Source organism: Treponema denticola ATCC 35405, assembly GCF_000008185.1.
In the GTDB taxonomy this organism is placed as follows: Bacteria; Spirochaetota; Spirochaetia; order Treponematales; family Treponemataceae; genus Treponema_B; species Treponema_B denticola.
The window spans coordinates 2,130,625-2,591,997 of record NC_002967.9 but is presented as its reverse complement, the minus strand read 5'-3'; the positions used below and the strand labels follow the sequence as shown (position 1 = coordinate 2,591,997).

Here is a 461,373-nt window from a genome sequence, read left to right as displayed (position 1 = left end):
CAGGTAACCGGTGGAAGCAATGTTACAGAATCGTGGGATTATATGTTTTCCATTGAAAACAATAGTGGGAAATGGATAAAGGTTAAGTCGGGAGATTTTATCAACGTAGGAACCGATAAATCCGCAAATGCCGCTTGGTTGACAACCGAGTTTTCTTCGTTTTCTGACTTAAAGATATCTTTCTCCAATTACCTGATTAAAGCAAATCGACACGATTATTGGTGGGCGGAATGGACGACATGGGGAGGTGGGAATGTATATCCTCTTCAAGCCATCGACGACAACAGTATTTTTCCTTTGGTATACAATGAAACTACGGGAATGTGGACGGTAGATAAGGCCAATGTTAATATAAAACGCTCAGACGATATTCCGTTGCCAGCCGAATTTGCAGGTACAAAGCCGAATCCCAACCGAAGAATTTCCTATAAAAGAGTAACCATCACCTACGATGAGAACTTTACCCTTGCCGACGGTGAAGAAAAAGATTTCGTTATTACATATGAGGTGGACAACCACGATGAGACACGCTCAAAGGGAAAAATAAAAGTAATTTATACAATCAGTTGGAAATAAATTTTAAAAGCCGAAGTCTCCCCGTGAGCCTCCGGCTTTTTTCAAGTTTAGGAATCTTATGAAAAAATTAAGTTTAAAGCTTTTAGGTTTGTTTTTGTTTCTCTTTTGTTTTGTGAATTTTCTAATAGCCGGGGACTTAGAGGACCATAGTATAAAAGCTAATCCCGAAAATCCCGACTGCATTTACGAAAAAGCAAGGCTGGGTGATTGCCTTATTCACATGGCAAAAATTACTTCGCCCTCAAAGGGATCGGCACCGGCAGTTGAAATCCTTTTTACCTCCGATTTTAAATGGGAGCCGTGTGCTCCTCATGAAGGCTGGGGGAAAGAAGGAAAAACTTATCAATACAGAGAAACCGAGGTGCCGGGGTCTTCCGTGTTTTTAGGCATAACAAATAAGATAAACGATGTGGTTTATTTCAAGGTAGAAGGAGTTCACCCCTTTGATTTGCCTATTTATGATGAGCCTTCAGAAGCTAAAATCCTTGAACGTTTTATTTTCTTTAAATTTACCGCTTATGCGGCTAAAGGCGGTATTTTTGAAAATGCTCTCAATAATTTAATGTGTGCACTTGATACCCATACTAAGCTTCTTTACACCTATGGAATGCCGAGCGAATACAAAAAAATAATTGGAAACAATTATATTCCACAAAAATGGCTTCCTTATGAAATACACTCGAATACGGCGGAAGCAAAATTAAAGTTTTATGAATATGATCCAATCGGCTTTGTTTCCCTTGAAAAAACTTACGATTTTTTGGGAGTAAAGACCAATGTTCACTTATATGATTGGTGGAATGAATCTGTAGGAGCTGGATCTTCGATGAAGACCGTAAAAGAAAAACGCTTTATGCCGCGCCTTTCCGGAGAAGCCCTTGAGGACTGGACTATCCGAGATGCCTCTAGACCCGTGCGTTCCCCGTATAGAAAATTTTAAATAAGGTTGGTAAGCTGTTTTTATGGATCTATTCTTTTAGCACATAATCGATTTCTTGTTCAATCTGTAAAAGTATATGCTTGGATACTTTTCCAACTTTTTCTTCAAGTCGGGATTTATCTACCACTATAATTTGATGAACAAGTGCAACAGAATTTTTTGGAAGTTGTGATTCATTTTTGGGAATGAAAACATTACCTTTTAATTCGGCATTGACAGTATTAGATGTAAGAGGAACAACTATTTTTGTATTTAAACTATTCAAATTCTTTTTATCGGACTGTATTATTATTACCGGTCGCCTCATCCCTGGTTCACTCCCGGCCGGAATGCCGAAATCAAGCATATAAACATCACCACGAGTCATTCTTTATACTCTCCCAAACGGTTTCCAGACTTGATTCTCTAATTTTTTTTAAGGCTTCTCCTTCTGCCAAGATAGAAGTTTGTTTATTAACATTATTTGCAATAAAGGTAAGAAGACGAATCTGTTCTGCTAAAGAAAAAGAAAGAACTTGATTTTCAACTTGTGTAAGTGCATCAGACATAATCTACCTCCATAACTATAAATTATATACTAAATTACCTTTTTCCGCAACTTGTTGCTTGCCTGTTATTTATTTTCTACTTTTATTATGCAGATAGTTTATTATGTTTTAAAAAGGAATTTATCCCTATTGTCAATATTAAGACGATGACCGACACGAGGGCTGTAAAGCCGCCGGGAGCGACATTTAGGTGATAGGATAAGACCAAGCCGAGCATTATGTCTGCTACGCTTATAAAAATAGAAAAAATTAATGTCTTTTTAAAGCTTATTTTTAATTGAAGGGCTGTTGCGACCGGTAGAGCTATCATCGAGCTTAAAACCAACATTCCCACTATTTTTAATGAAACGGCTATCGTTGCCGCTGTTAGGCCTGAAAACAAGTAATTGATAAGCCTAACCTTAACTCCTATTATTTTTGCAATATCTTCATCGAGGGCTATGTAGACCATCTTGTGATACATGAGGCCGAGAGTAACCAATGACAAGATGCTTAAAGCAATCACGGTAATTAAATCCGAAGAAGAAACGGTTAAGACGCTTCCGAATAAATAGGTTTCGGCATTTGCTCTAACGGTTCCTGAGCTTATGAGGGTAATGGCGATTCCGACACTCAAGGACAAAACTATCGAAAGGATTAAATCTTGGTATTCTTTAAAAGCATTCCGCAGGGCTTCTATCAGGGCTCCTGCTGCTGTCGTAAAAATAAAGGCTCCAAGGATGGGGTTTATTCCTGAAGCGAGGGCGAGGGTAACGCCTGCAAGGGAGCTGTGGGAAAGGGTGTCCCCTATGAGGGAGTATCTTCTGAGTACTAAAAATAAGCCGATTGAAGGACAAAGGATTCCTATAAAAAAAGAAACGATAAAGGCATTTTGCATAAAACCGTATTGAAGCATTTTATTTTTCCCCCTTTGGTTTAAATTGAACAAAGTTCGGATTAAAAAATTCCGAAGTATATTGTTGAGGATTACACAAATGACCTTCTCCGTTTTTTATGTGAAATATTTTTGTAGAATTAAAAATAGCGGCATCTAAATTATGGTCAACCGAAATTACGGTCAGTCCCTTTTTAACGTTTAAATCTTTTACAAAAGAATAGATTTCTTTTTGCCCCTGAACATCTATTCCGGTAGAAAGTTCATCTAAGATTAAAAGGTCGGGATCCCCGATAAGGGCACGGGCTATGTAGAGTTTTTGAAGCTGGCCTCCGGAAAGTTCTCCAACAAGGCTGTTTTTGTATTCGGTTAAATTCACTCTTTCCAGGGCTTTTAGAGCACAATCGCTTTCCCTTATCTTTAATATTTTTCTATAGGAATTTAAAAGTTCAAAAAGCGTAATCGGGAAATCGTTTAGGTTTTCTTTTTTTTGCGGAAGATAGCCGATTTTTTTTGCATTGATAATAATTTCACCTTTTTGTATTTTCAGCAATTTTAAAATCAGCTTTAGGAGGGTGCTTTTTCCGCAGCCGTTTTCTCCCACAATCGAAATATAATCGCCTTGGTTTACTTCCAAATTTATATTTTTTAAAACTTCTTTTTTTGAATTCGGATATTTAAACTTGAGAGAATTTATTTTTACCATAGGAAATGCATTTTACTTCTTTTTTTTAAAGATTGCAAGACGGACTTGTATTTATTAAAGATTGTTTATTTCGTCTTGTTTTAAGCCTGTGGCTTGCATAATGACTTCGTGTGCCACGCCTAGATCAAGTAAGTTCTTTGCTGTTTCGAGTTTTGTTTGATATACGCCTTCTGTATAGCCCTCGTGTTTTTCTGATGCCATATCGTGTTGATATTTCATGCGGGATTCGTAGAGCCATTTGTCTCGAGGACTCATTTCCATTACTTCAATAGCTGCATTTGCTTTTTTCATTGTTTTGGAATTTTGTGCCAACATCTTTCTTACCTCCCTATCATCTGTTTCAATAAATTTCAGCCAGCTTAATAAGCGTTTTGTTTTAATGTCCGTATAATTTGATTCTTCTAAAAGCTTTGCTGTTTCAAGATTTATAATATGAATCTCAAGTTTTGAAAATAAAGGCTCTTTTGTATCCTTTTCCATAACGAAATATTTATTGTGCAAACGCTTATTTTTATTAAAGCCTTTTCCTATCAAATTTATTGTAATACATTTCGGAAGATTTGTATAGTCTTGACCTTGTTTTATACTTTCGTTATACATTTTTGACCAATAATATACGCTTCTTTCAGGAAAATCTCCTCTCCACCTATTCTGTATTTCAATATTTATAATTGTTTTGTCTTTTAGTCTTAACTTTATATCCAAGATACCTAGCTTTTCGGTCAAAATTTCTTTATGAAATTCTTTATCCAAAAGTTCTAATCCTGCGATATTTTCAGGTAGAATGTCGAGTATACATTCCAGCAAATCTTGTAGGATGTCTGTATTTTCCTCAGTTCCAAAAATACGCTTAAAAGCATAATCATTTCGTAGGGTTATTTTGAAATTTGTATCATTTTTCATTTGTTCCTCTCATACCTCCTATTATATTTATATGAAAAAATAAGATTTATGAGTAAAATTTAAAAAATATTTTGTAATTTCTAATTATAACAGCTTAAAAGTTAGCCTATTGCTATTTTTATTTGTTTCCTATAAAATACAAGTTAGAGGTTAGTTATGATTCATAAACGCCTGACAGGGTCGGTGCCGAAAAGTAAAAAATGGATATTGCTTTCGGCTCTTTCTTCATGGATTTCTCTATTGTGCAATACGGCTATTACCTTTGTAACTGTGCGCTTTATTTTCGGCCTATATAATTCTTCGCTTGATAAAAAAATGGTTTTTGTGTTGTTATTCGCAGCTTCGGCTGCCTTGATAATAAGAGTTATTGCCGTCCGTAAACGCTCTTACTTTTCGTATAGGGCAGGAACCGAGGTTAAAAGAACATTGCGCTCGATGCTCTACGATAAATTTATTTCGTTAAAGCTTAATTATTCTCAATATATAAGCATGGCCGAGGTTACTCAAATAGGTACTGACGGAATCGAGCAGCTTGATTCTTATTTTGGGGCTTATCTGCCTCAGTTTTTTTTCAGTATGGCAGCTCCGGTAACTCTTTTTATAATTCTTGCACCGATAAACTTTTTTGCCGCCCTTGTGCTTTTTGTCTGCGTGCCCTTAATTCCCCTTTCGATTGCAGCCATTCAAACGGTTGCAAAGCGTATTTTAAAAAGATACCTTGATGTTTATACGGGGCTCGGAGATTCCTTTTTGGATAACCTCCGCGGCCTTATCCCCTTGAAAGCCTATTCCGACGATGAGGCTCAGCATAGGGAACTAAATGCCGAGGCGGAAAATTTTAGGCGGATAACGATGAGGGTTTTAACCATGCAGCTTAATTCTATCTTTGTGATGGATACCGTTGCATACGGCGGGACTGCCCTCGGAACAATCGTCAGCCTTTATCAGTTAAGAGTCGGAAATCTTTCGATAGAAGGAGATCTTCTTTTTATTTTGCTTTGTGCCGAATTCTTTTTACCTCTGCGTGCACTGGGCTCGTTCTTTCATATAGCGATGAACGGCATAACCGCAGCGAACCGCCTCTTTGAATTGATGGATGTAAAAAGCGATTCGGCTTCAATTTTAAGCGAAGCCGAACTTGAAGAAACTGCAAAAAAAATTAAAAGAGCTCAGTTCGGCAGTCAGCCGGATTCTCTACAGGGCAATTTGCCTTCGCTCGAAGTAAAAAATTTAAACTTTAATTATAACGAATCAAAGCAGGCTCTAAAAAATATCTCTCTTGAATTTTTAAAACCGGGCTTTTACGGCATCGCAGGAGAAAGCGGTTCGGGCAAATCCACTGCGGCCGCCTTACTTATGGGCTTACAAAAAAACTATTCCGGCGAAATCCTCTTATCGGGCATAGAAGCAAAAAAACTTCCCGACGAATTTAGAGCTAGGTATATGAATCTTGTCTCTACCGAAAGCTTTTTGTTCGGAGCTTCGGTGAGGGAAAACCTTTTAATAGCGAAGCCTTCTGCAAGCGATGAAGAATTGATGAGCGTATTAAAAGAAGTTCTCTTAGACGAGTTTATTTTAAACAGAAACTCTTCGGGAGACGGTAATTCGGGTTTGGATTTTTATATTGAATCGGGCGGAAAGAATTTATCGGGCGGACAGGTTCAGCGTTTTGCTCTTGCGCGGGCTCTCCTCCATGATGCGGACATTTATATTTTTGATGAGGCTGTAAGCAATATCGATGTCGAAAGCGAAGAGCTTATTTTAAGCACTCTTTATGAATTAAGCAAAACCAAAATAATTATCTTTATTTCACACAGGCTTGCGAATATTGAAAATGCAGATCACATCTATGTATTTGAAAAGGGTGAAATAAAAGAAGAAGGAACTCATTCAAGCCTCATTGAAAAAAACGGTATCTATGCAAGGATGTATTTGCAGCAAAAAGATCTTGAAAAAATACGGATGGATGTAAAATGAAAAAAAGCGAACTTATAAAAAAATTGATAGTATTTGTAAAACCTCTTAGCGGAGTTATGACTATAACTGTCATCTTAAGGGTTTTGGGCTTTATCATTGCAGCGGCCATCCCTGTTTTGGGCGGAGTCGGCATTGTTTCTCTTGTAGACTTAAAGATTTTTAATGTTTCTGTTTCCTTGGATTTTGTAATCATAGGCCTTATCATCTGTGCCGTAAGCCGAGGTATCTTTAGATACGGCGAACAGCTTTCGGGGCATTACATAGCCTTCACCCTCTTGGCCTTGATACGGGATAAAATTTTTACGGCTATGAGAAGACTGGCCTTTGTTAAATTACAAAAAAAGGATTCAGGCAGCCTTCTGTCTATTATAACTGCCGACATAGAATTACTTGAAGTTTTTTATGCCCACACTATAGCCCCGGCAGCTTCTGCCGTACTCTACTTTATTTTTGCCTTAATTATCTTTGCTAAAATACACATTGTCTTGAGCCTTACGGTTGCCCTCATCTATATAGTCATCGGCTTCTTCCTTCCTCTCCTCTTCGCTAAGATGGATGACGGGGCCGGTGTAGAATACCGAAAAAAAATGAGCTCCCTTAATTCTTTCTTTTTGGATTCCCTCCTCGGAATAAAAGAGATTATCTTTTTTGACAAGATAAAAGAAAGAAAAGATAATATTGAAAAGAGAGGCGAGGCCATAAGCGGAACCTTTAAGCTCTTAAAAAACTTTGAGGGGAAGACCTTTGCAATTACGGAAGCGGCTCTTACTCTTTGCAATTTTTTAATGCTGGGCATTTCTACCTTCCTCTTGGTAAGCGGAAAAATTGACTTTGCCGCTTTTTTAATTTCCAACCTGATGCTTCTTTCAGGCTACGGCCCGATAATAGCGGTTTCAGGTTTGGCAGTAAACTTGCAGCAAACCTTTGCTTCAGCAGAGAGGGTTTTTTCCCTGCTTGAAGAGAAGCCCGAACTCGATGAAGTTACAGACGGCGAAAACCTAAGCTTTGAAAAAGTCGATGCCGATAACATCAACTTTAGATATGACGATATGGAAGTTTTACAGGATGTAAGTATCTCCGTTAAAAAAGACGAGATAGTCGGCCTTTGCGGCAAAAGCGGAAGCGGTAAGAGTACCTTGCTCCGCCTAATCATGCGCTTTTTCGATCCCCTGTCGGGTGAGGTAAAGATGAGCGGTATCGATATTAAAAAGATAAACACGGCAAGTTTACGGGAGGCCGTTTCTTACATTACCCAGCAGACCTATATTTTCAAAAAATCTATTTATGAAAATATTCTCCTTGCAAACAGGAATGCTTCAAAAGAGGATGTTATCGAAGCCGCCAAAAAAGCCGCAATCCACGATTTTATTATGAGCTTACCTGAAGGCTATGATACGAAGATGACAGAGCTTGGAGGAAATCTTTCGAGCGGCGAAAAGCAGCGTCTCGGTCTTGCCCGAGCCTTTTTGCACAAGGCCCCGCTTTTGTTACTCGACGAGCCGACCGGAAACTTGGACAGCTTAAACGAAGCCCTCATTTTAAATTCGATATACCAAGAAAAAAAAGACAAAGGCGTTTTAATTGTAAGCCACCGCAAATCCACCGTGAACGCTGCCGATAAAATTGTTTACATTGAAAAGGGAAGGGTGAGGTAGAAAAAAATAAAAATCCCCATCGGAGGGGCGAAGTCTTCCGATGGGGTAAGGCTTGTTTTAATTTTGATTAAGGTTACTATAGTTATTCAGCGTTCGCTATTTGGTCAGCAGTATAATCTGAAGATTTTGTTCCCACTAAATAAAAATCATCACCGTCTTTACCAATAGTCAGCGTATTTCCTTCTATTTTGAAGGTTGTAGTTTCATCTTCATTATCGTCAAATGTTATCTTGTTGCCTGATATTGTGTATTTCGCTTTCTACAACTTATATAATTCACCTTCTACCGCTAAAAGAAGGATAGCTAAAAATATTTTATTTTTCATTAAAATCTCCTTAAGGTTACTTGGATATTTTGTTTAAAGCTTTTAAGAAAAAATCCGCCATTCTTAAAAACTTTGCAAGTGCCTATGGAGCTATACTATGCTGTCAAGCCCTTGATAACTTTCTGAATCTTACTCTCTTTTCGCAATCATGGTTGTAATAGTTTTTATAAAATATTTTTATAAATTTTACAATAAAACACAAATAAATAATACAATAATTATGATAAGGAGAAAAATTTATTATGAAAGAAGAATTTTTAAATCCCAAGATGGATTGGGTATTCAAGTTGATGTTTTCTAAAGGAAAAAAGGGTAACAAGGCTCTTATAAGCTTTTTAAATGCTTTTTTGGAAGATTCTTACGGTAAAATCAAAAAAGCGGATATTTTAAATACAGAGCTTATCCGTGAGACTCCTAATGGAGAGACTTATCATCTTGATTTTTTAATTAAAACGGACACAGGCCTTATTATAGACCTTGAGATGCAGCAGTTTTGGAAAGAAAACTATCCTAGACGCAGTCAAATGTATCTTTTGCGTTTGGCCTCCCGTTTTTTGAAATTGGAATCAAAAAAAGATGATCCTTTTTATGCCGTAAGTATTTCGGTTTTCGGTTGTAATGTTCCTAAAAATGCAAAGCTTGTAAAAATGTCTGAAAATTCCGTTATTCAATATATTTACATTGAATTAAATGAGTTAATAGGTTATACTATAAAAAAGAGCCTAGAAGATTACACCTTAAAAGATTTTTGGATAAGGTTTTTGACTACTTATGAACAAGACAAAAAGAGCGGTGTCTTGAAAAAATTATGTGAATTAGAGGAGGGTATCAGGATGGCAGAAGAAACAATTCTTAGGGTAACTGAAGAAGAAAGACGTATAGCTAGAGAATTATCTAGGGAGAAATATCAGATGCTCTTAGAAGCTGAAAGAGGTGATGCCAGAAGGGAAGGTCGTGCAGAGGGATTTGCTGATGGTGAGTATCAGGCAAAACTGGATATGGCAAAATTGATGAAGACTATGAATTACTCCATAGATGATATTCATAAAATTACAGGTCTTGCTATTCAGGAAATCAAAGAGTTTTAAGAGTTGTATCAATTTAAACTTTCTGAATCTTACTCCCTTTCTACCATCATATAAAGCAGGGCGTTTATAATGGAGGCGGCGACATTGCTTCCGCCCTTGGTGCCTACGGTAGAGATTTGGGGAAAGGGTTTTGAACGCAGGGCTTCTTTTGATTCGGCGGCTCCTACAAAGCCGACGGGAACGCCGATTATAAATTCGGGGGAAACTTTTTTTTCTTCGCAGAGCTCCAAGAGCCTAAAAAGAGCCGTCGGGGCATTCCCGATTACAAAGGCTTTGGCTCCTTCTTGGACTGCAAGGTCTACGGCTGCCGAAGAGCGCGTGATTCCGTCTTCCTTGGACATCTTAAAAACCCTCTCATCATCGATGAGGCATAAAAGTTTATTTTCGGTTTTTGAGAGGGCGGGCTTGTTGATGCCTGTCAGCACCATCTTGGTATCGGTAAAAATGGTTATGCCTTTTTGAAGAGCCCTTTTAGCCGATTCTATAAAGTTATTTTGAAATACGATTATCTTTCTATACTCGACATCGCCCGTAGTGTGAATCATCCTCTTGGCTATAATTTTTTCTTCTTCCGTAAAAGCAACATCCTTCATGCTTTCTTCAATTATATCCATGCTTTTATTTTCTATTTCCATAGGTTTTTTAATGTACATTGATTTTTTCCTTTAAGATACTTTTGGGATATTTATAGATTGAACCGCAGTTATGGCAATAAAGCTCTATTTGCTCAGGGCCGTTTTCGTACATGTCTGCAATTTCTTTTTCAGGTAGGGTAAAAAGTTTATTGCGGAAATTTTCCTCCGAGCAGGGACAATAAAAGTCTATCTTTCTTTCGATTAAAACTTGGGGATTACAGTCACGGAAAAGGCCGAAGATGACATCTTCCCTGTCTCCGCCTTCCGCAAACCATTGGCCTATCGAGGGGCAGGCTGCAAAGGCTCTTTCCGCCTTTTCTATCAAGCCTTCTTCGGCTCCCGGCATTAGTTGAATATACATTCCGCCCGCCCCGATGATTCTTCCTTCCTTGTCGAATTGGATGCCTGTATTAAAACCCGTTACCGTCTGCTCTGATTGTAAAAAATATTCGGATAGATCAAGGGCTATGTTTTTGTGTTTTATTTCGACGATTCCGGTTAGGGGTTCCCTGGCACCTTCAGGGAAGCGGATAACCGAGATTTTTCCTTCTCCGAAAAGAGGTTTTAGGTCCCATGTTTCTAAGGGCCTGTCCGGCCTTATGGGGTCTTCCAAAAGATAACCCCTTACAAAGCCTTCGCTAAAGGCTTCGACACTAAAGCCTACAAGGGGGCCTTGAGTGTCGCATCTAAATATGATTCGGTCCCTTCCTTTCATTGTCGGAATTAAGAGAGCCCCGCAAAGGGAGGCGTGGCCTAGGGCCAGGCTTTCTAAAATACCTAAATTGTGCTGCACCCTCATCTTATTTACAAAGCGGGTTCCGTGAAAAAAAGCTCCGCGGATTTGGCCTTCGCCGAGCATAAAGACCGTCATTCCGTCTTCGTGCATGGTTTTAAATTTTTCGATTAAGACGGGATCGGTTATCGGTTTATCTATCATAGGCGGATTATACCAGAGTTTGGGCTTTTGTACAAGGATTGACACCTTCTCTTTTTTTGTATAAAATATCCTGCTTTTGTCTATATTTAAATGTTTTTAAGGAAGAAATTATGTCAAACGAAAAGAAATTATTACATTGGGCAGATCAGACTGCCGAAAAAATCATAAGAGAGAGGGGAGACCTCGATGTTTACACCTGCGCGTCCGGTATTACGCCTTCGGGAACCGTTCACGTAGGAAATTTCCGCGAAATTATTTCCGTCGATTTGGTTGTGAGGGCCTTGCGCTCCCGCGGAAAAAATGTGCGCTTTATTTATTCTTGGGATGATTATGACGTATTCCGCAAGGTTCCTGCAAATATGCCCAAGCCTGAAGTTTTAGAAAAATATCTCCGCTATCCGATTACGATGGTTCCCGATACATTTGAGAGAGATGAAAACTATGCCCGTCACCACGAGCATGATGTAGAAGCCGTATTACCCCGCGTCGGCATTCACCCCGAATATCTTTATCAGGCCGAACGCTATCAAAAGGGAATGTATGCTGAAGGAATGAAAAAAGCCTTGGATAACAGAGAAGAGCTTAAAGACATTTTAAATACTTACCGAGATGAGTCTCATAAAATTACCGAAGAGTACTGGCCGGTTTCAGTTTTTTGTACAGCCTGTAATAAGGACACTACAAAGATAGAATCATGGGACGGAGACTGGACGCTTAAATACTCTTGCGAATGCGGACATTGCGAAGCTTTGGATCTGCGTAAGGCAAAGTCTGTAAAGCTGGGCTGGAGGGTTGACTGGCCCATGCGCTGGGCTTTTGAAAAAACCGTTTTTGAGCCGGCCGGAAAGGATCATCACTCACAAGGAGGCTCCTTCGATACGGCAAGCTTGGTTTCCGACCGCATTTATAACTGGCCTGCTCCCGTAAGTTTCCGATATGATTTTATCGGTTTAAAGGGAGTGCCCGGAAAGATGGCCTCTTCTAAGGGAAAGGTTGTAAGCCTTGCAGAAGTACTTGAAGTTTATCAGCCCGAAGTTGCCCGCTATCTTTTTGCGGGTACAAGGCCCAACACCGAATTCGTTATCAGCTTTGATCTTGATGTAATTAAGATTTACGAGGACTATGACAAAACAGAGCGCATTGCATGGAAGGCCGAAAAGGCTAAAAACGATGAGACCTTCGAAAAAGAATATAGAATCTATGAGCTTTCTCAAATAGACGGAATGCCTGAGTGTATTTCCTATCAAATTCCTTTTAGGCATTTATGCAATCTTTTACAGATAAATTCGGGCGATATTGAAGCCGTAATAAAGGGGCTTCCCGATGTAAAGCCTGCCCAAGTTGATAGGCTGAGAACCCGTGCCGAATGTGCTTGGAACTGGATCACGGACGGGGGTGCTCCCGAAGAGTTTAAGTTTGCTTTAAGAGCTGACGGCTCAAAGGCTGAGCTCTCCGAGCCGGAAACAAAGGCGATTAAAACGATAAGGGATTCCCTTTTACCAAAAATGGACGAGATGGATGAAAAAACTTTTTCGACAGCCCTTTACGATGCGGCAAAAGAATGCGGCTTGGAACCCAAGCAAATGTTTGTTGCCGTTTATCAAGCCCTTGTTTCGAAAGATCAGGGCCCTCGTCTGGCCGGCTTTATGAAAACCATCGGCAAAGAAAGACTTGAAAAAATATTTAAAGATTATTAAAAGGATAACATTATGTTCAAATTTTTAAAGACAGGGTATATGGTTTTATACCTTGCCTTGCAGCCCCTTTCCACTGCGTTGGAAGTAGGAGTTTCGTATGTAATGATGCTGGCAATAGACTATGCAACAAACGGAACTATCGAAAAGCTGCACTTGTACCTCATCGGTACCATAGCCTATCTTGTCATCTCCTTTTTGGTAGATATTGTGACTAAGAGGGTGCGCGAAAAAGCAAGTGCACAGGCTCTTTTTTCGTTGAGGGAAGCCTTGATAAAAAAAATACTGGCCATGAGTACTAGCGAATATGCCTCGCGCAATTCGGGAAGCTATGTTGCCTATCTTACAAAGAATGTTGAAAAACTGGAAGAGTCTTATTTTTGGACAATCTTCCGAATTTATCCTTCAGTTTTACAGCTGATAGTTTCGGTTATTTGGCTTTCGATTATGGATTGGAGACTTTCTCTCTTTGTTCTTTTTACCGGTCTTATCCAGCTCATTGTTCCCAAATTTACGGTGAAGCCTGTAGCCAAGGCCGAGAAGGACTATATTGAAAAAAGCGAAAATTACACTATCAGCCTAAAAGAAATATTTTCCGCCTTTGATCTGATTAAGTCCTATAACCTTCAGGAAAAAATCGAGATTCTTCACCGCAATGCGAACACCGGTTATAAAAAAGCTTCTTTTAAGGACAGGTATATGAGCGGCTTTATGGGGAGTCTCGGTGATTTCTTTTCGAGCATAACCTACATAGGCGTTTTCTTTTTAGGTGCAGTTTTGGTTCTTTTAGGCTTTTTTAAAATCTCGGTAATAATAGCTGCAAGCCAGCTTGTAATCTTCATCGTTTATCCTTTGAGTAACCTGACTCAATATATAACATCTATTTTGGCTGCAAAGGCGGTAATAAAAGATTTGGATGAAATTTTAAACTTGCAAGAAAAGGACAGTTCCTTAAAAGACTTGGAAGCAAAAACTTCTTTTGAAGATTCGATAAGTTTTGAAAATATGAGTTTTAGCTATCCCCAAGATGGCGAAGATGAAGATAATGAAGAAGAAAATCAGGGTGCTTTTCCTGCCTTAAAAAATGTAAATCTTAGCGTAAAAAAAGGCGAAAAGGTTTTAATTGTAGGGGAAAGCGGTTCGGGAAAATCCACCCTTTTAAGCCTTTTATACAAAAAATTTACGGGCTATGAGGGACTTATAAAAATAGACGGAACGGATATCCGCAAGATTCCCGATGATTCTTATTTTAAGCTTGTGTCAGTAGTGCATCAGTCTCCATTTATCTTTGACGACACAATCAAAAATAATATTGCCCTTTATAATGAAGATATAAGCGATGAAAGAATAAAGGAAGCTTGTAAAAAAGCCGGCTTACAAAAGTTTATCGAAGGTCTTCCTCTCGGCCTTGAAACAAGGATAGGCGAAGGGGCCTCGAAAATTTCAGGCGGAGAAAAACAGCGCATAGCTATTGCGAGGGCCTTGGTAAAGGATTCCCCCATTCTTTTGATGGATGAAGCAACCTCTGCCTTAGATAAGGAAACGAGTGCCGAAATAGAAAATACCGTGTTATCCCAAAGAGAACTAACCTGTATAATAATTTCGCACCATGTAAGCGAAGCCTTGCGGGCTCGGGCAGATAAAATTGTTACCGTAAAAGACGGATTGGCCGATATTTAGAAGCGGAAAAGCCGGTCTTTGCAAAACTTAAAAATTTCCTAAAAAAAAGGCTTTTATTTTTTTGCAAATTGTGCTAACATTCTTTCTATGGCTAATGATAACTTGTACACACGCAAGATAGAACCTGCTCCCGATAAGCCTGTACAAAACGGAAAATCGAATTTCGGCACTTTTTCAGGCTGCTTTAAAAAATTCGATATAAGAGGGCTTTATCGGGTATTCGGTAATATTCCGCTTCCTAGAATAATTACCAACGGAAGGATTTCGGGGACGATGAGGTTTCTATTCTGCGATGATGAGATAATAGGCGAAATAGCATTTTTTTCGTGCTATATTTTTTCCTTTATGGAAACAACTTTTTGGGTTCGTAAAACTCAGCAAAAATATGCCTATCGGCAATACCTGCCGGGCGGCTTTATTCATATTCCTAAACATATAAGATACAGCGTTACTGCCTGCCGCAAGTCATATAGATATGCCCGTATTTTTTCCCGCCTGTCGCATGGAAAACTTCATGCCGATTTTGACTTTTCGGCCCGTGATTCCCGTCCCTCATGCGAAGGCCGTTTGGATCTGGATATTCGGGATAAAGAAGCCTTGGATTTTTCATGCGTAATTCCGAACTATGTGAGCCGGCGATGTATGGCCATGTACATGCAGACAGGGACGGTAAAGGGCTGGGTAAGCTTGGGTTACAACGAAGATATTCAGCTAAAAAAAGAAACGGCCGTGGGCGTCTTTGATGTGCGGAAGTCCTATACCGGTTTTAGGTCAAAGCGTACCCTTGTAAACGGACTAGGCAAACTGGGAGATAAGTCTTTAGTTTTTTATCTTGCAAATTCGATAGCAGCCGACAGCAATAGGTATAATGATAATATGATACTCTATGACGGGAAGCGCACCCCCCTTCCTCCGGTAAAAATAACCCGTCCCTTCGGTATCATGGGAAAATGGATAATACAGGACACCGAAAGCATGGTAGACCTTGTGTTTCTTCCTGTTTCAAAAAATTACAAAAGAGTAAATGCCGCAGTTTTTAGGACGGAGTACAGTACCGTTTACGGTCATTTTGAAGGTACTCTGCTGACAGCCGACGGAGAAGAATTAAAGCTAAAATCTTTTCCCGGCATAGCTAAAAAATATAATATCAGAATATGATTATTAAAATAGAAGGGGTCGAAATCGAATGGGCCGAATCAAAGGGGCGGAAACTCAGGCTTACCATATCGCCTAAGACGGCTATTCCCTGTATCCATGTTCCGAAAAATTATTCTCAAAGCAAGGCCTTGGACTTTGTAAAAGAAAATATTGCGTGGATAAAAAAACATCAGGCACGAATAGAAGAAAAGATTTTTAAGAAGAATATAAAAGCCTCATTAAAGGACGGCTCCACGGTAAGTTTATGGGGAGCCGATTATAAAATTAAAATACTGCGTGCCAAAAAAAATGCAAGCGTCGCAGTCGATGATGATTTTATCTATTTAAAAGAGCCTTTTGGAGCGGATCCAAAAAAACGGCCTTCAATTTTGAACCGTCTTTATAAAAAGGAATTGGAACTTTATGTAGAAGAAATCTTGCCCTTTTGGGAAGATAAAATAAAAGAATCCGCCTCCGAGATAAAATACAGGGATATGAAAAGCAAGTGGGGTTCATGTAATTCTTATACCGGCATAATTACCTTAAACACAAAGCTTGCAGCTCTTCCTTGTGAATGTGCCGAAATGGTGCTGGTACATGAGTTCGTTCATTTTAAGGAAAGGCTCCACAACGACCGCTTTAAGCGATATATGACTAAATATCTTCCCGACTGGAAAGAAAGAGTTAAGCTCTTGAATTCTGAAGATTATTAGGGGAATCGATAAGGGGCAATGTGTAATGAGTAATTAAGTTATCAGCTATCGATTACCGATTATTCATTACACATTATTAATTAATTTAAACTTTAAATTTTCCGACTTCTTTAGAAAGATTTTCAATGCTCTCTTTATTTTTTTGACTTATTGTGTGTACTTCCTGTACGGCATTGCTAATCTGTACGGCACCGGAGGCCATCTCGTTCATACTGTCAGTGATGACGCGGGTAAGTTCGTCGAGTTTTTGCATCTCTTGAGCAACATTCTCACCGCCGCGAAGCATTTCGGCTGAGCCGTCATTTACTTGGTTGGTTACCATGTTTATGTCGCGGATAGCAGTGAGTACTTCCTTGCTGCCGTTTTCTTGTTCGTGCATAGCGTTCATTAGATTTTGGCTCATCGTTTTGACATGCTCTGAAAGGGCGAAAATGGCATTAAATTTTTCTTCTGCCGTTTTTGCAGAGTATGAAAGAGTTTCAATTTCTCCTGAAAGCACTTTAAGCGTTTCGGTAATGGTTTTACCTTGACTGGAAGACTCTTCAGCGAGCTTACGAATTTCGTCGGCAACGACGGCAAAGCCCTTACCCGATTCACCTGCATGGGCAGCTTCGATTGCGGCATTCATCGCCAAAAGGTTGGTCTGGCTTGCAATGTGTTGGATAACGCTTGAGGCTTCCAATAGACCGCCTGACTCTTCGGCAATACGCTGGGTAACAGTGTTTGCTCCTGTAACTGTTTCCTTTCCGTCGGCCGTGGCGGAAGCAAGAGTTTTTATAACGTCATCGGTTTTACCTAGGGTCTGTGTGATAGAGGCTATGTTTCCTACCATTTGTTCGATAGCGGAAGAAGACTCTGCAACACTCGCCGCCTGATTTTCAATACTGTTGTTAAGCTGTCTAATAGTGCGGATAATTTCTTCGACGGTAGCTGCCGTTTCGGTAACGCTTGCGGCTTGGGTAAGAGCTTGTTGCTTTACGCCGTCGATATTCGCACTTATTTGGTGTACAGCACTTGCCGTTTCGGTCATATTGCTTGCAAGTTCGTTACCGATATTTGTCATGTCTATAGTATTTTTGCCGACGGTTTTAATCGACGAGCCGATTTTTTCTATTGTTTCATTGAAGTATTCCGATAAATCGGTAACTTCATCGTTGCCGTGTACGGGCAGGCGGACGGTTAAATCCCCTTCACCTTGGGCTATATCTTTAAGAGCTCCAACGACAACCTTTATAGGTTTTATCATGCGGTAGGCAACAAAAAAGACAACAATTAGGGCAGCTGCTAAAGTTATTGCTCCAATAATCAGCATTTCAAGCCGAAGTTCATTGACGGTTCCCATGAATTCGTTTACGGGGGCATTTATAATAATAGTCCAGTCAGTTGTTTTCATCGTGGCATACGAGGCAATAAAATTTTCTCCTTTATATTCATAATATCCTACAGAAGGCTCGTCAATCTCTACTGCCATTTTTTCGAAAGCGGCACACGACTCAAGCGATGAATCGGTTTTAGCTTCTTCACGGGCATTTGAACGCGTCTTAACTAGGTTGAAATCTTTATCTGCGATGGCGGTTCCTGACTTATCCAGAATATAGCATTCGCCTGTCTTGCCGACTACAATATCGTCAATTAGTTCCGAGATCTTTTTTGCATCTATAGCCGCGGCTAAAACACCTATGATGTTGCGGTTATTGTCGTATAGCGGAACGGAAATGGTCAAAATGAATTTACCGTTTATAACGGAAATAAAAGGCTCCGATAAAAATTCTTTGCCATTGATGGAGGTCTTAAACCATGCATGGTCTTTAACCGAGATAACCTGCCCATTTGAAGAATACATATTCCCCTGTGCATCGGTGATAGCCGAATCAAAAAGGACTTCATTAAAGGCAATCTCTTTTTCCAGAAGGACTGCTTTTTCTGCATAAGAAAGTTCAGTATTGCGGAAGGCAGGCATACGAGCAAGGCCTTCAAAAAATTGCCATAAAGCAGTTACGCGTCCATCAAGAATCTCCGCCGTATCGGTTGCCTTGTCGATTAAGTGTGTTTCGACCTTTTCGCCTACGGCTTTTCGGGCAGTACGTAATGCTATAAGGGTAAGAATAGTCCCAACTACAAAAATCAATGCACCGAATACAATCATCAATTTGTTCCGTAATGAAAAACGATGTTTCTCTTTCATTTTAATCTCCTCTTTTAGGGTTATTATGTTTTTTGGATTGAATTGTCTCAATCCTTAAGACATCCGCTGAAAAATGTACATCCTTGTACATTTTTCAGCTTAGAGTTTTAGACTTGCGTCTAAAACTCTTGGAAGTTTGGAACCACCGGCATCCGTGCCGGTTAATGAAATACAAACTTGTTATTGTTTAAAACCTCCGGCTTCCTGTCGGGAATTATTTTTGAGAATAGTTTTTCTGTTTGCTCTTTTAAATACGCTTTTTTGGAAATAGGTAAGCGGCACCGCAGATATCCGGTTGATTGCAAAAAATTCGGGGGGGGGGGTAGTATACACATTTTTTTTATTTTGTCTAGTCGTCTTCGAGAAAAAGTTTAATTTTTTTTCTAACAGAATATCGTGTTGCAGCATGGACGGTATTATAGGCTAAAGGAATGGAACTGTCAACTATGTGTATTGTTGTCTGTGTTTTTGTGCTGTTGATTTTTTTAAGAAAATGGTGTAGTATAACTCCCTGTTTGTAAATTCGTATCTGCTCTGTATAAAAAATTCTATGATATTTGGAGAATGTATATTATGAATAAAATATTACCCGCCAAACATATTTCTACAAAGTTTGTTATAGGTGTATTGTTGGATATTTTTTGGGTTACGGTTGGAAGTGTACTTGCAGCAGTTGCATTGCAATTTTTTCTTATTCCGGGAACAATTGCACCGGGCGGTGTCAGCGGTTTGTCGGTTGCAATCGAAAAGCTGACGGGTATAAGAGTTTACATATTGAATTTAATTATAAATGTCCCTTTATTTATTTTTGGAGCAAAACTTTTGGGTAAAAAATCCGCTGTTTTTACTCTTCTTTCTATTTTGGTGCTTTCGGGAGTTTTGGCTGTTTTACCCCAAGATTTTGTATTTACCAATGATCTTTTTTTACAGGCAACCTTCGGCGGAATTCTATTAGGAGTAGGTTTGGGAATTGTGTTTAAACGAGGCGCTACTACAGGAGGAACCGACCTTGCCGGGGCCATTGTAAACAAGCATTTTCCCGGATTGAGTATAGCAAAGGGAATGGCTATAGCCGATTTTGTAATAGTAGCCTTTGCAGGTGTTGTAGATAATAATCCTAACACCTCGCTTTATTCTTTAATAGCTCTTTTCTTTTGTACAAAGATAGCGGACATGATTCTTGACGGTTTAAGTTACTTTAAGGGCTTTTTCATTGTCAGCTCTAAGCCGGCCGAAATAGGAGATGCTCTTATGAGCAAGCTGGAAAGAGGCGTTACCCTCCTTAAGGGAGAGGGCATGTATTCAAAGCAGGATCGTCCTGTGCTGCTCTGTGTTGTAAGCCGGGCTCAATTTGTCAGGGCAAAGGAAATTATTACCGAAATAGACGAAAAGGCTTTTATCATGGTCTGCGATATGCAGGAAGTTTACGGTCTCGGCTTTAAGCAAAAAATAAAGTAAACTCCTCCTTGCGGGTTTGATAAGTCATTGACGGCAGATAGTTAAGTATGGTATAGTTAAGTATGGATTCAGGAATTTTTATTACGGATAACCGATTGAAGTTTTCACAAGACCTTGCGAATAAGCTTAGGGATAAGGGCTTAAAGGTTTGTTTGAGTTCGGAGTACAAGGAAGATAATAAAGAAAGCGGTGTCACTACCGAAATAGAATGGAACCGTTCATCTCTTTTTTCTCTTCAAGCTATTCCGCTTAAATTAAAAAACATAAATATTGCAGCAGATACGTCGATTTTGATTTTTGATGCTCCTGCTTATTCCAAAATATATCCGGGGACGGATGCCCTATCTATAGACAAGACTATAAGCGATCTTGTTTCTGCGAATGCCGCTCTTTCCCTTGTTTTAAAAAACTACTATATTAAAAAGGGGCAAGGCCGTCTAATCTTTGTTCACCGTGATGCGGATATTCCTTGCGGTAATCCTAATATTTCGGCTGCCTCTGCCGCCTTTGCCCGTATTGCAGAAGAAACGGTTGATACCGTAAGAAAGACGGAGCTTCCCGGCGTACAAACTCTTTTGGTAAAATTGGAAGGCTTTGAAGATGAGGTCTTTGCCGATTGGTTATGCAATCAGATAGCTTCACCGGTTTTGTCCCGAAGTCCCGGACGATGGGTAAAAGCAGGGCAACGCAGCTTTTTCGGTAAGTAAGTAATAAAATTGGAATACACCTGCAAATGTCTTGCCCTGTAGAAAATATGCAGATTACTGTGTCGCATTGCTAAAAATGTGAGAGAGGGGCATGTATTAAAAATTTTAGAACACTGAAAAACAAAAAACAAACTTGCGTCTGACAAGTGCATCTCTTTTCCCCTACAAAAACGCCGGGAATAAACAGCCGGAAACAAACTTATTGATTTTATCGGTACTTTGTCTTATACTGTAAGTATAGTTGTTGAACCTTGCGGCTTAAAACGGCGCCGCTCGCTTTCAACTGTATGTACCGGCACGGAAAGCCGGCAGTTATACCTTTTACGGTACGAGGAGGAAACTTATGAAAAAAAATGTTATTTTACTGTTTGCGGCAGCACTGCTTACCGCTGCGCTTATACTGCAAACTTCCTGTAATCTTACCGCCCCTGAATACGGCATAGTAACACTCGACTTCGAAAATGGTGCGGCGCGGTCTATCGGGGCGAACGGGCTTCCTAACCTGTCGGACAGCACAATGCAAATCGATATTACAGGCAATTCTATCGTGCCCATTACAAAACAGCTTGAAAAAGACGAACCGAAAGTTTTTTCGCAATTTCTACCGGTAGGCGAAACGATACACATAAAGGTCTCTATTATAACCCCGTCGGCAACGTGGGCGGGCTTTACCGACCTAACCGTAGAAAGCGGCGATAACGAGGCTGCCGTTAAACTGAACAAGGTAATAGCGTCCATGTGGCCGGTACTTTTTTCGGTGGAGGGCAGCGGTTCTACCGGTTATATATTTAAACTTAATATGAGCGGGATTCCGCTTGCGATAACACAGTCCGGCTCTGGCCGCGACTACCTTTTTTTTACGCGGGACGGTAAGGGTCGGCTGTATGCAGCATATTCTGATCCCCCGGTCGTAATACGGCGGTATACCAGCGAAGGCGATTATGAAAAAAAACTATCTTTGCCCGTCGGCGTAACCGCGGTAGACAGTTTTACAACCGACTTAAAAACGGGAAAGGTATATATGTCGAGCGGCTCAACTCTTTATGAAATAGACGATAACGGCAACCTTATGCACGTTATTGGCTCTGCGGGTACGATTAAAGCCAGTGCCGCCTATAACGGGTATTTATTTGTGTATAGCAGTTTGCCGGCAGGAGGGCAACTACAAATGTATCGGCTGACCGGTACACCACCCGCTCTGGTAGGTACGCTGCCTCAAGATCCTTTAAAAGATATTATACCCATAACGGGTGATCCCTCAATGGGTGATCCAGCCATTACCCATAAAAGCGGTGAATGCCAAGATATGTTTGCGTACGGGAATAAAGTGTATATAGTTTTTACAATCGACGCGCCGTATGACGGCAGCAAAGCTTTTTACGGCGGGGTTCTTGAGTACACCTACACCGAAAACGGCCATATGACCGAGTCGGGCAGGTACGGCTTTGGCCGCATGAAAAGCTATAGAAAATTTGGCCCATCCCCTCAGACTGCTGTGTATAAGTTCGAGGGTGAGCCTAAAGACCGCTTTTACGGTGCACGGCGCATTATCGGCTTTGAAGACGGCGTCTTGTATATCGCCGACGACGGTGCAATATTCAGCTCGATAGAGGGGGCCCAGGGTTATACTGTATACCCAAACATAAACCGCATTGCAAAACTCGACACACGTTCGGGAACTTTAACATTCGAAAACACCGATGCCAAATGGTATAGGGAGTGGCGATAACCTGATCTATGCCGGACGTAGGCTATAACCTACGCCGGCCAAAGTACATAACCTGCGGCAGACGTAGAGCATAATTCGACAGTGCGTCAAAACAGTATTCGAGACTATCTCGAAGCTCGATTAAAAAATATACCTCCTTGTATATTTTTTAATCACGAGTTTTAGGCCTTTTACCCGCCATGGACGGTTGTGATATAAGTGGTAGAGTTTTACTTACAGAACCACCACACTTCCTGTGAAGAATGGGTAGTTGCTAAGTTTAGATGCCGAACAACTTACAGTTATATAAATGGGGCTTTTAACCAGGTTAGTTCGTGTTTGTTTGCCGTAAGATGGACAATCTTCGAGTTTGGAATTGCTGCAAACTTTTTAACGGTTTCGTTATCGGGTTCTCCCTGCATCTTTATTGTGCAAATAAATTTTTCGCAAAGGTCCGAGTCAATCCATTTTATAATCCAATCATAAAGCCTCGGAGGATAACAGATTACATCGGAGCAAAGCCAATCTATTTTTCCTATGTCTTCCGGCTTTAAAGTAAAAGCATCATGTTTTATAAATTCTATATTTTTCTTTGCCATTAAATCGGGCCTCAAGGGGCTTCTATCGATTGCGATAATTTTGCAGCCTAAGCTGTCCAGCACCCAGCTCCAGCCTCCGGGGCAGGCTCCGGCATCGAGGCAGACGGAATCGGCTGCGGGCAGGGAATTCTTTTTTCCGAAAGAAGCTGTGGTCATGGCTTCAGTTTTTTCAGCAAGGCTGTTTTTCTCTTGATATTTTTTTAAGTAGAAATTTAAAAGGGTTAAGGCTTCCCACATTTTTAAGTAGGCTCGGCTCGGCGGATTTATCTTATCTTCTTTAAAGAAAATTTCTCCACGTGGGAAGGGACTTGAAGTTTTTGCCGAAGCGAAAATTTGATTTTCGTTTAAAAGAGTCCAGATTCCCATTTCGGCTGACGGAACATCGTAGGGAAAGTTTCGTTCTTTTTTGCTGATAAAGGGAAGCTTTTTTTCGATGAGCTCTGCTCGTCTAAAGCAGTTAAACGGAACAAATGCCCAGTTTCTTTGAATTGAGCGCAAGATATCGGCAGCCTCGCTTATGCTCAAAAACTCTGCCATAAACGGTTCTTCCATACAAAGGCGGCTCCAAAAAACATCTTTTGGAAAATTTTCTCTGTATATTATGTTACCGTAGACAGAGGCATCCTTGGGGAGATTTTTAATTTCCATAGGAGCTACTCCATGTGGAATTCCTAATTCATCGAGAAGATGATTTTCAAACTGAGGAATGGTAAGCCAAGCTCTGCCTTTTAATAATTTTATACGGGAGTCATCTTTATTCGGCATAATATTAGTATTCTCTTAAAGGCATATTTTCTTTTTTTTGCTTTAGCTTGTCAATCGGGTTCGTTTGTGCTATTATTAAATTACATGATATCGTTTTTTACGGAGGAGTTTTTAAAATGTTTCAATTAAAAAAGAAAGGCATAAATCTTATTTTTATACCGTTATTGTTTGTTTGTGTTATATCATTTTTTTCTTGCAATGCAAAAGATAAAGCTGCGCCTAATGAATCGGCAGTCGATGATGTTGCGGAAAATGTGAACATGGAAATGGAAGAATCATTGCTTGCAGAAAAGTGTCTTGAAAAGGTAAGGTATGACGGCAGTTTGCAGTTAGAATTTGCAAAAAAACAGAGTGCACCTTCTGCCCACCAAAAGTATTTAAAAGATAAGCTTGTTTTTAAAAATTTCCCCTTTAATAAGGTGCAAGAAGGAGCGACAGCTGTCGTCGGAAGCGATCTTTGTTTATTTTATCCTAATGCAGAATTAAAATCTCAAGAAGACCTAAAAAACCTGCCTAAGGGAATTCCCGTTCCGTTCGGTACTGTTTTGAATATTGAAAAAGAGCCGGTAAGGCTTCCGTTTGATGCCGATGATGAGTTCGATTTCGGTGTTTTTAAGTTTCAAGAAAATCAAAATTATTTTTACCGTACAACATGGAACGGAGAAAAAGGACTTGTCTTTGGAGCCGATCTTACAGGTATGAATAATGATTTGAAAATAAATCAAGTTATTTCTATGCGTTATTTGACCAACGGTGCTCCTAAAGAATTTTATACGGTATTCGGTTATGAATTTTTAAGCAAGGCTCATCAAGCTGTTTTGGAAAGAGATAGGTTAATTTTTGAAAAAGTTAAACCCGATGAATATGATCTGCATATGATGTCCGCTGATGATATGATTGCCTTGTACAGAAATCATTATGGTTATCATTACGAATCATATGAAGATAGTTATGATTCAAGCTTTCTTGGAAATGACGGCACTACACTTTTTATTACCACCGATTTGATGGCCCATGCAAAGCATCTTTTTTTTGATAGGACATTGCAAAATATTGAAGAGAATTTTTTTACGCCTAGACTTCTTGAGCTTGTAACAGCCTTTGACGATAGTTTAAATAATGTAAACAAAAAAGGCTTTCCTACGGCAAGACCTGAAACCTTAGAAAAGGCTAAACTATATTTTCAAGTTGCCCGTGTTCTCTTGGAACTTGCTCCTAAATCTGTAATTCAAAAAGATGAGTACGGCTCTGATGAAACTGTTTATAAAGAGCCCAATAAAGATGAAGTTCTTGCAAAATATCCGAAAACGGTAAGTGAAGAAATAGATCTTATAGATAAGGCTCAAGGCCCTGCGCCTTCTCCTCTTTTTACATTTGAAGACGGAACCTATACAAAAGAAGATTATTCCCAATATAAACCGAGAGGACACTACACAAAAAACGGTATTTTGTCTTCCTATTTTAGAGCAATGATGTGGTTCGGACATGCTCATTTTTTAATTGCAGATAAGGGGCCTGAAGTTTTGGAACAGGATGGTAAAGCTGCTTCCGATGCTTATGCTCTAACTTTGAACATGGAGCCCATAGCTCTTTTGATTACTGAGCTTGTAAAAAATGATGAAGAGCTTTATAAAAAGTGGTCAGCTCTTTTTGATCCTATAACCGATTTAATAGGCCTATCCGATGACCTATCTTTTAAAGAGGTCTTGCCTCTCTGGAAAAGCTATGATGTAAAGGATTTTGAAAAATGGGCAAGCGATAAAAACAATTTGTTCGCATTTATGAAATCGGCTCACGAAAAGTTAAGACCTCCGGCCATAGCCGGGGCTTCCGTTTTTTATACTGCTTCCGAAGGTACCGATGAAGAAAGAAAGCCTCCCATGGGCTGGAGACTTTTCGGTCAGAGGTTTACTCTCGATTCTTATATTCACAGCTTGGTAAGCTCTCCCAGACTGTATGGCCGTGCACATGTTAAGGGGCTGGATATTATGAAGGCTCTTGGTTCAAAGTCTGCCGATTTATTGCTTCAAAAAGATTACTCCGATTTTCCTAAGTTAAAAGCTACCCTTGATAAAATCGAAAAAGAAGTAGTAGCTTCTCCCGACAAAATATTGGGAAAAACTTATTACGGTAAAACCTTAAACGAGATAGGCCTGCAAGCCCGTTTTGAGCAAGGTTCCGGTTTTTATTTTACCGAAAGCCCTGCATGGAGTGTAAAGTCCTTATTGTCGGCTCACGGAACATGGGCAGAGTTAAGGCATGATACTATTTTATATACAAAACAGGCTTTTGCAGAGCTTGGAGGCGGTCCCGGTCCCGAGCTTACCTATAGGGTAAAGAAGATTCCCAATCCGGTTCACTATATAGAGCCTAACTTAGCATTTTGGAAAAACACTGCTTCTTCTGTGGATGTTCTTATAAATGCATTAAAGCCTTATAAGCTCATAGATGAAAATAATTTACAAAAGCTTGAAATGTTAAAAGACGCTGCCTTACATGCTGCCGATATCGTTAAGCTTGAAATTGCGGATAAGCCCGTTTCTGAAAAAGACCTAAAATGGATATCCTTGATGCCCGGCTTCCTGGCCCGTATTCTCATGCCTTCCATAAATGCGGTTGTTGAGCCTGAACAATTGCGCATGGCCTTGGTTGCCGATGTGTTTACAAATGGAGAAGAAGGCTTTGTTCTTGAAACGGCTGTCGGTATTCCCTATAGAATCTATGTTCCCTTAAACGATGCTCAAGGCGGAAAAAGAATAGCTGTCGGTTATTGTTTTAATTACTATGAATTTGAACAAGACATATCCAACCGTCTGACAAATGAAGAATGGAAAGAAAGGGTTTATTCTAATGAGGACATGGAGGACTTAAAGCCTTTCTGGGCTCAGAATATTTCTTTTTAAAAAAAGCATTTTTGACGGACTCGAATTTTAGATAATATGAAAGTTATAAAATTTATAATCACCGTTTTTTTTATTTGTTTTTGTTTGACGGCTTGTACCGGCAAAAAAGACGAGACGGAAGAGACTGAAAAAATTTTCAGAACATGGAGCTCTGATGGGGAAAAGCCTCCTAAGACGAGGTTTATCCCCAAGGAAGCTTCTTTGCCGGACGGAGCAAAGCCTTGGGGCGGAACGGTGAGCCATCATCTTCTAACCGATGCCTTAATAGATGATTGGTTTACCGATCTTGCCGAGGCTAGAACGATAAAAACTTTTTATATTTTAAGCCCTTCTCATTGGGGTCTTTCTCTGTACGATTTTTCTTTAACAAAGGGATCATGGCAAACTAAGGACGGCCTTGTCAATTCTGCAAAGGATAAGGTTGAAAACTTATCGCGTCTTTTTGATGTGCCCTTTGATGATAAAGTATTTGTATACGAGCACGGTGTTTCAACCTTGATTCCATACATAAAAAAATACTTTCCCGATGCAAAGGTTGTTGCCATCGCTTATTACGGAGAGCCTCCCGTAAATATGAGTCTTGCAACTAAACTTTATGAGACGGTAACAAAAGTTTTTTCTATCAAAGATAAGGAGGCTTTCCTTTTAATTTCTTCCGATTTTTCACATAAATCCGATATGGAAAAAACTGCCGAAAAGGATGCAAAGTCCCGCTATTTTTTGACAAGTCTAAAACCTTCTGCATGGACGCTCGGTATCTGCGATAACAGGCCTGCAATGTATTTGCTTTCAAAATTATTTACAGAAAAAACTCAATGTACAATTCAAAGAAATACTAATGCCTATAAGCTAAGCGATGAAACTGACCCTGAAGACATAACAAGTTATTTCTTTACATACTTTTGGGAAAAAGAAGATTAATCTTTTAAATTGTTTTTTATAGTTTCTAAATCTATTTTAAAAAGAAGCCTATCAGCTTTGTGTCTTTTGCAAAATTGAAGGTGTAGCATAGAGTTTTATTTTCGTATCCTACCTTAACGATAACAACTCCTATAACTTCTCCTGAGTTTTTATCTTTTGTTTCTAAAAAATAAGCTTCTTTTGTATATAGGTATTTTCCTGCCGGCTCAAAAAATATTTTAGTATTTACATTTATAAATTCTTCATCCAAGTTTTTTTTAAACTCTTCGGTGCTTAAGTTTCTTATGCCTTCCCAGTCCTTATCGTTTATCATAAAAATAATTTCTTCCGCCTTTTCTTTTAAAAAAGGAATGTGAAAGGTTTCCGAGGTCTCCTTAGGCTTACAGCTCCATAAAAGAACAAATGAGACAAAAAGAAAAAATATTTTTAAGGGTTTCAAAAGCTCTTATTCCTTCGGGTTTAAAATATCGGCTGCGACTGCATTAAAAAAGTCTTCGGCTTTTTTATTATTTTGACGCCTTATTATATCTTGAACTTCGGCGATTTCTTCAAGCTGCTTTTGAAGAAACTTCGTCTTATCGTTGTCTATAACTATTGTTTTTCCGTCAAGCAATACCATCTTAACTTCGGTAAAGGTGCCGAAGCGGGCCGGCCTTTTGAAGGTTTCAATTTCGATGCTGTGTATTGCCGAAAAGTTTATAATTTTTGTTTTTGGAAAAAAGAATATCCCTGCTTTTTGAATAGCCTGTTCTTTTGTGATATTAAAGTACCACGAATTTTCGAAAAGGCCCGCAACTAAAAATAGGGTTCCAAAAATAAGGGCAATTATGGAATACTCTCCTTCTTTCATGGAAGATATATTCAAATAAAAAATTGCACCTCCGATTACAATGGCCGATATACGGAGCCATAATTTCAAGGTAAAAAATTTTACTATCCTGTCTTTTTCTTGTTTCATAAGTTTAACCTATTATTTCAATTTCGGCTGCTTTTCCGTTTCTGTCAGCCGAGTCTTCGCCCTTGGGATTTGGCATCTTAAACACCCTGAACTTTACCGGTGTTCCCTCTTTTATAAGTTTGTCCCTGCATTTTTTATCGATGTTTGTGAACGAAAAGAAAAAGTCTCCGTTTTCGTTTTCGATAATTCCGTATCGGTTCATAAGCCGTTTTATTTTTCCCTTTATTTTTGGCGTTTCATTTTTGCGGCCTATTGCCTTTATCCAATAGTTGGGCGGTATCCTGTCGTCCGACCTTAGTTCAAAATCATCCGATAGGGCATCGATTATTTCTCTCAATGTGTTGTGGCTGTAAGAGCGTGGATCGAATTCCGGCATAAAGTTACGTATGGAATTTCCTAGGTCGGAAAGACTTACCCAGCCTTCTTCTGTCATGCGGGAATTTCTATAAGCATGGCAGATAAGGTCTTCGAGGGATTTAAACTTTTTGCCGCTTTTTGCGTCTTCTTCGTATTCTTCAGTTTCATCAAAGTTTTCAAGATATTTAAATTCGTTGCAGGCGTTTACCCAAAGAGGTTTTGCATTGGATTTTCCGATTCCCAAAACATAGAGCCCATACTCCCGCAATTTTAGGGCAAGGCTGTAATAATCGGAATCGGTAGAAACTATGCAGACAGCATTTATTCCTTGATTTGTGTTTGCAAGTTCTATAGCATCCATTATGATTGTGTTATCGGTTGCATTGGGACCGTTTCTAAATTGCTGGACGGGCCGGATAGGTACTTTTTCAAGCCAAGGTTTCCAGCCGTTCATATTGGGAGTAGTCCAGTCCCCGTAAAGTCTTTTTATCAGAACCTCTCCTTCTTTTGAAACTTCGGAAATTATCGAGTCGAGATAGGAAGGAGCTATGTTGTCTCCGTCAATTAAAATAGCATACTTTTTTTCCATTTTGTTATTACCTTATTCTATTATTTCTACCTTTAGAAGGTTTGTAGATCCTGCTTTGCCTATAGGAATCCCGGCCGTAAGGATTGCTATGTCTCCTTTTTTTACATGGCCTGTATCCTTTGCAATTTGCGAACACACATCGAACATGTTATCGGTCGATTTTATAGGATCGGCTAAAACCGGATATACGTCCCAGTCGAGGGCCATCTTTCTCATAACCTGAGGCGATTCCGTTATTGCAATAATCGGTACCCTTGGTTTAAATTTTGAAAGAGCTCTGGGCGTTATTCCCGAAGCGGATGCCGTTATGATTGCATTTGCATCGAGGGCTAGGGCAGTGGAGCAGGTGGCTCTTGCAATTGCATTTGTGATTGTGGTCTCATGAAGAGAAGCATTTTCAGCAAATAGTTTTTCATAATCTAATGTTTCTTCTATAGAGTTCGCAATTGAGGTCATCATGGCCACGGTTTCGACAGGGTATTCGCCTGCTGCGGTTTCTCCAGAAAGCATTACAGCTGATGTTCCGTCGAGAATAGCGTTTGCAACGTCGGTAACTTCGGCTCTGGTGGGACGCAGGTTGTGGGTCATAGATTCGAGCATCTGAGTTGCGGTGATAACCGGCTTTCCTGCAAGGTTTGCTTTTTTTATCAGCTGCTTTTGAAGATGAGGGATTTTTTCGGGCTCTATTTCTACACCCATATCTCCCCGGGCTACCATTATTCCGTCGGCTTCCGCTAAAATTTCATCTATGTTGTCCAAGCCTTCTTGATTTTCTATTTTTGCTATAACGGCGATTGTACTTTTGTGTTTTTCCAAAAGTTTTCTTATTTGGATAATATCGTCGGCTCTTTGTGTAAAGGAGGCGGCAATAAAATCCACATCATTTTCAATTCCGAATTCGATATCGGAGATATCCTTTTCACTCATGTAAGGAAGGTTTACCCTCAAGCCCGGAATGTTTACACCTTTTCGGCTGCTTAGGGTTCCGGAATTTACTGCGACACATTCTATGTCCGTATCGTTTAAAATATCGATAACCTGTAACTCCAATAATCCGTCATTTATAAGGATTCTGCTTTTAGGTTTAATTTCGGCGGCAATATTCTTATATGAGATGCTGCATATTTGATTTGTTCCGATTACATCTCTGGTTGTAATTATAAATTCCTGACCTTGTACAATTTCTACAGGCTTTTCAAAAAGGCCCAAACGGATTTCGGGTCCCTTAGTATCCAGTAAAAGTGCAATAGGCATTTTTAACTCTTCTCTTATTTTTTTTATTCGATCTATTTTAACCTTGTGTTCTTCATGGCTTCCATGCGAAAAATTAAGGCGGCAGACATTTAAACCGGCTTTAAACATTTCTGCCAAGACCCTTTCCGAGTCGGAAGCGGGCCCTATTGTGCATACTATTTTTGTTTTTTTCATGGGATTCCTCCAAAACTTCTGATATTATGATACTATAAATCGCAAAAAAATTCAAATACCTAAGATAAAACAAATTGTTTTAAGCGGAGGAGTTAAGCTGAATGAAACTCGGCATTTATAAATTCTTCATACAGATATCGGATAAAAAACAGGTTTCACATTCCGGTTTCCTGGCCTTGCAGATATAGCGCCCATGCAGGAGAATCCAGTGGTGGGCATTTAGTAAATATTTTTTTGGAGTAACTTTAAGTAAATCTTCTTCAACTTGAATCGGAGTCTTGCCCAATGAAAGACCGATACGCGGGGCGGTGCGCAGGATATGGGTATCAACTGCGATTGCAGGTTTTCCGAAGCCCATGTTTAAAACCACGTTTGCGGTTTTGCGGCCGACCCCGGGAAGTTTTATAAGTTCTTCCATGCTGTCGGGAACCATTCCTGAATACTCGTTTTGGATTATTCGGCTTAATTCAAAAATACGTTTAGCCTTTGTCGGATATAAATTTATTGTTTTAATGTATTCGCGGATTCCTTCTTCACCCAGTTCTATCATTTTTTGAGGCGTATCGGCTGCCTTAAAAAAAGGCCCCGTTGCTTTATTTACACCGACATCAGTCGCTTGTGCAGACAGTACCACCGCTACCAAAAGGGTAAAAATATTTGCAGAATGTAATTCTCCTTTCGGGTTAGGGTTATTTTTTTTAAAGCGGCGGTATACTTCTTCGATTTTATCTTTATCCAATAAATTCATTTTTTTCCCTTAACGGTTTTAGTTTAGGTGAGCCCGACAGCTTGCATCCCATGATAAAAAGAATCGGAACCAAAATTAAAAAAACCGGTACTACCGTGATAAATGCAATAAACAAATCGTATTTATCGCCGACTATTCCCATAATAAAACTTGCAGTGCTGTAACCGGGAACTCCGAAGCAGGATAAAAAAATCATAAGGGCTGTTGCGTCTACAGGAAGGATGACTGCGGCAAAGGATTGGATTGTCGGCCAAAGGCAGGCAAGGCAAAGACCCATACAAAATAAAAACACCGCCAAACCGAAAAGCGAGTTTACAAAAACAAATAATAGGCTGACTATAAATGAAGCAATCGAAGAAACTATTATCGCTTTTTGAATGGAAACTTTTTTTAAAACCTTGCTGTTTAAGGATCTTCCGATAAACATTCCGAGGGCAAAGCTCGCCGTTACAATTCCTGCATAAAAGGCAGAGGCTTTTAAATAAAGCTGAATTAATGTAGCCGACCAAAAGGCAAAAGCTCCTTCGGCTCCTCCTGCAAAAAAAAGGGATAGGCCGAAAAGCCAAAAGGAGGGTAGGGAAAATATCTCTTTAAAGGCAGCCTTGCTTCCGTCCGAAGGAGGAAGTTTTATTTTTTTTGATGAAGGATAGGAAAAACAAATCAATAGAGCAAAAATAGATAGGCCTATGTAAATGTATCTCCAGTTTATTCCTATCGAAAGAAGATAGCCGAAGCCTATCAGACCGGAACAAGTTCCCAAGGGCCAAAAGGCATGCATCATATTCATCTTTGCTCCGGTATCGTTCGGATATAAATCGTTTACTATGGGAGTCAGCAGGGCTTCCATATTTGCAACACCCAAGCCCATACAAAGAGCACTTAAAAGAGCCGTAAAAAAGTTTATGCTTTTTGAAAAGAAAAAAAGCCCTGCGGTTAATATCAAGAGAGCTGTGCGCAAAACTTTTATCTTGCCGAATTTGGCAGCAAAGATGGGGCTTATAAAAAGAATTATCATCTGCTCGATAGCACAAAGCATTCCGAATAATCCCGCTTCCGTAAGCGAAAAGTTTAAGTCTCTTTTAATATTTACGAGGCATATTGAGATTGCAATAGAAGAAAGAGAATAAACCAAGAAACTAAGGCCTGAAACATTAAAGGTTCTTTTTCGTAGATCTTTCATAAGGAATTATCGATATGATATTGTTTTTTATAAGAATAGTCAAGGCGGAGTGTTTTGTTTAAAATTCATCACAGGATGTTTTGTAGCTATATTTCCTGTTGAAATGGGTTTATAAGGGATATCCCTTGATATGTTTGCCCTGAATTTAAATCTTCGGATATAATCAATTTACAATTAGCTTTTTCAGCAGCAGCAATAATTAGTGAATCCCAAAAGGATATCTGTGACTCTATACTTATGTTTATAGCATTTTCTGTCAATTGTAAATCACTTGTTATAATTTCCATATTTTTAAAATTGTGAACTATGGTTTTTATAAGAGTTTTGTCTATGTTTAATTTTTTAGTGGCGGCAACATAGAATTCATTTATTACTTGTGTGGATATTACCGGCTTGTTTTCATAAATTACCTTTCTTAATATATTGCGTGCTTTATTCATTTTATCATTGTCTCGATTGTCAAGTGCATAAACAAGTATATTTGTATCAATAAATATTTTATTCACGATATAACTCATCCCTTGTCCATTGTTTTTTTTCCGAAGAAATATAAACCTTATCCATTAAGGAAAATGTATCATCAAGCCATTCGTTTTTTTGAGGGTGAATTGTTTGTTCAAGTAATTTGCGAATCAGGCTGTTGAAAGAAATATTTTGATGTTTAGCATATTCTTGTCCGGCTGTTATTATATCTTCATCAAGGCTTAATGTTATTTTTTTCATTGTAACCCTCCTGTAATTATTATATATAATTTCCTCAAAAAAAACAATATTTTATTGACAAAAAAATTCCAATTGAGATTGCTGTTTATCTTCAAAGCTGTTTAAATATGCAAATATCTTATCGGGATTATGCTCGATGCCGTTTTCTTTGCAGAGTTTAAAAAACATATTCATAAGGCTTGCATTATGCGGGCTCATTACCGAGTAGCTTTCTCCATATAGTCTTATGTATTTTTGCTTTAGTCCCGGAAAATGTTGGTCAAGCTTTTTATAAAAGAATTCCCTGTTTCCCTTTCTGAGAGTAAGTCCCATCCCGAATGAAATTATACCGAACACTTTAGCTTCGATACAATATCGCAAGAGGCCCTCTATATTTTCCGGAGTGTCGTTTATAAAGGGAAGAATGGGAGTAAGCCAAACCACAGTAGGTATTCCTTCTTCATTTAGTTTTTTTAAGACTTTAAATCTTTCGCTTGTTACGGCAACATTGGGTTCCAGTATTTTGCACAAGGCATCATCATAGGTTGTCAGCGTCATTTGAACAACGCATTTTGTTTTTTTATTTACTGCCTTTAAAAGATCCAAGTCTCTAAGTATAAGGGAAGATTTTGTTATCAGGGTAAATCCGAAACCGTATCGATAAATTGTTTCGATAATCTTTCTTGTAAGGCCTAGTTCTTTTTCAATAGGAAGATAGGGGTCTGTCATTGAACCCATCCCGATCATGCACTTTTTTCTTTTTTTAATTAAGGCTTCTTCCAAAAGTTCTACTGCGTTTTCTTTGACTTCGATATCTTCAAAGCTGTGAACCATTTGATAACATTCACTTCTTGAATCGCAATAAATGCAGCCATGAGAACAGCCCCGATAAATATTCATTCCGTTTTTCGGCGATAAAATTCCTTTTGCTTTTACAAAATGCATGAGATATTATAACATAAAATCTTGACAAGGTCTTGCTGGCAGTAGACTTAAAAATAAAAAATATTTATAATCTATCGAAAGAATTTCGATTCTTCTTTTAAGAACGGAATTTTATTAGGAGGGTTGTTATGAACTCTAAATTTTTTGCGGTTTTAGGATGGGTTGCAACTGCAACCGCTATGGCCATGTATGTTTCGTACATTCCGCAAATAAGTAATAATTTAAGCGGAATGAAAGGAAATTGGCTTCAGCCCTTGGTAGCCGCAATAAACTGTGTTCTTTGGGTAACATACGGGCTTATGAAAAAACCTAAACGGGACTGGCCGATTGCCTTTGCAAATTCGCCCGGCATATTTTTCGGCTTGGTTGCTTTTATTACAGCACTTTAAGACTGCTTATCCGCATTCTTGTGATTTTTGTTTTAAAATGATAGAATAAGCCTTAGAGGTAACCTATGGAAAATAAACGGATATTAAATAAAATACACATCAAACCTAAAGATTTGGATTTGATTAAAAATGCTGTTGCAGAGGCGGAAAAAACTACAAATGGTGAAATTGCTTTGGCGGTTATTCCTCAAAGTGATTCTTATTCGTTTGTAGAATTGTTTGCGGCCGTCTGCCTAGCTTTTATTTCTTTTTTTGTTATGCTTTATTTCGGAAACGGTATTTGGAAATTACTCGAAACAAAACTTTGGTATCCTTCACCTAAGACTCTTACGGCCGTAATCGGAGCAGGTGTTTTCGTTGTAATGCTCCTTTTCTTTTTGCTGATAAATATTCCTGCTCTCGATAGATTAATAATTCCAAAAAAAATAAAGGAAGCAAGGGTATATGCAAGAGCTTTAAAACATTTTGTAGAATGCGGAATTTATAAGACTGCCGAAAGAACAGGTATTTTGATCTTTGTTTCTATTCTTGAAAGAAAGGTCTTTATTATTGCGGATTCCGGTATTGCCGAAAAAGTTGAGCAAGGTACATGGAACGGAATTTGCGGCATAATAACTTCCGGCTTAAAGTCGAAGAATACCGCAAATAGTTTTTGCAAGGCTGTGGAAGAATGCGGAAAAATCCTTGCAGAACATTTTCCTAAAACAAAGGGAAACCCGAACGAATACCCCGATGGGCTTGTTATTTTGGATAGGTAAATGACAAAAAAAATCAAACTTTTTTCTATCTTGCTTTTTACTGCGGCTGTTAATATTTTTTCGCTTGATGTTCCTAAGCTTAGAGGGCCTGTAAACGACTTGGCCGGTATTCTATCGGATGATAAAAAGACTGAAATAGAGAATTTTCTTTTTGAAATTGAAAAAAAATCGGATGTGCAAATAGCCGTCTTAACTATCCCTTCTCTCGAGGGAGAGAATTGCGAAGAATATTCATTGCGTGTTGCAGAAACATGGCAGCTTGGCTCTAAAGAAAAAGATTCGGGTGTTTTGCTCCTTGTTGCCGTAAACGATAAAAAAATGCGTATTGAAGTAGGGTACGGGCTTGAGGCAAATCTTACCGATGCCGTTGCAGGCCGTATTATACGGAATGTAATAGCTCCCGAATTTAAAACAGGGAATTTCGGTAACGGGATATTTCTAGGGATAAAAGCTATTGCAGGATATGCCTTACAGGATGAAAGTATGCTGTCAAAAATCAATTCCTCTGATGATGATAGTGACGGCCTTGCTATTATCGTCGGACTTACGGCTTTATTTATACTATGGTTTATTTTTTGCAGACTTATTCCGTGCTTTTTCTGGATTTTGTACCGCCTGATAACTTTGAAGGGATTTACCGGTGAGGAATTGGTAAGTAATTTATTTACTTCAAGAAGTGTGTTTAAATTTTCAGGTTCTTCGGGAGGCGGAGGGGGGTATTCCGGAGGAGGGGGCAGCTTTGGAGGCGGCGGAGCTTCGGGAAGCTGGTAACGTCATCTGAAGGGAAAATTCCGCTTTAGATTGCTTTTTAGACTAAAAATTTCCAAAAAATATGTTTTTTTGACTAATTTGGTATTGACATTTATTCATACCTATGATATTATAGCCCCCGTTGCAAATGCAAAATGGGCTATTAGCTCAGTAGGTAGAGCAACGCCCTTTTAAGGCGTGGGTCTCAGGTTCGAATCCTGAATAGCTCAAAACGGAATCGGTTTATATCGGTTCCGTTTTTTTTTTGCCCAATACCGATGTATTGACAAAGAGGCTGTATAAGTGGTACTATTCTGCTTTAAGTCTAAATTTACATTTTTAGAGGTTTATATGGCTAGTTCAAAAAAGATTGCTGCTTCCATAGGGGGCATTATAGTTTTTGTTTTGGGAGTAATTGCCTTCGTTGCGGCTCCTATGATTACGGATCGGGCTTCTCAAGGTTTTAAAGTCGTCGGTAAATGGGGTAACGTAAGAATAGATAATAGTTCATCATCTCCTTTTATTGACCAATATCAATTTTTGGCTAATTATGTTGAACGCCAAAAAATGGAGCCTGAAGATTCCCAAATGAGAGAATATTTTTGGCAGCAAATTTCTTATTTGGCTTTTAGGGCTGCTGTTGTGCAGGTAGCTATGGAGGATGAGGTTGTAAACGCAGGATATAGAGTTCCTCAGTTCCGAGTTAATAAGGATTTAATAAACTATTATTTGGATGAAAACGGCGTTTATTCCGAAAGCAAATATCAGAATACTCCCGAAACCACACGGGTTACATATAGAAAAGAAATCGAAAAATACATTAAGGACAACCGTTATATAGAAGATTTGTTCGGAAACGGAAGTGGGTATGGGCTTAAAACCTCTTCCAAGGAAACGGATTTTATTGTCGATATGGCAAAAAAAGAAAGAAGCTTTAAATATGTTGTTTTTAATTTGAGCCTTTATCCTTCTTCCGAAATCGTAAAATACGGAAAAGAGCACAGCGATCTTTTTACAAGTTATGATTTATCCTTATTAAGCTATCCTACCGAAGAAGAAGCAAAGAAGATGCTGGCCTCACTTAAAAGCGGAGAGGTAAGTTTTGAGGATGCGGTTATTTTAAATGCAACAAAGACCCTGACGGATGATAGCGGAAAAATTACTTCAAATTATCGAACGGATATAAATAGATATTTTCCCGATAACGAACACCTTAAAGCTGTTTTGGCTTTAAAGCCTTCCGAATTGAGTCCGGTTGTTTCAATGCAAAACGGAATGTTCGGAATTGTAAGATGCAACGCAGAACCTTCTCTTCCCGATTTTGAAAGCGAGGCCCTTATTTCAAATATTCGAAATTATATGAACCGAAATGAAAAGGGTATGCTTGAAGATTATGTTCTTCAAACTGCAAATAAATTTGCAGAAGCTGCAAGAACTGCAGGATTTGAAAAGGCTGCTGAAGATTTTAAAGAAACAACCTTAACAGTTGAGACTTCAAACTTTTTCGGCATAAACTATGGAAATGCAAGTTCTCTTCCATCTCTTCCGTCTCAGGGTATTTTTGCAGCACTTGAGAAAAATGAATCTTTCTTTAAAAAAGCCTTTGCTCTAAAGAGCGGAGAAATTTCCGAGCCCATCCTTGCCGGTTCCGAAGTTGCAGTATTAACTCTTGAAGAAGAAAAAGAAGTTGATGAGTACACTCTTGACCGCACTAAAAAAGATTATCAAAATCAAGCAGGTGCTTGGTTCCCCTATTACCATATAGCGGCTATTATGCGTATGCAGGGTATGAATTATCCTCTTCCGATTGCTCATAAGACATTTATGGATTATATTTTTACAAATTCCAAATTCCAAGATAATTTTGGGAACCTGTTTAAATAAGAATGACTGCAAATAATGAAAAACCTGAGCTCATTCCGATTGACTCAGGTTTTTCGGTTTTATACAAAGACAAGTACTTATATTCAAAACGTTCACCGCAAAAAAATATTCTACAATTAATTTCTTCTATTGTAATTCAAAATGAAACATTGGTTCTTTGTGTATCTCCGGTTTTGGGATACGGATTAAAAGAGCTTTTAGAAAAACTCCCGCCGGATTCTTTTGCCATCGGTTTGGAAGCTGATGAAGATCTGTTGAAGCTTTCAAAAAACAAAATCGATAAAAATATTTTAGAGAACTCTAAATTTTTATATACGGGCACGGATTCGGTAAATATCTTATTAAACCGGCTTGATGATTTTATTAAAGGAAAAAAAATTAGACGCGTTATAAGAATAGATTTTTCGGGAGGAGCGGCTTTAAATCAATCCTTTTATTCTCAAGCCTTTGATTTTATCTCTCAATATATTTCGCAAATATGGATTAACCGATTAACTTTAATTCAATTCGGCAGAAATTATGCCCGTAATTTTTTTAAAAACTATTATTCGATCTTACGCTCTATTGTAAAGAGTCCCGATAAAACTTCGGCTTTAAATATAAATTCTTGTTTCGGTTCTTTAATTGAAAAATCGGTTAATAAACCTATTATTGTAATAGGAGCCGGGCCATCTCTTGATTCTTCTGTCGAGTTTATAAAAGAAAACAGGGATAGGCTTTTTGTTCTTGCTGTCGATGCTGCTTTTTCCGGCCTTTATCCCGAAATAAGACCTGACGCTGTTGTTTTGCTTGAGTCGCAATATTGGATTCAAAAAGCCTTTATCGGTATTACGGATTTAGATATTCCCATTATCGCCGATTTGACATCGAATCCTTCTTTGCTCGTAAAGCTAAATGGAAATAAGGCTTTTTTCTTTACCGATTATTCCGCCCAAGATTCCGCGGCAGGTTCTTTTTTTTTCGTTTTAAAAGAAAAAAATATTTTACCTTTAAGGCTTGAAGCTATGGGCTCGGTGGGGCTTGCTGCCTTAGCCCTTGCTGAAAGATTGGCTTTTGACGGCCTTCCTATTTTTCATACAGGCTTGGATTTTTCGTGGGGTAGGGGATTCAGTCATTCAAAACTAAGCTATCAAGTTAAAAATTTATTTTCGGATATTTCCAAAATAAAAAGTCTTTACACGGGAGAATCTTTGTTTCCGAATAAGCTTAGTTTTGAAAAGGGCAAAGACGGCAGTCTTGTTTTTACTTCTCCTAATTTAAAAAATTACGGAGAGCTTTATAAAAAACTTTTTGCTTCTAAAGAAAACTTTTTTGATATAGGACAATCAGGTTTGGAACTAAATTCAAAAAAAATACATTTTGATACGGCAAAAAAAATCATAGACGATTTTTATTCGTGCGGAGGGGTTATTGATTTAAATTATGAAGCATCTTGTTCTATAAATAAAAATAATGATAAAAAAAATTTTATATGCTATGATTATGCAGATAAAGAAAAAGTTATAAAAGATTTTTTAATTTCCGAAAAGGAAAAACTTCTTAGGCTCAAAAGTATTTTTACCGGAAAAATAGTTTCTTCTGATGGAGAAATTACAACTCTTCTTTTGTCTATGCCTTATCTATATCTTCATTTCCCGGATTATAATTCCTTATCCGAAACTATCTTGGATAAACATTTTTTATCCCGTGTAAGAATTGAGATAGAATATTTTTTAAAAATACATCTGGCAAATGAAAATTTTATCAATTAAGAAAATGCCAAAGCTTTAGTAAAATTCATGAGGATATGTAAATAGTCAACTGGAAATTTAAGAACTTTTGTCCTCTTGATAGTATTTTGCTTGTGCATTCCAAAGTTCATAGTACTTGCCGTTTATATCGGAAACGAGCTCGTTATGATTCCCGTATTGAACAAGACTGCCTTCATCCATAACGGCAATTTTATCGCAGAATTTACAAGATGAAAGCCGGTGCGAAATATAGATTGCAGTATTTTTTGAAGTTATATTATCAAAATGAGAATAAATCTCTGCTTCCGAAATAGGGTCGAGGGCTGCCGTAGGTTCATCCAAAATAAAGATTTTGCCTCCGTGATAAATTGCTCGTGCCATTGCAATTTTTTGAGCTTCTCCGCCGGAGGCTTCAATTCCGCCTATGTCAAAGTTTTGATATAGATAGGCTTCGGCTCCATGCTTTTTATAAAAAGCTTCCATGCCCGTTTTTGAAAGAGCATCGGCAACCTTTTTTTCGTCATAAGAACTTGAGGCGGAAACATTCTCGCCTAATTTAAGAGACAGTAATTTAAAGTCTTGAAAGACAACCGAGAACACATCTATGTACTCATCATAATCATATTCTTTTATGTTTACTCCGTTTAAAAGTATTTCTCCTTCAGTCGGCTCGTAAAGTCTTACAAGTAATTTGATAAGAGTGGTTTTTCCCGATCCGTTTTTACCAACCATTGCAAGTTTTTGACTTGAATCTATTTTTAGGTTTATATTTTTAAGAGCATATTTATCTCGGTCGGGATATTTAAAACTTATATTTTTTAATTCAAATACGATTGGCTCGTCTTTGTTTATGGAAAGTTTTCCTGAGTATTTTTTTTCGTCTATGTCGAGGAAGTTTAATAATTTTTTACGGGATTTATCTGAAGCAACAAGAGTAGTTAATCCGTCCATAGCTTCAGATACTTGAGCCGAAAAAACATTTATAGCTCCTATGAAAAAAAAGACTTCACTCAAGGCAATGGAACCGTAAACGGCTTTTAAACCTACAAATAAAAAAACTAAAAGCAAAAGAGAGCCTTCGAGGAGTTTAGCTGACCCTATCGTACGGGAAAAAAACTTTGCCATAAAATCATGAGTACTTTTCTGCATTGCAAGATAGGTGCCTGTGTATTTTTCGGCTAAGGCCTTATCATATAATCTAATATCCTTTCCCGTCCTATAATCATAAATTAAATTCATATAAGATTTTATATAACGGGCACTTTTTTTGACTTCTCCCGAAATATGGTCTCCGAATTTTTTATAAATATATTTTGCCAAATAAAAAGAAATTATATTAAAGGCTATCAAAAGAATTAAAAAGGCTGAATTTATAAATGCTCTGAAAGCCCCATAAATCCTTGGGAATTAAAAAGACCTATAAAAAAATATAGGGCGATACCTGCTCCTATAAATCCCCCTACAGAGGTTCCGGTTTTTCTCATAAAATCGCCGTGAGAAAAAACTATAAAACGTTCAAATTGTTTGATTGAATTTAAATCGTTTTGAAATTCGTTTTGTTCGGTAAGTTCAAAATTTAATCTTAATATTTTAAGAGCTTTTTCCATAGTATGCTTTTTAGAAAAACATTTTAAATGGTACATAAAGCGTTTTTCCAATATTCCTGAAATTATCGATAAAAGCATAAATGCCGTTAAAAGAATAAGGGTCGATCTTAAAACTTCACTCAACAAACTTTGCGATGTTACCGCTTCAATGATGATCTTGGATAAATAGAGGAGGCATAAAGGCCGTATGGCCTCTATTATATTAAAAAAGATGCTGCTCCACATTGAGCCCTTCTCTATTTTTTCAAAATAAAAAAACATTCTAAAAAATCTTTTAAGCCTCTTCATTTTCATCTCCTTTATTTTCTTTATAATACTTACTTTGAACATCATACATGTTTCTGTATGTTTTATTTTGACTCATAAGTTCATTATGAGTGCCTTCTTCTATTATTTTTCCGTGTTCCAGTAAAATAATCCTGTCACAAAATTTTGTAGATGCGAGTCTGTGCGAAATAAAAATAGAAGTTTTTTCTTTACTCATTGCATCATACTCTTCATATATTTTACTTTCCGCAATCGGGTCAAGGGCTGCCGTCGGTTCATCCAGAATATTTATTTTTGCATTTTTATAAAGAGCTCTGGCAAGCAGCATCCTTTGATTTTGTCCTCCCGATAAATCGATTGCTTCATCATTGCTTTCTTTTACTAAAATAGTTTGGCTGCCATTCGGGAGATTTGAAACCATTTCATTTAAACCGCTCGAATTAATTGCATCTTTTAATTTTTCTTCATTTATATTTTCCGTTCCGGCAATATTGGCTGCAAAAGTTTCCGGAAAAATATTTATATCTTGAAATACCGGAGAAAACAAATTATAGTATTCCGTCTTTTTAAAGTCCGTACTGTTTTTTCCGTCAATTAAAACGGAGCCCTCGGTGGGGTCTAAAAGTCCCATTAAAAGGTGCATAAGAGTCGTTTTTCCCGCTCCGTTGATACCTACAAGAGCTAACTTTTCTCCTGCATCAATTTTTAAATTAAAGTCTTTAAAAATCCATGCTGCGTTTTCCGAATATCTAAAGGAAAGATTTTTAAATTCGATTGAAGGTTTTTCGCCCGTATCATTTACGGTAAGCCCTCCGCCTGTTTTTTCATCGGGAGTGTTCAAAAAGATTCTTATTTGACTTAATTCACTGTTAAATATAATGAGGTTACTTATCTGAAGAACAATAGCGTCCATCCATTTTGAGAATTCCATGACTAAGCCGATAAGAAAAACAAATTGAGAAACGGCGATGGTTCCGGCGTTTAATTGATAAATTAAGTAAATGTAAGCAAAAACATCTCTTATAAAAATCATTAAGGCATTTAGAATTTTTCCTCCTGCCTGTACATTCGATTCTGCTCTCAAAAATTTTTTTACTCGTCCGTGATAGTGTTCAAAGTTTTCGATCAGCCAATCTTTCATCTTATAAAGGCGGATGTCCTTTGCAAAGCGTCTGTCTTCCGCAGTTGTAAGAATGTAGCTCTCTTTTTTTTCGTCATCGCCGCGGGCTTCCATGTTTCTTTGTGTGTATTTTCCCGTATAGATTCCGTACAGTAAATTTACGGTTCCTGAAGCCAAGACAATAAATAGAAGAATTAAGTCGATGCTTATAATACCTGAACTGAAGAAAAAAGCTCCTGCAATTGCGGTTAAAAGAAAGGATAAATTGAGTCCGAAAAAATGAAAGTGGCCGCCCGAGCTTCCCGTCATGACTATGTTTTTTACCTTGGTTATTTTTGTTTGCACTTCGGGAGAAATAAGGGTTTGATAATTAAGCTCAAACATTTTTTTATTTACAGGTACCGAGTAAATATGGAATAGAGGACGGGAGCCTAGAGCCATCAGCTTTGTTTCAAGTACCTGTATGATAATTTTACAGGCTGTTATCAAAAGCCCTGCCGTCAATATGGAAAGTAAAATCGGCTTAGCCTCCGTTCCGGTTTCAATACCCAATATAATGGTTTTCGGGATAAGAATTGTTTGATAAATCATAAAAATACGGATAGGCACCGAAATAAGCATAAAGAAAATACCTGCCGGGAAGGTTTTTAACCAAACTCCTAAATAATAGAAGATATTGTTAAAAAGGTTTAATTTTGTATCGCTTTTTTCCATAATTTCCTCTCTAAAGTTAAGGTTTATTTTAGACAATGCAAGCGGCATTGTCTAAAAACACTGCGAGTTTGCCTTGCGGGCAAACTTCGCTTTATTGTATGCCGTTTCTCACTTTGTTGCGAAACGGCGGAAAATAAGCAATGCTCAGAAACTGATGTTTCTTCCGCTTGCTTATTTTAATAGGAAGATTTAAATATGTAAGACTATTCTAACATATGATTAAAAATCGGTCAAGGGTAAAATTTGAAATTTGAAAAAAATCTGATTTTTTTTGTATGAATTACTGTAGTAGTATTGATAAGTGCGGCTATTTCGGTTAAAATAAAAATAGCTTTTATGGGAGTTTAAAATGAAACAAAATCAATGTAAATTAATTAAGATGTTAAGTGCTTTCTTAATATTTTTTTGTTTTTTCGGCGGCATATTTGCACAGAATGAAGCTGAATGTGAAAAAGCCGTCCAAGCGCTTGCAGAAGCTTGTAACGAAAAATCCGTAACAAATGTGCTGCCTTATTTGGCAGAAGATTTTTCAATTGCAGGACAGAGCGGTAATAGGGCAAAAGCAATTTTGCAGCAATTATTGGCTGGAGTGGGGACGGTAATTTCCTATGAAAAAACAGAAAGCCTTATGGAAGACGGAAAACTTATTTTAAAATACTCAATTGAATATTCTCAAGTAGGAAAAAAAGAGTCCGTATTTATTTTCAATAAGGATAATTTAATTGTCGAAGCTGAACTTATGAAAATAAAAGTAAAAACCTTGTCTTCGGAAGAACGAACTATAGAGTACAATACAAATAAAATCACTTCCATTCCTTTTATATTTGCAGGAAATCTGCCGTTGGTAGACGTATTGCTTGAAGGTAAAAGCAGATTGTTTTTATTAGACAGCGGTGCTCCTTTTTCCATTTTAAATTCAAAGTACATTGAAGGATTAAACACGGACACAAAAAAACTTGGTAGTTTTCAGGATGTCAGCGGTAATGTTTCAAGTCCGAATATGGATATAACAAACGTAAAAGAATTGGAATTCGCCGGTAGTAAAATAAAAAATCAAAAAATAGTAGTTCTTGATATGACTCGTCTTGAACAGAGTTTAAAAACGGACGGCATATACGGATTAATAGGCTATGATATGTTAAAAGAATATGATGTCTTTTTAGATTATCAAAAAAAGCGGTTGACACTTATAAGACCGGATTCGTATGATAGTTTTATAAAAGCTAATACATTAAAAGTAGATTCAAAAATTCCGTGTAAAATGGCAGGTCATATTCCGGCTATTGAAGTATCGATTGGAAACAAAATCTATAAATTGGGGCTCGATACCGGAGCTGAATTCAATTTACTCGACAGCTTTTATTTTAATGAATTAGAACCGTCCTTAACAAACAAAGAAAAAACCGAACTGAGCGGGGCAGGCGGAATTAAACAGGAAATATATCAAGCGGAATTAAAAACAATGAAGATAGGCGGTAAAACATATAAAAATGTAAAAACAGTATTTTCCGATATTTCTCATTTACGAAAAAAGCCCGATAGTTATGACGGACTTTTAGGCTATCCGTTTTTCTCCGCCCAACCGACTCTTATAAGCTATAGACGGGGAGAAATTATTTTGTTTAAATAAACAAAACTTTGTTTAGACAAAACTTTGTTTAGATTGCCAATTTCTTTTTTTTCTGCTATACTATTCTTATGAGTACAATTAGAAAAATGCCCATAGGCGTTCAAAGTTTTGAAGATTTACGTTCAAAAGGTTTTATCTATATTGATAAAACGGAATTCATATGGCAATTGGTTGACAGCAGTAAGGTTCACTTTTTAAGCCGTCCGCGCCGCTTTGGGAAAAGCCTTTTGCTTTCCACTCTAAAAGCCTACTTCCTTGGGCAGAAAGAACTCTTCAAAGGTTTAGCGATTGAGAAATTTGAAGAAGCCGAAAAAGGAAAACGTGAAATCTGGCAAGAGTATCCGGTCTTCTATTTGGATTTTAATGCCGAAAGTTATATGGATATAAAGAGCCTTGAAACCGTTTTAAATACTCATCTTTCTTTATGGGAAAAAGAATATGGAAAGGAAGCTGCAGAGACCACTTTTGCAAGCCGTTTTGCAGGCCTTATCCGCCGCTCTTATGAAAAAACCGGCAGGCAGGCTGTTGTTCTTATCGATGAATATGATAAACCTCTTCTTCAAACAATGTGGAAGGATGAAGTTTTAAACGAAACCTACCGTACAATCCTTAAAGGCTTTTTCGGGGTTATAAAAAGTGCAGACCAATACCTCCGCTTTGCATTTTTAACCGGAGTTACAAAATTCAGTAAGGTGAGCATATTCAGCGATTTAAACAACCTTAGGGATTTAAGTCTATTGTCCGATTACTCAGGAATCTGCGGTATTTCGCAAGAAGAGCTTGAAGCCGATTTTAAGCCTGAGATTGCAGCCCTTGCCGAAAAAAATAGCTTGACTTATGATGAAGCTCTTGCAAAGTTAAAACAAAAATATGACGGCTACCTTTTTGCAAGAAAGGGAAGGGCAATGTATAATCCTTTTAGCCTTTTAAATGTTTTTGCATCAAAAGAGTTTTCAAGCTATTGGTTTGCAACAGGTACGCCTACATTTTTGGTAGAATACTTAAAAAAGGCTTATTATAATATTCCCGACCTTGACGGAAATATTCAGCTTGATGAGCAAGGTCTTAATGAGTACAGGGCTGATCCGATTCTCCCTCTGCCAATATTGTTTCAATCCGGATATTTGACGATTAAAGACTATAATGACTTTGCGGGACTTTACCGTTTGGGATTCCCTAACGATGAGGTGCGCTACGGTTTTTTACATAACCTCATGCCTGCCTACACTTCGATAAGATCCGACAAAACGGGACTTTCAATTTGGGAATTTTACGAGCAAATTGAGGCAGGAGATGTAGACGGTTTTATGCAAAAGATGAAGGGAATAATTTCTGGAATACCCTACGACACCTTAACTGAAAAAGATTTATCCTTACGGGAACAAAATTATCAGACAGCGGTTTATCTTGTGTTTGCATTGATGAACCAGTTTGTGCATACTGAAGTTCATTGTGCAACAGGCAGGGCTGATTGTGTTGTTGAATTTAAAGATAAGGTTTATATTTTTGAGTTTAAGCTTACCTCAAACGAAACGGCGGAGAATGCCGTAAAACAAATCAAAGAGAAAAATTATGCAGACAGTTACTCAGGCAGCGGTAAAAAAATTATAGCAATCGGTTCTAGTTTTGACGAAGAAAAAAGGACTATCAAAGATTGGATGACCTCGGCTATAGTTTAAATGAGGTAATGCCTTAATACTCAATTTTTATCTCAATCTTTTACGCCTACTTGAAGTCTTTTTAAATTGAATGTATAGTAATTATTAATATATTGAGTATGTTTTCCAATAAATTTTTATTTTGAGAGAGAGTATGAGTCAAACTTGTAATCATGAATGTGAAGGTTGTAATTTAACCTGTAATGAAAGAACTGCTGCGCCGAACAGTTTTATTGAGAGCCCGAATAAACTCAGCAGCATTAAAAAAGTTATCGCAATTATAAGCGGTAAGGGCGGAGTAGGGAAATCTCTTATTACTTCCTTATCTGCGGTACAATCCCAAAAAAAAGGTTATCAATGTGCTATCCTTGATGCCGATATTACAGGGCCGTCTATTCCTAAAGCTTTCGGAATATCCGGGACTGTTGTCGGAAACGATTCGGGGATTTTTCCTGCAAAGACTAAAACCGGGATTGATATTATGTCGGTTAATCTGCTTCTTGAAAATGAAACCGATCCTGTTATATGGAGGGGACCTGTAATTGCCGGCACTGTAAAACAATTTTGGACGGATGTTATTTGGAAAGATATTGATTTTATGTTTATCGATATGCCTCCCGGAACCGGCGATGTTCCTCTCACCGTTTTCCAATCCATACCGGTAGACGGTATTATTGTGGCGACTTCTCCTCAGGAACTTGTTTCAATGATAGTTGCCAAGGCTGTCAATATGGCAAAAAAGATGAACATACCCATAATCGGTTTGGTTGAAAATTTTTCGTACTTTACTTGTCCTGATAACGGAAAAGATTATCATATTTTCGGAGAAAGCGGCATTGATGAAATAGCCTTAGAGTACGGTATTCCGGTTCTTGCAAAACTTCCTATTGATCCTGAAATTGCAAAGGCTTGCGATAAAGGCAAAATAGAAAACATTGATGCACCATGGTTCAATCCTATTGTTGAATGTATTGCAAAACTTTAATTAAATAGGAATGTTTATTTTAAGGAACGCATATGGCAAAAAAGAAAACTGGAGACCTTGCACACCGCTGCAACAAATGCGGTTACACTCAAGCCAGATGGCTCGGCCGATGTCCCGAATGCGGCGAATGGAATACCTTTGAAGAAGTTACAATCAATCAAGATTATTCCGCAGCCGAAAGGAGCATTGCAGAAAAATTTGTAAAAGAAGCTCATTCCGTTCCTCTTGATGCTATTGAAGCAAATGATGCCGTCCGCCTGTCTACGGGGATTGCGGAATTTGACAGGGTGCTGGGCGGAGGTGCCGTAAAGCGTTCGGCAATTTTGATCGGAGGAGAGCCGGGTATAGGAAAATCGACACTGCTCTTACAAGCCGCTTCGGCCTCTTCTTCCGGTTCCGTAAAAAAGGTTCTGTATGTTTCGGGAGAAGAATCGGGCGGGCAAATCCGTTCCCGTGCCGACAGGCTGAATCTTCCTTTAAAAAATATTGAGCTTTTATGCACTTGCAGGTTGGAAGATGTAGAGAGGGTTTTAAACAAGGTAAATCCCGTTTTTGTTATAATCGATTCAATTCAGACTATGTATTCCGCAGATGCCGGAACCATTCCGGGAACTATAAATCAGTTAAAGCTATGTGCTCACGAGCTTGTATCTTGGGTTAAAGAGAGGGACAGCGTTTTGTTTTTAACTGCCCATGTAACAAAGGACGGAAACATAGCGGGCCCCAAGGTTCTCGAACATCTTGTGGACACGGTCATTTCCTTTGAGAGGACAGAGGACGATGTGCGTTTTTTGCGTGCCCTAAAAAACCGTTTCGGCTCGGTTGACGAGCTTGGAATTTTCTCGATGGATGAAAGCGGGTTAAAAGCCATAGATGATTCGTCTTCATTATTTATTACCAATCGGACAGGGCCTCTGCCTGCGGGCTCCGCTGCCGTTCCCGTCTGTGAGGGGAGCCGTGTTTTTATGGTAGAAATACAGGCCCTTACGGTTCCTGCCAAGGGTGTGGTTACAAGAGTCTTTTCGGACAAGATAGATTCTGCCCGCGTCAGCCGCATCGCCGCCGTTTTGGAAAAAAGAATAGGCTTACAATTTTCGGATCAGGATATTTATGTAAACGTTGCAGGAGGCATAAGGCTTAAAGAACCCGCCGCCGATCTTGCCATAGCACTTGCTCTTTATTCCGCCCGTGCAAATATTCCTGCCCAAAAAGAAGGAGCCTACATTGGCGAATTGAGCCTCGCAGGAGAAATCCGAAGCGTCAAAAAATTAAAGCAAAGAATCAAAACCGCCCAAAGCATGGGCTTTACAAAAGTCGTGTCGCCTCCTCCTTCCGATTCCGAAGCCGGAGACATAAACACCTCACAGCTTTTTAAGGCAGAAGATTTAAGCTCGGCAATAAAGAAGGTGTTTGGCGGCTGAGCCGTAAAACGGTTGATATTTGTGTGGAAACATGCTAATACTATACCGTAATGAAAGACAAATACCCCGACAGCAGTTACAATCATTCTCACAGTACACCACGCGCACAAGAGCGAATCCCGTCCTTCGTGCGCTTTTTTACATTACCCCGTTTAATAAAACCGCAACGCTCGCAGAGCGTTGAGCTCCGCTCAACTTCGCAGAGGATTATTAAGGATGTCCTTACAAAGATTCCATTAAAACCGCCACGGATGGCGGTGGTTAAGACCGCTCGGCAGTTAAATTAAAAATTAACTTTGACAGGAGGAACCTATGATAAAGTTTAAAACAAACAAAAACAAGAAGGCAAAAGCCTTCACAATTAAGGGAGCCGCGGCACTCATCATAGCCGCAATATTGGCAGCCGCGCTGCTTTTTACCGGCTGTAACCAACCGTCAGGCAGCAGCTCAGGAGGAGGAAACTCAGGTGGAGGAGGAGGCGGAACACCGCCAACGCCGCCCGCACCCCCTGAAATCGTATACGAGTTTGTAGAAATTTCCGAGGTAACCATTACAGGCAATGAAGTAGACCCCTCAACCTTACCAGAAGATGAAGATTGGTTGAAAGGCGTATTTATTAAAGACCGGAAGGTAAAATTAAGCCCCTACAAGCTAGGCAAAACAGAGGTAACATACGAGTTATGGCACGAGGTACGGACATGGGCAGAAAGTAAAGGCTACACCTTTGCAAACAAAGGGCTTGAAGGTTGGGACGGCACAGGCGGCGGAGGTAGTTTTCCTAATTATGCAAACATAGGCAAGCTTCCTACAGCAAACAAAAATCATCCTGTAACGACTATAAGCTGGCGGGACTGCATAGTATGGTGTAATGCGTATACGGAAATGAAGATGGGTAAAGATGAATGTGTATACCGCAAAAGCAAAACCGATTCTACCGTATTAAAAGATGCAACGGATGGAGCTGTTTGTGATGCAGCCTATGCCGATATGAGTAAAAAAGGCTTTAGACTTCCTACCGAAGCTGAATGGGAATATGCTGCCCGCCGGCAGGGAAACGATACAACAAATGCGGCACAATACGGCGATGTATGGCTTACCAAACTGAACAGTGCAAGCGGAGCGAAAGATAAATGGGATACGGCTGAAACAGGAGAGGTTGCGTGGTATTCCGGTAATTCAGGCTACAAAACTCATCCGGTAGGAAAAAAGAGAGAAAATGCACTTGGCTTACACGATATGAGCGGGAATGTCTGGGAATGGTGTTTTGATAGGCATAATAATGACCCTGCATCAAACGATGGTTCTTATGTGCAAGGCGGTATTGTTACCGATCCTCAGGGTGCCGCGTCAGGCTCTAACCGTGTTTTACGCGGCGGCAGCTGGGACAACTACGCGGAGGGCTGCACTGTGGGCACCCGGGGTAACGGCAACCCTGGCAACAGGGGCAACCTTCTTGGCTTCCGCTTGGCTTGCCGGCCTTGAGTTCACATATTTTGCCGGAGAGGTACTCAAAATCGGACATCTGTGTCCGATTTTGAGTTTCGAGTTTTGCCTCACGGCAAAACATCGCAAGAATGGAACCACCGCCGTCCATGGCGGTAAAACGGTGAAACCGAACAGGCAAAATGTGTGGTGTGGTGCAGTAAATTTTTGAAAATAAGATTGACCTGCACTGTGTTAGCCGCTTTAGCGGCTCGAAAATTTTTTGACTAAAAAACGGTATGGATCTTATAAGGTGCCGCGTCAGCTGGATAGCATCCTAAACCGTCCTTTCCTTCCCATATACCATTTCCCCAAAATAATGTATAATTGGTCTAGCCTAAAAATCTAATTCGATTTTTAGGCTAGACCGTCGAGTTTTTCATAAGTCTTAAAGACTTATGAAAAACATCGCAAACAGATTTAGGAGGGTTTAATACTTATGAAGTTATTGATTATTTCGGACGGGCATGGGGATCTTGAAAAACTAAAAAAAATAAAACCTGTTGCCGATGGGGTTGATGCCCTTATTTTTGGAGGGGACTTTGCTGCTTTTAAAAAGATTGAAACGGGGGCTCCTTTTTTAAACGAGCTTTTAAAGATTCATAAAAATATTTTTGCCGTGTTGGGGAATTGCGATGAACCTGAGTTTGAAAAAAAATTAAAAGATGCCAGTGTTTCAATTACGGGCGAGGTAAAAAATTTTGAAGGGCTTATCTTTGCGGGTTCCGGGGGCGGAAGTAAATTTACAGGCACTACACCTTACGAAAGAACCGATGAAGAGCTTGTAAAAGATTTAACCGATGCCTTTGAAAAAGCAAATATTACCGCAGCCGGTAACTTGGTTTTGGTTTGTCATAATCCTCCGCATGGGGCCAAGGTCGATAAGGTGGCTCCCATGGTGCATGTGGGCTCAAAGGGTATCACTGCCTTTATCGAAAAGCATAAGCCTCTTTTGGTTGTGTCGGGGCATATTCACGAGTCCTTTGCAGTCGATAAAATCGGAGAAACCGTTTTGGTAAATCCCGGTGCCCTGATGGAAGGCCGCTATGCTCTTGCCGAGATTACAAAAAACGAAAAGGGCTTTAAGGTTTCGGTAGAATTAAAAACCTTGGATTAAGGCTTTTCGATTATAAGAAGGTGTCTTTCTTTTTTTAAAAAAGGAACATCAAGTTTTTCTGTTTTATAGTTTAAACCTTCTTTTTTGATAAGCTCCGTCTCTTCGTTTATTTTTTCTTTTGCTGCCTTGTATAAAAATAATTTACCCTTAGGCTTTGCAAGATTTAAAAGAGTTTGTAGAATGTGCTTATCCAAGGTGTGGAAGGCTCTGCAAGTTACAATGTCAAATTTATTTTGAGGGGCTTTTTCGGCTTCGCTTTCGATAATCTCGGTGTTATTTAATTGGAGAACAGCCTTGATGTTTTCTAAAAATGTGCATCGCTTTTGCATTCTTTCGATTAAAGAAAGTTTTACATCTAAATTGCCTAAAGAAATAAAAAGAGCTGCAAGGGGAACTCCGGGAAAGCCCGCTCCGGTTCCGGCATCGGCAATATAAAAAGGCTCACTTGTAAGAAGAGCTTCATTAGTATTTTTGGTTTCGGCATTGTTGAGTGAGGTTTTGCTTTCGGTATTTTTGGTTTCGTTATAAAAAAAACGCCAAGCCGAAAGGGAATCTAAAATATGGGCGACGATTAATTCTTCATCGTCCTTGACCTTTACCAAATTAAATGAGGCGTTAAACATTTTAAGTTCCCGCATATAAATGTTTAAAAGTTTAGAGAGCTTATTATGAGCCTTTTCGTTTATGCCTAATTCTTTTAAGCCCTTTAGTAGAATACCATTTGATAAAAGGTCCTTTGATAAAAGTTTATCGGTGTCCATTTCTTAAAGTCCATTTCCTACATCATCTTGTTTATTATGTTTAATTTTTTTTCTGAATAAGGATGATAGCGGAGTTTAATGTCGATGAGGTTTGATTTTTTTAGGATGCTTTTTGCATTACTGAAAACTTTAAAGCTTTCGTCTCCGTGGTATTTTCCTATGCCGCTAAAGCCGACTCCTCCGAAGGGAAGGTAATCGCTTGCCAAGTGGACTATCGTATCGTTGATACAGCCGCCCCCGAAAGAAACTTCATTTAAGAATTTCTTTTCTATATTTGAGTCGGTTGTAAAAAGATAAGAGGCTAGGGGCTTTTCGCGGGATTTAATCAGTTTAATTGCTTCCTCTATTGTCTTAAAACTTATTACGGGAAGAATTGGCCCGAAAATTTCCTCCTGCATTATTTTGGAATCAAAGGTAATATTATCCAGAACTGTGGGCTCAATAAATTTTCTGCCTTTTTCTCCTTTGCCGCCCGTGATTATTTTTTCTCCTTCAATTAAACCCATGAGGCGGTCAAAATGTTTTTCGTTTACGATGTGGGGAAGGTGCATGTCCAAATAGGTTTCCGTGGGGAAAAATTCTTTTAAAGCTTCTTTTAATTCTTCGATAAATTTTTCTTTTACCTCATCTTGAATTAAAATATAATCGGGAGCTACGCAGGTTTGTCCGGCGTTAAGGTATTTTCCGAAAGCTATTCGGCGGGCTGCAACTTTTAAGTTTGCAGATTTTTCAACTACGCAGGGAGATTTTCCGCCGAGCTCCAAGGTTACGGGGGTTACATATTTAGCCGCCGCTTCCATTACGAGCTTGCCGACAGTTGTTCCGCCCGTAAAAAAGATGTAGTCAAAGCGCTGCTCCAAAAGTTTCGAGTTTTCTTCCCGGCCTCCGGTAATTACCGATATATATTCCGGCGGAAAGTTTTCGGAGATTATTTTTTTTATAACCTCCGATGTTGCAGGCGAATAATTTGAGGGCTTTACAACGGCACAATTTCCTGCAGCAATGGCGCCTACCAAGGGAGCAAGGGTTAAATTTAAAGGATAATTCCATGGCGACATGATGAGCACGGTGCCGAAGGGCTCATACATTATTTTGCTTGAGCTTTTAAAATGAGCAATCGAGGTCGGAACCCTTTTAGGTTTAATCCATTTTTTTAAGTGCTTGATTGCAAATTTAAGTTCTCCGCGTACGATAGCAAATTCCGAAAAGAAGCCTTCCATTTCGGTTTTGTGTAAGTCGGAATAAAGGGCATTTAAAAGTTCTTTTTTGTTTTGGTTTAAAACTTCCTGTAATTTTAATAATTGAGAAATCCTAAACTCATAGCTTTTTGTTTTATTTGTTTCAAAAAAAATCCTGCAATTTTTTACGATTGTTTCTATATCCTGATTCATTATGTGCTCCGGCAATGTTTTGTCGAAGCATTATACACATAAACCGAATAAAATTCAAGGCTGAAATTTTAAACTATTTTTCCGTTTTCGATTTTTACAACCCTGTCTGCCTCTTTTATTGTAGAAGGACGATGTGCAATCGTTATTATGGTTTTATTTTTGCGGATATTATTTAGGGCTTGCCGGAAGAGTGCTTCGCTTTCACTATCCAAATTGGAAACGGCTTCGTCCATCAGCAATATGGGAGAATTTTTTAAGACGGCGCGCGCTATAGCAATTCTTTGTTTTTCTCCGCCTGAGAGCTGAACACCCCGCTCACCGACATTGGTATCGTAGCCTTGTTCCAACCTTTTAATAAAGCCATCAGCCATCGCAACCTTAGCAGCTTGTTTAATTTCTTCATCGCTTGCATCGGGACAGGCAAGGGAAATGTTTTCTTTTATGGTTTTGTTAAAGAGATAAACATCCTGCGGTACATAGGCGATTATATCCCTCAGGGAATTTTGGTGTATATCTTTTATGTTTTTTCCGTCAATATAAATTGCTCCGCTGTCAGGTTCGTAAAAGCGCATAAGTAAATTTGCTATTGTAGATTTTCCCGCTCCCGATTCACCCGTAAGGGCAATGCTTTCACCGGCCTTAACCGTAAAATTAACTCCGTGTAAAACTTCGGTACCTTTTTCGTAAGAAAATTTTACGTCCTTAAATTCTATGTTTCCCTTAACTGAAGATTTGTTTTGCGGAATATATGGAACCCTGTCTTTAACGGCCGGTTCTTCTTCTAATATATCCAAAATTCTTTTTGCCGCTCCATTTGAAATATTCATAGCTCCTGCCGTAACCGAAACGCTCATTATAGGCACAAAGGCAAAAAGAGAAAATATTATAACAACCGAAACCATTTCAGGTTTTAACGAGCCTGCAATTACTTCCGAATGAGCGAGTAATATTGTTGAAATTAAAACTGCGGAGGTAATTAAGTTTATTACTAAACTGTGTAAGCCCTTAAATCTCCCATCCCGTATTTCTTTTTTATTTAAGCGTAAGGTATCGGCAGTAACTTTTTCAATGTATTTTTTTTCTTTGCCGAAAATTAAAATCTCACGTAAACCTTGAACCGTATCTACAGCTTCGGCATTTACCTCAGCCAAACCGTCGCGTATCTCTTCTCCGATTTTTTTTGTAATAGGATTAAAAAAATACGGAACGGCTGCGACAAGAATACAGGCGGCAAAAACGGCTGCACTTATTTTAAATGAAAGAAAACTTAATGCAGTAAGATAAAGAACAGTGCAGACAACTGCAATTATGTAAGATCCTGCGGTATGAGCATAAAAAACTTCAGTGGCTTCAACATCTTCGACAAACACGGAGGTAATACTTCCGCTTCTTTTTTTGCCTGTGGATTGCGGTGCTGTTTTGGAAATCGAATCATATAAAAGGTTTCTTATTTTTTCGATTACACCGTATGAAACCAAATGACATTCGTACATTTCCAAAAAAGCAAAAAGTCCTTTGCCGATAATAAAAATAATCAGCGGTATAAAAAGATAAAGTATTTTTCCTGTGCTCATTTTAAACAGAGCCGCTGAAGCTATATATGCACCCGTTAAAACGGTGAGCAAAGCAAAAACACTGTTAAATATTCCGTAAATAATCGAAATGATAAATTCTTTTTTATAAAAGCTTATGTATTTAGACATTTTAATAAGCGGTTTATATTTTTCTTTAAACATATTAGTTTTCTCCTTGTTGCGCTTCTACAAGCTTTTTGTAGTATCCGTCTTTTAAAATAAGTTCTTTGTGAGAGCCTTCTTCTACGATTTCTCCTCTGAGCAAAACCAGAATCCTATCACTGTTTTCTATTGTGTTTAAACGGTGCGCAATCGTAATACTTGTTCTGTTTCTTAACAAGTGATTAAGACTTTGTTTAATTTCATTTTCATTTTCGGTATCCACGCTGGAAGTAGCTTCATCAAGAACTACAATCGGTGAGTTTTTTAAAACGGCTCTCGCAATTGCAATTCTTTGTCTTTGCCCTCCCGAAAAGTTAAGTCCTCTTTCTCCGACTTTTGTATTGTAGCCGTCCGGTAAACTTTGAATAAAGGAATGAATGTTTGCTGCTTTACACGCATCTATAAGCTTCTCCTCATCTGCATCTTCATTTGCATGTAAAAGATTTTCTTTTATTGTTCCGTTAAACAAATAGGTTTCTTGCGAAACTACCGTAATTAAACTGCGCAAAGATTTTAATGTCAAGTCTTTTATATCGGTACCGTTGATATAAATGCTCCCGCTTGTAGGCTCATAAAACCTTAACAATAAATTTACAATGGTAGTTTTTCCGCTTCCCGATTCTCCTGCAACTGCAAGTTTTTCATTTTTTGCAACAGTGAAATTTAAATTCTTAAAAACCGTATTCTTTTTTCGGTTGTAAGCGAATTCAATATTTTTATATTTTATTTCAAAACCATCGGCCGATTTTATGTCAATGGTTTTAGTCCCCTCATCTTTTATTTTTTCTTCTTCATCAAGTAAGGCAAAAATTCCGCCCATAGAGGTTATGCCCATAAAACCTTGATGAAAGTATGCCGCCAATTCGTTTGCAGGTCTAAAAACTTCGTTGGTCATAAAAAGCAAAATAAGTAATGAGGATGCGGGAATTATATGCACAGAAGTTAATAGTGCTGCTACGGCAAGGGTAAAACTTGTACCGATACCGGAAGCAAAATTGGAAATACCTATTTCGGCTAGGTTTACTTTTAAGTTGCGCATAGTTTCAGAAAAAAGTGTTCTCATTTTTTCTTTTAATAATTTTCCGAGCCTTTCTTGTGCATTATACGTCTTTGCCGTTGTAATTCCTTGAATGCCGTCTAAAATTTCTGCAGTTAAATTTCTATAAGCCGTCCAATGTGCATTGGAAGATTCCGATAGTATCTTCCCGAAAGCAACGGGAGAAATCAATACGGCGATTAAGGCTGCAGTCGATATTATGCCTAAAACATAATGCAGCGAAAAAACATAAATGAGCATTGCACCGCATGCAATTACACACACAAGTATTTGCGGAATGTATAGCGTTAAATACCCTTCTAAATAGTCTACTCCGCTTACCATTGTTGAACCTAATTTACCTGTTCTTTCATCATCTAAAAATGCAGGTCCCAGTTTTAACAGTTTATCGTAAATGCGGCGCCTTAAAATGTTTTTTACCTTGCCGATAATTTTTTTGCCGTAAACTGAATTGTAATATATTAAAATAAGGCGGGATGCTATGATTGCCGATATGTATAAGATACTTTGTATTACCACGGATAATTCTTCTTTGGAATAAAGTTGTCCCACTATTTTCCCCAACAAGACAGCTTGAGCTACATAAGTTCCCGATACGGCAACACCCAATAGGGCTTTAAACAAAATGCTGCATTTAATACCTTTTGTCAATTCGATAACTCTTCTGTTAAGCATCATAATTGTTTATCTCCACTTTCGTTTTATAAAGTTAGTATTAGCTAACTATACTGAATTATGATAAATTTTTCTACTCTATTTTAATTGAAAATAATCCAAAATGATATTTTTATTTAGTTATTGTAGGTTTTTCTCCATTTCTGTATTGGATTGGGCTGATGCCGTAAACGGATTTAAATGCATCAGAAAATTTACTTGCATTTAAGTATCCGCAATTTATAGCTATATCGGTAATTTTTCTATCGGTAGAGGAAATATAAAATGCTGCAATTTCTAATCGATATTTTTTTAAATATGAGTAAGGGCTTTCTCCGTAAATTTGCTTAAATAATTTTTGAAAAATAGTGTAGCTTAAATCTTCATTTTTAACCATCTTTTTAAAAGATATATTTTTATCTATATTATTAACGGCATATTCATGAATTTTTTTTACCTTATTGATGTGATAACCCGAATAAAATTCTTCTTTTTGGTATTCTTCCGTATTGATTACACTTAAAAGATATAGAATTTCGAATAATTTAATTTGAAAGTACTCTATATGTTTCAAGCTTTGTTTTTCATACAGTGTATTCATTATATAAGAGATCTCGGAATTAATTTTTATTTTATACCATCCGTCCTGCAAATCTAAATTTTTGCATATTTTTTCAATATCTATATTAAATAATTGTGCAGTATTTTTGAAATTCGAATTTATTTTATCAAGAAAGAATAGTATACTTATACCCTTATAAAACTTCAACGGAAAAAAGCTTTTTGATAATGCAACTTTTTCATAATTTATAGCTGTTTCTTTTTCTCCTAAATACGAAAAAGTTTGATTTTCAAATTTACCTTCCAGAAGCCCTTGAAAGCAGTAATCGATTCTAAAAACATTCCTAGGTTCTCCTTTTAAACTATATGATTTCTCGGTATAAGTGTCGTATATTTCCAGATGTATCCCCTCATATAACTTTATTATAATGGTATCGTCTTTTGTTTTTTCTTTCATATAAAATGAGTTTAATATTTTCTATGCAGCTTGTCTAGTCTTTTTTGTAAGTTTAGCTTAACTGCAAATTTACAAAAAAACCTGCTAATGCTGTGTAAACATTAACAGGTTTTATCTAAAGTAGATTTTAATAGTATAAATTTTGATTAGAATTTAACCGATAGGGCAAATTTTATATTGTGGACAACGAGTTTGTTTACAGTATTCCAAAAATTGATACCATCACCCTCAGTTAGGTTTGTACTAAAGGTCTTAAGCAAATTATTGACGATATTCCAGTTTGCATCAAAGATTACATTCTCGGTTATAAGCCAAGTAAATCCCGAATCTGCACTGAACTTTCCGTCATTAGTATTGAATGTAAGCGTGTTTCCTTTAGCGGTGTTTGTAACATTACCTGATGCATCGCGCGTTTCTGTCTTTTCAAAGGCCCAGTTAACTGATGGAACATTAAATCCTAAGCCGAAGTTAAGCTTAAACTTCGATACGGGGGCATAGACAAAAGCCGCCTTTAATTCAGGCTGTAGGCTTAATGTTGTTTTATATGTTCTGGCTGCATTATATGCTTTCGTATCGCCTCCGCTTGAGACAACTGTGCGAGTATAATTATAATCGTTCTCAAAGTCAAATCCTATTCCTAAACCGGCCTCGGCTTTAAAGGCAAATTTACCTTCCGGTTCATAGGCAATCCGGTACTTAGGGGTAAGTCGAAGTATATCCTTTAGTTCACCATATTTATAGTCTGTGGTTGTTACGCCTCCTACTACATTTACCTCTCTTTTTGTAGGCCATATACCCCATTTGGTGTCCAAATCGGCCAGAACTGTCTGGGTTATGCCGTCTTTTGATGAAAAATCATGGGAAAATCCGGCATTTATAACAAGGTTGTATTTACTTTTATCTTCGAATTTTGTAAGCTTACTATCCACCTTGGTCGTCTTCTTACCGACATCAGATTCAAGTCCCAACTTTGCAGAAATCTTAAAGAGCTTATTATTTGAGTTTAAATTTATACCTGCAATTAAATTAAAATCCAGGTTAAAGAGATTATCGGTTTGCTTTGTCTTTGTGGCCTCTGTCCATTCAGTCTTCTTGTTTTGGTCAGGCTTATAAGACACATCCGTCATAATACCGATGTTCCCGAATCCGAAAAGCAGTTTGCCGTTAGATTTAGAGGCTGTGCCTGCAGGTATATAAGTCGTAATATTGCCGTTCGCTTCTTTCTTTTTTTCCCAGCCGTTTAATTGACCCTCAAAGTAGGTACCTAAATAGAATGGTTTAAACTGGTGGGCAAGACCTAGGTTTATTGAGCCTTTACCGGTCTTTCCGTAGCCTAAAAATCCGAAGATATTTTTAGGCTGTACATTTTGCCATTCATTTACATTCATAAAATCGTCAACATCAGTACCGAAAAGGTTTTGAGTACTATATGATGTCATCGATATTTGGGCAAAAACCAATGATGCAGTCATTAAAAGAACTGCAAAAATAAATAATTTCTTTTGTATTTTCATGATATCTCCTTTTTAAAATCTACTATAGCCGATTATCCTGTAAAACTCCGAATTTGTCAATATGAGTCCGCCGCTTTTTAGGTAAATTTACGATAATTTAAGAAATTTGCTTCCAATGCCACAAAGGTTTTGAAAGTTCCGATGAAAAGGTTTGTACCCGGTTAAAATCGGGGAGCCAGTCATCGGAGGCGACAAGCTCTTGGTAAAAGCCCTCATCTATTTTTAAGCTTGAAAGGAGGTCTTTTAAAGTTTCGTCTTCTTTTAGGTTTAGCATCCGGTTTTCAAAAAGAGAATAGTTTTTTATGCCGGACGTTCTTTTAACCGGTGTGTACTGGGTCATCACCGAAATAAGAGCCCTGCCTCTTAAGTTTTTTGCAAACCATCTTAGAACAGCCTTCGAGTCCGCAATGCGGGAGGGGAGGGCAAGGTGGCGGACTATGACGCCTGAGTAAAGTTTTCCTAAAGGATATTTTTTTTTATTCTCCATACAGATTTTTAAGGGAGAAAGGCCGGCCATTTTTAGGATTGCCCTTGTTGCCGTTTCGGGATAATCGGGTGCGTAAAAAACTTGAGAAGAAATTTGCGGATTTAAGGTTTTTAAGTCGGGAAGCCAGCCGTCAACACAGTCCGAAAGGAGGCTTATAGCTTCTTCGGTTTCATAGGCAGAAGAATTCCAGACAACAGGAATTTTTAAGCCTCGGTCTTTTGCTTCTTTTAGGCTGAGGGCTATTGCTGGGATTGCATGGCTGCCTGTAACGATGTTTATGTTTTCGGCCCCTTCTTTTTCGAGAACAAAACACAAGTTTACGAATTCTTCAAGGTTTACAGCCCTTCCCATGCCTTCTTGGGATATCTGATAGTTTTGGCAAAAGGAACAGCGAAGGTTGCAGCCCGTAACAAAGATTGTGCCCGAGCCTCCGGCTCCCGTGATTGGAGGCTCTTCCCCGAAGTGGAGGCCTGCCCATGCAAGGCGTAAATCTCTTGTTTCTCGGCAAAAGCCTTTTTCGCCCTTGTTGCGGTTTACCTTGCAATTTTTCGGGCATAGAGTGCATGAGTCGTATTCTTTAAAACTAAAATCTTCAAAAGAAAGCATTTATTAGCCGTCCATTGGGCTGTTTTTTTACGGATTTTCTTATATTTTTTTGCGCTCGACAATTACCGTCATTATCGAATTTAAAAGGTCCATGTCCAAACTTTCAGCCTCGGAAGAAATAATTAGATTTATCTGCTCCCAGTCTTCTTGCGGAAAGTCCATGTCTTTTTCAAAATTGCCTGCAATAAGAGAAAATATTTGATAGAACCATTCAACTGCATCTTCTTTTTTTTGTCTGCCTTCCGAATAGGCCGAAAGCCAATAGTCGGCAAAATCGTTTGCCAAAACTTGGGCCTGCTTATCGTAAAGCGAAACCGCTTTGCAAAAGATTTCCGTCAGGCGGGCGTCAAAAGCTGCTGTGTCTCCGTCCTTATTTAGCTTTTCTGCAAGTTGGTTCGCATGCGACTTTTCTACAAGCCGGCTTGCATCCGAATAAAATTTTTCCATCGTATCCATAATATTTTCCTTACTATTAACTTTGCGATGTTTTTCATAAGTATTGAAATACTTATGAAAAACTCGTCGGTAATTGATAAAAATCTAATAGGATTTTTATCAATTACCTATTGCCTGCCTTTTTTGCTGAAGCCTTCAACTCGGGCGGAGGCTTCGACGGTAAAGGGCGTTCTGTCTCCGCGTTTTAGGTAATGATAACCGAGGCCTGCAATCATCGCCGCATTATCCGTACAGAATTTAAGCGAGGGAAATATGCACTTTAATTCCTTGTGCTCGGCAAGTTTTTCCCTCAACAGAGAATTGGCCGCAACTCCTCCGCCTGCTACTATCGTTTTTAAGCCCGTATCTATCGAAGCATCCAAAAGAGGCCTGAGCAAAATTTTTACCGCCCTTGTTTGGAATGCGGCTGCAATGTTCTCGGGTGTTTTTTCAAAGTCCTTATTCCAAAATTGGTCTATCTGATTTATGACGGCGGTTTTTAATCCCGAATAGGAAACATCGTACTTATGCCCTTCCTTGTGGATTATAGGCATGGGGAAGTTAGCCGCCTTGGGATTTCCGCTTTTGGCGAGTTTGTCGATTACGGCTCCTCCCGGGTATCCCAGATTATAAAACTTGGCAACCTTGTCAAAGGCTTCCCCCGGAGCATCATCTATTGTGGTGCCGAGGACTTCGATGTCGTCAAAATTATTTACCTTGCAGATAATCGAGTGCCCGCCTGAAACTAAAAGCCCCAGATATGGGTAGGGGATATCATTTTCCAGATGGCTTGCATATAGATGTCCCAGCATGTGATTTACGGCAATAAAGGGTTTATTTGAAGACCATGCAAGAGTTTTTGCAAAGGTAAGCCCCACTAAAAGGGAACCCATGAGTCCCGGCCTTCCGGTGGCAGCGATGCCGTCTATTTCTTTAAGGCTCAGACCGGCTTCAGCCAAGGCTTGTTTAACAACGGGCAAAATCCATTCGGTATGTTTTCGGCTTGCTATTTCGGGAACGACGCCGTTATACATTTTGTGGAACGGAATTTGTGTTGCAACAATATTGCTTAAAATTTTATTTCCGTCCTCGACGACTGCCGCCGCAGTTTCATCGCAAGAACTTTCTATTCCTAATATCTTCATTTTATTTCCCTTTTGATTTTGAAATTGTAGAAAATGTATATCCTTCTTGTGTTAAATCGGAGTACATTTCTTTTAAAAGGATTGCAAGATCTACGGTAAACACATGGCCTATCATAATCGCTTCACCTCTTTGTGAGGCAATTTCCAAGCCTTCTATAATTTGTTTTTTCATATAGGCCTTATCTTTTTTATTATCAAGAAAGACAGCTCTTTCCCAAATATTCATATTCAGTTTTTTTGCAACTTGAGGAACAACGCTTTTTGAGCTGGTGCGGGAATCCAAAAAGTATATGTTTTTTTCCCTGCACAATTCAAGCACTGCCTCCATAGCTTTTTCATCCGATGTAATAAGAGAGCCCTCGTGGTTATTCATTCCGGCTATGGGCCCAATTTCTTCCACATTTGAAGCTACGATTTTTTTTATCTCTTCACGGTCCATGCCGGGTTTAACGGCTCCATCTCCCGGATTAATATTGGGGTTTAATGCCTGCATAGGCTGATGAAGGATGAGTTCCTTTCCGGCAGCCCTTATTCTTCTTGCCGTTTCTCTTGAGTTAGGCAGCTTAGGCAAAACGGCTATGGTACAGGGAAAGGGTAAATCCAAAAAATACTGTAACTGTTCAAGGTTGTGTCCTGCATCGTCAAACACAAAAATAAGTTTTCCCTTTGAGGGAAGCTCAGGCAGGTCCTGAATAGGGTAGGCCGAAACGTCAGGCTCTTGTTCTTGAGGTTTAGGCTTACCCGTGATTATGGGATTTTCAGGCTTTTTTGCCTTGTTTTCTCTGCCCGCCTTTTCGCTTTCTTTAGGCTTATCATGTAAAGTCTTTTTTGCAGCTTCTTTAGGCAGATTTTTTGAGGCCTGCGTTTCAGCTTCCTTAGTTTTTTCGGTACGCTTATCTTTAGCCTTGCTTTCTATAGGCGGCTTTTCGGTAGTTTTAGGCTTTTCTTCTTCTATTTTTTCTTGTTCCTTGGCAATTTGCGTTTTATTCGTTGTTTCATCTTTATTTTTTACCGAAGGAATTATAAACAAAAATACTGCGAGCATTATTATACAGACTGCCAAAAAACCGGCTATAGCTCCGGTATAGTTAATTTTTGACTTTTTTCTTCTTTTTTTTCCGGTTTTTTTTACCGGTTTAGTTGTTTTTCCTGTTTTGGTGCTCTTTTTTGCCATAGATGTAAAAGATAAGCATTAAGGGGGCTTTTGTCAATCGGGGAGAATTTGACTTAGCTCTCTTACTTTTTATAATGTTTTTTTACCATTTCAAAAAGCTGTTTTTTGTTAAAGGGCTTTTTTATTATATCGTTTAATCCCATAGATTTACATAGGTTTCTTTCATTGTCTTGAGATCCTGCAGTACATGCGATGATGGGTCTTGAATATCCCTTTCCCCTCAAAATTTGTGTAGCCTCATATCCGTTTATACCGGGCATCTGTATGTCCATAAATATAATATCAAAGTGTTCGCTTGATGCCGTATCGATAGCTTCTTCTCCGTCATTTGCCGTGCTTACAATACAGTGAGCTTTTTCCAAGATAATTTTTAATAATTTTTGGTTTACGGGATGATCGTCTACAACTAAAACCTTACAGCCGAAAAAGTTATCTTCATTGAAATTATGTACATTTCCATTTTGTTGACCTTGGCCTCCTGCTTCAACCGGCTCCAATTCCGGAATGTCATCTTTTTCTAAGGCTATTGCTAATTTACGATAGAGTTCGTTTAGCAGATGAAAGACTATTCTTGATTTTAAGGGCTTATAAAGATAGCCGTCGAACCACTCTAAAAGTTTCATCTTGGCATCCCTTCCGAGGCTGCCTTCAGGAATCATCAAAAATAGTTTTGAGGCTGAAAGACTATCGTCATTGTGAATTTCGGCTCCGAGGCGCCATCCGTCCATCTTAGGCATAACCATATCTATGAATACCACATTGAAGGGGTTTTTATGTTCGGCGGCTGTTTTCATAACTCCTATTGCCTGCTCTCCGGAGCTGACCAAGGCTATATCTTCAAAGCCGAATTTTAAAAGCATTCTCTTTAAAATAGTTCTGGTTTGCATATTATCATCGACGATTAAAAATCTGGTACTCTTATCCAATAAGATACTTTCATGAGGAGCTTTTTTCTTTGAAGGGACTAAAGGAATCTTAAACCAAAAAACCGATCCTCTGGGAATATTGTCTTTTATTCCTATTTGACCCTTCATCATAGTTATAATATTTTTAGAAATTGCAAGCCCTAGGCCTGTTCCCCCGTATTTTCTGTTTATTGCAGCATTCCCCTGATAAAAGGAATTGAATATTTTTGATTTTTGTTCGTTGTTGACTCCTATTCCCGTATCTGCAACTTCAAAAAGAATAAAGAAATGTTTAGCCGCATAGGGATCATCAGAGTTATTTTCAAAAACCAGTTTGACCGAAACCGAGACATAGCCTGTTTCGGTAAACTTAACTGCATTTTTTACAAAGTTTAAAAGAACCTGCTGCAGCCTTGCCGGATCTCCGTATATAAAGTCGGGAATTTTGTCGCTTATATCTACAACAATTTCCAATCCTTTTTTATGAGCTTCCATCGAAATTAAATCTACGGTTTGTTCAACTGAATCGGTCAAGTTAAAAACCGTCCTTTCCATTGTCATATTCCCGCTTTCAAGTTTTGAAAAATCCAAAACGTCGTTTACAAGTGTGAGTAAAACTTCAGCACTAAAATTTACCTGACGGGTATATTCGCTCTGCTCTTCATCAAGGTTTGTTTCGTTTATGAGCTCCATCATGCCTATTATTGTTTGGATAGGCGTTCTTATTTCATGGCTTACATTTGCCAAAAAAAGGCTTCGCATACTGTTTGCCTTTTCGGCATCTTGTCTTGCGATTATCAAAAACCGTTCTTTTAATTTTTGTTTGGTAATGTCATCAATGGTTACAAAAAAATTATTATCATCTTGTTGAGTAAAGCTGAACTTTAAAGCTGTCTTATCCGAAAGGCTTGAGGGTTTGTCAAATTTAGCTTCAAAAGCCGCTGTTTTTGGATTGCTTTTTATAAATGCGGACAGCCTAATATAGTCCTCTTCCAACAGCACTGTTTTTAAATAATCCTGTAATCGTATTTTTGTGTTTTTAATCAGGTAGTCGGGTAAAAGTCTTTCCGCTTCAGGACTCCAAAAAAGCGGGACATAATCCGGAGAAAAAATTATATACGCTATGTTTGACTCGGTTAAATACTTTCCAAGTTTAAAATTTAAAATACTTTTATTAAAGAGATGCACCCAAAACTTCCTCCATTTTGCGCAAAACCGTTTCTTTTTTTATTGGTTTTAATATGTATCTTTTAGCACCCTTTTCCAGAGCTTTGATAACGGAATCCCTTTGAGTGACGGAAGATAGAATAACAAATGGAGTTGTGATTCCCTTCTTTTTTGCTCCGTTTAAAACATCTATGCCGCTCATACCCGGCATAATCATATCAAGGAACACAACATCATAAACATCATTTTCTACTTTGTTTAAAAAATCTTCTCCGTTTTCAAATAGAGTTACTTCGGCATTTAATCCCGAAAAAATAGCAGTCATCATTTTGCGGACCACCAAATCATCATCTATTACAGCTATAGATAGTTTTTCGGCCGTGTCCAGTTTAAACCGGGTTTCAAGGTTGCTTGCGTTTTCATTTTGCTCATTGTCGGGATTCAGCATTGTTTGAGTTACTGCTATCTTATCTTCAGTTGTTTGTAAAAGAGCCGAAAGGGCTTGCCCAAGGCTTCCTACAACTTCAATCATCTTATAGTCGGGGTTTTGCGAAAAGAAGTCTGTTACAAATTGATTGAGGGTAAGGAGTTTTACATTTTTAGGAGACACTACTTTTACGGCTAGGATATTATCTATCAAATATTCCAGGTTAGCCGTATCGGCATAGGTTAAATTTAAATCGGTCAATATAATTAAAATTTTAGCTTCGGCGAGTTTGTAGGATTCAATTAATTCTATTATTCTAAATTGAAGAAGCTCAAGTTTATCTCTGTTTAAACCTTGCGCCAATTCTATAAATATGACATCTTCATTTACCCGCGTTTCTAAGATGCAGGGTGTGGGATCCATGGGAAATGTTGTTCCTAAAATTATTCCTATTGAGAATAAAAGTTCGTCAACTTTTACGGGTTTTGAAATTACCTTTTTTACTCCGTATGAGGCTAATAAAGCTATGTCAACTTTGGCTATTTTTCTTCCCAATACTATCGACGGTATTCCTGCAAGAGTAGGCGTTTTTTGTTTTTCGGCAAAAAAATTAAATAGGGCGTCTCTGCTAAAACTATAATCTATTATTATGAGCATGACAGGCTGCTGCTTCATAATATTCATGGCTTCTATAACTGTTTCGGCATAAATAACATAAATGCCGACTTCTTGTAATTTTTTTGTAATATAATATCGTAAAGTGGGGGCTATCCCTATCAATAAAACTTGTTTCATGTTATGATTATATCATATTAGAATAATCTTATCTAGTTGTTCACAACTTGGTTGTCTTGTAAAATTGGAGGAATTAATGAAAAAAGCTTTTTTATTTTTAGCAAACGGATTTGAAGATGTTGAAGCCCTTACGCCCATAGATTATTTGAGAAGGGCCGGAATAGATTTAATTACTGTCGGCGTCGGTGGGAAGACTATAGTTTCTTCTCACAAGGTTCCTATAACCTGTGATATTGTGTTGGAAGAAGCCTTGCAAAAGGATGGCGATTTAATTGCCGTCATCCTTCCCGGCGGCCTTCCTAACAGCAGCACTCTTGCCGGCTCAGAGGCTGTCAGAGAATTTGCAAAAAAGACCCTTGCAGGCGGGGGAATCGTCGCTGCAATCTGCGCGGCTCCGGCTCTTGCCCTGGGTTCTTGGGGTCTTTTAGAAGGAAAAAACTATACCTGCTACCCCGGTATGGGACAGGATTTGAGTACAAAACCCAAGGCCGGAGAGCGTGTCATCAGGGACGGAAATATAATAACGGCCTGCGCAGCAGGAGCTGCGGAAGAATTTGCCTTTGCAATTGTAGAAGCTATTTGCGGAAAAACCGCACTAAATAAACTTAAAACTGAGGTGGTGGCACGATAATGGAAAAACTTGCAGATTGGTTTGAAAACGAAACTTTTTGGGCTGAATATGCCCCGATTATGTTTGATACGCAGAGGTGGGCTGAGGCTCCTACCGTTGCGGAATCTATTTTGAGGATAATAGGCGTTCCTGTGGATAATGCAGGGATTTCAATCTTGGATGCGGGCTGCGGACCGGGAAGGATTGCCATCGAGCTTGCAATAAGAAAGGCTAAGGTTACGGGCATCGACTTAATCCGACCATTTTTAAATGCTGCTATGGATTCGGCTCAAGACGAGGGCGTCGACATAGAGCTTATTCAGGGAGACTTGCGTAAATTTGTACGCCCTGAAGGTTTTGATGCGGCTATCAGCATGTATACGAGTTTCGGGTATTGCAGCACAATCGAAGAAGACATGCAAATCTTAAAGAACATAGCCCAATCCATAAAGCCTAATGGCTGGTTCATTCTCGAAATGACGGGAAGAGAGATAGCCGTGCGCGATTTTACCGAGGGCGAATGGTTTGAGAGAGCCGGGTTCACGGTCTTAACCGAATACTCCGTCGAAGGTGCTTGGGAAGGTTTACGCTCCCGCTGGATTCTTTATGATGAGCAGGGAAGGAAGGCCGACCACACCTATGTTCAACGTCTTTATTCCGCAGTGGAGTTAAAAAGGCTTATGTTGGCAGCCGGCTTTTCTTCGGTAGAAATATACGGCGATTTTGATTTTTCGCCCTATAACGAAAAGGCGAGAACGATGGTTCTCATAGCAAGAAAGTAGCTTTATTCGTGCGGAGGGTTTAATACCCCGACGCTTGCGTCGTAACAAAGGGTATTAAAGCCGACTGCAACCACCTTATGAGAACAACATACCCCTATGCTTGCGTCGGGGTTGTTGATTTTTCTATAAAATACTGTTATTTCTTTTTATAAAATACTTGTAAATTACCTCAATTGTTGATATATTGTATTTTGTAAATTTTGGTTGACTCATAGTAAGGAGTTTTGATATGGAAAATAACGGTATTGACGGTGTTGTTTTATATGAAGATGCAGATCATAAATTTATATGGCTGGGTTCGGAAAGTAAACAGAGAAAGGGTGCTGTACAGACAATGCAGTATCTTATTGTAGACAGGGGCCGGGGAGTTCTTCTTGATCCGGGCGGAGTTCATCTTTTTTCCAGAGTTGTTACGGCTATAAGCCGATTTATTTCCGTGGATAAAATCGATACTATTTTTTTCTCACATCAAGACCCCGATGTTTCTTCAGGTATAGCTTTGTGGCTGGGTATTACAAAGGCTAAAATATATATTTCTTCGCTTTGGGTTCGATTTATGCCTCACTTCGGCATAGTAGATATTTCGAGAATGGTTCCGATACCGGATAAAGGGATGAGTATATCGCTTCCTTCAGGCTCAAATATGAAGTGTATCCCTTCACATTTTATGCATTCTCCCGGGCAGTTCGGTTTATACGATGAGCGCTCCCGTATTCTTTTTAGTGGGGATATAGGGGCCGCAGTTTTTGATGATGACAATGAAACTACTTTTGTAGAAGATTTTGAAAAGCACCTTCCTTTGATTGAGGGCTTCCATGTCAGGTATATGGCTTCCAATAAGATTGTCAGTAAATGGGTAGAATATGTACGCCGTTTAAATCCCCTGATGATTGCACCTCAGCATGGCGCAATATATAAGGATGAGCAGGTAAATAATTTTTTAAATTGGCTTTCCGGTTTAAAATGCGGTACTGATTATATCGAAAACCTGTTTTAATTTAGGAGGTGTGATAAACAGTTCGGCAGAAATTCAGCCTCACTGTTTATCTGCCGAGTTTGCCTTTCGGCAAACGTCGCATTATTGTATGCAGTTTGTAAACAAACTGCGTGAAAAAACTTTTTTCGCAAATTGATATTTGCTGCAAAAAGTTTTTATGGGAGATTCTATGGCTGACGAACAGAACATTGTCGATAATTTTGGTGATCTAATCGATAAGATCGTTGTACAATATAATAAAGGCGTTATTCTTGATTTTGTAACCTCTCATTCGTTTAAAATTATTGAAGAGTCCATGGATAATTTGCAGGAGAAGTTTGAAACTATCCTTTCCGTCTTTGAAGAAATACAAAAGGAAAGCAGTTCTTCTGCATCTAATGCCAATTATGTCGATGAAATGCTTTCTAATGTTTTAAAAAGAAGAACCGTAATTCAAGAAGAAATTCACGAGCGGGTTGACGAAATTGAAGCCACTGCGGAAAATGCGGAAAATGCGGCTTCAGCTTTTGAGGTGCTAAAGGATAGGACTGCGGAAGTTGAAGATATGCTGTCGGGTATTAAGGATGTTTCCGTAAAGACCGGTATTCTTGCAATCAATGCTTCGATTGAAGCCGCCCGTGCCGGAAGTGTCGGAAACGGTTTTAGAATTATCGCCAATGAGGTTCGCTCTCTTGCAACCCAGACCGGAGATTTTGCAAAAAAAATCGAATCAAAACTGGAAGAATTAAATAAATCGGTTGATGAAATAAACAATAGTATGACCGGTTTTATAGAACTTTTTTCAAAATTCAGAAAATCATTTAACGGTGTATTGGCTAATTTGGATGAAAACTCGGCAACCCTTAAAGATGCAGGTTTTTCACTGGCCGAAATAACCGCTTCCATAAAAGAACAGGATATTACCATAAGGGAAGGCTTTTTGTCGTTAAAAAAGATCGATAACTTTTTACATGATACCTCGACAATTCTTGATGCAGTCCAAACAAGCCATGAACATCTAGGAACCTTGCTGCAGCAAAGCTAGAATAGCTTTGTTGTTAAATAAAAAATTTAAAAAGAAATTCTCCAAAAAGTTGTTATTTACTGTGAAAAGTCTTATAATGTATTGTAATCAAATATCCTCTAAAGATGGAGGTCAATATGACAAAATCTGATTTATATAGCAAAACAAGAGCCGCGGTGCTAATCGCAGCCGCAGTTTTGGCGTTGCTGTTTACCGCCTGCCCTAACAATGCGGGCGGAGGTGGCGATTCTACCGTAAATATTACCGTAAAGAAAGTACAGGGAGAAGGGAAAGTTGGTACTATTCCATCAGATCCTGTAAGCGTTCCGCTCGGAAGTTCGTGGAGCTCCGTAAAGGAAATTCTTCGATCGAAGATCGTCTTTACGCCCGGTTTTACGCTCAATTCGGGGCATCCTGGAGACGATGCAAACACACAGGAGTTTGCCGACGGGTATATTTTTTACGAGGATGCAACCGTATTCATCAAATCTCGAAAAGATTTACCGGATATTTCTACTATACAGGGTCCTGGTACACAGATAAAAATCACCTTGGCAGTCGATCCCGAAAGAGGACAAATATTAGGCCCCGAGGTAATCAGCGTAAACAGCGGCACGACGTGGGCGCAGCTCGAAGCCTATGCCAAAGCCGCGCTCAAGGCGAACTACGGTTTTAAAGAAGAAGGTGCGGAATGGAAAAATGGCAGCACCGTGCTGGGCAGTACTGACAGCTTCGGTACCGATGCAACGCTCACTGCATACCCGGAAGACATACGTATCCGCATAAAGGTAACGGGCGATAACAATAAAGTTACGATCGACAAACCCGACGAACCGATTATCGCCATTCCCGGTACAAAATGGAAAGAAATCAAAGCAAAGGCGGACGACAAAGTAAGAGTCAAAGATAAAACCCGCTACGCCGTAACCGCATGGCACAAGGGATCAAATGCAAGCGATCCCACGCTGACTGATAGTTCCACGTTCCAAGAAGTCGACAGACCGAATTGTACTGTCTTTGCCGAAACGGGTGACCGGCAGATAACGCTTACCGTGAAGTACGGTACGGGTTCAGGCACTCCGTTGAGTGGTGGCACTATCACTATATACGACGGCGATACGTGGGGCAGTGTAAAAGTACAGGCTGAGGGAAAAATTTCTCTCGGCTTTTCCATACGAGAATGGCGCTTGAACGGTAAAAGCGGGCAGGTTATAAACGACAGTTATACGTTTAAGGCGAGCGGCGGGAATGCGCAAACCGTGTATGCCAAACTGGAAGACTTGCGCATAATAATTACCGTCAAATACGGCAATATCAGCACGGTCGGCTCGGAGGCTTTGACGGCGGGAACCATAACCGTGCATGATGGTGACGTGTGGACAAAGAAAAAAATCGGCAACAAGGGTAAAAAAGTAGAGATAATACCTAAAGTAAAAAAGACGGCTGAAGATCTGATACCCGCTTCCGCTCTCGCTCATGCGGTCATCTCGGAATGGCGTTGGGATGATGCAAACGGGGAGCCTATAAGCAACGGCTATACATTCAAATTAAGTGATGGGAGGGAACGTACCGTCTTTGCGATTATCAGACCGGAAATAACGATGTCGGTTACTCAGAATGTGCAAACTCAGGTAAAGTATTACGCTTGGATAGACGGCAGCGTAACAGAGGGTACTTACGTGTTGGCGAATATTCCGGCGGCATCCGGGACAATCGGGAAAACCGGTAAATCTGACAACGCTGAACGTTCCGTAAGCTTGAATGCCTATTCGATGGGTGCAACTGAAGTGCCTCAGGCTCTCTACCGATTGGTAATGGGATATAACTTAAGTCAGTTCAGCTGGGATCCTTCCTCAGGCGAAATACAAGAGCTGCGTCCGGTAGAAAACGTAAGCTGGTATTATGCGGCAGCCTTTTGCAATGAGCTGACACGCTGTACAAAAGGTTTGGGAATGTCCGAATGTGTATATACCGTTGATGATAACCCCTATACCATACAGGATGCAAAGAACGAAAAGATACCTCAAATGAATATGAGCAAAAAAGGTTTCCGTCTGCCGACCGAAGCCGAATGGGAATGGGCGGCGCAAGGCGGCTCTGCACGGCAAGTGTATGCGGGTACGGGTGATTCTAGCAATCTTAAAGATTATGCATGGTATAAAGCCAACAGCTATAATAAAACCCATACCGCATCCGAGAAAGCAAACCCCTTGAAACTCTTTGATATGAGCGGCAACGTAGCCGAATGGTGCTGGGATTGGTACAGCGGCAGTACGCCTACAGGCGGTAATAATCCGACGGGTGCATCTTCCGGTACCGATCGTGCGGTTCGCGGCGGCAGCTATAAGTCTGAAGCAACCGAATCCAAGCACGAGTGCGAGTGTGCGCATAGAGATAAATCGGGTCCCCCCTACGTTAAGGAATATATCGGCTTCCGCATTGTGTGCAGGCCGTAATTAAATATAAACATCTTCTAAAAATGGAGGTCAATATGACAAAATCTGATTTATATAGCAAAACAAGAGTTGCGGCGCTCATCACGGCCGCAGTTTTGGCGTTGCTGTTTACCGCCTGTCCTAACAATGCGGGCGGAGGCGGCGGGAACTTCCCTACCGTCAACATCACGTAAAAGGGGCTGGGACACAAGTCAATCTGCCTTCGGAGCCGATCAGCGTATGGGCGGGCGCCAAGTGGCGGAATGTTAAGACTCAGGTTGAAGGTAAGGTTTCCTTTAAGCCGAATTTTATACTCAACTCGTGGCATTTGGGCGAGGACGCAAGTGCACCGGAGCTCACCGACGAAGACGCTTTTTACACAGACACCACCGTGTATGTTAAATCGCGGTCTGATTTACCGCCGCTCGGACCTATACAAAACGGAACGAATAAGGTCAAAATCACTTTTGCGGTACACCCTGCCGAAGCGGGGAAGATACTGGGGCCTAACCCTATCAGCGTAAATAGAAATACGACGTGGAATCAGCTTGAAGCCTACGCCAAAGCCGCACTCAAGGCGAACTACGGCTTTAGCGAAGAACATGTCGAATGGAAAAAGGACGACAGCGTGTTGGGTAATACCGACAACTTCAACACCGATGTAACGCTCACCGCATATCCGGAAGACCTGCGCATTTTCGTAACGCTTACCGGTGACAGCCGCATTACGATTGCAGAGCCTGCAACCATTACCGTTATCGACGGGGCAAAGTGGAAGGACATCAAAACCAAGGCGGCCGCCAAGGTAACGGTGAAAAACGCCAACTACGCCATAACCGCATGGAAACTTGATGGTGAAAGCGGCACAGTGTTGACTGACGATTATGAGTTCAAAAAAAACCAAGGGACATCCCGCACAGTCTATGCCAAAACGGGCGACAGGCGCATAACGCTTACCGTCAAGTACGGCAGGGGTTTTGACGCTACGAAGAACGGCGGCACCATCACCGTATACGACGGTGATACGTGGCGCAGTGTAAAAGCGGAGGCGGCAAAAAAGCTAAACATACCGAAAGGCATTATCTTACAGGAATGGCGGCGTAACGACGCAAGCGGTGAAATTATAAAGGACGGTTATATCTTTAGAGCAAGCGACGGTAATACACACACTTTCTTTGCACGTATCAGAGCGGACATAAAACTTAAAGATAATAAACTGACTTATTACGCCATGGTAAACGGCGATGTTACCGAATACGACTACTGGCTGTGCGGTATTCCGGAGGCAAAAGGCGGTTTGATTGGCAGAGATGATAACCTCAGCAACAAGGAGCGTCCGATCTATTTGTCGGCCTATCGGATGGGCAAAACCGAAGTACCTCAGGTTCTGTACGAACTGGTAATGGGAAAAAATCCGAGCTACCATCAGGGCGGCTCACATCTGCCGGCTGAAGGCGAAAGGCAAGAGCTGCGTCCGGTAGAAAAGGTAAGCTGGCTTGACTGTATTGCTTTTTGCAATGAATTGACGCGCTGTACGGAAGGTTTGGGAGAAGGACAATGCGTGTATACCTACAACAATAAACCCTACACCGTACAGGATGCAGAGGACAAACGTACACCCTATATATCACCTTGGGCGCGCAAAGGATTTTGCCTGCCCACCGACGAGGAATGGGAGTGGGCAGCTCAAGGGGATAGTCGGAGGCAGAAGTATTCGGGTACGAATGATGTAAATGGCCTTAACAGTTATGCGTGGTACAGAGAAAACAGCGAACACAAAACCCACGAAGTACAAACGAAAACCTCGAACGACGACGGCTTACACGACATGAGCGGCAACGTCGCCGAATGGTGCTGGAATCGGTATGAATATTCTGAATCCAAGCGTATCATTCGAGGCGGTTGTTTTGCAGACTCCGAGTCTTTATGTACTTGTGACGCACGAGACCACATGCGTGACTACGACACAAGAGATATCTTTTACGGTCTTCGCATAGTGTTTCATCCTTGATTGTGCATGTTTGAAAATCGGAAACGGATGTACATTCCCCAGCTGCCATGGACGGCGGTGGTTATGTCAAATGCGTACGTCCTTGTACGCATTTGACACCTAGTTTTTCAAAGACAAGCTTTGAAAAATATCGCAATAGTTGACAGTAATCGACCTCCTGTCGATGTTTGAGCCTTACTTCCGCGATGTTTTGCCGTCAGGCAAAACTCGAAGTTCAATTCTGTCACAGGCAGAATTGATACAAACTCTAAGATGAAAAATGTACTCTGAATGTACATTTTTCATCGGCTACTTGAAAACTTGAGTTTTTCGTGTTATTATTCTTATATCATGAAAAAAAGAACTTCATTTTTAATTTGGCTTTTTATTTTGATTGCCTTGGGAGGTACCGCCTTTTTTTTCGGGTGGATGCAGTTTTCAGTTCCTGCCGGATCTTACGGCGTAATGCTTTCAAAGTCGGGAGGCTATCATGACAGGCTCATTATTCCGGGCGAATTTATGTGGCGATGGGAGAGGCTTGTTCCGACCAATTCAAAAATTCTTACCTTTAATTTAAAAGCCCAAGACATTGAGTATAAAAATGAAGGTGCCCTTCCTTCCGCTGATAAATTCGGTTTGGTGATGGAACAAAAAAACGATTTCCGCTGGAAGTTTGCTCTAAAGATTTCGGCTTCCGTAAAGCCTGAAAGTTTAATAAGCCTTGTTAAAAACGCTTCGATAAAAACCCAAAGTGATTTGGACGATTTTATTCGAACAAGAGTTGAAGAAGCCGCTCAAAAATCCGCAAACGAATTTATCGAGTATTTTTTATCCAATCCTGAAGAATATGAAAAGCTGAAATTTCAATATGCAGCCTTTAACGATAAAATCACATCGGATTTAAAAAACAAGGAGAATACCGAAATTGAAATTGTTTCGGTTGAGCTTTCTTCCGATTTTGTAATTCCCGATTTAAAACTGTATACAACAATAAGGGATGTTTATTCGGAGTATGAAAAAGCAAGGAGCAAGGTCTTTACCGACCTTATGATTGAAGAAGGAAAATCCGCTGCCGGTTCAAAATTCCGAATGAATGATCTAAAAGAATGGGGCGAGCTTTTAAAGCAGTATCCCCAGCTTATCGACTTTTTGGCCGTAGCTAGAAGCGATGCGAGCGAAACACTTAAGGCTTTGCGTGAGCTTAAAGCTAAGATGAGCGGCGCTCAGGTCAGCGGTACTCAAGGCGGCGGGCAATAGTTTTTACCGATGAAAGCCGAAGAAAAAAAAACATTATACACATTTTTCCGCACAGCCTCGGAATATCTATCGGGTTTTAAAACCGATGAAGAATATCCCGATTTTGCCGATACCGTTCTATCCGAGACGGCTATTCCCGATACCGCTCTACCGGAAACGGACGAAGCGGCCGGCTTAACAATTCCTTTAAGCGATACGGATTCGGAAAGCGGCTTTGAAAGTCTTGAAAAGGTCTATGCTCAAATTGCTTCCTGTAAGGCCTGCCGTCTATGCGAGAGGCGGCATAATACGGTTGCAGGCGAGGGGCCTTGCGAGTTTTCTAATTTTGATAATAAGATAGAAGTAATGGTCATAGGAGAGGGGCCGGGAGCCGATGAGGATGCCCAAGGCCGCCCCTTTGTCGGTAAGGCCGGACAGCTTTTGGATAAGATGCTTGCCGCTATCGAATTATACCGCACCCATAATTGTTATATCACAAATGTTGTAAAGTGCAGACCGCCCAATAACCGCGACCCTCTGCCCGATGAAACGGCTGCGTGCAGAAATTATTTAAATGCCCAAATTGCCTTGATAAGGCCTAAGGCGATTCTTGTGGTTGGCAGGGTAGCTCTTCAAAACCTCTTGGAAACTCAAGAAGGAATAGGCAAGATGCACGGCAAGTTTTTTGAATACCAAAACATTCCCCTGATGGCGACCTATCACCCAAGTGCCCTTTTGAGGGATGTTAATCTAAAACGGCCTGCATGGGAAGACTTAAAACTCTTCCGTTCCCGCCTCAATGAATTGTCTCAACAAATTGATTGAGAATAACTAGGCGGCACCTATGGCAAAATGGCTTACTCTTGCCTTTAATCTTCCACTCTACCAAAGCTTTACCTATAAAAACATAGAAGAAGACGGCGGGAGCCTTGTGGGGAAAAGGGCTTCGGTTCAACTCGGCTCAAGAAATTTGATAGGCTTTATAATAGAAGAATCCGATGTGTTTCCTAAAGACAGCCCTGTGGGAGAAGATAAAATAAAGCCGATTAAACGAGTGGTCGACAAGGAAACAATTTTCGGGCAGGCACAGATAGAACTTGCCTCTTGGATTTCGCACTTTTATATTTGCAGCTTCGGCGAAGCCCTCTCCGCAATTCTTCCTTCGGGAAAAAGAGAAGTTTCTTTTGAAAACTTAAAATGGGGAGCCGAATTTGAAGATAAGAATTTTTCTCTTTCCGATGAACAAAAAGATGCCGTCGAAAAAATCGTAAACTCAAACAAAAAAGAATTCTTTTATTTATACGGCTTAACCGGTTCAGGGAAGACGGAAGTTTTTTTAAAGGCCGCCGAAAAGATAATCGCAGAAGGCAAGGCCGTCATCTACCTTGTTCCCGAAATAGGGCTTACCCATCAGGTTATAAGTGCGGCCGTAAAACGCTTCGGCTCTCAGGCTGCCGTTTTGCACTCGGGCCTTACGGGCAGCGAAAGGCTCAACCAATGGATGAGGATAAGACGGGGAGAAGCCCTTATGATTGTCGGGGCGAGGAGTGCCGTCTTTGCTCCTGCTAAAAACATAGGCCTTATCATAATAGATGAAGAGCATGATGCTTCCTATAAGTCGGGTTCCGTGCCCCGCTACCATGCCCGCCAGACTGCGATGTACTTGGCCGTAAAGCATAATTGCCCCGTGGTAATGGGCTCTGCAACTCCATCGCTTGAAGCGTGGAATATGATTCAAAACAAAAAAATCAAACTCCTTTCCCTTTCAAAAAGACTTGCAGGCGGAAGCCTTCCTCAAATCGAAATAGAAAATATTTCCGGCTTAAAGGGAGCTTTGAGCGACAGGCTTATAAGCGAAATACGCAAAACCAAAAATGAAGGAAAACAAACAATCCTCTTTTTGAACAGGCGGGGCTTTTCCCATATTTTTAGATGCCGTTCCTGCGGCTATGAGATGCTTTGCAAAAACTGTTCCGTGCCGATGACCTTTCATAAAAGTGAAAATGTAATGAAATGCCACTATTGCGGAATGCAGGCAAGGCCGCCTTCTCTTTGCCCTGAATGTAATTCCCTCGATATAGGCTATGCCGGCGTCGGTACGGAATTTATCGAAGAAGAAGTTTCCCGCTCCTTCCCCGACTGCACGGTTGCGAGGATTGACACCGACACCGTTTCCAAAAAGAACAGTCTTGAAAACCGCTTAAAAGATTTTAAGGATGGGAAAATAGATATCCTCCTCGGAACGCAGATGATAGCAAAGGGCTTGAATTTTCCGAAAGTAAGGCTTGTCGGAATTATCCTTGCGGACACGGGCCTTCAAATGCCCGACTTTAGAGCCGCCGAAAGGAGTTTCGCACTTATCACTCAGGCAGCAGGAAGGGCAGGGCGGTTCAGCGAGGATGGGCTTGTCATTATTCAAACACTAAAGCCTAATCATCCTTCGATTGTTTGTGCAAAAAATCACGAGTACGAAAAGTTTTATGAGTATGAACTCGGGCAAAGAAAGCTCTTGGATTTTCCGCCCTTTAAGCGTCTGATTCGTTTGGTCTTTAGAAGCAAGGACTTAAAAAAAGCCGAGCTGGCCGCAGAAGGTGCTGCGAACATTCTAAAATATATTCTATCTTCACAAAACAAAGACGAAGCCGAAATAATGGGACCCTCGGAATGTGTTCTATCGATGATAGCCGGAAATCACCGCCAACAGATTTTACTCCGCTCTTCAAATTTCCCCCTAATCCAAACCGCCGCATCCCGTTTTGTAAAAGAATATAAACCGATGACAGGCATCTACATCGAGGTCGACACCGATCCGGTCAATCTTATGTGAAGCAAAGGAATTTCGGATATGCACTGTATGAGTGATGACTACCTTGTAGAAGAACTCTTGAGCGAAAAATAGCTTTGTTTTTTGGCTGCCGGTGGTTTCACGCTAGCGACGTTTTGCCGTGAGGCAAAACTTGAAGCTTAAAAAATGTACCTCTCTGTACATTTTTTAAGCGGTATACATTTTTCTTAAAAACTGTTATACTCTCCCCTCAATACAAGGAATTTTTATGAAAGAACGATTGGATAATTTAAGAAAGAGGCTTGTCGAAGTCGAAAAAGAAGTTGAAAACCCTAACCTTATCAAAGATGTTGCAAAATATAAAGAAACCATGAGGGAACACTCCTATCTTTCAAAATTGATGGAAGAATACGATAACTATCTTTCTATCGAAAAACAGATAGAAGATTCCAAGCTTCTCATTCAAGAAGAAAGCGATGCCGAACTTAAAGAGATGGCGAGGGAAGAGCTGCATTCTCTTGAAGCCGCCTTTGAAAAAAGCGAGGCAGATCTCAAGATGCTTTTAATTCCGCCCGATCCTCTGGAAGAAAAAAATATTATTATGGAAATACGCGGCGGTACAGGAGGCGATGAAGCCGCCCTCTTTGCGGCCGACCTTTTTAGAATGTATACCCACTACGCCGAAATGAAAAACTGGAAGTACGAGGTTTTGTCCCTAAACGAAACCGAGCTCGGCGGTTACAAGGAAATTACTTTTTCCATCTCGGGAAAGTATGTTTACGGAAGTCTCCGCTATGAGTCGGGCGTTCACCGCGTTCAACGTGTTCCTGAAACGGAGGGCTCAGGCCGCATTCACACAAGTGCCGTAACCGTTGCGGTTTTGCCCGAAGCCGAAGAAACCGAAATCGAAATCAATCAAGAAGATTTGCGTATTGATGTTATGCGTGCAGGCGGCCCGGGCGGTCAGTGTGTTAATACCACGGACTCGGCAGTCCGCATTACCCACATACCCACCGGCCTTGTCGTTATTTGTCAGGACGAAAAAAGCCAGATTAAAAATAAGGCAAAGGCTATGCGTGTTTTGCGAAGCCGCCTTTATGATTTGGAAGAAAGTAAAAAGCAGGCAGAACGGGCTCAAAACAGAAAAAGTCAGGTCGGCTCCGGCGACCGCTCCGAACGTATCCGCACCTATAACTTTCCGCAAAACCGCGTAACCGATCACCGCATTAACTTAACCCTTTATAAATTGGATGCGGTCATGCAGGGTTCTCTCGACGAATTAATCGATGCCCTCTGTATCGCCGCCCGCGAAGAAATGATGAAGGCCGCAGATCATCACTTGGAGCATAAATAAAGCTCAATGCTTTTTTTTACCGTAAAGGATGCCCGTCTTTTTGCTGCTCATTCCTTTCTTTCTTCGCTCCTTTTAACAAGGAACGGATACGGAAGGAATGAGGCTCTCTTTGATGCCGATATTTTGATAGCCCATATCTTAAAAAAAGAGCGCTCATGGTTATTGTCTCATTCCGATTTTGATTTTTTACCATACAAGAATGAGTTTGAAGCTTTTGTTCAAAAAAGAAGTTCAGGTATCCCCATTGCCTATTTAACCGGAACAAAGGATTTTTTCGGAAGAACCTTTTATGTAAATGAAAATGTGCTTATCCCCAAGCCCGACACCGAAACCTTGGTAGAGCTTGCATTGAATTTTGCAATGGAGAAGTTAAAAAAAAATGAGCCTCTCTTTGTTTTGGATATTTGCACAGGGTCGGGCTGTATAGGTCTATCCCTTGCGGCGGAGCTTTATGAGAACTTAAGCCAAACATCTAACGCGTTTGATAAACCGCAGAGGGCGCAAAGAACGCAAAGTTATTTTGATAGAAGTTTTTTTTTGATTCTTGCGGATATTTCGGAGGAAGCTTTAAAAGTTTGTAAAAAGAATATGGATTCCCTTTTGCCTTCCGCTCTTTATAAGAGGGCCCTTGCAGTAAAAGCCGATCTGCATCTACCTTTTCCCTGCGTGCCGGAGCCGAAACGAAGCTACGATTTGATAACTGCAAATCCGCCATACGTTCCGTCAAGGCTTACGGAAAGCCTTTTAGAAGATGGCCGCTCTGAACCCTGCCTTGCTCTTGACGGCGGTATTGAAGGGTTAGACTTAATTCCTCCCTTGGCAGAAAACTCTTATTTAAGCTTAAACCTCGGCGGAAAACTTTTTGTTGAAGTAGGCGAATACCATGCAGCCCAAGCCGCCGAGATTTTTAGAAGTGCAGGTTTTTCTCAAGTTCAAATTCATAAAGACCTTGCAGGAAACGACCGAGTCATAGAGTGCACAAAGTTTAGCCCTTAAAGCAATTGTTTTTCTGGCATGAGCAGATTTCTTAAACTGTTTTTACATATCTCATTTCGGGAGCCTTTAAAGCTTCATGGACTTGTGTTTTGCCATCCGGCTTAAAGCCGTGATGCTCATAAAAACTTCTTGCGATCCGGTTTTCTTGAAAGACCCAAATGCATAATTCATGTATGCCGGCTTCTTTTGCTTCTTTCTGAAAATAAGTAATTAATTTTGAACCTACTCCCGACCTTTCAAAAGCTTTTTCTACATAAATAGCCATAAGTTCAAAGCTATCCGGTTTGTCGCTGTCCCGGCACATTCCCGTACGCATCATACCCTTTATTATTCCGTCTTTGTCATCTTCATAAACATATAATTTTGATGTACTGTTTTGAGTATTAACTTTTTCCTTTAAACGCTCGATAGATTTTTCAACCGACAACTCACAAAACAAAAAATTATCATCAACGATACCCCTATAAGTATTTCTCCAACCGTAAACATTTATTTCTGCAACTCTTGATAAGTCCTTTAATTCTGCAAGTCTGACCATTGTTTTTCTCCTTGGTTAATTAAGATTTTGTTTTAAGTATTTATCGATTATTTCATCGATAAATTCTAGATAGTTGTTGTTTACCGATGAAATATCTCCAATATCCGTTTTTCTATATTTTTCGAATTCATAAAAAGAACTTTGAATTTGCTCATCGTTCTCCTCTTTTAAAATTACCGGTATTATTTTTTCATTTCGGCAATGATACAAAGCGTAGTCCGATAAGATTTTTGATAATTCTATATCGGTTTTGTTTTTAATTTCTGTGTAAAAGGAATAATATTTATTTAAATTTTTAGAAACAAAATGATCCGTAAATATATGAAAGTCTACACCCTTTAAAAATGAGGGAGGTGCATAACTATGTTTTTTAATAAAGTTTTTAAGTAACTTTGAGTTATATCCGCTTCCTTTTTGAATAAAATGACTTTTATAGTATTCTTCTTTTTTGCTTAAGTCATATAGATCGGGATATATTGCACCATAATAAAAATATTCTTTCCCCTTAATGTCGTTTATTTTTTCGAGATATTTTTTTGAAATAAGTATGTGCGAAATTTTATCCGGCATTGTTTTAGACCTCTTTTATAACCTAATATTAACCGATTTGGCGCATAAAAACAAGGCAGGAGAATACTATAACCCATGTTGTCAATAATATTATTCAAGTATTGATATTTTGATTTTTTTGTTATATCATAATTATGTAAGTTTAAATTTAAAGGAGTAAATTATGGGTCTTATATCAGCAGCAGTTGGAGCAGTGGGCGGCGGTTTGGCCGATCAATGGCTCGAAGTTATTGAGGCAGGAGATATGGGTGAGGGCATTGTCCTTGCAAAAGGAGTCGCCGTCCGCACAGATAAACGTAACACAAACAAAAAAGGTTCAAGCGATGTCGTTTCAAACGGCTCTATCATTCATGTAAATCAGAACCAGTTTATGATGTTGGTGGACGGGGGAAAGATAGTCGATTATACGGCGGAGCCGGGATATTTTAAGGTTGAAAATTCGGCATCGCCCTCCCTATTCGGCGGTCAATTCGGAGATGCCCTAAAAGAAACCTTTAGCCGTTTTAAATTCGGCGGTACCACCCCGATGAAGCAGGAAGTATTTTATGTTAATTTACAGGAGATTAAAGGCATTAAGTTCGGTACTCCCAATCCATTGCAATACTTTGACAACTTCTATAATGCGGAATTGTTTTTGCGCACCTTCGGAAATTATTCGATTAAAATAACCGATCCGATAAAGTTTTTTAAAGAAGCTTGTCCTCGTGATGCCGAAAATGTTCACATTGATGAAATAAACGAACAATATTTGAGCGAATTCTTAGAAGCCTTACAGGCTGCTATCAGCCAAATGTCCATGGAAGGCGAGCGTATTTCCTTTATTCCTTCAAAGGGAACAGTGTTGAGCAAACACATGTCCGAGATTCTGGATGATTCATGGAAGGAATTACGCGGAATGGAGGTGCTTTCAGTCGGTATTGCAAGTATTTCCTACGATGATGAATCTAAAGAACTTATCAATATGCGCAATAAGGGAGCTATGCTCGGCGATCCCGGTGTACGGGAAGGCTATGTGCAAGGCTCGATTGCCCGCGGTATGGAAGCGGCAGGTTCAAATCAGGCAGGAGCCGGAATGGCCTTTATGGGCATGGGTATGGGCATGAATGCGGCAGGCGGTTTTATGGGACAGGCAAGTCAAACCAATATGCAGCAGATGCAAATGAATCAAGCCGCTCAGAGAGCTGCTCAAGGAGCAGGGCAACAACAAGGTGCCGGAGCTAAGGCTGCCGGAGAATGGTTTTGCACCGAGTGCGGCCACAAGAATACCGGAAAGTTTTGTGCCGAATGCGGAACTCCGAAACCTCAAGGAAGCGGCTGTCCTTCATGCGGTGCAGAATTAAAGGCTGGAGCAAAATTTTGTCCTGAGTGCGGAACAAAATTATAACCAACATGTTGGAGAAAGATAAACAGTTTGGCAGAAATTCAGCCTCACTGTTCATCTGACGAGTTTTGTACCAATAGGTACAAAACGTCGCATTATTATATGTGTGTGCTTTCGGCACACACTTGAAAAAACTTTTTTTGCAAATTAATATTTGCTGCAAAAAGTTTTTATTGGGGAAAGATATGAGTGTTGAAAATTATAAATGTCCGGGCTGCGGTGCACCTATAAGTTTTAAACCGGCGACCGGAGGTTTTAAGTGCGATTATTGTTTTTCAAGTTATACGGAAGAAGAAATTACCCGCTACATGGAAGGTCTAAAAGCAAAAAAGGGTGGGTCTGAAGGTTCCTCTTCTTCCGAAAATAAAAGCGGAAATAACGGATCCGTAAAACAATATCACTGCAACAACTGCGGAGCGGAAGTCGTGGCAGGAGAAACTTCAAGTGCGGCATTCTGTTATTATTGTCATAGCCCCGTAGTCTTATCCGAAAGACTCAGAGGGGAATTTAAGCCCGATAAGATTATTCCCTTTAAGCTTGATAAAAAAGATGCCTTAAAATGTTTTGCTTCTTGGGTGAAGGGGAAAAAATATGTACCCGCAGATTTTAAAAATACGAGTACGCAAGAAAAAATGACCGGAGTTTATCTTCCACACTGGCAGGCTGATGTTGTTGCAGATCTTGATTATCACGCAGTAGGTTTAAAGGTTTCATCGTGGAAAAACGGGAACACTGAATATACAAAAACGGATAAGTATAAGATTGAGCGCACGGGGAAAATTGAGTTGGATAAATTTCAAGAGTTGGCTTTTACGAAGATAGATAAAAATCTTATAAACGGAATAAGCCCATATGATTTAGAGAACCAAAAAGATTTTTCTCAAGGCTATCTTGCAGGCTTTTTTTCGGAGCAATACGATATTAAAAAAGAAGATGTGGAGCCTATAATAAAAGGCAGAGCAGAAGATTATGCTAAAGACCTTATTAAAGACTCTGCCGATTACAGCGGAGGTATTGAAGATGAAGATGATAATACTTCCTACACCGTAAAAAATTATAATTACGTTTTGCTTCCATCATGGATACTCACTTATCTTTATAAGGGAAAAACCTATGTCTTTGCCGTAAATGGGCAAACCGGAAAATCTTCAGGAGAGCTTCCGTTAAACAAGTCTAAACTTGCCCTTGTTTCAGGTTTGATATCGGGAATTCTTGCAGCTCTCTTACTTTTGGGCGGGAGGTTTATATGGTAGTAAAAAAAGTTATTTGCTCATTGATAATTTTTTTCTGTATAGGTTTAAGTTCGTATGCAGAAATTGAAAAAAAACTTTTGATAGATGAAGCCGGGGTTTTAAGTCAAGAGAGTTTTTCAAAGATAGAGAAAAGCTTATATAAGATTTCGCAAAAGAGTAAGTCTGAAACCGTAATTGTAATTGTTCCATCCACGGGAGAAAAAAGTCCGCAAGATTATGCCGATGATTATTTTGACTATAACGGTTACGGTCAAGGAACCGAAAGTGAAGGAAGCCTTTTACTCATTGTAACCGGGGATGGTACTCAAGGCAGTCGATATGCACATATTTCAACTCATGGAAAAAAAACGATAAGCACTCTTACCGACAATAGCATTGAAAAACTTTTAGACTCTTTAATATACGGAGGATTAAAAGAAAATAATTATGCCAAGGGAATCGAATCTTATCTTAAAGCTCTCGCTCGGAAGTTTTACAACAGTCTTTCGCTTATGGAAATTTTAATCAGTTTAGGTATTGCAGTTATCAGCTTTGCTTTTAAATTTTTAGGCACACAAAGAAAATATAAAAACAAGGAAGCCTTTGCCTTTGCTCCCTTCTATGATATTAAAAAGAACAGTCTTGTTTCTTTTGAAACCGTTGATGATGTGTTTCTTTCTACCAATACGGTATCCCACGTCATTAAATCAAATAGCGGAGGAGACTCGGGTGGTAGTTCTACACATACATCCTCAAGCGGAAGAACTCACGGCGGCGGAGGAAGAAGTTTTTAAGTTTTACTTAGAATTATAAAAAAAATGCTCTTTTAATAAACGCTTTCAGCTGCAATCTCCGCCGTCCATGGCGGTAAGCTGAAACGCTTATTTATTTTGATAAAAATTAGTTTTGATATATTTTAACTTAAGGTTAAACCTTTTTAGTCTATATATAAACTTTTTTGGGTTTTTCTTTGCTGCATTTAAAAATAATTCTGCTCGTTTCTCGATTAAAATCTGTTCAGGAGTTTTATCCTTATACAAATTTTCATCCACACCGGACCTCTGGTTAAATTGAAATTTATTATACATGCTTGACCTACAATCTTTTGTATTATGTACACTAATAAGCTTGGAGATTTTGCATCATTTTTTGGTTAGAAAGGCTTTGCGGTACACATTTAAATACGCTCACTGTTAATGATGAATATCGGCATAACTAAAAATTTTTTTAGTTTTTTACGGAATTATTTAAGTTTTCGGATAAAATTCTCTCCCCTTGCCTTTTTACCGATAATTTATTATCCTTATAATATATTGATTTAATATTACATTTTTAAATACCCCTTTGCGCTCTTTGCGCCTTTGCGGTTTATTTTGGAGGTTGATATGGCACAGTACAAGTTTGAAACTGAAGTGAACCAGCTTTTGTCGCTCATTATTCATTCGCTTTATTCAAACAAGGAAATCTTTTTAAGGGAACTTGTTTCCAATGCTTCGGATGCATTAGATAAGTTAAAGTATTTAACCCTTTCCGATGAGGCTTATAAGCAGATTAAATTCGAGCCCAGAATCGATATCTGTTTTGACGATACGGCCAATACGCTTACCGTGCGGGATACCGGCTTGGGTATGAACGAGGAAGATCTAAAAAATAATTTGGGAACGATAGCAAGGTCCGGAACAAAGGCTTTTTTAGATCAGCTTGCAGCCGCCGATAAAAAAGATTCAAACCTTATCGGTCAGTTCGGTGTAGGTTTTTATTCGGCCTTTATGGCAGCCTCTACCATCGATGTTATTTCCAAAAAAGCCGGAGAGAACGATGTTTGGAAGTGGACTTCGGACGGAAAGGGTGCCTACGACTTGGAAAAGGTTGACGATACGGCCTTCCCCATAATAGATGGTGTACCCGAAGGAGCAAACGGAACCTGTGTTATTCTTCACTTAAATAATGAGGACTCGGAGTATGCTACCCGTTGGCGTATTGAAGAAATAATTAAAACCTATTCCGACCACATCGCCTTCCCAATCTATCTTCATTTTACCGAAAAGCAATATGACGATAAGGGAAAAGTAAAATCGGAAGCCTCTAAAACGGAACAGATAAACGATGCAGGAGCTATTTGGCAAAAGCCCAAATCGGAATTAAAAGAAGAAGATTATTTTAACTTTTATAAATCCCTTTCGCACGATTCTCAAGAGCCTTTACTATATGTGCACACAAAGGCGGAAGGAACTCAAGAATACACAACCCTCTTTTATGTTCCGTCGAAAGCTCCCTTCGACATGTTCCATGCGGATTATAGGCCGGGAGTTAAGCTCTTTGTAAAGAGGGTCTTTATTACCGATGATGAAAAAGAGCTTCTGCCCACATACCTCCGCTTTGTGCGCGGTGTTATAGACAGCGAAGATTTGCCCCTAAATGTAAGCCGCGAAATCTTGCAGCAAAATAGAATTCTTTCAAACATTAAAAACGCTTCGGTTAAAAAACTTTTAGGAGAGTTTAAAAAGCTCGCCGAAAACGACAAAGAAAAATACAATAAATTCATCGCCGAATTTAACCGCCCATTAAAAGAAGGCTTGTACAGCGATTATGAACACAGGGAAGAGCTCGCCGATTTGGTACGCTTTAAGACAACTTCACCCGAAGTAAAAGAAGATGAGTGGACCAGCTTTGCCGATTATGTTTCAAGAATGAAAAGCGATCAAAAGGCTATCTACTACATTACGGGTGAAGATGAAAAAACCTTGCGTCAATCTCCTCATCTTGAAGTATACAAACAAAAAGGCTTTGAAGTTTTAATTATGCCCGATGAAATTGACGACATAATTATTCCTTCATTGGGAAAATACAAGGACTGGGAATTAAAGGCTGCAAACAGAGCCGGCTCCGATAAAGAACTTAATACCGAAGAAGAAACTAAGGAAGCCGAAAAAAAAGAAAAGGACTTTAAGCCCGTACTCGAAAAGATTAAAGAGGTTCTCGGCGATAAGGTAAAAGAGGTACGCTTTTCAAAACGCCTTTCCGATTCTCCTTCATGTATAGTTGTGGACGAAACCGATCCCAGCTTACAGATGGAAAGAATGATGAGGGCTATGGGGCAGTTTAATACAAGTGCCGTAAAACCGATTTTGGAAGTAAATGCCGATCATCCCTTGGTTCAAAAATTAAAGGATTCGAAGGATAAAGAATTTGTAGAAGATATGTCCAACCTCCTTTTGGAACAAGCCCTCTTGGTTGAAAGCGGAGAGCTAAAGGCTCCGGTCGATTTTGTAAAAAGGCTTAACAGGCTGATGACAAACTTAAAATAGATTTTATTGACAGAGTAGTAGACGGCTCGGCATGGATTCTGCCGAGCTGTTTATCTTCATGTTATAGGAGGAGATATGTATTTAGATAAAGCGGCGGCGATGGAACTTGTAGACGGGGACATGGAAATCTATATGAGTTTACTTGAAACATTTATCGAAGCCTATGAAAAAGATGAGGCTGAAATAGATCGGTTGAATGTTCTCTTAGGTGCAAGTGCCGAAGCTATTTTAAGTGATGATGTTTTGCGTGAAAATGTACGGAAAACGGCTCACAAGATAAAGGGCAGTTCCTATACGGTCGGTGCAAATATCTTGGGCGACTCTGCAAAAAATATCGAAAAGTTTTTGGTTGAACCTTCAAATATTAAAAGCCCTGCAAACATTGAATTGCTTGACGGCTTTCTTGCAAAGTTTAAAGAAAATTATGGTAATACTTTAAAAGAAATGAAAACGGTTATTGCGTAAAGATTTTTTAAGTAATTCTTCAATTATTATTATTGGTCGTCTTCACCGCATCCAAAACTTCTTCTGCTTGTTTTAAAGAAATCTTTGCGGTTTCGGAAAGAGCTTGGGCTGTTAGCGTTTTTAGGTTTTCCGTGCTGCCGAAGGCTTTTAACAAAACATGGGCTCTCTTTTTTCCGATGTGGGGAAGGTTTTCAAATTCGGTTTTAAGTTTGTTTGCCCTGCGGAGTTTATTGTTCCTTGTGTTTGAAAAGCGGTGTGCCTCATCTCGGATTCTTTGAAGAAGGCGGAGGGCATCGCTTCTTCGCGGCAAGATGACAGGTTTCGAATTGTGCGGAAAATAAACCTCTTCATTTTTTTCGGCAAGGCCGATAACCGGAATGCCGAGATCGAGGGCGTCTACGATTTTGCTTGCAGCATTTACCTGCCCAATGCCTCCGTCTATAAGAATTAGATCGGGGAGGTCTGCACCCTCGTTGAGAAGGCGGGTATAGCGGCGGGCTATTACTTCTCTCATCGAAGCATAGTCATCGATTACGCCGTCAGTATTTTTTAACCTGAATATTCTGTAATTCTTTTTGTCCGGATTTCCTTCTTTAAAAGAAATCAGGGCAGCGACCGTAAATGTGCCGCCGAGGTGAGCAATGTCGAAGCCTTCGATACGCTGCGGAAGGCAGGGCAGGTTAAGCCTTTTTTGCAAGTCTTCAACAGCGGCGAAATCTCCCTGTTCTCTTAGGCGGCGCATAGCATCTTCTTTTGCATTAAAACGAGCCATCTTCAATGCCGCCTTGTGGTGTTTAATTTCAGCCGGAGAAAGATTCAGCTTTTCTTCTTGGGCACTCAAAGGTGCCGGCTCTTTAACGGCGTAGCCGATTGTTTTGGAAGCCGCTTCTTCGATTTCTGTAAGACTGTCTGCTGCTGATCTTTCTTCTGCTGCAAGACTTTCTTTTTCTAATGGAATAATGCTTATTCTTGTCTTTGCGTGAAGCTCCTCGTTAAGCCATTTTTCGATGAGGGCGTTTCCTTCGGCAGCTTGCGGAATAAATATTTTAGGCGGAACTTCGTTTGCCGAAGTGTAATAAGCCGATATAAATTCGGATAGAATTTCTCCTTCTTCTTTTAAGCTGTGCGAACGGTAAAGGTCGCGGCCGACAAGCCGTCCGTTTCTCATCTTTAAAACGGCTATGCTGACCATGGCTCCTTCAAATGCCCATGCAATATAATCGCGGCTTTCGGGGTCCATGTCTTGAACTATGTTTTGTCCGCGAAGAGCATAGACTGCCTGTATTCCGTCGCGGAGACGGGCAGCCTTTTCAAACTCTTTTTTTTCTGCCGCCTCTTTCATCTTTTCTTTTAAGGTGCCGGAAACATCTTCCATTTCGCCTTCTAAAAGTAGGGTAATTTCTTCTATATCCTTACCGTATTCTTCTGCACTTATCTTGCCGCAGCATGGAGCCTTACATCTTCCGATGTGGAAATAAAGGCAGGGAGTCTCCCGCTTTTTTAATTGCTTACATTGACGCAGGGTATAATTATGTTTTATAAGAGTTAAAAACATATCGACGGCCGAAACATTGGGAAACGGCCCGAAATATTTTGAGCCGTCATTTTTAATATTCCGAGTGCGGTAAACTTTCGGAAATTCTTCATTGGTTAATTTTAAGACGGGATAGGTTTTCCCGTCTTTTAGATTTATATTGTATCTCGGCTTATGTTTTTTGATTAGAGTATTTTCCAAGAGGAGGGCTTCATACTCGTTTTCGGTTTGAATGTACTCGATTGACTCGGCACGGGAAACCAGGATTCGGGTTTTAATATCCCTGTTCGATGTAAAATAAGAGCTGAGCCGGTTCTTTAAAGATTTAGCCTTCCCGACATAGATAACCGTTCCGGCCTTATCCTTCCAAAGATAAACCCCGCTCGTTTTCGGAGCCGAGAGAGCAACCTCATGCAGTTTTTCACGCGTAGTAATTTCCGCCATCTTTTACAAACACTTGTTTAAAGCCTCGATTACATATTCATCATATTTTTCTTCGATACTTGCAGGATGAATATAAAAAGAGTCTTCTTCGATAAAGCCTATTATCGGAATCGGCATTTCGCGTAAATTCGTTTTTAGTTTTTCGCAAGGCTTTTTTGTATTTAGTTTTACGGCCCAAGAGCTGAAGCCCGTGTCCGGGGTGCTGCCTCCTCCCAGGGAAAAGTTTTTTTGCACCAATTCTCCGGCTCCGCTTTTTAGACTTGCAATTATTTTTTCGGCACGCTTTTTTATTTTCTTTTGATCTAAAAGGAGCGCCCTTTGAGCTGCCGATTCTCCTCCGTTTAAATAGAGGATGAGGCATTCTTGCATAAGGCTTGCTACTGCCCTGCCTACCCGGTAGGTTCGCATGAGCTGATTTTTAGCTACGGTTTGAACGAGATTTTTTTTACCTACAATCCAGCCTGCCTGCGGTCCTCCCAAAATCTTATCTCCCGAAAAGCAAACCAAATCCGCTCCTTCCTTTATAATTGAAGAAACCGTGGGCTCTTCGGGAACGTTTAAGGATAGGTTTCCCGAGCCCTGATCCACTGCGAGGATTATGTTTTGCGGAAGGATAGCCTTGATTTCTGAAATTGAAGGCTGCTCCGTAAAGCCCCGTATCTTATAGTTTGAGGTATGAACCCAAAGCACCATGGCCGTGTTTTCGTTTATTGCTTTTTGAATGTCCTTAAGGCTTGTGATATTTGTTGTGCCGACCTCGATGAGTTTACAGCCTGCCATCTCCAAAATTTCGGGGATACGGAAACCTCCGCCTATTTGAACCTGCTGGCCGCGGGAAACTATGACTTCCTTTCCGCCTGCGAGGGCCTTTAACATTAAAAAAACAGCCGCCGCATTGTTGTTCAATATGAGGGCATCCTCGGCTCCGGTCAAAAGACTCATACAGTCATTTAAAAACTCAAACCTCTTTCCGCGGTTTCCGTCCCGCAAATCCATTTCGATAGAAGAATAGCCCGAAGCCGTTTCCTTTGCCCTGTCCCAAATATTTTCAGGCAGGGGAGAGCGGCCGAGGTTTGTATGGAGGATTATCCCCGTTGCATTTATTACGGGCGTAATTTTTGTGCGGATTATGGGTCTGCATAGTTTGCATATCTCTTCGGCACAGGCCTTAAGTAAAGGAACATCTCCTCCGGCCCTTGCCTTTTTGCGTATGTCTTCCAAATACTCCGAGGCCTTTTTTACGACAAAGGGCCTTCCGATAAGAGCCGCCGTATTTTTTAATATACCTTCATTTAAAAGTTTTTCAACTTGCGGAATCCTTGCAAGCGGATTTGTATTTTCTTTTGCCATGGGTGAAGTATAGAATAGAAAGCCTCTCTTGTCAAGGAAGTTTTCACCATGCTTGAAACAATTAAAAAAATTCTATATAATCGGCGGATTAAGGAGATAATTCTATTTAAGGAGAGAATTCTATGCCGAAAAAGATTGTTATTGCCTTAGGCGGCAATGCGTTGGGAAATAATTTGGAAGAACAAAGAAAGGCCGTTAAAATTACGGCAAAGGCCATTGCCGATTTAGCCGAAGAAGGTCATCAGGTAATCGTTTCTCACGGAAACGGGCCTCAGGTTGGAATGATTCATTTGGCAATGTCCGAATATCATAAAATCGATCCTAAAACTTCGGAACCCGAACTTGCCATTTCCGTTGCTATGAGTCAAGGCTATATAGGGAACGATTTGGAAGCAGCTTTAAGGGAAGAGCTTTTAAACCGCGGTATCAATAAGCCCGTTGCTACCTTGATAACTCAGGTGCTCGTAGATCCTTCGGATCCTGCCTTTTCAAAACCTACAAAGCCCATAGGCAGTTTTATGACCAAGGAAGAAGCCGATATTTTAACCGCTAAGGGTGAAAATGTTGTAGAAGATGCAGGCCGAGGTTACAGGCGGGTCGTGGCTTCTCCCAAACCCATAGATATTGCAGAAATCGAAAGTATCAGGGCTCTTTGCGATGCGGGGCAAATAGTTATAACCTGCGGAGGCGGCGGTATTCCTGTCGTAAAAAAAGGAAACGCTCTTTGCGGCGTTCCGGCCGTTATCGATAAGGACTTTGCAAGTGCAAAGCTGGCTCAGCTTTTAAATGCAGACTGTCTTATCATCTTGACCGCTGTAGAAAAAGTCGCTATCAACTTTAACAAGCCCGACCAAAAATGGCTTTCAGAAATTTCGGTTGCAGAAGCAAAAAAATATATTGAAGAAGGACACTTTGCTCCCGGTTCTATGCTTCCGAAAGTGCAGGCTGCCATCCAGTTTGCCGAATCCAACAAAAAAGGCTATGCCCTTATTACTCTTTTGGAAAAGGCAAAGGATGCCATCGACGGTAAATCGGGAACAATAATCAGATAGTGGTTACAAATTTAAAACATAAATATTTTGGGCCTTTTTCTTTTTATAAAAATGCCGTAAAATTAGCTGTACCTGTAATGGTACAGCTTTTTATTCAATCTCTTGTTTCTCTTATAGACAACTTTATGGTTGCCGACCTAGGCGACCTAAAAATGAGCGGGGTAAATGTTGCCAACCAAATTATCTTTGTATACATAACCGGCCTCAATATTCTTTGCAGTGCGGGCGGAATGTTTATGTCGCAGTATAACGGCACAAAAGATGAAGAAGGGATGCAGCAGGCCTACCGCTTTAAGCAGATATCCGGCATAATCTTCGCCCTTGCTCTTCTTGGTATCTGTCTTACAATCCCCGACCTTGTTTTAGGCCTCTTGGTGAATGGTAATACTGCAAAAAAAGAAATAGTAGAGCAGGCCGTAATTTACAGTAATGTTATTCTATTATCGTTTATTCCCACAGCCTTTTCGATAGGAATAGCTTCCTCTTTCCGTGAAACGGGAAATGTAAAGGTTCCCATGTATATATCCCTTGTTTCAACCCTTATAAATACTATCGGAAACTACATGCTCATATACGGAAATCTGGGAGCCCCAAGGCTTGAGGTAGCAGGAGCTGCCTATGCTACGGTAATTGCCCGCTGTGCCGAGCTTATAATTTTTGTTCTTTATGCAAAAAAAGTTAAGCCTCTTTTCTATGTAAAAATAAAAGAAATGCTTAAAATAAAGCTTCACCTTTTTTATGAGATTTTAAAAAAGTCTGCCCTCATCTTTGTTGCCGATATGTCTTGGGTTCTGAGCGAGATAGTGGCAACGGCTGTTTATAACAGCAGGGGAGGCACTGAAGTTGTAGCCGGTATGTCTGCGGGCTGGACAATTGCCAACCTATTCTTTTTGGTTTTTCCGGCAATAGGTACTTCGGTTGGCGTTATAATAGGCGGTACCCTCGGAAGAAATAAGCTTGAGGAGGCAAGAGAGCAGGCCCGTTGGATTAAAAGAGGTGCTTTTGTACTCGGTCTCGGAACATCCCTTTTAGAGCTTTTTTCGATTATGCTGGTTCCGATTGTGTTCCGTAGTTTAAGTCCTGCTTCTCATGAGGTTACAAGGCTTCTTATAATCTTTATCGCTCTTTATATGCCTGTATGGACCTTTCAAAACACCCAATATGCGATAGCCCGATCCGGAGGGGATGCGGTCATGGGAGTCTGGGTAGATACTACGGTAAATATGTTCTTATTTATGCCCTGCATGCTTTTGTTATATTATTTTACGGATTGGTCTTCACCCATTATGTATGCAATTGCTAAACTTACCAGCATAATGAAAGCTGTCCTTGCCGAAGTCCAGCTAAAAAAAGAACGCTGGGTCAAAAACTTGACTAGGATTGAAAAATAAAATCTCTATTTATAGAAGGAGGATAGTAGTTATATGGAAATATTGATTAGGCCGACCGAAAAAAAGGACCTTCCATTGGTTAAAGCCTTATGGGCTGATGGTGATGTTATGAAATTTGTAGGATTTCCGGACGGTTTGGTTCAAACCGATGAAGAAATGGCCCGTTGGTATGATTGGGTGCTAAAGAACAGTCCTCTATCTATGCATTATTCGATTTTTGAGGGGGAAGTTTATTGCGGAGAAACTTGGTATTCCATCGATACGGTTCATGATAATCTTACAAGTCTTGATATTAAGCTGTTTGCCAAGGCTCGGGGGAGAGGGATTGCCTCTAAGGCCTTGAGTTTTGCTATAGAACAGGCAAGACTTAAAGGTGCTAAAAAGGTTTGGGTTAATCCTGTTCCTCAAAATGAAAAAGCAATCAAACTTTATAAAAGATTAGGTTTTTCCGCCTCTAAGGTACCTGAGCATATTTTAAAAAAAGAGGGAGAGGACGGTTATATTTATATGGAAAAAGAGCTTAGATAAAAAAAGAGCTTGGGTTCAAGTTTGAAACCGCAAGCTCTTTTCCATTAATAGCTCTTTGAATCGCGTGAGCGTCTTGTTTTTTTCATAAGTTTTCGGCGGAGGGCCTTATTCTTTCTGTTTAAAACAGTGGAAGGTTTTTCGTAGAATTCCTTCTTTTTCCATTCGCGGATAATACCTTCTTTTTCGACTTGACGCTTAAATCTTTTTAGAGCTTTTTCAAGATGCTCTGAATCGTCAATTGTTACATATGCCATTTCTTTTTTCACCCCCTCCGGCTTTAGGATTAAGAGTCGATTATATAGAAAATATAAGAATATGTCAATAGGACGATTTTTTGTTTGTCAATACACCATAGAAATGTCCCCTGTTTTAGCACCATAGAAATGTCCCCTTTTGTTATGCCGGTTATGATAATTTTACCTCCTTAAGATACTCTTTAGTTATTTCTAAGAAATCAAGCTCTTTGTTGTTCCATATTAGTTTTATGGTTCCATCCAAGAGTTCTCTTAACAATATGTTTGTTTTAGGTCTCGGTATATTACGGTTCGATTTTGTTATTTGAAAAAGTCTGTTTTCATACCTGATAACAAAATCATTACTTACAACCCTTTGTTCTTCATAGCAGAAAATATTAGCAAGCTGTTCTTTACTTGGACAAGGAGCATGCCCATCTTGTGAGTCTAAAGGTGCAATGGCGAACTTTTTATTTATTTTCGGTAAATACTCTTTTTGTAAAAAAGCATTAGCCTTTTCAATAGTATTTATTTTTGCAAGGCGTAATTCTTTTACAAATCTGTCTTGATAAACACTATGATTCCTTTCTACACGGCCTTTAGATTGAGCCGAATGAGCCACTATTATTTGTATTCCAAGTTTTTCACAAGCTTTTTGAAACGGGGTTTTAGGCCTTACATTTTTTATTATTTCTGACATAGTTGGCTCCCGTGTAATAACATAAGCATTTTTTTTATCACAACATACCGCTTGAGGTATCCCATGACAGTCTATCCAGCCCCATAAAAGCCTCATAGCAGCTTCCGTTGTCTCTTGTTCCGTCAAAAACGACTGTGTCATTCCTGTTGCATCATCGACTATATTCATTAAACAGCATTTAGGTCCTCTTTGCTCAAACCATTTATGATGACTTCCGTCAAATTGAAGCATCTGTCCAAAACATTCTCTTCTTTCTCTTCTACTTCGATGAATGTTCCTTCGCCGTTTTCTACTCCAAAGACCTGCTTTGATTAGTAATCGCCTAAGCGTTTCATGATTTATTTTTATCCCATCAAGTTCTTCAAGTTTTTCTGCTGCCAGAGTAGGACCAAAATCATGATATTTTTCAGCGTACAGTTCCAAGCATTTTTTCTTTATATTTTCATCGACTCTTTTTGAGGAAGGTTTTCCTAGACTTTTATGCAAAAGACCTTTATCTCCTTGTTCCAAATACCTTTTGTAAATACGCTTTGCTTGTCTGTAACATACCTGCATTTTTATGGCTGCTTGTTTTAAGGTTATTTGACGCTCTACTACCATTGCCAGTATTTTTCCCCTTGTTCTTTCCTTTTTTCCCATATTTAATTTTTCTTCCATCACCGTCATCTCCACAATTTATTATGGGGACATTTTAACGGTGCTTACAAGGGGACTTTATCACTGTGTTTCAACATAGGACGATTTTTTGTTTGTATAAATTCCGGCTTGTCTTTTTTTTCGTTTTTCTGTATAATGCGGACTTATCATATAATACACCTTTTCAAAAAGGAAAGCTCGTTCCCGGACTTTTTGAGGCATTTTGCATTTGCCGTTTTACTGACGATGCAAAGGAATTTATTTTGACTAATACCAAGATTAATGTTTTATCGCGTTTAGCCCTTTTGATTGTTGCAATAGTATGGGGTAGTTCTCTTGTTGTTGTAAGCGAAACTACGGATTTTTTTAAACCTAATTTTTTATTGGGCTTAAGATTTTCTATTGCCTGTTTTTTGCTTTGTCTTGTGTTTTATAAAAAATTAAAACTCATAGACAAAGATTATCTTATAAACGGAGGAATTGTAGGCTTTTTTCTGTTTATTGCTTATTCCAGTCAAACCTTCGGCGTTACGACTGCCGGCGGGCTCCCCGGACGAAGCGCCTTTTTATCTGCTTCTTATTGCGTAATCGTACCCTTTTTGGGTTGGCTTGTAAACAGGATTCGTCCCGATAGGTACAACGCCTCTGCTGCCGTTTTGTGTATTTTGGGAATAGGTCTTGTATCTTTTAAAGACTTGGTTCTTTCATCCTCTGTAGGAATAACGCTGGGAGATTTTTATGCTCTTTTAAGCGGTCTTCTTTTTGCAAGCCACATTGTAAGTATTACACGATTAAGCAAAAGAAAGGATCCCATTCTTATGACTATTATCCAATTCGGAGCGGCTGCAATTCTTTCATGGCTTGTAACTCTTATTTTTGAAGATAATAGTGCAATAGTTTGGTCTTACTCATCTGTCGGCTCCGTGCTCTATCTTGCTGCAATTTGTACAGGGCTGGCTCTTCTTTTACAAAATATAGGCCAAAAGCATACAGATGCTTCAAGTGCCGCCATTATCTTAGGTCTTGAATCGATTTTCGGAATTATCTTTTCGGTTATATTTAAGGGTGAAAGTCTTGATGTTTATTCGGTTTTCGGTTTTATCTTAATCTTTATAGCGATAATAATTTCGGAAACAAAGCTTTCTTTTTTAAAAAAAGAAAAAGCCTAGAAAAGAAAGTTCAGTATTTTCTTTATAGCTTGAAAAAGCTTTAAACTTTATAGTATAATATTCTTCTAAAATATTGTTAAAATGATGAGGTTAATATGAAAAACGATATAAATTATTTTACGTCAGAGTCGGTAAGTGAAGGGCATCCCGATAAGCTCTGCGATCAAATTTCGGATGCAGTTTTAGATGCATGTTTAAGGGACGACCCTGAAAGCCATGTAGCCTGTGAAACCTTTGCCTCTACCGCCTTGGTTCTTGTCGGCGGAGAGATAACAACTAACACCTATGTAGATATTCAGGAGATTGCACGGTCTATCGCTGAAGAAATCGGCTATACAAATACCGATTTCGGTTTGGACTGCCATTCTATGGCTGTTATGAATATGATTCACTCACAGTCCCCAGATATTTCGCAAGGGGTAGACGGTACGGGACTTGATGAATATAAGGGCCAGCAGGGGGCAGGAGATCAGGGTATGATGTTCGGTTTTGCCTGCAAGGAAACTCCTGAACTGATGCCTGCTCCCATTATGTTTTCTCATTCTGTATTGAGGTATGCAGCAAAACTCAGAAAGGAAAAGGTTATTCCTTGGCTCAGGCCAGATTCAAAAACCCAGATTACCGTAAAATATGAGGGCTTTAAGCCTATCAAGATAGACACGGTTGTTCTTTCTCATCAGCACTATCCCGATGTTCAATATGATGAGTTAAAAGATACTCTAATCAATCGGGTTATTAAGCCTGTTTTGGGACCGACCGGACTTTTGGCCGATGATACCAAGTATTTTATCAATCCTACAGGCCGCTTTGTTATAGGAGGCCCTTTTGGAGACACAGGTCTTACCGGAAGAAAAATAATAGTAGACACCTACGGCGGAATGGGAAGACATGGAGGAGGAGCTTTTTCGGGTAAGGACCCGTCAAAGGTTGACCGCTCTGCTGCCTACATGGCCCGATACATTGCAAAAAACGTAGTAGCTGCAGATCTTGCACGCCGCTGCGAAGTTCAGTTAGCCTATGCAATCGGAGTTCCATTCCCTGTCGCCGTAAGAGTTGATACCTTCGGAACGGGTGAAGTTCCTGAAGAAAAAATAGAAAAGGCAATAAAAGAGGTTTTTGATATGTCTCCTGCAGGCATTATAAAGACTCTGGATTTAAAACGCCCCATCTATAAAGAAACGGCAGCCTATGGCCACTTCGGACGCCCCGAATTCTCATGGGAAAAAACCGACAAGACGGAAGCTCTAAAGAAAGCGATTAAATAAGCTGGTCTGCTTTTTGCTTCTACACTTAAGTTTTAAGGGAATTATTTAAATGAAAGAGATCGACGATTTTTTTAAGAGAAATAATTTTGATTATAAAATTGATATCGAATATGCAGCTTCAATCCTTTTGGAAGATATGAAAAAAGGATTGGAAAGCGAAGCTGAGTCTGTTTCTTCTATGGATATGATTCCCTTATGGAAAAATCTTCCCACCGATATCCCTAAGGATAAAAAGGTAATAATCATCGATGCCGGAGGTACTAATTTTAGGGCAGGCATTGTCTATTTTGACAAAAAAGGAGTGCCTGAAATTCTTTCTTTTTTTAAGCATCCGATGCCTGCTCTTGACAGGGAAATGACTAATGAAGAGTTCTTTGACAGCATTGCCGAATACTTAGAACCTTTAAAAGATGAGTCTGATATGATTTCTTTTTGCTTTTCCTATGCCATAAAGATTTTTCCTGACGGCGGCGGGCAGGCTATTAAGCTTTCAAAAGAAATAAAACTGCCCTATATCGGCGATTGCAAAATAAATGAGGGACTTTTTCAAGCCTTATCTCGTAAGGGTTGGAAAAAAATAAAAAAAATTATAATGGTGAACGATACCGCTGCAGTTCTCCAGTCAGGAATTTTTTCTGAAACCGACGATCAGGGCTTTGACTCTCACATAGGCTTTGTTCTAGGAACGGGCCTAAATTCTGCATATATCGAATACGGAAAAATTGAAAAACTCAAAACTACCGAATTTTACGATAAACCTCAGATAATCGTATGCGAGTCTGGAAAGAGCAATAAGATTCCTCAAAGTAAATTCGATAAAATCTTATCCGAAAATTCCAATTTAAAAAACGAGTATTTTTTAGAAAGAATGTGTTCAGGACGCTATCTTGGAGAGCTTTGTTCAATCGCTTTAAGGGCGGGTTCTGCCGAAGGAATTTTTTCACCGAGGGTCAACAAGATGCTTTTAAATTCCTGTGATTTTTCAACTGAAGAGATTTCTTTATTTTTAAAGGAACAAAATCACGATAAAAATATTTTTTCCGGTATAATCGAAGCTCATTCGGTTTCGGAAGACTATGTTAAAATCTATTCCATATGTAAATGTTTTTTTGAGAGAGCCGGAAGGCTTTCAGCTGCCGTAATTGCTGCCGCTTGTATAAAAACCGGTAAGGGTAAATCGCCGGATAAGCCCATCTGTATAAGTGCCGACGGCTCGATGTTTTTAAAAGGTTTTTTGATTAAAGAAAGAATCTTTAAGAGTTTACACACCTGTTTAACCGAAAAAAGAGGAATTTACTTTGTCCTTAAAACAAATGATGAAGCTGTAACCTTGGGTACGGCTCTTGCAGCCTTTTTAAATTAAATAATAAATCTTAATTTTTTTTAATATGTTGACATTTTATTTTCTTTTTGCTAAAATTATACCCGATAAATCGTTATGGTTTATACTTTAGTTATGGGAGATCGAAATGCGTAAATGAGTTTATATCTTCGAGGTAATTTTACTTCCGGCTTATAATACGGAAACAAAAACGAAGGACCTTTTGCGAATTTTGCTTTTTCCGCCGCCTTCTTTTTGATTCCTTCAAAATTGTCTTTATAGCCTTTTTGTAAATTTATTTTGAAAAACTCGTTATCTCCCAATCTTTTTTAAATGGAGGAGAGTTTATGAAAAAACATCTCATGGTTATTGTTACAGGTGCCGTGATCGGTATTGCGGCCCTCGTATTGGTTAGGTTCGGAAATCCGGGAAACATGGGTTTTTGTATTGCATGTTTTTTGCGGGACATTGCCGGCGCCTTAAAACTGCATAATGCAGGAGTTGTTCAGTATATGAGACCTGAGGTAATCGGTCTTATAATCGGGGCCTTTGTACTGGCTTTTGTAAAAAAAGAATTTAAGCCGAGAGGCGGTTCTGCTGCCTTTACACGATTTACTCTAGGTTTCTTTGTTATGATAGGAGCCTTGGTTTTCTTAGGTTGTCCTTTGAGAATGTTTTTACGCTTGGGAGCAGGAGATTTAAATGCTGTTTTCGGTTTGGTAGGCTTTATTGCCGGAATTGTAATCGGTATCTTCTTCTTAAATAAAAACTTTTCTCTTAGCAGGGCTCATAATCAGTCAAAGCAAGAAGGTGTAATTCCTATAATCTTTATGATTATTTTCTTTGTACTCTTGGTTGCTTTCCCCTCAGCTCTTGCTTTTAGCGAAAAGGGCCCCGGCTCTATGAAGGCTCCGATTTTCTTGGCCTTGGCTATAGGTCTTGTTGTAGGCGGTCTTGCTCAAAGAAGCAGAATGTGTACTGTAGGAGGAATTCGAGATGCAATCATGCTTAAAGATTTTCACCTATTGTGGGGAAGCCTTACTATTTTGGTAACTGTTGTAGTAGGTTCGTTAATTTTAGGTAAGTTCAATTTAGGTTTTGCCGGCCAGCCCGTAGCCCACACAGACGGCTTATGGAATGCCCTTGGAATGGTTTTAGTCGGCTGGGCAAGCGTTCTTTTGGGCGGCTGTCCTTTAAGACAGCTCATATTGACGGGTGAAGGAAACAGCGATTCAGCAATTACTGTTGTAGGACTTATCGCCGGTGCTGCCTTTGCCCATAACTTCGGCCTGGCTTCTTCCGGTAAGGGTCCGACAAGTGCCGGAATGATAGCTGTTGTTGTAGGTTTGATTCTTACAGCTTTTGTAAGTATCTATTATTCTTTGAAAAATAAATAAGTTTTTATTAGGAGAAGATTATGTCTGATATTATTGTAGATGCTCGAGGACTTGCTTGCCCTGAGCCAGTGGTTTTAACCAAAAAAGCTCTTGCTGTAAATTCTGCCTTCGTTGTGTTGGTAGATAACGAAACATCAAAAGAAAATATAAAACGCTTTTGCGATAATGCAAAGGCTAAAACAAAGATTGAACCTAGCGATGACGGCTGGAAAATTGCCGTATCAAAATAATGAAAGAGTATTTAATTACCTTTCATACACATTATGATTCTCTTGTCTGCATGAGAGCCGTGAACAAAACGGATAATGCTAAGACAGGAGAGTTGACTGCAAAATTGGTTCCGGTGCCGCGCTCTGTAAGTTCAAGCTGCGGCACTGCATTAAAATTGATTTTTAAAGAAGGCCTTGCTTTTGATAAAGATTATTTTAGTCAATTTGATTACGATGCTTTTTATTATTTAAGTGAAGACGGCAAGTACGTTGAAGTGTGATCGGTCATCTCTAAAAACCTTGTTGGATTTTAGAGATGACCAACGAGTTTTTCATAAGTCTTTATATATCAATGACTTATGAAAAACATCGTAAATTAAATTTAAGGAAAGCCTATAAAAACTGATGTTTTTATAGGCTTCCGATAGTGCGATTAAAGGCGGCAGTGTTATGGAAGTTCCGATTTGGGTGGCTTCCACCAATACTGCCGCCGCTTTTTATTAGTTGATTATTTTGTTTTTAACGCATCCAGTTTTTGTTTTAATTCTGCAAGAGCCTTTTCTATTTCTTCATAAGTTTCTAAAGTTTCAAGATGGGTTCTTCCTTCTTTAACGATTTTTTCCAACTTTTTTTGTTCTCCCTTTTTATAATTGTCGGGATTTTTATAGTTTACAAGCTCCTTAAGTGAAGCATCAAGCACCAAAGCCTGTAAAACCGCATTTTTTACCGCAAGGGAAGCTGCTGTGGCTCCTCCTACGGCATCAACTCCCGGAGCTCCGGGGAAACCGACATTCATTTTTTTGACATCTTCTATGGTAAGGTTTTTATACTTTTCAAAACCTTTTCCTGACAAATATTTTTTCCAGTAAGCTTTGTTGCTTGCTGCAGCTCCTATAACATCTGCTGCGATAGATGCCTCCGTGTTTTTCTCGTCATCACTTACTTTGATGATTTTACCTTGGTCATCAACGGTTACATCGATACATACTGAATATCCATATTCATAATTAGTACCGGCAGGGGTCGAGCCAGCTACCTTTGCAGTCCCGTAAAGCATCTCCGGTTCGCAAGCAAAAGCAAATACTAAAATAGCTGTTACAAAGAATCCTATAGCTTTTATCTTTTTACTCATTTTTATCATATTCCTCCGTAAACAAGATTTTGTTAGCAATAGTATACTCTTATATAATTAAATGTTCAATAGCTCTTTTTTTTATCTTGACCATAAGTTAAAATTATGAGATACTATGGCCATCTTTAAAAATCTTGTCGGATTTTTAAAGATGGCCGACGAGTTTAAAATTAAGTCCTTATATTTTGATGACTTAATTTTAAACATCGCAAATAAGGTTAAGGAGACCCTCTAAAAACCGATGTTTTTAGAGGCTTCTTAATTATTCAGGAGGCTGATATGAGCTGTTCACTTATTAATGAAGATTTCGATTTATTAAAAGCTGCAAAAAATCCGGGCTGAGGTGCAAAGCTGAGTGCGGGTGCACTCGATAAACTTTTAAAAAATTTTTCCGTAAGGAATGACGATAATTTACTCGTAGGTTTTAATACTTCAGATGATGCTGCCGTCTATAAGATAAACGATAAAACGGCTCTTATATCTACTATAGATTTTTTTCCGCCGGTTTCAGGCGATCCCTACATATTCGGGCAAGTTGCCGCCGCAAATTCTTTAAGCGATATTTATGCGATGGGCGGGGAGCCTAAGCTCGCCCTAAATCTTTTTTGTATTACCAAGGATATGCCTGAAGATATGATAAAAGAAATTTTACGCGGCGGTTTCGATAAGGTTTATGAGGCCGGTGCCATTGTCTGCGGAGGACATACCATTTATGATGACTCGCCCAAGTACGGTTTGGCTGTAAACGGCTTTGTTCATCCTAAAAAGATTTTAGAAAATTCGACAGCAAAGGAAGGCGATGTTTTAATTTTGACTAAGCCTATCGGCACGGGTATTTTACTTACGGCTTCAAAGGCCGACATGTCGCCGCCGGAAGAACTTGACCGCTGTTATAAGATTATGGCTTTTTTAAATGCGAAGGCCCGCAATATCATGGTAAAATACAAGATAAATGCCTGTACCGACATTACAGGTTTCGGTCTTCTCGGTCATCTTTATGAGATGGGGAAGGGAAGCGGTATGAGCATTGAAGTCGATTATAAATCCGTTCCTATTTATAAATCCGTAATTGAAAGTGCCGAAATGGGTATGATGCCGGCAGGAGTTTACTCCAATAGAAATTTTGTCGGAGATAATATTGTCTTTGAAAATGTTCCCCTTGCATATCAAGACCTGATGTTCGATCCTCAAACTTCGGGAGGGCTTTTGATTTCGGTAGACAAGGAAGATGCTGCTGCTCTTTACGAGGAACTGTCTCAAGCTTTGGAAAATACTCCCTGCGGCAAACCTGCCATTATAGGCCTTGTTACCAAGAGGGACGAAAAAATTCTTAGGGTGAGTTAAGCCCTTGGGCAAAGCTCCTTTATTGCCCTTATTGCCGTTTCAATTTCTTCTTCTATTGTAAAGGGGCCTGTCGAAAATCTTACCGTGCCTTGCGGAAAGGTGCCGATGGACTTATGAGCCGAAGGCGAACAATGGAGGCCGCAGCGGGTAAGGATGCCGTATTTTTCTTCGAGAGAGGCACCGGCTTCAGCATTGTCCATAAATTCGGAAAAGTCTATCGAAACAATTCCGACCCTGTTTTCGGCTGATTCTCCTCCCGCTATTTTTATCGGAAGGCCTTTTATTCCGTCCAAAAATAGTTTAAGCAATTTTTGTTCTCGCTTATGAATGTTTTGAATTCCGAAAGCATCCAGCCATTTCAGGCTGTGGTGAAGACCTGCAATTCCGATTATGTTTTGAGTTCCGGCTTCGAATTTATCGGGCATAAAGGAGGGAGTTTCTTCCGAATCGGATGCGCTTCCTGTTCCGCCTGTGATGAGGGGCTCAACCTCTTTTGCAAAATCCTTATCGAATAAGATGCCGCCCGTTCCTTGGGGGCCGAGTAGCCCCTTATGTCCCGTAAAGCAAAAGGCTGCCGGGTTTAATTGTGTAAGGTCGACGGGAATGTGGCCTGCACTTTGGGCACCGTCTATTACTAAAGGAATATTGTGCTTTTTTAAGATTGAGGCAATTTCTTCTATCGGTTGAATAAAGCCCGTTACATTTGAAGCATGTGAAAAAACGGCAAGGCGGGTTTCAGGCCTTATCATAGATTCGATTAAGGATGTATCTACAAAGGTTCCTCCGTTTTTTAAGATTGCAGGAACGCGGTCAATCTTTACGCCTATTTTTTCCATTTGAACCAGAGGGCGCATTACGGCATTATGTTCAAAGGAGCTTGTTAAAACTCTGTCGCCCGATTTGAGAAATCCCTTGATAATATAGTTTAGACTTGCCGTAACTCCCGATGTAAAAATAACATGGGTTGCCGGCTGAAAATTAAAGAGCTTACATAAAAGTTCTCTTGTTTCGATGACGGCAAGCCCTGCTTCCTCGGTTTCGGTGTAGGTACTGCGGTTAATATTTCCCGTTCCCATATTTAATGCCATCGCAAGAGCTTGATCGAGACCGGGTGTCTTAGGAAAGGCTCCGGCCGCATTGTCTAAAAAGATACGCTTTTTCATAGTAAATTATTTTACTCCAAATAGTTTTTTAAGTCAATTGAAAATGGGGATGGATAGTGGTATAATCAAAGACAATTAGGCCTTTTACGGAGTTACTTATGAATATTTTAGATGAACATAAAATAGGTCTTACAAAGTTGACTGACCTTTTTGAACTGAATAAAAGGCAGTACAATACATCTGCTTATGATGAAGCAAATACCCGTACCGATTTTATTCGTGCGGAGGGTTTAATACCCCGACGCCTACGTCGTAACGAAGGGTATTGAACCCGACTGCAACTACCTGAACATATTTTTCTTCGGTGGTGGAATTCTTTGTACCTTCCGAACTTGAAAAGGATAAACAATACGCCATCCGTATTTTCAAAAAATATAAAAAAAATTGTCAATAGGGTTGACAAAAAATGGGGGGTATAATGAAAAAAGGATAAAAATTAATAACTAAGTATGGAGGGTTATTATGTACAAAAAACCAATAGAAATCTTTATGATGCTATTTGGAATGTTGGTTGTATTGGCTTCATGTAATGAAGATGGCAATACAAATACAAGTAAGCAGGTTAAAAATGCAAAACCATGGCCATCGGATTACTTTCAGTATGAATTAACTGGAGATGGTACCGGGGTGGTTATAACAGGATTTAGACAAGAAGCATACGAAAAAAAGGCAAATAGCCAAGACAAAATGTTCTATATGCCGAAATCCAATGTTTTATATTTTCCTGCAGAAATTGAAAATCTACCGGTCAAAGGAATTTGTTTCACTCAGGAGAGAATGTCAAGACTGGCTAATGAAAATGGTGATGGTGATGAGATTCCATGGGATTTAGTCATAATACCTGATACAGTAGAATTTGTTACAAGCACTTATAACGTCAACAAAGTAAAAATTTGTGCAAAAAAAATAGTACCGGGGAAAAAAGCTGTTTACGGATATGGTAATGAAAAAGGGCTCTCTTCTAAGAAGCCTTATCCAAATAATCCTGACTATGAATTTTTCTTTCTTGAAGAATTTATAGTACCTGATACCGTGAAACAAAAACTCGGAGCATATTATGCATTTAATGGAACTACAGTTATTATTCCTGACAGGATTGAAGAGTTAAAAGACTTTAGCTCAGATACTTTAAAGAGTATAACCTTTCCAAAAAATTTAAAAAAGATAAAAGGACATTATGGTGAAGGTTTCTCCTACTGCCGGAATTTAACTGAAATTATAATTCCTGACGAAATTAAACAAATTGAATTTGATTGGTGTAGTTTCAAAGGTACTCATTTAACCTTAAAAACACAAGCTAAATTAAAAGAATTGGGATATACAGGAAGTTTTTAATTACAAGAGCAATCTTGTGAAATTATCAGTTTTGCGGATTGCTCTTATAATAAATTCTGTTTTTAACTTGAAAAATCAGTCTAAATATAGTATCACACAATCCGGAAAGAGGAGGAGGATAATTATGGATGTATATTTGATTATTGGTGAATATGCCACCGGTAAATCGTCATTAATGCGCTGCTTAACTGGAAGTAAGCAGATGGAAGTAAAGGAGCTTAAGATGCTTAAGCAAAATGTCATTAATGCCTATGTGTTTGTACGATCTGCACAGGAAAAAGGTATGCAGCCGCAAGATGTTATTAATGAGGTTATACAGAATCCTCAAAAGCCGAATGCGGTAGTAGCAACTTTGCGCAGGAAGGCTGTAAATAAGTGTCCTGATGCAATTAGCTATATTACCGCATTTCAAAATGCCGGTTGGAATGTGCAAAAGACCGTGCTGTTAGATTTTCAGGCAAATAGTCCGGCATATATAAATCCTTATATGTTATCTAATGTAAATCAACAGCCAATAAACGTTCCTGCGCAACAAATACGTACGCATTTTGCATTTGTGTAGTAAAGGACTATGTTCAAATTCATTATACTCAGATATAAGTCTTGAAAGAGGATGAACTTGAGCTTGATACTCTTGGAGATAGAAAAACGGCACTCTTTGTTATTATCTCGGATACCGATGAAGCTCATTGCAACGATCTGTTCCAGAGAAATTTCAACAAGTATCATACTTCAGGCACAATCTCAGCTAAAGGCAATCTACAAGGATAATGCCGATACAATTGTTGGTAACTGTGATAGTACCCTATTTTTAGGTGGAAAGGAGAAAACTACACTAAAAGAGCTTTCCGAAACACTTGGTAAAGAAACTATTGACCTTTACAACACATCGGAAACAAGGAGTAATCAAAAGAGTTTCGGCTTAAATTATCAAAAGACAGGTAAAGAACTTATGAGTCAAGATGAGATAACAGTTATGGATGGTGGTAAATGTATCTTTCAGCTTAGAGGCGTAAGACCTTTTCTATCAGACAAATTCGATATTACAAAACATAAGAATTATAAGCTCCTTGAAGACTATGATAAGAGGAATGTATTTGATATTGAGGAATATATTAAACGAAAAGGTAAAGCTAAGATGAATGGCAATACAGTGATTACAAGATTGTAATATTTTCTGTTATAGCTATACAGGAGAGGGTCTATTTGGTATAATAAAGTTTGATAAATCAGGATTTGTAGGAGAAACGCAAGATATGCAACTGTGATATAATGTTCGGTGTGCAAAAGTGTGAATTTTATTAAAAAAAGGAGAGTATTCATGGGATTTACAATAGTACTTTTGAGTTTTGGATTTCTTGCATTACTGCTTTTTTTATTGACAATCTATATCTATTTGAGAATTGTGATAGCTATAGGAACAGACACAGATTTGCCAAGATGGATTTATTTGATTGGATCAAGCCTTAAAGGAAGATTCAGTAGCCGTCAATTTGATTATGTTACTGATTCGACAGCATTGAAAGAGGCTACCTTATTCATTTTGAATTTTGTTTTGGCAAATATTGTTGTTTTCGGCGCAATATATTACAGAACACATCACTTTTCAAAAGCGCTTTATATGTGTTTGAAGGCTGAGTTTTCTATTGTTATTGTAGTACTAATACTAAGTCATGTTATAAAACTGATTATTGTATTGTCTCATCGCTCGAATAAACCGATGTATTTTTATGCTTCATCAAATGCTATAGTTGCGAGTATGTTTTTTGCATGTTTTGCCTTCATGTTATTCTTCTCTTTGACCGGTTTTCCGTCAGATCCAATCGAAGTTCAAGTAGATAAAACGAATGTCATTGTTGGGGAAACAAAGGCATCTGAGCTTTTGTCCGAAGGGTTCACATTTTATGAAAAAACTGCTGATAGCGAGATTGTCAATGAACGAAATGATCATTTTTATTACGGCAAGCTTTTAGAAATTTTTCGTGATGGTAAGTCTTATGGCTTTGTGAGTGTTACGCCTACAGGGAAGGATTCAGATAGCTTAAAGAATTGCGTTATCACATACTATGAGATTGACGCTGATAGTAAGCAATTATCCGAGGTTACCTTTAATCATACTGACTTATCTCAACTTACAATCCAAGATTTTAAAACAAGGGATATAAAGGATATTTTTTCGTTAAATCCCGTAGATTCTGAAGAAATAAAAAATGATACTCTTTTCATTCTTAAGATGCAAACTACGGATTATGTGCTATGGAAAAGATATAGAATCGAGGCTAATTTTAATGAGGATGGAACTGCATATCGTTACGGTGCAAGAGCACAACATGTACAATGGGAGTAAATTTTTATAACACAAAAGGGGAGTAAACTTTTCAAGTATACTCCCCTAATTTATCTTTTGTTATTTCAAATTGTCATTTGCTTGTTTTTGAACGATAGCCTCTATAAGAGGATGTTCATTTATGATGTATAGCAGAAATATGATTTCGCACTTGAAATGTATTTCATTCTATTCTTTCCATCATCACATTGTAATAGTGTAATGATGGAGGATTTGAAATATCTCAATTTATTGGTGAGACTTTCTTTTATCACACACTTTGTTTCACTTGTGTATCCATTAAATTTTCTCAGTTATCTTTTCAATCAACTCTGTAATATTCTTTGAAACATATACAATTTCATCAGGATCATGGATGTAACAGATTACTTGTCCTTTCTTTCCCTCTGTATCCGGATCAAAATCAAGCATTAGGTAACAGCTGTCGCAGTATTGTGCAAACGGAATCCATCTCTTGTTGAACAGGTATGGTTTGATTCTGTTATCTTGCATATTATCGATATCTTGAGATGAAAAATACTTCGGAAAATTTGATAACAAGGCTTTTTTGTTTTGAAAATATGTCTTGCATTTTTTAATTTCCGTTAAGCTCATCAAACAAAAGCACATATCAGAAGTTCCTATCATGGATGGAAGAATGCACATAAATCTACTTCCGTCTTTGTATTGATAAAGTGTCTTAAAATCTTCCGGTAAACAAATGGAAAACTCCTCTTCAAATTTGAGCAAATCATGTTGTGAAGCACCGGCTATTGATTCATATTCCTGAAAATATTCTTCTTCAATCGGATCATCCAATCCCCATTCTTCAAAATTTTCGCATACATATGTTTCAATTTTCTTGATGTTATCAATCAGTTCCATTTTATTACAACTCCTTATTATACTGTTGTCTATGTTTTTTGCAGTATCATGCACTGTTACAGACAGTTTAATGTTGTTTCAAATGCTATTGATACAATTAGCCGTTATTTGTTTGAACGACCTTATATCATCATTGCGAATTATTATCATAAAATTGGACATCCGTAAGTTCTAATGTTTCAGTATTTTCATAACTGCATTTTTCTTTGATAAGATGATTGGAAACTTCAAAAAGTTTTTTATCCGAAACCATTTCGGTATTTATGCCGAATAATTCAGTATCTGATATTTTATCTGCTTGAGTTTCTTTAATGCTTTCTTCATCTGTTTTTTTACTCAGCGTTTTATTTTTTAGAAATAAATATTCAATATAATGTTGTACTTCCTGCTGCAATTCTTTTGAAAGCAAATTATATTGATGTAACATTACCTCATTACGCCTGTAATAGGCGGCCTCGTGAAATATCGGAGCAAAATATAAGGAAATTCATTAACTTGTCCGCTAAAAATGGACTTTAGAAATGTTTTTTAAAGTTCCTTTATGTAAATTCATCCCTCACCCTACAAAATCAGCATTGCATCTCCGTAAGAAAAGAATTTATATTTTTCTTCGACGGCATGGCGGTAGGCTTTAAAAATATTTTCTTTTCCTGCAAGGGCGGAGACCAGCATTACGAGGCTCGACTCGGGGGTGTGAAAATTGGTAAAGAGCTTATCTATCAGTTTAAATTTATATGAGGGGTAAATAAAAATATCCGTAGACTGATTGCCCCATTTTAATTCTTTTCTTTTTTCGTCCCATGCGGATTCGAGGGTGCGCACGGTGGTCGTTCCTACGGCTATAATAGGCCTTCCTTCCTTCTTGGCTTTTTCAACGGCCTGAGCCGTTTTTTCCGAAATAAAAAAATGTTCGGTGTGCATCTTATGGTCTTCTATTTTTTCAGCCCGTACGGGAAGAAAGGTACCGAGTCCCACATGGAGGGTTACATATTCAATATCGATTCCCTTATCCCTTATTTTTGAAAGCACCTCTTGGGTAAAGTGGAGGCCTGCAGTGGGAGCCGCAATCGAGCCGTAGATTTCTGCATAGACGGTCTGATAGCGGTCTGCATCTTCTTGGGTATCTTTTCGGTGAATGTAGGGAGGCAGGGGCATGTGCCCGTATTTATCGAGCCACTCATCATCGATAACCCTATTGAATTTCATACAGCGGAATTCGCTTTCGAGAGGTATCTCGGACTCGATTATTTCAGCCTCAGTTCCGTCTTCAAATAAAAAGGTCTTCCCGGGTTTTTGGCGTTTTGCTTTTTTTGCCATAACCTGCCAAAGGGAACCGTCCGAGTCCCTCATAGGATTAATCATTAAAAATTCGCACACTGCATTTGTTTTGCTCTTTGCATAAATGCGGGCATGACGCACCTTCGAGTTATTAAAAACCATCAGGGCATTTTTGGGAAGGATTTCAGGCAGCTCCGTAAAAAGCCGGTCTTCAAGTTTTCCGCTTTGTTTGTCTAAAATTAAAAGTCTGTCGCCTCCTCTTTTTTCGGAGGGAGATTGAGCTATCAGCTCTTCCGGTAAGTCAAAGTTAAATTCTTTTGTAAGCATAGTTTTCCATCAAAATAAGTGTTGTTAATTTGTTTGTTCACCAAACAAGGATAAAATTTTTTTATCCCCGAAGAGTTTTGCATAGCCAAGGGCAGACATACCTAAGCCGTCCTTGATATTATAATCGGCCCCGTGCTTTACAAGCATTTCCACAATATCGGCTTCACGGCGGCCTACCGAAAGGATCAAGGCTGTTTGTCCGTCCTTGCTTTGAATATTGGTATCGGCTTTTTTTTCGAGGAGGGCTTGTACCGCTTCAATGTATCCGACCTGAGCCGCATCCATCAAGGCCGAGTAGTTTCTGTCTTCTGCACAAAGGTTTATTGTCGCCCCTCTTTCAAGCAGGAGTTCAAGTGTTTCCAAACATTTGTTTCTTACTGCAAGGGATAAAACCGGTGTTCCGAGGGAATCTTTTTGTGAAGGGTCAAAGCCTGCATCTATAAAAAGTTCTACGATTTCTTTTTCATTATTTTTAACCGCACGCACATAATTCGGAATAAAAAGAGAATAGCCGTTTTCTAAAAGTTTTGCACGGGCCAGCTCTTTAAGCTGATTTTCCGTAAAGCGTTTTTTTTCTACCTCAAAATAGGACTCAAAGGACTTAATTGTCAGCATAACAAAAGAACGCAAAAAGTTCTTCGGCAGTTCGAGCTTTTCGCTTTCTTCAAGTACAAGAACCGGAAGATTTAAACCTGTGGCATAGCCCAAAAAAAACATAAAGCCCAAATAGGCAGCAGGATTTTTACTGTAAATAAAGAGAACATGAGTAATGTTTTTCATAATATGGCGCGGCGTGTGTAAATTTTCATCTTTCCATATCTCATCTTCATTGTATAAAGTTACATCACATTCGTGGGATATGATTATATTTTTAATAGCCATCGCTGCGTCTTTTTTCTTTTCATCATAGAAAATAGCGACATTCATAAAGCTTATTATATCTTCTTATAAAAAAAAAGTAAATAGAAGAGATTTTATGCTGGTATAATTTTAAAAACTATATTATAATAATTCTATGAGAAAAAAAGAGCTTTGTTCAAAAGATACTAATCTAAGGGCTGCATATATCACCCCTCATCCTCCGATTATAATTCCCGAGATAGGCAGGGGAGAGGAGAAAAAAATAGCTTCAACTTCTAAGGCTCTTAAAACCATATCGAAAGAAGTAAAGCAAATAGAACCTGAAACTATTATAATCATAACTCCACATGCAAAAATGCACCGAGGGGCAGTTACAATAAATACGGCTCCGGTTATCGAAGGAACTATGGCTCAATTCGGTTGTCCCGATTTGCGTTTTTCAGCAAAAAACGATGAGCGGATTGTAAAAGAAATAATCAAAAAATGCAAAAAGACAGGCTTCCCTTATGCGGCTGTAGATATGAATCTAGATCACGGCTCCTTTGTTCCGCTTTATTTTATAAGCTCAGAGTTTTCAAATTTTTCTCTTGTGCATATAAATTACGGAATTATGTTGAGTGCAATGCTTGAAGAATTCGGGTCAATTCTTTCCGATATTATTGAAGAAAAAAAATGCAAATCTGTTTTTATTGCGAGCGGAGATCTTTCACATCGGCTTCTTTCTACAGGCCCTTACGGTTTTGCTCCTGAAGGACCCAAATTCGATAAGGAATTTGTAAGAATTATAGAAAAGGGAAGCCTTTCCGAATTTGCCGATATTCCTCCTTTGCTTACCGAAAGGGCGGGGGAGTGCGGTCTTAATTCTTTTTTAATTTTGTCGGGGCTTTTATCCTGTTATAAACATTCTCAAGAGCTGCTTTCCTACGAGGGTCCCTTTGGAGTCGGATACGGTGTTGCTCGATTTAAGGTTAAATCTATAAGACAGCCGGAAGATGAGGACTTAGAGATTGTTTTTAAAGAAAAAAAGAAGAAATTTATATTGCCCGATTCGCAAACAAATGACCCTTATATAAATCTTGCACGCAGGAGTATTATCTACTATTTAAAGCATAATAAGTTTTTAAAACCTAAGAATACCGATGGTATTCAATCGGGAAAGGCCGGCGTTTTTGTATGCTTAAAGAAAAAAGGGGAGCTTAGAGGATGTATAGGTACAATACTTCCTACCAAAAGCCGCATAAGTGAAGAGATAATTAAAAATGCAGTATCGGCAGCCTTGAATGACCCACGGTTTCCGCCCGTCGATTTATCCGAAATGGACGAAATTGTCTGTTCTGTCGATATTCTTGCAGAACCGGAAGAAATAAAATCGATTTCGGATTTGGATGTAAAGCGTTTCGGTGTGATAGTCTCATCGGGTTCGAGGACCGGACTTCTTTTACCCAACCTTGAAGGTATCGATTCCGTCGGTATGCAGGTCGCCATAGCTCTTCAAAAAGGCGGAATAAGCCCCGAAGAACCTTACCGCATGTACCGCTTTGAAGTTATAAGGCATGAGTAAAAAAACGAGGTTAGAAAAATTAAAAACCGAAGATTTAAATTATTGACATCTTTTTTTTGTACTCCGCTTTTTGTTGTCTTGTTGTTTTTTTCTTGTAAGAGCCGCCGAATCGCCGAACCCTTGGAGCCTCCTAAGCCTGAGGTTTTAATCGAAAAAGAACCGGAAGATCCTTTTTTGGGCCTTTATGTTATGGACCTTCCTGCATCCCGAAGCGGAATTACAAGCTACTCGGTAGAATTTAACTCCGATCAAACTGCAAGGGTTTTAGTTTTTAAAGAAGGAAGAACGGAACCTGAAATCTCGCATGGTAATTGGCTTATAGCGAAGGATGGAATTATTATTTTGTATTTTAGACAAAACATTCCTAGCGAATTTTTTATAAAAAATGATGACGGTTCTCTTTCTTTTTTAAACGCTCAAAGAAAACCTTATTCGGGCGAATTGGCTGAGCTTCTAATTTTGCGCAAAATCGAAAAGAAATAAATTGTGATGACTGGTTATCGTGATAACTGGTTATAAGGAAATATTTTGATGATTATATTTTTAATCGGAATGAGCCGAGCCGGAAAAACCGAAACGGGCAGGGCTCTTTCAAAAAAACTTAAAGCTCCTTTTGTAGATACGGATTCCTATATGGAGGAAGTTTACGGGAAAACGATAAGAGAACTTTATAAGGCGCATGGAGAAAAAAAATTCCGTCTAAAAGAATTTGAATGCCTTAACAAAATAATCGAAAAAATAATCGAAAAATTTTCGTCTTGTTCCAATGACAAAAACGCCATTTATTGTGAGTGCGAAAATGCTGTTCACTGTGATGATGTAAACGCCATTGTCAGCACCGGAGGAGGCTATGCGGAAAACGAAGCCATTATCAAAAAGCTAAAAGATTTTCCCCGAATAATTTTAATCGATACCGCTCCGGCCGAGATTTTTTATAGAATAAAAACGTCTGCATATAAAAAAGGCTTTTACCCTGCCTTTTTAGGAGAAAATATTAAAAATGAAAAAGATGCGGAAGACCGTTTTTTTTCGATATACGAAAGGCGTATAAAAATCTACAAGGCTTTGGCTTCCTTTTCCATAAACCCGAAAGGCCTCTCCCCCGACGAAACGGCAGATAAAATTATTTCATCTTTGTAAATAAAATTTAAGGCTTGATAAAATCTTGTTCTTATGTTATCATTATCTTATGAAAAGCATAGATAAGGAGTTGAACTCCATTACTGAATTATTCCCGTCCGATTTTACGGATGATGAAAAGGCTCTCGCGAAAACGCATTTTTTAAAAAAACTGTCCGTTTTAACACACAGTTTTTACGGCGGAAAGCTCCAGACTGTCCCCAAATGCGGTTTGTACGGTTTTAATTGGTTTAATGTTTGGTATACGCCCGGCGTTTCGGCTATTTCTACCACAATTCGCGATGATAATGAAACATCCTTTGCTCTTTCCAACAAAGGGAACTTGGTTGCTGTTGTAAGCGACTCTACACGAGTCTTGGGCGACGGCGACTGCACCCCTCCCGGAGGATTGGGAGTTATGGAAGGCAAATGTATGCTTATGAAGTATTTAGGCGGAGTTGACTCATATCCTCTGTGTATCGATTCTATTGTAAGGGTTGACGAAGAAGGAAAACGGGGCGTAAAAGCCGGAAAGCATGACCCCGACAAGATTATCGATTTTGTCAGAATGCTTGAGCCTTCAGTAGGAGCCGTAAACCTCGAAGATATTCAACAGCCCGACTGCTTTAAGGTTTTGGATACCTTGAGAGAGGTCTGCGAAATTCCCGTTTGGCATGATGACGCTCAAGGCACCGCCTGTATAACCCTTGCAGGTCTTTTAAACGCTATAAAACTTGCCGGTAAAAAGATGGAAGACTGTAAGATTGTTCTTTTGGGAGCAGGTGCTTCAAACACGACAATAGCTCGTCTTATCTTGGCTGACGGCGGAAAACCTGAAAATATGATTATCTGCGACTCAAGAGGAGCATTACATTCAGGCCGAAAAGACATAGAAGAAGATAAGCGCTATTACCGAAAGTGGGAGCTCTGTTTACAGACCAACCCCAAAAAGATTGAAACCTTTGATGAAGCAATGAAGGGTGCTGATGTTTTAATCGCTCTTTCTACTCCCGGGCCCAATACTGTAACAAAGGAACAGGTTGCCTCGATGAATAAAAAAGCTATAGTCTTTACCTGTGCAAACCCCATCCCCGAAATCTGGCCCCACGAAGCTAAGGCCGCAGGTGCCTTTATCGTCGGAACAGGACGAGGAGACTTCCCGAACCAGATTAACAACTCCGTTTGTTTCCCCGGTATCCTAAAGGGTGCTCTTTTGGTAAGAGCCAAAAAGATTTCCGACGGAATGGCTATCCGCTGTTCTCACTCGATTGCAGACTATTCCGAGAAGAAAGGCATCAATCCGGACAATATCGTAGTTACAATGCAGGATGAAGATGTCTTTGCAGTTGAAGCTGCCGATGTTGCAATGCAGGCCATTAAGGAAGGCTTGGCCCGCGTAACCATGACATGGGACGAAGCCTACAAAAAAGCAAAAAAAGATATTGAAGAAAGCCGCTCCTTGACCAAAATGTTAATGGAAAAGAATTTTATCAAAGAACCCCCGCAGGAGTTCTATGAAAAAGCCTTAGAATACGCCATCGAGCAAATTAAAAAGAACAGAAAGTAAATCTTTCTAAAAACCACTTGGATTTTTAGAAGTTTCTGTACAAGACCGGCCGGCTCTTAAAAAGAATCGGCCGGTTTTTTATATTAAAGCCATGTAAATCGTATAGTTGATTATATAATTTGCATGATTTTTGTTTCTATAATTTTTTCAAGGTTTCGGAAAGAAGTTTGTCAAATTCGTTTATAAGTTCATTGTGCAATTCTAGTTTAAGTGAAGGAGATAATTTATCTTTTTTATGATTCTTAAATAATTCGGTAGCTTCTATTTGCAAGGCAGAAGCTATTTTTTCTATAAAATTTATAGATGGAAATCTTTTATGAGTTTCTATCTGTCCTATGTAAGCCGTATCCGTATTGCATAGCTCTGCGAGTTTTTCCTGTGTAATGTGCTTTTCTTTTCTAATTCTTCTCAAATTGCTAATAAAAATCTCTTGCAATGTCATAAATATATGTTATTAGCTATCATTTTATTTTGCAATGAGCTTGAAGTTTATAAAATATTATGTTATTATAAGCTAATGGCTTATATAAATTGATATTATTCATATCAAGGAGGATTATTATGGGTAACAAAATTACTGACATTATGGATCAAGTATATGGGAGTATGCTTGTAGATATCTACAAATGTGTTTGTAAAGCTTTAGGAGTTGATCCTGCAATCGGTTCAGAAGAAAGTTGGAGAATGACAAAAGAACTTGTGAATAAGGTTATGAGGGTTTTTGGCGGGGAGTATGAAAGAATTCCACGGACATGGATAGAAAATCACTTAAATGATCCTAATTACTCATCTGAAAAGGATTGTATTGTAGTAAAAATCTTAAATAAGGCTGTAAAAGACGGCTGGAAAGATAGGATTCCATTACTTTGGATCCTGTTTATTACATTTTTATATTTGGTTATAAATGAAAATATTTTAAATGACTGTGATTTTCAAGCGGCTAAAAAAGATATTAATATCAACTACATAAAAAATATTAAAATAGCTGATAATGAAGATGATATGTTTTTTGGGTTAATTAAGATAAATAATTAAGATTTTACTATGACATGGTAAAATCTAGTTGCACAAGTATATTGTAGTAATAAATATTTGTAAAAATATTTATTACTACAAATTAGCGTTTATAGCAGCATTAAGGAGGAGTTGTATATGAGTTAATATTACATGCTAATTTATGGCAAAGAAGTTAATATTTAACTATTTGCGTTGTAGATGGAAATAACAAATATCGAATTTGGTTTTTGTTATAATTATGATAATTGCTGATTTATATTTTTATAAATTAACAATATTTTTATGGGAGATAAGAAAATGAAAAAAATGTTATCTTTTCTTTTTATGTTTGCATTATTTGGTGTACTTGTAAAAGGTCAAAGAATGACACCTTCAGGGCAATACCAGTATCACAGTGATTATTTCAAAGTGAATGCATCTTCAGCAAAAGAAGCAGAAGCAATCGCTGAAGGTAAATACAATGCAAAATTTAGAGGATATTTTAAGATTATTTCATCTAAAGCTACAGAATTGAAATATTAAAATAAATACCTTTAATTAAGGGGGAGGTAACTCCCCCATCTATTAAAATTGTAGTTGGGAGGTGTATAATGTACAAAATTAATTTTTTGGTTATTTTTTTATATATTTTTATGTTCGTGATGAAGCTATATCCTAATAATACTGATACCAATATAGATTCTTTTGAGTATGTTTTTAATGTGCAAAAAAATTATATTGTTATTTCAAGATATATCGGTAAGGAAATGAAAGTAACTATTCCTGAAAAAATAGATGGGTGCCCGGTAGGTGAAATTGGTGAGTACTGCTTCTTTGGAAATTCCTATATCAAATCTGTAATATTACCTGATTCTATTGTTATAATTAATAATAATGCTTTTAGAAATTCATCTCTTACTAAAATAGTATTATCAAATTCTTTAAGATATATTGGTGATAGTGTTTTTTGTGATACTCCATTAAAAAGTATTATTTTACCTGACGGGTTAGAATATATCGGTGAATATGCTTTTTATAATACAGCTATTACAAGGCTAATTATTCCTGATTCTGTAAAAAAAATTGATTGGTGGGCTTTTGGTAATTGCGAAAAATTGGAATATATTAAATTATCTAAATCTTTGGATCAGATTCCATCTAGATTTTGTGAAAATTGTATAAATTTAAAGGACATAGAAAATATAGGTTTCTGTCCAGTCCAGTCTACAGCCTTTGTAGGATGTCGGAAACTTCCTATTACAGTTAGAAAAAAATTGATTGATGCAGGTTATGGCAATAACTTTTAATATATGCGGCGGTATTCAAACCACAAATAGGAATTTTAAATGTGATGGAATAAAGATGAGCGGAAATAAGGCCGGAGATGGAGGTGATGATTTTTTTCGGTTTGAGAGTGAATAGACTAAGTTTGTAATTAAACTTTTGTTTTTAAAATACTCAATGTACTAAAATACATTGGGTATCTTTTATAATTTTTATTATTAAAAATCTTTGCGTAGCTCAAGCCTTGGCTTGAGCTCTTTGCGCTCCTTGCGGTTAAAAAAACTTGTCCGGATTAAAATTCTAAAGTGTTGACAAAAGATCGGGGGTATACTATAGTCAAAGTTAAGAGGAGAATCTTTAAATGCAAAGTTTAAAAAAAATAATTTCTATGTATAAGTTAAAAAAGCATATATTTATTCTTGTGCTCTTATATCGTTTATTTTTTCACTTGTGTCGCTGATCTCTCTTATTTATCCGAAACTCTACGGTACCTTTGTTTCTAATCTTGAAAATAATATTAACCCTTCAAGGGTGCTTGTTATATACATAGGTGTAATTTGTTTTTCACTTATTTTTGAATATCTTGTCGGCTGGGTTTTCGGTAAGGTGCATATGCGTTTTGATTCTGCATTGCGTTACGGCCTTTATTCTTCGCTTTCACAGCATTCCGAAAAAACGATTAAAACTCATGGGCAAGGTTACTACGAAAATATTATGGATGCTTCGGTCGGCTCAATTCTTTCTCTCTTTGTGCCTTCCGTAATGAATAAGCTGATGGGCATTGTGCGCTACATTTTTATTCTTGTAATCCTTTTTACATATTCTTATATCTTCGGCCTTTTAGGCCTTGCGGCTCTGGTGCTTTATACATGTGCCTATTTTATTAACCGTAAATTTTATTCGCCTATGTTTTTAAAAACAATGAAGGCTTATGCAGGTCTTCATTCCAAAATGATAGAAGCGCTTTCAATGACAACTCTTTTTCGGGGCTTTCCCTTATTTAAACTTGAAAAAAATGAAAGAATAAAAAACACAATAAAAGATGTAAATAACAGTGTACGCAAAACCGATTTGTTTTCGGATACCGTCTACCGCCTTGTTCCTGTTTATGTATTGCCGTTATTGTCTGTAGCCCTTATGGCTGTTTCGGCAAAGATGTATTTTGACGGTACTTTACCTTTAAGCGTTTTAATAACCATAATTGCATATTTTTCACAGTTAACCTCGGTTTTAGGAGACCTTGATTCGGTAAGTCAGGCTTATTTTGGAGCTTGCGAAAGTGCCGATGAAATTTTAAGCCTAATGGAAGAAGAGGATATAAAAGAAAAACTTAATATAGAAGATGAGTCTCAGAACTTTTTCTTTGATATTTCCGGTTTAAGTTTACAGATAGATAAGGAGCGGAGTCTTTTTATAGAGCGCTTAAATTTCGGCTTAAACAAAAAATATGCCTTACTCGGTGTTTCAGGTTCCGGTAAGTCGAGCCTTTTAAATATTCTTTTGGGACGGGACAAGCTGACCGGAAATGTTTTTGTGTTTAACAAAAATACAAATCCATATGATTATGAATTGTCCGATAAAATTCTTTATATCTCACAAGATTCCTATATCCTAAATGCGGATTTAATTCAAAACATCGAGCTGGGCTGCCATAACGCAAACCTTGCCGAAAAAATAATTGAAACCTTACAGCTTGGCTCTTTAAGAGGAAGAGATTTAGGTATAGACGGAAAACATATTTCAGGCGGAGAAAAAAGACTTATAAATATTGCCCGTATATTTTTCCATGCAGAAAGATATGATTACCTAATCTTTGACGAAATTTTTACCTCGATAGATGTGCTCACCAAAAGAAGAATATTTCCGCTTTTAAAAGATTTAATCAAAAACAAAAGCTGCATAATAGTTTCACATGATATAGAAGAAATAGAATTCTTTTGTGATCATGTAGTTTCAATTGAAGCCGACGGCAAAATATTTTCGGGCACCTATGAGGAAGCAAAGATAAATAAAAGCTTTTTAAGCAAGATATTAGCTGAAAATTAAAAGACTGCCCGCCTCTTCTTGACATTCCGTCCCATCTATAATATCCTGTAAGCCTCAATTAAAATCAACTTAAAAGGAGCTTTATCATGGAAAAAAATAAACTTGCCGAGCTTAAAACTTCAATTTCGAATGCAGCCGAAAAGGTAATGGACGAAATTATCACTATCTGCAATATACCCAGTCCCACGGGCTACACTTGCGAGGCCGCCGATTATGTTCTAAAAAGGCTTTCAGGTTTAGGCTTTAAGCCTTGGCTTACGAACAAGGGTGCTGTTGTATGTGAGCTTGATAAAAATGCCGAACCTAATACCGGTAAAAAAGGAGATAAGGCTCTTTTGCTTTCAGCCCATATCGATACCCTCGGCCTCTTTGTTAGGCACATTAAATCTTCAGGCCGGCTGCGTACATCCCTTGACGGGGGCTTTCCGTACAATTATGTAGAGCAGTCCAACGTAACGGTTATCACAAGAGAGGGAAAAAAATATGAGGGCACTATGAGGCTCACGGAACCCGCCGTTCACGCCTCGCGCGAAATAAACGAGCTAAAAAGAGATGATTCAAACATGGAGCTAGTGCTCGATGAGATTGTAAAATCCCGTGAAGATGTCGAAAAGCTCGGCATCATGGCGGGCGATGTTGTTGCCATTGAATCCCTTGCCCGAAAGGCCGGGAACGGCTTTTTAAAGAGCCGGCACTTGGACGACAAGGCTAGCTGCGGAATGTTCATCTACCTTGCAGAACAGGTTGCAAAGGGAGAATTAAAATTAAAACGCAAGACCTACATTATGTTTACCAATTATGAAGAAATAGGCCACGGAGCTTCTGCAGGGCACCCGGAAGGCATAAGCGATATGCTTGCAGTCGATATGGGTGTTGTTGGAAGCGACCTTGATACCGATGAATATGCGGTTTCAATTTGTGCAAAGGATTCTTCCGGGCCCTATAACTATGAGTTTACAAGCGAGCTTATCAAAATAGCCAAGGAGATGGAACTGAACTTTGCAGTCGATGTTTATCCATTTTACGGCTCGGATGCTTCCGCTGCCCTGAAAGCCGGTTATGACTACCGCCATGCCCTTGTTGGAACCGGAGTTGCCGCCTCCCACGGCTATGAGAGAATTCATAAACAGGGGCTTGAAAACACTCTTCTTTTATTGACAGCTTATATTTCGGAATAGCTCGATATTAAAATGAAAGAAAAAAAAAGATACAAAAAAACGGATATAGAATTCTCTCAGCCTAAAAAAACTCCATTGATTGTCAGGTTTGTGCTTTGGATAAAGCATATTCCTGCAAGCGATATTTTTAGAATACTGGCAGGTTTTGCATTTATTTTTCTTGTATTGGTTGTAATTATCTTTGTTTCGGAAGCAAACAGTAATTCAAGGATTAACAATTTTTTCGATGCCTTTTGGTATTCTCTTGTAACTATCACAACCGTCGGTTACGGAGACATTACTCCCTCAACCATCTTGGGCCGCTTGGCCGGTATCATTCTTCTTCTTTTTGGAGTTGTAGCTTTTGCAGGAGTGAGCGGAAAAGTTGCATCGTTCTTTTTTGATAGACAGGTAAAAAAAGATAGGGGGCTTATTAGATTGGAAAAGATAAAAAATCATTTTTTGATATGCGGCTGGAAGCCTAATTTTGACAGGATTCTTTTAGGGATTATTTCTTCAAACCCCGATATTCCCATAGACCATATTGTGCTTATAAATAATGCAAGCCCCGAAAATATGGATATAATCAAAACCGACAGACGCTTTAAGGGGCTTATCTATCTATTCGGGGATTATACCGATGAGGCGACCTTGCTCCGTGCAAATGTAAGATATGCAGAGCGGGCTCTCATTCTTTCAGACTATTCGCAAAATGCTTCCCCCATGGAAATAGATTCGCGCACGGTACTTGCGGTTCTCACAATAGGAAGCCTTAACTCCCATATATATACGGCCGCCGAGCTCATCGACTCAAAATTCCGGCAGCACCTTTCCCTTGCTCACTGTGATGAAATTATTTTAAGTACCGATTATGAAAGGAGTATTTTAGTTTCGGCTTCAAGCGGTACGGGGCTTAGCCATGTTTTAAGAGAGCTGATCACGGAAAAATCAGGCGAGGGGCTTATCATAAACGATATTCCTTTTGAGTTTATAGGCAAGACCTACCGCGAATACCGCCGCAGTCTTTCTGGCGGCCGCGTTTTAATAGGCCTTTTGGAAAATACGGGGAACTTTTACAGCCGCCGAAAAGAAGCCCTGCACGAGGCTCAAAAAAATCCCAATATTCAGCAGATAGTAAATAACCTAAAAAAGATAAAACGGCTTAAAAGCAACGAACCTATTTTGACTCCGCCCGATGAGTATATAATAAAGCCTAATTCCAGAGGTATCTTTGTTTCAGGAAGAAAACGTACCGACTTTACCCTTGACGGAACGGCTCTTGACGACTCCCAAATTTTAAATGAAGGAGGATCTGATGACAGATAAAGAAATCATGGAAAAAAAAGATGAAATCTTAGCTCTTATATCGAGATTGGAAATATTTTCAGACCTTGCAGGATTAGACTCAGCTAAAGGTTCGGATATTGCAGATAATCAAAATAAGATATTTTTAGAAAAGATTTTTTCTTTTTTAAGTGTAAAAAATTTTACTGGCGGCGAAATTATACTCGATAAAAACGACACGGGAAAAAGCCTTTTTATCTTAGTTAAGGGCGAGGTACAAATGCTCCGCACAACCCTTGAAGGTTCTCCCTTCGCCTTAAGCAATCTAAAGGCTGAAGAAAATGTCTGCTTTGGAAAGGCCGCCTTACTCGGCGAAGATTTTCACGGTTCTTCTGTAAAAGCCTTAAACGAGTGCACTGTCTTGGAGCTAAGGTCTCAAGATTTTTTAAGCCTATGCAATGAAATGCCGTCCCAAGGGGCCAAGGTTATTTACCGTATTGCCCGCCGCCTTGCAAAGGCCCTCCAAGAAGCGACCAAGGATTCCCTCACTCTCTATCAAGCCTTGCTCGATGAGGTAGGAATGCCGTAAATTACAGAGCCTCGATTTCCGTTTCGGGAAGGCCTGTTATTTCTTTAATCAAAGCTATATCAAAGTTTTTTTGCTTCATAAGTTTGGCCGTTTCTTTCTTAGTTTTATAAGCTCCTCTATCCATGGCATCCATTTCAAAAGTAGACATTAATCTATATTCTTGTCTTGCCTGTTCATTTTGTTTTACTGTTTGTATCATTTCTTCTATCCTCCTTGTAAATTCACTTTTTGCTTTACCTGTTTTAAGGTATTTTAAAAATTCCTTTAATTCTTTGTCTTCAGTGTCTTTAAAGGCCTCTGCGTTTATTATAATCTTTTTCGTACCGTCTTGTAAAGATATATTTTTAGCTTCAAGACAGATATTTTCAAAAGTATAAATAGGCCTATTTTTACCTATGGCATCAAAAGTACAGATAAAAATTATAAAACTGTCATTTAAATTATTATAGGAATTTCCCTTATCTAAGAATGAAATATCTATGGCAGCTTGGTAAAATCTCATTCTTTTAGGTATATTCTTCTCGTTGCTTACCTGCATTTCAACATCGTAGAATTTACCGTTTTCTGTTTGTACCAGAACATCAAATCTTACAGATTTAGCCTGTTCATAGTTTTTAAGATTATGCTGTACTGAGATATAAGTAATTTTACCTATTGTATCTGATAGTATCATTTCAATAAGCATTTTACATAAGCCTTCATTTTGCATGACCTTACAAAACATAAAGTCATCTTGTAGTGTTAAATCTTCAAACTTCTTAATCATTTGTGTTCTCCTAATTTTTTCACATTTCCCCTCCCATTATATTTATAGGGATTATTTGAAAAAAAGCGTAAATTTAGAAAAAATTCTTTGCGGCCTTTGCGCCCCCTGCGGTTAAATTCATCCCCTAAAAAAAATCCTCCCTTTTCAAAGCCTTAAAAAAGGTGTATAATTAAAGATATGGCTAATGATATGCAAAATAAGGAACGGGAGCTTTTTGCTGCCGTCGATTACATTTTAAACAGGGCCGGGGAGAGGGAAATAGAAGTTATTGCAGCTGCCTTGGAGCGGAAAAAAAATGAGGCTTCGGCGGCAAGTCCCCTCGCAGCTATAAATCCTGAAAATATGGCAAAACAGATGTCGGAATCCATCAACAAGTCGATTCAGGCAAGTCTCGAAGGTGTGCGCCATACTTTCCGCGATTTTGCAGCCGATATGCTTTTAAAAGAAGCTCCCGAGCTTTCCGAAGATCAGATGAAGGCCCTTATCGACTCTTGGATTCCCGAACAAGGCTCCTATGACGGTAAAATAAAAAGCCTTGCAAAAAACGGAAAGGTTGACGGTGTTCCTGCCGATGTATTATATGGAATGATTTTGCAATTTGTTTCTTACAGCATAGGCGAAATGAGTGCAAAAGAAAACGATGAGCTAAAAACGGCAATGGGAAACTGGACGGAAAAATATTGGAGCCGTTTCCCGATGAGAGTCAAGGAGGAGATAAAAAGTTTTATCAACGGGGAAATCACATCGGGCGAATTCAGGAAGAATATAACTGCTTTGATTTCTTAAAAGGAGTGCTTAAAATGAATAAAACAATGGCCTGTGAAGACTGCGAAGCAATAGATGAAGTTTTCGGTAAAATGGGCGAAATGCAAAAAAAAATCGCAATAAAAAAAATAACCGAGATGGAAGAATCTTTGGAAAAACTTGAAGATGAATTGACCGATATTATTAACACCCATTCAAATATATTGACTGAAAATTGATGGAGCTTTTTATGAAAAAAAAATTAAAATTTGCCTTACCGGTTTGCTTTATTTTTTTTATTTTGCTGAACCTCCATTCCGAGCTCTCTTTTGAATCTGCCGATATAAATACTGAAGGCGATATTTTATTCGATATCAAGGCAGATGCTTATGAGGGTTATGCATATAAAACCCTTTTTAAATATTCGAATGAAAACAATAAAATAGAGCAGCTTACATTTTTCCCCGAAAAATTACAGCTTTTAGGAAACAATAAATTTTTACAGGTTTCAAACCGTTTCGGTATCATAAGGCTCGACCTCAAGTCAGGAGCTGTCGATTCCCATTCCGATTTTGAACCTCTTTCGGCATCCAATTCTTCAAAGATAGGCGCTCTTAACAATATAAAAGCAAGCCCTGACGGAAGATGGCTTACATTGGTCGAGCCCTCCACCCTTGTTTTCGGCCGGCTCGTACTGATGGACACCGATACCGGCAGAAGATATATATTGAGTAACAAAAATGTTCGAAATGATCTTCCCGTATCTTGGTCGCCTGATTCAAAGATTATTTTATATGAAGATGATGGAGTAATTTATTTTGCCAGGCCTGAGTGGTTTTCGGAATCTGCCTTTACTGATAAGAATTTTAGAAAACTTTCTCAAGGTAAAATAAAGAATTTAAAATGGATTTCATCTTCTGAATTTATTTTTTTATCGGGGAACGCTCTTTACAGGGTTTCTTCCACAGAGCTTTTTACAAAGGCTTTTTATGCGCCCTTATTTCCTGCCGGAAAGCTTGCTGCAAAAATTCCTTCGGATTTTTCTCCGGCCTTTGATTCTATTTTTATAGCACCTGACGGCAAGACGGCCGTTTTTGTTAAAGGTAAAAGAAATGTTTACCGCATTAAACTGGATGGAGACGATTATGTCAATGTTTACTCCTCGGATTCTATTCCCTATTTATTGCTTCCGGGAAATACCGCTGAAGTTTCCGTTCATTGGAAAGATAATTCCCCAATTGTTTTTGCCGAAGGTCTTGCAGGCGGCTCAAAAATTTTAAGGGCATGGCAAATTCTTCCTTCTTCTTCAAGTTTTGAAAAAATTCCCGTCACCGAAAAAAGCTCGTTTCTCGCAGCTTCGCCTAATTTTGAAGTTGCCGCTTTTAAGGAAGACGAGGGAGTTGTTTTTTATGATACTTCGCTCACGGAAGGAAACGGTGCGGCTTCATGGAAAAAGCTCAATGTTTTTTCGGATGAAAAAATTTTCTCGGCTGTTTGGAAAAATAATTTTACCTTTTTTTTAGGCGGTGAAAATTATATTTACGAATATAATCTTAACGATAGTTCTTCCGATGCAGGCAAGAAAAAGATTTCCGTTTCGTCAATGCAGGATTATAGCTGGGCGGACTCAGGCAAGGAAATTTTAATAAGTTTGAAGAGCGTCCGGAATAATGAGCCGGAAGGCGATTCTTCGGACTCCGATGATGTAGAAGTCTTGCAATATGTTTCAAATTTAAAATGGACTCATTCTTCAAAAAAAATCATGCAAAAGAAAAACGCTAATCTTTCGGATAGAATTTACATAGATTCAAATTCGGGCTATTTTGCTAATATGATTTATATTCGCCGTCTTAAAGATTTTATAACCCGTCCGCTTTTGGAAGACGGAAACTTTTTAAAGGAAAAAACTCAAAAAAAGATTTCTTATGAAAGTGCCAATTCTTCTTCCGTTTTTTCGCATGGAAGCCGAAGCGGGAAAAAACGGGTTGCCTTAGTCTTTGATGCCATGGATGATATGGACGGAATTGCGAGCATTCTTTATACCTTAAAAAAGAATAATATAAGTTCAACTTTTTTTATAAACGGTGAAGCGATGAGGCAAAACCCCAATGCCGTAAAAGAGATTGTAAAAAGCGGACACCAATGCGGCTCCCTTTTCTTCACTACATGGAATTTGAATGATACGGCTTATCGGATAGACGATAATTTTATAAAGCAGGGGCTGGCCCGTAATGAGGATAATTTTTATTCTCTTACAGGTTCCGAGCTTTCCCTTATCTGGCATACTCCTCATTATATTTCTTCCTCCCTTATTGTAAATGCAGGAAAAAATGCCGGCTATGTTTTTATTTCGCCTGATGTGAGGGTGGCCGATTGGCTTAGCCCGGATGAAAAATTTGCCGTTCCTTCTCTTTATAAGACTTCTGCAGAATTAATTGAAGATATAGCCGATGCGGTTCAGCCGGGCTCTATAATTCCCATACGCATTGGCAGAAGCCTTTCAACTAGGAGCGATTATCTTTATTATAATTTACAGCTTTTGATCGATGTTTTAACCGAAATGGGGTATGAGATTACCGATGTTAAAACCTTGATGGGGCTTAAGTAAAAGCCCTTATAAAAAAGCCTCCAAAGTTTAAAAGATTTTGGAGGCTTTTTTAATAGTCTAATCCCTATTTAAAGTGTTTATAGCTTATTGAAGGATCGTAGAGACCTGATCTTTTTTCACCTTTAATGGACGGAATCGTTAAAATAATATCCGGTTCCACCCAGTTGGGATTTGTCGGATCAGGGAGTTTATCCTTATTGGCTTCATACAGCTTACGCCACATAAATGGATTTCCATATACTTCTTTTTTGGCTGCAATATTCCACAAACAGTCCCTTTCCCCTCTCCACGTCCTGATTCTATATTGAGAAGGAAGTTCTGCAAGGCCTGTGTCATCCTTTCCCTTAACTACCGAAAGAGCATCCATTACTCTTTGGGCGCATACGACTGCTACATCATAGTTTTCGTTATCGAAGGCTATGCTTCCTGCGTTTAAGGCTTCTTCCGCAGTTTTATAAGCATCTGGATATTTTTCTTCGGCTCCGTTTGCCTTTGCCCAAGTGAATCTGGTACGGGCCTTGTTCATTTCTTGTTCAGCTTCGGTTTTAGCCAGCATTCTTTGAATGAACTCGGAGGATTGCTGTGCATAGCTTTCTGCAAGTTTGGAGTATTCTATGGCAGCGTCGTAATCTCCTTCATCATAGGCCTTTGTTGCAAGTTCCATATAAGCCCTGCTTTTTCTTTGATATTCATTGTCATCATAGGAGAGGGCAAAAAGAGGTATTAAAACCAGTAAAAATATTAAAATTGTGATAAGTTTTTTCATTATTTGCCTCCTTCTGTTGTTGTTTGATTATTTTCGGTATTTGCAGGTGCATCGCCCTTGGTGTTGATGTTTTCAACAGGCGCTCCGGTCTGAGGTGTTGACAGGTTTTGTAAATCAAGGTCTCCTTCGGTAAAGCCTTCTCCGCCTTCGGTCAAAGGAGCTTCTTTGTCGGCCTCTAAGGCCAGATCCGAGCTTTCCTGCTGCCGTTTTGCAGCCTCAGCCATAGCTCTCTCGGCCTCTGCCCGTTTTAAAGAAACCTCTACGTATAGTTTTGCAAAAAGTTTTGCAGCTTCATCATACGACATGTAGGCTTCCTTATAATCAGCCTTATCGGCAGCCGATTTTCCGCGGTTATATGTTTTGACGGCATTGTTGTATTCTTCCTTTCTGCTTCTTGCAACCTTGATCGAATCACAGTAATATTTACTCTCTTTTGCAGAATCTTTTGCTGTTTTGGCAAATTCAAAGTATCCCTTATTTACAACTTTTTTATAAAGCTTCAAAGCGTCTTCCGAAGATTCTTTTGCCATCTTATGATCTAAGGGGTAATGATCTACGGTATTGATTGAAAACCTTTCGGCATCTGCATAGTCTGACGGGGAATATGCTGCAAAACCGTTAGCTTCTATTTCGGTTCTTAAAGCTGCTGAACTCATCAAATTTGAAAGGGTTTCATATTTGATGACGGCTTCGTCGTATTTTGCTATAGCTTCTTTTAAATTCCCTGTTTCGGCAGCTGTGTCGGCCGTTTGTTTAACGTCATCCGCAGCATTAAAAAAATCGGGATATGCTTCGTCTGCACCCAGCTCTACAGCTTTTTTTCTCGCCTTGTTAACCTTTCCGTTTTCACCTTGAAAAAGTTTGAGATTGGCAAGAAGAGGGTCAGTCTTGGGTACTTCCGGCTTAACGTCTTCCTGTTTAGGATCTTCTTTTTCTACGTCCGGAGCCTTTACTTCTTCTACTTTCGGCTCAGGCGGAATATCTTGTGTTTTTTGCTTTGATGCACATGATGCAAACAAAAGCGGCACAAGGATAGACATCAAAATCAGTAATTTATAATTTTTCTTCATTAAATACCTCCCATTTGATATTAACTAATAATACTCTTTTTTTACTCTTTTTTCAAGCTGTAATTTTTTTTTCTCACATATTTAAAAAATTACTATTAATTACAAAAAAAAACTATAAGAATTATAGAGAGGTATATATGAAAAATATAATTTTACAAAAAACCCGTGAAGATTGCGGAGCTGCATGTATTGCAAATATATGCAGGCATTATGGGAAGCCGATCGATATAGATAAGATAAGAAGGCTGTTTCAAGGCGGTAAAAGGGGAGCTTCAGGTTTGGGCATAATTCATGCTGCCGAGACCTTAGGGTTTTCATGCCGAGGGGCTCTTTCTGAATCAAAAGAAATCCCAAAAAATATTCCTATGCCCTTTATTGCTCATGCTGTAAGGGGGAGCGATAACCATTATCTTGTCGTTTATAAATCGGATTCAAACTATGTTTATTTGGCGGATCCCTCCGAAGGATATAAAAAAATAAACACAGAGGTTTTTCAAAAAAATTGGACAGGCGCTTTTTTTATACTTTTGCCCCAGCCGGATTTTTCCGAAAAAAGTGCTTCATCAAAGGGCTTAACCAGATTTTTGCCTATTTTAAGGTCTCACAAAAAAATATGTGCGGAAATTTTAATAGCGAGCATTATCCTGTCTTTTTTGGGCATTATTAGTGCGTTTTATTTTAGGTTTTTGATTGATGAGGTACTAAGCTCCAATTTAAGAGAGACTCTTACCGGTTTTTCGGTAGGCTTTTTGGGCGTAATTATTTTTAGAAGCCTTTTGGGTTTGGCCAGAAATCAGCTTTTGATGAGTATGAGTTATAAGATTGATACGGTTTTGGTCTATCGATATTTTGAGCATGTTCTTCACTTACCGATGCGTTTTTTTACGGGAAAAAAGACCGGAGAGCTTGTTGCAAGGATGAACGATACTGTTACGATAAGGCAGGTTATTTCCGCTACGGCCCTGACCGTTGTTTTAGATTCATTGATGCTTATTTTCGGAGCAATATTTTTAATCTCCCTCGGTTCAAATCTGCTTGTTGCAGCCCTTGTGCCTGTGGTGGTAAGTTCGGTTTTGGTATGGCTGTATGCAAGGCCTTATCAAAAAATGATAAGGGCCAGGGCCTCCGCCGAGGCCGAAAAACACTCCTGTATTGTTGAAAGTCTTAACGGAATAGCTACGATTAAGGCCTTGGGTGCCGAATCTAAGGCCCTTGAAAGAGCCGAGTTTAAAATCGTAAGTGCCATCAGAAAGGGTATCAAACTTGCATCTTTTTCCAATTATCAAAACAGCCTCCAAAATTTTATCGGAAGATGCGGAACCTTGGCTATTTATTGGCTCGGAAGTTTAAATATCTTAAACGGTTCAATGTCTTTAGGCCAATTAATTTCCTTTGTCATCCTTTCAGGTTATTTTTTGGATCCTCTTGCAAGGCTTTTAACTCTTCAGCCACAGCTTCAAGAGGCCTATGTTGCAGCGGAAAGGCTTGCTGAAATCTTTGATGAAGAAACCGAAGAAAATTTGGATAAGGGAAAAATCGAATCGAATGGCCTTGCAGGCAAAATCGATATAAAAAATTTATCCTTCGGCTACGATTCCCATTCAAAAAATTTGAAGAACATAAATTTAAGTATAAATCCCGGGGAAAGGGTCGCCTTTGTCGGTGCTTCAGGTTCCGGCAAGACCACCCTTGCAAAGCTTTTGATGAAATTTTATTCTGCACAGGAAGGGGATATTTTTGTAGACGATATAAACCTAAAAGACTTAAAAAACGATTCTTACCGTAAGCAAATAGGCTATGTTCCTCAGGACATTCTCTTGTTTTCGGGAACGATAGCGGAAAACATAAATTGGAGTTCAGGAAACGGTGATTACAGGCGGATGATGGCAGCTGCCGAAGTTTCAGGCGCTGCTTCTTTTATCGAATCCATGCCCGATAGGTACAATACCCTTGTCGGGGAGCAAGGCACCACCCTTTCCGGAGGAGAAAGGCAGCGTATAGCTATTGCACGTATCCTTTTACACAATCCATCCATGCTGATTTTGGATGAGGCTACTTCAGCTCTGGATGGAATTTCGGAAGCGGAAGTTTTGAATACTCTCAAAGAAATCGGTGCAGGCCGGACTTCGATAATCATAGCTCACAGGTTAAGCTCAATCAAGGACTGCGATAAAATCTTCGTGTTCGATAAGGGCGAAATAGCCGAGGCGGGAACACACGCAGATTTGCTCGAAAAATACGGGGTTTATTCAAGATTATGGGAAACACAAAATATGGAGGAGGTTGTAGCATGAAATCCATCTTATATGTTGAAGATTTAACTTATACCGGCGAAGTGCTTCAAGAGCAAAAAACCGGGATTTTCAGTTCCGTAATTTCAATTATCTGCCTTCTGGCTCTTTGCACAACGGCTTGGCTTATTTTAGGAAAAAAAGAAGAAGTTGTAAGGGCTTCAGGAATGGTGCGTCCCATAGAAAATGTTTCCTTTGTAAAAAGTTTTACGGCAGGGAAGATACAAAATATTCACTTTACCTCTGGCCAATATGTCGAAAAAGGGGCTATTCTTTTAAGCATTGACGATACGGTTGCTCAAAAGGAAAGACAAAACCTTGAGGATCTGATGCTTAAAATCGAAGAAAAAATTAAGGATACAGAAGCCTGCATTAAAAGTGCTGAAAAAGACTTAATGCTCGTTCCCTTTGAAAGAAAAATAGCTTACAAACGGATGGAAAATTATTTTTCGGTAAAAACAAATCTGGAAAAAGCTTTAGAGCTAAACTCCAGAATTTTTGAAGAGGAAAAAGCTCTTCCAGATTTTAGTTTGGCAAACCAAAAAATTGAGCTTCTCAATTTAAATGTTGAAAAAAGCAAAAGAGACTTGGAGCAGTATAAAAATTCTTTTTTCCATTCCCTTCTCAGCGAAAAAGAAGCCTTAGAGTTTCAAAAAGAAAATTTAAGCAATTCCATTTTTAAAATGGAAGAAAGTTTAAAACTTTTTACAGTCTATGCTCCTATTTCGGGAGAAGTGCAGGAAATTTCATCTCTTAACTGCGGGGATAATGTTTTTAGCGGCCAAGAAATATTAAAGATTGTGCCTTCCTCAAGTGAAAACATTAGGGTTGTGCTAAGGCTTCCTTCTTCGAAGGCGGGGCTTGTAAGAGAAGACATGAAGGTTCGTTTAAAATTTCCTGCCTTTCCTCATCATGAATTCGGCAGCCTTGACGGGCAAGTGGAAACCATCCTCCCCGATGTTTTCTTGGGAGCAAAAAGTTCCGAGTATGCCGTCTTTGTAAAATTGGATGGGAATACCTTGCCGGATAAAAAGGGTATGGCTCATTTTTTAAAAGTCGGATTGGATGCCGAGGCATCGATAATCACCGAAACTGGTTCTATCCTGTCATTTATACTAAAAAGATTGGAGGTAAAATGAAAAAATTTGTATTAAATATAATTTTTGGTCTTATTTTATTTTCAGCCAATGCTGAAATAAAAATGGAAGTCGGTATAAAAGAATTTTTTGATAAGATAAATCCTCTGATTGAAAAAAATCAACAATATAAAAAAATGGAATTGAGTTTTAAGCTGAATGAGATGAGTCTGCTTTCGGAATTTGCAGGGTGGATGCCTTTTCCGTATCTTGATGTAAATACTTCTGTTTCAGGTACAGAACTGGATAAGCACTATAAGGCTTTTGATATTGCTGCATCCTTAGGGATCAGTCAAAGGCTTCCTCTGGGCATGAGCCTTAATCTTACAGGTAAGCAATCATGCGGAATTTTTTTTGACAATAAACCGGACTATTCCTATAAATTTAGCTCTTCTGCCGGGCTGAATGTCCCGCTTTGGTTTATGGCTCCTTCTGCCTTGCCTGATTTTGTAAAACAGGAATTCGGCCTATATCAAAATAAAAGGCGGCTTTCCATGCTTGAAAGGGATAAAAATAAAAAGGCCCTGATTATTAAAATGATTTCGGCCATAGGCTCGGAAAAAATCTTAAAGAAAAAGCTGGAGCTTTTAAAAAATGTACAAAACTGGAATATCGAAGAAAAACAAAAAAACGAAATTTTATTTTTGCAAGGAAAGCTTTCTGTTCTTGATTTTTCCGAAAAGAACAAAAAGATTCGGCAGGAGGAAATTTTACTGTTTCAAGCGGAACAAAGCTATGAAGCTCTTATAGGTGAAATAGAATCTATGGGGTTAACTTTTAGAGATTTAAATGAAGATATTGATTCTTGGCTTGATTTTTTTGAAAATTTTGCTTTTTATCTTCAAAAAGAAGCTTCAGTTGAGGATGAGCTAAGCCTTTTACGGCATGAAATTTCTTGGATGCAGTCGGTTAAAAATTTTAATAATAGTATTCCAAGGCTTTTTTTCTCTTTCGGTGCCGATGTGCTTCCGTCGAAAGACCGTTATCCGTCTTTTCCGGCAGCCTTTATGGGCTATTGGAAGGATAATCCAAGGCTTAAATGGTCGGTATCTATGAATTTAAGGATAAATCTTTCTCCATTACATGATGATTTTAGGCTGAATAAAAATTTTAAAATTTTAAAAGAAATTAACTCTTTGAACGAGACCTTTTTAAGACGCAGCCTTGAAGAAGAAAAAAAGAAAGGATTAAAAAATATCGAAAAAGCCCTGTTTACATCCGAAATGTCAAAATCCTCCCTTGAAATTCAAAAAAAGTACTTTACCCTTGCCGAAGAGCTCTATAAGCAGGGCAAGAGCAGTATTCACGAATTATATGCTGCTCAAAACCTTTTAGAAGAAGTTAAAATTAATTATTATGCTGAAAGATTTTCTTATATTTTGAGTGTTTTGCAGACTTATAACTTTTAAAAGTACCGGATTTTTTAAGTTTATTCGTGCGGAGGGTTTAATACCCTGTTGCTACGCAACGTACGCTCTGCGTTGGGGTTGTTGATTCTTTAAAATCAGGCATCCTTTCTTTATTTAGGAATGTCTGATTTTATTTCTAATTTCGCTAAAATTCCATGTCAAGCTATTGACAAAAAATACTCGATTTGATAAAATGCTTGAACCTATTTTGTTGGCATTTTGCTCCTGTAGCTCAGTCGGCAGAGCACAACCATGGTAAGGTTGGGGTCAGCAGTTCAATTCTGCTCGGGAGCTTTTCGGAAACGATGACCTAGAATTTTGCGGAGGGTAAAGTAATGGCTAAAAAAACGGCTGTAGAGCTCATAGCTCTTCAATGCAGCGAATGTAAAAGAAGAAATTATACTACATCTAAGAACAGAAAAAACATTCAGGGTAAGCTTGAATTGATGAAGTATTGCTCTTTTGATCGCAAGCATACATTGCATAAGGAAACAAAGATAAAGTAGTCGAATAAGTCCGTGCCGTAAGGCATCGGGCTTAGATTCAATTAGGTCAGTAGCTCCAATGGTAGAGCGTCGGTCTCCAAAACCGAATGTTGAGGGTTCGAGTCCTTCCTGGCCTGTAATTTTAAAAAACGAGGTTTTTATGGCTAAAATTGGAACTTTTTGGAAAGAATGTATAGGCGAGCTTAGAAAAGTTGTCTGGCCTACAGCTTCTGAAGTTGGGTCTTCAGTAAAAGTAGTGTTGATTTCTACCCTTATTGTAGCTGTTTTTCTCGGCGGTCTTGATGCTTTCTTTATAGCTTGTGTGGGTTGGATATTTTAAGTAATGGCTAAGGCTTGGTACATTCTTCATACCTATTCGGGTTATGAGAATAAAATTGAAAGAACAATACGTACTCTGATAGAAAAAGGGATTATCTCCGCTGATTTTGTTACAGATATAAAAATACCTGAAGAACTTGTAATTGAAAATAAGGGCGGAAAAAAACGCAATGTTAAGCGCAAGTTTCTTCCCGGTTATATGCTGGTCGAAATGAACCTTCCCGATCTTGGCTGGAAAAGTGTTTGCTCCGAAATCCGCAAAATTCAGGGTGTTACAGGTTTCTTGGGAACGGCAGGCAATGAAAAACCTCAGCCTATTTCTCCCGATGAAGCAAAGGAAATCCTGCAAAAAACAGGCGAAATTAAGGGCGACAAGAATATCCGAGTTATTCAAAATTTCAGTGAAGGACAGCATGTTAAAATCATCGAAGGTGCTTTTGCCTCGTTTACCGGCGTCATCGATGAAGTTATGGCAGATAAAAATAAGTTAAGAGTTATGGTTGCGATCTTCGGCCGTACTACACCGGTTGAAGTCGAAATGTCTCAAGCCGAAATCATTTAAATTTTAAACAAGGTGCGGTGCTCGGCATCAGCACTTTAGTTGTATATTACGGGAGGAGGGAATACCTCCGTTTGTACCGGAAGGAGAGAAAATGGCAAAGAAAAAGGTTGTGACACAGATTAAACTTCAGTGTCCCGCAGGAAAAGCAACTCCTGCGCCGCCTATAGGCCCGGCTCTAGGTCCGCACGGTGTAAGTGCGCCCCAGTTTGTACAGCAGTTCAATGACCGTACAAAGTCCATGGAGCCCGGTTTGGTTATCCCCGTTGTTATTACGGTATATGCCGATAAGAGTTTTACTTTTATCCTCAAAACACCGCCCGCATCGGTTTTAATCAAAAAAGCCTGTAAGATTGAAAAAGGTTCTGCCACATCGGTTACTGCAAAAGTCGGAAAACTTTCAAAGGCCGCATTGGAAGAAATCGCAAAAACAAAGATGCCCGATATCAATGCAAACGACATTGAAGCTGCAAAGAAAATCATTGCAGGAACTGCACGAAGTATGGGTGTAGAGGTGGAGCGCTAGTATGAAACACGGAAAAAATTACAAAAATGCACTTGCAAAGTATGATTCTGCAGCATCCTACGAGCTTCCCAAGGCTGTTGATATTGTCAAAGAGCTTAAATACGCCAAATTCGATGAAACAGTTGAAGTTCATGTAAGTTTGACCCTTGGTAAGGGACAGAGCGTTAGAGATACCCTTGTTCTCCCCCATCAGTTTAGGGGTGAAAAAAAGGTTTTGGTTTTTTGTACGGACGACAGAGTAAAAGAAGCTCTTGACGCAGGAGCTGCCTATGCCGGTTCCACGGAGTATATCGAAAAGGTAAAGGGCGGCTGGCTCGATTTTGATATCGCAGTTGCTACCCCCGATATGATGAAGGATGTAGGACGCTTGGGTATGGTACTCGGCCGCAGAGGCTTAATGCCTAACCCCAAGACGGGAACGGTTACCACGGATATTGCAAGCGCTATAAACGAGCTTAAAAAAGGCCGTGTAGAATTCCGCGCCGATAAGGGCGGAGTTGTTCATCTCCCTGTTGGCAAGGTTTCTATGGATTCTTCCAAGATTGTGGAAAACGTACAGGCTCTTATCAACGAAACGATGAGAAAAAAGCCTGCCGATGCAAAGGGCGACTATATCAGATCCGTATCGATTAGTTCGACAATGGGCCCCGGTGTTTGGGTTGATTATAAGGTAGGAGAGTAAAAATGGCATTAAGAACAAAAAATCCGAATCGCCAAAAAACCGAAGCGATTGAAAGCATCAAAAACGATGTAAAAGCCTCCTCCGCTTTTATTTTTACCGAGTACAGAGGCTTAAAGGTTGAGCAAATCACTGAGCTCCGCAAAAAGCTCAGAGAAAATGCTTGCACATACAAGGTTGTACGCAATAATTTTGCACGCATTGCTTTTGAAGATGCCGATATTAAGGATGTAGATTCTTGGTTAACCGGACCTACAGCCTTGGCTATGATTGCAGAAGATGCAAACCTTGCCGCTAAGACCTTGTTTGAATATGCAAAAGATGCTCCGGCTCTTGTAATTAAGGGCGCGGTAGTTGACGGTGAAATTTATGATGCCAAGCAAATCGAGGCATTTTCGAAACTTCCCGGCAAAAAAGATCTTATTGCAATGTTTATGTCTACAGTCAATGCTACAACTTCCAAGTTTGTACGCACCTTACAGGCGATTGTGGATAAGGGCGGCGCCCAAGGTGCAGCTCCCGCAGAAGCAAAAGCTGAAGCTCCTGCTTCAGAGGAAAAAGCAGCTGATACGCCGGCCGAACAGCCTGCAGAGTCTGCTCCCGAAGCAGCTCCCGAGGCTTAAAACAAACTTTCGGATATTTCCGAAAGAAGTTAAGCAGTCAGGCTTCAAAAGCTGACCCCCTGTCTGCTTAAGGTGCTTAAAAAGCACAAAAATCTAATTTTTAAGGAGAAGATAATATGGCAGCATTAACAAATGAACAAATTATTGAAGCAATCGGCGAAAAAACGATTCTCGAACTTTCCGAGCTTATCAAGGCTATGGAAGAAAAATTCGGTGTAACAGCCGCTGCTCCCGTTGCAGTAGTTGCAGGCGGAGCTGCAGGAGGCGGAGCCGCTGAAGAAGAGAAGACAGAATTCACTGTTACTCTTAAAGGTCTTTCCGATCCCGGTAAAAAGATCGGTGTTATTAAAGAAGTTCGAAACGTTATTCCCGGCCTCGGCTTGAAGGAAGCTAAAGAGCTTGTTGAAGGAGCTCCGAAAGTCCTTAAAGAAGATGTTTCTAAAGAAGAAGCAGCCAAGATTAAGGAAGCTATTACAGCCGCCGGCGGTGAAGTTGAAATTGCTTAATAAGCAAAATACCGGCTTTATGCCGGACCTTGTTGTGCTTCTTCCAAAAAGAAGCACAACAGCATAGACAATGAATTTTCTCTAAGACTTCCTGTATGAATTCTCAGGAAGTCTTTTTGTGATTAAATATAGACTTGGGGGGTAATGGATGTTTGCAAGAGGTCAAAAAATAGATCGAAGGTATTACGGTAAGGATGTTCCGAATTTTATGGAGCTTCCTAATCTCATCGATATTCAGATTCAATCTTACAATAAATTTTTAAACAAAGAAAAAAAGACAGATGAGACCGAGATTGAGGGCTTAGAATCGGTATTCCATACAACTTTTCCTATCGAAAGTACAAATGAAGACATGGCTTTGCAATATCTATCCTATTCTCTCGATTATGATAGTATTAAATTTTCTGAAATTGAATGCAAACAAAAGGGACTTACTTATTCCGTCCCTTTAAAAGCCGAAATAGACTTATTTTTTAAAGAAACTAAGGAAATTCGCCGCAAAAACATCTACATGGGCGATATTCCTCTGATGACGGAAAGAGGAACCTTTATTATAAACGGAGCGGAAAGGGTTGTAGTTTCTCAGATTCACCGTTCGCCTGGTGTTATCTTTTCGCATGAAAAGGGTGTTTACTCAAGCCGCATTATTCCATACCGAGGAACATGGCTTGAATTCGAAATAGATCAGAAAAAAGAGCTTATCTACGCAAAGCTTGACAGTAAAAAGCGAATTTTAGGTACGATATTTTTACGTGCTCTCGGATATGACACAAGAGAAAAAATTATCGACCTTTTCTATAAAACAAAGACAGCCAAAATATCTCCGGATAGGACAGAGTATGAAGAATTAATAGGTCAGGTACTGGCCAGAGATGTCTATGTAAAGGGTGAAGACGGCGAAAAACGTAAAATGCATCAAGCCGGTGAAAAAATTCATCCCCACAACATCGACGATTTAATTCAAAATGACGTTAAAAAGATAACGATAATCGACTTTAAGGGAAAAGACTCTTTGGATTCTCAGATTATCATCAATTGTTTTGAAAGAGAAGAAATCAAGTACACTCCCGATCCGGCCGTAAACGATGAGCCCACTGTTGAAGATGCCCTAAACGCAGTCTACAGCGTTATCCGTCCGGGAGATCCTATTACCTACGAAAATGCAAAAGAAGACCTGCACAATATGTTTTTCACTGCAAGAAGGTACGATATAGGTAAGGTCGGCCGATACAAATTAAACAAAAAATTCGACTATTCCGATGACGTGAAAGGTACAACCTTAATTGAAGAAGATATATTTAAGACAATGAAATTTTTGATCAAGGTTTACATAGGTGAAGAAAGCATTGACGATATCGACCACTTAGGAAACAGGCGAATTAGGTCAGTCGGCGAAATTATGACCGATGTTCTAAAAAAAGCCTTTTCCAGAATGGAACGTATTGCCCGTGACAGGATGAGTTCTAAGGAAATGGATACCATCAAGCCTAAGGACTTAATTTCCATTAAGCCCATCGTTGCGGCTATTAAGGAATTCTTCGGAGCAAGCCAGTTGTCCCAGTTCATGGATCAGGTAAACCCCTTGGCCGAGCTTACTCATAAGCGCCGTCTTAATGCATTAGGTCCAGGCGGTCTTTCGCGCGACAGGGCAGGCTTCGAGGTACGAGAAGTTCACTATACCCATTATGGAAGAATGTGTCCTATCGAGACCCCTGAAGGTCCGAACATCGGTCTTATAGTTTCTATGGCAAACTATGCCCGTGTAAACGAATACGGCTTTTTGGAAGCTCCCTATGTAAAGGTTGTAAACGGGGTTGCTACCCGCGAAATCGAGTACCTGTCTGCAATGGATGAAGACAAATATTTTATCGGACAGGTTTCTTCCGCTATCGGAAAGGACGGAAAGATCAATACGGATCAAGTTTCGTGCCGAAAACTTGGAGACTATACTTCAATAAGCCCGAAAGATATCCAGTACATGGATGTTTCGCCTAAACAGATTATATCCGTTTCGGCTTCTCTAATTCCCTTCCTTGAGCATGACGACGCTAACCGTGCCCTCATGGGCTCTAACATGCAGCGTCAGGCTGTTCCTTTAGTTTTCCCCGAACCTCCGCGAGTCGGAACCGGTATGGAAAAAAAGTGCGCCTATGATTCGGGCGTTTTGGTTAAGGCAAAAAGATCGGGAAAGGTTGAGTTTGTTTCTTCCGATACGATTATCATAGCCCCCGAAAAGGGAAAAAATAAAGAAGATAAGGACGAGTACACTCTCTTAAAATATCAAAGGACGAACCAAGAAACCTGTTACCATCAGCGCCCCATCGTCAATGTAGGCGATACGGTTAAGGCAGGCCAGCCCATAGCTGACGGTCCTGCAACCTATAACGGAGAATTGGCCCTAGGCCGAAATATCCTCGTAGGATTCGTTCCTTGGAACGGTTATAACTATGAAGACGCTATCTTAATTTCACGCAGAGTTGTAAAAGAAGATATGTTCACTTCTATTCATATAAAAGAGCTTTCAACCGATGTTCGGGAAACAAAACTGGGTGCCGAAAAGATGACCTGCGATATTCCGAATAAGTCCGAAAAGAGCTTGGATGACCTTGACAGCGAAGGTATTATCCGCATAGGCTCTAAGGTAAAGCCCGGAGATATCCTTGTCGGAAAGGTTACTCCTAAGAGCGAAAGCGATACAACCCCCGAATTTAAGCTCCTTAATTCTATCTTCGGTGAAAAGGCTAAGGAAGTTCGGGATACCTCCCTGCGTGTTCCCCACGGAACCGAGGGAACGGTTATCGATGTTCAGCGCTTAAAGAGGGATCAGGGAGATGACTTGAGCCCCGGTGTAGATGAAGTTGTAAAGGTCTTAATCGCTACAAAACGAAAACTCCGCGAGGGGGACAAGATGGCAGGCCGCCACGGAAACAAGGGTCTTGTAGCCAGAATCCTCCCCGAAGAAGATATGCCCTACATGGAAGACGGAACACCTCTTGATATTTGTCTAAACCCGCTCGGTGTTCCTTCACGAATGAATATCGGCCAGATTTTGGAATCGGAGCTGGGCCTTGCAGGATTAAAATTGAATGAGTGGTACGAGTCTCCGGTTTTTGAGTCTCCCAGTATGGAACAGATTGAAGCGAAGCTTAAAGAAGCAGGTTATCCTACCAGCTCTAAGGTAAAACTCCGAGACGGCTTAACCGGCCGCCTCTTTGAAAACGAGGTATTTGTCGGGGTTATCTACTTCTTAAAGCTGGCTCACTTGGTAGACGACAAGATGCACGCCCGATCAACAGGCCCCTATTCTCTTGTTACCCAGCAGCCCTTGGGCGGTAAGGCTCAATTCGGCGGTCAGCGTTTGGGAGAAATGGAAGTTTGGGCCCTTGAAGCTTACGGTGCAGCCAACACCTTGCAGGAGCTTATTACAATCAAGTCCGACGATATGCACGGACGATCTAAAATATATGAATCCATCGTTAAGGGCGAGCCTTCAAGCTCTGCCGGTATCCCCGAATCCTTTAACGTATTGGTACAGGAATTAAGAGGTTTAGCTCTAGACTTTACAATCTATGATGCAAAGGGTCAGCAGATTCCTTTAACCGAAAGGGATGAAGAGCTAATTAAACGCGAAAAAACAAGTACTAACTTTTAACGGAAGTAAGGAGAGGGAAAGATTATGAGAGATATACAGGATTTTGACAGCTTGATGATAAGGCTTGCTTCACCCGACACTATAAGGGCTTGGTCCTATGGGGAAGTCAAAAAGCCTGAAACAATCAATTACCGAACCTTGCGTCCGGAGAGGGACGGTTTGTTTTGCGAAAGAATATTCGGAACCACAAAGGAATGGGAGTGTTTTTGCGGAAAGTTTAAATCAATCCGTTATAAGGGCGTTATCTGCGACCGCTGCGGTGTTGAGGTTACTCACTTTAAGGTCCGCCGTGAACGCATGGGACATATAGAACTTGCAGCCCCCGTTTCTCATATTTGGTATTACCGCTCGGTACCTAGCCGAATGGGACTTTTACTCAACCTACAGGTTGCAGCTCTGAGGTCTGTTTTGTACTATGAAAAATACATCGTTATAGATGCAAACGATACCGACTTGGAGCCCATGCAGCTTTTAACCGAAGATGAATACAGGGATGCTCACGAACGCTATGGAGCTGCCTTTACCGCAGGAATGGGAGCAGGGGCTATTAAAACCCTTCTTCAAAATATAAACTTGGATGAGCTTGCAGCCCAGCTTCGTGCTAAAATGATTGAAAAAGGTGCAAAAAGCGATCAACGCCTTTTGCGCAGAATCGAAATAGTCGAAAATTTTAGAGCATCGGGCAACAAACCCGAGTGGATGATTCTTGATGTTATTCCGGTTATTCCTCCGGATTTACGCCCAATGGTTCAGCTTGACGGAGGCCGCTTTGCAACCTCCGACCTCAACGACTTGTATCGAAGGGTTATTCACAGAAACAGCCGTTTGAGTAAGCTCATGGAATTAAAGGCTCCCGATATTATTATCAGAAACGAAAAGAGAATGCTCCAAGAAGCAGTCGATGCCTTGTTCGATAACTCAAAGCGCAAAAAGGCTATTAAAGGAGCTTCAAACAGACCTCTAAAATCGATTTCCGATCTTTTAAAAGGAAAGCAGGGAAGATTCCGCCAAAACCTATTAGGTAAGCGAGTCGACTATTCAGGCCGATCCGTTATCGTTGTAGGCCCCGAACTCAAGCTTTGGCAGTGCGGTCTGCCCACTAAGATGGCCTTGGAGCTGTTTAAGCCTTTTATAATGAAAAAACTTGTTCAAAAGGAAGTTGTTTCCAATATTAAAAAGGCAAAACTCCTCGTAGAGCAGGAAGCTGCCGAAGTTTTTGCAGTCCTTGACGAGGTCGTAAGCGAACATCCGGTTCTTTTAAACCGTGCTCCGACCCTCCACAGGCTTGGTATTCAGGCCTTTGAACCCGTTTTGGTAGAAGGAAAGGCTATCCGCCTCCATCCTCTTGTATGTAAGGCCTTTAACGCCGACTTTGACGGCGACCAGATGGCTATCCACGTTCCGCTCACTCAGGCGGCTCAAATGGAATGCTGGACTTTGATGCTTTCAGCCCGAAACCTTCTAGACCCTGCAAACGGAAAAACAATAGTTTTCCCGACACAGGACATGGTTCTGGGTCTTTACTATCTTACAAAGGAAAGAGCTCTGCCTGAGGGTAAAAAAGAGCGCCTTTATTCTTCCGTTCCGGAAGTTTTGATGGCCGCAGAATGTCATGCCGTAGGCTGGCAGGAACCCGTTTTAATCGACTATGAAACGGAACCCGGTAAGATTGAAACCGTAAGAACTACACCGGGAAGAATTCTGTTTAACGAGGAAATGCCCGAAGGCGTTCCCTTTACAAATTATGCTTTAAACGATAAAAAAATACGAAAACTGATAGAGAATGTCTTTAAGGATAAGGGCCCGTGGCTGGCTGTTCAGCTTTTGGACAAGCTCAAGGCTGTCGGCTATAAGTACGCTACATATTTCGGTGCAACTTTGAGTATGGAGGACATGATTATTCCTCCTGAAAAGGCCGGAATGCTTGAAAAGGCCAACAAAGAGGTTTTGGAAATCTATAATCAGTATAAGGGCGGCCACATTACCCAAGAAGAACGCTATAACCGTGTTGTTGACGTTTGGCAGAAGACAAACTCCAATCTTAAAGAAATTCTTATGAAACGTCTGCAAGAAGACAAGGGCGGATTTAACACGATTCACATGATGGAAACTTCGGGTGCTCGAGGTTCTAAGGATCAGATAAATCAGCTTGCGGGAATGCGAGGTCTTATGTCCAAGCCTACGGGAGACATCATCGAACTTCCGATTAGATCGAACTTTAAAGAAGGCTTAAACGTTATGGAATTCTTTATTTCGACTAACGGTGCCCGAAAAGGTTTGACCGATACGGCTCTTAAAACCTCTGACGCAGGTTACCTGACCCGCCGTCTTGTTGATATTGCCCAAAACGTAGTTGTAAACGAAGAAGACTGCGGCACCATCAACGGTATAGAATATGCCGCAATTAAACGCGGAGACGAAATCCGTGAGTCCTTGAGCGAACGTATTGCCGGAAAATACACTCTGGAAAGGGTTATTCACCCAATTACGGGAGAGCTTCTAATCGATGTAAACGAGTATATTACCGATGAGACAGCTAAGAAGATAGAAGAAGCCGGTGTTGAAACCGTTAAGCTCCGCACCGTTTTAACCTGCGAATCCAAGCACGGTGTTTGCGTAAAATGTTACGGACGGGATCTTGCCCGAAACAGAATTGTCCGAATAGGGGAGGCTGTAGGTATTATCGCAGCCCAGTCCATCGGTCAGCCCGGTACACAGCTTACGATGCGTACCTTCCATGAGGGCGGTACGGCTTCTAAAAACGTTGAAGAGAACAGGATCGTATTTAACGATTATTCTATCATCGTTCGGGGTATAAAGGGTTCTTATGTAACGCTTAAAAACGGACACTTCCTCTTTACAAGAAAAGGCGAGTTTACCTTCAGCAGGGTATTGAATGAGTATGCTCTTAAAAAAGGTGAAACAGCCCTTGTAAGTACAGGTACAAGGGTAGTAAAGGGAAATCCTCTTTATACATTAAAGAACGGAAAGGAAGTTCTTTCGGAAAATATAGCCATTGCCGAGGTCAGAGATAATATTATCTATTTGACAGGTCAAGAGCAGACAATAGAGATAAGAAACGGTTCCGAGGTTGTAGTAAAAGAAAATGATGTTATAAAGGCCGGAGAAACGGTAGGTACTTTCGACCCCTTTGCCGATCCCATTTTGGCAGAATATGACGGCTTTGTCCGATTTGAAGATATTCTTCCCGGTACAACCTTAAAAGAAGAAGCCGATGAGGAAACGGGTGTTGTCGAAAAGCGAATAAGTGATGCTCACTTCGATAAGATGCAGCCCCGCATCTTTATCTCAGATGAATCGGGTAACACCGTAGGTGAGGACTCTTACTTCCTACCCGGAGGTGCGCAGCTCTTGGTTGAAGAAGGTCAGGAAATTAAGGCCGGTGCAATCCTTGCAAAGATAGCAAAAGAGTCGGTAAAGACAAAGGATATTACCGGAGGTCTTCCGCGAGTTTCGGAGCTCCTTGAAGCCCGCAGACCAAAGTCTCCTGCTGTTCTTGCCGCTATTGCCGGTGTTGTTACCATAAAGAAAGGCTTACTTAAGGGCAAGAGAACTATTATGGTTCGAGACGAATACGGTCATGATGTAAAGCACTTGGTTCCTATAGGAAAGAGAATGCTTGTCCGTGACGGAGATACGGTAAAGGCCGGAGAGCCCTTGTGTGACGGCAGCTTTGATCCGCACGATATTTTAAATATCCTCGGTGAAAATGCCCTTCAAAACTATTTGATGAAGGAAATCAAGGAAGTTTACGATGCTCAGGGTGTTACCATCAACGATAAACATGTAGGTATAATCGTCCGCCAGATGCTCCGAAAGGTAAAGATTGTTTCGGTTGGAGATACCAAGTTTATCTTTGACCAGCAGATAGATAAATACCGCTTCCATGAGGAAAATAAGAGGGTTAAGGAAGAAGGCGGTCAGCCTGCAGTTGCCCGTCCTATGTTCCAAGGAATTACAAAGGCAGCCTTAAACATCGATTCCTTTATTTCGGCCGCTTCTTTCCAAGAAACCACGAAGGTTCTTACAAATGCCGCTATTGCAGGTTCTTCGGATGAGCTTCGCGGTCTAAAGGAAAACGTAATTATCGGTCATCTTATTCCTGCTGGAACAGGTATGAAGCAGTACCGAGATATTAAACTTTTCGATAAAAATAAGAGTGACTTGGATATTCAGATGAACGAAATCCTTGAACGCCGAAGGCTTGAAGCCGAAGCTGCTCAAGCTCTCGAAGAAAAAGAACTTATCGAAGAAGAAAACTTTTTGGATGATCTCTAAAATCTAGGGGGAGAGGGAAACTTGTTCAGACGCAAGTTTCCCTCTCCCCCTAAAACCCCCTCTCCCTTCAACGACTGCTTAGGGGCGCAGCCCCTAAGCACCCGCATTTTTACAAAGGTTTTTTTTCAGCATTGACATATTTGAGGCTTTAAAGTATTATTATAAAAGAAACTTATCCTAAGGAGTTTTTATGAATAAAGTCAAAGTAATCGGTGTTGTAAAAGCTTCCGTAATAACGGCTCTTTTGTGTATTTGTATAAGCTGCCAATCTTTTTCCGATTCTGGCGAAGTGATCAAAGGAAACGGAAAGATAGAAACTAAATCATTCCCTCAAAACAATTTTAATGCTCTTTCTATCTCTGGCGGTTGGATTGCCGACATAAGGTATAGCGAAACCTTTTCCATTCAAATTGAAACGGATGAAAATATTTTCCCCGATTTGGATATATCAGTTGCCGGCACCACCCTTAACATCGGTTTTAAATCGGGGTACAGCATATCACCGACTCAGTGTAAAGTTTCTATCACAATGCCTGCTTTAATAAAGTTGCAGACAGTCGGTTCACTTACAGCTGTCATTTCATCATTCAATATGCCTAAAGATTCAATGTCGATAGATATCTCAGGCAGCGGTAATATTACCGCACGCGATATTACGGTAAACACTCTAAAGGTGGACGTATCAGGCTCAGCCGATTTTTCCGCGACAGGGAAGGCCAAAAATATAATAGCGGATATCTCCGGTTCAGGGGATATAAAAACAACGGATTTTGAAACTGAAAAGGCTGATATTTCAATTTCAGGTTCCGGTTCTGCAAAAGTATGGGTTACACGGCATTTAAAAGCCGATATAGGTGCCTCCGGTTCCATCCGTTATAAGGGTAATCCTGTTATTGAGACTAAAAGTTCAGGCAGCGGCCGCATATCTTCTCTTTAAAAAGTTATGAATGCTTATTTTTGACAATGCAGATGGCATTGTCAAAAAAACGCTGTCGAGTTTGCCTTTCGGCAAACATCGCTTTATTGTATGCCGTTTCTCACTGACGTTACGAAACGGCGAATTGAACAGCTTCCAAAATTGATATTTTGTTCAGCTGTTCAATTTTAAGGAAGGATTTTATATAGGATGAAAAAAGAAAACCAAGAACATCTTCCTGTTATGGGTGTCGGACCGGTGTGTATTGCAATTATGATTGCGTTCACCGCTGCAGGGATTGCGCTTGTCAAATTCAATATGCTTACAAGCGGCGATGTTGGCGGCGGGGTCATTACGGTTCTTTTTGTAATTGCCGGAATCTTGTGTATTGCAGGCGGTATTATCTTGTGGTACGCTGCGGTATTCAGTGCCAAGATCGACATCACGATAAAATCGAACCGGCTTGAAACCGGCGGCGTGTATGCCATCGTGCGTAATCCCATTTATTCCGCTTTTTTGTTTATCTGTATCGGCGCTCTGCTATTCTGCCGGAATTGGTATGTATTGATTTTGCCGCCGCTCTTTTGGGTATACCTTACCGTGTTTATGAAGCTCACGGAAGAAAGATGGCTTTCAGAACGTTTCGGCGAGGAATATAAAGCTTATAGTAAACGGGTCAACCGCTTTATTCCGTGGAGAAAAATACATAACTAATTGGTAATGAATAATTTGTAATTCGATTGGGAGGTTTATTTATGAGAAGAGTAGACAGGGCAGTAACGGATAATCGGCAAATACAATCAATTATCGAAAAAGCAAAGGTTGTACATATCGGTATGATCGATAATGACCGGCCGTATGTAGTGCCGATGCAGTACGGTTTTATATTTAACGAAGGCAAATTGACTTTATATGTGCACTGCGCAAAAAAAGGGCGGAAGCTGGATATTATCAACAAGAATTCGCATGTTTTTATCGAGCTTGAAACGGAAGCTGTGATTATTTCCGGAGGAGAAATTCCGTGTGAGTACGGATCGGAATATGCAAGCGTTATGGGAGACGGTACAGCTGTTTTTGTTGAAGATGTAAAAGAAAAGATTTTAGGCTTGCAGCTGTTGATGAAAACACAGACAGGCAGAGATTTTGAAATAACCGAACAGATGACAAAACAGGTTACTGTTTTACGTATCGATGTTCCATGTGTAACAGCAAAAAGCAGAGCTAAGGTTTAATAGGAGGATACTATGTGTAAAGAATGCTATGTAAACGAAAACAGAATTACCCCATTACTGAATCCCGTAGATTGCTTGGAAAATCATACGCAATATATCTGCGGAACATGCGGCCGATGTATTTGTATTGAACATGATCCGCAACGGGGTTTGCAAAGATGGAATTTCCCGTTTAAATCATTGGAAATTGCAAAACTCTATTTGCGTACTGCGGATTATACCGAAAAAAAGGCCTGCGGTATCTACGAAATAGAAAACAGCAAGGGCAAAAAATCATATAAAATTTTCCCGTCCTATGACGATCTGCTTTTATTTTTGAAAAAGAATAAAGACAAACAATGCAAACAAACCGCACCTCTTTTTACTGTTGGGAAATATAAAGAATATCCGCATACACAGATACGTATGTTGACTTCTGCCGAAGTAAAAAAATACATGAGTGAGCGTGAAAACTGAAAGAATTTGAATGAAGCATAAAAAAAATCCTTATACCAAAAACGGAAAAACGTTATTGTTTACTTGCCAAGATAAAAGGTCGCTGGATATTCTGGAAAAAACGGGGCTTTTTCTTAATAAAAGAATATACATAGAAGAACACCTTGCAGGTATCTCATCTCTTATGCTTAAATGTTATGACTGGTTCATAAAAGAATCGTCCAAGCGCATAAAAAAGCCCGATTATGCCGATTATCATATCTGGTGCTCTGTGAGTGCAAAAAGTTGTATGCGCCCGGAAGAAGGCAATGTTGCCTACATTTTGGAGGTCCCCAACGAAGAAATCTTGTACTTCAGCGGGTTTAAATGGGACTACGTGTTAAATCTGCACTATGTTCCTGAAAACGAAGCAGATCTTGCCGCCTACGAAGAAGACATAAAGCAAAAGGGGTTTAAAAATTCCTATGAGTTCATTAATGGAAGATATGCACGGATGTTCCCCGATGAAGAAAAACGGGTGCGGGACAGCTGGCTCAGAGTTTTTGATATAGACGATTGGAATATCTTTGATGTGCAGGCAAATATCTGGCATATAAAAAAAGAATGGGTCAAACAGGTTATCAGGCCGGGTGAAAGAATCCCCGAACATTTCGTCTTGGATTAAAGAGATATCTTTGTGTTAATACACTGGTATGGGCAGTCTCTTGATTATGCCGCATAAATGATATAAAGTAATTTTCATAAGGAGAAAACTGAATGAAAAAGCTTGTTTTAATTGCTTTGATTGCTATTTTATTTGCCGGTTGTGGTAAAAAAGAAAAAGGAATTGTAACTATTGAAAATAAATCTTCTTATCCTATAGAGTTTGAATTTGCCCAAAACTATGAATCCAAAATGATAATACTTCAGCCTAATGATTCGATTGATTGTGTATGGGAACGTTACTTTCATTGTATTATTAAAAAGCCCAGTACTAATATTTTGAAAAAACAGGAAACAAAAGAAAAAATACTGATTTTAAACAATGATAAGTTATACTCTTACACTGTGCAAAATGGGGTATGTAATTTAACAATGCTGGATAATAACCAATTTCTATTGGCTTTGCCTACAAATTCTCCAACTGATTCAATAACTCTTAATAAAGGTCAATCTAATATTAAGACTTTTCGTTCTCTTTCTGTTCAAAATGTGATTTTTGATAAAAATATTACTATTGGAACTGACCAATATCTGCAATTTAAAAGAGATGGGAATCTTTTTTATTATAAAAAAACTAGTGGTGATTATTCCATTGCTATAATTAAAGTAGAAATATCAGGAAATAATATAATAATATTCAAGATAAACAGTTAATCAACTATAAAATAACCAGCAAGGAGTCTTTAATGCACATAATCTACGAAACTAACGGCTTAGGTTTTCTTGGTTGGATAACTGATTTACCCGGGGCTTATATTCGCGGAAAGACACTGGAAGAGGCTAGGGGGAAAGTCAATAAAGAAATAGCTTTATATAATGAATGGCTTAATTTTGAAAAAGCTATCGATATGCAAATAAATGAAGAAATAAAAAAATCCGATTTACACATTGAAGATGCCGATTCGGATATTATATTTGATTCGGAGCTAATCGATTTTGATAAGCAAGATGATTTTCTTTTTTGGTGTGATAAAGTTTTACTTTCCGGAACAAAAACTGAAGAAATATATAAAAGAATGAAGAATAAATCGCTAATTGACATTACGATGAAGCGGAAAACTTTTTACGGTGACGTATATTGTACAATTAATGACCAATATCGTCACATTGTTAATGTTCAAAACTACTATCTAAATCAAATCGGTACTGAAATGGATATAGGCGATGAGTTCCGGCTCAATCGTATGGAATTTATAGAAAAGCTAAAGGAAAAATATCTAAAAGAGGGCAATAAGCTGTATCGTAATGAGAGTGAGGATTGGACGGTTAAAAAAGTAATTCGTAGAGCTATTTGGCATGACCGCATTCATATCAGAGCGATAGAAAGAATGGAAAACCGCTTAAGCGGATGACTTGAGGTAATAGCTCCATTATTACCTCGAATATTATAAAATATAAGGAGGGTAAAAATTATGGATTTAAATTTTAGGTTATCAAAAGATGCAGAGCATATCGCATTAATGAGTAAAGATGTGCAAGAGCTTCATTATAGATTGTATCCTGAGTATTTTAAACCTTTTTCATATGATGAAATATTAAACTTTTTTAAAAAGCAATTACAAGAAGAAAATTGGTTTTGCTATATTGTCTCTTGTGACGGAAAAGATGCCGGTTATGCTTTATTTTATATTCGGGATTATCAAGAAAATCCTTTTAGAAAAGCCTATAGAGGAATACATATCGATCAAATCGGTATAGCTCCTGAATACAGGCAAAAGGGAATCGGCAAGGCCTTTATAAAAGAAATTGAAAAAATTGCCGTTAAAGAAAAAGCCTCACAAATCGAGTTGACTCATTGGGAGCTGAACGAAGATGCAAAGTGTTTCTATGAGAGTCTTGGTTTTGATACATATATCAGATTTGTTGTTAAAAAAATATAAAGTCCCTCAATTAATAAATACCAATTAATAAATAGCCTTGATTTTATCTGAAAAAAGACATACAATAAATGTAGAGTAGTATGGGTACATAAGAAGGAGGTAGAAGCTTGGTTATTTCAAAAGAAGAAGTTAAGGATTCCGTAATAAGACGCTTAAAGAGAAATTTCAGTAAAAGTCTTGATAAGGCTACCCGCCGAGAGATTTATGATGCCGTCGCCAGTACGGTTATGGAGCTGATTCAATCTAACTGGATTAAAACTATGAATGCTCAAGAGAAAACCGGCGTTAGGAGGATGTATTATCTTTCAGCCGAATTTTTGATGGGGCGAGCCTTAATCAATAATATAAACAATATGGGTATTCGAAAAACCATTGAAGAGATTGCAGATGAAATATCCGAACCTCTTTCGATTATCGAAGATGAAGAGCCCGATGCCGGTTTGGGAAACGGAGGCTTGGGAAGACTCGCTGCCTGCTTTTTGGATTCTCTTGCAACCATGAACTATCCGGGGCACGGCTACGGTATCCGCTATAAGTATGGAATGTTTGAGCAAAGAATCGAAAACGGCTATCAGGTAGAATATCCCGACCGCTGGCTTTTTGCCCGCGACCCTTGGGAAGTACGCCGCTCCGATTTGAGCGTTAAGGTCTACTTTGGAGGTATTCCTTCTTCCCGAACATCCGAAAGCGGGAAACTCTATTATGATCTAAACGGAGCAGAAGAAATTATTGCCACCCCTTATGATATGCCGATTGTCGGTTACGGTACGGACACGGTAAACACCCTCCGCCTTTGGGAAGCTTCTTCCGATGACGGCTTTGACCTTCCGCTTTTTAACAGCATGGAATATAACAGGGCCTTCCAAAAACAGATAGATGCCGAGAGTATTTCCTGTATTTTATATCCGAATGATTCGGGCCCGCCCGGAATGAACTTACGCTTAAAACAGCAATACTTTTTTACTTCTGCAAGTTTACAGGATATTATACGCTCCTTTATACATAGAGAAGGTACGGACTTTACCAAGCTGCCCGACTATGTTGTAATCCAGCTAAACGATACCCATCCTGTTGTGGGAATCCCTGAGCTTATGCGTATTTTGATGGACGATTATCATCTTGAATGGGATGCCGCTTGGGATATTACAAAGAAGGTTTTTGCTTACACAAATCACACGATTTTAGCGGAGGCCTTGGAAAAATGGCCGATAGATGTTTTTCAAAAACTTCTGCCTAGGATTTATCAAATCGTTGAAGAAATAAACAGGCGCTTTTTGGCAAAGCTTTACGAAAAATATCCGGGCGATTGGAAAAAGCACAACAATATGGCGATTATGGCTGACGGAAAGATTCACATGGCCCGCCTTGCTATAGCCGGTGCCTTTTCGGTAAACGGAGTTGCCGCTCTTCATACCGAAATCCTAAAGCACAAAGAGCTTGCCGATTTTTATGACCTCTATCCCCATAAGTTTAACAATAAGACCAACGGAGTAACTCAACGGCGTTGGCTTTTAACAGCCAATCCTCTTCTTTCCGAGTTTATCACAAAATACATAGGCGGCGGCTGGATAACTAATTTGAATGAATTAAAAAAGCTTGAAGCCTTTATAGATAACGAAGAATTTTTAGAAGGTTTTATAGAGGTTAAGCACAAAAATAAAATCAGGCTTGCCGAATACCTTGAAAAAAATCAGGGCATATTTATCAATCCCGATTCTATCTATGATGTTCAAATCAAACGACTCCACGAATATAAAAGGCAGTTACTGAACATTCTCCATATAATGACCCTTTATAATAGAATCATAAACGACCCGTCCTATGACCCTGTTCCGCAAACCTTTATCTTCGGAGCAAAGGCTGCGGCTGCCTATAGGCGTGCAAAAGAAATAATAAAACTCATCAACACGGTCGCCGACAGAATAAATAACGACCACAGGGTTGCCGGAAAATTAAGAGTTGTCTTTGTCGAAAACTACCGCGTATCTGCTGCGGAAAAAATCTTCCCTGCTGCCGATATTTCCGAGCAAATTTCTACAGCCGGAAAAGAAGCCTCCGGTACGGGCAATATGAAATTTATGATTAACGGAGCCGTAACCATCGGTACCCTTGACGGGGCTAATATTGAAATTATCGAAGAAGCCGGAGCAGAGAACGAATTTATCTTCGGGCTTAAGGCTGAAGAAATTTTAAAGATGGATAAGGAAAACACCTATAATCCGAGAGAGTACCTTGCAGCAAACCCCGAACTGGAAAAGGCGGTCAATCAGCTTATCGACGGGACCTATACCTTGCCGGGAGAACAAACCTTTAGAGGGCTTTACGATTCTTTGATTTACGGTGTTGAAGGACAGAGGCCCGATACTTATTATATTCTTGCCGATTTTAAGAGCTATCAAAAAGCTCACGAGCAAATTATAAGCGAGTATTATCACCGCCATGCTTGGGCAAAAAAATGTATTTTAAATATAGCCCGCTCCGGAAAATTCAGTTCGGACAGGACTATTCAAAACTATGTTGATGAAATTTGGAGACTGGAAAGAATAAATGTCAATCAATAAAACAAGAAAGTATGATTTTGAAAATACCCTTCCGCGAAAAAACATAGGTTCTGCTAAGTGGGAGCTTATGTACCAATGGAAACCTGATGTTTCGGACGGCATAATTCCGCTTTCGGTGGCCGATATGGAATTTAAAAACCCGCCCGAAATAACTGAAGGCCTAAAAGAATACCTCGACAGGCTGATTTTGGGCTATTCTACGCGATATGCCGATTATGATAATGCCGTAATCAATTGGCTTAAACGTAAACATGATTACAGTGTAAGCCCCGAAATGATTATGCAGACTCCCGGTATCGTAAATGCTTTTTTTGCCGCAGTAAATGCCTTTACCGAAAAAGGGGACGGTGTAATAGTTATGCGGCCGGTATATTATCCTTTTTCTATGGCAATTGAAATGAATGAACGTGAACTCGTAAATTGTTCTCTTCTATGTGATAAGGACAATTATTATACAATAGATTATGAGAAATTTGAACGTTTGGCAAAGCAGCCTAAAAATAAACTTTTGATCTTTTGTTCGCCTCATAATCCTGTGGGCCGTGTATGGAAAAAAGAAGAATTAAAAAAACTTGCCGAAATAGCCTTGGAAAATAATGTTATAGTTTTTTCCGATGAGATTTGGAATGATCTTGTAATGCCCGGCTATAAACACACTCTTATGGCAAGTATTTCAAAAGAAATAGCGGCAAATACCATAACTGCGACAGCTCCTTCAAAAACATTTAATGTTGCAGGTCTTGCTACATCAAATATAATTGTCGAAAATGAAAATCTTAGAACAAAATATTATAATATGCTTCAAAAGATGAGATCTTCAAGCGTAAATGCCCTAGGTTTTAAAGCCTGCGAAATAGCTTATACTCAGTGTGATAAATGGCTTGAGGAGCTTCTTCAAGTTCTCGATAATAATCAAAAACTGGTTAAAAACTATTTTGATTCCAATTTTCCCATGCTTAAAAGCAGGTTCATTGAAGGTACTTATCTTCAATGGATTGATTTTAGAGCCCTCGGAATGGATAACCAAACTTTGGAAAATTTTATGCATAATGAAGCTCAATTTTTTACGGATGAAGGTTATGTTTTCGGCTCTGAAGGAGACGGTTTTGAAAGAATCAATGTCGGCTGTCCTACTAAAATTTTACAGCAGCATTTGGAAATGCTCGGTGATGCATTAAAGAAAAAATTGTTATCGTTATAATATCGTATTATTTATAAGGAGTATATATGTCTGAAAAAAAATTATCTTATTCTATGATTTTTTTGGCTATTGCCGTGATGTCTACTGTTTTAGGGCTTGTATGTATTTTTAACCCTGACAGTATAACAAGAATTATTGTGACTATTGTAGGTATTTCGTTAATCGTTTACGGACTTGTCGAAATTTATCAGTTCCTTTCAATCAAAATGAATACCTTTTTGGTTTTGGGTATCATTCTTATAGGACTGGGGCTTTTGTGTCTGGTAAATCCAAGTGCCGTTCTCGGTCTTATCGGGCTCGTCCTCGGGCTGTTTTTGATTTGTTTGGGAGCTGTTGAGGTCAAAAAGTCATTCGATCTAAAAAGATACGGTGTGAAGCTGTGGTGGCTTTGGCTGATTTTTGCCGGAATTGTATGCCTAATAGGGCTTTCGGGGCTTTTTAATCCTGCAAGCATTTCAGGCCTCTTTGCAAGTTTGATAGGTTTCGGTTTTTTGATAAACGGAATAAGCAGCATTTGGCTCTTCTTTGTATTGAAGAAAAGGAGCTGATTTTTATATTATCAATCTATTGACATAAAATCCGTTTTTTTTTATACTTATTCGGTTGATATAACTATAATCTATAATATTTTACTAGGAGGCAAGTATGGCTGGTGCAAGTAAAAACTCACGAACTGCTGCTGCTACTCAAAAATTTAATTGTCCCTGCGGCGGAGACATCGTATTAAAAACAATGGTCGATAACGGTAAGATTAAAAATATTGCAGAATGTTCAAAATGTAAAAGAGTTGAACGACGACCTAAAGACTTTCATTAATCGATCAGGTTTAAAAGTTCTTAAAATGCCGAAGAAGGGAGGCTCTTTCTGAAAGATGAAAGGTCTCCCTTTGTTGTTTTTTTGATTAGATTTAGGAGAATTTGAGAAAATGAGCAAGGATGATATTTTTAAATCGAGTTTAGGGGAAGAATGCGGGATCGCAGCTGTCTGGGATTCAAACTCCTATAAGACGGAAAATCCCGAAAGGCTGCCTTTCAGGCCGGATGACGCTGCCCGCTCGGTTTTTTATGCTCTTTTTTCTCTTCAACACAGGGGACAAGAAGCGGCCGGAATGGCTGTTTCAAACGGAAAACATATCCGAGTCTTCAAAAAACCGGGCCTTGTTTCCAACATTTTTACCGAACACGATATATCGAATCTCCAAGGTTATGCTGCCATCGGCCACACCCGCTACTCGACTACCGGTTCTTCTTCTTTTGGAAATATCCAGCCCTTTTATATAGAAACAATGTACGGGCCTATAGCCCTTGCTCATAACGGAAACCTTGTAAACGCCCCGCATTTAAGGCAAAAACTTTTGGAAAGAGGGGTGGGGCTTTCTTCTACCTCCGATACCGAAGTTATGATTATGATGCTTGCCGCTGCCAAAGGCGATTCTTGGGCGGAGCGTATAGCTTCATGTATGAGAGAATGGGAAGGAGCTTTTTCGATTGCCGTTTTAACGGTTGAAGGAATTTACATAGCCAGAGACCCTTGGGGCTTCAGACCTCTTTGTGTCGGAAGTTTTCAGGAAGGGGTATCGGTTGCGGCAAGCGAATCTTGTGCTCTTTTAACATTGGGCTGTAGGGATGTTACTGAGGTAAAAGCCGGTGAGATTCTAAAGCTTGTCGATAACGGAGCCGAGCTTTGTATGCGCATTCCGCCTAAGGAGCCTCTTTCTCCATGTATTTTTGAGTATGTCTATTTTGCCCGCCCCGACTCGGTTTGGAACAATGCTTCGGTTCACGTATCCCGTGTAAATTTCGGCAAGGAGCTTGCAAAAAGCTCCCCAGTTGAGGCCGACATAGTTATAGCTATTCCCGATTCGTCCCGTTCGGCAGCCATAGGCTACTCTCAAGAATCGGGCATTCCCTATGATGAGGGTTTTTCAAAAAACCGCTACATAGGACGCACCTTTATTCAGCCTACCCAAAAATTGCGTGACCAAGGCGTTGCGATGAAATTCAATGTTCTCTCTGAAGCTGTCGAAGGAAAACGCATCGTAGTGGTCGATGACAGTATTGTCCGCGGAAGCACCATGGGACCCTTAATCAAAATGCTTAGGGGAGCAGGTGCAAAAGAAGTTCATATCAGAATATCTTCTCCTCCGGTACGATACTCCTGTTTTATGGGTGTAGATATGGGAGACCCTGAAAACCTCATCGCCCACAAAAAATCGGTTGAAGAAATCAGGGAACACATCGGTGCAGACTCCTTAGTCTATCTATCCCAAGAAAGTATGCTCAAGGCGATGAAGGATGCCGGAGCAAACACCCACTTTTGCTGTGCCTGCTTTGACGGAAAGTACCCCGTCGATGTCAGCGGCGCCGCCGATAAAAACAGCTTTGAGTAAAAAGCATTTTTAGGTTCTATTATAACTCCATAATAAGGTTAAAGATTCCTGCTTTATGTTTTTCTTTTTTTCAATTGCAAAATCTGCCTCTTTTTGATATAATAATTCTAGTAATTATTTAGGGGGAAATATGATTTATACATCTGAAAGCCTGCTTGAAGCTGCAAAAAACGCCGTTCCTAAGGCGGAGCTTGTAACTTTACGCATTCACCGCACAAGAGATACTTTCTTTGCGGCTCAGGATGGAGCTTTTGAATCTTCCGGTTATGGGCTTGATCAGGGTTTTATGGTTGAGGTCTTGTATAAGGGGCATATTGCTTATGGGGCAAGTCAAAATATGACGCCTCAAGGAGCTGCCGAAGCTGCCTGTCAAGCCTTTAATGCCGCTAAAACCGCTTCAGCCTTTAAAATTGCCGATTTTGACAAAAATGTCAGGCCGGATACGGAATTAAAATACGAGACTCTCAGGGGCAAAAAGACCCGCCCTTCCAAAACGGAAATTTTCGATTATCTTTTTGAGATATGCAATATTTTAAAAGTCTCCGATGAGGTTATTGACACTCATGCCTATGTAAATTTAGGCGAAGAGGTGATAGAGCTTTTAAGTTCAGGAGGTGCAAAAATCTTACAGGATTTTTACACAATAGGTTCAAGTTTCGGTGCCGCTGCCCGCCGAGGGGACATAATTCAAAGGCGAACTTATAACGGCGCAGGTGCCCGTACCTTTCAGGGAGGCTATGAGTTTTTAAACTTTGCCAAATCCAAGGTAGAAGCCAAAAGGGTAGGGAATGAAGTAATAGAGCTCTTGGGAGCCGAGTCCTGTCCTTCCGACAGGCGTACCCTTGTTCTTATGCCCGACCAAATGCTTTTACAAATTCACGAAAGCGTCGGCCACCCCTTGGAAATTGACCGCATTTTAGGCGATGAAAGAAACTTTGCAGGCGGCAGTTTTATAAAGCCTGAAGATATAGGAAGCTTCCAATACGGCTCAAAGCTTATGAATATCTGCTACGATCCTACAATTCCATATCAGCTTGCCACCTTTGCTGCCGACCAGACGGGAGCTCAGGCAAAGAAAACCTTTATAATCAAGGATGGAATTTTAGTCTGTGCCTTGGGAAGCCTCGAAAGTGCAGGCCGCCTCTATGCAGGCAAAACCGTTCCGCCGGACAAGATGGTCGCAAACCAAAGAGCAACCTCGTGGAACCGGCCGCCGATAGACAGAATGGCAAACCTAAACCTTGAACCTGGAACCAGCAGCTTTGATCAAATAATTTCTTCAATCGAAAAGGGAATTATTATGACATCTAACCGCTCATGGTCGATAGACGATTACCGCAATAAATTTCAATTCGGATGCGAATACGGCCAATTAATCGAAAACGGAAAAATTACCAAAACCGTACGCGACCCGAACTACCGCGGTGTATCTCAAAACTTTTGGCGAAACCTTTGTGCTGTAGGCGATAAATCCACATTCCATGTTTACGGAACGCCTAACTGCGGTAAGGGAGAACCGAATCAGGTTATCAGTGTAGGACACGCAAGTCCTGTCTGCGCATTTTCTGATGTAGAAGTTTTTGGAGGCGGAAAATGAAAATGAGTTTTAAAGAATATTTTGAATCGATTGCCGATTTTATGCTTTCGGAACTGTTGGAGGGAGAAAAAATTTCGATTTCTTTTTCGGGCGAAAAGAGCTATTTTATGCGCTTTAGCAAGGCTAAGGTACGCCAAAACGGAATGGTTGATCAAGGTTATTTTTCTTGCACTTTTTGGAAAAAGAACCGCACCCATAATTTCAGTTTCGGTATTCAGATGAGTATGGAAAAAGATAAGAGGATGGCTGCAGAGGCTCTTCAAGAAGCTAGAGACTCTATAATGCTTCTGCCCGAAGACAAGTACCAGTCAATCCCGGAAGCCTCGCAAACCTCTTCGGCAATATATACGGGAAAACTTTTACCCGAAGATAAGATACCCGAAACTATTTTATCTCCCGTTAAAGACCTTGACTTTGCAGGCCTTTATTCTCAGGGCGTTATTTGTAAGGGTGTTATAACTTCCGCAGGGGCAAGCCATTGGTTTCAGACCGAAACCTTTGTTTTGGATTATTCGGTTTGGCTCGAAAACGGCCGCGGTATAAAATCTCTTTATTCGGGAACGGAATGGAGTGATGCTCAATATAAGCTAAAGATAGAGCAAGCTCGAAAAGGTTTGGAAGTTTTACATACGCCTCAAAAAAAATTAGCTCCCGGAAAATACAAGGCATTTATAAGTGCCGATGCCCTTCTTGACGTAACCGACTTTTTTTCGTGGAACGGTTTTAGCGAAAGGAGTATGCAGCAAGGCTCAAGTGCCTATCTTGCCTTAAAAGAGGGAAGGGAGCATTTTTCCGATAAGTTTAATTTGACTCAGGACTTTTCGCTTGGGCTTGAACCTGCCTTTAACTCAAACGGAGAGCTTGCTCCCGAAAAATTAAGCATAATCGAAAAGGGTAAGCTTAAAAATACCTTGGTCAGTTTAAGAACCGAAACTCAGTACGGGGTAAAATCCAATGGTGCTCCTTTAAGCGAAAGTATGCGTTCAATAGTTATCGGAACGGGAAACTTAAACGAAGCTGATGCCGTAAAAGAGCTGGGTACGGGTATTTATATTTCAAACTTTAACTACCTGAACTGGAGCGATACCTCCTCGGCCCGCGTAACGGGAATGACCCGTTTTGCCTGCCTTTGGGTAGAAGACGGAAAAATCGTTGCCCCCATTGCCGATATGCGTTGGGACGAATCCTTGTACAATATGTTCGGGGAAAACCTTTTGGCCGTAACAAAGGAAAGCCGCATCTTTGCAAACACCGGCACCTACGGCAGCAGAAGCACAGGAGGAGCTTCGCTTCCCGGCATCTTGGTAAAGGATTTTAACTGCACGCTCTAAGGTAAAAATAAATGTTATTAAAGCAAAGGCAGCAGCAGATTTTATCTCAAAAAATGGTGATGAACCAGCAAATGCTGAATGCTGTTGCCATGCTTAATTTATCGAGCGAAGAACTTCAGGAAGAGGTAATAAAAGAAGTAAAGCGGAATCCGGCCCTTGTTTTTAAAACATCTTCCCGAGTGAGTGCCGCCTCCGCTGAAGAGGGGGATAAGCATCAAAGTTTTTTGGAGAGCATCGAAGATGATTCCCGCAAAACCCTTCAAGCTCATCTGATTGAACAAGCAGGAGAATCGATTACGGACGAGTATGTCCTAGATGCGGCAATGCTCATAATTCAAAATTTGGATCAAAACGGTTTTTATTGGGTTCCTCTTGAAGAACTCTTTGCAGGCCTGCTTGCCGAAAAAAAGATAAACCATGCGGAAATAAAAAAAGCCCTTAATATTGTCAGGCGGTTTGAACCGATAGGCTGTGCCTGTTCCGGTTTTAAAGAATCTCTTATTGTGCAGGCGGGAATTCTTTGCGAGTCGCCCAAAACGCATGAAATCCTTGATATTTATAAAACCATATATTCTCTTTGCGTAAAGATAATAAAAGAACACTACGAAGTTCTTGTCTTTGTTTCCGATTTAAAACTTTTTATAAAAAAACTTGCTCAAAAAAAAATCGATATAGATTTGGAAACGGCGGAAGAACTTGCAGGATTGATAGATGCCTTAAACCCTAAGCCGGGGCTTGCCTATGCAAGCAAAGGAGACGGCGAAAAATTTATTACGCCGATTGCCGAGATAAAACGGGAAGGGAACGAGATTAAGATTATAATAAATGATGAAGAAGTTCCTGCCTTGGAGATTTCGCCCGAATATGAAAAAATAAAAAATTCCGGTTCAAAAGAAGAAAAAAAAGAGGCTTCGGAGTTTTTAAACAAGGCAGCTCTTTTTATGAATGTGCTTGCCTACCGCAATCAGACTATATTAAAAGTTTTAACTGCCCTTGTAAATTTTCAAGAGGCCTTTTTTTTAGGCCGCCCCTGCAAACCGTCCTCTGAAGGGGAGAGTGACAAAATGCAGGCAGGCTATTTAAAGCCCTTAAAACAAATCGATATTGCAGAAATTGTGGGCTTAAGCCCTTCTACCGTTTCAAGAGTTTCAAACCAAAAGTACATAAGATGCGAGTGGGGTCTCTTTGAAATTAAAGACCTGTTTTCGCCGGAAGTAAGCGGCGGATTATCAAAAGACTTTGTAGAAAAAGCCATACAAGAAATCATCGAATCGGATACCGAAAAAAAAACCGACACCCGTATTTCTCAAATCTTAAAAGAACGCGGAATCGATATCGCCGTAAGAACTGTAAATAAGTACCGCAAAGAAATGGGCCTTCCTTCTTCTTATCATCGTAATTGACATTTTTACAAAATTGCCGTATAAAAAGATATGGAAATTACGGAGATTTATACCGGCCCGCTTTTTGTAAAGACTTGGGCTCTTCCCTTGGATAAAAAAACGGTTCTCCTCGTTGATCCGGGCGGCACGGATGAGGAATTGATGGAATACCTAAAAAACAAAAATGCCGAAAGACTCGAAATTATGCTTACCCACGGACATTTTGACCATGTGGGCGGCGTGCCCGAACTTATGTTAAAATATCCCGATTCTTCTTTGTGGATTCATCCTGCAGATGCGGGCTATCTGGGCAAAAACGGAAAAGAAAAGCATATTGCATGTTTTAGCCAAATCCGTGCAGAAAGATATATAAAAGCTTTGAAATATGATTTTCCGGAGCCTACTGCTTTGTTAAAAGACGGAGATATTGTAAACGGTTTTAAGGTTTTATATACTCCCGGGCATACCGAAGGCTCTGTTTGCTTTTGGAACGAGGAAGCAAAAGTCCTCTTTTCGGGAGATACCCTTTTTTACCGCTCCCATGGAAGAACAGACCTTTTGGGCGGGGACGATCAAAAGATGAAGGCTTCACTAAAATCTCTTTTAAACCTACCGGATGACACTACCGTTTATCCCGGGCACGGTTCCAATACTTCGATAGGAGCTGAAAGAGGCTGGATAGAAAAGATTTAGAGGGCCTTAAATATTCCCCGGATAAACATATTTTAAATTTCTTTGGGCTGTCTTACATAGGTGCCTGATTGTTTCAGGCCTTGTGGGGGCCTTGTCCCTCATCTTGTAGGCAGGGTAGAAGGCCGAGATATGAAGGGGTATATCCGGTCTTATTTTTGCAAGCATTTGGGAGAGGGCTTCCATTTCATCGTCGCCGCTGTTATATCCTTCAATAACCAAGCAGGTAACTTCAAGATGAATTTGTGAGGCGGCTTTTTTTATAGTGTTTATTACAGGTTCTATTTTTCCCTTACAGACCTTGGTATAAAACTGCGGGGAAAATGACTTTAGATCGATATTCATCGCATCAATCATCGGGAGAATTTTTTTTAAAGGTTCTTCTTCGATAAAGCCGTTTGTTACAAGCACTGTTTTTAGATCTTTTTCTTTTGCAATCGGGAGGACATCCTTTATATACTCATACCAAACCGTGGGCTCGTTATAAGTAAAAGCTATGCCGATAGAGGGCGTTTTTAAAACAGCCCCAATCAGTTCCTCGGGGCTGACCTCATCCTGATAATTGTTGGTTTTCTCCTCTATTTTTTTTGGAACGGAATGAACGAGGGAATGGTTTTGACAAAAGAGGCAGTCAAAGTTACAGCCGAATGTCCCTACCGAGAAAATATAAGTAGAAGGATAAAACCGATATAGGGGCTTTTTTTCGATGGGGTCGAGGGCTGCTCCCAAAACCTTGCCGTAGTTTAAGCTGTAAAGTTTTCCGCCTATGTTTTTGCGGCTAAGGCATCGGGAGCTTTGCCCCTCTTTTATAAGACATCTGTGAGGGCATAAAAGGCAGCGTATTTTATCGTCTTCATTTTCTAAAAAAGAAGATTCTTTTTTCCAAAATTCCGCTTCTTTCATAGCCCTCCTAAAGTTCTTTTAAAAAACTATTTTTTTAAAAGTCAAGGTTTACTTCTTTTTTTCAGTTCCCTTAGAAGGTTTGGCTGCCGGTTTCTTTGCTGCTGCCTTGGGAGCCTTTTCTGCCGGCTTCACTGTTTTAGTAGGCTTCGCAGACTTTGCCGGTTTTTTAGCGGCAGGAGCCTTAGCTGTGCTTACCTTTACTGCGGCAGGTTTTGCATTCGGAAGCTCGATTCCGAGTTTTTCGCTCAATTTTTCGAGCATATCCTTTGTCATGCTTTCAAGGTTGTACTTGGGCTTCCAACCCCATTCTTTTTTGGCACAAGAATCATCGAGGGAGTTAGGCCAAGAATCTGCTATAGCCTGACGTACGGGATCGACATCATAGCTCATCTTAAATTTGGGTATATGCTTTTTGATTTCTGCAGCTATCGTTTCGGGAGCAAAGCTCATAGCCGTGATATTAAAGGCGTTTCTGTGTTTTAATTTTGCAGGGTCTGCTTCAAGAAGTTTAAAGATAGCGTTTAATGCATCGGGCATGTACATCATGTCCATAAGGGTTCCTTTTTTGATAAAGGAAGTATAGGCTCCTTTTTTTAAGGCTTCATAGTAGATATGAACGGCATAGTCGGTTGTTCCGCCGCCGGGGAGGGCCTCATAGGAGATAAGGCCGGGGAAGCGTACACCTCTTGTGTCTACGCCGAATTTTTGGTGATAGTAATCGCACAAAAGTTCTCCGGCAACCTTTGTAACACCGTACATTGAGGTAGGCCTCTGAATTGTATCCTGCGGAGTCTTATCGGCAGGGGTCGAGGGGCCGAAGGCTGCGATTGAGCTGGGTACAAAAAGAGAATATTTTTGTTCTCGTGAAAGTTCCAACATATTGTGTAAACCTGTAAGGTTAATCTGATAGGCTAATTGAGGATTTTTTTCGGCAACGGCTGAAAGAAGGGCTGCAAGGTGGATGATCGTGTTGACCTTATATTTTTTGCAAACCTCAAGAGTTTTTTTGCCGTCAAGGACATCGAGCTTTTCAAAGGGACCGCTTCCGATAACCTTGGGTACATCTTTTTTTTCGATATCGGAAGCTATAACATTGTCGTTTCCGTACTCTTTTCTTAAAAACATAACCAATTCACTTCCGATCTGTCCGAGTGAACCGGTAACCAAAATTTTTCTTTTAGTCATACTATCTCCTTTTTTTTGCAGTATGTATTCCTGCTAAAAAATCTATTTTTAATTTTATCATATTTTTATTTTATGTACTAGATGTTAAAAACTTACTTTTCTTATACTCTTGACTTTTATCCCTTTTATTGATATAATCCACAATCTTTAATGTGTATTGTCCTTAACAGGATTGTATTGAAATCTTTGAGCGGGGTTTCCCGCTCTATAATATAAGGAGTCTAGTTTATGAAACGGACATATCAACCAAGTAAAACAAAGCGGGTTCGACGCTTCGGATTCCGTGCACTTATGAAAACAAAGGGCGGTCGTGCTGTTTTAAGCCGCCGCAGAGCAAAGGGCAGACGCAAGCTTTCAGCTTCCGACGAAAAAAAACCGTTCTAAGTTTCTCTTGAGTGAGTAATTTTACATTTTCCGGTGAAGAACGGTTAAGGGATCGGTCATGTATTAAGGCCGTATTTCAAAAAGGTCTTAAACTTAGCTTAAACGGAGTTAGTTTGTTAATCCTGCCTAATGGATTGGAGTACAATCGATTCTTATGTACTTTTCGACGAGGTTTCGGTTCCGCAGTGATGCGGAACAGGTCTCGGAGAATATCAAAAGAGGCCTATAGACATATAAAACATAGGTTAAAAACGGGAAACGACATTATCCTGCTGGTTTTTTCAGAAAAGGATTCTTATTCTCTTCGTTTAGAACAACTTACCGCCCTCTTTTTAAAAGCGAAAATGTATAATGATGAGGCTTTATGAGAAAACTTTTAGTAAGTTTTTTGTGTGCTTGTATAATCTTTTATCAAAAGGCTATTTCTCCTCATTTCCCGCCTAGCTGCAGGTATGAACCTACTTGCTCGCAATATGCTATCGAAAGCATAAAAAAATACGGACCATTTAAAGGTGCCGGTATGGCTTTACTTAGGATTTTGAGGTGTAATCCTTTGTGTAAGGGAGGATACGATCCTGTTCCTTAAAATGATTAACCTATAAGAGTTATGATAAACAGCTCGGTAGAAATACTACCTCACTGTTTATCTTCGAGTTTTGTGCAAAGCACAAAACATCGCATTATTGTATGTAGTTTTGCAAAAGCAAAACTACTTGAAAAAACTTTTTTCGCAAATTGATATTTGCTGCAAAAAGTTTTTATTGGAGTTACAATTGAAAAAAAATACTGTTTTGGCCGTTGTGCTATCAATGCTTGTTTTCGGAGGGTGGCTGTATATCCAGCAAAAATACTTCCCTACCGAATATAATGTTCCCCAAAAACCTGTTGCTCAGGCTCAGGGGCAAAATCCGACTTCATCTGAAATTGCCGTTCAAACTTCTTCAAATCAAATTTCAAATTCGATGATTGAGGCTGTTGCAGATTCGGACTATCCTTCAAGAGAACAAACCTATGTTATTGAGACCGATATTATCCGTGCTGTTTTTACAAACAAGGGCGGAGATATTATTTCTTATAAATTAAAGGAACATGCTTCAGCAGGAAGCGATGAGCGTGTTGAAATGATAGAAAATGTTACCGAAAGGAACCGGGCTCTTTCTTTGGCTTTAGGCGGTCATGATGCTCAAGCTGTCGATTTACTTTTTAATGTAAAAGAAGAAAGTCTTTCCGACGGGAGAAAGCAGATAGGCTTTTATCGGGACATAAAGCTAAAAAATACGGACGGTTCGGAAACCGTTTTTACTCTTGCAAAACGCTATACCTTTATCCCCGGCGATTATATGTTTACCCTTGAGGTTACTATTGACGGAAAAGAGGGAATGAGGGGACTTTCTTTCGGGGACAGCGCTTATACTTTACGAAGTGCTCCTCAGATCGGCCCTGAATGGGATAAGGTAAACGATAAATACGAATACAGAGCCCTTTCTTATTTTGCAAATGAAAAGAAAAAGGAAGACCGCAGCATTACAGACGGAAAAACAAAGGCTGTAAACGATTTAGCTTCATGGGTAAGCGTTTCAGGCAAGTACTTTTCCTTTATCATTATACCCAAAGACCCCATTCAAAAGATGTTTTTTTCAGGGATAAAGGAAGAAGGAGCAAAACTTCACAATTCCCAGTTTTTTATTTCACGGCAGCCGATTGTGGGAAATGCAGCCTATGACCAATACAGGGTCTACATAGGACCGAGTTCCGAAAAGATATTAAACTCTTATAATTCTGCAGCAGCCAATAATTACGGTTACGAAAATTTAAGAATAGACAGCCTTGCTGCATCAAGCGGCTTTTTAGCTCCCTTGGAAAGAGTTTTAAAATTCGTGATGGAAATTTTTTATAAAATTATTCCTAACTGGGGTGTAGCCCTTCTATTACTTACTCTTTTAATGCGTATAATCTTTTTCCCGCTTACCAAAAAAAGCTCGGAAGCCACAAAGCGTATGCAGGAGCTTCAGCCTCAGATTAATGAGCTGCAGCAAAAGTACAAAAATAATCCTCAAAAGCTCAACGCAGAGATGGTCAAGTTCTATAAAGAAGCAGGTTATAATCCTGCATCAGGCTGTCTGCCTCTTCTTATCCAGCTTCCATTCTTATTTGCGATGTTCGGATTATTCAATAATTATTTCGAATTTAGAGGGGCAAGTTTTATTCCCGGCTGGATTCCTGACCTGTCGGTGGGTGACAGTATTTTGAAATTCGGTTTTACTATTCCGTTTTTAAATTGGACGGATTTAAGATTGCTTCCCATCATTTATACCGCTTCTCAGCTTTTGCACGGTAAGCTGACGCAAACTCCGGGGCAGTCTCAGCAAAACCCTTCTATGAAGATAATGATTTATTTTATGCCTTTGTTCTTCTTCTTTCTTTTTTATAATGCTCCTTCGGGGCTCTTATTGTTCTGGACCTTTTCCAATATTTTGATGCTTTTACAGCAGCTTATAATCAATAAGTCCATGAAGAAATAAAGGATAATTATTTTAGTACTAGGAGATACGATAAACAGTTCGGCAGGAATTCTGCCTCGCTGTTTATCTTCGAGTTTGCCTTTCAGGCAAACATCGTATTATTATATGTGCTTTTTCACTTCGTTGCAAAAGCACGGAAAAAACTTTTTTCATGATTTGATAATCCTTGCAAAAAGTTTTTATGGGAGAATAGATATGATATATGAATTTGAAGGAAAGACGGAGCGGGAGGCTATTGATATTGCGGTAGCTAAGCTCGGTCTTGAAAAAGATCAGTTTGATGTTGAAATTTTAGAAATTCAAAAAAATTCTTTGTTTAAAAAAGGTCATGCAAAGATACGGGTGCATGTTGATGAGTCTTTAAGGGCTAACATGAAAAATAATTCCGAACAGGCTGAAGAAGAGCAAACCCTTAAAGAAGATAAGGATTTAAGAACCTCTGAAGATGTTTCGGAAGGAGCGGAAAAGACAAGGCTCTTTATTCAGACCCTCGTTGAAAAAATAGGTTATGACTGCTCCGTTTCATTAATCGCTTGCGATAAAAAACATTTTTCTTATAGAATTAACTCTAAAGATGCTGCCATGCTTATAGGTAAGAAGGGTAAAAATCTTGACTCTATACAGCTTTTGGCAAATGTATATGCCGGTACCATAGGCCATGCCTATGCCAGGGTGTCGGTAGATTGTGAAAGCTATAGAATAAGAAGAGAGGAGCTGCTTATCCGAATGGCTTATGATGTAGCCGATAAGGTCCGCATGACAAAGAAATCTCAGCTTTTAGAGCCTCTTAATCCATATGAGCGCAGAATTATACACACAACTTTAAATGCCGTAAACGATATTGAAACCAAAAGTGAGGGAGATGGTTTATATAAGCAGGTTCGTGTGTTCTATAAAGGTATATAAGTATAGCAGGCGGACTCAATCCCCGCAGAGGGAAACCATGAATTTTAGGGGGTGCGATAAACAGTTCGGCAGAAATTCAGCCTCACTGTTTATCTGCCGAGTTTGCCTTTCGGCAAACGTCGCATTATTGTATGCAGTTTGTAAACAAACTGCGTGAAAAAACTTTTTTCGCAAATTGCTATTTGCTACAAAAAGTTTTTATGGGAGTTTTTTATGAAAAAAATTAAAACGCTATTCATATTTTTTGCAGTCTGCCTGTTCCCGATTTTTTCAGCTAACGGCGTAGATACACGCAATATTGAGCAGAGACTCTCGGATATTCTTGATCCAAAGGTAGCAGCCGAGCTTGTTCAAAAAAAAGAAATACTTAAGTTAAAATACGGGGCTTCAAACATGAACCCCGAAATGCTGCCCGTTTCAGCTCTTTCGGAAAAAATGACTTCTTTATTGTCGAAAAAAAAGCCTGTTTTTTTAGGTGAGTTTATATCTTTGTACAAAAAGGAAGGCCCCAATAATCCTGATGTGTCTAAAATATTGCGTCATATTTCCGGGCTTGAAGGTATTGAATACTTTTCAAACACTTATCAGGAAATGAGGACTCTTTATCTGACATCACATGCAGTAAAAGAAGTAAAAACTTCAGACGGCCTTGTTTATGAGCGTATAGATGATCCTTTAAATGAGGGCTTTGACGGCTTGGAAATTCTTGCTCGGCACATCGATGCAACCTTCGGAGATTTTATTTATAAATATCGATATTTAAAAGAAGGCAGAGATATTGGTATGGTATGTGTAAATACACAGAAGATTACACATCCGGATATGAGCCTTATTTCTCTCCAGCCTGATGCGATGGCTTTATCTTTAGCTGTATATGATCTTGATGATTATATTTTAATCCATTGTTTAAGTACCGCAAAATTTCCTACAATACCTTTTATAGGCGGCAGAGTAAAAAGAGCTTTTTCTTCACGGTTGACGGCCGTGTATAATTGGTTTATGGATGAATATAAATGTGCCGAAAAAGGTATCGAATATAGTGCCAAAAAAAAGAATAATTCTGATAATTAAGGAAAGATAAAATGAAAAAATTATGGATTATGATTATTGCAATTGCGTTTATGATTTTAGTTGCGGGAACTGCTGCTGCTATTATAATAACAAATTCCGGTTCGGAAAAAGGAGATAAAAATATGAATAATTTAAAGAATATAGAAGCTTTAAAAGAAGATGGGCTCTATGCTGCTATCGATACCGATAAAGGGTTGATTGTCCTAAAGCTTTTTTACAAAGAGACCCCTTTAACGGTATGTAATTTTGTAGGATTGGCTGAAGGAACCCTTGATGCCGCTAAGGGGAAACCATTTTATGACGGACTCACCTTTCACAGGGTAATAGCCGACTTTATGATTCAGGGCGGAGATCCTACCGGTACAGGTTCAGGCGGCCCAGGTTATAGATTTCCTGATGAGATTGTAGAGGATTTAAAGCATGACGGCCCTGGTGTTTTGTCTATGGCAAATGCAGGTCCCGGAACTAACGGTTCACAGTTTTTTATTACCCATGTTGAAACTCCTTGGCTTGACGGTAAGCACACGATTTTCGGACGAGTTGTTGAAGGTCAAAATGTTGTAGATTCAATTCAACAAGGCAACAAAATTAAAACCGTTAAAATTATAAGAACAGGAAATGAAGCAAAGGCTTTTAAAACCGATCAAGAGGCCTTTTATAAATACCTTGCCGAAACTAAGGAAAGCGAAAAACGCAGAGCTGAAGCTTTTGCAAAAAAAATGGAAGATTTGATTAAAACGAAATATTCTCCTGCAAAGCTTGATGATGACGGTGTATATTCCTTTGTTGTAAAACAAGGTAAGGGAGATACGCCTAAGCAAGGGCAAACCTTAACTATGAAATACAAGGGTTCCCTTTTGGAAAACGGAAAGGTCTTTGATGATTCCGATATGCATAAGCCTTTAGAATTTCCTGTGGGACTTGGCCGTGTTATTCCGGGCTTTGATTCCCAATCGGCAAAAATGACTTTGGGTGAAAAACGAATTATCATTATTCCTCCTCATCTTGCTTACGGTGAAGCAGGTGCAGGCGGAGTTATTCCCCCGAATGCTTACTTAGTTTTTGAACTTGAATTGTTAAATATAAAATAACATAAAAAAATAAGGAGTTGTTTATGAAAGTAAATTTTGTTAGAAAATTTGTTTTACTGTTGTGTGTTTCGTTCTTTGCTTTTGCTTCTTGTACAAAGGAAGACGTAACTTCAAAATCCGAATCTGAAAACCCTGAGTCCATGGATTCAATGGAAAAAGATTCTCCTAAAGAATCAATGGCTGAAGTAAATGAAGACGGAGTTATCTATGTGCACCGTGCAGGACTTTATACCGAAACGAATGACGGCAAAATGAAATGGACGGCAGAAGCTTCATTGGGCGATGTTGCTATTTATCTTGGCGAGAAAAAGGAAGCTCAGAGGACTGACGGCCAAAAGCGGGAATTCTTCCATATTTCTTTAAAAGATAAGGAATATTGGATTCAGGACTATTGTTATGAGCCTAATACGATTGCAGGATTTATTTCTGCTGCAGATACGGTTTTATACAAATCGGATTCTTTAACGGCAGTTACGGATGAAATCATACCTCAGTATTTTATTGTTGCCGTTTATAAAGACAGTTTAAACAGCTCTAACCAGAAATTTGTAAAGATTGCAGCTTATTGCCCTGAACTGGTAACTTCGTGGATCGTAAAAGAAAAGTATGCCAAAAGAGATACTGTCGAATTTCAAAAAGAAAATGTAGCAGCAATGGTTCTTGCACAAATTGCAATGGAAACTCAAAGTGAAACAAGCAGGGCAGAGCTGTTTCAAAACGCTATTGAAATGGATTCGAGATATAGTGATGATATAGCAATTTTACAAAATCTTGCTCAAGTCCTGGATGCAGAGGCTGCTTTTTTAAAGAAGCTTGTAACCGAAAAAATTGACAAGAAATTCACTGCAAAAGAAGATATAGATCTTTTGAGTATTCCGTCTTCAGAAGGTGAACCAAGAGTATTGGCATCCGTAAAAGCCGATACCATTCTTTATGCTTCAAAAAAGGTTGTCTTTGTTAATATTGTCGGTGGTAATGACGATAGTTCTCCTCAGACCGAATGGTACTATGTACAAAATAAACAAAAAAAAGGCTGGGTTCAAGCTTCATATCTTGAAGAAAAATAAGTTTTTTGTTTAGCGAAAACCGTCTTGGCTTTAAAAGGCCGGACGGTTTTATTTTAGATTAGTTCTATATTAGACTTAAGATCTATAGTCAAAATGAATTTTAATTTTTTAAGCTTTTCCGATTTTGTTTTTTCACACATTAATTTTTTTATTTTATTCTGTGCAATAATTCTTGATTTTATTTTGGGCGATCCTTATTCTTTTCCTCATCCCGTAAAATTTATCGGTAGCCTTATAAAAAAAGAAAAAGTCCTTGCACGGTTTTGTTTTAGTTCTCCGAGAGGTTTAAAGTTTGCCGGTTTTTTGATTGTCATTTTCAATGTTAGTCTCAGCTTTTGTCTTGTTTTTTTCTTTTTAAAATTATTATATCCTTACAAGATTTTATACTTTGTTTTTTCGGTATGGATCAGTTATACATGTCTTGCAGCCCGCTGTCTTCAAAAAGAATCTATAAAAGTTTTTACGGCCTTGCAGATGAGTCTTGAAGAGGGAAGAAAGCAGATTGCAAATATTGTAGGCAGGGATGCCGAGCCTTTGGATGAAAAGGGAGTAAGCCGTGCCTGTGTTGAGACCATAGCCGAGAATACAAGTGACGGGGTTATAGCTCCATTGTTCTTTATGATGCTTTTAGGCCCGGCAGGCGGTATAGCTTATAAGGCTGTAAATACCATGGATTCTATGCTCGGCTATAAAAATGAAAAATATGCCGACTTGGGATTTTTTCCGGCAAAGGTTGACGATATTGTAAACTATATTCCGGCCCGCCTTTCTGCCTTGCTTATTCTTGCAGGTTCTTTTTTTTGTAAATTGCGAAGGCCGGCGCAAGAGGGTTCACAAAAAAGAATTTCAAACAAAATAATTCCGAAACTAGCGACAATAAAAAGAGGTTTTAAGATTTGGCGGCGGGATTGCAGAAAACATTCAAGCCCCAATTCCGCTCATCCTGAAAGCGCTGCTGCCGGTCTTTTAGGTTTAAAACTGGGAGGTCCGAACTATTACGGTGGAGAGCTTGTCGAAAAGCCCTTTATAGGGGACGAGGTTTTTGAAATTGAAGATGAAGATATAAAAAGATGCATACAGTTGATGTATGCATCCGAGATTTTTATGTTTGGGCTTTATGCTTTCTTATTTTTCGGGAATGTCTTTTCGGTTTTTAGCTATTTTTGAAATAAGACCGTATTCTACGGATTCTTTTGCATTTAGCCAGCAATCCCTGTCCGTATCCTTTGCAACCTTTTTTTCATCTGTGCCTGTTTCTTCTGCAATGAGTTTATTTATTTTTACCCTCATCTTTTCAAGCTCTTTGGCGTGTATTTCTATTTCGGTTGCAACTCCCTTTATACCGGACAATGGCTGATGTATAAGGTAGTGGCTGTTAGGCATACCGAAACGGCGCTCCTTGCTTGCAGCAAGGAGTATGATGGATGCTGCGCTGGCAACAAGGCCCATACCTATTGTGTAGACGGGGGCCTTGATAAATCTTATCATATCGAAGATTGCAAAACCTGCATCGGCATCTCCCCCGGGGGAATCTATATAAATATAAATAGGCTTTGTTGCCGACAAGGACTCCATGAGTAAAAGTTGGCGTACTATTTTTTCGGAAAGCTCTTTGTTGATTTCTCCGGCCAAAATAATCTGGCGTGTATTAAGAAATTTTTGCATCAAAGCATCGTCATCATTTGTTTTATTTTTTTTCTCTTCGTTAGTTTCATTTATAAAGTTCATGTAAGCTCCTAAAATTTTTTCGTTCACAAAACTAATATACAAAAAATTTAAACTATTGTACAGGGGGTAATTTTTTAAACCCTATTGTACAAAACATTCCAAAGCTCCAATTTTTCGGTCATCTCGCAGTTTTCATAAGACCCGGTTACTCTCCATTGCCAGTTTTTTCCGACTGTTGAAGGTGCATTCATTCTTGCTTCAGAATTTAAAAACAAAAGGTCCTGCATCTGCACGGCTGCAAAATCCGCCACGGAAGAAAACGCTTTTCGGATTATTTCGGAGGCTAATTCTTTTTTAAATTCATAAGTGTTTAAAATGGAGCAAATTCTTTTATCCGCTTTTTTTCCATAAAGATAGGTATAAATAAATTTCAGCATCTCATCGGAAGAACCTTCAAGCCAACCCATGATTGTGTCGTTATCGTGGGAACCGGTATATACGGCACAGTTTTTTTTGTGGTTATGAGGCAGATAAGGATTAGTCAGATTTTCCGATTTTAATTCGTTTAAGTCAAAGGCAAATTGCAATATCTTCATCGTCGGGAAATTAAAATCATCTCGTAGGCGGGCAACTTCAGGGGTTATAACTCCCAAGTCTTCAGTTAGTATAGGAAGCTCGCCCCTGTATTTTTCATCCAATGAAATCAGATCCTTTTGTATTTCTTCAAAAAAATGATGGTCAGGGCCTTTCACCCATTTTCCTTCTTGAGCAGTTTTTGCACCTTGGGGGATAGCCCAAAAGGCTTCAAAGCCTCTAAAATGGTCGAGGCGTATTATGTCGAATAGTTTTAGGGTATGTCTTATGCGGGCCTTCCACCATAGGTAGCTGTCCTTTTTCATCTTAGCCCAGTCATAAAGAGGGTTGCCCCAAAGCTGTCCCGTAGGGCTAAAAAAGTCGGGAGGTACACCGGCGACGGCTTTAGGTGTAGCTTCTTTGTCCAGTAAAAATAAGCTTTGATTTTGCCAAACATCGGCTGAATCCATTGCCGCAAATATCGGAATATCTCCTATAAGTTGTATACCGTTTTTTTCAGCGTATTCTTTTAATTTTTTCCATTGCGAAAAAAAGAAAAACTGTATAATCTTTTGGGTTTCATATTCTTCGGAGTGTTTGCCTAGAAATTCTTTTATCTTATCTTTTTTATTTAAGGCAAGCTCCTTGGGCCAAACTTCATTCCAGATTCCTTGCACTAAATTTTCTTTATCTAGTCTTTCTTCATAGTCTTCTTTAATTGTCATAAAGGCTGCATATCCGTCCAGCCAAAAACTTTCTTCTTGGTAGAAATTTTCAAGTTCTTCTTTTGAAGATGAGTCTCTTTCCATTTTGTGCAATAAAGATGCTGCCGCTTTTTTTAACATTTTTGTTTTATGGTAATGGATTAAACCGAAATCCGCTCTTTTAGGATCAGTATTTTCTTGTACGATTTTTTTGTATTCGGTAAAATCTCTTTTTTCTAAAAAGCCTTTTTCATAAAGATCTTGAAGACTTATAAGATAAGGGTTTCCTGCAAAGGCCGAAAAAGAAGCGTAGGGTGAGTCTCCATAACCGGTGGGGCCAATCGGAAGCATCTGCCAAACTCCCGTTCTTGTTTTTTTTAACCAATCGATAAAGGCAAAAGCCTCTTTACCGATTGTCCCTATGCCTTCATCATTAGGTAACGAGGTGGGATGTAAAATAATACCTGAACTTCTTTTCATTTATTTTTCTCCATTGTTGGTTTATAATTTATCAGTTTATAATTTTCTGCTATGTAAAATATAATTCCCGCAATTCCCGGAAATATAAATAGGGTGGGGAATGAAATAAGTAATTTTAAGGTACTGAAGAATAAAATTTTATATGTAAAAAAAGAATTTTCAAAAAAAAGATAAAAGGATTTTTTTAAGTTGCAGATTATTCCTTTCTTCTTTTTTTGAAGACCGATTATTGCAGGATACCAAAAAAGAGAAAGCTCAAAAATAAAAAAAATAAAAAGAATGAATACTGAAAAAAAATATCCCGTAATGGTTTTTAGTTTTAAAAAATATCTTAATAAAAAAATCAATGCCGATATAATCGATAATTTTATTACAGATATAATTAAAGCTTCTATAAAATTTTCTTTTACACCGGCTATAAGGCTTTTTATATTTGCCTTATCCTCTTTATAATAAAAAGAATATAAGGCAAAACTTATTATTTGAAAGATTATATAAAAACTTATATTAAAACCAATAGCCATGAAATAATTTTTGGGTAAAATTACCGGCATAAAAATAAATAGAATGAGTAGAAAAATAAAAATTATGTTTAAAAAAAATATTTCTTTTTTCTTTTTTATCATCATTCTAGTTAAGATTGACGGCAGGTTTTGAGTTTTCTGTCTGTCTTAAATCTATCTATTGCAAGCTCTATTAAGTGCATTATAAGCTCGTTATATGGAAGACCCGAAGCTCCGCACATTTTAGGGAACATCGAAATCGCGGTAAAGCCCGGAATAGTGTTTACCTCGTTTAAGTATATCTTGCCGGTTCTTTTGTCGATAAAAAAATCCACGCGGGAAAGGCCTGATAGATCCAAGGCTTCATAGGCCTTGATAGCGGTTTCTCTGATTGTCTTTCTTTGAGTTTCATTTAAATCGGCCGGAATCTTTAATTCGGCTCCGTTCGGATCCGTGTATTTTGCTTCGTAGTCATAAAATTTATGGGTCGGAATTATTTCTCCCGGAATGTAGGCAACAGTTTTTGTGTTTCCCGTAACCGAACATTCTACTTCTCTGGCCTCAATACATGCTTCGACTAAAATTTTATTATCCCATAAAAAAGATTCTTCTGCCTGCTCTAAAAGTTCGTTTCTGTTTTTTACCATTCCGGCGCCTACGGAGCTTCCTGCCCTGCACGGTTTTATAAAGAGAGGATATTCCAAGTCCTTTTCGGCCCTTGCTAAGATTGCTTTTTTCTTTTCAGGATCATCCCAGTCCTGCCTTTTGATTGCTATATAGGGTACAATGGGAAGGCCCGAATAATCCCAAATCATCTTGGTTTTTTCCTTATCCATCGAGATGCTTGTGGACATTACATCGCCCCCTACATAGGGTAGGTCGGCCATTTCAAAAAGACCTTGAATTGTGCCGTCTTCTCCGAATCTTCCGTGTAAAACGGCAAAGACCGCATCAGTCGGTAAAAACTCGTCTCCTGCTTTTAAACCTTTTTTTGCGCCGCCTCCGGGAATTACGGTTACTCGCTTTGCCTCATCTTTTTTTATTTTTAAAACGGCCTTTTCGTTTTTTATAATCCTTTCTCTTTCTTCATCTCCATGTAAATACCATGCTCCGTTTTTGGAAATACCGATTAGGTGAAGTTTGTGCTTTTTATCTATTGTCCTTATAATCGATGATGCCGACTGTAGGGAAACCTCATGTTCGCTTGACTTTCCGCCGTAAATGATTGCTATATTCATATCTACTCCTGATAGCCTTTATAAACTAACCTTAAAATTCATTCTATCATTATTTTATAAAATTTTCAATCAGATGTGATTGTTAAAAGCCATTAAAAACTTCAATGCCTTTATGAGTAATTTCATTTTTGTTATCCGATAAAAAAACTTCTAATATGCTGATTGTAGAATTTTTAGGGGCAAATTTATTTCTTAAAGAAAAATTATCCAAGGCCCATGCAAGAGCCATTGTTATTGTGCCGTAGTGAGTTACGATGATTATGTTTTCATCTTTTAAGGCTGCTTCTTCTAAAAAGTCGGAAGTTCTCTTAAAATGTTCAAAGGATGTTTCGCCTTCAGGCGGGGCTGAGCTGTCATTGTTCTCGATCCAGTTTTTTGCTTCAATAGGATATTTTGTTTGAGCTTCTTCAAATGTTAAGCCCTTAAAAATACCGAAGTTATATTCTTGGAGTCTCTTATCGGTTTGAATATTTTTAAGACCTAAATATTCAGCTGTTTGTAAGGCTCTTTTGAATGGGCTTGAATAAACTTTAAAAGAAGAAAAATCCTTTAGTTTGGGCTTTAAACCGTCAAGCATGGGATAGGCTTCTTCCGCCAAGAGACTGTCGTCGAAACTAAAAATTCTTTTTTTGTTTGTTACAGTAATTCCGTGTCTTATCAAAACTATTTTCATATTTTATCCTTGGATTTTTATAAATGGACGTTTATAAAAAAACTTGTGCTTAAAACTGCCAGTTCCGTTAATTCTACAATGAGGCCGTTTACATCTCCTGTGATGCCGCCTATTTTTTTATATGAAATTCTTATTATTATAAATGTTAGAATAAATGCAGTTAAGGGAAGAAGTAAATATTTTAATCGCTCTACCAAAATAAAAGTTCCTTGTATTTTTGAAAAAGCTGCTATCTCAGGCGTAAAAAGGGAAAGGAAACATACGAGGACCAGCCAAAAGAAAAAACTAAACTTTGATGCCGACTTATGGAAGAGCAGGCCAAGGCCCGTATCCTTTGCAGGTTTTGAAAAAACTACAACTGCCAAACCTGAAAGCCTCGAAATTATTCCGGCTAGTATGAGCAGGCCTGCATCAGGTATTATGGTAGAATAGTTTATGTATCTGAGAAGCAAAAAAACATTAAGCCCTATTGTTCCGTATGTTCCTATTCTCGGATCCTGCATAATTTCCAATATTTTTTCTTTTTTTCTTGCAGAAAAAAAACCGTCTATAGTGTCTCCGACTCCATCAAGGTGAATGCTGCCTGTTAAAAATAAATAGAGGAGCAAACTTATAAATCCGGATATTTCAATATATTTTTGCGGAAGAAAATAGATGGGGATAAGAACAAGCCCTGCAATAAGCCCTCCTATAAGAGGTAAAAAATAAAAAGCTCTTTTAATGTTTTTTTCGTTAAAGTCTATGTTTATGTTGATGGGGATGCGGGTAAAAAACTGCAAGGCTAAAATAAAACCTTTCATATTGATGCTCCGTCTTTGATTTTTATAGGTAGGCCGCAAACGCAGAGAACAACCTCATCTGCAAGCTCGGCGATTTTTGCATTTACTATTCCTTGAATATCCGAAAAAGCTCTTGATACGGGATGCATCGGTACAATAGAAGAACCGACCTCATTGGTTACAAGAATTAAGGAGCCGTTTATTTTTTTTATTTCTAAAATAAGATTCTTGATTTGAGTTAATGAAGTATCTATTGTCTTTTGAATCTCCTCTTCACTGGGCTTTTCTTTTTCTCCTGTTATTTGAAAAAGAATTCGAGAAATTAAATTTGTTATGCAGTCAAGTAAATAGTATTTTTCTCCGTTGACGGCTTTTTCTAAGTTTAAGAAGCCTTCATAGGTACGCCACTTTGGGTTGCGTCTTTTGATATGCCTTTTTACTCTTTCCTGCATTTCATCATCATAGATTTCAGCGGTTGCTATATAGACAACATCATTTATTCCGTCTAAAAGTTTTTCGGCATAGGCCGATTTTCCGCTCCTCGATCCGCCGGTTATAAGTGTTATCATAAGATAATTATATCAAAAAAAAGGAAAATGGTAAGAGGGTAAAGAAGCTGACCACCGATTTTAAAGAGCCTTATTTTGAAAAAATGCCAAACGCATAAAAAAGCCTTTTACGGCAGGGAGACTTTCATAATAAACCGTTCCGTCCGTTTCCTTTACTCTTTCTTCGATAGCTTTTAAGCCGATTCCTTTTTTGATGTCGGTACAGCCGTCTCCATTGTCCTTCATAGTAACTATTAAAGAGGCTTCGGTATAAGAAAAGTGAATTGTAATTTTCGAAGCATTGCTGTACTTTGCAGAATTGGATAGAAATTCCTGAACAGCCTTATATACTGCATGACTTTGTTTTTCGTTTAAACTCCAAATATCTTTTGAAAAAGTAAACTGTACATTGATATTTGTCATTTTTTTAAATTCCCCTATCAGATTGTGGACTAGGATTATTATTTCATACTTATTATAATCTACCGGTTTTAATTCTCTCAAGGCAAACCTTACTTCTTCTAAATTCTTTTTAGCAAAGGCATTTAAATCTAAGATTTTTTGAGGTAAATCATTGTTGTTGTTCTTTGCAGCAGCATAGAGTGCATTTAGCTGAATAATCATTGTAGAAAGTCCGTGTCCTACGCTGTCATGTATTTCTCTGGAGATGCGGTTTCTTTCTTTTAAGGTCATAAGGTCTTCTATCGACTCATTGTAGATTTCCAAATCATGAATGGAATTTAACAGCTCTTCTTTTTGAATATTTAATTCTTCTATTTTGTTTTGGGAAGAAATAATTTTATTTTGATTTAGTTTAAAATATTCTAAAACTCCTCCGCTTAAAATAAAAAGAGCCGTATAGTTTATGATTATTCCCATATCAAAATTTTTTAGTGAAAATATACAGACTGCAAGTCCTATTATTCCCAATATGTAGGTATACGGCTTTGAATTATAATAAAAACCGTCTATCAAGGGAATTAAAAATAAGAGGAAGGGAATTGTAAGACCTGTAATATATAGAAAAAAACAAAGAGCCCAATCGGCTAAACAAAGAATAAAAAAAAGAGTTTTATTATTTATATAAAATAGCCTAAGATTAAATAATATAATAAAACAAAGATATAATAAAAACTGAATTCCTGTAATCCTATCTCCGGTTACACTTATTTGGATGAGACTTGATGCTATTAAAAAATAATGAATAAAAATAAAAAACTTATTTTTCATAAAGCCGATTATATTATAATAATTAAGTTTTTGCAAGGTTTTTACCCCAAAAAAAGGAGGCAGAAGCTGCCTCCTTTAAATTGATTTTAATTTATTTCGTTGTTAAACTCTTTTATTTTCCAGCTTCCGGCTGTAAAAATAGCGGCAGTCATCGCCCAGACTATCAATATGTTTGGAAAAAGTTTTTCTTTATCCAGCATTTCCAACAGCCAATATAGGGGCGAAAACATTGAAATGTTTTTAAACACAGGCGGAATTGAAACAAAGGGCATTACAGAAATAATAGCAAGGAAAAATAAAACTATTGTAAGAAGGCTTGTTATATTCGAAGCAAGAGCCAGTTGAGATTCTTTTTTAAAAATTCTCGCTATTAAAATAGCTATGGACAGAGCAAAAAAACTTGTTGAAACCACGGCTAAGAATATCAATGGAAGTCCCGTAATTTCTAATTTAAATATTATTGTCGCAGAAATAAAGACTATCATATTTACTACCACCTGGATAAAGACAAAGGCTAATAAAAAGCTTCCCACTATTTTAAATTCGGAGTTTGGGCTTATTATTGCACGTGCCAACATCTTTGTTTCCCTAAATTTTATTAAGTCGGTTACAATCGCTGTTGAGCCGAAAATAATCATATACAATACAACTAAGGTCATTATCTTTAAGCCTAAACTTATAATATTTTTATTGTTCGGTGTTTTAAATACAATATTTATATTGTTGTTTAAAAGGTTTTCTCCATTTTCGGCTAGACCAGAACTTTTAATAAAATTATCCATGAGATAAGCATTTATACTTAAATTGAGTGCTTGGACTCTATTGTCAAGAATAATGCTTTCTTCCGTTTTTAAAATTTCAAGTTCCGGTTTTTCATTTTTTGAAATTTTTTCGGAAAAATCTTTGGGTATAATTATAAGACCGGGTATTTTTCCGGTTGCAAGTTTTTCCTTAACCTTTGCTAATTCCTCTTCTCTATTTTCAGGATGAACTGTAGATTCGGAACCGGCAAAAAAGTTTTTCCATAAATCTCCCGTATCATCGACAAAATAGTTTACCTCACCCATTTGAACGGTATAATCGGTCTTTTTAGTTTCCGAATTATCGGTATCTTTCGGATCAAGAACAAATCTTATTACAAAAATAAGAATTATCATCGCAAAAGGGAAAATAATCAACATACTGGCATTTGTTATATTTTTTAATATTCTTTTTAGCTGTGCTAAACATAAACTTACGAATTCCTTCATATCATACTCCTTAAATTTTTGTTTTTTTAAAACTTGCCATCAGTAAACCCAGAGTATAAAATACTGCACCAAAAGTGAGCATTATGAGCAAACTGCCTATCATTCCTCCAAAAGAATTTTCTACAACAATATTCCTAAGAGGGTTTGTTATAATTTGTGAAACGTTACATTTTAAAAATAGTTTTGCAATTTTGTTTTCATTTGGAATTGAAAAGAGAACTGTTCCCAAAACTACGAATACAAAAAATATGATTATAACTATTGTATATACAAGTTCTTGTTTGTTAATACTTACTAATGAACATGCAATGCATCCGGTTACAAGGGAAAAACTTGCAGCGTATATAAGAAGAAGAATGGGGTTACCCATAAAAGAAACTCTTAACAATCTAAAGATCAAAAGATAAATTGTTATAGCAACAAATACTTTTAAGGCCAGACTTATTATTTGGGCATTAAAGATATAAGCAGCCTTTTTAGGCATCGAGTTAATACGCAGGGTAAGACCGGCAGCTTTTTTCTTATATGTGGGATTAAGAATTTCCATAACAAACATAAAAAATAAAAAGATGCTTATGGATATTGCATAGGCTTCATAACTTGACATACTATGCAGGGCGGGATGCATAAAAATTTTCCCTATAGGTTTTGAGCTTTCTTTTTGAATATTAAGATACTTATCCATAAGTTCTTTAGATTGACCGGAAGCTGTAATCGCCTTAGCCATTTTATAATTCCCGTTAATGGAACTGCTTATGTTTTTAATTATGTTCGATAAAAAAGTAATTGATGCAGAAGACTTCTCTTTACCGATAATTAAAATATCAAACTCTTTGTTTTCTTCAACTGCGGTTTGGTAACCTTTAGGAATTTTGATTTTATATTTGGCATTTGTTTCATCTTCAATTTGTATAAAATCTTTTAAAGAGCTTGAATTTAAAGTACTGATTAGTTGTTCCGATAAGAAAGTCTTATCTTCATCATCTAAAAAAACAGAAATGGTCTTTTCATTAGTTTCAGCTTTAAATTTATCTTTTTGTAAAAAACCGTTATAGCCTACAAAAAAAATCGGAAGACAGAGGTAGACTAAAATAAAGGTAATAAAGTTATCTTTTATCGCTATAAGCGTAATTTTTAAAAATGCTTTCATTTATAATTCTCCTACTCACGTAATTTTTTTCCTGTAAGCTGTAAAAATACCTCGCCTAAATTCAGCTCATTTATTTGTATGGCCTTGATTACGGCTCCTGATGTTTGCAAAATTTTAATAAGCTCATCAAGATTGACCTTGCTTCGTTCATAAAGGATATTCAAGGTATTTGCTTCTTTCTCTACATTTAAGGCCCCATCCAAAAGACGGATTTTTTCTATTAGGTCTTCATTTATGTTGTCCGCTTTTATTTCGATGGTTACTGTTCCGTTGGCCTTTTCTTTTACGGAATTAAGGGAGCCGTAGGCAATCTCTCTTCCTTCATCGATTACAAAGATATTTTTGCAAAGTTCTTCGACCTCTTCCATATAGTGGGAGGTATAAAGAATTGTAGTTTTATCTTGTGAATTTACTTTGCGCAGATATTCAAAGATATTGTTCCTTGACTGAGGATCAATGCCTACCGTGGGCTCATCTAAAATTAAAAGACGGGGTTTATGCATAATGGCTGCAGCAAGGTTCAGTCTTCTTTTCATTCCGCCTGAAAATTTTTTCACTTTTTCTTTTTTCTTTTCGGTTAAGCCGACCACTTCCAAGGCCTCATTTACAGCCTCTTTTAATTTTTTTCCTGAAAGGCCGTATAGGCTTGCAAAAAAATTGAGGTTGTCGATTGCCGATATATCCTCCGATAAGGCAAGTTCTTGAGGGACGAGGCCTATGAGCTTCTTTGCTTCTATCGGCTTTTTTTTGATACTGTGCCCGCCTATAAGTACCTCTCCGTTTAACGGATCCAATATTCCGGTTATTATATTTATCAGGGTGGATTTTCCGGCTCCGTTAGGACCGATTAAACCGAAGATATCGCCTTCTTCAATATCAAAAGAAACGCCGGAAAGAACCTGTTTTTTTCCGTATTTTTTTGATACATCCTTAACTTCCAATATTTTCATAAAACACCTCCAAAAAGTTTTTTTGATTGATATGCCTCAATTTTAATCGATTTTGCTTAAAATAAAAGTGCCGAAAGTCATTTTTTATAGGGAAAATAGTAATGATTGCCCCTAAAAATCGAAAATTTTTAAAGGAATTCTATAAAGTAACCTATAAAAACTTCAGTTTTTTAGAAATGCCCATAAATAATTTTTCTGCCATAGGCTCTTGTATAAAGGGCTTTTTTTTGCGAAAATGAACATGATGAATTTTTATGATGAAATAAGAAACCGATACGGGAATGTAAAAAGAGCACGGGGTTTTTATCTTTATACCGAAAAAAATATAAGACTTTTGGATATGTATCTTGACGGAGGAATGTCAATTTTGGGCAGAAGGGAAAATCAGGCTCCATTAATTTTTAAACAAAGTATAGATAAGGGCTTAAATGCCTTCCTGCCTTCTTCAGGCGATTACAGGCTTAAAAAAGCCTTAAATTCCCTTTTTCCGGAACATCCTCATTTTTACCTTCTTTCGGAATGGAGCAAGGCTTTTTCGTTTTTGGAAATAGAAAATAATAAAACCGCTCTTGACTCTTATATTATGGAAAATACTTGGAAGCCTTTTTTGCCCTCATCTGAAAATTTAAAGAAAAAAAAAGTCTTTTTTGTAAATCCCCCGTTTTGCACTTCAATAAAAATTGCGGTTTCTAAAGATGATCTTCCTATTTTATCATGTGCAGTTTCTGCTGCCGAAAAAGAAGTTTTAGCTAAGGCTTTTTTTGACTTGATAAGACTCATTAACCTGCGAGAACTCGAGAATAGGCTTTCTGATGAAGAATTGATAAATTCGGCCCGAGGGAAAAATAAAAAACAGCAGCTTGCAAAAAACATAAAATCTTATAAAAGGGTAACGGAACTATGCTCCCATTTTTGGAATATGGAAGGTCCCTATCTTTTTTCAAAGTTGAATGAAGAAAAATATGAGTGCTTTTTTAAGGCTGCCTTAGACTCTCATATTCTTTTGTCTCCTGATTTTACTATTCCGTCGATATTGCCGAAAATAAGGGTATACACCGAGCTTGAGAATTTTCTTAAAACTCAAACACAAAACGTAAGGATTAAATAATGAATGATTTAGTTAAATTTTTATCGGAAGGTTATCCTATTTTATTATTTACAAAATTGTTTTTAGGAGCGGTTGCCGTTTTTTTCGCAATTATAGTATGGAGCAAAACCAAGAGGCTTTCTATGATTCTTTTTGTGCTTGGTATGTTTTTGATGTATATTTCGATTTTAACCGATACGCTTACATATTTCGGTTTTATAAATACCAAATTTTTTACTATCGGAAGTCTTCCTTTGCTTTCCATAATTTTTGAAAATGCGCCAATAGTTTTTTTTATTGCGAGCTTTTGTGTGTTTTTACGCGAGAGGATTTTTTAATTCCGATTTGGTTTTGAAAGTTTAGCTTTTACAAGCTCTTACAATGTAGATGGGATTTTCTCCCTTAAAAAGACCGGTCCTTCCCATTGATGCGGTTTGAATAAGATCGGCCTCAATTTCGGTATATCCGTATTTTTCGAGGAGTTCTAAAAATTCGTTTAAATTTTTTATAAGAATAAAATTAGCGCAAATTATCCCGCCTTTTTTTAAATGGCTTTCCAGATAATCAAAAATATTTTTTAATTCGCCGCCGCTTCCGCCTATAAAACACTTATCGAACTGTAAATCCTTATACTCAGCCGCTAAAAGAGCTTCGGGTGCTTTCCCTAAAATAAGATTTATTTTGACTCCGAATTTTTTTGCGTTTTCTTTTATGAGTGCATAAGCCGTTTTATCGAATTCAACTGTTAAAACATCTGCTCCCTGCAAGGCTGCCTCAACCGAAACGGAACCCGTGCCTCCGCCTATATCCAAAAGCTTATCTCCTTTTTCTATTTGAAGATGAGCGATAGATAGGCTTCTTATGTTGAATTTGGTCATCGGCACTTCGCCTCTGATAAATTCGGAATCTTTAATATTTTTCATTTTGAACCAATACCGTATTTAAAAAAGATTTTACTATAATTTTATCGCCTATGGTATATTCTTCAATCGATTCATCCGGATATGAAAGATTATAGCCTACAAAAAGTCTTCCTTTAAAGCCTTCTTCTTTTAGTCTTGCCGAAATTATGTCGGGATTGTTTGTCTTATCGGTAAGAATAAAAAAGCTATCCTTGCTGTGCATTTCCGTAAAGTCTGTTTCTCTTCCGTGAAAGGAATAAAAGGGCAGGGTCTGCCACTGTTTTTGAATTTTAGCCATAAAATATTGCATTGAAGATATGCCGGTTATTACTTTTTCTATTTTTATGTTTTTATTTTTGATGAATTCGGTAATTCCGAAAAAACAGGGGTCGCCTGAGGCAAGGACTAAAACTTTTTTTGTCTCTATAGGTAGATCAAGAATTTCTGAAATTCCCTTTAGAGTTTTTACGTCATTCCTTATCGGCCTGACATCGGAAGCTATACGCTCAAAGCCTGCAACTATGTCGGCATCTTTGATTGCACGTATAGCCTCTTGGGTTAAAAGTTCTATATTTCCGGGTCCTGCCCCGGCGACCGTTAAAGGCATAATTTACTTTGAGGCTACGGCTTTTAGGGCTTTATCAAAAAGTTTTTCAAAACCTTCCTTATTTAAACTTCCAAGGTGAAGTGTACCGGGGATAACTTGTCCTTTTTTGTCTACCATAAAGCTTGTAGGAAAACATGCAAGCTGCTCGTACATGGGCAGAAAGCTGTCAACCGTTACAAGTGCCTTAAATGTGCATCCGGCATCCTTCCATATGTCTTTTGCCAAGGCCAGAGTTTCGGCATCATCTTGAGGAAGGTCAGCCGTAACGGCAATAACATTTACTTTTTTATCGGCATAAGCTTTGTAAGCGGCTTCCAAATGAGGTAATTCGGTTTTGCAAGGACCGCAAAATGTTCCCCAAATATTTACCAATGTAACATCATAGTTTTCAAAAATGTCGCTGGTAACCGTATTTCCGTCAAGATCCTTTGTTGAAAATGTAAGACGGTTTTGGCCATCACTTAAAATTTTTGCTTCCGATTCTGCTGCAATTTCTTTTGCAGTTAAAGGCTTTTCAGCCTCTTTATCTCCCTGTGCTTCGGTTTTTGTGCATGAAGCAAATAAAATACCCGCAAAGATTGCGGTTAGTACATAAAAATGTAACTTCTTCATTTGTAAACTCCTATAGTTTAAAATAATTCTAAAATTTCCCAGTCAATATAACTAGTCTTTAAGGAATAATCAAGGGTTTTGAGAAAATTTATTGTTATTTTTGTATGTTTAAGTCCATATTTGTGCTTTTTTCTGTAAAAAGAAAGCTGTGCTCGATAGCTTTTACGGGACAAGCCTTGATGCATTCTCCGCATCTTATACATTCAGGGCTGTTGGGGGTTTTATATGTCGGAATGTCCAGCTTACAGGTTCTTTCGCATTTTCTGCATTTTATGCACTTGTCGTTTATTTTTAAACGGTAGAGGCTTATAGGATTGAACATGCCTAAAAAGGCTCCGAGGGGGCATAAATAGCGGCAAAAGGGCCTGTAAAAAATCATTGAAAGCATTGTGATGATTGCTAAAACCGTAAATTTTAGTCCGAATAAGGCTCCTAAGGAGGCCGTGAGAACTCTGTTCATAGAGATAAGCGGAATTGCTCCGAATAGGATGCCTGACGGGCAGATATATTTACAAAAGTAAGGGTCGCTTATTCCGTATTTGTCCTGCAAGGCAAAGGGGAGAACAAATACAAAAAAGACAAGGATAAAGTATTTTAGATACTTTAAAACCTTGTTTACTTTTTGCGGAACCTTAATTTTTTTTAAGGGAATCTTATCCAATAGGTCTTGGAAAAGTCCGAAAGGGCAGATATAGCCGCAAAAAAGTCTTCCTGCGGCTATTGCAAATAGCGACAATAGGCCTACCACATAAAAAGCAAAGTTAAATTTGCTGCTTCCAATGGTTGCCTGTATCGAGCCGATAGGGCACCCGAACAAAGCTCCCGGGCATGAATAACAGTTTAAAACAGGCATACAGACTTTTTTCATAGGGCCCTTATAGATTTGACCCTTTAAAAAGCCTATAAGGTTTCCGTCTATTGCCAACATTCCTAATGCTTGAATTGCATGGCGTTTTTTATTCAGTGTTTTCTGTTTATTTTGTTTAGCCAATTCCTATACACTCCATACATATATTTACAGCCTTTTTGAGGACTACAGCAACTTCACCGCGGTATATTCCTATAAGGGTAAAGCTTAATGCTAAAATAATAACAAGTATTGCCGCTATTTTCTTTTTCATTTATTTTCCTACAGCTTTTAAAGCTTTTTTCATAGCTTCGGTAAATTCTGCAAGATCGCGGCTTCCAATGATGATATCATTAACGGAAGACGCTATAATATTTCCTTTTTTGTCTACAAATATAGTTGTAGGCCAAGCCGCAAGATTATCCAATATAGGCTTTAATGTGTCATTGTATTGAACCACAGTGTACTTGCAGCCGGCTTTGGAAATTAATTCTTTGGCTGTTGGAAGAGCATCTTGTTCATCAGGGCTTACATCACCGGTAATACCGATTATGTTACAACCCTTGTCCTTAAAGGCTTCATATAGTTTTGCGATTTCAGGTAACTCGGCTCTGCATGGAGGACACCATGTTGCCCAGATATTTATCATCGTAACATCGTATTTTGCGAGGATATCACTTGTTATTTTGTTGCCTTCAAGGTCAACAGTGTTAAAGGTTAAGCCTTTTACATTTTTTATCATTGCCGCTTCAGCAGAAATAGGGTCGGTACACTGAATTGTCGGAATGATGGGGCGGACTTGAGAAATCATATCTTTATAAATTTCAGCAGCCTTTTCGCTTAAGCCTTCGGCATTAAAATCGGCGATAGCTAAAACTTGTGTGAATTCTTTTGTCTTTCTGATGACTTCGTTGTTAGGAAGCCCCGTCAGCTCGGCAAGTGTTTTTTTACCTATTAGAGGGGTGCGCAAAACAACGAGTTTATAAATAGGTTTAAGATAGGGATTCACTTCTTTGTTTATCTTTTCAATTTTTTGGTCTCGGCTTAACTGTTTGTTGCTTACAATTGCATCATATTTTTCATTTAACTCATCGGAAGCAAATTCATACAAATAAACTTTGTATACGACTTCATCGGTTTTCTTGTCTTCTTCCCCGACACTGCTGTCTGCATTAACATTGTCTCTGTAGGTATCAAAGAATGCGGGACGGTGCAGCTTAAATCCGATAGGTTTAAAATAGCGCCATCCGGCTTCTTTTTCTTTCTTTGTCAGTTCCTTAATTCCGGTCTCTTTGGAACCGCCTGCGAAAGCTGCCGATGCAACAAGCGAAAATACAACGGCTGCTATAAAGATTTTGTAAAATTTCTTCATGCAAATCCTCCTAATAATTGAAATGCTCTTTTAAGTATATAGGTTTAGTTATAATTCGTCAAGTGAAATGTTTTTTGTATTGTTTTTGCAAGAAAAAAACTTATTTGCTCACGCTTACCCATGTTACGGCTTTTGATGCTTTTTCAAGTTCTTGAACATTCATGCGGACAGCCGTATTTTCGGTTCCCGCTGCGGGATAGACCCAATCCAAGGGCCTTATGGATTCGTCTATATAAACAGGAACTTGAGTCTTTAAACCGAAGGGGCAGACTCCGCCTGCAGGATGGCCGATAAAATTGAAAAGCTGTTCTTCATTCATCATTTTTGTTTTGCAATGAAAGGTCTTTCTGAATTTTGCATTGTCTATGCGGGCCGAGCCTGCAAGAAGGATGAGTATAGGATCTTCTTTTACCATAAAAGCTAGGGTTTTTACGATGAATTCGGGTTTACAACCTACCGCCTCTGCTGCAAGTTCTACGGTCGCACTTGAGGTATCGAATTCTATAATCCTCTCTTCCAGTGAAAACAGTCTTAAATGATCGCGTGCTTCTTTTAATCCCATAAATTTTATCTTTTAAATCCCCCTATATCGGAGCTCAGGTGTTTTAAGGCTCTTGCTTTATCATTCTTTTTTATGGCATAAATTATGTTTTCATGATGTGAGCTGAAAGTTTTTTTTGTAATTTCTTCCCATTTTTCCCAATAATTTTGAATAAAAAAACGAGTCATTTTTTTCATTGTATGCTCTAAACTGAGTAAAGCATGAGAATTATTATGCAATTTGAATAAACCTATATGAAATACGGAATTGTTTTGCCATTCACTTACCGCATTTGTATTGCTAAATTCTCTTGTATGCTCCAGTAGTTTATTTAGTATGGCATGATCGCTATTAGCGACTTCTTTCCAGTTTTTCTCCAAGAAACCGCATTCCAGTACTAATCGGTAATTCAACATTTCTACTAAATCTTCTTGTCTGAGCGTTATTAGTTCATATCCATAGCGGGGAATACTCTTAAAAACGTTTTCATTGCAAAGTTCTATTAAAGCATCTCTTATTGGAGCTCGGCTTATTTTTAAATATTTCTCAAGGTCCGAGAGATTTATTATGTCTCCGGGTTTGATTGTGTTGTCAGTTACGAGGTCGTATATTTTTATATAAGCATCCTGCTTTAAGGATTTTTTTTTCGTTATCAATTTATCGGTTGTCATAGTAAATTTTATTATACAAGCTTCTTTCCTTAAAGTTTTATAAATTTAAAATATGTATACGGTAGTATAACATAATTTATGGCATTAGTACAATTGTTTCCATTATATTATTTTAGATTATAAATTGTAAGAGGTATAAACAAAAAAAATAAATAAAATTAAAAAAAGTATTTTTTTGTATTTTTTTGTTGACAACCGGAAAATTCTGATTTACAATATAAATATATCAGTGATATATCAGTAATTACAAATTACTTAAATGGAGGTACTGATGTTATTGCAGCAATTAATTAATGGTCTGGTCATAGGAAGTACATATGCATTGGTTACAATAGGTTTTAATATGGTGTACGGTGTGTTGGAGCTGACTAATTTTGCCCATAGTTCTTTTTATATGCTGGCTGCGTATATAGGTCAATTCATTTTGTTAAAATTCTTTATGACTGTATCGGTCCCTATTGCTCTGATTATAACATTTTTAACTTCCATAATTATAACAGCCTTTTTGGGTGCTCTTATGGATAAAATTGCTTTGGAGCCTATAAGAATAAAAAAAGGTGCTCCTATTTCATCTTTAATAAGTACTGTCGGTGTTCAGACTATAATCAACAACTCCGTTCTTTTAATTTTCGGCACAGTTCCATTATACTTTCCTGATTTATTAAAGCTGGGTAAATTTACTATTTATGGCGGAACTGTGGTTCAATGGATTCAGGTTCTCATATTGATTATGACTTTAATTATAATGCTTGTATTAACTTTTATTGTTACGCGTACACGCTTAGGAAAGTCAATGCGGGCAATTTCTCAAAATCAAGTTGCTGCAAGACTTATGGGAATAAATATAAATAGAGTTATAACCCTTACATTCTTTATAGGAACTACAGTTGCCGGTATTTCAGGTTTAATGGTTGCAATGTATTATCAAAGAGTAGATACCTTAATGGGGGCATCTGTAGGATTAAAGTCATTTGCTGCAGCAGTTCTTGGCGGAATGGGCTCTCTCCCCGGAGCGGCTATAGGAGGATTATTGATAGGCTTACTTGAAACTCTTTTTGCCGCTTATATAAGTTCAGGATATAGGGATATTGTTGCATTTGTGATATTGATATTGGTTCTTCTTATTCGGCCCTCAGGCTTAATGGGTAAAAAAAGTGTAGATAAGGTATAGGAGGACTGTATGAGAAAAAAATCGATTATCTTAGATAAAATGATTAAAAAAATCGCTAAAAATCAGATATTTGTTTTAATTATACTTGCTGTTCTGGCAATATCTTTCCCGATTTTTGTTGACAATAATTACTATCTTGGCATAGCAATAATGTTCTTTATATATTCAATATTGACCTTATCTCTTAATTTAGTTACGGGTTATGTTGGATTTACACTTTTGGGACAAGCGGCTTTTTTCGGTTTGGGGGCTTATGTTGCTGCAATACTTGGAACGCGTTTTCAAGTTGATTTTATTATCGGATGTATAGCAGCCTCTTTATTTGCTGGTATTTTTGGAGCAATGCTGGCTCTCCCGACTTTGCGCATACGCGGCCGATATTTTGCAATTGTAACTCTAGGTTTTTCTGAAATCATGCGAATGATAGAGCTTAACTGGATGGAGATGACGCGAGGCCCTCAGGGAATTTCAAGGATACCGGGTATAGTAATTTTTGGGAAAGAGTTTGACTCATACAGATTTAAGTACTATGTTGGGCTGGTTCTTTTAATATTTGCCTTATATATAATTAATTCAATTTTAAATTCAAAACATGGGCGTGCCGTACGCGCAATAAAAGATGACGATTTAGCTGCCGGAGCTATTGGAGTAAATGTTTATAAATATACCGTTATTATATTTTCTATTTCAGCGGGTATTGCAGGAATGGCCGGAGCCTATTACGCTCATTATATGAGTTTTATTGATCCTAATGCTTTTAATTTTGAACAATCAATTTTAATTTTATCGATGGCCATATTTGGCGGATTGGGAAGTTTGCCCGGAAGTATTTTAGGAGCTCTGGCATTGACTATTTTACCTGAAGCCCTCAGATTTTTATCCGATTATCGGCAAATTATATATGGTCTTATATTGGTTTTGATAGTTATATTTAAACCCTCAGGTGTTATGGGTAAGATAAATTTTGAACGGATACGATCTATAGCAAATATGGAAAAGGAGGACTTAAATGTCGAATCCAATTCTTAAAATAACGGATGTAACCAAGCGTTTTGGCGGTATTATGGCTGTTGATAATATAAACATGTCCGTATATCTTGGAAAGATTCAAGGAATTATAGGCCCTAATGGAGCCGGAAAAACCACTCTTTTCAATTTAATATCAGGTATATATAAACCTACATTGGGGTCTATTCATTTTTGCGGTGAAGATATAACGAATTTGAAACCTCATAGAATAAACGAAAAAGGGATTGTGCGTACATTTCAAAATATACGCTTATTTAAGAATATGACAATATTGGATAATGTAATGGTAGGTTGTCATAACAAAGAAAATGAAGATATATTAGATGCTTTATTTAAAACTAAAAGACATAAAGCTGAAGAACAAAAAAATAAAAATAAAGCTCTGAGCCTTTTAGATAGAGTAGGCTTGATTCATCTTAGGTATGAAATGCCTGATTCTTTGCCTTATGGTCTACGGCGTAAATTAGAGATTGCACGAGCTCTGGCATCAAATCCTAAACTACTTATGCTTGATGAACCTGCTGCAGGTATGAATGAACAAGAAACAATAGAGTTGACCGAATTTATACAAAGTTTAAAATCAAAAGATATGGCTATAATGCTGATTGAACATGATATGAAATTAGTTATGAGCCTCAGTGACAGTGTTTATGTTATAAACCATGGGCTAAAAATAGCGGAAGATTCTCCTGAAGAAATAGTTAAGGATAAAGCCGTTATTAATGCATACCTTGGAGAGGAGGATGTTTAGTGCTTTTAGAAGTTAAAGATTTACATGTCAGTTACGGAGAAATAAAAGCAATCCGTGGAATTAATTTTAATATTAATCAAGGTGAAATTGTAACTATAATAGGTTCAAATGGTGCCGGAAAAAGTACAACTTTAAACAGCTTAGCAGGATTAATAAAACCCGCATCCGGTACGGTTTTATTTAATGGCGAAGATGTTACAAAATTAGAGTCATATGAACTTGTAAAGAAAGGGATTTCTTTGTCACCAGAGGGGAGACAAATATTTCCTAGAATGTCGGTAATAGAAAATCTTGAGTTAGGAGGTTATTTTAGAACTAGAGCTGAATTAGAGAAAGGAAAAAACAATGTTTTTGAGCTGTTTCCTATTTTGAAGGAACGCAGTTGGCAGGCTGGCGGAACTTTGTCTGGGGGTGAACAGCAAATGCTTGCAATTGGAAGAGCTTTGATGGCATCACCTAAGATATTGATTCTTGATGAACCTTCACTGGGTCTCGCTCCTATAATAGTTAAAGAAATATTTAAAATGATTAGGAGGATTCGGGATGAAGGGATTACGGTCTTATTAGTCGAGCAAAACGCAAAAATGGCTTTATCTATTTCCGATAGGGGCTATGTACTTGAAACCGGAAAAATAAGATTGGAGGGTAAAAGTAAAGAATTATTAAACAATGAAGAAGTGCATAAATTATATTTAGGAGGTATATAGTGGTTATAACAAATGTAAAACGGAAAAGCAGTCCGGCTTTGGACGGACAACGTAATATATGTCAAAGAAGAGCTGCTACTATCAGTAATATGATAAAATGCGCAGCTGAACGCGGGCTTGATAAACAATTTGCAAGAGATGCAATCTATAAGTATGGGCAAGATATTGCAGCAAGCATGAAAAAGTCTTTAAAAAAAGATTTTACTATTGATGAGTTTCTTGAGGTTTTTGCTTCACAGCCCCACTTTGATATTTATGAAATGGAAGTCGTAAAAAAAACAGAAGATATGTTTTTGATTCATTTTAACTATTGTCCTTATGTTGAAGAGTGGACAAAACAAGGTTACTGTGATGATGAACTTGCTGAGTTATGCGACATAACAATGGAAGGTGACAAGGCTATAGGCGATTGTTTTCCTAATTTGAGATTTACACTTGGAAAAACAATAGCACAAGGTCACTGCGTATGTGAATTATTATTTGAAAAGATAAAGGAGACGGAAAAATGAAAAAAATAAGGATATATATTTTAAGTTTATTAAGTGTTATATTGATATTAAATTCTTGTACAGGAAAAGACGAAGCAAAAACGACTGAAGACAAGGCAACTAAACCTATTTATTTTGCTTGGTACGGTCCGTTAACCGGAGATGCAAAGCAATACGGTGATACGGAAAAGATTGCTGTGGAGCTTGCTTTAAAGGATATCAATGATGCAGGGAATGGAGTTCTCGGCGGAAGAAAAATAATTGTAGACTTTTATGATGATAAAAATGATGCAAAAGAAGCGGTTAATATTGCGAATAAGATTGTTGCAGAAAAAAAATATCTTGCCGTAGTAGGAGGTTTCGGTTCTACACCATCAATGGCTGCCGCTCCCATATACGAGAAAGCAAAAATTATCAATTATTCGCCCACTTCATCACATGCGGATTTTTCATCATTGGGTAAATTTATGTTTAGAAATACGCCTACGCAACAAATTGAGACCACACAGTATGCAGATTATGTTTATACAAAGCTTGGAATTAAAAGTGTAGCCATTCTTAATGTAAATGACGACTGGGGAAATAATATTGCAAAAATATTTACCAACGAATTTGTAAAACTTGGCGGAAAAATAACCGATCTTCAAACTTATATACCGAACCAGACATCCGATTTTACTCCGATGATATCTAAAGCAAAAACAACAAACCCTGAAGCTTTTTTCCCCGTTGCCTATTATCAAGATTCTGCAAATATAGTAAGGCAGGCAAAAAATTTGGACTTTAATGTTCAAATGATTCTTTCAAGTTCTACACTAAAACAAGAATTGATAGATTTAGCTGGAGATATAGTTGAAGGAGCTTTTATAATGAATGCATATTCTCCCGATATAAATACGCCTGAATTTATCCGTGTAATTGGAGAATATACAAAGAGGACAGGAAAACAGGGAGATGCTTTTGTAATGCAAACTTATGATGTCGTTAAGCAGCTAGCAACAGCAGTAGATATGGCCGGCAGTGACGACCCTGTTGTTGTAAGAGAAACTTTAGCTAATATGAAGGGATATAATGCCTTATCCGGACCTTATAACATGAATGAATTAGGCGATGCTGTAAGATCTCTTGTTCCTATGTTTATTAAAAACGGTAAATTTACTAGGATCGATGATTAAGGAGCTACTATGAAAAAAATATTAAATAGACCTGAAGAATTTGTAGATGAAATGGTGGAAGGAATTTTATACGCCTATCCAGATAAAATAATGCCGTTAAATGGGGATAAGCGGGTTATTCTTAATAAAACAAAAAAAGACAATAAGGTCGGTATTGTTACTGCGGGCGGCAGCGGTCATCTACCTGTGTTTCTCGGTTATGTAGGTGATGGAATGCTTGACGGATGTGCCGTAGGTAATGTTTTTGCTTCTCCGTCTGCCAATAAAATGTATGAGATGATTAAAGCCTGTAATTTCGGAAAGGGTGTATTGTGTCTGTATGGAAATTACGGAGGAGATAAACTCAATTTTGAAATGGCAATGTCTATGGCTGAAATGGACAGTATACAGGTCAAAGAAATAAGAGTGATGGATGATATTGCTTCATCACCGATTGAGACAAAGGATAAGCGGCGAGGAGTTGCAGGAATGGTTTTTGCCTACAAAGTTGCAGGCGCTGCAGCTCAAAAAGGTTATGATCTTGAAAAACTTGTTTCGGTTACGGAAAAGGCTCTTGATAACATACGCACGATGGGTATAGCTTTATCACCATGTATAGTTCCTGAAGTCGGCAAACCAACTTTTTCAATCAAGGATGATGAAATGGAAATAGGAATGGGTATTCACGGAGAGGTAGGTATAGAGGTTTCAAAACTGAAAACTTCAGCCGAGGTTGCAAAAATGATTTTTGATAAAATTGCAACCGAAATTTCTTTTTCGAAAAACGATGAAGTTGCCGTAATGATTAACGGTCTTGGCGCCACTCCTATGGAAGAGTTATTTATTGTCTATCGGGATTTATTTAATATTTTAAATGGTCTGGGTGTAAAAGTAATAAGCCCTCATGTAGGGGAATTTGCAACATCAATGGAGATGGCAGGGCTTTCTATCACAATTATGAAATTGGATGATGAATTAAAAACCTTGCTTCTCCATGATGCAAATACGCCCTTCTATACAAATGCGAATAAAAAATAGGATATCGCTATGATTACAAAGGATATAATTTTAGATGTATTAATTGAAATAGCAAAGACTATGGATGATGAAAAAGGCTATCTTATCGAGCTTGACCAGCAAAACGGTGACGGCGACTTAGGCATCTCTATGAGTGCAGGATTCAATGCTGCTGTTAATGCATTTAAAGATGACAGTGGAAAAGACATCGGTCTTGGTATTCTCAAAGCTGCGATGGCTTTTAATGAAAAAGCTCCTTCAAGTTTAGGTACCATATTATCATTCGGATTAATGGCTATGGGAAAAGCTTTTAAAGGAAAACAAGACTTAACGGGGGAAGACATTGCATCCGGCTTTTCAAAATTTAATGAAGAGATTATGAAAAAGGGAGGTGCAAAGCCGGGGGAAAAAACCCTTGTTGATACACTTGTTCCTGTTGAAAAATTCGTTAGGGAAAATTTGGGTAAAATTCCTGATAGAGAACTTATAAAAGAATCTGAAAAAATTGCAAAAGAAGGTTCTGATTCAACACGGAATATGAAATCTGTTCATGGTAGAGCCGCTTACTATGCAGAAAAAAGTATCGGCATTCTTGATGGAGGTTCCTATGCAGGATACCTAGTATTTAAGGCTTTAAATAATTACCTAAAAGATAAGTAGTTTAGAGGTGTGAAGTATGAAAGAAAAAAGAAAATTGATTTTGGATGCTTTTAACAATAAGCATGTCCGAAGAGTCCCTGTAGGTTTTTGGTGGCATTTTGCAGATGAGTACAGACAATTCCGAGGTTTACTGGATGATGGAATTATTCAGGCAACAATTGACGGCACGAAAAAAATGTATGACGATTTAAAACCTGATATGGTAAAAATAATGTCTGACGGTTTTTTCGGTCATCCGTCAATTATGAAAAATGACATTAACAGCATTGACGATATTAAAAAAATAAAGTCGATAGGAAATTTGTCACCGTGGTATGATAAGCAAATAGATATGGTCAATAGTATTTTAGATTACTTTGATGGAGAAGTTGCTGCATTTTATAATATTTTTGCTCCGCTCAACTATATAAGGTTGTACACGGAGTGTTATAAAAAACAGCCTGATTTGTTTGTTAAACTTTTTTTTGAAAATCCGAATGCTATGTTGGAGGCTTCTTTAGAAATTGCTGCTGACTTGCTTGTACTTGCGGATAAACTCAAAGGCAAAACAAAACTTGACGGAATATATTACAGTGTTCAGAGTGTTCAATCACAAGATGCCGATTTAAATTTCCATCAAAAATATGTTTCGGTTTCGGATAAAAAAGTTCTTGATAAAATAAATTCTCTTTGGGACAATAATATTCTTCATATCTGCGGTTATGGCGATTATACTAATGATTTATCCTTTTATAAAGATTATAAAGCTAAGGTATATAACTGGGCTGTAAATACTGAAAAAGTTTCTTTAGCAGAAGGAAAAAAATTCTTTGGCAATGCTTGTGTCCTTGGCGGGTTTGATAATAATAGGGGAACTCTTATCGATGTAGGCACCGATATTGAGATTGAAAATTATGTTGATAGTTTGATAAAAGAAGCGGGAACTACGGGTGTTATTATAGGTGCAGATTGTACCATTGCTCCTGAGATCGGATACAAAAGACTTAAACAAGTAAGGAATTACGCTGAAAAGTATAGTAAATAAATCTCCTTCTATTTTAATTGAACAGCGAGTGGTATTGCTGCCCGCTGTTCTTCCCATTTATTTCCTCCTTAAAAGATAAACGAAAAAAGGGCCGCCGACCAGGGCCATAAGGGTGCCGACAGGTAATTCTATGGGGGCTGCTATTGTGCGTGCAAAGGTGTCGGCTATCAGTAAAAATATCCCTCCGTTTAATATCGAAAGGGGTAAAAGATATTTGTAGTTGGGGCCCGTGATAAGTCTTACGATGTGGGGAATTACAAGGCCTACAAAACTTATGACTCCGACGAGGGATGTGGAAATAGCCGCCAAAAAGGAAGCGGTGAGCGAAATTAGAATTCGGCTCCTTGTAATGTTTAAGCCTAAACTGCCGGCCTTTTCGTCTCCGAATAAGAGGAGATTGCTCGGACGGATGGCTGCAAGGGCGGCTGCAAGGCCTATGAGGGAGTAGGGCAAGATAAGCTTAACATCGTACATGCTGCGTCCCGAAAGGTTTCCGCTTAGCCAAAGCATGATGTTTTGAATCTTGTCGTTGTTTAAGATTGTGATAAGATAGCTTACTCCTGCAAAAAAAGCGTTTACTGCAACACCGGCCAAAATAAGGCGGACGGTTTTTACTCCGCCCTTCCAAGCCAAAAGGTAAACCAAGACTGCCGCCCCCATTGCTCCTGCAAATGCAAATAAGGGGGCTGCCGTAACAAATTGCGGAAAGATCAAGAGGGCCAGTAAGAGCCCCAGCTTTGCTCCGCTCGAAATGCCTATTATTCCTGGGTCTGCCAGAGGGTTTTGGATAACCGCTTGGAGCAGGGCTCCTGAAGCTGCAAGGTTTGCTCCGACTATGAGAGCTAAAATAATTCTGGGCATCCTTATGTCCCAAATAATTATGGCAAAATCGGAGTTTTCATGATAGAATATAATTTTTATAATCTCACTGAGGGGGATTTTTGTGCTTCCGAAATAGATTGCAGCCAAAACGGATAAGGCCAGAAGAATGCAAGAAATAAAGAGAAAGATGAGCATTTTTCTTCGGCGTTCTTCCAGCATTTTTTTTACCCTTTAGAATTTAGTCTTCGGTTTCTCCGTAGATTATTTCTTTTAAATTCTCGACAGCCTGCATTATTTTAATATTCCGTGAAACGGTGTATAAATTACTGTCAAGGTCGTAGATTTTATCTTCTTTTATGGCCTTTACCTTCTGCCAAATTTCATTCTTTGCAAACTCGGCCCTGAGGCTCTCGGCAGTGTCTTTGGAATTTGTGTGGGTAAGGCGTATGATGACATCGGGCTGATGTTTTACGATTTCTTCTATATTTATGGGAACGTATGATTTGTCGAAGTTTCCTATATCGTTTGCGATATTGTGAATTTTTAAAACTTCCATCAAGCTTCCTGTGTAACAGTTTTTTGTTCCCATCATCAATTTTTTTGGAGAACCTAGAAGCATCAATACCTTGGGACTTTTTTTGCCGTAAATGGCGCGGCGTACTTCAAGGGTTTTTGCTTCAATTGTTTGAATAACATGTTCCGCCTCTTTTTGTTTTGAAGTCATTTCTCCCAGATGTCTGATAGTATTTAAACATGCCTCATAGGAATTTAAATCGACATATTCCGTTTTTATGTTTTGGTTTTGGAATATCTTATCCAATGTGGGTTTTGAGCCTAGGGAAGCCAAATAGATATCCGCATTCAGACGTTTTACCGTTTCGATATCCGGCTGCATGGGCATTCCGATTTTTTCGGTTTTTGCATAAAGCTCAGGCATAGCGTGACGGCTTGAAGGCACGCCTGCAACATTTTTATAGCCGAGGTCATCTAAAATTTCGACTATGGACATAGTGCCTGCAATAACACGCGGCCCTGCCTCTGCCGTTGTCCGGTCAGGCAAGTCTTTTTTATCTTGTTTAAAAAAATCATTAATTTTTGAACAGCTTGCGGCGAATAAAGTTAAGGAAACAACTAATACGAAGTATATAAGAGTTTTTTTTGTTTTCATAGCAGAGTATTCTAATGTTATACCTATTTCTTTTTAATATGCAGTTCAGGTAGGTTAAGCTCGGTATCGCGGACTAAGGCTGCCCTGTTTTCGTTTTGAATTTCTTGGTAGATTTCTTCACGGAAAACCTTGACCGAAGGCGGTGCATCTACACCTATTTTTACCTGATCTCCCCGAATATCGATTATGGTAATCTCTATATCATCTCCGATAAGTATTTTTTGGTTTGTTTTACGGGATAGTATGAGCATCAGTTCCTCCCCGCAGCATTCAGCTCTGCAAGAATGTCGTGTTTGGTATTCCATTTTCCGTCATTTAAGACAGCCTGAAAAGCCTTTTTATTCTTTTTGTTTATGATAAGAGGCCCCTGCAAATTTGCCGTAATCGGGCTTCCCGCAGGCGGAATGGTAACAAGGGCAAAAACCAAAAGGTCTTTAGGAGATTCTGCCTCTATCGGTTTTAATAATTCGTCGTCTATATCCAGCTCATAATCGGGCCTGAACAAGAAGGGATCTATAACGATAAAGGCTAAATTTTGATCGTCAAGGGATTGAACCCAAAAGAAGGGCTCTTTTCCCGAATCCAACAAGGCGTATTTATGAAATTCTTCAAATCCATAAAATCCGTCAACCAATTCTATTATCTGTTCATCCTGAATCTCAACAAGCCCCATAGCTTTTGTCTTAATTTCCATCGTAAATTCCATCCTATTTTATCGTAAGTAGTTTAAAAGCGAATCCCTGTAAAGTCTTCCCAATACGCTTAAAGAAGCTTGATGCGTATGTTCAAACATCTTTAAGTCGGTTATCGCCTTTGTAATGTCCAAGTCGGCTTCGCGCGACTCTGCTGCCGTTACATTTAAGGTTTGCGTATCAATGCGTGCCAAGATAACTTCGGCTCTCGAATACTTGGAACCTGTTTCGGCCATTCTTGTAGTAAGATTATGTATGCCCTCATCGAGGCTTCCCAAAACCTTTCCGCCCAAGGCTTCTTGATCTCCCGAAAGGAAGGCATCGCGGACGGCAATGGCTGCATCAAAAAGAGAGCCTCCCGAAACGCGTACCGAATTTGCTAAATTGTATGGTGGTCTTTGTTCGGCCTTTATCAAGCCCAATTCGGATAAAACAGTGCTTCCTTCCGCATCTCTCAGCCAAAGCTGGCGGGCATCGGTAGTCGTAAGGTTTAAACCGCTTGTTATCGGGTCAAGGCTTGCTTTTACTGCGGCTCCCGAATCGTTTATCTTTGACATAATTGCATAAACATTGTCGCCTGCAATTAAGGGAATCTCAACCCCGTCAACCTCGATGCTTGTGTCTTCTTTTATGACAAAGTTTCGGGCATCGGTTTCCGAGATAAGAATTTGCCGCTCGGCCCAAAATACCCTGTTCCCGGCCTGATCGGCTCTCATAAAAGAAAGCTCATCGGTTTCAACTTCCTTTGAATCGACCGTGCCGTTGTATCTGACCTGAGTTATAAGGGCGGAACCTGCTCCGTCCACATCTCCCATCACGGTTTCAAAGGGCTCGGTAAAACTTTTTGTTCCCGAAAAAACTCTGACACCGTCCGAGTTTACGGCATTTCCGTTTTGGACAAGTTCTTTTAAAAGTTCATCGGCCTCGGCTGCCATATCTTTTAAGTCGTCCGGTGTATAGGTTCCGTTTGCTCCCTGTACCGAAAGCTCTCTTAAACGCTGAACAACTTGGAGCGAATTATTCATATAGGTTTCGGCCGACATATATTGATCTCTCAAGGTTTTTGTGTTTTTTTCAAACCTTTCGAGGCGGGCAAGGTAGGACTTATATCTTACCGAGTGTCCTGCAGAAACGGGGTCATCTCTAAGTTGGTTTATCCTTCGTTGGGACTGAATCTGATTATTTAGATTATGAAGTCTCGACTCCTGATTCCTCATCGAAAAATTGCTGTCCGTGTGCTGAATATTCGTACTAATTCTTTTCATCATATTTTACTCCAAAACTTAAAAGCTAGACACCCATTCTGTTTATAACTGTGTCTATCATTTCGTTGATTACCGAAACAAATCTTGCAGAAGCGTTGTACCCGTGCTGAAATTTGATAATATCCGATAGTTCTTCATCTATGTTTACGCCCGATACGGAATCTCTCATATCGTGTAATTCCTTTACAATGGCTATCTGTGTGTTTAAGGTCATTTCTGCCTGCTCGCCTTTTAGACCGATTTCGGTTACCGTATCGGCAAAAAAGTCGTCAAAAGTGGCTGAGTGCCCTACCATTACGGGAGTATTTCTGATTGCGGCTATTGCAAGAGCGGCTCTGTTGTCTCCCGGATAGGCGACACCTTCGGGGCCCTTATAGCCCGAAGCTATATTTTGTATATCGCTTTTGATTACGGGATTTATTTCCATCCAGCCTGAAGGATGGGCTATAGGAGAAACCGCATATTGGGCTCCTGCCAATACATCAACCGCATTTGCTCTTCCCCAATCATAGGCGCCTTCCGGCCCTGCCTGAGAAAGCACACCGGAATAGCCTGCTAAAAATCTTCCCGAATCCTCGATATGGCGGATAACAAAGTCAGGATTTTCTTTATCAAGGCTTGTCATACCTTTTAAAACAAGTTTATTGTTTTGGTCAAGGTAAGCAGCAACTTCGGAGCCTGATCTGTTAATTCTTTCTACAAGATCTGAAACCATATCCGTCGAATAATAGGGTACCTGCACAAGACCGTCCCCCGAAGAAAGGGTTAAAGTTCCTTCAAGTCCTATTTGTTCACGCGGATCAAGGGTGTTTGTTCCGGTTATTCTGAAGATATAGGAATAATCATATTCTCCGTCTCCGTTTCTGTCAAAATTACCGAGGGTATTGTTTATAAAATATTGTTCCTTAAAAAAATCGATGCCTGTTTTTCCGTTGGGACTCATAGCATTTCTGTGTACATCGTTTACCAAATCGACAAAGTTCATTGTCATTGTATCCAGTTTTCTGATTTCGTCCCGAATATCCGTATCCCTAAGCTCAATCAAAGCGGCTAGTTTTCCCGATTCAAAATGAGCTAAATTACCGGAATCTTCCCAGATAACATCTGCATATTTATCGTTTTCAGTTGAGGCCTTAAAATTGAATGTCCGGTGTGTTCTTCCCTGTACTATTTCCAAACCGGCCGTATGAATGACGTATGTTTCGTCTTCATCTCTTTTATCTACGGAAATATCGATAAGGGAGGAAAGTTTTTCGGTTAAAAGGTCTCTTTTATCCATCAAGTCATTGGGATTATCCCCCATAGCCTTAACCTTAACTATTTCTTCGTTTAGTTTGGCTATCCGGCCTGTTAAGTCGTTAACCTGTTTTACGGTTGCTTCTATGTCGCCGTGTACCATGTCCCTTATGCCCTGTAAGCCGCGGAATTGATGATGAATGGCATCCGTTAAGGTTTCGGTTCGGGTGCGGACAACCTGACGGGCCGCATCCGACTCAGGGTAGAGCGACAATTCCTGCCAAGCCTCCCAAAATTGGTCCATTCGGGTTCGGACGGAAATGTCTTCGGGTTCATTGTGAACCTGTTCCAAAAGGGCAATATAAGAATTTCTTGTTTCCCAATAACCAAGGTCATCGGTAGCCCCTATAATTCTTTGATCCAAAAGTTCATCCCTTAATCGGGTAATCGAAGCTATGGTAACACCCTGTCCTATTTGCCCGGGCGTTTCAGCCCTGGTTAAATCGGGTCTGTAAATAGGCTCAAAAGCCTCGAGGTTTACCCTCTGCCTAGTATATCCCTTCGTCGAAGAATTCGAAATATTGTGACCTGCCGTTTGAATCGACTGCTGGTGAGCAAACAAACTCCTTTTTCCTAATTCTATTGCATCAAATGTAGCCATTTATATCCCCCTATAAGACCTCATTTAAAACGAGGCTTGTTATTTCCGTATTAACCCGCTTTCCTGCTGCCGTATAACACTTTCCGTTTCTTTCTTCCGAAATAATATCGACCACGCCCTTAACCAAGGCTTGAGCATGTGAAACATAATTTGAGAAGACATCATTTTCAATCTTTGAATAAAAAACTTTTTCTTTTAGTTTTTCATATAAAGAATCGATCTTTTTTTTCTCCGATGAAGTAAATTGTTTTGTATGCATGTAAAAGTCGAATTCTTGATAATCATCCTCATCAGGCTGCAAAAGTCCGTATAACCTTTTATCCAAATCCGAAAATTTTACGGAAGCCTCATTTAAGGAACTCAAATTTCGTTCACTTTCCTGCCAATCTCTATCTAAAACGCCTTGGTACATAGCCTTTTGCAAATTATAGATATTATCAATTAAATCGATTTGTTCATGTAAAATGCTTTTTATGTCTGCTGCAACCGAATGTTTTTCCATAGCAATCTACTCCTCTGAACCAGTATCGGCATATAAAGAAAAAGCATTAGAGATTTTTTAATTTATGAAAGGGGTAAATTTTTAGTTGACGTAAGCCGAAAATAAATGTATTATAGATGGTATGAAAAAGAATTTTTATTTTTTAGGCTTATGCCTTGTTGTAATTTTAATAGGTTCGTGTGCATCCGCACCTGAAACAAAGCCTGTTTCTGCGGCTGAAACCCAGGTAGAAGAAAAGTCTCAGCAGGTTCAGGAGCCCGCAGTTGTTGAAAAACCTGTAGAAGAGGCAAAACCTAAGGCTGAAGCACCCAAAACGGCAGATGAAGAGGTTGTAGCCCAATTTGAAGGCGTTTCAATTACGAAAAAGGACAAAGAAATAGCTAAGTCCGAAATTGAAGAGGTTGTAAAAAAATTAAACGAGATAACGGCAAAAAAGGACTATGGACGTTGGAGATACTGGCTTTCAAAAGATTATATAAAAGAATTTTCAAAGCCTGAAGTGTTAAAAAAAACCAGTGAGGGTCTTCCCTCAAATTTAAAGGGAAAGCAGCTAAAAAGCATCGAAGATTATTTTTACTATGTTTTTGTACCATCAAGGCAAAACGGAAGGGTAGATGATATTGTTTATCTGACTCCTACAAAGGTTAGGGTTCTGAAGATCACGGCTACGCAAAGTTTAATATTTTATAATCTTGAAAAAATAGATGACAGATGGCTTTTAGTACCTTAATAAGACCTAAAAATAGACTTAAAAGTAGAAAAAGCCGATTTTACTACTTGACTTTACAATGAAAATGATTGAAAATAGAGATATACGTACCAAACTAAGGGGGTAATTGGAAATGCGACGAAAGTCTTTAGTTTTTATAATGATGATATTGTTTTTGGGATCAGCCATGGTCTTTGCACAGGACCAGAGCTCCGATTCTATGATGACTGTCGAAGAGGCCTATCTTAATTCGATGGAAGGCATAATTCTTAGAGAGATGGTTCTTTCTGAAGGAAGAGATGCTAAGTTTGTAGCCTTACAAGTAATCGAAGAAGCTATTGAAGGCGGAAGGGTAACTCCCGAATTACAGGAAGCTCTTGATTCTCTTGCGACTGTAGGTCTTACTTCGGTTGTACGTGAAAACGGAAGGCTTGCAAACAACTATCCGGATGTCAGAAGAGAAGCTTGCCGCCTTTTAGGAAAAGTTAAAAACGAGCAGGCAAAAAAGTCTCTTATGACGGTTATGTACACTGATAATGAGCCGGTAGTAATAATGGAAGCCGTTAAATCCTTAGGTGAGTTAGGTTTTAACAATAATGATGAAGTTGTAGACATGATAAACTTTATCAATCGAAAATTCGACATTATCAATCCTACAAGCTCCTTAGCTCTTGAAGTTCTTAATGCTTATGAAAAATTAGCTCCCACCGTAAAAAATAAGAGAGGGATGACTGAAAGTATTATGAGAATTGCCAATAACTTTAACTACATAACTCCTGTTAGAAACAGAGCTCTGGAAGTTTTAAAATCAATAATGGCCGGACAAAATAAGAACTAAAATTTAACTAAAAATAATGAAAGAGCTGATTTTAGCTTCTGCATCACCCAGACGAAAAGAGATACTCGATTCGCTGGGTGTTTTATTTTCCGTTAAAATTTCAAATTTTGATGAATCTTCAATAACCGAAAAGGATCCCGTAAAAAGGTGTATTTTAACTGCACGCGGTAAGGCTGAAAACCTTTTTAAGACCTTGCCGCAAAATGAGGGCGCCCAAAAGCTTATCTTGGCGGCAGATACCCTTGTTTTTGCCGAAAATACTGCCTTTCCAAACGAGAAAATAATCTTCGGCAAGCCTAAAAACGAAAAAGAAGCCGAGATGATGCTCAAAAGTCATTCCGGCTCGCTTCATTTTGTGGTGAGTGCAATCTGCCTGCTCGATTGTAAAACAGGCCAAATAAACGAAAAACACAGTGTTTCTAAAGTTTTCTTTAAAAAGCTTTCCGATAAAGAAATTTCCGCCTATCTAAAAACCGATGAATGGAAGGATGCTGCAGGGGCTTATAAAATTCAAGGTAAGGCTTCCTTTTTTATCGAAAAAATCGAAGGCTCATATACCGGCATAGTCGGTCTTCCGGTCAGGGAATTGTATGAAATCTTAAATAAAACCGAATTTAGGATTCTTTAAACGAAAAACCGCCGAATTTCAAGTTTTTAGATAAAACTCTTTTAGGTAAATCTTGTCAAGCACTATACAAAATCTTCAAAAAACTATATAATAGCCTCATGCCGTTTTTTACGGTAAATATCCGGGAGGATTTACGGTTCTAAGATCAGCCCCTAGTCGGCTTGATGGGCTGTAGTCTGTTCCGAGAAATAGAGAAGGCAGGAGCTTTTTAGCTCCAAAGGAGAAACACATGGCAGTAGTAACCATGAAAAACTTACTTGAATCAGGCGTACATTTCGGCCATCAAGTAAAACGCTGGGATCCGAGAATGAAAAAATACATTTTTTCGGAAAGAAACGGAATTCATATCATCGATTTACAAAAAACAATCGTTGCAATCCGTGAGGCCTATGAAGCTGTTCGCAAAACAACTTCGGAAGGAAAGTCGGTTTTGTTCGTAGGAACAAAAAAACAAGCCCAGCAGACAATTCAAAAAGAAGCTGAAAGATGCGGAATGTTCTATATTAACAACCGCTGGCTCGGCGGAATGCTCACAAACTTTTCAACAATCAAAAAGAGCTTGGCCCGTCTTAAGAAAATCGAAAAAATGGAAGTTGACGGGACATTCGATAACCTTACAAAAAAAGAAATCGCTTCCCTACAAAAAGAAAAATCAAAGCTCGAAAAAAACTTAGGCGGTATTAAGGAGATGAAGGATCTTCCCGGAATCCTCTTTATAATCGATACCCGAAAAGAAGAAATTGCTATCAGAGAAGCCCGTTCCTTAGGTATTCCCATCATCGCTGTTGTAGACACCAACTGCAACCCCGAGGGCATCGACTATCCGATTCCCGGAAACGATGATGCCATCAGAGCTATTTCGCTTTTTACGGGTGTAATCGCCAATGCCGTTATCGAAGCCGATAACGAGCACGGTCTTAAAATCATCGAAAACCTTCAAGAAGATGAAGAGTCAGGTGATTCAGGTGTTGATCCCTATCAGGATAGAGAAGAAGAAATTACCGATTATTCAAACTACACTCCCAAAGATGAAGCTTCCGGAGATGATGAGGATGAAGAAGATAATTCTCTCGTAAATGATGAGGATTTATACGACGACAAATAAGGAGATTCGATAAACATTCCGGCTTGAAATACAAGCCTCCATGTTTATCTTCGAGTTTTTATAGGAGAAATTTATGGATATTAAAGCATCTGATGTAAAAGAATTACGCGATAAAACCGGTGCAGGTATGATGGAGTGCAAAAAAGCCTTGCAGCACTGCAACGGAGACGCTAAAGAGGCTGAAAAATACTTAAAAGAAAAAGGTTTGGCCGCTGTAGAAAAGCGTGCTGACAGAGTAACCAGCGAAGGTATCATCGTTATCAAAAGCGATCACAAAAAAGCCGTTATGCTCGAAATGACTTGCGAGACGGACTTTGTTGCAAAAAATGCGGACTTTATCGCTGTAGGAGAAGACATTGCAAAAACAGCCTTTGATAAGGACATTTCTGAAGTTACACCCGAGCTCAATGATAAGCTCTTGGATTTAGCTACCCGTGTACGAGAGAACATGAACCTTACACGCTTAATCAACGTAAAGGCCGGTGCAGACGAGTACCTTTCACGCTATATTCACTCCGACAAAAAAACCGGTGTTATTATAGTTTTAAAGTCGGATAAGCCTGAAATCTTTGAAAAGACTGAGGTGCAGGAATTTGCTTATGACTGCTGTTTACATGCAGCCGCCTTTATGCCTCTCTATGTTAAAAAAGAAGACGTAGATGCAGCCTATATCAAAGAGCAAGAAGAAATCTTTAAAGGTCAGGTTGCCGAGTTGAATAAGCCGGATAACGTAAAAGAAGGAATTGTTAAGGGAAAAATTTCAAAACACTTATCCGAAATATGCTTCCTTGAACAAGCCTTTGTCAAAGATGACAAACTTTCCGTTTCAAAGAAAATGGCCGAGGTCGGCAAAGAAGCCGGCGGCTCTTTGAGCTTGTCGAAATTGGTTATTTTTCAATTAGGACTTGGAATGTAAATTAAAACCTTTTAATGCTGCGGGGTTTATCCTTGCAGCATTAATTCTTATGTGTTAAAATAAAATATAATCGGAGGCAAATTATGATAGAGGAAGTTAAAAAAAATTGTGAAGAAAAAATGAAAAAAACGGTTGTCGCATTAAAAGAAGAATTCAATATGTTGAGAACCGGACGAGCATCTTCTGCTCTTTTTGATAAGATAAGAGTAAATTGCTATGGCGAGTCCACTCCTCTTAACCAACTTGCAAATATTTCTATCCCTGAAGCAAGGCTTGTAGTGATTCAGCCCTGGGATAAGGGCTTATTGGTCGAAATCGAAAAGGCTGTTCTGCAGGCTGACCTTTCGGTTAATCCTACAAATGACGGAAAGGTTATCCGTATTGCAATTCCGCCGTTGACCGAAGATCGCAGAAAAGACCTTGCAAAAAAGGCAAAGACCATTGCCGAAAATTCGCGGGTTTCAGTGCGTAATATCAGACGTGACGGAATCGATGAGGCAAAAAAATTACAAAAGGACGGAAAGATAAGCGAAGATCAGTTAAAGACGGCTGAGGACGCTTTCCAAAAATCCACCGATGCTTACATTGCCGAAATAAACAAGGTACTTGAAGCAAAAGAAAAAGAAATAATGGAAAACTAAATGTCCGATGAGCTAAAACATATCGCCATTGTCATGGACGGCAATGGCAGATGGGCAAAAAAGAGAGGCCTTCCCCGTTCTATGGGACATAAGGAAGGGCTTAATACGGTCAAAAGGATAACAAAGGCCGTATCCGATTTAGGAATTCCTTATATAACGCTTTATATATTTTCTACCGAAAACTGGAAAAGGACCGAAGCGGAGGTGGGCTTTTTAATGGGGCTTATCAAACAGCATTTAAAAGCCGAGCTTAAATTTTATGCCGATAATAATATACGCATCGAGCACATAGGCAATTTAAGCGGATTACCTCAAGACATTCAAGATGAAATTAATTCGGTAAGGGATAAAACTTCCGCTTATACGGGAACTGCAATTGTGCTCGGTATAAATTACGGAGCACATGATGAAATCTTACGAGCTATAAAGAAACTGAATTCCGATGAGCTCGCTTCAATAAATGAAGAATCGTTTTCTTTAAAATTGGACACGGGGAAAATTCCTCCCGTTGATTTGCTTATCAGGACAGGTGGAGAAAAACGTTTAAGTAATTTTTTGCTTTGGCAAAGTGCTTATGCGGAACTATATTTTACGGATACCTTGTGGCCCGATTGGACTGTAGAAAATTTATATGAAGCAATAGAAGATTATAAAAAAAGAAACAGGCGTTACGGAAATGCCTAATGTAATAAATGGAGAAATAAAATGAAAATAAAAAAACTTATTGAAAGGCTTATCATATTTTTTGTAGGAGCACCTTTAGTTTTAGCTTCAATTTATTTTTTGCCTCATTATAATTTCTTGGTTTATCATATCGAATTGTTTATTGCAGCCCTTATTGCAAATTATGAGATCTATAATATTTTGTCCCAAAGGTCTCCTGCCTATCCTAAAAAGATACTTGCTTGTTTCGGTACGATTTTAGTTCTGTCATCATATCTGATAGGCTTACATGCCGTACCATTTCAATATATCTTCATTGTGTTCGGCTGTGTAACAGTCGGAATGATGTTTATGGAAGTTATATTTTCATTCTCGGGAAATTTTACCAACAGCATTGCCCGTCTCACAACCGGAGTGTTTATGCTGATTTATCCTTGGGGGTTGACGGTTTTTTTATCTGCAATTGCGAGCCTTCCAAATGCAGGCGCCCTTATCATCATGTTTTTCCTTATGACATTCGGCTGTGATTCCTTTGCATGGCTTTTCGGTATGCTGCTCGGAAAAAACAACAGAGGTTTTATTAAGGCAAGCCCCAAAAAAAGTATTGTAGGTTTTATAGGCGGCTTCATAGGTTCCATCACAGCCGCCGTTGCTTCATTTTATTTTTTTAATAAACAATTTAACGGAAAATTAAGAGAGCTTATAATAATAGCTCTTTTTACGGCCCTCTTTGCCATAATCGGAGATATAATAGAATCTATCTTGAAGCGTTCTGCAGACGTAAAGGATTCGGGGAAGGTAATTTTAGGACGCGGCGGAATTCTTGACAGTATTGATTCCCTGCTTATAGCAGCTCCCGTATTCTATACCCTTTGTATGTTCTTATTAGGCGGCTTTTAATGGGAAGAAAAAGGGTTGTCGTTCTCGGTGCCGGAGGCTCAATCGGAAAAAACAGTCTGGAAATAATAAGAAGGTTTCCCGATAGGTTTGAACTTGCAGGTTTTTCGGTTCATTCGAATTCGGGCTTTGCAAAAACTCTTCTAGCCGAATTTACTGATGCACAATTTGTTTCTACAAAAAAAAAGAATTCTAATTTAAAACACGAGATAGATGAGGAAGCTGTTAGACGACTGATTGAAAAATCAAAGGCCGACATTGTTATAAACGGTATAGCGGGTTCGGCAGGCTTAAAGGCCTCGGTAGAAGTTATAAAAAGCGGCTTGGATTTGGCTCTTGCAAATAAAGAAACTATAGTGGAAGCAGGGGAGCTGATTTTTCAAGATGCCGAAAAGTCGGGCAGTACAATAATTCCCGTCGATTCGGAACACGCTGCAATTTTTCAGCTTATAAATGCCCACAAAAAAGGAAATATCGAAAAGATTATAATTACCGCCTCAGGAGGCCCCTTTTTAAATACGCCGAGAGAAAAGCTTAGCACAATTAAGCTTGAAGATGCCTTAAAGCATCCGACATGGAAGATGGGCGGAAAGATTTCGATAGATTCGGCTTCTCTTGCAAATAAGGCCTTGGAAGTGATTGAGGCCGTAAAGCTCTTTTCTTTTCCGCCCGAAAAAATCGAAGTTACGGTCCATCCTCAAAGTATAATCCATTCGATGGTACAGTGTAAAAACGGAGAGATATTTGCTCAAGCCTCTCCTCCCGATATGAAAAATCCTATTTTAAATGCTTTAAGTTTTCCGAAGATGCCTGAAAGCTTTTTAAAGCCCTTGGATTTTTCTCAAATTATAAAGTTGGAATTTATGCCTCCCAGAACAGATGATTTTCCCATGCTGGCTTTGGGCTTTGAGGCGGCTGGAAAAGGTGGCGCCTATCCCATAGCCTTTAATGTTGCAAATGAAGAAGCCGTTGATGCCTTTATCAAAGGAAAAATAGGCTTTACGGATTTAGCCGATATTACGCAAGAAGTTTTAAATTCGGATTGGACTATGAAACCTTCTTCTTATGAAGAAGTTTATGACTATGAAAACAGAGCAAGAGCGATCGCTTTGGCAAGGATACTTGACAGAGTAAACGGCTTGCAATAAAAATAAAATGGAATAATTTATGGTTAAGATTTTAATAGGTTTGATTATATTGAGTATCATGGTCTTTATCCATGAGCTTGGACATTTTATTGCCGCAAAACTCTGCGGTGTTGTGGTCGAAAGTTTTTCGATAGGCTGGGGTCCTGTTCTTTTTAAAAAAAAGAAGGGAGATACGGAATATAGAATCTCTGCAATTCCCATGGGCGGTTATTGCGGCATGAAGGGAGAAAAAGCCTTTCAGCAGGCAATCGAAGAAAATCTCCCTGCAATCCCGAAAAAAGAAGGAGAGCTTTACGGGGTGCATCCTTTTAAGCGGATTATAATTGCCTTTGCCGGTCCCTTTGCAAACTATATAAGTGCGGTTCTTGCTCTGGCTATTGTAAGTGCTATAGGTTCAAGCTATTACACAAGCTCGAATAAGATAGCTCCCGTTTACTATTATAACGAAGCCGACGATTCTCCCGCCCGCGAGGCGGATTTAAGGATGGGGGATGTAATTTTAAGCATTAACAGCGAAAAGACCGAAACCTTTGCCGATATCGTGCGCCTCATTGTGCCTGAAGCAAAGGAAGAGGTTACGCTGGAAATAGAAAGAGAAGGGCAAATCCTCACAAAAAAACTTAGGCCAAAACTCGATCCAAAAACAGGTGCAGGTATAATAGGCTTTTATTCTTTTATTCCCCTTGAAATTGACGGTGTAAAGCCTTCTTCATCTGCCGAACTTGCAGGTCTTAAAAAAGGCGACCTTATTACGGAAGTGAACGGAATTGAAGTTGCCAATACGGTAGACTTAAACCGTGCCCTAGACGGTATAAGCGGCAAGACTGCCGAATTAGGCATTTTAAGGGACGGAAACAAGATTACAAAAACCGTAAACCTTATCAGAACCGAAAACGGAATAGACCTTGGGCTAAATATTAAAAACATCAAGGTAGAGATTCCAGGAACAGGCATTTTTAAAAGCATAGTGAACGGCTTTGTTTTAACTCACAAGGCCTTTATTTTGACATTTAAAAGTTTAGGCCTTTTGTTTAAGGGAGTTGACTTTAGGCAAGCCGTTTCAGGTCCCGTACGCATTACCCACATGTTGGGTGATGTTGCCGCCCAAGGTTTTAAGGCCGGCTTTTTAATCGGGCTTTCGGATATCTTAAACTTTGTAAGCATAATTTCTATTTCTCTTTTTATAATGAATTTATTGCCGATTCCGATTTTGGACGGAGGCTTAATTCTTTTTGCCTTTATAGAATTTATATTTAGAAGGCAAATCCATCCGAAAGTGCTGTACTATGTTCAGTTTATCGGCATAGCCTTTATCGGCATAGTTTTTATATTCGCCCTCTGGGGAGACATAGGATATTTTTTAGGAAGGTAAGTTTTTTAATATGAAGAAGATTTGTTTTACCATTATAGTTTTTGCTTTGAGTATTTTTTTATTTTCTTGTAATGTAAAAAATGATGAAAAGATTGTTTCGGGTATTTTTGAAGGAAAGGCCGAAAGCTTGATGGGAAATATAAGCGTAAGGGTTGTGATAGAAAAAAGCGAAATTAAAAATATAGATATCTTAGAGTATGCCGATACGCCCGGCTACAGCGATACCGTTTTTGAATACCTGCCTAAGCGGGTTATCGAGAAGGACTCTACAGATGTGGACCTTGTGGCCGGTGCTACCTTAACGAGTAAGGCTTTTTTAGAGGCGGTAAATGACGCCTTAAAAAAAGCCGGTCTCTATGTCGAAAAAGAATAAGCCTTGTTAAGTAGGGATGCCCTATTGTACTACAATATTTACGAGCTTATCGGGCACTGTAATTATCTTTTTAATTTCCTTGCCTTCAATGTTGCGGATGGCTCCCTCATTCGATAGAGCAAGGCGCTCCAGTTCCTCTTTAGAGGTTCCTGCTTCTGCCTCAAACTTACCTCGGAGTTTTCCGTTTACCTGTACTACCACAGTGCAGGTTTGGTCAACGCAGAATTTTTCGACGAACATCGGCCAGTGAGAATAGGCTATCGATTCATCATTACCCATCTTTTGCCAAAGCTCTTCAGCCAAGTGAGGAGCGTAGGGGTTTAAAAGTTTTACAAAATTATACCAAACATAGTGGGGTATTTTTTTGTGCTTTGAAACCTCGTTTATAAAAATCATCATCTGGCTTATAGCAGTGTTAAAGTTAAGAGAGGCTGTGTCCTCGGTTACCTTTTTTATGGTCTTATTTAAAAGAACTGTCAAGGTCTTGGTTTCAGGGGTCGAGGTATCGTTGACGGGAGTTTTATATATTTCCCTGTCGGACAGATTCCAGATTTTTTCCAAAAATCTAAATACGCCCATGATGCCGCTTGTGTTCCAAGGTTTTGAAACCTCTAAGGGGCCTAAGAACATTTCGTAGAGGCGCAGAGTGTCTGCCCCATATTCCTTTATGATGTCGTCAGGATTGATAACATTCTTTAAGCTCTTGGACATCTTGGCTATTACCTGTTCAAGTTTTTCTCCGGTTTCGATGTCTTCAAATTCGGTTTCAGATATTTTTTTAACCTTATCGACAGGAACAAGGCTTTTGTTTTTTCTCATGTAGGCAAAGGAGGTTATCATTCCCTGATTTATAAGCCGTGTAAAGGGCTCTTTTGTAGAGACCAGACCCAGATCATACAAGACCTTGTGCCAAAACCTTGCATATAATAGATGGAGAACTGCATGTTCGGTTCCTCCAACATAGAGATCGACAGGCATCCAGTAATCGCATTTTTCTTTGTCGGCAAAGGCTTCGTTGTTATGAGGGTCTATAAAGCGGAGATAGTACCAGCAAGAACCTGCCCACTGAGGCATTGTATTGGTTTCCCGTTTTGCTTCCTTTCCGCATTTTGGGCATTTTGTATTTACCCAAGAGTCAATAGCCGCCAAGGGGCTTTCTCCGGTACCTGTTGGAGCATAGCTTTCTACTTGGGGAAGGGTTAGGGGGAGGTCATGTTCGTTCAGGGGAACTATGCCGCAAGAGGGGCAGTGTACCAATGGTATGGGCTCACCCCAATAGCGCTGACGGCTGAAAATCCAGTCACGGAGCTTGTAGTTTACGGCTCTTTTTGCAATGCCTAAGTTTTCAAGATGTTCCGTGATCTTTGTTTTTGCTTCTTCCGTTTTTAGGCCGTCAAATTGTTTTGAGTTTACCGAATAGCCGTCCTCGGTTGTACAAGCTTTAGGCTCCTCAGAAAAGTCTCTTTTTCCGCTTTCCCATTCTTCCGCACCGGCTACAACCTTGATTTTAGGCAGATTGAATTGGGCAGCAAACTCAAAGTCTCTTTCGTCATGGGCGGGTACTGCCATAATTGCTCCCGTGCCGTAGGAGATTAAAATATAGTCCGAAATCCAGACGGGGATTTTTTGTTCCGTCAATGGATTGATTGCATAGGCTCCCGTAAAAACGCCTGTCTTGTTTTTTGCAAGGTCTGTTCTTTCGAGGTCGCTTTTTTTTGCGGCCTCTTCGATATAAGCGGCAACGGCTTTTTCTTGGTTACTTGTAGTTATGCTTTTTACGAGTTCGTGTTCCGGGGCCAAGACCATGTAGGTAGCTCCGAAGATCGTGTCGGGGCGGGTTGTATAAACCTTGATTTTTTGCCCCGTTTCTTTTCCGTCCTTATCGACTAGGGCAAAGTCAACCTCAGCCCCGGTGCTTTTGCCTATCCAATTTTTTTGCATAATTTTGATGGATTCGGGCCAGTCAAGCTCGTCTAAATCTTCCAAGAGACGTTCGGCATATTCGGTTATCTTTAAAATCCACTGTCTCAAGTTTTTGCGTTGAATTTGAGCTCCGCATCTTTCGCATTTTCCGTCCTTTACTTCTTCATTGGCAAGGCCTGTTAAGCAGGAAGGGCACCAGTTGATGGGGGCTTCTTTTTCGTAGGCCAATCCCTTTTTAAATAATTGGAGGAAAATCCACTGGGTCCATTTATAATAGGATTCTTCGCTTGTAGAGATTTCCCTATCCCAGTCATAGCTTAAGCCGATGGACTTTATCTGCTTTCTAAATGTTTCCATATTTTTTCGGGTAGTGATAAGAGGATGAATTCCTGTCTTTATTGCATAGTTTTCTGCAGGCAGTCCGAAGGAATCAAAGCCCATCGGGTGGAGTACATTGTATCCGCTCATGCGTAAAAACCGGCTGTAAATATCCGTTGCTGTATAGCCTTCAGGGTGCCCTACATGGAGCCCGTCTCCCGAAGGATAGGGAAACATATCCAAAATATAGAGTCTCTTATCCTTAGGATAATTTTTGTCTTCAACTGTTTTAAAGGTTTTGTTTTCTTCCCAATATTTTTGCCATTTGGGTTCTATCGTGCTAAAAGGATAAGCCATATTTTACTCCAAGAAAATTGATGAATCTATCAAAATTGACGGAAAATATTCTATAGAAAAGAGGAGAAAAATGCAAGTGCCGATGAAAAATGTACTTCCATGTACATTTTTCATCTTAGAGTTTTAGACTTGCGTCTAAAACTCTCAAGGCTGGAAACACCGGCATCCGTGCCGGTTGGGGAATGTACATCCTGAGTCCGATTTTCATCTTATAGAAAATATTGTAAAGACAACAGGCTTAAGCCGTGAGGAAATTGAAAAGATCAATTAAATAGGGGAGGACAGCCTCCCCGGCTTGTTACAAAGTTTAAGGTCAATTCTTATATTGCCCAGTTTCCGTTTTTTAGGATTTGAACTTGGGTTCCGTCTTTTTTTACGCCTATAACGGAAAGTTCGGGGCCGCCTACCATGAAGTCGACGTGAATGATCGAATTGTTCATTCCAATTTTTTTCTTGTCTTCATCGGAAAATTCTGCTCCGCCTTTTATGTTTTCGCTGTAGGCATTTCCTATGGCAAAATGACAGGAGGCATTTTCGTCGAAAAGGGTGTTTTTAAAAAGGACTCCGGTATTGCTGATGGGAGAGTCATCTGCGACCAGAGCTACCTCGCCCAATCGGCGGGCTCCTTCATCGGAATCTAATAGGGATTGAAGCACATCCTTTCCTTCTTTGGCATCGAAGTCTATAACCTTTCCATCCTTAAAGGTAAAATGGAAATCGTTGATAATTCTTCCTCTGGCAGCCAAGGGTTTTGTGGCTTTTAATGTTCCGTTTACCTTAAAGGCATGGGGCATCGAAAATACTTCTTCGGTTGGGATATTGGCCATAAAGACATCTCCTCGGGTGCTCTTGCCTGAGCCGCCTACCCAGCGGTGCCCTTCGGTAAGATATACTTCCAAGTCTGTTCCCGGGCCCTTGTATAAGAGCTTTTCAAAGGCCATTTCGTTTAAAAAGTTTTGATGCTTTTTTAAGGCTGCATCGTGTTCTTTCCATGCGGCGACAGGGTCGTCCATGCTGACCCTTGTTGCATCGAAGACCTTTTCCCAAAGTTTTGTAAGGGCTTGCTCTTCAGGTAATTCCGGAAAGACCGATTTTGCCCAAGCCGGAGTAGGGTGGGCCGCAACGCACCATTTTACATGGTTTTCCATAGTGTATTTCATTATGGGCTTTGAAGCTATGGCTCTGGTTTTGTTCCATTCCGAAACTTTTTTTGCATCTGCATTTTTTAAGAGTTCCGGATTGTCGGCTACTATTGCAAGGCGATGATAGTTATTTTTATAAGCCGCTTCCATGTAGTCGATTTTAAATTTAGGCATTTCCTTAAAGATGCTTTCGTCTCCATAGGCATAGCGGGCAAGAGTCATCTCATCATCCGAAAAATCATAGACAACATCCTTAGCTCCCATCTTATAAGCCTGTTTTGTAACTTCACGAACCATGCCGATTGAGTGTTCGTTTACAAGTACAAATATTCCGTCGCCCTTTTGTATATTAAGGCCGACTTTTAAAATAAGTTCAACATACTTTTCTATATTTCGTTTAAAATCCATAAAATCCTCCAACGAATACTTATATGTCCGGTACTGTAACATAAATATGGAAAAAAGTAAATAAAAACTTGAAAATTCGGTTATTCAATGGTAAGATTATAATAGCTTTGACTAAGGTTTTCTTGGTCTTAAAAATAGGAGGAAGCTAATGAATAAAAAGCTTGTATGGATGATTTTTATAGCATTCATCATTGGTTTGGTTGTCGGTATCGTCCTTTGGCAAACAGGTGTAGATGTCGGCGGTTATGTAACTTGGGTATCGCCTTTTGGAAATATCCTTGTATCTATGTTAAAGATGATCGTTATTCCGGTTATCTTTTTGTCTCTTATTTCCGGTGCTGCTTCTTTGCCGACAAAGGAATTCGGTAAGATAGGAGTTAAGGTTGTAGTCTGGTATTTTGTTACCTCATTGTTTGCAGCGATTGTAGGATCTTTTCTTGCCCTTGCCTTTAATCCGGGATCGGGAACTTCACACTCAGAATGGGCGAGCCTAATGAGTATGGGTTCAGCCGAGATTGCTCCGGCTTCTGCAGGCTCTCTTGCAGATGTATTTTTAGATATGTTCCAAAATCCCTTTAAAGCCCTTGCTCAAGGAAACTTCTTGGCTATCATTGTTTTTGCTATTGCATTCGGTATTGCTTTAAAAATAATTTCCGAGAAAAATGATGCAAAATTACAGGAAGGTGCAAAGTTATTTTTAAATATCGTTGAAACTTGTAAGGAAACCGTATTTAAGATGGTTGACTGGATATTGGCTTATTCGCCCATAGGTGTGTTTTGTTTAACTTCTGTAAACTTTGCACAATACGGTTCAAAACTTTTCGGCCCATATATAATGCTTACATTGGGTGTTGTTCTCGGTATTATTGCAATGGTCTTCATTGTTTATCCCATAATGATTGCCGTTTCGACACGCAAGAACCCGATTAAGATTATGATGCAGATACGCGAACCCATGCTTACTGCCTTTGTTACCCGAAGCTCTGCCGCTTCTCTTCCCGTATCTTTGAGAACGGCAAAAGAAAACTTGCACATAAGCGATAACCTTTCATCATTCGCCCTTCCCCTAGGCTCGACCGTAAATATGGACGGGGTATGTGTTCACTTACCTATGTTTGCTGTTTTGGCTGCCAATATGTTCGGGGCGGATATCGGTTTTACAGCCCTTTTGGTTTTGGTAATTACGACAGTCCTTGCCTCGGTAGGTGCAGGCGGTGTTCCGGGCGGCAGCTTAATGCTCTTATTCATTATTTTGCAGAATATGAATTTGGATCCGGGCCAGATTGCTATTATAGTCGGACTCGCCCTCGGTATCAATCCAATCCTCGATATGTTTGAAACGATGAACAACGTTGCGGGAGACTTGGTCTGTACCTATTGTGTTGCCGATATGTCTGATATGATTGAAAAGGATTCTTAATCTTTTATTATTGTCATATCGTTTGCCTGATATTCGGGCATAAAGCGTTTTACAAGGCCGGTTTCAAATTGGATGTTTACTACAAGTTCTCCGCTTGAAATATCGGCCTTAATTATTGCCCCGTAGCCGTAATCGTCGTGATAAATTTTTTCTCCCTTCTTCCATTTGGAAAGGAGGGGATGTTCTTCTTTTTTTGTGCTAAAATCGGCAGGGATTTGTTTCCCGAAGCTGCCTGAAAAAGTAGAATAAGGAGATGAAGCCTCCGAGATGTTTACTAGGTCTTTATCTATTTCAAAGATAAAGCGGCTTGGCTGGGTAAATGTCAGGCTGCCGTATAGGCGGCGCGAGGAGCAGCTTGTCATGTAGAGTGCATCCTTTGCACGGGTGCAGGCTACATACATAAGTCTTCTTTCTTCTTCAAGCTCATCAAAGTTTCCGTTGTCGCGGGGAAAGACTCCCGTTTCAAGGCCCGTGATAATTACGTTTTTAAATTCCAAGCCTTTTGTGTTATGAATGGTTATGAGATTTACGGAATCTTTTTTTTCTTCGGACTCGGCAAGGCTTCTATCCAATTCGATGTGCTCTAAAAATTCGCTCAAGCCCTTTACCGAAAAATCGTAGAGCGAGGCAGTGTTTGCAAGCTCGTTTAAGTTTGCAGTCTTTTGGGTGCCGGAAGCCGAGTCTACCGATTCGTAATATTCGGCAAAGCCCGATTGTTTTAAAACCTCATAGATAAAAGGAGCCAAGCCTTCGCCCTTTGGTTCTTCTTTTTTAAAAAAGATGTCTCCGGCTTCTATTATACTGCGTAATTCCTTTATGGTGTTTAAAAAATTCTTTAGGCCATCCTTGGCTTTTTTTGTGAGGGAGACCGAATTCATAAGCACAGACATGGCCGAGATGTAATCGTCCTTGGACTCCAACATGAGTTCATCGCTTTTTTGAGAGAACATAAGTTCTCGAGAAAGATCAATTAATTTTTTTTGAGTAATTTCTCCTACACCTCGTGCAGGCTTGTTTATGATGCGCCTTAAAGCCACCTCGTCCCTTCCGTTTGAAATAAGGGCAAGAACGGCAAGAGCATCCTTTATTTCTTCCCGCTCATAAAATTTTAAGGTGCCTATGACCTGATATGGAATTTTTTTGTGTAAAAAATCCGTTTCAAAATTTAAGGATTGGGCGTTAGTCCTGTACAAGACAGCCCAGTCGGAATATGCTCCTCCGTTTTCGACCTCTTGCGATATAAGGCGGGCACAAAGTTCTGCCTCGGTTTCCTGATTGGGCAAAAAATAAATATGAGGCTTTTGTCCCTTTCCTCTTTCGGCAACAAGGGTTTTACCGAGACGGCCCGTATTCTTTTTTACGACGGAATCTGCGACCGCAAGAATTTCCGAATATGAGCGGTAATTTTTTTCGAGCTTTATTATCTTCGTGTTTTTAAAAGTATCGGCAAAGGTTAATATGTTTTGAACTTCGGCTCCGCGGAAACGGTAGATAGATTGGTCATCATCTCCTACAACACAGATATAGGTATTTTCTCCTGTGAGGACTTTTAAGAATTCAAATTGGGCTATGTTCGAGTCCTGATATTCATCGACCATTATTACGGAAAATCGGTTTTGAATAGAGGCTCTGATTTGCGGATTTTCTTTTAAGAGCATAACAGGAATCATGATGAGATCCCCGAAGTCTACGTTTCCGGTTTCTTTTAGTCTCTTTTGATAGTCGGCATAGATTTTTGCAAACTCTGGATTAGGATCAACTTCCTGCAAAAGCGGATCATCGGGGAGAAGGCAATAATCCTTTGCACGCGAAATTTTTTTTATGATACCGCGGGCCGCATTTTTTGTAAGGGCGGGAGAGGCTTGGGTTAAAAGGGAAAGAGCGTCGTCATCATCATAGATTGTAAAATTATGTGAAAGCCCTGCCCATTCCGCATACATACGCAAGATCCACGCTCCGAAGGAGTGAAAGGTTCGGATCATTGCCCGCTCTGCTCTTTTATCCAGATTAGATGCTCTTTCGGACATTTCTTTGGCAGCCTTGTTTGTAAATGTTACGGCGAGGATTCGTTCAGGCTCGATATTATGTTCGGCAATAAGGTATGCAATCTTGGTGGTAATAACCCGGGTCTTTCCCGAGCCCGCTCCCGCAAGAATCAAAAGAGGAGAACCCTGATGCTTAACAGCCGAAAGCTGCTCTTCATTAAGAATGTTCAAATAATCCGGTTGAGCCAAAACAATCCTCCCAAAAAATTAAAAACCTTTCAGTTAAGCTAAGGCTTTGCATTGTACCATGTTTTTACGGATTGTACAAGGGAAGAATTGAAGGGATTGATTGATGGTGCTAGGCTGAATTTAAAAATCGGTATTAAAATATTCTTTTTTCCAGTTCATTGTAAAAATATTCTTCAATATCTGATTCCTTTAGGTTTTTAAATACCGCCTCCCATGATAATTGAATAAAGTTTCGGCTGTTTTTCAATGAATTTATAAATAATTTAAAATCGGAATCTTGATTCTCGTTAGAAAATAATTTTTGGGGAGCGAGATTTATCAGTTTAAAATTATTTTCTGCAAATATATTTCCTATAGTCCAATTTCTGATTAATTCATAATATGATGATTTTTTTGCCGCTTCAATATCGGTATAAAATTTATCCAATAAGTATTTATCATAATTTCTATTGTCTGCTGCTTGCTTATCATTTCCGGATTTTACTTTTACTTCTACAAACACTGATTCAGACTTTGTGATAATTATAATATCCGGTTCTGTGTAATATTTTTTGTCTTCTCCGAGGCTGTCACAGATATGTTTTAAATTTTCCGTACATCCCAAATCACGATTTATTTGAGGAACTCCCCACATTAGAATTTCCGAAATTTCATCTTCCAAATTTAAGATTTTTTGCAAGACAGGAAGTTTATCATTTACAAGAAAATATTTAATGAATATCCAGCTGACGGCATCCTCGGATGTGGAAAACCCCAGTTTAATTTTTTTATTTTCTCTATTGGTTGTGTTTAATGTTTTTTCAAGAGTCTCATTCAGATGTTCTAATAAATTGCTAGGAATATTATTTCTGTAATCTTTATAAATAAAGGTAGGATTTATCTGAGCATTTGATGCTCCGATTTGACACTGTATACAACGCCTGATACAATCCTCGTATTTTGAGACTTTTTTTGATTTGATATCAAATTCCTGCATAATGGACTTACACTTCGGACATTTTATTTTTTCCATATTCGCCTTCTTTTCCTTGCCATTATAACATATTTGGAGTAAATAAAACAATTGTCGTTTAAACCTGCATCCATACACATATTCGGCCTTTTATGGTATAATATAAGCCGTAGGAGCTCACGGTTACATGAAATCTAAACCCATAAAAAAAATAGCCTTATGCATTATTTTTCTCTTTGCTTTAATTTTAATAGGAATTGTAAGTATAAACATCTACATGCTTAGCTATTCAAAACCTTATATTTATAAAAACATTTCCGCCTTGCCGGAAAAATATGTTGTGATTGTACCCGGAGCTAAGGTATATAAAAACACGGTTTCACATGTTGTGAGGGATAGGATCGAGGCCGCCGTAAATTGTTTAAAAAACAAAAAAGCTGAAAGAGTTTTGATTTCAGGCGACCACGGAAGAAAGGGTTATGATGAGGTAAACAGAATGCGTATTTTTATGCAGGATGTTTACGGCACTGATGAGAATCTAATCTTTATGGATCATGCTGGTTTTTCTACCTATGAAACAATGTACCGTGCCCGGGAAATCTTTTGTATTGAAGATGCCGTTGTGGTAACACAGGCCTTCCATACCGCAAGAGCCGTCTACATAGGAAGAAAACTAGGCCTCGATGTTATAGCCTATGAAGCTCCTGAGGTTTTAAGGTACAGCAGGGAAACCCGTATCAGCTGGGAAATAAGAGAAGCTCTAGCAAGGGTAAAAACCTTCTTTTTGGTAATGTTCAATGTGAAGCCTACATTCCTCGGCAAGAAAATACCGATAACTGGAAATGCAAAAGACTCATGGGATTTTTAAAAATAAAGCGTAAAAATAAAGCTAAAAAATGAACTTGAAAAAAACGGATATTTACGATAAAATAATCATAGTTAGTTTATATTGACGGAGGAATCTATGTCGTATGAAACTCTTGTTGAACAGATAAAAACCTTACCGGATGTTTGTTTGGAGGATATTTCCAAATATGTGCAGTTTTTAATGTATCAATATGGACACGAAAAGATGTCTCTTTTAAAAGAATCGGATGAAGAATTTGAAGCCAATATGAATAAAGGTTTTACCGATATGATTAATGGAAATGTAACTCCTTTAAACGATGCTTTTGAAGAAATAAAGTCAAGGTTTATTTAATGAAATATCAAGTTGTTATTTCAGATCAAGCAAAAGAAGATTTAAGCAGTATTTATTCTTACATATTAAATAATTTAAAATCAAAAATTAATGCCGATGCCGTTTTTAACCGTCTTTATGAAGCAATGCAAGACTTGAATTTTATGCCGTCTCGGTATCATAGGATATCCAAAAGAACCATGGTTATCTCGTGGGATAAGATTCTTTAGTGTAGGTAATTATTCAATCTTTTACGCAGTTGATGAAGATACTTTAACTGTTACAATTATTCATGTGGTTTGCGGAGGTATACAATATGAGATTCCTGCTTCTGAGGGTGGAATCGACGGATTATTAAATAGTGGAAAAATTGAGCGAAGATGAGACTTTTAGAATTCAAAAGAACAAAATTGTTCGATGGCATTGAGGATGGACTATTCGATAAAGATTTTCAATTAAATATAGAGGGAAAATCTGTGTTATTTATTGTGGATGACATTACTCCACATAAATTAATAGACTGTCCGGTCAAACAAGATGTAATAAATAAATTGCATCTGGAATCAGATGGCATATCCAATATTGTGACAAAAGAGCAGCGATTACAGGTTTATTACTTAAATGAAGATGATTTGTTGATTATCTTTTCAATGGGTGAATATCAACCAGGAAGATACATGCTTTTCCTGGAAGGAGTCTTTCTTAAACTGAACTTATTTCCAACTTAAATAACTCCTCTGGATTACCTTGTAGAACTCTTGGAATTCTCTGGGCAAAGTATTTCTATTTTCCAAGGGGCTTTAACTAATTCAGGATTGAAATATAAATAGCTAAGGAGTATTTTATTATGTTACATACTCCAACTGTTTTTGTAAAGAAATTTCTCCGTTTCACTCATTTGCCCAAAGGGGATGGCCAATTTCGATCCATTCGGTGCTTGTGCTTGCTGCAATGGGTCGCCTTGTACAGCTCCCGTTATAGACTGGACCCATAAAAAAAATAACCTTATGCATTATTTTTCTTTTTGCTTTAATTTTAATAGGAATTGCAGGCATAAACATCTACATGCTTTTTGGTAATGTTCAATGTGAAGCCTACATTCCTCGGCAAGAAAATACCGATAACTGGAAATGCAAAAGACTCATGGGATTTTTAAAAATAACCCCCGCACGGCCGTTCAAAAGACGGCAAGGCGGGGTTATTTTTAGATAATCGTAAAATCGATTAGATGTGGATAAATGCTCCGGGGCCGAGGGGCAGACCGAAGATGTACCAAATAATCATGAGGCCTATCCATGAAAGCAAGAATGCTATTGAATAGGGCAGCATGGTTGAAATCAATGTTCCAAGACCGGAATCTTCATCGTATTTTTTCATAAATACAACAATCATTGCAAAATAGCTCATCAAGGGAGTGATGAGGTTTGTACTTGAATCTCCGATTCGGTATGCAACCTGTGTTAAGGCAGGTGAAAGGCCGAGGTTTACCATCATGGGAACAAAGATAGGAGCCATAATAGCCCACTTTGCAGAAGCCGAGCCCATGAAGAGGTTAAGGAAGGCCGAAATAATAACGAAGGAGATTATAAGCGGCAAGCCTGTAAAGCCGATGCTCTTTAAAAAGTTTGCACCGTTTACCGAAATGATTGTTCCGAGGTTTGTTTTTCCGAAGTAGTTTACAAACTGTGCAGCGAAAAAGCTCAATACGAGATAACCGCCCATCGAGCTCATGGCATGCGACATACCCTTAACGAGGTCATGTGAAGAATTAATCTTTCCTGTTTTCTTTCCGTAGATAAGACCGGGGATCAAGAAGATTAAAAGAATTACCGGCAAAAGACCTCCGTGCATAAAGTTTGAAATTGAGCATTCCCCTGTTTTAGGATCGATTTCTCTTAAAACTGCAAGACCGGGGAGCTTGGGAAGACCGAAAAGGCCGATAATTAAAATAACGGCCATAATCAAAACCGAAATACCTGCAAGTTTCAATCCCTTGTTTTCAACATCGGAAACAGGCATATTATCCGGCTTGTATGAGCCGTTATATGTGCCTAAGTTTTTTTCAACAATTTTTTCCGTAACAAATGTACCTACAACCGTAAGAAGGAAGGTGGAAGCAATCATAAAGAACCAGTTACATGTCGGGTCGATAGCTATATCCATTCCTGCATTATGTAAGGCTTCAACAGTGATGCCTGTCAAAAGCGGATCGATTGTACCGAGCACGAGGTTGGCAGAGAAACCTCCCGAAACACCTGCGAAAGCGGCTGCGAGACCTGCCATCGGATGGCGGCCTGCATTAGCAAATACGATGGCTCCAAGGGGAATAACTACAACGTATCCTGCGTCTGAAGCGATATTGCTCATAATACCTGCGAAAACAACAACAACAGTTAAAAGTCTGGGGTGAACACCCGAAAGAAGTTTTTTAAGAGAGGTATTGATAAGTCCTGTCCACTCTGCAACACCTACACCGAGCATAGCAACCAAAACCGTTCCCAAGGGTGCAAAGCCTGTAAAATTCTTTGTAGCGGTGTTTAGAATGTACCTAAGACCGTCAAGGTTTAAAAGCGATACAGCTCCGATAGTAACTTCTTTTCCCTTTTTTGCATCAAAGTAGGTAACGGGGGTACCGTAGGCTTCTGCGAGTGCAGAAACGATGATTACAATGATACTTAAAATTAAGAAAATAATAGCAGGATGCGGCAGTTTATTTCCGATCCTTTCAACTCCTTTTAGGAAGCCTGAAACTTCCTTGTTCTTTTTTTTATCCATGAAGAACTCCTAGAAAATGTATTTGCCTATGTAAAAAGGCAGTTTCGGCATTATATATGATGATTAAAAATATGACAAGTTGGCTTTCTTCAAATTCGTCTGATATTTTAAGATTAGATTATTGATTTTTTTCCGAATTTTTATTATTTTTTATACATGAATATAGATAAGTATACAGTTAAGGCATCGGAAGCCGTTCAAGAGGCTTCTTCGCTTGCCCAAAGAGACGACCACAGTCAGGTTGAAAGTGAACATCTTTTGTATGTTCTTTTAGAACAAGAGGACGGAATTGTTCCGCCTTTAGTAGAAAAAATCGGAGTAAGTCCCGAAAGTCTTTTGGATGACCTCGATAAAATGCTTGACAGAAAGCCCCGTGTTACGGGACAGTCCGCTCAAACTTATATTTCGCCCTTACTTGCAAAGGTTTTTGCAAATGCCGAAGGCTATGCAGATAAATTAAAAGACGAATATGTTTCTACCGAACATCTTTTGCTTGCCCTAAGCGAATCTAAAGACGAAACGGGAGAACTCTTGCGCTCACGGGGTATCAATCTAAAAAATCTCCTTTCCGCACTTAAAGAAATCCGCGGAAACAACAGGGTAACGAGCGAAAATCCCGAATCTACATTCAGAAGTTTGGAAAAATTTTGCCGTGACCTTACACAGCTTGCAAAAAACGAAAAGATAGATCCCGTAATCGGGCGGGATGAAGAAATAAGGCGGGTAATGCAGGTTCTTTCCCGTAGAACAAAAAACAATCCCGTTTTGATCGGAGAACCCGGAGTCGGAAAAACAGCCATAGTCGAAGGCCTTGCAAGGCGTATCGTTTCAGGCGACGTGCCCGACAGCTTAAAGGGAAAAAGACTTTTATCCCTCGACCTCGGAGCCTTGGTCGCAGGAGCAAAATTCCGCGGCGAATTTGAAGAAAGATTAAAGGCCGTAATTTCCGAAGTGCAAAAATCCGAAGGCCGAGTCATCCTCTTTATCGACGAGCTTCACACCCTTGTAGGTGCCGGAGCAAGTGAAGGTTCGATGGATGCTTCAAACTTATTAAAGCCGGCCCTTGCCCGAGGAGAGCTCAGGGCGATAGGAGCCACTACCCTAAACGAGTACCGAAAATACATCGAAAAAGATGCAGCCCTTGAACGCCGCTTCCAGCAGGTTTACTGTCCCGAACCTACGGTTGAAGACACAATAGCAATCCTGCGCGGCTTACAGGAAAAATATGAAGTTCATCACGGGGTACGCATAAGGGATGAGGCTCTCATAGCGGCAGCCGTACTTTCCAACCGTTATATCACAAACCGCTTTTTGCCCGACAAGGCGATTGACCTTGTAGATGAGGCTGCAAGCCGTCTTAAAATGGAAATAGAAAGCCAGCCTGTAGAGCTTGATCAGGTTGAGCGCAAAATTCTTCAGTTGAATATCGAAAAGGTTTCTATAGGAAAAGAAAACGATACGGCCTCAAAGGAAAGGCTTTTAAAACTTGAAGAAGAGTTGGCGGAGCTTTCTTCAAAACGGAATGCGATGCAGGCCCAGTGGCAAAACGAAAAAGCCCGCATTAACGAATCCCGCAAATACAAGGAAGAATTGGAACAGCTCCGTATCGAAGAAACCAAGTACAGCCGAGAGGGAAACTTAAACAAGGCCGCCGAGCTAAAATACGGAAAAATCCCCGAACTCGAAAAGAAGATAGCTGCCGTTACTGCCGAGCTTGAAAAAAAAGCCGGTCAGCAGGGACAGCTTTTACGTGAAGAGGTTTGCGAAGAAGACATAGCCCGAATCGTTTCAATGTGGACAGGTATTCCCGTTGCAAAAATGCTTGCAAGCGAGATGCAAAAATTTTTACAGCTTGAAAAAGTTTTACAAGCCCGCGTCGTCGGACAAGATGAAGCCGTAAGGGTAGTTTCGGATGCTATAAGAAGAAACAAGGCAGGCCTTTCCGATATGAACCGTCCCTTGGGAAGTTTTTTATGTATAGGCCCCACCGGTGTCGGCAAAACCGAATTGGCCAGAACCCTAGCCGATTTTTTGTTCAATGACGAAAAGGCCCTTACCCGAATTGATATGAGCGAGTACATGGAAAAACATTCCGTGAGCCGCCTGATAGGAGCTCCCCCCGGATATGTGGGTTATGATGAGGGAGGGCAGCTTACCGAGGCCGTAAGACGGAGGCCCTACAGCGTAATCCTCTTTGACGAAATCGAAAAAGCGCATCAGGATGTCTTTAACGTCTTTTTGCAGATTTTGGATGACGGGCGTCTTACCGACGGACAAGGCCGTGTAGTCGATTTTAAGAACACAATTATAATTATGACCAGCAACATAGGCTCCGAGTATATATTGACCGCAAAGGATATGGGAAGCATAAAAGAAGAAATTAACCAAATTCTCCGCGATAATTTTAGGCCCGAATTTTTAAACCGCATCGACGAAATCCTAACCTTTAACAGGCTTGAAAAAGAACATATACGAAAGATCGTCGATATTCAGCTAAGGTCAGTTGCAGAACGCTTGCAGGCCCGCCGGCTAGGCTTAAAAGTTTCGGATAAGGCGAAGGATTTTCTTGCAGACATAGGTTACGACCCCATGTTCGGTGCCCGCCCCCTAAAGAGGGCTATACAGGCCGAGCTTGAAAACAAACTCGCCCGCGAAGTTCTCGAAGGTAAATTCCCCGAAGGAAGCACAATACTGGTTGACAAGGGAGAAAATAGCCTTATCTTTAAGAAGGGATAAGAGGATGCTCAGTCCTTTTCTTTTAGAAGATAAAGCTTAAAAACAGGCTGCTACATTTTTGTAAAGGCCGTCTTAAAGATAAAATCCATATCGCTGTTCTCTTCGATGAGGGCAGCGAGTTTATCCAGCTCTTTTTCGAGCTCGGCATCGCTTTGGGCTTGGGTATTGCATCTTTTATCATCGTCTATGAGGCTGTCCTCATCGGCAAGTTCCAAGTGCATGTAAGGAATAGTTGCTATCACAGGAATCTTTACAAGATCTTCAATCATCTTAATGCCGGGATCTAAAAGGCTCTTATCTCCGCGGAATTTATTTATAATCATGCCCTTAATTCTTTTCCTGTCTTTTTCAGGGAGGAGCATTACGGTTCCGTAGAGCTGGGCAAAGACGCCGCCCCTGTCTATGTCGGCAATCAAGAGAACGGGAGCATCGGCCATTTCGGCCATGCCCATGTTGACAATGTCGTTTTGGTTTAGATTTATTTCGGCAGGACTCCCTGCTCCCTCTATGACCACAATATCATTTTCTTTTTCAAGCTTTTGAAAGGTTTTTAAAATCATAGGTTTACAGGTCTTTTTGTACTCAAAATATTCCCTTGCCTTCATCTCCTTTTTTTCTTCCCCTAAGATTATAACCTTAGAGCCTACGTCCGTTTTGGGTATGAGGAGAATCGGATTCATTTCGGGACGGGGCTCAATACCCGCAGCCCTCGCTTGAAGGGCTTGAGCGCTGCTTATCTTTTTTCCGTCAGCTGTGGTAAAAAAAATCGAGGACATATTTTGAGATTTAAAGGGAACAACTTTTAAGCCCTTCTTTTTAAAGATTCTGCAAAGGCCTGTACAAAAAAGGGACTTGCCCGCCGAGGAGGTAGTCCCTTGAATCATTATGCTTGCCATCGGTTTAGAGCACAAAGGCTATAAGGTGGGCGACAATGCCTGCAAAGAGGCCGCCTATGGTGTGGCTTAAAATAGCCTTGCCCGTCATCTCCTTTGTGTCGAGGGCATCCATCATTGCAATATGGGTAGAAATATAACCGCTCCAGCACATACAGATGGCTGTAAAGACTGCTATATCGTTTGCATTTATTTTTCCGGCGAAAGACATTTCTTTTACAATGCCGAGGGCCGCTCCTGTAGAGCCTAGTGCCGTAATCGGAACGGAGATGGCTTCAGGACTGCTGAAGCCATACATAGGATTCAATATAAAACTTAGTTTTTGACCTATCCATGGAAGAACAGCGATTCCTTCGCGGGCTCCTCCGGTATATGTACCGTCGGCACTAGGGCCGTTTGTAAGCATTATAACTATTGTGCAGATAATTACTACGCCCGGAATAATAGCCAAGCCCATGCTGACACCCGATTTGCCTCCGTCAAGCATGGCCTGAATAAACCTTCCTCCGGCTCCGCCTTCTCTGACTGGGCGCATTTTTTCGGGGATGGGGTCAACTCTTTTTGTAGAAACAAAGGCTTCCGTTCCGTAGCGTTTTTTTGAAAAGTAAATCATCAAGCGTACTGAAACTATACTTCCGGCTATGGCTCCGACATTTCCGATTAAAGCTGCAGGAACTGCCGATTTTATGTTTAAGCCCATCATTGCCGTTGTGGTAATCAAGCCCATACCGAAGGCTGTACCGAGGTTTGTAAGGGCAGGAAGCTGGTACTGTTTAAAATAACGTCTAAAATTATCGTCATCGGCAAGGGTTAAGATTGCGGGATTATCCGATAAAAAACAGTTTAAGATACCGAGGGAGGAGGCTCCCGGTAAATCGTACAAGGGTTTCATCAGTTTGGACAAGATTTTGTTAATCAAAGCGATGGTTCCGAATTCCGAAAAAAGCCCCGAAACGGCTCCGGCCAATACCGCTACGGCCATTAAATACAAACAGATATTGATAAGCAAATCGAAACCTGTTTCCATCATGGTCTTAATCATATTTACGCCGCCCATAACCGAGCCGACCCCAAAAAAGAAAGCAGAAAACAAAGCTAAAAATATAAAGTTTTCTGCCCCAATTTCTTTCTTAAAAAAAGATTTAGTTTCCATACCTTTAAGCACTCCAAAGCAACTTGTAAGTTATTTTTGGATTATATTCAAACTAAAGTTTTTTTTCAAGCAGGGGATAAGTTAACGATTATAAATTGAAGATTAGGAATTTACACAATCCCGTTTTTAAAGGCAAAGGCGGCAAGCTGCGTTCTATCGGAAACAAAGGTCTTATCGAATATTACGGAAATATTGTTTTTTATTGTGCCTTCCGAAAGGCCCTGTTTGTAGGCAATCTGTTTATTGGAAAGCCCTTCCGAAACAAGCCTGATAATTTCTATTTCTTTTTGGCTTAAACCGAACTCGTCTTGAATTTCAGCCAATGGCCTTATAACTCTTTCTTCCGCTTCTTCATGATTTTCAAAAAGCATGGTTTTTGCAACTTCAGGATTTATAACGATGTTCCCTGAAATAGCGGCCTTAATTCCGTCATAGATTACATCCGGCGAACTGTCCTTTAAAAGATAGCCCGATGCTCCGTATTGAAGGGCTTTTTGAATATATTCGGTATCGTTAAAGGTTGTGAGAATCAATATTTTTATATCGGAGAAACTCTTTTTTATTTTTTTTGTTGCTTCTACGCCATTACATTCCGGCATCCTTATATCCATGAGGAGAAGCTCAGGATTTTTTTCTTCGCATATTTTTAGTGCATCGTTTCCGTTGCTGCCTGTTGCAATAACCTCAATATCGGGATATGATTGAAAGATAATTTTTAGTCCCTCGCATATAAGTTTTTCATCGTCTACAATAGCTATTCTCATAAGCTTAATATAACACAGTTTGCCTGGGGAATCAAGAACAGCTTTTTTTTCGGTTAGATTTAACTTGAGGCAATGCGAGCTCTTTACAGACTGACTCATTTTAATTAGAATTAAAAAACGTTTATTGTAACATTTTAAGAGGTATCGTATTTTATGCAAAATTTATTGGGTAATGTTCAAAAATGGCTTTCGGAAGATTCTGTGAGAGGCGATATTTTTTGGCTGTTTGCCGTTTTGATTGTTTCTTTTATTCTTCATAAAGTGTTAAAAAAAATACTGTCAGGAACGGTAAAAAAAATACTGTCCCGCATTACAGCCAAAACGAAGAGTAAACTTGATGATTATATTTTTGATAAAATTCATATAGAACGTGCTTCGCTTATTATATATATTTTTGCCTTTAATTTTTTGTCGCTAAAATTAAGTTTTGGAGCCGGGCTTATGCAAAAACTTGCAAGCCTTATTTCGATATGGATAATAATAAGACTTTTGCACGGCCTCTTGGACGGGCTTACAGCCTATACCGAAAATGAACCTCGATTTGCGGGAAAGCCATACCGCAGTTATGTTCAGGTTTTTATCTTAATTGTTTATATTGCAGGCTTTATCATCGCTGCAGGAACAATCAGCGGAAAGTCCCCATGGTCTCTTTTAAGCGGAATAGGAGCTATGACGGCTGTTCTTCTTTTGGTATTCCGCGAGACGATTCTTTCTTTTGTGGCAAGCCTCCAGATTTCTTCCTACGATTTGGTTCGCCGCGGGGACTGGATTTCGGTTCCTAAATATGATGCCGACGGAGATGTTACCGAGGTCGCCTTACATACGATAAAAATTCAAAACTGGGATAAGACTATTTCCGTTTTACCGACAAGCGACCTAATGCAAAGCGGTTTTAAAAACTGGCGGGGTATGCAGGAAACCGGAGGAAGACGCATCAAGCGTTCAATCTTTTTGGACGTTTCTTCCGTAAAATTTATGGATGAAGAACTGAGACGCAGGGTAGGGAAGATAGAGCTTTTAAAATCCTACTTTGCCGAAGTTGAAAGTTCCGACATAAGTGCCCAATACGGCAGCGATACGGAACATCCCTTAAACGATAGAAGGCTCACCAATATCGGAACCTTTAGGATGTACGTTACGCGCTATCTTCAAAGCCTTGATACTTTAAGAAAGGATTTGACATTTTTGGTGCGGCAGCTTGAACCGGGAGCTACAGGCGTTCCCATGGAGATTTATGTTTTTACTGCAACCACCGACTGGGGAGAATACGAAAAGATCCAAGCCGATATTTTTGACCATCTTTTTGCGTCCGTCCACGAATTCGATCTTAGAATTTTCCAATATCCTGTAGGCGGCTTTTTACCAAACAAGTAACAGAGCAAATAATCTAAAGTCTCTATTGAATATTCGGCTCCCATTTTGTATAATTGAGTATGCTTAAAAATAACCGGAAGAGCTTAAAATTATATAAATTCCTTAAATATGTGCTTTTTGCAGTAGTACTTATTATAATTGTAGGTTCCGTTTTTTCTCTTTTTAAGAAAAAAAACACCGATGAGGTTTTAAGATCTGAAAGTCCTTCGGAGATACGCGGAAAAAAGGCCCTTTATTCCGACTTGGGCCGGCTTAGGATTCCTACAGCCGATATCCACACGGGAACCCTTGTAGTTTTTCCCGTTTTGGAGTATAATTCTGAAGATAAGGCCTTTGAGGAAGAACTTGTCCAAAAGAAGGAAGATATCCGAAAAAGCCTTATTGACTGGTTTTCGCAAAAAACCGTATATGAGCTTTATACCATGCCTGAAAACGAGGTTAAAAAAGAAGTGTTGGCCGAGATAAATTCTATTCTAAATTTATCCCGTATAAAACGCATATATTTTAAGGACTTCGTTATTTTGGAATAAGGTTTATAGAATCATATTTTGGAGGAATTGAAATGAACGGACAACCCGTTGCGGCTGCGCAAGTTATTATAGCTGTTGTTCCTATAGTCGGTATTGTTATGGCCGGCGTTTTAATTTTTTTCTACTTATTTTGGCGTAACAAGCAGATAATCTGTCAAATTCAAACTAAAACATATATTCCGATAAAATTTAATTTGTCGGGTTTTTGCCTTATTTCGGGCATTCTTTTGCTGATGATAGGAAGCGTATTGACCATTTTATTTTCTGTCATAGACGGACTGAGCTACGTACTTTTAGGAGGTCTTGTACCCTTAAGCTGCGGTATAGGCCTTTTGCTCTACTATTTTATTTCATCTAAGGGCAAAAAAGGGGATGCTGAAAGATGATTAAATTTTCAAATTTACTCAGAAAAGAATCTCCTGAAGCCGTGCAAGACCGCCTCTTATGTAAGGCCGTCCTTGCGGGAAATACAGAAGCCTTCAGCCTAATTGCTGCAAAGTATCAAAAGCGTGTCTATTCTTTGGGAATGAGTTTTTTTAAAAACCATGATGACTCGGAAGATTTTGTGCAGGACATAATGCTTAAAACTTTTTCGGCCCTGCCTAAATTCCGCGGAGAGTCTTCTTTTTCTACGTGGCTTATGAGGATTGCCTATAATTCGGCGATAAACTCGGTTAAGCGTAAAAGAGAATTCGTTTCCGCCTTTGACGATTTTGAGATAAAAACAAACGATTTAACTCCCGAAGAAAGGCAAATACAAAACTGTGTAAAAAATGCAATCAGGCGGGCTGTAAACGATCTTCCCGAAAAATACAGAATATGTATCGACCTTTATTTCTTTTATGATATGCCCTATGCCGATATAGAATCCATTACCGGTATACCCGTAAATACGATTAAGTCCCATATTTTCCGCTCAAAAAAAATATTAAAAACCGAGCTTGAAAATCAAGGAATTTACGGACAAGAGGAAAGCCCCGAATATCCCGTTTTATTTAAATTGAATTTGGCCTATGACATGTAATGAAGCTATTAACCGTTATATGATTCTTGATAAGCATGAGACTGTTCCTTTTGCAGTTACCTTTCATCTTTTGCGTTGTAAAAAATGCCGAAGCCTTGTCCGTGCTCTTACGCAAGCTTCAAATCTATATACTTCTTCTTTTCAGACCAAGGCAGATGATGCGCTTACGGAAAAAACAATGGTAAAAATTCAGGCTGCAATTCCCAATCTTTTAAGCCTGCAGGCAGAAAAATACCGGCTGCCCAATGTAAGTATTTTGCCTTGGGCCGTCGTAGGCATATTGATGATTGTCGGCCTTGCCTACATGCCGTTTACAGAGATAGGTAAATGGGCTGCAGAGAATTTTAAGCTTCGTTTTGTTATTCCCTTTGCCCTTGTGTTTTCAGTATTTGTGAGCGTTTATTCGGCTATCTTTGTTTACCGTAATCTTGACTTTTTTGTAAAAAAATTCGATCTAAAAAAAGAGAAGGCTTAGTGCCATACGGCGACAGGATTTATCGTTGCTCCGTTTTTGTAAACAGTAAAATGAACGTGAGGGCCGGTGCTTCTTCCTGTTGTGCCTACGGTTCCTATCTTGCTTTGAGCGGTAACATATTTTCCGCGTGAGGTTAGAATGGAATTCATATGCCCGTAAAGGGTTTGATAGCCTGAGTGATGCCTTATTATTACATAATTGCCGTATACATTACTGTAACCTGTTGCGGCTATGGTTCCCGGAAGGGCTGCATAGATGGGGGCGCCGCGGTATGTTGCAAGGTCTATTCCGTTATGAAAGCTCCTCTTTCCCGTAAAGGGATCCCGTCTCCAGCCGTAACGGGAAGTTACCCTGTATCCTCCGCGTATAGGAGACTTAAAGAGGTCTCCGTTTATTTCTTGAAGGGTTACCCAGTCAAGTTTTGCATCAGGCAGAAAGATGGCAGCTCCTGCTTTTAGTACGTTGTTATCCGAAATGTTATTAACCAGAGCTAATTTTTCAAGTGAGATTTTATAGGTGTCGGCCAATTTTTCAGGGGTATCGCCTTTTTTCGGGGTATAAACAATTCCGTCCATTGAGGGAATCTTTAACAACTGTCCTATTTGGAGGGTTCTTGTGTTTCTAAGTTTGTTTAAGCTTATAATCGCATCCTGACTTACCCCATAGCGGGAGGCTATTTCTCCTACCATATCGCCTTTTTTTACGGAATAGACTATGTAGTCGAGAGGCGGTAGTGTTATTTCCGAAATTTCCTTATCAGGTCTAAAAGTCGGCAATCTTGTATCTCCTCCGCCCATTCCGTCATCCAATACGGTTTGGGAAGTACCAATGGGAGTGGATATATCTAAGGCGAAATAGGCTGTACCTAGCACCAAGAGAAAAACGATTATACCTGCAAACAAATAGTTAGTTTTTTTCATTATGAACCTGCAAAACTTTTTCCATTTAATTATCGGCAAAAAAGCGGAATTTATTCACTCTTTTCGGATAGAATTATAATAAAAAACAAAAAAAATTGCAAGGTAATAGGCAACCTTAAACCTTTTAAACTGTCTAAATAGTTATGAAAGAAGAAAAAATTAAACGCAGATATTCTATAGGTGAAGAAATTGCAAATGCCGTAACTCACGGCATAGGGGTAGGTCTTTCGATTGCAGCCCTCGTGCTTTTAGTTATAAGGGCTGCCCGTTATGCTCCGCCGGATTTAAAGGCCGGTTACGTAGTAGGCTTTGCCATTTTCGGAGCTTCCTTAATAATCCTCTATCTTTTTTCGACCCTATACCATGCTCTTCCGCTAAAGGCAAAAAAGGTATTCGGAATCTTCGATCACTGTTCAATCTACATACTGATAGCAGGAACCTACACGGCCTACTGCCTTTCGGCCCTTCACGGAGCTGTCGGCTGGACAATCTTCGGTATTATCTGGGGATTGGCTGTCCTGGGCATAGTTTTATACTCGATATTCGGAAGCAGGGCAAGGATTTTGTCTGTTATTACCTATATCCCCATGGGTTGGCTCATCATCTTTGCGGCAAAGCCCTTAAAAGAACAGCTGCCGCTTTTAAGCTTTAAGTTTTTAATTATAGGCGGAATTATTTATACTGCCGGTTGTATTTTTTATGCAATGAAGAAGGTAAAATGGGCACACAGCATCTGGCACCTCTTTGTTATAGGCGGGAGTATAATGCATTTTTTTTCGCTTTATTACAGTCTTTAAAAAAGAAAAGTGGGCCCAGCTGGACTTGAACCGGCGACCCGCGGATTATGAGTCCGCTGCTCTAACCAACTGAGCTATGGGCCCTTAAAAGAGTTTTGAGTATATCAAAAACTTTAAAACTTGTCAATCGGTTGATGAAAAATATACGTCCGTGTATATTTTTCATCGCTTATTTGCCGGTTTTCGGTAAAAAATTTGCTTCGTTGTTTACCAAGTTGGGAGAGGGTTTGGGGCCGAATTCGCTGACTCCGTATTTATCGAATTTTTCTGCCGGTTCTTTTAAAGGTGCCGAAAAGCCCAAGTCTATGTCAGAAAAAGAAGCACTCATCGAGATAAATTTTTTAGGTTTGGACGGCGAAAGGGCTAAAATTTTATCGGTATACGCTTCTCCCTCATATAAGAATTTTTCACATTTTTGTTTTGTTACAAAAAGGTTGCAATCCGCCTTTTCTTCGGCTATTTGAATCTTTGCCGTTGAGGTGTTTAAGCAAAAATCGGCCGCAGTTACAATCCCGCTATTAAAGGTCAGGCTGCCGTTTGAAAGTGCAATCAGGCTGTTTTTTAGACGGGAGCCTGTAATTTCAGCCCGATTAAAATTCCCCGAAACCGAAAAATGAACGGCCTTTATGCCTTCAATTTTTATTGAAGAATGGCTTGCAAGAATTCTGCATGATTCAAGTAAAAAATATTTTGGGACATAGATAAAAAGTTTTCCGCTTGCCGGTTTTATCTCGGTAAACCTTAACTTCTTTTTATGTTCAACTATCGAAAGTTTTGTGCCCGCACTGAGCTCCGCTTTATAGGCTATTGTGTCCCCGTCATAGGCACTTATAAAAATATCGACTTCCGACACGGCAGCTTCTATGTTTACAACCCTCTTTTGAACCCTTGTCAATGCGTCAAAATCTTGGGAAAAGAGGGCAGGGGAGTAAAATAGAAAAAGAGAAAAAAAACATAAACCAAAAAGTTTAACCTTCAATTTTTGCATTTTCGTTCCAATAATAGGAATCGGGATAATTTCTTTTGCCGAAAATTGCCGTACCTACTCTTATTAGGGTTGAGCCTTCTTCGATAGCAACTTCAAGATCTCCCGTCATTCCCATAGAAACAACCTCCATCGAAACATTGGGAATATTTTTTTCGGTTATTTCTTTTCGAATTTTTTGCAGGAGCTTAAAACAAAGTCTCACCTTATCCATATCATCGGAAAAAAGCCCTATTGTCATAAGGCCTTTTATTTTTAAGCAGGGAAGTTTTGCAATTTTTTCGGTTAGAGCAAGTGCTTCTTCAGGCTTACATCCGAATTTGCTTTCTTCTTGAGAGGTGTTTACCTGAATTAAAATATCCATGGTCTTCCCCTCGGATTCAAGTCTTTTGCTAAGCTTTTCGGCTAGGTCAAGCCTGTCGACAGACTCAATGCAGTCGGCATATTTTATTACGTCCTTAATCTTATTGGTTTGTAGGTGCCCTATAAAATGGGTCTCGTGTTTTACCGATGAAAGAGGCTCATACTTTTCGCATAGCTCCTGAACCTTGTTTTCTCCTATTAAAAGTTCCCCGTATTCAAAGGCCTTTAAGATTCTCTCCGGTGTAACGGTCTTTGTTGCCATAAGAAGCCTTACCTCTTTAAGATCCCTTCCGCAGGCCTTACAAGCCTTTTCCATCCGTCTATGCACCTCTTCCAAATTTATTTTAATATCGTCCTTCATATAAATTACCTCACATTTGTCTATGATATAATCAGGTTTAAAATATAGACAATAGCTGATTATAACACATTGTGCAGCCTTTTCCAAGTGAAAGTACTGTAATTTTTGAAGATATAAAATAAAACCGCCAAGCCCGCAAGGAACGCCAAGGGTAAATTTAAAAATGTATTATTTAAGATAGAATCAAAACATCTTTGCGAAGTTGAGCGTAAGCTCAACGCTTTGCGCTCGCTGCGGTTAAACAAAAAAAATCCCAAAAAGTTGTAATTTACGGCGAAAAGTGCTATACTGTACCATAATGACATACAAACGCACCGATAGCAGTTACAAAAAATATGTTTTCAGATTGGAACAATTCAATCCAAAAAACAAAATCCCCTAAGAAGGAGTAATAAGTGATGAAAAAACTTTTAAAGATTTTAACAACAATTGCGGCAGTGCTTACAACTGCCGTTGTATTTGCAACTTGTAAACAATTTAGGGATGACCCTGAAGATTTTTTAAGCTACTGGTCCAGCGAAGTTGTTCCTATTGACTTCAGCATCAATAAGCCCTATCAAATGAGTAATGACGGAGCACTATGCATACCGTCTGCATACGATGTAACGCTTAAGATAAAACTGCGTAATCCGAGAAACTTTACCCTCATTATGCCGACATCCGTCTTAGATGCGGGGAAAGTTATCAATTTCCCCGGGTTTCCTTCAGATCAGCAGCCTAGATACAACACTGACTACACCTTTAAACAGACAGGCGATATGCTCGAACTCACATACAAAGAGGCATTTTTAAAGGCGCACGAGTGGAGTAACGGCGGCATAGGCCCCGAAATTACCCTTACTTCAACAGACGGCAGAAAATTCAGTAAAAAGTTCAGCTTAAATATTGAAGTGAATACTCCGCCGCCCGAAATCGGCGATGTAAAGATAGCGAAAACGCAAGTCGGCGGGTTCTACGCACTGTGTTTTGATGAAACCGTGGGCATGACACCTATATTGAACGGAAAGCGTTTGCATAAAGACATCAAAGCGATTCACATACAGGAAGAAGGCGGCTCAGAAGAAACAATTCCTCTTACCGTAAAGGATGATGGGTCCGGATTTAATATACCTCCAACTCCACCGGACGGTCTTTTATCATCGGTTGATCAGCTTTTTGACGTACCTCCTAGCCCTGGAAGCTGGACAGTCTATGTTAAAACGTACACAGAACTGGCAGAAGATGGTGCTCTCCCCAAAAAATACAAGGTATGGCTGACCGATAAAAAAGGCCTTTCTTCGGAGCCAAAAGAAGCGAAGACCTTAGGCTCTATCCCCGATATAAGCGACAATACGAAGGCATGGAAAAAGTTAAAACAAGCCGTCGAGGGCGCACAGGAAGGCGGCGTTATAACCGTCATGGGTAATGTTAAAGCAACAAATGCCCCCGGCAACTTCGGTGCGATCGAAGTAAACAAAAGCCTCACGATAAAGGGTAAAAACGGAGCTGAGCTCGATGCAAATCAAAGTATGTTAGGTTCAAATGCTCACCGCATCTTTACCGTAACGGGAGATAAGACGGAACTCACGCTCGAAGACCTGAAACTTAAGAATGGTATTGAAGGGGTCGCCTCTGAGTACGGCGGTGCCATTTCTGCAAGTCAAATAAAAACATTGACGCTTAAAAACTGCGTTATTGAGGCCTGTACAGCATACGGCGGAGGCGGTATATATTTGAACGGCGGTGTAGAGGCAGTACTTGAAAGATGTACCATTACGGGCTGTCAAACGACAGGTGCAGGCGGAGGGGCAATTTATGCCGGCGCTAGTCTCGGCAAGCAGCCGATTGTCCGCATTAAAGGCGGGAAAATCGAAAATAACACAGGGCACATATCAGGCGGTGCTATCAATATTACCCGCGGAAGTCTGTATATCAACACGGATGAAAACGGGAACCCTGATAACCCTAGTACTAAAACAGAAATAGGAATTAATGCCCTTAAAGCTTCTGGCGGAGAAGGCAATAGCGGCGGCGGCATATACTGCCTTTGGGATACAGACAAACCCGGCAAGCTGAAAATACACAGAGTAAAAATCTGGAGTTGTACGGTCAAGGCTGTCGACTCCGACAACAAAAAAGCGAACGGTGCAGGTATTTCTGTCTACGGAAAAGGAGATGTGCTTTTGTCATCGGTAGAACTATCCGGCTGTGAGTTTGATGAAAGCGGCGGCAATACGTTAGCCCAAAAACAGGGCGGAGGCATTTGTCTACGAAACGGGGCAGAGGCATCTATTAAAGACTGTACCTTTAAGAGCTGTAAAGCAAATCAAGGCGGTGCATTCTATATTGAAACTGGTAAAGCTAATATAGAAAACTGTACTTTTATCAAAAATAGTGCTAGCGAATCCGGCGGTGCTTTGCATATAGGTAATACTAGTGATGACTGCAATGTCATTATTAACGACAGTGTAATCGGAGATAGTGCATCTAATGCTAATACGGCATCCTCAAAGGGCGGCGGTATTTGTGTTTACAGAGGAACGTGTACCGTAAGAAAGGTAAATATACAAAATAATACGGCTAGCATAGGAGAATCTGGCATATGGCTGCATGGAGCAAGTGACAACACGGCAAAACTTACATTAGAGGAAAAGGTCAATATTACAGGCAATCATCTCATGATAGGAAACAATCCTGGTTATCCGGCTTTTGTTACCGCACACAATTTAGATGCTGCATCTGATATCAAAATTCGGCCGGAGGTCTATGATGCCCAGATAAATAAGCCGCTTGTAAAAGCTGCCGGTACAAAACCGGACAACTGGGAAACCCTTTTCGAGTTAGTGGAAATGCCATCAGGACAAACATGGGAATTAAAGAAAAATGATGCCGGTACCGAGCTGATATTGAAAAGGGCATCGTAAATGATGGATAATTGTTTGAAAACTGCTCTTTTTTGATGAGAGGCCTTTTGCTGCTGTCGCACTGTTTCATGTTTATCATCATCATAAGCAGAACGCCGCAAAAAAAAGCCGTAGATAATGGGCAGCTGGGCTATATTAAAGTTTTTTAGCTTCATAAGTTTGGCTGTTTCTTTCTTAGTTTCATAAAAACCTTTATACCATTATATTTGTAGGAATTATTTGAAAAAAATAGTAAATTAGAAAAATATTTTTATAAATTGGATTAAACTAAAAATTTGATAACAATGCGGGTTCTTAGGGGCGCAGCCCATAAGCGGAATTTTGGAGAAAGGAGGGGTTATAGGGGAGGGTAACAACCAACGCAGTTTCAAGGTCAAACACCTTTCTTCCGAAAAAGGGGTTTAGCCTTGAAGCTCCGCTGGCTGTACGCCTCGAAGCTTTGCCGGCTGTACGCCTTGAAGCTCCGCCGGCTGTACTTCCCCTAATTTACAGTTTTTCAATCTCTTCTTCGGGAAGGCCTGTAACCTGCATAATTTTTTGTATCGAATCTCCCAACTGTTTTAAGATTTTAGCTGTTTCTTTCTTGTTGTTATAAGTACCTTCCGTAAAGCCTTTATACCTAGCGTCCATTTCAAAAGTAGACATTAATCTATATTCTTGTCTTGCTTGTTCATTTTGTTTTACTGTTTGTATCATTTCTTCTATCCTCCTTGTAAATTCATTCTTTGTTTTACCTGTTTTAAGGTATTCTAAAAATCCTTTTAATGCTTTGTTTTTAGTGTTATTAAAGGCATCTGCATTTATTATAATCTTTGAAAGGGGAAAGGACAACCCCCCGTTCAGAGCGGTGGTTTTTCCCTTCCCCTTTGACCCCATCTCTTTTCCTCGCGCTGCCAAAGGTTTTGCAGTCCTTTGGAATCCCGCATTGTTACAAAGTTTCTGGCAATCCGTTGGTTGAGTTAGGAAACAAAAATTCTGAGCGAAATTTAAAGGTTGTCTACGCAAAGATAGGTTATAGGATAAGATGTTAACAGTTCGCCATGGATGGCGGTGGTTCCTACTTCGAGAGTTTTGTAAATGTTAAATCTTCAAATCTTTTTACCATTTATTTTCTCCTAATTTTTTCATATTTTCCCTCCCCATTATATTTGTAGGAATTATTTGAAAAAAATAGTAAATCGGTAAAAAATTCATTTGCGAAGTTGAGCGTGAGCTCAACGCTTTGCGCTCGCTGCGGTTAAATAAAAGAATATAAACCGCAATGGTACGAAAAAGGGGTTTAGCCTCGAAGCTTCGCCGCTGTACGCCTTGAAGCTTCGCTGGCTGTACGCCTCGAAGCTTCGCCGGCTGTACTTCCCCCTGACTCCTTTTGACAAAAATTTATAATGCGGGTATAATCGCAGGGTATGAACAAGGCTATATCCGTTTTAAATAAAACAAATCCCATCTCGGCCGAGCAGGCATTGGAGCTTATTCTTGAGGCTTTAAGAGAACTGGTCGATTACGAGCTTGCCGTTGTGATGGGCTTTGAAGATAAAAATGTTCTAAAGGTAAGAAAGGCCATAGGCCCGCTTTCTTCAAAATTATTGGACGATTTTACGATTAACTTAAACAAACGGAAAGACATTGCCCGAATTTTAGATGAAAGAAAGGCTTTTTTGTTTGATGAAAATATTCCCCACGTCGATACCTATGACGAAATAATGAAGCTGCCCGAAAATCATTCTTGTTTGGTGGCTCCCCTTTACATAGGAGACAAGGCTATCGGAATGATGACCTTGGATCACAGTATGTGTTCCCGCTTTACGCCTGAAATCGTCCGTTTTATATCTACAATTTCAAAACTTATTTCGGTTGCCTTGGTCCAAACGGATGCATCCCAATCCCTCATTCAAAAAACCGAAAGCCTCCTTCTCGAAAGAAATGTTTTGCTCACCGCTTCGACAAATGTTTTTAAGGATATGGTCGGTTCTTCCCGGGCTTGGACTACGGTTTTAGATTCGATAAAGCTGGTTGCGGCCTCTGATGTGCCGGTTTTAATTTCGGGAGAAACGGGAACGGGAAAAGAACAGGCAGCCCGCACCATTCACAGGCTTTCCAACAGGGCCGAAAAACCCTTTGTGCCCGTAAACTGTTCTGCCCTTGTGCAGAGCCTTGCCGAAAGTGAAATCTTCGGGCATGAGAAAGGCGCCTTTTCGGGGGCTGCGGCCTTGCGGAAGGGACGGTTTGAACTTGCCGATGGCGGCACCCTCTTTTTGGACGAAGTGGGGGACTTGCCCTTTGATTTACAGCCCAAACTTTTGCGTGTTCTTCAAGACGGAAAATTCGAGCGTGTCGGCGGGGAAAAACCCGTTTCTGTGGATGTGCGCATAATAGCCGCAACCAATGTCGATTTGGCCGAGGCCGTTTCGATGGGACGCTTCCGTGAAGACCTGCTTTACAGGCTGGATGTTTTCCCGCTAAGGCTTCCGCCTTTGAGGGAACGCGATGACGATACGGCTCTTTTAGCCGAACATTTTATTTCGGATATACGCAAACGGAAGGGCTTTGAAAACACGAGCCTTTCGATGGCTGCAATCGAAAAACTTATGTCTATGCCTTGGCATGGAAATGTCCGCGAGCTTAAAAACGTTGTAGAGCGGGCTGCAATTCTTTCGCAAGGCGGAGAAATCCCTGCCGAGCACTTGGTGCCGGGAACAAGAGAATTCTATATTTCAAACGCTGCTAAAAAAAAGCCCCTAAAGCCTGCCGTAAATAAGGAGACTGAAAAAGATAAGGTTTTGCCTGAAGATATTAAACCCTTTGATGAGGCTCAAACCGAGATTATTCAAAAAGCTCTTTTAGCCTCAAACGGAAAAATTTACGGCAAAGACGGAGCTGCCGCTCTTTTAAACTTAAAACCGGGAACCCTTCAAAGTAAGATGAAAAAACTGGGCATTAAGTACTAAAAAAGCCGATTAAGTTATCTTGTTAACGTACAAGACTACTTAATCGGCTTTTAGCGGGACCGGAGGGACTCGAACCCCCTACCTACTGCTTAGAAGGCAGTTGCTCTATCCTGATGAGCTACGATCCCAAGGTTTTAAGGATCGGGATGGAGGGATTTGAACCCCCGATCTTCTGGTCCCAAACCAGACGCCTTAGCCCCTAGGCTACATCCCGATGCGAGTGAACATAATACGCAAAACGGGAATGAATGTCAAGACCTAGGAGCAAAGGTTTTTATAATTTGATTTTTAATCCAAGCTTTAAACCTATCGATTTTGCTAAATTGGGAAGCAAGCTGGGCTGTATACTTACTGAACTGCTGGAGTTACCGATTTTTGTTTCTCGATTTCCTGATAGGGGTTTATAGTATAGTGCCGAAGCTCCTGCATATATTCCGAATTTTCCTGTAAACATATAAGAAGCGGTAAAATTTATTCCTCCGCCTAGGTTAAAGTAACTTTCGGTTACTATAGCACCTCCGGTTGCCCACTGAAAAGCGGAACCGCCGAATGCAAAAGCTCCGCCTAACAAGAGCTCAAAACCTTTTCCGGGCTTAAATATATAGCCTACTCCAAGCATTGTATCGTTTACAAATATATTGTTAAATGTAAATGTAGTATTTGCAAAGACAGCCCAGTTTTTGGGAAGAGGGTAGGAAATACCTATATTGACGCCTCCCAAGCTTTTTGACCTTATTCCATGGTATTTAAAACCGTTATAACCATAGTTGTTATCGATTTTATGTAATTGGTGGTTGTTATAAGCCCCTCCGACTTCCAAATCCAAACCTATCGATTTTGCCGTCAGCATACCTGTAAAAACCAAGGCAAAAACAAGACAAACAAAAAATAATTTTCTGTTCATAAAATTCCTCCAAATGAGTAAAATTGTATTATAAAATACTTATATTGTACTTGAGTATCCGATAATTCTCAAAAATTGTCAAGCTGTCCGTTAAATGTATCGTTAAATTTTAGTCTTGACAGAATTCAAAATAAAAAGTACAATTTTGCTATGTTAGACTATAAATTTATTAAAGAAAATGTTGAAGCCGTAAAACAAAATATTAAAAACCGGCACATGAATGCGGATGCCGATAAGGCAGTAGAACTATATGATAAGCGTACTGCCCTCGTTACTTCTTTGCAGAACCTGCAAAAAGATCGAAACGATAACTCACAGTCAATGAAGCAAAAATTAAGTCCCGAAGAAAGACAAAAACTGGTCGACCAAGGGAAAGCTATAAAAGAAAAAATCGCCCAAGTTGAAGCCGAACTGGCCGAGGCCGAAAAAGCCCTGCATGAGGCCGTAAGTAAAATTCCGAATATGGCTCATCCCGAAGCCCCCGTCGGCAAAGAAGATTCCGACAATTTGGAAGTTAAGCGCTGCGGAACTGTGCCCAAGTTTGACTTTGAGCCCAAAGACCATGTTCAGTTGGGCCAAGATTTGGATCTTATCGACTTTGAAGCCGGCACAAAGGTTTCAGGCGTTAAATTCTATTTTTTAAAAAACGAAGCCGTATTTTTGGAGCAAGCTCTTACGATGTACGGTCTTAACATATTGCGGAAACACGGGTTTAAACCCTTTATAACTCCGGACATTGCAAAAGAAGAAATCTTATACGGTATAGGCTTTAATCCACGAGGCGAAGAATCAAACGTCTATTCTCTTGAAGGCGAGGGCACTTGCTTGGTTGCAACTGCCGAGATTACTCTGGGCGGCTATCACTCGGACGAGATTATCAAAAAAGAAAGCTTGCCGTTAAAATACTGCGGTCTTTCTCATTGCTTTAGACGTGAAGCGGGAGCCGCCGGACAGTTTTCAAAGGGGCTTTACAGGGTTCATCAGTTTTCAAAACTCGAAATGTTTGTTTATTGTACACCTGAAGAATCGGATGCCCTTCATGAAGAGCTCCGCTTAATTGAAGAAGAAATCTTCAACGGTTTGGGAATTCCGTTCAGGGTTGTCGATACCTGCACCGGAGACCTTGGAGCTCCTGCCTACCGAAAGTGGGACTTGGAAGCATGGATGCCCGGAAGAAACGGAGGCGAATGGGGCGAGGTTACCTCTACTTCAAACTGTACCGATTATCAGGCACGCCGCTTAAATATACGCTACAAGGACGATGACGGTAAAAACAAATTTCTTCATACTCTAAACGGAACTGCTTTGGCGATGTCGAGGGCTATGATAGCCGTCTTGGAAAATTATCAGCAAGCTGACGGTTCCATTAAGATACCGGAAGCTCTTGTTCCTTATTGCGGTTTTGATAGAATCGGTTAAACCGGCCGATAAACTTTTTGATAGTTTTAGATATCAGGTTTGTGTAGAAAAAAAAAGGCCGGAGCATTGTCCGGCTTTTTTTATGTTGTTGATGTAAGCTCCGAAATATCTTTTTTCCATTGGTAGAGCTTATTTTTATCTTCCCATTCAATTAGTTTTATGATTTTAAAGTTTTTACGAACTTTAGGATTTTCAAAATAGGCGACGGCAAAGTTCCCGTTTCCTATGTAAATGATTTCTTCGCCTTCTTTTAATTCTTCCGCTTTTTTTAAAAATTCGATAACGCAGTCAAAGTGTACAGGCAGGCCGCTTTCCTTATCGGCAATGGCCGAGCTTAAGTCCTGTATAATTTCGCCGCACTTTGTGCATTTGTATTTGGGATATTCTATTTTTTTAAAAGCCGGTTCTCTGTTTTGGCCTTGAAAAGTTTTAGCTTTTTTTATTTGTCCGTCAAGGGGGCGTTTTTGCGGGGTATCATCTTCCCGTTTTTCCGTCCTTTGACTTCTCATAGGTTTAAACCTTCTTTTACTCATATTCTTATCCTCTTTTTGCAATCCATATTTTCGTAATCGAGTCCGCCGTTCAGCACTCTTTCCGTTATAATTGAAGCCAGTCTATAAATAGCGGCATTTATGTACTCGGGGTCTTCAAGTTTTAATTCCATTGCATGAATTTCCTCATCCGTTAGTACGGTATTATGGGTAGAGGTGTTTTTTTTAGGTGGAAATAAATTCACACTAGTCATAGCAATCTCCAAAGGCGTCTTTTAAATGTAATATCTCAAGCGGCTGTTCCAAAAAAGGGTTTGATCGTAATACAATCACATCAAATCTTATATACATCTTATTATATTTTCGATTGTTTGCGAGAAAATGTTTAGCGGTTTTTATAATCCTCTCTTGTTTTTTTTTATTGATAATAAGATCTAAATCTGATAGTTCAGTTTTTAATAAGGTTTTTACTTCTATAAAAACCAGAATCCCTCCGGATGATGTTTGCTCCGTTTTATCTAAAGCGATTATATCTATCTCTCCGGTGCGTGTTCTCCAATTTTTTTCCAAGATAAGATAGTCCTTATCGGTCAGCCACTCGGCTATTCGACTTTCTCCTTTTGAGCCCAGAGAATCCATTATTTATTTCTGTAAGTTCGCGGATCTATTGCCCGAACTATAAAAAGATTTTTATTTTTCTTTAAATCTACAAGCTCTGAATTCTCATCCAAAATCTCTCCTGTTGAGTCAATTAATATACGGATGAAGGGGCGCATCGGTGCTTCCGGTGAGCTTTTAATTACTCTGGCAAGAGAAGCATCATTCATTAAAACGATGGAGCCTATAGGATAAATTCCCACACTTCTAATCATGGCCTTTATTATTTCGGGATCGAAAATGCGGGCATTATCTGAAAGAAGGTTTTTCATGGCTTGATATCCCAGCATTAAATCCCTGTATGGCTTGGGCGTTATCATTGCAACAAAGGCATCGGCTACGGTTATAATTCTTGCTCCTATATCTATATCCTTTCCTGAAAGACCGTTAGGATAGCCCTTTCCATCCCATCTTTCGTGGTGTTGCATAATGCTCAAGGCAATTTCCCGTGTGTACATGAGTTCACTCATAGCTGTCTTGTAGCCATAGGCAGTGTGAGCTGCAACAGCCTGCTTTTCAATATCAGTCAGGGTTTCGGTTTTATTGAGGATTTTTTGAGGTATTTTCATCATTCCGACATCGTGTAAGAGGGCTGCGATAGTTATTTCGTTAATTCTATTTTTGGGAAGCTCGAGAGCCTCGCTTAAAATGATGGCTAAGATAGCCGTATTTACGGACGAGCGGGCCAAATTATCTTCTTCAAGCTCGGTTCCCAATATAAAACCTACGCAAAGAGGAGGATTTTTTCTGACCAGTTCTATCAATCTTGTTGCATGATAGTTTACGGGCATATTATCCACCGGTTTTCTGGCTTTGAAATTTTCAAATACTTTTTCAAGGCTCTTTATAATTTCCAGATATTCGGTATGGAGCTGCATTGAGCGGGAATCTTGTGTAAGCTTTAGAATGCAATCGGCAGAAATTTCTTCAATTTCGGATCTTTTAATTTTGGTTCCGCTGATGGGATAGTCTTCTTCAACTTCCTCTATTTCTCCCGGATCTTCAAGATCTTCAATCTCATCAACTTCATCAAGCTCTGCTATTTCGTCATTCATGGTCTCTCCATCAGGTACAGGATCGCCGGCAGTAACAACATATTGAACTTTCCATCTTTTTAAAGTGTTCAATTCATTTTCGCTTAATGCCATACCTTTTAAAAGAAACATGTTTTTCCCGTCATCAAAAAATACGGGAGCCGAAAAACGCTCTCCAATCTTTAAATCAGCCGTTTTAATTTTTTTTAACATTCCAAATCCCCTTTAAGTTAATCCTTTTTCAGCAAAAAGGCAAAGATAGCGGCAACAGCTTTATATGTATACTCAGGAATACATGAACCTATTTCGTGGTGGATAAGAATGTTTGCCAAGGTTTCATCTTCTACAATTTTAATTTTGTTGCGTTCTGCTGCCTCTTTAATTCTTTTTGCCGTCAGACCCCTTCCTGATGCCGTAATTATCGGCGCTTTTGCCTCTAAAGCATAGCTAAGGGCTACTGCACAATCAACTTTCTTTTTATCTGTTTTTGTCATAACTCCATTATATCACAAATATAAAAAAAAACAAGGAAACAAATAAATTTTCAAATTTTTTTCTATGTAACTTGACTTAAAAGTCATTGTTTTAGTATTATAATTATGTAGTGAGGTTAGATATATGCGTAAATTAAAAAATCCGCTTTCAGCGATGGCCGGAATTTTATTGATTATGCTTGTTTCGGTTGTTTTTCTTTCAGCCCGATGTTCAAGTAATCCCGAAAATGCTTCTACAGTGTATGCCGATCCGGGGTTAAAGACCGAGCTGAGTAAAGAGTCTGTTTCGGCTCTTGAATCTCTTCAAAAAGCAAATCGAGAGCTTACTTCCATGATTTTACCCTCGGTAGTTACCCTTGATGTTGTAGAAACAAGAAAGGTTCAAAACAATATAGACGGTTTTCCTTGGTTTTTCTTTAACCGCCCTCAAGATCAAAAAGACGGTCAGGGGGAAAGGGAATATGAAGCCGAAGGTATGGGCTCAGGTGTTATCGTAAGAAAGACGGGAAAAACATATTATGTTCTGACAAACCAGCATGTTACAGGCAATGCCAAGACAATTTCCGTTATGCTTTATAACGGTGATAAGGTTCAAGGTAAGTTAATCGGTTCTGATCAGAGGAAGGACGTTGCCCTTGTTTCCTTCGATTATGATAAGGATTTAAGGGTTGCCGTGTTGGGAGACTCAAATACCGTACAGGTAGGAGACCTTACATATGCAATCGGTGCTCCTATGGGTTATGTGTCTACCGTTACAAGCGGTATTGTAAGTGCGGTAGGCCGTTCAGGCGGACCGAACAGAAATAATATAAACGATTTTATCCAAACGGATGCAGCGATAAATCAAGGCAACTCAGGCGGTCCCTTGGTCAATATCTATGGTGAGGTTATAGGCATAAATAACTGGATTGTTTCATCAAGCGGCGGGTCTCAAGGTCTTGCCTTTTCGATTCCTATAAACAACCTCAAAAAAGCTATCGATGATTTTATTACTTCGGGTGAAATCAAATACGGTTGGCTTGGTGTTCAGCTTCTTGAAATAAACGATAAGTTTAGAGAAAGCTTAAACTTAAAGGATATTGAAGGTGCTTTTGCAGGACAGGTATTTTTAGGTTCTCCTGCGGATAAGGGCGGTATAAAGCCCGGTGATTATATTACCGAGGTAAATTCGACAAAGGTTAAAAGTGTTGACGATATACTGCGTGTTATCGCCGACTTAAAGCCGGGAGAATCTTCATCCTTTAAGATTTTACGAAAAGGAAAAGAAATCTCCGCAACCGTAAAAATAGAAGAAAGAGATGAAAAAAATGTAGCCGATTCTTCCAAACTTTGGCCCGGTTTTGTTCCGTCTCCTTTAACTGAAGAAATTATAAAACAACTGGAGCTTAAAAAAGGTCAAAACGGCGTTTTGGTAACAAGTTTACAGGCTAAGAGCCCTGCTGCCGTTATGAGTTTACAGCCGGGCGACCTTATAGTAAAGGTTAACGGAAAAGATGTAAAAGATGTTTTGAGCTTTTATGATGAGCTTTCAAACGCAAAGGGCGAGATTTGGTTTGACTTTATAAGAGAAGGCCACAATTTGGTTACCCCAAAGATTAAAAGATAAAATCTTTAAATAATTTTACCTCCTTTTTGGGCTAAGGCGGCATACTTAAAACCGTGCTGTTTTAGCCCTCCTTTTTTCCAAAAAGATATTAAAAATCAATATTAAAAACATCATAATAGGTAACCAATCCTTATACGAGGCATAAAATGTTTTTTTGTGTCCGTAAACAGGGACTTCCGTATAAACGGATTCTGCCTCGAAGAGGGGCATGTCCGAAATAATTTTTCCTTTAGGGTCTACAACTACGGAGTAGCCTGAATTGGTTGAGCGTACCAAGGTCGTTCTAAGCTCTATGGCTCTAAAATGAGCCACTACAAAATGCTGATACTCGGCACTCTTTGTTTTAGACCAAGAATCGTTTGTTATGTTTATAAGCACTTCGCTTCCCGCATTGTGTAAATTAAGGCAGACTGCAGGAAAAGCATCTTCAAAGCATATGGGAACAGTAAAATTGACCGTCTTTCCTTCCGAATTTTTAATACCGAATACCTTATATTCGGTTCCCGGATTCCAGCCTGAAGAAAAGCCGACCAGCTTATCAAAAAAACGGACAACGAGGGGGTTGTCTATAAAGGGAATGTACTCGGCAAAGGGGACGAGTTGGATTTTTGAATAAATATCTAAAATTTTCCCTTCAGGAGATAAAAGATAGGCTGCGTTATATTGTTTTTTTCCGTCTATATATGGGGAGCCTACTATGATCGGGGTATCCGTATCGGCTAAAAAACGGGTAAATGGGTCATCATAAGGAAGAATTCCGTAAAAATCCTCGTTGTCCTTGTAAGGAACTATAAGGGATGACTCGCTCCAAACTATAAGATCCGGCTTTTTGTTTGCAGAAAATATCGCCTTACGGCTTAAAGCTTGAGAGGTTTTTATATTTTCTTCAAATTGGGAGTTATCCCATGGGTCGGTGTTTTGCTGGACAATTACGGTATTTAAAAAGGTTGCAGGCTTCATTTCTATCGACAGAATTGTTATTCCGTAAATGTTTATAATTAAAACCAAAAAGGCTGTAAAAATCAGGGGGCTTTTAATTTCGGTTAAACCTTTAAAAAAGGCCTTTGAATTTGCCGAATACGCATACGTTTGTAAGGCTTCGCCTAAGCAGGCTGCAATGAGGGGGACAATAAAAGAAAGTCCCCAAACTCCCGTTATATCTACAAACTGAATAAAAGGCTTTAAATTAAAGCAGATCATCGGGGCCGTTCCCCAAGGATAGGCTAAAAAGCCTGTCGATTTTGCAAATTCCCAGAGGAGCCAAATGGCGGCAAAGAAAAAGGGGCGTAAATTTTCCCTTTTTTGAAGACTATGATAAAGTAAAAAGCCGAAAGGCATTGCTATAAAAAAATATGCAAGGGTGCTGGCTCCAAGCGTAAATATTGCAAAATCTTCAAAAAATGCAAGCCAAAAACTTGACATCAAATGTACAAAAGAAACAAAAAAACCGTACAAAAATGCCGCTCTTTTATGTGAGCCGCAGTTAAGAAGTGCATAGTATACTAAAACTAATCCTGAAAAACCTGCAATAGCAGAGCCGAAATTTAAAATTTCATTGGGGATTCCGAAAGAAAATAGGACCGAAGAGATAAAAATAATAAAAAAAGATAAAAAAAATCGCATATTTACACATCTATTTAATCATTTTTATTGAAAAATTTCAATATAACGAGTATTATATATTTATGCAAAAAATAGTTACATTTCATATTGACGAATATGGAGATGAACCTGAAGTATGTGCTGCCGCTCCGGGGCGGTTTCATCTTCTAGGTGAACATACATGGTTTGCACAGGGAAATACTCTTTCCATGAGCATTAATCACTATTTATATGCTTGTGCATCCAGGCGCAGTGATAATAACTTTAGGCTGTTTTCAATTTCGCTTAATGAGCGGAAAAAAATATCTTATTCAGGTCTCAGATATAAGAGGGAAGACAGATGGGCTAATGCGGTTAAGGCCGTTATTTCGGCATTTAACGACTTCGGACATCATGTTTCCGGCTTAAATTTTACTATTTTGTCCGAAATACCTGCGGATGCGGGCTTGGGAACGCCCAACGCTCTTAAAACGGCAACAGCCCTCATATTGAGGAAGATGTTTGCCCCAAAACTTACCAAAAGCGATTTGGTAGATATTCTTGAACATGCTAATGTTCAACATTTAAATACTTATGCACATAGAGCGGATATTTTATGTGCTCTTTTTGCAAAATCCAATCACTGTGTGCGTACCGACCATCGAAAAAAAACTGCGGATATTTATCCTTTTCCAATTGAGGGGCATTCCATTATATTAACGGATTCCCGTGTCCCGCGCATAATTGCCCGCGAAGAATTGACAGCCAGATTGGACGAATGTGTCGAAGCCTATGAGTTGGTAAAAAAACAGCCGGATATGCCGAAAAATATGATGCATTTGACCGAAAAAATGCTTGAAGAAATCGATATCCCCGAATCGGTGAGGAGAAGGGTTACCTATATCATAAGAGAATCTTTAAGTGTTGATGAAGCTGTGGATGCCCTAAAGCGCAAAGATAATATAATGCTTTCACGTATCTTAAACCGCTCGCATGACGGGCTTAGAGACCGCTTTGAAATTTCCTGCCCCGAATTGGATTGGCTGGTCAAGCGCTCCCTTGAGTTTATGGAGCCTTCGGTAACTAATCTTGTGTGTTCACGAATGACGGGAAAGGGCTTTGGCGGTTGTACTTATACTATTCTTAGAGATGAAGATGCAAAAGCTTATATAGAAAAAGTTGGAGATTACGAAAGAATTTTCGGATTTAAACCTTTGATATACAAGGCTAAGCCTACAGGCTCTGCAAGAACATTTTAATAAGGGCTTACGATTGGTGAATTTTTAAGTGTCTTTCTCTGCTATTGTGTAAAAAGTTTTTTTTCTGTATAATTTGAAAAAGGGAGGGTTTTCATGTATTCCGAATTAAAAGAGGGTGTAAACCTATATAACAAAAAAGACTATCAAGAAGCTTTAGTTTTCTTTTTAAGTGTAAGCACTGAAGATGTTCTTATAAAAATCGAAATAAACTATTATATAGGACTAATATATTCCCGCTTGTCGGAGTATGAACAGGCTCTTGAATACCTTGAGCAGGTAGTAACTGCAAGCAAGGATATTGCAAAAGTTTATCAATGCAGATTGATATTAGCCTTTATCTATGCAAATACGGGCCGAACCAGACTTGCAGAGTTTGAGCTTTCAAAACTTATCGAAGCCGGTTATGAGTCGGTACAGGTTTTTTCTTCATTGGCTTATGTTTATTATGAACACCACGAAATCGAAAAGGCCATCGACTATTATGAAAAAGCCTTAAAAACCGCTCCCGAAAACAGCACGGCCTTAAACGGCCTGGCCTATATCTTGGCCGAAACGGATAGAGATCTGACACGCTCCTTGCTCCTCTGCAAAAAAGCCGTAGAAAAACAGCCCGAAAATCCGGCTTATTTGGATTCGATGGCTTTAATCTACCATAAGATGAACCTCCCTTCGGAAGCTAAATCCTATATTACTCGAGCTAAAGAAAAATTACCCGATAATAAGATTATACTCAAACACTTTGAAATGATAAGTTCTGATGCACGGGAGGCTTAGGATGAAATTCGGTAGAAAATGTCGTATAATTGTTTTTATAAGCTTAGTCTTATTTACTTTTCCTGTTTTTTCACAAGATAAGAATTTTACCGATAAGCCGTCCTCGTCGGATAAGAGGGTTGCTTCCGAAGAATTTAGGCGGGGTGTTCAAGCCTATTATCGAGGAACCTTTAATGAGGCCATCCTTTTATTCGAAAAAGCTCTTTCTTATCTGCCCGATGAGTCCTTAATTTTAGATTGGCTTGGAAAGGCCTATTACAGCTCCGGTGTTGAAGGTGCAGCCCTGACTCAGTGGGAATTGGCCGAGGCAGCAGGTTACGGCGGAATGCTTTTAAAAAACAAGATAGAAATTCTAAAAGAATCGAGGAGCCTTACTCCCTATTCTTCAGATAACATAAAGTATGTGGAAAACTCTTCCTTTAGCTCAAAGAACGGCACTGTAGAGCTTTTCCGCCAACCTCTTTCGATAGCAGCTGTTTCCGACGGCTCCTTTTGGATGACGGCTTACGGATCAAACGAGCTTTTGCACTTTAATGTAAACGGTATTATCTTGGACAGAACAAAGGGGCCTATTCAAGGTTTTGACAGGCCTTTCGATGTTATAGCCCTATCGGACGGAAATCTCTTGGTTTCGGAATTTGCTGCCGACAGGATTTCTCTCCTCGATAAAAACGGTTCGTTTATAAAATCTTTCGGAACAAGAGGAAGGGGAAACGGAGAATTTATAGGCCCTCAGTTTTTAGCTGAAGACGAGTACGGCAATATCTATGTTTGCGATTTTGGAAATGCAAGAATCGTTGTTTTTTCTTCTGCAGGAGAACCTCTTTTTACCTTTGGAAAAAAAAGCGGCCTTTTCGGGGGCTTTACGGCTCCTGCGGGGATAGCTGTAGTTGACGGGCTTGTCTATATTGCCGATGCAATAAAGGGCGCTGTTTATACCTTCGATACGGCCGGCAACTTTGTTCAATCCCTCCTGCCTGAAGGCACCTTAAAGCAAATAGAATCCCTTAGGGAATGGAACGGCAATTTGGTTGCTTCTGCAGGGAATAAGGCTTACCTTATCGATATTGCTTTTTCGACTGTAAGCGAGTTGACGAGTCTGGGAAATGTTCCTACAAAGATTACGGCTGCGGTTCCCGATGTGAACGGAAGTCTTCTTTTAATAGACCATAAAAATCAAACGGTAGAAATAACTTCAAGAATAAATGAACTTGCAGGCGGCCTTTTTGTATTGATAAAAAAAGTTTATTCAGATAAATTCCCTGAAGTCTTGGTTGAAGTAAGCGTACAAAACCGCGACGGCAAACAAATTGTAGGTTTGACTCAGGATAACTTTATAATCACGGAGGGAAACAGGCCTGTTGCCGATTATTCTTTGACCGGTTCTTCCTATCTTAATAAAACTTGCGATATAGCCGTCATTGTTGAAAGATCTCCCAATTCCTTAAAGGAAAAAGCCTTAATAGAGGCTGCCTTAAAGGAAATTGCAGAAGCAATGCAGGGCAGGGGAAAGATAAGCCTTATTTCAGCCTCATCTATTCCCGCTCTTGAGGGAAAATTCTCTCCTGCCGATTTGATAACCCTGCCTAACCGCATAAAGACTCCGGCCTCGTCCGACTGGAAATTAGATCTTGCTTTGAGGCTTGCCGTCGGGGAGCTGATAAATGCCGAACAAAAAAGAGCCGTTCTTTTTTTGAATTTCAGCGATCCTAATTCGGATAATTTTAAGCAGTATAATTTAAACGACCTTGCTTCATACATGAAAAATAATAATATACGTTTTTATCCGATTAGTTTAAAAAAGGGAGCTCCTGCTTCCGAAATGAGCTATCTTGCAAAAAAGACGGGCGGTAAGACCTCATACATCTATGCCGAAAGGGGCTTAAAACCTCTTATTGACGATATTATCGAAAAGCCTTTGGGAATGTACCAGCTGAAATATACTTCTACCATGTCCACCGACTTCGGTAGGTCATTTTTACCCGTAGAAGTAGAGGTTCAGCTTTTGGAAAGATCAGGCCGAGATGAAATAGGATACTTTGCTCCATTGGAGTAGAAATCATAGGGCAACTGTCTTATTAGTTGTTATATCGGCTTATTTTCTGCGCTTTCATAAAAAACAGGTTCCTTTTTTGTTCTTTCCGGATTGATATAAACGTCCATTTGCGGGAAGGGAATATTTATTTCGGCTTCTTCAAAGAGTTCGGCTATAAGTTTAAAAATAGAATTCTTTATAACAAGAAAATCTTCATTTTTTCCCCAAGCATAGAATGCAACTTCAATACCGGAATCTGCATAAGCCGACCAGAAAACAAAGGGTTCGGGGCTTTTTAGAATTTGAGGCACTCGGTTCGGGATTTCCATTAAAACGGATTCTACCTTTTCCATGTCGCTTCCGTATGCAACGCTTATCTTTGTTTCGATTCTCCTTATCGGGAGGCTTGAGTAGTTTATGAGGTTTCCCTTTATGACTACCTCGTTCGGAATACGCACTATGTTTCCGTCAAGGGTTTTTACCCTGATAGCCATAAAGTCAATCGATTCTACATTTCCGGTTATGTCGCCAAGCTGGATACGGTCGCCTACCTTAAAGGCTTTTTCTGCAAGGACAAAGAAGCCTGAAATTATATTTGACACCGAGGTTTGGGCTGCAAAACCTATGGCAACACCGGCAATACCTGCGGCTCCTACAAAGGCATTTATGTTTATACCGAGCTTTTTGAATATCGTCATCAAGATAACGGCCAGACAGGTGTATTGGAGAATCTTTGTTATAAGGTTTTGAATTGCAGGGCTTACCTTGTTCTCCGTAAATTTTTTAAGCGATTTAATTATAATTTTAAAAAAGATGTATGTTATTAAAACTATCCCCAAGAAAGACAATATGGATATAAAAGAGGGAAGGGTAAAGTTTTCCTTAACAAAAGTTTGTATTTGTTCTAAGTTTATGTTCATTTTTTTAATCTATCAAATTTTTTGTAAACTTCCAAGAGGTAGACAAAGCCTTACATTTATAGTATAAAATCATATGAAGTACGGTATTTCTGCTATAGCATTTGACATTGACGGTACGCTTTATCCTTCATGGCGCTTTAATTTACGTATAATTCCATTTCTGTTAAAAAATTTTAATTTTATGTCTGCTTTTAACAAGACCCGAAAAGATATAAGACTTTGGCAGGAAAAGAATCCCGATAAAGTTTTAAGCAACTTTTTTGATTTTCAAGCCGAAATCTTGGCAAAACACGCAGGAAAAAATAAGGAAGATGTTAAAAACTTTTTGGAGACGGAAATTTATGAGGGCTGGAAAAAGCGTTTTGCAAGGATAAAACCTTACTTTTTTGCAAGGGAATCTATAGAGGAATTTAAAAGATGCGGGCTTAAAATAGCCCTTCTTTCGGACTTTTTACCGGAACAAAAAAATGATGTGTGGGGTATTTTACCCCTCTGTGATGCCGCTTTCGGGACAGAGGCTATAGGGGCCTTAAAACCTTCTCCTCTCCCCTTTAAACGGTTGGCAGAAGCCCTTGATCTGCCTTGCGATAAGATTCTCTATGTGGGAAACAATCTCAGGTACGATGTTGCAGGGGCCAAGGCAGCAGGAATGCACACTGCCTGCATAAAGAGCAGGTTATTTATCTTACTTAAAAAAGTTTTTGCTCAAAAAGATAATGAAAAACCGGATATTTATTTTTCAAACTATCGCCAATTATTGAAATTTATGATATAATTTGATATTATAAGCGTAAAAAAGGGTGGGAATTTATAATGAATGATATTTTATTCAATCTTATAACATTGGTAATTTGTATAGGTATTATTATTGCTTTTAGACAAAGCGATAAAAATAACCGATCCATCGAAAAAGCAAAAAAATACGGGGATAAAATAAAGGAAGATCTGGAAGCTTTTGTAAACGAAAAGAATTCTACTTTAAGCGATCTTTCCACGGAATTGGGAGTGCAGCAAAGTAAGGCTATTGCTACAGTAAAACGGCTTGATGACCTCCGTGCCATGTTTTTAGAACAAACCGAAACGGTAGAAGCACGCTCTGCCGCCATTCAGGATATTGATAGATATATTACCGAATCCGGGCAAACCATTCAAAAACTTATGGATATGACGGCCTTGGCAGAAAAAAATTTAATGGAAATTACAAGGGAAGCGGATTTTGTAGATTCTCTTGCAAAATCGATTAACGCTGCAAGGGCTCAGCTTAATAATCTCACCGAAAGTATTCCGGAATTAAAACAAAATTTTGCAGCCGAAGCCGATGCCAAATTAAGCGAATATAAAAGCAAAATATTGGATGAAATGGGCCTTGTAATCAACGATGTTGAAAACCGCCTTGCCTCGGCCCAAAGAGATACGGGCGAACTCTTGGAAGTAACATCAATTAAACTTCAAGACTTATATAAAGAAGCATATAATTCTGCAGCAGACAAGGCGGGAGCTCTTCAGGAAGCTGCCTTTGCTAAGTTAAAGGAAGAAACTGCAGAAAGGGTTCAAAGCTACCGCAAAGAATTTGAAGAAACAGCTGCAGAGATAGAAACCCAAATGGATGACAATTTAAACCGGACAAGGCAGATGGCTTCGGATTTTAAGGCAGAATGGGAAACTCAGGCAAAGGACTATCTTGCTCAAATGCAGTCGGATTTTTCCCGGACCGAAGAAAATATTTCGTTACGTATAAATTCCATATCCGAAAAATTGAAGGAAACTGAGGATGCCGTTTCGGTACGTTCTGATGCGATTGCTGCCGATTTAAACCAAACCGAAGCTACAATGAGGTCTCAGTTTAACAGCCTTGCTTCTAACTTCCAAGATAACGTAAATTCTCTTTCTAAATTTACGGATAAAAAGTTAAATGAGTTTAAGATTCAGACTGAAGAAAGATTTACCAAATTTGAAAAGGCTATTGAAAACGTTGACAGCTTAAAAGAAGAAATCGAAAAATCTCAAGACCTTATTAAAAATGAGATTATAGCCGACTTCTCTTCTTACGTAAATTCGACCAAACAAAGTCAGCAAAACTTTTTTAACGAGTTTACGAATAATTCGGAAAAAATCCGTGAACGCATGAAGGCCATAGATGCAGGTATCGATGATCTAAAAGCTAAGGCCTATACAAACGTTTCGGAAAAATTAAAAATGTTTGAAGACGACTTCTTTGCAGACCTTGCAAAGAGGAGCGAGGCTATTAATCTAAGCTTCGATCAGTGGAAAGATGATGTTTCTGCCAACATGACCCTTCTTGCTTCTGAAAACGAATCGGCACGGAAGGATTTGGAAGAAAAATATAAGGCAGAGCTGCGGGTAAGGCTTGGTCAGGCAGCCGAAGAATATAAAGCTCTTTTTACCAAACTGGATGAAAAGGTTAAAGATGTTGAAGCCGGTTTAAATTCACGGGTTTCTGCAATGGACGGCACTGTAGAGCAGTATATAGAATCTTTCCGTGCAGACGTAGATCAGATAAAAGCAAAGGCATCTCAGCAGCTTGAAACTGAACTTGCCTCATATAAGGAGCAGGTTCGAGAGGCTGTATCCAATCAAAATGCAGAGCTTGAAAATACTTCAAAGGGCATGCAAGAAAAACTCCTTTCAATTCGGGAAGAATCGGAAGCCAAGTTTGAAACTATTAAAAAGGATTTTGAAACTTGGAAGAACCGCACGGATCAGCAGTTTACGGATGCCCGTTCATTCTTTGACGAGAAGATTACAAACTTTGCCGGCTTAACGGAAAATGCAATTAAAAATCTTGATGCCAAGTATAATGCCCAGTACAAAGACTTTGTAGCAAAGAGCGGAGACGCCTTTAACGGTATTCAGGCGAAGCTTAATTCCGTTGATACTAAGGTTGCATCTGCAAACAAGGCCATTGATGAGCATGCTTCAGAAGTTACAAACCGCTTTAATACCGAAGCAGAAAAACTAAATGAGGTAATCAATAAAAGAATTAAGGAAGCCGCTTCTGAGGCTGCGCTGTCCGTACAGGGCATCAATGATATGATTCTTGAAGTTCGTAACCGCCTTGATGAAACCCAAGAGAAGGTTCGCGAAAAGATAGAGGCTGATGCAGACCGCCTAAATTCGCTTATAGAAGAAATAGATAAAAAACAAAATGACTTTATTACACAAACCAAGGTCTTTGAAAGGGCTGATGAATTAAAAGAAGGTTTGGAAAAAGATATTGCTTCTCTTAAAAATGAGGTTACTAAATTTGAGGTTTATAAAAATGCAATGGATGATCTCACCCTTCAATATGATAAGGTTACTCATTTGGAAGAGGAAGCAAAACAAAAAGTCAGCCGCTTTATGAATGAGCGCAAAAACATTGAGCTTCTTGAAGGCGAGTTTATAAAACTTAATGCTCTTTCCGACTCTATGGACAAAAAAATCATCGAGCTTACTGCCGTAAATGATGACTTACAGCAATACCAAGTTCAAATTAGAAGATTGGAAGAAGGTATCGGTGATGTAAACACCCGCTATGAAAGGCTTGAGAAAAAAGAAGCCGTATTAAATCAAACTCTTGAAAGCATTGATTCCGCTTTTGAAAATTTAAAGACTCTTGAATCGGATATTAAACAATTTAAAACTGAGGTAAGTGTAATTCCTCCCGAGATGGAAAAGATAAAGGTAACGCTTGAAACTCTTTTATCAAATCAGGGAAGGGCAGAAGCTGTTTGCGAAAAGATTGAGAGCGTCGATTCTACATTGGAAGATTTGAACTCCAAGATGGATAACCTAAAGCAGGCCAGAAGCTGGCTTGCCGCCACCGAAACCAGATTAAAAGAAATTTCGAGCGAATCGGAAGCTCAGCTAAAGCTGATGGCAGATCTCTTTAAGGGAGAAAAACCCGAAAGGAACGAAAGCGGAAGTCCGTCATTAAATGTGCAAGAAAACGTACTAAAACTGTCACGCCAAGGTTGGAAAAACAACGAGATTGCAAAGGCTTTAAACTTATCCCTCGGCGAAGTAGATCTTATTCTTGAGTATGCCGACAAAAGATAAGGCATGAGGCAAGGGCGGCAACGGCCTTGCCTCTTCCTATTATTCCTATGCCTTCTCCGGTTTTTGCTTTTATAAAAATTTGCTCTTTTTCTATTTTTAAAATTCCGGCTATCGATTTTCTTATTTCTTCTCTGAAGGGGAGAATCTTTGGTTCTTCGATTATTATTACGCAGTCAATGTTTTGAATCTTCCATCCTGCTTCGCTTATTCTTTCCCATACTGTTGATAAAAGTTCTGACGAATTTGCATCTTTCCACTTTTTATCGCTCGGCGGGAAAAATTCTCCTATGTCTCCCATTCCGCAGGCTCCAAGGAGGGCATCTGTAATAGCATGAAGGAGGACATCTCCATCCGAGTGGGCTTTTTCACCTTTTTTAAAAGGAATATGAACGCCTCCCATCATAAGTTTTTTTCCTCTGACTAAGCGGTGTAAGTCGTAGCCTAGGCCTGTTCTCATTTTATATCTTCCTTAAAAGTTATTTTTTTGTTGGATACTTCTCCCGTGCAGATAAAAACGTCTCCGGCAAATTCTCCATAAATTTCGCTGTCGTCTGTATATTCTTTTCCGTTTTCTAGGGCTTGTTTATGAGCTGCCAGTATCTTTTCAAAGTCGAATCCTTGAGGGGTCTGTACCGAATATACGGAACTCCTTTTTAAGTGTTGGGTTATTTTACCGGATTTATCGGCGATTTTTTGTGTATCAACGGCTTGGTAGCCGGGGATTACCGCCTCCCGCTTGCTTACCTCATCGGAGACTCGTTTTATAAGCTCAGGGCTGACCCAGGGGCGGGCTCCGTCATGGATTAATACAAAGTTAAAATCGGCTTCTTTTTTTTCTTTAAGCTCGCCGAGTTTAGCAAGGGCTTTAAAGACGGAAGTCTGTCTTGTATCGGCACCTGCCGTAAAGATTATTTTTGTATTTTTTTTAAGCAGAGCTTTTTCAATTCTTTTATCGTTGAAGATTAAATTATTTGCGTCCGAAATATCTTTGGCAGGAACAGTAACAACTATGACTTCAAACAGCTTTGTTTGTAAAAATTTTAAAAGGCATTCGGAGAGAACCGTAACGCCCTCTCCGTATTCAGGTAATCTTAAATATTCTTTTTTTGTATCTAAATTCATTCGTTGGGATTTGCCTGCTGCAGTTATTACGGCGGCAAAGCCTAAACTTTTAATCGTCCTCATACATATCCGAGTCTTCTATGTCGTCTTCATCCATATCGTCATCATCAAGTCTTTCATCATCATTTGCGATTAAATCGTCGTCGTCATAGTCATCCTTGAATTTTTCGATTGGGCCGCCTAGCGGTTCAAGGTGTAAGTGTATAGCTGCCTCTACTTCGGTTTTTGTCATCTTTAATGCCGCTGCTATTTCGTCTTGAAAAATTCTATAGGCTGAGTCATAGAGCTTTCTTTCCTGAATGGGAAGCTCCTTTGTTTTGCTGCGTTGGTAGAGGGAGCGTACGACCGAGCCTGTGTCCAAGATTTTTCCGCTTTTAAATAGGTCCATATTCATTTGATAGCGGGCCTTCCAATCTATCGGGATAGGTTCAAAATCTTCGGATAGGAATTTGAGGGCGGCTTCAGCTTCTGCCTTTGTTACTATACGCCTTATTCCCAGATTATCGATTCCGGTAATAGGGACTAAGACCGTCATATCCGAATCGGACAGATAAATAACATAATAGTCAATGACTTCTCCGGCTATCTCTTTTTTGGTAATATCCGTGATAGTACCGACGCCCTGACCCGGGTAAACGACAACTTCTTTTGCTGAAAAAACAAATTTCTTACTCATATGTTTGAGTATTATAGCATAAATATCTTTTTTAGTCTACGAGGCCTAATTTAGCTGAGTTTAGCTGTACGAAAAGTCGCTGTCTCCGATAAATTCGCGCAATATGGATTGTCCGTGTACAAAGCTGGCCGGAAGCGGTAGAAAGTTTCCTAAAAAGGTTAACAGCCTCGACGCTTCGTTGTATTCCTTTTGGTTCGGCTTTACCGCCTTTAAAAGCGGTTCTGCATAAACCTTTAAGACTGAAAGCTCATAGTCCAGGGCCGTGTTAAAGACAGCATCGGCATTTCCTTGGAATGGGAAAATATATTTTGATTCTCCGCTTCTTACGTCGCCCCACATTCCTATTGTTCTTGCTGCAGGGCTTCCTCTAAACTGGGCATCTCGGACTATGCGTCTTATAAGTCTGTTATCCGATGTAGGGATGCGGTTATGGTCATCCAAATTAAGCTGGGTGAGAGCCGAAAGGTAGACCTTAAATTTTAATGACTCGTCTATTTTTGCCGTAAGCTTATTGTTCAGAGCATGGATTCCTTCAAGTATAAAGATTGTGTTTTGTTCAGGGGTAAACATCTTACCTTCAGGTCTGCGGGCACTTACCTTAAAATCGTAGGAAGGCATTTCGACTGTTTCACCATTGAATAGACGGAGAAGGACATCGTTTAAGAGCTCAATGTCCAGAGCCTCAACACATTCAAAGTCGGGCCTTCCGTCTTCTTTTTTCGGTGCTTTAGCAATACCCAGATAAAAATCGTCAAGGCTTATAACCTTAGGTACATACCCAAGAACCTTAAGCTGCATTGAAAGTTTTTTAGCCGAAGTGGTTTTTCCGGAACTTGAAGGGCCTGCTATCAGTATTACCCTTGCGGTTTTTTTAGCCGTTATTTTTTTTGCTATTTCGGCAAGTTTATTGTTTTGAAGTATCTCGGTAATTTCTACATAGTCTTTTATTTTTCTTGAGGTAATTAAGTCGTTCAACTGACCCACCGATGAAACGCCTACAAGTTTTCCCCATTGTTTATATTCTTTATAAATTTCAAAAAGATGGGGAATGTCTTTAAATTCCGAGAGCTTTGTAGGAGATGATGTCCTCGGAAACCTGAGTAAAAAGCCGTCTTCATAGGGCATTACATCAAAGACCTTGACTTCACCTATTCTATCCATAAGGGGTTGAAAATAGAGATCTTCATAGCTGCCTAAACGGTTTATTAAAATTCGGGGTTTACTCGTGTAGTTTAAAAGTCTATGGGTTTCGGGTTGATTTGAGTGTTCGAATTTTTCCAAGGCTTCCTCGTAGGAAAGCCAGCGGGTATCGATAGGCATGTCTTGAGCTACCATTTCATCCATTTTTGCCTTTATAGCCTTAAAATCCACCTTACTTGAATTTTTTCCTTCAAGGGTGTAATAATAGCCGTAATCCAGGCTGTGTCCCATTAAAAGCCTTAAGCCGGGGTAGAGTTCTTTTGCTGCAGCAGCTAAAATCAGGCAGAGAGTTCTTCGGTAAAAATTTGAGCCTTCTCGGTCGGCTAAGGTTACCGGTTCTATATTGGATTGTACATCGATGGTTTTATTTAAGGGTACTACCAAATTGTTTACCTTTATGCCTACTATAGGAGCAGGGCAGGCCGGAAAATATTGTACCAGCTCACGCGCCGACACCGGATTAACAAATTCTTTTTGAGTTCCGTCAGGAAAAGTTATTTTAAATGAAGCCATAAGACTCTCCTCTTTATTTTTCTATCTTTAATTATACCATATTTTTTATAAAAGTCCAGCTATTTACGTATAGTTTGACAGGTTCGCAGTCTTGACAAAATTTTTTTTCTCAAATAAACTTTAAGTTAAGATAAATTTTAAGAGATATAGCTTTCTCTATGGAGGAAAAATGAAGAAATTTTTAGTTGTCTTATTTTTATTTGTTACGGTTTTTGCATATTCTTTTAAGTATGAAAACTATCAGGAAATGTCTATTAACGACTTAGTAAAAATGGTAGAGTCTGCTGCTAAAGAAAATGAAGATGGAGGGCTTACTATATTTAACAGCTTTATAGGTCTCCCTGTTACATTGGATGAGTATCCAAGTGCCGAAAAAGATAAAAAATATGAACAAGAAATTCGTATGTTTACATATTGGTTTGAAATGCCTGAAAATTTTTTTGGGAGTGTTATTACAAATAAACTTCCAAATGGATATGAACTGGTTATGGTATTTCAAAACAGCATTGCTCAGCACTTAAAAAATGATGTAAAAAAAGGTGAAAAAATAGGAGTCTATGCTTTTTTGGGCGGATATGATAGTTCTTCAAAAAGAATATTAATAATGGTCTCAGCCTTTAACACAAAAGCCGACTATAAAGGCGTAATATAAAGCCTATTTGGGAAAGAATGTAAAAGTCCGGCTATTGACTGTTTTTTAAAAGACTGATATTCTTACGCCTTCTATATATTTTATATTTATAAGGATTTATTCTATGAAATTTATTAAAAATTTTACTCTTATTTTATGTTGTGCCTGCTTGTTTTTTGCGTTTACATCCTGTAAGGACAAAAAAGCGGAAACGGAAGTTCCTTCCGAAAACAATGCAGCCGATGAAAAGGAAAAAATTTCGGTAACCGAGGAAGAGGTAGGCTATGCCTTCGGCGTTATCATCGCACAAAGTGCAAAGCAAGACGGTATAAAACTCAACCCCAAGCACATTTTAAAGGGCTATAATGAAGCAATGGCTAAGGATTTTAAAGAAACAGGACTTCAGGATGCTCAGACGGTTTTAAATAAGGCCTTTAAAATGGCTCAGATAGAAAAGGCTGCAAAGGCTCTTGAAGAAGCTAATGCCTTTTTGGAAAAAAACAAGGCTAAAGAGGGTGTTGTAGTTACCGAATCCGGTTTGCAGTATGAGGTGCTTTCAAAGGGGAAGGAAGATTTCTATCCTACAGCAAATGATGAAGTTGAAGTCAACTATATCGGAAAACTTATAGACGAAAGTGTTTTTGACGATTCATATAAAAGCGGTTCAAGCGTAAAAATCCAGTTATCAAGGGTGATCCCCGGCTGGAAAGAAGGCTTACAGTTGATGAGCCAGGATGCAAAATTCAGACTTTATGTTCCGCCGGCATTGGCTTACGGAGAACAGGGTATTACTCAGGGCAATACGGTTATAATTCCCCCCAATGCTGTTTTGATTTTTGACATTGAGTTGGTAAATATCTTACCCCAAAAGTAGTAACCGGTAAAAGAAAAAAAGAGTTTTGTGTTTAAGCAAAACTCTTTTTTTATGCTTTGTTAATTTTTAGACCTTTCTTTAAGTTTTGCCTTATTCCAAAATTCTTCCATCTTTTCCCCATTTTCGGGTAAAAGCTCAAGGCCGTTTTTTTTCATTTCGGCCTCAACAAACCGGAACCGCCTTTCAAATTTTTTGTTTGCATGCATCAAAGCCATTTCGGGATCTATCTTTAAAAAACGGGCGGCATTGACGGCAACAAAGAATACATCTCCTATCTCATCTTCCATCGCGGCCTCGGATCCTGATTTAACGGCTTCGGCAAATTCTGCCGTTTCTTCTTCCATCTTTTCGATAAGGCCGCCTATTTCAGTCCACTCAAAACCGGCCTTTGCTGCCTTTTTTGAAATCTTTAAGGCCCGCAGCATCGGCGGAAAATTTTTAGGGATGGAATCCAAAATTGATTCGGCCTTAGGTCTTTCAATTTTTTCTTTTATGTTTTCCCATTGGTTTAAAACGGATTCGGGAGTCGAAGCTTTTTTATCGCTTTCAGGCCCTTCATAGCCTTCCGTTTCCCCGAAAACATGAGGATGCCTTCTTATCAGCTTTTCGGTAAGATTTTTCATAATATCGGCAGTTGAAAAAAGGCCTTCTTGTTCATACATATACGAAATCATCAGTACATTTAAAAGAATATCGCCGAGTTCTTCTTTTACATGCTCGGCGTTTTGTCCGGTATTATGGTGTTCTTCTATTGCGTCAGCTGCCTCGTAAGCTTCTTCCAAAAGGGACTTGCGCATACTCATAGGGGTTTGGGCTATATCCCATGGACAGCCTCCCGGCCCCCTTAATCTTTTAATTACATTAAAAAGAGCTTCAAAGCTCTCAATCAGTTGTGAATTTTCCATGTGTTGTATTATAGCAAAAATATCTTAGCTAGTTCAAGAGTCGATAATTCCTTGACTTTTTTATTCTTTTTTTGTAATCTTACAAGTGTCAAAAATGCTTAAACATAATTCTTTTTTTATTTATCTCTTCATTTCATTAAATGTTCTTTTTGCTCAAGAAAATATTTATGACAAAATTTTGGAGTACCGCTGCAAAAACGATACCGATATTGTTTTGATAGAAAACGAAGCGGCGATAGCTCTAAATAATTATAAATCCGTAAGGCTTAATTCCATCTTTGCCTTTGACTTTAGTTCTACCTTAAATTTTAATCTTAGTTCCGAAAAGGATAAATCGGGATTTTCCGTACAGCCCTCGGTTTCGGCAGGTATGCCTCTTTATAATAATCTGGGACTCAAGCTGTCAGCCCCTTATTCCTATAAGATGGGAAAAAGCTCTCAAGATTTTTCGCTGGGGCTTTCGGGCGATATTTACAGCCAAGCCCGCAAAAGAAAAAAGCAGGAAATTGAAACTTCCTTGGAAGCTCTTAAAGAGGCCGAAAAAAAAGTAAAGAGCGTTAAAGAGCTTGCCGAAAAAAAACTTTTAACCGATATTCAAAAAATATTAAGCGAATATTCGGCTCTTCTTGCAAAAAGACTTTCAGGTATTCAGGCCGATATTAACTACAAACAGATTCTTGCAGAAGGCTATTCCGAAACATCTTCAAAGTTAAGAACGGCAAGGCTTAATTTGATAAGCTCCGAAAGGACAGAAAAAGAAACGGAATTTTCTTTTGAGGTTTCTGCCCGTCTTTTTTTTGAGTCCTGCGGTCTTGATATTCCAAAAAAAGATGAGGATGAATTTTTTATAAGGCTTGCAAAGAGCCTCCCTAAACAAAAGCTGATTTCTATGGAAAACCTGAAGGCCGAAAACTATAAGCCTCTTTTAAAAGCGGAAAATGATTATAAAAAACTTCTCGAAAAAAATAAAATGGATTTAAGCCCATTTTCGGCTTCTGCAAGTTTGGGATATTCTTATACTATGAACCAAAATAAGAACATAAGTTCGGGGCTGCAGCTGATGTTTCCCGGGGTAAGGCTTGATACGGGCCTTAGCTTAAGTCTGGACTCCGCTTCCGTTCCGGCCATGCAGGTGTCTTTTTCGATAAATCCGCTTGCAATTTATGATTATTATCTTAATAAAAAGAATGTTTCCTTAAAAGAAGCGGGCGAAAAGATAAAGCTGGGAAACACTAGAAATAATTTTGCTAAAGAGTTTAATACCTTTAAACTTAAATGGGAACAGCTTGAATGGCAGCAAATCCGCTATGCCGAAGAACTGGATATTTATAAAGAAAATGCCGAGGAACATGCTAAATGGTTCCAAAGGGGACTTATAAACGCTTTGGAAAATAAGCAGGCTTCTTTGCAATATATTACCGCTCTTTTAGGTTCAGCCGATTCGAATATTGCCGTACATATTTTCAATGCCGAATTAAAAGAAGCTTTCGATATAGAGGAAAAATAAATGCAGGATACAAAGCAAAAAAATAAAAATAAAAAGATTATTTTAATGGTTGCTGCCGCAATAATTATACTTTTGATAGTTTGGATTCTTTTTTTACCCAAGAAGGGAACTGAGGAGATTTCTCAAACGGTTACGGTAACTAAAGAAGTAATACAGGATGTTATTCAAGTTTCAGGCTATATCCAGCCTGCTCAACAGCAAAACCTTCACTCTCCCGGCGAGGGCCTTATAAAAAAAGTTGCGGTTAAAGAAGGCGATACCGTAAAAAAAGGCGACCTTATCTTTGCTCTTGACAATACCTATCAGGCTTTTCAAGTTGCAAAGCAGGAATTTCTTATCGAAAAAGAAAAATTGCAAGGCTATTCTAAAAACCTTGAACTTATGAAACTGGAGCTTGAATCTTTAAAGAGGGCCTTACGGGATAGAAGCGTTTATGCAAAGTTTGACGGTATAGTCGTTTCTTTTGATCTTACCGAAGGTTCATATGTTATGCCCAAGGATAATTTCGGGGTGATTATAGACCGCTCCTTTTTTAAGTCTACTGTCGATGTTTCAGAAGGAGATGTTCCTAGGTTAAAAGTAGGGCAAAAAGTTTTACTCAGCTTTCAAGCTCTCGGCGATGAAAAAGTGGAAGGCCGTGTTACCTATCACTCTTCAATCGCTAAGTCCGGCAGCCAAAGGGGTGCTACTGTGATAGAAACAAAGATAGTTGTCGATAAGCTCCCCGAAAATGTTTTACCCGGTTATTCTTTTAGCGGAAACATTATTGCCGGTGAAGATGAAGAAGTTTTGCTTTTGGATCAAACGGCTCTTTCCTACGATAAGGGCGAACCATACGTTGAAAGGCTTCTTGAAAACGGCAAGATTGAAAGGGTTAATGTCGAGGTTGAAGCCTATACTCAGGGCACCGTAAAAGTTTTATCCGGCTTAAAGGAAGGCGATACCTTGAGAGTAAAGCCTCCTAAGTGGTAAGAGAAAAATGTTTGAAGATTTTATAAATGCCCTTCATAATTTTAGAACAAACAAGATGCGGACCCTTCTTTCCTTATTGGGCATAGTGATTGGCGTTACCTCGGTTATAATTGTTACAAGCCTTGCAAGTTCTCTTTCAAACAGCATGATAAAAGAATTTGAAGAGTTCAGTATGGATATAATCAACATAGGAACTCAGGCGGATAATCCCGAATTCGCAGGTGAAGGTAAAATCATAAAATTTGATGAGGCTTTCCGTAAAAAGCTGATGCAAAAAATCCCCGAGATAAAGCATGTTTTTTATTCCAACACTTTTCAAGCCTCAATTATAAGGAATGATTTGCGGATTGAAATTAGCGATATAGAAGGAATTGAAGCTGAAAGGCTTGAATCTCACCGAGTGGTTATGGATTACGGCAGTTTTTTTTCTTCTTCCGATTATTCTACGGGAGCTGAAAAGGCTATTATAGGCGAAAGGATAGCTTTTCAGCTTTTTCCCGAGGGCAGGGCTGTAGGTAAATTTATTACTTTGCAGATTCCGTCAAGCAGCGAAAAGTCTCCTCCCCTTATTGTGCGTCTTCAGGTCATAGGCGTTGTAAAACCCAAAAATACCTGGGTGATCCGCACCTCTGATGCCGTCTTTGTTCCAAGAAAATTTGCTCTGAGTAGGCTTCCGGGAAAGGTATCTGAGGCTGTTTGGGCAGCCGAAGTTGCTATCTCGGACCCTAAGGTCTCCTCCAAGGTTGAAGTAAAGATTCAAGATTTTTCTGAAGAACTGTCGGGCGGTAACCGCTTTGCTCTGTGGGTTTACTCTGCCCGTCAGCAGTTTGAGCAAATGACTAAGATTACAGGAATGGTAAGTCTTGTGCTTTCTGCCATAGCCGGAATATCCTTGCTTGTCGGGGGTATAGGCATTATGAATATAATGCTTGTTACCGTTACCGAGCGCCGAAGGGAGATAGGTATAAGAAAGGCTCTCGGAGCCACGGGCGGAGCCATAAGAATGCAGTTTTTAATAGAATCGGCTTCTCTTACTCTTACAGGCGGGCTCATAGGTATAGTTTTAGGGCTTCTAATCAGTAAGCTGATTGTAAACGTCTTCTTCCCTCCCGAAATAATCTTTTTACCCAATTTTTCGGGCTCGCTGATAGCCTTTTCGGTAAGCGTATGTACGGGAATATTTTTCGGCCTTCATCCTGCTATCAAGGCTGCAAGGCTTGATCCCGTCCTAGCCCTTGCAGAATAAATGAGGTTTTCTTATGGATATTGAAGCTTTAGAATTGCGTGCCCTTAGTATTCAGGCCGCAAGGGAATTTTTTATTAAAAAAAATTATTTGGAATTGGATACGCCGGCTCTTTCGGGAGAGCTAATCCCTGAAACCTGTTTGGAGGTTTTTAAAACGGAATATCTAAGTCCGTCCTTGTTAAAAAAAAGCCCTACAGGAAAAGCCCTTTTTTTGGTCCCTTCTCCCGAAGTTTATATTAAGCCGATAATAGCCCAAACTTCCCGCTCGGTTTTTCAAATTTCAAAATGCTACCGCAATGCAGAATCGATAGGCAATATCCATAGCCCCGAATTTACCATGCTCGAATATTATACGGTAAACGCAAACTATAAAGATTCCGTAAAGATAAGCGAAGAATTTTTAAGCCATGTTTCCGATAGGGTAAAAGAAAATCCTCTTGTTGACAGGGAGGTCTTAAAAACCTTATCAAAGGGATTTGAGTGCCTGACTATGGACGAAGCCTTTAGAAAATACGCAGGAGTGCCTTTAAGTACGGAACATTCACCGGAGGAGCTTGCTTATTATGCCGAAAAGTTAGGGCTCGGAGAAGCTGAAAACTATTCGGATTGGAAAGAGGACGATTTATATGAGCTTATTTTAGTCCATGCAGTTGAGCCCAATCTTCCTAAAAACAGACTCATAGCTATTTTGGATTATCCCGCCTTCGTGCCCTGCCTTGCCGCAGAAAATTCCAAAAGGGTTTTAAATAAAAAAAATGAAGCTCTTGAATGGAAGACCGTCGAGCGATGGGAAGTTTATTTAAACGGGGTTGAGCTTGCAAACTGCTATACCGAAGAAAGGAATAAAAGCAAAATAAATTCTTATTTTAAAAACGAAAACGAATTAAAGCAAAAAAACGCTCTCGTTCCTCATCCGCCGGTAAAAAACTTCGGGGAGACTTGCTCTAAGATGTCGCCATGCTCAGGTGTTGCCATGGGCTTCGACCGCCTTATCATGCTCTTGGCAGGAAAAAAAACTCTTAGTCCTATAATTTATCGTAATAATTTTTAAATCCGGATATAAGTATTATGCAACTTTATTGGGATTTTCGTTTTAAATTCATTGACAAGAACCTGTTTTGCGTTTAAAATGGTTATAGATGTCTAGAAGCAATTATTAAATTTTGAATTTTGCAGGAGGATATTATGGCTTCAAAAATAGGAATAAAACTTGCAGACGGGACATTTTTCCCGATTTTGGATGAAAGTGCACTTTCCGAGCAATCTTTGGAATTGACTACGGTTAGGGATGATCAGGAAAGTGTTCAAATAAATTTATTTAAACAAGTTGACGGGGCAGAGCCCGAATATATAGGCTCCCTTATTGTAGAAGATATTTCAACGGGGCGTGCCGGTGATCCCACTATAAATTTAAAAATAAAGCTTGATGAAGAAAAAAATCTTTCTGCAGAAGCCGTCGATGAGGGCTCCGGATCTCATCAATCGCTAAGAGTATCTTTAAAAAATCTTGATGAGGCAAGCCTTGAAGGTATGGATTTTGATTTTGCTTCCCTTGATTCCTCATCCGGGTTTACAAGTGGTGATGACGATTATTTTATAAAAGAAAGTGATGATCTTTCGTTTGATGAATCGCTTGAATCTCAGGCTGATTCTCAACTTTACGATAATGAAGAAAAACCTGAAAAAAAGAAAAAGATGCCTTTGTGGCTTATAATTATAATAATAATTCTTTGTATAACAGCCTTGGTATTTGCCATTCTTCTTTTGACAAAAAAAATGCCCTTTGCCGATAAAGATAAGATAGCTTCGGTTCCTGAAAAAGTTGAACAGGTGCAAGAGTCAAAAAAAGATGTAAATGCGACAACCTCTAATGTTCCTAAAGAAAATACCGCAGAAAAAGCTGCCGCTGAAGCCAAGCGAAAAGCTGAAGAAGAGGCCAAACAAAAGGCTGAAGCTGAAGCCAAGAAAAAAGCCGAGGAAGAAGCCAAGCAAAAGGCTGAAGCCCAGGCTAAAAAGAAGGCTGAAGAAGAAGCTAAACAAAAAGCAGAGGCCAAGAAAAAGGCTGAAACTCAACAAAAATCGAATACAAATTCAAATGGCGCAGTACGGTACAAGATCAAATGGGGAGATACTCTGTGGGATCTATCCGAGACCTATTATAAAACGCCTTGGCTTTACAAAAAGATAGCGGATTACAACAAGATTAAAAATCCTAATCTTATTATAGCAGGAACTTATATAGATATTCCGCCTAAATAATTTTTAAGAGGATAGCCTTATAACATCCAAATTTACCCGCATCGCTTTAATATGGTTCTTTTTGTGCGTTTGTCTTTGCAGCGTTTCCTGTGCGGGCTCTTACGATAAAACGGGAGAAGCCCGCCTGATTGAGGACCTTTATTCGGAAAATTTTTACCGTTTTTTAAAACCTCAAGCTTTGGAATTGAAGAAGCTGTATAATACCGATCCTTCATCCTTGTACTATATAGGTCTTGCCCTCCAAAAGGCGAAGGTGGGGGCTTCGGATAAAAAAATCTATGATGCATCGGCTAGGGCTTATTTTGAGTACGCAGTAAAAAATGCTCCCATGCCCTATAAAAAACTGGCCGATGATGCTCTTTATTCTCTTTTATCCAATGAAGAAAAACTTAAGCGGCTTGAAGAAAAACTTGCTTTACCCGAAGCTATTCAATTAGACAATAAATTAGACAATCAAACAATAAGATCCGAAATCCAAAGGCTGCTATTTTTATCGGGAAATTTTACAAGAATGGATCAGTCTTTGCCTGATTACCTTAACACACAAAAATTTGATGCGGAAATTATTGAAGGCCTAAAAAATATCGAAAAAAAGCAGAATGAATTAAAAGACTGCGGAGACGATTTTTTTAATATTTTAAAAGCAAGAAAGCTAAACTTTGAATCTCGGTTTGAAGATGCGTGGATTATTTTTAAAAGTTTAATGGAAGCCGGGGATAATCCATGCTTTGAACATAGAATTGTTCTCTCTGATGCGGGAAAGGCTGCCTTAGCAGGCTCCTCCGACAATGCTGCGGATGCCCTCCTTTTTGAAAATCGGCTTGATTTTTATGAAAAAAAATCCGTAAAAAATTCCGACTACATTGTTCAAAAATACATGTATGCTTTTTATGCTGCCCGCCTGCGTCTAAAGATGGGCGGAAAGGAAAATACCGAAAAGGCTCTTTTACTTTTTAAAAAGGCAAAGACCTATCCGCCCCAATCCTACGATTATGATGTTGCCCTTTGGTACATCCTCGATATAGAAAAAAGCAGATCGTTTAAGGTGTTTTTTGATGAGCTTTGCCTGTCTGTTCCCTCATGGAAGAATCCTTCGGTTTATGAAGAACTGACAGCTCATGCCTGTATGAAGCTGGTTCTTTCCCGGGATTGGAAAGGACTTGAAAAACTTCAAAAAGCCGTTCAAAAAACAAATCTTCTGACGGCACGAGCCCGTCTTGCTTATATTCTTGCACGTTCTAAAAAATCATTGGATGCAGAGTCTCAAAAGCTTTACCGTGAAGCTTATGAAAAAGATCATAATTCCTTTTATTACAGGCTTATGGCTGCTTATCAGCTTGGGCTTCCTATTTCCTCTTCTCCATACGGAAAAAATTATAAAAGAAAAGGCAGCAGCGGCTTTTCGGATGAAGAGACTGTTCGGATTTTAAAAGGTTTTGTAAAATATAAACTTTATTCCCAAGTGTACAATAAAATTACCGTTTTATATCCTCAGATCAGTACGGAAGAAGCCGCTTTTTTTTCGCAAGCTTTATCGGAAAACGGCTATTATGCCGACTCCATGAGAATTATGACCTTTGCGGTCAACTCCGAAGGTGCCGAATTTGGAGATGAACACTTAAAGTTGATTTATCCCCGTCCTTGGCTTGAGTCGGTTAAAAGATATGCGGCAGAATACAATTTACCTGAATATCTTTTATACGCCTTGCTTAGAAGCGAAAGTTATTTTAAGCCTGAGGTTGTTTCTCATGCGGGTGCGATAGGACTTGCCCAGCTGATGAAGCCTACTGCTGCCGATATTGCCCGCCGTCTGAAGCTGGAAACTTATGACCTTAACAATCCCGATACAAATATCCGTTTCGGAGCCTTCTATCTTTCGGATATGGTAAACCGTAACGGCGGAAAAATTATGCATGCCCTTTTTTCTTATAATGCAGGTCCCAATGCAGTCAAACGCTGGGTAAGGCAGGCCGGTGATTTGCCGACCGACTTATTTTTAGAAAGCCTTGCTTATGCGGAAACAAGGGGCTACGGTAGAAATGTGCTTGCCGCCGCGATTATCTACGGGCATTTATATTACAATAAAACCTACCGCGAAATTATAAAAGAGCTTTTTCCGGATATTTAACACTGGGATTCTTGCATTTCTTACTTTGAAAAAGCAAATTCAAAGCGTTCACAGAGTTTTTTAAGTTGTTCTTCCGACTTTATTTTGAATCTTTTTAGCAAGGCTTCAGGGATCTGATAGTAATCTATTTTCCCTTGTGAAAAATTAAGCATAAAGTCTGCAAAGCAAACGCTTTCAACCAATTCTCGATGTTCTTCGGGTGCATTTTCAAAATTATCCTGATATCTTATCGTTACTACTATGGGTTCGGGGAAGTTCCACTTTTCTGCAAGGGTAGCTCCTATTTCTGCTTGAGCCATTCCGCTCATAATCATGTCCATAACCTGAGGCGGTATGTTCCTTTCGGCTTGAATTTCTGCCAGTTTTACAAGCAGCTCAGGGTACATTGAACCAAGGATAATCTTTCCAAGGTCATGGAGAAGACCGCAAATATATGCATCATCAACTATAGTGCGTTTGCCGGTAAGTTTTGCAACATTTAAGGAGAAAAAGGCCAGCCTGTAAGCATTTTCCCAAATTTCCTTTTGCTCTTTTTCCGTTGTTTCCAATATTTTGATGGTTCCCATAGAGTAAAGCAGGTTTTGTATTCCTCTCAAGCCTACGAACTTGACAGCTTCGACAATGTTCATACAGGGTTTTGAAAGACCGAAAGCTACGGAGTTTACATGTTTTAGAAGGTCTGTTGCCAATCCTATATCGCTGCTTATAAGCTGGGCAATTTTTTGCATCTTTGATTCCGGATCGTTAATAGCCCTCTGTATCTGCATAATATTTTCGGGGAATTGCGGTATTTCGTTGATATATTCTACAATAGCCTTTGTAAGAGGTACAGCCTCTTTTTTTAGCTTCAATCTTAGGGGAATAATAACACGGTTTAATGTTACTCCGTCTACAACATCAATTGTGTATGACTTTTCATCCAGACCCATTTTTTTGAGCATTAGAACCATTATTACAAGACCTAAACCGGCTCCTTCGGTATTGTCTAAAACTTGAGTAAAGGCTTCATCCAATGATGAAAATTGTCTTGCTCTGACTATTTTGTCAAAAATTCTCTTAAATTCTTGGCGGGTTAGGGCCGAGTTATTGCTTACTTCAAGGACTATATTGTCATTTTTAAGTTGAAGGGACAGTTTGATATAAAGACCTGCCTTTTTTTGAAGTTCCAGATAATGATCCATGTTTGAGATTGTATCTTCTTTAAAATCCTTCATTCCCTGTTCATAGTCTTCGGCATCGGAAATATTTAAGCCTCTTTCTTTAAAATATACTCTTTTTGTATTGGCTTTTTTTGCGTTTGTTGTGAGCTCATTTGTGTAATATACGATATAATCTGTAATATCGGTACAATGCAGCTGCCTTAAAAATTCCGATATAACATCCGTAATATAAACTTCAGTTTCTTTAGGCAAAGTATATGAAGTTATAACGATAGGAACACCCAAACGTATGGCTGTTTCAATTTTTTCCGAATCAACGATTATTCTTTTATCTTTTTCCATGAGACACATCCTAACACATAAATAAAAAAAAATAAATACCTTTTTAGTAATTTACTGTAAATCTTTTTCAATTTATTTATTGGCATTAAAACCTTAAATCTTGAATGCTTGTTTTGCACTATATATAAAAAAATCGCCCCGGGAGTATGCGGACCGGGGCGATTAAAATAGAGTATAAACCATTCACATATAAATACTTTTATGAACGCTTTACGCAGGTAATTTAGGATAATTACCCGCAATCTGTGCCTAAATGTAAGTTACCATATTCTTACTTTTTTGTCAAGTGAATTTAGATAAAAAATTAAACTTTCTTTAATCTTTTGTCTATTTCTTCGAAAGTTTCTTCCAAATCTTCAAATAAAAGGTCCGTATAGGAGTCAAATTGGGTAGGCTGATTGTTTACTATCGCTATCTTACCTCCGTTTCTTAAAGTATAAGCCGGAAGAGCTGCTGCGGGATAAACCAAAAGACTTGTACCTAAAACCAGCATAAAATCCGACTTGGAAGCTTCCGTTTCTGCCTTCATTAGGGCTTTTTGAGGAAGGGCTTCTCCAAAAAAAGTTATTGCCGGTTTTATAGGACTTCCGCATTTAGGGCACCTTGGTACTTCTCCCGTTTTAGCCGTTTTTGCGGTTTCTTCAAAGGTTTCGGTGTAAGAGCAGTTTATACAATAGTGAACCGATGGAGAGCCGTGTACCTCAATTACATTTTTGCTTCCAGCCTTTTGATGGAGTAAATCAATGTTTTGGGTTATTACGGCTTTTAGGATGCCCCTTTTTTCAAGGTCGGCAAGGACGGTATGCACGATTGCAGGCTGCTTTTCTTCCAATCCGTAGATAAATTCCTTGGCCATTCCGTAATAAACCGAAGGATCCCGATAAAAGACGTCTATATCGAACATTTTCTCCGTGTTCGGCTGTTTATAAAGGCCGTCTTTTCCTCTAAAGTCCTTGATTCCTGCAAGGGTGCTTATTCCGGCTCCCGTGAAGGCTACGAGGTGCCTTGCTTTTGTAATTTCCGAAAAAAGTTTGTCATAATCGTTTTTTTCTTTATCCATAGTCTTAACCCCATATAAATATTATAAGGCATTTTCCTTTCAAAATAAAGACCTTGTCGGTAAACCTCTTGAATTTAATTCTTTTTCAATGTATGCTTACAAATATGCAGATTGCAGCACTAATGTTTCTTTCTTTTGCACTTGCAATTATTTGGGCTTTTATTGTTATAAGAAAAGAAAATTTATCGGTTAAACCATTATTATATATTTTTTTGTTTTCATTTTTTGCAGTCCTTATTTCGATTTTAATGCAGACTATTGTATACTTTTTGTCGCAGGATTTTTTAAAAACTACGGGATATGCTTACGGCATTCTTTTTGACTGTTTTATTCATTCTTCTCTGCCGGAAGAAACCGTTAAGGCACTGCTTTTTTCTATTTTTGTAAAATTGCTTTGGTCGGATAAGATGAAAAATATGGATGAGATTACTCCGGCTCAAAACAGGGCGAATATAAGGATTCTGATGCTTTTATCGGTGTTTTACGGCTTAATTTTTGCCTCTTTTGAGAATCTTGCTTATGCAATACGTTATCCGGAGGCAATCTGGCTTAGATCTTTTACTTCAAATATCTTACATGCGTGTTTGGGTGTATACTATCTTGAAATAAGCATGGTGCAAAAGACGAGGAATATTATAAAGCCTTTTCTTTTTACTTGGGGTATACACGGCCTATATAATATGTTTTTTTCCATAGGCTCTTATTTTGTAATCTTCGGAATAGTTATTGTGTTTTTTGTTATTTCTAATGCGGTAAGCAGATATGACCGCTTTAAGAGTAATTAAGTTTACTGTCTATTAAAAGGTTTCCGGCGGTGCTTTAAGCAGGTCTTCAGGATATTCTATCGACCATAAAAAAAGGCCTTGGGGCGGTGCTGTGGGGCCTGCCTTTTCCCTCATCTTTGATTCTAAGATATCTTTAAAATCTTTTTTGGAAGCTCCGATTTCGTCTAAATGCAAAAGAGTTCCTACTATTGAGCGTACCATCTTCCATAAAAAGGCATTTGCACAAATTTCAAAAATAAGATAATCGTTTTCGATAAAAAAAACTGCTTTTTTGATATAGCGGGATTTACTTATACTTTGATCTCCGGCTGCAGAAAAAGCGGTACAATCCAATTCTCCTGAAAGGCAGGAGGCCATTTCGTTTAAGGCGGCTATGTCGGGGTATCTTCTTATGTGCCAAGTATAGGGCTGCTCGTGGGCGAAGATTGTTTTGCCGCATTTGATCTTATAGCGGTAGGTTCTTGAAAGAGCATTAAAGCGTGCATGCAGGAGGGGGGACACTTCAGCTGCATCCATCACCCTTATATCCTTAGGCAGGATTGAGTTAAGTGCCGGTAAAAAATTTGAGGCCCTCATGCTTTTTATATCGCAAAAAAAGTTTACGGCCTGGCGGGCTGCGTGTACACCTGAATCCGTACGGCCTGAGCCGTTTGTTTCTATAGGATGTTTATGAATTTTGGTTAAGGCTTTTTCCAATTCTCCTTGAACCGTCCGGAAGGTTTCAGCTCCTTCCTTGGTTTGTTTTTGCCATCCGCAAAAATTCGTACCGTCATAGGAAATGGTAAGGAGTATGTTTTTTTGATTTTGGGAGATTTCCATTAATCTTCTACATCCTTTAGCTCTACCTTGAGAGTGTCGTAAAGGCTTCTTGCCGCTTCCAAAATCGGGCCCGGCTTATTTTTACTTGATTTTCCTAGACCGAACATTTTTGCAAGGGCAAATTTGTGATAATCCAAGCGTTTTAGGCGCATGTCCATGTCGATCTTTTGGCCATACTTATATTCAAGGAGGGCTGAAAGATAGATTATACCGTCATAACCGTAGTTTTTATCTACATCAGGGCCGAAAGATTTTAAGCCTGCAATTATTTCCGTTCCTGTCGATTCCAATTCAAGAGCACGGCGGTAAAGAAAGGTTGCCTTTCGATAAAAAAGGTCTGAAACATATTTATAATTTTCTTCAGGGTATTTTTTACCAAGTTCGTCAAAGAGCCATGCCGCTCTTATGGCACAGATAGCCTGTTTTATCGTGGGCGAAAATTTTTCTTCAAAAAGTTCGTAACATAAAATGGCAAGGTAATATGAGGCTGCTCCTTCATTTAAACCGCGGGATTTTGTAAAATCAACGTTATGGAAAAGACCTTTTACGGCCTCATATCTTGCTTCGGTATTTTCAAAAAGTTTTTCTATGACCGGACGGGAAGGAATGGCAAAATCTTGCGGAAAGGCTGTATAAAGACATTTGTGACAGACCGTTAAATTGTACACTGTAGGAAATATTTCTCCGTATTTTGCCGAAGGTTCATAAAGTCTGCGTAATTCATCGGTAAGGTCTCCGGCAATTAAGCGTCCTCCGCCTGAGTGCAGTTCTTCTCTTTTAAATTTTGTACTGCACACGGGGCACTGTACTTGTTCCTTTGAGTAAAAAGTTATACTTCCTGTACGGGATTCCTTTTCTGCTTGTTTTCTTATCATAATTTTCTTCTCCGCTTTTGATTATCGGCATTTTTTGTGTTTTGAAGACCGATAAGCTCAGTCTTTTTATGGAAAATCTCATTTTTTTATTGATAATTTTTTAAGCTCTTATAAAAAAATTGAAAAACTCATTTTTCAAGATTATAAAAACTAAAAAATATCCAAACTAATAAGCTTTTTTCAAGCTGCTGTTTTGCACTCTTTTTGCTTCCATAAAACATATAATGTTAAAGGAGGTAAAAGTGAATTTCAGTTTAGAAAAAGGAGAGGAATTTGTCAAGGCCTACAATAACGATAAGACAAATCCGTCAAGACGACAAAAAGTTTTAATGTCTATCTTTGAGATGATTTATGTCAATTTGGAAAGTTTCGGTGTGTATTTTGCGGACGAAGATTTACGCAGTGATTTTTTACTCAAATTTTATTATAAGCTTCCTAGGATTTTGGAAAATTATAATTCTTCACTGTCAAGTTTTTATACTTATTTAACAAATCATATTCGTTTTTATTATTTAACGTTTAAATGCAAAACCGTAAGGCACGAGATAAATGATACCGTTCTTGCCGATCAAGAAGGAGCAAGATGGGAGTATCTTATGGGGGAGTATGATTTAGAGGAAAATTTTAATTTTTATGTAGCCGAGTCTGAACCGGAATACTGCAATGTAAAAACAGGGGATTTGGGTTTGAAATATGACAAAAATTTCTCAAAAGAATCGATGCATATGAGAGAGCTTTATTTTAGTATGCCTTGCAAACATAGACGAATTTTCTTGCTTGCGTGCAAGGCTTGTTTTTTTCTTGATGATGATTTGATCGATAAAATAGCTGCCGAAATTAAAATGGATTCATGGTTTCTATGTTCTATTCTTCATGATTTAAAGGCTGCCTGTTTTAACCGTTACGAAAAAATAAATTATTGTGTCGGTAATAGAAACAGGTATTACGTAAAGGCTCAACTTTTTAAATATCTTTTACTTCATACTTATAATACAAGAAGTCAGCTTAAAAAAATTTGTTTTTCACTAAAACATAACCGTCATTTATGGGATAAAACAAAAAAAATAAATAGAAGGCAGATAAAGGCTCCAAGCAGTACCGATATAGGAAAGTATATAAATGTATATAAGGGTACAATCGACAAAAATATTGCAAAGAGTTTAAAAATTTGGTATACTCAACAGCATGAAAATATATCTGGCATCCGGAAATGTAAACAAAAAAAGGGAAGTGCAGGAGCTTCTTCCGTCTCATACGATCGTTTTGCCTAAAGATGAGGGCATAGAATTTGATCCTGAAGAAACGGGAAGTACTTTTTTTGAAAATGCTATGATAAAGGCAAAGGCTCTTTACCATATTGTAAAAGCTCCTGTTCTTGCAGATGATTCCGGTCTTTGTGTCGACTTTTTAAACGGAGCTCCCGGTATTCATTCCGCACGATACGGTTCTATTGAAGGAGAGCATGTTTCGGCTGAAGCAGGTATTAACAAGGTCCTTTCAGAATTAAAGGGCGTAAAAGACCGAAGTGCCCGTTTTGCTTGCTGCATGGTTTGCCTTTTGGACGAAAACCGTTTTTATTCGGTGCAGGAAACATGTGAAGGTCATATAACCGAAGCTCCGTCAGGTTCGGGCGGTTTCGGCTACGATCCCATATTCTTTGTAGAAAAGTTCGGCAAAACCTTTGCCGAACTTACTTCTGAACAAAAAAATTCCATTTCGCATAGGGGCAGAGCTCTTTTTTCAATTTCAAGATTTATAAAGGGGTCTTAACAGCTATTTTTTTTAATAAAGGGATATTGGATATATTGATATATTTTACATTTTTGTATATATTTAAACCAATAAAATATTGAATAGGATATAGAGGTTATATGAAAAATAAAAAGCATTTTTCAATACGAAAAAAATTATTGATTGTTTTCGGATTATTGATTATATTGGGCGGAGTTATACAGGGCTCCGTATCGTGGTATACCTTTAGAAAGACAATGATTAAAGATGTCGAAGAACGCTTAACGGATAAGGCTGCCGATATTGCTATCCTTGTGGAAAGCATAATAGATGTCGATTTTGAGTATTTAAGAGGTGTGGCTCGTATTCCCGATTTAAATGACGACAGTTTGTCGTATCCTCAAAAATCTGCACGGCTGCAGCAGGAGCTCTCCTCAGACAATGACGGTGCTTTTTTAAATATATGCGACTTAAACGGCAATACATATTATATGGACGGAAGAGTAGTTTCGGTTGCAGACAGATATTGGTATAAGACGGCTCTTGAAGGAAACTATTTTATTTCGGAGCCCTATCTTTCTCCGGACACGGGTAAGATTCACGTCGTTTTTTCTTTGCCGATTTACAACACAGACGGTGAAATTTCGGGTGTTATGTGCGCAGGGCTTCAAGGGCTTATTTTGTCGGAAGATATTAAAGATCTTATTATAGGTAAAACAGGTTACTGCTACATGATGGGTAAAGACGGTACCATTATTGCACATAGGGACAATAAGCTTGTTTCCGGTTTTGTCAATTATCAAAAACTTGCGGAAAATGATGCCGAATTGAAATCGGTAGCGGAATTTCAGAAAAAAGCCTTGCAGGATGAAGAGCCGGGAGTAGGTTATTACACTCTTGACGGAGAAAAAAATATCGGCGCTTATGCAAAAATGGAAAAGAACGGATGGACGATCGTTATACGGGCTCCTGTAAACGAATTCTTAATTTCGCTTAATACGCTGACCCGCGCAATCATAATTTCAGTTATTATAATACTGCTTGTAACAATAATTATTGCGTTTATTATTTCTACAAAGATGGTAGGGCCCGTGAAGACTGCCATGAATGTGCTTAGGGATATTGCCCAAGGCGAAGGAGACCTAACCGTTCAGCTTCCTCTTATCGGAAATGATGAGGTTACTCAGCTGTCGGAATATTTTAACGAAACAATCGAAAAAATACGTCTTTCCATTAAATCTGTTGATTTAAATGCCGGAACAATGCAGAATATCGGTGACGAGCTTGCGGGTAATATGACGGAAACTGCAAGCGCAGTAAACCAAATAAGTGCAAACGTTGAAGGTATTAAGCAGCAAGCTATTACACAGGCCGCAAGTGTCAGCCAGACATCGGCAACCGTAGAAGAAATTATCAATACGATAAAAAAACTTGATGAGAGAATAGAACTTCAGGCATCCAGCGTTGCCCGTTCTTCTGCTTCGGTGGAAGAGATGGTTGCAAACATCGGCTCAATTACTCAAACCCTTGAAAAAAGCGACGATGCCATTAAAAATCTTGCAACGGCAACCGCCGACGGAAAAGATACAGTGTTAAACTCGAATACGATTACACAAAAAATAGCCGAAGAATCGGGCAGCCTTTTGGAAGCTTCAAGTGTTATTCAGCACATTGCAAGCCAGACAAACCTCCTTGCGATGAACGCCGCAATTGAGGCTGCCCACGCAGGCGAAGCCGGAAAAGGTTTTGCTGTCGTAGCCGATGAAATAAGAAAACTCGCTGAGGATTCCGCTGCTCAAGGTAAGACCATTACCGCCGTATTAAAAACCTTAAGCAACGAAATTGAAGTCTTGTCGTCTTCTTCCAAAACCGTTGAAGAAAAATTTAATACCATCTTCTCGCTTTCCGAAGAAGTAAAGACGATGAGTAATACTTTAACCGAAGCAATGAGGGAACAGGAAAACGGAAGTAAAGAAGTGCTTGCCGCTATCCGAGACATCAATGCCGTAACGGTAGAAGTAAAAGAAGGTTCCGCCGAAATGTTAAGAGGCGGCGAGCAAACTGCCGAAGAAATGCAAAAACTGGACGGTCTTACGCGGGTTATTACCGACGGAATGAACGAAATGGCTGCCGGCGTTATCGAGATAAACAATGCGGTACAGGAAGTAAACGAAATTACTCAAAAAAATAAGATAAGCATAGAAAACCTTGCGGATGAGGTTAAAAAGTTTAAGATTTAAAAGGAAGCATCTCGAATTAAAATCAAATGAAACCTCTAAAAATTGAAGTTTTTAGAGGTTTCCTATTGTAAATTTGATAATTGATACGTGAGTTTTTCTATATTTTATGCTATAATTAAGCCATGGTAACGAAATTTTTTGTCGATTTACAATTTTCTCTTTCCCGATATTTACGGAATAAAAATGACTTGAAAAATGTTAGCCTAGGTTTACCCCCCCCCATTTTCTCTATTAAGTAAAATATCTCTAATTAAAGCTGTTAATACTTATTTTTCTCAATCTAAAAACCGCAGGGTTGAATTTATTCGGCTTTGCAGTTTTTTGTATAAATTAAATTATTTTGTAAGGAGGGATTAGCTATGAAAAACACTAATTCCAAACTGAAGACTAAGGTCTTAAATCGGGCAATATCTATTACTGCATTGTTGTTGGCTGCGGGAGTCTTATTGACCGGTTGTCCTACAGGTCAGGGAAAATCCGGCGGAGGTGAATCTTCTGAAGTAACTCCTAATACTCCTGTTGATAAGACATATACTGTAGGTTCAGTCGAATTTACCATGAAAGGAATAGCTGCCGTGAATGCCCAGTTGGGACATAATGATTACTCTATTAACCAGCCGCATACCGTAAGTTTAAGTGCCTATCTTATAGGGGAGACAGAAGTAACGCAGGAGCTGTGGCAGGCAGTGATGGGCAATAATCCGAGCCATTTTAATGGAAGCCCTGCCGTAGGCGAAACACAGGGAAAGCGTCCTGTAGAAAATGTAAACTGGTATCAAGCAATAGCTTTTTGTAATAAACTCAGTATAAAACTAAATCTTGAACCCTGCTATACGGTAAATGTTGGAGGAAACCCCGTTGATTTTGCTGCTCTTAGCTTTGATCAAATTCCTGACAGTAATAATGCAGATTGGGATAAGGCAGAGCTAGATATAAATAAAAAGGGCTTTAGACTTCCAACGGAGGCGGAATGGGAATGGGCAGCTAAGGGAGGAACTGATGATAAATGGTCAGGAACAAATACCGAGGCTGAACTTAAAAACTATGCTTGGTACGGTTCAAACAGCGGATCAAAAACCCATGAGGTAAAGAAGAAAAAACCTAATTGGTATGGTCTTTATGATATTGCGGGAAATGTAGCGGAATGGTGCTGGGATTGGCGTGCCGATATCCATACCGGGGACTCTTTCCCTCAAGACTATCCTGGCCCCGCGTCAGGCTCTGGCCGTGTTTTACGCGGCGGCAGCTGGGCCGGCAGCGCGGACTACTGCGCTGTAGGCGAACGGGTCAACATCAGTCCTGGCGTCAGGTGCAGCGATCTTGGCTTCCGCCTGGCTTGCCGGCCTTAAGTTCACACATTTTGCCGGAGAGGTTGAGCAGCGCAGGGCGCAGCGGAAGCCGCCCGAAGCGGTGAAACCGAACAGGCAAAATGTGTGGTGTGGTGCAGTAAATTTTTGAAAATAATGATTAACCTGCACTATGTCAGCCGCTTTAGCGGCTCGAAAATTTTTTGGCTAAAAAACGGTATGGACCGTATAAGGTGCCGCGTCAGGCTCTAACCGTGTTAAACGCGGCGGCAGCTGGAACAACAACGCGAACAACTGCACTGTAGGCAAACGGAATAACAACAGTCCTGACAACAGGAACAACAATCTTGGCTTCCGCTTGGCTTGTCGGCCCTTGAGCTCACACAAATTGTGTGAACCATCCATATCGTGTACAGTAAGTACAAATAAAGAGTGCTCTCCTTATGTAAGTACCGTATCTTAAATAAAAGAATTAGGAAAGCTTAAGGAGAGTTTTTTTGAGGGAGATATGCAGTTTAAATTATTTGTTATTCCAATATCTAACTATTTAAAAACCATAGATGAAATGAATATTTTTTTGCGTTCCCATAAAATTATCACTCATACAAAAGAATTCGTTAATTCAGGGGAAAACAGTTTTTATTCCATACTTGTAGAATACCTTGATTCCCCTATTTCTGCAGCTGATAAAGAAAAATCATCGATCGATTATAAAGATATCTTAAAGCCTGAAGAGTTTGCTTTTTTTCCCTATCTACGAGATGAACGCAAAAAACTTGCAGAACAAGCAGGTATACCGATTTATGCGGTATTAAACAACGCTCAACTTTCTCAAATTGCAGTCGAAAAACCTAAAAGCATATCCGAATTATCTAAAATTGAAGGAATCGGACAGGGAAAATGTGAAAAATTCGGCGAAGCGTTTTTACAAGCGGTGCATAACTATGAAAAGAAAAGGCAATCTATATCACAAGATAACCGAATGGAATAATCTTATCGCCGCTTTTTATAATGCTTCCCGTGGTAAGAGGTTAAAGCCGGATGTTCTTTTATATGAAAAAAATCTTTATACGAACTTAAAAACATTACAAAACTATCTTATTAATCAAACCGTCTTACTCGGCAGTTATCGGTTCTTCAAAATATACGACCCCAAAGAAAGAATTATCTGTGCAGCTCCGTTTAATGAACGGGTGCTTCATCATGCAATTATAAATATCACTGAATCTGTTTTTGAAAAATTCCAGATTTATGACAGCTATGCCTGCCGAAAAAATAAAGGAACACAAGCTGCTTTATTGCGAGCCCTATATTTTTCACGCCGTTTTAAATATTTTTTAAAGCTGGATATGAAAAAATACTTTGACTCCATCCCGCACAGCAAACTTAGCTTATTGTTAACCTGTAAGTTTAAGGATAAAGCCTTGCTGCATTTATTTAATAAACTGATAGCTTCTTACTCTGTGACGGAAGGATGGGGGGTACCAATCGGCAATTTAACCAGTCAATATTTTGCAAACTTTTATCTAAGTTTTTTTGATCATTATGCAAAAGAAAAGATGAATGTAAGAGGATATATACGCTATATGGATGATGTGTTACTTTTTTCCGATAATCTTAAAGATATAAAACTTATACAAAAAAAAGCAAAAAACTTTTTAAGCTGTGAGCTAGACTTAACATTAAAAGAAGAAATTATAGGTATGGTAAAAAACGGTATCCCTTTTTTGGGGTTTTTAGTAAAACCGCAAGGTATTTATCTTTCACAAAAAAAGAAAAAACGATTAAAGAAAAAAATAAAAGATTATGTTCATAAATTTAAAATAGCTTACTGGACCGAGGAAGAATTTGCTTTACACATTACTCCCGTATTTGCCCATATTGCAATAAGCCGTTGTAGGGCTTACTGTAACAAATACCTTTTAACTTGATTATCATAACCGCTAAATTCCCAATTTAAGAAGCTCAAACCGCGACTTTAGCATCCTTTAGTACTTCCCCTTCTTTGTATTATCATCCTTTCTTTTAGAACAGTTCATTTTGAATTTAAAAAATTAAAATCTATTGAATTTATTTCAGCTAAAAGTGAAAATAATCTGAATAAATTTTTGGAAAAACAAGGGGGTTCTTAGGGGCGGATGCACTAAGCGGAATTTTGGTTATCAAAGCGGACAGGATGTCCGCCTGTATAAGCTGTACGAGTTTTTTGCGTAAGCAAAAACACTCGAAGATGAAAAATGTACTTTGGATGTACATTTTTCATCGGTCATAGGGGAGGCTAACAACCAACGAAGTTTCGAGGTCAAGAAATCTTTTATCCGAAAAAATGCCTTAGCCTTGAAGCTCCGCCGGCTATACATCCCCTAATTTACAGTTCCTCAATCTCCGATTCGGGAAGTCCGGTTATTTCTTTAATTAAAGCGATATCAAAGTTTTTTCGCTTCATAAGTTTTGCGGTTTCGCATTTATTATTATAAGTCCCTTCTGAAAAACCCTTATACCTAGCATCCATCTCAAAGGTTGACATTAATCTATATTCTTGTCTTGCTTGTTCATTTTGTTTTACTGTTTGTATCATTTCTTCTATCCTCCTTGTAAATTCACTCTTTGTTTTGCCGGTTTTAAGATATTCTAAAAATTCCTTTAATTCTTTGTTTTCAGTGTCTTTAAAGGCCTCTGCATTTATTATAACCTCTAAAAGGGGAAGGGACAACCCCCCGTTCAGAGCGGTGGTTTTTCCCTTCCCCTTTAACCCCATCCCTTTTCCTCGCGCTGCCAAAGGGGATACCCCTTTGGAAACCCCGATTTATGGGTAAAGATAAGTTGTAGATAAGTTATAGATAATATTTAGCGTTCTTTGCACCTCTTGCGGTTAAATTAAACACGGCCTTTTAAAATGCCTATTTACTTTTTTTTGATTATCATATATTATCGAAAATATGCATAAAAAAAGCACCTTTTTAAAATTTGCGGCCTATTACAAGCCTTATAAATTCTTGTTTTTCTTTGATCTTTTTTGCGCTCTTATAGTTTCAGCGGTGGACTTGGTTTTTCCTCAGGTGATAAGATACCTAACAAGGGTAATCCCAAAAATAAGAAGCGGCGAGGTTTTGCTCTTTTCGGATAAGACTATTTTCAGCTTTGATGTGCAAGCCTCGGCCATTATATATCTTGGGCTTATAATTTCGGCCATCCTGTTGGGGCTTTATATAATAAGATACTTTACCCAATATTTTATAACTTCATGGGGACATATAATGGGTGCCCGAATGGAAAGGGATATGAGAAATGACCTTTTTAACCACATGCAGCGTCTTTCCTTTTCATATTACGATAAAAACAAGACGGGCGATATGATTTCGAGGATTGTTTCAGACCTTTTCGATATATCGGAGCTGGCCCATCACGGCCCCGAAAACCTTTTTATTTCCTTTTTAAAAATAATAGGTTCTTTTTCGCTCCTTTGTTTTATCAATGTAAGGCTTACCCTTATTTTAGCTTCGGTTACATCCCTTATGTTCATCTTTACTTTTTTTCAAAATAAAAAGATGCGTAAAATCTTTATGCTCAACCGGAAAACCATAGCCGGAATAAATTCCCAAGTGCAGGACACTCTCTCGGGGATAAGGGTGGTGCAGTCCTTTGCAAACGAAGAATTGGAAAGTAAAAAATTCGATATAGCAAACGAGGCCTTTGTTCATTCTAAATATATAAACTACAGGCAGATGGGGCAGTTTGTCGGCATAAACGGTCTTTTGCAGGGCTTGTTTTTTATAGTAACTGTTCTAGCGGGAAGTTTTTTTGTCGCAAAGAATGAACTGACTATTCCCGATTTGACCATCTATGTTTTGTACATAAATATTTATATCGCTCCTATAAATGTGCTTATTAATTTTACCGAGATGTTCCAAAAAGGAGCCGCCGGTTTTAAGCGTTTTTTACAGATTATAGAAACGGCTCCGGACATTACCGAAAAAGAAGATGCCGTCGAGTTAAAAGACGTAAAAGGAAACATAAAATACGAAAATGTCGATTTCAGTTATAATGAAACTACAACAATCTTAAAAAATATTTCCATCGATATTCCTGCAGGAAAAACCCTTGCTCTTGTAGGTCCTTCAGGCGGCGGAAAGACTACTATTTGTTCTCTTCTTCCCCGTTTTTATGATGTAGTAAACGGAAAGATAAGCATAGACGGTAAAGACATTCGGGACTTGACATTAAAGTCATTGAGGGCAAATATCGGAATTGTGCAGCAGGACGTTTATCTTTTCGGCGGAACCATAAAAGAAAATATAGCCTATGGAAAACCTAAGGCTTCCGATGAGGAAATTATTGAAGCCGCTAAAAATGCCCACATTCATGATTTTATTATGAGCTTGGAAGACGGTTATGATTCCTATGTGGGAGAGCGTGGCGTTATGCTTTCAGGCGGTCAAAAGCAAAGGATTTCCATTGCCAGAGTCTTTTTAAAAAATCCCCCGATTTTGATTTTGGATGAAGCGACTTCAGCTCTCGATACCGAAAACGAAATTTTAATTCAAAAGGCAATTGAGGAACTTTCTGAGGAAAGGACTACAATAGTTATAGCCCATCGTCTTTCTACAATAAGAAATGCCGATAGGATTTTGGTGGTTACCGATGAAGGAATTATGGAAAGCGGTACTCACGAGGAACTTTTAAGTTTAAACGGTATCTATGCAAATTTACGCAAGCTTGATGAGTTTTAATCGATACCTCAAAACTAATTAATCAAAAACTAATTAAATGGAGACATTTAGGTGCAAAACGAATTGAAGGATTTACGCGAATTAAAAAAGAAATTTAAAAAAGCCGTTCTTTCTCGAAAACATACTATAGACGAGATAAGACTTGCCTATGATGATATTCTTTATTCTCCCCATGTGCCGAACAATGTAGACTTATCCGAAACCGAATTGAGGGGGGTAAGTACGGATGTCTTAAAGCCTGAGATGGCTGTTTCCGGCAGGGTAATCCTATATGCTCATGGAGGCTCTTTTATAAGCGGTACAAAAAAAGCTTACCGCTCTTTTTGTGCGGGACTTGCTCATGAAGCTTCTGCCGATCTGTATTTACCCGAGTACAAGACGGCTCCCGAATATCCCTTTCCTGCAGCCCTTGAAGATGTTTACAAGGTCTATGCAAAACTTATAGAGTCGCGCACGGCTGAACCTGCAAATCTGATTCTTGCAGGGGACGGGGCAGGGGGCGGCTTAATTTTGTCTCTTATTCATTATTTAAAAAATAAGCGTCTTCCGCTGCCGGCCTTGCTGGTTTTATTTTCACCGTGGGCTGATTTAAGCTGTTCAAGTGAGGGCTTAAGTGTAAACCGCAAAAAAGATTTTGTTTTTTCTCAAGAAGCTCTCTTAGGAGCAGCCCAATTATACACGGAAGAAAAAAATCTTACCAACGAACTTGTTTCTCCTATTTTTGGAAACTTTGAAAATTTCCCGCCTGTTTTTATTCAATGCGGCAGTAATGAGATTCTTTTAGATGACTCAATCAGGCTTTGCGAAAAAATAGAAAAGGCCGGAGGAAGGGCCGTACTCGATAAAATTGATGATATGCCTCATTTGTTTCAGGCCGTTCCCGATTATTTTTCCAATGCCCACCTTGCAGTTGAAGCTGTCGGGAAAAAAATAAGTGAGTTTATTTTAAGCGGAGATACAAAATAATGGAACTTCTTTCGCCTGCGGGCAATTTTGAAAAATTGGATTATGCATGGGAGTACGGAGCCGATGCAGCCTATATAGGATTAAAAAACTTTTCGCTTAGAGCTAAGGCCGATAATTTTTCGGGAGAAGAATATAAAAATATTTCTCTTTTAAAAGAAGAATACAAAAAACGCGGCTTAACAAAAAAGCTTTATTGTGCGATAAATATTTCGTTTCATAATGAGGACTTAAAAAAACTTTTAGAAGAGGTAAAATATTTTAAGCAATATCCCTTCGATGCTTTTATAGTTCAAGATTTGGGAGCTGCCCGAATTTTAAAAGAAAGCTTTCCCGAGATTTCGCTTCATTTAAGTACGCAGGCAAACTGCATAAACTATGAGGCCGTAAGGGTGTACAAGGACTTAGGCTTTTCCCGCGTGGTTTTGGGAAGGGAAGCAAGCCTTGAGGATGTGCGTGAAATAAAACAAAGAGTTCCCGAAATAGAGCTTGAATGTTTTGTGCATGGGGCGATGTGTATTTCTTATTCGGGACGCTGCCTTATAAGTGCCTATCTCACCGACCGAAGCGCAAACGCAGGTGCCTGTACCCATTCTTGCCGCTGGAATTATAAGATGTATTCTGAAAAAGGCGGACACTTCTTTGTCGAAGAATCCGAGCGGAAGGGCGAGTTTTTTCCCGTAGAAGAAGGCGAAAACTATACGGCTCTTTTTTCTTCAAAAGATTTATGTATGATAGACTACCTCGATAAGATGAAAGAAGCCGGGGTCGATTCTTTAAAAATAGAAGGCCGCATGAAAAGCATTTACTATACGGCCTTAACCGCAAGGGCCTACCGCAAAAAAATAGATTTTTTAAACGGAAAAATAAGCGCCGCTGAAGCGGCTCCCTTTGTAGAAGAATTGTATAATACGGCCCACAGGGAGTTTTCTACAGGCTTTTATTTTTCGAGTGCTGAAGCAAACAAGACCACAGCAGGCGAGTCAAAGTCTCCATACATGCTTGCAGGCAAAATCGGCAAAAGGCTTTCGGAAAATGAATATGAATTTATTTCGATGAATAAGATAGATTCAGGTATTCCGCTCGAATATGTAGGCCCCGATATTTGTTCTATCGAGGACTTGGATTACACCCTTCTTAAACCCGACACAAAAGAAAAAATGGATTGGGTCTGCTACGGTCATCCCTGTATCATCAAAACCGATAAACCCATAGCCGAAAAATTCTTGGTAAGGTGTAAGGAGTAATAGCATCACAAGATTTAAAATGAAACTGCAGCAGAGGCTTTCCTGTGCCCAAATAAATTTACAATCAAACACAGACAAATTTACTCACATAAAAAACCGCAAGGAACGCCAAGGGTAAATTAAAGAATAGGTTATCAAAACATCATAAAAATTCCTTTGCGCTCTTAGCACCCCCCTGCGGTTAAATAAAAAAAATCTTAAAAAGATTGAAATATCTAAAAGACCATGTTATAATGTACACTAATGATAGGAAAACGCTGCAAACACACCAAATACAAACATTCTCACCAAAAAAATGCGAAAAGTGAAGTAAAGTACTTGACACGCAGCAGTGTGCCTGACACAATTTTTAGCAACAAGCAACAAGCAACAAGCAACAAGCAACAAGCAACAAGCAACAAGCAACAAGCAACAAGCAACAAGCAACAAGCAACAAGCAACAAGCAACAAAGCGGCATAAATTCCCGCTCCGCCCCAATAAATTTACAATCAAACACAAACAAATTTACTCACATAAAAAACCGCAACGCCCGCCAAGCATTGAGCTTCGCTCAACTTCGCAAAGCAATAATCGGCATGTCCTACGGATTGAGACAATTCAATCAAAAAAACAAGACCCTTGGCTTTTAAAAACGGGGTTTCCAAAGGGGTGTCCCCTTTGGCAGCGCGAGTACAACCAGCGGAGCTTCGAGGTCAAAAGAGGGGGTCATAGGGGGAGGGAAACAACCACCGCTCTGACTTGAAAAGCCCGTAAGGGAACGGGGGTTCCTCCCTTCCCCTAAAAAGGAGAGTAGTATGCTAAAGTATTGTTTGCGTGAGAATCTTCTCACACCGGACGAAAACGACTATATGGCTCAAACAGCCGATGTGCGTTCGTTTTCTTTAGACGAAATCATTGACCTTATGATGCAAAAAGGTTCGACTCTTACCAAGGCGGACACAAAGGCTGCCTTACAAGTTTACGGCGAGGTAGTAAGTGCCCTTATCAAAGACGGAGCGGCCGTCAACACACCGCTGATGAATACCTCTTTAAGCATATCGGGCGTATTTATCGGGGCAACCGACAGCTTTGACAAAAAACGGCATTCGGTAAACTTAAATCTTACGGCAGGACCCGTTCTTAAAGAAGCCTTAAGTAAAATCAAGTGCGAAAAAACCGAAGCGGCGGATACAAACCCCTACATTACCGAAGTAACCGACATAGTAACGGGTAAGGTAAACGAGGTACTGACCGCAGGCGGAATCATACAGCTGGTAGGAAGCCGGCTTAAGTTCGATGCCAAAGATACCGCCCAAGGCATCTTTTTTATTCCCGAAACGGGAGAAGCGGTACAGGCAACGGTCATTGCCGAAAACAAACCCGCCCGCCTTATGGCAATAATCCCTGCCGATTTGGCGGCCGGCAGCTGGTATATCGAAGTGAGGACAAAATATGCAAATGCGACAAAACAGCTTAAAACGCTAAAAGCCGGCAGATTCGGCAAAGCTCTTACCCGTAATTCATAAGGTAACTGTAACTTACCCTATAGGGTAAGTCAAGCTTACTGCATAAGGTAAGCCGCACTTACCCTGTAAGGTAACACCGGCTTACCGCACAGGGTAAGCAAAATAAATCTTTAAGGAGGTTTGACATGAAAAATGCAAACACAAAATCAAGAGTAAGCTCTGTTTCAAAATTAAGAGCGAGGCTCTTAACATCTTGGGCGGCAGTTAGTGTACTTGCCGCATCGTTATTATTTACAGGGCTTTTGACAGGCTGTCCCGGTACCGCAGGCGGCGGCACACCTTCGGTGCCCGTAGATCCGGCTGCTATTTTGAAAACCGACGGGAACGGCAAAATAATAGGCTACAAGTGTGCAAAAGAGGAATTGCCCGCACATCTGGTTATACCGGCAAAAATCGGGGATGAGGAAATTAAAGAGATAGGCGCATGGGTTTTTGATGGCTGTACGGGCTTAAGAAATGTAACCCTGCCTGCAAGCCTTACCCAAATAGACGAGAAAGCTTTTAGAGGCTGTACGGGCTTAACAAGTATAAGTTTGCCTGCAAATCTTACCGAAATAGGCGAGTTTGCTTTTTACGACTGTACAGGCTTAACAAGTTTAGACCTATCCGCTTGCACAAGCCTTACTACAATAGGCGAGTATGCTTTTGAGGGCTGTACGGGCTTAACAAGTATAAGCCTGCCTGCAAACCTTACTACAATAGGCGAGGGTGCTTTTGCAGGCTGTACGGGCTTAACAAGTATAGACCTATCCGCCAGCACAAGCCTTACTACAATAGGCGAGGGCGCTTTTGAAGGCTGTAAGAGCTTAACGAGTATAACCCTGCCTGCAAATCTTACCAAAATAGACAAGTATACTTTTTCCGACTGTACAGGCTTAACAAGTATAACCCTGCCTGCAAATCTTACCCAAATAGGCGAGTATGCTTTTTACGACTGTAAGGGCTTAACAAGTGTACATTTGCCTGCAAGCCTTACTACAATAGACCAGTATGCTTTTTACGGCTGTGGGGGCTTAGCGAGTGCCGTCTTTGAAGACAAAAACTACTGGAAAGTGTATGATGATGACTCCTATAGCGGCACATCGACATCTATAAATTCAAGCGATTTGAATACTGCCGCAACAGCTGCCAAGTATTTACGCGAAGAAACCGATGAGGGCGGTTATTGCGATAAATACTGGAAGAAAAACTAGAAGGAAAAATATATAGGTTTAAACTTTACTGCCGTTTCCCAAAATAAGGGGAACGGCAGGTTTTTCTACACAATTCGAGAATAGGGCTGTTATTTTTATATTGGAGCGGCCGTCTTAGTTTTATTTTGGATGACATTATACTAGTATTTCCAAAAAAACTTGTAATTTTTCTTGTACTGGTGTATAATTTTATTATAAAATTATTAGAAGTTTTTATAGGAGTATGCTTATGAAGAACAGCAAATTTTTTAAAGCCGTCGGCTTTGTTGTAATCGTTCTCATCCTGGCTGCCGCCTTTACAGGATGTGAAACCGAATCCCATGATGTAAGCGGTCAGTATGCAGGAATTGAGGCAAATGCCCCTGCAAACAGGATAGATATTCTTCTTTTTAACGACTTCCACGGAAACGTTGCAGAAGATACCCGTCCCGGAAAGGGAAAGAATGCCGGTATGGCTAAGATGATAGGCTATGTCCGCACTGCCGGAATGGAAAATCCTAACACAATTGTGGTTGCAGGAGGCGATAACTATCAGGGAACAGCCATATCCAATCTTACCTATGGAGCTCCCGTTTCGGCTATGATGAGGGCTATGGATGTAAAGGTCTGTGCCGTAGGTAACCATGAATTTGACTGGGGTTCAAACCGCATGACAAAGTGGCAAAAGGACGGAAACTTTACCTTCTTGGCTGCAAACATTGTCGAAAAGAAGACGGGAAAGCCTGTGTCCTGGGCAAAACCCTATGCAATCATCAAAAAAGGAAACTATAAGATTGCCTTTATCGGCTTGGCTCACCCCGATACGGCTGTGTTGACAAGTGCTGAACATGTAAGCGGTTTGGAATTTACCGATCCGGTAAAAACAGGCCAAGAATGGGTAAACTATCTATTGGCAGGAAAGGCTAAAGAAGGCAAGCCCGATGCAATTATCGCCTTAACCCATATCGACTCATTCCAAGAAGATGGAAAAATCAGCGGAAATGCCGTTAAACTCACCGAAATTAAGGGTTTGGATGCTGTTCTTTCGGCTCACAGCCATCGAACAGTTTCAGGAAATGTAAACGGTATTCCCATACTTCAAGCCTATTGTTACGGCAGGGCTGTAGGTAAACTCAGCATCACCTTCGGAAGCGAGAACAAGATTGCAAAGATTGAATCGGCGGTTGATGAAATCTACAAGCATAAAGATTCTCTTATCGAGGATGAAAAAGGCAAGGCTCTCTTTACAAAATATGACACGGAACTGAAACCTATTATGGGTGAAGTAATCGGTGTTGCTGAGGGAGAGTTTACCCATGAAAGAAGTGAAAAGGGAAGCAACACCCTTTTGGGTGCATGGGCAGCTGAAGTTCAGCGCCAATTGGGAAAGGCCGATATAGCCATTCAAAACGGAGGAGGCTTACGCCGAACCCTTGCAGCAGGCAATATCACCGTAGGCGACCTTTATGAGATTATGCCCTTTGATAATTACCTCGTTGTTTTCGATCTTCCCGGTTCTGAGATTAAAAAGGCAATTGATCACGGTATAATGAATCCTAATATTACCGACGGCCAGTTTGCAGGTCTACGGGTAGAATATGACGGCAGAAAGCCTTTTGAAAACAGGATCACAAAGATTACTCTTATGGACGGAACACCCCTTGATATGAATAAAAAATATAGGGTTGTTGTAAACAGCTTTATGTTTACGGGAGGAGATTCCTACGATTTTAGCAAGGCAACAAATTCTGCCGAAAGCGTATCTATAAGAGATGCTCTCATTGATGCCATTAAAAAGGCTAAAACAATTAAACCCATACCTGTCGATTATATTAAAGATATAAGCAAATAACAGGATTCGATTATAAAAGCGGTGTAGAAAAACTTTCTCGCCGCTTTTTATTAAAGGGAGCCTCTAAAAACTGATGTTTTTAGAGGCTTCTAAGTAAGGATGACCGGAACCAGACATGAAACGTATTTTCCTTTTTGTTGTAAGCCTCTTATTTTTTAATTTATATGCAGACGACACAGGGCAAACTTCCTCTGAAAACTTATCGCAAGATATGGAAAAGAAGTACGATGGCTTAAGCAGTTATTATAATGCCTATATAAATGCTCCCGAAAGTCAGGTCGTTAAGGCTAGGGTTATAGAAATCGTTTATGACGATACAAAGGAAAACCGCCCCGATATTCCTATAGAGTCGGACTTCCGTTATCAGCATTTAAAGATAAAAATTTTAACCGGAAAGCATAGAGATGAGGTTTATACAATCCGGAATACTATAGAGCTCGCCATTCCTTATAAACTTATTTTTAAGGTAAACGAAAAGCTCATCTTACAGCTGGATGAAGATGAAACAGGGAAGGTAAACAACTTGCGCATTTATGAGAGGGCGAGGGACTATAAGGTCTATGCTCTTATTTTTATTTTTGCAGCGGTTTTAATTTTTGTCGGCAAAAAAAACGGTCTAAAAGCTCTTATCTCCCTGGGGCTTACCATAGGCCTGATATTCGGCATTTTTCTTCCTCTTATACTTCAAGGTCATAATCCTATTCTTTGGGCTATTATAATTTGCAGCCTTGCTTCCGTTATTACTCTTTTTATTATTTCGGGAATGAATAATAAAACCTATACGGCAATTTTGGGAACTATAGGCGGTGTTATTATCGCAGGTCTTTTTGCCTTTGTTGCAGGAAAAATTTTAAGACTTTCAGGTTTGGGAAACGAAGATGCTCAAATGTTAGCCTTTGTTCCGCAGTACCGTAAAATAGATTATCAGGGACTTTTATTTGCCGGCATTATGATAGGCTCCCTCGGAGCCGTTATGGATGTAGCTATGTCTATTTCTTCTTCGATGTGGGAGATTGTAGCTGTAAGTCCTAAGATACCGAATAAACAGCTGATCAAATCGGGGATGAATATAGGGCGGGATATTATAGGCTCAATGTCCAATACGCTTATTTTAGCCTATGTGAGTACGTCAATTCCCGTTCTTTTACTCTTTATAATTTTTTCGCACGGGTTTACCGAAATCATAAATTTGGAAATTTTATCGGCCGAGATATTGCGTGCCGTCTCCGGAAGTATAGGTTTAATCTGTACGATTCCCATAACCGTCAACTTAGTAAATATTTTTAGAAAGAACTAAAAAAGTTTTTAGTCTGAGGTACGGAACTTTTTATTTTCAAAAGAAACTAATTTTATCCGCAAACCAATGCCCAATTTTTAAAAAATATTTTATAGCCTCCCTTATCCCAAAGTTTTATAAGGCCGGAATATTCGTAATAACGGTTTCCGTAATATTGAGGCTTGTCTTTTATTGTTTTTCGCGGATTTGATTTTGTCTTTTCTTGCAGAGAGTCGTAAAGAATAAAACCTTTTTCGTCGTAACCTATTACCGTTACATAATGTAAAACTTTTTTTATTTTTATTAAAAGAATAATAGGCTTTCCTTCGTCGACCGTATTTTTTATCCAATTAATTTTTTCGTTATCGGAACAGCAGGATAAAACTGCTTCTTTTGTTTTTATTCCGTGTTTGTGCAATACTTGGATGAGGCCTTGCGGCATGGTTAAATTATTTTTTATCCGCCATCCTGTTTCTCTTGCTAAAAGTTCCGGATATATTTCTTTTTTTGTTATTATATTTATCGCAGCCATCGCAGAATAGGGTGCACAGTTATTAAAAGTTTGACGGTAATAAATTTCGCTCATGGCTAAGATATTTTTTTGCCTATGGTTTTCTTTTGTATTTAATCCGACGGACGGAAAAACTCTGCCTAGACTTGCGATTAAAACGGCAAGCGGAATGAGTGCTAAAAAGAAAAACAAAAATCTTTTTTGTATCCGCATCAAAAGTTCCATAATAATTATTTTGCCGAAAATTTATCTTGTTTGTAAAACGGTTTGAAATTGTTTTTTTAGACTTTCTTGTAAAAGCTGTGAACAATTTATATTATGCTCCGAGGCAAGAGCATTTAGCCATGCAGGTAAGGTTACGGTTCGGTTAACCGAACGTGTTTTTTGCATCATGCGGTAAGTAGGAAGATATACGTCAATTAAAACGGATTTTTCATTTTTACCTGTTTTTATATTACTTAAGTGAGAAGCCTTAGGAATAGGTTCTCCATCATCTTCAAGCCCGCACAGAACACAGCCAAGAAGTTCTCGTGCAGATAATAGAGCATCAGCCTCATCTTTTCCCGAGGTAGCACAACCCAAATCGGGGAAAACAACTGCAATTTCTTTTTTGCCGTTATAAGTGAATATTGCAGGATAAAAAAAACGTTCTTGTTTCTTCACATTTACCTCTTATTTAAATCTTATCCCTGATTGTTTTTCAATAGTTTTTAATGTCGCAATCGGTATATCTTTATCAGGATGTTTTACGGTTACACGTCCTTTTTTTATAGAATGCTTAAACTGGTGATGGCTCCCAACAACAGCCACTTCATACCAACCGTCATTTTGTAATATTTTTATAACTTCACGGGATGTATAACTTTTCATAGCATTCTTTTATACCAATATACTAACACATATAATTACCATTGTCAAATGCTTATGCAATATTTTTTTGAGAATCGATGGTATGTCAACACCCTATTCTTCCAGCACTCCAAGTTTTTCAAAAATAAAAAAGATAAGGCTTAAAGCTACGGCAACGAGGGAGGCTAAAACCATTCCCTTAAATTCGATTTCTCCGAATTTTATGCTGAGGCCGCTCAATCCTGTGGTAAATACTATCGAGGTTAGGATTAAGTTTTTTGATTTTGAATAATCGACCTTTGAATCTACTAAAAGGCGTATTCCCGAAGCTCCTATCATTCCATAGAGCAAGAATGTTATGCCGCCTATGACGTTCCCTGGCACGGTACGGATTAAGGCAGCGAGCGGGCTTATAAAGGCCATACAGATTGAAATTATTGCGGCTCCTGCAATTACATAAACGCTGTAAATACCGGTAACTGCCATAACTCCTATGTTTTCGCCGTAGGTTGTAGTGGGCACTCCGCCGACAAGGCCTGAAAGAGCTGTCGAAAAATTATCGGCAAAGATACTCCTGTGAAGGCCGGGATTTTTTAATAGGTCTTTTCCGATGATGTTGGAAGTTACTACCTGATGACTTATGTGTTCGCTTGTGATAACTAGTAAGACTGGAAGCATTGTGATAACTGCCATGAGATCGAATTTGGGAAGCTGAAAATGGGGAAGGGTAAAAAGCCCTGCTTCTCTTATTATCGAAAAATCTACCATACCGAAAAAGATTGCGGCTATGTAGCCTGCAATGCTTGCAATCAAAATAGAAATGGTGGATAAAAAGCCCTTAAAAAGAACCGAACCTAAAACGGCAGCTCCTATCGTAATAAAAAAAACTATTATGTCGCCCCGTGAGGCCGATTCCGTCATGATGTTTGCCCCGATAGTTCCGCCTCGAACAGTGAGCCCCGTAAGTTCAAAACCGATCAGGGAAACGACGGCACCCATAGCAGCAGGCGGAAGAATGACATTGATCCAAGAGGTTCCGAACTTATAAATTATAAAGGCAATCAAACAGCCTAAAAGTCCTGTTACTATAAAGGCCCCTTGGGCATATTGAAATCCCATGGAAGAAATAATCAGGCCGGCAGGCCCTAAAAAAGCAAAGCTGGAACCTAAGTAGGCGGGTGCTTTTCCCTTTGTTATAGCTATAAACAAAAGGGTTCCCACCCCGTTCATAAATAATACGATGCCTGCATCAATTCCAAATATAATTGGAACTAAAACCGAAGCACCGAACATTGCAAATGTATGTTGAATACTTAAAGGTAAGAAAAGCCCCGCCGGAACTTTTTCGTCAACTTGATAAATTCTTTTATGTGACATGTTAATTTCCTTACTTCAATTTAATCTTTTTTTATCTTTTCAAATACCGTTATCAGGCCCCAGCCTGCAAGCATACAGAGGACTGCAACCAGCCTCATCGAAGGCAGCAGTCAGCCGTCAGGTATCATGTGACGGATTGAACCTGCAACCAGCCCTAAAATAAAGGCATAGGTTATTTTGGGAAATTTCTCCATGAAAAAACCGATTAAACGGGCAGAAAGAATGATGCCGGCTAGAACACCTAAGCCTACAGGAATCAGTACCGGAATATTAAAATCTGTTATTGCTTTAATTACTGTGTAATAAGCTCCCATTATCAAAAGGAGGAAGGAGCCCGAGATACCCGGAATTATCATTGCAGCTGCTCCTGCAAAACCTGCAAGAAATAAAAAGATAAAGCTGCCGAGGCTCAATGTTTCTATGGCCGCAGTTGATGAGACCGCCGCTCCCTTAAAAAAGTATAGGGCAAGCATTATGCTTAAACCTATAAAGAACCAAAGAATTTTAAAGACCTTTGTAAAAGAGCTCTCTTTTTCTTTTTCGCGTACAAGCTCAAAGATTATAAAGATGCTTCCCACAATGAGGCCTACAAAAAAGAAATTGGTCTGCACGGGAAACTTTTCATAAACAAGTTTGAAAAGGCGTGCAAAGAGGAGAATTCCTAAGCCCATGCCTCCGAAAAGGCAAAGATAAATTTTAAAATTAGCTTTAATGATCTTGATGTCAAGGCTTGCAGCCCCTATAAGGTCGGAATAAACCCCGAAAACGACGGCTATGGTTCCGCCTGAAACTCCGGGGATGACATTTGCTATACCTATAGCAATACCTGCTATTATCTTCTTTATATAGTTTAACATTGCTTTAGTATACATAAATTTTATAATATAAACAATACAATAGACACAATCTATAAAAATTTGGTATAATATAAAAATGTTATACCATATTGCAGAACTGCTTGGCCCCTATTTCGGGCCGATGAGACTTTTACAATCCTATGCCGTTTTAATTTCTTTAGGCTTGTTTTTGGGCTTTTTAATAACGGTTTTACTCTTGCCTAAATTTTATTCCAAATTGCCGAAAGACAGAGGACGGGAGTTTACCGTAAATCCCGAAGCTGCCGTGGGGAAACCTACGGGGGGCGGAGTGGTATTTATTTCCATCTTCGTGCTCTGCGTTTTTTTATTGATTATACCGACACTTACACAAGGCCTTGTTTTGGTTATAACCTTTGCTGTTATGCTGACAGGTTTTTTAGATGACAGATCCGAAAAGTCATGGGGAGAATATTTAAAGGGCGGCTTGGATTTTATTTTATCGGCCGTAACAGCCCTTGTTATTTTTTATATCTATTTTGAAGGAAAGGTTTCCTTTTGGCTTCCATTTATATCAAACCTTGTCGAAGTACACCCTATTGTTTTCTTTGTCGTTTCAATAATGATTTTGTGGATTTCGATTAACACAACAAACTGTACTGACGGAGTTGACGGCCTTTCGGGAACCCTTATTCTATTGGCCCTGGTTTCCCTCGGCATAGTTTTTTACTTTGTATTGGGACATGTCAAGGTTGCGGCCTATCTTTTGGTTCCCAATATCAGCACGGGAGCAAAATGGGCAGTTATGATTTTTACCCTCTGCGGAGTCCTTACGGGCTATCTTTGGCATAATGCCTATCCGAGTAAGGTACTTATGGGAGATGCCGGTTCCAGAGCTTTGGGCTTTTTTATCGGCGTTCTTGTAATTATTTCACGGAACCCTTTTATCCTGTTGATGACGAGCTGCGTTATCCTTATAAATGGAGGAACGGGTATTTTAAAAGTGGTTATGCTCCGCTTTTTTAAAATCCGTATTTTTAAAAATATCAGATTTCCTCTTCATGACCACATGAAAAAGAATTTGCAGTGGTCGCCTACTCAGGTTCTAATCCGATTTGTGATTGTCCAAATCTTAATTACGATTGTAATTTTAGGAATTCTATTTAAGATTAGATAGGCTTATAATTTTTAGAACGATGAGTTTTTTATCGAGGTTTGAGCCTCTTTTAGGTTCTGAAAATTTAAAGAAGATTGAAGATGCCCGGATTGCGGTTTTCGGTTTGGGAGGCGTAGGGAGCTATACTGCCGAGGCTCTTGCTCGAAGCGGGGTTGCCCGAAACGGGGCAGGGCAGCTTATTTTGATTGACGGCGACGAGATAGAAGAAAGCAATATCAACCGTCAGCTTTATGCCCTTTATTCTACCATCGGAAAAGCTAAGACCGAAATTGCAATGGAGCGTATTGCCGATATAAATCCGGCATGTAAAATAGAAGCTGTAAATTCCTTTATCTTGCCCGATAATTTTTATAAAATCTTAGGCGAAGATTTTTTTAAAAGGGTAGATTTCATAGTTGATGCCGTCGATACAATAGCCTTAAAAATTTTTCTTGCAGCCGAGGCCGAAAAAAATGAGGTTCCTATTATCTCGGCGATGGGCTGCGGAAACCGCCTAAACGCCGATTTTGAATTTGCAGATATTTACAAAACAAGCGTCTGCCCCCTTTGTAAGGTAATGCGTACCGAGCTTAAAAAAAGGAATGTTAAGTACTTGAAGGTACTTTATTCTAAAACCGAATGTACCGTAAAACAAAACCCTCCGGCTTCGGCTGCATGGGTACCCTCAATTGCCGGCCTTTTAATCGCCGGAGAGGTAATTAAAAGTCTGTATCAGCCGGCTTCTTTTAAAGAAACATTGTAAGCCCGATTCTTATTTTAATCGACAAGCATTTCTTTAATGATTTTTTTTACGGCAAGGACTTCTGCCGGTTTTATCTTTCCCAAACGCTTTACCAATCTTACCCTGTCTACGGTTCTGATTTGATCCAATACTATCCATCCATTTTTGCCTTCAAATTTTATACTGACCCTTGTCGGGTAAGCATGAGACTTTGTAGTCATAGGGGCAATAATAACGGTGGAAATATTGTTATTCATAACATCGGGAGATATTACCAAGCAAGGCCTTGTTTTTTGTATTTCATGGCCTATTGTGGGATCTAAGTTTATAAGATAGACCTCGTATTGCTTAATTACCATTCCCATTGAAAATCCCTTGGCTCGGGGATATCCTCAGCTAAGTCTTCATTATTTTGGTGCATCTTACGAAAGGCTTCTTCCCATCCTTTTCGAGGTTCGTATTTTATAGGTTTTAATAAAATTCCTTTTTCCGAAACCTCCACTTCAAACTTATCTGCACTTGAAACCTTATCAAGCACGAGTTTCGGTAATCTTACTCCGCGTGAATTTCCCACAGGTACAAGCGATACAATCATAAAAGGCCTCCTTTATGTAATTATATTGTAATCACAATAAAGAGTCAAGCTTTTTTTAATCGCCGGAGAGGTTGTTAAGCGTCTATCTCGGCCAGAAGATTTTTCATGATAAATTTGCGGCGTTCGGGGGTGTTTTTGCCCATGTAGAATTCCAAAATTGAAGGAACTTTTTTTAGGGTTTGAACCGTTACGGGGAGGAGTTTTATATCCTGCCCGATAAATTGCCCGAATTCCTTTGGGCTTATTTCTCCCAAGCCCTTAAAGCGGGTAATTTCGGAAGAAGCCCCAAGGCGGCTTACAGCCTCATCTCTTTCCTTCTCGGAATAGCAATAACTTGTCTCTTTTTTGGTGCGTACCCTGAATAGGGGAGTTTCCAAAATATGAACCCGCCCTGAGGTAACCAGCTCTTCAAAATAGCTTAAAAAGAAGGTTAAAAGCAGGTTTCGGATATGAAAGCCGTCGTTATCCGCATCAGTTGCGATTACGATTTTAGAGTAGCGCAAGCCTTCAATATCGTTTTCGATGCCCAGGGCCATCATCATATTATAAAGCTCGGCATTTTTATATATCTGAGCCCGTTTTTTGCCGTACATGTTTTCGGGTTTTCCTCGTAGAGAAAAAATTGCCTGCGTTAAAACATCCCTGCTTGAAACCATGGCTCCCGTAGCCGAGTCTCCTTCGGTGATAAAGATCATTGTATCTTCACCGAATTTTCCGTCTCCTAAATGGAATTTGCAGTCCTTTAATTTCGGAATCTTTATGGCAATTTTTTTTGCTGCTGCCTTTGCTTCCTTTTTTACCGTGTTGAGCTCGGTGCGGAGTTTTTCGTTGGCAATTATCTTGCTTTCAAGTTTTGCGGCAGAGTCCGCATTTTTTTGCAGCCATTCAACGACTGCCGACTTTGTATCGTTGACTATCCAAGAGCGCACCTCGGTGTTGCCTAGCTTGTTCTTTGTCTGGCTTTCGAAGACGGGAGCTTGAATCTTTACCGAAACGGCAGCACAGGTCCCCTCCCTTACGTCTTCGCTCTTATAGTTCTTTCTAAAATACTCGTTAATACCTTTTAATAAGCCTTCCTTAAAAGCCGAAAGGTGGGTTCCGCCGTCGGAAGTGTATTGTCCGTTTACAAAGGAGTAGTAGGTTTCGCCGTAATTGTTTGTATGCGAAAAAGCAAACTCAAGCTGTTTTTCCTTAAATCGGCAGACTTCATAAATTGTTGAAGTTCCTACATTGGATTCAAGCAAGTCCAAAAGGCCGTTTTCGGATTTAAAAAGTTTTCCGTTAAAACTCAAGGTAAGGCCGGAGTTTAAATAGGCATAGTTCCAAATCCGTTTTTCGATAAAGTCCAAATTGAATTTATAGTCCCCGAAAATTTTTGTATCGGGAATGAATTCTACCAGAGTTCCGTTTTTGATTCCGGGCTTTGTGTTTCCGCTTTTTTCGCTTACAAGCTTTCCTCTTTCAAAGATTGCTTCGGCATATTTGCCGTCCCGCACGGCTACAACCCTAAAATGTTCCGAAAGGGCATTTACAGCCTTTGTTCCGACTCCGTTTAAGCCGACCGAAAACTGAAAGACATCATCGTTATATTTTGCACCGGTGTTTATAACCGAAACACATTCTACCAATTTTCCTAAAGGGATGCCTCGCCCGAAGTCGCGGACCGTTATCTTATTTTCTTCTTGTTGAATATCTATGCGCGAGCCGTTTCCCATTATAAACTCGTCTATCGAGTTGTCTATAACCTCTTTTACGAGGATATAGATACCGTCATCGGGATTTGAGCCGTCGCCTAAGCGGCCTATGTACATACCCGTCCTCAAACGAATGTGTTCAAGGGAGCTCAAAGTTTTTATTTTGGACTCATCGTAAACAGCTTTTTTTGTTGCCATTATTCTTCCTCCGTAACCTGCTCAGAGGTTTTATCCAAAAACTTTTCTTCAAGTCCGGCTGCGAAGTCTTTTAAATCGGCTATCTTAGCTTCCGAGTTTTTGATGGCCGTTTCAGAGTTGCCGATTTTCTTTTCGGCTTCCTTTATGGCATTTTCGCAATTCTTGATTGTGCGGTTAAGATTTTGAATTTGATTTTCTTCCGCCCTAATTTTTTGCATTGTCTCGCAAAATTCTATATTGTATTTTGTTTTGCTTATTTCTTTTCGGTATTTACCGGCTTTTTTTAGATATTCTGCATATTTTCCAAGTTCGACATCTGAAGAACTTTCCCCAAGAGCCGAATCTCCTTCGGCCGAATAAAACTTGTCTGTATATTTTATTCCGGCAGATTCCAAAATAAGGTCTATTTTTTCGTCTATTTCTTTTATTCTGCTTGTAAAGTTATCGATCCGTTTTTTTGAATTTTTGTCTGCACCGGCATCGGCTAATTTTTGAGTAACAAAGCCAGTCTCCTCATCTATCATTTTGAGGCGGCTTTCAGAATTGCTTAAGTCACTGCCTAACTTTAAAATCGCTTCGTAAGTTTTTTTAAGTTCGGGGAAAAGTTTATCTTCATCATAAAGAGCTTTTACCTCTTGAGAATTGTAAATATCTATATCCGATTTTGTTAAAATATTTTTAATCTTTTTTTCGGAATTTTTTACCTTTAATTCCTGAGAAGAAATCTTGCCTGAAATGCCGATCTTAGCAAAAAAGTTTGCTTCCTTTTTCTCGGCGTTTAAGGTTTCTATTTTTTCTTGGGCCTCATGTATTTTAGCTTCTTCCGTGTGTATTTCGGCAGATAGAGAATCAAAAATACTTCCGCACTGAGGTAAAAAATCTTTGTAAAGTTTGAGTAAAAAATCTCCCTTTAGCTTTTCCGTTTCTTTTTTTGTATCCGAGAGCCTGTCTTTTATCTGTTTTTTAAAGCTGTCTAGTTCCGAAAGGCGGGTACTGTTGTTTTTTATGTCTAAAACGCTTTCAGTACAAAATTTTCTTTCGTCGTGCAGCTTTTGCCATTGAAGAAAATTTTCTTGAGAAACCCCGTTTGCTTCTGCAACCGGATCTGCCGTATCTTTAATAAGTTTGTTTCCAAGCTGCTTATAAGCTTCCGTCAGTTTTGACTCAAGGTCTTTTAATTCCTTTAAAAGAACAGGTATTGTTTTATCACTCTTATTCATTTTTCCATTGTAACCTTTTATTTGTTTCTTGACAATAGCTTGTCTTTGATGTTGACATTTTCGTCTTCATTTTTTAAAATACGGGGTGGTAATTTATTACAATATGAGGTGCTAAATGAAAAATATTAAAATAGAAATTTGTGCGGGATCCTTTGAGGATGCCGTCTTGGCGGAAAAGGCAGGAGCTTCAAGGATTGAGCTTAATTCTTCTCTTTTTTTGGGAGGCTTGACCCCCTCTCTTGGAACCTTAAAGCTGGTTAAAAAGGAAACCCATCTTGAGGTTATGGCCATGGTAAGGCCCAGAGCAGCCGGTTTTTTTTATTCTTCTTATGAATATAAGACTATGCTTGAAGATGCAAAACTTTTTATAGATAACGGAGCAGACGGTCTTGTCTTCGGTTTTTTAAAAAAAGACGGAACTATCGATGCAAAACGGTGTGAAGCTTTGATAAAAATTGCAGAAAGCAGAGATAAGGTTTTTCACAGAGCCATTGATGTGGTCCCTGATCCCTTAAAGGCCCTGGATGAGCTTATTTCTTTAGGATTTACAAGAGTTTTAACGAGCGGGCAAGAGCCTACAGCCTATGAGGGTGCAGACTTAATTGCCAAAATGGTAAAACGTGCAAAAGGCCGAATCGAAATTTTACCCGGCGGCGGCATTACCGAAAAAAACGCTTCAAAAATAATCAAACTTACCGGTGTTGATCAGATTCATTTTGCAGCCCTAAAACGGAGAGAGGAACCGTCTACCAAGGCAAATCCTTCAATCTATTATGGAGGAGCCCTCTATCCGCCTGAGGACAGCATTGAGGTTGCCGGACTTGATGAGATGACAAAGGTCATAAAAAGCTTGTAATTTTTCCAAATTTTGCTTGGTATTTTAATTTTTTTGATGTATAATGGAAGAACGGAATATGGGAGTAAACCGTCAAGGCTGTGTAAGCAATTTATAAATAAATGCAATTAAAAATTTTAGCGTTTTTTTCGTCCCTTGCGGTTATATTCAAAATTTGACCTTTGTTTTGGGAGGTTTTTATGAAAAAGACATTAATTTTTATTTTGATGATACTTGTTTTAATAGTGTCATCCTGTAATTTATTTTTAAAAGAAGAATACGGAGAGCTTATTGTGAGCTTTGACGGCACCCTGCCTGACGGTGCCAGAGCCTTGGATTCCAACGGGCTTCCCGTTCTTTCGTCTTCTCCTATGAAAATCAATATAATCAGAGAAGACGGCTACACGATAACAAGAGAACTAAGTGCCGAAGAACCCAAGTCACTGGTTGAGCTTGTGCCTGTCGGCGAAAAGATAGAGATAATAGTTACGGCAATTAACCCATCCGGTCAATGGTCGGGAAGGGCTTTTCACACTGTAGTTTCAGGTCAAAATCATGTAAAAGTCCTCTTAAACAAAAACATTTCAGGCTTAAACAATCTTTTGTTTACACAGACAAAAGACTTATTTTCTACGCCCCCCTACAACTTAACCCTCTATATGAATGGAAAAGAAATTAATGCTCACCCATCGCAATCAGAGTACAGCTTTGGCCGCGACAGCCTGGGACGACTTTATATTAGTGTTAATGAGGGCAACTCTCATGTCTCTCGCTATACGAGTGAGGGTGAACTTCTTAACCATGTTATGGAGTCGATCGTTTATTTTGCGTGCGATTATACGACGAGAAAGATGTACGGTATTAATGGTTCCGGGGGTGTTTATGAAATAGATGAAAACTTTAGTATCTCTTCTTTGACCCCACCCCTAAACCTTTCCCATTATGACGGTGCAGCAGCAATAGACAACAATCTGTTTGTATGGATATGTGATGATGGTTCCAATCCTTTAAAAATACAGGCCAAAAACCTGGATGGATCCCATCCTTCAGAAACCGAAATTAAGGATCATATTAAAATTACAGACTGCAAAGAATCGGAAGTAAAAGATATGTTTATCCGCGGCAAGTATGTATATGTACTTTTTAATACAATGAATGATGAGCTGACAGGAAATAGCCGTAATCTTTACTCTTTAGGCGGTGTTGTCCGTTATAATATAAACAATTTGACTGCTCCTCCTGTAAAAATCGGTTTTTCAAACAGCGTCAGCTTTGAAAACAGCTTATTAAAAAACTACGACTACTCCGCCAACTTTTACGGGGCGGTAAAGGTAATCGGCTTTGATGAAGAAAACATCTACATAGCCGATGACGGCTTTGATGCAGCCGATACTCCTGCAGGTGCCCGTATCGTTAAAAACCGCAACCGCATCGCAGCCCTTAATATAGCAACAAACGCTTTGAGTTTTAGTGATGCCGGGCCTGCAAAGTGGTATAACGAATGGAAAGAGTGGAGAACGCCTAATACGAAGATGATAGTGTGGGAATCTTTATATGACGGCTCCTCAAGAAGTGGGATGAGTTACTATCAGGTAGAAAAAGGTGATGAGAACTTGTTAGGGGCTAATTCGTTTATAACTTCCGACGTCTCCAACCCCACCGGTGTTTTATATAGCGATGTATTTTGTTATGACAGCGCAGGAAACTTCTATGTTTCGGGCAAAGACAACAGCGATGAAAAATTATACCGATATGTATTAAAAGATGACGGAAACTATGAGACTGACGGAGAAAAGGATATATCCGAGAAACCGACGACTATTGCAGTTTCCGTTTCGTCCGTACCTGACGATGCAGGAAAAACAATTTTGTTCTACTATTTTGAGTCCGGAAATGGTCACAACATAGGGCGGCTTGCATGGTATACCGATGATTTTGCTAATGCTGTCCAACGAAGGAACATAACACTCAATGATTTAGACCAAAATGATACCGTTACTGCAATGACGGCAAATAAGGACGGCATTTTTGTTGCGGTAAAAACCGTAACGGGTAAGGATTCTCCCAATGAAAAATACAAGATTACGGTTAAAAAATATGCGCATCAACCGCTTGGCTCTCCGGCAATTATTAGTGCTGTTGAAACCGTAACCGTTGTTGATGAAACATCGACAAACTATCCTAATGTTGTGGTTCCTCCTTCTCATTGGACAGCGGAACAGGCAAACGCATACATCAATGAAGACCTCAATGCTCTCTATATTTCAGACGGCGTATTATACGGTCTTACAACTAACCAAAAGGGATATATAAAGGACATTTTTTCCAAAGCAACGGAGGTGTTTATAGGCGGTAAACTGCTTAAAATCGGGAATACCAAATCCCTTGGTTCTTATGTTGTTGTATTGTATAAAAACGACGGTCTTAGGCCTGCAACGTCTGGAGAATTCGCCCCCTACCGCTTTATTGCAGTTAAGCCAAAGAAACTCGTTATAGCTTCCGACGGCTATTACGGTAAGGGAACGGCTCCCAGAAATAAAAATAAGGTGTTTGTATTTGATATAGGAAACTGGGCTCATCCTGATGAAACGGTTACTCAAACTAGAATCAATCTCTCAAAACAATTGGGCTATTCCGGCAACTCATTCATCTGGACAATTGAATAGGCCTATTATAAGTCTTTCCGTTCCGGTTTACGGAATGGAAAGCTTTTTGCCTGCTCTTTTGGACAGTATTTTAGCTCAGAACCTATTGCTTAAAAATTCTGTTCAAAAGAGCGGCTTTTTTTCACATAATAAAGATACCTTGCCCATAGAAGTGCTCATCGTAAATGATGGAAGTCCTGGCGGTGATGCTTTACCTAAAATCCTTAAACCCTATAAAAAAAAGTTTAAAAACCTCGGTATTACTCTGACTCTTTTGGAACACCGCAAAAATCTGGGACTTTTTGAAGCTCGCAGAACGGCGGCAAATGCCGCTTCCGGTTCCTACATTTTCTTTGCTGACCCGGACGATACCCTGCCCAGCGATTCTCTTTTGGTCTTTTATAATGGACTGCTTGCTTCCGGCAACGGAAATCTTTCCGATGCAGCCGATATTATTCACGGCAAAATGCGGCTGTCAGTTCCTCAGTTCGATACGGCAGATAAAAAAAATGCGGAAAAATTCGACACTTTTTCAAAAAGCGTGCAGTCGATACATCCGGGTTTTCTTTCGGGAAACGAAGTTCTTGAAAATTTTTTAATCAAAAAAGAACACTCAGGTTTTTTATGTGCTAAGCTATTTCGTACCGGTCTTTTACAAGAGGTATATGCCGAGCTTCCTCATATTTTTTGTATTATGGCGGAAGACCTCTTGTTGTATTTTTTTGTGCTTTTAAAAAAGCCTTCGTACTACGGTATCGATTCTTTTGTATACAATTACATCAATGATACTGGTATATCTTCAGCCTCTCAGGTTATAAACCTTGACCGTTGGGAAAAAATCTGTTCCTCTGCCTCTGTCTTTACCATTATTTTTTCATATATTCAAGAAAATCCTCTTGATGAAAAATATGTAAAAGAACTACGCATCGCATGCAATAACCAGCTTAAAAAAATTATAAGCAAAATGAAAAGAGATTTTACAGACTCCCTCCAAGCCGAAGCCTACGCAATCCTCTGCGATTACTGGGGCGAAGACTATGTAAAGCAAATTGAAAAAAACATGAAGGATGAAGAACAAAAGTAAAAGTGAAAAGTGAGATTTGACAATTTTTTCATTTATGTGCTATAATATACTTTATGGAGAAAAAGTATTGGAAGATAGGTGTATTGATTCTCATTTTTTTAGGGCTGGTAGGAGCGGGGACGCTCGTTGTTTATCAAAAACTCCCTGCAGGACAATCTTCGGGAAGTCCTGTAGGACACCCTGCCGGAGAGCAGGCGGAGCTTTCTAAAACGGAAACTGCCGAGCTTGAAAAGCCTAAACAAGAGACCGAAAACACGGAACCTAAAAAAGAACTTAAAAAGGAAGAGCCTAAAAGGGTTGTACCTATAAAAACGCCTAGGAAGGAAGTACCTAAAAAGGCGGAACCCAAAAAAATAGAACCTAAAAAAGCATCTAAGGAAAAAGAGAGTGAGGTTTCGGCTAAACCTTCAATGGGAATCTCCCTTGCCGATAGGGATAAAAAAACTTTTAACTGGTCCTTAGGACTCTTGGCCGAGGCAAATATGAATTCGCCTGACGGTTATGCGATGGGCACGGGACTTTACACCCTTTTTATGCTTCCTTTAAAACTCAAAATAGGGCACCTATCCTTGGGAGCCAGGACTCTTTATTCCAATGACTTTAAAAAACACCATATTTTTGATGCAGCCCTCTTATTCCGTTGGAATTTTTATGATTTTTCAAAGATAAAAGAACGGGATTCGGGCTTTTTTATCCAATTGGAAGGCGGTGCCGTTTTCGGCCTAAAAGAAAGAGAGCCTTCAAAACTTTTTATGTATGCCCTCGGCGAAGCCGCATTCGGTTACCGCTTTACAATAAATAACTTTTTTATCGAACCCTATCTAAGAGGCGGCTATCCCGTAATCTGGGCAATAGGAATCAGCGGAGGATTTAGAATATGAAAAAAAATTTTGTTTTATTTTTGTTTGGCGATACTTTTTGTATCGGTTTCAGCTTGTAAAAACCCGTTTTTTAAGAACATGCTGGACGAGGATTCGGGGAGTGAAGGGTCCGGAAATTGGAATTCTCAAAGTTACGATTTTGTTCTTGTCACACCTCCTGCAAACGGCATCGTAGGCGTTGCCCCTGACTACGCCTTACCCTATACTGACGAATGGTGGAAAGGTGTATTCCGTGCAGGGCGTAAGGTAAAATTAAGCCCGTATAAGCTAGGCAAGACAGAGGTAACGTATAAACTGTGGAAAGAAGTCTACGACGAGGCGGTAAAACCTGAACATGGCTACACCTTTCAAAATGCGGGGCAAAAAGGCAGTGATGGAACCGGAAATGATGAAGAGCAGCCTGTAACGATGGTAAGCTGGCGGGACTGCATAGTATGGTGTAATGCGTATACGGAAATGAAGCTGGGCTCCGATGAGCAATGTGTATACCGCGAAAGCAATGCTTCTGGTGCTGCGGTATTAAAAGATGCAACTGCTACAACTGCTTGCGATGCCGCATACGCCGATATGGGTAAAAAAGGCTTTAGGCTGCCGACCGAAGCGGAATGGGAATACGCAGCCCGCCGGCAAAATGACAACACAAATGCGACAGACTACGGCGAAGGTGGTAGTAATGTATGGCTGACCAAATTAAACAGTGCAAGCGGAGCCAAAGATAGATGGGATACGGCGGAAACAGGAGAGGTTGCATGGTATTCTGGTAATTCAGGAAATAAAACTCATCCTGTAGGAAAAAGGAGAGCGAATGCACTCGGTTTATACGATATGAGCGGTAATGTCTGGGAATGGTGTTTTGATGGGTATGATAATAACCCTGCATCAAACGATGCTGCTTATGTGCAAGGCGGTATTGTTACCGATCCTCAAGGTGGTGCGTCGGGGTCTGCCCGTGTTGATCGCGGCGGCAGCTGGGACAACGGCGTGAGGTACTGCAGTGTAGGCTTTCGGTTCAGCTGCAGTCCTGGCCACAGGTACTACGGTCTTGGCTTCCGCCTGGCTTGTCTGCCATAGAGCCGCTTAAAAATATACATCCTTGTACATTTTTCATCTTAGAGTTTTAGACTTGCGTCTAAAACTCTTGGAAGTTTGGAACCACCGCCGTCCATGGCGGTAAAGCGGTGAAGCCGAACAGGCAAAATGTGTTGTTGGGTGCAGTAAATTTTTGAAAAAAATAGCAAATTATAAAAAGATTTTTATAATCGATATAAAAAATTTCTTTGCGGAGTTGAGCGTGTTCTCTCGCTTTACACCCACTGCGGTTAAATAATCAATAAAATTTAATTTTTTTTTAAAATTTTACTATTAACTTCAAATAATCTCTACAATGATTATGAGATATTATGAGTAGAAGCGATTAATTAATTGGTAATCAATAAAAACCGTATTCCCTCTTGAAGCTATATCATCCTTGTGATACAATAAAGCAATATACTTTAGGAGCAAGAGTATGAGATGGAAGAATAAAAAAATACCCGAAGGGGAGTTTATGGAGATGCGAGAAGAAATTCTCCAAACATGGCCCACGGGAAAGGATGTTGACTTAAAAGAGTCTATCGATTATTTAAAGAAGATCCCGCCTGAAAAAAACTTTGCAATAAAACTTGAACAAGCGGACAAAGAAGGTATAACTACGGCCCAGCCTCGTGCCGGTGTTCCCCTGTTGGATGAACACATTAATCTATTGCAGTTTTTACAGGATGAAGGCGGAGCCGACTTTTTGCCCAGCACAATTGACGCTTATACGCGTCAAAACCGATATGAAGAGGGTGAAGCCGGTATTGAAGCCTCAAAAAAGGCAGGCCGCTCTCTTATGAACGGTTTCCCTGCCGTAAACTGGGGTGTAGGCCCCTGCCGTCAGGTTTTGGAAGCCGTAAATCTTCCCTTACAGGCAAGACACGGAACCCCAGATGCCCGTCTTCTTTCAGAGATTATTCATGCCGGAGGTTATACCTCCAATGAAGGCGGAGGAATAAGCTACAATGTTCCCTATGCAAAGGCCGTTTCAATTGAACACAGTATAATGTGTTGGCAATATGCCGACCGCCTCGTAGGATTTTATGAAGAAAACGGAGTTCACCTTAACAGAGAGCCCTTCGGTCCCCTTACGGGAACCCTCGTTCCGCCTTCGGTTGCTATTGCAGTAGGCGTTATTGAAGCCCTATTGGCCGCTGAGCAGGGTGTAAAGAGCATTACCGTAGGTTACGGTATGTGCGGAAACATGACACAGGACGTTGCAGCCGTTATTTCTTTAAGAGAAATTACAAAGGACTACATGAAAAAATTCGGCTACAAGGATATGTGCATCACCACGGTTTTCCATCAATGGATGGGAGGCTTCCCTGCCGATGAGTCCAGAGCCTACGGTCTTATCTCCTTGGGAAGCACCACTGCCGCTCTTTCCGGAGCTACAAAGGTAATCGTTAAGACCCCGCATGAAGCATTTGGTATTCCTACCAAAGAAGCAAATGCAGGAGGTATCAAGGCTACCAAGATGGTTCTAAACCTTTTGAAGGGACAGCGTTATCCCGATTCAAGGGTTCTCGCTCAAGAGATTGAGCTTATCAAGGCAGAAACAAAGTGTATTATGGACAAAGTCTATGAGATAGGAGGCGGCGATTTGGTTGAAGGTACTATCAAGGCCTTTGAAGCCGGCGTAATAGACATTCCATTTGCCCCTTCCCAGTATAATGCCGGAAAGGTAATGCCTGCCAGAGACAATGACGGATGTATCCGCTATCTAATGCCGGGAAATCTGCCCTTTACAAAGGACATTCTTGACTTTAACAGGGGAAAACTTGAAGAGAGGGCAAAGGCCGATAAGAGGGAGGTTGATTTCCAAATGTCGGTTGATGATGTTTATGCCGTAAGTTCCGGTGTTCTCGTAGGAAGACCGGCTAAACGATAGAATTATAGGAGATTCGATAAACATTCCGGCTTGAGATACAAGCCTCCATGTTTATCTAAGGAGTATTAAAGATGAAAATTGTTGATGTTGTTTGCGCAGAAGGCAAAACAGGTTTCTATTTTGATGACCAAAAGGCTATCAAGATGGGTGCAGGTCATGACGGATTTTTTTATACGGGAAAACCCGTAACCGAGGGCTTTACCTCAATCAGACAGGCAGGCGAAGCTATTTCCGTTATGTTTATTCTCGAAGACGGACAGGTCGCATACGGAGACTGTGCTGCCGTACAGTATTCCGGAGCGGGCGGACGCGATCCCCTCTTTTTGGCAAAGGACTTTATTCCCGTAATTGAAAAAGATATAAAGCCCCTCTTTGTAGGAAAAGAAATTACAAACTTTAGGGAAATGGCTAAGACATTTGAGGAGCACAAGGTAAACGGAAAAAGAATGCACACGGCTTTACGCTACGGCATATCTCAAGCTATTCTTGATGCCGTTGCAAAGTCCCAGCACATAACGATGGCCGAAGTTGTTGTAAAAGAATATAATACAGGATGCCAAATAAAGAGAATTCCGATCTTTACTCAGTCAGGCGATGACCGCTACTTAAATGCCGATAAGATGATTATCAAGCAGGCTGAAGTTCTCCCCCACGGTCTTTTTAACAATGTTGAAGAAAAAACCGGTAAAAACGGCGAAAAGCTCTTGGAATATGTTAAATGGCTTAAAAACAGGGTAGAAACCATGAGAACTTGTAAAAACTACAATCCTATTTTCCACATTGACGTATACGGCACAATCGGAGACTTTACAAATAACGATGTTCCCAAGATGACAGCCTATCTTAAAACGCTGGAATCAGCAGCAGCTCCTTTTAAACTTAGAATCGAAGGTCCGATGGACATGGGCGACAGAGAAAAGCAAATGCAGGTACTTGCAGCCCTCACAAAGAGCCTTGACGATAACGGCGTAAAGGTAGAGCTTGTTGCCGATGAATGGTGCAATACCCTCGAAGACATTCAGTACTTTGCCGATAACCGTGCAGGCCACATGATTCAGATTAAGACTCCCGACCTTGGCGGAATCAACAACACGATTGAAGCTATCCTTTACTGCAAGGAAAAGGGAGTAGGAGCCTATTGCGGAGGAACATGTAACGAAACCAACCGCTCGGCAGAGGTTATCGTAAACTGTTCCGTTGCAGCCGGAGCCGCCCAGCAGCTTGCAAAACCCGGTATGGGCGTTGACGAAGGCTACATGATCATCAATAACGAGATGAACAGAATCGTTGCCTTAGCAAATAGGAAGTAAAACTTTTTTCATAGTATTGTCTTAAGTGTGTGCTTTGCTGCACACACTTAAAAACTTTTTTTGGAAGCTTAGGCTTCCTTCAAAACTTTTTTAGGAGTAAGTTTATGAAAAGCTTGAAAAAAATTTTCTTTGTGCTGGCCATGCTTTTGGCTGCCGGCACCATGGTTTTTGCAGGAGGAGCAAAAGAAGCAAGCCTTCCCTCGATTGATTTAACGATGGATAGGGCTGGTGCCCCGATTACTTTACCTGCAAAGGTGGAAAGAATTATTTCGATGGCTCCGTCTACCACGGAAATCCTTATTGATTTAGGTGTAGCCGACAAGATTATTGCTGCCGATACCAATACCCAAAAGGATGGGCTTTTAAAACAGAATATTCCGTATTTTGATATGATGAAGCCCGATGCAGAAAAACTGATTGCCCTAAAACCGGATGTAGTTTTTATCTCAGGGATGTCGAATGCAAAAGGTAACACTCCTTTTTCTCCCTTAATTGATGCCGGTATCTGTGTTGTCAACATTCCTTCATCTTCAAGTATCGAGGCCATTTATCTTGATATTGCATACATAGCTGCAGTCGTAAAACAGGAAGGAAACGGAGCAAAAATTATTGCAAACATGAAAAAGGAAATAGAAGCTGTCCGAAAAAAGGGTGCTTCTATTGCTCAAGATAAAAAGAAAACCGTTTACTTTGAAATAGGGGCCGCTCCTTATATGTACAGCTTGGGAACAGGAACCTTTATCAATGAGATGATCGAAATTATCGGAGCTCAAAATATTCTTGCCGATCAAAAATCATGGGTATCCGTTTCGGATGAAATGGTTTTGGCTAAGGATCCTGATGTAATTTTGACCAATGTAAACTATATACCTAATCCGATTGATGAAATAATGTCCAGATCAGGCTGGGCTTCTCTTAAAGCCGTAAAGGGCAAAAAGGTTTTCGGTATTGATACAAATTCTTCTTCAAGACCTAACCATAACATTATAAAGGCCTTAAAAGAAATGGCTAAAGCCGTCTATCCCGAAATCTATAAATAATGAAACTTCAATTCAAGCTTGCAGGCTCGATTGCAGCCTGCATCCTTGTTCTAATCTTGGGGATAGGAATAGGCTCGGTCTTTGTTCCGCCCCAAGATATTATCAAAATCATATTTTCAAAAATAGCTCAAAAAGAAATTTCATGTATTGAACCGACCTTTGTTGCAATAGTTTGGAACGTGAGGCTGCCTAGGGTTCTGGTCGCTTTTTTGGCAGGCGGGTCCCTTGCCGTAAGCGGGGCCGTAATGCAAAGCATCTTAAAGAACCCCTTGGCTTCTTCTTATACAATGGGCGTTTCATCGGGGGCTGCCTTGGGAGCGGCTCTGGTAATTTTGACAGGATTTACTCTTCCTTTAATACCCGCTTTTACTCTTCCTCTTGCAGGAACTCTTGCAGGCCTTCTTACAGTCTACGCCTCGGTTAAAGTTGCATCCTTGGTTGATAGGAATTTTGAAAACTCGACGATTATTTTAACAGGGATAGTTTTTTCTCTTTTTATAAACGGAATTATAACCATCATAATCGCCCTTAACAGGGACGGAATGGCCCGCCTGATATTTTGGCAGATGGGAAGCTTTGCAAGTCAAAATATAAAAAACTTTAACGTGTTATTGCCTATCTGTGCTGCCGCAACCTTGATTCTTACAAGTCTTTCACATGAGATGGATTTGCTTACCTTTGGCGAGGAGCAGGCTAAAACTATGGGTGTAGATACAAAAAAAGTTAAATGGGGTCTTTTGTTTTTGGCATCGGCCCTTACCGGAACCGTAATTTCCTTTGTAGGCATAATCGGGTTTATCGATTTGATTTCTCCGCACATTGTACGCAAGCTCGTCGGTGCAAGGCATAAGATAGTGGTTCCTGTGTCCTTTTGTATAGGAGGCACTGCGATGGTTTTATGCGATATGACGGCAAGAACTATTTTATCCCCCCAAGAGCTTCCGGTGGGTGCAATCACTGCGCTTGCAGGTGCTCCGTTTTTTTGCTATGTCTATTTTAAGGGACGGAGGAGAGCTTAACTTTTATGGACTATCCTTTAATAAATGTAAAATCGGTTTACGCGGGATATTCAAAGACTCCCGTTTTAAAAGATATTTCCTTTTCGGTTTTAAAAGGAGACAGCCTTTGTGTTTTGGGTCCTAACGGCTGCGGAAAAACGACCCTCTTAAAAACTCTTGCCGGTCTTATCGGCTATTCGGGTGAAATTCTTTTAAACGGTCAAAACTTAAAAAATATCAAACGCAAGGATATAGCAAAAAAAATCGCCGTTTTAAGTCAAGTTTCTTCCATATATTTTTCATATTCCGTCTATGATACCGTTATGATGGGAAGATATGCACACAGAGAGGGCAGCTCTTTTCTTTCCGTCTCAAAAAAAGACAGGGCCTATGTAGAAAAATGTTTAAGGGCGGTAGACATTTGGAATTTGCGTGAAAAGAAAATAGATGAACTTTCAGGCGGTCAGCTTCAGCGTGTTTATCTGGCCCGCACTCTTGCCCAAGAACCCGAACTTATCTTACTGGATGAACCCACAAATCATCTGGACTTAAAGGCTCAAACCGAGCTTATTCTTTTTTTAAAAGAGATTTGCAAAAAAGAAGCTAAAGCCGTCATCGGTGTCTTCCACGATATAAACCTGGCCCTGCAATTTGCAGATAAACTTATTTTTTTAAAAGACGGGATAATACAAGCCTCAGGAAAAAAAGATGAGGTTTTAAATAGAGAAATTTTACAATCCGTTTACGGGATGGATGTAGCCGAATGGATGAAAGATTCTTTTAATTTATGGCTTAGAGCTTTTTAGCTTAGAGGCAAACAGTTACCTGATGAATTTAAATATTGTAAATCATTCAATTCTTCTGTGTTTAGTTCGGTAAGCATATTTGAACTGCAATCAAGGCTTTGCAAATGTAATGCTTTTGTTAAATTAAGTTTTGTTAACAAATTTTTACTGCACCACAGATGCTCCAATGCCGTTAATCCGGTTAAGTCCAGCTCTGTAAGTTTATTCTTTTCACAATTTAAGCCGGTTAAACTTTTCAAATCAGTTAAATTTAGTTTATTCAATAAATTGTTTCCGCACCAAAGGTGTTCAAGTGAAGTCAAGCCTTCAAGGTTTAAAACTTCGAGTTTATTGTTGTTACAGCCAAGCCGCTTTAAGGAAGACATTCCTGTTAAGTTTAAATCTGTAAGCAAATTTGCAGTGCACCATAAAAATTCCAAAGCCGGTAAATGGGCAACGTCCAAACTTGAAAGCCGATTATATCGGCACGCAAGTTCTTTCAAATTATTTAAACCTTCAATGTTTAATTCGGTAAGCCTATTACCGCTGCAATTAAGTTTTTCTAAGTTTTTTAGGCCCTGCACGTTTAAACTTTTAATTTGGTTTCCATAGGTATAAGGATCACCTCCGCAGTTAAATTCAATAATATTTCCTTTTAAAATTATTAGAGAAGATTTAATGTTTAAAGTTGATTCAGTCCCACTTTCAATTACTGTCTCAGTGCAACCCTCGGCTTTTACGCTCGAGCCGTCTGCCGTTTTAACATAAATCGTAATTGTTTTCTTTTCGGAATCGATTACAAAAGAAGTGCCGCCGTCAATAATAGTACTTGTTTCCATAAAGGTTCTCCTTTGCTTGAGTATAGTCAGTTGTATGTGAAATAAAAATTATTGGAATGTTTAAATAAACTGCCGGTTTGCGGTTATATATATATATATATATATATATATATATATATAGGAAGAAAGTTGTTTGTTTTTTGTGTTTCTAAAAATTTGACTACCGTATTTTTGATAAAACATTTTAGCCCTCACAACTTGCAAAAGTATATCATATCCTAGAATATAAAGCAAGCGGAGAATGGAAAAATGTATACAAATATGCTATAATAAAACTTGGGAGGTATGATATGTTTTTTGCAGATTATGAAACTCACAAAAAAGAACAAATTTCTCAGTCAATTCTCTGGGAATATGATACAAAAGCTCCCGATTGGGATTGGAATATAATGTCAAAAATTGTTGTCGCCCGCGTTTTGGAATACGGCAGACCTGAGGATTATTATGCAATGTTTCAACTTTACGGCGGCTTTGAAAGGGTAAAAAATATTGTTGTACAAATTCCTCACCTTTCCCCAAAAGAATTGAATTGGTCTTGTTTGCTTTTTGATTTAAAAAAGGAAGATTTTTTATGCTGCAAAAGAACACTGTCGAGAAAACTGCATTTGAATTGTTAAGAACGCTCATGCAAGACAGTCAAATGGATCAATTTTTTTTAGTTGGCGGCACTTCTATTGCATTACGTCTTGGACACAGGAAAAGTATTGATTTGGACTTATTTACTCAAAATGATATAGACTTTATACATGAGCCGGTAAACTTAATAGTCGGAAAATTTAATTGGGAACATATTGAAAAGCGTTTGCATGATATGATAAAAAATCCTCAAGAAATATACACAACCTATCCCATATAAATGCGATTAAACTCATAGTCATGCCAGTTATCCTGATTGTTTTTTTTTATATTTTATAATATACTACTAGCCTATAAAATAAATAATTTGGAGGCAATAATGAATCCATTACAGAACACTGAACCTAAGGAAGTATTTAAATGGTTTTACGAAATCTCTCAAGTGCCGAGAGGTTCGGGAAACGAAAGAGCTATTAGCGATTTTCTTGTAAAATTTGCAAAAGATAGAAATCTTGAAGTACATCAAGATAAGGCTATGAATGTTATCATAAAGAAGCCCGGAACTGCCGGCTATGAAAAATCTCCGACAGTTATTATTCAGGGACACATGGATATGGTTTGTGAAAAGGATGCTTCCTCAAATCATGATTTTTTAAAGGATCCTATTAAATTCGTTGTAAAGGGAGAAATGCTCTATGCCGATAAGACAACCCTTGGAGGAGATGACGGTATAGCAGTCGCATACGCTCTTACCGTCCTTGACTCAAAGGATATTCCCCATCCGCCGCTCGAAGTTTTGATTACGACAGAAGAGGAAACAGGGATGGGCGGAGCTATGGCTCTTACCGATGAACACCTGCAAGGAACACGCCTTTTAAATATAGATTCGGAAGAAGAAGGCGTCTTTTTGGTAAGCTGCGCAGGCGGATCCAATATTAATATTTTTTTCGATATAAAGAAAGAAGCAGCCAAGGGAACATTCTTAAAAATCACTGTCGGAGGTCTTCTCGGAGGACATTCGGGTATCGAAATAAACAAGCAGAGAGCCAACTCAATTAAACTTTTGGGAAGAATTCTGTATAACATCAAGCAAAACGAAAAAATCAATATAGTAGAAATTTCAGGCGGTTCAAAACACAATGCTATTGCAAAGGATGCCCATGCTGTTATAGCGGTTGAAAATAAGGAAGCCGTTTTGAAAATTGTCGAAAAACTTGCTGCCGATTTTAAGGGCGAATACAGAGCTGTTGATAAACTTTTAACTGTTACTGCAAATGAAACGCAGAATTCTTCAGGCCAAATGTTTACAAAAGAGCTTACCTTAAATCTAATTGATTTTATGGCAAGTATTCCCAATGGTGTTCAATATATGAGCATGGAGATTCACGGCCTTGTTCAAACAAGTTTAAATAACGGAGTTTTGGAAGAAATTGATGGAAGAATCAAATTTACAACCTCTGTACGAAGCAGTGTAAAGAGTGCCTTGGATGAAATTGTGGACATACTTAGAATCCAAGCCGAGCGCTGCGGAGCCGAATTCAAAAAGGTTTCGGAGTATCCCGCTTGGGAGTACAGTCCCGATTCTCCTGTACGCGATGCTGCCGTCAATGTTTACAAAAAGCTTAACAAAAAAGAACCCGTTATTACGGCCATCCACGCAGGGCTTGAATGCGGTCTTTTAAAGAAAACCCTTCCCAATGTAGATGCTGTAAGTTTCGGGCCCAATTTGTATGATGTTCATACTCCTAACGAACATATGGACATTGCCTCTGTAGAACGTGTATGGAAGTTCTTGCTGGCTTATTTGGCCGAATTAAAGAATTAAAAATAAGGTGTAAAAACTGAGGTCTAATCCGAGGCAGGCTTATTAAAAACTAAAAAGGGGCATGAAGTCATGCCCCTTATGGGAGTTGTGCTTTGAACCGCCTAAGACGGATACTCACATCTCCCTCTTAATATAATTCTAACATAATTATTGCAATTGTCAAGTAAAATAATCCTAAAAATTTAAATTTTTTTCTCGCCAAAGCTCTTGTACGATATATAAAGCAGGTTAAAAAGGGTTCCCAGTAAAAGAATAAAGGCCCATGTTCTTGCATGTATAAAGGGATTCTTTATCGGCAAAAAAAGGTCTGATAGAACGGAACTTAAATTCGTTACAAGATCCCATGAATTCCACCTTAAAAATCTTCCCAGATAGATGCCGAAAGCTGAAAGATATATCGCAAAAATCGAAAAAATTTGCGGATATTTTATATTAAAAAGCTTTTGCATCTTTGCTTCGATAAAATCCAAACTTACGAAGCCGTAAAAAAGACCTGCAAAGCTGTAAGAAAACAACAGGATTAAATCATACCAGCGCATTGTTGAAGCTGCCGTTTTTAGATGGATAAAATCTGTTACAATATAAAGAGCATTGGGAAAAAACAGAAGCCAGATAGTCATAAAAACAATAAAAATTATTTTGTTATTGTTTTTTGATAGGTATAGAGTTGAAGATATAAGCCATGGCACAAAGGCCAAAAATAAGTTCCAGACCAAAAAAAGTAAAAAATAGTTTTCTGCTATAAAAATTCTACATACCGATAAAAAAATACAGAAAAAAGACAAAAACATCAAGGCAAAGGTACTTTTAATTCGGAATATATTTTTAAAGTAATGTCTCATTTATTCTCCAACAAAAAGAGCCGGGCGGTCTTTAAAAAAATCAAAAGACCCGCCCGTTCCTTTTATTTTAAATTTTCATATATGCGCATTAAATTTGTTTTCATGCGTTCAAGATAGCTTTTGTTATCTTCAGGGCTTTCGATTGTGTAAATTTTTTCAACCTTGGCTCCAAGCTCTGTTGCAAGTGTTTTTGAAACAAGGGGGCTTGCCGCTTCTTCCGTAAAGATAACCCTTACATTGTGCTCTCTGCAATATTCGATAAGTTTTGCAAGTTCTTTCGGATTCGGTTCGTTTTCATTAAAGATATCGGTTACGGAATTCTGCTTCAAGTCAAAATCTCTGCAAAGATATCCGAAGGCTGCGTGGCCCGTTACAAAGTGCTTGTTTTTTACTTTAGAAAATTTCTCGATATATTCTTTTAAAAGTTCGTCAAGCTCAGCAATGTATTTACTTGCATTTTCTTTATAGCTTTTTGCATTTGCAGGGTCAGCCGTAGTCAGAGCATTTTCAATATTTTTAACCATAATTTTTGCAGAAGAGAGGCTGAGCCATGTATGAGGATCGAATTCTCCGTGATGGCAATGTTCATGCCCCTTACCGTGTTTGTGCTGCCCGGCACAGGCTTCGCAGTCGCAGTCTTCTCCATGTTCATCATGATTGTGATGACCGGCCTTGATTGCTTCAATTCCGCTGCTAGCCTCGACCATAATCAGCTTTTTGTTGTTGACCGCTTTTACGGCTTCATCAAGCCAAAACTCCATACCCAGACCGTTATAGATTAAAATATCGGCCTTCGATAAAAAAGCAAGGTCTTTAGCTTTGGGCTCAAAGTCGTGAGCTTCCATTCCCGGCGGGATGATAACCGAAATATTAACCTTATCCCCTGCAACTGCCTGAGTCAACTCTTTCATTGCATCGAAGGTAACGGCAACATTTTTTTTGCCGTTATCGGGAATTTCCTTTGCTCCCATCGCAAAGAGATTTACCGATGAAAGAAGAGCAATAAATAAACATGTTTTTAAAATAGATTTCATATAAACTCCATATTTTTTTAAGACGGAATAGAATATAATACCGTGCCGAAATTAAGTCAATAAAAAATAAGCTAAAATTAACTTTTTATGGCTGAAGTTCGGGCTCCAGCCCCGGAACCAAGTATTTTTCGGGTATTTTAACGGGCCGTCCCGTACTGTCCACACAGGCCCAGGTTACCTTTGCTTCAGCACAGACTTTACCTTCTTCATTTTTTATAACCTGCAAAAAGGTTCCGGAAACTTTACCCAAATCTATGTGAGTAACCTCAATGGCCAGTTTATCGTAAAGTTTGGCAGAGTGTTTGTATTTAATATCTATGTGGGATACATAGAGCATGTAGCCTTCTTCAATCATCCCTACATAATCAAAACCTATTTTTTTTAAAAACTGCATTCTGGCATATTCCAGATAGTTTAGGTAAACCGAGTTGTTTACATGATTATAAGCATCAAGCTCGTAGCTTCGAACTTCAACATAAAACGTATGCGTCACAATCTTCTCCTATAAAAACTTTTTGCAGCAAATATCAGAGCCTTTCGGCTCTGTTCTGTAAGGAAATTTTTCATCGTATCCGCTAAAGCGGATAGCGAATCAGCTTGCGAAAAAAGTTTTTTCACGCAGTTTGTTTACAAACTGCATACAATAATGCGATGTTTGCCTGAAAGGCAAACTCGGCAGATAAACAGTGAGGCTGAATTTCTGCCGAACTGTTTATCACACCTCCTATAAAAACTTTTCTATTTTAGCCGTCCGATTTCGTTTGCTTCGTGCATCTTTTCAAGGTCTGCCATTACCTGATCTACTACAGCCTGCTTTTTATCTATGCCTGTAAGGTCTCCATGTTCTGCCTTTATTTTTTCTCTATATTCCTCACAGTTTATGACGGGGCTTGCATCAAAGATGAGTCTATCCTTCCAAACCGTATCCTCAGTCATATCTCCCGAATCCGAAATACGCAAACAGTTTCCGTTGCTTGAAACCAAGAGCATTATATCGGACATTTTAATATAGGAATCTATTTCTTTTACACCTTTTTTTGTTTCGGGTTTTCCGGGGCGGTATCGGGTTCCTGCAGGATATACAAGAATTACCCGGCCTGCTTCCTTTGCTTTTTCAAGTGCCCGCATTGAAGCAAGGTTTATCATTTTGCTCCGTTTTAATTCTTCTGCCAAAACTTCAGGGTCTTTAATCGATTTGATGGAACGGCTGGGATAGATATAAATGCGGTCATAGGCGCTTGCAAAGGCTGCAACATAGGGATTGTCTTCTCCCAGTTTTAGCCCGGCCATTGCGATGCACTTTTCGGCAAGCTCCGTTCCTTTAGTACCGGTTTTTTTCATTAAATTTATAAAGGCCGGATAATCCATATTGCTGTAGTGCTCCGCAAGTATTATGCCTTTTTTTCCCTTATTTACCTCATCTAAAAATTCTTTTAGGTGTTCGGGATGTCTGAATTCTGAATTTTCAAGGGCGAGATCGTCTACCATATCATCAAGAATTTTAGACAGGGCGGGATTTCCCTTTTGTAATACATTTTCGGGCGTAACAGCCGGGTTTTTCATCGTGTGTTTTGCAATTTCAGGTAAAATGTCTTTTACATATTCCATTAAAGTTTGCTGCATTTTGCACCTCCATAAATTTTTAAAATAAGCCGTCAAAATAGTCTTTGTATTTTTGATACGAAGATTTATCGACGGTCAAGCTTACTACCGTATATTTTGAATTTTCTCTTTTTATTACCAATTTAATATCGTGTTTGATGCTCTTTGTTTCAAGATCATAGACGCTGTTTATGATTTTAAATTTTTGTTTTGTTCCTTTTATATCCGTATTTTTTGCAAGAATTTTGGATGCCTTGCCCGAAGACGAAAAGTATTTTATTAAAAAATCTTCTTCTTTACCTTTGGTGTCCGGCCTTGTCTTTAGATCTATTGTGTTTACATTTAAAAAAGCTTCATTTCCCATAAGAAAGGTATTGTCTGCTATCTGCTTCCATTGGCTGTCCAACGAAAGTTTAACTCCGTCAACGGTTTTTGTTTCTTTTTTTGCCTTGGAGTTTAAAACGAATTTGGACTCAAGCGGTTTAGCATCTTCGAGAGGCTTAAAATCAAAAAAAGTTTTTTCGTCCCTGATTTTTCCCATTTCGACCAACTCAAAGGCTTTTTCTTTATTGGAATCTAAAATTTCTTTTACATGAAAAAGGGGAATGTAGGATTGGAATTTTACTTCGCTTTCCCCTCCGAATTGTTCTTCATCTACCGTTTTGGAGCCGGTTTTTATTATAAGGCTTTCAATCAAATTTTGAGACTTCCACGCGTAGAGTTTCGGGAGCATTCCCATAAGATAGTTTATTGCATAGGTGTAGGACGGATCGGTGTTAATACCCGAAATATTGTTTTGGCCTGTAATTACGAATTCTCCGTCTAAAATTTCCCCGCTAAATAGAACTTTTGCAACAGTTCTTCCGTTTGAAGTGTATACAAAACTGCCTATCGTATTATCGTTGTAATATAAAAAGCCGGCCCATGTCGGTTCTTTCCACGAAAGGTCCTGATAGATAAGGTAATCTCCCGATTCCGTTCCCTCCCATGCCGATTTTTCTTCGGCTATGAGCTTAAAACCTTCTGCCGTGAAGAGAAAAAAAAGTAGAAAACCAAAACTTAAAATTTTTTTCATTTAAAAATCCTCTAGTTTAATTTTGCAAGTTCTTCTTTTACGGTTTTTTCAACTAAGTCTACAACCTTGTCTTTATCGACCAAGCTGCTTTCTACCGCCTTTCTAAGCTTAAATTCGATATTGGGAAGATTTTTTTCGCCGACTACAAGCCTTATCGGAATGCCTATAAGGTCCATATCCTTAAACTTAACGCCTGTCCTTTCTTTTCGGTCATCTAAGAGGGCTTCAATTCCTCTTTTTTTGCATTCTTCGTAGAGGCGGTCGGCTTCCTTTTGCATTTCTCCCTCGTATTTTATGGGGACTATAGCAACTTGGAAGGGGGCGATACTCATTGGCCAGATTATTCCGTCTTCATCATGGTGTTCTTCGACAATTGAAGCTGTAAGCCGATCAAGACCTATGCCGTAGCAGCCCATGGAAGGGTGCTGTTGTTTTCCGTTTTCATCGAGATAGGTCATATTCATAGCCTTCGTATATTTGTATCCCAGCTTAAAGATATGCCCGAGTTCATTTCCTTTTTTTGTGTAAAGGGCGGTGCCGCAAACCGCGCACTTATCTCCGGCCCTTACCGTGCGGAGGTCAAAGACATGGGCGGGGGTAAAATCCCTTGAAGGCTCCACATGGAGGAGGTGTTTGTCCTTTTTTAAGGCTCCGGTTACCGCATCGTGCATGAGCATAACGCTTTCATCTGCAATGACCGGAATATTTTTTAAGCCTACAGGGCCTGCAAAGCCGACAATCGTTCCTGTAGCTTCTTCAACTTCAGTATCGCTTGCAAGGATTGCGTCCGAGGCTTTAAGGGAGGACTTTAACTTGGCTTCGTTTACTTCCAAGTCGCCCCTTATGCAGACTGCAATTAAAACTGTTTTATTTTCGTTTTTTGCAGCTTTTTTGCCATTTTCGGCATTGCCTAATATCTCGGAATTTTCTACTCGGTAAATCAAGGTTTTTATAAAAGAAGAACTTTCAGTCTTTAAAAAGGCTGTAAGGTCTTCTATTGTTTTTACATTGGGAGTGTCAATTTCTTCTATAGATAAGGCTGAACCTTGGGGCATATTGCCGTTTCCTTGTTCCTTATCGGGTGCGCAGGCTGCCTTTTCTTCGTTCGCTGCATAACCGCAAGATGGACAGAGCAATAGGGTGTCGTCCCCAACCGAAGATTCTACCATGAACTCCTGAGAACCGCTTCCTCCCATAGCACCTGAGTCGGCTTTTACTCCTATTACCGTAAGGCCGCAGCGCTTAAAAATCTTTATATAGGCCTTTTCAAAACTTAGATAGGCTTCGTCTAAACTTTTATCGTTTGTATGGAAAGAGTAAGCGTCCTTCATCGTAAATTCGCGGGTTCTCATAAGCCCGTATCGCGGCCGGATTTCATCCCGGTATTTTGTGTTAATCTGATAGGTTAAGAGCGGGTAGTTTTTATAGGAGGATAATTCGTTTTTTAAAAGGGCTGTAAAGGCTTCTTCAGCAGTGGGGCTTACAACCAATTCTTGGTTTAAGCGGTTTTTAATACGCAAAAGTTCAGGGCCCATCGAGTCCCATCTTCCCGATTCCTGCCAAATTTCACCCGGAACAATTACGGGAGGCTTAAATTCGAGACAGCCTATTGCATCCATTTCTTCTCTGATAATTTTTTCTACCTTTCTAAAGGCTTTTAAGCCGAGGGGCAAATAGGCAAAAAGCCCGTTAGCCAAATTTCTTATCATTCCTGCCCGCAAAAGCAGCTTATGACTTTCAACAACAGCCTCATTCGGGATTTCTCGTAAGGTAGGCATATACATCTGCGTCATCTTCATAATTATTTCTCCAATAAAGATAAACAGTGAGGCAGAATTTCTGCCGAGCTGTTTATCGAAACTCCAATAAAAACTTTTTAAGGCATTTATTGTACCCATTTTGCTTAAAAAAATCTATAGGCCGGATTTTTTTAAACTGTACATTAAAATGCACGAACTCTAGCATAAAATACAAAAAAGTGATATACTCTGTTGCTTATGGGCCTTGTTTTTGTTTAGATAGCAATAAGGCTGCTTTTAAAAGCTGATGTTTTTATAAGCTGTTTATATAAATTACTAGGAGTTTTCATGTCTATCCTTTTTTATGCAGAACCGGTTTTAAGTTTTTTATTTTCAATTTTACTAATTATAAAAAATGCCTCAAGTATTGCTGTGATTGCAGTGGTCTTAGGTGCGGCTTATTCTCTTTGGACGGCTTTTTGTATATTTTCTTTTTTTAAAAAGAAGATCGTGAGAGACATGTTCATAATGCGTAAAACTATGGAATATGTGCCGTATATTTTTATGGCCTGCTTTATTATATCCAAGGCTGTTCAAGCCGAACAGGATAGGTCTGTGCTTGATGCAATTTTAGCCGTCTATTGGTTTGCCTTAGTTATTTATAATAGAGTGCTTTTGTTTAGATTAAAGGATAAGAGGCTTCCTAAGTATTTCCCGGAATTGCCCGCGATACCTAAGAAAAAGCGTTCTCTTATTTCGGAAATTTTGGATTGGGTCGATTCCATCTTGCAGGCTGCCTGTGTAGTTCTCCTTTTTACCGTTTTTGTTTTGCAGCTCTATGTTATTCCTTCGGAATCTATGGTTCAGCAGTTTATGATAGGGGACAGGGTCGCAGGCTTTAAAGTTGCTGCAGGGCCGACCTTTCCTCTTTCTTCATTCCGATTTCCTCAAATTTATAATTATAAGAGGGGAGATGTGGTTATAATCCGTAATCCTCATTATGAAGATGACCCGAATAACGAGCTTAAATTTTTTACTTCCCAGCTGGTGCAGTACCTAACCCTCACTATGGTCAACATCAACAAAGATGAAAATGGAAAGATCAAGGCTGACCCCTTGGTAAAAAGGATTGTGGGCCTAAGCGGAGAAAAGTTAATGCTTGTAGACGGAGTGCTCTACATAAAAAAAGCCGGAGAAAAGGATTTTAAGGTCTTTGATGAAAGTGCCTATGCCGTTTGGGATCTGTCCAAGCTGCCTCAGTCAAGCTTAAAATATGTAAAAGATGTAAAAATGAATACCGAAGATTTAAACCGCCTTCAATCGGTAGAGGCTTGGCGGGCAAAGGTCGATTTTGATGAGGCCGAAAAGGAAGCCCTCGCCCTTATTAAAAAGATGAAAGAAATAAAGGCTAAGCCCGATAAGGTATTTTCGGCCAAGGACTTTTTAAACAAGGGGCAGTACCTTGTTATTCAAATGGCAAGAGATAATGAAGCCATAGCCTCAAAGATTTTGACGACGGACGGCGGGCTTATGTGGTTTGAAAACTTTTTAACTTCATGGAAAAAATCTGCCGAAAAAAATTCCTACAACTTATATGAGATGAGAAATGCTCAACTCAATGTTCTTATTAAACTCGGATTTGGAAAGCTCCTTGTACGGAATGCCGAACTTTATAAGGCCAATGTCAGCGATGCGGTTTTTTCTTCGGATGCGGAACGCCAAGCTATTATAAACGAACTTGGTGAATACCTCTACTATTTAGCCCTCTCATCTCAAAGAAATATGGATGAATTTCCCAAGGGAGAAGAAGAGTACATCCCCGAAAACTGCTACTTTATGATGGGAGATAACCGCTTTAATTCCACGGATATGAGGCATGAATATCAATACCACTTGGAAGCCCTTAACAAGGATGATGCCATGTCGATGATGTTTGTAACAAATGTAGCACCGCGCTATATTCATTCTTCAAGGATGCTCGGAACGGTAAATCTAATTCTTTTTCCCAGAGCCCGTTTCGGTTTAGTCAGATAAATTTAGTGTTCGGGAAAGAGCCTTTTCGTCAGCCCATTCGGAGCGTGCTTTAAATACCTCGCTTTCGTCTTTTGCTCTTATTATGGAATGAATGCAGATATTTTCCGATCGGCTTGATCTGCATATAAGCTCTTCTCCGTACATGGCCGATGAAACAAAATTGGTATCAAGGGTCTTTAATAATTTTCCCTTACAAAAGTCTGCATCCATGTATGACAGAATCCATCTTAAATAGTTTAAATTGTTTACATGAGAATTCATGTCTATGTCCAAAAGGGTAGGACGGAATCTTTCTTCTGTATCCCATTTTTCGCATGCAGGAATTTTTGCAAATACCTTGCCTTCCATGTGATCTTCATTAAAGGCTAAATTTCCCATAGTTTTTTCATCCGGCTTTACAGGCTGTCCTGTTTCTGAGTTCAATATTACCCAACAAGAACTTGCACGAAAGATAGGTTGTTTAAGCTCCTTAAATCCTTCTTCTATAGATAAGCTTTTTTCTCTTCCTTCTTCGATACGGCATTTTTCTTCAAAAGCCTCATCGATAGAAGTTTTTTTTCCGTTTTTTGCATAAAAGAAGGCGAAATCCCTAAAGCAAAAAAAGCCCTTAGGCGGCTGAGCCCAAGTTTGAACGATTAAATCATCCATCCAAAGAGGGTATTCGGTAATTTCAAAATGCTGTTTTGTGATAACCCATGTTAAGCCCATTTTTTGCAAATGCGGAACGGAAAGGCCTGTCGTGCTGTAATGACCTGCCGCCAATTCCTGCATCAAAATCGCAAATTCCATGGGTGTAGCCCTGCATTTTCCGTCTATGTTTCCTGTAAGCACCTTATGGCGTATAGTGTATTTATTGTCGATAATCATAGACTGATTATAGCAGTTTTTCAAAATTGTTTCTAGGTAAAGGATTTAAGGCTATGTAGACATATTTTATAAAATATAATATACTTATTTAAAATTATATTTTAGGAGGTGCGTATTTATGAGATCTTTTTCTAAATTTGCACAAATTGTTTTTTTTGGGCTTCTTATTGTGTCGGCTATTTTTGTTGTAAGCTGCGGCGGAAGCGGAAATGCAGTTCTTAACAAGGATAAACCTCTCGTCTTTTTTAATAGACAACCTTCAGACCCGACAACAGGAGAAATCGATATGACCTCTATGAACTGGAACGACAAGACCTATTATGTAGGTTTTGATGCTGCAGGCGGCGGCGCAGTTCAGGGAAAACTTATTACTGATTTTCTTGTATCGGCAGAAACTTCACTTGACAGAAACGGCGACGGTATTATCGGTTATGTTCTTTGCATCGGTGACGTAGGCCACAACGATTCAAAGGCTAGAACTGAGGGTATTCGAAAGGCTTTGGGAACTTGGGCAGGTTCTACCGACCCCGGTAAAACAAAGCAGGGCTCAATTACAATCGCAGGAAAAACCTTCGATGTTGTAGAGCTTGAAGGAAAGGCTATGACAGGAACCGACGGTTCTACATGGAATGCCAATGCTGCAACAGAGGCCATGGGCGGATGGGCAACAAAGTTTGCCGATCAGATCGATATGGTTGTTTCAAACAATGACGGTATGGCAATGGGCTGTTTACAGGCCTCAAACTATCCTGCAGGTGTTCCGATTTTCGGATATGATGCAAACGCAGATGCTATCGAAGCTGTAGGCAAGGGCCTTCTTACCGGTACGGTTTCTCAGAACGTTGATGCTCAGGCAACAGCAACCTTACAGGTTTTGCGCAACCTGCTCGACGGTTTAACCGGAACAGACGTATACACCAAGGGTATCACGGCTGAAGATTCTTACGGCAATAAAATTTCGGCTCCTGTTCAGTACTGGGCTGATGTAAAAGCTGTTATGGCTGCAAACTCAGGTGTTACAAAGGCCAACTATGAGAACTACCTCGGCGGAACAAGGGATGCCGGAATTAAGCAGACAAATGCTCCCAAAAAGAAGGTTCTTTTAACAATTTATAACTCAGGCGACAACTTCCTTTCTTCTTCATACCTGCCTGCATTAAAATACTATGCTCCTCTTTTGAACATTGAATTGACAATCGTTCAGGGAGACGGACAAAACGAATCAAGCTGTTTGGATAAATTTACAAACCTAAACAACTTTGATGCCTTTGCCGTAAACATGGTTAAAACGAACTCAGGTTCAAACTACACCGACAAGTTAAAGTATTAATGAATCTTAAATTTAAGATTGCCATTAATCTTTGATGGTTTTTAAGGTGGGAGTTTTCTTCCCGCCTTAAAATCAAAACAGGCGGCTTTTAAAGGAGTGTGATCTTTGGGATGAGTGATGTAGTTCTTGAAATAAAGAACCTTTCAAAATCTTTCGGAAAGAATAAGGTTTTGGACGGTATAAATCTGACTGTAAGACAAGGCTCCGTAATGGGACTCATGGGCGAAAACGGAGCAGGAAAATCTACCATGATGAAGTGCCTTTTCGGTATATATACACGGGATGAGGGCGCCATTTCTTTATTAAATAAATCGATCGAATTTAAAAATCCTAAAGAAGCTCTTGAAAGCGGAGTTGCTATGGTTCATCAAGAACTGAATCTTTGTCTTGACAGAACCGTTACAGATAATTTATTTTTAGGACGCTATCCGACCAACTTCGGGATTGTTGACGAAATAAAAATGTTTGAATCTGCAAGCTCTCTTTTTTCTTCGCTCAATATGAATGTCAATCCCAAAACAATAATGCGTACCATGTCCGTTTCGCAGCGGCAGATGGTTGAAATAGCAAAGGCTGTTTCCTACAACGCAAAGCTCATCGTATTGGATGAGCCGACCTCTTCTTTAACCGAGAGGGAGGTAAAAAAACTTTTTTCGATAATAAGAGCCTTACAAAAAAAAGGCGTTTCATTTATTTATATTTCGCATAAGATGGATGAGGTTTTTGAGGTTTGCGATGAGGTCGCCGTTTTACGGGACGGTAAGATGATTCTTTCAAAGCCCGTAGCCGGAACAAATATGAACGAAATTATTTCGGCCATGGTAGGCCGCTCTCTGGATAAGCGTTTCCCCGATGTGGATAATGTCCCCGGAGAAGATTTTTTAAAAATAGAAAACTTAAAAACAAAATATGCTCCCGTGCTTGAAGATATTTCCTTTACCGTAAGGAAGGGAGAAATCTTAGGCCTTTACGGGCTTGTAGGGGCAGGGAGGAGTGAGCTTTTGGAAGCCCTCTTCGGTATCCGCACTATAGAATCCGGGAGCATAAGTATAAACGATAAATATCTTAAATTTAAGAGCAGTAAAGAGGCCATGGCTCATGGCTTTGCTCTGTTGACCGAAGAGCGTAAACTAAACGGGATGTTCGGCAAGGATACAATAGAATTTAACACGGTAATTACCAATTTGAATAATTATAAAACCATCGGCGTCTTGTCAAAGCGTAAAATACGGGAGGCCGCAAACAGGGAAATTGAAACTATGAGGACGAGGTGCCTTTCGGCTGATCAGGGTATTTCGGCTTTGAGCGGAGGAAATCAGCAAAAGGTTATAATAGGAAAATGGCTGGAGCGTTCACCCGATGTGTTTTTGATGGATGAGCCTACCCGCGGTATCGATGTAGGGGCCAAATATGAAATATATCAGCTCATTATTAAGATGGCAAAAGAGGGAAAAACCATAATAGTTGTTTCGAGCGAGATGCCCGAAATTTTAGGTATCACGAACCGCATAGCCGTCATGTCCAACCGTCGCCTTGCTGGTATCGTAAACACAAAAGAAACCGATCAGGAAACTCTGCTCAGGCTTTCGGCTAAGTATTTGTAGGAACTATTTTAAGGAGTATGTTGTATGGAAAATAAGAACAATGAAAAAATAGATTTTAGTTTTTTTAACGAAGATGCAAAACTTGCCGACTACGGCAAGGCTCTTCAAGAGCTTCGTAAGGACGGTGTCGATAAAATAGCTTCTTTAAAAAATCATATCTATGCTCTTAAAAAGAACCGCCTGATAGACGATGCCGTAAAAATTTCTTCTATTGAAGAATATAAAAAAGAAATTGAAGAAGCAAAGAAAACGGCTCTTGAAAACAAGGATGCCGAAAAGAAACTTGCAGCCGAGGCTGTTGCTTATTCAAATAAGCTCTTTAACGATAATATAAGGGATTTTATAAAGTCGGAAAATCAAAAGCAAAAACAGTATAAGATTGATTATGAAAATCAAATATCTTCCATTATGCAGGAAAACGAAGCTGCAAAAAAAGAGGCCTATGACGAGTTTGCCGAAACAAAGGATTCTGCCGAGCTTAACCGCAAGCTCAATGTTTTAAAGTTTCAGCTTAATTCTTCTTTTGCTGAGGCAAAGAACAAATACAGGGATGCCGTTGCTGCCTCTAAAGAAGCAAAAAATCAAGCCTACATAGATCATGTTCAAAAAAATATTTCTTTAAGAAACGGAAGAACAAATCTTAAAGAAAATATGGTTTTAAATTTTAAGGATTATATTTACAAGTTTAAGCTTTCAAGTTTTTTATTGAGTAACGGTCTTTATCTTGCAATTTTGGTTTTCTTCATTATCTGTATAATTGTAGCCCCCCTATCGGGAAACGGAAATCTTCTATCTCTTCCCAATATCTTTACAATTTTGGAGCAGGCTTCAACCAGAATGTTTTATGCTCTCGGCGTTGCAGGGCTTATTCTTTTGGCCGGTACGGACTTGAGTATAGGAAGAATGGTTGCCCTCGGTTCGGTTATTACAGGTTTGATTTTACATCCGGGGCTTAACATAGTAACCTTTTTCGGTCTCGGCCCTTGGGATTTTACGGCCATGCCCATGGTTTGGCGCTTGATTCTTTCGCTTGGGCTTTCAATATTGCTTTGCGTTTTATTTAGTGCCTTTGCCGGCGTTTTTTCGGCTCGGCTTAAGATTCATCCCTTTATTTCAACCCTTGCAACTCAGTTAATTATCTACGGCCTTTTATTCTTCGGTACCAGCGGAACTCCCGTAGGTTCAATCGACAATGAGGTAAAGGACTTGCTCGGCGGACGGTGGATTTTGGGAATTGTGAATAACGAGATGATTACTCTTCCTAAGCTCATAATTCCTGCCTTAATTGCGATTGTAATAGCATGGTTTATTTGGAATAAGACCGTATTCGGAAAGAACATGTATGCCGTAGGAGGAAACTCTGAGGCTGCTGCCGTCAGCGGTATAAGCGTTTTTAAGGTTACTATGGGCGTTTTTATTATGGCGGGAGTATTTTACGGTGTGGGCTCCTTCCTCGAAGCCTTTAGGGCTAATGCAAGTGCGGGAACGGGGCAGGGCTACGAACTTGATGCCATTGCCGCCTGCGTAGTCGGAGGCATCTCCTTTAACGGAGGTATAGGAAAAATAAGCGGTGCCGTAATAGGTGTTATTATCTTTACAAGCCTTACCTACTGCCTGACCTTTTTAGGAATAGACACCAACTTGCAATTTGTATTTAAGGGCTTCATCATCATTGCCGCCGTTGCCTTGGACAGTGTAAAATACCTAAAGAAGAAATAGGATTATTATATTCCGGTAGATGCTAATTCATGTTGTAATGCTTTTTCAACAAAAGTATTTAAAGAAAGATTTAAGCTTTTTGCGTTGATTGCTATTTTTTTATGAAGCTCCGGTGATATGCGTATATTGAATTTTCCCGAATATGGTTTTTCGGGTTCTATATTTTCTTCTCGGCACCAGTTGATGTAATCATCGACAGAGTCAATAAAGGCTTTTTCTATTTCTGCTACGCTTGTACCCTGGAATGTAATAACATCACGTGTATTTATGACATCTCCATGTAAAATTTTTGCTTCCGGATCGTATTCTATTTTTCCGATATATCCCTTATATTCAATCATTTTCTACTCCTGCATTTTCTAAAAATCGTCTAACCGAATTAACAGCTCCCTTATCTGTAATTTTTTCAGGATGCGGTCTATGAAAAACAGCCCGTGTATTATTCAATTTTACCCTTATTCGAGAGCCTGCTCCCTCAGAAATTTCCGCACCTAATGAAATAAATAGGCTTTCGATATCGGTCCAAAAAATATCTGCAGGAACAGGTCGTTTATATATGTTCTCAAGTGTTTTTTTATTCTTTGTATTCACTAATTTATAGTACCACTTTTAGGTACTATTGTCAATGTTTTTTATATACTGATGACGGTTTTTCCAAACTCTAAGAATTATGTTAAATCTAAACCTATCGACAAAGCGTTTTTTTTAATATAGAATTGTTAATTATATGGAAAGGCTTTGAGCCTTAGGAGGGAGACTTTGAACTTAAAACAAGATACAGCCTTAGAGGCCTTAAAAGATACTTTCATTTCTTTTTACGGTAATTCGGAAGAAAAAATTATTTTTGCAGCCTCTCCTGCACGGATAAATATAATAGGTGAACATATAGATTATAACGGAGGCCTTGTGCTGCCCGCTGCGGTTAATTTATATTTAAGGATTGCCCTGCGCAAAAGAAAGGATAAAAAAATACTTTACCGCTCGATGAAGACGGAAAAAATTTTTGAATTTGAGCTTGATGGAAATTTGGGCTTTGATAAAGAAAATGATTTTGCAAACTATTTAAACGGCATGTTTTTGTTTTTAAAAGAAAGAGGTTTGAAGGCTGATACGGGATTTGAGCTTTTAATTACAAGCGATATTCCGCAAGGGAGCGGCATTTCTTCTTCGGCGGCCTTGGAACTTTGTTTCGGCAAAATTATTTCTCATGCCTTCGGTTTTGAGCTTGACGGCATTGAGTTTGCAAAAATCGGCCGACGGGTCGAAAACGAATTCTTAGGTCTTAAATCCGGAATTATGGATCAGTTCGCTATTGCCATGGGTAAAAAAAATCAGGCCATTCTTTTAGATACATCTTCCTTGAACTATGAGTACATTCCTCTTGAAACCGAGCCCTACCGAATTGTAATCATGAATTCCAATAAGCCCCGTAAATTGACGGAATCAAAATATAATGAAAGAAAGGAAGAATGTGAAAAAGCTCTTGCCTTTTTACAGAAAAAAACGGACATAGATTTTTTATGCGATCTAAGCGTTTCCGATTTTGAAAAATTGGAAGAAGATCTGATTTCCAATTTGGGAGAAAAACTTTTCCGCAGGGTAAGGCATTGCGTTACCGAAATGGACAGGGTAAGGCGGAGTGCGGAAGCATTAAAAAATAAGGACTTAAAACTTTTAGGCGCTTCCTTAAACCAATCTCATCTTTCGCTAAAAGACGATTATGAAGTTACCGGAAAAGAACTGGATGCTCTTTTCTTTGCAGCCATAAAAGAAAAAAGCTGTATCGGTGCCAGAATGACAGGTGCGGGTTTTTCGGGCTGTGCGATTGCCATTGTACACAAGGACGGCTTTGAAGAATTTGCCGAAAGAGTAGGGAAGGCCTACACTGAAAATACCGGCTTTACCGCTTCATTTTTTGCCTGCCAAGCCTCAGACGGAGTGTCCGTTATTTCGATTTAAACAGTGCTATTTACACCGCTTAAAATAAATACTCCAAAAAGCAAAGAAACAAAAAAACTCCACGAAAGATTGAAATTTGCGGGGAAACGGGGTATACTGTATAGTAATGCATGTGTAACCGGTAATTCAATTACGCATGAAAAAAACATTTATAAGGAGATTATAATGAAAACAAACAGGAAAACAAGAGCTGCGGTGCTTATCACAGCTGCACTGATTGTACTGCTCTTCTCGGGCTGTGCTTTTTTGGAGGGGATGGCTGCTTCACCGGATAGGCCGTCAAGGTCTCTTTCTGTAGGCGATAGAGTGGGAGACAAGACTATCGTATGGGAAAATACAGGTGCAGGTTCATGGAAGTTCCTTGCGATGGGAACCCCATCCGAGCCGATGCCATGGGATCTTGATAGCTCACGGCATATAAGCATAAAGAATCTATCCTCAGGTATGGGGGACGGAAAAGAGAACAGTATTTTCTTAAAAAGAGAATTCGAATCGAACGGTTCCAAAACTCATACGGTAAAGAATAGCGCTGTTATGTACTGCATTTCACGAGGAGGCTGGCTCCCCTCACGGGACGAGGCCGAAAAGATAGCTCAATTTACCAGCAAAGACTTTTGGACATCCCACTGTGAAGCAAGCTCGAAGGCTTATTATTACAGCCCGCTTCAAAGAGGTCTTCAATCAAAATGGCGAAACGACCGCGAGCCGGTTGTTGCTATCCCTGTGTACTATCTTGACGCACAAGGAAATGTAACCGAGCCTTAATAAGGAAATTACAAAATGAAAAAAGGAATAATAACCTGTTTACTGGCTGTTCTCGTTTTAGCAAACCTAACAGCTGCGGAATACTACGTTTCAAAAGAAACCGGTAAGAACGGAAATGCGGGTACAAAAGATGCTCCGTTTAAGAACATCGAGAAGGCTGTCGAAAAGGTTCAGCCCGGTGATAAAATCTACGTTGCCGAAGGCAATTACTACGGCGTTCGCGACAAGGGTTTTATCATGATACAAAAAGCAGTCGAAATTTATGGCGGATATTCCAAAGACTTTTCCAAACGGGATGTTTTAAAATACCGCACTCTTGTTATGCCGCCGGCCTCCTCAAACGGAACAGGCAGAGCCAACAAGGCAATGGAGTTCGACATTAAAAACGGTGAAGGTAAAAAACTCGTAATTGACGGTATCATCTTCGATAAAGGACTTTCAAACGGGTATCATCCCACAAAGGGTAAGCCTCAGGGTGTGGAAACCGGTATGCTTGTTTTACCGCCGGGTCAAGGTGTGAATGGTAATGAAAAATCCATTACAACAGAAAAGGCAATATTCGGCGGAAGTATCATGAAGTGCGATGTACTTATTCAAAATTGTGTGTTTAACAACGCTTCCAATTTTGCCATTCAGTTTGGAGGAACAGGCAATGTTAAAATTTTGAATAATGTATTTACTGCAAATGCAATGGCTGCCTGTGAAATATGGGGGAAAGAAAATAAACCGAATGCCATAACGGTGGAGTTCGCATATAACACGGTACTGTTTACTTGGCCTCGTACTCATGCCTTTGAAGACATGGGCTACGGTTTCCGCGTTATGACAAAGGTTGAGGTAAATATACACCACAATATTATTGGGCTGTCTTGTCTTTCTGCAGTAGACCGTTGCCGTATTGATAGTCCCGCTTCAATGGAAAATGGACGAAAGGTGCTTATGGACAACAACCGCTTTTTTATGAATAAACAGGCGGATGTAACCCTGCCGGGATTAGGAACCTTCGAGTACGTATGGGTAAAAGACTTTGACGATCTTGACCGTTTTAACAGTGCAGAAGGCAATGAAGAGTTAAAAGACATTGCTTCGCTTAAAAATGTGTTAAATAAGGCTTATTTGGCAGGTTTTTTGAATGCTACTTATAAAGAAAAGACAGACTATGACCCGAATTCTCCTGCCAATGAGTTCAGGCGTGCAATGGGGATGAACCAAACGATGACTGTCCAATCTGATGTGTCTATGTTCGCAAACAAATATCCTCAAGATGATGCCGTAAAACTGTTCGGTGCAGTAAAAGGCTTCGGTGCACAAGCGATTAAGTAATTTAGTTTACCGTTGTACGTTCTGTACAACGGTATCTTCACAGGATTTGCCGCCTCTCGGCCGGCAAATCCGCCGTGCCCTTCATAGAAATTAAAAATCTACCATTCTTTGAGCTTGTTCCGATTAATCATTTAATTCGGTATCAAGATAATAGATGAGCCCCTGGCGGCTGCCGCGTATAAAATACTTCCACCACAAAACAAGATTCTGGTTTAAAGGCTCCCCTATATTTTGGAGTCTGAGCATCTTTTCTTTTAACTTCGGTTCAAGGAAAAAGGCGTGCCTTATTGCTTCCCGAATAGAAAGGCCGTGCACATCCAAGGCTCTATCTAAAAAATCCTTAAAAAACGAAGGATAAAGAATTTTATCTTCTTCCATCAAAATGGAATTTTTTAATAGCTCATCGAAAGCCTTGTTTTTAATTTTCTTTGTGCTGTCGTCTTCAGGGAATTTAAAAAAGTTCGGAGGATAATTACCCTGCACGGCTATCGAAGAATTTGTCTTTTCAAAAAAAAGATTCGTTTTGTTGTATGCTCTTTCAAGCCGCAAAAATATTTTTTGTACGGCTTCCATGCTCGCCTTAACTGCCTCATCATAGCTTTCCGCAGAGCTTAGGACATTGCCGCATTTTTCTACATTGTTTTTAGGAAAGACCGCTTCATCTTTTTCAAAAAGGCGGGGCAAAACATCTTTTACGTTTTTTGTGCTCCTTGCTTCTTCAAGCCCGTATATTTTTTTTATGATGCCCGGCACCGAAATCCAAGCTCGTTCAGCGCTAAAGTGAGCGGCTCTGTCAGCACTAAAACGAGCGGCTTCGTATTTTGGAAGTTCATCTACAGGTTCGCCTAAGGCTATTTTGACGGCGGCCTTAGTTACGTCAAAACCCGAAGAATAGGGAACCGTCCAGCCCGACATGTAGCCCCCTGAAAGGCGGGCTGCGATTTCTCCAACACAGGCAGTCCGTTTGCCGTTTTTTTGGGGATCGGCTTTCCTTAAAAAGATGTCTCCCTTGGCTGCCCCATTTGTAAGCCCTAAGGCTTTTATTCCGAGGAAAAAAACTCTTATAAGCTCATCACATTCTTCCTTGCTCTTAATCGACGGAATCGTGTGTCCCATCTCGACAAAGTAGGGCGGAAAAAAAATATGCCTGTCTGCGAGGGCGTTTAAAAAAATCTCTCCGTTTATAACTAGGGCTTCAAGGGAAAACTCTTCACCCTCGATGAACTCCTCGGCTATAGCCTTGCCGCTCCGCGAAAAGTTTACCGCATCTTCTAGGGCAGGTCTTAATTCATCTTGGGAATAGACCAAGCGGCAGCCCCGCGCTCCCATGTTGTCGGCTGGCTTTACCGTAATAGGGAATGGAATGGCTTTTTGTTTTAAAATTTGAAGAGCCTCATCTATTTCGTTTTTAAAAATATGGGTAAACTTAGGAGAAGGAACGCCGTGCTTTTCAAAGCACTCCCTCATTAAAACCTTATCGCTTGCACGGCGGGCGGCTTCCAAACTGTGCCCGGGAAGAGAACAGCTTTCTGCAATGGCTGCAACCGATACGGAAAAGTCCGTAGCTGCGGTAAAGACTCCGTGTAAGCCCTTTTCTTTTAAGTTTTTTGCAAGGTCTATGAGGGCGGGAATATCCTTTAAATCTATCGGAAAAAACTTGTCGGCTTCTTTTGCACAAACCGCATTCGGGTTTCCGTCTACGGCAATGACCTCGCAGCCCAGCTCTTTTGCGGCCCTTATTGCGGGCCCCTGCATGAGACCCGCTCCTAAAATTAAAATACGCTTTTTATTTTCTTTCATATTTCGGTTAAACTCATCTTAATCTAAAAATTTAAAAGCCTGTCGGAATATCTATAAAACAGGTTTCAAGGTTTGTATCAAGTTCAAGCTTTTTTGCAACCAACTGAACGCCTACAGTTTCCGTTTGATAATGGCCTCCGGCAATTACATTTATTCTGTTTTCGAGGGCATTGTGATAGGTAATGTGCTCAATCTCTCCCGTTATGTATAGGTCAAGTCCTAAGGCTATTGCATCATCTATTTCCGAAGCGGCTCCGCCCGAAATAATTCCGATTGTTTTAATTTTTTTAGGCCCGAAAGGAAGGATGTTTGCAGGTTTTTCCCCTTGGGGAAAAAGTTTATTTATAATTTCGTCTAGTTCCAAGCCTTCTTCGGAGCCTTCTTTTAAAGGAAGGCTGCCGTAAAAGCCTATGTTAAGCCCCCTGTACATGCCAAACTCTTTTAAGTTTTCAAGTTCAAGGCGGCGGGCAAGACCGATGTTGTTCCCATAAAGGGGATGGGCATCGAGGGGAAGGTGAACGGCATAGAGCACTATGTCATTATCCAAAAGAGCCTTTATTCTATGATAATGATTTCCCATAATCCGTAAGGAGCGGCTCCAAAAAAGGCCATGGTGTACAAAAAGCATGTCGGCTTTCCGCTCGGCTGCTTCTTTTATGGATTGAAGACAGGCATCCACCGCGAAAGCAACCTTTTTTATTTCTTTTCCGCTGTTTTGTACCTGAACGCCGTTTTGCGATAAATCTTGAGCCGCAAAAGCATCTATGTTTAACAGCTCGGTAAAATAAAGATCAAGCTCTTTTAGTTTCATTATAATCCCCCCGCAAAAAAACTTTTTAAAGATTATACTTTAGATTCTTTTTGTATTCAAGGCGGCGCGATATTTTAAAAAAATAAATTTACCTTCTGCAAAAACTATGATATAATTGTTTGTATTAATTATGCGATAGGAGATGAGTATGCAACTGACACGGGAACAAGAAGAAATTTTAAACGGTTCTCAAGGAGAGATGCAGGCTAAGGTTTTAAAAACCTTGGTCATGTACGGTGAAGCCTTTGGTGCAGAAAGGCTTGTTAAGGTTACGGGAAAATACGGACATCTTGTTACAAGTTTCGGTATAGGAGTTATGAAACCGGTCTATAAATTGATGGATGAGCTTCTCCAATCCGAAGCTGTTTCAGGGATTCCCTTTACTGTGGATCCCCGTCCGCTTGATGATGTAGTGCCCAAAAGTTTTTTGGAACGCCTTGTTTTCCATTTTATGTACAGCAAACAGGAAGAGTATGAAAAGCAGCTTAAAGCTATGGGCCTTCTTTCGGATGATGCTTATACCTGTACCTGTTATTTTGATGAGGTAGGGAACACACCTAAAAAAGGAGAAATCTTAAGCTGGGCAGAATCCTCAGCCGTTAATTATGCAAACTCGGTATTGGGAGCGATGTGTAACCGCAATTCGGGTATCATCGAAATGTTCGGACTGATTGCGGGCTGGGTACCGGAGTTCGGCCTATTGACCGATGAGGGGCGTAAGGCCGATTTAATTGTCGAGGTTGAAACCGAGACTCTGCCTGAAGCCCAACTTTTGGGAAGTGCAATAGGAATAAAAGCTGTTGAAAATGTGCCTTATATTAAAGGCTTGGATAGGTTTTTGGGCCGTGAGCTAAATGATGAGGTAAAGGCCTACTTTAAGGATATGGGAGCTGCAATGGCATCAAACGGAGCCGTCGGTTTATACCATGTCGAAAACCTGACGCCTGAAGCAAAAGAATCGGGGGCTTCTTTAATCCGTAAAGATGCGGAAGTCTATACAATTACAGAATCCGAGCTTTTGAGGATAAGGTCTTCATATCCTGATATTAGAAAAAACAAAAATGCCCCTCCTGGACTTTGCTTTATAGGCTGTCCTCACCTGTCTAAAGAACAGCTTATTAAATGGACAGGCATTATAGAACAAAAGTTAAAACAAAATAAAAAATCAAAAATTTCGATACCGACGGTTATGACCTCGCCGCGGGGCGTTTTAAAGGAATTTTCCAAAACCGAGGAGTATAAAAAATTAAAATCTTTCGGTCTTCTTTTTTCGGAAACCTGTCCCCTCATGTATATGAATAACCCGCTTTGTGCAAAAAAATCGGTTATCACAAATTCCAATAAGCTTAGAACCTATACTACGGCCGTTTATTATAAGGACGATGAAATAGCCGATCTAATTACGGGAGGATTTTAATATGAAAACATTTAAAGGAAGAGTAATTGTTCCGGGAACAGTATCGGCAGAAGCTCTGGTAAGTTCTCAAGGTTTTAATACCCTTGCAAGCTTTCAAAAAGCTTTGATGTTCGGGGATAAGAAAGCTCATTGTTCCGATCAAAATAATCTGGACCTATATAAAAAGGAAATAGCAGGGAAGGCTCTTTGTCTCCCGCAGACTATAGGCTCAACTACGGGGGGAATGGTTATATTCTGTGCCGCTTCGATGGGGCGCCAGCCTGCCTGTATGCTTTTTTCGGAGCCGATAGATTCCTTGGCCGCAGCGGGCGTAATCCTTGCAGCAAACTTTACCGATAACAGTATTCCTACAGTCGATAATTTGGGAAAGGAATTTTTAGCAGCGGTCAAAAGCGGAAGCAGGGTTCAAGTTAAAGAAAACGGTGAAGTCATAATAGAAGACTAAAGGGCATCTCTAAAAATCCAACAAGATTTTTAGAGATGCCCCTAGAGTATAAAAAATATTTCGGAGGAAAGAATGAAATTTGATACTGAAGTAAAAAAGATGGTGGATTCTTACGGCGGATGGATGGAAGGCGATTTTGAAAACAGGGCAGGGGGAACAGGCCGCATGACTAAGGCTCTTTATCCCTATACCCAATTGTTTTCACCTATTTTAATCAACAAAACAAAAATTAAAAACCGTGTTGTAATGGGGCCTATGGGAAACATAAATATGTGTGAAGAATCGGGCAGGCCCAACAAAAAAATGCTTGAATACTTTTTTGCGAGAGCCGAGGGCGGTGTCGGTCTATTGACAACCGGCCTTGTCCCCATAAGTCACGGAATAGATCACTCGGTAACGGAACCTCATAATTATTCTTATTTTCCGCGTATAGACGGAACTAGAACCAACCTTGTAGGCTGGAGGGATCTGGCTCAGGGCTGCCATGCTTTCGGAAGTAAGATATTTATTCAGTTGACACCGGGACTGGGACGTGTTGGAAATCCCCAATGTCTTTTAACCAAGTTTAGATTTCCCGTATCGGCTTCAAATAATCCCAACTTTTATATTTCCGAAATTCCCAGCTTGCGTCTTTCGGGCCGAGCTTTAGGAAAAATTATAAAAAATGCAGGACAGGCTGCCGCCGATGCCAAGGAATGCGGTCTTGACGGAGTATATCTTCACGGCCATGAAGGCTATCTTCTTGAACAATTAACCAACCCTGCCTTTAACCGCCGTAAAATCGGAAAATATGCCGACTGGCAAAGATTCGGGCTTGATATTGTAAAAGAGATAAGAAGCAGGGCCGGTGCCGATTATCCTATAATGTACCGCATTGACCTTTCTCTGGCTCTTAACGAGACCTACGGGGAAGAAGGTATGAAGGTCAGGCAGCTTAAAAAATTTAAAAACGGAAGAACAATACAAGAAACCCTTGACTATATGAAAAATCTTGTAAAATGCGGTGTAGATATTTTTGACGTAGATCTGGGATGTTATGATAACTGGTGGCTCCCTCATCCTCCCGGAGGAATGCCTGCCGGCTGTTTTCTCGGAGTTTCCAAAATAGTAAAAGACTATTTTGCTTTCAATAATATTATATCCAATGCCGGAGTTCCCGTTCCTGTGGTAGCTGTCGGAAAATTAGGTTATCCCGATGTCGCAGAAGCTGCTTTAAGAAACGGAGACTGCGATATGGTTATGCTTGCCCGCCCATTGTTGGCCGATGCTGCATGGTGTAATAAGGCCTATGCAGGCAAGGTAGAAGATATCCGCCCCTGTATCGGGTGTCAGGAGGGTTGTATCAACGAATTTGTTTTAGGAGGCCATCCTCAATGTGCCGTAAACCCGCGCACCGGTTTTGAAGATGTGCTTTCCTTTGATGCACCTGAGGCAGAGGTTAAAAAGAATATCGGCGTTATAGGAGCAGGGCCCGCAGGTATTGTGTTTGCCCTTAAGGCAGCAAAGAGGGGCCATAATGTAGAACTTTTTGAAAAAACGGATCGTATCGGCGGCAGCGTAATTACCGGAAGTGTGCCTAAAATTAAATACGATTTTGAAAACTATTTAAATTATCTTCAAACAAAGGTAGAAAAGGCCAAGGCCATGCCTAACTTTAAACTTTTTTTAAACACGGAAGTTGATCTCAATTTGCTAAAAAACAAAAAATTCGATGCATTGGTTTTTGCATACGGCGGTAAGCCGATTTCTATTTCCGTACCCGGATCTGAAAAGATAAAGACGATTCAGGCCGCAGACCTTCTTTTAAATCCTAAGGAAGCGGAAGATGCTAAAAAGGTTGTTATAATAGGCGGAGGTGTTGTAGGATGTGAAACTGCCTATTGGCTTAAATACGAGCACAAAAAAGATGTTACGGTAGTAGAAATGCTTCCTTATTTTATGAAGGGAGTTTGTACGGCTAATAGGGGCTACCTTATCTACTATATGCAAAAGGCCGGTGTTAAACTTTTAAATTGTGCAAAGCTTATAGGGCTTGATTCGGGAAAAGCTATTGTAGAGCAAAACATTTCAAAAGGCGTGCCTAATCCCTATAATACTTGGCAGCCTATCTTGCCCGAAAACATACCTAATCCGCTTGCAAAAAAAATAGGCAATGAAACCAAAAAGATTGAGCTGGAGACCGACTTAATAGTCTTTGCCGTTGGAAATAAAACCGATGACAATCTTTATTTTTCTGCCCAAGTTGCAAACATAGTCCCCGAAATTTACAATATAGGAGACAGCTCATTCACGGGAAAAGTTTTGGAAGCAACTCGTGCTGCCGAAAGATTGGCAGTAGGAATCTAGTTTTTGTACCTATAAAGAAAAAGCCCCCGCCGGTTTAGACGGGGGTGTTTAATTTTACAAGAACATTGCTGCAATCGTAGCGAATATCATAAGAGGAATATTATAATGCAGGAATGTCGGAACACAGGTGTCCCAGATGTGGTCATGCTGACCGTCGGCATTCAAGCCGGCAGTCGGGCCCAAAGTAGAATCGGAAGCGGGAGAACCTGCATCGCCTAACGCACCTGCCGTGCCGAGAAGACAGGCTATGGCCATGGGGCTGAATCCGAGCTTCATACCAAGCGGAACATATATTGTTGCAATTACGGGAATGGTGCCGAAGGAAGTTCCTATACCCATTGTAATACCAAGTCCGATTAAGAGCATTATAATGGCACCGAGGAGTTTGCTTCCTCCTATAAGATTGGCACTGGAGACAACAAGGGCGTCTACCGCTTTTGTAGCCTTAATTACTTCTGCGAAGCCTGCGGCCACGAGCATGACAAAGGCGATAAAGCCCATCAGCTTAATACCTTCTGCCATAGTTTGATCCGCATCTTTTACTTTTATAACACGGGTAACAAGTAATACCAAAATACCGACAAGACCGCCTAAGGGCATAGAACCGGAGAGAATCTGTGTTACAAAGGCGGCTGCAATCGCTAAAAGAGTAAACCATTCACGTGAAGTAAATTTTATGTTTTTAACTTCATTTTCGGCCTTTATGTCCGCTTCTACCGTTTTGTATTCACGGGGTTTTCTGTAGGAAAAGAAAACCGCAATAAAAAGACCTAAAATCATTCCGGCACCGGGAAGAGCCATAGCCTTCCATACATCCATTTTATTGAATTGAAGTCCGTTTTGTGTCATAGAATCCGAAATAATTCCGTGGAAAATAAGACCGAAACCTGCAGGAAAAGCGACATAGGGCCACTTAACCGAGAAGGTTAATCCGCAGGCCATAGCACGTCTGTCGAGCTTCATTTTGTTCATTACAACCAAAAGGGGAGGGATTAAAATCGGAATATAGGCTATATGAACCGGAATTGCGTTTTGCGAAAAACAACCTATAAATGCAATGATAAGCACGAACAGGGCTTTTTTATTTTTAAGCCATTTTTGTAATTTTACCGCTAAAAGTTCAACTATAGAAGTTGAAGTAATGGCTGCGGCCAAAGTTCCCAGCAAGATATACGATAATGCCGTTTCGGCATTGCCTCCCATTCCCGAAATAAGAATGCTTATCGTGTTTTGAAGTCCCAAACCTCCAATAATCCCTCCTACGATACCGGAAATCATAATTGCGATTAAGATGTTAATCTTAAGTAAGCACAGTACCATCATAACAATGACGGCAATAACAACAGGATTGAACATACACACCTCCGTTTTTTATGCAATTTATAACAATTGCAGTATAACTTAAAAATACTAGCATGAAATATTTTATCTGTCAACATTTTTAAATTGACACTTTTTGAAATTAAAAAGTTTATCTTATTTTCTTGACAATAGGTATAACCTATGCGATAATTTAGTAACGCAAAATATATAGACTATTAAACTGCTTATATATTTTAAGTAAAACTTTTATGGAGGAGATTTTATGGAAAAATCTAAGTTTAAACCGAATGGGTTTGCTCTTGTTCCCTTTCTTATCTTTGTTGTCGTTTATCTGGGAATAGGTGTAACTCTTGTAGCAAAAGGCGATCCTATGGGATTTTACGGCTTTAAGGGGGCCCTGTTGCCGTAATTGTAGGTATTATAGCAGCCTTTTTAATGCACAAGGGTTCAATCGATGAAAAATTCGATGCTCTGGTCAAAGGTTGCGGAGATGCAAATATCATTACTATGTGTATCATCTATATTTTAGCCGGAGCTTTTTCGGTTGTTTCAAAGCAGATGGGCGGTGTCGATTCTACGGTAAATTTGGGTTTAACCCTAATACCGCCGAATTTTGTTACAGCGGGCCTTTTTATTATCTGCTGTTTTTTATCTATTGCAACCGGAACAAGTGTCGGTACTATTGCTGCCGTAGGTCCTATCGCCGTAGGTTTTGCAGAAAAAGCAGGTATTTCAATGCCGCTTATGATAGCTTCAATGGTAGGCGGAGCCATGTTCGGCGATAACCTTTCGATTATTTCGGATACTACAATTGCGGCTACAAGAACACAAAATGTTGATATGAGGGATAAATTCAGAGTTAATATTGCATTAGCCTTACCTGCTGCACTTTTAACTGTCATACTCCTATTAATCTTCGGAATGCCCTCTGTTACTCCTCAGATTGAGTCTTTGGAATTTAATATCATAAAAGTGTTGCCCTACGTATTTGTATTGGTTGCGGCTATCGCAGGTCTTAACGTATTTGCAGTTCTTTTAGGAGGAATCCTTTTCTCCGGTATCATAGGAATGGCTTACGGTGCCTTTGATGCTCTACAGTGGACAAATCATATGTATGACGGCTTTAACGGAATGTTCGAAATATTCTTGCTTTCAATGCTGACCGGAGGTCTTGCCTATATGGTAAGTCAGGCAGGCGGTATGGAATGGCTTTTACAAAAAATAAAGGGTATGGTAAAGGGTAAAAAATCCGCAGAACTAGGTATAGGTGCTTTAACCCTTCTTACCGATGCGGCAACTGCAAATAATACCGTTGCAATTATTATCGACGGCCCTATCGCAAAAGAAATGTGCGAAGAATTTAAGGTTGACCCTCGTAGATCTGCCTCTCTTCTTGATGCCTTCTCTTGTGTAATGCAGGGATTAATTCCTTACGGTGCCCAGCTTTTAATAGCCTGTTCCTTTACAAATGGGCTTGTAAATCCTGTAGGCCTTATTCCCTTATTGTGGTACCAGCTTTTACTGGCCTTGTTCTTAACTCTTTCAATATTCTTCCCCTTTGCCAACGGATATATTAAAAAACATCCTTGGAATTTTGAAGAATGGAAAGCTGTTAAAGCAAAATAAGTTCTTGTGATTTTTCCCAAGGTTCGAATAAAACTTGAACCTTGGGATTTTTTATTTATCGGCAGCTTTCTTTTGTTCACCTTTTAGGGCAAATACTATAATGCTTGCTATGATTATTGTCCCTCCTATCGCAGTTCCTGTATTGAAAGTTTCGCCTAGGGCAAGATAGCTTAAAATACTTGCAATCAAGGGGTTAAAAAAAAGAAAATTTGTAATATCGCTTGTTTTTTCGGCAATTTCTATTCCCTTATTAAAGAAAAAATAGCCTAAGGCGCTTGTAAAAATTCCTAAGTATAAAAGGCTTCCTATGTATTTAAAGCCGGCAGAAGAGAGTTCCTTATAGCCGTCAATACAAAATGGCGACAAGATAGCAGCTGCACAAATCATACTATAGGTTACGATTTCTATTGAAGTATAGCCCATTTTTGCAAGTTTTCGGCTTAAAATATTGTATCCGCAAAAGGAAATAGCTGCCGACATAGTCCATAAAATGCCTATGTTTACCGATAAAATTCCCTTCCATAAAATAATAACTAAAACTCCGCAAAAAGCCGTCAAAATAGAGAACCAGCCTGCATTGCTTATTTTTTCACTGTAAATAACGGAAGCTGCTGCAGCGGTCATTATGGGAGTAGTAGCGATTATGATGCTTGAGGTTGCAGCTGTGATTGTTCTAATGCCCATATTAAAAAAGATAAGATATAGGGCAAAACCTAGCGCTCCCGACAAAAAGAATAATCCTATGTGTTTAAGTTTAAAGGGAGCTCTAATTTTATTAAACCTTCCCATAATTAAAAGAACAAGACTTGCCAAAAAGCATCTTAAAAAGCCCAAGGCTTCAGGCCCGAAATGTGTTAAAGCAAATCTTGAAAACGGAAAAGAGGAACCAAAAAAAACAATTGCAGTAATAGCGGATAAATATGATTTTATTTTATTGGACATAATTTCTTCCTAAATTTTAATATGGATTTTTGTCTAAAGCTATGATATAATAAAATAATAATGAAATCAAGTATGAGTGTTATAGTTAAATTTTATTTATTGAATAGTTTATTTTATTTGTTTTTTTTGCTTTCTGTTGTTTTTAACTTTTTCGATTTTTACGCTTGCGTTAATAAAATAAATGCCTTATAATATTCTTAGTAGTGAATATTTCATTTGGAGGAAGATATGAATAGAAAAGAATTGGAAAAGTTGGGATTTGCTTCAAAACAGATTCACGCAGGAAGCATTAAGAACAAGTACGGTGCTTTAGCTACACCTATTTATCAAACTTCAACATTTGCATTTGATTCGGCAGAACAAGGCGGCAGAAGATTTGCCTTAGAGGAAGAAGGTTATATCTACACCCGTTTAGGTAACCCTACGACTACGGTTGTTGAAGAAAAACTTGCCTGCCTTGAAAACGGGGAAGCCTGTATGTCCGCGAGCTCCGGTATAGGTGCCGTTACCTCATGCATTTGGTCAATTGTAAATGCAGGAGACCATATCGTTGCCGGAAAGACTCTTTACGGCTGTACATTTGCGTTTTTAAATCACGGTCTGTCACGATTCGGTGTTGATGTAACCTTCGTTGATACCCGTGATCCTGAAAACGTTAAAAAAGCTTTAAAACCGAATACAAAAATCGTTTATTTGGAAACGCCAGCCAACCCGAACATGTATCTTTGCGACATTGCAGCAGTAAGTAAAATTGCCCATGCTCATAATCCCGAATGTAAGGTAATAGTAGATAATACTTATATGACTCCCTATCTTCAAAGGCCTCTTGATTTAGGTGCAGACGTCGTTCTTCATTCTGCAACAAAATACCTAAACGGCCATGGAGACGTTATTGCAGGTTTTGTTGTCGGGAAAAAAGAATTCATCGATCAGGTACGCTTTGTAGGTGTTAAGGATATGACAGGTTCTACATTAGGTCCATTTGAAGCTTACTTAATAGGCCGAGGTATGAAGACCCTCGATATCCGAATGGAAAAGCACTGCGCCAATGCTCAAAAAGTTGCAGAGTTCTTGGAAAAACATCCGGCAGTTGAGTCCATCGCCTTCCCCGGTCTTAAATCCTTCCCGCAATATGAGCTTGCAAAAAAACAGATGAAACTTTGCGGAGCTATGATTGCCTTTACCGTTAAGGGCGGATTGGAAGCCGGTAAAACCCTTATAAACTCGGTTAAATTTGCAACCATTGCAGTAAGCTTAGGCGATGCCGAAACCCTTATTCAGCATCCTGCAAGTATGACCCACTCTCCGTATACCCCTGAAGAAAGAGCCGCTTCGGATATTGCCGAAGGTTTGGTACGTCTTTCTGTCGGTCTTGAAGATGCGGAAGATATTATTGCCGATTTAAAACAAGCCTTGGATAAACTTGTTAAATAAATCTTAAGAACACCTCTAAAAGCTTTTTTAGAGGTGCTCATTCATTAAAAATTATGGAGGATCTTGTTTTTGAAAGCGGCCGTATTTGCCGGAACTACGGTGGATACCCGAATGGGGGTTGAACTTCTGGAAAGAAGAGACATAGAAGCTCTTGCAATTCCTATTTCAAGCACCTGTGAGGAACAGTCACAATTACAATATTTTTCGCAAGAAGCCCTTGAAAACCTTTTTATAAAAAACTCGAATGAGGCTATAAAAAAGGGAGCGGATATTATTGTTATATATTGCAATTCTTTAAGCTCTGCCATCGATTATGAAAAAATACAAAGACTTTTAAATATTCAAATTTTTAGTCCGCTTGATACATATAAAAAATTAACTGACGATTGTAAAAACATTGCTATCCTGGCTGCAAACGGATTAGCTGCATATACAATCGACAAAATTATTCAAAAATATAACCGAGAAAAAAATACCATTCCCATAGGGAATATGAGTATAGTGCAGCTCATCGAAAATGGCCTTCCTCCGGCTGAAATAATAAAACTTTTAAACCTTAAAGGTTTTTTGTCCTATCTTGAAAATATTGAGATAAACGACTATAAAATAGACAGCCTGATGTTAGGCTGCACCCATTTTCCATATATAAAAAATGAACTTCAAAAACACACCTCAATTAGAATTGTAGACCCGGCAGAAAAAATGCTGGAAACAATATTACATACCAAGGAGAAAAAAGAGTATGCAAAAAAAAACTCAAACAATGACCGGTAATAATGCGGCTTCTTATGTAGCCTATGCCTTTACCGATGTAGCCGCCATTTATCCGATTACGCCCTCTTCAGATATGGCCGAGCTTGTTGACTCATGGGCAGCCAACGGAAGAAAAAATATTTTCGGTCAAACCGTTCTTGTTTCGGAACTGGAGTCCGAGGCGGGAGCAGCAGGTTCAATGCACGGAGCCCTTTCTGCCGGTGCCCTGGCTTCAAGCTTTACGGCCAGTCAGGGACTTTTACTTATGATACCCAATATGTATAAGATGTCCGGTGAGCTTTTACCGGGTGTTTTACATGTGTCGGCGAGAGCTCTTTCGGCTCACGCCCTTTCTATTTTCGGCGATCATCAGGACGTTATGGCTTGCCGCCAAACGGGTTTCGGTATGCTCGCTTCCGGTTCGGTACAGGAAATTATAGACCTCGGCGGTATTGCCCACCTTGCAGCGATAAAGGGCCGAATCCCCTTCCTTCACTTTTTTGACGGCTTTAGAACCAGCCATGAACTTCAAAATGTCGAGCTCATCGAGTATGAAGACTTTGCAAAGATGCTTGATTGGAAGTCCTTAAACGATTGGCGTACCACGGCAATGAATCCGGAGCATCCATTTACCAAAGGAACAGCCCAAAACCCCGATGTTTATTTTCAGGCGGCAGAAGCCTCCAATAAATTCTATACCGATGTTGTAGAAATAGTTGCCGATTATATGAAGCAGATTTCGGCCTTGACGGGAAGAACTTACCGCCCCTTTGACTATCATGGAGCTCCCGATGCCGAACGCGTAATTATAGCCATGGGTTCTATAACCGAGACGGCCGAAGAAACCGTTGACTATCTTGTTTCCAAGGGAGAAAAGGTGGGCCTTATAAAGGTAAGACTTTACCGTCCTTTCTCGCCCAAATACCTTTTTGATGTAATGCCCAAGACGGTTAAAAGGATTGCCGTTCTTGACCGAACAAAAGAGAAGGGCTCTCTTTACGAACCCCTCCATTTGGACATACTCGGCGCATACATTGATGTGCCCAATAAACCTCTGATAGTGGGCGGAAGATACGGGCTTGCTTCTAAGGATACGACTCCCTCAATGGTAAAATCAGTATTCGACAATCTTAAAGCCGATGCTCCTAAAAACAATTTTACCGTAGGAATCGAAGACGATATAACCAATTTGAGCCTCCCCGTTTTGGAGGAAATTAAGACCGAACCCGCAGGAACAATCAGATGTAAATTCTGGGGCTTCGGCTCTGACGGAACCGTCGGAGCAAATAAGAGTGCTATCAAGATTATCGGCGACAGCACCGGTATGTATGCCCAAGCCTATTTTGCTTATGACAGTAAAAAATCGGGAGGCGTAACCATTTCTCACCTCCGCTTTGGAAAGCAGCCGATAAAATCCACATATCTTATAAGCGATGCCGACTTTATTTCCTGTTCAAAGCAGTCCTATGTTCATCAATACGATTTATTGAAGGGCTTAAAAAAAGGCGGAACCTTCCTGCTTAACTGCCTCTGGTCTGACGAAGAATTGGAAGCCAACCTTCCGGGAGAAATGAAGCGTTTTATTGCAAAAAATGAGATAAAATTTTATACAATCAATGCTACAGGTATTGCTCAGGAAATCGGTCTCGGCGGAAGAATCAATATGATTATGCAGTCTGCCTTTTTTAAACTTGCAGAAATTATTCCCATTGAAGAAGCCGTTGACAGCTTAAAAAAATCCATAGTCAGGGATTACGGTAAAAAAGGTGAAGACATAGTAAATATGAACTATGCCGCAGTAGAAAAGGGTGTAAATTCTCTTCACAAGGTTGCCGTTCCTGCCGCTTGGGCAAATGCGGAGGATTCACAGGTTTGCAATTCTCATCTTCCGCCCTATGTACGCAATGTACTTATCCCTATTAACAGACAGGAAGGCGATGCTCTAAAGGTGAGCACCTTTAAAGGTGTTGAAGACGGCCGAATGCCTAACTGTACCAGCCGATACGAAAAGCGTGGTGTTGCAGTTGAAGTTCCGCATTGGATAAAGGAAAATTGTATTCAGTGTAACCAGTGTTCTTTTGTATGTCCTCATGCTACAATCCGCCCCTTCCTTCTTAATGAAAAAGAAAGGGCTGCTAAACCTGAAGGCTTTGAAACTATAAAGGCCAACGGAAAAGGCCTTGAAGGGCTTGAGTACAGGATGCAGGTTTCGGTTATGGATTGTACAGGCTGTTCGAACTGTGCAAATATTTGTCCTGCAAAGAATAAGGCCCTTGTTATGAAGCCCTTGGCTGAAGAAGAAGCTCAAAGCAAAAACTGGGATTATGCAGTTGATAATGTTTCTACAAAGCATGGTCTTATGGATCAGTTCTCCGTTAAGGGAAGCCAGTTTAAACAGCCTCTCTTGGAATTCCACGGAGCTTGTGCAGGCTGCGGCGAAACTGCCTATGCAACCCTTGTTACCCGTCTTTTCGGAGACCGCATGATGATAGCAAACGCTTCCGGTTGTTCTTCGATATGGGGCGGCTCGTATCCCACTGCCGGCTTTACCTATAACGAAAAAGGAAAGGGTCCCACTTGGGCTAGCTCCCTTTTTGAGGACAATGCAAACTACGGCTACGGAATGGCCCTCGGTACCCGTAAGTTGAGGGAACAGGCCGAAGACTATATGAAGAAATTTATTGAGCTCAATGTCGGAACTGATTTTACTCCTCTCTTTAAAGAATGGATTGAAAACAAAAAAGATGTTGAAGCCAATACCCTAACATGCGATAAGATTAAGACTCTCTTTGATGCTCATCAGCCGCCTAGAAATACGGCTGTAAAGAATACCGAGGCCGCCGATTATCTTCCGGTTCCAGAAAGCCATACCTTCAAATATGATACGGGAAATATTGAAGCTGACAGGCTCTTGGAATATATCTACAAGCTGAAGGACTTTATCGTCAAAAAGAGTGTCTGGTCCTTCGGAGGAGACGGCTGGGCTTACGACATCGGTTACGGCGGTCTTGACCACACCATGGCCTCGGGCGAAGACTTTAATATCCTCGTATTCGATACGGAAGTTTATTCCAATACAGGAGGTCAGTCCTCAAAGTCGACGCCGACGGCAGCTGTCGCCAAATTTGCGGCAGGCGGAAAGCGAATCCGCAAAAAGGATTTGGGTGCAATGCTTATGACCTACGGCTATGTCTATGTAGCTCAGGTTGCCATAGGTTCCAATATGAGCCAATTTGTAAAGGCTGTAAAAGAAGCCGAAAGCTATGACGGACCTTCGATTGTTATCTGTTATGCTCCCTGTATCAACCACGGACTCCGCTCAGGAATGAGTAGAAGTGTAGAGCAGGAGAAAAAGGCTGTTGAAGCAGGCTATTGGCACCTATACCGCTTTGATCCCCGTTTAAAAGCCGAAGGCAAAAATCCCTTCCAGCTTGACAGCAAGGAACCGGGCGCTTCATTCCAAGACTTTATCAACTCCGAAGTCCGCTATACTTCGCTTAAAAAGACCTTCCCCGATGTTGCGGAAGTCTTATTTAAGCGTGCCGAGGAAGATGCTAAGGAGAGGTATAATAGGTATAAGCGTATGGCTGAATAGCTTTTATACAGGCGGGCGATTACGTTGTCGCAGCATAAAAATTAAAAAATTAGATGACAGGCGGACATCCTTTTCTTACCGGAACCGGATGTCCGCTTTTTTTGATATTTCGATTGTTTTTTGTGAAAGCTTATTTTAGCTTTACTGTCTTTTAACTAAAAACCATAGAATTTTTTTGAAAATTTACTCTTTTTTTCAAATAATAACTATAAATATAATGAGGAGGGTGAATGGAAAAAATTAGGAGAACACAAATGGTAAAAAAGTTTGAAGATTTAACATTTACAGACGATTTTATGTTCTGTAAAACTATGCAAAATCCGAGGCTATGCAAAAAACTTATTGAAATGATATTATCAGATACAATAGGCAAAATTGCATATATCTCGATACAGCATAATATTAACACTTACGAACAGGCAAAATCCGTACGATTTGATGTTTTGGTACAGGCAGAAAACGGTAAATTATACGATGTAGAAATGCAGGTAAGCAATGAGAGGAATATTCCTAAACGTATGCGGTTTTACCAAGCTGCCATAGATATTTCTTTTTTGGACAAAGGCAATTCCTATAATAGCTTAAACGACAGTTTTATAATTTTTATCTGCACCTTTGATGCCATAGGCAAAAATAGGTCTGTTTATACCTTTGAAAATCTTTGTATAGAGGACAAAAACACCTCTTTACAAGACGGCATACGAAAGGTTATAATAAATGCAGAGGCCTTTAATAACACTCAAGACAAAGAATTAAAAGAATTTTTAGAATACCTTAAAACAGGGAAAGCGACAAATGAATTTACAAGGGAGATAGAAACTATGATACAAGCAGTAAAAAATAATGAGCAGGCAAGGCAAGAATACAGGTTAATGTCTACTTTTGAAATGGACGCTAGGGAGAAAGGGGCTTATGACAAAAGCATAGAAACAGCAAAACTTATGAAACTAAAAAACTTTGATATAGCTTTAATTAAAGAAATAACCGGTCTTCCTGAATCCGAAATTGAAAAACTCTAATTTACTCTTCAAGCTCTTTTGCTTTTAAGCAGACTTCGATGCAGGCTGACCATAGAGTGTCGGGAGAGGGGGGTAGGGCTGAAATTTCTATTCGTTTTTTGCTTTCGGGATGTTCGAATTTTAGGGACTGGGCGTGGAGCCTGATCCCGCCGGATTTTTCGGTACGCGCAAAGCCGTATTTGATGTCTCCCTTTATGGGCATACCCAAATGAGAAAGCTGAATACGGATTTGATGGGTGCGGCCTGTTTCGGGGAATATGCGTAAAAAATTATAGTTGTCGCCAATCCCTGCAAGCTGCCAATAAAGAGATGCCTTTTTTCCTCTTTGCCTTGATTCCGTTACAAAAGCTTTTTGTATTTTGGTATTGAATTCAAGATAGTTTTCGCAAAATTCTTTTTTATAAAGAACGGGAGTTGTGTCGCTTATTTTCGAATCGGCCGCCGATTTTAGTTCTTCTATTTTTTTACAGATTGCCCAATATTCTTTTTTTATCTTTTTTTCTTTAAAAAGATTATTTAGTTTTGTGTGCATCGCAGGAGAAAAAGCTATAAGAACTAAACCGCTGACAGGTTTATCCAATCGGTTTACAGCCTCGGCATATTTTTTTTCGCTAAAGGCCTTTTTAAAAAAGACTTGAGAATTGTCCCCGCAGTTTTTTAAAACTACTGCAAAAAAATTGTCCTCAAATAAAATTCTTACTTCATTGTGCATTTTAAAATCCCAAGTTTTGTCGGCGGATTATACAATAATTTACGGCTCTTGACAATATCGCTAAAAAGATAAATAATGTCTCAGTCTTAAAGTCCACTTAATCTTTAAGAATTTTAAACATTTTATTAGGGGGAAACTATGTCGAATATCCATGATATGGAGTTTTTACAAAAAAAAGTTCAAGAATTAAAAGAGCAGGGTTTATACAAAGAGCTTGTTACTCTTGAAGGGCCGAGCGATGCGGAATGTGTTATTAACGGAAAAAAGGTTATAAACCTTTCATCCAACAACTATTTAGGCTTTGCAAATCATCCGAGGCTTAAAAAGGCCGCTATTGAGGCTATCGAAAAATACGGAGCCGGAGCCGGAGCCGTACGGCCCATCATCGGTAATATGAAGATACATGATGACTTGGAAAAACTTTTAGCCGAATTTAAAAGAGAGGAGGCCGTTTTAGCTTTCCAGTCAGGTTTTAACTGTAATGCAGGCGTTATTCAGGCTCTTACGGATAAGGGTGACTTAATCATTTCGGATCAGCTGAACCACGCTTCAATCATCGACGGTACCCGCCTTTCAAAGGCCGATAAGGCAGTCTTCCAGCACTCCGATATGGCCGACCTTGAAAGAGTTTTAAAAGAAAAAAGAAATAACTATAACAACGTTTTGATTATAACCGACGGCGTTTTCTCAATGGACGGAGATATAGCCAAACTCCCCGAAATCGTTGCTCTTGCCGAAAAATATAATTGTCTTACATATGTCGACGATGCTCACTCAAGCGGTGTTTTAGGAGAAAGCGGACGCGGAACAGTAGACCACTTTAAGCTTCACGGAAGAGTTGATGTTGCAATGGGAACCCTTTCAAAGGCTATCGGTGTTGTAGGCGGTTATGTTGCAGGAAAAAAAGTAACTATCGACTGGCTTAAAAACAGAGGTCGCCCCTTCTTATTCTCAACCGGTCTTCCTCCTGCAGCCGTAGGAGCTGCTATTGAAGCCGTTAAGATGCTCATGGAATCAACCGAATATACTGACAAGCTTTGGGCAAACGCCAAGCACTTTAAAGAAGGCTTAGGAAAGCTCGGCTACAATATCGGTCACAGCGAGACGCCGATTACCCCGATTATTATCGGAGATGAAGCCAAGACCTTGGAATTCTCGAAAAAGCTTTTTGAAAACGGCTTATTCTCAGGCCCCATCGTATTCCCCACAGTTCCCAAGGGAACAGGCCGAGTCCGATGTATGGTTACTGCAGGCCACACCACGGAGCAGCTTGATAGGGCTGTAAAAATCTGTGAAAAAGTCGGCAAAGAAATGGGAATTATTTAATCCTATTTTTTAAGATAAAAAGCACCGATTTGAAAATATCGAACCGGTGCTTTCTTTGAATTTTGTAGATAAGGAAGGTGATTTATGGTTGACACAAAGGAAAAATATAAGCGCCCATCCTGGGACGAATATTTTATGGATGTTTGCCGGGCTATTGCAAAGAGGGCAACCTGCGACCGCGGAAGATCAGGTTGTGTTATTGCTCGCGATCACCAAATTCTTGTTACCGGCTATGTAGGAGCTCCTACCGGTCTTCCTCACTGTGATGATGTAGGACACCAATTTAAAAAACTTCAGCATGAGGACGGAAGTGTTACCCAACACTGTGTCCGCACCGTCCATGCAGAACAAAACGCTATCTGCCAGGCAGCAAAGCGAGGCATAAGCATTGACGGGGCAACCCTTTACTGCAAGATGACTCCCTGCCGAACCTGTGCTATGCTCATCATAAACTGTGGGATCGTAAGAGTCGTAGCCGAAAAACGCTATCATGACTCGGCCGACACAATCGAAATGTTTAAAAAGGCCGGTATAATCCTAGAGCATATTTCCGATTCTTTAGAAGAATACAAGGGTCAATAGAGAAAATCAGCGATTTGTTTGAATCTTTGTCTTTTAGTGGGACAAAGCCCATTCTTTAAACATTGAGTAATCGGGCAGGATATTAACCGCTTTTAAAAGCCGATATTGTAAACTTTCAAGTTTATCGGGTAAAGACGGCGGCCTGCCAATGGCCGGTTTCATAATTTCGGGGAACTTTGCAGGATGAGAGGTTTGTAGAACTATTCCCACCATACTGCTTCTGTGAATTGCAGATGCCCATGTTTCAATATTTGCATATTTTAAAGGTATCCCCGGGTCCTCATCATTTTCTGATGTTTTTCTCTTTAATGAATTCAGTGCCCCATTATAGACATCCTGCCAGGCTGTCCAAGCCATAGCACCGTAAGGATCTATTATATAGCCTGTTCTTTCATTACATGTTCTTACGGAAGATATTGTTCCCATACCGTCAAGCCAATAAGGAATTATAAGTCTTCTAAGTTCTTCAACATCGTAAATTTGAAGCATCCGCTTAAAGTTGATTGTATTGGGAATATCCAGAGCCGGCGTATTGGTTTTTATTGCCGTTCTTTTTTTTAAATCTCCGGCTGTGAGCCAATCCGAAAGAGCATGATTTTCGTTTTCGGTCGAAATAAGCCCTTTGATCGGGGTTCCCATTTTTTTTGCAATCAGGGCTGCCGTAAGGGCCGAAAAACTTCCTGACGGTATTGAAGTTATGATTGAAGGATTTTCAATTTTGTTATCGTAATCGCTGCGGTATAATACGGTTAAGGCTGCATAGACAAAAAAAGCAACTTGAGGTAAAAGGGGCGCTATGTTTAAGGCTCCTCCTGAAACAAGTTTTAGTTTTTTCAATAAATCTTCATCTTTGAGTGCTTTATCCACAAGATTTTCACAATCTTCAAAGGATCCTTCCACACAAATCGGATATACATTTTTAGGCATTGAAGAAAGAAAGTTTTCCTGTATTTCCGTTAAGGAGTCCTTGGGGTATAAAAGAAGGGCATTAACTCTCTTCACTTGGGAAACGGCTGATGCAATGGCACAAGCTCTTTCGCCGGAGGCCGGTACAATGAGGTTAATATCTCCGTCTTCGTCTTTATTAAAGTACTCTAAAAGATAGGCTAAAAAGCCTGATCCTATGTCCTTATAGTTACAGGTGGGCCCGTGAAAAAGCTCCAAAACATAGGTTGTCGGCGCTATCGGGTTTATCGGGAGCCTGTGAGGATAAAATTGAGCTATTATAGACATTAGATCGTCTTCAGGAATTTCATCGCCGCAAAAGTTTTTTATAATTTCAAAGCATATATCCCTAAAAGAAGAAGGGGGATTTCGATAAATCATTGCCGGACTTATTTTTCCGAGCTCCGCCGGCATAAAAACTCCCCCCGTTTCAGAGTTAAAACCTCTTAGCACAGCTTCTTTAAAAGAGACCAGTATATTTTTATTGGCTATATCGTAAAATTTCATCCCTACTTATCCACAAGTTTTACATAGATTTTTCACATTTCGTATTCTACAATATAAATCATTCATTGTCAATTATCAAGTTCAATCATCAAGTTCAATCAAATTTTAGACTTGACATTTATGTACTTTCATACTAATATCAACAATGAGAGGTAACACATGAGAGCAACGGATATTATTATGAAAAAACGCGGAATAAAGGGGCAGGCTATAGAGCCCTTAAACCGCAAAGAGATAGAATTTATTGTAAATTCTTATGTAAGGGGTGAAATTCCCGAATATCAGATTTCGGCATGGCTTATGGCCGTGTATTTTAACGGAATGACCTTTGAAGAAACTGCTATTCTTACGGATGTTATGCTTCATTCCGGGAAGGTGATGGACCTTTCAAGCCTTGAAGGCCCCTTTGTCGATAAACATTCTACCGGAGGGGTAGGGGATAAGCTCTCGCTTCCTCTTGCTCCCATTGTTGCGGCAAACGGTGTTAAGGTTCCAATGATGAGCGGCCGGGCACTTGGCCACACGGGAGGAACTCTCGATAAGCTTGAGGCAGTTACGGGCTACCGCACCAACTTGACCGAAGCCGAATTTAGGAATTTTATAGAAAAAACAGGCTTTGCCATGACGGGGCAGACAAAGGAAATCGTTCCTGCAGACCGCCTTCTATATGCGATGCGGGATGTTACGGCCACAGTTGAATCCGTTCCGCTTATAACTTCGAGTATTCTTTCAAAAAAAGTTGCAGAAGGTTCCGAAGCCCTCGTTTTTGATGTAAAATGCGGAAAGGGTGCCTTTATGAAAACCTTGAGCGATGCGAAAGCCTTGGCGGTAAGCCTTGTAGGTACGGCTAAGGCTATGGGTAAAAAGGCGCGGGCTCTTATAACCAATATGAATGAACCTCTCGGCACGATGGCCGGAAACTTTTTGGAAATAGAAGAAACGATAGATATTTTAAAAGGACAAGGACCCGCGGACAGTACTGAGCTTACCTTGCAGCTGGCCGCTCACATGCTCGTTCTGGGAGGCAAGGCTAAGACGGAAGAAGAGGGGCTTTCTCTTGCAAAAGAAGCCGTAAGCTCAGGAAAAGCCTTGGATCTTTTTATAAAAAATATAGAACTTCAGGGAGGCAATCCCAAGACCCTTATGGCGGAATATAAAACCCGCCGCAGCAAATTCTTTGAAGAATTGAAGGCAGAAAGGGACGGCTTTATCGAGAGCATTAATGCTTTTGAGGTCGGTATGGCCGGTGTAAACCTTGGAGTCGGAAGAAATAAAACCACCGATCCCGTATGCCCCGATGCCGGAGTTGAAATTTTAAAACACAAGGGCGATTCCGTAAAAAAAGGAGACCTTATAATGAGGGTCTACGGAAAGGATTCGGCTTCGGTTTCCGCTTCAATGCCCTTATTGAAAAACGCTATAGAATATTCCGATAAGGCTCCGCAAAAAAATAAGCTTATTTTTAAAATTATCAAACAAGAAGAACTTTAAATTTTAAATCCAATGCGGAGAAAAAAATGGACTGGCAAAAAAAAGAAATAGGCCCCGAACTTGTAAACGAGATAAAAAGAAAATACGGATGTGATCCTCTGACTTCGGCAATATTGGTACGCCGCGGTATTATCGAAGGGAAGGATATTTTATTCTATTTGGAAGACGATATGCGCTATCTTCACAGTCCCTTCCTATTTAAAAACATGGAAGATGCCGTAGACCGTATTCTGGATGCAAAAGAAGAAGGGGAGAAGGTTTTAATTTTCGGCGACAGGGATGTGGACGGCATTACGAGCACGACTCTTCTTTATGAAGCCTTAAAGGATATGGGGCTTGATGTGTCATGGCGTATTCCTACCGGAGATGAGAGCTATGGGCTTTCCATGGAAGCCGTGGAAAAGCACGCTGCAAATGACGGCACCCTTATCATAACGGTGGACTGCGGTATTTCCAATTTTAAGGAAATTGAAAAAGCCAATAGTTTAGGTATCGATGTAATAGTAGTTGACCACCATACCCCTCAGGAGAACCTACCTGAGGCAGCCGTAATAATAAACTGTAAGATGCCCGATTCGGGCTATCCCCACGAAAATCTATCGGGCTGTGCTACGGCATGGAAACTTATTACCGCACTTCGTTTCGGTATGCAGCCCTTTTATAAACAACAAGTTTCCCTTTTAAATGTAAGGCCCGTAAATGACGCTTACTCCATAGAAGCCGTAAAACTTGTAAATATGGTTCAAATCGGAAAAATTACCGAAACCATAGTTCCGGGAATGCTTTCTTTTTCGGAAACAAGGCTTGGCTCTTTTTTAAACGGTCAGCAAATATTCGTATGGGATGCTCCCTTACAAAAAAAACAGCTTAAAAATATCTTCGGAAACGGAATCGAATTTAACTTTTTTGATTTTCAGCCCGAGGTTGCAAAACAATTTCCGCAAATGGGAGATATGAGCCTTTTGCGTTTAAAAGAATTTTCGACAATCGGAAAATACTACGAGGATGCCCAGTCGGAACTCGAAACCTTTAAAAATATCTTTATAACCTTTATTCAGCAAAAAAATAATTTTTACGGAAAAAGAGAGGCTTCCGAAATTCAGCTGGTTGCCCTTTCGACCCTTGCCGACCTCATGGAATTAACCGGAGAAAACCGTATAATAGTAAAACAAGGCTTAAAAGAAATAAACAAAAAGCCCCGCCTCGGTCTTGTAGACCTGATGGCTATGCAAAAACTTTTAGGGGCTCCCATAGGCACCGAAGAGATAGCATGGAATATCTCGCCATTGGTAAATGCCTCCGGCAGAATGGGTAGGCCCGAAACGGCTATCGAGCTTTTTCTTGCTCAAGATTCGGGCGAAAGAACGGCTAAGGCCCAAGAAATATTTCAAATGAATGAGGACAGAAGGGCTCTTGGTTCCAAGGCTTGGGAAATTGCCCTGCCTCTTGCGATTGAAAGCTTAAAGGAATATAACGAAAAATTGGTAGTTGCCGTCAGTGCGGAATTTCATCGCGGAATTACCGGAATTCTTGCAGGAAAGTTGGCAGAATACTTTAAGCTACCGGCCCTTGCTATCTGCCTGATGCCTGACGGCAGTGCCGTTGCCTCGATAAGGTCGGCGAGGGGCTTCCGTCTTTTGGACTTCCTTGAACCCTATAGCGAGCTTTTTTTGGACTACGGCGGACATGATTTTGCGGCAGGTTTCGGCATCGAGCAGGAAAAGCTTACGAAGTTTTTGGAAAGTTTAAAACAATTTTCCGGGTCAATGGAATTTGAAAATGATGCAGATTCCGAAACTCTTACAATTGATGCCGAGCTTCCTCATGATTACTTAAAACCCGAAATCTTACATTTAGTCGATAAATTTGAGCCTTACGGATGTAATTCTCCGGCTTTGACCTTTATGACAAAGCGGGTAAAAATTTTAAATGCAAACATTATAGGCAAGGCCGAGCCCCTTCATTTGCGCTTTAACTTGGAGTGCGGGAAATATAAATGGAATGCTCTTTATTGGAAGGCTGCCGAAAAACTGGGAACGGAGTTTAAGGTTGGGGACTATGCCGACATAGTATTCAATGTATCGAAAAACTATTTTAACGGTACGGTTACTCCTAAAATGGTTATCAAGGATTTAAAAAAAATAGATTATGTGAACTAAAGGATTATTAAAATGTTAAAAAAAGGAAGTTTTCAAGTATTATTGTTTTTTTGCTTTTTATTTGCACTCCATCCATCGGGAAAGAAGGAAGTTTCCGATATTGAACAAAACGGCAAATCGGAAAAAGCTCTATATATTATTTCGCTGCCGGAGAGCGGAGATTTGGGTTCTTTTTTTAACGTAAAATTTAAGGCTGCACGCAAAATAGAAAAAGCATGGATTACTATTTATGACACATCGGAAAAAAAAGTTCAAACCATCAATGCTTTTCCTCTTGATAAGACGGAAAAAGAATGGGCTGCAATTGCGGCTGTTGCCGTTTGGTGGAAGAGCGGCAAATGGAAAATTCGGACTCATCTTATAATTGACGGAGCTTTATTTGAGGAAGATAGGGGCTTTGAAGTTTTAGAAAGAGAATTTGAAGAGTATGTAATGAAATTGAGCAAAAAAAATTCACAAATTTTAAGAGATAAGAGTCCTAAAAAAACCGAACAGCGAAACAGGTTTGCAGAAGTTTTAAAGGTGCAAAACCTTGAAAGCCTTTATTTTAAGGGTCTCTTTGCAATGCCTTTTGATGCAAAAAGAATAAGCTCAACTTTTGCCGAAAAGCGCACCTCAAAATACCCTGACGGAAAAACCTCGGTGAGCCGCCACTGGGGAATCGATTATCCTTCTCCCATAGGAACGCCGATCTTTGCTCCCGGAACGGGAAAAGTTGTGCTTGCCGAAAACAGGATAGTAACGGGCTGGACCCTTGTAATAGAACATGCTCCTGCTGTTTACACCATTTATTATCATCTAAATAAGATTCACGTAAAAGAAGGTTCTTTGGTAAAACAAGGAGAAAAAATTGCAGATATAGGAACAACGGGTTTTTCGACAGGCCCCCACCTTCATTGGGAGCTGCGTATAAATGAAATTCCTGCAGATCCCGAACTTCTTTTAAAAAAAGAATTATTTTAGGGTTTTATGGTTATATAGCTACATAGTATTGACAAAGAGACTCTAATCCTTTATACTGTTTCTTGTGAGGTACTATATGAAAAATTTTAAATCTTTTATTTTATTCACCGTTATCGGCGTCCTTGCCGGATTTCTTATTTCTTGCGGAAATAAGGATGAAAAAGATATTATCGCCTTAAAAAAAGCATCGAGGGAAAAGGCCGCAAAATCTATTACGGAATTTTCAAACGAATATTTTATGGACGGAGATATAGAAAAAAACGGTTCGATTACATTTGATGCCCGGATTAAGGAGTTTAAAAATACCATTAAGAGCCCCGATTCTGATAAGAATCCTTTGAATACGGCAGGTATTGAGAATCTTATAAAAAACAACATCGGTTTGAATTTTACTTTTATCAATGACCAAAAAGAAAAAGCCCTTTTTTATTCTTACGGTATTAAGGGTCCTGCTTCCGGAATGTCCGATATTCCTATTTTTATCATGAAATTTGGCGATAAAAATATTGAAGCAGCCAGCCCTTTTTTAAAGGACACTACATTTTATCTGCCGTCAAACGGTATAGGTAAATTTTTAGCTTTGATTTCTCCTAAAAATTTCCTTTCATTTTTTAATATGGATTTTTCCTATAATGAAATGAAAAATATGATGACGATGCAGCTTGACAGGCATTCCCAAAAAAGATATTTAAATGCCGAAAAAGCTCTTTATAAAAAAGCCGATATAAAAAAGACCGATTCGGGATATGAAATTACTTTTAACAATGAACAGCTAAAACAAATCCCTTCTCTTATTTGGTATGCCTTAAAAAACGATAACCGCTTAAAATTAATGTTGAGCATGTATGAAGATGTTCTTACAAAAGAAATGATGGATAAGTTTTCAGAAAATATTTCACCTGAAAAAATGACTATCCCTGATGGCTTCCGCATTACCGAAGAAATAGGCGTAAAAGACGGCTTAATTTCAAAAGATATGGTTACGGTTTTTGTAGCAGATAAACCATTGCTTAAATTAAGCTATGAAATTGAAGACTATAATTATGTTTTTAATAATTTAATTGCAAGTATAGAACTTTTTAGTGGTGTAGATTCTTCTTCCCATACTATCACATTTACAAGCAGGGGGGAATCAAACGAAAATAAAGCCGATTTTATGATAAATATGTGGCTTACTGCTAATGATTCGATGAGTGAAGATTTGACACTCGGAGCTCTAAATTATGCTATACTGATAGATAAAACAAAGCAGTCGGATAATTTTAAAGCTTCAATGAATTTTGCTTTCCCAAAAATGGTTCCCGTATATTCGGATGACGGCTATGACGGTAATAGAATGGAAATAATGGAAATGAATCTTTCCGGCAGCTTTAATAAGAAGAGTCCGGATACTGTGGAATTTGGTATTGATAAAATAAGCTTAAATTCTTCTAAAGAAATGGGCGGAGGAAGACTTGACGTTGAACTTGACTCAAAAATGGTTATCACTAACAAGATTATAAAGAAGATAGAAATGCCTAAAGACAGGGTGAATGTGCTTGAAATGAGCTCCGAGGACTGGACAAAAACCAAAGATGAGTTTATGATGCAGTTGGAAAATCTGTCAAAGGAGTATGGAAAATAAATCCTTTGATTATGGGGGAGAGCTTATGCAGATTCCTATAGAGAAAATAAAAGTAAGGCAAAGGGCCAGAAAAGAATTTATAGAAATTGAAGAGCTGGCAGAGAGCCTAAACCGTGTAGGGCTTTTAAATCCGATTATTGTAGATCAAAATAAAGTGCTTATAGCCGGCCAACGGAGATTGGAAGCGGCAAAAAAGCTGGGTTGGAAAACCATAGAAGCCAGAGTCCTTTCCGTAGAGGATGAAAGCCTTGCTCTCGATATCGAGATTGAAGAAAATGTGCAAAGACAGCAGTTTTCTAATGAGGAGCTTTTAAATGCTTTTACGCGTCTTAATCGCTTAAAAAATCCGGGATTTTTTGTAAGGATCTGGCGTTCAATAAAAGCCTTTTTTAAGCGGCTTTTCGGCAAAAAAAAGGAATCGGCCTAAGTTTAATTTTTATAGGAAAACGTTTTTTTAAAACATCAAGCCCGTTTTATCAAAATCAACGTAAAAAAAGCCTCCTAAAAAGGAGGCTTTTTATTATTTTTCTTTTACTCCTTCTGTTTGGAGTTTTCTATGACGTAGAGAATAAAGATAGCGCTTTATCTTTTGGCTTGCAGTTTTTTCAAACTCTTCTACAACTTCAATTTTATCTATCTTCGAAAACTTGTTGACCTTTGAGTTGACAAAAAATCTTATTTCGTTTAGCACTTCTTCTCTCTTATGCATTATGGCATTAGAGATTTCTGAAACGGCATCTCCTATGGCATCTTGTAAGCGGACATAAGCGACTAAGGATGTGTTTTCTCCTTCAACAACTAAGGATTCCGATACAAGGGGATGCTGGTTTAAGACAAATTCTATATCTTCGGGATAGATATTTTCGCCGGCGGCTCCTAAAATCATATTCTTTGATCTTCCCTTTAAGCTGATTCTTCCCTTATTATCTATGACGCATAGGTCGCCGGTTTTGAACCAGCCGTCTTCGGTAAAGGCTTCTTTTGTTAAGTCCGGGGCATTATAATAACCTTGCATGACATTGGGGCCTTTTACCAGTAGCTCGCCTATCCCTGTTTGAGGGTCTTTATCCCCTATTTTTATTTCTACACCCGGAATGGTGCCGCCTATTACGCCGGGAACGGTTTTGTACACTGCGGAATAAGCAACTAATGGAGAAGTTTCGGTAAGACCGTAGCCTATTGCATAGGGAAATTTTGCATCAACCATAAATTGCTCAACGACGGGATCGGTTTTTGATCCTCCTATACCGAAAAATTTAAGACGGCCTCCGAAGGTCTTTTTTAGCTTTTTTCCGGCCTTACGGCATAATAATTTTCTTCCGAGTTTTGTTCCGTAAATCTTCTTTATAAGAGGACTTGCATTAAAGGCCGGCAGAATTTTTTGTTTATATATTTTTTCGATTACAATCGGAACGCTCAACATAAAATGAGGCCTTATCTTTTGAAGAGCCGGCAGGAGGTTTCGAGGAATGGGCGGACCTTCAAGGTAGTAGATACAGGCTCCGTTCAGCATGAACATTAAAAAGCCTATTGTAAACTCATAAACATGGGACATGGGTAATATTGAAAGGGCTGCCTCGTATTGGTTTATGCGTTGACAGTGCTGACCTGCAATGGCCGTAAAGATAAGGTTTTTATGTGTAAGGACAACACCCTTAGAACGGCCCGTTGTACCCGATGTATAAATAATTGAAGCTGTATCTTCTTCTTTGCACTCATGCACAGGCAGTGGGGTATCCGTCTTTATTTCTCCCTTTTTTACAGCAAAGTCATTTATATTGATTATAATATCAAGGTCATCCGTATTGTTTAACTTTGCCAAAAGTTTTTCTCCGGCAAATATGGCCCTTGCTCCAGAATGCTTTAAACAAGAAGAAGCTTCACTTTCATTAAAATCAGGTAAAAGAGGTACGGCAATGGCTCCAAGTGTTACTATCGCAAAATACGAAATTGCCCACTGGGGCGAGCTTGTGCTGAAAATTGCTACCTTATCAAGCGGCTTTATGCCCAGCGAATGTAATAAGGTTTTTATAGACTCAACCTTTTCGTTAAGTTCTTTGTAGCTTATGGGTTGTTCAGATACATATGAAAGAGCCGGTCTATTTGAAAATTTTAAGACCGAATTTCTTAATAAGGCTGAAAATGTATATTTTCCGAGATCATTGATTGTCTGCATAAATACTCCGTTAAATGTTTATGACAATATAATTATAATAAGGTTGCATTTTTATTGATTTTTATACCATTCTGCTATTCTTTTATTAAGAGAAGGAATAGAATCGGGGTATGCTGAGGCATTACATGCGTCCTTCAAATAGGGCATTAAAATTTCTTTTTTTAGCATCGGCCAATTGCTCGGCAAAATATGAGGTGCATAAAAGCTTTGCGTCTGAGGCAGATGTGCCAGTAAAAGAGGATAATACCTTGGGAATAATTTTTCGGTTACTTGATGCAGGGCCGAAAAGCCTCCGGCAAGGCCGAAGGAATTTATCATCAGATCCATTTCATTGGCCCGATTTAAAAGCTGTTCTTGGGTTTTTACTTGAAAAAACCAAATAAAAAAAGCTTCGGCAGCTTTAGAGTTTTTTGCCTTGCTGCAAATTCCTCCATAAAGAATGTCGTCTTTTAAGGGAGTTTTCCCGCTGAAGGCAAGCCATCTAAAATCCATGTTTTCCAATCGTTTTTGAGGTGTAGAAAAAAGCTCCTCACTGGAGACATAATAAAAAAGACATCTTCCGTTTTTGACTAAAACATAGGGCGAGTCATAAAGATATTTGAATTTAAAGTCATCTTCGGCGGCAGCTGATGTATTTACCTCTCTGCTCCAATCTCTTATATAATTTATTGCATTTTGAAGGGATTTATCGTTCCATGAAAAAAAATCCTTTTCTTCTTCAAAGGATGCATTGAAGCCCTTGGTGTTCATATATAAAAAATCGTCCGACCAGCGTGGAGAAAAGCCCATTGCGGTATAAGTTCCTTTGATTCCCTTATTAAACTTAATTGAAAAATCCCTTATCTCATCAGGAGAAATGGAAAAATCGCTCTTTGTTTTAAATTTATTTGCCGAGGAAAAAATAATCATCGGTAAGTTAAAACTTATAGGCAATAGATATTGATTGCCGGAAATATTTCCTAGGTTTAAGAGCTCGGGATAAAAGTCGGTTTTGTTTATCTTTTTTTCTCCGAAAAGATTATTGATTTTTCTAAATTTTACTCTGGCGGATTTACCCTTAAGCCATGAACCTATAACTATGTCCGGCTGCACATCGGTATTGATGAGAGCATCGACAGGGCTTTTTTGGTATTCGACAATAATTTTATATTTGTTTTGCGAATTATTGAAAACCTCACAGTATGAAACAAACTCCGCCCTGTCCGTCCAGATGACCGCTATCTTGTCTTCTTCGGTTTTTGTACATGAGGTAAAAAGCATTGCTGCAAGGATTAAAAATAAAATATATCTTTTCATAAAATTCTCTTACTCTATTGTTACTGTTTTTAAAATAGCCCCTGTTTTCCGCTCATACCATGATAGAGTATCGCCGAAGTTAAGGCTGATAAAATATTTTTTTAAGATAACGGCTTCCTTCGGAAATCCGTATGAGCGGGATAATCTTCTGGCCTGCTTTGATGAGGTATTGTAGTGAACAAGCGAGCTGTTTCCCAAGTTGGTTAAAATGTCGTTTCCCGAAATTTCCAAAAAGGCATCTACGCTTTCTTCCTTGTAGGAAAGAATCGGTTTGAATGTGCTGTCTATAGTATTTTTTCGGTTTAAGCTGATATGCAGCAGCTCCGTCTTAGGCGAGGGACTTGTTCCTACCAAAAAACATGCAAGGCTGTTAGGGCGTGAAGCATTTTGCTCAAGGGCAAAGGCTAAATTTCCTTCCATCGGAATCGGACTTGTTTCTTCCGTTAGGGTATTTATTATAAAGACCGGACTTTGGGATCGTCCTATGGCGCTTTTGGCAATCAGCATTGTGTTGTCGTCTACTTGAACCGCATTTTGGATTCCCGGAGCATTATAGACGAATTCTTTTTTTCCGTTATCAAAATTAACCAATGTAACTCCGTTAAAAGATTCTACATATAAAAATAAATTCTTATAAACCGAAACGGATATGACGGTTTCTTTAGGAATGATAATCTTTTTTAATGACTTTGTATCAAGGGAGTAGTGAGAGATAGGCATCCCCTTTTTTATGTCCGACCAGAGCAAAAATCCGTTGTTATAAAATGTAAACTTATTTGTTTTAAGGTCTTCTATTATCGGAACGGGTTTTTCTTCAGGGGAATTTTGAACATATATTTTTCCGTCTTTTAGAATATATAAAATATTTCCGTCGCTTGTAATGTCATCTATTTTTGAGTCGGAGTAGGTAAGCGGTTTTTCAAGATTTACTGAAGAGTCTTCATTTAAGCCTATCATGTAAATAGAACCGTCTTGGGTGCCGATTACCATGTGATTTTTAATATGGCGGGCTGCCGTTATTTTGGAATTCCCCGGCACATAAAAGCCGCTCGAAGAAGCGTCTCCCTGTCTTATACACCATTCATTTTTTCTTCGAGTTCTTTCGATCCAAATAGGAACCGAATCTTGAATTTTGGAAGCAAAGAGGGCGTATCGGGCTTGATGTTTGGATACCGTTTCTCCCGTAACTGCATCTATTACGTAGACATTATTGTCCTTATAGCCGATAATTCTTGTAAAGTTTTTTATAAGATTCGGATTTTCAAGTTTGTTTTCTGTTCTGAATTCTTTTAGCTTTTTTTTCTTTGCTATATCGGTGTAAACAAGGCGGCCTGATTCTCCGTAAGTTACAATGCTTCTTTCGGTTGATGCCGTAGCTGCCAAAAAAACAATCCCGGGGGCTTCTTGATAGATGTTTTGCACTATGCCTTTTGAATCCAATACCGTGATACCGTCGGTAGATCTGTTGCCTACAAAAAGGTAGGTTCCGTTGGCCGACCATGAAAGGGATACGACCGAATCGGATAAGCGTTTTGAAAATAAGGTTTTCTTTTTTGCCCAATCCCAAAGAGAAACTTGATGAATGCTAAAGCCGTTTGTTTCATAAACTGCAACGAGTTGTCCTTTAGGGTGTACGGCTATTTTTTGTATCGGCATACTTGAAAGCTGCCAAGTATCGGGCTCAAATTTTGGGTAAGAATATCTGGTAACAAAGCCGTCTTTCCCTGCTGCAAAAAATATCGGCAATGTTCCCGAATTCATTATCTCGGTAACGCCTCCCGAAAATTTGTGAACGACCTTTGCCGAACGAAGTTTGTCTTGTTCGGGAAGGTTTGCCCTTGCGGCCGAGTTACGTGAATAAAGAGCCTTATCGTTTGCAACCGCAAGGGTCATAGCCTGAGCGAATACAAGGATATTTATTTTTTTTTCTTCCGGTTTTATCTCTGAGGATTGAGCTCCCGTGTTTGCACTTGGTGCCGGTTGAGTTTGTGAGGCGGCGTTTGAGTTTGTGTTCGGCTGTGATTGTGATGGAGTGCTTGAGCCTGATGTTCCGCCTCCTTGGCCGGTTCCTCCTGTTGTTTGTTCTCCTTGATTTTCGGCAACTTCACTCCAAGGCAAATCCGTATTTTGAGCACCTAATGAAAAGCATAAAATTAAAGCAAAAAATAAAAAAAGATATTTTTTGTACATAAACTATTAATCCCTTCCTTCTGTGAAAATATTTTGGTAGGAAAGATAGTTTCCCAAATAGACTGCCGTAAAAATTTCGGACTTCTTTTTGTTTTTTATATCTTGACAAATCGAGTCATATAATTTGACGGGAATTTTCATAACTGCTACTTGATCTTCTTTTAAGCCGTATACATAAAACTCGAAACTGCCGTCATTGTTTACCGAGTGGAAAAATATCTTTATCTTTTTGCCCTTTATATCCTTTCCGCTGTCCAATATAAAGAATTTTAAAACTTCCATGGCATGAGGATCAAGGCCTGCTTCTACAACTGCAAGCCGTTCAGCCAATTCCGAATAGCCTATAACCGGGGTCTCATCGGCTTTTTCATATTCTATCTTTTCGGTTTTTTTTGTTTTTTCGTTTATCTCTTTTAATCCGGTGCAGCTGGAAAGGCAGGCTATTCTGTCGGCCTCCGGAACGAAGAGTAAGATAAGCTTTTTGGAAGGCCATTCTATTCTTGTCTTTATTTCGGAACGGACCTTTCTTCCGCATTGAGGGCATTTAAAGGTCAAATATGAACCGTCAGCTATTTTTTTTAATATTTCCGGTTCTTTATCTAAATTTATTTTGGCATGATGCTCAATTTCAAAACTTGCATCGCAAGGACAATGTATCTTCATAATAAAACTCCAATATTCTATTATTATACCAAATTTTAGAGAAAAATGTAAGGGCTGATGAGGTTGTTTATCGGCCGGTATAAATTGTAAGAAGTTTTATCAAAAAAAATACCGGCTTGCATATATCTTCAATTTATGGCATTATGTGAGCCTATGAAAATGTTTTATTGCGGTAAAAGAGCTTTAAGGCTTGCTTTTGTTTTGTTGATTGTTATGCTCCCGCTTTATGCCCAAGATGCTTTTTTGGCAGGAAGTTCTGAGGGTTTGTTTAAAATAGATAATTTTAGGGCAAAAAAAATTTGGAGTGATGCGCCCGTTTTTAAAATATCTAAGGCCGGAAATCAATGGCTTTTTTTAACCGGCAAGGGGCTTGCTGCAAGCAAAAACTTAAAAGAATTCTACTACCTAAATGATAAGCTTCCTAAAAAAATAATTAAAAATATAGATAAAAACGGAAACAAGACTTTTATAGAAAAAATTCCTCAACTTAAAGATTTGGAAGTTCACCCCTTTAATCCGAACATCTTTGTTACTGCAACTTCAAGCAATGTTTTTTTAACACGGGATTCCGGAAAAACTTGGGAGAACCTTGGAGCCAATCATTCGGTAAACGGAATAAAGGCTGTCAGTGTTTTGGATATGCCTAATTCAAGGGGCGAAAAAGTTTTAACGGTTTTTGTTTCTCACTCTATTGCAGGTATGGCTTGGAAGCAGCCGGATGTAAATTCAAAAATTTGGAACGATATAAGTGACGGTTTAAAAAAAGGACCTGAAGGGATTGAAGAAATATCGGATATTGTTTTTAATCAAATCTCGAACAACTCTCAAGTTTACTGTGCTCAAACATTTTCAGGTTTGATGTATAAGCTCGATTGGAATAAAAAATTATTTATATCCTTAAATGAAAAAGAAGCAAACAATAAAAAGCTTGTTTGTGTCGATAGTTTAAATATAATAGACAATACGGTTTTCGGAGTTATGGAAGGCGGTTTATTTGAAACCGATTTAATTATGCCGAATACTCAAATCTATACTTCCAACAAATTATTGAAAGATTATAATAAGGTCAAAAAATACCTAAAGAATTCAAAGTATCTTTGTGCCTTTGTTCCGAATAGTTTGACCTCGCTTGACGGTAATTTGTCCTTATCCGAACTCTGGTTATTACACGACAAAAAAAATCAAAGCAATCCTTATTTAAAAATCTCTGACGGTAAAAAAGGCATTTATACTCCCACTCATCAGATGCGGGATGAAAAATCTTTTGAAAAGCATCTTAAAACAATCAAGGACAATAAGCTAAATGCTCTTGTAATAGACATGAAAGATGAGGCCGGCTTTGTCCGCTATGAAAGTAAAAACGAAGATATAAAAAAATATAACGGCATAAAATATCCTCTCGATATCGAAAAATTTATAAAAAGAGCAAAGGCTGAAAATATCTATCTTATTGCCCGAATTGTCGTATTTAAAGATAAAAATTTATATAGATATAATAACGGGCAATATGCCGTTCAGGATAAAGAAACCGGTAAACCTTGGCAGGGGTATGATCTCTATAACGGAGAAAAAGAAAACATAGAGGAATATTGGGTCGACCCTTATAATGAAAATGTTTGGAAATACAACGTCGATATAGCCGAAGAACTTTGCTCCCTCGGTTTTGACGAAATTCAATTCGACTATATTCGTTTTCCTACCGACGGCTTAAACCTTGCAGATATCCGATATCCGGCAAGGGAAAACGGCATGGACAAGGTTAGTGCCCTTATGTCTTTTTTAGCCTACTCACGCGAAAGAATCAAGGCTCCTATTTCCATAGATATTTACGGAGCAAACGGCTGGTACCGCACGGGTGCCCGCACGGGGCAGGAGGTAGAACTTCTTGCAGAATATGTGGACGTTATCTGCCCAATGTTCTATCCCAGTCATTTTTCTCAAAGTTTTTTGGCTTATCAGCCTGCCGAAGAAAGGCCTTATAGAATTTATCATCAAGGTTCTTATAGAAATAAATTGATGGCACGCAACAAGGTAATTGTACGCCCTTGGGCTCAAGCCTTTTTTATTCCCGTTTCTTATGATAAAAAATACTATGATGAAAATTACGTAAAACGCCAAATCTTAGGAATTAAGGATTCCATAGATGAAGGCTATATTTATTGGAATAATTCGGGGCGTTACTTGGATCTGCGTCCTGATGGGGAGGGCTTATAATGGCGGAACTTTCGGCAGCTTCAAAAGAACTTCATGCAGTACACCAATGGGGAATAGAAGTAATAAGAACCGTACAAAATTTTTCAAGCCCTTTTCTTAATGAAATAATGAAAATTTTTACGGATGCGTCAACCTACGGCTTTGTCGTTTTTATTGTAGGCTTATATCTTTGGTGTATAGATTATAAAAAGGGGCTTCATCTTGCCTATGCCGCTGCCTTTACCTCAGGACTCAACGGAGGAATTAAACGAATTTTAAAAATTCCACGTCCCTTTACGCATGCACCCGAAATCATGCTTAAAAGCATAGGCGGCTTTTCAACGCCGTCTGGACATTCTTCGATAAGCGCTTTTATATATCCGGCTGTCTTGTTTTATAAACCCTTTAGAGAAAACCTCTCAAAGGATTCCCAATCGGCAAAATCTCAAAAAAGCGGCTCAGCTTCTGGTAAGCTAAAAATAGCGGCTGCAATTATCCTTCCGCTCTTGGTAGGTTTTTCACGGGTTTATCTCGGTGTGCATTATCCGACCGATGTCTTATTAGGCTGGGGCCTTGGTGCGTTTATCTTTTTAAGTATGATGTTTTTTCTTCCCGCAATTGAAGCAAAGCTTTCTACATTAAATAGGACAGATGAGGGCGATGCCAAAAATATTAAGTTCAAAAAAACTGCATCAATAAGGTTTACCCTTGCGGCTTTTTTTTCGTTTATACTCATTTTTATTTCGAGAGAAAAGGTGACCGAAGCCGGTGCTATCCTTGGACTGGCTTTTGGAAATATCCGTATCTTTGAAAACTCGAAATATAGCTTTGATGCTTCTTCGGGAACTTGGGTTCAAAAGCTTTTACGTTTTATAATAGGGTCTGCTCTTTCCTGTATTCCCATTTTAATTTTTTATCTTTTAAAAATAGATTCAAGCTATGCACAATACAGACTCTACCGTTTTCTGGAATTTTTTATGATCGGTCTTATTGCTTCAGGGCTTGCTCCGATAATATTTTGCCTTTTAAAAATTTCGGGAGAAGATAATGCAGATAGGTAAATATTCCCTGGGCGATCCTATAGCCGCAATAGCTACGGCCCTAAGCCCTGCCGCTTTGGGCATTGTCCGCACTTCGGGGGAGGGGGCGATAGACCTTGCTTCCGCAATCTTTTCAAAACCTAAAAAACTAAAAGAAGCCCAAGGTAACAGCATCTTGCACGGCTGGGTTTTAGACCCCGAATCAAAAAAAGAAGTCGATGAAGTTACGGTCTGCGTTTATCGGGAACCTAAAAGTTTTACGGGAGAGGATTCCGTCGAGTTTATCTGTCATGGCGGAACTGCCGTAGTGTTAAAAATTTACCGCCTTTTAATCGAAAACGGTTTTAGAGCGGCAGAGGGCGGGGAGTTTACATTCCGTGCCTTTGCGAACGGAAAGGCCGATCTAACGCGGGCCGAAGCTGTAAACGAAATCATCAATTCAAAAACCGATATAAATATAGAGCTTGCAGCAGGCCGCCTGTCGGGAAATCTTTTTTCGGGCATAGAGGAAATAAAGCACGAACTCACGGCTGTCATCGCTGCGGCCGATGTCGAAATAGAATACCCTGAAGATGAGGAGACAAGCCAAGGGGCTTTTTCCCCTGATTTGATTTTACGGATTATCGAACCTTTAAAAGATTTAGCCGATTCATGGGCTGCAGAAAAAATCTTTATTCAAGGAGCTAAGGTTGTCCTTGCGGGTAAGACCAATGCCGGAAAGTCCTCCCTCTTTAATGCCCTCCTAAAAGAAGACAGAGCAATAGTTTCGGATATTCACGGTACGACGAGGGACTGGCTTGAAGCTTCCTTAAACTTTAACGGTATCCCTGTAAGCCTTTACGACACGGCGGGTATACGCTATACTCAGGATTCGATAGAAGCTATCGGTGTTGAGCGGAGCTTGGAGATGAGCCGGAATGCCGACCTCATCCTCTACCTTTGCGACCCTAAAGATATCTTGTCCGCAGGTAGTTTAAACAAGGATGATTCCGAGTTTATAAAAAATGCAAAGGCTCCGGTAATTACGGTTATCACAAAAGAGGACTTACTCGATACCGAGTCAAAAGAAAAAATAAAAGAAATCTTAAAAGCCGAAAAAATTGCGGAGCCCATAATAATTTCATCAAAGGCTTCTAACGGAATTAAGGCCTTGTCCGAAAAGGCCTATTCTGTTCTTGCAAAAAATACAGGCAGTTCCGGCTTTTCAAAAACAGCTTCCCTCGGAAGCGAAAGACAGAGGGATGCCGTTCAAAAGGCCCTGGATGTGCTTCAAACAGCCTATCAAAATTCTCTTGAAGGTTTTCCCCTCGACCTCATCGTAGAAGACCTTGAAGAAGCCTTAAGCTTTTTGGGCGAAATTACCGGAGAAGTCCGCTCCGACGATATCCTTGACAAGGTCTTTTCAGGCTTTTGTGTAGGAAAGTAAGGGGCTCACTCGACTTGAGCCATCTCTGCAATTCGCTCTAAATGGAATTCGACATAGTGTCCTTGAGTTAAAACCACCAGTCTGTCGCCAGCCGAAATAGAGGTACTGCCGTCAGGGATTATTTCTTCTTCGCCCCTAGCAATGCTTACGATTAAACAGTCATCAGGCCATTGAATGTCCATAATTTTCTTTCCGTCCAAAAAAGATTCGGGAGAAACGCATACTTCAAAAACCTGCTTGCCGTGATCTTCTGCTTTTTCTTTTTTATTTGCAAAATCTTCACTGTTTAAAATTTGTTTTAAAAGCACCTCGTCATTCGGCGGCGACTTTATTATGTTTGCCGTAATGTATGCAGCTGCCGTGGTCAGCACCAAGCCTCCCAAATGGAAAAGGTCTCCGCTTGTTTCTGCAAGAAGAACTATGGCTGTAATCGGAGCCTTTATTACGGTAGTAAAAAAGGCGGCCATCGCAAAGACCATCAGGTTTACGGCATATTGAGCTTCAATTAAATTAAAATAAACCAAGATGTTCGAAAATATAATTCCCGTCAAGGCTCCGCATGAAAGAAGTGGAACAAATATGCCGCCTATGGCTCCGGAGCCTGCCGAAAGGCCTGTAAAAATTATCTTTGCCGCAAGAATCAGAACGAGCATGGAAAGCGGAAAGCTGTGTTCTGCAATGGCTTCAATCAGATGATCTCCTCCGCTTGCCGCAAGGGGTAAAAAAATACAGACAGGTACCGAAATAAGATACGGAATCAATGGCGAAAATTGGGGAGGAATCTTTAATTTTCTGTACATCTTTTGAGATGTATAAATCGATTTTTTAAAAAGATGCCCGATCAGGGCTGCCGCAGCCCCCATCAAAATTAGCCAGCCGAAATATTTTATAGGGAAAAGTTGAAGACCGTGAAAATCAAAAATAGCTCCCTGCTTAAAAAATAATGAAGTTGCAAGGTCGCCTGCAAAGGCTCCAAGCATTACGCAGGTTAAAAGGAGTGGGCTTAGATATTGATGCAGGTCTTCTATAGCAAAAACGATTCCTGCAAAGGGAGCTCCGAAAGTTGCGGCAAGCCCTGCTGCAGCACCGCTCGTTACAAGGCAGACTCTTTCAATATGGGAAGTCTTGCCGATTTTTTCAAAGGCACTTCCTATGTATGCTCCGATTTGAACGGAGGGGCCTTCCCGCCCGACTGAAAGGCCTGCACTTATGTTTAAAACACCGCCTAAAAATTTTAAGGGTAATTCCGGCCATGGACTCATATCGAGCTTTTTCATAAATTTACCCTTGATTTGTGAAACCCCGCTTCCTTTTATCATAGGATATTTTTTGATGATAAAGCCCATAAAAAGCCCCAGAACCGTTACCGCCAAAATTAAAACGCCAAAGCCGAATACCGTACCGAACTGTCCGCTTACTGCCTTATCATAAACATCAATTCGTAAGCTTGAAAGAAAATCGATGGATTTTCTAAATGCCGTAATGGCAAGTCCTGTGAGGATTCCCACTATAAAACTTTCTCCGGTAATAATAAGATGATTGCCGTACCAATTTTCAAGAATTTTCTTTGTGCTTAAACCCGTGTATTTCATCTTTGATATTATATAAATAAGTCTTTTGCCTGTCAATTAAAATGCGCTCCAAATATCATGGAAAGCAAGATTAATGAAAAATGTAAATCCTTACCGTGTCGGTTGACAGTGTCTTATTGCGCTTTTTGACATCACAGGCGGTTTAATAAAAATATTAAAAATCGATTTTCATAACCATAAATACCCTCTTGATAAAAAAACAATGACGTGCTACTTTAACTTTTAGATTGGAGGAAAACTTGAAAAAACATATTTGGAAATTTGCAAGATTCGGCGGGGTAACTCAGTTGGTGTTTGAAACTGCCGATGATATTCTTAATCTGAGGCAATTAGATCAAAAGCTTTGGACTACATTAGCGATGCCGACAAAAGGCATTTTCTTTAATCCCGAAACGGCTGCCATACTGGATACGGATGCCGACGGATTCATCCGCCCTCCGGAAGTTTTAGATGCCGTCGATTTTTTAGCAGAAAGTTTACAGGATGTCGGTATCATCATGAAAGACGGCGATACACTTTCACTCGGCGATATAAAAAGTACCGCAATTGCCAAGACAGCGGAATGGGCTTTAAAAAGTCAGGGAAAAACAGGCAGTATAATTTCACTTGCGGATATTGTAAACGAAAATGAAATTATAAAATCAAATGAACTCGGAGAACTATCTGATAATGACAGCGATGATCTCCGCCTGAAAAAAGTGCTTTCACTGTATGTAAAAGAAAATATAAACAGCACGAGTGAAGCCATCTTTGACATGTTTACTAATGACAGGAACCAATGCCTCCAAAACACCGAAGATTTAAAAGCCGTCAGTGCCGGTTTGGAAACCGCATCGATGCTAAAAGCCGTTGCCGCTTTTGAAGCCGTTAAAAACAAGATAGATGACTTCTTTGTTCGTTGTAAACTTTTGACCTATGTCAATGGAGAAAACACCCCGCTCACCGACTACAGTGAAATTTTTAAAAACTTCACTACTGTTGAATTGGACACATCCAGCGAAAAATTACGCGAGCTTCCCATTGCATTGCCGAATACCGAAATGCTTTTGGACACACAAAGCAAAATAAACCCGGCTTGGGCAAATGAAATAAAAAAGCTCTACGCAGATGCTGTTTCACCTTTATGCGGAGAGATTTTGGTACTGACAGAAAATGATTGGAAAAATATTTCACAAAAAATTTCCGACTTTACTACGGTGTATTCAAAGCAGGCTGAAATTAAGGCTGCAAAAATCAATCCTCAGTTTTTGGAAACAAAGCTCAATCAAAAAGATGAAATTATCACGGAAATAAATGAACGGTTGACCTTTGAAAAGGAAAAACAGCACATCCAATCGCTTAAAAAATTATTGCTCTTTCGAAAAGACTTTTTTACACTTTTAAAAAATTATGTCAGTTTTTCCAACTTTTATACCGGAGGAGAAACGGCCTTTCAGGCAGGCGTTTTATTCTTTGACACAAGGGCAACAACCTTGTGCTTTGAATTAAACGGAGATGACCGACATGCAACCTTGGATATTTTGTCGGGAGCGTATTTACTTTACTGTGATATAACACGAGGAATAGCCAAGCGAAAACTTTTGGCTCTTTTAACCAATGGCGCTTCTGACAATATTGTTGTTGGAAGAAATGGTTTGTTTTATGACAGAGATGGAAACGATTGGAACGCAACTATTACTAAAGTTATTGCCAATCCGGTCAGTGTGCGTGAAGCGTTTTTCTCACCGTATAAAAATTTAGCCCGCATGATTGAAGAGCAAATTGCAAAAAAGGCAAATGCAGCAAACGAAAAATCGGATGCCCTCGTTGCAACGGCCGCAGACAAAACGGTCAATATGCCGAAAGAAGCGGCGGCGAGTTTGCCGAACAAAAAGCTTGATCTCGGGACTATTGCTTTAATCGGAACAGCAATAGGCGGAATTTCAACTCTCATCGGAAGCTTACTTCAAGCATTATTCGGCTTAGGCTTGTGGGTACCTATCGGACTCATCGGGCTTATACTGATTATATCGGGGCCGTCGATGATACTCGCCGCCATGAAATTGCGCAAACGAAGTATCGGTCCGATTCTTGAAGCAAACGGCTGGGCGATTAATGCACATGCAAAAATCAACATTCCTCTTGGAAGCTCGCTTACAAAATTGGCATCATTGCCGAAAAACGCACGGCTCGCACACCTTGACCCGTTTGCCGAAAAGAAAAAGGGTAGAAATATTTTTATTGCCGTTTTAATCCTGCTGCTTGCAGCTGCCGGTGTTTTTTGCTATTTTTATCTTATTAAAAAAACGGGTATCTATCCGTTCAATCTAAAATAAAACCGAAAACACACAAAGGGGAGATGGAGCACCATTCGTCATTCCATCTTCCTCTTATTTGTCGAATTGACGCACTTTCGGAATAGTGAAAATCACTGCTCCTTGACAATATCAAAGACTTTGAAGGAACAGCCAAGAAGTATGGAATTGATTTTGCTTTGAAGAAGGACATTTCAGAGAATCCACCAAGATATTTAGTTTTCTTCAAGGGCCGTGATGCAGATGTGATGGAACCAGCCTTTAAGGAGTATATGGCGAAGAATCTCCGTAAGGAGAAAAAGCCATCCGTGAAAAAGGCGCTATCTGCTTTCAAGGAAGCTGCGAAAAAAAATCACAAGACTCGTGAGAAAGTTAAAGTGAAAGATCGTGGGGTGGAGCTATGAGTGATTCTTCACATCGGAAACAGGAGTGATATATAGACACGAGAAAAGGAGGATAATGCCATGATAGAATACACAAACAAAATCACAGCACTATACTCCCGCCTTTCAGTTGGTGATGAAGATAGAGATGGTGGCGAGAGTAATAGTATTGTCAATCAAAAAGCATTTTTAGAAAGGTATGCAAGAGATAAAAAGCTGATAAACATTCGCCATTATATCGACGATGATGAAAGCGGTAGGTTCTTTGACCGTTCAGCTTATACACAGATGATAAGCGATGTAGAGCAAGGCAAAATCGGAATTGTCATCATGAAAGATATGACAAGATGGGGAAGAGATTATCTCCAAGTAGGAAATGCGATGGAGATATTTAGAAGAAACAATGTACGCTTTATCGCTATCAATAACGGAATAGACAGCATTGACCAAAACACATTGGAATTTGCTCCCTTTATCAACATCATGTCAGAGTGGTATGCAAGAGACATCAGCAAGAAAGTAAAGACAGGAATTAAGACCAAAGGAGCAAACGGAAAGCCTGTCGCAACAGAAGCTCCATACGGCTATATAAAAGACCCTGAGAACAAAGATTATTGGATCGTTGATAAAGAAGCTGCCGAAGTTGTAAAACTCATTTTCAGGCTATTTATGGAGGGGAAAAACAGAAATCAGATAGCCGTTTATCTGAAAGAAAAAGAAATACTAACCCCAACCTTTTATATGAAACGACAAGACAGAGGAACAGCCAAAAGCAAACCTCTCAATGAAGAAAACAGATACAACTGGAACAAAGCAACCATAACACGCATACTGAAAAGACAAGAGTATTGTGGCGATGTAGTCAACTTCAAGACCGAAAAGCATTACAGAGATAAGAGAAACCATTATGTAGATAAAAGCAAATGGCAAATAACAGAAAATGTCCATGAGCCGATAATAGATAGAACTACCTTTGAAAATGTAGAGCGTATGTTAAAAAACGCACCTGTAAAAAGACCAAACGGAGATGGAGAAATTCACGCATTATCAGGACTGATGTACTGTAAAGATTGCGGAACAAAAATGCACATTCGCACCATACACAAAAACGGAAAAGTACAGCATGTAACCTATTGTAGTGAATATGCCAAAGGAAAAGCAAAGCACCCTAAATGCAACTCCCCACATCGTATTGATGTAGATGAAGTTATGGAAAACATCGCAGAAGTCTTACGAAAGATAGCACAGTATTCTTTGGAAAATAAAGCAGAGTTTGAAAAACTTGTAAAAGAAAGTCTGTATAAAGAGCAGACCGAGGAAGTCAAGAAAAATCAAAAGCGTATGCCCCAAATCACAGACCGAATGGAACAGATAGAAAGAGTGATGAATAAGCTCTATGAAGATAATGCACTTGGAAATATGGATACAGAACGCTATGAACAGTTATCAAGAAAGTATGCAGAAGAATACTACACCTTAAAAGCAGAAAAAGAAGAAATCAAAGAACGCTTATCCGAATGCGAAAATGCAAATCAAAGAGCAAAGAAATTTATCAGACTTGCAGAAAGCTATTCCAACTTTGAAGAACTTACCCCAACCATTATCAATGAGTTTATCAGTAAAATCGTAGTGCATGAAAGAGATGTAAAAAGAGCAAGATATGTTGTTCAGCGAATAGAAGTTTATTTTAACTATATCGGAAAATTTGAAAATGAACTTACAAAACAGATAGAGCCGACAGAACAAGAAATGCTACAAATGAGAGAAGAAATAGAAGAAGCAAAGAAAGAAAAAGCACGAGCATATCGTAGAGCATATTACAAAGAATACCGAGCTAATAATCTTGAAAAGTGCCGAGAGTATGAAAAATTAAAAGCAAGAGAATATAGAGCAAAAAAGAAATTGCAAGCAACAACCTAAAATTAAATATCAACCAATCGCAAAAGAGGTTTCCTAATCACAGGAAATCTTTTTTTGTGCAAGTCGAAAGGAGGAACTAAATGGCAGAAAATGAGAAAACAGATATTAAAGAAATACAGACAGAAGAACATCAAAAGCCTGATGGCATTCTTACAAAAAAGATAAATGGAAAGACCTTTGTAACAGAGATATATTTTGATAAAAAGAGTAAGGAAACATTTCAAGATAAAATGTTCAAAGTTATACATTCAAAGGGTAAATAGTAGTGAGTAGAGAAATATGACAGTAGAAAAATATCGAAAAAAATGCTATAATATTAGTCAATATAGATAAACAAATTTGAAGTTGAAGAGGAGAAACTTTCCCATGAAGAAAGAAATCAAAACAATAGAGAAAGATGGATATAACGGCGTATACTGGCCGAATCCGAACGGCAGTAAATATTGCATGATTGCCATGCTTGGTGATGATACAAAAGACATGATGGCAAAGGGTGGCGTCAAATGGCTTCAAAAGAAAGGTCTGAACGTCCTCACAATGTCACCGGCCCCAAAAGATTACGGTCACCATAACTATCCACTCGAACGTTTTGAGAAGGCACTTGCATTTCTGAAGACGATGGGCAATGAAGAAATCGGTATTATGGGTGCCTCGACAACTGGTATGCTTGCGCTTGTCGCAGCGTCATACTTTTCGGAAATAACGCTTACGATAGCCATTTCTCCTTCTGATTTTGTGATGGAAGGTTTTTATCAGGATGGGAAAGACGGGGCTCACGAACGTCCGGGAGACGGAGAGTCATCTGTTTCATATCACGGTAAGCCGCTTCCTTATCTGCCCTATGCGTATCGCCATCCGGAATACTGGCAGAAAATATCTGAGGAAACCAAACGGCGTGGCGCGATGGTTGCCAGTCGCGATTTGTTCGATGAATCGGAGAAAAGGCATCCCGTGCAGGAAGCCGAGAAAATAAAGGTGGAGAATATAAAGGGTCGCATTCTGCTGATTGGTGCGGAGGATGATGTACTTTGGGATACCTGTAAATACATTCGTAGAATGGAAAACAGGCTGAAAGAAAGGGACGCGGATAACAGTGTAGTTCTCATGACCTATGAACATGGAACGCATTTTATTTTTCCGCAGACCATGTTAACAGGCATTCTTCCTGTGGGTTCCGGGCTGTTTATCAGCATGGCTTTTAAGGAGGCAAAGCAGTATCCTAAAGAGTGTAAGCAGACGAGGATTGAAGTTGATGAGCGCTTATCGGAGGAACTAAAGCAGTGGATAAATTCGGCTCGATAAATCCCAGTTTGTAGAACTAACAACTTAATAAAAATTACCACAGGAACAGTAAATCAAAAAAGGTTTACTGTTTTTCTTTACTCAAAATTAGAAAGGGAGGAAACGAGAAAATGAAAAACATTGAAGAAAAAATCTTAATGGCAGATGAAGAAATCAAGCAGTTACAAAACAAAAGGAAAAAGCTCATCAGTCAGCAGAAACAGGAAGAACGAAAAAAGAGAGATAAAAGAATATATGAAAAAGGAGCAGTCTTTGAAAGTATCTTTACAGAAAGTAAAAATCTAACCAAAGATGAATTTTATCAGCTAATAACAAGTCAAAGAAATAAAGATGAAATCAATCTTAAAAATCATAGAGAGTAGAGAAATTGCAACAAGAAAACAGAGAACTATCACAGGAAAGAAGCAAGAATTAGACCTGTACAAATTGGCTAAAAAAATGGTATAATATTACAAACATCGAGTAAAACAAATTAGAATTTGTAGAGGTGAGAAAAATGTAATGGCAACACATCCAACTTAAATCGAAATAGTATAAAATTACGAGGAGATTATAAGATGAACAATTATATAAAATTAAATGAAGATAGATGGAATAATGTAAAAAATGACTATACTGAACCATTGACACATGAAGAATTAGAAGAAGTTAGAAATAATTCAATTTCTGTTGCATTAACTGTTGGGAAAAAAGTTCCGAAAGAATGGTTTGAAAAAGCCAACGGAAAAAAGATATTAGGTTTAGCTTGTGGTGGTGGACAGCAGGGTCCGGTTTTTGCTATAAAAGGTTATGATGTAACCATAATGGATTTTTCTAAATCACAATTACAAAGAGATGATATGGTTGCTAAAAGAGAAGACTTAAAAATCAATACAGTTCAAGGCGATATGACAAAACCATTTCCATTTGAAAATGAAACTTTTGATATTATTTTTAATCCGGTTTCAAATGTATATATAGAAGATTTAGAAAACATGTATAAAGAAGCCTCTCGAGTATTGAAAAAGGGTGGACTGTTAATGGTCGGATTTATGAATCCTTGGATATACATGTATGATGCTGACATTGTATGGGACAAACCCGATGAGGAATTACTTTTAAAGTTTTCAATACCTTTTAATTCAAAAGAGCTTGAAGAGGAAGGCAAAATAACCATAAATCCGGAATATGGATATGAATTTAGCCATACCTTAGAAACTCAGATTAGAGGACAACTTAAAAATGGTCTCGCTATGATAGATTTTTATGAATCATGTGATAAAAGACATAGATTATCATGTTATGGAAATGACTATATAGCTACACTCTGCATTAAACTATAATATTAAGGAAGACGCAGGCCAAGAAGATTGAGAAAAAGAATCCCCATCATTACCATTTCTGTCCGGCTTGTTGAAATGCTCTTGATGTGGCAAAGGGATGTATGGCAATGTAGGCAGAAATATTTTTATCTTATTAAAAAAACGGGTATCTATCCGTTCAATCTAAAATAAAACCGTAGACACACAAAGGGGAGATGGGGTACAATTCGTCACTCCATCATCCCCTGCGAATTGTGCGTTACATTTAAAAAGCATTTCTAAAAATCCTACAAGTTTTTTATAGCGCTCAAATAGCGTTTACCCTGCAAAAATAACTACAGCCAAAATAATCAGAATAACAATATTTATAAACACAATAAAGGGAATAACTTCGTTTAGTCTTTTTTTATTTTCTTTTACCAAGAGGATTGAAACTGCAATCATCGTAAAAATTACATAGACTGCTATTACAAGTTTTTCGGTTTGCTTGGATATTTGAAAAAATTGAAAAAAAAGGCCTACTGCCAAGGAAAGGACTGAAATAAAATAAAGGTAAAACCCTACATGTTTGCCTATGGAAGAGGCATTGTATTCTTCTTTTTCCTCTTTGCTCATCATATTATAACCTGCAATCAAAAAATAGAATTTAAACTTATGAATTAAAATACCGAAAACCGCAAGCACTGCTGCAATTATATAAAAAGTTATCATTCCTTCCTCCAAAAACGTTTTTACTTTTAAATTATAGCATGATAGGTTCTTGTTGTAAACTATAAGCCTGCATTAAAGAATCTTTGCTCTCCTTGCGGTTTATTTCAATTCAATTTTATCTTAAATCATTTTTATTTTTCTATTTACTTTTTTCTACCTTTATGATAAAATTCAAAATTAAGTGCCTGCGGATAAATCCGCAAATGAGTTAAACATTATTTACTTTTATGGAGCGTTTTATGAGTAAAAAAGACAAGCCTAAAAAAATCTTGTATGCAGTCGATTATAAGCCGAAAAGAAAGAGCCCCTTTCTTTTGGAATTTGCCAACCATCTAAACCGAACAAAACCCGGTTCCAAAAGGTCAATTACCTACGATGACCCCGAATACTATGTTATGGAAAACATCGTTACCGACGAAATGGCAAAGGTCGGTATGTTTTTAAAAATCAGAACACCTCTAAGTGCTCAAGATATATCTCCCCTATGCGGAAAAACCGTGGAGGAAACCGAGAAGATTCTTTGGGATTTGGCCTATGTAGGCTGCTGTATTACAAATACCATTGACGGAGTAAATAAGTACTGGACCGAAATATGGGTTCCCGGCATTATGGAAATGATAAACAACAACAAGGAGCTGACCTCAAAGCATCCCGAAATAACCATAGCCTTCGATGCCTACGGAAAAAAGAAAGGAGAAATAGCTCCCGGTATCTTGCCCATGGGTGTTTCCCCGATGAGGGTTATTCCTATCGAAAGTGCAATCGAAAGCGATACCCATCATGCAAGTTACGAAGAAATTTCTCATTACCTAAACCAGCACACTCTTTTTAGTGTTTCAGATTGTTCTTGCCGAACGGTGCGCGAAAAGATGGGAGAAGGCTGCGGACATCTAAAAGAAGATATGTGTATCCAGATGGGACACGCCGCCGAGTATTATATAAAGACCGGAAGAGCGAGGCAGATTACGCGTGAAGAAGCCTTTGAAATTATAAAAAGAGCTGAAGAAAACGGGCTCATGCACGATATTCCGAACCTTGACGGAGAGGGTAAAACTCATGCCATCTGTAACTGCTGCGGATGCGGCTGTCTTGCTATCCGAAATGCAATTATGTACAGAAACACGGATTTTTCACGCTCAAATTATATCTCCGTAATTGACGAAGAAAAATGTGTAGCCTGCGGCGAATGTGTAGAGCATTGCCCTTCAAATGCCCTAAGGCTGGGACAAAAAATCTGCTCGTCAAAACCTATCCCCGAAGAAAAAACCGTAAAAACTCCCAGAGACCATCGATGGGGGCCTGAAGACTGGAATCCAGATTACCGTACAAACAGACAGGTTGTAGTAAAAACCGGAACCAGCCCCTGTAAGGCAAACTGCCCCGCCCACATAGGAGTTCAAGGTTATATCAAACTTGCGGCTCAGGGAAAATACAGGGAAGCCTTGGAGCTTATAAAACTTGAAAACCCCTTCCCGGCAGTCTGCGGTCATGTATGTCCCCGTTATTGCGAGCAGGGCTGCTCAAGGCTGGGGCTTGATGAAGCCGTTGCCGTCGACGATATAAAAAAATTTATAGCAGAGCAGGATCTTAATTCCGAGCACCGCTATGTTCCTAAAAAGAAAAGATACTATCACGATAAAAAAATCGCCATTATAGGAGGCGGCCCCGCAGGTCTTTCCTGTGCCTATTATCTTGCAATAGATAATTACGATGTAACCGTCTTCGAAAAAGAAAAATCCTTGGGCGGAATGTTAAAATTCGGTATTCCCTCATTTAGGCTCGAAAAAAATGTTCTTGATGCCGAAATAGATGTTTTAAAAGAACTGGGCGTAAACTTTAAAACCGGAGTCGAGGTAGGAAAAGATGTAAGCCTTGATGAACTTAGAGCTCAGGGCTTTAAGGCCTTTTACCTTGCAATCGGGGCTCAAAAGGGAAGGCTTTTAGGCATTGAAGGCGAAGATGCGGCAGGCGTAATTACCGGTGTGGACTTTTTAAGGGAAGAAAACTTAAATGAAAGCAAAAGCCTTTCAGGCAAGGTAATCGTTATCGGGGGCGGAAATGTCGCCATTGATGTAGCCAGAATGGCAGTCCGTGCAGGCGGCGAAGAAGTTTCCATGTTCTGTCTTGAAAAAAGAGAAGAAATGCCTGCCCTTCCTGAAGAAATCCATGAAGCCGAAGAAGAAGGTATAAAGATTACAAACTCATGGGGCCCCAAACGCATTCTTGTTACGAACGGAAAAGTGAGCGGAGTCGAATTTAAAAAATGCCTTTCCGTTTTTGATAAGGACGGAAGGTTCAGCCCAAGCTATGACGAAAACGACACTATGACTGTAGAATGTAGTTTCGTTATAACCTCTGTAGGTCAGGCCATAGATCTAGGTTCTATCTTAGAAGGTTCCGCTTGCGAAATAAACAGAAATCAAACCGTAAAGGCAGACCCAATCACCTATCAAAGTGCTCAAAAAGATATCTTTGTAGGAGGCGATGTATTGACAGGCCCTAAATTTGCCATAGATGCCATCGCCCAAGGAAAAGAAGGGGCCATCTCGATTCACCGTTTTGTACATCCGGGACAAAGTTTGGTTATGGGCAGAACAAGGCGGGATTATAAACCCCTCGATCGTGAAAATTTGGAGCTTGCAGGCTTTGACAGACTGCCCCGCCAAAGAGCGGAAGAACCTTCCGGCGAAGAAGGAAAAAAGACATTTAGGGATTTACGCAAAACATTAACCGAAGAACAGGTAAAGGCTGAAACCGAGCGCTGCTTAAAATGCGGAGCCGTAAAGGTTGACGAATACATGTGCATAGGCTGCGGAATGTGTACGACCCGCTGCCGTTTCGGAGCTATCAGCTTAAAGCGTGTTTATGATGCTCACCCAAGCACCCTCGAAAAGCTTAAAGGTGTGGTTATAAGAAACATGGTAAAGAGGGAAGGCAAGATTTTGTTTAACAAGATTTTTAAGTCTTCTCCCAAGAATAAATAGAAAACCGGATTTAAGTTTATGCACGAATTAAGTTTGGTCATGGAAGTTGTACGCAGGGTTGATGCAATCGCTAAGTCCAATAATGTCAGCGAGGTCGACACAATAGTTTTACAGATCGGCGAAATTGCAACCGTTGTGCCTCATTTTGTTCAAGCCTGCTATCCTGCTGCCATAGACGGAACATGGATGGCAGATACAAAGCTGAAAATCGAAATGGTAAAGGCTTCAGTCCGATGCAATAATTGTAACAAAGTTTTTGACCCGATAGAATATCACGGCGTATGCCCGGCCTGTTCTTGTGATGAACATGAGATTCTTACAGGACGGGAATTTGTAATAAAAGAAATTGTGTGTTATTAAGTTTTTATTTTTCAAAAGGAAAATATGATGCAAGAGTTTAAGATTATCGAAATTAAAGAAGGTGTTTACGAAACAAATAATGCCCATGCAGAAAAGCTGCGTAAGAAGTTAAAAGAAGAAAAAAAGTTTCTTTTAAATTTGATGTCATCTCCGGGTTCGGGAAAGACGACCTTGCTGAAAGCAAGCATTGAGGCACTAAAAAAAGATTTTAGAATCGGTGTTATGGAAGCCGACCTTGATTCGGCCGTAGATGCCGAAACCATTTCACAAACAGGAGCAAAGGTAATTCAGCTCCATACGGGCGGAATGTGTCACTTGGATGCCGATATGACGGAACAAGGTTTGGAAGCTCTCGGGATTGCCGACCTTGATCTTATCTTCCTTGAAAATATAGGTAACCTGATTTGTCCCGCAGAATTCGATACGGGAGCCTTAAAGAATGTGATGATTTTAAGCGTTCCCGAAGGAGACGATAAGCCCTTAAAATATCCTCCGATGTTTCAAGTTTGCGATGTTCTTTTAATTACAAAAATGGACGCCTCAAGCTTTTTTAATTTTAGTCTTGAAAAATGTACAGGATACGTAAAAAAGCTCAATCCTAATATAAAGATTTTCCCCGTTTCCGCATTAAAAGGGGACGGAATGGAAGCTTGGATTGAATGGCTGCGTTCTGCCGTAAAAGGGATTTAAGTTTATCATGTTTTTTGATAAGCGTTTTCTTTTGAAACTTTTTGACTTTATTGTACTTTATATCTATATATGGTATAAATAAATAGGAGAAGTGAAAATGAAATATATTAAAACAATTATGTTTGTGTTGATTGCAGGTCTTGTTTTGACGGCATGTGCTCCAAAAGCCGATGTCTTTGTTCAGGCATCGGGAGATGTTGTCGTAACCTTGGATATCCAAACAGGGAAAACAATAGATGCCCTCCTCGAAAATGCGGCTCAGTTTACCGAAGAAGAAAAGGCTAAAAGCCCTTCTATCTTTAATATCGAAGAAATAAAACAGCAGCTTGAATCTAAAGGGATAAAAGTTCTAAACATGACTACCAATTCGATAGCGGGTATAAATGCAAAAATAAAAATCATGAATAAGGACATGGATAGTGAAAGCTCTTTTGTAAAAACCGATATGAAGACAGGTCTTTTGTCCTTGAGTATAGGCCCCGACAATATAAAAGAATTTGTAAATTTACTTTCCGAGGACGACAGGGAATATATCGAGCTTTTAATGGCTCCGGCCATAACGGGTGAGCCTATAGGAACTGCGGAATATGAAGAGCTTATTAAGGCTGCCTATGGAGACAAGCTGGTCTCCGATCTAAAGAAATCGAAGTTTCATGTTTCTATTACCTGCCCTAAAAAAATTAAAAGCATCAAGATTACTCCTTTCGGCCATTCTTCTAAAGACGGAAATAAGGGAACCGTGGATATTCCCCTATCCGAGTTACTTTGTGTAAGAGACCCCATCTTCGTTGAGGTCAAATTCTAAGTCAAGGTTAAATTCTAACTTTTTGGAGGTGTTTATGTATTTCGATTATTATTATTTGGTTTTGGTTGTTCCGACTCTGCTGTTGTCATTGTATGCACAATTTAAGGTAAAGTCTGCCTTTTCAAAATATTCCCAAGTGCAGACCATGAGGAAGATATCGGGTAAGGAAGCTGCCGCTCTTCTGCTTAGATCAAATTCCATTTCTAATGTAAGCATCCAAAGAATCGGGGGGAGTTTAAGCGACCACTATGATCCATCTCATAAAGTTTTACGCCTTTCTGAACCAGTATACGATAAGACCTCGATAGCAGCCGTAGGAGTCGCTGCCCACGAAACCGGCCACGCCATTCAGGATAAGGAAAAATACGCACCCTTGGTCTTACGCAGCACCTTGGTGCCGGTTGCAAACATAGGTTCGACTGCAGGCCCTTATTTAGCTCTTGCAGGTATTATCTTTAGAATGAATTTGCTTCTCAACATAGGCATTATTCTTTTTGCCTGTGCTGTTTTATTCTATCTTATAACTCTTCCTGTTGAAATCGACGCTTCAAGGCGTGCCCTAAAAGTCTTGGAACACAATGCCGTTTTAAACCAAGAAGAACTTAAGGGTGCAAAAAAAGTTTTATCGGCTGCCGCCCTAACATACGTGGCCTCAGCCCTCACAGCTATGGCAAACTTATTGCGCTTAATTTTAATTTCGCGGGATAGAAGATAAGCTTAATTCTTTTGAATAAGAGAAAAATATATGGGCCCGGCTCCCTCCGCCTTATCGGGAAGAAAGCGGAATCCGTATCTTGTCTTTTCGGGGGAAATGGGGCCAAGGCCATCGAGCTTTTCTTCAAGCCTTACTTTTTCTTTATACTTTTTTATGAGCTTTTCAATTAAAAAATCGTTTTCTTCATCGGCGAGGGCACAGGTCGAATAAACTAAAAACCCCTTAGGTTTAAGGAGCAAAAAGGCCGCAGATAAAAGAGCCCACTGTCTTTGGCTTAAATTTTTTATGCGGGCTTCAGTCCACTGTTTCAGGTATTTTTCGTTTTGGAGAACATGCCTCTCGGAAGAGCAGGGAGCATCCAGTAAAATTCTATCATAAAGTTCTTGGCCGTAGCGGGGCATTCGGGAAGCATCATAGGAAGAAACCCTTATCCGTTTTCGAGTTTCTTCACTTAAGTGTTCATCAAGAACCCTTATAAGCCTGTTCCGCCTATCGGCAGAAAGTTCGTTTGCCTGTATTTCGGCATTCTCTTTAATCCTGCTTAAAAGGACTAAGGTTTTCCCTCCGGGGGCGGCACACATGTCAAGGCAGCTCCCTTCTTCAAGGACGGGCATGGCTCTTGCCGCCTGAATGCTTGCATAATCCAAATAGTAGTTTTGTATGAGGTTTTCGCTGTAGGCTTCAGGTTTTCTTTCTTCTAAAAGGGCGGCTTTTAAGCTCTGCCATCTTTCCCCAAAAATCGAAAGATAATAGCTTTCAAAGCCTTCAGCTCCGCTTAATTTTTGCTTTTTCATAGCCGCTTATTCTAAGAAGGTTTTCCGATAAATCAATCTATAAATCAACCTAGTTCAAACTCAGGATGCTTTGCGTAAAAGTCTTCAGGGATAATATCCATTAAGATTATGTCGTGCATTTTACGGTTACGGATTAGAGCTCCTCTCCTTGCGCCTACTTTTTTAAAGCCAACCTTTTCATAAGCCTTAACAGCTCTTTCATTATAAGAATATACGTTTAAGATTATGTTGTGTAAGTTTAGTTTTTGATAGGCATAGTTTATGAGAAGGCACATAGCCTCGGTACCGTATCCCTTTGACCAGTAGGCCTTGTTACCTATAAAGATACCGAGCTCAGCCGTTCTATTTATATGATTGATACTCATAAGCCCCATATTTCCTATAAGCTCATCGGTTTCGGAATCTACTATTGCGTAATTATGCTCTTTTGAAATTCTGTCGATTATAATGCGCTCGGCTTCAAGGCTTATAATCGAAGAAGCAAAGTTAAGATATTCAGCCACTTCCTGATCGTTTGCCCAGACTGTGTATTTTTCCGCATCTTCAATTCTCATTGGGGCAAGATAACATTTTTTTCCGATAAGTTTTTTGATGTACATAATTTCTCCAATTTTTTGAATTATATTTGAAAAAAGTAGAGTTGTCAATAGAATTTGTTTTATGCCTACTATTATGTTATACTGTTTTTATGAGTACTACAAGAAAAACGCACTATTAAAGATTGGCTGATTGATAAATAAACCGCAGAGAGAGTTGAGCTTCCGCACAACTTGGTAAATAGTGCAAATAAATTTGAGGATGCCGTAGTATTATTATCCTTAAAATTCTCTTGTGCTCTTTGCGTCCGCTGCGGTTTATTTAATTGACATTTGAATTTAGTGTTTGACCTTTGTCTTATTTTATTCCGGAATTTTTAAAATGTTTTCCTAATATTTTGGAGCCTATAAGAACTCCTGCAAAGCCCAAGACAAATGTCGCAATTAGGATGATGACGCCGAGGTATCCTGCGCTTGCTGCAATGCTTTGTTCCACCTGAGCTTCATTCATCTGCATTCTTTCAAAGCAGAATTTTTTATAATGCTCTACAAAGAAAAGGACCGGAATAACGCCTCCTGAAGCACTTCCCAAGCATATAAAGCCGCTTGCAATGGCTATCGTATACTTGTTCTTATACTTTGAGGTATTGGCTGCTATGTCGCCCAGTAAGGCGCCGATAAACATACCTATCAACCATGGAAGATATCCCATTCCTAAAATCAAAACAATCATAATGAGCAAGAGCTGGCTGATCGTAAAGACACCGAATTTGGGGACCTTGATAGCCAAAAACAAATAAATTGTTCCGACGACAAGCCCGGTGATGGCAGGCGAAAAGGCATGTAAAAAGGGATTTATTGCCGCAGTAACAAAACCTATGACCATAAAAACCGCAATATAAACTACGGTCATTATTCCGATAAAAACAAAATCCTTTGTTTTAAATTTGTTTGACTTTTCCATAAAGTCCTCCATAATCTTATAAATATGTGGAAAAAATACTTTCCAGTTTTTTATCGTTTTTTTCAAGCCTTGAATCTAAGGCTATTTTTTTATCCTTTAAAAGAATCAGCCTGTTGCATATCTTCGAGATAAATTCAAAATCATGGGTTATTATAAGCACTGCCGAAGTCTCGGCTATCTCTTCGATAAGTTCTCCTACCCTGACCATATTTCCGTAATCCAAGCCGCTTGTCGGTTCATCGAGAATTGTAAGCGGGCAGCCTCGAACATAGGTGGCCGCTATTATAAGCCTCTGTTTTTGTCCCATCGAAAGAGAAAAGGGATGCTCATCTTTATAATCGTAAAGGTTGAGTTTCTTTAAGGCTTTTTCTATTTTTTCGTTTACGTTTTCAAGCTGTTTGTTTCCTATCAAAAGCTCGGAAAAAACATCGGCACCGAAAAGCTGATATTCAACATCTTGAAGAACAAAATTTGTGCGGCTCACTCTTTCCTTTTCGTTTAAAATTTTTTCTCCGAATTTAATGCTTCCGGCAGATTGGCGGTAAATACCCGATATGATTTTTGCGAGAGTTGTTTTTCCCGCTCCGTTTTTTCCGGTAAGGGCGGCAATGTCGTTTTTGTAAAGGTCTAAATTAACCGAGTTTAAAATTTCGGTTCCGTCCTTAAACGAAAACGAAATATCCGAAAGGCTGCATATTTTTTCGGCTTCCGTATCGGAGTTAAATTTATTATGTACAGGGCCGATGGGTTCCGCTTCATTTTCATTTGTAAAAAGATGTAAACTTCTTAAACCTTTAGAATTTAACTCCGTATTTGTAAGGGCTAAAAATTCTTCACGAGTGTATTCGTTTTGTATACTTCCTTCATTTATATAGATAACTCTGTCAAAAAGATCTTTTAGATAATGAAGGCGGTGCTCCGCTATGATTACGGTAAAACCTCTTTGTTTTAAAATTTTTAAAATATCGGCCAGGATAAGGATAGAGTTAAAATCCAGATTGGACGAGGGTTCATCAAGGACTATAATCTTAGGCCTCAAGGTTAAAATCGAGGCAATGGCTATTTTTTGTTTTTGCCCGTTCGAGAGGCTCTCAAGTTTTTCGGTTAAAAGATTTTCGATATGTAAAATGGAACAAACTTCGGCAATCCTTTCTATAATTTCATCGCGGGAAATTCCGTAGTTTTCGCAAGGAAAGCTGAGTTCCGAAATTACGTCATCGGTAAAAAACTGACTCTTGGGAGACTGAAAAACCGAGCCTATGTCTTTTGAAATTTCATCTATGCTGAAATTCGAAATATCTTTTTCATTGATAAAAACGGAACCTGAAAATTCTCCTTCGTAAAACCGAGGAATAAGGCCATTGATGCATTTTGTCAGCGTAGATTTTCCGCAGCCGCTTATGCCCGTAACAAGTAAGAATTCTCCTTTTTTGATATTAAGAGAAGTCTTTTTTAAATTTGCTCTTCCGTCTTTTGAGGATTCATATATAAAAGAAACATCTTTTAATTCTACTGCCGTATTCATTTTATCGTCCTTTAAAAGAGCCTCATAAATACGGAATCGAAGTCGAATATGATTGCGGCACCGACAACAAAAATGGATGATAGGGCAAAGACATAATCTATTATTCCGAATTTGATTTTAAAAAGCTCTGCTGCAGTTTTTGGGGATTCTGCTCCTTTTACGAGGGCCGCAGCAGTCATGTCGTCTGCAAGCGAGGTTGCTCTAAAAAGAACCGGAACGAGGGCGTACTCCAGACTTTGAATCGGATGAAAAAAGATATTTTTTGTTCCTATTTCGATTCCTCTCATTTTCATGCTGTTTGTGATTATGGTCATCTCTTTTTTTATGGTAGGCAAAAAACGTACAGCAACCGTAAAGCCGAGCATTATTCCCTTTGGGAGCTTCATTTTGTTTAGAGAGCTTACGAGGCTTTTTGTATCTACCTTGTTAAAAATTACCATTGCCGCCATAAGGAAGGGTAAAAATTTTTGCACACCCATGGCAATAAGAGAAACGGAGTTAATCAAAAACTGTATGGGAAGGCCGAACAGGGCTTTTATCCCAAAAGGAAGAGCGAGTGCTAAAAAGAATATGAAGATATATTTTACTGCCTTTTTGTACATCTTAAAAAGGCATACAATGCCCAAAGACACCAAAAAAATAAAAATATTTGCAGAAATAGACGAAGAAATCGTAGTTATGAGTGAAAGCATAATGTTCAAAAACACTATTGTTCTCGGATCCAAGATAGTCCGTTTTTTTGAAGTGTAGACTCTTATTTGCTCTGCCAGAGCTGTAAACTCGTTTGATTTTTCGGTATAAAAGATTCCGCTTTTTATTTCCGAATTTAAGCATACCGTATTGTTAGACATGGGCGACATATTAACCGAAAATTACAACTTTGTCAATATAGTTTTTCGTCGTCCTAGCCTTGACTATTTTTTTTATTTTCGATATAATGAACCCTAAATTTTATTATATCGCACCGATAGGAAAGGGTGCAGAAGGAGAATCGTTGGCTGAAGTAAAAGGTTTGCGGATAAATGATCAAATCCGCGTGAGAGAGGTTAGGTTAATCGGGGTTAATGGAGAACAAGCGGGTATTGTTCCCACTATTGAGGCTGTAAAAATGGCCGCAGAAGCCGGACTTGACCTTGTTGAAGTTGCACCTACCGCGAAGCCTCCGGTTTGCAAAATAATAGATTACGGTAAATATCGATTTCAAATGGAGAAAAAGCTCCGTGACTCCAAGAAAAATCAAAAGCAGCAGATGATGAGAGAAATCAGAATGCAGCCTAAGATACACGACCATGATCTTGAGTTTAAATCCTCGCATATTAAAAAATTTCTTGACGGCGGCGATAAAGTAAAGGTAACCGTGCGTTTTTGGGGACGCGAACTTGCTCATACTGAGCTCGGTTATGAAGTTTTAAACAAGGTTTTGGAAAAACTGGGGGGTGAAGAAGCCTGTACCCTCGAGAAAAAACCTGCTATGGAAGGACGGACAATGTCTATGACATTGAGTCCAAAACAAAAAAAATAAGCTTATAATAAATTTTGGAGGTACTTATGCCTAAGATGAAGAGTAAAAGAGCTGCTAAAAAAAGATTTTCTATTACTGCAAGCGGTAAGGTAAAATACAAGCAGATGAACAAGGGTCATATTATGACTAAAAAATCTCAAAAACGGGTACGCCGTCTTAAGAAATCGGCCATTCTTTCAGAGGCTGACAGCATGAAGATGCGCAAGCAGCTATTACCCTACGGTTAATTTATTTGAAATAGAAGTCAGGAGTTTATAATGTCAAGATCAACAAGTAGTGATAGAAGAATTACAAGAAGAAAAGCTATATTAAAGCAAGCCAAGGGCTTTAGAGGCCGCCGCGGTACCAACTTTAAGGCTGCCCGCGATGCAGTTCGAAAGGCCTTGCTTCACAGCTATGTAGGACGAAAAGATAAAAAAAGCGATATGAGGCAGATATGGATTACCCGTATCAATGCAGCCGTTAGAGCTGAGGGTATTACCTATTCACGCTTTATTGCCGGAATGAACAAGGCCGGAATCCAATTAAACAGAAAGGCCCTTTCAAACATGGCTATCGAAGATCCTACCGCTTTTAAGGCTGTAGTGGAAGCTTCAAAAAAGGCCTTAGGAGTCTGATATGCTCAATCTCGATCAGGTAAGGCTCCTTGAAAACAAGGTAGAAAGGGCTGTACAGATGATAAAAAGCCTTCATACCGAAAAAGATGCTCTAAAAAAGGAAATTGAAGCTAGAGATAGACGAATTTCCGAGTTGGAGAAGCTTATAATAGTTTTTAAGGATGACCAATCTAAGATCGAGGAAGGAATAATCAACGCACTTAACCAATTAAGTGCGTTTGAGGATGCCTCTTATACAAAAAAACACGAAACGAGGCCTTCGGCCTCTGAATTTGAAACCGCAGCCCCTGTTTCAGCCGGATCTAAACCGGAGCCTTTTTCTACGCCTTCTACTAAAACCTCTTCACAACAAGCTCCCGCTGCAGATCCTGTTTCGGAAGAACCCGTTTCTAGTAATCTTCAAAAAGACCTTGATGATGTACTGGGACAATCCTCCGATGCAAGTAAACAGATGGATATATTTTAGGTAAAATGAGCAAAGGACAATTAAATATCGACGTATTGGGAACTTCCTTTGCCATTCAAGCCAATGAAACCGATGAATATCTAAGCCGAATTTACAATCACTATCTAAATGTTTTAGATCAAGTGAAGCAAACTTCTAAGGTTTCCGATCCTTTAAAACTTGCCATTCTTACAGGTATTTTGGTTACCGATGAGCTATACAAGGAAGAATTTTCAGGGCAAAATTCACAAGAGCTTATCCAAAAGGCTTGTGACATGGAAAAATCCGCTATGAGGATGATCGAAAAAATCAATGAGGTAATATGAAAATCTGGGTAGATGCCGACTCGTGCCCTGTAAGAATAAGACAAATTACGGCCAAGGCCGGAGAACGTCTAAAACTGCCTGTAATCTTTGCGGCAAACAGGGAAATACCCGTACCTAAGGGTGCAAGCATGGTTGTTACCGAAAACACGGAGCAGGCTGCCGACCTATATATAACCGAAAACTCGGTTGAGGGCGATTTGGCTATAACTAGGGATATTCCCTTGGCAAAGCTTTTGGTAGATAAGGGGCTTTATGTGATAAATGACAGGGGGACGATTTTTACCCGCGACAACATAAATACCTATCTATCTGCAAGGAATTTTATGTATGAGCTGCAGGCCAACGGCCTCGCTCCCGAAAAAACAAACTCTTTCGGCAAAAAAGAGATTCAAAAATTTTCAAATCTTTTGGACAGCCTTTTAGCTAAGGCCTTAAAACAAAGGCATCTTGATTCAAGGTTTTAAGTCCTTATTGTACTTTTAGGGAGAAAATGATATTATAAGCAAATGAAAAATAAATTTATTTTGATGTTCATGCTTTGTCTTATTTTTATAAGCTGTAAACAAGATCCTGATCTTTATTTATATGATGACATGGATAACTTAAAAGACGAGCAAAAAACTCTTATTGAAGTATTAAAAAAGACGGAAAGTAAGGAAATGAGCTTTGCCGTTAAGGATAGAATAGCAAAAAATCTCAAGGTTAAAAAGAAAAATAAACTTTTGATTGTCTTTTTAAGTTCTCTTGTAGAAAACGATCCTGATGACACTTATAAAGGTTATTGGCTTTTAATGCTGGCAAACGAATATATGGAACAAAAAATGAATGAGCCGGCTGCCTATTTTTTTGAAAGGGTTATAAAACTTGATAAGGATATGGAAATTTCGGGAAAGTCGATTCAATATTTAAGTTTAAAAAATTTGATAAATATAACGAATGATCCTAAACGCCTTGTAGAGTACTATTCTCTTTTGCTTTCCAACTTTTATGACAGCATTGATCCTGCTTATTCCTATTTTATGCTTGCACAAAATTACGAAAAGCTCGGAGAATGGAATTTGGCCATTCAAAGCTATTCAAAATTTATAGGCCTCGGCCGTTTTGATTTGATTATCCCGGGCATCCCGGATAATTACGGCTATGCCCGAAAAATCGTAGACTACAGCTCTTCAACAAAGAGCTGGACAATGGAAAGCCTTGATGAGCTTTTGTCCGTTATTAAATCGGCAATTCAGAGGAAGGACTATGATACCTTGGAGCGTTACCGTTCAAAGGTAAACTTTTTTTCTATGGCGTGGAAACAGGAGCTTTCCGATATTTACGGTTCTCCCGATTTTTCTTTAAGAAATTTTATGTACGGAACTTATATAAAAATAGAGCCTGAAATTGATCCTTCTTCTACACCCCACGAGGCCTATCTTAAAACTTCGGGCTGGAATCAATATTCAAGAATATGGTACCTGTACTTTAGAAAAGTAAACTTCCCGGCAGATCCCGAAATTCACGGAAGATGGGAGTGGGCAGGTATTTACTACGGAGAAAAAATTTAGTGAAGACTCGGCTTTTTTTTATAGTCTTTGTTTTTTTAGGTTTTGATTTAATTCACTCAGCCTCTTTAAATTTTACAAAGGACGAATCCGTAAAACTTAGGCAGCTTAATAAATCGAATCTCTCTTATAACCGCCAAAAATCGCTTCACGGCACGGTTATTGTGTCTTCAAAATATCCTCTAATTGAAAAATTTAGAAATCAGTATCTGAATGAAAATGGTTTAAGGTATTTGGAAGCGATTATGAAAAGGTCGAGCCCTTACCGCAATTTTATTATTGAAGAATTACGCAGGGAAAATCTTCCTCCCGAACTATTATTTTTACCGGTTATAGAGTCGGGTTTTTCGCCTAAGGCTGTGTCAAAATCGGGGGCTGTAGGTATTTGGCAATTTATGCGGAACAGTATAGGCGGCTATGATATTCATATCGATGAATGGATTGATGAAAGGCGGGATCCATGGAAGACCAGCACTGCAGCAGTAAAAAAGCTTAGATGGAATTATAATTATTATAATGACTGGTATTTGGCTCTTGCAGCTTATAATTGCGGGGTAGGGGCTTTGGATAAGGCTATAAAGAGGGCTGGAAGCCGAAACTATTGGTATCTGGCCGAAAAAAAATTCTTAAAGACGGAAACCTCTCTCTATGTTGCCAAATTCTTAGCTATTGCGGAAATTCTTATGAATAGCGAAAAATACGGTATTGATTGGGGAGATGCTCTTGATTATGAAGCCACAGAGATTATCCCGATAAAACGCTCTATTGATGTTATTTTGCTTGCTGAAAAAGTTAAGGCTGATACGGACCTTTTTTCGGCTCTTAATCCTTCTTTGAAATTTAATATTACTCCGCCTAATCTAAAATATAATTTGCGTATTCCCTTGGAATATAAAGAGGCTGTCCAAGATTTGCTTGAAAAAAACACCCTTCTTATAAAATATTACAGTTATAAGATAAGATCCGGCGATACTCTTTATGCCTTGTCAAAACACTATGGCGTAAGCATCAAGTCGATTATGAACTATAATCCCGGCATTAATGCTTCCGCTCTTAAGATAGGGCAGGTACTTAAAATACCGGCTTTAAAAACCGTAAATTCGTATAGGCGTAAAAATGACGATCAAAATCTAGAATTTAAGGATACATATGTAATTAAAAAGGGTGACACCTTGTGGTCCATAGCCTTAAAATATGATGTCCAAGTTGAAACCCTCGCCGAAAAAAACGGCATAGAGGTAAATTCGGTGCTTTCCTTAGGTCAAAAACTAAAGGTGCCGATAATAAACTGATAAGCGGAGATAAAGCAAATGAATAAATTTTTAAATAAAAACACGGTTTTAAAAAGTGCCAAAGGCTTAAGCGGCTTTTTTTTGTTTTTTTTCCTTTTTAGTTTTGCCTTAAATGCCTATGAGCCTGTCCTTCAATCCTCTTCCGTTCAAAATTGGGAAAAGGGCACAATCGAATCCTTAATAAAACTTGATATGAATAAAAGCGGTTTTTATCTTCCAAGTGATAGGGATGCGGCTTTTAACACAATAGAAAAATACATGCCTTCCCTTTTAAAGGATATTTATCTTTCCGTTATAGTTGACTCTTCCCACCGCTTGGGAAACTATCTTGCCGAAGAAAAAGTAAACTTAAACACCATAAATAAGATAATTGAAAAAGGAAATTATAAAAATCCTCATTTTTCAAATGATATGTCCAATGCCTTGATAAAAACAAGTACTGAACTGCATGAAATTGCAAAGCTGTTTATCAAGCACAATACGCCCTATGTTCCATCGATTCCTCCAAGCACGACTGTCAGCAAGGTGTATACGGGGATTTTAATAGATGCCAGAGGCTTGCTGCCTGTGCACGGAGAATATACAAAGGAAAAACTTCAGCCCTGTATTTTTCCGAAAGTTTGGAACACCGATATGTCTACCATATATGAAAAGAACATGGTAGATCCTAAAATAGCAAAAAAACTGGGGATAGTGTTATATTCTTCAAGCCTTAATGAAGCGCTGTATAGGGAATATGTAGGTACCGAACCCTTGCGTATAATAGCGAGAGGCGTTTTCGGCCAAAATAGAACCGATCCGATTATTTCGATGGAGGATAGCAGCCGTATTTTGTCAAAGCCTGAAAATTTAAAACTTTTACAGGAAGGGCGGGTAGTCATAATCTGCGATGAAGATATGCTCCATGTTACCGAGCCCTTTACTCCGCCCGATGAAAACTATTATTTTGCCTATCATGATATTGAACTCTTGCTTGAAAAGCATAAAGAAAAAGGAATTGAACTATCCAATCCCAAAAACATAGTTAAAATAATAATGTATGATATACGGTTTGTTGCGGATATGCCCGATGTTCTTCCTGAAGAGATGGGTAAAATAGACGTAATTGCCGAAGCTCTTTTGAAGCTTGGACCTTATACAAAATTTTTAATTGAAGGCCACACGGCTGACCTTAATAGGCCTGAGGACGAAAAAATTCTTTCGGTACAAAGGGCGGAAAGAATTGCAGACGAAATTTCAAAACGGGGAATTGACCGCTCAAGGATAATGACAGCCGGCTATGGAAGCACAAGGCCCGTGGCCCCCAGTAATAATGAGACAAATATGGCAAAAAACCGCCGTGTCGAGATTACGGTAATCCGTGAATAAACGCTTATATTAAGTTAATTTTAAATGATGATACTTTTTTTAATATCGTTTGTTTAGAATGTGTTAAAAATACGGTTTAAATAAAATTTGGAGAATAAAATGACAAAAAAAATTAAGACAAGATTCTATGTTTTTAATTTACTAATTTTAACGGCTGCAATTTCTTTGCTTTTTTCTTGTTCCAGTCTTCCGACTGATGAAACTGTTCCTGCAAATCTTACCCCCATTGAGTTAAACCAAAGGGCGCAAGCAGAACTTGATAACGGCTCTCTAAGAAATGCCCTTGAATATTATAAAATAGTAATAAAACGATACGGCACTGACGCCTCTACCAGAACAGCCGCGGAATATGAGATAGCTCATATCTATATAAGTCAAAAAAAATGGCTTGAAGCCGATGATATGCTTAAAGCCATTATAGATAGATACGAGATGGCCGGAGGGGCGGGGCTTGCACCCAAGTATTTGGTTCTTGCACGAAAGGACTATAAAAGGACTCAAGAGTACATCCAAAAACATAATTTGAGAAAAACAAAGGCAAAATCTGAAGAACAAGTTTAATCGGGCTTATCCTATAGCCTTTTTTCTATCCATTCAAAGATATCGGCCTTAACTTCTTCCTTATTGGTTTCGTTTAGAATTTCATGGCGGGCTCCTTCATAGAGCTTTAAGTTAAGGTCGCTTATACCATTGGCCTTGTAAATATCATATAGCTTTTTTACGCTCTTACCGAGGCTTGAAACAGGATCCCTATCGCCTGAAGTAATGAGGATGGGCAGCTCATTTGGAATCTTTATCATTTCGGTACTTGTGTGTGTTTGTTTTAATCCTTTAATCAGGTCTTGATAAAAACCTACAGTGCACACAAAGCCGCAAAATTCATCATCAATATATTTTTTAACCTCTTTTTCATCTCTTGAAAGCCAGTCAAAATTTGTTTTGGGGGAATCAACCGTCTTATTATAGGCTCCAAAACTCAGTTTATCCATAAATTTGGAGGGCTTTTTTCTTCCCGAAAAGAGCTTGTTTAAGCCGGCGGCAAGACCTGCGATTTTCAGCATAGGGTTTGGGCCTGCACTTCCTACTAAGATAGCAGCTTTTACGGTTTTTCCGTAGTTTTCTATATAGTTTTGAGTTATAAAAGACCCGAATGAATGGCCGAGTATTATAATCGGAATATCCTGATAAATTTTTTGAATTTCATCATTGATTTCTTTTTGATCTTCTACTACCCGTTTAAAGCCGTCTTTATCTGCAAGATAACCTTTAAGCATTATTTTTCCGCAAGTTTTACCATGACCTCGGTGGTCCGATGCAAACACCGTAAACCCCTTTGTACAAGCATCCTCGGCAAAGTCTGCATATCTTAAAGCGTGCTCAGCCATTCCGTGGACTATATGAATTACAGCCTTAGGCTTTTTTTTAGGAAGCCATTGATGAACTGCAACAGCCGATCCGTCGCTCATTGTTTGATAAATTGTCTGCATAAATTCTCCCCCATAAAAATAGTATAATCCATAAAAATAAAATTTTCAATCGAAAAAAAGATACAAAGTTAAAATTTTGAAATTTCTTTTATTCGTACGGAGGGTTGTTGATTTTTTAAATCTATTTGATTGATTTTTTATCCTTAATATGTTATAAACCTTATTACCTTTTTTTGGAGGATGTATGCATTTTTTTAAACAATTTTTGAAAAAAATTAAAAATATGGATCCTTATTCTAGGGCAAATATATTCTATTTAATTCTTGCCGTAGCTATAATAGGCAGTATTCTTTTTTTTACCCGTGAAAAAATTATAAACTATCCTTATGATTCAATCGAAAATTTTAAGACAATGATAAGTGTTACAAAGAAGCCTGTCACCGTAATAGGTAAGGGAGATGACGGAGTCTTTTTGGAAGGGCGGAGCATAACGTTGAGTCCCTATAAAATAGGGAAATATGAGGTTGCATTTAGTTTTTGGCATGAGGTATATAATTGGGCTGTTACCGAAAGCAAACACAAATATGTATTTCAGTCTATGGGCCAGCCCGGAATTTTTATGACATCAGGTTCTGATCCGGATGATTTATACGAGATTGCAGATGTTAGAAAAAAAGCCGAATCTTTGGGGCTGCCTTATGAGACCGTAAAATGCGGTCTTTATCCCGTTACAAAAATGTCATGGAGTGATGCAATAATCTGGTGTAATGCTCTTAGCGAAAAAGAAGGCCTTGATCCTGTTTATTTTTATGACGGACAGGTTTTACGCAGTTCGCTTGAGATAACAAAAACCGAAAACCCTGAAGTGAGGATGAAAAACAACGGGTACCGGTTGCCTACGGAAGCCGAATGGGAATTTGCAGCAAGGGGCGGTGATGTGTCTGCTCCCGATTGGGATTTCGGCTTTGCCGGTACCGATGATTTTAATGCCGCTGATGACTATGCATGGCATTCGGGGAACAGCTCGTTTTTAAATGCAGGTGCAATAACCGAAATTATAGATATTCATCCTATCGGTCAAAAAAAACCTAACAGGCTGGGGCTCTATGATATGTCCGGTAACTGTTGGGAATGGTGCTTTGACAGATATAATAGCAGGCTGCCCGGAGAATTTATAGATCCTATCAATAATATGGGAGCTCGTCCCCGTATTATAAAAAGCGGTTCTGCAAGAAATCCGCCTGCCTTTGCCCGAGTAAAATCCTGGGGCTATGCCACTCCCGTAAATCCGGGATATATTTTGGGTTTTAGATTAGCCCAAACAATTGTAAAAGATAATCAATAATTCCTCGCAATTATAGTTGACATGATTTTAATATATGAATAAAATATTCGGGTTATAATTTTAATTTGGAGAAAAAGTATGAGCTTAGATAAATCAAAGCATGAAAAGTATGTTCAAATTCTAAGAGAAGAATTGGTTCCGGCCCTTGGATGCACGGAGCCTATTGCTATTGCCTACACAGCTGCCAATTTACGAAAAATCATGGGCGGTATTCCCGATGAGATTTTAATTGAAAGCAGCGGTAATATCATTAAAAATGCAAAGTCGGTTATTGTACCTAATACCGGCGGAATGAAGGGAATGGAAGCTTCTGCTCTGATAGGTCTTATCGGCGGAAATGCAGATAAGGGTTTGGAAGTATTGGCCGATGTTACCGAAGAGCATGTAAAGCTGGCTCATGAGTATTTAGCCAAGTCATGCACTAAGCTTAAACTAATGGATACGCCTGCAAGCCTTCACATAAGAATTACAGGCAAATTAAACGGAGATACCGGAGTTGCCGAGCTCATTCACCAGCATACAAATATCGTACTCCTAAAAAAGAATGACGAAATTATTTTTGAAAAGCCTTTTAGCCTGGAGTCTGCCGCAGGTGCTTTAACCGATAGAACTTGTTTAAATGTAAAAGATATTTTGGACTTTGCAGATACTGTCCCTGTTGATGAGGTTTCTCCAATCATTATGAGGCAGGTTGAATATAATATGAGAGTTTCAGAGGACGGTTTAAAAACTTCCTACGGTATTGAAACAGGAAAAAATATTTTAAAGTACAACCAGAAGAAGGGTGATGATTTTTCTGTTAAGGTTCAAGCGGAAGGTGAGGTCGCCGCGGCTTCCGACGCCCGTATGTGCGGCTGTTCTTATCCGGTTATTACCAATTCGGGAAGCGGAAATCAGGGCTTAGCCGTTTCGGTGCCCGTAGTTGTATATGCCCGCGAAAATAAGATAAGCGAAGAAAAATTAATCCGCTGTTTGATTGTAAGCAATCTTTTAGCCATTCACCAAAAAACCGGAATAGGCAGACTTTCTGCTTATTGCGGTGCGGTAACTGCCGGAGCTGCTTGTGCTGCCGCAATTACCTATATGAAGGGCGGTTCTTATGAACAGGTATGCGGAACAATAGTAAATACTCTGGGTACCGTATCGGGAATCCTTTGTGACGGAGCCAAGCAGTCATGTGCCGCCAAAATAGCCTCTGCCTTGGACTCGGCTCTTTTTTCTCACGAGCTTGCTATGGACGGAAACTTCTTTGCAGGAGGTGACGGCATAGTCAAGGATGACATCGAAAAAACCATAGCTGGTATCGGTGTTGTTGCCGCCCAAGGTATGCACAAAACCGACGAAGTTGTGTTACAGGTTATGCTTAAAGACTAATTTCCATTTAGAACATAAAAAATTCTTTTACGGGTATTTCCCCTGTTGTCCGTAAGGGTCAGCTCATGTCTGCCCCTTACGGCCGCCCTCAAGGGCTGAATCTTCATTTGATGATAGGATTTTGTACTTCCTAAATATTCTCCGTCCAAATCCCAGTAGATGACCGCATCGGGATTTTTATGGGCGGCTTCTGCAACCAAGGCTCCAAAAGAGCCGTCAAGTTCTGTCGGAATATAAACCGAGGTTCCGTCTTCGGGAAATAGAATTTCAAACTCGCCTGTATTTGATGCCGTACTTTCGGGAAGCCATTGGGGAAGGCTCTTATACTCCGGATGGCCCTGTTTATAAAAATATTCTGCAGCAGCCGGAAGGACAAACCTGTTTTCTATTTTAGGTAATTCGTTTATGTCGTTTGCCTTAACTTGAAACTTGCCGTCGGGGCTTAAAGATACCTTTTTACAATAAGGACAGGTATTTTGGATATGACTGTTTATGGGTTTTAAAACAGCCTTTGCCGTTTTACAAAATTCTCCTGCGGGGTAACCTGAGTCTGCGCAAGCTTTTATAAATTCAAAATCCTTTAATTCTTTTTCGGGCCAGTCCGATTTTGGCAAGATATTAAAAATTTCAAAGAGGATTGGAGCGGCCAGTTTTGTGCTTGTAATTTCAGGCCTTCCTTCTCCCGAAGCGTTTCCGCACCAAACGCCCACGGAATATTTAGGCGTAATGCCTATAGTCCAAGCATCCTTGTTCCCGTAACTTGTTCCGGTCTTCCATGCAATTTTTTGATTTTGTGCATAGAGCTGCCATATAGCTTCTTCTTCGGGCCTGTTCCCTTCGGTCAGCACATCCATTGTTATTCTGCAAGCTCCTGAAGAAAAAGGAAATTTTTCGTCAAGTTTGTTTTGAGCTCTCAGCATCATCTTTCGATAAGTGTTTGTAATTTCGTACAGGTTTATTTCTCCACCTCCTAAAATCAGGGGAAGACCGTACTCATCTGCCGAACGGTTAAAGGTTGTAAAGCCCGACCTTTTTAATATATCCAAAAAGGCGGGTGTTGTAAATTCACGCAGAGCTCTTATAAACGGAATGTTTAAAGAATAGGAAAGGGCCTTGCGTGCAGGAATCGCTCCCGAATATGTGTAGTTACTGTTTTGAGGTGTGTAGCCTGCTATCTTTGTCGGAATATCTATGAGGAGTTGATCCGGTAAAATCATTCCCGCATCCAGCATTGCTGCAAACAAAAATGGTTTTAATAAGCTCCCCGAACTCCGCCTTGCGTGAACCATATCGACATGCTCGTTTTTTGCATTCGGACTTTGAAGCCCCGTATTTCCTATATAGGCAAGGGGCTTTCCCGTTTCGGTATCTAAAATTAAAACGGCTGTATTGTAAACACCGCTTGAGAAATTCCTTTTAAAATGATGGTCTGCAATTTCAAAAATTATTTCCTGTAAAGAATAATCCAAGCTGCTTATGTTTTTTTGATTGGAGCTTTTTGTTTTTAAAAACTCAAGATAATGATAGGCCTTTTGCGGAATGGCCTTAGGTTTATCGGGAACGGGTTCTGTAACGGAAAGAGCATAGGTTTCCTTATCGATTTTTTTTTGTAAAAAAAGATTGTACAAGAGCCTGTCCCTTTTTTCTTTTAAGATTTCGGATTCTTTTCCCGGGCGAACCAAAGAGGGCTGATTGGGAAGGACTGCAAGGCAGGCAGCTTCCGCCCATGTTAAATCTTCAGGCCCCCTTCCGAAATACCGCCATGAGGCGGCTTCGAGGCCTACAACATTTCCGCCGTAGGGTGCATGGGAGGCGTAAATATTCAATATGTTTTCCTTGGAATAAGAAAGCTCAAAAAAAAGAGATAAAAAACTTTCTCTTAGTTTTTGCTTAAAATTTCTTACCGGATTTTTTTCGGAAAGGCGGGAGGTCTGCATCGTAATTGTAGAGGCTCCGGAAACTATTTTTCCTTTTAAAATATTTTCAACTGCGGCCCTAAAAACCGAAAGAGGATCTATCCCAAAATGAAAGTAAAAATTTTTATCTTCATAGCTTAGAAGGGCTTCCCTGTACTTTTCAGGCAGCTTTGAAGTTTGAGGAAATCTCCATTGCCCGTCAATCGCAGCAGATGCACCTAAAAGTTTTCCATTGGAGCTGTAAAGAGTAAAAGAATAATCGACTTTAAAGCCGGGTGTAAAAAAAAGTATTAAAGCTAAAAATATCAGGCTAGAAATAAAGGCCGGCATCGAGGCTTTTAAAATGTTTTTTATCGGCAATTTTTTCGGAAAATCCATTTTACTCATTATTGTATTTTGAGCTATATTTTAAATTTGTCAATAGGGTGAGGCGGAAAGTTAAATTGGTAAACAGCGGTGGTTCCATTCTTGAGATGTTTTAGGCAGTGCGTGCACCGCCTAAAACTCGAAGCTCAAAGTCGGACAAGGAGTTTAGCAAAAGCGAAGTATAGAACCTCAGCACCCCTTTTATAAAAGATCACACCTTAAACTTTCCGACCTCTTTGGAGAGGTTTTCAATGCTCTCTTTATTCTTTTGGCTTATTGCGTTTACTTCTTGTACAGCGTTGCTTATCTGCACGGCACCGGAGGCCATCTCGTTCATACTGTCGGTAATGATGCGTGTCAGACCGTCCAGTTTTTGCATCTCTTGAGCGACATTTTCACCACCGCGGAGCATTTCGGCAGAGCCGTCGTTCACTTGATTAGTTACGGTGTTGATGTCGCGGATGGCACTGAGAACTTCGCGGCTGCCGTTTTCCTGTTCACGCATAGCTTCCATGAGGTTTTGGCTCATCGTTTTGACCTGCTCGGAAAGGGCGAAGATGGCATTGAACTTTTCTTCTGCCGTTTTTGACGAGGTTGAAAGAGCCTCAATCTCGCCGGAGAGGACTTTGAGGGTAGAAGTGATTGTTTTTCCCTGAGTGCTTGATTCTTCTGCGAGCTTACGAATTTCATCGGCAACGACAGCAAAGCCTTTTCCTGCTTCGCCTGCGTGGGCGGCTTCGATTGCGGCGTTCATTGCGAGCAAGTTGGTTTGGCTGGCGATGTGCTGAATAACATTACTGGCTTCCAAAAGTCCGCCCGATTCTTCTGCAATACGCTGGGTAACAGAGTTTGAATTAACTATCGTTTCCTTACCGTCGGCTGTGGCGGAAGCGAGAGTTTTTATAACATCATCGGTTTTGCCGAGTGTCTGTGTGATTGATGCGATATTGCCGACCATCTGCTCGATAGCCGAAGAAGATTCCGCAACGGAAGCTGCCTGATTTTCAATACTCCCGTTAAGCTGTTTTATGGTACGGATAATTTCTTCGATGGTGGCGGCCGTTTCCGTAACGCTTGCGGCTTGGCTAAGAGCCTGTTGTTTTACCCCGTCGATGTTTGCACTTATTTGGTGTACGGCACTCGCGGTTTCGGTCATATTGGAAGCAAGCTCATTGCCGATGTTGGTCATTTCAGTGCTGTTTTCGCCGATGGTTTTAATTGAGGCTCCGATTTTGGAAATAGTTTGGTTAAAGTAGTTGGAAAGGTCGGTAACTTCGTCATTGCCATGCACGGGCAGTCGGACGGTAAGGTCGCCTTCGCCTTGGGCGATGTCTTTTAGGGCGTCAACGGCCGAATCCAATGTTTTTGTAATATGAAATGCAAACATCAAAGAGATAGCTAAAAAGATTATCGATAGCGTAAAACCGATCATCAATATAGAACGTAATACCCGATAAAATTCCGAAAAGACTTCATCTTCTTGCATCAACGCTATCAGCTTCCAGTTTAAACTATCAATGGTGTATAGTTCGGCCAGCCATTTTTTGTTATGTATGTTTACGGTCATACTTCCCGAATCTGCTGCTGTAAATTGTGTGAAAGCCGGAATATTCACATCTTCCATTTTCTTAAAATTAAAAGAATCGTTTTTCGGATCAGCCAGTATTGTTCCGTCCCCTTGTACCAGCATAATATAACCTGTTTTGCCTATTGCCAGAGCTTTTAGCATTTCGGTTAGTGTTTGTAATGAAACTTCTATACTAACATTGCCGATATGTTCATTTTGAAAAGAAAAAACACCCTGTGAAAGACAGATAACCGTATCGCCTACCGTAGAACGATAGGCTTCCGTAACGATCGGCTTTTCAGGAACCTTAGAAGCTGCCTCATACCAAGGCCGTTTTCTCGGATCATAACCGCCTGAAAGCGCCTTGTCACACGTTGATGTATAGCCGCCCCACTTTGTTCCCATAAAAACGCACATATAATACGGATAGCTTTTATGAATATTTTTGAATAAATTAAATACGGCTGTTTCCGTTGCTCTTTTTTCTATGGTATCGATATCGGATACTTCAGTTTTTGAAATATATTCGTTAAAAGAACTATCGGCGTTCCGCACATCTGAGTGGCCGGATAGCATACGCAACATATATTTTGTATTATCGAAAAATAAATTGATATCACATTCTATCAATTTGATATTTTGCTGCATATTTTTATGAAATCGCTCCCGATCTGTTTTTCTAATTTGAAAACCAATAATGGCTGTAATAAGAAAAACAAGTGTTATAATAAAAATAGCGAAAATCAAGATGAGTTTATAACGGATTGAAAAACGTTTTTTCATTGTAATCTCCTTTTGTAGGGCGTTTTTTTCTTTTTACCGAGAAACGGTGTATGCCTGAAAAAAGCACCCCTATGCCCTCCTTCCTTTTCCAACGCGTTGCTTTAGGGCTCTGCCCTAAGAACCCTAGAATTCAAGGCTCTGGGGTATTTTATTTTTTTGGGATTGACGGGTCTCAATCCAGACATGCCGATATAAAAAAACATATGGAATATCTTTTTTTGTGTTTTATGAGATAGTTGATTGTTTGTAAAAAAGTTGTGTTGTTTGCTCTTTGGAGTACGCTCTTTTGGAAATAGACGGTTCAGATACAAGGAGTTAGGCGAAAATAAAGCAGAGGCGTATCTATGATACGTTGAGCATTTATTTTTGGCGTGCGACGCAGTAGATGAGCTGTATATTTTCAGAAAATTCGGGGGGGGGGGGGTACTATACAGTATTTTGCTACTCTTTGTCTAGTAGGTTTTGAGAAAAAATTTAATTTTTTTTCTACCGGAATAACATTTTGTATCATAGCTAATATTATAGTGCAAAATAGCGGAGCTGTCAAGGTTATATGTTTCGATATTTTAACTGCGGGATATTCCGCAATTTGTGGTACCAAAGATGTGTACAAGCTATGTAGACATAAAGTTGGAAAGGGCTTATAATGTGCTCTAAATTATATTTAGGAGAAATAAATTGAAACAATCTGATTTTGAAAAGCCGCCTATTGCGGAAATAAAAGAAACACGTTTTGAAAAGTTTGGGAAAACAAGAATCGATAATTATTATTGGTTAAAAGACAAGACCGATAAAAAAGTTATTGACTACTTAAATGCAGAAAATGCTTATACGGATAAGATAATGGCTTCTTCAAAGGATCTGCAAAAATCTATTTATGATGAAATTGTAGGCCGCATAAAAGAAGATGATGAAACCTATCCTGTTTTTGAAAACGGATATTATTATTACAACCGTGTCGAAAAGGGAAAGCAATACAGAACCTATTGCAGAAAAAAAGCATCTCTTGATGCAGCCGAAGAAATCATTTTCGATGTAAACAAAATGGCGGAAGGAAAACAAGCCTTTATCTTCGACGACTATGTTGTAAGCCCTGACAATAAAAAGGCTTGCTATTTTTATAACGAAACAGGCTCCTTTGCGGAATTTATTTTAAAGATACGCGATTTGGAAACCGGAAAAGATATAGGCTTCAGCTATGACGGAGCCGTTACCGCAGCTTGGGCATCCGACAGTAAAACTCTTTTTTACAGTGCAATCGACAGTACCCTGCGTTCAAGCAAGGTCTTCCGTCAAAAACTTGATGAAGAAAAGGGTACTCTTGTCTATGAAGAAAAAGATGTAAAATATTCTTGCTATGTGCATGAAACAAAGACAAAGGAATTTATTTTTATTTCAAGTTCAAGTTCTACCACCTCCGAAGAGCGTTTTATTTATGCCGATAAGCCTGAAGAAGAATTTAAAATCTTCCTTCCCCGCGTTAAGGATACCGAATACTCCGTTTATCCGCACAAGGAAAAGTTTTTTATACGTTACAAGGACAAGCAAAACTTAAACGGCAAAATCTATTCCGCTCCTCGTTCTTCCTATTCCGATAAATCTACATGGAAGGAAGAACGAGCTCACGACGAAAATGTACGCATTGAGGATGTGTCCGTATTTGAATCCTACCTTGTATTGGAGCTTCGTAAAAACGGCCTCATCGAGATTGAAATTAAATCGCTTAAAAACGGTGAGGTAAAAAATATTTCCTTCCCCGAACCGGTTTATACGGCTTATTTGGGCGCAAACCCGGAATACGTTTCCGATAAGGTACGCTATATTTACACATCCTTAAACCGCCCGAGCAGCGTATACGATTACGATATACTTACAGGAAAATCGGTCTTGTTAAAACAGCAGGAAGTTCCCTCAGGCTTTAATCCAGATGATTACACTGTAGAAAGGCTTTGGGCGACAGCACAGGACGGAGTGAAGGTGCCTATGGCTGCCGTTTACAAAAAAGGTTTGGTAAAGGACGGGTCCTCACCCGCTCTTCTTTATTCTTATGGAAGCTACGGCTCCAGCTCCGATGCGTTTTTCAGTCCGAGTGTTTACAGCCTTGTAGAGAGGGGCTTTGTTTATGTTGTTGCTCAAATCAGGGGCGGAAGCGATATGGGAGAAAAGTGGTATGAGGACGGGAAGCTCTTAAAAAAGAAAAATACATTTACCGATTTTATTGCTTGTGCCGAGCACCTGATTTCTCAAAAATACACTTCTTCCGATAAGCTCGCAATCATGGGCGGAAGTGCGGGCGGTCTTCTTATGGGTGCTGTTACAAATATGAGGCCGGATCTTTTCCATTCGGTCGTTGCAGTTGTTCCCTTTATAGATGTCGTTACCACCATGCTCGACGATTCATTACCCCTTACAACGGGCGAATATGAAGAGTGGGGAAACCCGAACGAAGAAGAATATTATAACTACATGCTTTCATATTCTCCCTACGATAATATCGAAGCAAAAAATTATCCGCACATTTTTGTAACGGGCGGCTTAAACGATTCGCAAGTTCTTTTCCATGAGCCTGCAAAATATACGGCAAAGCTGCGTGCAAAGAAAACCGGAGATAATATTCTAATCCTCCGTATGAATATGGACTCCGGACACGGCGGAGCCACAGGCCGCTATGACAAGATTAAGGATATAGCCTTTGAACAAGCCTTTATTCTTAATATGGTAGGAATCAACAAGTAGAGGGCAGCTTAAAAAAACTTGTTATATTTTTAGATTTGATTCGTGCGGAGGGTTTAATACCCCGACGCTTGCGTCATAACGAAGGGTATTAAAGCCGACTGCAACCACCTTATGAGAACATACAGTGCGAAACATTGAGCACTGTACCCCGATGCTTGCGTCGGGGTTCTTGATTTAATCACCGCAATTCCGTTCAAGGCTTTGCGGTGATTTTTTTACTCGGTAAACTCAAACAAAACGCCGTATGTTTTTTTCGGATCGGTATAAACCGATGAACCCGTATCTTCACCGATTAAATCTTTTTCCGATAAAAAGGAACGCACCTTTTCTAATGATTTAACCTTTACTTCAAAACTTATAAAGCCGTCATAATCGCTTTTGATTATTTCGATATTCGGGGAGGATTCTATTTCCCAAAGGCCTTCTTTAGTTTCTTTGTGAGGAACAAGAAGCTTTCTCCACAAATCGAGGGCTTTGTTATAATCGCTGTATGCTATTTTTACCTTTTCTACATATCGAAGCCCTAAGTTTCCTCCGGGTTCTTTTTCCGTTTTTTTGACAGGAATTTGATACTCGCAAAAAAAGACTGTTCCTCCTGTAGATAAATCATTACAGATTAAATTTTTCCAATATTGATTTGAATAAAGATTTGTTTCCTTAAATCCTTTTTCTCTTAGTCTGTCCTGTATATCCGAAACTTTCATTGCGGGTTCAAAGGCCATTCCTATTATTCCCGAAATATCTTCTTCTATTTTAAAGTCGATTGCTTCCAATACACAGTTTCCGAATTCTACGCCTCCACTTGTAAACGTACCCATGCTGCGGTACGGCCATGCGATAGGTAAATCAAATGTATATACGAGCATATTGTATAATTCTTTAGGCTCCTTACAGGTCAGCATAAAATGATCAATCTTTTTAACAAAGATTTCTTGACTTTCTTTTGGAGCACAGGCTGTTAATAATAAGCTTAAACATAAAATCATTAATTTGCTTTTCATAATTTTCTCCCTCAGCTTTATAAAGGTTTTAGTTCCCTGTATACTTCGTCATTCTTTGCTAAAAGAGCATAATCCCTTATTGTCATGCCGTCCTGTTCTCCGCCTGTAACTTTTTCGTCTAGGCGGGCTCCCTTTGAGATAACATAGTCAAGCATTTTTTTGTCGCCGCCTAAACCGACGGCGTGAACTATCGAAAAATTATAATCCGCTTTAATTAAAACATCTGCTCCTTTTTCGATTAAAAACCAAAATAAATCCTTATAGCCGAATTCGGCTGCTTCCATAACAGCCGTAAATCCATCCTTGTCTTGAGTATTAATATCAAAGCCGTTTTGTAAATAAGTTTTTATAAGCTCAATATCATTCTTTTTTGCAGCTTTTATAAATTCGGCTATATTCATACTAATCAAACGCTTTTACCCTTGTGCCGGGGATGACTGCTCTATAAGCATAATCGTACATAGCTTCGACAAAGATTGCCGGTATATAGTATTCTCCTCCGTATGTTACGGTTCCCGTAAACTCAAAGTTCTTTGTGCCGTAGCCGTCCAAGGCAAAGTGAGTGTAAATATGAGTATCCTTTAAATCTTGGAAGTCATATAATTGCCTTGTGTTGCGCTCGTCTTCCGAATCCGTATCATCATCGCCTCCGAGCCTTGTGTTTGTAATTTCCCAGCCTGTCGGAATGGGGATTGAAAGGGTAAGGTTTTCAAGGGCGCCTTGAGTCTTATTGTCGACCCTTACCCTCATCTTAAACCTCTGTCCTTTTTTTAAGGTCTCGGGTGAAACTTCTTGATCATCCTCGTTTTGATATACAACCGAAAGTTTTAAGTTTTCTTCAATACGGGTTTCGCTTCCAGGGTTAAGTTTTCCTGCCGTGTTTATAGCAGCGAAGATAGGTGTATTTCCCGTATTCTTAATTTCCATCTTTTTTGCCGTTTCGGTATTTACCGGAATATTATGGAGTTTAGATGTATTGTTCAATTTGTCCTTGATTACATTTCCTTCGGTTACAACCTCATAGTTTGCACTCTTATTTTTGTCGAAGGCGTAGTGAGGGGCCAGGGCTAAAAGAATCCAAGCCGTTTCCTGTGTCGAAAGCCAATCGTTGCTTGAAGAAATTTTAGCAAGCTTTGAAATAAGGTTTGTAGTCCTTGCGGTTTCGCCGACCGTGGTGTAAGCATTTAAGATTAAGGCCAAGTCCCTGATATTGGACGAATAGTTTCCGCCCGTGCTCCTATAAACTGTGGTAGGTTCATAGAGCTTTTCGAGCATTGCCTTGGCCGTACTGCTGTGGCCTGCAAGACTGTAAGCATTTGCGAGGAAGGCCTTTGATACGGAGTTGAGGTTTTGCTCCATATTTTTTAAACGGTTCATAGCTCCTATTTCCGGTTTACCTGCAAGGGCAAGGGTGTATAGGCGGTAGGCCTGAGTTTCCATGCTGTCCGCATAGGTGCCTGCCCAATTTTTTGCCATGTCGATTTGGTGAGAAAGCCAGCTTTGATAGATGCTGTCATTTACTTCATAGCCGGCCTTTTTTGCTTCGACCATAAAGTGTCCTGCATAGTTTGTAGCCCACGAAGTTTCATATCCGCCTCCCGGCCAATAGCTGAATCCGCCGGACCTAAGCTGATAGTTTATATAGCGGTTTAGAACCGAGTTTACATTGCTCTTTGCCTTATCGATTTCCGTTTGGTCCAAGGCCGTTATCGTGTTTAGGTATAATTGGGGGAAGGCCTTGGATGTTATCTGTTCGATACAGCCGTAAGGATAACCTAAAAGATAGGCCAGACGGTTTTCAAGTCCTAGGGCCGGCATTTGAGAAATTTCTACGCTTAAACTCTTTGTTCCGTTTTCGCCTTTTAGAGGAACGGTTTTAGCAAATGTTTTTCCGGCTTCAATATTTATAAGCTCGACTGTAGAGTAGGGTATTCCTCTGGAAAGCACATCTATTTCGGTAAAGGCCTTTGCCGTTTTTGAAATGCCTGAGGCCGAGGCTTCCGCCGTGAATTTTGCGATGCCGCCCTTATCCGTTTTTACCTTAAAGAAAACGGAAGAGTCGGAATTTGCAGGGATACTTACCTCTTTTGTTTCGCTTATATTTATAGCTCCCTCGCTTTTTAAAACCACCTTTGCTTTTTTTTCGGAAGAAGTTCCGTTAAAGACTGTTACCGGAACCTCGATTGTTTCTCCTATGCCCATGGTGCGGGGAAGGGTAGGCATTACGATAAGATCGCTTTTTACCTTTACGGTTTCTTCTTTTATACCGTAGGCTCCGTCCTTTCCTGCAACTGCCATAATACGCAAGGCTCCGATGTACTGAGGAAGATCGAATTCGATTGTTTTCTTTTCCTTTGCTTTGATTTCAAAGGGGCCGAAAAAGTAAACAACCGGTTTAAAGCGTTCCGCATTCTTTGAGGTCTTGTTATCTATAAAGCCTCCTCCTCCGACCGAGAGAATCGATTCTATATTGCCGCTGTAGGCTCCGATTACGTATTTATAAACATCCCAAGAGGTAATTTGCGAGGACTCTTTTTTATAAAAGCTGTCCCAAGGATTACCTGTATGGAAGGCTGTAAGACCCAAGAGTCCTTCGTCTACAACGGCAACCGTAAAGGTCATAGGTCTTCCTTTTTCTTCGCTTACCGTAAACGAAACCTTGCTGTTGGGTTCATAGCTCTGTTCCGCTTGTATCACGGGGCTTAGTCTTGATAATTTGTTTTCAATCATTACGGGAGTTATGCCATACATTCTTATAGGCAGACTGTTTTTTGTCTGGCTGTGCTCCTGTATTAAACTTACGTGGGCGTAGATGTTCGGAGCCATCGAGGGATCAAGTTTTAATTTGTACGAGAAAATTTTTCCCTTGGATTTTATCCATTCTTGCTTTAGAACCCTGCCGTTTTTTTCGAGTGTTATGAGAGCTTTTGCTCCCTCGTATCCGGGGAATGTAATTTCGGCAGTATCATCGGCGTAGTATTTTGCTTTATCGGTTGTGAGCATGATGATTGAATCGCTTGACTCATCGCTTGTTTTTCGGCTGGCCCATCCTTCCCAGTCAAAATATACTACCTGAGCCGAGCTGTGCCCTCCGTTCGGATCTGAAACCGTAATCAAATACCTGCCCCAATCTCCATCTGTAACCTTCATTTTAAGTTCGGCCTTTCCGCCCTTTGCCGAAATATTCCAGTTTTTTATATGTTGAGTGTACCTTGAATTTGTATAGTTGGCACTTTCTTCATCTGCTTCCCACCACCAATACCATTCCAGCTTATAAAGGTTTACGCTTAAGTTTACGCCTTCTTTTACGGGATTTCCCTCAGGATCCAAAACCGCAAAATATAGGGTTTGGTCCTTATTGGTGTAAAGCATATCCCTATACTCATCATCGCTTTTAGGAATCTGCATTCCGACATAGCGTGAATAGGGCGAATAATCAAAGACCTTGTTTTCCGTAGAAAAGGCACCTGAAGGTTCGTATATTCTTGTTTCAAAAATTGCCTTTAGTTTTCCGGGGGCTTTTGCTTCGGATGAAAGATAAAGATTTATGTCGGCTTTTCCCGAATCATTTAGGGTACCTTCCCAAATTTTGTTTGAGTCTTGTTGTACGCTAAGTTCGGGATTTATAAAATTATAGTTTTTATAATTTTCAAAAGGAGTCCGGTTTAAAACATAGCGGGCTGAAATTTCGGCCTTTAAGCCGGAAGCCTTTGCCCCATGGAGCCACTCGCCTCCAAGCACCGCCGGATTATAGCCTTCGGAAAAATATTTTGCCTTAGGATCAAGGTTTACAAAAAGACGGTTGGGTACAATGGACTCAACCTTTATGCTCTTAGACCAAGACTTTCCTCCTGCTGTAACTATTGCATACCAAGTACCGGTCTTGTCTTGAACATTGGTTTTTGTATCTATCCTATAAAAACCGTCCACCGAGGAAGTAAAAACCTTAGTATCCGTTTTTTTGCCTAATGGGTCTTCAAGATAGAATTTAACGGGGTAATCTTTAGGGAGATTTTTTTCCAAATCCTGTAAAATAAATACAAGATGAATATCGTCTCCGGGGCGCCAAACCCCGCGTTCTCCATAAATATAACCCTTAACTCCTTTTTTTGAAGACTCTCCTTCTACCTGAAAATGACTTGTAGAAAGCACTTCGGAATTAAGGGGAAGCCAGTTTACATCTCCGCTTTTTTCGGCTCTTATAAGGAAGGCATCGTTTTCATTTTTGAGCATTAAAAGCCCGTCGCCGTCGGTTTTGCCTGATTCAAATTCTTTTTGAGCAAAGTTAAATAAACTTATATTTACACCGCTCATAGGTTCGGCCGTCAATAGGTCGGCAGCACTGATGTAAAGTTTTCCTTCCCTGTCTTTTTTTGCCGATAAGCCTATGTTTGAAACCAGAATTCTTTTTATTGCCATACAGTAATTGCTGTATGACGGAAGGTAAAAGGCCGGATGGTTCGGGTTTTCCCTGTTCGACCAAAATTTATAGCGGTCTTCATCTTCTATATCGGAATTATTCCAATAATCGGTTTCGATGTTTTTAAAGTTTTCAATTTCGCTTATATCCTTGGGGAAGGGAAGGTGTGAAAACTCGTTGGATTTGGAAGATGATTCATACATGCTGTGCTTTTTTGTAAAACTTGCACGAAGTTCGAACATACCGCCGGGGAATTTCTTTATCAGCTTGCTGATGTCGAGGGAGTGTTGAACCGTTTTGTTTTTCATCGAGCTGTTCCATTCAAGGTCAAAGCTCTGCCGCCAGACGGGTTCTCCTACGCGGTTTAGCTCATAGCTTCCGTCTATAGTATTTATCTGGAGAAATTGCGTCATATTTTTATCGTAGATCTGAAAGGCTTCGAGCATAAGTCCGCTGATATTTTTTGTAGAAACAAGGACGGACATTTCCTTTGCAGGAATTATGTTTCCGGCCTTTGTAAAGCGTATTGAGGGTTTTTCCCAAGCAACCGTTATGGAAAAATCGGCTTGGGTTTCAAGTTTTTTTCCTCTTGAATTTTTTATGCCGGGCAGTACCGATAAGCGTGTATTATCGGGGAAAAGCCCGTTTTGAGAAAAGATTTTAAGCTTATATCCGTCAATACTGTATCTAAAAGGCATTTCGGGAGACGATTCAAGTTTTATAAAGCCCCTTAAATCTTGTGAAGAGTCCAGCATATCCGAAAAGTTTACCTGTATTTCGCTTCCCGTTTCTTGAGAAAAAGAAGTTACCTGAAAAACCGATATGGCTGCTACGGTAAAGCTTGCAGAACTTGAGCCCTCTCCGCCGAGAGCTTCCAAATTCCATGAGAGATTCAATTCTTGAACTTGTTTTTTTCTGCTTATCTCTTTTATGCTGATTTTATATTGATTGGAGGCGACCCCTTGGCTAACCTTTATAGCAGGGTTTGACTTTGAATTTCCCATTTTTAAATCGGCTGTAAGCATTTTTTCTATTGAGGTAAGAGTTTCAGGTATATCGGTTTCGCCGATACCTTCAAATCTAAAAATATTTTCTTTTTTTTCGTCGGGGATTAGTTCTCCCGATATAAGTTTAAACTCAGGATGAGCTATGTTGAATGTGAGGCTGATTCCCTTTTTCTTCTCTGTGTTTTCGAGGAGAAGTCCTACATCCAATTCCAGGTTAAGATCGGTTTTAAAGCTGTAGGCTGATGAAGGAGTAAAGGTAATTTGATTTTTACCCATTATCTTCCATTCTCCGGAAGGCTTAGGCGTTAAAACGCAGGCCTTTTCAAGGTTTTCAGGATGCTTTATTTCTTCCTTAAAGATCACATTGATAGGCTCAAGCCGCTTTAAGGCTCCGTAGCTTATGCTTTCAATATCATCCATTGCATTTTGCAAAGCTTGGTCATTTTTTTTACAACCGGCCATAAAAACCGATGCCGACAAAACAAGAACTAGAGCTGCTAAAAGCTGCTTTGATAATGAGTTTAAACTTTTCATAGAATAATAATAGCACAGAGTCTGAAAATTTTCAATTGAGGAAAACAGAAAAGGTGTAATTGATTAGGGGGAGAGGACAACTTGTTCCCTTACGGGCTTTTCAGGTCAGACGCAAGTTTCCCTCTCCCCCTATAACCCCCTCACCCTTCAACGGCTGCTTAGGGGCGCTGCCCCTAAGAACCCCGCTTTTCAGGCAAGTTTTGGGTCAATTTTTTGGTTGAGATAAAACAGAGGATTTAAGTAAATTCAAAACTGTGTTTGAGGCAGAGGTTACGAAATATGTTATTACGATTCTTAAAAAATTTCTTTGCGGTCTTTGTGCTCGCAGCGGTTAAATAAAAAAAATTACCATTTCCCAAATTTCTTTTTTCAAAATTTTACTATTTATTGCAAACTCTTCATACAATAATTATGAAAGGGAGAAAATTTTTCTCTTTTAAATAATTTTTATGGAGTTTGATATGAAAAAACTATTTAAAATCACCCTCCGTAACGACTACGCTTTTAAACGAGTATTCGGCACGGAGGAAAACAAGGACGTACTACAGGACTTGTTGGAATGTATCTTAGACATTCTCCCTGAGGATATCGCAGGCTTGGAACTTTTGGATAAGGAGTTTCATAAGGATTCGATCAGCGATAAAACCGGTTCATATACCCGAAAAAGTGTCTTAGCCTTGAAGCTTCGCTGGCTGTACGCCTCGAAGTTTCGCTGGCTGTACTTCCCCTAATTTACAGTTCCTCAATTTCAGTTTCTGGAAGTCCCGTTATTTCTTTAATTAAAGCTATATCAAAGTTTTTTTGTTTCATAAGTTTTGCTGTCTCCCGCTTAACACTATCCTTAATATCCATCTCAAAAGTTGACATTAATCTATATTCTTGTCTTGCTTGTTCGTTTTGTTTTATTGTTTGTATCATAGCCTCTATCTCCCTTGTAAATTCGCTTTTTGCTTTACCTGTTTTAAGGTATTCTAAAAACTCTTTTAATTCTTTGTCTTCGGTATTTTCAAAAGCCTCTGAGTTTATTATAACCTTTTTTGTTCTGTCTTGTAAAGATATATTTTTATCTTCAATGCAGATGTTTTCAAAGATATAAATAGGTCTATTTTTACCGATAGCATCAAAAGTGCAGATAAAAATTATAAAGCTGTCGTTTAAATTATTATAGGAATTGCCCTTATCCAAGAACGAAATATCGATGGCTGCTTGGTAAAACCTCATTCTTTTGGGGGTATTCTTCTCATTACTTACCTGCATTTCAATATCATAAAATTTACCGTTCTCTGTCTGTACTAAAACATCAAATCTCACTGACTTTGCCTGTTCATAGTTTTTAATATTATGCTGTATCGAAATATATGTAATTTTACCTATTGTATCGGATAGTATCATTTCGATTAGTCTTTTGCATAAATCCGGATTTTGCATAACTTTACAAAACATAAAATCGTCTTGTAAAGTCAAATCTTCAAATCTTTTTATCATTTGTGTTCTCCTAATTTTTTCACATTCTCCCTCCTCATTATATTTATAGAAAATATTTAAAAAAAATAGTAAAATATAAAAAGGTTTTTATAAATTGGATTAAATTGTGAAAATCGGACTCAGGATGTACATTCCCCAACCGTCACGGATGGCGGCAGTTCCACGCTCGCAAGTTTTAGCCTGCGGCTAAAACTTGAAGATTAAAAATGTACAAGAATGTACATTCATAAACGGACACGGATGTCCGTGGTTCCAAACTTCCAAGAGTTTTAGACGCAAGTCTAAAACTCTAAGATTAAAAATGTACTCAGGATGTACATTTTTAATCGCCCCCCCTTGCCTTTCTCCTCTAAAAGTGCTATAAAATTAGGACTCAAGTCAGGTTATACGATTATGGAAAGCTTAAAAAAAGCACCTCACATAACTTTATATATTCTTTTCTTTTTTTTGTTCTATCTTTCGAGCGTTAAGCATATAGAAGTTTTGATAGTCTGGGTTTTTATAGTTATTTCAATGATTTTGATTTTTTCGCCTGAAAGGATTAAAAACCTTAAATCGATTCTGGGCGTTTTGCCCTTTGTGATAATGGTTCTGCTTCCCTTCGTAATCAGGGGCTTTTACAATGTTCCTATAGAACAAAGATGTTTTTCTGCAAAGCTCATCCTGCGGCTAATGTGTGCGATGATGACGATTTCCTTTATTTCTTCAAAATATTCTTACCTTTACTTGGTCGAAGGCGTTATGAAGCTCGGCCTTCCCAATTTTTTAAATCAAATTATTTCTCTTACCTTTAGATACTTTTTTATGGTAAGAACGGATCTGGACAAGACTGCAAAGGCTATGAGTGCCCGCTGTTTTGACAATGCCCGCACCTTTGCAAAGGTTTCAACCTACGGCGAAATGATAGGCGGCTTTTTTTTGAAGGCGGCGGATCACGGCGATAAGGTTTATAATGCGATGAGGGCACGGGGCTTTACCTCCGAAACCAAATTTAAACCCGAAAAAATTGCCTCGCCCTTTTACATAGGCCTTCTTGTCTTCTTTGCTTTGTTTTTTATAGGCCTCACAATAATAGAAAGATTTATGGAGATTCCATGGCTGTTTTAATAGAAAATTTATCCTACACTTATCCCGATGGAAGGAATGCAATCAAGAATATAAACGCTCATTTTGAAAAAGGAAAAAAGACGGCCGTAGTCGGTCTAAACGGCTCCGGAAAGTCGACCCTCCTTTATCATCTTAACGGAACAATTTTGCCTCAAACGGGAAGGGTGAATATTTTGGGTGAAGAGGTTTCTAAAAAGACCTTAAATTCCGTAAGAAAAAAATCGGGCTTCCTCTTCGATTATCCCGACCATCAGCTTTTTTTGACAAGCGTTTACGAAGACATCGGCTTCGGGCTAAAGAATTTAGGTATGGGCAGGGGAGAAATAGAAGCTGCCGTTGATCGTATCTTAAAAAAACTGAATATCGAGCACTTAAAGGATTATTCTCCCTATCAGCTTAGTTTGGGGCAAAAGAAGATTTGTGCCATAGCCGGTGTCCTTGTTATGGAGCCTGAAATTATCGTATGCGATGAGCCTTTTTCGGGTCTTGACAGCAAGGTAAAGGCTGCCTTTAAAGCTATCTTGGACGATTTTTCCAAAGAAGGAAAGACGATTATTTTTTCGACCCATGATCAGGATTTTTGTTATGAGTGGGCCGATAATGTTTATGTGATGAACGAGGGAGAATTGATTGCCGGAGGCGATGCTGTGAGCATTTTTAATAATGCGGAAGTGCTGCAAAGAGCGGGTATAGTTATGCCTAAACTTGCAAGGCTTTTCGGCCATAAAAACCCTGCTCCCCGTTCTGTTGAAGATGCCTTAAATTTATTGTAAATAAAAGGAGTTTTGATAAACAGTTCGGCAGAAATTCCGCCTCACTGTTTATCTTTGATTCAGGAGGAATTTATGCATATATCCGATGGAGGATTATCGACGGCGGTTTGTGCCGTAGGTTATGCGGCAAGTGCGGTAGGAATTGCCTTTGCCGTCAAAGGAACAAAAGAAGAGGATATCCCGAAAATAAGTCTTATGGCGGGAACTTTTTTTGCTATTTCATTGATTATGATTCCGATACCGCCGAGCTCGGTTCATCCGCTCATGTGCGGACTGATAGGAATTATTGTAGGGCGTAGGGCGCCCCTTGCATTTTTTCCCGCACTGCTGCTGCAAGCCCTTTTATTTCAACACGGCGGGATTACAACCCTCGGAGCTAACACTCTGATGCTTTCTATTTCTTCAATATTATCTGCAATTATTTTTTATAATTGGAAAAGCGATAATGTGCTTTTAAAGGGAATGGTTGTAGGAGCCTTGTCTGTTATCTTTGTTGTTTTGGTTTTATCGGTTCTTCTTATGACGGGCGGAAGTTTTGCAAAAGAAACATTTATAGCTATCTTTGTTTCTCATTCCGTAGTTATGGCGGTCGAGGCTGTAATTACCGGTTTTGCCGTCAAGCTTATGATGAAGGCGAGGCCCGATTGGTTTAAACGGAATTTATAGGAAAATCAATTTTTTTTAGAAGGTAAAATTATGAAAAAATATACTTTAATTTTATTGTTTTTATTTGTTGTAAGCTTTGCAGCTTTTTCTCATGCAATGTTTTTGGAACTCGTCGAACCTGGAGTTTTTCAGGTTGAGTACGATGGCGGAGGCTTTACCCCCGGAACAAAGGTAATTCTTTATTCCGATGGAGGCCTTGATGTAATTCAAGAAGGCGTTGTAGACGATAAGGGTTTTTACCGCTTTGATCCTTCTCTTAAAGTAATGTCGGCCGAAGCTTCGGATGGGGCAGGCCATGTCGCCTATTGGGAAGCAAGCGAAGAAGAAAGCTCGGATGAAGGCGGAACTGCCGCATCCGCTTCCGGCGATTCTTCCGCAAAATCTAAAAAAATCGGGAAAACCAAAAGACCTAGTAAGCTCCCCACAATTTTAACCGTTTTAAATACCTGTGCCATTATTTTTCTCTTTTTTGAATTTAGAACATTTAAAAAAAAGGTCTTAGATAAAAAAGCTTAAAACAAGAGCCTAAAATATCGCCGCTCATTTTAATTTGCGCTTTGCTTATAATGAGCGGCAATAGACTATGTAACTAAAAAATAAAATGCCGCCGGCAAAAAGAAAGACGGGATAAAAAATGCCTATTGCAGCGATACTGCTGCCGATAAGCATTCCTATCGGAGAAGATATTTGAATCAGCACGGTATTAAAGGCAAAAAATCTTCCTGAGAATTCGGACCGTACCTTTTTTTGGTAAAGGCTTGTTACATAGACATTAAAAACTCCCATGCTGAAACCTGCAAGCAGGGCGGATGAGCTGATAATACTGCCGAGTAAGATTACATTAAATAAAAAGTTGTTTTCTTTTAAAAACCAAAAGTAAAAACCTAAAATCAAAAAAGAAAAGGCCGGCAAAACCAAAGCAAAAAATTTTATATTTTTACCGGAAACTTTTCGAGAAGCAAGGCTGCCCAGTATATTTCCTATTCCTAAGCCGAAAAAAACAATTGTTGAAAGAAGAGCTAAAAAAGATTTTTCATCTTTTAAAAATTTATTTAGAAAAGGAAAAGTCGACTGCCAATTAAACATAAAAACCGTCTTAAACTGATAGGTCAGTATGTTCGAAAAAATGGGGGTACAAAAAAAGTTTAAGCATGAACCCAATAATGCAAATCTTAAAAGTTCTTTTTCGCTTAAAACATAGCGGTACCCGTCGAAGATTTTTTTTAACTTTGACTCCATTTTCTTTTGCTCATCTTTCTTTTTAAAATCGTAACGGATAAAAATCTCGGATAGGGCCGATATAAAAAAAGTTAGAGCATTGATTAAAATACAGACTTCACAGCCTAAGAGCATCACGAGCCCTGCCGCAAAGATGACTGCCAGCATCGAAATTAAGCTCTTACTCATTTCCAAAACAGAATTAGCTTTTTTTAAATTTTCTTTGTTGATTATTTCGGGTAAAATTGCTCTGCTCGAAGGTTTAAAGATGGACAGGCAAAAACCTTGCAAAAAACTTATAAGGCAAAACAAAAATACCTTTAACTTAAAATCCAAATTTAAAAGAATCAAAAATAGAATAAAAATATTTAAAACAAATTGAGCCGAGTCGCTTAAGTATAAAATCTTCTTTTTGTTAAAGCTGTCTACGATTGAACCCGAAAAAAGAGAAAAAACAATTCTTGAAAATTTGGCTGCAGAATATACAAGGGCAAAATTTATAGGATTATCTGTTTGAAGGGCGACCCAGATAGAAATAGCTACGCTTCCTATTTCATCGCCTATCAGCGAAGTTATTGTGCCGAAATAAATTAAAAATAAATTACGCTTTTCCGTTCTTTTTTTAATTTGCATACAAGTATTCTAACTTTTGAGGACTCACTCTTCAACCCAATTTTCGAGTTTAAGAGTTTTTATCCTTTTAAATTCTTTTGTATTATTCGTCACCAAGGTTCCGTTATTATATAGAACTATTGACGCTATAAGTAAGTCATTAGGCCCGATAAGGGTTCCGCTTTTTTCCAGCTTTGAACGGATATCTGCATAGGTGTATGCCGTATGATCCGAAAATGGCTCTACTTCAAATTCTTTAAAAAATACTTCAAGCCGTTTTAGGTTGTCTTTCTTTTTTCTGCTCTTATATGCGCCCAATAAAAGCTCTGCCTTTACAATTGAAGGAAGTCTTATCTTAGAAGGCGGAATAGATAAAATTTTATTTTTGAGGGATTGATACTTTCCATTTATAAAATAAATACAGATATTTGTGTCCAAATAATACATTATAGGAACTCCCTAGGGCTGTCATCTTCCCATTTCGGCTGTTCCGGTCTTTGGAATGTTTTATCGTCTACCGATCCGAAAAGATTTATAAATTCGTTGGAGTAAGATGGCTCAATTTGAGGAAGAATTTTTTCCAAAACCCAGCCTGAAATGGATTTGTTTGCATTTTTAGCGGCTTTTTCAATTTTTTCAAAATGACTTTCTTTTACATATAAAGATATTTGCGGCATCGCTCCATACCTCCATTTTTAGTATAAAGCTTTTTTATTTATCCGTCAAGTATACTTGCAAGTATACTTGTTATATAAAAATCAGGAATTTAAAATCCCGAGATACCGATTTCGCGGTATTTTAAAGCCGCCGAAGCGTTTTATGTTTTCGGAAGGAATTTGGGCATCTATTAAAATGCCCTTTTTGTTTTCAAAGAAGTCTTGGGCAAAGAGGGCGAAGGCTGTTTTGGAGGCTCCGCTTATCTCGCTGAACATGGATTCGCCTATAAAGACTTCGTTTATATAAAGGCCGTAAAAGCCTCCTGCCAATTCGCCGCCTCTCCATGCTTCTACAGAGTGAGCAAAGCCCAGCTTATGAAGAAGTCTGTAAGCTTGAAGCATGTCATCCGTGATCCAAGTTCCTTTTTGACCCTCTCTTTTGATTAGGGCACAGTTTTCTATAACTTCATCAAAGGCTTCATTTCGGCTTATCTTAAAATTCGTCTTTTTTATTTCTCTTTTTAGGCGGGACGGAATATGAAAAGAAGCCTTGTCGATTACAAACCGCAGAGATGGAGAAAACCAGATTATCGGGTCTTCTTCGGAAAACCAAGGGAAAAAAGAATGTTTATAGGCCGAAAGAATCATGCCCGGCGAAAGGTTTCCTCCCGATATGACCTCATCATCTTGGGATTTTTGAATATAATCTTCTTCTCCCAAGGCCTTATTAAAATCAAAAAAATCTTCGCTCTCAAGCCAAGGAAAATCCTTTTGACTTCTTTTTAAGAGTATCTTTTTTTCCGTAGAACTTAAAAGCGATAATGAAGAAAAACCGGTCTGCATTTGTTTTTACTAAAAGGCTGCACCTTTTTATTTTATGTTTAACACCAAATAGGGCTTTTTAAGTTTGTCCCCGATTTGGCACTTTACGGAACTTCCCTTCTTTGTTTCCCCAAAAAGAATCATGTCTGTTAAGGGGGTTACAAATTCGTCTTCGACAAGACGGGCTGCATTGCGGGCTCCGAATTCTTCCGAATATCCTTTTTCGGCTAAAAGAGGAATAACGTCGTCTTCAAGCTCAAGGGAAATTTCTTTTTCGGCGAGCTGGGAGCGTATTTTTTCTACTTCCTTTTTGATGATGAGGCTCATAACCTGCATCGTAAGGGGGCCGAATTTTATGATTGCATCAAGCCTGTTTCTGAATTCCGGAGTAAAAGTTTTTTCGACAGCCTCATCGACAGCCGATTCCGAAATACGCTCTCCTCCGAAACCGATTAAGGGCTTTCCTATATTGGAAGAGCCTGCATTGCTTGTCATAATAAGAATTATATTGTTAAAGGCTGCCTTTCTGCCCTGATTATCGGTAAGGGTAGCATAATCCATAATCTGTAAAAGAATATTATAGATGTCGGCATGAGCCTTTTCTATCTCGTCCAAAAGAAGAACTGCATTCGGGCTTTTTTGTACGGCAGAGGTTAAAAGCCCTCCTTCTTCAAAACCTACATAACCGGGGGGCGAACCTATGAGACGGCTTACCGTGTGCTTTTCCTGATATTCGCTCATATCGAAGCGGAGGAGGGGGATACCCAGCTCTTCTGCAAGGGTCTTAGCAAGCTCGGTTTTGCCTACGCCCGTGGGGCCGACAAACAAAAAGTTTGCAACCGGCTTATCCTTAGAGCGGAAGCCGGCTCGGGAGCGTTTTACAGCCTTGGTAACGCCCTCGATGGCGGTATCTTGGCCGAAGATTTTTTTTGAAAGGATTTCTTCAAAGTGCCGCAGCTTTTCCGTTTCGTTTACCGAAACCCTTTGTTCCGGTATTTTTGCCGTTTTTGCAACTATCTTATCTATGTCGGAAAGACTTACCTCCGGCAAGGCTGTTTCTTCAAGGCCTTTTTCATCAGCTTCATTTTCGTTCTTTTCTTTATCGGCTCTTATCTTAATCAGGGCACCGGCCTCGTCTATAAGGTCTATGGCCTTGTCGGGCAAAAACCTGTCCCTGATATGAATGGCCGAAAGATGGACTGCCGACTCCAAAACCTCATCGCTGTAGTGAACCTTATGAAAATTCTCGTAACTTTCGCGAAGGCCTTTTAATATTTTAACGGCTTCTTCTTCATTCGGCTCTTCAATATCTATTTTTTGGAAACGCCTTGCAAGGGCTGCGTCCTTTGTAAAATGCTTATTGTATTCTTCAAAGGTTGTAGCTCCGATACAGCGAACCTTTCCGTTCGCCAAAATCGGTTTTAAAAGATCAGGTGCTTCAATTCCGCCTCCGCCCGAGTTTGCATTTACAATGGTGTGGATTTCATCTATAAAAAGAATAGCATTTTTTTCTCTTGAAATTTCGGATACAATCCGTTTAAGCCTCTCTTCAAAGTCGCCTCTAAATTTTGCTCCGGCCAGCAAATCAGATAGGCTTAAGCTGTAGATATTCGCGTTTTTTAAAAAGCTGGGAACCTTATTTGCCGTAATTCTTTGTGCAAGCCCCTCGGTGATAGCCGTTTTTCCGACTCCGGCTCCTCCCACATGAATGGGATTGTTTTTTTGTTTGCGGCATAAAATCTGAATAGTTCTTTCTATTTCTTCTTCCCTTCCGATTATGGGAGAAAGGCGGCCCTTGCGGGCTTTTTCGGTTAAATTTACCGTAAACCTTTCAAGATAAGTTTTTTGTGCCTTGCTTTTGTCCGTGTTTTTTTCTTCGGAATTATGGCGGGCAGAGTCTTCTTTTACGCCTTGAGCTTCCTGAACATCTTCGGCTTCTTCATAGGCACTTCGGTTTTTGCCGTCATCATAGAAGTCGGGGCTGCTTACCAGCTGGAGGAGTCTTAGGCGGTCTATTCCGCTTTGCTTCATAAAAAAGGAACAATGATTTTTTTCCTCATCCATAAGGCTTACTATTATGTCGTTAATCCCGATAACGGGCTTTTCTGCAGCGTTGCAGTTTAAAATTGCCCTTTCAAAAACATTTTGCAGGCCTACTGTTTGAATAGGTTCTGCCTGATTGTCTTGTGTCCTTACCGGAACCTTGTTTTCAAGGTAGGTGTTTAGGTTATCGTGGATGTAACCCAAATCCGAACCTGAAAGGGTAAAAAGCTCCAAGGCCTTGGGATTGAACATAATAGCCCACAGGAGGTGCTCCGGAGTAACAAATTCATGATTTCTTTTTTTAGCATCTTCAACAGCATCTTGAAAAATGCGTCTGACAGTTAGACTTACCGTAAAATTCATACTTTTTCAACCTTGCATTGCAGCGGAAAATTATTATTCTTTGCTGCCGTTAATACTTGAAAGCATTTTGTTGTTGCTATGTCATATACATAGATACCGACGGAGGCTTGTCCGGTTTTATGAACCTTAAACATCAAAGTTTCGGCCTCTTCCTGTGACTTATTAAATATGGAAATAAGGACGGCCACAACAAAATCCATTGGGGTAAAGTCATCATTGAGAAGAATGACCCTATAATTTTCCGGTTCTATAAATTTTTCAGATATAATAGTCCCCTTTTGGGCTTGCTTTTTTAGTTCCATACATATAAAGTACTGTAAAAATCCGTATTTTACAAGCAAATTCTTATTTTTTTTAATAATATTCTTTGATAAAGGCAAGAATTTTGATAAAAAATTTGATATATTTGTAAAAAAAGGAAAAAGAAACTTGATATTTTGACGTAATGTGCTATACTATAATGCGATGAGCTCTAGTAATTCTGAAACAAAAAAAATAAAACCTATCAGTATCGGCAGAAAAAATGCGGTAATGGAAAGGATTTTTGAACTTATATATGAAAAATCATCATTTTTGCTTTTAGGGCATAAGCACGCCGATGAGGATTGTTTCTCCTCGGTTGTTGCTTTCGGCTTATTGTTGCGTAAATTCGGGAAAACCGTAAATATTTTTTTAGAAGATAATGTTCCCGATAATCTTTCTTTTTTTGCGGATATTTGCAGGTACAATTTTATCTCTTTGTTTGTTAATGATGTGACTGAGGTCATAAATCCCGATGTTGTCGTTATTTTGGATACCCCCAAGCCTGATATGATAGCCTCAAATGATGCTATTGAAGTTTTTTTAAAGGATAAAACGCTTCCTAAGGTTGAAATTGACCATCACTTTGCCGCGGATGCGGATTATTCGGGGGATGAGGATTATAGACTTACCTTGAGGGCTTCAAGCACTTGCGAGATAATAGGGCAAATGTGCTTAAAGCTTGAAAAACGCCCTGAGATTCTTAAAAAATACGGTATACATGAGTTATATTCACGCAACATAGTTCTTGCTATGCTCACAGGCATGATTGGAGATGCAAAGATGGGAAACTATCTTTTTAAGCGGCGTGATAAGGCTTTTTATGATTATTTTTCAAAAAAGTTCAATTCTATTCTTCATGAAAAATTTAACGAAGGTTCTCAAAACATAAGTTCCGTCAACGAAATTGTGGATGTAATGGAAAAACTTTCAGATGAAGATGCAAGAATTTATGAATCGGTAATGAAAAACGCTTCTTATGATGGACGCGTCGGTGTTATAATCTTAGATGAAAAACAGTCCGATTCTTTAAGTTCGGGGATTGATTATAATCAGTTTTTGGGAGTTATAAAACGTGCTACAGATAATATAGCCGAAAAAGTTCATGGAGTGGGTATCTCGGCATATTTTGATCCTGTGGAAATCTCCGATAAAATTCAGCTTAGAATAAGGGCTTCCGGAGATGTAAAGGGGATTGATGTAAGACCTATTTTAAGCGAATTCGGTATTGAAGACGGCGGTGGCCATCCCGGTGCCATAGGTTTTAGGTTCCCCAGAACGGAAATCAAAGATCTTCCGGCATATGTAGAAAAAATTTCTAAAAAAATTAAAACCCTTATTCCGAAATGATGCCTCAAAAAATAAACTATGACAGACTGATGCAGGAGACGATAAAAAATTTAGGTTCGAATGACAAGACCTTATTGCTTCATTCCTGCTGTGCTCCTTGCAGCTCTTCCGTTATCTTAAAGCTCGCTCCTTTTTTTAAGCTGACTGTTTTCTATTATAATAGCAATATCGATACTTCTGAAGAGTACGAAAAAAGAGCGGAAGAGCAAAGGCATCTTATTTCCATATACAATGAAGAAAATCTATCATCTCACAAGATAGAAATAATCAAAGAGGCCTATGATCCGCAAGAATTCTATGAGATTTCTCAAGGTTTGGAAGATTGTCCCGAGGGGGGAGAGCGCTGTATGCGTTGTTACCTTTTGCGGCTAAAAAAAACTGCCGAAAGGGCTAAAAAGGACGGTTTTGACTTTTTTACCTCAACTCTTTCGGTAAGTCCTTTAAAAAATGCGGAAAAGCTTAATACTATCGGTCTTTCCCTTGAAAGTGAAGGCTGCAAATGGCTGCCGAGCGATTTTAAAAAAAGGAACGGCTACCTTGATTCTATAAATTTAAGTAAAAAATACGGTCTTTACAGACAGGACTACTGCGGCTGCAAATACTCAAAGCGATAAAATTTTACTCATTTTATATTCATAAATTCAAGTTTTAGAATTGACTATATACTTAATTCCTGTTATAATAAAAGCAAAGTAATCAATCTATTGACTAAAAATAATAGGAGGTCAAAAGTGAAACTTGAATTAGGTATTATCCCCATTAACGACATGAAATTTGGAAACAAAACTGCCGTTAACGGAACATGCCTTGAAGTAAACAAAGCTGAACTTGAGGCTCTTATCAAGGAAGATCCGCTTGTAACCGGTGTTGAATTGCACATTGCAAAGCCCGGTGACAATACCCGAATTATCCCTGTAAAAGATGTTCTTGAACCCCGATGCAAGGTAGAAGGCAGCGGCGTTTGCTTCCCCGGTTTCTTTACCGGCGAAGAGGCTGTTGTTGGAGCAGGTAAAACCCACGTATTGAAGGGTGCTGCTGTAGTTACAACCGGAACCGTTGTAGGTTTCCAGGAAGGTATCATCGACATGAGCGGTCCGGGTGCCGAATATACACCCTTCTCAAAGACCGTAAACCTCGTTGTTGATTGCAAAATCCAAGACGATGTTACCCGTGCTATTAAAGAAAAGGCCTTACGCCTTATGGGCTTAAAAACAGCCAGATATCTCGGAGAAGCTGCTAAAAACGTAAAACCCGCTTCTGTAGAAACCTACGAAACACTTCCCTTCGTAGAGCAGGCTAAACAATATCCCAACCTTCCCAAGGTAGGTTATGTTTACATGCTCCAGAGTCAGGGACTTTTACATGATACCTACTACTACGGTGTCGACGTAAAGCAGATTCTTCCCACCATGATGTACCCCACAGAAGTTATGGACGGTGCAATCGTAAGCGGTAACTGCGTTTCTGCATGCGATAAAAACCCGACCTATGTTCACCAGAACAGCCCCATTATCCATGAGCTCTATAAGAGACACGGAAAAGACATCAACTTCATGGGTGTAATTGTTACAAACGAAAACGTTACTCTTGCAGACAAGGAAAGATCTTCTAACCTTTCAGCAAAGTTGGCTCAGATGCTCGGCTGCGATGCAGTTATCGTTTCTGAAGAAGGTTTCGGAAATCCCGATGCCGACTTGATCATGAACTGTCGCAAGATCGAAGAAATGGGTATCAAGACCGTTCTCGTAACCGACGAATATGCCGGTCAAGACGGTGCAAGTCAGTCTCTTGCTGACTCGAACCCCTTAGGAAATGCTGTAGTTTCTAACGGAAACGCAAACGCTGTTGTAAAACTTCCCCCGATGAAGACCATCATCGGAGATGTAAAACAGGCAAATGTTATTGCAGGTGCTTGGGACGGAAGTTTACATGCCGACGGAACAATCGAAGCTGAAATTCAGGTTATTACCGGTGCTACAAACGAGCTCGGATTCTGGAATCTTAGCGCAAGAGGACTATAAGGAGTTAAGCTATGAGTAAAGTAATTGTTCATTATATCAATCAGTTCTTTGCCGGAAAGGGCGGAGAAGACATGGCTGACTACAAACCGGAGGTTATTGACGGAACAGCAGGTCCCGGTACCGGAATTCAAGGTGCTTTAGGAGATGCAGGAAAGATCGTCAAGACCATTATCTGCGGTGATAACTTTTTTAACGAGCACGAAGAAGAAGCTGTTGCATTCGTCAAAAAAGTTCTTACAGATACAAAAGCAGACCTTCTTATCGCCGGTCCCGGATTTAACGCCGGACGATACGGTATGGCTTGCGGTAACGCAGCAAAGGTTGCCTTTGAGCTTGGAATCCCCGCTATTTCTGGTCTCTATGAAGAAAACCCCGGTTATGATGTATTCAAAGCCTTTATGTACACAATCAAAACAGGCAACTCTGCTGTAAGCATGAGAGAAGCTGTTCCTGCTATCGGAGCTTTGGCTAAAAAACTTTTAAAAGGCGAACAAATTTGCTGCCCCGAAAAAGAAGGTCTCTTACCCAGAGGCGTACGCCAAAACTACTTTGCAGAAGAAAGAGGTGCAAAGAGAGCTGTTGACATGCTCATCAAGAAGATTAAGGGTGAAGCATTCGTAACCGAATATCCGATGCCCGTATTCGACAGAGTACCTCCTCAGCCTCCCGTTAAGGATATCACCAAGGCAAAGATTGCATTGGTAACCTCAGGCGGTGTTGTACCCAAGGGTAACCCCGACCACATTGAAGCTTCAAATGCTTCACACTACGGCGAATATTCAATCGCAGGTATGGCCGCTCTTTCATCAAAAGACAGCGAAACAGCTCACGGCGGATATGACCCGACCTATTGTAACGCAAACCCCAACCGAGTTCTTCCGGTAGATGTTTTGCGTGATCTCGAAAAAGAGGGAAAGATCGGAAAGCTTCATGACAAGTACTATACAACGGTAGGAAACGGTACCGCTGTAAAGCGTGCAAAGAAATTTGCCGAAGAAATTGTTCAAAAACTTGTAAAAGATGGAGTGCAGGCTGTAATTCTTACCTCTACGTGAGGCACATGTACTCGTTGCGGTGCAACGATGGTTAAAGAAATCGAGAGATTCCTCCCGGTAGTACATATTGCAACTGTTGTTCCTATCTCAAAGACTGTTGGTGCTAACAGAATTGTTCCGGCTGTAGCTATTCCTCACCCGCTCGGTGATCCTAAAATGAACGACGCAGATGAGAAAAAACTCCGCCGATCACTTGTTGAAAAAGCATTAAAAGCTCTTGAAACACCTATTTCAGAGCAAACCGTTTTTTAATTTAGCTTTTTAAACTAAAGCCCCCAAGCCTCTAAGGCAAGGGGGCTTTTTTTATGGCTGGTTTTTCCGCTCTTGTAGACAAATTTCAGCTTTTAGTGTATCATCTTAAAATACTTTTTTTCGAGGGAAAAGATGGATTATATTGAAAGTCTTTTTAATAAGAATTTTTTGGAATATGCAAGTTATGTTATCCGCGACAGGGCCATACCCGACCTTGAGGACGGCTTAAAGCCTGTTCAAAGGAGAATTTTACATTCTCTTTTTGAGATGGATGACGGCAAATTTCACAAGGTGGCAAACGTTATCGGGCACTGTATGAAGTACCATCCCCACGGAGACGCTTCCATAGGAAACGCCCTCGTGGTTCTTGCCTCAAAAGAGCTTTTTATAGATACGCAAGGAAACTTCGGGAATATTTTTACCGGAGATGAAGCTTCCGCTCCCCGATACATAGAGTGCAGGGTAAACGAATTTGCAAAAACCATCTTTTATAATCCTCACATAACCGATTATACCGTTTCTTATGACGGAAGAAACAAGGAGCCCCTGGCTTTTAGGGCCAAGCTCCCCGTAATCCTCGCAATAGGGGCAGAGGGAATTGCCGTAGGTATGTCTACAAAGATTTTGCCCCATAATATCCTCGAAATAATTGAGGCCGAAAAAGCCTTTTTAAGCGGAAAATCCTTTGCTCTTTTCCCGGACTTTCCTACGGGAGGATTGATAGATGTCTCTGAATATGAAGACGGCTTAGGCAAAGTCTTAGTCAGGGCCAAGCTCGACACCTCCGACGAAAAGAGGATAGTAATAAGGGAGCTGCCCTTCGGAAGCACCACCGAAAGCATGATTAACTCTATCGAGGCCGCTTCAAAGGCCGGAAAGGTTAAGATTTCGGAAATAAGCGACTATACGGGCGAAAATGTCGAGATTGAGTTAAAGCTTCCCAGAGGAGTCTATTCGGCAGATGTGGTAGATGCCCTCTATGCTTTTACCGAATGCGAGCAGTCGATTCCCTGCAATCTTTTGGTTATAAAGGACAATCTTCCGGTTCAAATTACCGTAACCGATATAATAAAATATCATGCCAAGCAGCTGATGCAGATTTTAAAGGACGAGCTCGAATACGAAAGAGCTATGCTTACCGAGCGCCTCCACCTGCGCACCCTTGAGCGTATTTTTATCGAGGAACGCATATACAAAAAGATAGAAACTATGAAGACGGCGGAGGGCGTAATCAATGCAGTTATCAAGGGCTTTGTTCCCTTTAAAAAGGAATTAATCCGCGATGTAACCGAAGATGATGTCGATAAATTGCTTAAAATCCCCATCCGCCGCATATCTCTTTACGATATAAACAAAAACCGTGAAGAGGTCAGGGAGATAAATAACCGCTTAAAGGAAATTGCAAAGCTCTTAAAGAATTTAAAGGGCTATGCTATTTCGGTTTTGGACGGAATTGCGGCAAAGCTTCCGGCAGAGGAATTTAAGCGCAAGACCGAGATTACGGGCTTTACAAAGGTTGACGTAAAAGAGGCCGTAACAAGGGATACGGCCCTCCGCTATGATGAAGAAACGGGATATCTCGGCACCTCCGTTACCACAGGAAAAGATATTCTACGGGTCAGCCCCTATGACCGCATCTTTGTCTTGCGGAAGAGCGGGGTTTACACCGTAATGGATGTGCCCGACCGAGTCTTTGTCGATACGGGAATGTGGTATTGCGGCTTTGCCGAAAAAGAAGAGCTTTCAAAGGTGCTTTTTACCGTAATTTACCGCGATTCCAAGACAAAGTATGCCTATATAAAAAGGGCGAGGGTAGAAGGCTATATCCTAAACAGGGATTACCTTTTTGCTCCCGACAACACCGAGGTGCTTTTTGTAAGTACGAAACTTAAGTTTTCTTTTAAGCTGAACTATGCGCCTAAACCGAGAGTAAAAAAGATAGAAGAAGAATTTAAGGCCGATTCCTTTGCTGAGAAAGGCTTAAAGGCCCAAGGCGTACGCCTTTCGGTACGAGAGGTTCTTTCTGCCGAAGAACTGTCTGAAAAAAAATCATTGATTAAAAAGGCTCAAGAAAAAAAAGCCGAAACAAAAAAGACGGTTAAAAAGGAAGCTCCTATAAAGGAAAAAAAAGAAGCCGCAAAGAAGGCTAAGCCTGAAAAAACGTCCAAGACCGTCAAAAACGAGAAGACTTCCGGGGCTCAAAAGACTTCAAAGACAGGAAAGAAAAAAGTATCCGATAAATAAGGAGGCTTTTAATCGAGGAACAAGATTTTCTTGATTTCTTCTAAGAGCCGGAGCTGCTGTTCGGCTCTGGCTATGCCTTCTATTGCAGGGTCATAGCGTTTGTCTATCGTTAAAATTTCTTTCCAAAGTTCTATAGCTTTTTCGTAGTTTTTATTATTGTACTCTTTTAAGGCCTGAACATAGAGTTTTTTTACGGTGCTAAGTTTTTCATCTCTTTTATCCTGTCCTAAAAGAAGTTTTACTCCCACGCTGATACGGCTGATATTTGTAACCTGACTGGATAGATCCAGAGTATAATTTGCGGAAATTTGAACGTCCGAGAGGTTTACTTCTCCACCCAAGGTAAATCGAGGATTTCCTCCCTTAATGCCTAAACCTGTTAGAAGATTAAAATATTTTGTAATTGAAAACATAAATCCTAAACTGCCATAAGGCAGGCCGGAATTTTTTATGTTTACAATATTTATCCCCTGATTCACATCTATTCCGAATAAAAAGAAATTTACGGGCCTATATGCAAAGCCTAGAGAAATATATGAAGGAGGAATGTCTCCTTTTATGGGGGGACCGAAGTTTTTTAAACTAAGCCCGAAATAAAAATTAGGCTCATCACTGTAAAAGATTTTTGTAACATTGGCCCTTATCATAATTCCAAAATCGCCAAGAACGGCATATCCGTTTTGTTGTGAAGCATTTTTATATTGGGGTGTAGGGTTGTCCGGATCCGCTGCCTCTCCCTGCCCTGAAAATGGAGGCATGGATCTTATGCCGGTTTTTATACTTCCCCCTACTGTTAAACCCTTAAAATCGTATCCTGCAAAAAAATTATAGGCTATATTTGCGGTTAAAAAAGTTTCGCTATAATAGCCTGATGCTTTTTTTTGCCCCAAGGGGCCGTATTCGGTAAAGGGAATGTAGAAGCACCTTAATGAAGTTCCCCAGCCCAGATGATTTTTCCTTTGGGTATAGCCTAGCGTTTCGAGCTTGGAATCCGCTATCCAGCTGTTATGCAGAACATTTAGCTCGGTTTCTTTTAAAAGGGCACTCGCAGCAGGGTTTGCATCGAAAAAACTTATATCGTTTGAAAGAGCCGTAAAAGTGCCCCCAAGACCTTCAAAGCGGCCTCCTGAGGGAATTAAAAGGGAGCGAAAAGCTGTTTCTCCTTCAAATTTTTGTGTAAATATATCAAAAATTGATGATACTCCCGAGTAAAAATTGGAAATATCTGCACAAAAAAGGCCTATTTTTGGAAAAATGAGAAAAATACTTATGCAAACGGCTTGAAAAATTCTCTTCATATTTATACTATTATAAATGAATTTCGGCTTTTTTTTAAGTAGTTTTTAGAGATTTTTATTAAAAAAAAGTATAAAAAGCCGAAAATTGATATAGGAGTTTTTTATATAGATGACTTTTTTAAGTGCATCGAATTAAGGTTTGGTAAGTTGGATAAAAAACGGTTTTTTATAAGTCTTTTTATATGTTTTCTCTCTATTTCTGCCTTTTCAAAAGGGTCTGCCGAAGAAGATTATGCAACGGCTAGAAGTCTTTTGGAAGAGTCAAAAAATACTGCAGCCTTACAGGATATAATTAATGTTATTGAAAACAAACCTGAATCTATGGAGAGCGGAATAAGTCTGGCCAGAAAAACAATGAAAAATCAGGCCGAATTTCAAAAAACCTTCCATGAACTTATAGAACTTTTAAGAGTAGATCCTAACAATAACTTAAAAAGAATTGCGATAATAAACAAGATGGAAATTTTGGAATCCGATATGGATCCGGATCTTAGGGCTTTTTTAGACAAGGTAAAAATATCCTCATTCTATGCTATTTACCGTATAAAGTTTAATGATTTGATGAATGAAGGTATTAAACTTATAGAGGCGAAAAAATATAATGATGCCGCCAAGACCTTTATTCAAGGCTTTTCAATGTATGACGGGGAGGCAATGGATGAAGATAAAAATGCCCAAATAAGCGGCATTTTGAAAAAAGAATTTGATTTGGTCAAATCCGATGCAAAAAAATACGAAGCTGCTTATACCGAATTTATTTCGGATGTGAATAAATATAGGGAAAAGGCTTTTTCATCATCCTTATCCTCTCTTGAAAACGAATTAAATGCTTTGAAGAATTCTTCTTCTCGGCTTAGAAATATTACCGGTTCATTAATAAGATCGGGTGCTTCGTTAAAACAGGTTTATTTAAATGAAAGGAAAAAAAATGTTGAGACCGAAGAAAGCATATTGCCCTTTGCTTACCGTTTAACTATCGGACGGGATTCGGCAAAAGGATATGAAGGTGTTGAAGGAGCTATGGAAGCGGGAGTGCATGAGCCGCTTTATTCTTTGGCCGATAGTCATTGGCAGGAAATTAAAAAACTATGGTTTGAATCTTGCGATACATTCGATTTTGAAAACGACATATCTATCGATAAAAATCTCTCTCTAATTGATTTTCATTTAAAAAGCTTGACGGAGATTTATTCCGTTATTAATACACGTTCCGGTTCAAGATTTGGAAAGACAGTTGATTCTCAAGATAAAAAAAGAAACTCTTTAGCCGAGCTTAATAAAATCATGGATTCCACAAAAAAATATTACAGCCGGTTTTTGGCTATAAGAGAAAAAATACAGCCTATTTCATCTTCTTATACCGGAAGTTCTGATGAATTGCGTAATTCTGAAAATCCTAAAATTAAAACTTTAAAGGCTGAGATTCAAGAATTGGAATCTATGATGGTTTCCGTAAAAAAATTATCCGAATCTTTAATAACTTACAGTGCAAGCGATCTCGCCAAAGAACAGGAAGCTTTAGAAGCTAAAAACAGTTTATTGTTAAGTAACTTGGATAAGGCCAGACTTATATGTTATGAGGGGCTTGCAATCATAAATAATAGGTCAGGTAAAGAGGCTTTTGCCGAGACAAAACAAAGATATGACAGCTTTACGAATAACAAACAAAAGACCGATAAGATCTCTCCGGCAGAAACCAGACAAGAGCTTTTAAACTTAAAAGAGATTGTAAAATTAGATCTGCGTATCTTGACTAATTTTATTAAAGATACCGATCTTTCGGTATCCGAAACGAGTAAGGTTTTTGCAGAAAATAAAAACGGTATTGAAAAAACAATTGCAGCTCTTAAAGATTTTTCCGCTAGTATAGACTCTGATTTGGCATTGATGGAATCTGCTATTTTAAAAATACGGTTAGCAAAAAATGAAGCCGATTTAAGGTTTGAAGAAGCAAAGAGAAATTTAGCATCCGGTAATTTTTCTGCAGCAAGGCGAAGCATAGAACTTTCGCGAACAAGAACGAATGACGCTTTGCAGCTTGAAGAAGATGCAGAATACAGAAGCCTTACGGATAAAAGACTCGAAGATCTTGGTAAAGAAATTAATGATGCGGAAAATGCCGTAGTTGTTAAAGATGTCCGTGCATATTTGGAAAAGGCAAAAAAAGAGTACTTTAATACCGAGTTTATAAAAGCTGAAGAAACTTTGAATACGGCACGCAGCCGCTGGGCTGTAACTAATATTGAACCGAACGAAGAGGTTGAAAACTGGCTGGCAATTGTAAATACCGCAGGAACTTTAAAAACAGGAAGATCCATTCCGCCTTCGGCTCCCCTATATCCGCAAATGATACAGCTTTTAAATAATGCCAATCAACTTTATTTGGAAGCAGAGAAAAAAATAAAGGCCGGGCAGAGGAGTGCTGCCTTAAATAATTTAAATCAAGCTAAAGATAATATACGGCAGGTATTATTGATATTCCCGTATAACGAAATTGCAGGGCAATTAAATTTAAAAATCGATAAGTTGATAGATCCTGCAAACTTTAACGAGCAATTCAAGCGGAAAGTTCAAACTATAAGAGCCGAGTACAAGCGTAATTCTCAAAAATCGTATAGCGAATTATTGGATTTGTATAGCATAGATAAAAACTTTTCGGGACTTGCAGCTTTAAAAGATGAAATTGAAATTTACTTAGGGCTAAAACAGCCTCCTCCAAATCTTAAAGCAATCGCCGAGTCTGCTAATCTTACTAAGTCGGCTCAGGCAATATATACAGCCGGTGATAGAGCTTCATTCCCGATTGCTTTGCAGCAATTGGATTCGGCTATTAAACTTAATCCGCAAAATAATAATGCGATACAATTAAAGGACTCAATTCAAATGGCTATGGGAGGTGCTGCAGTTATTGTACTTTCTGCTGCCGATGAGGCAAAATATCAGCAAGCTGTTTCCGAATTACAAAAGGGAAATAAGGTTATAGCAGCTGCATTGGTTGAACAGCTTATGCAAAGTCCGAATGCAAAAAGATCTGCAAAGGTTAGAGAATTAAAAAAGAGGATAGATGCATCACTATGATTAACGAGAAAAAACATATGAAAAAAATCTTAACTATATTTTTAATGTTCTTATTTTTTATAAGTTTTTTATCGGCAAAAGAATTTTATTGGGAAAATCCTTCCGTTATAAGCGGCCGAAACGGATACTTTTTAAAGTCCGCTTCAAATGCAAATATCTCCGCATCTGTCTGGGAAGAAGTCGTTAAGTCCTCCGATACTGAAGGATTGATATATATTTCAACAGGCGTATATGTAAATAACAAATGGACAATAAATGAAAGAATAATTCCGCCTATTCCTTATACGGCCGATATTCCGTCAATTGTTTCTATCGCAGTTGGAAATGATGACAGTATTTTAATTGCATTGGTAAAAAACCGTAATACTATTACGATTTTAAAAAGTACCGATTACGGTAAAACATATACGGTTAAAAATATTGTCACAGAAATATACGATTTGCTTTCTCCTCAACTATCAGTTGCTTCAAACGGCAAGTATCTTATGTTTGTTTCTCACGGTGCAGATGAAAAGTTTTCTATATTCTATTCTTCATCTGAAGACGGCCTTAATTGGCCGGCTTTTTCGGAGTTTAACTTTGCAAAAAAAATGGATAGAATTTTTCTTCCGGCACATACGGCTTCATCAAAAAACGATGTCTTGGTTTTTCAAGCCTTGGATAAAAGCGGAGACAGACGTACTTATCAGCTTTTTTCTTCGTTTTCCTCCGATGGATGTTCCTCCTGGTCGGAACCTGTAAGGATAACGGATAATTTTGATTTTAATAATCAAAGACCTAATCTCTTATATATTAATTCGGAAAAATCTATTTTCATTGTTTGGGAGCAATCATCTTACCGCAGCGAAAAGAATTCTCCTGCCTATGCCGTTTTAGATAGCAAAGGAAAACTTGCTTCTTCAATTGAAATACTGCCGTCCGGAAATGGAACGATGTTTAGCCCCAGGATTATAGCTTATAATAATAAGCCTCTTATTACTTGGTCAGAAACTTATGATGGTAAATCATCCATTTTGATTGCAAGAAAAGAAGATTCAATTTGGAAAACAGACTCTGTTGCATCCATTACCGGCTCCTTGCTTTTTGTAAATCCTTTTTTTGTAGACGGAAATCTTCATATAGTTTGGCAGGAAGGAGTACGCGCGGCAAAAATAATGCATATCGAACCTGACCATGAGGTAGCAAAAGCTCAGCTTCAGCCTTTGAATTTTGATTCAAAGACTTTAGAGGGAAGACAAAAAATTACAATGAAGATTAAATTTCCCAATGACTCATCAGGTATAGCCGGTTATTCGTATGAATGGTCAAAGGATGTTCCTCCCGAATTTGTAGCCCCTGTGATTAAAAAATTAAAAGATGAAACCGTTTTGGTGTATGAGCCTGAAGAAGACGGCTTGTGGTATTTGGGTGTTAGAGTTTGCGATTATGCCGGGAACTGGTCGGAGATGACTACGATTTCTTATGAGAGAGATATAGTTCCTCCCGCAGCTCCTATATTTGATTTATTGGCCTTAGATAAAAAAGGTTTTGTAAAATCGAATACGTTTGATATTAAATGGAATCCACCCGATTTGGATATAAACGGAAAACCTGAAACGGCTATAAACGGTTATATATGGAATCTTTCATATTTAGGTACAGTAGATAAATTTCTTTCATACCTAAAAACGGCAGGGTCTGCCTTTATAGATGATGATGTCGTGCAAAAAGTTTTGTCCGATAATTTAGATGTTGAATTAAATACATCAAAAATAAGTTCCGTTTCAAATAAAAGAGAATTTAAAAATTATGAAAACGGTCTTTATGCTTTAACCGTTTCTGCCGTAGACGCTTTTGGAAATATCGGTGCTCCGGCAGTAAAGTATTTTGCTTTAAATAAATATATTCCGTATACTTATGTTGCAGATATAAATGCGGTGCAAGCACTGGATGGATCTATCTCTCTTTCTCTGGTAGGTAAGGGCTTTGCTGCCGGAGGCGAAGTAACTTCGATCTATGTTGATGCTGACGGACTTCCTCCTTATGATCTAACTATAGAAAAAAAAGATTTCTCTGTTCTTAGTGACAAACTTATATCGAATATAAAAATAAATTATCTGGATCCCGGAAAATACTATGTGGGATTAATGCACTCAGGACGAGGAGTTTACTTTGCCCAAAAAACCATATCTTTTGATGATATAGGAAATATTAAGCTGGGTGATTATGGAAAGGTCTATAAATATAATTGGCTTCTTTCGGCTATGGATTCCGATTTTTCGGATTATTTTTTAATTATTTGTTTTACAATATTTATTTTACTTATTATGACTCTTTCAATAACGGGAGTTATTTATTCCGTAAAAGAAGCTATAAAAATAAAGTATGAGGTAACTGTTTTATTGCGAGGAGGTGCTATGTCATTTGGAAAAGAAAAAAAACTGTCTGCATTAAAAGTTAGAGGCGGCGGATTAAGGTTAAAGTTTATGATGTTTACAATGACTTTGATAATATCGGTTATTTTAACCTTGGATCTTCCCTTGGGTTTTCGATTTTCGGAAACACAGGAAAGATTATTGGCAGAAGGTTTGGCTTCAAATACTCAGGTTTTGCTTGAAAGTTTGAGTTCCGGTGCCAAAGCTTATCTTCCTTCAAAAAATGTATTGGAGCTGGGCTTTTTACCTTCTCAAGTCTCTGCGCTTAAAGAAGCAAGTTTTGCAACGATAACCGGTGTTCACATTGATAATAAAAAAGTAGGTTATAATTTTGTTTGGGCTTCCAATGATGAAGATATTCTTTCTAAAATAGATACTCCCGATTTTGTTGTAGGCAAATCCGAGTTGTTATTGCCCCAATTGGAAAATGTGTATAAAAAACTTGATGAAATTGATAAGGAAGCAAGAGATAGTGTAGGCGAAATTTCAGATGAAATCCAATCTTTGACAGATATGACCATGTTAATTGCTTTGAATACCGATTTGAAATCGGTAGAACGCAGAAACGAAATTCAGTCGGCTATTAATCAAATGGAAACAAAACTTAGTTCCGAACTTAACGGATTGAGTATAAAGGGATCCGGTTCTTATCCCGAATTTAATTCGAAAAAACTTTCAAGGGATATTACAAGCTATCTCTTTTATAAGCCTATTCTTTACAGACAGACAGGAGGGCAATCTAATTTTGTTCAAGGTATGGTTTATATTCAGGTTTCTACACAGAGTTTGATTGAACAAATTGATGAAGCAACAACTGCACTGCGTAAAGTTATATTATTGATTTCATTGGGTGCTCTTTCAGCAGGTTTAGTCGGTGCTTATATTTTGTCTTCGATTATTACGGCTCCTATAAAAAAACTTGTAAGACATGTTGCAATGATTGCCGCTACCGAAGATAAGGAGCTCCTTGCAGGTAAGGATGTTAAGCTTAGAACAAAGGATGAGATAGGTGTTTTAGGAACAACCATAAATGAAATGACAAACGGTCTTGTTGAGGCAGCTGCTGCTTCAAAGGATTTGACAATGGGTAAAGAAATTCAAAAAATGTTTTTACCCCTCGATTTAGATGAAGCAGGAAGAAAACTTACGTCAGGAAAGACTGTAGATGATAATGTAGAATTCTTCGGTTATTATGAAGGTGCTCGCGGTGTATCGGGAGACTATTTTGATTATATAAAATTGGACGATAGATACTATGCAATTATAAAGTGCGACGTTGCAGGTAAGGGAGTTCCTGCCGCTCTTATAATGGTCGAGGTCGCAACTCTTTTCTTGGACTATTTTAGAGACTGGAGCTATAAAAAGCAGGGACTAAAAATAGATCAGGTTGTATCACGAATAAACGATCTACTGGAATCCAGAGGCTTTAAGGGACGTTTTGCAGCCTTTACCCTTTGTATTATGGATTCGATAAGCGGTAATGTTCATTTTTGTAATGCAGGTGATAATGTTATCAATATTTATGATGCCGCCTTAAAGAAAATGAAAGAAGTTATCTTGACCGAAGTTTCTGCAGCAGGAGTTTTCCCCACTTTTATGATAGATATGAAAGGCGGCTTTAAGGTTGAAACCGTTAAATTAAATTCCGGAGATGTTCTGTTCCTCTACACTGACGGTATTGAAGAAGCCAAACGCTTGTTTAGGAATTCCAAACTGGAGCCTATTTTATGTGAAGAACCCGGGCTTGAAAAAGATGCCGAACATGAAACTCATAGTGTCGGTCAGGACGGAGAAGAGTTGGGTAAGCCTCGCGTATGCAAGATTATCGAAAGTATCTTTGCCCGAAGTTCTTTTAGCTTAAAAAAATGGCATAACCCGATTGAAAATGAACAATTCGATTTTGATTTTACAAACCTTGAGGGAACAATTGAGGATGCGGTTATAGGCCTTGTTTCAGTCGAAAAAATATTCCGAATGTATCAGGATCCTAAAGCAACCGAAAGAGATATGGTTCAGGTAGATAAAAAAATAGATTTATTTTTAAATAAACATTTTAGGCAATATCAAACTTATTGCGGAAACCGTGTCCCCAACACAAGTTATAACGAGTATCTTTATTATACAAATGTACGTGAAGATCAGCAATATGACGATTTAACTATTTTGGGAATTAAGAAGAAATAAGACTATGCTTAAAGTACAAAACTTAAGTAAATATTACGGAAGCAAAAAAACTCAGGTTGTAGGTTGTAAAAATATTTCGTTTGAATTAAAAACCGGTGAGATAACTTCGCTTTTAGGCTTAAACGGTGCGGGTAAAAGCAGTATCATAAACTGTATTTCAGGTTATTATACACCGGATGAAGGAGATGCTTTTATAGACTCGTACTCCATATTAACCGATGGACTTGAAGCAAAAAAACTTCTAGGTATTCTATATGAACAAAATCCTCTTTATTCGAATATGACGGTTCATGATTTTTTATATTTCGCCGGTCAAATGCACGGAATAGAAAAAGATAGATTGGATGCTGCTTTAGATGAAGTAATCGATTTTTGCGAAATAGATGAAGTAAAAAATCACTTAATTAAAAGTTTATCTAAGGGGTTTAAGCAACGTGTAGGCTTAGCTCAAGCTGTTTTACATAATCCTCCGTTGATTATTTTGGATGAACCCGCTTCAGGTTTTGATTCGGTGCAGGTAAAAGATTTCGAAAAAAAAATATTGCATATTGCAAAAGAAAAAACAATTTTAATATGTACACATGATTTAAGACAGGCTGCGGAGCTTTGCTCCAATCATATTTTACTTAATAAGGGAGAAATAATAGCCATTGGTAATCTTTTAGAAATAAAAGAACAGCTGGAGACGGAAGGCTGCGACTTTGATTCGGAAATAAATTATACCGTATTGGAAAAAGCCTTTGAATTTTTTGCAGGGATAAACAAAAATGAATTTAGAAAAAACGAATAAAAATCTTATTTTTTTTATTACAAAAAAAGAATTTAGGATGATGTATAAAAGTTCGTCTTTTTATGCTGCCTCTCTTTTTTTTCTGGCCGGTGCGGCCATTGCCTTTATCGGTTCCGATTCGTGGTTTAATGCAGGTTTGTCGGATCTAAAAAACTTTTTTTTTAATATGCCTCTTTTATTTTGTGTTGTAATTCCGATGCTGACGATGAGTTCGTGGAGTGATGAAAAAAAACAATTTACCGATAAGTTTTTATTTTCTCTGCCTGTTTCTATCCGATATATTGTGCTGGGAAAATATTTAAGCCTTATTTTAATATGGTCTATTATGCTTGCATTAAGCTTGGTAATACCGCTTTCAGTTTTTTCATTGGCTTATTTCGATTCCGGCTCTTTTTTTGTTTCTTATATTTCTATTTTTTTATTCGGTGCGGGCATTATTTCTATTTCTCTTGGACTTTCGGCAGTAAGCGGTAAACCTGAAATTAATTTTTTGCTTTCGTTTTTGACGGTTTTATTTTTCACAATTATTTATCCTTTGACAAGAAATTTAAATTTTCCTTTATTGCTGAATGAGATTATCTCTTATCTTTCTTTTAGTTCTCATTTTGAATCGGCTGCACGGGGGCTTTTTGATTCACGCGACATTATCTTCTATTTAATTTTAGTCGCCTTAGGAATTGAACTGAATGTTTTTATTTTAACACAACAAAGGAATGTAAGATGAAAAAAGAATATAAGTTTCAATTTTTTCTTTTTGTTTTGATGCTTATTTTAATTTCTCTTGTCTCTTCAAAAATATATTTTAGACTTGATACTACAAAAGAAAAAAATTACACCCTGTCAAATTATACCAAAGAATTATTGACGAATCTTGAAAGCTCCGTAAAGGTAACTTGGTTTAAAAGTTCAAATGTAGATAATTTTTTCCCTTCATTAAAATACTTAAACGATATGCTTTCGGAATACAAATTATATTCCAAGGGTGATTTTAGTGTTGTACTAAAAGATACCGCAAGCCTTTCATCGGATGCCATAAACAAGATAGGGTTGATTCCCCGTGAAATAGAAGCTCAAGACAATTCCGTAAAGATAATCCATAAGCTGTACTCCGGTCTTATGATAGAATATATGGGGCAAACAAGAATTATACCCTTTATTGATGATATTGATACCTTAGAATATGACCTCGCAAGATTTATTTTAAGTATGAGGTCTGATGCTTTAGGAGATACCCAAGCAGGAACGGTTTTTCTTATTGCGGATCCTGCCTTGCTTGAAACCGATTATTCTTATGTCATTCCTTGGCTTGAATATGCAGGTTTTAATGTTTTACCTTTGGAATTGCCTGTCAGCAATATACCTGCCGAATTTCCTCTTTTGGTTATAGGTTCGGATTATATAGATTATTCTTCTGCTGCTGCGATAGATATGTTTTTACAAAAAGAGGGTAGGGCTGTTTTTTTTGTTTCAGGAAACAAGGTTGATGTAAAAGGTTCTTGGAAAGCAAAGCCTAAGGTAAAAGATTTTTTATTGGATGTGCTTTCTCATCACGGCTTTTATATAAATGCCGATATGGCTTTGGATTTAATAAATAACTTCCGCATTACGATGGCTCAAGTTGATAATAAAGGTACAAAACTAATTAATTATCCTTTTTGGATTCAGTTTCCTCTAAGCGGTATTAACCGAGACCATCCGATATTTGCCGCTTACCGGCCATTGATTTCTTTTTGGCCTTCTTCAATCGATTTGGATTTAAATAAAAACACCGAGCTTGTTCCCTATGTACTTACAGGTCAAAACTCCTTGACGGTTTTCGATTCTTATAGCACCGATCCTCTTGAAAATCATTTTAAAAAATTTGAAGATGCCTCTTTTAAACCTTCGGTAATTGTTGCAGGGCAAACAAAGCCTTCCCGTATCTTGGTTATAGGCGATGAGTATATGATAAGCAGAGCAATAGATTATACCGGTTCCACATACAATATGGATTTTATGGTAAACTGTGTAGAATATGTTTCTTTAAAAGATAATCTTCTTTTGTTAAAAAATAAAAAACATTCTCCTCCTCCATTTAAGCAATTTGAAGATAGAGAAAAAATGACAAACCTTGTATTTAGGGCAAGATTAATTTCTATCATACTTCTTCCTCTTTCCGTTTTTATTTTGGGTCTTTACATGTTTATAAAACAAAGGAGGTCAAGGTGAAAAACTTTTTTAAGTTAAAAAAATATACTCAAGCTTTGATTTTTGCAAATATTTTTTTTCTCTTAAGTTTGATTTTTGTAAGTATTCCAAAAAATGAAGCAAATGTTTTTAACACTTCACTTGTATCAAGGCAAAATATAGAAAACATAGATGAAATTGTTTTTACTATTCCCGATAATTCCCTTCCTCCGCGTTTTAACGAATTAAGGCTTATCAAAAAAAAAGATAAATTTATTTTGAGTAGTCAATCTGGGGAATATAAGGTTCAGCCGGCCTTAATAGAAAGACTTTTTTCCGTTTTAAGTACTAAACAAAATTTTAGGTTTGTAAGCGATGATATAAAACAATATATTAATTTCGGCTTGGATGAAGATCATGCTGCCCGCCTACAGCTATTGCGTTCCGATAAAACCATAATGGGCGATTTTGTTTTCGGAAAAAACGATACGCTGGGTATCAACCGCTATGTCCGAATAGACGCCCGCACAAAAATTTTTATTATGCCCGACGTCTTATCTTCTTTTTTAACCGTAAAATCTAACTTTTGGCTCGACCTGCAAATTTATAAATATAAATTTGAAAATAACTCAATTCAGCTTATCGAAAAAAACAAACAGATTATCAGCCGTTCAGATAAACATAAAGAAAAATTCGACGAGTTGGAAACATTTTTAAAACAATTTTCATGTATAGATATTTTTCCTGCATTTCCGATTACCAATTCGGAAACTCAAGAGCTTAATTTAATTTTGGGTACCGGAGAAAAAATAGAGATTTTTTTTACGCCGATGGAAAGCGGCGATTTTATTTTGTTTGATTCCGCTTCTAATAATTCCTATGTCATAAGCGGATACACAAAACGCCGCATCGATTCCATCTTGGATTCTATTTTTGAAGATTTTAAAAACTGATGTTGTTTATTGCCGTCTCGTTTAGAAGTTTTTCGATATTGTTTATACAAAGCTCCAAATAGTTTTCAGGCACAGGTGCTTTTTTCCAAGGATGGGTTAAGGCACTGGAGCTGTTTATTCTTATAAGGGCTAAATTGCAGCCGGAATTTTTAAGAACTTCCATTACCGTTTTTGCATCTCCTCCTTGGGAGCCGACTCCCGGAATCAGCATGGGGACCTCTCCTGCTTGGGCATAAATACCCGAAATTATTTTTAGCTCTTCCATTCCCGTAGCTCCGACAACGGCTCCCGTTCCCGGAAATTCCTTTGCATAAAAAGCAATCTTTTTTGCAACCTCGATATAAAGCTCCGAATTATTTTTACCCTCAGAATCGGTTTTAAGGTTTTGAAAATCCTTTGCTCCGGGATTACTTGTCCGGTTTAAAATATAAGCTCCCTTATCCAAATACTTTTCCGAAATAAAGGGAAGAATAGAATCGCTTCCCATGTAGGGACTGACCGTTACCGCATCCGCCTTCCAGCCGTCGAAGGCTTCGATAGCATAGTTAAGACTGGAGCGGGCAATATCTCCCCGCTTTGAATCGAGGATTACAGGAATACCGGGGAAGTGTTTTTCGATTAGGGATAAAATTTCTGCAAGGCTTTCGGAACCCGAAAAATCTTTTTCTCTGGGCTTATCAAGGGCCGAATAGTAACCTATATTCGGTTTAAAAGCTGCGGGAATCAAATTCTTTTCCTGCATCTTATTGAAAAGCTCTTTAAAAAAGCTTACAAGATTATCCTTTACCATTCCGGTTTTATTAGGAACAGCTTCAAAAATCGGGTCTAAGCCCATACATGCACAGTTATTCGTTTTTTTTGCCGAAGTTTTTAATAAGTCGATGTAGTTCATATTGGCGGTAAGTTTAGCCTAAAACGGAAGATGTGTCAATTATCGTTAAGCTATAGATTTTTTTTTGCTTATTTATTATATTTAAGAGATTATGTTAATTACTTTTAAAGAATTGGGACTTGACGATATAGTCCTGCAAGCAGTTGAAGCCAAGGGTTTTGAAGAACCTACTCCTATTCAGGTTTTGGCTATTCCCCGCCTTCTTTCAGGAGAAGCAAATGTTATCGCTAAGGCTCGGACAGGAACGGGAAAGACGGCAGCCTTCGGCCTTCCCCTTGTGCAAGAGCTGCGTTCAAATACCGGAAAGGTGAGAGCCCTTATTTTGGTTCCTACCAGAGAGCTGGCCGTTCAAGTTGCCGGCGAACTTGAATCTTTTAGAATAGAAGAATATCCCCGTATCGCAACCGTTTACGGAGGAGCGGCGATAGGCCCTCAACTTAGAAGCCTAAAAACAGGTGTCGAAATCGTTGTAGGAACTCCCGGCCGCATAATGGATCATCTTGAGCGGGGCTCCCTAAAAATCGAAGATATAGAATATTTTATTTTGGATGAAGCCGATGAGATGCTTAACATGGGCTTTATCGAAGACATAGAAAATATCTTTTCAAAGGCAAATCCTGAAGCCCGTGTTTTAATGTTTTCGGCGACGATGCCAAAGCAGATACTGAGCATAGCTTCAGACTTTATGGGCGACTATGAAATTGTCGAAGAAGAACCTCAAGAAGAAAGAGCTTCTTTAACGGAACAATTTTTTTGGGTTGTAAGGGAAGGGGATAAAACCGAAGCCCTTGTCCGTCTTATAGATACGAGCCCTAACTTTTACGGCCTCGTATTTTGCCAAACAAAAATCGATGCCGATGATGTTGCAAAGGAACTTGACGAAAGGCACTACGAAGCTGCCGCCCTCCACGGGGATATTCCTCAAAGCCAAAGGGAAAAAATATTGGAACGCTTTAGATCAAAAAAGACCCGCATTCTTGTTGCAACCGATGTTGCCGCAAGGGGTATAGACATCGAGGGAATTTCCCATGTTGTAAACTATGCAATTCCTTATGACGGGCCGACCTATACCCACCGTATAGGAAGAACGGGCAGGGCAGGAGCGGCAGGGGTTGCAGTCAGCTTTGTACGCCCTAATGAGGTAAAAAGAATCGAGTACCTGCGCAAACATGCCCGCGGAGAATTAAAAGAAGGCAAAATTCCTTCAATCGAACAAGTCATCGAAATCAAGCGTACCCGTATCTTAAAAGAAACGGCTGCCCAAATCGAAAAACGCATTAGCGAAGAAAAACCCGAACAGGGCTTTGCAGCCTTTGCAAATAAACTCACGGAATACGGAGATGCTCAAACCGTTCTCTCCTTTATTCTTCAAATGCAGTACGGCTCGTTTTTATCGCCTGCTCATTATAAAACAATCAAGCCTGTGCGTTCCGAAGGGAAGGCGCGAAAATCTGATGACGATTCTTTGCGTCTTTATATAGGTGTGGGCCGAAAAGACGGCATCACAAAGCGAAAACTTGCCGAAATGCTAAGCCGGCTTCTTTCAATCCCCGAACGGCTTGTAGATGATATAGAGGTTATGGATAAGTTTTCCCTTGCTACTATGCCTAAAAATGCTGCAAATGATGCTCTGCGCCTATGTAAAAAGAAAAGGGGCTTGCCTCATATGCATATTGATGTAAAAAGTGAGGCTCCGACTAATTACGGTTCTATCGGTAAGGGAAAAAGAGGACAAAAACGGAAAAACGGAACACAAAGAAAAAAAGAAGGTTTAAGCTCTGCTTCAAAGTATAAGCGTAAATAGTTTTAATTGACAAGTTTTAATTTTGCCTTGACAATATTCTATTCTATACGGTATAATCTGGGATACAGGAGTTATTTTTATGAATGTTATAAAGGGAATTGTGCGGGATAAAAACAAACAGCCTGTCAGTCATGCTAAAGTTGCTCTTTTAACGGAAAGGTTTGAAGTTATAATCAGCGGTGAAGCTGATGAATCGGGCCGTTTTCGTTTGGAAGCTGATGCAAAAAAGTACCCTTATTTTATCGCTTCAAAAGGTTTTAATGAAAAATTTCTTGACTTTTGGGGTTGTAATATAGATTTAAGGAAAGACCTTGAGATAAATCCTATTCTTGGTAAAATAGAAATTTTTAGTTTGATATTTTTCCCTTCCCTCGATGCAGATAATTGTATGATGCTTTATTTTAGGCCCATGAGTTTAAAACAGCTTGTAGGCAAGGAAAAAGTCATTGCACCTGAACTAAGCACCGATGATATAACCGTTTCCGTCAATGGGGACTTTTACGAAATTATTACAATGAGGGTTATAAGCGAAACGATTAATAAAGGAGTTGAACCTATAAGGGCCTATGCTTTAAAAATAAGCTTGGACGGAATTGAATTTGACGGGAAAAATAAACTTGAAATAAGCATTATAAAAGATGACGGTTATGGCGAAGCCGTTTTATTTTTCTAAATATAGGTTTTTAAATAAGATTGGTTTATGATAGATTCCCATGTTCATCTTAGAGACGGCCTTTTATCCGATAAAGAAACTATAGCCCATGCCTTGGCCTTGGCCTGTCCCGCTGGTTTTACGGCCTTTTTTGATATGCCGAATACCAATCCTCCCCTTACAAATGCCGAGGCTGTTTTGGAGCGTTTTGCCCTTGCGGAAAAATCTATAAAGCAGGCCGGCGTATCTGCTTTTTACGGTATTTACGGCGGTCTTACTTCAGATATTGCTCAAATAGAAAAAATGGTTTTATTCTATAAAAAATACTTTCCTAAAATAGTGGGCTTTAAAATGTTTGCCGGTCATTCCACCGGAAACATGGGTATAGTTGAAAAAGAAGACCAAAGGAAGGTCTATGCCGCTCTTAAAAAATTCGATTACAGGGGTATTCTTGCCGTTCATTGCGAAAAAGAAAGCCTTATGAATAATTCGATCTTCGATATTGAAAATCCTATCACTCACAGCCTTGCCCGGCCTCCTATTGCCGAAACGGAATCCATAAAGGATCAGATTGAGCTTATGCAAAGCGAGGACTTTAAGGGACATCTTCATGTCTGTCACATAAGCACAAAAGAAGGAATAAGGCTTGTTGCCGAGGCAAAAAAAAGCGGGCTTAGTATTTCGTGCGGGGCTACGGCTCATCATGCCCTCTTAAATATTGATTCTTATAAAAAGTCCGGTATCTTTGTAAAAATGAACCCTCCCTTACGTGAAAAAGAGGAACAGGAAGCCGTTTTTAATGCCCTCATTTCAGGCGGAATTGACTGGATTGAAAGCGACCACGCTCCGCACACATATGAAGATAAGAAAAAAGGCGCTTCCGGTATTCCGGGCTTTGCCGGTTCTCTGATTCTTTTAAAAGAACTGCGCAAGGCAGGCTGCTCCGAAAAAAGACTGGACGAACTTTGCGGTAAGGCCGTAAACCATATTTTTAAACTTGATTTGTCTTATAAAGTCCCCTCAAATACCGAAATCGATGCCTCCCTCCCAAGTTTAAGATCCGGCTACCCCTTCGATGCCTTTGAATTTTTTGGTATTTCCAAATTTTCTTTTTTAAATTTTATTGTTACCTTGACTATATGTACAATAGCATATATACTATAAATTACAAGGTAGTTAGAAATGATTTTTGAATGGGATGAGATCAAAAATGAAAATAATATAAAAAAGCATGACGGTATTTCATTCAAAATAGCTGCTCGCGTGTTTCTTGATAGTAAGCGTAGAGAAAAATATGATGAGCAGCATTCAACCCTTGAAGAACAGCGTTGGAATGCGATTGGGCTTGTTGAAGATGTGCTTTTTGTTGTGTTTACGGAAAGAAAAAATGATATAATTAGGCTTATATCAGCACGGAAAGCAAATCAGGAGGAAATAAATGAATACTATAGTAACTATGACATTAGATGATTTAAAGAAAACTCCGCTTACCGAAGAAGAAAAACAAACTATCCGAAAGGCAAAGTCTATACCTACTGATGACTGCCCCAAACAATCTAAAGAGGAGCTTGCTAAATTCAGGCCATGGTATGAAGTACATCAAAAAAGTGAAACTAGTATTAAAATAGATGCTGATGTATTGGAATGGTTTAAAGCTCAAGGTAAAGGCTATAAAACAAAAATCAATTCTGTTTTACGCTCTTATGCGTTCGGTTAAATTCGAAGTTTTACAATTTTCCCCATATTCTTTCTCAATTTTACTTGGTATTTTAAATTTTTTGATGTATAATGGAAGAGCAGTTATATTTAGGATTCGGCCTTTATTATAGGAGGTTTTTTATGAAGAAGACGTTATTTTTTATTTTGGTGATACTTGTTTTGATGGTGTCATCCTGTAATTTGTTTTTAAAAGAAGAATATGGCGAGCTTATTTTAAGCTTTGACGGAAGCCTTCCCGACGGAGCCAGAGCCTTGGATTCAAACGGGCTTCCCAGTCTTTTGTCTTCGCCTATGAAAATCAATATAATCAGAGAGAATGGCTATACAATAACAAGAGAATTAGGAGCTGAAGAACCCAAGTCTCTGATTGAGCTTGTTCCTGTCGGCGAAAAAATCGGCATAAAAGTCATTTTAATCAGTGATCTTGCCGAATGGGCCGGCTATGCCGAGCACATCGTTACGGCAGGACCCAATAAGGTTGCCGTAGAGCTGTCTAAAAAGTCGAAAGGTGTTGCCAATCTGCTGTTCTCCATTACAGGAAAAGACCCTTCAGGGAGCAATATCGTATCCTTAAGCACGCAAAACGGTAAAAAACTGCTCGATGGAATTCTTATCGGCAGCACAAAACCGATTGCCGCACGGGATAAAGTCGGTAGAATATATGTGCTG

General features: G+C 39.3%; 420 protein-coding genes, 6 tRNA genes and 4 pseudogenes (2 of these 430 cut by a window edge). 269 read left to right on the top strand and 161 right to left on the bottom strand.

The window, feature by feature from the left end; genetic code table 11:
* A protein-coding gene (locus tag TDE_RS12080) for a hypothetical protein (RefSeq protein ID WP_010957266.1) crosses the window boundary here: on the top strand, positions 1-576 show its 3' end. Its footprint begins 2,280 nt before the window's first position; the window shows 576 of its 2,856 coding nt (coding positions 2,281-2,856); its start codon lies beyond the left edge, outside the window; the stop codon is at positions 574-576.
* 58 nt (positions 577-634) lie between these two features.
* Positions 635-1,516 (top strand): hypothetical protein, encoded by an 882-nt coding sequence (locus tag TDE_RS12075; protein ID WP_002680543.1) that lies wholly within the window; start codon positions 635-637, stop codon positions 1,514-1,516.
* A gap of 28 nt (positions 1,517-1,544) precedes the next feature.
* On the opposite strand, the gene TDE_RS12070 is transcribed toward TDE_RS12075, so the two are convergent.
* From TDE_RS12070 to TDE_RS12050, 5 genes are all read right to left on the bottom strand, one after another.
* Positions 1,545-1,883, bottom strand: a complete 339-nt coding sequence (locus TDE_RS12070) for a type II toxin-antitoxin system PemK/MazF family toxin (RefSeq protein ID WP_002673725.1) — start codon at positions 1,881-1,883, stop codon at positions 1,545-1,547.
* A complete protein-coding gene (locus TDE_RS12065; RefSeq protein ID WP_002673727.1) occupies positions 1,870-2,064 on the bottom strand; it encodes a hypothetical protein in 195 nt (64 codons plus the stop codon). Before TDE_RS12065 ends, TDE_RS12070 begins: the two co-directional genes overlap by 14 nt.
* Before the next feature lie 85 nt (positions 2,065-2,149).
* Positions 2,150-2,959 (bottom strand): metal ABC transporter permease, encoded by an 810-nt coding sequence (locus TDE_RS12060; protein WP_002680541.1) that lies wholly within the window; start codon positions 2,957-2,959, stop codon positions 2,150-2,152.
* A 1-nt stretch (position 2,960) separates the two neighbouring features.
* Positions 2,961-3,644 (bottom strand): metal ABC transporter ATP-binding protein, encoded by a 684-nt coding sequence (locus TDE_RS12055; protein ID WP_002680537.1) that lies wholly within the window; start codon positions 3,642-3,644, stop codon positions 2,961-2,963.
* A 54-nt stretch (positions 3,645-3,698) separates the two neighbouring features.
* Positions 3,699-4,547: an Rpn family recombination-promoting nuclease/putative transposase gene (locus TDE_RS12050; RefSeq protein WP_002680535.1), complete on the bottom strand. Its 849-nt coding sequence runs from the start codon at positions 4,545-4,547 to the stop codon at positions 3,699-3,701.
* A 156-nt stretch (positions 4,548-4,703) separates the two neighbouring features.
* On the opposite strand from TDE_RS12050, the gene TDE_RS12045 reads away from it, so the two are divergent.
* The 3 genes from TDE_RS12045 (at position 4,704) to TDE_RS12035 (ending at position 9,592) form a co-directional block, all read left to right on the top strand.
* Complete coding sequence (locus TDE_RS12045) at positions 4,704-6,524, top strand: ABC transporter ATP-binding protein/permease (protein WP_002680532.1); 1,821 nt, start codon at positions 4,704-4,706, stop codon at positions 6,522-6,524.
* Positions 6,521-8,179 carry an ABC transporter ATP-binding protein gene (locus tag TDE_RS12040; RefSeq protein ID WP_002680530.1) on the top strand — a complete coding sequence of 553 codons (1,659 nt, stop codon included), beginning with the start codon at positions 6,521-6,523 and terminating at the stop codon, positions 8,177-8,179. Before TDE_RS12045 ends, TDE_RS12040 begins: the two co-directional genes overlap by 4 nt.
* A 567-nt stretch (positions 8,180-8,746) precedes the next feature.
* On the top strand, positions 8,747-9,592 hold the full coding sequence (locus TDE_RS12035; RefSeq protein ID WP_002680529.1) for an Rpn family recombination-promoting nuclease/putative transposase: 846 nt from the start codon (positions 8,747-8,749) through the stop codon (positions 9,590-9,592).
* A gap of 29 nt (positions 9,593-9,621) precedes the next feature.
* Here TDE_RS12035 and TDE_RS12030 read toward each other — a convergent pair whose 3' ends face one another.
* Both TDE_RS12030 and TDE_RS12025 read right to left on the bottom strand, forming a co-directional pair.
* Positions 9,622-10,245, bottom strand: coding sequence for a precorrin-8X methylmutase (locus tag TDE_RS12030; RefSeq protein ID WP_002680526.1), 624 nt, complete (start codon positions 10,243-10,245; stop codon positions 9,622-9,624).
* Entirely contained in the window at positions 10,235-11,164 is a 930-nt protein-coding gene (locus tag TDE_RS12025) for an Hsp33 family molecular chaperone HslO (protein WP_002680524.1), read from the bottom strand. Before TDE_RS12025 ends, TDE_RS12030 begins: the two co-directional genes overlap by 11 nt.
* Positions 11,165-11,274: 110 nt before the next feature.
* Between TDE_RS12025 and lysS the strand changes: the two genes are divergently transcribed.
* The 4 genes from lysS to TDE_RS12005 all read left to right on the top strand — a co-directional run bounded on the left by lysS (position 11,275) and on the right by TDE_RS12005 (position 16,388).
* Positions 11,275-12,861 (top strand): lysine--tRNA ligase, encoded by a 1,587-nt coding sequence (lysS, locus tag TDE_RS12020; RefSeq protein ID WP_002680521.1) that lies wholly within the window; start codon positions 11,275-11,277, stop codon positions 12,859-12,861.
* Between the two features lie 12 nt (positions 12,862-12,873).
* Complete coding sequence (locus tag TDE_RS12015; RefSeq protein WP_002680518.1) at positions 12,874-14,538, top strand: ABC transporter ATP-binding protein; 1,665 nt, start codon at positions 12,874-12,876, stop codon at positions 14,536-14,538.
* A gap of 87 nt (positions 14,539-14,625) precedes the next feature.
* Positions 14,626-15,696 (top strand): DUF2804 domain-containing protein, encoded by a 1,071-nt coding sequence (locus TDE_RS12010; RefSeq protein WP_002680516.1) that lies wholly within the window; start codon positions 14,626-14,628, stop codon positions 15,694-15,696.
* Positions 15,693-16,388, top strand: a complete 696-nt coding sequence (locus tag TDE_RS12005; protein WP_002680514.1) for a SprT family zinc-dependent metalloprotease — start codon at positions 15,693-15,695, stop codon at positions 16,386-16,388. Before TDE_RS12010 ends, TDE_RS12005 begins: the two co-directional genes overlap by 4 nt.
* A gap of 85 nt (positions 16,389-16,473) precedes the next feature.
* On the opposite strand, the gene TDE_RS12000 is transcribed toward TDE_RS12005, so the two are convergent.
* On the bottom strand, positions 16,474-18,573 hold the full coding sequence (locus tag TDE_RS12000; protein ID WP_002680511.1) for a methyl-accepting chemotaxis protein: 2,100 nt from the start codon (positions 18,571-18,573) through the stop codon (positions 16,474-16,476).
* A gap of 573 nt (positions 18,574-19,146) precedes the next feature.
* On the opposite strand from TDE_RS12000, the gene TDE_RS11995 reads away from it, so the two are divergent.
* From TDE_RS11995 to TDE_RS11985, 3 genes are all read left to right on the top strand, one after another.
* Positions 19,147-20,031: a YitT family protein gene (locus TDE_RS11995; RefSeq protein WP_002667339.1), complete on the top strand. Its 885-nt coding sequence runs from the start codon at positions 19,147-19,149 to the stop codon at positions 20,029-20,031.
* A 62-nt stretch (positions 20,032-20,093) separates the two neighbouring features.
* A complete protein-coding gene (locus tag TDE_RS11990) occupies positions 20,094-20,738 on the top strand; it encodes a hypothetical protein (protein ID WP_002680510.1) in 645 nt (214 codons plus the stop codon).
* Positions 20,739-21,081: 343 nt separating this feature from the next.
* Positions 21,082-22,467, top strand: a complete 1,386-nt coding sequence (locus tag TDE_RS11985) for a hypothetical protein (protein WP_002680509.1) — start codon at positions 21,082-21,084, stop codon at positions 22,465-22,467.
* A gap of 281 nt (positions 22,468-22,748) precedes the next feature.
* Here the strand turns inward: TDE_RS11985 and TDE_RS11980 are convergent, their stop codons facing one another.
* On the bottom strand, positions 22,749-23,810 hold the full coding sequence (locus tag TDE_RS11980) for an SAM-dependent methyltransferase (protein WP_002680508.1): 1,062 nt from the start codon (positions 23,808-23,810) through the stop codon (positions 22,749-22,751).
* A 116-nt stretch (positions 23,811-23,926) separates the two neighbouring features.
* Between TDE_RS11980 and TDE_RS11975 the strand changes: the two genes are divergently transcribed.
* The gene (locus tag TDE_RS11975; RefSeq protein WP_002680507.1) at positions 23,927-26,713 is read left to right on the top strand and encodes a DUF3160 domain-containing protein; all 2,787 of its coding nucleotides are present in this window, start codon (positions 23,927-23,929) and stop codon (positions 26,711-26,713) included.
* 36 nt (positions 26,714-26,749) lie between these two features.
* A complete protein-coding gene (gene amrB / locus TDE_RS11970; protein ID WP_002680506.1) occupies positions 26,750-27,634 on the top strand; it encodes an AmmeMemoRadiSam system protein B in 885 nt (294 codons plus the stop codon).
* Between the two features lie 31 nt (positions 27,635-27,665).
* Here the strand turns inward: amrB and TDE_RS11965 are convergent, their stop codons facing one another.
* The 9 genes from TDE_RS11965 to TDE_RS11925 form a co-directional block, all read right to left on the bottom strand.
* Entirely contained in the window at positions 27,666-28,073 is a 408-nt protein-coding gene (locus tag TDE_RS11965) for a DUF3887 domain-containing protein (protein WP_002680505.1), read from the bottom strand.
* A gap of 6 nt (positions 28,074-28,079) precedes the next feature.
* A complete protein-coding gene (locus TDE_RS11960) occupies positions 28,080-28,592 on the bottom strand; it encodes a hypothetical protein (protein ID WP_002680504.1) in 513 nt (170 codons plus the stop codon).
* Between the two features lie 4 nt (positions 28,593-28,596).
* Positions 28,597-29,538 (bottom strand): NYN domain-containing protein, encoded by a 942-nt coding sequence (locus TDE_RS11955; protein ID WP_002667352.1) that lies wholly within the window; start codon positions 29,536-29,538, stop codon positions 28,597-28,599.
* 12 nt (positions 29,539-29,550) lie between these two features.
* Complete coding sequence (pyk, locus tag TDE_RS11950) at positions 29,551-30,966, bottom strand: pyruvate kinase (RefSeq protein ID WP_002680502.1); 1,416 nt, start codon at positions 30,964-30,966, stop codon at positions 29,551-29,553.
* A 115-nt stretch (positions 30,967-31,081) separates the two neighbouring features.
* Positions 31,082-31,714 carry an endonuclease III gene (gene nth / locus TDE_RS11945; protein WP_002680501.1) on the bottom strand — a complete coding sequence of 211 codons (633 nt, stop codon included), beginning with the start codon at positions 31,712-31,714 and terminating at the stop codon, positions 31,082-31,084.
* Entirely contained in the window at positions 31,698-32,894 is a 1,197-nt protein-coding gene (locus tag TDE_RS11940; protein ID WP_002680500.1) for an MFS transporter, read from the bottom strand. Before TDE_RS11940 ends, nth begins: the two co-directional genes overlap by 17 nt.
* An 86-nt stretch (positions 32,895-32,980) precedes the next feature.
* Complete coding sequence (locus TDE_RS11935) at positions 32,981-33,400, bottom strand: PIN domain-containing protein (RefSeq protein ID WP_245522425.1); 420 nt, start codon at positions 33,398-33,400, stop codon at positions 32,981-32,983.
* A complete protein-coding gene (locus TDE_RS11930) occupies positions 33,393-33,617 on the bottom strand; it encodes a DUF6364 family protein (protein WP_002673786.1) in 225 nt (74 codons plus the stop codon). The genes TDE_RS11935 and TDE_RS11930 overlap by 8 nt, the downstream gene beginning before the upstream one ends.
* Before the next feature lie 51 nt (positions 33,618-33,668).
* Positions 33,669-34,541 carry an SPL family radical SAM protein gene (locus tag TDE_RS11925; protein ID WP_002680498.1) on the bottom strand — a complete coding sequence of 291 codons (873 nt, stop codon included), beginning with the start codon at positions 34,539-34,541 and terminating at the stop codon, positions 33,669-33,671.
* 128 nt (positions 34,542-34,669) lie between these two features.
* Between TDE_RS11925 and TDE_RS11920 the strand changes: the two genes are divergently transcribed.
* The 6 genes from TDE_RS11920 (at position 34,670) to TDE_RS11895 (ending at position 40,073) form a co-directional block, all read left to right on the top strand.
* Positions 34,670-34,930, top strand: coding sequence for a SemiSWEET family transporter (locus TDE_RS11920; protein WP_002680497.1), 261 nt, complete (start codon positions 34,670-34,672; stop codon positions 34,928-34,930).
* A gap of 65 nt (positions 34,931-34,995) precedes the next feature.
* Positions 34,996-35,688 carry a TPM domain-containing protein gene (locus tag TDE_RS11915; protein WP_002680496.1) on the top strand — a complete coding sequence of 231 codons (693 nt, stop codon included), beginning with the start codon at positions 34,996-34,998 and terminating at the stop codon, positions 35,686-35,688.
* Positions 35,689-36,459 carry a TPM domain-containing protein gene (locus TDE_RS11910; RefSeq protein ID WP_002680489.1) on the top strand — a complete coding sequence of 257 codons (771 nt, stop codon included), beginning with the start codon at positions 35,689-35,691 and terminating at the stop codon, positions 36,457-36,459. It abuts the gene before it with no gap.
* A gap of 136 nt (positions 36,460-36,595) precedes the next feature.
* Positions 36,596-36,668 (top strand) — tRNA-Lys (locus TDE_RS11905).
* A gap of 121 nt (positions 36,669-36,789) precedes the next feature.
* Complete coding sequence (locus TDE_RS11900; protein WP_002680488.1) at positions 36,790-38,322, top strand: hypothetical protein; 1,533 nt, start codon at positions 36,790-36,792, stop codon at positions 38,320-38,322.
* Positions 38,323-38,324: 2 nt separating this feature from the next.
* Positions 38,325-40,073 (top strand): 6-hydroxymethylpterin diphosphokinase MptE-like protein, encoded by a 1,749-nt coding sequence (locus TDE_RS11895; protein ID WP_002680487.1) that lies wholly within the window; start codon positions 38,325-38,327, stop codon positions 40,071-40,073.
* A 57-nt stretch (positions 40,074-40,130) separates the two neighbouring features.
* On the opposite strand, the pseudogene TDE_RS11890 reads toward TDE_RS11895, so the two are convergent.
* Both TDE_RS11890 and TDE_RS11885 read right to left on the bottom strand, forming a co-directional pair.
* Positions 40,131-41,947 (bottom strand): annotated as a pseudogene (locus tag TDE_RS11890) (ABC transporter ATP-binding protein).
* Entirely contained in the window at positions 41,934-43,760 is a 1,827-nt protein-coding gene (locus tag TDE_RS11885) for an ABC transporter ATP-binding protein (RefSeq protein WP_002680485.1), read from the bottom strand. Before TDE_RS11885 ends, TDE_RS11890 begins: the two are co-directional and overlap by 14 nt.
* A gap of 349 nt (positions 43,761-44,109) precedes the next feature.
* Between TDE_RS11885 and TDE_RS11880 the strand changes: the two genes are divergently transcribed.
* From TDE_RS11880 to TDE_RS11855, 6 genes are all read left to right on the top strand, one after another.
* A complete protein-coding gene (locus TDE_RS11880; RefSeq protein ID WP_002675974.1) occupies positions 44,110-45,390 on the top strand; it encodes an aspartyl protease family protein in 1,281 nt (426 codons plus the stop codon).
* A 68-nt stretch (positions 45,391-45,458) separates the two neighbouring features.
* On the top strand, positions 45,459-47,069 hold the full coding sequence (locus TDE_RS11875) for an ATP-binding protein (protein ID WP_002680484.1): 1,611 nt from the start codon (positions 45,459-45,461) through the stop codon (positions 47,067-47,069).
* Positions 47,070-47,202: 133 nt separating this feature from the next.
* The gene (locus TDE_RS11870) at positions 47,203-48,033 is read left to right on the top strand and encodes an Mrp/NBP35 family ATP-binding protein (protein ID WP_002680483.1); all 831 of its coding nucleotides are present in this window, start codon (positions 47,203-47,205) and stop codon (positions 48,031-48,033) included.
* A gap of 32 nt (positions 48,034-48,065) precedes the next feature.
* Complete coding sequence (gene radA, locus TDE_RS11865) at positions 48,066-49,454, top strand: DNA repair protein RadA (protein ID WP_002680482.1); 1,389 nt, start codon at positions 48,066-48,068, stop codon at positions 49,452-49,454.
* Positions 49,455-49,766: 312 nt separating this feature from the next.
* Complete coding sequence (locus TDE_RS11860) at positions 49,767-50,936, top strand: formylglycine-generating enzyme family protein (protein ID WP_002680481.1); 1,170 nt, start codon at positions 49,767-49,769, stop codon at positions 50,934-50,936.
* Positions 50,937-51,375: 439 nt separating this feature from the next.
* Positions 51,376-52,053 carry a metallophosphoesterase family protein gene (locus tag TDE_RS11855; protein WP_002680480.1) on the top strand — a complete coding sequence of 226 codons (678 nt, stop codon included), beginning with the start codon at positions 51,376-51,378 and terminating at the stop codon, positions 52,051-52,053.
* Here the strand turns inward: TDE_RS11855 and rsmG are convergent.
* The 12 genes from rsmG to TDE_RS11795 all read right to left on the bottom strand — a co-directional run bounded on the left by rsmG (position 52,050) and on the right by TDE_RS11795 (position 67,325).
* Positions 52,050-52,814 carry a 16S rRNA (guanine(527)-N(7))-methyltransferase RsmG gene (gene rsmG, locus TDE_RS11850; RefSeq protein WP_010957250.1) on the bottom strand — a complete coding sequence of 255 codons (765 nt, stop codon included), beginning with the start codon at positions 52,812-52,814 and terminating at the stop codon, positions 52,050-52,052. The genes TDE_RS11855 and rsmG overlap by 4 nt on opposite strands.
* Before the next feature lie 17 nt (positions 52,815-52,831).
* On the bottom strand, positions 52,832-54,205 hold the full coding sequence (locus TDE_RS11845; RefSeq protein WP_002675966.1) for an aldehyde dehydrogenase: 1,374 nt from the start codon (positions 54,203-54,205) through the stop codon (positions 52,832-52,834).
* Positions 54,206-54,273: 68 nt separating this feature from the next.
* Positions 54,274-55,941 carry a thiol reductant ABC exporter subunit CydC gene (gene cydC, locus TDE_RS11840; protein WP_002680478.1) on the bottom strand — a complete coding sequence of 556 codons (1,668 nt, stop codon included), beginning with the start codon at positions 55,939-55,941 and terminating at the stop codon, positions 54,274-54,276.
* Between the two features lies 1 nt (position 55,942).
* Positions 55,943-57,676: an ABC transporter ATP-binding protein gene (locus TDE_RS11835; RefSeq protein WP_002680477.1), complete on the bottom strand. Its 1,734-nt coding sequence runs from the start codon at positions 57,674-57,676 to the stop codon at positions 55,943-55,945.
* A 109-nt stretch (positions 57,677-57,785) separates the two neighbouring features.
* Positions 57,786-58,670: a helix-turn-helix transcriptional regulator gene (locus tag TDE_RS11830; protein ID WP_002680476.1), complete on the bottom strand. Its 885-nt coding sequence runs from the start codon at positions 58,668-58,670 to the stop codon at positions 57,786-57,788.
* Between the two features lie 146 nt (positions 58,671-58,816).
* Complete coding sequence (locus TDE_RS11825) at positions 58,817-60,184, bottom strand: TDE2508 family outer membrane beta-barrel protein (protein ID WP_002680475.1); 1,368 nt, start codon at positions 60,182-60,184, stop codon at positions 58,817-58,819.
* Between the two features lie 97 nt (positions 60,185-60,281).
* Positions 60,282-61,277, bottom strand: a complete 996-nt coding sequence (locus TDE_RS11820) for a radical SAM protein (RefSeq protein ID WP_002680474.1) — start codon at positions 61,275-61,277, stop codon at positions 60,282-60,284.
* Positions 61,278-61,316: 39 nt separating this feature from the next.
* On the bottom strand, positions 61,317-61,733 hold the full coding sequence (locus TDE_RS11815) for a hypothetical protein (RefSeq protein WP_002680473.1): 417 nt from the start codon (positions 61,731-61,733) through the stop codon (positions 61,317-61,319).
* 107 nt (positions 61,734-61,840) lie between these two features.
* Positions 61,841-62,857 carry a tRNA (adenosine(37)-N6)-threonylcarbamoyltransferase complex transferase subunit TsaD gene (gene tsaD / locus TDE_RS11810; RefSeq protein ID WP_002680472.1) on the bottom strand — a complete coding sequence of 339 codons (1,017 nt, stop codon included), beginning with the start codon at positions 62,855-62,857 and terminating at the stop codon, positions 61,841-61,843.
* 1 nt (position 62,858) lies between these two features.
* Positions 62,859-64,031, bottom strand: a complete 1,173-nt coding sequence (locus TDE_RS11805) for a divergent polysaccharide deacetylase family protein (RefSeq protein WP_002680471.1) — start codon at positions 64,029-64,031, stop codon at positions 62,859-62,861.
* A 62-nt stretch (positions 64,032-64,093) separates the two neighbouring features.
* Positions 64,094-66,124 (bottom strand): response regulator, encoded by a 2,031-nt coding sequence (locus TDE_RS11800; protein WP_002680470.1) that lies wholly within the window; start codon positions 66,122-66,124, stop codon positions 64,094-64,096.
* The gene (locus TDE_RS11795) at positions 66,111-67,325 is read right to left on the bottom strand and encodes a response regulator (RefSeq protein WP_002667421.1); all 1,215 of its coding nucleotides are present in this window, start codon (positions 67,323-67,325) and stop codon (positions 66,111-66,113) included. The genes TDE_RS11800 and TDE_RS11795 overlap by 14 nt, the downstream gene beginning before the upstream one ends.
* 76 nt (positions 67,326-67,401) lie before the next feature.
* On the opposite strand from TDE_RS11795, the gene TDE_RS11790 reads away from it, so the two are divergent.
* The 12 genes from TDE_RS11790 to prmC all read left to right on the top strand — a co-directional run bounded on the left by TDE_RS11790 (position 67,402) and on the right by prmC (position 81,513).
* On the top strand, positions 67,402-67,956 hold the full coding sequence (locus tag TDE_RS11790; protein ID WP_002673829.1) for a DJ-1 family glyoxalase III: 555 nt from the start codon (positions 67,402-67,404) through the stop codon (positions 67,954-67,956).
* Positions 67,956-68,717 carry a class I SAM-dependent methyltransferase gene (locus TDE_RS11785; protein ID WP_002667426.1) on the top strand — a complete coding sequence of 254 codons (762 nt, stop codon included), beginning with the start codon at positions 67,956-67,958 and terminating at the stop codon, positions 68,715-68,717. The genes TDE_RS11790 and TDE_RS11785 overlap by 1 nt, the downstream gene beginning before the upstream one ends.
* A 229-nt stretch (positions 68,718-68,946) precedes the next feature.
* A complete protein-coding gene (locus TDE_RS11780; RefSeq protein ID WP_002667427.1) occupies positions 68,947-69,714 on the top strand; it encodes an MBL fold metallo-hydrolase in 768 nt (255 codons plus the stop codon).
* 169 nt (positions 69,715-69,883) lie between these two features.
* The gene (locus TDE_RS11775) at positions 69,884-70,738 is read left to right on the top strand and encodes a methyl-accepting chemotaxis protein (protein ID WP_002673837.1); all 855 of its coding nucleotides are present in this window, start codon (positions 69,884-69,886) and stop codon (positions 70,736-70,738) included.
* A 116-nt stretch (positions 70,739-70,854) separates the two neighbouring features.
* A complete protein-coding gene (locus tag TDE_RS11770; protein ID WP_002680469.1) occupies positions 70,855-73,173 on the top strand; it encodes a formylglycine-generating enzyme family protein in 2,319 nt (772 codons plus the stop codon).
* A gap of 35 nt (positions 73,174-73,208) precedes the next feature.
* Entirely contained in the window at positions 73,209-73,346 is a 138-nt protein-coding gene (locus tag TDE_RS13440) for a hypothetical protein (RefSeq protein WP_002680468.1), read from the top strand.
* Positions 73,347-73,480: 134 nt separating this feature from the next.
* Positions 73,481-75,163, top strand: coding sequence for a formylglycine-generating enzyme family protein (locus TDE_RS11765; protein ID WP_002680467.1), 1,683 nt, complete (start codon positions 73,481-73,483; stop codon positions 75,161-75,163).
* A 330-nt stretch (positions 75,164-75,493) separates the two neighbouring features.
* The gene (locus TDE_RS11760) at positions 75,494-76,399 is read left to right on the top strand and encodes an SPFH domain-containing protein (RefSeq protein WP_010957243.1); all 906 of its coding nucleotides are present in this window, start codon (positions 75,494-75,496) and stop codon (positions 76,397-76,399) included.
* Between the two features lie 9 nt (positions 76,400-76,408).
* Complete coding sequence (locus TDE_RS11755) at positions 76,409-77,203, top strand: uracil-DNA glycosylase (RefSeq protein ID WP_002680465.1); 795 nt, start codon at positions 76,409-76,411, stop codon at positions 77,201-77,203.
* Between the two features lie 19 nt (positions 77,204-77,222).
* Positions 77,223-79,205: a replication restart helicase PriA gene (gene priA / locus TDE_RS11750; RefSeq protein WP_002680463.1), complete on the top strand. Its 1,983-nt coding sequence runs from the start codon at positions 77,223-77,225 to the stop codon at positions 79,203-79,205.
* 226 nt (positions 79,206-79,431) lie between these two features.
* Positions 79,432-80,517, top strand: a complete 1,086-nt coding sequence (gene prfA, locus TDE_RS11745) for a peptide chain release factor 1 (protein ID WP_002680455.1) — start codon at positions 79,432-79,434, stop codon at positions 80,515-80,517.
* 6 nt (positions 80,518-80,523) lie between these two features.
* Positions 80,524-81,513: a peptide chain release factor N(5)-glutamine methyltransferase gene (gene prmC, locus TDE_RS11740; protein WP_002680454.1), complete on the top strand. Its 990-nt coding sequence runs from the start codon at positions 80,524-80,526 to the stop codon at positions 81,511-81,513.
* A gap of 31 nt (positions 81,514-81,544) precedes the next feature.
* On the opposite strand, the gene TDE_RS11735 is transcribed toward prmC, so the two are convergent.
* A complete protein-coding gene (locus tag TDE_RS11735; RefSeq protein WP_002680453.1) occupies positions 81,545-82,051 on the bottom strand; it encodes a GNAT family N-acetyltransferase in 507 nt (168 codons plus the stop codon).
* Between the two features lie 15 nt (positions 82,052-82,066).
* Entirely contained in the window at positions 82,067-82,621 is a 555-nt protein-coding gene (locus TDE_RS11730; RefSeq protein WP_002680452.1) for a zinc dependent phospholipase C family protein, read from the bottom strand.
* Between the two features lie 163 nt (positions 82,622-82,784).
* On the opposite strand from TDE_RS11730, the gene TDE_RS11725 reads away from it, so the two are divergent.
* The 3 genes from TDE_RS11725 (at position 82,785) to TDE_RS11715 (ending at position 86,028) form a co-directional block, all read left to right on the top strand.
* On the top strand, positions 82,785-84,005 hold the full coding sequence (locus tag TDE_RS11725; RefSeq protein WP_002675942.1) for an SPFH domain-containing protein: 1,221 nt from the start codon (positions 82,785-82,787) through the stop codon (positions 84,003-84,005).
* A gap of 182 nt (positions 84,006-84,187) precedes the next feature.
* On the top strand, positions 84,188-85,255 hold the full coding sequence (locus TDE_RS11720) for a hypothetical protein (protein ID WP_002680451.1): 1,068 nt from the start codon (positions 84,188-84,190) through the stop codon (positions 85,253-85,255).
* Positions 85,249-86,028: a TPM domain-containing protein gene (locus TDE_RS11715; protein ID WP_002680450.1), complete on the top strand. Its 780-nt coding sequence runs from the start codon at positions 85,249-85,251 to the stop codon at positions 86,026-86,028. Before TDE_RS11720 ends, TDE_RS11715 begins: the two co-directional genes overlap by 7 nt.
* Positions 86,029-86,115: 87 nt before the next feature.
* Here TDE_RS11715 and TDE_RS11710 read toward each other — a convergent pair whose 3' ends face one another.
* The gene (locus TDE_RS11710; RefSeq protein ID WP_002680449.1) at positions 86,116-86,322 is read right to left on the bottom strand and encodes a hypothetical protein; all 207 of its coding nucleotides are present in this window, start codon (positions 86,320-86,322) and stop codon (positions 86,116-86,118) included.
* Between the two features lie 297 nt (positions 86,323-86,619).
* Between TDE_RS11710 and htpG the strand changes: the two genes are divergently transcribed.
* Together htpG and TDE_RS11700 are read left to right on the top strand one after the other, a co-directional pair.
* A complete protein-coding gene (gene htpG, locus TDE_RS11705; protein ID WP_010957241.1) occupies positions 86,620-88,542 on the top strand; it encodes a molecular chaperone HtpG in 1,923 nt (640 codons plus the stop codon).
* A gap of 75 nt (positions 88,543-88,617) precedes the next feature.
* Positions 88,618-89,007, top strand: coding sequence for an Hpt domain-containing protein (locus TDE_RS11700; RefSeq protein ID WP_002680447.1), 390 nt, complete (start codon positions 88,618-88,620; stop codon positions 89,005-89,007).
* 19 nt (positions 89,008-89,026) lie between these two features.
* Here TDE_RS11700 and uvrC read toward each other — a convergent pair whose 3' ends face one another.
* Together uvrC and selA are read right to left on the bottom strand one after the other, a co-directional pair.
* Positions 89,027-90,985 (bottom strand): excinuclease ABC subunit UvrC, encoded by a 1,959-nt coding sequence (gene uvrC / locus TDE_RS11695; protein ID WP_002680446.1) that lies wholly within the window; start codon positions 90,983-90,985, stop codon positions 89,027-89,029.
* A gap of 3 nt (positions 90,986-90,988) precedes the next feature.
* Positions 90,989-92,335, bottom strand: coding sequence for an L-seryl-tRNA(Sec) selenium transferase (selA, locus tag TDE_RS11690; RefSeq protein ID WP_002680443.1), 1,347 nt, complete (start codon positions 92,333-92,335; stop codon positions 90,989-90,991).
* A 122-nt stretch (positions 92,336-92,457) separates the two neighbouring features.
* On the opposite strand from selA, the gene arcC reads away from it, so the two are divergent.
* Genes arcC through TDE_RS11675 form a run of 3 tightly spaced genes read left to right on the top strand, consistent with a single transcriptional unit; the run spans position 92,458 to position 95,306 of the window.
* Positions 92,458-93,387: a carbamate kinase gene (gene arcC, locus TDE_RS11685; protein WP_002680441.1), complete on the top strand. Its 930-nt coding sequence runs from the start codon at positions 92,458-92,460 to the stop codon at positions 93,385-93,387.
* Positions 93,387-94,778, top strand: a complete 1,392-nt coding sequence (locus tag TDE_RS11680) for an MATE family efflux transporter (protein WP_002680439.1) — start codon at positions 93,387-93,389, stop codon at positions 94,776-94,778. The genes arcC and TDE_RS11680 overlap by 1 nt, the downstream gene beginning before the upstream one ends.
* A gap of 33 nt (positions 94,779-94,811) precedes the next feature.
* Positions 94,812-95,306, top strand: coding sequence for a GNAT family N-acetyltransferase (locus TDE_RS11675; protein WP_002673963.1), 495 nt, complete (start codon positions 94,812-94,814; stop codon positions 95,304-95,306).
* 44 nt (positions 95,307-95,350) lie between these two features.
* Here the strand turns inward: TDE_RS11675 and rpsU are convergent, their stop codons facing one another.
* Together rpsU and TDE_RS11665 are read right to left on the bottom strand one after the other, a co-directional pair.
* Positions 95,351-95,560: a 30S ribosomal protein S21 gene (gene rpsU / locus TDE_RS11670; protein WP_002673965.1), complete on the bottom strand. Its 210-nt coding sequence runs from the start codon at positions 95,558-95,560 to the stop codon at positions 95,351-95,353.
* A 151-nt stretch (positions 95,561-95,711) separates the two neighbouring features.
* Positions 95,712-96,896, bottom strand: coding sequence for an ISNCY-like element ISTde1 family transposase (locus TDE_RS11665; protein ID WP_002679811.1), 1,185 nt, complete (start codon positions 96,894-96,896; stop codon positions 95,712-95,714).
* Positions 96,897-96,988: 92 nt separating this feature from the next.
* Between TDE_RS11665 and TDE_RS11660 the strand changes: the two genes are divergently transcribed.
* From TDE_RS11660 to TDE_RS11635, 6 genes are all read left to right on the top strand, one after another.
* Positions 96,989-98,044 carry an EamA family transporter gene (locus TDE_RS11660; protein WP_164920615.1) on the top strand — a complete coding sequence of 352 codons (1,056 nt, stop codon included), beginning with the start codon at positions 96,989-96,991 and terminating at the stop codon, positions 98,042-98,044.
* Between the two features lie 95 nt (positions 98,045-98,139).
* Positions 98,140-99,309: a methionine adenosyltransferase gene (metK, locus tag TDE_RS11655; protein ID WP_002680429.1), complete on the top strand. Its 1,170-nt coding sequence runs from the start codon at positions 98,140-98,142 to the stop codon at positions 99,307-99,309.
* A gap of 49 nt (positions 99,310-99,358) precedes the next feature.
* Complete coding sequence (locus tag TDE_RS11650) at positions 99,359-100,672, top strand: hexokinase family protein (protein WP_002680422.1); 1,314 nt, start codon at positions 99,359-99,361, stop codon at positions 100,670-100,672.
* A gap of 305 nt (positions 100,673-100,977) precedes the next feature.
* A complete protein-coding gene (yedE, locus tag TDE_RS11645) occupies positions 100,978-102,027 on the top strand; it encodes a YedE family putative selenium transporter (RefSeq protein WP_002680420.1) in 1,050 nt (349 codons plus the stop codon).
* 20 nt (positions 102,028-102,047) lie between these two features.
* Entirely contained in the window at positions 102,048-102,257 is a 210-nt protein-coding gene (locus TDE_RS11640; protein ID WP_002667494.1) for a sulfurtransferase TusA family protein, read from the top strand.
* A complete protein-coding gene (locus tag TDE_RS11635) occupies positions 102,257-102,517 on the top strand; it encodes a DUF3343 domain-containing protein (RefSeq protein ID WP_002675925.1) in 261 nt (86 codons plus the stop codon). Before TDE_RS11640 ends, TDE_RS11635 begins: the two co-directional genes overlap by 1 nt.
* A gap of 227 nt (positions 102,518-102,744) precedes the next feature.
* On the opposite strand, the gene TDE_RS11630 is transcribed toward TDE_RS11635, so the two are convergent.
* A complete protein-coding gene (locus TDE_RS11630; RefSeq protein WP_002680418.1) occupies positions 102,745-103,368 on the bottom strand; it encodes an FMN-binding protein in 624 nt (207 codons plus the stop codon).
* A 279-nt stretch (positions 103,369-103,647) separates the two neighbouring features.
* On the opposite strand from TDE_RS11630, the gene selD reads away from it, so the two are divergent.
* Complete coding sequence (gene selD, locus TDE_RS11625; protein ID WP_010957237.1) at positions 103,648-104,712, top strand: selenide, water dikinase SelD; 1,065 nt, start codon at positions 103,648-103,650, stop codon at positions 104,710-104,712.
* Here the strand turns inward: selD and TDE_RS11620 are convergent.
* Complete coding sequence (locus tag TDE_RS11620; RefSeq protein ID WP_002680415.1) at positions 104,709-105,875, bottom strand: aminotransferase class V-fold PLP-dependent enzyme; 1,167 nt, start codon at positions 105,873-105,875, stop codon at positions 104,709-104,711. The genes selD and TDE_RS11620 overlap by 4 nt on opposite strands.
* A gap of 98 nt (positions 105,876-105,973) precedes the next feature.
* Between TDE_RS11620 and TDE_RS13170 the strand changes: the two genes are divergently transcribed.
* The 5 genes from TDE_RS13170 (at position 105,974) to TDE_RS11600 (ending at position 109,557) form a co-directional block, all read left to right on the top strand.
* Positions 105,974-106,144 (top strand): hypothetical protein, encoded by a 171-nt coding sequence (locus TDE_RS13170; RefSeq protein ID WP_002680414.1) that lies wholly within the window; start codon positions 105,974-105,976, stop codon positions 106,142-106,144.
* A 193-nt stretch (positions 106,145-106,337) separates the two neighbouring features.
* Positions 106,338-107,210 carry a leucine-rich repeat protein gene (locus TDE_RS11615; RefSeq protein ID WP_002680413.1) on the top strand — a complete coding sequence of 291 codons (873 nt, stop codon included), beginning with the start codon at positions 106,338-106,340 and terminating at the stop codon, positions 107,208-107,210.
* 124 nt (positions 107,211-107,334) lie between these two features.
* A complete protein-coding gene (locus tag TDE_RS11610) occupies positions 107,335-107,772 on the top strand; it encodes a hypothetical protein (RefSeq protein ID WP_002667505.1) in 438 nt (145 codons plus the stop codon).
* Positions 107,773-107,889: 117 nt separating this feature from the next.
* Positions 107,890-108,381, top strand: coding sequence for a type IV secretory system conjugative DNA transfer family protein (locus TDE_RS11605; protein WP_002680412.1), 492 nt, complete (start codon positions 107,890-107,892; stop codon positions 108,379-108,381).
* Positions 108,382-108,531: 150 nt separating this feature from the next.
* Positions 108,532-109,557, top strand: a complete 1,026-nt coding sequence (locus TDE_RS11600; protein WP_002673991.1) for a hypothetical protein — start codon at positions 108,532-108,534, stop codon at positions 109,555-109,557.
* Between the two features lie 279 nt (positions 109,558-109,836).
* Here the strand turns inward: TDE_RS11600 and TDE_RS11595 are convergent, their stop codons facing one another.
* The 4 genes from TDE_RS11595 to TDE_RS11580 form a co-directional block, all read right to left on the bottom strand.
* Positions 109,837-110,421 (bottom strand): SMI1/KNR4 family protein, encoded by a 585-nt coding sequence (locus TDE_RS11595; RefSeq protein ID WP_002680409.1) that lies wholly within the window; start codon positions 110,419-110,421, stop codon positions 109,837-109,839.
* A gap of 130 nt (positions 110,422-110,551) precedes the next feature.
* Complete coding sequence (locus TDE_RS11590; protein ID WP_002680407.1) at positions 110,552-110,848, bottom strand: hypothetical protein; 297 nt, start codon at positions 110,846-110,848, stop codon at positions 110,552-110,554.
* Positions 110,849-110,982: 134 nt separating this feature from the next.
* On the bottom strand, positions 110,983-112,026 hold the full coding sequence (gene queA / locus TDE_RS11585) for a tRNA preQ1(34) S-adenosylmethionine ribosyltransferase-isomerase QueA (RefSeq protein WP_010957235.1): 1,044 nt from the start codon (positions 112,024-112,026) through the stop codon (positions 110,983-110,985).
* Positions 112,027-112,050: 24 nt separating this feature from the next.
* Positions 112,051-112,953 (bottom strand): ankyrin repeat domain-containing protein, encoded by a 903-nt coding sequence (locus tag TDE_RS11580; protein WP_010957234.1) that lies wholly within the window; start codon positions 112,951-112,953, stop codon positions 112,051-112,053.
* A gap of 88 nt (positions 112,954-113,041) precedes the next feature.
* Between TDE_RS11580 and amrA the strand changes: the two genes are divergently transcribed.
* The 4 genes from amrA to TDE_RS11560 are packed head-to-tail and all read left to right on the top strand — an operon-like array spanning position 113,042 to position 117,134.
* The gene (amrA, locus tag TDE_RS11575; RefSeq protein ID WP_002680398.1) at positions 113,042-114,448 is read left to right on the top strand and encodes an AmmeMemoRadiSam system protein A; all 1,407 of its coding nucleotides are present in this window, start codon (positions 113,042-113,044) and stop codon (positions 114,446-114,448) included.
* A gap of 42 nt (positions 114,449-114,490) precedes the next feature.
* On the top strand, positions 114,491-114,931 hold the full coding sequence (locus TDE_RS11570; protein WP_002667531.1) for a hypothetical protein: 441 nt from the start codon (positions 114,491-114,493) through the stop codon (positions 114,929-114,931).
* A gap of 48 nt (positions 114,932-114,979) precedes the next feature.
* Positions 114,980-115,588, top strand: coding sequence for a shikimate kinase (locus tag TDE_RS11565; RefSeq protein WP_002680396.1), 609 nt, complete (start codon positions 114,980-114,982; stop codon positions 115,586-115,588).
* A gap of 49 nt (positions 115,589-115,637) precedes the next feature.
* Entirely contained in the window at positions 115,638-117,134 is a 1,497-nt protein-coding gene (locus TDE_RS11560; RefSeq protein WP_002680394.1) for an NAD(P)-dependent malic enzyme, read from the top strand.
* Positions 117,135-117,270: 136 nt separating this feature from the next.
* Here the strand turns inward: TDE_RS11560 and TDE_RS11555 are convergent, their stop codons facing one another.
* Entirely contained in the window at positions 117,271-117,546 is a 276-nt protein-coding gene (locus TDE_RS11555; protein ID WP_245522422.1) for a helix-turn-helix domain-containing protein, read from the bottom strand.
* 149 nt (positions 117,547-117,695) lie between these two features.
* Between TDE_RS11555 and TDE_RS11550 the strand changes: the two genes are divergently transcribed.
* The 8 genes from TDE_RS11550 to TDE_RS11520 all read left to right on the top strand — a co-directional run bounded on the left by TDE_RS11550 (position 117,696) and on the right by TDE_RS11520 (position 124,490).
* Positions 117,696-118,169, top strand: a complete 474-nt coding sequence (locus tag TDE_RS11550; RefSeq protein ID WP_002680392.1) for a hypothetical protein — start codon at positions 117,696-117,698, stop codon at positions 118,167-118,169.
* 279 nt (positions 118,170-118,448) lie between these two features.
* Positions 118,449-118,673 (top strand): hypothetical protein, encoded by a 225-nt coding sequence (locus tag TDE_RS11545; protein WP_002680385.1) that lies wholly within the window; start codon positions 118,449-118,451, stop codon positions 118,671-118,673.
* A 68-nt stretch (positions 118,674-118,741) separates the two neighbouring features.
* Positions 118,742-119,437 carry a leucine-rich repeat domain-containing protein gene (locus TDE_RS11540; protein ID WP_002680383.1) on the top strand — a complete coding sequence of 232 codons (696 nt, stop codon included), beginning with the start codon at positions 118,742-118,744 and terminating at the stop codon, positions 119,435-119,437.
* Entirely contained in the window at positions 119,421-119,552 is a 132-nt protein-coding gene (locus tag TDE_RS13385; protein ID WP_281054486.1) for a hypothetical protein, read from the top strand. Before TDE_RS11540 ends, TDE_RS13385 begins: the two co-directional genes overlap by 17 nt.
* 312 nt (positions 119,553-119,864) lie before the next feature.
* Positions 119,865-121,460, top strand: a complete 1,596-nt coding sequence (locus tag TDE_RS11535) for an ATP-binding cassette domain-containing protein (protein ID WP_010957231.1) — start codon at positions 119,865-119,867, stop codon at positions 121,458-121,460.
* Positions 121,461-121,546: 86 nt separating this feature from the next.
* Entirely contained in the window at positions 121,547-122,638 is a 1,092-nt protein-coding gene (locus TDE_RS11530) for a M42 family metallopeptidase (protein ID WP_002680378.1), read from the top strand.
* Between the two features lie 12 nt (positions 122,639-122,650).
* Entirely contained in the window at positions 122,651-123,943 is a 1,293-nt protein-coding gene (locus TDE_RS11525) for a potassium channel family protein (protein ID WP_002675897.1), read from the top strand.
* Positions 123,933-124,490 carry a cyclic nucleotide-binding domain-containing protein gene (locus TDE_RS11520; RefSeq protein WP_002680376.1) on the top strand — a complete coding sequence of 186 codons (558 nt, stop codon included), beginning with the start codon at positions 123,933-123,935 and terminating at the stop codon, positions 124,488-124,490. Before TDE_RS11525 ends, TDE_RS11520 begins: the two co-directional genes overlap by 11 nt.
* Position 124,491: 1 nt before the next feature.
* On the opposite strand, the gene TDE_RS11515 is transcribed toward TDE_RS11520, so the two are convergent.
* Positions 124,492-125,256: an Rpn family recombination-promoting nuclease/putative transposase gene (locus TDE_RS11515; protein WP_002680375.1), complete on the bottom strand. Its 765-nt coding sequence runs from the start codon at positions 125,254-125,256 to the stop codon at positions 124,492-124,494.
* A 177-nt stretch (positions 125,257-125,433) separates the two neighbouring features.
* Between TDE_RS11515 and TDE_RS11510 the strand changes: the two genes are divergently transcribed.
* Genes TDE_RS11510 through TDE_RS11500 form a run of 3 tightly spaced genes read left to right on the top strand, consistent with a single transcriptional unit; the run spans position 125,434 to position 128,608 of the window.
* A complete protein-coding gene (locus TDE_RS11510) occupies positions 125,434-126,042 on the top strand; it encodes a hypothetical protein (protein WP_002667574.1) in 609 nt (202 codons plus the stop codon).
* Positions 126,043-126,056: 14 nt separating this feature from the next.
* Complete coding sequence (locus tag TDE_RS11505) at positions 126,057-126,239, top strand: hypothetical protein (RefSeq protein WP_002680374.1); 183 nt, start codon at positions 126,057-126,059, stop codon at positions 126,237-126,239.
* Positions 126,240-126,250: 11 nt separating this feature from the next.
* Positions 126,251-128,608, top strand: a complete 2,358-nt coding sequence (locus TDE_RS11500) for a polysaccharide deacetylase family protein (RefSeq protein WP_010957228.1) — start codon at positions 126,251-126,253, stop codon at positions 128,606-128,608.
* A gap of 64 nt (positions 128,609-128,672) precedes the next feature.
* Here the strand turns inward: TDE_RS11500 and TDE_RS11495 are convergent, their stop codons facing one another.
* On the bottom strand, positions 128,673-129,374 hold the full coding sequence (locus tag TDE_RS11495; protein ID WP_002674029.1) for a DUF4398 domain-containing protein: 702 nt from the start codon (positions 129,372-129,374) through the stop codon (positions 128,673-128,675).
* Complete coding sequence (locus TDE_RS11490) at positions 129,374-130,444, bottom strand: hypothetical protein (protein ID WP_002675892.1); 1,071 nt, start codon at positions 130,442-130,444, stop codon at positions 129,374-129,376. The genes TDE_RS11495 and TDE_RS11490 overlap by 1 nt, the downstream gene beginning before the upstream one ends.
* Before the next feature lie 137 nt (positions 130,445-130,581).
* Here TDE_RS11490 and TDE_RS11485 point away from each other — a divergent pair, with 137 nt between their 5' ends.
* The 31 genes from TDE_RS11485 (at position 130,582) to TDE_RS11340 (ending at position 163,267) form a co-directional block, all read left to right on the top strand.
* Entirely contained in the window at positions 130,582-132,738 is a 2,157-nt protein-coding gene (locus TDE_RS11485; protein ID WP_002680370.1) for a peptidase domain-containing ABC transporter, read from the top strand.
* Positions 132,735-133,874: an HlyD family secretion protein gene (locus TDE_RS11480; RefSeq protein WP_002680368.1), complete on the top strand. Its 1,140-nt coding sequence runs from the start codon at positions 132,735-132,737 to the stop codon at positions 133,872-133,874. The genes TDE_RS11485 and TDE_RS11480 overlap by 4 nt, the downstream gene beginning before the upstream one ends.
* Complete coding sequence (locus TDE_RS11475; RefSeq protein WP_002680365.1) at positions 133,871-135,280, top strand: TolC family protein; 1,410 nt, start codon at positions 133,871-133,873, stop codon at positions 135,278-135,280. Before TDE_RS11480 ends, TDE_RS11475 begins: the two co-directional genes overlap by 4 nt.
* Before the next feature lie 221 nt (positions 135,281-135,501).
* A tRNA-Thr gene (locus TDE_RS11470) sits at positions 135,502-135,574 on the top strand.
* Between the two features lie 41 nt (positions 135,575-135,615).
* A complete protein-coding gene (gene rpmG, locus TDE_RS11465) occupies positions 135,616-135,786 on the top strand; it encodes a 50S ribosomal protein L33 (RefSeq protein WP_002667594.1) in 171 nt (56 codons plus the stop codon).
* A 43-nt stretch (positions 135,787-135,829) separates the two neighbouring features.
* Positions 135,830-135,902 (top strand) — tRNA-Trp (locus TDE_RS11460).
* A 23-nt stretch (positions 135,903-135,925) separates the two neighbouring features.
* Positions 135,926-136,105: a preprotein translocase subunit SecE gene (gene secE / locus TDE_RS11455; protein WP_002667596.1), complete on the top strand. Its 180-nt coding sequence runs from the start codon at positions 135,926-135,928 to the stop codon at positions 136,103-136,105.
* Between the two features lie 3 nt (positions 136,106-136,108).
* Positions 136,109-136,666 carry a transcription termination/antitermination protein NusG gene (nusG, locus tag TDE_RS11450; protein ID WP_002667597.1) on the top strand — a complete coding sequence of 186 codons (558 nt, stop codon included), beginning with the start codon at positions 136,109-136,111 and terminating at the stop codon, positions 136,664-136,666.
* Positions 136,667-136,757: 91 nt separating this feature from the next.
* Complete coding sequence (gene rplK, locus TDE_RS11445) at positions 136,758-137,189, top strand: 50S ribosomal protein L11 (protein WP_002667599.1); 432 nt, start codon at positions 136,758-136,760, stop codon at positions 137,187-137,189.
* 1 nt (position 137,190) lies between these two features.
* Entirely contained in the window at positions 137,191-137,871 is a 681-nt protein-coding gene (gene rplA / locus TDE_RS11440) for a 50S ribosomal protein L1 (RefSeq protein WP_002667601.1), read from the top strand.
* Between the two features lie 2 nt (positions 137,872-137,873).
* On the top strand, positions 137,874-138,491 hold the full coding sequence (gene rplJ / locus TDE_RS11435) for a 50S ribosomal protein L10 (protein ID WP_002680363.1): 618 nt from the start codon (positions 137,874-137,876) through the stop codon (positions 138,489-138,491).
* 116 nt (positions 138,492-138,607) lie between these two features.
* Positions 138,608-138,997 (top strand): 50S ribosomal protein L7/L12, encoded by a 390-nt coding sequence (rplL, locus tag TDE_RS11430; protein WP_002667605.1) that lies wholly within the window; start codon positions 138,608-138,610, stop codon positions 138,995-138,997.
* A 148-nt stretch (positions 138,998-139,145) separates the two neighbouring features.
* On the top strand, positions 139,146-142,649 hold the full coding sequence (gene rpoB, locus TDE_RS11425) for a DNA-directed RNA polymerase subunit beta (RefSeq protein WP_002680361.1): 3,504 nt from the start codon (positions 139,146-139,148) through the stop codon (positions 142,647-142,649).
* A gap of 24 nt (positions 142,650-142,673) precedes the next feature.
* Positions 142,674-146,948, top strand: a complete 4,275-nt coding sequence (gene rpoC / locus TDE_RS11420; RefSeq protein WP_002680359.1) for a DNA-directed RNA polymerase subunit beta' — start codon at positions 142,674-142,676, stop codon at positions 146,946-146,948.
* Between the two features lie 190 nt (positions 146,949-147,138).
* Entirely contained in the window at positions 147,139-147,885 is a 747-nt protein-coding gene (locus tag TDE_RS11415; protein ID WP_002680357.1) for a head GIN domain-containing protein, read from the top strand.
* A 189-nt stretch (positions 147,886-148,074) separates the two neighbouring features.
* Positions 148,075-148,578 (top strand): methyltransferase family protein, encoded by a 504-nt coding sequence (locus tag TDE_RS11410; RefSeq protein ID WP_002680355.1) that lies wholly within the window; start codon positions 148,075-148,077, stop codon positions 148,576-148,578.
* A 41-nt stretch (positions 148,579-148,619) separates the two neighbouring features.
* Positions 148,620-149,096: a pyridoxamine 5'-phosphate oxidase family protein gene (locus tag TDE_RS11405; protein WP_002674090.1), complete on the top strand. Its 477-nt coding sequence runs from the start codon at positions 148,620-148,622 to the stop codon at positions 149,094-149,096.
* A gap of 12 nt (positions 149,097-149,108) precedes the next feature.
* A complete protein-coding gene (locus tag TDE_RS11400) occupies positions 149,109-149,552 on the top strand; it encodes a hypothetical protein (protein WP_002680353.1) in 444 nt (147 codons plus the stop codon).
* Positions 149,553-149,562: 10 nt separating this feature from the next.
* Positions 149,563-150,195: a DUF3841 domain-containing protein gene (locus TDE_RS11395; protein ID WP_002680352.1), complete on the top strand. Its 633-nt coding sequence runs from the start codon at positions 149,563-149,565 to the stop codon at positions 150,193-150,195.
* Between the two features lie 92 nt (positions 150,196-150,287).
* On the top strand, positions 150,288-150,887 hold the full coding sequence (locus tag TDE_RS11390) for a hypothetical protein (protein ID WP_002680350.1): 600 nt from the start codon (positions 150,288-150,290) through the stop codon (positions 150,885-150,887).
* A gap of 32 nt (positions 150,888-150,919) precedes the next feature.
* Positions 150,920-151,585, top strand: coding sequence for a hypothetical protein (locus TDE_RS11385; RefSeq protein WP_002680349.1), 666 nt, complete (start codon positions 150,920-150,922; stop codon positions 151,583-151,585).
* Positions 151,586-151,645: 60 nt separating this feature from the next.
* On the top strand, positions 151,646-152,113 hold the full coding sequence (locus TDE_RS11380; RefSeq protein ID WP_002680348.1) for a GNAT family N-acetyltransferase: 468 nt from the start codon (positions 151,646-151,648) through the stop codon (positions 152,111-152,113).
* 107 nt (positions 152,114-152,220) lie between these two features.
* Positions 152,221-154,674 (top strand): glycogen/starch/alpha-glucan phosphorylase, encoded by a 2,454-nt coding sequence (locus TDE_RS11375; RefSeq protein WP_002680347.1) that lies wholly within the window; start codon positions 152,221-152,223, stop codon positions 154,672-154,674.
* A complete protein-coding gene (locus TDE_RS11370) occupies positions 154,661-155,875 on the top strand; it encodes a MalY/PatB family protein (RefSeq protein ID WP_010957226.1) in 1,215 nt (404 codons plus the stop codon). The genes TDE_RS11375 and TDE_RS11370 overlap by 14 nt, the downstream gene beginning before the upstream one ends.
* 26 nt (positions 155,876-155,901) lie before the next feature.
* A complete protein-coding gene (locus TDE_RS11365) occupies positions 155,902-156,423 on the top strand; it encodes a DUF308 domain-containing protein (protein ID WP_002680344.1) in 522 nt (173 codons plus the stop codon).
* Positions 156,424-156,520: 97 nt separating this feature from the next.
* Positions 156,521-156,691, top strand: a complete 171-nt coding sequence (locus TDE_RS13165; protein WP_002667639.1) for a hypothetical protein — start codon at positions 156,521-156,523, stop codon at positions 156,689-156,691.
* A gap of 109 nt (positions 156,692-156,800) precedes the next feature.
* Positions 156,801-158,264 (top strand): amidophosphoribosyltransferase, encoded by a 1,464-nt coding sequence (purF, locus tag TDE_RS11360; RefSeq protein WP_002680342.1) that lies wholly within the window; start codon positions 156,801-156,803, stop codon positions 158,262-158,264.
* A 130-nt stretch (positions 158,265-158,394) separates the two neighbouring features.
* Positions 158,395-159,861 (top strand): TldD/PmbA family protein, encoded by a 1,467-nt coding sequence (locus TDE_RS11355; protein WP_002680340.1) that lies wholly within the window; start codon positions 158,395-158,397, stop codon positions 159,859-159,861.
* Complete coding sequence (locus TDE_RS11350; protein ID WP_002680338.1) at positions 159,858-161,192, top strand: TldD/PmbA family protein; 1,335 nt, start codon at positions 159,858-159,860, stop codon at positions 161,190-161,192. Before TDE_RS11355 ends, TDE_RS11350 begins: the two co-directional genes overlap by 4 nt.
* Before the next feature lie 11 nt (positions 161,193-161,203).
* Positions 161,204-162,595 (top strand): RNA polymerase factor sigma-54, encoded by a 1,392-nt coding sequence (rpoN, locus tag TDE_RS11345; protein ID WP_002680335.1) that lies wholly within the window; start codon positions 161,204-161,206, stop codon positions 162,593-162,595.
* A 30-nt stretch (positions 162,596-162,625) separates the two neighbouring features.
* Positions 162,626-163,267, top strand: a complete 642-nt coding sequence (locus tag TDE_RS11340) for an MBL fold metallo-hydrolase (protein WP_002680333.1) — start codon at positions 162,626-162,628, stop codon at positions 163,265-163,267.
* Between the two features lie 6 nt (positions 163,268-163,273).
* Here the strand turns inward: TDE_RS11340 and amrS are convergent, their stop codons facing one another.
* Both amrS and TDE_RS11330 read right to left on the bottom strand, forming a co-directional pair.
* Positions 163,274-164,167, bottom strand: coding sequence for an AmmeMemoRadiSam system radical SAM enzyme (amrS, locus tag TDE_RS11335; RefSeq protein WP_002680331.1), 894 nt, complete (start codon positions 164,165-164,167; stop codon positions 163,274-163,276).
* A gap of 48 nt (positions 164,168-164,215) precedes the next feature.
* Positions 164,216-165,352 (bottom strand): L-threonine 3-dehydrogenase, encoded by a 1,137-nt coding sequence (locus TDE_RS11330; RefSeq protein WP_002680329.1) that lies wholly within the window; start codon positions 165,350-165,352, stop codon positions 164,216-164,218.
* A gap of 228 nt (positions 165,353-165,580) precedes the next feature.
* Between TDE_RS11330 and rpmH the strand changes: the two genes are divergently transcribed.
* The 9 genes from rpmH (at position 165,581) to cbiB (ending at position 173,560) form a co-directional block, all read left to right on the top strand.
* On the top strand, positions 165,581-165,736 hold the full coding sequence (gene rpmH, locus TDE_RS11325; RefSeq protein ID WP_002667651.1) for a 50S ribosomal protein L34: 156 nt from the start codon (positions 165,581-165,583) through the stop codon (positions 165,734-165,736).
* A gap of 11 nt (positions 165,737-165,747) precedes the next feature.
* Positions 165,748-166,104 carry a ribonuclease P protein component gene (gene rnpA / locus TDE_RS11320; protein WP_010957225.1) on the top strand — a complete coding sequence of 119 codons (357 nt, stop codon included), beginning with the start codon at positions 165,748-165,750 and terminating at the stop codon, positions 166,102-166,104.
* Positions 166,101-166,322, top strand: coding sequence for a membrane protein insertion efficiency factor YidD (gene yidD / locus TDE_RS11315; protein ID WP_002667653.1), 222 nt, complete (start codon positions 166,101-166,103; stop codon positions 166,320-166,322). The genes rnpA and yidD overlap by 4 nt, the downstream gene beginning before the upstream one ends.
* Positions 166,323-166,509: 187 nt before the next feature.
* The gene (gene yidC, locus TDE_RS11310) at positions 166,510-168,258 is read left to right on the top strand and encodes a membrane protein insertase YidC (RefSeq protein WP_002680325.1); all 1,749 of its coding nucleotides are present in this window, start codon (positions 166,510-166,512) and stop codon (positions 168,256-168,258) included.
* 195 nt (positions 168,259-168,453) lie between these two features.
* Complete coding sequence (gene jag, locus TDE_RS11305) at positions 168,454-169,164, top strand: RNA-binding cell elongation regulator Jag/EloR (RefSeq protein WP_002667657.1); 711 nt, start codon at positions 168,454-168,456, stop codon at positions 169,162-169,164.
* A gap of 213 nt (positions 169,165-169,377) precedes the next feature.
* On the top strand, positions 169,378-170,235 hold the full coding sequence (locus TDE_RS11300; protein ID WP_002680323.1) for a DUF6675 family protein: 858 nt from the start codon (positions 169,378-169,380) through the stop codon (positions 170,233-170,235).
* An 11-nt stretch (positions 170,236-170,246) separates the two neighbouring features.
* Positions 170,247-171,326, top strand: coding sequence for a peptidylprolyl isomerase (locus TDE_RS11295; RefSeq protein WP_002680321.1), 1,080 nt, complete (start codon positions 170,247-170,249; stop codon positions 171,324-171,326).
* Between the two features lie 23 nt (positions 171,327-171,349).
* A complete protein-coding gene (locus TDE_RS11290; RefSeq protein ID WP_002680320.1) occupies positions 171,350-172,393 on the top strand; it encodes a hypothetical protein in 1,044 nt (347 codons plus the stop codon).
* 93 nt (positions 172,394-172,486) lie between these two features.
* On the top strand, positions 172,487-173,560 hold the full coding sequence (cbiB, locus tag TDE_RS11285) for an adenosylcobinamide-phosphate synthase CbiB (protein WP_002680319.1): 1,074 nt from the start codon (positions 172,487-172,489) through the stop codon (positions 173,558-173,560).
* Here cbiB and TDE_RS11280 read toward each other — a convergent pair.
* From TDE_RS11280 to TDE_RS11230, 11 genes are all read right to left on the bottom strand, one after another.
* Positions 173,519-174,121, bottom strand: a complete 603-nt coding sequence (locus TDE_RS11280) for an ATP-dependent Clp protease proteolytic subunit (RefSeq protein ID WP_002667667.1) — start codon at positions 174,119-174,121, stop codon at positions 173,519-173,521. The genes cbiB and TDE_RS11280 overlap by 42 nt on opposite strands.
* A 74-nt stretch (positions 174,122-174,195) precedes the next feature.
* Positions 174,196-175,818 (bottom strand): 4-alpha-glucanotransferase, encoded by a 1,623-nt coding sequence (gene malQ, locus TDE_RS11275; protein WP_002680318.1) that lies wholly within the window; start codon positions 175,816-175,818, stop codon positions 174,196-174,198.
* A complete protein-coding gene (locus TDE_RS11270; protein WP_002675857.1) occupies positions 175,815-176,447 on the bottom strand; it encodes a hypothetical protein in 633 nt (210 codons plus the stop codon). Before TDE_RS11270 ends, malQ begins: the two co-directional genes overlap by 4 nt.
* Positions 176,448-176,452: 5 nt before the next feature.
* On the bottom strand, positions 176,453-177,559 hold the full coding sequence (locus TDE_RS11265) for a D-alanine--D-alanine ligase family protein (protein WP_002680316.1): 1,107 nt from the start codon (positions 177,557-177,559) through the stop codon (positions 176,453-176,455).
* Between the two features lie 82 nt (positions 177,560-177,641).
* Positions 177,642-178,232: a histidine phosphatase family protein gene (locus TDE_RS11260; RefSeq protein WP_002680314.1), complete on the bottom strand. Its 591-nt coding sequence runs from the start codon at positions 178,230-178,232 to the stop codon at positions 177,642-177,644.
* A gap of 17 nt (positions 178,233-178,249) precedes the next feature.
* A complete protein-coding gene (gene cobS, locus TDE_RS11255; RefSeq protein ID WP_002680312.1) occupies positions 178,250-179,032 on the bottom strand; it encodes an adenosylcobinamide-GDP ribazoletransferase in 783 nt (260 codons plus the stop codon).
* Positions 179,029-179,580, bottom strand: a complete 552-nt coding sequence (gene cobU, locus TDE_RS11250) for a bifunctional adenosylcobinamide kinase/adenosylcobinamide-phosphate guanylyltransferase (protein WP_002680310.1) — start codon at positions 179,578-179,580, stop codon at positions 179,029-179,031. Before cobU ends, cobS begins: the two co-directional genes overlap by 4 nt.
* Positions 179,581-179,640: 60 nt before the next feature.
* Positions 179,641-180,789, bottom strand: a complete 1,149-nt coding sequence (locus TDE_RS11245) for a sensor histidine kinase (RefSeq protein ID WP_002680308.1) — start codon at positions 180,787-180,789, stop codon at positions 179,641-179,643.
* Positions 180,790-180,875: 86 nt separating this feature from the next.
* Complete coding sequence (locus TDE_RS11240; RefSeq protein ID WP_002680305.1) at positions 180,876-182,039, bottom strand: ABC transporter permease; 1,164 nt, start codon at positions 182,037-182,039, stop codon at positions 180,876-180,878.
* Between the two features lie 10 nt (positions 182,040-182,049).
* A complete protein-coding gene (locus TDE_RS11235) occupies positions 182,050-183,189 on the bottom strand; it encodes an ABC transporter permease (protein WP_002680303.1) in 1,140 nt (379 codons plus the stop codon).
* Between the two features lie 11 nt (positions 183,190-183,200).
* Positions 183,201-184,139 (bottom strand): ABC transporter ATP-binding protein, encoded by a 939-nt coding sequence (locus TDE_RS11230; RefSeq protein WP_002680301.1) that lies wholly within the window; start codon positions 184,137-184,139, stop codon positions 183,201-183,203.
* Positions 184,140-184,374: 235 nt separating this feature from the next.
* On the opposite strand from TDE_RS11230, the gene TDE_RS11225 reads away from it, so the two are divergent.
* On the top strand, positions 184,375-185,247 hold the full coding sequence (locus TDE_RS11225) for a hypothetical protein (RefSeq protein WP_002680300.1): 873 nt from the start codon (positions 184,375-184,377) through the stop codon (positions 185,245-185,247).
* Positions 185,247-185,564, top strand: coding sequence for a hypothetical protein (locus tag TDE_RS11220; protein WP_002667688.1), 318 nt, complete (start codon positions 185,247-185,249; stop codon positions 185,562-185,564). The genes TDE_RS11225 and TDE_RS11220 overlap by 1 nt, the downstream gene beginning before the upstream one ends.
* 21 nt (positions 185,565-185,585) lie before the next feature.
* Here the strand turns inward: TDE_RS11220 and cbiT are convergent, their stop codons facing one another.
* The 8 genes from cbiT to TDE_RS11185 all read right to left on the bottom strand — a co-directional run bounded on the left by cbiT (position 185,586) and on the right by TDE_RS11185 (position 190,778).
* Entirely contained in the window at positions 185,586-186,149 is a 564-nt protein-coding gene (cbiT, locus tag TDE_RS11215) for a precorrin-6Y C5,15-methyltransferase (decarboxylating) subunit CbiT (protein ID WP_002680297.1), read from the bottom strand.
* On the bottom strand, positions 186,136-186,735 hold the full coding sequence (cbiE, locus tag TDE_RS11210) for a precorrin-6y C5,15-methyltransferase (decarboxylating) subunit CbiE (protein WP_002680295.1): 600 nt from the start codon (positions 186,733-186,735) through the stop codon (positions 186,136-186,138). The genes cbiT and cbiE overlap by 14 nt, the downstream gene beginning before the upstream one ends.
* 3 nt (positions 186,736-186,738) lie before the next feature.
* Positions 186,739-187,347: a TlpA disulfide reductase family protein gene (locus tag TDE_RS11205; protein WP_002667698.1), complete on the bottom strand. Its 609-nt coding sequence runs from the start codon at positions 187,345-187,347 to the stop codon at positions 186,739-186,741.
* 94 nt (positions 187,348-187,441) lie between these two features.
* On the bottom strand, positions 187,442-188,338 hold the full coding sequence (locus TDE_RS11200) for a 4Fe-4S binding protein (RefSeq protein WP_002667700.1): 897 nt from the start codon (positions 188,336-188,338) through the stop codon (positions 187,442-187,444).
* Positions 188,331-188,468, bottom strand: coding sequence for a CD1871A family CXXC motif-containing protein (locus tag TDE_RS13160; RefSeq protein WP_002674194.1), 138 nt, complete (start codon positions 188,466-188,468; stop codon positions 188,331-188,333). Before TDE_RS13160 ends, TDE_RS11200 begins: the two co-directional genes overlap by 8 nt.
* Positions 188,469-189,566: a TlpA disulfide reductase family protein gene (locus tag TDE_RS11195; protein ID WP_002680292.1), complete on the bottom strand. Its 1,098-nt coding sequence runs from the start codon at positions 189,564-189,566 to the stop codon at positions 188,469-188,471. It abuts the gene before it with no gap.
* Between the two features lie 100 nt (positions 189,567-189,666).
* Positions 189,667-190,128, bottom strand: a complete 462-nt coding sequence (locus TDE_RS11190; RefSeq protein WP_002680290.1) for a YbaK/EbsC family protein — start codon at positions 190,126-190,128, stop codon at positions 189,667-189,669.
* A 5-nt stretch (positions 190,129-190,133) separates the two neighbouring features.
* Positions 190,134-190,778, bottom strand: coding sequence for a GntR family transcriptional regulator (locus tag TDE_RS11185; protein ID WP_002680289.1), 645 nt, complete (start codon positions 190,776-190,778; stop codon positions 190,134-190,136).
* A 271-nt stretch (positions 190,779-191,049) separates the two neighbouring features.
* Between TDE_RS11185 and TDE_RS11180 the strand changes: the two genes are divergently transcribed.
* The 9 genes from TDE_RS11180 to TDE_RS11140 are packed head-to-tail and all read left to right on the top strand — an operon-like array spanning position 191,050 to position 198,779.
* Positions 191,050-191,949, top strand: a complete 900-nt coding sequence (locus tag TDE_RS11180; protein ID WP_002680288.1) for a branched-chain amino acid ABC transporter permease — start codon at positions 191,050-191,052, stop codon at positions 191,947-191,949.
* A gap of 9 nt (positions 191,950-191,958) precedes the next feature.
* Positions 191,959-192,978 (top strand): branched-chain amino acid ABC transporter permease, encoded by a 1,020-nt coding sequence (locus TDE_RS11175; RefSeq protein WP_002674209.1) that lies wholly within the window; start codon positions 191,959-191,961, stop codon positions 192,976-192,978.
* Positions 192,959-193,729, top strand: a complete 771-nt coding sequence (locus TDE_RS11170) for an ABC transporter ATP-binding protein (RefSeq protein WP_002680286.1) — start codon at positions 192,959-192,961, stop codon at positions 193,727-193,729. The genes TDE_RS11175 and TDE_RS11170 overlap by 20 nt, the downstream gene beginning before the upstream one ends.
* The gene (locus tag TDE_RS11165; RefSeq protein WP_002680283.1) at positions 193,729-194,436 is read left to right on the top strand and encodes an ABC transporter ATP-binding protein; all 708 of its coding nucleotides are present in this window, start codon (positions 193,729-193,731) and stop codon (positions 194,434-194,436) included. Before TDE_RS11170 ends, TDE_RS11165 begins: the two co-directional genes overlap by 1 nt.
* Positions 194,436-194,945 (top strand): L-2-amino-thiazoline-4-carboxylic acid hydrolase, encoded by a 510-nt coding sequence (locus tag TDE_RS11160; RefSeq protein WP_002674233.1) that lies wholly within the window; start codon positions 194,436-194,438, stop codon positions 194,943-194,945. Before TDE_RS11165 ends, TDE_RS11160 begins: the two co-directional genes overlap by 1 nt.
* Positions 194,942-196,099: an ABC transporter substrate-binding protein gene (locus TDE_RS11155; RefSeq protein WP_002674234.1), complete on the top strand. Its 1,158-nt coding sequence runs from the start codon at positions 194,942-194,944 to the stop codon at positions 196,097-196,099. Before TDE_RS11160 ends, TDE_RS11155 begins: the two co-directional genes overlap by 4 nt.
* Before the next feature lie 9 nt (positions 196,100-196,108).
* Positions 196,109-197,116 (top strand): dihydroxyacetone kinase subunit DhaK, encoded by a 1,008-nt coding sequence (locus TDE_RS11150; protein ID WP_002674237.1) that lies wholly within the window; start codon positions 196,109-196,111, stop codon positions 197,114-197,116.
* Between the two features lie 9 nt (positions 197,117-197,125).
* Positions 197,126-197,755 carry a dihydroxyacetone kinase subunit L gene (locus tag TDE_RS11145; RefSeq protein WP_002680280.1) on the top strand — a complete coding sequence of 210 codons (630 nt, stop codon included), beginning with the start codon at positions 197,126-197,128 and terminating at the stop codon, positions 197,753-197,755.
* A gap of 16 nt (positions 197,756-197,771) precedes the next feature.
* Positions 197,772-198,779, top strand: coding sequence for a uroporphyrinogen decarboxylase family protein (locus TDE_RS11140; RefSeq protein ID WP_002680278.1), 1,008 nt, complete (start codon positions 197,772-197,774; stop codon positions 198,777-198,779).
* Positions 198,780-198,836: 57 nt separating this feature from the next.
* Here TDE_RS11140 and TDE_RS11135 read toward each other — a convergent pair whose 3' ends face one another.
* Genes TDE_RS11135 through TDE_RS11105 form a run of 7 tightly spaced genes read right to left on the bottom strand, consistent with a single transcriptional unit; the run spans position 198,837 to position 205,125 of the window.
* A complete protein-coding gene (locus tag TDE_RS11135; RefSeq protein ID WP_002680276.1) occupies positions 198,837-199,820 on the bottom strand; it encodes a FecCD family ABC transporter permease in 984 nt (327 codons plus the stop codon).
* A gap of 19 nt (positions 199,821-199,839) precedes the next feature.
* On the bottom strand, positions 199,840-200,769 hold the full coding sequence (locus TDE_RS11130) for an ABC transporter substrate-binding protein (protein WP_002680274.1): 930 nt from the start codon (positions 200,767-200,769) through the stop codon (positions 199,840-199,842).
* Between the two features lie 23 nt (positions 200,770-200,792).
* The gene (gene csrA, locus TDE_RS11125) at positions 200,793-201,020 is read right to left on the bottom strand and encodes a carbon storage regulator CsrA (protein WP_002667708.1); all 228 of its coding nucleotides are present in this window, start codon (positions 201,018-201,020) and stop codon (positions 200,793-200,795) included.
* Positions 201,020-201,463, bottom strand: coding sequence for a flagellar assembly protein FliW (locus tag TDE_RS11120; RefSeq protein ID WP_002674247.1), 444 nt, complete (start codon positions 201,461-201,463; stop codon positions 201,020-201,022). Before TDE_RS11120 ends, csrA begins: the two co-directional genes overlap by 1 nt.
* Positions 201,464-201,481: 18 nt before the next feature.
* Complete coding sequence (locus TDE_RS11115) at positions 201,482-202,729, bottom strand: flagellar hook-associated protein 3 (RefSeq protein ID WP_002680271.1); 1,248 nt, start codon at positions 202,727-202,729, stop codon at positions 201,482-201,484.
* A gap of 22 nt (positions 202,730-202,751) precedes the next feature.
* On the bottom strand, positions 202,752-204,623 hold the full coding sequence (gene flgK / locus TDE_RS11110; RefSeq protein WP_010957216.1) for a flagellar hook-associated protein FlgK: 1,872 nt from the start codon (positions 204,621-204,623) through the stop codon (positions 202,752-202,754).
* A gap of 10 nt (positions 204,624-204,633) precedes the next feature.
* Positions 204,634-205,125 (bottom strand): hypothetical protein, encoded by a 492-nt coding sequence (locus TDE_RS11105; protein WP_002680267.1) that lies wholly within the window; start codon positions 205,123-205,125, stop codon positions 204,634-204,636.
* Between the two features lie 121 nt (positions 205,126-205,246).
* Here TDE_RS11105 and TDE_RS11100 point away from each other — a divergent pair, with 121 nt between their 5' ends.
* The 11 genes from TDE_RS11100 to TDE_RS11050 all read left to right on the top strand — a co-directional run bounded on the left by TDE_RS11100 (position 205,247) and on the right by TDE_RS11050 (position 214,415).
* Positions 205,247-205,855: a lipoprotein gene (locus TDE_RS11100; protein WP_002667723.1), complete on the top strand. Its 609-nt coding sequence runs from the start codon at positions 205,247-205,249 to the stop codon at positions 205,853-205,855.
* A 112-nt stretch (positions 205,856-205,967) separates the two neighbouring features.
* The gene (locus TDE_RS11095; protein ID WP_002674261.1) at positions 205,968-206,672 is read left to right on the top strand and encodes a HEAT repeat domain-containing protein; all 705 of its coding nucleotides are present in this window, start codon (positions 205,968-205,970) and stop codon (positions 206,670-206,672) included.
* Positions 206,673-206,688: 16 nt separating this feature from the next.
* Positions 206,689-207,300: a Maf family protein gene (locus TDE_RS11090; protein WP_002680263.1), complete on the top strand. Its 612-nt coding sequence runs from the start codon at positions 206,689-206,691 to the stop codon at positions 207,298-207,300.
* Positions 207,301-207,529: 229 nt separating this feature from the next.
* Positions 207,530-208,405 (top strand): 30S ribosomal protein S2, encoded by an 876-nt coding sequence (gene rpsB, locus TDE_RS11085; protein WP_002680262.1) that lies wholly within the window; start codon positions 207,530-207,532, stop codon positions 208,403-208,405.
* A gap of 73 nt (positions 208,406-208,478) precedes the next feature.
* Positions 208,479-209,321, top strand: a complete 843-nt coding sequence (gene tsf / locus TDE_RS11080; RefSeq protein WP_002674264.1) for a translation elongation factor Ts — start codon at positions 208,479-208,481, stop codon at positions 209,319-209,321.
* Positions 209,322-209,404: 83 nt separating this feature from the next.
* A complete protein-coding gene (frr, locus tag TDE_RS11075; protein WP_002675802.1) occupies positions 209,405-209,962 on the top strand; it encodes a ribosome recycling factor in 558 nt (185 codons plus the stop codon).
* Positions 209,963-210,646, top strand: coding sequence for a polyprenyl diphosphate synthase (gene uppS / locus TDE_RS11070; protein ID WP_002675801.1), 684 nt, complete (start codon positions 209,963-209,965; stop codon positions 210,644-210,646).
* A gap of 21 nt (positions 210,647-210,667) precedes the next feature.
* The gene (locus TDE_RS11065) at positions 210,668-211,525 is read left to right on the top strand and encodes a phosphatidate cytidylyltransferase (RefSeq protein WP_002667742.1); all 858 of its coding nucleotides are present in this window, start codon (positions 210,668-210,670) and stop codon (positions 211,523-211,525) included.
* Complete coding sequence (gene dxr / locus TDE_RS11060) at positions 211,525-212,670, top strand: 1-deoxy-D-xylulose-5-phosphate reductoisomerase (protein ID WP_002680260.1); 1,146 nt, start codon at positions 211,525-211,527, stop codon at positions 212,668-212,670. The genes TDE_RS11065 and dxr overlap by 1 nt, the downstream gene beginning before the upstream one ends.
* Positions 212,671-212,689: 19 nt before the next feature.
* Positions 212,690-214,042 (top strand): RIP metalloprotease RseP, encoded by a 1,353-nt coding sequence (gene rseP, locus TDE_RS11055; RefSeq protein ID WP_002680259.1) that lies wholly within the window; start codon positions 212,690-212,692, stop codon positions 214,040-214,042.
* Positions 214,043-214,052: 10 nt separating this feature from the next.
* Positions 214,053-214,415 (top strand): FMN-binding protein, encoded by a 363-nt coding sequence (locus tag TDE_RS11050; protein ID WP_002667749.1) that lies wholly within the window; start codon positions 214,053-214,055, stop codon positions 214,413-214,415.
* Positions 214,416-214,436: 21 nt separating this feature from the next.
* Here TDE_RS11050 and leuS read toward each other — a convergent pair whose 3' ends face one another.
* The gene (gene leuS, locus TDE_RS11045; protein WP_002680258.1) at positions 214,437-217,013 is read right to left on the bottom strand and encodes a leucine--tRNA ligase; all 2,577 of its coding nucleotides are present in this window, start codon (positions 217,011-217,013) and stop codon (positions 214,437-214,439) included.
* 320 nt (positions 217,014-217,333) lie between these two features.
* The gene (locus TDE_RS11040; RefSeq protein WP_002683951.1) at positions 217,334-218,563 is read right to left on the bottom strand and encodes an aminopeptidase; all 1,230 of its coding nucleotides are present in this window, start codon (positions 218,561-218,563) and stop codon (positions 217,334-217,336) included.
* Positions 218,564-218,711: 148 nt separating this feature from the next.
* On the opposite strand from TDE_RS11040, the gene TDE_RS11035 reads away from it, so the two are divergent.
* Positions 218,712-219,983: a dicarboxylate/amino acid:cation symporter gene (locus TDE_RS11035; RefSeq protein WP_002683949.1), complete on the top strand. Its 1,272-nt coding sequence runs from the start codon at positions 218,712-218,714 to the stop codon at positions 219,981-219,983.
* Here the strand turns inward: TDE_RS11035 and TDE_RS11030 are convergent.
* Together TDE_RS11030 and TDE_RS11025 are read right to left on the bottom strand one after the other, a co-directional pair.
* Positions 219,980-222,217 carry an ATP-dependent helicase gene (locus TDE_RS11030; RefSeq protein WP_002680253.1) on the bottom strand — a complete coding sequence of 746 codons (2,238 nt, stop codon included), beginning with the start codon at positions 222,215-222,217 and terminating at the stop codon, positions 219,980-219,982. The two genes, TDE_RS11035 and TDE_RS11030, sit on opposite strands and share 4 nt — an antisense overlap.
* Before the next feature lie 133 nt (positions 222,218-222,350).
* On the bottom strand, positions 222,351-223,229 hold the full coding sequence (locus TDE_RS11025) for a hypothetical protein (RefSeq protein WP_002680251.1): 879 nt from the start codon (positions 223,227-223,229) through the stop codon (positions 222,351-222,353).
* A gap of 127 nt (positions 223,230-223,356) precedes the next feature.
* On the opposite strand from TDE_RS11025, the gene TDE_RS11020 reads away from it, so the two are divergent.
* The 5 genes and pseudogenes from TDE_RS11020 to TDE_RS13435 form a co-directional block, all read left to right on the top strand.
* On the top strand, positions 223,357-224,037 hold the full coding sequence (locus TDE_RS11020) for a SanA/YdcF family protein (RefSeq protein WP_002680249.1): 681 nt from the start codon (positions 223,357-223,359) through the stop codon (positions 224,035-224,037).
* 96 nt (positions 224,038-224,133) lie between these two features.
* Entirely contained in the window at positions 224,134-224,370 is a 237-nt protein-coding gene (locus TDE_RS11015; protein WP_002680247.1) for a hypothetical protein, read from the top strand.
* Positions 224,370-224,579 (top strand): type II toxin-antitoxin system RelE/ParE family toxin, encoded by a 210-nt coding sequence (locus TDE_RS13315; RefSeq protein ID WP_002680245.1) that lies wholly within the window; start codon positions 224,370-224,372, stop codon positions 224,577-224,579. The genes TDE_RS11015 and TDE_RS13315 overlap by 1 nt, the downstream gene beginning before the upstream one ends.
* 150 nt (positions 224,580-224,729) lie before the next feature.
* Positions 224,730-225,077 (top strand): hypothetical protein, encoded by a 348-nt coding sequence (locus TDE_RS11005; protein ID WP_002674291.1) that lies wholly within the window; start codon positions 224,730-224,732, stop codon positions 225,075-225,077.
* Positions 225,078-225,412: 335 nt separating this feature from the next.
* Positions 225,413-225,505 (top strand): annotated as a pseudogene (locus TDE_RS13435) (SanA/YdcF family protein); the annotation flags it as partial.
* Between the two features lie 68 nt (positions 225,506-225,573).
* Here the strand turns inward: TDE_RS13435 and TDE_RS10995 are convergent.
* Positions 225,574-227,124 carry an AbgT family transporter gene (locus tag TDE_RS10995; RefSeq protein ID WP_010957212.1) on the bottom strand — a complete coding sequence of 517 codons (1,551 nt, stop codon included), beginning with the start codon at positions 227,122-227,124 and terminating at the stop codon, positions 225,574-225,576.
* Between the two features lie 156 nt (positions 227,125-227,280).
* Here TDE_RS10995 and clpB point away from each other — a divergent pair, with 156 nt between their 5' ends.
* Entirely contained in the window at positions 227,281-229,860 is a 2,580-nt protein-coding gene (gene clpB, locus TDE_RS10990; RefSeq protein ID WP_002680241.1) for an ATP-dependent chaperone ClpB, read from the top strand.
* 50 nt (positions 229,861-229,910) lie between these two features.
* Here clpB and TDE_RS10985 read toward each other — a convergent pair whose 3' ends face one another.
* The 3 genes from TDE_RS10985 to TDE_RS10975 all read right to left on the bottom strand — a co-directional run bounded on the left by TDE_RS10985 (position 229,911) and on the right by TDE_RS10975 (position 232,670).
* Positions 229,911-230,756, bottom strand: a complete 846-nt coding sequence (locus tag TDE_RS10985) for a cobyric acid synthase (protein ID WP_002680240.1) — start codon at positions 230,754-230,756, stop codon at positions 229,911-229,913.
* A gap of 4 nt (positions 230,757-230,760) precedes the next feature.
* Positions 230,761-231,906, bottom strand: a complete 1,146-nt coding sequence (locus TDE_RS10980) for a CD0519/CD1768 family membrane protein (RefSeq protein ID WP_002688425.1) — start codon at positions 231,904-231,906, stop codon at positions 230,761-230,763.
* A gap of 110 nt (positions 231,907-232,016) precedes the next feature.
* Positions 232,017-232,670, bottom strand: a complete 654-nt coding sequence (locus TDE_RS10975) for a response regulator transcription factor (protein WP_010957210.1) — start codon at positions 232,668-232,670, stop codon at positions 232,017-232,019.
* A gap of 153 nt (positions 232,671-232,823) precedes the next feature.
* On the opposite strand from TDE_RS10975, the gene TDE_RS10970 reads away from it, so the two are divergent.
* From TDE_RS10970 to TDE_RS10950, 5 genes are read left to right on the top strand one after another with little or no spacing between them, the layout of a single operon-like run.
* Positions 232,824-234,044, top strand: coding sequence for a mechanosensitive ion channel family protein (locus tag TDE_RS10970; protein ID WP_002680236.1), 1,221 nt, complete (start codon positions 232,824-232,826; stop codon positions 234,042-234,044).
* A gap of 59 nt (positions 234,045-234,103) precedes the next feature.
* Positions 234,104-234,574, top strand: coding sequence for a flagellar basal body-associated FliL family protein (locus TDE_RS10965; RefSeq protein ID WP_002680235.1), 471 nt, complete (start codon positions 234,104-234,106; stop codon positions 234,572-234,574).
* 32 nt (positions 234,575-234,606) lie between these two features.
* The gene (locus TDE_RS10960) at positions 234,607-234,960 is read left to right on the top strand and encodes a hypothetical protein (RefSeq protein WP_002680234.1); all 354 of its coding nucleotides are present in this window, start codon (positions 234,607-234,609) and stop codon (positions 234,958-234,960) included.
* Positions 234,957-235,598, top strand: a complete 642-nt coding sequence (locus TDE_RS10955; protein WP_002680233.1) for an RNA polymerase sigma factor — start codon at positions 234,957-234,959, stop codon at positions 235,596-235,598. Before TDE_RS10960 ends, TDE_RS10955 begins: the two co-directional genes overlap by 4 nt.
* Entirely contained in the window at positions 235,588-236,073 is a 486-nt protein-coding gene (locus TDE_RS10950; protein WP_002680232.1) for a hypothetical protein, read from the top strand. The genes TDE_RS10955 and TDE_RS10950 overlap by 11 nt, the downstream gene beginning before the upstream one ends.
* Here the strand turns inward: TDE_RS10950 and TDE_RS10945 are convergent.
* On the bottom strand, positions 236,070-236,993 hold the full coding sequence (locus tag TDE_RS10945; protein ID WP_002667792.1) for a M23 family metallopeptidase: 924 nt from the start codon (positions 236,991-236,993) through the stop codon (positions 236,070-236,072). The genes TDE_RS10950 and TDE_RS10945 overlap by 4 nt on opposite strands.
* A 143-nt stretch (positions 236,994-237,136) precedes the next feature.
* Here TDE_RS10945 and trhA point away from each other — a divergent pair, with 143 nt between their 5' ends.
* The gene (gene trhA / locus TDE_RS10940) at positions 237,137-237,790 is read left to right on the top strand and encodes a PAQR family membrane homeostasis protein TrhA (protein WP_002680231.1); all 654 of its coding nucleotides are present in this window, start codon (positions 237,137-237,139) and stop codon (positions 237,788-237,790) included.
* A gap of 10 nt (positions 237,791-237,800) precedes the next feature.
* On the opposite strand, the gene TDE_RS10935 is transcribed toward trhA, so the two are convergent.
* The 3 genes from TDE_RS10935 to TDE_RS10925 form a co-directional block, all read right to left on the bottom strand.
* A tRNA-Ile gene (locus TDE_RS10935) sits at positions 237,801-237,874 on the bottom strand.
* 85 nt (positions 237,875-237,959) lie between these two features.
* The gene (locus TDE_RS10930; protein WP_002680229.1) at positions 237,960-238,778 is read right to left on the bottom strand and encodes a hypothetical protein; all 819 of its coding nucleotides are present in this window, start codon (positions 238,776-238,778) and stop codon (positions 237,960-237,962) included.
* Entirely contained in the window at positions 238,759-239,499 is a 741-nt protein-coding gene (locus TDE_RS10925; protein WP_002674311.1) for a YggS family pyridoxal phosphate-dependent enzyme, read from the bottom strand. The genes TDE_RS10930 and TDE_RS10925 overlap by 20 nt, the downstream gene beginning before the upstream one ends.
* Before the next feature lie 398 nt (positions 239,500-239,897).
* Between TDE_RS10925 and TDE_RS10920 the strand changes: the two genes are divergently transcribed.
* Positions 239,898-242,402, top strand: coding sequence for a right-handed parallel beta-helix repeat-containing protein (locus TDE_RS10920; RefSeq protein ID WP_002680227.1), 2,505 nt, complete (start codon positions 239,898-239,900; stop codon positions 242,400-242,402).
* Positions 242,403-242,888: 486 nt separating this feature from the next.
* On the opposite strand, the gene TDE_RS10915 is transcribed toward TDE_RS10920, so the two are convergent.
* The gene (locus TDE_RS10915; RefSeq protein WP_010692190.1) at positions 242,889-243,278 is read right to left on the bottom strand and encodes a hypothetical protein; all 390 of its coding nucleotides are present in this window, start codon (positions 243,276-243,278) and stop codon (positions 242,889-242,891) included.
* A 530-nt stretch (positions 243,279-243,808) separates the two neighbouring features.
* Between TDE_RS10915 and TDE_RS10910 the strand changes: the two genes are divergently transcribed.
* Entirely contained in the window at positions 243,809-245,350 is a 1,542-nt protein-coding gene (locus TDE_RS10910; RefSeq protein WP_002680223.1) for a sigma-54-dependent Fis family transcriptional regulator, read from the top strand.
* A gap of 54 nt (positions 245,351-245,404) precedes the next feature.
* Here the strand turns inward: TDE_RS10910 and TDE_RS10905 are convergent.
* The 3 genes from TDE_RS10905 to TDE_RS10895 form a co-directional block, all read right to left on the bottom strand.
* Positions 245,405-245,478 (bottom strand) — tRNA-Arg (locus tag TDE_RS10905).
* Between the two features lie 13 nt (positions 245,479-245,491).
* Positions 245,492-245,564 (bottom strand) — tRNA-Pro (locus TDE_RS10900).
* A gap of 60 nt (positions 245,565-245,624) precedes the next feature.
* Positions 245,625-246,254, bottom strand: a complete 630-nt coding sequence (locus TDE_RS10895) for a hypothetical protein (protein WP_002680221.1) — start codon at positions 246,252-246,254, stop codon at positions 245,625-245,627.
* 150 nt (positions 246,255-246,404) lie between these two features.
* Between TDE_RS10895 and serS the strand changes: the two genes are divergently transcribed.
* Entirely contained in the window at positions 246,405-247,673 is a 1,269-nt protein-coding gene (gene serS, locus TDE_RS10890) for a serine--tRNA ligase (RefSeq protein ID WP_002680220.1), read from the top strand.
* Positions 247,674-247,753: 80 nt separating this feature from the next.
* On the opposite strand, the gene TDE_RS10885 is transcribed toward serS, so the two are convergent.
* From TDE_RS10885 to TDE_RS10865, 5 genes are read right to left on the bottom strand one after another with little or no spacing between them, the layout of a single operon-like run.
* Complete coding sequence (locus TDE_RS10885) at positions 247,754-248,206, bottom strand: hypothetical protein (RefSeq protein ID WP_002680218.1); 453 nt, start codon at positions 248,204-248,206, stop codon at positions 247,754-247,756.
* A complete protein-coding gene (locus TDE_RS10880) occupies positions 248,203-248,418 on the bottom strand; it encodes a hypothetical protein (protein ID WP_002667809.1) in 216 nt (71 codons plus the stop codon). Before TDE_RS10880 ends, TDE_RS10885 begins: the two co-directional genes overlap by 4 nt.
* On the bottom strand, positions 248,411-248,803 hold the full coding sequence (locus tag TDE_RS10875; RefSeq protein WP_002675753.1) for a YraN family protein: 393 nt from the start codon (positions 248,801-248,803) through the stop codon (positions 248,411-248,413). The genes TDE_RS10880 and TDE_RS10875 overlap by 8 nt, the downstream gene beginning before the upstream one ends.
* Positions 248,803-250,068 carry an HD-GYP domain-containing protein gene (locus TDE_RS10870; protein WP_002667812.1) on the bottom strand — a complete coding sequence of 422 codons (1,266 nt, stop codon included), beginning with the start codon at positions 250,066-250,068 and terminating at the stop codon, positions 248,803-248,805. The genes TDE_RS10875 and TDE_RS10870 overlap by 1 nt, the downstream gene beginning before the upstream one ends.
* Positions 250,069-250,085: 17 nt before the next feature.
* A complete protein-coding gene (locus TDE_RS10865; protein WP_002667815.1) occupies positions 250,086-250,349 on the bottom strand; it encodes an EscU/YscU/HrcU family type III secretion system export apparatus switch protein in 264 nt (87 codons plus the stop codon).
* A 124-nt stretch (positions 250,350-250,473) separates the two neighbouring features.
* On the opposite strand from TDE_RS10865, the gene TDE_RS10860 reads away from it, so the two are divergent.
* On the top strand, positions 250,474-251,955 hold the full coding sequence (locus TDE_RS10860) for a Do family serine endopeptidase (RefSeq protein WP_002674333.1): 1,482 nt from the start codon (positions 250,474-250,476) through the stop codon (positions 251,953-251,955).
* A 45-nt stretch (positions 251,956-252,000) separates the two neighbouring features.
* On the opposite strand, the gene lnt is transcribed toward TDE_RS10860, so the two are convergent.
* Positions 252,001-253,578 (bottom strand): apolipoprotein N-acyltransferase, encoded by a 1,578-nt coding sequence (gene lnt / locus TDE_RS10855; protein WP_002680216.1) that lies wholly within the window; start codon positions 253,576-253,578, stop codon positions 252,001-252,003.
* 62 nt (positions 253,579-253,640) lie between these two features.
* Here lnt and TDE_RS10850 point away from each other — a divergent pair, with 62 nt between their 5' ends.
* The 3 genes from TDE_RS10850 to TDE_RS10840 all read left to right on the top strand — a co-directional run bounded on the left by TDE_RS10850 (position 253,641) and on the right by TDE_RS10840 (position 257,625).
* Entirely contained in the window at positions 253,641-254,795 is a 1,155-nt protein-coding gene (locus TDE_RS10850) for a galactokinase (RefSeq protein ID WP_002667821.1), read from the top strand.
* A gap of 93 nt (positions 254,796-254,888) precedes the next feature.
* A complete protein-coding gene (locus tag TDE_RS10845) occupies positions 254,889-255,569 on the top strand; it encodes a tetratricopeptide repeat protein (protein ID WP_002680214.1) in 681 nt (226 codons plus the stop codon).
* A gap of 1 nt (position 255,570) precedes the next feature.
* On the top strand, positions 255,571-257,625 hold the full coding sequence (locus TDE_RS10840; protein ID WP_002680210.1) for a hypothetical protein: 2,055 nt from the start codon (positions 255,571-255,573) through the stop codon (positions 257,623-257,625).
* Between the two features lie 29 nt (positions 257,626-257,654).
* On the opposite strand, the gene TDE_RS10835 is transcribed toward TDE_RS10840, so the two are convergent.
* Positions 257,655-258,524 (bottom strand): mechanosensitive ion channel family protein, encoded by an 870-nt coding sequence (locus tag TDE_RS10835; protein ID WP_002680208.1) that lies wholly within the window; start codon positions 258,522-258,524, stop codon positions 257,655-257,657.
* Between the two features lie 73 nt (positions 258,525-258,597).
* Between TDE_RS10835 and TDE_RS10830 the strand changes: the two genes are divergently transcribed.
* The gene (locus TDE_RS10830) at positions 258,598-259,299 is read left to right on the top strand and encodes an HAD family hydrolase (RefSeq protein WP_002675739.1); all 702 of its coding nucleotides are present in this window, start codon (positions 258,598-258,600) and stop codon (positions 259,297-259,299) included.
* 38 nt (positions 259,300-259,337) lie between these two features.
* The gene (locus TDE_RS10825) at positions 259,338-262,583 is read left to right on the top strand and encodes a SpiroCoCo family coiled-coil protein (RefSeq protein ID WP_002680206.1); all 3,246 of its coding nucleotides are present in this window, start codon (positions 259,338-259,340) and stop codon (positions 262,581-262,583) included.
* Here TDE_RS10825 and ispF read toward each other — a convergent pair.
* The 4 genes from ispF to TDE_RS10805 are packed head-to-tail and all read right to left on the bottom strand — an operon-like array spanning position 262,555 to position 266,094.
* Positions 262,555-263,040, bottom strand: coding sequence for a 2-C-methyl-D-erythritol 2,4-cyclodiphosphate synthase (gene ispF / locus TDE_RS10820; RefSeq protein ID WP_002680204.1), 486 nt, complete (start codon positions 263,038-263,040; stop codon positions 262,555-262,557). The genes TDE_RS10825 and ispF overlap by 29 nt on opposite strands.
* Positions 263,037-263,768 (bottom strand): IspD/TarI family cytidylyltransferase, encoded by a 732-nt coding sequence (locus TDE_RS10815; protein ID WP_002680203.1) that lies wholly within the window; start codon positions 263,766-263,768, stop codon positions 263,037-263,039. The genes ispF and TDE_RS10815 overlap by 4 nt, the downstream gene beginning before the upstream one ends.
* Positions 263,755-264,381: a CarD family transcriptional regulator gene (locus TDE_RS10810; RefSeq protein ID WP_002680200.1), complete on the bottom strand. Its 627-nt coding sequence runs from the start codon at positions 264,379-264,381 to the stop codon at positions 263,755-263,757. Before TDE_RS10810 ends, TDE_RS10815 begins: the two co-directional genes overlap by 14 nt.
* A 60-nt stretch (positions 264,382-264,441) precedes the next feature.
* On the bottom strand, positions 264,442-266,094 hold the full coding sequence (locus TDE_RS10805) for a nucleoside kinase (protein ID WP_002674349.1): 1,653 nt from the start codon (positions 266,092-266,094) through the stop codon (positions 264,442-264,444).
* A 169-nt stretch (positions 266,095-266,263) separates the two neighbouring features.
* Between TDE_RS10805 and TDE_RS10800 the strand changes: the two genes are divergently transcribed.
* Positions 266,264-266,746, top strand: a complete 483-nt coding sequence (locus TDE_RS10800; protein ID WP_010957202.1) for a hypothetical protein — start codon at positions 266,264-266,266, stop codon at positions 266,744-266,746.
* Between the two features lie 103 nt (positions 266,747-266,849).
* Entirely contained in the window at positions 266,850-267,599 is a 750-nt protein-coding gene (locus tag TDE_RS10795; protein WP_002674352.1) for an FKBP-type peptidyl-prolyl cis-trans isomerase, read from the top strand.
* Positions 267,600-267,658: 59 nt separating this feature from the next.
* Here TDE_RS10795 and mazG read toward each other — a convergent pair whose 3' ends face one another.
* Positions 267,659-268,504, bottom strand: coding sequence for a nucleoside triphosphate pyrophosphohydrolase (mazG, locus tag TDE_RS10790; protein ID WP_002680184.1), 846 nt, complete (start codon positions 268,502-268,504; stop codon positions 267,659-267,661).
* 94 nt (positions 268,505-268,598) lie between these two features.
* Between mazG and TDE_RS10785 the strand changes: the two genes are divergently transcribed.
* The 6 genes from TDE_RS10785 (at position 268,599) to TDE_RS10760 (ending at position 276,616) form a co-directional block, all read left to right on the top strand.
* Complete coding sequence (locus tag TDE_RS10785) at positions 268,599-270,011, top strand: hypothetical protein (RefSeq protein ID WP_002680176.1); 1,413 nt, start codon at positions 268,599-268,601, stop codon at positions 270,009-270,011.
* Positions 270,012-270,983 (top strand): efflux RND transporter periplasmic adaptor subunit, encoded by a 972-nt coding sequence (locus TDE_RS10780; protein ID WP_002680174.1) that lies wholly within the window; start codon positions 270,012-270,014, stop codon positions 270,981-270,983.
* A gap of 7 nt (positions 270,984-270,990) precedes the next feature.
* Positions 270,991-272,229 carry an ABC transporter permease gene (locus TDE_RS10775; RefSeq protein WP_002680173.1) on the top strand — a complete coding sequence of 413 codons (1,239 nt, stop codon included), beginning with the start codon at positions 270,991-270,993 and terminating at the stop codon, positions 272,227-272,229.
* A 13-nt stretch (positions 272,230-272,242) separates the two neighbouring features.
* The gene (locus TDE_RS10770; protein WP_002680171.1) at positions 272,243-273,280 is read left to right on the top strand and encodes an EF-P lysine aminoacylase GenX; all 1,038 of its coding nucleotides are present in this window, start codon (positions 272,243-272,245) and stop codon (positions 273,278-273,280) included.
* Positions 273,281-273,414: 134 nt separating this feature from the next.
* Positions 273,415-274,488, top strand: coding sequence for a LysM peptidoglycan-binding domain-containing protein (locus TDE_RS10765; protein ID WP_002680169.1), 1,074 nt, complete (start codon positions 273,415-273,417; stop codon positions 274,486-274,488).
* Between the two features lie 61 nt (positions 274,489-274,549).
* Positions 274,550-276,616 carry a flagellar assembly lytic transglycosylase gene (locus TDE_RS10760; protein WP_002680167.1) on the top strand — a complete coding sequence of 689 codons (2,067 nt, stop codon included), beginning with the start codon at positions 274,550-274,552 and terminating at the stop codon, positions 276,614-276,616.
* Positions 276,617-276,636: 20 nt separating this feature from the next.
* On the opposite strand, the gene TDE_RS10755 is transcribed toward TDE_RS10760, so the two are convergent.
* Both TDE_RS10755 and TDE_RS10750 read right to left on the bottom strand, forming a co-directional pair.
* Positions 276,637-278,118, bottom strand: coding sequence for an ATP-binding protein (locus TDE_RS10755; protein ID WP_002674379.1), 1,482 nt, complete (start codon positions 278,116-278,118; stop codon positions 276,637-276,639).
* A gap of 304 nt (positions 278,119-278,422) precedes the next feature.
* A complete protein-coding gene (locus tag TDE_RS10750) occupies positions 278,423-279,178 on the bottom strand; it encodes an SIR2 family NAD-dependent protein deacylase (RefSeq protein ID WP_002675715.1) in 756 nt (251 codons plus the stop codon).
* 92 nt (positions 279,179-279,270) lie between these two features.
* Between TDE_RS10750 and TDE_RS10745 the strand changes: the two genes are divergently transcribed.
* Positions 279,271-279,963 (top strand): protease PrsW, encoded by a 693-nt coding sequence (locus TDE_RS10745; protein ID WP_002667861.1) that lies wholly within the window; start codon positions 279,271-279,273, stop codon positions 279,961-279,963.
* A gap of 12 nt (positions 279,964-279,975) precedes the next feature.
* Here TDE_RS10745 and truA read toward each other — a convergent pair whose 3' ends face one another.
* Positions 279,976-280,782 carry a tRNA pseudouridine(38-40) synthase TruA gene (gene truA, locus TDE_RS10740; RefSeq protein ID WP_002667863.1) on the bottom strand — a complete coding sequence of 269 codons (807 nt, stop codon included), beginning with the start codon at positions 280,780-280,782 and terminating at the stop codon, positions 279,976-279,978.
* Positions 280,782-281,657 (bottom strand): DUF2225 domain-containing protein, encoded by an 876-nt coding sequence (locus TDE_RS10735; protein ID WP_002667865.1) that lies wholly within the window; start codon positions 281,655-281,657, stop codon positions 280,782-280,784. Before TDE_RS10735 ends, truA begins: the two co-directional genes overlap by 1 nt.
* Positions 281,658-281,899: 242 nt before the next feature.
* On the opposite strand from TDE_RS10735, the gene TDE_RS10730 reads away from it, so the two are divergent.
* The 7 genes and pseudogenes from TDE_RS10730 (at position 281,900) to TDE_RS10700 (ending at position 288,866) form a co-directional block, all read left to right on the top strand.
* On the top strand, positions 281,900-282,928 hold the full coding sequence (locus TDE_RS10730) for a hypothetical protein (protein ID WP_002680164.1): 1,029 nt from the start codon (positions 281,900-281,902) through the stop codon (positions 282,926-282,928).
* Complete coding sequence (gene rdgB / locus TDE_RS10725; protein WP_010957197.1) at positions 282,843-283,427, top strand: RdgB/HAM1 family non-canonical purine NTP pyrophosphatase; 585 nt, start codon at positions 282,843-282,845, stop codon at positions 283,425-283,427. The genes TDE_RS10730 and rdgB overlap by 86 nt, the downstream gene beginning before the upstream one ends.
* A 101-nt stretch (positions 283,428-283,528) precedes the next feature.
* Positions 283,529-285,628: a methyl-accepting chemotaxis protein gene (locus TDE_RS10720; RefSeq protein WP_002680161.1), complete on the top strand. Its 2,100-nt coding sequence runs from the start codon at positions 283,529-283,531 to the stop codon at positions 285,626-285,628.
* Positions 285,629-285,987: 359 nt separating this feature from the next.
* Complete coding sequence (locus TDE_RS10715) at positions 285,988-286,977, top strand: formylglycine-generating enzyme family protein (RefSeq protein WP_002680159.1); 990 nt, start codon at positions 285,988-285,990, stop codon at positions 286,975-286,977.
* A gap of 190 nt (positions 286,978-287,167) precedes the next feature.
* Positions 287,168-287,308: pseudogene (locus TDE_RS13310) on the top strand (SUMF1/EgtB/PvdO family nonheme iron enzyme); the annotation flags it as partial.
* Between the two features lie 135 nt (positions 287,309-287,443).
* On the top strand, positions 287,444-287,926 hold the full coding sequence (locus TDE_RS10705) for an HRDC domain-containing protein (RefSeq protein WP_002680156.1): 483 nt from the start codon (positions 287,444-287,446) through the stop codon (positions 287,924-287,926).
* Complete coding sequence (locus TDE_RS10700) at positions 287,880-288,866, top strand: RNA-directed DNA polymerase (protein WP_002680154.1); 987 nt, start codon at positions 287,880-287,882, stop codon at positions 288,864-288,866. Before TDE_RS10705 ends, TDE_RS10700 begins: the two co-directional genes overlap by 47 nt.
* A gap of 437 nt (positions 288,867-289,303) precedes the next feature.
* On the opposite strand, the gene TDE_RS10695 is transcribed toward TDE_RS10700, so the two are convergent.
* Positions 289,304-289,693 (bottom strand): hypothetical protein, encoded by a 390-nt coding sequence (locus TDE_RS10695; RefSeq protein ID WP_002680152.1) that lies wholly within the window; start codon positions 289,691-289,693, stop codon positions 289,304-289,306.
* A gap of 181 nt (positions 289,694-289,874) precedes the next feature.
* On the opposite strand from TDE_RS10695, the gene TDE_RS10690 reads away from it, so the two are divergent.
* The 8 genes from TDE_RS10690 (at position 289,875) to TDE_RS10655 (ending at position 299,702) form a co-directional block, all read left to right on the top strand.
* Positions 289,875-291,665, top strand: coding sequence for an ABC transporter ATP-binding protein (locus TDE_RS10690; protein WP_002680150.1), 1,791 nt, complete (start codon positions 289,875-289,877; stop codon positions 291,663-291,665).
* 51 nt (positions 291,666-291,716) lie between these two features.
* A complete protein-coding gene (locus TDE_RS10685; protein ID WP_002680147.1) occupies positions 291,717-292,631 on the top strand; it encodes an alpha/beta hydrolase fold domain-containing protein in 915 nt (304 codons plus the stop codon).
* A complete protein-coding gene (locus TDE_RS10680; RefSeq protein ID WP_002680143.1) occupies positions 292,631-293,875 on the top strand; it encodes a peptidase U32 family protein in 1,245 nt (414 codons plus the stop codon). Before TDE_RS10685 ends, TDE_RS10680 begins: the two co-directional genes overlap by 1 nt.
* A gap of 243 nt (positions 293,876-294,118) precedes the next feature.
* The gene (locus TDE_RS10675) at positions 294,119-294,505 is read left to right on the top strand and encodes a hypothetical protein (RefSeq protein ID WP_164920586.1); all 387 of its coding nucleotides are present in this window, start codon (positions 294,119-294,121) and stop codon (positions 294,503-294,505) included.
* 165 nt (positions 294,506-294,670) lie between these two features.
* On the top strand, positions 294,671-295,381 hold the full coding sequence (locus tag TDE_RS10670) for a DNA-binding domain-containing protein (RefSeq protein ID WP_002680128.1): 711 nt from the start codon (positions 294,671-294,673) through the stop codon (positions 295,379-295,381).
* A 125-nt stretch (positions 295,382-295,506) separates the two neighbouring features.
* A complete protein-coding gene (locus TDE_RS10665) occupies positions 295,507-296,574 on the top strand; it encodes a leucine-rich repeat domain-containing protein (protein WP_002680126.1) in 1,068 nt (355 codons plus the stop codon).
* A gap of 229 nt (positions 296,575-296,803) precedes the next feature.
* Positions 296,804-298,405 (top strand): 5'-nucleotidase C-terminal domain-containing protein, encoded by a 1,602-nt coding sequence (locus TDE_RS10660; protein ID WP_002680122.1) that lies wholly within the window; start codon positions 296,804-296,806, stop codon positions 298,403-298,405.
* 115 nt (positions 298,406-298,520) lie between these two features.
* Entirely contained in the window at positions 298,521-299,702 is a 1,182-nt protein-coding gene (locus TDE_RS10655) for a YibE/F family protein (RefSeq protein WP_002680119.1), read from the top strand.
* Positions 299,703-299,754: 52 nt separating this feature from the next.
* On the opposite strand, the gene TDE_RS10650 is transcribed toward TDE_RS10655, so the two are convergent.
* From TDE_RS10650 to TDE_RS10630, 5 genes are all read right to left on the bottom strand, one after another.
* The gene (locus TDE_RS10650; RefSeq protein ID WP_245522419.1) at positions 299,755-300,417 is read right to left on the bottom strand and encodes a C39 family peptidase; all 663 of its coding nucleotides are present in this window, start codon (positions 300,415-300,417) and stop codon (positions 299,755-299,757) included.
* Between the two features lie 21 nt (positions 300,418-300,438).
* Complete coding sequence (locus TDE_RS10645; protein ID WP_002680115.1) at positions 300,439-300,855, bottom strand: type II toxin-antitoxin system HicB family antitoxin; 417 nt, start codon at positions 300,853-300,855, stop codon at positions 300,439-300,441.
* Positions 300,856-300,864: 9 nt separating this feature from the next.
* Complete coding sequence (locus TDE_RS10640; protein WP_002674407.1) at positions 300,865-301,062, bottom strand: type II toxin-antitoxin system HicA family toxin; 198 nt, start codon at positions 301,060-301,062, stop codon at positions 300,865-300,867.
* A 93-nt stretch (positions 301,063-301,155) separates the two neighbouring features.
* The gene (gene uraA / locus TDE_RS10635) at positions 301,156-302,418 is read right to left on the bottom strand and encodes a uracil permease (protein WP_002667891.1); all 1,263 of its coding nucleotides are present in this window, start codon (positions 302,416-302,418) and stop codon (positions 301,156-301,158) included.
* Between the two features lie 110 nt (positions 302,419-302,528).
* Positions 302,529-303,290, bottom strand: coding sequence for a DUF368 domain-containing protein (locus TDE_RS10630; protein ID WP_002680113.1), 762 nt, complete (start codon positions 303,288-303,290; stop codon positions 302,529-302,531).
* Between the two features lie 61 nt (positions 303,291-303,351).
* On the opposite strand from TDE_RS10630, the gene TDE_RS10625 reads away from it, so the two are divergent.
* Together TDE_RS10625 and TDE_RS10620 are read left to right on the top strand one after the other, a co-directional pair.
* A complete protein-coding gene (locus TDE_RS10625; protein WP_002680111.1) occupies positions 303,352-304,410 on the top strand; it encodes a phospho-N-acetylmuramoyl-pentapeptide-transferase in 1,059 nt (352 codons plus the stop codon).
* Positions 304,411-304,429: 19 nt separating this feature from the next.
* Positions 304,430-305,152, top strand: coding sequence for a tRNA threonylcarbamoyladenosine dehydratase (locus TDE_RS10620; RefSeq protein WP_002680109.1), 723 nt, complete (start codon positions 304,430-304,432; stop codon positions 305,150-305,152).
* A gap of 14 nt (positions 305,153-305,166) precedes the next feature.
* Here TDE_RS10620 and TDE_RS10615 read toward each other — a convergent pair whose 3' ends face one another.
* From TDE_RS10615 to TDE_RS10600, 4 genes are all read right to left on the bottom strand, one after another.
* Positions 305,167-305,496 carry a type II toxin-antitoxin system PemK/MazF family toxin gene (locus tag TDE_RS10615; RefSeq protein WP_002680107.1) on the bottom strand — a complete coding sequence of 110 codons (330 nt, stop codon included), beginning with the start codon at positions 305,494-305,496 and terminating at the stop codon, positions 305,167-305,169.
* The gene (locus tag TDE_RS10610; protein WP_002680104.1) at positions 305,484-305,726 is read right to left on the bottom strand and encodes an AbrB/MazE/SpoVT family DNA-binding domain-containing protein; all 243 of its coding nucleotides are present in this window, start codon (positions 305,724-305,726) and stop codon (positions 305,484-305,486) included. The genes TDE_RS10615 and TDE_RS10610 overlap by 13 nt, the downstream gene beginning before the upstream one ends.
* Before the next feature lie 74 nt (positions 305,727-305,800).
* Positions 305,801-307,618 carry a DNA topoisomerase IV subunit B gene (locus tag TDE_RS10605; protein ID WP_002667902.1) on the bottom strand — a complete coding sequence of 606 codons (1,818 nt, stop codon included), beginning with the start codon at positions 307,616-307,618 and terminating at the stop codon, positions 305,801-305,803.
* Positions 307,618-308,838 carry a hypothetical protein gene (locus TDE_RS10600; RefSeq protein ID WP_002680101.1) on the bottom strand — a complete coding sequence of 407 codons (1,221 nt, stop codon included), beginning with the start codon at positions 308,836-308,838 and terminating at the stop codon, positions 307,618-307,620. Before TDE_RS10600 ends, TDE_RS10605 begins: the two co-directional genes overlap by 1 nt.
* A gap of 115 nt (positions 308,839-308,953) precedes the next feature.
* Here TDE_RS10600 and TDE_RS10595 point away from each other — a divergent pair, with 115 nt between their 5' ends.
* The 10 genes from TDE_RS10595 to TDE_RS10550 all read left to right on the top strand — a co-directional run bounded on the left by TDE_RS10595 (position 308,954) and on the right by TDE_RS10550 (position 321,402).
* Entirely contained in the window at positions 308,954-309,694 is a 741-nt protein-coding gene (locus tag TDE_RS10595) for a copper homeostasis protein CutC (RefSeq protein WP_002674428.1), read from the top strand.
* Positions 309,695-309,873: 179 nt separating this feature from the next.
* Positions 309,874-312,339 (top strand): hypothetical protein, encoded by a 2,466-nt coding sequence (locus TDE_RS10590; protein WP_002680099.1) that lies wholly within the window; start codon positions 309,874-309,876, stop codon positions 312,337-312,339.
* Between the two features lie 34 nt (positions 312,340-312,373).
* Entirely contained in the window at positions 312,374-313,402 is a 1,029-nt protein-coding gene (locus tag TDE_RS10585; RefSeq protein ID WP_002680096.1) for a glycosyltransferase family 2 protein, read from the top strand.
* Between the two features lie 53 nt (positions 313,403-313,455).
* The gene (locus TDE_RS10580) at positions 313,456-314,283 is read left to right on the top strand and encodes a hypothetical protein (protein ID WP_002680094.1); all 828 of its coding nucleotides are present in this window, start codon (positions 313,456-313,458) and stop codon (positions 314,281-314,283) included.
* Positions 314,284-314,361: 78 nt separating this feature from the next.
* Positions 314,362-315,354, top strand: coding sequence for a formylglycine-generating enzyme family protein (locus TDE_RS10575; protein WP_002680092.1), 993 nt, complete (start codon positions 314,362-314,364; stop codon positions 315,352-315,354).
* A gap of 436 nt (positions 315,355-315,790) precedes the next feature.
* Positions 315,791-317,248 carry a methylaspartate mutase subunit E gene (locus TDE_RS10570; RefSeq protein ID WP_002680091.1) on the top strand — a complete coding sequence of 486 codons (1,458 nt, stop codon included), beginning with the start codon at positions 315,791-315,793 and terminating at the stop codon, positions 317,246-317,248.
* A 71-nt stretch (positions 317,249-317,319) separates the two neighbouring features.
* Positions 317,320-318,558, top strand: a complete 1,239-nt coding sequence (locus TDE_RS10565) for a methylaspartate ammonia-lyase (RefSeq protein ID WP_002680089.1) — start codon at positions 317,320-317,322, stop codon at positions 318,556-318,558.
* A gap of 104 nt (positions 318,559-318,662) precedes the next feature.
* Positions 318,663-319,598 (top strand): ABC transporter substrate-binding protein, encoded by a 936-nt coding sequence (locus TDE_RS10560; protein ID WP_002680087.1) that lies wholly within the window; start codon positions 318,663-318,665, stop codon positions 319,596-319,598.
* Positions 319,598-320,617 (top strand): FecCD family ABC transporter permease, encoded by a 1,020-nt coding sequence (locus TDE_RS10555; RefSeq protein WP_002680086.1) that lies wholly within the window; start codon positions 319,598-319,600, stop codon positions 320,615-320,617. The genes TDE_RS10560 and TDE_RS10555 overlap by 1 nt, the downstream gene beginning before the upstream one ends.
* Positions 320,618-320,622: 5 nt before the next feature.
* Positions 320,623-321,402, top strand: a complete 780-nt coding sequence (locus tag TDE_RS10550) for an ABC transporter ATP-binding protein (protein WP_002680085.1) — start codon at positions 320,623-320,625, stop codon at positions 321,400-321,402.
* Here the strand turns inward: TDE_RS10550 and TDE_RS10545 are convergent.
* Positions 321,399-322,220 carry a leucine-rich repeat domain-containing protein gene (locus TDE_RS10545; RefSeq protein ID WP_002680084.1) on the bottom strand — a complete coding sequence of 274 codons (822 nt, stop codon included), beginning with the start codon at positions 322,218-322,220 and terminating at the stop codon, positions 321,399-321,401. The two genes, TDE_RS10550 and TDE_RS10545, sit on opposite strands and share 4 nt — an antisense overlap.
* Positions 322,221-322,510: 290 nt before the next feature.
* Here TDE_RS10545 and TDE_RS10540 point away from each other — a divergent pair, with 290 nt between their 5' ends.
* The 3 genes from TDE_RS10540 (at position 322,511) to TDE_RS10530 (ending at position 324,621) form a co-directional block, all read left to right on the top strand.
* Positions 322,511-322,837 carry a DUF6922 domain-containing protein gene (locus tag TDE_RS10540; RefSeq protein ID WP_002674450.1) on the top strand — a complete coding sequence of 109 codons (327 nt, stop codon included), beginning with the start codon at positions 322,511-322,513 and terminating at the stop codon, positions 322,835-322,837.
* The gene (locus TDE_RS10535) at positions 322,792-323,076 is read left to right on the top strand and encodes a nucleotidyl transferase AbiEii/AbiGii toxin family protein (protein ID WP_002680083.1); all 285 of its coding nucleotides are present in this window, start codon (positions 322,792-322,794) and stop codon (positions 323,074-323,076) included. Before TDE_RS10540 ends, TDE_RS10535 begins: the two co-directional genes overlap by 46 nt.
* Positions 323,077-323,175: 99 nt before the next feature.
* Positions 323,176-324,621 carry an aminoacyl-histidine dipeptidase gene (locus TDE_RS10530; RefSeq protein ID WP_002680081.1) on the top strand — a complete coding sequence of 482 codons (1,446 nt, stop codon included), beginning with the start codon at positions 323,176-323,178 and terminating at the stop codon, positions 324,619-324,621.
* A gap of 182 nt (positions 324,622-324,803) precedes the next feature.
* Here TDE_RS10530 and TDE_RS10525 read toward each other — a convergent pair whose 3' ends face one another.
* The 6 genes from TDE_RS10525 to TDE_RS10500 all read right to left on the bottom strand — a co-directional run bounded on the left by TDE_RS10525 (position 324,804) and on the right by TDE_RS10500 (position 330,973).
* Positions 324,804-325,463 (bottom strand): DUF1361 domain-containing protein, encoded by a 660-nt coding sequence (locus tag TDE_RS10525; RefSeq protein ID WP_002680079.1) that lies wholly within the window; start codon positions 325,461-325,463, stop codon positions 324,804-324,806.
* 62 nt (positions 325,464-325,525) lie between these two features.
* Positions 325,526-326,497 (bottom strand): metal ABC transporter substrate-binding protein, encoded by a 972-nt coding sequence (locus tag TDE_RS10520; RefSeq protein WP_002675665.1) that lies wholly within the window; start codon positions 326,495-326,497, stop codon positions 325,526-325,528.
* Between the two features lie 85 nt (positions 326,498-326,582).
* Positions 326,583-326,990 carry an acyl-CoA thioesterase gene (locus tag TDE_RS10515; protein ID WP_002680077.1) on the bottom strand — a complete coding sequence of 136 codons (408 nt, stop codon included), beginning with the start codon at positions 326,988-326,990 and terminating at the stop codon, positions 326,583-326,585.
* Positions 326,991-327,235: 245 nt separating this feature from the next.
* Positions 327,236-328,120 (bottom strand): 1-acyl-sn-glycerol-3-phosphate acyltransferase, encoded by an 885-nt coding sequence (locus TDE_RS10510; protein ID WP_002680076.1) that lies wholly within the window; start codon positions 328,118-328,120, stop codon positions 327,236-327,238.
* A 19-nt stretch (positions 328,121-328,139) separates the two neighbouring features.
* Positions 328,140-329,174: a hypothetical protein gene (locus TDE_RS10505; protein ID WP_002680074.1), complete on the bottom strand. Its 1,035-nt coding sequence runs from the start codon at positions 329,172-329,174 to the stop codon at positions 328,140-328,142.
* An 11-nt stretch (positions 329,175-329,185) separates the two neighbouring features.
* Positions 329,186-330,973 carry a proline--tRNA ligase gene (locus TDE_RS10500; RefSeq protein ID WP_010957184.1) on the bottom strand — a complete coding sequence of 596 codons (1,788 nt, stop codon included), beginning with the start codon at positions 330,971-330,973 and terminating at the stop codon, positions 329,186-329,188.
* 288 nt (positions 330,974-331,261) lie between these two features.
* Here TDE_RS10500 and lepB point away from each other — a divergent pair, with 288 nt between their 5' ends.
* Positions 331,262-332,947 (top strand): signal peptidase I, encoded by a 1,686-nt coding sequence (gene lepB, locus TDE_RS10495; RefSeq protein ID WP_002680071.1) that lies wholly within the window; start codon positions 331,262-331,264, stop codon positions 332,945-332,947.
* On the opposite strand, the gene TDE_RS10490 is transcribed toward lepB, so the two are convergent.
* Positions 332,936-333,814, bottom strand: coding sequence for an acyl-ACP thioesterase domain-containing protein (locus TDE_RS10490; protein WP_164920614.1), 879 nt, complete (start codon positions 333,812-333,814; stop codon positions 332,936-332,938). The two genes, lepB and TDE_RS10490, sit on opposite strands and share 12 nt — an antisense overlap.
* 118 nt (positions 333,815-333,932) lie before the next feature.
* Between TDE_RS10490 and TDE_RS10485 the strand changes: the two genes are divergently transcribed.
* From TDE_RS10485 to TDE_RS10475, 3 genes are all read left to right on the top strand, one after another.
* The gene (locus tag TDE_RS10485; protein ID WP_002674469.1) at positions 333,933-335,144 is read left to right on the top strand and encodes a substrate-binding domain-containing protein; all 1,212 of its coding nucleotides are present in this window, start codon (positions 333,933-333,935) and stop codon (positions 335,142-335,144) included.
* A 110-nt stretch (positions 335,145-335,254) separates the two neighbouring features.
* Positions 335,255-336,748 carry a sugar ABC transporter ATP-binding protein gene (locus TDE_RS10480; protein ID WP_002680067.1) on the top strand — a complete coding sequence of 498 codons (1,494 nt, stop codon included), beginning with the start codon at positions 335,255-335,257 and terminating at the stop codon, positions 336,746-336,748.
* A 24-nt stretch (positions 336,749-336,772) separates the two neighbouring features.
* On the top strand, positions 336,773-338,467 hold the full coding sequence (locus TDE_RS10475; protein WP_002680065.1) for a galactose/methyl galactoside ABC transporter permease MglC: 1,695 nt from the start codon (positions 336,773-336,775) through the stop codon (positions 338,465-338,467).
* 5 nt (positions 338,468-338,472) lie between these two features.
* Here TDE_RS10475 and TDE_RS10470 read toward each other — a convergent pair whose 3' ends face one another.
* Together TDE_RS10470 and TDE_RS10465 are read right to left on the bottom strand one after the other, a co-directional pair.
* Complete coding sequence (locus TDE_RS10470) at positions 338,473-338,808, bottom strand: type II toxin-antitoxin system HicB family antitoxin (RefSeq protein ID WP_002668012.1); 336 nt, start codon at positions 338,806-338,808, stop codon at positions 338,473-338,475.
* On the bottom strand, positions 338,801-339,058 hold the full coding sequence (locus TDE_RS10465; protein ID WP_002680062.1) for a type II toxin-antitoxin system HicA family toxin: 258 nt from the start codon (positions 339,056-339,058) through the stop codon (positions 338,801-338,803). The genes TDE_RS10470 and TDE_RS10465 overlap by 8 nt, the downstream gene beginning before the upstream one ends.
* Positions 339,059-339,226: 168 nt before the next feature.
* Between TDE_RS10465 and TDE_RS10460 the strand changes: the two genes are divergently transcribed.
* From TDE_RS10460 to TDE_RS10450, 3 genes are all read left to right on the top strand, one after another.
* Positions 339,227-340,426 (top strand): galactokinase, encoded by a 1,200-nt coding sequence (locus TDE_RS10460; protein WP_002680060.1) that lies wholly within the window; start codon positions 339,227-339,229, stop codon positions 340,424-340,426.
* A gap of 165 nt (positions 340,427-340,591) precedes the next feature.
* On the top strand, positions 340,592-341,191 hold the full coding sequence (locus TDE_RS10455; RefSeq protein WP_002675657.1) for a hypothetical protein: 600 nt from the start codon (positions 340,592-340,594) through the stop codon (positions 341,189-341,191).
* Between the two features lie 15 nt (positions 341,192-341,206).
* The gene (locus TDE_RS10450; protein ID WP_002680054.1) at positions 341,207-342,514 is read left to right on the top strand and encodes a right-handed parallel beta-helix repeat-containing protein; all 1,308 of its coding nucleotides are present in this window, start codon (positions 341,207-341,209) and stop codon (positions 342,512-342,514) included.
* A gap of 123 nt (positions 342,515-342,637) precedes the next feature.
* On the opposite strand, the gene TDE_RS10445 is transcribed toward TDE_RS10450, so the two are convergent.
* Together TDE_RS10445 and TDE_RS10440 are read right to left on the bottom strand one after the other, a co-directional pair.
* Entirely contained in the window at positions 342,638-344,314 is a 1,677-nt protein-coding gene (locus TDE_RS10445; protein ID WP_002680053.1) for an ATP-grasp domain-containing protein, read from the bottom strand.
* Between the two features lie 31 nt (positions 344,315-344,345).
* Positions 344,346-345,125: a Nif3-like dinuclear metal center hexameric protein gene (locus tag TDE_RS10440; protein WP_002680051.1), complete on the bottom strand. Its 780-nt coding sequence runs from the start codon at positions 345,123-345,125 to the stop codon at positions 344,346-344,348.
* A 148-nt stretch (positions 345,126-345,273) separates the two neighbouring features.
* Between TDE_RS10440 and TDE_RS10435 the strand changes: the two genes are divergently transcribed.
* The 3 genes from TDE_RS10435 (at position 345,274) to TDE_RS10425 (ending at position 349,333) form a co-directional block, all read left to right on the top strand.
* Positions 345,274-346,542, top strand: a complete 1,269-nt coding sequence (locus TDE_RS10435) for an aconitase X (protein WP_002680050.1) — start codon at positions 345,274-345,276, stop codon at positions 346,540-346,542.
* 1 nt (position 346,543) lies between these two features.
* A complete protein-coding gene (locus TDE_RS10430; RefSeq protein ID WP_002680049.1) occupies positions 346,544-346,987 on the top strand; it encodes an aconitase X swivel domain-containing protein in 444 nt (147 codons plus the stop codon).
* A gap of 72 nt (positions 346,988-347,059) precedes the next feature.
* Positions 347,060-349,333, top strand: coding sequence for an FAD-dependent oxidoreductase (locus TDE_RS10425; protein WP_002680048.1), 2,274 nt, complete (start codon positions 347,060-347,062; stop codon positions 349,331-349,333).
* Between the two features lie 54 nt (positions 349,334-349,387).
* Here TDE_RS10425 and TDE_RS10420 read toward each other — a convergent pair whose 3' ends face one another.
* Positions 349,388-350,689 carry a Na+/H+ antiporter family protein gene (locus tag TDE_RS10420; RefSeq protein ID WP_002675647.1) on the bottom strand — a complete coding sequence of 434 codons (1,302 nt, stop codon included), beginning with the start codon at positions 350,687-350,689 and terminating at the stop codon, positions 349,388-349,390.
* A gap of 229 nt (positions 350,690-350,918) precedes the next feature.
* Here TDE_RS10420 and TDE_RS13305 point away from each other — a divergent pair, with 229 nt between their 5' ends.
* Together TDE_RS13305 and TDE_RS10415 are read left to right on the top strand one after the other, a co-directional pair.
* Complete coding sequence (locus tag TDE_RS13305; RefSeq protein WP_002680047.1) at positions 350,919-351,065, top strand: hypothetical protein; 147 nt, start codon at positions 350,919-350,921, stop codon at positions 351,063-351,065.
* A 26-nt stretch (positions 351,066-351,091) separates the two neighbouring features.
* Positions 351,092-352,282: a Na+/H+ antiporter NhaC family protein gene (locus TDE_RS10415; protein WP_002680045.1), complete on the top strand. Its 1,191-nt coding sequence runs from the start codon at positions 351,092-351,094 to the stop codon at positions 352,280-352,282.
* 51 nt (positions 352,283-352,333) lie between these two features.
* On the opposite strand, the gene TDE_RS10410 is transcribed toward TDE_RS10415, so the two are convergent.
* Positions 352,334-353,224 carry a DMT family transporter gene (locus TDE_RS10410; RefSeq protein WP_002680043.1) on the bottom strand — a complete coding sequence of 297 codons (891 nt, stop codon included), beginning with the start codon at positions 353,222-353,224 and terminating at the stop codon, positions 352,334-352,336.
* Between the two features lie 228 nt (positions 353,225-353,452).
* On the opposite strand from TDE_RS10410, the gene megL reads away from it, so the two are divergent.
* The 4 genes from megL (at position 353,453) to TDE_RS10390 (ending at position 360,025) form a co-directional block, all read left to right on the top strand.
* On the top strand, positions 353,453-354,658 hold the full coding sequence (gene megL / locus TDE_RS10405) for a methionine gamma-lyase (RefSeq protein ID WP_002674490.1): 1,206 nt from the start codon (positions 353,453-353,455) through the stop codon (positions 354,656-354,658).
* A 69-nt stretch (positions 354,659-354,727) separates the two neighbouring features.
* The gene (locus tag TDE_RS10400) at positions 354,728-355,432 is read left to right on the top strand and encodes an aspartate/glutamate racemase family protein (protein ID WP_164920606.1); all 705 of its coding nucleotides are present in this window, start codon (positions 354,728-354,730) and stop codon (positions 355,430-355,432) included.
* A complete protein-coding gene (nifJ, locus tag TDE_RS10395; protein WP_010957178.1) occupies positions 355,401-359,006 on the top strand; it encodes a pyruvate:ferredoxin (flavodoxin) oxidoreductase in 3,606 nt (1,201 codons plus the stop codon). The genes TDE_RS10400 and nifJ overlap by 32 nt, the downstream gene beginning before the upstream one ends.
* Before the next feature lie 254 nt (positions 359,007-359,260).
* Complete coding sequence (locus tag TDE_RS10390) at positions 359,261-360,025, top strand: Rpn family recombination-promoting nuclease/putative transposase (RefSeq protein WP_010957176.1); 765 nt, start codon at positions 359,261-359,263, stop codon at positions 360,023-360,025.
* A 1-nt stretch (position 360,026) separates the two neighbouring features.
* On the opposite strand, the gene TDE_RS10385 is transcribed toward TDE_RS10390, so the two are convergent.
* On the bottom strand, positions 360,027-360,737 hold the full coding sequence (locus tag TDE_RS10385; protein ID WP_002680039.1) for an RluA family pseudouridine synthase: 711 nt from the start codon (positions 360,735-360,737) through the stop codon (positions 360,027-360,029).
* A 138-nt stretch (positions 360,738-360,875) separates the two neighbouring features.
* Here TDE_RS10385 and TDE_RS10380 point away from each other — a divergent pair, with 138 nt between their 5' ends.
* On the top strand, positions 360,876-362,063 hold the full coding sequence (locus TDE_RS10380; protein ID WP_002680038.1) for a glycine C-acetyltransferase: 1,188 nt from the start codon (positions 360,876-360,878) through the stop codon (positions 362,061-362,063).
* Between the two features lie 84 nt (positions 362,064-362,147).
* Positions 362,148-362,645, top strand: coding sequence for a deoxycytidylate deaminase (locus TDE_RS10375; protein ID WP_002674498.1), 498 nt, complete (start codon positions 362,148-362,150; stop codon positions 362,643-362,645).
* Positions 362,646-362,678: 33 nt separating this feature from the next.
* Here TDE_RS10375 and TDE_RS10370 read toward each other — a convergent pair whose 3' ends face one another.
* Positions 362,679-364,097: a threonine synthase gene (locus TDE_RS10370; RefSeq protein WP_002680037.1), complete on the bottom strand. Its 1,419-nt coding sequence runs from the start codon at positions 364,095-364,097 to the stop codon at positions 362,679-362,681.
* 159 nt (positions 364,098-364,256) lie between these two features.
* On the opposite strand from TDE_RS10370, the gene TDE_RS10365 reads away from it, so the two are divergent.
* The 5 genes from TDE_RS10365 to TDE_RS10345 all read left to right on the top strand — a co-directional run bounded on the left by TDE_RS10365 (position 364,257) and on the right by TDE_RS10345 (position 370,761).
* The gene (locus TDE_RS10365) at positions 364,257-365,588 is read left to right on the top strand and encodes a thymidine phosphorylase (RefSeq protein WP_002680036.1); all 1,332 of its coding nucleotides are present in this window, start codon (positions 364,257-364,259) and stop codon (positions 365,586-365,588) included.
* Positions 365,589-365,614: 26 nt separating this feature from the next.
* Positions 365,615-367,747, top strand: coding sequence for a single-stranded-DNA-specific exonuclease RecJ (gene recJ / locus TDE_RS10360; RefSeq protein ID WP_002680035.1), 2,133 nt, complete (start codon positions 365,615-365,617; stop codon positions 367,745-367,747).
* A 12-nt stretch (positions 367,748-367,759) separates the two neighbouring features.
* A complete protein-coding gene (locus TDE_RS10355; RefSeq protein WP_002680034.1) occupies positions 367,760-368,710 on the top strand; it encodes a M23 family metallopeptidase in 951 nt (316 codons plus the stop codon).
* Between the two features lie 76 nt (positions 368,711-368,786).
* Positions 368,787-370,334 carry a hypothetical protein gene (locus TDE_RS10350; RefSeq protein ID WP_002680033.1) on the top strand — a complete coding sequence of 516 codons (1,548 nt, stop codon included), beginning with the start codon at positions 368,787-368,789 and terminating at the stop codon, positions 370,332-370,334.
* A gap of 25 nt (positions 370,335-370,359) precedes the next feature.
* A complete protein-coding gene (locus tag TDE_RS10345; RefSeq protein WP_002668053.1) occupies positions 370,360-370,761 on the top strand; it encodes a ParB N-terminal domain-containing protein in 402 nt (133 codons plus the stop codon).
* Positions 370,762-370,854: 93 nt separating this feature from the next.
* Here TDE_RS10345 and TDE_RS10340 read toward each other — a convergent pair whose 3' ends face one another.
* From TDE_RS10340 to TDE_RS10325, 4 genes are read right to left on the bottom strand one after another with little or no spacing between them, the layout of a single operon-like run.
* Positions 370,855-372,510 carry an AMP-binding protein gene (locus TDE_RS10340; protein ID WP_002680032.1) on the bottom strand — a complete coding sequence of 552 codons (1,656 nt, stop codon included), beginning with the start codon at positions 372,508-372,510 and terminating at the stop codon, positions 370,855-370,857.
* A 51-nt stretch (positions 372,511-372,561) separates the two neighbouring features.
* The gene (locus TDE_RS10335) at positions 372,562-373,806 is read right to left on the bottom strand and encodes an extracellular solute-binding protein (RefSeq protein WP_002674509.1); all 1,245 of its coding nucleotides are present in this window, start codon (positions 373,804-373,806) and stop codon (positions 372,562-372,564) included.
* 9 nt (positions 373,807-373,815) lie between these two features.
* Entirely contained in the window at positions 373,816-375,996 is a 2,181-nt protein-coding gene (locus TDE_RS10330; protein ID WP_002680031.1) for a YncE family protein, read from the bottom strand.
* A gap of 6 nt (positions 375,997-376,002) precedes the next feature.
* The gene (locus tag TDE_RS10325) at positions 376,003-376,659 is read right to left on the bottom strand and encodes a CpXC domain-containing protein (RefSeq protein ID WP_002680030.1); all 657 of its coding nucleotides are present in this window, start codon (positions 376,657-376,659) and stop codon (positions 376,003-376,005) included.
* Positions 376,660-376,794: 135 nt separating this feature from the next.
* On the opposite strand from TDE_RS10325, the gene TDE_RS10320 reads away from it, so the two are divergent.
* The 3 genes from TDE_RS10320 to mnmE are packed head-to-tail and all read left to right on the top strand — an operon-like array spanning position 376,795 to position 381,318.
* Positions 376,795-378,873, top strand: coding sequence for a putative glycoside hydrolase (locus tag TDE_RS10320; RefSeq protein ID WP_044971495.1), 2,079 nt, complete (start codon positions 376,795-376,797; stop codon positions 378,871-378,873).
* Positions 378,873-379,913, top strand: a complete 1,041-nt coding sequence (locus TDE_RS10315; protein WP_002680028.1) for a phosphatase PAP2 family protein — start codon at positions 378,873-378,875, stop codon at positions 379,911-379,913. Before TDE_RS10320 ends, TDE_RS10315 begins: the two co-directional genes overlap by 1 nt.
* Positions 379,900-381,318 (top strand): tRNA uridine-5-carboxymethylaminomethyl(34) synthesis GTPase MnmE, encoded by a 1,419-nt coding sequence (gene mnmE, locus TDE_RS10310; protein WP_002680027.1) that lies wholly within the window; start codon positions 379,900-379,902, stop codon positions 381,316-381,318. The genes TDE_RS10315 and mnmE overlap by 14 nt, the downstream gene beginning before the upstream one ends.
* Positions 381,319-381,323: 5 nt before the next feature.
* Here the strand turns inward: mnmE and TDE_RS10305 are convergent, their stop codons facing one another.
* On the bottom strand, positions 381,324-382,946 hold the full coding sequence (locus TDE_RS10305; protein WP_002680026.1) for a ClC family H(+)/Cl(-) exchange transporter: 1,623 nt from the start codon (positions 382,944-382,946) through the stop codon (positions 381,324-381,326).
* Positions 382,947-383,149: 203 nt separating this feature from the next.
* On the opposite strand from TDE_RS10305, the gene TDE_RS10300 reads away from it, so the two are divergent.
* The 7 genes from TDE_RS10300 to TDE_RS10270 all read left to right on the top strand — a co-directional run bounded on the left by TDE_RS10300 (position 383,150) and on the right by TDE_RS10270 (position 390,131).
* Entirely contained in the window at positions 383,150-385,225 is a 2,076-nt protein-coding gene (locus tag TDE_RS10300) for a hypothetical protein (protein WP_002680025.1), read from the top strand.
* A 158-nt stretch (positions 385,226-385,383) separates the two neighbouring features.
* Positions 385,384-385,608, top strand: a complete 225-nt coding sequence (locus tag TDE_RS10295) for a DUF3801 domain-containing protein (RefSeq protein ID WP_010957173.1) — start codon at positions 385,384-385,386, stop codon at positions 385,606-385,608.
* 60 nt (positions 385,609-385,668) lie between these two features.
* On the top strand, positions 385,669-387,507 hold the full coding sequence (locus TDE_RS10290; RefSeq protein WP_002680024.1) for a recombinase family protein: 1,839 nt from the start codon (positions 385,669-385,671) through the stop codon (positions 387,505-387,507).
* Positions 387,508-387,587: 80 nt separating this feature from the next.
* Positions 387,588-387,770: a transposon-encoded TnpW family protein gene (locus TDE_RS10285; protein WP_002680022.1), complete on the top strand. Its 183-nt coding sequence runs from the start codon at positions 387,588-387,590 to the stop codon at positions 387,768-387,770.
* A 103-nt stretch (positions 387,771-387,873) separates the two neighbouring features.
* On the top strand, positions 387,874-388,809 hold the full coding sequence (locus tag TDE_RS10280; RefSeq protein ID WP_002680020.1) for an acyl-CoA thioester hydrolase/BAAT C-terminal domain-containing protein: 936 nt from the start codon (positions 387,874-387,876) through the stop codon (positions 388,807-388,809).
* A 110-nt stretch (positions 388,810-388,919) separates the two neighbouring features.
* On the top strand, positions 388,920-389,171 hold the full coding sequence (locus tag TDE_RS10275) for a DUF3847 domain-containing protein (RefSeq protein WP_002680014.1): 252 nt from the start codon (positions 388,920-388,922) through the stop codon (positions 389,169-389,171).
* 195 nt (positions 389,172-389,366) lie between these two features.
* Positions 389,367-390,131 carry a class I SAM-dependent methyltransferase gene (locus tag TDE_RS10270; RefSeq protein ID WP_002680012.1) on the top strand — a complete coding sequence of 255 codons (765 nt, stop codon included), beginning with the start codon at positions 389,367-389,369 and terminating at the stop codon, positions 390,129-390,131.
* Positions 390,132-390,428: 297 nt separating this feature from the next.
* On the opposite strand, the gene TDE_RS10265 is transcribed toward TDE_RS10270, so the two are convergent.
* Positions 390,429-390,821 carry a DUF3784 domain-containing protein gene (locus TDE_RS10265; RefSeq protein ID WP_002680010.1) on the bottom strand — a complete coding sequence of 131 codons (393 nt, stop codon included), beginning with the start codon at positions 390,819-390,821 and terminating at the stop codon, positions 390,429-390,431.
* 239 nt (positions 390,822-391,060) lie between these two features.
* Between TDE_RS10265 and TDE_RS10260 the strand changes: the two genes are divergently transcribed.
* From TDE_RS10260 to TDE_RS10240, 5 genes are all read left to right on the top strand, one after another.
* Positions 391,061-393,805, top strand: a complete 2,745-nt coding sequence (locus TDE_RS10260) for an FAD-dependent oxidoreductase (protein WP_002680008.1) — start codon at positions 391,061-391,063, stop codon at positions 393,803-393,805.
* Positions 393,806-393,823: 18 nt separating this feature from the next.
* On the top strand, positions 393,824-394,165 hold the full coding sequence (locus TDE_RS10255; protein WP_002675609.1) for a hydrogenase maturation nickel metallochaperone HypA: 342 nt from the start codon (positions 393,824-393,826) through the stop codon (positions 394,163-394,165).
* Positions 394,166-394,192: 27 nt separating this feature from the next.
* A complete protein-coding gene (gene hypB, locus TDE_RS10250) occupies positions 394,193-394,855 on the top strand; it encodes a hydrogenase nickel incorporation protein HypB (RefSeq protein ID WP_002680006.1) in 663 nt (220 codons plus the stop codon).
* A 97-nt stretch (positions 394,856-394,952) separates the two neighbouring features.
* A complete protein-coding gene (locus TDE_RS10245) occupies positions 394,953-395,660 on the top strand; it encodes a hypothetical protein (protein WP_002680004.1) in 708 nt (235 codons plus the stop codon).
* A 34-nt stretch (positions 395,661-395,694) separates the two neighbouring features.
* Positions 395,695-396,375 carry a zinc metallopeptidase gene (locus TDE_RS10240; protein ID WP_010957169.1) on the top strand — a complete coding sequence of 227 codons (681 nt, stop codon included), beginning with the start codon at positions 395,695-395,697 and terminating at the stop codon, positions 396,373-396,375.
* Positions 396,376-396,377: 2 nt separating this feature from the next.
* Here the strand turns inward: TDE_RS10240 and TDE_RS10235 are convergent, their stop codons facing one another.
* The 5 genes from TDE_RS10235 to TDE_RS10215 form a co-directional block, all read right to left on the bottom strand.
* A complete protein-coding gene (locus tag TDE_RS10235) occupies positions 396,378-397,169 on the bottom strand; it encodes an SAM-dependent methyltransferase (RefSeq protein WP_002679999.1) in 792 nt (263 codons plus the stop codon).
* 44 nt (positions 397,170-397,213) lie between these two features.
* On the bottom strand, positions 397,214-397,768 hold the full coding sequence (locus TDE_RS10230) for a GNAT family N-acetyltransferase (protein WP_002679998.1): 555 nt from the start codon (positions 397,766-397,768) through the stop codon (positions 397,214-397,216).
* Positions 397,769-398,063: 295 nt separating this feature from the next.
* Positions 398,064-398,669 carry an MptD family putative ECF transporter S component gene (locus tag TDE_RS10225; protein WP_002668121.1) on the bottom strand — a complete coding sequence of 202 codons (606 nt, stop codon included), beginning with the start codon at positions 398,667-398,669 and terminating at the stop codon, positions 398,064-398,066.
* A 16-nt stretch (positions 398,670-398,685) separates the two neighbouring features.
* The gene (locus tag TDE_RS10220) at positions 398,686-400,194 is read right to left on the bottom strand and encodes an ABC transporter ATP-binding protein (RefSeq protein ID WP_002679996.1); all 1,509 of its coding nucleotides are present in this window, start codon (positions 400,192-400,194) and stop codon (positions 398,686-398,688) included.
* Between the two features lie 11 nt (positions 400,195-400,205).
* On the bottom strand, positions 400,206-401,054 hold the full coding sequence (locus TDE_RS10215) for an energy-coupling factor transporter transmembrane component T (protein ID WP_164920605.1): 849 nt from the start codon (positions 401,052-401,054) through the stop codon (positions 400,206-400,208).
* A gap of 77 nt (positions 401,055-401,131) precedes the next feature.
* On the opposite strand from TDE_RS10215, the gene infC reads away from it, so the two are divergent.
* The 10 genes from infC (at position 401,132) to TDE_RS10165 (ending at position 407,872) form a co-directional block, all read left to right on the top strand.
* Positions 401,132-401,716, top strand: coding sequence for a translation initiation factor IF-3 (gene infC, locus TDE_RS10210; protein WP_002668127.1), 585 nt, complete (start codon positions 401,132-401,134; stop codon positions 401,714-401,716).
* A gap of 26 nt (positions 401,717-401,742) precedes the next feature.
* The gene (rpmI, locus tag TDE_RS10205; RefSeq protein ID WP_002679992.1) at positions 401,743-401,943 is read left to right on the top strand and encodes a 50S ribosomal protein L35; all 201 of its coding nucleotides are present in this window, start codon (positions 401,743-401,745) and stop codon (positions 401,941-401,943) included.
* A 30-nt stretch (positions 401,944-401,973) separates the two neighbouring features.
* Positions 401,974-402,333 (top strand): 50S ribosomal protein L20, encoded by a 360-nt coding sequence (gene rplT, locus TDE_RS10200; protein WP_002668132.1) that lies wholly within the window; start codon positions 401,974-401,976, stop codon positions 402,331-402,333.
* A 1-nt stretch (position 402,334) separates the two neighbouring features.
* Complete coding sequence (locus TDE_RS10195) at positions 402,335-402,799, top strand: cell division protein ZapB (RefSeq protein ID WP_002679989.1); 465 nt, start codon at positions 402,335-402,337, stop codon at positions 402,797-402,799.
* Between the two features lie 5 nt (positions 402,800-402,804).
* The gene (zapA, locus tag TDE_RS10190) at positions 402,805-403,104 is read left to right on the top strand and encodes a cell division protein ZapA (RefSeq protein WP_002668137.1); all 300 of its coding nucleotides are present in this window, start codon (positions 402,805-402,807) and stop codon (positions 403,102-403,104) included.
* Complete coding sequence (locus tag TDE_RS10185; protein WP_002679987.1) at positions 403,101-403,568, top strand: YaiI/YqxD family protein; 468 nt, start codon at positions 403,101-403,103, stop codon at positions 403,566-403,568. The genes zapA and TDE_RS10185 overlap by 4 nt, the downstream gene beginning before the upstream one ends.
* A gap of 42 nt (positions 403,569-403,610) precedes the next feature.
* Positions 403,611-404,654, top strand: a complete 1,044-nt coding sequence (locus TDE_RS10180) for a tetratricopeptide repeat protein (RefSeq protein WP_002668143.1) — start codon at positions 403,611-403,613, stop codon at positions 404,652-404,654.
* A complete protein-coding gene (locus TDE_RS10175; protein ID WP_002679986.1) occupies positions 404,654-405,943 on the top strand; it encodes a transglycosylase SLT domain-containing protein in 1,290 nt (429 codons plus the stop codon). Before TDE_RS10180 ends, TDE_RS10175 begins: the two co-directional genes overlap by 1 nt.
* Positions 405,944-405,961: 18 nt before the next feature.
* Positions 405,962-407,311 (top strand): OmpA family protein, encoded by a 1,350-nt coding sequence (locus tag TDE_RS10170; RefSeq protein WP_002674553.1) that lies wholly within the window; start codon positions 405,962-405,964, stop codon positions 407,309-407,311.
* Positions 407,312-407,410: 99 nt separating this feature from the next.
* A complete protein-coding gene (locus TDE_RS10165; RefSeq protein WP_002679984.1) occupies positions 407,411-407,872 on the top strand; it encodes a lipoprotein in 462 nt (153 codons plus the stop codon).
* A gap of 11 nt (positions 407,873-407,883) precedes the next feature.
* On the opposite strand, the gene TDE_RS10160 is transcribed toward TDE_RS10165, so the two are convergent.
* A complete protein-coding gene (locus TDE_RS10160) occupies positions 407,884-408,798 on the bottom strand; it encodes an alpha/beta hydrolase (protein WP_002679981.1) in 915 nt (304 codons plus the stop codon).
* Between the two features lie 184 nt (positions 408,799-408,982).
* On the opposite strand from TDE_RS10160, the gene TDE_RS10155 reads away from it, so the two are divergent.
* Together TDE_RS10155 and TDE_RS10150 are read left to right on the top strand one after the other, a co-directional pair.
* Positions 408,983-410,083, top strand: a complete 1,101-nt coding sequence (locus tag TDE_RS10155; RefSeq protein ID WP_002679979.1) for a formylglycine-generating enzyme family protein — start codon at positions 408,983-408,985, stop codon at positions 410,081-410,083.
* 78 nt (positions 410,084-410,161) lie between these two features.
* Positions 410,162-411,457 (top strand): serine dehydratase subunit alpha family protein, encoded by a 1,296-nt coding sequence (locus TDE_RS10150; RefSeq protein WP_002679977.1) that lies wholly within the window; start codon positions 410,162-410,164, stop codon positions 411,455-411,457.
* Here TDE_RS10150 and pbpC read toward each other — a convergent pair.
* Both pbpC and TDE_RS10140 read right to left on the bottom strand, forming a co-directional pair.
* Positions 411,454-413,751: a penicillin-binding protein 1C gene (gene pbpC, locus TDE_RS10145; RefSeq protein WP_010957163.1), complete on the bottom strand. Its 2,298-nt coding sequence runs from the start codon at positions 413,749-413,751 to the stop codon at positions 411,454-411,456. The two genes, TDE_RS10150 and pbpC, sit on opposite strands and share 4 nt — an antisense overlap.
* 199 nt (positions 413,752-413,950) lie before the next feature.
* Positions 413,951-416,089, bottom strand: a complete 2,139-nt coding sequence (locus TDE_RS10140) for a methyl-accepting chemotaxis protein (protein WP_002679969.1) — start codon at positions 416,087-416,089, stop codon at positions 413,951-413,953.
* 678 nt (positions 416,090-416,767) lie between these two features.
* Here TDE_RS10140 and TDE_RS10135 point away from each other — a divergent pair.
* Positions 416,768-418,825: a S9 family peptidase gene (locus TDE_RS10135; RefSeq protein ID WP_002679967.1), complete on the top strand. Its 2,058-nt coding sequence runs from the start codon at positions 416,768-416,770 to the stop codon at positions 418,823-418,825.
* Positions 418,826-419,040: 215 nt separating this feature from the next.
* Here the strand turns inward: TDE_RS10135 and TDE_RS10130 are convergent, their stop codons facing one another.
* From TDE_RS10130 to TDE_RS10120, 3 genes are read right to left on the bottom strand one after another with little or no spacing between them, the layout of a single operon-like run.
* Positions 419,041-419,826: a hypothetical protein gene (locus TDE_RS10130; protein ID WP_002679957.1), complete on the bottom strand. Its 786-nt coding sequence runs from the start codon at positions 419,824-419,826 to the stop codon at positions 419,041-419,043.
* Between the two features lie 17 nt (positions 419,827-419,843).
* On the bottom strand, positions 419,844-420,227 hold the full coding sequence (locus TDE_RS10125) for an ankyrin repeat domain-containing protein (protein WP_002679953.1): 384 nt from the start codon (positions 420,225-420,227) through the stop codon (positions 419,844-419,846).
* Position 420,228: 1 nt separating this feature from the next.
* Positions 420,229-425,787, bottom strand: coding sequence for an alpha-2-macroglobulin family protein (locus TDE_RS10120; RefSeq protein ID WP_002679951.1), 5,559 nt, complete (start codon positions 425,785-425,787; stop codon positions 420,229-420,231).
* Positions 425,788-426,248: 461 nt separating this feature from the next.
* On the opposite strand from TDE_RS10120, the pseudogene TDE_RS10115 reads away from it, so the two are divergent.
* Positions 426,249-426,476: pseudogene (locus TDE_RS10115) on the top strand (PD-(D/E)XK nuclease family transposase); the annotation flags it as partial.
* Between the two features lie 43 nt (positions 426,477-426,519).
* Here TDE_RS10115 and TDE_RS10110 read toward each other — a convergent pair.
* Complete coding sequence (locus tag TDE_RS10110) at positions 426,520-427,272, bottom strand: Rpn family recombination-promoting nuclease/putative transposase (protein WP_002679949.1); 753 nt, start codon at positions 427,270-427,272, stop codon at positions 426,520-426,522.
* 393 nt (positions 427,273-427,665) lie between these two features.
* Between TDE_RS10110 and TDE_RS10105 the strand changes: the two genes are divergently transcribed.
* From TDE_RS10105 to TDE_RS10090, 4 genes are all read left to right on the top strand, one after another.
* Positions 427,666-428,379, top strand: coding sequence for an energy-coupling factor transporter transmembrane component T family protein (locus TDE_RS10105; protein ID WP_164920604.1), 714 nt, complete (start codon positions 427,666-427,668; stop codon positions 428,377-428,379).
* A complete protein-coding gene (locus TDE_RS10100) occupies positions 428,367-429,152 on the top strand; it encodes an energy-coupling factor ABC transporter ATP-binding protein (protein WP_002675584.1) in 786 nt (261 codons plus the stop codon). The genes TDE_RS10105 and TDE_RS10100 overlap by 13 nt, the downstream gene beginning before the upstream one ends.
* 72 nt (positions 429,153-429,224) lie before the next feature.
* Positions 429,225-429,818, top strand: coding sequence for a CbiM family transporter (locus TDE_RS10095; RefSeq protein WP_002668179.1), 594 nt, complete (start codon positions 429,225-429,227; stop codon positions 429,816-429,818).
* Positions 429,819-429,848: 30 nt separating this feature from the next.
* Positions 429,849-430,334, top strand: a complete 486-nt coding sequence (locus TDE_RS10090; protein ID WP_002679947.1) for a hypothetical protein — start codon at positions 429,849-429,851, stop codon at positions 430,332-430,334.
* Between the two features lie 45 nt (positions 430,335-430,379).
* Here the strand turns inward: TDE_RS10090 and TDE_RS10085 are convergent, their stop codons facing one another.
* The 6 genes from TDE_RS10085 to TDE_RS10060 all read right to left on the bottom strand — a co-directional run bounded on the left by TDE_RS10085 (position 430,380) and on the right by TDE_RS10060 (position 435,834).
* The gene (locus TDE_RS10085; RefSeq protein ID WP_010957157.1) at positions 430,380-431,669 is read right to left on the bottom strand and encodes an MFS transporter; all 1,290 of its coding nucleotides are present in this window, start codon (positions 431,667-431,669) and stop codon (positions 430,380-430,382) included.
* A 24-nt stretch (positions 431,670-431,693) separates the two neighbouring features.
* Positions 431,694-432,095, bottom strand: a complete 402-nt coding sequence (vapC, locus tag TDE_RS10080) for a type II toxin-antitoxin system tRNA(fMet)-specific endonuclease VapC (RefSeq protein ID WP_002679941.1) — start codon at positions 432,093-432,095, stop codon at positions 431,694-431,696.
* Positions 432,095-432,325, bottom strand: a complete 231-nt coding sequence (locus tag TDE_RS10075; RefSeq protein ID WP_002674571.1) for a hypothetical protein — start codon at positions 432,323-432,325, stop codon at positions 432,095-432,097. The genes vapC and TDE_RS10075 overlap by 1 nt, the downstream gene beginning before the upstream one ends.
* A gap of 81 nt (positions 432,326-432,406) precedes the next feature.
* Entirely contained in the window at positions 432,407-433,147 is a 741-nt protein-coding gene (aat, locus tag TDE_RS10070; protein WP_002679939.1) for a leucyl/phenylalanyl-tRNA--protein transferase, read from the bottom strand.
* A gap of 27 nt (positions 433,148-433,174) precedes the next feature.
* Positions 433,175-435,532, bottom strand: a complete 2,358-nt coding sequence (gene clpA / locus TDE_RS10065; protein ID WP_002679937.1) for an ATP-dependent Clp protease ATP-binding subunit ClpA — start codon at positions 435,530-435,532, stop codon at positions 433,175-433,177.
* A complete protein-coding gene (locus TDE_RS10060; protein ID WP_002668196.1) occupies positions 435,529-435,834 on the bottom strand; it encodes an ATP-dependent Clp protease adaptor ClpS in 306 nt (101 codons plus the stop codon). The genes clpA and TDE_RS10060 overlap by 4 nt, the downstream gene beginning before the upstream one ends.
* 163 nt (positions 435,835-435,997) lie before the next feature.
* On the opposite strand from TDE_RS10060, the gene TDE_RS10055 reads away from it, so the two are divergent.
* The 5 genes from TDE_RS10055 (at position 435,998) to TDE_RS10035 (ending at position 442,754) form a co-directional block, all read left to right on the top strand.
* Complete coding sequence (locus tag TDE_RS10055) at positions 435,998-437,182, top strand: DHH family phosphoesterase (RefSeq protein ID WP_002683696.1); 1,185 nt, start codon at positions 435,998-436,000, stop codon at positions 437,180-437,182.
* Complete coding sequence (locus tag TDE_RS10050) at positions 437,179-437,796, top strand: epoxyqueuosine reductase QueH (protein WP_010957156.1); 618 nt, start codon at positions 437,179-437,181, stop codon at positions 437,794-437,796. Before TDE_RS10055 ends, TDE_RS10050 begins: the two co-directional genes overlap by 4 nt.
* 117 nt (positions 437,797-437,913) lie before the next feature.
* Positions 437,914-439,203 (top strand): glycine/sarcosine/betaine reductase component B subunit, encoded by a 1,290-nt coding sequence (locus TDE_RS10045; RefSeq protein ID WP_002674584.1) that lies wholly within the window; start codon positions 437,914-437,916, stop codon positions 439,201-439,203.
* Positions 439,204-439,214: 11 nt separating this feature from the next.
* On the top strand, positions 439,215-440,510 hold the full coding sequence (gene grdB, locus TDE_RS10040; RefSeq protein ID WP_010957155.1) for a glycine reductase complex selenoprotein B: 1,296 nt from the start codon (positions 439,215-439,217) through the stop codon (positions 440,508-440,510).
* A gap of 132 nt (positions 440,511-440,642) precedes the next feature.
* Entirely contained in the window at positions 440,643-442,754 is a 2,112-nt protein-coding gene (locus TDE_RS10035) for a DNA topoisomerase IV subunit A (RefSeq protein ID WP_002679930.1), read from the top strand.
* An 8-nt stretch (positions 442,755-442,762) separates the two neighbouring features.
* Here TDE_RS10035 and TDE_RS10030 read toward each other — a convergent pair whose 3' ends face one another.
* Positions 442,763-444,052: a UPF0164 family protein gene (locus TDE_RS10030; protein ID WP_002679928.1), complete on the bottom strand. Its 1,290-nt coding sequence runs from the start codon at positions 444,050-444,052 to the stop codon at positions 442,763-442,765.
* 147 nt (positions 444,053-444,199) lie between these two features.
* Between TDE_RS10030 and TDE_RS10025 the strand changes: the two genes are divergently transcribed.
* The 6 genes from TDE_RS10025 to TDE_RS10000 are packed head-to-tail and all read left to right on the top strand — an operon-like array spanning position 444,200 to position 455,637.
* Positions 444,200-447,130, top strand: a complete 2,931-nt coding sequence (locus tag TDE_RS10025; RefSeq protein WP_002679927.1) for a hypothetical protein — start codon at positions 444,200-444,202, stop codon at positions 447,128-447,130.
* Positions 447,127-451,728, top strand: coding sequence for a SpoIIE family protein phosphatase (locus TDE_RS10020; protein ID WP_164920603.1), 4,602 nt, complete (start codon positions 447,127-447,129; stop codon positions 451,726-451,728). Before TDE_RS10025 ends, TDE_RS10020 begins: the two co-directional genes overlap by 4 nt.
* Before the next feature lie 4 nt (positions 451,729-451,732).
* Complete coding sequence (locus tag TDE_RS10015) at positions 451,733-452,518, top strand: ABC transporter ATP-binding protein (RefSeq protein ID WP_002679925.1); 786 nt, start codon at positions 451,733-451,735, stop codon at positions 452,516-452,518.
* Positions 452,496-453,242 (top strand): ABC transporter permease, encoded by a 747-nt coding sequence (locus TDE_RS10010; RefSeq protein WP_002679924.1) that lies wholly within the window; start codon positions 452,496-452,498, stop codon positions 453,240-453,242. Before TDE_RS10015 ends, TDE_RS10010 begins: the two co-directional genes overlap by 23 nt.
* On the top strand, positions 453,239-454,726 hold the full coding sequence (locus TDE_RS10005; RefSeq protein WP_002679921.1) for a GldG family protein: 1,488 nt from the start codon (positions 453,239-453,241) through the stop codon (positions 454,724-454,726). Before TDE_RS10010 ends, TDE_RS10005 begins: the two co-directional genes overlap by 4 nt.
* Positions 454,723-455,637 (top strand): DUF4340 domain-containing protein, encoded by a 915-nt coding sequence (locus TDE_RS10000; protein WP_002679919.1) that lies wholly within the window; start codon positions 454,723-454,725, stop codon positions 455,635-455,637. Before TDE_RS10005 ends, TDE_RS10000 begins: the two co-directional genes overlap by 4 nt.
* Here TDE_RS10000 and pyrF read toward each other — a convergent pair.
* Positions 455,627-456,529 (bottom strand): orotidine-5'-phosphate decarboxylase, encoded by a 903-nt coding sequence (gene pyrF, locus TDE_RS09995; protein ID WP_010957153.1) that lies wholly within the window; start codon positions 456,527-456,529, stop codon positions 455,627-455,629. The genes TDE_RS10000 and pyrF overlap by 11 nt on opposite strands.
* 91 nt (positions 456,530-456,620) lie before the next feature.
* On the opposite strand from pyrF, the gene TDE_RS09990 reads away from it, so the two are divergent.
* From TDE_RS09990 to TDE_RS09965, 6 genes are all read left to right on the top strand, one after another.
* The gene (locus TDE_RS09990; protein ID WP_010957152.1) at positions 456,621-458,333 is read left to right on the top strand and encodes a DEAD/DEAH box helicase; all 1,713 of its coding nucleotides are present in this window, start codon (positions 456,621-456,623) and stop codon (positions 458,331-458,333) included.
* A gap of 79 nt (positions 458,334-458,412) precedes the next feature.
* Positions 458,413-459,006 (top strand): carboxypeptidase-like regulatory domain-containing protein, encoded by a 594-nt coding sequence (locus TDE_RS09985; protein WP_002679914.1) that lies wholly within the window; start codon positions 458,413-458,415, stop codon positions 459,004-459,006.
* A gap of 27 nt (positions 459,007-459,033) precedes the next feature.
* Positions 459,034-460,149, top strand: a complete 1,116-nt coding sequence (locus TDE_RS09980) for a dihydroorotase (protein WP_002679913.1) — start codon at positions 459,034-459,036, stop codon at positions 460,147-460,149.
* An 18-nt stretch (positions 460,150-460,167) separates the two neighbouring features.
* Positions 460,168-460,455 (top strand): BrnT family toxin, encoded by a 288-nt coding sequence (locus TDE_RS09975; RefSeq protein WP_002679912.1) that lies wholly within the window; start codon positions 460,168-460,170, stop codon positions 460,453-460,455.
* Positions 460,424-460,702 (top strand): BrnA antitoxin family protein, encoded by a 279-nt coding sequence (locus tag TDE_RS09970; RefSeq protein WP_002675561.1) that lies wholly within the window; start codon positions 460,424-460,426, stop codon positions 460,700-460,702. The genes TDE_RS09975 and TDE_RS09970 overlap by 32 nt, the downstream gene beginning before the upstream one ends.
* A 122-nt stretch (positions 460,703-460,824) precedes the next feature.
* Positions 460,825-461,373, top strand: partial view of a hypothetical protein gene (locus tag TDE_RS09965; protein ID WP_002679910.1) — the 5' end (the start) only. Its footprint extends 2,010 nt past the window's final position; only the first 549 of its 2,559 coding nucleotides appear in the window; the start codon lies at positions 460,825-460,827; its stop codon lies beyond the right edge, outside the window.

Excerpts from the sequence above, each read along its gene's own strand:
- TDE_RS12075 (WP_002680543.1), top strand. The coding sequence starts at position 635 with ATGAAAAAATTAAGTTTAAAGCTTTTAGGTTTGTTTTTGTTTCTCTTT.
- TDE_RS12070 (WP_002673725.1), bottom strand. The coding sequence starts at position 1,883 with ATGACTCGTGGTGATGTTTATATGCTTGATTTCGGCATTCCGGCCGGG.
- TDE_RS12065 (WP_002673727.1), bottom strand. The coding sequence starts at position 2,064 with ATGTCTGATGCACTTACACAAGTTGAAAATCAAGTTCTTTCTTTTTCT.
- TDE_RS12060 (WP_002680541.1), bottom strand. The coding sequence starts at position 2,959 with ATGCTTCAATACGGTTTTATGCAAAATGCCTTTATCGTTTCTTTTTTT.
- TDE_RS12055 (WP_002680537.1), bottom strand. The coding sequence starts at position 3,644 with ATGGTAAAAATAAATTCTCTCAAGTTTAAATATCCGAATTCAAAAAAA.
- TDE_RS12050 (WP_002680535.1), bottom strand. The coding sequence starts at position 4,547 with ATGAAAAATGATACAAATTTCAAAATAACCCTACGAAATGATTATGCT.
- TDE_RS12045 (WP_002680532.1), top strand. The coding sequence starts at position 4,704 with ATGATTCATAAACGCCTGACAGGGTCGGTGCCGAAAAGTAAAAAATGG.
- TDE_RS12040 (WP_002680530.1), top strand. The coding sequence starts at position 6,521 with ATGAAAAAAAGCGAACTTATAAAAAAATTGATAGTATTTGTAAAACCT.
- TDE_RS12035 (WP_002680529.1), top strand. The coding sequence starts at position 8,747 with ATGAAAGAAGAATTTTTAAATCCCAAGATGGATTGGGTATTCAAGTTG.
- TDE_RS12030 (WP_002680526.1), bottom strand. The coding sequence starts at position 10,245 with ATGTACATTAAAAAACCTATGGAAATAGAAAATAAAAGCATGGATATA.
- TDE_RS12025 (WP_002680524.1), bottom strand. The coding sequence starts at position 11,164 with ATGATAGATAAACCGATAACCGATCCCGTCTTAATCGAAAAATTTAAA.
- lysS (WP_002680521.1), top strand. The coding sequence starts at position 11,275 with ATGTCAAACGAAAAGAAATTATTACATTGGGCAGATCAGACTGCCGAA.
- TDE_RS12015 (WP_002680518.1), top strand. The coding sequence starts at position 12,874 with ATGTTCAAATTTTTAAAGACAGGGTATATGGTTTTATACCTTGCCTTG.
- TDE_RS12010 (WP_002680516.1), top strand. The coding sequence starts at position 14,626 with ATGGCTAATGATAACTTGTACACACGCAAGATAGAACCTGCTCCCGAT.
- TDE_RS12005 (WP_002680514.1), top strand. The coding sequence starts at position 15,693 with ATGATTATTAAAATAGAAGGGGTCGAAATCGAATGGGCCGAATCAAAG.
- TDE_RS12000 (WP_002680511.1), bottom strand. The coding sequence starts at position 18,573 with ATGAAAGAGAAACATCGTTTTTCATTACGGAACAAATTGATGATTGTA.
- TDE_RS11995 (WP_002667339.1), top strand. The coding sequence starts at position 19,147 with ATGAATAAAATATTACCCGCCAAACATATTTCTACAAAGTTTGTTATA.
- TDE_RS11990 (WP_002680510.1), top strand. The coding sequence starts at position 20,094 with ATGGATTCAGGAATTTTTATTACGGATAACCGATTGAAGTTTTCACAA.
- TDE_RS11985 (WP_002680509.1), top strand. The coding sequence starts at position 21,082 with ATGAAAAAAAATGTTATTTTACTGTTTGCGGCAGCACTGCTTACCGCT.
- TDE_RS11980 (WP_002680508.1), bottom strand. The coding sequence starts at position 23,810 with ATGCCGAATAAAGATGACTCCCGTATAAAATTATTAAAAGGCAGAGCT.
- TDE_RS11975 (WP_002680507.1), top strand. The coding sequence starts at position 23,927 with ATGTTTCAATTAAAAAAGAAAGGCATAAATCTTATTTTTATACCGTTA.
- amrB (WP_002680506.1), top strand. The coding sequence starts at position 26,750 with ATGAAAGTTATAAAATTTATAATCACCGTTTTTTTTATTTGTTTTTGT.
- TDE_RS11960 (WP_002680504.1), bottom strand. The coding sequence starts at position 28,592 with ATGAAACAAGAAAAAGACAGGATAGTAAAATTTTTTACCTTGAAATTA.
- TDE_RS11955 (WP_002667352.1), bottom strand. The coding sequence starts at position 29,538 with ATGGAAAAAAAGTATGCTATTTTAATTGACGGAGACAACATAGCTCCT.
- pyk (WP_002680502.1), bottom strand. The coding sequence starts at position 30,966 with ATGAAAAAAACAAAAATAGTATGCACAATAGGGCCCGCTTCCGACTCG.
- nth (WP_002680501.1), bottom strand. The coding sequence starts at position 31,714 with ATGAATTTATTGGATAAAGATAAAATCGAAGAAGTATACCGCCGCTTT.
- TDE_RS11940 (WP_002680500.1), bottom strand. The coding sequence starts at position 32,894 with ATGAAAGATCTACGAAAAAGAACCTTTAATGTTTCAGGCCTTAGTTTC.
- TDE_RS11930 (WP_002673786.1), bottom strand. The coding sequence starts at position 33,617 with ATGAAAAAAATAACATTAAGCCTTGATGAAGATATAATAACAGCCGGA.
- TDE_RS11925 (WP_002680498.1), bottom strand. The coding sequence starts at position 34,541 with ATGCATTTTGTAAAAGCAAAAGGAATTTTATCGCCGAAAAACGGAATG.
- TDE_RS11920 (WP_002680497.1), top strand. The coding sequence starts at position 34,670 with ATGAACTCTAAATTTTTTGCGGTTTTAGGATGGGTTGCAACTGCAACC.
- TDE_RS11915 (WP_002680496.1), top strand. The coding sequence starts at position 34,996 with ATGGAAAATAAACGGATATTAAATAAAATACACATCAAACCTAAAGAT.
- TDE_RS11910 (WP_002680489.1), top strand. The coding sequence starts at position 35,689 with ATGACAAAAAAAATCAAACTTTTTTCTATCTTGCTTTTTACTGCGGCT.
- TDE_RS11900 (WP_002680488.1), top strand. The coding sequence starts at position 36,790 with ATGGCTAGTTCAAAAAAGATTGCTGCTTCCATAGGGGGCATTATAGTT.
- TDE_RS11895 (WP_002680487.1), top strand. The coding sequence starts at position 38,325 with ATGACTGCAAATAATGAAAAACCTGAGCTCATTCCGATTGACTCAGGT.
- TDE_RS11885 (WP_002680485.1), bottom strand. The coding sequence starts at position 43,760 with ATGGAAAAAAGCGATACAAAATTAAACCTTTTTAACAATATCTTCTAT.
- TDE_RS11880 (WP_002675974.1), top strand. The coding sequence starts at position 44,110 with ATGAAACAAAATCAATGTAAATTAATTAAGATGTTAAGTGCTTTCTTA.
- TDE_RS11875 (WP_002680484.1), top strand. The coding sequence starts at position 45,459 with ATGAGTACAATTAGAAAAATGCCCATAGGCGTTCAAAGTTTTGAAGAT.
- TDE_RS11870 (WP_002680483.1), top strand. The coding sequence starts at position 47,203 with ATGAGTCAAACTTGTAATCATGAATGTGAAGGTTGTAATTTAACCTGT.
- radA (WP_002680482.1), top strand. The coding sequence starts at position 48,066 with ATGGCAAAAAAGAAAACTGGAGACCTTGCACACCGCTGCAACAAATGC.
- TDE_RS11860 (WP_002680481.1), top strand. The coding sequence starts at position 49,767 with ATGATAAAGTTTAAAACAAACAAAAACAAGAAGGCAAAAGCCTTCACA.
- TDE_RS11855 (WP_002680480.1), top strand. The coding sequence starts at position 51,376 with ATGAAGTTATTGATTATTTCGGACGGGCATGGGGATCTTGAAAAACTA.
- rsmG (WP_010957250.1), bottom strand. The coding sequence starts at position 52,814 with ATGGACACCGATAAACTTTTATCAAAGGACCTTTTATCAAATGGTATT.
- TDE_RS11845 (WP_002675966.1), bottom strand. The coding sequence starts at position 54,205 with ATGAATCAGGATATAGAAACAATCGTAAAAAATTGCAGGATTTTTTTT.
- cydC (WP_002680478.1), bottom strand. The coding sequence starts at position 55,941 with ATGTTTAAAGAAAAATATAAACCGCTTATTAAAATGTCTAAATACATA.
- TDE_RS11835 (WP_002680477.1), bottom strand. The coding sequence starts at position 57,676 with ATGATGCTTAACAGAAGAGTTATCGAATTGACAAAAGGTATTAAATGC.
- TDE_RS11830 (WP_002680476.1), bottom strand. The coding sequence starts at position 58,670 with ATGAAAGAAAAAACAAAAGACGATACCATTATAATAAAGTTATATGAG.
- TDE_RS11825 (WP_002680475.1), bottom strand. The coding sequence starts at position 60,184 with ATGAAAATACAAAAGAAATTATTTATTTTTGCAGTTCTTTTAATGACT.
- TDE_RS11820 (WP_002680474.1), bottom strand. The coding sequence starts at position 61,277 with ATGCTTTCTTTTGAAGATTTTAGTTTTAAAGAATACGACTCATGCACT.
- TDE_RS11815 (WP_002680473.1), bottom strand. The coding sequence starts at position 61,733 with ATGGATACGATGGAAAAATTTTATTCGGATGCAAGCCGGCTTGTAGAA.
- tsaD (WP_002680472.1), bottom strand. The coding sequence starts at position 62,857 with ATGAAGATATTAGGAATAGAAAGTTCTTGCGATGAAACTGCGGCGGCA.
- TDE_RS11805 (WP_002680471.1), bottom strand. The coding sequence starts at position 64,031 with ATGGCAAAAAAGAGCACCAAAACAGGAAAAACAACTAAACCGGTAAAA.
- TDE_RS11795 (WP_002667421.1), bottom strand. The coding sequence starts at position 67,325 with ATGAAACAAGTTTTATTGATAGGGATAGCCCCCACTTTACGATATTAT.
- TDE_RS11790 (WP_002673829.1), top strand. The coding sequence starts at position 67,402 with ATGAAAAAAGCTTTTTTATTTTTAGCAAACGGATTTGAAGATGTTGAA.
- TDE_RS11785 (WP_002667426.1), top strand. The coding sequence starts at position 67,956 with ATGGAAAAACTTGCAGATTGGTTTGAAAACGAAACTTTTTGGGCTGAA.
- TDE_RS11780 (WP_002667427.1), top strand. The coding sequence starts at position 68,947 with ATGGAAAATAACGGTATTGACGGTGTTGTTTTATATGAAGATGCAGAT.
- TDE_RS11775 (WP_002673837.1), top strand. The coding sequence starts at position 69,884 with ATGGCTGACGAACAGAACATTGTCGATAATTTTGGTGATCTAATCGAT.
- TDE_RS11770 (WP_002680469.1), top strand. The coding sequence starts at position 70,855 with ATGACAAAATCTGATTTATATAGCAAAACAAGAGCCGCGGTGCTAATC.
- TDE_RS13440 (WP_002680468.1), top strand. The coding sequence starts at position 73,209 with ATGACAAAATCTGATTTATATAGCAAAACAAGAGTTGCGGCGCTCATC.
- TDE_RS11760 (WP_010957243.1), top strand. The coding sequence starts at position 75,494 with ATGAAAAAAAGAACTTCATTTTTAATTTGGCTTTTTATTTTGATTGCC.
- TDE_RS11755 (WP_002680465.1), top strand. The coding sequence starts at position 76,409 with ATGAAAGCCGAAGAAAAAAAAACATTATACACATTTTTCCGCACAGCC.
- priA (WP_002680463.1), top strand. The coding sequence starts at position 77,223 with ATGGCAAAATGGCTTACTCTTGCCTTTAATCTTCCACTCTACCAAAGC.
- prfA (WP_002680455.1), top strand. The coding sequence starts at position 79,432 with ATGAAAGAACGATTGGATAATTTAAGAAAGAGGCTTGTCGAAGTCGAA.
- prmC (WP_002680454.1), top strand. The coding sequence starts at position 80,524 with ATGCTTTTTTTTACCGTAAAGGATGCCCGTCTTTTTGCTGCTCATTCC.
- TDE_RS11735 (WP_002680453.1), bottom strand. The coding sequence starts at position 82,051 with ATGGTCAGACTTGCAGAATTAAAGGACTTATCAAGAGTTGCAGAAATA.
- TDE_RS11730 (WP_002680452.1), bottom strand. The coding sequence starts at position 82,621 with ATGCCGGATAAAATTTCGCACATACTTATTTCAAAAAAATATCTCGAA.
- TDE_RS11725 (WP_002675942.1), top strand. The coding sequence starts at position 82,785 with ATGGGTCTTATATCAGCAGCAGTTGGAGCAGTGGGCGGCGGTTTGGCC.
- TDE_RS11720 (WP_002680451.1), top strand. The coding sequence starts at position 84,188 with ATGAGTGTTGAAAATTATAAATGTCCGGGCTGCGGTGCACCTATAAGT.
- TDE_RS11715 (WP_002680450.1), top strand. The coding sequence starts at position 85,249 with ATGGTAGTAAAAAAAGTTATTTGCTCATTGATAATTTTTTTCTGTATA.
- TDE_RS11710 (WP_002680449.1), bottom strand. The coding sequence starts at position 86,322 with ATGTATAATAAATTTCAATTTAACCAGAGGTCCGGTGTGGATGAAAAT.
- htpG (WP_010957241.1), top strand. The coding sequence starts at position 86,620 with ATGGCACAGTACAAGTTTGAAACTGAAGTGAACCAGCTTTTGTCGCTC.
- TDE_RS11700 (WP_002680447.1), top strand. The coding sequence starts at position 88,618 with ATGTATTTAGATAAAGCGGCGGCGATGGAACTTGTAGACGGGGACATG.
- uvrC (WP_002680446.1), bottom strand. The coding sequence starts at position 90,985 with ATGGCGGAAATTACTACGCGTGAAAAACTGCATGAGGTTGCTCTCTCG.
- selA (WP_002680443.1), bottom strand. The coding sequence starts at position 92,335 with ATGGCAAAAGAAAATACAAATCCGCTTGCAAGGATTCCGCAAGTTGAA.
- arcC (WP_002680441.1), top strand. The coding sequence starts at position 92,458 with ATGCCGAAAAAGATTGTTATTGCCTTAGGCGGCAATGCGTTGGGAAAT.
- TDE_RS11675 (WP_002673963.1), top strand. The coding sequence starts at position 94,812 with ATGGAAATATTGATTAGGCCGACCGAAAAAAAGGACCTTCCATTGGTT.
- rpsU (WP_002673965.1), bottom strand. The coding sequence starts at position 95,560 with ATGGCATATGTAACAATTGACGATTCAGAGCATCTTGAAAAAGCTCTA.
- TDE_RS11665 (WP_002679811.1), bottom strand. The coding sequence starts at position 96,896 with ATGGAAGAAAAATTAAATATGGGAAAAAAGGAAAGAACAAGGGGAAAA.
- metK (WP_002680429.1), top strand. The coding sequence starts at position 98,140 with ATGAAAAACGATATAAATTATTTTACGTCAGAGTCGGTAAGTGAAGGG.
- TDE_RS11650 (WP_002680422.1), top strand. The coding sequence starts at position 99,359 with ATGAAAGAGATCGACGATTTTTTTAAGAGAAATAATTTTGATTATAAA.
- yedE (WP_002680420.1), top strand. The coding sequence starts at position 100,978 with ATGAAAAAACATCTCATGGTTATTGTTACAGGTGCCGTGATCGGTATT.
- TDE_RS11640 (WP_002667494.1), top strand. The coding sequence starts at position 102,048 with ATGTCTGATATTATTGTAGATGCTCGAGGACTTGCTTGCCCTGAGCCA.
- TDE_RS11635 (WP_002675925.1), top strand. The coding sequence starts at position 102,257 with ATGAAAGAGTATTTAATTACCTTTCATACACATTATGATTCTCTTGTC.
- TDE_RS11630 (WP_002680418.1), bottom strand. The coding sequence starts at position 103,368 with ATGAGTAAAAAGATAAAAGCTATAGGATTCTTTGTAACAGCTATTTTA.
- TDE_RS11620 (WP_002680415.1), bottom strand. The coding sequence starts at position 105,875 with ATGAAAAAGCGTATCTTTTTAGACAATGCGGCCGGAGCCTTTCCTAAG.
- TDE_RS13170 (WP_002680414.1), top strand. The coding sequence starts at position 105,974 with ATGAATATTTTAGATGAACATAAAATAGGTCTTACAAAGTTGACTGAC.
- TDE_RS11615 (WP_002680413.1), top strand. The coding sequence starts at position 106,338 with ATGTACAAAAAACCAATAGAAATCTTTATGATGCTATTTGGAATGTTG.
- TDE_RS11610 (WP_002667505.1), top strand. The coding sequence starts at position 107,335 with ATGGATGTATATTTGATTATTGGTGAATATGCCACCGGTAAATCGTCA.
- TDE_RS11605 (WP_002680412.1), top strand. The coding sequence starts at position 107,890 with ATGAAGCTCATTGCAACGATCTGTTCCAGAGAAATTTCAACAAGTATC.
- TDE_RS11600 (WP_002673991.1), top strand. The coding sequence starts at position 108,532 with ATGGGATTTACAATAGTACTTTTGAGTTTTGGATTTCTTGCATTACTG.
- TDE_RS11595 (WP_002680409.1), bottom strand. The coding sequence starts at position 110,421 with ATGGAACTGATTGATAACATCAAGAAAATTGAAACATATGTATGCGAA.
- TDE_RS11590 (WP_002680407.1), bottom strand. The coding sequence starts at position 110,848 with ATGTTACATCAATATAATTTGCTTTCAAAAGAATTGCAGCAGGAAGTA.
- queA (WP_010957235.1), bottom strand. The coding sequence starts at position 112,026 with ATGCTTACAAAAGAATTTAACTTTGACTTACCGGAAGAGCTGATAGCT.
- TDE_RS11580 (WP_010957234.1), bottom strand. The coding sequence starts at position 112,953 with ATGAATGTCGCTATTTTCTATGATGAAAAGAAAAAAGACGCAGCGATG.
- amrA (WP_002680398.1), top strand. The coding sequence starts at position 113,042 with ATGAGAAAAAAAGAGCTTTGTTCAAAAGATACTAATCTAAGGGCTGCA.
- TDE_RS11565 (WP_002680396.1), top strand. The coding sequence starts at position 114,980 with ATGATTATATTTTTAATCGGAATGAGCCGAGCCGGAAAAACCGAAACG.
- TDE_RS11560 (WP_002680394.1), top strand. The coding sequence starts at position 115,638 with ATGAAAAGCATAGATAAGGAGTTGAACTCCATTACTGAATTATTCCCG.
- TDE_RS11550 (WP_002680392.1), top strand. The coding sequence starts at position 117,696 with ATGGGTAACAAAATTACTGACATTATGGATCAAGTATATGGGAGTATG.
- TDE_RS11545 (WP_002680385.1), top strand. The coding sequence starts at position 118,449 with ATGAAAAAAATGTTATCTTTTCTTTTTATGTTTGCATTATTTGGTGTA.
- TDE_RS11540 (WP_002680383.1), top strand. The coding sequence starts at position 118,742 with ATGTACAAAATTAATTTTTTGGTTATTTTTTTATATATTTTTATGTTC.
- TDE_RS13385 (WP_281054486.1), top strand. The coding sequence starts at position 119,421 with ATGGCAATAACTTTTAATATATGCGGCGGTATTCAAACCACAAATAGG.
- TDE_RS11530 (WP_002680378.1), top strand. The coding sequence starts at position 121,547 with ATGGAAAAAAATAAACTTGCCGAGCTTAAAACTTCAATTTCGAATGCA.
- TDE_RS11525 (WP_002675897.1), top strand. The coding sequence starts at position 122,651 with ATGAAAGAAAAAAAAAGATACAAAAAAACGGATATAGAATTCTCTCAG.
- TDE_RS11520 (WP_002680376.1), top strand. The coding sequence starts at position 123,933 with ATGACAGATAAAGAAATCATGGAAAAAAAAGATGAAATCTTAGCTCTT.
- TDE_RS11515 (WP_002680375.1), bottom strand. The coding sequence starts at position 125,256 with ATGATTAAGAAGTTTGAAGATTTAACACTACAAGATGACTTTATGTTT.
- TDE_RS11510 (WP_002667574.1), top strand. The coding sequence starts at position 125,434 with ATGGCTAATGATATGCAAAATAAGGAACGGGAGCTTTTTGCTGCCGTC.
- TDE_RS11505 (WP_002680374.1), top strand. The coding sequence starts at position 126,057 with ATGAATAAAACAATGGCCTGTGAAGACTGCGAAGCAATAGATGAAGTT.
- TDE_RS11500 (WP_010957228.1), top strand. The coding sequence starts at position 126,251 with ATGAAAAAAAAATTAAAATTTGCCTTACCGGTTTGCTTTATTTTTTTT.
- TDE_RS11495 (WP_002674029.1), bottom strand. The coding sequence starts at position 129,374 with ATGAAAAAACTTATCACAATTTTAATATTTTTACTGGTTTTAATACCT.
- TDE_RS11490 (WP_002675892.1), bottom strand. The coding sequence starts at position 130,444 with ATGAAGAAAAATTATAAATTACTGATTTTGATGTCTATCCTTGTGCCG.
- TDE_RS11485 (WP_002680370.1), top strand. The coding sequence starts at position 130,582 with ATGAAAAATATAATTTTACAAAAAACCCGTGAAGATTGCGGAGCTGCA.
- TDE_RS11480 (WP_002680368.1), top strand. The coding sequence starts at position 132,735 with ATGAAATCCATCTTATATGTTGAAGATTTAACTTATACCGGCGAAGTG.
- TDE_RS11475 (WP_002680365.1), top strand. The coding sequence starts at position 133,871 with ATGAAAAAATTTGTATTAAATATAATTTTTGGTCTTATTTTATTTTCA.
- rpmG (WP_002667594.1), top strand. The coding sequence starts at position 135,616 with ATGGCTAAAAAAACGGCTGTAGAGCTCATAGCTCTTCAATGCAGCGAA.
- secE (WP_002667596.1), top strand. The coding sequence starts at position 135,926 with ATGGCTAAAATTGGAACTTTTTGGAAAGAATGTATAGGCGAGCTTAGA.
- nusG (WP_002667597.1), top strand. The coding sequence starts at position 136,109 with ATGGCTAAGGCTTGGTACATTCTTCATACCTATTCGGGTTATGAGAAT.
- rplK (WP_002667599.1), top strand. The coding sequence starts at position 136,758 with ATGGCAAAGAAAAAGGTTGTGACACAGATTAAACTTCAGTGTCCCGCA.
- rplA (WP_002667601.1), top strand. The coding sequence starts at position 137,191 with ATGAAACACGGAAAAAATTACAAAAATGCACTTGCAAAGTATGATTCT.
- rplJ (WP_002680363.1), top strand. The coding sequence starts at position 137,874 with ATGGCATTAAGAACAAAAAATCCGAATCGCCAAAAAACCGAAGCGATT.
- rplL (WP_002667605.1), top strand. The coding sequence starts at position 138,608 with ATGGCAGCATTAACAAATGAACAAATTATTGAAGCAATCGGCGAAAAA.
- rpoB (WP_002680361.1), top strand. The coding sequence starts at position 139,146 with ATGTTTGCAAGAGGTCAAAAAATAGATCGAAGGTATTACGGTAAGGAT.
- rpoC (WP_002680359.1), top strand. The coding sequence starts at position 142,674 with ATGAGAGATATACAGGATTTTGACAGCTTGATGATAAGGCTTGCTTCA.
- TDE_RS11415 (WP_002680357.1), top strand. The coding sequence starts at position 147,139 with ATGAATAAAGTCAAAGTAATCGGTGTTGTAAAAGCTTCCGTAATAACG.
- TDE_RS11410 (WP_002680355.1), top strand. The coding sequence starts at position 148,075 with ATGAAAAAAGAAAACCAAGAACATCTTCCTGTTATGGGTGTCGGACCG.
- TDE_RS11405 (WP_002674090.1), top strand. The coding sequence starts at position 148,620 with ATGAGAAGAGTAGACAGGGCAGTAACGGATAATCGGCAAATACAATCA.
- TDE_RS11400 (WP_002680353.1), top strand. The coding sequence starts at position 149,109 with ATGTGTAAAGAATGCTATGTAAACGAAAACAGAATTACCCCATTACTG.
- TDE_RS11395 (WP_002680352.1), top strand. The coding sequence starts at position 149,563 with ATGAAGCATAAAAAAAATCCTTATACCAAAAACGGAAAAACGTTATTG.
- TDE_RS11390 (WP_002680350.1), top strand. The coding sequence starts at position 150,288 with ATGAAAAAGCTTGTTTTAATTGCTTTGATTGCTATTTTATTTGCCGGT.
- TDE_RS11385 (WP_002680349.1), top strand. The coding sequence starts at position 150,920 with ATGCACATAATCTACGAAACTAACGGCTTAGGTTTTCTTGGTTGGATA.
- TDE_RS11380 (WP_002680348.1), top strand. The coding sequence starts at position 151,646 with ATGGATTTAAATTTTAGGTTATCAAAAGATGCAGAGCATATCGCATTA.
- TDE_RS11370 (WP_010957226.1), top strand. The coding sequence starts at position 154,661 with ATGTCAATCAATAAAACAAGAAAGTATGATTTTGAAAATACCCTTCCG.
- TDE_RS11365 (WP_002680344.1), top strand. The coding sequence starts at position 155,902 with ATGTCTGAAAAAAAATTATCTTATTCTATGATTTTTTTGGCTATTGCC.
- TDE_RS13165 (WP_002667639.1), top strand. The coding sequence starts at position 156,521 with ATGGCTGGTGCAAGTAAAAACTCACGAACTGCTGCTGCTACTCAAAAA.
- purF (WP_002680342.1), top strand. The coding sequence starts at position 156,801 with ATGAGCAAGGATGATATTTTTAAATCGAGTTTAGGGGAAGAATGCGGG.
- TDE_RS11355 (WP_002680340.1), top strand. The coding sequence starts at position 158,395 with ATGATTTATACATCTGAAAGCCTGCTTGAAGCTGCAAAAAACGCCGTT.
- TDE_RS11350 (WP_002680338.1), top strand. The coding sequence starts at position 159,858 with ATGAAAATGAGTTTTAAAGAATATTTTGAATCGATTGCCGATTTTATG.
- rpoN (WP_002680335.1), top strand. The coding sequence starts at position 161,204 with ATGTTATTAAAGCAAAGGCAGCAGCAGATTTTATCTCAAAAAATGGTG.
- TDE_RS11340 (WP_002680333.1), top strand. The coding sequence starts at position 162,626 with ATGGAAATTACGGAGATTTATACCGGCCCGCTTTTTGTAAAGACTTGG.
- amrS (WP_002680331.1), bottom strand. The coding sequence starts at position 164,167 with ATGAAAGAAGCGGAATTTTGGAAAAAAGAATCTTCTTTTTTAGAAAAT.
- TDE_RS11330 (WP_002680329.1), bottom strand. The coding sequence starts at position 165,352 with ATGACTAAAAGAAAAATTTTGGTTACCGGTTCACTCGGACAGATCGGA.
- rpmH (WP_002667651.1), top strand. The coding sequence starts at position 165,581 with ATGAAACGGACATATCAACCAAGTAAAACAAAGCGGGTTCGACGCTTC.
- yidD (WP_002667653.1), top strand. The coding sequence starts at position 166,101 with ATGAGAAAACTTTTAGTAAGTTTTTTGTGTGCTTGTATAATCTTTTAT.
- jag (WP_002667657.1), top strand. The coding sequence starts at position 168,454 with ATGATATATGAATTTGAAGGAAAGACGGAGCGGGAGGCTATTGATATT.
- TDE_RS11300 (WP_002680323.1), top strand. The coding sequence starts at position 169,378 with ATGAAAAAAATTAAAACGCTATTCATATTTTTTGCAGTCTGCCTGTTC.
- TDE_RS11295 (WP_002680321.1), top strand. The coding sequence starts at position 170,247 with ATGAAAAAATTATGGATTATGATTATTGCAATTGCGTTTATGATTTTA.
- TDE_RS11290 (WP_002680320.1), top strand. The coding sequence starts at position 171,350 with ATGAAAGTAAATTTTGTTAGAAAATTTGTTTTACTGTTGTGTGTTTCG.
- cbiB (WP_002680319.1), top strand. The coding sequence starts at position 172,487 with ATGAATTTTAATTTTTTAAGCTTTTCCGATTTTGTTTTTTCACACATT.
- TDE_RS11280 (WP_002667667.1), bottom strand. The coding sequence starts at position 174,121 with ATGAACTTTATAAATGAAACTAACGAAGAGAAAAAAAATAAAACAAAT.
- malQ (WP_002680318.1), bottom strand. The coding sequence starts at position 175,818 with ATGAAAAGAAGTTCAGGTATTATTTTACATCCCACCTCGTTACCTAAT.
- TDE_RS11270 (WP_002675857.1), bottom strand. The coding sequence starts at position 176,447 with ATGATGATAAAAAAGAAAAAAGAAATATTTTTTTTAAACATAATTTTT.
- TDE_RS11265 (WP_002680316.1), bottom strand. The coding sequence starts at position 177,559 with ATGAATATAGCAATCATTTACGGCGGAAAGTCAAGCGAACATGAGGTT.
- TDE_RS11260 (WP_002680314.1), bottom strand. The coding sequence starts at position 178,232 with ATGAAAATAGTTTTGATAAGACACGGAATTACTGTAACAAACAAAAAA.
- cobS (WP_002680312.1), bottom strand. The coding sequence starts at position 179,032 with ATGAAAGGTTTTATTTTAGCCTTGCAGTTTTTTACCCGCATCCCCATC.
- cobU (WP_002680310.1), bottom strand. The coding sequence starts at position 179,580 with ATGATAACACTTATAACCGGCGGATCGAGGAGCGGAAAATCGGCCTAT.
- TDE_RS11245 (WP_002680308.1), bottom strand. The coding sequence starts at position 180,789 with ATGAAAAATAAGTTTTTTATTTTTATTCATTATTTTTTAATAGCATCA.
- TDE_RS11240 (WP_002680305.1), bottom strand. The coding sequence starts at position 182,039 with ATGAAGGAATTCGTAAGTTTATGTTTAGCACAGCTAAAAAGAATATTA.
- TDE_RS11235 (WP_002680303.1), bottom strand. The coding sequence starts at position 183,189 with ATGAAAGCATTTTTAAAAATTACGCTTATAGCGATAAAAGATAACTTT.
- TDE_RS11230 (WP_002680301.1), bottom strand. The coding sequence starts at position 184,139 with ATGAAAATATTGGAAGTTAAGGATGTATCAAAAAAATACGGAAAAAAA.
- TDE_RS11225 (WP_002680300.1), top strand. The coding sequence starts at position 184,375 with ATGAACATGATGAATTTTTATGATGAAATAAGAAACCGATACGGGAAT.
- TDE_RS11220 (WP_002667688.1), top strand. The coding sequence starts at position 185,247 with ATGAATGATTTAGTTAAATTTTTATCGGAAGGTTATCCTATTTTATTA.
- cbiT (WP_002680297.1), bottom strand. The coding sequence starts at position 186,149 with ATGAAAAATATTAAAGATTCCGAATTTATCAGAGGCGAAGTGCCGATG.
- cbiE (WP_002680295.1), bottom strand. The coding sequence starts at position 186,735 with ATGCCTTTAACGGTCGCCGGGGCAGGACCCGGAAATATAGAACTTTTA.
- TDE_RS11205 (WP_002667698.1), bottom strand. The coding sequence starts at position 187,347 with ATGAAGAAGTTACATTTTTATGTACTAACCGCAATCTTTGCGGGTATT.
- TDE_RS13160 (WP_002674194.1), bottom strand. The coding sequence starts at position 188,468 with ATGAAAAAGAAAATAGCGGCAATACTTGTTATTATTTTAGCATTAAGC.
- TDE_RS11195 (WP_002680292.1), bottom strand. The coding sequence starts at position 189,566 with ATGAAGAAATTTTACAAAATCTTTATAGCAGCCGTTGTATTTTCGCTT.
- TDE_RS11190 (WP_002680290.1), bottom strand. The coding sequence starts at position 190,128 with ATGGGATTAAAAGAAGCACGCGATCATTTAAGACTGTTTTCACTGGAA.
- TDE_RS11185 (WP_002680289.1), bottom strand. The coding sequence starts at position 190,778 with ATGACAACCGATAAATTGATAACGAAAAAAAAATCCTTAAAGCAGGAT.
- TDE_RS11180 (WP_002680288.1), top strand. The coding sequence starts at position 191,050 with ATGTTATTGCAGCAATTAATTAATGGTCTGGTCATAGGAAGTACATAT.
- TDE_RS11175 (WP_002674209.1), top strand. The coding sequence starts at position 191,959 with ATGAGAAAAAAATCGATTATCTTAGATAAAATGATTAAAAAAATCGCT.
- TDE_RS11170 (WP_002680286.1), top strand. The coding sequence starts at position 192,959 with ATGTCGAATCCAATTCTTAAAATAACGGATGTAACCAAGCGTTTTGGC.
- TDE_RS11155 (WP_002674234.1), top strand. The coding sequence starts at position 194,942 with ATGAAAAAAATAAGGATATATATTTTAAGTTTATTAAGTGTTATATTG.
- TDE_RS11150 (WP_002674237.1), top strand. The coding sequence starts at position 196,109 with ATGAAAAAAATATTAAATAGACCTGAAGAATTTGTAGATGAAATGGTG.
- TDE_RS11145 (WP_002680280.1), top strand. The coding sequence starts at position 197,126 with ATGATTACAAAGGATATAATTTTAGATGTATTAATTGAAATAGCAAAG.
- TDE_RS11140 (WP_002680278.1), top strand. The coding sequence starts at position 197,772 with ATGAAAGAAAAAAGAAAATTGATTTTGGATGCTTTTAACAATAAGCAT.
- TDE_RS11135 (WP_002680276.1), bottom strand. The coding sequence starts at position 199,820 with ATGCTGGAAGAACGCCGAAGAAAAATGCTCATCTTTCTCTTTATTTCT.
- TDE_RS11130 (WP_002680274.1), bottom strand. The coding sequence starts at position 200,769 with ATGAAAACAAAAAAAACTCTTATATACTTCGTATTAGTTGTTTCCTTA.
- csrA (WP_002667708.1), bottom strand. The coding sequence starts at position 201,020 with ATGCTCATACTATCCCGTAAAACAAACCAAAAAATACTTATCGGAGAT.
- TDE_RS11120 (WP_002674247.1), bottom strand. The coding sequence starts at position 201,463 with ATGGAAATTAAGACAAAAGCTATGGGGCTTGTTGAGATTCAGGATGAA.
- TDE_RS11115 (WP_002680271.1), bottom strand. The coding sequence starts at position 202,729 with ATGATGAAAAGAATTAGTACGAATATTCAGCACACGGACAGCAATTTT.
- flgK (WP_010957216.1), bottom strand. The coding sequence starts at position 204,623 with ATGGCTACATTTGATGCAATAGAATTAGGAAAAAGGAGTTTGTTTGCT.
- TDE_RS11105 (WP_002680267.1), bottom strand. The coding sequence starts at position 205,125 with ATGGAAAAACATTCGGTTGCAGCAGACATAAAAAGCATTTTACATGAA.
- TDE_RS11100 (WP_002667723.1), top strand. The coding sequence starts at position 205,247 with ATGAAAAAGAATTTTTATTTTTTAGGCTTATGCCTTGTTGTAATTTTA.
- TDE_RS11095 (WP_002674261.1), top strand. The coding sequence starts at position 205,968 with ATGCGACGAAAGTCTTTAGTTTTTATAATGATGATATTGTTTTTGGGA.
- TDE_RS11090 (WP_002680263.1), top strand. The coding sequence starts at position 206,689 with ATGAAAGAGCTGATTTTAGCTTCTGCATCACCCAGACGAAAAGAGATA.
- rpsB (WP_002680262.1), top strand. The coding sequence starts at position 207,530 with ATGGCAGTAGTAACCATGAAAAACTTACTTGAATCAGGCGTACATTTC.
- tsf (WP_002674264.1), top strand. The coding sequence starts at position 208,479 with ATGGATATTAAAGCATCTGATGTAAAAGAATTACGCGATAAAACCGGT.
- frr (WP_002675802.1), top strand. The coding sequence starts at position 209,405 with ATGATAGAGGAAGTTAAAAAAAATTGTGAAGAAAAAATGAAAAAAACG.
- uppS (WP_002675801.1), top strand. The coding sequence starts at position 209,963 with ATGTCCGATGAGCTAAAACATATCGCCATTGTCATGGACGGCAATGGC.
- TDE_RS11065 (WP_002667742.1), top strand. The coding sequence starts at position 210,668 with ATGAAAATAAAAAAACTTATTGAAAGGCTTATCATATTTTTTGTAGGA.
- dxr (WP_002680260.1), top strand. The coding sequence starts at position 211,525 with ATGGGAAGAAAAAGGGTTGTCGTTCTCGGTGCCGGAGGCTCAATCGGA.
- rseP (WP_002680259.1), top strand. The coding sequence starts at position 212,690 with ATGGTTAAGATTTTAATAGGTTTGATTATATTGAGTATCATGGTCTTT.
- TDE_RS11050 (WP_002667749.1), top strand. The coding sequence starts at position 214,053 with ATGAAGAAGATTTGTTTTACCATTATAGTTTTTGCTTTGAGTATTTTT.
- leuS (WP_002680258.1), bottom strand. The coding sequence starts at position 217,013 with ATGGCTTATCCTTTTAGCACGATAGAACCCAAATGGCAAAAATATTGG.
- TDE_RS11040 (WP_002683951.1), bottom strand. The coding sequence starts at position 218,563 with ATGGATTTTAAACGAAATATAGAAAAGTATGTTGAACTTATTTTAAAA.
- TDE_RS11035 (WP_002683949.1), top strand. The coding sequence starts at position 218,712 with ATGAATAAAAAGCTTGTATGGATGATTTTTATAGCATTCATCATTGGT.
- TDE_RS11025 (WP_002680251.1), bottom strand. The coding sequence starts at position 223,229 with ATGGAAAAAATAAAATGTCCGAAGTGTAAGTCCATTATGCAGGAATTT.
- TDE_RS11020 (WP_002680249.1), top strand. The coding sequence starts at position 223,357 with ATGAAATCTAAACCCATAAAAAAAATAGCCTTATGCATTATTTTTCTC.
- TDE_RS11015 (WP_002680247.1), top strand. The coding sequence starts at position 224,134 with ATGTCGTATGAAACTCTTGTTGAACAGATAAAAACCTTACCGGATGTT.
- TDE_RS13315 (WP_002680245.1), top strand. The coding sequence starts at position 224,370 with ATGAAATATCAAGTTGTTATTTCAGATCAAGCAAAAGAAGATTTAAGC.
- TDE_RS11005 (WP_002674291.1), top strand. The coding sequence starts at position 224,730 with ATGAGACTTTTAGAATTCAAAAGAACAAAATTGTTCGATGGCATTGAG.
- TDE_RS10995 (WP_010957212.1), bottom strand. The coding sequence starts at position 227,124 with ATGGATAAAAAAAAGAACAAGGAAGTTTCAGGCTTCCTAAAAGGAGTT.
- clpB (WP_002680241.1), top strand. The coding sequence starts at position 227,281 with ATGAATATAGATAAGTATACAGTTAAGGCATCGGAAGCCGTTCAAGAG.
- TDE_RS10985 (WP_002680240.1), bottom strand. The coding sequence starts at position 230,756 with ATGGCAAGCATAATGATTCAAGGGACTACCTCCTCGGCGGGCAAGTCC.
- TDE_RS10980 (WP_002688425.1), bottom strand. The coding sequence starts at position 231,906 with ATGGAAACTAAATCTTTTTTTAAGAAAGAAATTGGGGCAGAAAACTTT.
- TDE_RS10975 (WP_010957210.1), bottom strand. The coding sequence starts at position 232,670 with ATGAGAATAGCTATTGTAGACGATGAAAAACTTATATGCGAGGGACTA.
- TDE_RS10970 (WP_002680236.1), top strand. The coding sequence starts at position 232,824 with ATGCAAAATTTATTGGGTAATGTTCAAAAATGGCTTTCGGAAGATTCT.
- TDE_RS10965 (WP_002680235.1), top strand. The coding sequence starts at position 234,104 with ATGCTTAAAAATAACCGGAAGAGCTTAAAATTATATAAATTCCTTAAA.
- TDE_RS10960 (WP_002680234.1), top strand. The coding sequence starts at position 234,607 with ATGAACGGACAACCCGTTGCGGCTGCGCAAGTTATTATAGCTGTTGTT.
- TDE_RS10955 (WP_002680233.1), top strand. The coding sequence starts at position 234,957 with ATGATTAAATTTTCAAATTTACTCAGAAAAGAATCTCCTGAAGCCGTG.
- TDE_RS10950 (WP_002680232.1), top strand. The coding sequence starts at position 235,588 with ATGACATGTAATGAAGCTATTAACCGTTATATGATTCTTGATAAGCAT.
- TDE_RS10945 (WP_002667792.1), bottom strand. The coding sequence starts at position 236,993 with ATGAAAAAAACTAACTATTTGTTTGCAGGTATAATCGTTTTTCTCTTG.
- trhA (WP_002680231.1), top strand. The coding sequence starts at position 237,137 with ATGAAAGAAGAAAAAATTAAACGCAGATATTCTATAGGTGAAGAAATT.
- TDE_RS10930 (WP_002680229.1), bottom strand. The coding sequence starts at position 238,778 with ATGCAAAAATTGAAGGTTAAACTTTTTGGTTTATGTTTTTTTTCTCTT.
- TDE_RS10925 (WP_002674311.1), bottom strand. The coding sequence starts at position 239,499 with ATGAAGGACGATATTAAAATAAATTTGGAAGAGGTGCATAGACGGATG.
- TDE_RS10920 (WP_002680227.1), top strand. The coding sequence starts at position 239,898 with ATGAAAAAACTTTTAAAGATTTTAACAACAATTGCGGCAGTGCTTACA.
- TDE_RS10915 (WP_010692190.1), bottom strand. The coding sequence starts at position 243,278 with ATGGGGTCAAAGGGGAAGGGAAAAACCACCGCTCTGAACGGGGGGTTG.
- TDE_RS10910 (WP_002680223.1), top strand. The coding sequence starts at position 243,809 with ATGAACAAGGCTATATCCGTTTTAAATAAAACAAATCCCATCTCGGCC.
- TDE_RS10895 (WP_002680221.1), bottom strand. The coding sequence starts at position 246,254 with ATGAACAGAAAATTATTTTTTGTTTGTCTTGTTTTTGCCTTGGTTTTT.
- serS (WP_002680220.1), top strand. The coding sequence starts at position 246,405 with ATGTTAGACTATAAATTTATTAAAGAAAATGTTGAAGCCGTAAAACAA.
- TDE_RS10885 (WP_002680218.1), bottom strand. The coding sequence starts at position 248,206 with ATGAGTAAAAGAAGGTTTAAACCTATGAGAAGTCAAAGGACGGAAAAA.
- TDE_RS10880 (WP_002667809.1), bottom strand. The coding sequence starts at position 248,418 with ATGACTAGTGTGAATTTATTTCCACCTAAAAAAAACACCTCTACCCAT.
- TDE_RS10875 (WP_002675753.1), bottom strand. The coding sequence starts at position 248,803 with ATGGATTCTCTGGGCTCAAAAGGAGAAAGTCGAATAGCCGAGTGGCTG.
- TDE_RS10870 (WP_002667812.1), bottom strand. The coding sequence starts at position 250,068 with ATGTTAAAAAAAATTAAAACGGCTGATTTAAAGATTGGAGAGCGTTTT.
- TDE_RS10865 (WP_002667815.1), bottom strand. The coding sequence starts at position 250,349 with ATGACAAAAACAGATAAAAAGAAAGTTGATTGTGCAGTAGCCCTTAGC.
- TDE_RS10860 (WP_002674333.1), top strand. The coding sequence starts at position 250,474 with ATGCGTAAATTAAAAAATCCGCTTTCAGCGATGGCCGGAATTTTATTG.
- lnt (WP_002680216.1), bottom strand. The coding sequence starts at position 253,578 with ATGCGATTTTTTTTATCTTTTTTTATTATTTTTATCTCTTCGGTCCTA.
- TDE_RS10850 (WP_002667821.1), top strand. The coding sequence starts at position 253,641 with ATGCAAAAAATAGTTACATTTCATATTGACGAATATGGAGATGAACCT.
- TDE_RS10845 (WP_002680214.1), top strand. The coding sequence starts at position 254,889 with ATGTATTCCGAATTAAAAGAGGGTGTAAACCTATATAACAAAAAAGAC.
- TDE_RS10840 (WP_002680210.1), top strand. The coding sequence starts at position 255,571 with ATGAAATTCGGTAGAAAATGTCGTATAATTGTTTTTATAAGCTTAGTC.
- TDE_RS10835 (WP_002680208.1), bottom strand. The coding sequence starts at position 258,524 with ATGAACATAAACTTAGAACAAATACAAACTTTTGTTAAGGAAAACTTT.
- TDE_RS10830 (WP_002675739.1), top strand. The coding sequence starts at position 258,598 with ATGAAGTACGGTATTTCTGCTATAGCATTTGACATTGACGGTACGCTT.
- TDE_RS10825 (WP_002680206.1), top strand. The coding sequence starts at position 259,338 with ATGAATGATATTTTATTCAATCTTATAACATTGGTAATTTGTATAGGT.
- ispF (WP_002680204.1), bottom strand. The coding sequence starts at position 263,040 with ATGAGAACAGGCCTAGGCTACGACTTACACCGCTTAGTCAGAGGAAAA.
- TDE_RS10815 (WP_002680203.1), bottom strand. The coding sequence starts at position 263,768 with ATGAGGACGATTAAAAGTTTAGGCTTTGCCGCCGTAATAACTGCAGCA.
- TDE_RS10810 (WP_002680200.1), bottom strand. The coding sequence starts at position 264,381 with ATGAGTAAGAAATTTGTTTTTTCAGCAAAAGAAGTTGTCGTTTACCCG.
- TDE_RS10805 (WP_002674349.1), bottom strand. The coding sequence starts at position 266,094 with ATGGCTTCATTTAAAATAACTTTTCCTGACGGAACTCAAAAAGAATTT.
- TDE_RS10800 (WP_010957202.1), top strand. The coding sequence starts at position 266,264 with ATGAAGAAATTTTTAGTTGTCTTATTTTTATTTGTTACGGTTTTTGCA.
- TDE_RS10795 (WP_002674352.1), top strand. The coding sequence starts at position 266,850 with ATGAAATTTATTAAAAATTTTACTCTTATTTTATGTTGTGCCTGCTTG.
- mazG (WP_002680184.1), bottom strand. The coding sequence starts at position 268,504 with ATGGAAAATTCACAACTGATTGAGAGCTTTGAAGCTCTTTTTAATGTA.
- TDE_RS10785 (WP_002680176.1), top strand. The coding sequence starts at position 268,599 with ATGCTTAAACATAATTCTTTTTTTATTTATCTCTTCATTTCATTAAAT.
- TDE_RS10780 (WP_002680174.1), top strand. The coding sequence starts at position 270,012 with ATGCAGGATACAAAGCAAAAAAATAAAAATAAAAAGATTATTTTAATG.
- TDE_RS10775 (WP_002680173.1), top strand. The coding sequence starts at position 270,991 with ATGTTTGAAGATTTTATAAATGCCCTTCATAATTTTAGAACAAACAAG.
- TDE_RS10770 (WP_002680171.1), top strand. The coding sequence starts at position 272,243 with ATGGATATTGAAGCTTTAGAATTGCGTGCCCTTAGTATTCAGGCCGCA.
- TDE_RS10765 (WP_002680169.1), top strand. The coding sequence starts at position 273,415 with ATGGCTTCAAAAATAGGAATAAAACTTGCAGACGGGACATTTTTCCCG.
- TDE_RS10755 (WP_002674379.1), bottom strand. The coding sequence starts at position 278,118 with ATGGAAAAAGATAAAAGAATAATCGTTGATTCGGAAAAAATTGAAACA.
- TDE_RS10750 (WP_002675715.1), bottom strand. The coding sequence starts at position 279,178 with ATGGATAAAGAAAAAAACGATTATGACAAACTTTTTTCGGAAATTACA.
- TDE_RS10745 (WP_002667861.1), top strand. The coding sequence starts at position 279,271 with ATGCTTACAAATATGCAGATTGCAGCACTAATGTTTCTTTCTTTTGCA.
- truA (WP_002667863.1), bottom strand. The coding sequence starts at position 280,782 with ATGGAAATCTCCCAAAATCAAAAAAACATACTCCTTACCATTTCCTAT.
- TDE_RS10735 (WP_002667865.1), bottom strand. The coding sequence starts at position 281,657 with ATGATAAGAAAACAAGCAGAAAAGGAATCCCGTACAGGAAGTATAACT.
- rdgB (WP_010957197.1), top strand. The coding sequence starts at position 282,843 with ATGAAAATATATCTGGCATCCGGAAATGTAAACAAAAAAAGGGAAGTG.
- TDE_RS10720 (WP_002680161.1), top strand. The coding sequence starts at position 283,529 with ATGAAAAATAAAAAGCATTTTTCAATACGAAAAAAATTATTGATTGTT.
- TDE_RS10715 (WP_002680159.1), top strand. The coding sequence starts at position 285,988 with ATGAAAAACACTAATTCCAAACTGAAGACTAAGGTCTTAAATCGGGCA.
- TDE_RS10705 (WP_002680156.1), top strand. The coding sequence starts at position 287,444 with ATGCAGTTTAAATTATTTGTTATTCCAATATCTAACTATTTAAAAACC.
- TDE_RS10700 (WP_002680154.1), top strand. The coding sequence starts at position 287,880 with ATGAAAAGAAAAGGCAATCTATATCACAAGATAACCGAATGGAATAAT.
- TDE_RS10695 (WP_002680152.1), bottom strand. The coding sequence starts at position 289,693 with ATGGGGTTAAAGGGGAAGGGAAAAACCACCGCTCTGAACGGGGGGTTG.
- TDE_RS10690 (WP_002680150.1), top strand. The coding sequence starts at position 289,875 with ATGCATAAAAAAAGCACCTTTTTAAAATTTGCGGCCTATTACAAGCCT.
- TDE_RS10680 (WP_002680143.1), top strand. The coding sequence starts at position 292,631 with ATGGAACTTCTTTCGCCTGCGGGCAATTTTGAAAAATTGGATTATGCA.
- TDE_RS10675 (WP_164920586.1), top strand. The coding sequence starts at position 294,119 with ATGATAGGAAAACGCTGCAAACACACCAAATACAAACATTCTCACCAA.
- TDE_RS10670 (WP_002680128.1), top strand. The coding sequence starts at position 294,671 with ATGCTAAAGTATTGTTTGCGTGAGAATCTTCTCACACCGGACGAAAAC.
- TDE_RS10665 (WP_002680126.1), top strand. The coding sequence starts at position 295,507 with ATGAAAAATGCAAACACAAAATCAAGAGTAAGCTCTGTTTCAAAATTA.
- TDE_RS10660 (WP_002680122.1), top strand. The coding sequence starts at position 296,804 with ATGAAGAACAGCAAATTTTTTAAAGCCGTCGGCTTTGTTGTAATCGTT.
- TDE_RS10655 (WP_002680119.1), top strand. The coding sequence starts at position 298,521 with ATGAAACGTATTTTCCTTTTTGTTGTAAGCCTCTTATTTTTTAATTTA.
- TDE_RS10650 (WP_245522419.1), bottom strand. The coding sequence starts at position 300,417 with ATGGAACTTTTGATGCGGATACAAAAAAGATTTTTGTTTTTCTTTTTA.
- TDE_RS10640 (WP_002674407.1), bottom strand. The coding sequence starts at position 301,062 with ATGAAAAGTTATACATCCCGTGAAGTTATAAAAATATTACAAAATGAC.
- uraA (WP_002667891.1), bottom strand. The coding sequence starts at position 302,418 with ATGTCACATAAAAGAATTTATCAAGTTGACGAAAAAGTTCCGGCGGGG.
- TDE_RS10630 (WP_002680113.1), bottom strand. The coding sequence starts at position 303,290 with ATGTATACTAAAGCAATGTTAAACTATATAAAGAAGATAATAGCAGGT.
- TDE_RS10625 (WP_002680111.1), top strand. The coding sequence starts at position 303,352 with ATGTTATACCATATTGCAGAACTGCTTGGCCCCTATTTCGGGCCGATG.
- TDE_RS10620 (WP_002680109.1), top strand. The coding sequence starts at position 304,430 with ATGAGTTTTTTATCGAGGTTTGAGCCTCTTTTAGGTTCTGAAAATTTA.
- TDE_RS10615 (WP_002680107.1), bottom strand. The coding sequence starts at position 305,496 with ATGGGAATGGTAATTAAGCAATACGAGGTCTATCTTATAAACTTAGAT.
- TDE_RS10610 (WP_002680104.1), bottom strand. The coding sequence starts at position 305,726 with ATGATTGTATCGCTTGTACCTGTGGGAAATTCACGCGGAGTAAGATTA.
- TDE_RS10605 (WP_002667902.1), bottom strand. The coding sequence starts at position 307,618 with ATGGCAACAAAAAAAGCTGTTTACGATGAGTCCAAAATAAAAACTTTG.
- TDE_RS10600 (WP_002680101.1), bottom strand. The coding sequence starts at position 308,838 with ATGAATAAGAGTGATAAAACAATACCTGTTCTTTTAAAGGAATTAAAA.
- TDE_RS10595 (WP_002674428.1), top strand. The coding sequence starts at position 308,954 with ATGAAAAATATTAAAATAGAAATTTGTGCGGGATCCTTTGAGGATGCC.
- TDE_RS10590 (WP_002680099.1), top strand. The coding sequence starts at position 309,874 with ATGAAAAAGACATTAATTTTTATTTTGATGATACTTGTTTTAATAGTG.
- TDE_RS10585 (WP_002680096.1), top strand. The coding sequence starts at position 312,374 with ATGGAAAGCTTTTTGCCTGCTCTTTTGGACAGTATTTTAGCTCAGAAC.
- TDE_RS10580 (WP_002680094.1), top strand. The coding sequence starts at position 313,456 with ATGGAGAAAAAGTATTGGAAGATAGGTGTATTGATTCTCATTTTTTTA.
- TDE_RS10575 (WP_002680092.1), top strand. The coding sequence starts at position 314,362 with ATGCTGGACGAGGATTCGGGGAGTGAAGGGTCCGGAAATTGGAATTCT.
- TDE_RS10570 (WP_002680091.1), top strand. The coding sequence starts at position 315,791 with ATGAGATGGAAGAATAAAAAAATACCCGAAGGGGAGTTTATGGAGATG.
- TDE_RS10565 (WP_002680089.1), top strand. The coding sequence starts at position 317,320 with ATGAAAATTGTTGATGTTGTTTGCGCAGAAGGCAAAACAGGTTTCTAT.
- TDE_RS10560 (WP_002680087.1), top strand. The coding sequence starts at position 318,663 with ATGAAAAGCTTGAAAAAAATTTTCTTTGTGCTGGCCATGCTTTTGGCT.
- TDE_RS10555 (WP_002680086.1), top strand. The coding sequence starts at position 319,598 with ATGAAACTTCAATTCAAGCTTGCAGGCTCGATTGCAGCCTGCATCCTT.
- TDE_RS10550 (WP_002680085.1), top strand. The coding sequence starts at position 320,623 with ATGGACTATCCTTTAATAAATGTAAAATCGGTTTACGCGGGATATTCA.
- TDE_RS10545 (WP_002680084.1), bottom strand. The coding sequence starts at position 322,220 with ATGGAAACAAGTACTATTATTGACGGCGGCACTTCTTTTGTAATCGAT.
- TDE_RS10540 (WP_002674450.1), top strand. The coding sequence starts at position 322,511 with ATGTTTTTTGCAGATTATGAAACTCACAAAAAAGAACAAATTTCTCAG.
- TDE_RS10535 (WP_002680083.1), top strand. The coding sequence starts at position 322,792 with ATGCTGCAAAAGAACACTGTCGAGAAAACTGCATTTGAATTGTTAAGA.
- TDE_RS10530 (WP_002680081.1), top strand. The coding sequence starts at position 323,176 with ATGAATCCATTACAGAACACTGAACCTAAGGAAGTATTTAAATGGTTT.
- TDE_RS10525 (WP_002680079.1), bottom strand. The coding sequence starts at position 325,463 with ATGAGACATTACTTTAAAAATATATTCCGAATTAAAAGTACCTTTGCC.
- TDE_RS10520 (WP_002675665.1), bottom strand. The coding sequence starts at position 326,497 with ATGAAATCTATTTTAAAAACATGTTTATTTATTGCTCTTCTTTCATCG.
- TDE_RS10510 (WP_002680076.1), bottom strand. The coding sequence starts at position 328,120 with ATGCAGCAAACTTTAATGGAATATGTAAAAGACATTTTACCTGAAATT.
- TDE_RS10505 (WP_002680074.1), bottom strand. The coding sequence starts at position 329,174 with ATGAAAAAAATTTTAAGTTTTGGTTTTCTACTTTTTTTTCTCTTCACG.
- TDE_RS10500 (WP_010957184.1), bottom strand. The coding sequence starts at position 330,973 with ATGAAGATGACGCAGATGTATATGCCTACCTTACGAGAAATCCCGAAT.
- lepB (WP_002680071.1), top strand. The coding sequence starts at position 331,262 with ATGTCTATCCTTTTTTATGCAGAACCGGTTTTAAGTTTTTTATTTTCA.
- TDE_RS10490 (WP_164920614.1), bottom strand. The coding sequence starts at position 333,814 with ATGATTATCGACAATAAATACACTATACGCCATAAGGTGCTTACAGGA.
- TDE_RS10485 (WP_002674469.1), top strand. The coding sequence starts at position 333,933 with ATGAGATCTTTTTCTAAATTTGCACAAATTGTTTTTTTTGGGCTTCTT.
- TDE_RS10480 (WP_002680067.1), top strand. The coding sequence starts at position 335,255 with ATGAGTGATGTAGTTCTTGAAATAAAGAACCTTTCAAAATCTTTCGGA.
- TDE_RS10475 (WP_002680065.1), top strand. The coding sequence starts at position 336,773 with ATGGAAAATAAGAACAATGAAAAAATAGATTTTAGTTTTTTTAACGAA.
- TDE_RS10470 (WP_002668012.1), bottom strand. The coding sequence starts at position 338,808 with ATGATTGAATATAAGGGATATATCGGAAAAATAGAATACGATCCGGAA.
- TDE_RS10455 (WP_002675657.1), top strand. The coding sequence starts at position 340,592 with ATGAAAACAAACAGGAAAACAAGAGCTGCGGTGCTTATCACAGCTGCA.
- TDE_RS10450 (WP_002680054.1), top strand. The coding sequence starts at position 341,207 with ATGAAAAAAGGAATAATAACCTGTTTACTGGCTGTTCTCGTTTTAGCA.
- TDE_RS10445 (WP_002680053.1), bottom strand. The coding sequence starts at position 344,314 with ATGAAAGAAAATAAAAAGCGTATTTTAATTTTAGGAGCGGGTCTCATG.
- TDE_RS10440 (WP_002680051.1), bottom strand. The coding sequence starts at position 345,125 with ATGAAACTAAAAGAGCTTGATCTTTATTTTACCGAGCTGTTAAACATA.
- TDE_RS10435 (WP_002680050.1), top strand. The coding sequence starts at position 345,274 with ATGCAACTGACACGGGAACAAGAAGAAATTTTAAACGGTTCTCAAGGA.
- TDE_RS10430 (WP_002680049.1), top strand. The coding sequence starts at position 346,544 with ATGAAAACATTTAAAGGAAGAGTAATTGTTCCGGGAACAGTATCGGCA.
- TDE_RS10425 (WP_002680048.1), top strand. The coding sequence starts at position 347,060 with ATGAAATTTGATACTGAAGTAAAAAAGATGGTGGATTCTTACGGCGGA.
- TDE_RS10420 (WP_002675647.1), bottom strand. The coding sequence starts at position 350,689 with ATGTTCAATCCTGTTGTTATTGCCGTCATTGTTATGATGGTACTGTGC.
- TDE_RS13305 (WP_002680047.1), top strand. The coding sequence starts at position 350,919 with ATGGAAAAATCTAAGTTTAAACCGAATGGGTTTGCTCTTGTTCCCTTT.
- TDE_RS10415 (WP_002680045.1), top strand. The coding sequence starts at position 351,092 with ATGCACAAGGGTTCAATCGATGAAAAATTCGATGCTCTGGTCAAAGGT.
- TDE_RS10410 (WP_002680043.1), bottom strand. The coding sequence starts at position 353,224 with ATGTCCAATAAAATAAAATCATATTTATCCGCTATTACTGCAATTGTT.
- megL (WP_002674490.1), top strand. The coding sequence starts at position 353,453 with ATGAATAGAAAAGAATTGGAAAAGTTGGGATTTGCTTCAAAACAGATT.
- nifJ (WP_010957178.1), top strand. The coding sequence starts at position 355,401 with ATGCAAAAAAAAACTCAAACAATGACCGGTAATAATGCGGCTTCTTAT.
- TDE_RS10390 (WP_010957176.1), top strand. The coding sequence starts at position 359,261 with ATGGTAAAAAAGTTTGAAGATTTAACATTTACAGACGATTTTATGTTC.
- TDE_RS10385 (WP_002680039.1), bottom strand. The coding sequence starts at position 360,737 with ATGCACAATGAAGTAAGAATTTTATTTGAGGACAATTTTTTTGCAGTA.
- TDE_RS10380 (WP_002680038.1), top strand. The coding sequence starts at position 360,876 with ATGTCGAATATCCATGATATGGAGTTTTTACAAAAAAAAGTTCAAGAA.
- TDE_RS10375 (WP_002674498.1), top strand. The coding sequence starts at position 362,148 with ATGGTTGACACAAAGGAAAAATATAAGCGCCCATCCTGGGACGAATAT.
- TDE_RS10370 (WP_002680037.1), bottom strand. The coding sequence starts at position 364,097 with ATGAAATTTTACGATATAGCCAATAAAAATATACTGGTCTCTTTTAAA.
- TDE_RS10365 (WP_002680036.1), top strand. The coding sequence starts at position 364,257 with ATGAGAGCAACGGATATTATTATGAAAAAACGCGGAATAAAGGGGCAG.
- recJ (WP_002680035.1), top strand. The coding sequence starts at position 365,615 with ATGGACTGGCAAAAAAAAGAAATAGGCCCCGAACTTGTAAACGAGATA.
- TDE_RS10355 (WP_002680034.1), top strand. The coding sequence starts at position 367,760 with ATGTTAAAAAAAGGAAGTTTTCAAGTATTATTGTTTTTTTGCTTTTTA.
- TDE_RS10350 (WP_002680033.1), top strand. The coding sequence starts at position 368,787 with ATGAAAAATTTTAAATCTTTTATTTTATTCACCGTTATCGGCGTCCTT.
- TDE_RS10345 (WP_002668053.1), top strand. The coding sequence starts at position 370,360 with ATGCAGATTCCTATAGAGAAAATAAAAGTAAGGCAAAGGGCCAGAAAA.
- TDE_RS10340 (WP_002680032.1), bottom strand. The coding sequence starts at position 372,510 with ATGCAGACAATCAATGATCTCGGAAAATATACATTTTCAGCCTTATTA.
- TDE_RS10335 (WP_002674509.1), bottom strand. The coding sequence starts at position 373,806 with ATGAAAAGATATATTTTATTTTTAATCCTTGCAGCAATGCTTTTTACC.
- TDE_RS10330 (WP_002680031.1), bottom strand. The coding sequence starts at position 375,996 with ATGTACAAAAAATATCTTTTTTTATTTTTTGCTTTAATTTTATGCTTT.
- TDE_RS10325 (WP_002680030.1), bottom strand. The coding sequence starts at position 376,659 with ATGAAGATACATTGTCCTTGCGATGCAAGTTTTGAAATTGAGCATCAT.
- TDE_RS10320 (WP_044971495.1), top strand. The coding sequence starts at position 376,795 with ATGGCATTATGTGAGCCTATGAAAATGTTTTATTGCGGTAAAAGAGCT.
- TDE_RS10315 (WP_002680028.1), top strand. The coding sequence starts at position 378,873 with ATGGCGGAACTTTCGGCAGCTTCAAAAGAACTTCATGCAGTACACCAA.
- mnmE (WP_002680027.1), top strand. The coding sequence starts at position 379,900 with ATGCAGATAGGTAAATATTCCCTGGGCGATCCTATAGCCGCAATAGCT.
- TDE_RS10290 (WP_002680024.1), top strand. The coding sequence starts at position 385,669 with ATGATAGAATACACAAACAAAATCACAGCACTATACTCCCGCCTTTCA.
- TDE_RS10285 (WP_002680022.1), top strand. The coding sequence starts at position 387,588 with ATGGCAGAAAATGAGAAAACAGATATTAAAGAAATACAGACAGAAGAA.
- TDE_RS10280 (WP_002680020.1), top strand. The coding sequence starts at position 387,874 with ATGAAGAAAGAAATCAAAACAATAGAGAAAGATGGATATAACGGCGTA.
- TDE_RS10275 (WP_002680014.1), top strand. The coding sequence starts at position 388,920 with ATGAAAAACATTGAAGAAAAAATCTTAATGGCAGATGAAGAAATCAAG.
- TDE_RS10270 (WP_002680012.1), top strand. The coding sequence starts at position 389,367 with ATGAACAATTATATAAAATTAAATGAAGATAGATGGAATAATGTAAAA.
- TDE_RS10265 (WP_002680010.1), bottom strand. The coding sequence starts at position 390,821 with ATGATAACTTTTTATATAATTGCAGCAGTGCTTGCGGTTTTCGGTATT.
- TDE_RS10260 (WP_002680008.1), top strand. The coding sequence starts at position 391,061 with ATGAGTAAAAAAGACAAGCCTAAAAAAATCTTGTATGCAGTCGATTAT.
- TDE_RS10255 (WP_002675609.1), top strand. The coding sequence starts at position 393,824 with ATGCACGAATTAAGTTTGGTCATGGAAGTTGTACGCAGGGTTGATGCA.
- hypB (WP_002680006.1), top strand. The coding sequence starts at position 394,193 with ATGCAAGAGTTTAAGATTATCGAAATTAAAGAAGGTGTTTACGAAACA.
- TDE_RS10245 (WP_002680004.1), top strand. The coding sequence starts at position 394,953 with ATGAAATATATTAAAACAATTATGTTTGTGTTGATTGCAGGTCTTGTT.
- TDE_RS10240 (WP_010957169.1), top strand. The coding sequence starts at position 395,695 with ATGTATTTCGATTATTATTATTTGGTTTTGGTTGTTCCGACTCTGCTG.
- TDE_RS10235 (WP_002679999.1), bottom strand. The coding sequence starts at position 397,169 with ATGAAAAAGCAAAAATTAAGCGGAGCTGAAGGCTTTGAAAGCTATTAT.
- TDE_RS10230 (WP_002679998.1), bottom strand. The coding sequence starts at position 397,768 with ATGTACATCAAAAAACTTATCGGAAAAAAATGTTATCTTGCCCCAATG.
- TDE_RS10225 (WP_002668121.1), bottom strand. The coding sequence starts at position 398,669 with ATGGAAAAGTCAAACAAATTTAAAACAAAGGATTTTGTTTTTATCGGA.
- TDE_RS10220 (WP_002679996.1), bottom strand. The coding sequence starts at position 400,194 with ATGAATACGGCAGTAGAATTAAAAGATGTTTCTTTTATATATGAATCC.
- TDE_RS10215 (WP_164920605.1), bottom strand. The coding sequence starts at position 401,054 with ATGTCGCCCATGTCTAACAATACGGTATGCTTAAATTCGGAAATAAAA.
- infC (WP_002668127.1), top strand. The coding sequence starts at position 401,132 with ATGAACCCTAAATTTTATTATATCGCACCGATAGGAAAGGGTGCAGAA.
- rpmI (WP_002679992.1), top strand. The coding sequence starts at position 401,743 with ATGCCTAAGATGAAGAGTAAAAGAGCTGCTAAAAAAAGATTTTCTATT.
- rplT (WP_002668132.1), top strand. The coding sequence starts at position 401,974 with ATGTCAAGATCAACAAGTAGTGATAGAAGAATTACAAGAAGAAAAGCT.
- TDE_RS10195 (WP_002679989.1), top strand. The coding sequence starts at position 402,335 with ATGCTCAATCTCGATCAGGTAAGGCTCCTTGAAAACAAGGTAGAAAGG.
- zapA (WP_002668137.1), top strand. The coding sequence starts at position 402,805 with ATGAGCAAAGGACAATTAAATATCGACGTATTGGGAACTTCCTTTGCC.
- TDE_RS10185 (WP_002679987.1), top strand. The coding sequence starts at position 403,101 with ATGAAAATCTGGGTAGATGCCGACTCGTGCCCTGTAAGAATAAGACAA.
- TDE_RS10180 (WP_002668143.1), top strand. The coding sequence starts at position 403,611 with ATGAAAAATAAATTTATTTTGATGTTCATGCTTTGTCTTATTTTTATA.
- TDE_RS10170 (WP_002674553.1), top strand. The coding sequence starts at position 405,962 with ATGAATAAATTTTTAAATAAAAACACGGTTTTAAAAAGTGCCAAAGGC.
- TDE_RS10165 (WP_002679984.1), top strand. The coding sequence starts at position 407,411 with ATGACAAAAAAAATTAAGACAAGATTCTATGTTTTTAATTTACTAATT.
- TDE_RS10160 (WP_002679981.1), bottom strand. The coding sequence starts at position 408,798 with ATGCAGACAATTTATCAAACAATGAGCGACGGATCGGCTGTTGCAGTT.
- TDE_RS10155 (WP_002679979.1), top strand. The coding sequence starts at position 408,983 with ATGCATTTTTTTAAACAATTTTTGAAAAAAATTAAAAATATGGATCCT.
- TDE_RS10150 (WP_002679977.1), top strand. The coding sequence starts at position 410,162 with ATGAGCTTAGATAAATCAAAGCATGAAAAGTATGTTCAAATTCTAAGA.
- pbpC (WP_010957163.1), bottom strand. The coding sequence starts at position 413,751 with ATGGATTTTCCGAAAAAATTGCCGATAAAAAACATTTTAAAAGCCTCG.
- TDE_RS10140 (WP_002679969.1), bottom strand. The coding sequence starts at position 416,089 with ATGAAAAAACGTTTTTCAATCCGTTATAAACTCATCTTGATTTTCGCT.
- TDE_RS10130 (WP_002679957.1), bottom strand. The coding sequence starts at position 419,826 with ATGAAAAGCAAATTAATGATTTTATGTTTAAGCTTATTATTAACAGCC.
- TDE_RS10125 (WP_002679953.1), bottom strand. The coding sequence starts at position 420,227 with ATGAATATAGCCGAATTTATAAAAGCTGCAAAAAAGAATGATATTGAG.
- TDE_RS10120 (WP_002679951.1), bottom strand. The coding sequence starts at position 425,787 with ATGAAAAGTTTAAACTCATTATCAAAGCAGCTTTTAGCAGCTCTAGTT.
- TDE_RS10110 (WP_002679949.1), bottom strand. The coding sequence starts at position 427,272 with ATGATAAAAAGATTTGAAGATTTGACTTTACAAGACGATTTTATGTTT.
- TDE_RS10105 (WP_164920604.1), top strand. The coding sequence starts at position 427,666 with ATGGAAAGCTTAAAAAAAGCACCTCACATAACTTTATATATTCTTTTC.
- TDE_RS10100 (WP_002675584.1), top strand. The coding sequence starts at position 428,367 with ATGGCTGTTTTAATAGAAAATTTATCCTACACTTATCCCGATGGAAGG.
- TDE_RS10095 (WP_002668179.1), top strand. The coding sequence starts at position 429,225 with ATGCATATATCCGATGGAGGATTATCGACGGCGGTTTGTGCCGTAGGT.
- TDE_RS10090 (WP_002679947.1), top strand. The coding sequence starts at position 429,849 with ATGAAAAAATATACTTTAATTTTATTGTTTTTATTTGTTGTAAGCTTT.
- TDE_RS10085 (WP_010957157.1), bottom strand. The coding sequence starts at position 431,669 with ATGCAAATTAAAAAAAGAACGGAAAAGCGTAATTTATTTTTAATTTAT.
- vapC (WP_002679941.1), bottom strand. The coding sequence starts at position 432,095 with ATGTATTATTTGGACACAAATATCTGTATTTATTTTATAAATGGAAAG.
- TDE_RS10075 (WP_002674571.1), bottom strand. The coding sequence starts at position 432,325 with ATGCCGCAAATATCTTTATATGTAAAAGAAAGTCATTTTGAAAAAATT.
- aat (WP_002679939.1), bottom strand. The coding sequence starts at position 433,147 with ATGCAGACCGGTTTTTCTTCATTATCGCTTTTAAGTTCTACGGAAAAA.
- clpA (WP_002679937.1), bottom strand. The coding sequence starts at position 435,532 with ATGAATTTTACGGTAAGTCTAACTGTCAGACGCATTTTTCAAGATGCT.
- TDE_RS10060 (WP_002668196.1), bottom strand. The coding sequence starts at position 435,834 with ATGGAACTAAAAAAGCAAGCCCAAAAGGGGACTATTATATCTGAAAAA.
- TDE_RS10055 (WP_002683696.1), top strand. The coding sequence starts at position 435,998 with ATGAGCTCTAGTAATTCTGAAACAAAAAAAATAAAACCTATCAGTATC.
- TDE_RS10050 (WP_010957156.1), top strand. The coding sequence starts at position 437,179 with ATGATGCCTCAAAAAATAAACTATGACAGACTGATGCAGGAGACGATA.
- TDE_RS10035 (WP_002679930.1), top strand. The coding sequence starts at position 440,643 with ATGGATTATATTGAAAGTCTTTTTAATAAGAATTTTTTGGAATATGCA.
- TDE_RS10030 (WP_002679928.1), bottom strand. The coding sequence starts at position 444,052 with ATGAAGAGAATTTTTCAAGCCGTTTGCATAAGTATTTTTCTCATTTTT.
- TDE_RS10020 (WP_164920603.1), top strand. The coding sequence starts at position 447,127 with ATGATTAACGAGAAAAAACATATGAAAAAAATCTTAACTATATTTTTA.
- TDE_RS10015 (WP_002679925.1), top strand. The coding sequence starts at position 451,733 with ATGCTTAAAGTACAAAACTTAAGTAAATATTACGGAAGCAAAAAAACT.
- TDE_RS10010 (WP_002679924.1), top strand. The coding sequence starts at position 452,496 with ATGAATTTAGAAAAAACGAATAAAAATCTTATTTTTTTTATTACAAAA.
- TDE_RS10005 (WP_002679921.1), top strand. The coding sequence starts at position 453,239 with ATGAAAAAAGAATATAAGTTTCAATTTTTTCTTTTTGTTTTGATGCTT.
- pyrF (WP_010957153.1), bottom strand. The coding sequence starts at position 456,529 with ATGAACTACATCGACTTATTAAAAACTTCGGCAAAAAAAACGAATAAC.
- TDE_RS09990 (WP_010957152.1), top strand. The coding sequence starts at position 456,621 with ATGTTAATTACTTTTAAAGAATTGGGACTTGACGATATAGTCCTGCAA.
- TDE_RS09985 (WP_002679914.1), top strand. The coding sequence starts at position 458,413 with ATGAATGTTATAAAGGGAATTGTGCGGGATAAAAACAAACAGCCTGTC.
- TDE_RS09980 (WP_002679913.1), top strand. The coding sequence starts at position 459,034 with ATGATAGATTCCCATGTTCATCTTAGAGACGGCCTTTTATCCGATAAA.
- TDE_RS09975 (WP_002679912.1), top strand. The coding sequence starts at position 460,168 with ATGATTTTTGAATGGGATGAGATCAAAAATGAAAATAATATAAAAAAG.
- TDE_RS09970 (WP_002675561.1), top strand. The coding sequence starts at position 460,424 with ATGAATACTATAGTAACTATGACATTAGATGATTTAAAGAAAACTCCG.